The 461,373-nt window shown below is 45.3% G+C and carries 430 protein-coding genes, 1 riboswitch and 1 other annotated feature (2 of these 432 cut by a window edge); of the genes, 342 read left to right on the forward strand and 88 right to left on the reverse strand.

What is annotated here, in order from left to right; all coding sequences use genetic code 11:
- The 11 genes from EKN16_RS04430 to EKN16_RS04480 all read left to right on the forward strand — a co-directional run.
- Positions 1-1,236, forward strand: the 3' portion of a protein-coding gene (locus EKN16_RS04430) for a glycosyltransferase (RefSeq protein ID WP_125653989.1). Its footprint begins 84 nt before the window's first position; the window shows 1,236 of its 1,320 coding nt (coding positions 85-1,320); its start codon lies off the left edge, out of view; its stop codon occupies positions 1,234-1,236.
- Positions 1,233-2,270 (forward strand): NAD-dependent epimerase, encoded by a 1,038-nt coding sequence (locus EKN16_RS04435; RefSeq protein WP_125653991.1) that lies wholly within the window; start codon positions 1,233-1,235, stop codon positions 2,268-2,270. The genes EKN16_RS04430 and EKN16_RS04435 overlap by 4 nt, the downstream gene beginning before the upstream one ends.
- 29 nt (positions 2,271-2,299) lie before the next feature.
- Entirely contained in the window at positions 2,300-4,144 is a 1,845-nt protein-coding gene (locus tag EKN16_RS33615) for a sugar transferase (RefSeq protein ID WP_125653993.1), read from the forward strand.
- On the forward strand, positions 4,141-4,779 hold the full coding sequence (locus EKN16_RS04445; RefSeq protein WP_125653994.1) for an acetyltransferase: 639 nt from the start codon (positions 4,141-4,143) through the stop codon (positions 4,777-4,779). Before EKN16_RS33615 ends, EKN16_RS04445 begins: the two co-directional genes overlap by 4 nt.
- A 35-nt stretch (positions 4,780-4,814) precedes the next feature.
- Positions 4,815-5,987 carry a DegT/DnrJ/EryC1/StrS family aminotransferase gene (locus EKN16_RS04450; protein ID WP_125653996.1) on the forward strand — a complete coding sequence of 391 codons (1,173 nt, stop codon included), beginning with the start codon at positions 4,815-4,817 and terminating at the stop codon, positions 5,985-5,987.
- Positions 5,974-6,876 (forward strand): UTP--glucose-1-phosphate uridylyltransferase GalU, encoded by a 903-nt coding sequence (galU, locus tag EKN16_RS04455; protein ID WP_125653998.1) that lies wholly within the window; start codon positions 5,974-5,976, stop codon positions 6,874-6,876. The genes EKN16_RS04450 and galU overlap by 14 nt, the downstream gene beginning before the upstream one ends.
- Positions 6,877-8,220 (forward strand): UDP-glucose 6-dehydrogenase TuaD, encoded by a 1,344-nt coding sequence (gene tuaD / locus EKN16_RS04460; protein ID WP_125654000.1) that lies wholly within the window; start codon positions 6,877-6,879, stop codon positions 8,218-8,220.
- A 16-nt stretch (positions 8,221-8,236) separates the two neighbouring features.
- Positions 8,237-8,719: a VanZ family protein gene (locus EKN16_RS04465; RefSeq protein ID WP_260182350.1), complete on the forward strand. Its 483-nt coding sequence runs from the start codon at positions 8,237-8,239 to the stop codon at positions 8,717-8,719.
- A 41-nt stretch (positions 8,720-8,760) separates the two neighbouring features.
- The gene (locus EKN16_RS04470; RefSeq protein ID WP_125654004.1) at positions 8,761-9,435 is read left to right on the forward strand and encodes a hypothetical protein; all 675 of its coding nucleotides are present in this window, start codon (positions 8,761-8,763) and stop codon (positions 9,433-9,435) included.
- Positions 9,436-9,446: 11 nt separating this feature from the next.
- The gene (locus tag EKN16_RS32625) at positions 9,447-10,286 is read left to right on the forward strand and encodes a hypothetical protein (protein ID WP_179955593.1); all 840 of its coding nucleotides are present in this window, start codon (positions 9,447-9,449) and stop codon (positions 10,284-10,286) included.
- Between the two features lie 155 nt (positions 10,287-10,441).
- Positions 10,442-11,305 (forward strand): helix-turn-helix domain-containing protein, encoded by an 864-nt coding sequence (locus EKN16_RS04480; RefSeq protein WP_125654006.1) that lies wholly within the window; start codon positions 10,442-10,444, stop codon positions 11,303-11,305.
- A 177-nt stretch (positions 11,306-11,482) separates the two neighbouring features.
- Here the strand turns inward: EKN16_RS04480 and EKN16_RS04485 are convergent, their stop codons facing one another.
- Entirely contained in the window at positions 11,483-12,649 is a 1,167-nt protein-coding gene (locus EKN16_RS04485) for an iron-containing alcohol dehydrogenase (protein ID WP_125654008.1), read from the reverse strand.
- A 507-nt stretch (positions 12,650-13,156) separates the two neighbouring features.
- Between EKN16_RS04485 and glgB the strand changes: the two genes are divergently transcribed.
- From glgB to EKN16_RS32855, 6 genes are all read left to right on the forward strand, one after another.
- Positions 13,157-15,082, forward strand: coding sequence for a 1,4-alpha-glucan branching protein GlgB (glgB, locus tag EKN16_RS04490; RefSeq protein WP_125654010.1), 1,926 nt, complete (start codon positions 13,157-13,159; stop codon positions 15,080-15,082).
- A 61-nt stretch (positions 15,083-15,143) separates the two neighbouring features.
- Positions 15,144-16,310 carry a glucose-1-phosphate adenylyltransferase gene (locus tag EKN16_RS04495; RefSeq protein ID WP_125654012.1) on the forward strand — a complete coding sequence of 389 codons (1,167 nt, stop codon included), beginning with the start codon at positions 15,144-15,146 and terminating at the stop codon, positions 16,308-16,310.
- Positions 16,307-17,419: a glucose-1-phosphate adenylyltransferase subunit GlgD gene (gene glgD, locus EKN16_RS04500; protein ID WP_125654014.1), complete on the forward strand. Its 1,113-nt coding sequence runs from the start codon at positions 16,307-16,309 to the stop codon at positions 17,417-17,419. Before EKN16_RS04495 ends, glgD begins: the two co-directional genes overlap by 4 nt.
- 62 nt (positions 17,420-17,481) lie before the next feature.
- On the forward strand, positions 17,482-18,924 hold the full coding sequence (gene glgA, locus EKN16_RS04505; RefSeq protein WP_125654016.1) for a glycogen synthase GlgA: 1,443 nt from the start codon (positions 17,482-17,484) through the stop codon (positions 18,922-18,924).
- Between the two features lie 2 nt (positions 18,925-18,926).
- Positions 18,927-20,900, forward strand: a complete 1,974-nt coding sequence (locus EKN16_RS04510) for a glycoside hydrolase family 15 protein (RefSeq protein WP_125654018.1) — start codon at positions 18,927-18,929, stop codon at positions 20,898-20,900.
- Positions 20,901-21,235: 335 nt separating this feature from the next.
- The gene (locus EKN16_RS32855) at positions 21,236-21,331 is read left to right on the forward strand and encodes a sporulation protein YjcZ (protein WP_125654022.1); all 96 of its coding nucleotides are present in this window, start codon (positions 21,236-21,238) and stop codon (positions 21,329-21,331) included.
- Between the two features lie 179 nt (positions 21,332-21,510).
- On the opposite strand, the gene EKN16_RS04525 is transcribed toward EKN16_RS32855, so the two are convergent.
- Together EKN16_RS04525 and EKN16_RS04530 are read right to left on the reverse strand one after the other, a co-directional pair.
- Positions 21,511-21,876, reverse strand: a complete 366-nt coding sequence (locus EKN16_RS04525; RefSeq protein WP_125654024.1) for a hypothetical protein — start codon at positions 21,874-21,876, stop codon at positions 21,511-21,513.
- 128 nt (positions 21,877-22,004) lie between these two features.
- The gene (locus EKN16_RS04530; RefSeq protein ID WP_125654026.1) at positions 22,005-22,100 is read right to left on the reverse strand and encodes a sporulation protein YjcZ; all 96 of its coding nucleotides are present in this window, start codon (positions 22,098-22,100) and stop codon (positions 22,005-22,007) included.
- A 318-nt stretch (positions 22,101-22,418) separates the two neighbouring features.
- On the opposite strand from EKN16_RS04530, the gene EKN16_RS04535 reads away from it, so the two are divergent.
- Complete coding sequence (locus EKN16_RS04535; protein ID WP_125654028.1) at positions 22,419-22,910, forward strand: hypothetical protein; 492 nt, start codon at positions 22,419-22,421, stop codon at positions 22,908-22,910.
- Positions 22,911-23,073: 163 nt separating this feature from the next.
- Entirely contained in the window at positions 23,074-23,358 is a 285-nt protein-coding gene (locus EKN16_RS04540) for a 50S ribosomal protein L33 (RefSeq protein ID WP_125654030.1), read from the forward strand.
- Between the two features lie 262 nt (positions 23,359-23,620).
- On the opposite strand, the gene EKN16_RS32080 is transcribed toward EKN16_RS04540, so the two are convergent.
- The 6 genes from EKN16_RS32080 to EKN16_RS04565 form a co-directional block, all read right to left on the reverse strand.
- On the reverse strand, positions 23,621-23,779 hold the full coding sequence (locus EKN16_RS32080) for a hypothetical protein (RefSeq protein WP_164522675.1): 159 nt from the start codon (positions 23,777-23,779) through the stop codon (positions 23,621-23,623).
- 169 nt (positions 23,780-23,948) lie between these two features.
- On the reverse strand, positions 23,949-24,380 hold the full coding sequence (locus EKN16_RS04545; protein WP_125654032.1) for a spore germination protein GerPE: 432 nt from the start codon (positions 24,378-24,380) through the stop codon (positions 23,949-23,951).
- A 1-nt stretch (position 24,381) separates the two neighbouring features.
- Positions 24,382-24,588, reverse strand: a complete 207-nt coding sequence (locus EKN16_RS04550) for a spore gernimation protein GerPD (protein WP_125654033.1) — start codon at positions 24,586-24,588, stop codon at positions 24,382-24,384.
- 30 nt (positions 24,589-24,618) lie between these two features.
- The gene (gerPC, locus tag EKN16_RS04555; protein ID WP_125654035.1) at positions 24,619-25,425 is read right to left on the reverse strand and encodes a spore germination protein GerPC; all 807 of its coding nucleotides are present in this window, start codon (positions 25,423-25,425) and stop codon (positions 24,619-24,621) included.
- 17 nt (positions 25,426-25,442) lie between these two features.
- Positions 25,443-25,646 carry a spore germination protein GerPB gene (locus EKN16_RS04560; protein WP_125654037.1) on the reverse strand — a complete coding sequence of 68 codons (204 nt, stop codon included), beginning with the start codon at positions 25,644-25,646 and terminating at the stop codon, positions 25,443-25,445.
- Positions 25,646-25,879 carry a spore germination protein gene (locus tag EKN16_RS04565; protein WP_125654039.1) on the reverse strand — a complete coding sequence of 78 codons (234 nt, stop codon included), beginning with the start codon at positions 25,877-25,879 and terminating at the stop codon, positions 25,646-25,648. Before EKN16_RS04565 ends, EKN16_RS04560 begins: the two co-directional genes overlap by 1 nt.
- Before the next feature lie 171 nt (positions 25,880-26,050).
- On the opposite strand from EKN16_RS04565, the gene EKN16_RS04570 reads away from it, so the two are divergent.
- The 5 genes from EKN16_RS04570 to gndA all read left to right on the forward strand — a co-directional run bounded on the left by EKN16_RS04570 (position 26,051) and on the right by gndA (position 31,059).
- On the forward strand, positions 26,051-26,476 hold the full coding sequence (locus EKN16_RS04570; protein ID WP_125654041.1) for a hypothetical protein: 426 nt from the start codon (positions 26,051-26,053) through the stop codon (positions 26,474-26,476).
- A 131-nt stretch (positions 26,477-26,607) separates the two neighbouring features.
- Positions 26,608-26,817 (forward strand): hypothetical protein, encoded by a 210-nt coding sequence (locus EKN16_RS04575; RefSeq protein ID WP_232016219.1) that lies wholly within the window; start codon positions 26,608-26,610, stop codon positions 26,815-26,817.
- Positions 26,818-27,072: 255 nt separating this feature from the next.
- Positions 27,073-27,669 carry a hypothetical protein gene (locus EKN16_RS04580; RefSeq protein WP_125654045.1) on the forward strand — a complete coding sequence of 199 codons (597 nt, stop codon included), beginning with the start codon at positions 27,073-27,075 and terminating at the stop codon, positions 27,667-27,669.
- A 140-nt stretch (positions 27,670-27,809) separates the two neighbouring features.
- On the forward strand, positions 27,810-29,420 hold the full coding sequence (locus EKN16_RS04585; RefSeq protein WP_164522676.1) for a gluconokinase: 1,611 nt from the start codon (positions 27,810-27,812) through the stop codon (positions 29,418-29,420).
- A 226-nt stretch (positions 29,421-29,646) separates the two neighbouring features.
- A complete protein-coding gene (gene gndA / locus EKN16_RS04590; protein ID WP_125654049.1) occupies positions 29,647-31,059 on the forward strand; it encodes an NADP-dependent phosphogluconate dehydrogenase in 1,413 nt (470 codons plus the stop codon).
- On the opposite strand, the gene EKN16_RS04595 is transcribed toward gndA, so the two are convergent.
- Positions 31,056-31,364 carry a hypothetical protein gene (locus EKN16_RS04595; protein ID WP_125654051.1) on the reverse strand — a complete coding sequence of 103 codons (309 nt, stop codon included), beginning with the start codon at positions 31,362-31,364 and terminating at the stop codon, positions 31,056-31,058. The genes gndA and EKN16_RS04595 overlap by 4 nt on opposite strands.
- A 151-nt stretch (positions 31,365-31,515) precedes the next feature.
- On the opposite strand from EKN16_RS04595, the gene EKN16_RS04600 reads away from it, so the two are divergent.
- The 6 genes from EKN16_RS04600 to ptsP all read left to right on the forward strand — a co-directional run bounded on the left by EKN16_RS04600 (position 31,516) and on the right by ptsP (position 38,510).
- A complete protein-coding gene (locus tag EKN16_RS04600) occupies positions 31,516-32,034 on the forward strand; it encodes a shikimate kinase (RefSeq protein ID WP_125654053.1) in 519 nt (172 codons plus the stop codon).
- 18 nt (positions 32,035-32,052) lie between these two features.
- Entirely contained in the window at positions 32,053-33,345 is a 1,293-nt protein-coding gene (aroA, locus tag EKN16_RS04605) for a 3-phosphoshikimate 1-carboxyvinyltransferase (protein WP_125654056.1), read from the forward strand.
- A gap of 32 nt (positions 33,346-33,377) precedes the next feature.
- Positions 33,378-33,812 (forward strand): CoA-binding protein, encoded by a 435-nt coding sequence (locus EKN16_RS04610; RefSeq protein WP_125665850.1) that lies wholly within the window; start codon positions 33,378-33,380, stop codon positions 33,810-33,812.
- Positions 33,813-33,915: 103 nt separating this feature from the next.
- Positions 33,916-34,671, forward strand: a complete 756-nt coding sequence (locus tag EKN16_RS04615; protein WP_125654058.1) for a hypothetical protein — start codon at positions 33,916-33,918, stop codon at positions 34,669-34,671.
- Between the two features lie 204 nt (positions 34,672-34,875).
- A complete protein-coding gene (locus EKN16_RS04620; RefSeq protein ID WP_125654060.1) occupies positions 34,876-36,759 on the forward strand; it encodes a glucose PTS transporter subunit IIA in 1,884 nt (627 codons plus the stop codon).
- Positions 36,756-38,510 carry a phosphoenolpyruvate--protein phosphotransferase gene (gene ptsP, locus EKN16_RS04625; RefSeq protein ID WP_125654062.1) on the forward strand — a complete coding sequence of 585 codons (1,755 nt, stop codon included), beginning with the start codon at positions 36,756-36,758 and terminating at the stop codon, positions 38,508-38,510. Before EKN16_RS04620 ends, ptsP begins: the two co-directional genes overlap by 4 nt.
- Positions 38,511-38,549: 39 nt before the next feature.
- Here the strand turns inward: ptsP and EKN16_RS04630 are convergent, their stop codons facing one another.
- On the reverse strand, positions 38,550-39,074 hold the full coding sequence (locus tag EKN16_RS04630) for a type 1 glutamine amidotransferase domain-containing protein (protein WP_125654064.1): 525 nt from the start codon (positions 39,072-39,074) through the stop codon (positions 38,550-38,552).
- Between the two features lie 151 nt (positions 39,075-39,225).
- Here EKN16_RS04630 and EKN16_RS04635 point away from each other — a divergent pair, with 151 nt between their 5' ends.
- The 5 genes from EKN16_RS04635 (at position 39,226) to EKN16_RS04655 (ending at position 42,298) form a co-directional block, all read left to right on the forward strand.
- The gene (locus tag EKN16_RS04635; RefSeq protein ID WP_232016221.1) at positions 39,226-39,588 is read left to right on the forward strand and encodes a VanZ family protein; all 363 of its coding nucleotides are present in this window, start codon (positions 39,226-39,228) and stop codon (positions 39,586-39,588) included.
- A gap of 136 nt (positions 39,589-39,724) precedes the next feature.
- Complete coding sequence (locus EKN16_RS04640) at positions 39,725-40,138, forward strand: hypothetical protein (protein WP_125654068.1); 414 nt, start codon at positions 39,725-39,727, stop codon at positions 40,136-40,138.
- A 23-nt stretch (positions 40,139-40,161) separates the two neighbouring features.
- Positions 40,162-40,518 (forward strand): bacillithiol system redox-active protein YtxJ, encoded by a 357-nt coding sequence (gene ytxJ / locus EKN16_RS04645; protein WP_125654070.1) that lies wholly within the window; start codon positions 40,162-40,164, stop codon positions 40,516-40,518.
- Positions 40,519-40,589: 71 nt separating this feature from the next.
- Entirely contained in the window at positions 40,590-41,597 is a 1,008-nt protein-coding gene (gene ccpA / locus EKN16_RS04650; protein ID WP_125654072.1) for a catabolite control protein A, read from the forward strand.
- Positions 41,594-42,298 (forward strand): 5'-methylthioadenosine/adenosylhomocysteine nucleosidase, encoded by a 705-nt coding sequence (locus tag EKN16_RS04655; RefSeq protein ID WP_125654075.1) that lies wholly within the window; start codon positions 41,594-41,596, stop codon positions 42,296-42,298. Before ccpA ends, EKN16_RS04655 begins: the two co-directional genes overlap by 4 nt.
- 91 nt (positions 42,299-42,389) lie before the next feature.
- Here EKN16_RS04655 and EKN16_RS04660 read toward each other — a convergent pair whose 3' ends face one another.
- The gene (locus EKN16_RS04660) at positions 42,390-43,568 is read right to left on the reverse strand and encodes an acetoin utilization protein AcuC (protein WP_125654078.1); all 1,179 of its coding nucleotides are present in this window, start codon (positions 43,566-43,568) and stop codon (positions 42,390-42,392) included.
- 62 nt (positions 43,569-43,630) lie between these two features.
- Positions 43,631-44,263, reverse strand: a complete 633-nt coding sequence (locus EKN16_RS04665; RefSeq protein ID WP_125654080.1) for a GNAT family N-acetyltransferase — start codon at positions 44,261-44,263, stop codon at positions 43,631-43,633.
- A 173-nt stretch (positions 44,264-44,436) separates the two neighbouring features.
- Between EKN16_RS04665 and acsA the strand changes: the two genes are divergently transcribed.
- Positions 44,437-46,161 (forward strand): acetate--CoA ligase, encoded by a 1,725-nt coding sequence (gene acsA, locus EKN16_RS04670; protein ID WP_125654082.1) that lies wholly within the window; start codon positions 44,437-44,439, stop codon positions 46,159-46,161.
- A 151-nt stretch (positions 46,162-46,312) separates the two neighbouring features.
- On the opposite strand, the gene EKN16_RS04675 is transcribed toward acsA, so the two are convergent.
- Positions 46,313-49,435 (reverse strand): transglycosylase domain-containing protein, encoded by a 3,123-nt coding sequence (locus tag EKN16_RS04675; protein WP_125654083.1) that lies wholly within the window; start codon positions 49,433-49,435, stop codon positions 46,313-46,315.
- A 190-nt stretch (positions 49,436-49,625) separates the two neighbouring features.
- Positions 49,626-49,900 (forward strand) — a binding site (T-box leader).
- A 62-nt stretch (positions 49,901-49,962) separates the two neighbouring features.
- Here EKN16_RS04675 and tyrS point away from each other — a divergent pair.
- Positions 49,963-51,216 (forward strand): tyrosine--tRNA ligase, encoded by a 1,254-nt coding sequence (tyrS, locus tag EKN16_RS04680; protein ID WP_125665852.1) that lies wholly within the window; start codon positions 49,963-49,965, stop codon positions 51,214-51,216.
- Between the two features lie 407 nt (positions 51,217-51,623).
- On the opposite strand, the gene rpsD is transcribed toward tyrS, so the two are convergent.
- Complete coding sequence (rpsD, locus tag EKN16_RS04685) at positions 51,624-52,223, reverse strand: 30S ribosomal protein S4 (protein ID WP_125654085.1); 600 nt, start codon at positions 52,221-52,223, stop codon at positions 51,624-51,626.
- Between the two features lie 379 nt (positions 52,224-52,602).
- Here rpsD and EKN16_RS04690 point away from each other — a divergent pair, with 379 nt between their 5' ends.
- From EKN16_RS04690 to EKN16_RS04710, 5 genes are all read left to right on the forward strand, one after another.
- Positions 52,603-54,534 (forward strand): sensor domain-containing diguanylate cyclase, encoded by a 1,932-nt coding sequence (locus EKN16_RS04690; protein ID WP_125654087.1) that lies wholly within the window; start codon positions 52,603-52,605, stop codon positions 54,532-54,534.
- Positions 54,535-54,601: 67 nt separating this feature from the next.
- Positions 54,602-55,438: a hypothetical protein gene (locus EKN16_RS04695; RefSeq protein ID WP_125654089.1), complete on the forward strand. Its 837-nt coding sequence runs from the start codon at positions 54,602-54,604 to the stop codon at positions 55,436-55,438.
- Between the two features lie 70 nt (positions 55,439-55,508).
- Positions 55,509-56,624, forward strand: coding sequence for an aminopeptidase (locus EKN16_RS04700; RefSeq protein ID WP_125654091.1), 1,116 nt, complete (start codon positions 55,509-55,511; stop codon positions 56,622-56,624).
- A 75-nt stretch (positions 56,625-56,699) separates the two neighbouring features.
- Positions 56,700-56,942, forward strand: a complete 243-nt coding sequence (locus EKN16_RS04705; RefSeq protein ID WP_125654093.1) for an HPr family phosphocarrier protein — start codon at positions 56,700-56,702, stop codon at positions 56,940-56,942.
- A gap of 138 nt (positions 56,943-57,080) precedes the next feature.
- Positions 57,081-57,374, forward strand: coding sequence for an Fpa/YlaN family protein (locus tag EKN16_RS04710; RefSeq protein WP_125654095.1), 294 nt, complete (start codon positions 57,081-57,083; stop codon positions 57,372-57,374).
- Positions 57,375-57,525: 151 nt separating this feature from the next.
- Here the strand turns inward: EKN16_RS04710 and cax are convergent, their stop codons facing one another.
- Entirely contained in the window at positions 57,526-58,587 is a 1,062-nt protein-coding gene (cax, locus tag EKN16_RS04715; RefSeq protein ID WP_125654097.1) for a calcium/proton exchanger, read from the reverse strand.
- 177 nt (positions 58,588-58,764) lie between these two features.
- On the opposite strand from cax, the gene EKN16_RS04720 reads away from it, so the two are divergent.
- The gene (locus tag EKN16_RS04720) at positions 58,765-59,148 is read left to right on the forward strand and encodes an Asp23/Gls24 family envelope stress response protein (RefSeq protein WP_125654099.1); all 384 of its coding nucleotides are present in this window, start codon (positions 58,765-58,767) and stop codon (positions 59,146-59,148) included.
- A gap of 119 nt (positions 59,149-59,267) precedes the next feature.
- On the opposite strand, the gene ftsW is transcribed toward EKN16_RS04720, so the two are convergent.
- Positions 59,268-60,425 carry a putative lipid II flippase FtsW gene (gene ftsW / locus EKN16_RS04725; RefSeq protein ID WP_125654101.1) on the reverse strand — a complete coding sequence of 386 codons (1,158 nt, stop codon included), beginning with the start codon at positions 60,423-60,425 and terminating at the stop codon, positions 59,268-59,270.
- Between the two features lie 18 nt (positions 60,426-60,443).
- Complete coding sequence (locus EKN16_RS04730) at positions 60,444-60,788, reverse strand: YugN family protein (protein WP_125654103.1); 345 nt, start codon at positions 60,786-60,788, stop codon at positions 60,444-60,446.
- A 247-nt stretch (positions 60,789-61,035) separates the two neighbouring features.
- Here EKN16_RS04730 and EKN16_RS04735 point away from each other — a divergent pair, with 247 nt between their 5' ends.
- From EKN16_RS04735 to EKN16_RS04770, 8 genes are all read left to right on the forward strand, one after another.
- On the forward strand, positions 61,036-62,229 hold the full coding sequence (locus EKN16_RS04735; protein ID WP_125654105.1) for an amidohydrolase: 1,194 nt from the start codon (positions 61,036-61,038) through the stop codon (positions 62,227-62,229).
- Between the two features lie 139 nt (positions 62,230-62,368).
- On the forward strand, positions 62,369-64,117 hold the full coding sequence (locus EKN16_RS04740) for a DNA repair helicase XPB (protein ID WP_125654107.1): 1,749 nt from the start codon (positions 62,369-62,371) through the stop codon (positions 64,115-64,117).
- Complete coding sequence (locus EKN16_RS04745) at positions 64,114-65,907, forward strand: hypothetical protein (protein ID WP_125654109.1); 1,794 nt, start codon at positions 64,114-64,116, stop codon at positions 65,905-65,907. Before EKN16_RS04740 ends, EKN16_RS04745 begins: the two co-directional genes overlap by 4 nt.
- A complete protein-coding gene (locus tag EKN16_RS04750) occupies positions 65,908-66,525 on the forward strand; it encodes a YlbF/YmcA family competence regulator (protein ID WP_311545383.1) in 618 nt (205 codons plus the stop codon).
- 23 nt (positions 66,526-66,548) lie between these two features.
- On the forward strand, positions 66,549-66,812 hold the full coding sequence (locus EKN16_RS04755) for a YlbG family protein (RefSeq protein ID WP_125654111.1): 264 nt from the start codon (positions 66,549-66,551) through the stop codon (positions 66,810-66,812).
- A gap of 180 nt (positions 66,813-66,992) precedes the next feature.
- Positions 66,993-67,430, forward strand: coding sequence for a hypothetical protein (locus EKN16_RS04760; RefSeq protein ID WP_125654113.1), 438 nt, complete (start codon positions 66,993-66,995; stop codon positions 67,428-67,430).
- A gap of 122 nt (positions 67,431-67,552) precedes the next feature.
- Positions 67,553-68,464: a selenium metabolism-associated LysR family transcriptional regulator gene (locus EKN16_RS04765; protein WP_125654115.1), complete on the forward strand. Its 912-nt coding sequence runs from the start codon at positions 67,553-67,555 to the stop codon at positions 68,462-68,464.
- Positions 68,455-69,309 (forward strand): PHP domain-containing protein, encoded by an 855-nt coding sequence (locus tag EKN16_RS04770; protein ID WP_375782022.1) that lies wholly within the window; start codon positions 68,455-68,457, stop codon positions 69,307-69,309. The genes EKN16_RS04765 and EKN16_RS04770 overlap by 10 nt, the downstream gene beginning before the upstream one ends.
- 67 nt (positions 69,310-69,376) lie before the next feature.
- Here EKN16_RS04770 and EKN16_RS04775 read toward each other — a convergent pair whose 3' ends face one another.
- Entirely contained in the window at positions 69,377-71,209 is a 1,833-nt protein-coding gene (locus EKN16_RS04775) for an Rqc2 family fibronectin-binding protein (protein ID WP_125654117.1), read from the reverse strand.
- A 165-nt stretch (positions 71,210-71,374) separates the two neighbouring features.
- Here EKN16_RS04775 and EKN16_RS04780 point away from each other — a divergent pair, with 165 nt between their 5' ends.
- Complete coding sequence (locus EKN16_RS04780; protein ID WP_125654119.1) at positions 71,375-74,167, forward strand: calcium-translocating P-type ATPase, SERCA-type; 2,793 nt, start codon at positions 71,375-71,377, stop codon at positions 74,165-74,167.
- A gap of 150 nt (positions 74,168-74,317) precedes the next feature.
- Here the strand turns inward: EKN16_RS04780 and EKN16_RS04785 are convergent, their stop codons facing one another.
- Positions 74,318-74,896: a nucleotidyltransferase family protein gene (locus EKN16_RS04785; protein WP_125654121.1), complete on the reverse strand. Its 579-nt coding sequence runs from the start codon at positions 74,894-74,896 to the stop codon at positions 74,318-74,320.
- Positions 74,897-75,055: 159 nt separating this feature from the next.
- Between EKN16_RS04785 and dapF the strand changes: the two genes are divergently transcribed.
- The 17 genes from dapF to spoVM all read left to right on the forward strand — a co-directional run bounded on the left by dapF (position 75,056) and on the right by spoVM (position 92,433).
- Positions 75,056-75,886: a diaminopimelate epimerase gene (gene dapF / locus EKN16_RS04790; RefSeq protein ID WP_125654123.1), complete on the forward strand. Its 831-nt coding sequence runs from the start codon at positions 75,056-75,058 to the stop codon at positions 75,884-75,886.
- 24 nt (positions 75,887-75,910) lie between these two features.
- On the forward strand, positions 75,911-77,779 hold the full coding sequence (locus EKN16_RS04795; protein ID WP_125654125.1) for a bifunctional homocysteine S-methyltransferase/methylenetetrahydrofolate reductase: 1,869 nt from the start codon (positions 75,911-75,913) through the stop codon (positions 77,777-77,779).
- A gap of 320 nt (positions 77,780-78,099) precedes the next feature.
- A complete protein-coding gene (remA, locus tag EKN16_RS04800) occupies positions 78,100-78,360 on the forward strand; it encodes an extracellular matrix/biofilm regulator RemA (RefSeq protein WP_020615370.1) in 261 nt (86 codons plus the stop codon).
- A gap of 14 nt (positions 78,361-78,374) precedes the next feature.
- Positions 78,375-78,992 (forward strand): guanylate kinase, encoded by a 618-nt coding sequence (gene gmk / locus EKN16_RS04805; RefSeq protein WP_125654127.1) that lies wholly within the window; start codon positions 78,375-78,377, stop codon positions 78,990-78,992.
- Positions 78,993-79,007: 15 nt separating this feature from the next.
- A complete protein-coding gene (rpoZ, locus tag EKN16_RS04810) occupies positions 79,008-79,217 on the forward strand; it encodes a DNA-directed RNA polymerase subunit omega (RefSeq protein WP_125654129.1) in 210 nt (69 codons plus the stop codon).
- A 126-nt stretch (positions 79,218-79,343) separates the two neighbouring features.
- The gene (coaBC, locus tag EKN16_RS04815) at positions 79,344-80,561 is read left to right on the forward strand and encodes a bifunctional phosphopantothenoylcysteine decarboxylase/phosphopantothenate--cysteine ligase CoaBC (protein ID WP_125654131.1); all 1,218 of its coding nucleotides are present in this window, start codon (positions 79,344-79,346) and stop codon (positions 80,559-80,561) included.
- On the forward strand, positions 80,558-83,071 hold the full coding sequence (gene priA / locus EKN16_RS04820) for a primosomal protein N' (RefSeq protein WP_125654133.1): 2,514 nt from the start codon (positions 80,558-80,560) through the stop codon (positions 83,069-83,071). Before coaBC ends, priA begins: the two co-directional genes overlap by 4 nt.
- 263 nt (positions 83,072-83,334) lie before the next feature.
- A complete protein-coding gene (gene def / locus EKN16_RS04825; RefSeq protein ID WP_125654135.1) occupies positions 83,335-83,823 on the forward strand; it encodes a peptide deformylase in 489 nt (162 codons plus the stop codon).
- Positions 83,824-83,827: 4 nt separating this feature from the next.
- Entirely contained in the window at positions 83,828-84,778 is a 951-nt protein-coding gene (gene fmt, locus EKN16_RS04830) for a methionyl-tRNA formyltransferase (RefSeq protein WP_125654137.1), read from the forward strand.
- Positions 84,775-86,196, forward strand: a complete 1,422-nt coding sequence (rsmB, locus tag EKN16_RS04835) for a 16S rRNA (cytosine(967)-C(5))-methyltransferase RsmB (RefSeq protein ID WP_375782021.1) — start codon at positions 84,775-84,777, stop codon at positions 86,194-86,196. Before fmt ends, rsmB begins: the two co-directional genes overlap by 4 nt.
- Before the next feature lie 147 nt (positions 86,197-86,343).
- Positions 86,344-87,390, forward strand: a complete 1,047-nt coding sequence (gene rlmN, locus EKN16_RS04840) for a dual-specificity RNA methyltransferase RlmN (protein ID WP_125654141.1) — start codon at positions 86,344-86,346, stop codon at positions 87,388-87,390.
- A gap of 6 nt (positions 87,391-87,396) precedes the next feature.
- On the forward strand, positions 87,397-88,152 hold the full coding sequence (locus EKN16_RS04845) for a Stp1/IreP family PP2C-type Ser/Thr phosphatase (RefSeq protein WP_179955594.1): 756 nt from the start codon (positions 87,397-87,399) through the stop codon (positions 88,150-88,152).
- 5 nt (positions 88,153-88,157) lie between these two features.
- Positions 88,158-90,269, forward strand: a complete 2,112-nt coding sequence (gene pknB / locus EKN16_RS04850) for a Stk1 family PASTA domain-containing Ser/Thr kinase (RefSeq protein WP_125654145.1) — start codon at positions 88,158-88,160, stop codon at positions 90,267-90,269.
- 82 nt (positions 90,270-90,351) lie between these two features.
- Complete coding sequence (gene rsgA, locus EKN16_RS04855) at positions 90,352-91,197, forward strand: ribosome small subunit-dependent GTPase A (RefSeq protein ID WP_375782025.1); 846 nt, start codon at positions 90,352-90,354, stop codon at positions 91,195-91,197.
- Position 91,198: 1 nt separating this feature from the next.
- Entirely contained in the window at positions 91,199-91,843 is a 645-nt protein-coding gene (rpe, locus tag EKN16_RS04860; RefSeq protein ID WP_125654149.1) for a ribulose-phosphate 3-epimerase, read from the forward strand.
- 12 nt (positions 91,844-91,855) lie between these two features.
- Positions 91,856-92,119, forward strand: coding sequence for a hypothetical protein (locus EKN16_RS04865; protein WP_125654151.1), 264 nt, complete (start codon positions 91,856-91,858; stop codon positions 92,117-92,119).
- A gap of 233 nt (positions 92,120-92,352) precedes the next feature.
- Complete coding sequence (gene spoVM, locus EKN16_RS04870) at positions 92,353-92,433, forward strand: stage V sporulation protein SpoVM (protein WP_010345573.1); 81 nt, start codon at positions 92,353-92,355, stop codon at positions 92,431-92,433.
- A gap of 154 nt (positions 92,434-92,587) precedes the next feature.
- Here the strand turns inward: spoVM and rpmB are convergent, their stop codons facing one another.
- Complete coding sequence (rpmB, locus tag EKN16_RS04875) at positions 92,588-92,776, reverse strand: 50S ribosomal protein L28 (RefSeq protein WP_125654153.1); 189 nt, start codon at positions 92,774-92,776, stop codon at positions 92,588-92,590.
- Positions 92,777-92,994: 218 nt separating this feature from the next.
- On the opposite strand from rpmB, the gene EKN16_RS04880 reads away from it, so the two are divergent.
- From EKN16_RS04880 to EKN16_RS04900, 5 genes are all read left to right on the forward strand, one after another.
- Positions 92,995-93,354 carry an Asp23/Gls24 family envelope stress response protein gene (locus EKN16_RS04880; protein WP_125654155.1) on the forward strand — a complete coding sequence of 120 codons (360 nt, stop codon included), beginning with the start codon at positions 92,995-92,997 and terminating at the stop codon, positions 93,352-93,354.
- 55 nt (positions 93,355-93,409) lie between these two features.
- Complete coding sequence (locus EKN16_RS04885) at positions 93,410-95,209, forward strand: DAK2 domain-containing protein (protein ID WP_125665858.1); 1,800 nt, start codon at positions 93,410-93,412, stop codon at positions 95,207-95,209.
- Positions 95,210-95,221: 12 nt separating this feature from the next.
- Positions 95,222-96,082, forward strand: coding sequence for a DegV family protein (locus tag EKN16_RS04890; RefSeq protein ID WP_125654157.1), 861 nt, complete (start codon positions 95,222-95,224; stop codon positions 96,080-96,082).
- Positions 96,083-96,092: 10 nt separating this feature from the next.
- Complete coding sequence (gene recG, locus EKN16_RS04895; RefSeq protein WP_125654159.1) at positions 96,093-98,141, forward strand: ATP-dependent DNA helicase RecG; 2,049 nt, start codon at positions 96,093-96,095, stop codon at positions 98,139-98,141.
- Positions 98,142-98,216: 75 nt separating this feature from the next.
- The gene (locus EKN16_RS04900; RefSeq protein ID WP_125654161.1) at positions 98,217-98,504 is read left to right on the forward strand and encodes a stage VI sporulation protein F; all 288 of its coding nucleotides are present in this window, start codon (positions 98,217-98,219) and stop codon (positions 98,502-98,504) included.
- A gap of 272 nt (positions 98,505-98,776) precedes the next feature.
- Here the strand turns inward: EKN16_RS04900 and EKN16_RS04905 are convergent, their stop codons facing one another.
- Positions 98,777-99,457: an SOS response-associated peptidase gene (locus EKN16_RS04905; RefSeq protein ID WP_125665860.1), complete on the reverse strand. Its 681-nt coding sequence runs from the start codon at positions 99,455-99,457 to the stop codon at positions 98,777-98,779.
- 168 nt (positions 99,458-99,625) lie between these two features.
- On the opposite strand from EKN16_RS04905, the gene EKN16_RS04910 reads away from it, so the two are divergent.
- Positions 99,626-100,924, forward strand: a complete 1,299-nt coding sequence (locus EKN16_RS04910; RefSeq protein ID WP_232016223.1) for a DUF2515 family protein — start codon at positions 99,626-99,628, stop codon at positions 100,922-100,924.
- 90 nt (positions 100,925-101,014) lie between these two features.
- On the opposite strand, the gene mtnB is transcribed toward EKN16_RS04910, so the two are convergent.
- The 9 genes from mtnB to EKN16_RS04950 all read right to left on the reverse strand — a co-directional run bounded on the left by mtnB (position 101,015) and on the right by EKN16_RS04950 (position 109,118).
- Positions 101,015-101,665 carry a methylthioribulose 1-phosphate dehydratase gene (gene mtnB / locus EKN16_RS04915; RefSeq protein WP_125654163.1) on the reverse strand — a complete coding sequence of 217 codons (651 nt, stop codon included), beginning with the start codon at positions 101,663-101,665 and terminating at the stop codon, positions 101,015-101,017.
- Positions 101,666-101,667: 2 nt separating this feature from the next.
- Complete coding sequence (locus EKN16_RS04920; RefSeq protein WP_125654165.1) at positions 101,668-102,366, reverse strand: 2-hydroxy-3-keto-5-methylthiopentenyl-1-phosphate phosphatase; 699 nt, start codon at positions 102,364-102,366, stop codon at positions 101,668-101,670.
- Positions 102,363-103,595, reverse strand: a complete 1,233-nt coding sequence (locus EKN16_RS04925) for a 2,3-diketo-5-methylthiopentyl-1-phosphate enolase (protein ID WP_125654167.1) — start codon at positions 103,593-103,595, stop codon at positions 102,363-102,365. The genes EKN16_RS04920 and EKN16_RS04925 overlap by 4 nt, the downstream gene beginning before the upstream one ends.
- Positions 103,592-104,473, reverse strand: coding sequence for a pyrroline-5-carboxylate reductase (gene proC / locus EKN16_RS04930; RefSeq protein ID WP_125654169.1), 882 nt, complete (start codon positions 104,471-104,473; stop codon positions 103,592-103,594). The genes EKN16_RS04925 and proC overlap by 4 nt, the downstream gene beginning before the upstream one ends.
- A gap of 61 nt (positions 104,474-104,534) precedes the next feature.
- Positions 104,535-105,782 carry a glutamate-5-semialdehyde dehydrogenase gene (locus EKN16_RS04935; RefSeq protein ID WP_125654171.1) on the reverse strand — a complete coding sequence of 416 codons (1,248 nt, stop codon included), beginning with the start codon at positions 105,780-105,782 and terminating at the stop codon, positions 104,535-104,537.
- A gap of 45 nt (positions 105,783-105,827) precedes the next feature.
- Positions 105,828-106,943 (reverse strand): glutamate 5-kinase, encoded by a 1,116-nt coding sequence (gene proB / locus EKN16_RS04940; RefSeq protein WP_125654173.1) that lies wholly within the window; start codon positions 106,941-106,943, stop codon positions 105,828-105,830.
- The gene (locus tag EKN16_RS32085) at positions 106,894-107,124 is read right to left on the reverse strand and encodes a hypothetical protein (RefSeq protein ID WP_164522678.1); all 231 of its coding nucleotides are present in this window, start codon (positions 107,122-107,124) and stop codon (positions 106,894-106,896) included. The genes proB and EKN16_RS32085 overlap by 50 nt, the downstream gene beginning before the upstream one ends.
- A gap of 238 nt (positions 107,125-107,362) precedes the next feature.
- Entirely contained in the window at positions 107,363-108,553 is a 1,191-nt protein-coding gene (locus tag EKN16_RS04945) for a pyridoxal phosphate-dependent aminotransferase (protein ID WP_125654174.1), read from the reverse strand.
- Between the two features lie 124 nt (positions 108,554-108,677).
- The gene (locus tag EKN16_RS04950; RefSeq protein ID WP_125654176.1) at positions 108,678-109,118 is read right to left on the reverse strand and encodes a hypothetical protein; all 441 of its coding nucleotides are present in this window, start codon (positions 109,116-109,118) and stop codon (positions 108,678-108,680) included.
- Between the two features lie 110 nt (positions 109,119-109,228).
- Here EKN16_RS04950 and EKN16_RS04955 point away from each other — a divergent pair, with 110 nt between their 5' ends.
- Positions 109,229-110,023: a carbon-nitrogen family hydrolase gene (locus EKN16_RS04955; protein ID WP_125654178.1), complete on the forward strand. Its 795-nt coding sequence runs from the start codon at positions 109,229-109,231 to the stop codon at positions 110,021-110,023.
- A 29-nt stretch (positions 110,024-110,052) separates the two neighbouring features.
- Here the strand turns inward: EKN16_RS04955 and EKN16_RS04960 are convergent, their stop codons facing one another.
- Positions 110,053-110,952: a LysR family transcriptional regulator gene (locus tag EKN16_RS04960; RefSeq protein WP_125654180.1), complete on the reverse strand. Its 900-nt coding sequence runs from the start codon at positions 110,950-110,952 to the stop codon at positions 110,053-110,055.
- A 166-nt stretch (positions 110,953-111,118) separates the two neighbouring features.
- On the opposite strand from EKN16_RS04960, the gene leuC reads away from it, so the two are divergent.
- The 17 genes from leuC (at position 111,119) to gyrA (ending at position 138,014) form a co-directional block, all read left to right on the forward strand.
- Complete coding sequence (leuC, locus tag EKN16_RS04965; protein ID WP_125654182.1) at positions 111,119-112,540, forward strand: 3-isopropylmalate dehydratase large subunit; 1,422 nt, start codon at positions 111,119-111,121, stop codon at positions 112,538-112,540.
- A 31-nt stretch (positions 112,541-112,571) separates the two neighbouring features.
- On the forward strand, positions 112,572-113,165 hold the full coding sequence (gene leuD, locus EKN16_RS04970) for a 3-isopropylmalate dehydratase small subunit (RefSeq protein WP_125654184.1): 594 nt from the start codon (positions 112,572-112,574) through the stop codon (positions 113,163-113,165).
- A gap of 218 nt (positions 113,166-113,383) precedes the next feature.
- Positions 113,384-114,943 carry an N-acetylmuramoyl-L-alanine amidase gene (locus EKN16_RS04975; RefSeq protein WP_125654186.1) on the forward strand — a complete coding sequence of 520 codons (1,560 nt, stop codon included), beginning with the start codon at positions 113,384-113,386 and terminating at the stop codon, positions 114,941-114,943.
- A gap of 298 nt (positions 114,944-115,241) precedes the next feature.
- Positions 115,242-116,729 (forward strand): N-acetylmuramoyl-L-alanine amidase, encoded by a 1,488-nt coding sequence (locus EKN16_RS04980; RefSeq protein ID WP_125654188.1) that lies wholly within the window; start codon positions 115,242-115,244, stop codon positions 116,727-116,729.
- Between the two features lie 10 nt (positions 116,730-116,739).
- Positions 116,740-117,300: a GerMN domain-containing protein gene (locus tag EKN16_RS04985; protein ID WP_125654190.1), complete on the forward strand. Its 561-nt coding sequence runs from the start codon at positions 116,740-116,742 to the stop codon at positions 117,298-117,300.
- Positions 117,301-117,322: 22 nt separating this feature from the next.
- Positions 117,323-120,040 carry an S-layer homology domain-containing protein gene (locus tag EKN16_RS04990; RefSeq protein WP_125654192.1) on the forward strand — a complete coding sequence of 906 codons (2,718 nt, stop codon included), beginning with the start codon at positions 117,323-117,325 and terminating at the stop codon, positions 120,038-120,040.
- A gap of 192 nt (positions 120,041-120,232) precedes the next feature.
- Positions 120,233-120,910 carry an endonuclease III gene (gene nth / locus EKN16_RS04995; protein ID WP_125665863.1) on the forward strand — a complete coding sequence of 226 codons (678 nt, stop codon included), beginning with the start codon at positions 120,233-120,235 and terminating at the stop codon, positions 120,908-120,910.
- Between the two features lie 6 nt (positions 120,911-120,916).
- Positions 120,917-121,183, forward strand: coding sequence for an NAD/NADP transhydrogenase alpha subunit (locus tag EKN16_RS05000; RefSeq protein WP_125654194.1), 267 nt, complete (start codon positions 120,917-120,919; stop codon positions 121,181-121,183).
- Between the two features lie 52 nt (positions 121,184-121,235).
- Positions 121,236-125,006: a dynamin family protein gene (locus EKN16_RS05005; protein ID WP_125654196.1), complete on the forward strand. Its 3,771-nt coding sequence runs from the start codon at positions 121,236-121,238 to the stop codon at positions 125,004-125,006.
- 335 nt (positions 125,007-125,341) lie between these two features.
- Positions 125,342-127,123 (forward strand): ABC transporter ATP-binding protein, encoded by a 1,782-nt coding sequence (locus tag EKN16_RS05010; protein WP_125654198.1) that lies wholly within the window; start codon positions 125,342-125,344, stop codon positions 127,121-127,123.
- Positions 127,120-128,946 (forward strand): ABC transporter ATP-binding protein, encoded by a 1,827-nt coding sequence (locus tag EKN16_RS05015; protein WP_232016227.1) that lies wholly within the window; start codon positions 127,120-127,122, stop codon positions 128,944-128,946. The genes EKN16_RS05010 and EKN16_RS05015 overlap by 4 nt, the downstream gene beginning before the upstream one ends.
- A gap of 126 nt (positions 128,947-129,072) precedes the next feature.
- The gene (gene purT / locus EKN16_RS05020) at positions 129,073-130,251 is read left to right on the forward strand and encodes a formate-dependent phosphoribosylglycinamide formyltransferase (RefSeq protein WP_125654202.1); all 1,179 of its coding nucleotides are present in this window, start codon (positions 129,073-129,075) and stop codon (positions 130,249-130,251) included.
- Positions 130,252-130,502: 251 nt separating this feature from the next.
- Positions 130,503-131,330, forward strand: a complete 828-nt coding sequence (locus EKN16_RS05025; RefSeq protein ID WP_125654204.1) for a GDSL-type esterase/lipase family protein — start codon at positions 130,503-130,505, stop codon at positions 131,328-131,330.
- Between the two features lie 29 nt (positions 131,331-131,359).
- Positions 131,360-132,346 carry an ABC transporter ATP-binding protein gene (locus EKN16_RS05030; protein WP_125665864.1) on the forward strand — a complete coding sequence of 329 codons (987 nt, stop codon included), beginning with the start codon at positions 131,360-131,362 and terminating at the stop codon, positions 132,344-132,346.
- A complete protein-coding gene (locus tag EKN16_RS05035; RefSeq protein WP_125654206.1) occupies positions 132,339-133,325 on the forward strand; it encodes an ABC transporter permease in 987 nt (328 codons plus the stop codon). The genes EKN16_RS05030 and EKN16_RS05035 overlap by 8 nt, the downstream gene beginning before the upstream one ends.
- Before the next feature lie 259 nt (positions 133,326-133,584).
- Complete coding sequence (gene parE / locus EKN16_RS05040) at positions 133,585-135,561, forward strand: DNA topoisomerase IV subunit B (protein ID WP_125654208.1); 1,977 nt, start codon at positions 133,585-133,587, stop codon at positions 135,559-135,561.
- A gap of 11 nt (positions 135,562-135,572) precedes the next feature.
- Positions 135,573-138,014 (forward strand): DNA gyrase subunit A, encoded by a 2,442-nt coding sequence (gene gyrA / locus EKN16_RS05045; protein ID WP_125654210.1) that lies wholly within the window; start codon positions 135,573-135,575, stop codon positions 138,012-138,014.
- 9 nt (positions 138,015-138,023) lie between these two features.
- Here gyrA and EKN16_RS32090 read toward each other — a convergent pair whose 3' ends face one another.
- Positions 138,024-138,191: a hypothetical protein gene (locus tag EKN16_RS32090; protein WP_164522679.1), complete on the reverse strand. Its 168-nt coding sequence runs from the start codon at positions 138,189-138,191 to the stop codon at positions 138,024-138,026.
- Between the two features lie 191 nt (positions 138,192-138,382).
- Here EKN16_RS32090 and EKN16_RS05050 point away from each other — a divergent pair, with 191 nt between their 5' ends.
- The gene (locus EKN16_RS05050) at positions 138,383-138,790 is read left to right on the forward strand and encodes a MarR family winged helix-turn-helix transcriptional regulator (RefSeq protein ID WP_125665866.1); all 408 of its coding nucleotides are present in this window, start codon (positions 138,383-138,385) and stop codon (positions 138,788-138,790) included.
- 36 nt (positions 138,791-138,826) lie between these two features.
- Here EKN16_RS05050 and EKN16_RS05055 read toward each other — a convergent pair whose 3' ends face one another.
- From EKN16_RS05055 to EKN16_RS05070, 4 genes are read right to left on the reverse strand one after another with little or no spacing between them, the layout of a single operon-like run.
- Positions 138,827-140,158 carry a CapA family protein gene (locus tag EKN16_RS05055; protein WP_125654212.1) on the reverse strand — a complete coding sequence of 444 codons (1,332 nt, stop codon included), beginning with the start codon at positions 140,156-140,158 and terminating at the stop codon, positions 138,827-138,829.
- Positions 140,155-140,910 carry an RluA family pseudouridine synthase gene (locus tag EKN16_RS05060; protein ID WP_125654214.1) on the reverse strand — a complete coding sequence of 252 codons (756 nt, stop codon included), beginning with the start codon at positions 140,908-140,910 and terminating at the stop codon, positions 140,155-140,157. The genes EKN16_RS05055 and EKN16_RS05060 overlap by 4 nt, the downstream gene beginning before the upstream one ends.
- Positions 140,911-141,777 carry a class I SAM-dependent methyltransferase gene (locus EKN16_RS05065; protein ID WP_125654216.1) on the reverse strand — a complete coding sequence of 289 codons (867 nt, stop codon included), beginning with the start codon at positions 141,775-141,777 and terminating at the stop codon, positions 140,911-140,913.
- A complete protein-coding gene (locus tag EKN16_RS05070; RefSeq protein ID WP_125654218.1) occupies positions 141,764-142,492 on the reverse strand; it encodes a response regulator transcription factor in 729 nt (242 codons plus the stop codon). Before EKN16_RS05070 ends, EKN16_RS05065 begins: the two co-directional genes overlap by 14 nt.
- Positions 142,493-142,556: 64 nt before the next feature.
- On the opposite strand from EKN16_RS05070, the gene EKN16_RS05075 reads away from it, so the two are divergent.
- Positions 142,557-144,653: a sensor histidine kinase gene (locus tag EKN16_RS05075; protein ID WP_164522680.1), complete on the forward strand. Its 2,097-nt coding sequence runs from the start codon at positions 142,557-142,559 to the stop codon at positions 144,651-144,653.
- Between the two features lies 1 nt (position 144,654).
- On the opposite strand, the gene EKN16_RS05080 is transcribed toward EKN16_RS05075, so the two are convergent.
- Positions 144,655-144,978, reverse strand: a complete 324-nt coding sequence (locus EKN16_RS05080; RefSeq protein WP_125654222.1) for a helix-turn-helix domain-containing protein — start codon at positions 144,976-144,978, stop codon at positions 144,655-144,657.
- A 350-nt stretch (positions 144,979-145,328) separates the two neighbouring features.
- On the opposite strand from EKN16_RS05080, the gene araA reads away from it, so the two are divergent.
- The gene (gene araA, locus EKN16_RS05085; RefSeq protein ID WP_125654224.1) at positions 145,329-146,819 is read left to right on the forward strand and encodes an L-arabinose isomerase; all 1,491 of its coding nucleotides are present in this window, start codon (positions 145,329-145,331) and stop codon (positions 146,817-146,819) included.
- Between the two features lie 102 nt (positions 146,820-146,921).
- On the opposite strand, the gene EKN16_RS05090 is transcribed toward araA, so the two are convergent.
- Positions 146,922-148,829: a terpene cyclase/mutase family protein gene (locus EKN16_RS05090; protein ID WP_125654226.1), complete on the reverse strand. Its 1,908-nt coding sequence runs from the start codon at positions 148,827-148,829 to the stop codon at positions 146,922-146,924.
- A gap of 199 nt (positions 148,830-149,028) precedes the next feature.
- Between EKN16_RS05090 and EKN16_RS05095 the strand changes: the two genes are divergently transcribed.
- The 5 genes from EKN16_RS05095 (at position 149,029) to EKN16_RS05115 (ending at position 153,008) form a co-directional block, all read left to right on the forward strand.
- Complete coding sequence (locus EKN16_RS05095) at positions 149,029-149,361, forward strand: DUF6677 family protein (protein ID WP_125654228.1); 333 nt, start codon at positions 149,029-149,031, stop codon at positions 149,359-149,361.
- A gap of 312 nt (positions 149,362-149,673) precedes the next feature.
- Positions 149,674-150,093 carry an Rrf2 family transcriptional regulator gene (locus EKN16_RS05100; RefSeq protein WP_125654230.1) on the forward strand — a complete coding sequence of 140 codons (420 nt, stop codon included), beginning with the start codon at positions 149,674-149,676 and terminating at the stop codon, positions 150,091-150,093.
- Positions 150,094-150,171: 78 nt separating this feature from the next.
- Positions 150,172-151,461: an MFS transporter gene (locus EKN16_RS05105; RefSeq protein ID WP_125654232.1), complete on the forward strand. Its 1,290-nt coding sequence runs from the start codon at positions 150,172-150,174 to the stop codon at positions 151,459-151,461.
- A 235-nt stretch (positions 151,462-151,696) separates the two neighbouring features.
- Positions 151,697-152,314: a DNA-3-methyladenine glycosylase family protein gene (locus tag EKN16_RS05110; protein WP_125654234.1), complete on the forward strand. Its 618-nt coding sequence runs from the start codon at positions 151,697-151,699 to the stop codon at positions 152,312-152,314.
- A 22-nt stretch (positions 152,315-152,336) separates the two neighbouring features.
- A complete protein-coding gene (locus tag EKN16_RS05115; RefSeq protein WP_232016229.1) occupies positions 152,337-153,008 on the forward strand; it encodes a DNA alkylation repair protein in 672 nt (223 codons plus the stop codon).
- A gap of 91 nt (positions 153,009-153,099) precedes the next feature.
- Here EKN16_RS05115 and EKN16_RS05120 read toward each other — a convergent pair whose 3' ends face one another.
- Together EKN16_RS05120 and thrC are read right to left on the reverse strand one after the other, a co-directional pair.
- Positions 153,100-153,918, reverse strand: coding sequence for an SPL family radical SAM protein (locus tag EKN16_RS05120; protein WP_125654238.1), 819 nt, complete (start codon positions 153,916-153,918; stop codon positions 153,100-153,102).
- 342 nt (positions 153,919-154,260) lie between these two features.
- Positions 154,261-155,658, reverse strand: coding sequence for a threonine synthase (thrC, locus tag EKN16_RS05125; RefSeq protein ID WP_125654240.1), 1,398 nt, complete (start codon positions 155,656-155,658; stop codon positions 154,261-154,263).
- 575 nt (positions 155,659-156,233) lie between these two features.
- On the opposite strand from thrC, the gene EKN16_RS05130 reads away from it, so the two are divergent.
- From EKN16_RS05130 to EKN16_RS05145, 4 genes are all read left to right on the forward strand, one after another.
- The gene (locus tag EKN16_RS05130; RefSeq protein ID WP_164522681.1) at positions 156,234-160,883 is read left to right on the forward strand and encodes an S-layer homology domain-containing protein; all 4,650 of its coding nucleotides are present in this window, start codon (positions 156,234-156,236) and stop codon (positions 160,881-160,883) included.
- A 38-nt stretch (positions 160,884-160,921) separates the two neighbouring features.
- A complete protein-coding gene (locus EKN16_RS05135) occupies positions 160,922-162,301 on the forward strand; it encodes an ABC transporter substrate-binding protein (RefSeq protein WP_125654244.1) in 1,380 nt (459 codons plus the stop codon).
- A gap of 213 nt (positions 162,302-162,514) precedes the next feature.
- Positions 162,515-163,411, forward strand: coding sequence for a carbohydrate ABC transporter permease (locus EKN16_RS05140; protein ID WP_232016231.1), 897 nt, complete (start codon positions 162,515-162,517; stop codon positions 163,409-163,411).
- Complete coding sequence (locus EKN16_RS05145) at positions 163,404-164,297, forward strand: carbohydrate ABC transporter permease (RefSeq protein ID WP_197719121.1); 894 nt, start codon at positions 163,404-163,406, stop codon at positions 164,295-164,297. The genes EKN16_RS05140 and EKN16_RS05145 overlap by 8 nt, the downstream gene beginning before the upstream one ends.
- Before the next feature lie 440 nt (positions 164,298-164,737).
- Here EKN16_RS05145 and EKN16_RS05150 read toward each other — a convergent pair whose 3' ends face one another.
- The 4 genes from EKN16_RS05150 to EKN16_RS05165 form a co-directional block, all read right to left on the reverse strand.
- The gene (locus tag EKN16_RS05150; RefSeq protein ID WP_125654246.1) at positions 164,738-165,190 is read right to left on the reverse strand and encodes a GlcG/HbpS family heme-binding protein; all 453 of its coding nucleotides are present in this window, start codon (positions 165,188-165,190) and stop codon (positions 164,738-164,740) included.
- 162 nt (positions 165,191-165,352) lie between these two features.
- Positions 165,353-165,568: a DUF6199 family natural product biosynthesis protein gene (locus EKN16_RS05155; protein WP_125654247.1), complete on the reverse strand. Its 216-nt coding sequence runs from the start codon at positions 165,566-165,568 to the stop codon at positions 165,353-165,355.
- A 246-nt stretch (positions 165,569-165,814) separates the two neighbouring features.
- Positions 165,815-166,738 carry a response regulator gene (locus EKN16_RS05160; RefSeq protein ID WP_125654249.1) on the reverse strand — a complete coding sequence of 308 codons (924 nt, stop codon included), beginning with the start codon at positions 166,736-166,738 and terminating at the stop codon, positions 165,815-165,817.
- Positions 166,739-166,744: 6 nt separating this feature from the next.
- Entirely contained in the window at positions 166,745-168,034 is a 1,290-nt protein-coding gene (locus tag EKN16_RS05165) for a sensor histidine kinase (RefSeq protein WP_125654251.1), read from the reverse strand.
- 259 nt (positions 168,035-168,293) lie between these two features.
- Here EKN16_RS05165 and EKN16_RS05170 point away from each other — a divergent pair, with 259 nt between their 5' ends.
- The 3 genes from EKN16_RS05170 to EKN16_RS05180 are packed head-to-tail and all read left to right on the forward strand — an operon-like array spanning position 168,294 to position 172,530.
- Positions 168,294-169,568, forward strand: a complete 1,275-nt coding sequence (locus tag EKN16_RS05170) for a cation:dicarboxylate symporter family transporter (protein WP_125654253.1) — start codon at positions 168,294-168,296, stop codon at positions 169,566-169,568.
- Between the two features lie 48 nt (positions 169,569-169,616).
- Entirely contained in the window at positions 169,617-171,038 is a 1,422-nt protein-coding gene (gene aspA, locus EKN16_RS05175) for an aspartate ammonia-lyase (RefSeq protein ID WP_375782020.1), read from the forward strand.
- A 52-nt stretch (positions 171,039-171,090) separates the two neighbouring features.
- Positions 171,091-172,530, forward strand: coding sequence for an NAD-dependent malic enzyme (locus EKN16_RS05180; protein WP_125654257.1), 1,440 nt, complete (start codon positions 171,091-171,093; stop codon positions 172,528-172,530).
- A gap of 141 nt (positions 172,531-172,671) precedes the next feature.
- On the opposite strand, the gene EKN16_RS05185 is transcribed toward EKN16_RS05180, so the two are convergent.
- Positions 172,672-173,100 (reverse strand): VOC family protein, encoded by a 429-nt coding sequence (locus tag EKN16_RS05185; RefSeq protein WP_125654259.1) that lies wholly within the window; start codon positions 173,098-173,100, stop codon positions 172,672-172,674.
- 236 nt (positions 173,101-173,336) lie between these two features.
- Here EKN16_RS05185 and EKN16_RS05190 point away from each other — a divergent pair, with 236 nt between their 5' ends.
- Positions 173,337-173,966: a TetR/AcrR family transcriptional regulator gene (locus EKN16_RS05190; RefSeq protein WP_125654261.1), complete on the forward strand. Its 630-nt coding sequence runs from the start codon at positions 173,337-173,339 to the stop codon at positions 173,964-173,966.
- On the forward strand, positions 173,963-174,940 hold the full coding sequence (locus EKN16_RS05195; RefSeq protein WP_125654263.1) for an alpha/beta hydrolase: 978 nt from the start codon (positions 173,963-173,965) through the stop codon (positions 174,938-174,940). The genes EKN16_RS05190 and EKN16_RS05195 overlap by 4 nt, the downstream gene beginning before the upstream one ends.
- An 80-nt stretch (positions 174,941-175,020) precedes the next feature.
- On the opposite strand, the gene EKN16_RS05200 is transcribed toward EKN16_RS05195, so the two are convergent.
- Positions 175,021-175,239, reverse strand: coding sequence for a DUF3951 domain-containing protein (locus tag EKN16_RS05200; RefSeq protein ID WP_125654265.1), 219 nt, complete (start codon positions 175,237-175,239; stop codon positions 175,021-175,023).
- Positions 175,240-175,371: 132 nt separating this feature from the next.
- Between EKN16_RS05200 and EKN16_RS05205 the strand changes: the two genes are divergently transcribed.
- The 16 genes from EKN16_RS05205 (at position 175,372) to EKN16_RS05280 (ending at position 197,539) form a co-directional block, all read left to right on the forward strand.
- Positions 175,372-176,658: an amidohydrolase gene (locus EKN16_RS05205; RefSeq protein WP_125654267.1), complete on the forward strand. Its 1,287-nt coding sequence runs from the start codon at positions 175,372-175,374 to the stop codon at positions 176,656-176,658.
- Between the two features lie 174 nt (positions 176,659-176,832).
- Positions 176,833-177,528, forward strand: a complete 696-nt coding sequence (locus tag EKN16_RS05210) for a DUF7002 family protein (RefSeq protein ID WP_125654269.1) — start codon at positions 176,833-176,835, stop codon at positions 177,526-177,528.
- Between the two features lie 232 nt (positions 177,529-177,760).
- Entirely contained in the window at positions 177,761-179,080 is a 1,320-nt protein-coding gene (locus EKN16_RS05215; protein WP_125654271.1) for an ABC transporter substrate-binding protein, read from the forward strand.
- 15 nt (positions 179,081-179,095) lie between these two features.
- Positions 179,096-180,022: a carbohydrate ABC transporter permease gene (locus EKN16_RS05220; RefSeq protein ID WP_125654273.1), complete on the forward strand. Its 927-nt coding sequence runs from the start codon at positions 179,096-179,098 to the stop codon at positions 180,020-180,022.
- The gene (locus EKN16_RS05225) at positions 180,015-180,854 is read left to right on the forward strand and encodes a carbohydrate ABC transporter permease (RefSeq protein ID WP_125654275.1); all 840 of its coding nucleotides are present in this window, start codon (positions 180,015-180,017) and stop codon (positions 180,852-180,854) included. The genes EKN16_RS05220 and EKN16_RS05225 overlap by 8 nt, the downstream gene beginning before the upstream one ends.
- A 30-nt stretch (positions 180,855-180,884) precedes the next feature.
- On the forward strand, positions 180,885-181,565 hold the full coding sequence (locus EKN16_RS05230; protein ID WP_125654277.1) for a PIG-L deacetylase family protein: 681 nt from the start codon (positions 180,885-180,887) through the stop codon (positions 181,563-181,565).
- A 14-nt stretch (positions 181,566-181,579) separates the two neighbouring features.
- Positions 181,580-182,785: a M24 family metallopeptidase gene (locus EKN16_RS05235; protein ID WP_125654279.1), complete on the forward strand. Its 1,206-nt coding sequence runs from the start codon at positions 181,580-181,582 to the stop codon at positions 182,783-182,785.
- Positions 182,786-182,818: 33 nt separating this feature from the next.
- The gene (locus EKN16_RS05240; RefSeq protein ID WP_125654281.1) at positions 182,819-184,804 is read left to right on the forward strand and encodes a hypothetical protein; all 1,986 of its coding nucleotides are present in this window, start codon (positions 182,819-182,821) and stop codon (positions 184,802-184,804) included.
- A gap of 23 nt (positions 184,805-184,827) precedes the next feature.
- Positions 184,828-185,205 carry a sensory rhodopsin transducer gene (locus EKN16_RS05245; protein ID WP_125654283.1) on the forward strand — a complete coding sequence of 126 codons (378 nt, stop codon included), beginning with the start codon at positions 184,828-184,830 and terminating at the stop codon, positions 185,203-185,205.
- A gap of 19 nt (positions 185,206-185,224) precedes the next feature.
- Entirely contained in the window at positions 185,225-188,257 is a 3,033-nt protein-coding gene (locus EKN16_RS05250; RefSeq protein WP_125654285.1) for a FlgD immunoglobulin-like domain containing protein, read from the forward strand.
- Positions 188,258-188,419: 162 nt separating this feature from the next.
- A complete protein-coding gene (locus EKN16_RS05255) occupies positions 188,420-189,718 on the forward strand; it encodes an ABC transporter substrate-binding protein (protein WP_125654287.1) in 1,299 nt (432 codons plus the stop codon).
- 59 nt (positions 189,719-189,777) lie between these two features.
- Complete coding sequence (locus tag EKN16_RS05260; protein ID WP_164522682.1) at positions 189,778-191,502, forward strand: sensor histidine kinase; 1,725 nt, start codon at positions 189,778-189,780, stop codon at positions 191,500-191,502.
- Entirely contained in the window at positions 191,477-193,039 is a 1,563-nt protein-coding gene (locus EKN16_RS05265; protein ID WP_125654291.1) for a response regulator transcription factor, read from the forward strand. The genes EKN16_RS05260 and EKN16_RS05265 overlap by 26 nt, the downstream gene beginning before the upstream one ends.
- Before the next feature lie 25 nt (positions 193,040-193,064).
- Positions 193,065-194,186 (forward strand): aminotransferase class V-fold PLP-dependent enzyme, encoded by a 1,122-nt coding sequence (locus tag EKN16_RS05270; protein WP_125654293.1) that lies wholly within the window; start codon positions 193,065-193,067, stop codon positions 194,184-194,186.
- Between the two features lie 16 nt (positions 194,187-194,202).
- On the forward strand, positions 194,203-196,458 hold the full coding sequence (locus tag EKN16_RS05275; RefSeq protein WP_125654295.1) for a hypothetical protein: 2,256 nt from the start codon (positions 194,203-194,205) through the stop codon (positions 196,456-196,458).
- 37 nt (positions 196,459-196,495) lie between these two features.
- On the forward strand, positions 196,496-197,539 hold the full coding sequence (locus tag EKN16_RS05280) for a zinc-binding dehydrogenase (protein ID WP_125654297.1): 1,044 nt from the start codon (positions 196,496-196,498) through the stop codon (positions 197,537-197,539).
- Between the two features lie 194 nt (positions 197,540-197,733).
- Here the strand turns inward: EKN16_RS05280 and EKN16_RS05285 are convergent, their stop codons facing one another.
- Together EKN16_RS05285 and EKN16_RS05290 are read right to left on the reverse strand one after the other, a co-directional pair.
- Entirely contained in the window at positions 197,734-198,846 is a 1,113-nt protein-coding gene (locus EKN16_RS05285) for an SGNH/GDSL hydrolase family protein (protein ID WP_125654299.1), read from the reverse strand.
- A gap of 27 nt (positions 198,847-198,873) precedes the next feature.
- Complete coding sequence (locus EKN16_RS05290) at positions 198,874-199,047, reverse strand: excalibur calcium-binding domain-containing protein (RefSeq protein ID WP_125654301.1); 174 nt, start codon at positions 199,045-199,047, stop codon at positions 198,874-198,876.
- 432 nt (positions 199,048-199,479) lie between these two features.
- Between EKN16_RS05290 and EKN16_RS05295 the strand changes: the two genes are divergently transcribed.
- From EKN16_RS05295 to EKN16_RS05355, 13 genes are all read left to right on the forward strand, one after another.
- The gene (locus EKN16_RS05295) at positions 199,480-200,661 is read left to right on the forward strand and encodes an MGDG synthase family glycosyltransferase (protein ID WP_125654303.1); all 1,182 of its coding nucleotides are present in this window, start codon (positions 199,480-199,482) and stop codon (positions 200,659-200,661) included.
- Positions 200,648-201,865, forward strand: a complete 1,218-nt coding sequence (locus EKN16_RS05300; RefSeq protein WP_125654305.1) for an MFS transporter — start codon at positions 200,648-200,650, stop codon at positions 201,863-201,865. Before EKN16_RS05295 ends, EKN16_RS05300 begins: the two co-directional genes overlap by 14 nt.
- A 352-nt stretch (positions 201,866-202,217) precedes the next feature.
- Complete coding sequence (locus EKN16_RS05305; RefSeq protein WP_125654307.1) at positions 202,218-203,312, forward strand: S-layer homology domain-containing protein; 1,095 nt, start codon at positions 202,218-202,220, stop codon at positions 203,310-203,312.
- 267 nt (positions 203,313-203,579) lie between these two features.
- Positions 203,580-205,352, forward strand: coding sequence for a sensor histidine kinase (locus EKN16_RS05310; protein WP_125654309.1), 1,773 nt, complete (start codon positions 203,580-203,582; stop codon positions 205,350-205,352).
- Positions 205,345-206,775, forward strand: a complete 1,431-nt coding sequence (locus EKN16_RS05315) for a response regulator transcription factor (protein WP_125654311.1) — start codon at positions 205,345-205,347, stop codon at positions 206,773-206,775. The genes EKN16_RS05310 and EKN16_RS05315 overlap by 8 nt, the downstream gene beginning before the upstream one ends.
- 104 nt (positions 206,776-206,879) lie before the next feature.
- On the forward strand, positions 206,880-208,622 hold the full coding sequence (locus tag EKN16_RS05320; protein ID WP_125654313.1) for an extracellular solute-binding protein: 1,743 nt from the start codon (positions 206,880-206,882) through the stop codon (positions 208,620-208,622).
- A 110-nt stretch (positions 208,623-208,732) separates the two neighbouring features.
- Positions 208,733-209,638 (forward strand): ABC transporter permease, encoded by a 906-nt coding sequence (locus EKN16_RS05325; protein ID WP_125654315.1) that lies wholly within the window; start codon positions 208,733-208,735, stop codon positions 209,636-209,638.
- A 13-nt stretch (positions 209,639-209,651) separates the two neighbouring features.
- On the forward strand, positions 209,652-210,530 hold the full coding sequence (locus EKN16_RS05330; protein ID WP_125654317.1) for a carbohydrate ABC transporter permease: 879 nt from the start codon (positions 209,652-209,654) through the stop codon (positions 210,528-210,530).
- A gap of 41 nt (positions 210,531-210,571) precedes the next feature.
- Complete coding sequence (locus tag EKN16_RS05335) at positions 210,572-211,714, forward strand: aminotransferase class V-fold PLP-dependent enzyme (protein ID WP_125654319.1); 1,143 nt, start codon at positions 210,572-210,574, stop codon at positions 211,712-211,714.
- 15 nt (positions 211,715-211,729) lie between these two features.
- Positions 211,730-212,773, forward strand: coding sequence for a zinc-binding dehydrogenase (locus tag EKN16_RS05340; RefSeq protein WP_125654321.1), 1,044 nt, complete (start codon positions 211,730-211,732; stop codon positions 212,771-212,773).
- Positions 212,774-212,829: 56 nt separating this feature from the next.
- Positions 212,830-213,837 carry a Gfo/Idh/MocA family protein gene (locus EKN16_RS05345; RefSeq protein WP_125654323.1) on the forward strand — a complete coding sequence of 336 codons (1,008 nt, stop codon included), beginning with the start codon at positions 212,830-212,832 and terminating at the stop codon, positions 213,835-213,837.
- Positions 213,838-213,852: 15 nt separating this feature from the next.
- On the forward strand, positions 213,853-215,799 hold the full coding sequence (locus tag EKN16_RS05350; RefSeq protein ID WP_164522683.1) for a DUF4838 domain-containing protein: 1,947 nt from the start codon (positions 213,853-213,855) through the stop codon (positions 215,797-215,799).
- Positions 215,800-215,825: 26 nt separating this feature from the next.
- Positions 215,826-218,489, forward strand: a complete 2,664-nt coding sequence (locus EKN16_RS05355; protein ID WP_125654327.1) for a hypothetical protein — start codon at positions 215,826-215,828, stop codon at positions 218,487-218,489.
- A 75-nt stretch (positions 218,490-218,564) separates the two neighbouring features.
- Here the strand turns inward: EKN16_RS05355 and EKN16_RS05360 are convergent, their stop codons facing one another.
- The 6 genes from EKN16_RS05360 to EKN16_RS05385 form a co-directional block, all read right to left on the reverse strand.
- Positions 218,565-220,190 carry an S-layer homology domain-containing protein gene (locus tag EKN16_RS05360; RefSeq protein WP_125654329.1) on the reverse strand — a complete coding sequence of 542 codons (1,626 nt, stop codon included), beginning with the start codon at positions 220,188-220,190 and terminating at the stop codon, positions 218,565-218,567.
- Between the two features lie 132 nt (positions 220,191-220,322).
- Complete coding sequence (locus EKN16_RS05365) at positions 220,323-222,656, reverse strand: carbohydrate binding domain-containing protein (RefSeq protein ID WP_164522684.1); 2,334 nt, start codon at positions 222,654-222,656, stop codon at positions 220,323-220,325.
- Between the two features lie 495 nt (positions 222,657-223,151).
- Positions 223,152-223,493 carry a bacillithiol system redox-active protein YtxJ gene (gene ytxJ, locus EKN16_RS05370; protein ID WP_125654333.1) on the reverse strand — a complete coding sequence of 114 codons (342 nt, stop codon included), beginning with the start codon at positions 223,491-223,493 and terminating at the stop codon, positions 223,152-223,154.
- A 120-nt stretch (positions 223,494-223,613) separates the two neighbouring features.
- On the reverse strand, positions 223,614-225,536 hold the full coding sequence (locus EKN16_RS05375) for a glycosyl hydrolase family 18 protein (RefSeq protein WP_232016234.1): 1,923 nt from the start codon (positions 225,534-225,536) through the stop codon (positions 223,614-223,616).
- 254 nt (positions 225,537-225,790) lie between these two features.
- A complete protein-coding gene (locus EKN16_RS05380) occupies positions 225,791-226,072 on the reverse strand; it encodes a YxcD family protein (protein ID WP_125654335.1) in 282 nt (93 codons plus the stop codon).
- 2 nt (positions 226,073-226,074) lie between these two features.
- Positions 226,075-226,509, reverse strand: coding sequence for a hypothetical protein (locus EKN16_RS05385; protein WP_125654337.1), 435 nt, complete (start codon positions 226,507-226,509; stop codon positions 226,075-226,077).
- Between the two features lie 132 nt (positions 226,510-226,641).
- Between EKN16_RS05385 and EKN16_RS05390 the strand changes: the two genes are divergently transcribed.
- Complete coding sequence (locus EKN16_RS05390; RefSeq protein WP_125654339.1) at positions 226,642-227,217, forward strand: DUF309 domain-containing protein; 576 nt, start codon at positions 226,642-226,644, stop codon at positions 227,215-227,217.
- Between the two features lie 91 nt (positions 227,218-227,308).
- On the opposite strand, the gene EKN16_RS05395 is transcribed toward EKN16_RS05390, so the two are convergent.
- Positions 227,309-227,896: a beta-class carbonic anhydrase gene (locus tag EKN16_RS05395; protein ID WP_125654341.1), complete on the reverse strand. Its 588-nt coding sequence runs from the start codon at positions 227,894-227,896 to the stop codon at positions 227,309-227,311.
- 68 nt (positions 227,897-227,964) lie between these two features.
- The gene (locus tag EKN16_RS05400) at positions 227,965-228,282 is read right to left on the reverse strand and encodes an iron-sulfur cluster biosynthesis family protein (protein ID WP_125654343.1); all 318 of its coding nucleotides are present in this window, start codon (positions 228,280-228,282) and stop codon (positions 227,965-227,967) included.
- Positions 228,283-228,390: 108 nt separating this feature from the next.
- Between EKN16_RS05400 and EKN16_RS05405 the strand changes: the two genes are divergently transcribed.
- Positions 228,391-229,908: a carboxypeptidase M32 gene (locus EKN16_RS05405; RefSeq protein ID WP_125654345.1), complete on the forward strand. Its 1,518-nt coding sequence runs from the start codon at positions 228,391-228,393 to the stop codon at positions 229,906-229,908.
- A gap of 70 nt (positions 229,909-229,978) precedes the next feature.
- On the opposite strand, the gene EKN16_RS05410 is transcribed toward EKN16_RS05405, so the two are convergent.
- Positions 229,979-230,845 carry a helix-turn-helix transcriptional regulator gene (locus EKN16_RS05410; protein WP_125654347.1) on the reverse strand — a complete coding sequence of 289 codons (867 nt, stop codon included), beginning with the start codon at positions 230,843-230,845 and terminating at the stop codon, positions 229,979-229,981.
- Between the two features lie 123 nt (positions 230,846-230,968).
- Here EKN16_RS05410 and fabF point away from each other — a divergent pair, with 123 nt between their 5' ends.
- Both fabF and EKN16_RS05420 read left to right on the forward strand, forming a co-directional pair.
- Positions 230,969-232,207: a beta-ketoacyl-ACP synthase II gene (gene fabF / locus EKN16_RS05415; RefSeq protein WP_125665873.1), complete on the forward strand. Its 1,239-nt coding sequence runs from the start codon at positions 230,969-230,971 to the stop codon at positions 232,205-232,207.
- A gap of 151 nt (positions 232,208-232,358) precedes the next feature.
- Positions 232,359-233,351, forward strand: a complete 993-nt coding sequence (locus tag EKN16_RS05420; protein WP_125654349.1) for an aromatic acid exporter family protein — start codon at positions 232,359-232,361, stop codon at positions 233,349-233,351.
- A gap of 85 nt (positions 233,352-233,436) precedes the next feature.
- Here the strand turns inward: EKN16_RS05420 and EKN16_RS05425 are convergent, their stop codons facing one another.
- On the reverse strand, positions 233,437-233,904 hold the full coding sequence (locus EKN16_RS05425) for a GNAT family N-acetyltransferase (RefSeq protein WP_125654351.1): 468 nt from the start codon (positions 233,902-233,904) through the stop codon (positions 233,437-233,439).
- A gap of 860 nt (positions 233,905-234,764) precedes the next feature.
- Between EKN16_RS05425 and EKN16_RS05430 the strand changes: the two genes are divergently transcribed.
- The 10 genes from EKN16_RS05430 to EKN16_RS05475 all read left to right on the forward strand — a co-directional run bounded on the left by EKN16_RS05430 (position 234,765) and on the right by EKN16_RS05475 (position 248,305).
- Positions 234,765-235,109, forward strand: coding sequence for a YolD-like family protein (locus EKN16_RS05430; protein ID WP_164522685.1), 345 nt, complete (start codon positions 234,765-234,767; stop codon positions 235,107-235,109).
- A 425-nt stretch (positions 235,110-235,534) separates the two neighbouring features.
- On the forward strand, positions 235,535-236,095 hold the full coding sequence (locus EKN16_RS05435) for an outer spore coat protein CotE (protein WP_125654355.1): 561 nt from the start codon (positions 235,535-235,537) through the stop codon (positions 236,093-236,095).
- 137 nt (positions 236,096-236,232) lie between these two features.
- Positions 236,233-237,744, forward strand: a complete 1,512-nt coding sequence (locus EKN16_RS05440) for a putative amidoligase domain-containing protein (RefSeq protein ID WP_164522686.1) — start codon at positions 236,233-236,235, stop codon at positions 237,742-237,744.
- An 86-nt stretch (positions 237,745-237,830) separates the two neighbouring features.
- The gene (mutS, locus tag EKN16_RS05445) at positions 237,831-240,605 is read left to right on the forward strand and encodes a DNA mismatch repair protein MutS (RefSeq protein ID WP_125654359.1); all 2,775 of its coding nucleotides are present in this window, start codon (positions 237,831-237,833) and stop codon (positions 240,603-240,605) included.
- Between the two features lie 45 nt (positions 240,606-240,650).
- Positions 240,651-242,729 (forward strand): DNA mismatch repair endonuclease MutL, encoded by a 2,079-nt coding sequence (gene mutL / locus EKN16_RS05450; protein WP_125654361.1) that lies wholly within the window; start codon positions 240,651-240,653, stop codon positions 242,727-242,729.
- The gene (locus EKN16_RS05455; protein ID WP_125654363.1) at positions 242,726-243,496 is read left to right on the forward strand and encodes a class I SAM-dependent methyltransferase; all 771 of its coding nucleotides are present in this window, start codon (positions 242,726-242,728) and stop codon (positions 243,494-243,496) included. Before mutL ends, EKN16_RS05455 begins: the two co-directional genes overlap by 4 nt.
- Positions 243,493-244,485 carry a tRNA (adenosine(37)-N6)-dimethylallyltransferase MiaA gene (gene miaA / locus EKN16_RS05460; RefSeq protein WP_125654365.1) on the forward strand — a complete coding sequence of 331 codons (993 nt, stop codon included), beginning with the start codon at positions 243,493-243,495 and terminating at the stop codon, positions 244,483-244,485. The genes EKN16_RS05455 and miaA overlap by 4 nt, the downstream gene beginning before the upstream one ends.
- Before the next feature lie 18 nt (positions 244,486-244,503).
- Positions 244,504-244,743, forward strand: coding sequence for an RNA chaperone Hfq (hfq, locus tag EKN16_RS05465; RefSeq protein ID WP_125654367.1), 240 nt, complete (start codon positions 244,504-244,506; stop codon positions 244,741-244,743).
- A 204-nt stretch (positions 244,744-244,947) separates the two neighbouring features.
- Positions 244,948-247,599, forward strand: coding sequence for a transglycosylase domain-containing protein (locus EKN16_RS05470; RefSeq protein ID WP_125654369.1), 2,652 nt, complete (start codon positions 244,948-244,950; stop codon positions 247,597-247,599).
- 40 nt (positions 247,600-247,639) lie between these two features.
- Positions 247,640-248,305 (forward strand): peptidylprolyl isomerase, encoded by a 666-nt coding sequence (locus tag EKN16_RS05475; protein ID WP_125654371.1) that lies wholly within the window; start codon positions 247,640-247,642, stop codon positions 248,303-248,305.
- Positions 248,306-248,502: 197 nt separating this feature from the next.
- On the opposite strand, the gene EKN16_RS05480 is transcribed toward EKN16_RS05475, so the two are convergent.
- Positions 248,503-249,825 carry an IS4 family transposase gene (locus EKN16_RS05480; RefSeq protein ID WP_125654374.1) on the reverse strand — a complete coding sequence of 441 codons (1,323 nt, stop codon included), beginning with the start codon at positions 249,823-249,825 and terminating at the stop codon, positions 248,503-248,505.
- A gap of 416 nt (positions 249,826-250,241) precedes the next feature.
- Here EKN16_RS05480 and EKN16_RS05485 point away from each other — a divergent pair, with 416 nt between their 5' ends.
- From EKN16_RS05485 to glnA, 7 genes are all read left to right on the forward strand, one after another.
- On the forward strand, positions 250,242-250,799 hold the full coding sequence (locus EKN16_RS05485) for a ribonuclease FAU-1 family protein (RefSeq protein ID WP_125654376.1): 558 nt from the start codon (positions 250,242-250,244) through the stop codon (positions 250,797-250,799).
- On the forward strand, positions 250,796-251,509 hold the full coding sequence (locus EKN16_RS05490) for a YdcF family protein (RefSeq protein ID WP_125654378.1): 714 nt from the start codon (positions 250,796-250,798) through the stop codon (positions 251,507-251,509). Before EKN16_RS05485 ends, EKN16_RS05490 begins: the two co-directional genes overlap by 4 nt.
- Before the next feature lie 157 nt (positions 251,510-251,666).
- A complete protein-coding gene (locus tag EKN16_RS05495; protein ID WP_125654380.1) occupies positions 251,667-252,647 on the forward strand; it encodes an AAA family ATPase in 981 nt (326 codons plus the stop codon).
- Between the two features lie 28 nt (positions 252,648-252,675).
- The gene (gene hflX, locus EKN16_RS05500) at positions 252,676-253,971 is read left to right on the forward strand and encodes a GTPase HflX (RefSeq protein ID WP_125654382.1); all 1,296 of its coding nucleotides are present in this window, start codon (positions 252,676-252,678) and stop codon (positions 253,969-253,971) included.
- A 31-nt stretch (positions 253,972-254,002) separates the two neighbouring features.
- Positions 254,003-255,286: a methionine gamma-lyase family protein gene (locus EKN16_RS05505; RefSeq protein ID WP_375782071.1), complete on the forward strand. Its 1,284-nt coding sequence runs from the start codon at positions 254,003-254,005 to the stop codon at positions 255,284-255,286.
- Positions 255,287-255,347: 61 nt separating this feature from the next.
- Entirely contained in the window at positions 255,348-255,758 is a 411-nt protein-coding gene (locus EKN16_RS05510) for a MerR family transcriptional regulator (protein ID WP_125654384.1), read from the forward strand.
- A gap of 55 nt (positions 255,759-255,813) precedes the next feature.
- Positions 255,814-257,142 (forward strand): type I glutamate--ammonia ligase, encoded by a 1,329-nt coding sequence (gene glnA / locus EKN16_RS05515; protein ID WP_125654386.1) that lies wholly within the window; start codon positions 255,814-255,816, stop codon positions 257,140-257,142.
- A 111-nt stretch (positions 257,143-257,253) separates the two neighbouring features.
- Here glnA and EKN16_RS05520 read toward each other — a convergent pair whose 3' ends face one another.
- The 3 genes from EKN16_RS05520 to EKN16_RS05530 form a co-directional block, all read right to left on the reverse strand.
- Positions 257,254-258,387 (reverse strand): site-specific integrase, encoded by a 1,134-nt coding sequence (locus EKN16_RS05520; protein WP_125654388.1) that lies wholly within the window; start codon positions 258,385-258,387, stop codon positions 257,254-257,256.
- A 73-nt stretch (positions 258,388-258,460) separates the two neighbouring features.
- On the reverse strand, positions 258,461-258,919 hold the full coding sequence (locus EKN16_RS05525; RefSeq protein WP_125654390.1) for an ImmA/IrrE family metallo-endopeptidase: 459 nt from the start codon (positions 258,917-258,919) through the stop codon (positions 258,461-258,463).
- 12 nt (positions 258,920-258,931) lie between these two features.
- Positions 258,932-259,444 (reverse strand): helix-turn-helix domain-containing protein, encoded by a 513-nt coding sequence (locus EKN16_RS05530; protein WP_125654392.1) that lies wholly within the window; start codon positions 259,442-259,444, stop codon positions 258,932-258,934.
- A gap of 109 nt (positions 259,445-259,553) precedes the next feature.
- On the opposite strand from EKN16_RS05530, the gene EKN16_RS05535 reads away from it, so the two are divergent.
- The 12 genes from EKN16_RS05535 (at position 259,554) to EKN16_RS05590 (ending at position 266,975) form a co-directional block, all read left to right on the forward strand.
- A complete protein-coding gene (locus EKN16_RS05535; RefSeq protein ID WP_125654394.1) occupies positions 259,554-259,772 on the forward strand; it encodes a helix-turn-helix domain-containing protein in 219 nt (72 codons plus the stop codon).
- Positions 259,773-260,020: 248 nt separating this feature from the next.
- Complete coding sequence (locus tag EKN16_RS05540; RefSeq protein WP_125654396.1) at positions 260,021-260,281, forward strand: group-specific protein; 261 nt, start codon at positions 260,021-260,023, stop codon at positions 260,279-260,281.
- 42 nt (positions 260,282-260,323) lie between these two features.
- Complete coding sequence (locus EKN16_RS05545) at positions 260,324-260,515, forward strand: hypothetical protein (RefSeq protein WP_125654398.1); 192 nt, start codon at positions 260,324-260,326, stop codon at positions 260,513-260,515.
- Complete coding sequence (locus EKN16_RS05550) at positions 260,512-260,775, forward strand: hypothetical protein (protein WP_125654399.1); 264 nt, start codon at positions 260,512-260,514, stop codon at positions 260,773-260,775. Before EKN16_RS05545 ends, EKN16_RS05550 begins: the two co-directional genes overlap by 4 nt.
- Positions 260,776-260,991: 216 nt before the next feature.
- The gene (locus EKN16_RS05555; RefSeq protein WP_125654401.1) at positions 260,992-261,414 is read left to right on the forward strand and encodes a hypothetical protein; all 423 of its coding nucleotides are present in this window, start codon (positions 260,992-260,994) and stop codon (positions 261,412-261,414) included.
- On the forward strand, positions 261,414-261,707 hold the full coding sequence (locus EKN16_RS05560; protein WP_125654403.1) for a hypothetical protein: 294 nt from the start codon (positions 261,414-261,416) through the stop codon (positions 261,705-261,707). Before EKN16_RS05555 ends, EKN16_RS05560 begins: the two co-directional genes overlap by 1 nt.
- Complete coding sequence (locus EKN16_RS05565) at positions 261,704-262,924, forward strand: DUF2800 domain-containing protein (protein WP_125654405.1); 1,221 nt, start codon at positions 261,704-261,706, stop codon at positions 262,922-262,924. The genes EKN16_RS05560 and EKN16_RS05565 overlap by 4 nt, the downstream gene beginning before the upstream one ends.
- Positions 262,925-263,182, forward strand: a complete 258-nt coding sequence (locus EKN16_RS05570; protein WP_125654407.1) for a hypothetical protein — start codon at positions 262,925-262,927, stop codon at positions 263,180-263,182.
- Between the two features lie 16 nt (positions 263,183-263,198).
- Positions 263,199-263,789, forward strand: coding sequence for a DUF2815 family protein (locus tag EKN16_RS05575; RefSeq protein ID WP_125654409.1), 591 nt, complete (start codon positions 263,199-263,201; stop codon positions 263,787-263,789).
- Positions 263,790-263,851: 62 nt separating this feature from the next.
- Complete coding sequence (locus EKN16_RS32860) at positions 263,852-264,412, forward strand: nucleoside triphosphate pyrophosphohydrolase family protein (RefSeq protein WP_232016236.1); 561 nt, start codon at positions 263,852-263,854, stop codon at positions 264,410-264,412.
- The gene (locus EKN16_RS05585; RefSeq protein ID WP_125654411.1) at positions 264,409-265,038 is read left to right on the forward strand and encodes a beta clamp domain-containing protein; all 630 of its coding nucleotides are present in this window, start codon (positions 264,409-264,411) and stop codon (positions 265,036-265,038) included. Before EKN16_RS32860 ends, EKN16_RS05585 begins: the two co-directional genes overlap by 4 nt.
- Positions 265,035-266,975 carry a DNA polymerase gene (locus tag EKN16_RS05590; protein ID WP_125654413.1) on the forward strand — a complete coding sequence of 647 codons (1,941 nt, stop codon included), beginning with the start codon at positions 265,035-265,037 and terminating at the stop codon, positions 266,973-266,975. Before EKN16_RS05585 ends, EKN16_RS05590 begins: the two co-directional genes overlap by 4 nt.
- 2 nt (positions 266,976-266,977) lie before the next feature.
- Here EKN16_RS05590 and EKN16_RS05595 read toward each other — a convergent pair whose 3' ends face one another.
- Entirely contained in the window at positions 266,978-267,850 is an 873-nt protein-coding gene (locus EKN16_RS05595) for an RNA helicase (RefSeq protein WP_125654415.1), read from the reverse strand.
- A gap of 73 nt (positions 267,851-267,923) precedes the next feature.
- Here EKN16_RS05595 and EKN16_RS05600 point away from each other — a divergent pair, with 73 nt between their 5' ends.
- On the forward strand, positions 267,924-268,166 hold the full coding sequence (locus EKN16_RS05600) for a DUF3310 domain-containing protein (protein WP_197719122.1): 243 nt from the start codon (positions 267,924-267,926) through the stop codon (positions 268,164-268,166).
- Positions 268,150-268,644 (forward strand): hypothetical protein, encoded by a 495-nt coding sequence (locus EKN16_RS05605; protein WP_125654419.1) that lies wholly within the window; start codon positions 268,150-268,152, stop codon positions 268,642-268,644. Before EKN16_RS05600 ends, EKN16_RS05605 begins: the two co-directional genes overlap by 17 nt.
- A 335-nt stretch (positions 268,645-268,979) precedes the next feature.
- On the opposite strand, the gene EKN16_RS05610 is transcribed toward EKN16_RS05605, so the two are convergent.
- On the reverse strand, positions 268,980-269,819 hold the full coding sequence (locus EKN16_RS05610; protein WP_125654421.1) for a TIR domain-containing protein: 840 nt from the start codon (positions 269,817-269,819) through the stop codon (positions 268,980-268,982).
- A gap of 147 nt (positions 269,820-269,966) precedes the next feature.
- Here EKN16_RS05610 and EKN16_RS05615 point away from each other — a divergent pair, with 147 nt between their 5' ends.
- From EKN16_RS05615 to EKN16_RS05635, 5 genes are all read left to right on the forward strand, one after another.
- The gene (locus EKN16_RS05615) at positions 269,967-272,336 is read left to right on the forward strand and encodes a virulence-associated E family protein (protein ID WP_125654423.1); all 2,370 of its coding nucleotides are present in this window, start codon (positions 269,967-269,969) and stop codon (positions 272,334-272,336) included.
- A 276-nt stretch (positions 272,337-272,612) separates the two neighbouring features.
- Positions 272,613-272,894 carry a VRR-NUC domain-containing protein gene (locus EKN16_RS05620; protein ID WP_125654425.1) on the forward strand — a complete coding sequence of 94 codons (282 nt, stop codon included), beginning with the start codon at positions 272,613-272,615 and terminating at the stop codon, positions 272,892-272,894.
- A complete protein-coding gene (locus EKN16_RS05625) occupies positions 272,891-274,252 on the forward strand; it encodes a DEAD/DEAH box helicase (RefSeq protein WP_125654427.1) in 1,362 nt (453 codons plus the stop codon). Before EKN16_RS05620 ends, EKN16_RS05625 begins: the two co-directional genes overlap by 4 nt.
- 2 nt (positions 274,253-274,254) lie before the next feature.
- Complete coding sequence (locus tag EKN16_RS05630) at positions 274,255-274,509, forward strand: hypothetical protein (protein ID WP_125654429.1); 255 nt, start codon at positions 274,255-274,257, stop codon at positions 274,507-274,509.
- A gap of 165 nt (positions 274,510-274,674) precedes the next feature.
- Positions 274,675-275,118, forward strand: a complete 444-nt coding sequence (locus EKN16_RS05635; RefSeq protein ID WP_232016238.1) for an RNA polymerase subunit sigma-24 — start codon at positions 274,675-274,677, stop codon at positions 275,116-275,118.
- Positions 275,119-275,470: 352 nt separating this feature from the next.
- On the opposite strand, the gene EKN16_RS05640 is transcribed toward EKN16_RS05635, so the two are convergent.
- Complete coding sequence (locus EKN16_RS05640; RefSeq protein WP_125654431.1) at positions 275,471-275,701, reverse strand: helix-turn-helix domain-containing protein; 231 nt, start codon at positions 275,699-275,701, stop codon at positions 275,471-275,473.
- 469 nt (positions 275,702-276,170) lie between these two features.
- Between EKN16_RS05640 and EKN16_RS05645 the strand changes: the two genes are divergently transcribed.
- The 31 genes from EKN16_RS05645 to EKN16_RS05795 all read left to right on the forward strand — a co-directional run bounded on the left by EKN16_RS05645 (position 276,171) and on the right by EKN16_RS05795 (position 304,437).
- A complete protein-coding gene (locus EKN16_RS05645) occupies positions 276,171-276,623 on the forward strand; it encodes a terminase small subunit (protein ID WP_232016240.1) in 453 nt (150 codons plus the stop codon).
- Positions 276,610-277,869, forward strand: coding sequence for a PBSX family phage terminase large subunit (locus tag EKN16_RS05650; RefSeq protein WP_125654433.1), 1,260 nt, complete (start codon positions 276,610-276,612; stop codon positions 277,867-277,869). Before EKN16_RS05645 ends, EKN16_RS05650 begins: the two co-directional genes overlap by 14 nt.
- A gap of 29 nt (positions 277,870-277,898) precedes the next feature.
- On the forward strand, positions 277,899-279,344 hold the full coding sequence (locus EKN16_RS05655) for a phage portal protein (RefSeq protein ID WP_125665883.1): 1,446 nt from the start codon (positions 277,899-277,901) through the stop codon (positions 279,342-279,344).
- Positions 279,344-280,990 carry an ADP-ribosyltransferase gene (locus EKN16_RS05660; protein WP_125654435.1) on the forward strand — a complete coding sequence of 549 codons (1,647 nt, stop codon included), beginning with the start codon at positions 279,344-279,346 and terminating at the stop codon, positions 280,988-280,990. Before EKN16_RS05655 ends, EKN16_RS05660 begins: the two co-directional genes overlap by 1 nt.
- Positions 280,991-281,218: 228 nt before the next feature.
- Positions 281,219-281,842 carry a phage scaffolding protein gene (locus EKN16_RS05665; RefSeq protein WP_125654437.1) on the forward strand — a complete coding sequence of 208 codons (624 nt, stop codon included), beginning with the start codon at positions 281,219-281,221 and terminating at the stop codon, positions 281,840-281,842.
- Between the two features lie 18 nt (positions 281,843-281,860).
- The gene (locus tag EKN16_RS05670) at positions 281,861-282,184 is read left to right on the forward strand and encodes a hypothetical protein (protein ID WP_125654439.1); all 324 of its coding nucleotides are present in this window, start codon (positions 281,861-281,863) and stop codon (positions 282,182-282,184) included.
- A gap of 18 nt (positions 282,185-282,202) precedes the next feature.
- Positions 282,203-283,222, forward strand: coding sequence for a major capsid protein (locus tag EKN16_RS05675; protein WP_125654440.1), 1,020 nt, complete (start codon positions 282,203-282,205; stop codon positions 283,220-283,222).
- A 12-nt stretch (positions 283,223-283,234) separates the two neighbouring features.
- Positions 283,235-283,507 (forward strand): hypothetical protein, encoded by a 273-nt coding sequence (locus EKN16_RS05680; protein ID WP_125654442.1) that lies wholly within the window; start codon positions 283,235-283,237, stop codon positions 283,505-283,507.
- Positions 283,497-283,883 carry a DNA-packaging protein gene (locus tag EKN16_RS05685; RefSeq protein WP_183530745.1) on the forward strand — a complete coding sequence of 129 codons (387 nt, stop codon included), beginning with the start codon at positions 283,497-283,499 and terminating at the stop codon, positions 283,881-283,883. Before EKN16_RS05680 ends, EKN16_RS05685 begins: the two co-directional genes overlap by 11 nt.
- A gap of 1 nt (position 283,884) precedes the next feature.
- On the forward strand, positions 283,885-284,277 hold the full coding sequence (locus EKN16_RS05690; RefSeq protein ID WP_125654446.1) for a pyrimidine/purine nucleoside phosphorylase family protein: 393 nt from the start codon (positions 283,885-283,887) through the stop codon (positions 284,275-284,277).
- A complete protein-coding gene (locus EKN16_RS05695; protein ID WP_125654448.1) occupies positions 284,277-284,678 on the forward strand; it encodes an HK97 gp10 family phage protein in 402 nt (133 codons plus the stop codon). The genes EKN16_RS05690 and EKN16_RS05695 overlap by 1 nt, the downstream gene beginning before the upstream one ends.
- Positions 284,679-284,682: 4 nt before the next feature.
- Positions 284,683-285,111 (forward strand): phage tail terminator family protein, encoded by a 429-nt coding sequence (locus EKN16_RS05700; RefSeq protein ID WP_125654450.1) that lies wholly within the window; start codon positions 284,683-284,685, stop codon positions 285,109-285,111.
- Positions 285,108-285,305 carry a hypothetical protein gene (locus EKN16_RS05705; RefSeq protein WP_125654452.1) on the forward strand — a complete coding sequence of 66 codons (198 nt, stop codon included), beginning with the start codon at positions 285,108-285,110 and terminating at the stop codon, positions 285,303-285,305. The genes EKN16_RS05700 and EKN16_RS05705 overlap by 4 nt, the downstream gene beginning before the upstream one ends.
- Positions 285,306-286,622, forward strand: a complete 1,317-nt coding sequence (locus EKN16_RS05710) for a phage tail sheath family protein (protein WP_125654454.1) — start codon at positions 285,306-285,308, stop codon at positions 286,620-286,622.
- A gap of 492 nt (positions 286,623-287,114) precedes the next feature.
- On the forward strand, positions 287,115-287,543 hold the full coding sequence (locus EKN16_RS05715) for a phage tail assembly chaperone (RefSeq protein ID WP_125654456.1): 429 nt from the start codon (positions 287,115-287,117) through the stop codon (positions 287,541-287,543).
- A 233-nt stretch (positions 287,544-287,776) separates the two neighbouring features.
- On the forward strand, positions 287,777-288,325 hold the full coding sequence (locus EKN16_RS05720) for a hypothetical protein (RefSeq protein ID WP_125654458.1): 549 nt from the start codon (positions 287,777-287,779) through the stop codon (positions 288,323-288,325).
- A 48-nt stretch (positions 288,326-288,373) separates the two neighbouring features.
- Entirely contained in the window at positions 288,374-290,932 is a 2,559-nt protein-coding gene (locus EKN16_RS05725) for a tape measure protein (protein ID WP_125654460.1), read from the forward strand.
- A complete protein-coding gene (locus EKN16_RS05730; RefSeq protein WP_125654462.1) occupies positions 290,932-291,600 on the forward strand; it encodes a LysM peptidoglycan-binding domain-containing protein in 669 nt (222 codons plus the stop codon). Before EKN16_RS05725 ends, EKN16_RS05730 begins: the two co-directional genes overlap by 1 nt.
- 14 nt (positions 291,601-291,614) lie before the next feature.
- Positions 291,615-292,598, forward strand: coding sequence for an XkdQ/YqbQ family protein (locus EKN16_RS05735; RefSeq protein ID WP_311546969.1), 984 nt, complete (start codon positions 291,615-291,617; stop codon positions 292,596-292,598).
- The gene (locus tag EKN16_RS05740; protein WP_125654464.1) at positions 292,598-292,933 is read left to right on the forward strand and encodes a DUF2577 domain-containing protein; all 336 of its coding nucleotides are present in this window, start codon (positions 292,598-292,600) and stop codon (positions 292,931-292,933) included. The genes EKN16_RS05735 and EKN16_RS05740 overlap by 1 nt, the downstream gene beginning before the upstream one ends.
- A 1-nt stretch (position 292,934) precedes the next feature.
- Complete coding sequence (locus EKN16_RS05745) at positions 292,935-293,336, forward strand: DUF2634 domain-containing protein (protein ID WP_125654466.1); 402 nt, start codon at positions 292,935-292,937, stop codon at positions 293,334-293,336.
- The gene (locus tag EKN16_RS05750) at positions 293,329-294,402 is read left to right on the forward strand and encodes a baseplate J/gp47 family protein (RefSeq protein WP_125654468.1); all 1,074 of its coding nucleotides are present in this window, start codon (positions 293,329-293,331) and stop codon (positions 294,400-294,402) included. Before EKN16_RS05745 ends, EKN16_RS05750 begins: the two co-directional genes overlap by 8 nt.
- The gene (locus EKN16_RS05755; protein WP_125654470.1) at positions 294,395-294,973 is read left to right on the forward strand and encodes a putative phage tail protein; all 579 of its coding nucleotides are present in this window, start codon (positions 294,395-294,397) and stop codon (positions 294,971-294,973) included. Before EKN16_RS05750 ends, EKN16_RS05755 begins: the two co-directional genes overlap by 8 nt.
- Before the next feature lie 4 nt (positions 294,974-294,977).
- Positions 294,978-296,702, forward strand: a complete 1,725-nt coding sequence (locus tag EKN16_RS05760; protein WP_125654472.1) for a hypothetical protein — start codon at positions 294,978-294,980, stop codon at positions 296,700-296,702.
- Between the two features lie 13 nt (positions 296,703-296,715).
- Positions 296,716-297,711, forward strand: a complete 996-nt coding sequence (locus EKN16_RS05765; RefSeq protein ID WP_125654474.1) for a hypothetical protein — start codon at positions 296,716-296,718, stop codon at positions 297,709-297,711.
- A 218-nt stretch (positions 297,712-297,929) separates the two neighbouring features.
- Entirely contained in the window at positions 297,930-298,739 is an 810-nt protein-coding gene (locus tag EKN16_RS05770) for a hypothetical protein (RefSeq protein WP_232016242.1), read from the forward strand.
- 3 nt (positions 298,740-298,742) lie between these two features.
- Positions 298,743-301,355, forward strand: a complete 2,613-nt coding sequence (locus EKN16_RS05775; RefSeq protein ID WP_125654478.1) for a hypothetical protein — start codon at positions 298,743-298,745, stop codon at positions 301,353-301,355.
- A gap of 62 nt (positions 301,356-301,417) precedes the next feature.
- Entirely contained in the window at positions 301,418-301,894 is a 477-nt protein-coding gene (locus tag EKN16_RS05780) for a phage holin family protein (RefSeq protein ID WP_125654480.1), read from the forward strand.
- Positions 301,895-302,815 carry a GH25 family lysozyme gene (locus EKN16_RS05785; protein ID WP_125654482.1) on the forward strand — a complete coding sequence of 307 codons (921 nt, stop codon included), beginning with the start codon at positions 301,895-301,897 and terminating at the stop codon, positions 302,813-302,815.
- Between the two features lie 177 nt (positions 302,816-302,992).
- On the forward strand, positions 302,993-303,409 hold the full coding sequence (locus EKN16_RS05790) for a DUF6941 family protein (RefSeq protein ID WP_375782072.1): 417 nt from the start codon (positions 302,993-302,995) through the stop codon (positions 303,407-303,409).
- Positions 303,406-304,437 (forward strand): hypothetical protein, encoded by a 1,032-nt coding sequence (locus EKN16_RS05795; protein ID WP_125654486.1) that lies wholly within the window; start codon positions 303,406-303,408, stop codon positions 304,435-304,437. The genes EKN16_RS05790 and EKN16_RS05795 overlap by 4 nt, the downstream gene beginning before the upstream one ends.
- Positions 304,438-304,604: 167 nt before the next feature.
- Here the strand turns inward: EKN16_RS05795 and EKN16_RS32865 are convergent, their stop codons facing one another.
- On the reverse strand, positions 304,605-304,808 hold the full coding sequence (locus EKN16_RS32865) for a hypothetical protein (RefSeq protein WP_125654489.1): 204 nt from the start codon (positions 304,806-304,808) through the stop codon (positions 304,605-304,607).
- 43 nt (positions 304,809-304,851) lie between these two features.
- Positions 304,852-305,145 carry a hypothetical protein gene (locus EKN16_RS05805; protein WP_125654491.1) on the reverse strand — a complete coding sequence of 98 codons (294 nt, stop codon included), beginning with the start codon at positions 305,143-305,145 and terminating at the stop codon, positions 304,852-304,854.
- Positions 305,146-305,338: 193 nt separating this feature from the next.
- Between EKN16_RS05805 and EKN16_RS05815 the strand changes: the two genes are divergently transcribed.
- Positions 305,339-305,581: a LexA family protein gene (locus tag EKN16_RS05815; RefSeq protein WP_125654493.1), complete on the forward strand. Its 243-nt coding sequence runs from the start codon at positions 305,339-305,341 to the stop codon at positions 305,579-305,581.
- A 373-nt stretch (positions 305,582-305,954) separates the two neighbouring features.
- Here the strand turns inward: EKN16_RS05815 and EKN16_RS05820 are convergent, their stop codons facing one another.
- Positions 305,955-306,416: an ImmA/IrrE family metallo-endopeptidase gene (locus EKN16_RS05820; protein WP_125654495.1), complete on the reverse strand. Its 462-nt coding sequence runs from the start codon at positions 306,414-306,416 to the stop codon at positions 305,955-305,957.
- Between the two features lie 18 nt (positions 306,417-306,434).
- Complete coding sequence (locus EKN16_RS05825; RefSeq protein WP_232016244.1) at positions 306,435-306,935, reverse strand: helix-turn-helix domain-containing protein; 501 nt, start codon at positions 306,933-306,935, stop codon at positions 306,435-306,437.
- A 228-nt stretch (positions 306,936-307,163) separates the two neighbouring features.
- On the opposite strand from EKN16_RS05825, the gene EKN16_RS05830 reads away from it, so the two are divergent.
- The 24 genes from EKN16_RS05830 (at position 307,164) to EKN16_RS05940 (ending at position 325,770) form a co-directional block, all read left to right on the forward strand.
- A complete protein-coding gene (locus EKN16_RS05830; RefSeq protein WP_125654497.1) occupies positions 307,164-307,367 on the forward strand; it encodes a hypothetical protein in 204 nt (67 codons plus the stop codon).
- Positions 307,368-307,379: 12 nt separating this feature from the next.
- Positions 307,380-307,691 carry a hypothetical protein gene (locus EKN16_RS05835; RefSeq protein ID WP_125654499.1) on the forward strand — a complete coding sequence of 104 codons (312 nt, stop codon included), beginning with the start codon at positions 307,380-307,382 and terminating at the stop codon, positions 307,689-307,691.
- A gap of 100 nt (positions 307,692-307,791) precedes the next feature.
- Positions 307,792-310,233 (forward strand): virulence-associated E family protein, encoded by a 2,442-nt coding sequence (locus EKN16_RS05840; RefSeq protein WP_125654501.1) that lies wholly within the window; start codon positions 307,792-307,794, stop codon positions 310,231-310,233.
- A gap of 259 nt (positions 310,234-310,492) precedes the next feature.
- Positions 310,493-311,164: an RNA polymerase subunit sigma-24 gene (locus EKN16_RS05845; protein WP_125654503.1), complete on the forward strand. Its 672-nt coding sequence runs from the start codon at positions 310,493-310,495 to the stop codon at positions 311,162-311,164.
- Positions 311,165-311,665: 501 nt separating this feature from the next.
- Entirely contained in the window at positions 311,666-312,082 is a 417-nt protein-coding gene (locus EKN16_RS05850; protein ID WP_125654505.1) for a phage tail terminator family protein, read from the forward strand.
- The gene (locus EKN16_RS05855) at positions 312,079-312,282 is read left to right on the forward strand and encodes a hypothetical protein (protein ID WP_125654507.1); all 204 of its coding nucleotides are present in this window, start codon (positions 312,079-312,081) and stop codon (positions 312,280-312,282) included. Before EKN16_RS05850 ends, EKN16_RS05855 begins: the two co-directional genes overlap by 4 nt.
- 3 nt (positions 312,283-312,285) lie before the next feature.
- Positions 312,286-313,602, forward strand: a complete 1,317-nt coding sequence (locus tag EKN16_RS05860) for a phage tail sheath family protein (protein ID WP_125654509.1) — start codon at positions 312,286-312,288, stop codon at positions 313,600-313,602.
- Positions 313,602-314,072, forward strand: a complete 471-nt coding sequence (locus EKN16_RS05865) for a phage tail tube protein (protein ID WP_125654511.1) — start codon at positions 313,602-313,604, stop codon at positions 314,070-314,072. Before EKN16_RS05860 ends, EKN16_RS05865 begins: the two co-directional genes overlap by 1 nt.
- A 24-nt stretch (positions 314,073-314,096) precedes the next feature.
- Positions 314,097-314,519 carry a phage tail assembly chaperone gene (locus EKN16_RS05870; protein WP_125654513.1) on the forward strand — a complete coding sequence of 141 codons (423 nt, stop codon included), beginning with the start codon at positions 314,097-314,099 and terminating at the stop codon, positions 314,517-314,519.
- A gap of 233 nt (positions 314,520-314,752) precedes the next feature.
- Positions 314,753-316,444 carry a phage tail tape measure protein gene (locus tag EKN16_RS05875; protein ID WP_125654515.1) on the forward strand — a complete coding sequence of 564 codons (1,692 nt, stop codon included), beginning with the start codon at positions 314,753-314,755 and terminating at the stop codon, positions 316,442-316,444.
- The gene (locus EKN16_RS05880) at positions 316,437-317,219 is read left to right on the forward strand and encodes a LysM peptidoglycan-binding domain-containing protein (RefSeq protein ID WP_125654517.1); all 783 of its coding nucleotides are present in this window, start codon (positions 316,437-316,439) and stop codon (positions 317,217-317,219) included. Before EKN16_RS05875 ends, EKN16_RS05880 begins: the two co-directional genes overlap by 8 nt.
- 3 nt (positions 317,220-317,222) lie before the next feature.
- Complete coding sequence (locus EKN16_RS05885) at positions 317,223-318,200, forward strand: XkdQ/YqbQ family protein (protein WP_125654519.1); 978 nt, start codon at positions 317,223-317,225, stop codon at positions 318,198-318,200.
- Positions 318,197-318,493 (forward strand): DUF2577 domain-containing protein, encoded by a 297-nt coding sequence (locus EKN16_RS05890; RefSeq protein ID WP_125654521.1) that lies wholly within the window; start codon positions 318,197-318,199, stop codon positions 318,491-318,493. Before EKN16_RS05885 ends, EKN16_RS05890 begins: the two co-directional genes overlap by 4 nt.
- A complete protein-coding gene (locus tag EKN16_RS05895) occupies positions 318,493-318,888 on the forward strand; it encodes a DUF2634 domain-containing protein (RefSeq protein ID WP_125654523.1) in 396 nt (131 codons plus the stop codon). The genes EKN16_RS05890 and EKN16_RS05895 overlap by 1 nt, the downstream gene beginning before the upstream one ends.
- Positions 318,881-319,936, forward strand: coding sequence for a baseplate J/gp47 family protein (locus EKN16_RS05900; protein ID WP_125654525.1), 1,056 nt, complete (start codon positions 318,881-318,883; stop codon positions 319,934-319,936). Before EKN16_RS05895 ends, EKN16_RS05900 begins: the two co-directional genes overlap by 8 nt.
- Positions 319,936-320,514: a putative phage tail protein gene (locus EKN16_RS05905; RefSeq protein ID WP_125654527.1), complete on the forward strand. Its 579-nt coding sequence runs from the start codon at positions 319,936-319,938 to the stop codon at positions 320,512-320,514. Before EKN16_RS05900 ends, EKN16_RS05905 begins: the two co-directional genes overlap by 1 nt.
- A 3-nt stretch (positions 320,515-320,517) precedes the next feature.
- On the forward strand, positions 320,518-321,684 hold the full coding sequence (locus EKN16_RS05910; RefSeq protein WP_125654529.1) for a hypothetical protein: 1,167 nt from the start codon (positions 320,518-320,520) through the stop codon (positions 321,682-321,684).
- An 11-nt stretch (positions 321,685-321,695) separates the two neighbouring features.
- Positions 321,696-322,763 carry a hypothetical protein gene (locus tag EKN16_RS05915; RefSeq protein WP_125654531.1) on the forward strand — a complete coding sequence of 356 codons (1,068 nt, stop codon included), beginning with the start codon at positions 321,696-321,698 and terminating at the stop codon, positions 322,761-322,763.
- Between the two features lie 90 nt (positions 322,764-322,853).
- On the forward strand, positions 322,854-323,381 hold the full coding sequence (locus EKN16_RS05920) for a hypothetical protein (protein ID WP_125654533.1): 528 nt from the start codon (positions 322,854-322,856) through the stop codon (positions 323,379-323,381).
- 331 nt (positions 323,382-323,712) lie between these two features.
- A complete protein-coding gene (locus tag EKN16_RS33425; RefSeq protein ID WP_260182685.1) occupies positions 323,713-323,838 on the forward strand; it encodes a hypothetical protein in 126 nt (41 codons plus the stop codon).
- Positions 323,839-323,997: 159 nt separating this feature from the next.
- Complete coding sequence (locus EKN16_RS05925; protein WP_125654535.1) at positions 323,998-324,291, forward strand: hemolysin XhlA family protein; 294 nt, start codon at positions 323,998-324,000, stop codon at positions 324,289-324,291.
- Between the two features lie 19 nt (positions 324,292-324,310).
- Positions 324,311-324,586 (forward strand): phage holin family protein, encoded by a 276-nt coding sequence (locus tag EKN16_RS05930; RefSeq protein WP_125654537.1) that lies wholly within the window; start codon positions 324,311-324,313, stop codon positions 324,584-324,586.
- Entirely contained in the window at positions 324,576-325,496 is a 921-nt protein-coding gene (locus tag EKN16_RS05935) for a GH25 family lysozyme (RefSeq protein WP_125654539.1), read from the forward strand. The genes EKN16_RS05930 and EKN16_RS05935 overlap by 11 nt, the downstream gene beginning before the upstream one ends.
- A gap of 94 nt (positions 325,497-325,590) precedes the next feature.
- Positions 325,591-325,770 (forward strand): hypothetical protein, encoded by a 180-nt coding sequence (locus EKN16_RS05940; protein WP_125654541.1) that lies wholly within the window; start codon positions 325,591-325,593, stop codon positions 325,768-325,770.
- Here EKN16_RS05940 and EKN16_RS05945 read toward each other — a convergent pair.
- Both EKN16_RS05945 and EKN16_RS05950 read right to left on the reverse strand, forming a co-directional pair.
- Positions 325,759-326,517: an HNH endonuclease gene (locus EKN16_RS05945; RefSeq protein ID WP_125654543.1), complete on the reverse strand. Its 759-nt coding sequence runs from the start codon at positions 326,515-326,517 to the stop codon at positions 325,759-325,761. The two genes, EKN16_RS05940 and EKN16_RS05945, sit on opposite strands and share 12 nt — an antisense overlap.
- Positions 326,514-327,692: an AAA family ATPase gene (locus EKN16_RS05950; protein ID WP_164522687.1), complete on the reverse strand. Its 1,179-nt coding sequence runs from the start codon at positions 327,690-327,692 to the stop codon at positions 326,514-326,516. Before EKN16_RS05950 ends, EKN16_RS05945 begins: the two co-directional genes overlap by 4 nt.
- Before the next feature lie 1,071 nt (positions 327,693-328,763).
- On the opposite strand from EKN16_RS05950, the gene EKN16_RS32095 reads away from it, so the two are divergent.
- Complete coding sequence (locus EKN16_RS32095) at positions 328,764-328,934, forward strand: hypothetical protein (protein ID WP_164522688.1); 171 nt, start codon at positions 328,764-328,766, stop codon at positions 328,932-328,934.
- 571 nt (positions 328,935-329,505) lie between these two features.
- Here EKN16_RS32095 and lexA read toward each other — a convergent pair.
- Positions 329,506-330,126 carry a transcriptional repressor LexA gene (lexA, locus tag EKN16_RS05960; RefSeq protein ID WP_125654549.1) on the reverse strand — a complete coding sequence of 207 codons (621 nt, stop codon included), beginning with the start codon at positions 330,124-330,126 and terminating at the stop codon, positions 329,506-329,508.
- Between the two features lie 191 nt (positions 330,127-330,317).
- On the opposite strand from lexA, the gene EKN16_RS05965 reads away from it, so the two are divergent.
- The 5 genes from EKN16_RS05965 (at position 330,318) to EKN16_RS05985 (ending at position 333,535) form a co-directional block, all read left to right on the forward strand.
- Complete coding sequence (locus EKN16_RS05965) at positions 330,318-330,698, forward strand: LysM peptidoglycan-binding domain-containing protein (protein WP_125654551.1); 381 nt, start codon at positions 330,318-330,320, stop codon at positions 330,696-330,698.
- Positions 330,699-330,890: 192 nt separating this feature from the next.
- Complete coding sequence (locus tag EKN16_RS05970; RefSeq protein ID WP_125654553.1) at positions 330,891-331,082, forward strand: DUF896 domain-containing protein; 192 nt, start codon at positions 330,891-330,893, stop codon at positions 331,080-331,082.
- 14 nt (positions 331,083-331,096) lie between these two features.
- The gene (locus tag EKN16_RS05975; protein ID WP_125654555.1) at positions 331,097-332,083 is read left to right on the forward strand and encodes an aldo/keto reductase; all 987 of its coding nucleotides are present in this window, start codon (positions 331,097-331,099) and stop codon (positions 332,081-332,083) included.
- Between the two features lie 121 nt (positions 332,084-332,204).
- Positions 332,205-332,726 (forward strand): hypothetical protein, encoded by a 522-nt coding sequence (locus EKN16_RS05980; protein WP_125654557.1) that lies wholly within the window; start codon positions 332,205-332,207, stop codon positions 332,724-332,726.
- Positions 332,727-332,749: 23 nt separating this feature from the next.
- Complete coding sequence (locus EKN16_RS05985) at positions 332,750-333,535, forward strand: HAD family hydrolase (RefSeq protein ID WP_125654559.1); 786 nt, start codon at positions 332,750-332,752, stop codon at positions 333,533-333,535.
- Positions 333,536-333,776: 241 nt separating this feature from the next.
- On the opposite strand, the gene EKN16_RS05990 is transcribed toward EKN16_RS05985, so the two are convergent.
- Positions 333,777-334,319, reverse strand: a complete 543-nt coding sequence (locus EKN16_RS05990; protein WP_125654561.1) for an acireductone dioxygenase — start codon at positions 334,317-334,319, stop codon at positions 333,777-333,779.
- 211 nt (positions 334,320-334,530) lie between these two features.
- Between EKN16_RS05990 and metH the strand changes: the two genes are divergently transcribed.
- The 21 genes from metH to EKN16_RS06095 all read left to right on the forward strand — a co-directional run bounded on the left by metH (position 334,531) and on the right by EKN16_RS06095 (position 360,230).
- The gene (gene metH / locus EKN16_RS05995) at positions 334,531-337,968 is read left to right on the forward strand and encodes a methionine synthase (protein ID WP_125654563.1); all 3,438 of its coding nucleotides are present in this window, start codon (positions 334,531-334,533) and stop codon (positions 337,966-337,968) included.
- A gap of 173 nt (positions 337,969-338,141) precedes the next feature.
- Positions 338,142-339,080 carry a ribonuclease Z gene (rnz, locus tag EKN16_RS06000; RefSeq protein ID WP_125654565.1) on the forward strand — a complete coding sequence of 313 codons (939 nt, stop codon included), beginning with the start codon at positions 338,142-338,144 and terminating at the stop codon, positions 339,078-339,080.
- A 236-nt stretch (positions 339,081-339,316) separates the two neighbouring features.
- The gene (locus EKN16_RS06005) at positions 339,317-340,348 is read left to right on the forward strand and encodes a metal-dependent hydrolase (protein ID WP_232016246.1); all 1,032 of its coding nucleotides are present in this window, start codon (positions 339,317-339,319) and stop codon (positions 340,346-340,348) included.
- A 233-nt stretch (positions 340,349-340,581) separates the two neighbouring features.
- On the forward strand, positions 340,582-342,828 hold the full coding sequence (locus EKN16_RS06010; protein ID WP_125665896.1) for a DEAD/DEAH box helicase: 2,247 nt from the start codon (positions 340,582-340,584) through the stop codon (positions 342,826-342,828).
- A gap of 51 nt (positions 342,829-342,879) precedes the next feature.
- Positions 342,880-344,316, forward strand: a complete 1,437-nt coding sequence (locus tag EKN16_RS06015; protein ID WP_125654567.1) for a ribonuclease H-like domain-containing protein — start codon at positions 342,880-342,882, stop codon at positions 344,314-344,316.
- Positions 344,313-345,404, forward strand: coding sequence for a Gfo/Idh/MocA family protein (locus tag EKN16_RS06020; RefSeq protein WP_125654569.1), 1,092 nt, complete (start codon positions 344,313-344,315; stop codon positions 345,402-345,404). The genes EKN16_RS06015 and EKN16_RS06020 overlap by 4 nt, the downstream gene beginning before the upstream one ends.
- Positions 345,405-346,223 carry a TIGR01457 family HAD-type hydrolase gene (locus EKN16_RS06025; protein ID WP_125654572.1) on the forward strand — a complete coding sequence of 273 codons (819 nt, stop codon included), beginning with the start codon at positions 345,405-345,407 and terminating at the stop codon, positions 346,221-346,223.
- A gap of 25 nt (positions 346,224-346,248) precedes the next feature.
- Positions 346,249-347,064 (forward strand): Fpg/Nei family DNA glycosylase, encoded by an 816-nt coding sequence (locus tag EKN16_RS06030; protein ID WP_125654574.1) that lies wholly within the window; start codon positions 346,249-346,251, stop codon positions 347,062-347,064.
- Positions 347,037-347,909, forward strand: coding sequence for a deoxyribonuclease IV (locus EKN16_RS06035; RefSeq protein ID WP_375782066.1), 873 nt, complete (start codon positions 347,037-347,039; stop codon positions 347,907-347,909). Before EKN16_RS06030 ends, EKN16_RS06035 begins: the two co-directional genes overlap by 28 nt.
- A complete protein-coding gene (locus EKN16_RS06040) occupies positions 347,906-348,211 on the forward strand; it encodes a cyclic-phosphate processing receiver domain-containing protein (RefSeq protein WP_125654576.1) in 306 nt (101 codons plus the stop codon). The genes EKN16_RS06035 and EKN16_RS06040 overlap by 4 nt, the downstream gene beginning before the upstream one ends.
- 55 nt (positions 348,212-348,266) lie before the next feature.
- A complete protein-coding gene (locus EKN16_RS06045; RefSeq protein WP_125654578.1) occupies positions 348,267-349,049 on the forward strand; it encodes an ABC transporter ATP-binding protein in 783 nt (260 codons plus the stop codon).
- A complete protein-coding gene (locus EKN16_RS06050; protein ID WP_232016248.1) occupies positions 349,046-350,062 on the forward strand; it encodes an SAM-dependent methyltransferase in 1,017 nt (338 codons plus the stop codon). The genes EKN16_RS06045 and EKN16_RS06050 overlap by 4 nt, the downstream gene beginning before the upstream one ends.
- Before the next feature lie 233 nt (positions 350,063-350,295).
- Positions 350,296-351,855 (forward strand): serine/threonine protein kinase, encoded by a 1,560-nt coding sequence (locus EKN16_RS06055; protein ID WP_164522689.1) that lies wholly within the window; start codon positions 350,296-350,298, stop codon positions 351,853-351,855.
- Positions 351,856-351,958: 103 nt separating this feature from the next.
- Positions 351,959-353,515 carry an ABC-F family ATP-binding cassette domain-containing protein gene (locus tag EKN16_RS06060; RefSeq protein ID WP_125654582.1) on the forward strand — a complete coding sequence of 519 codons (1,557 nt, stop codon included), beginning with the start codon at positions 351,959-351,961 and terminating at the stop codon, positions 353,513-353,515.
- Positions 353,516-353,575: 60 nt separating this feature from the next.
- Positions 353,576-354,817 (forward strand): chromate efflux transporter, encoded by a 1,242-nt coding sequence (chrA, locus tag EKN16_RS06065; RefSeq protein ID WP_125654584.1) that lies wholly within the window; start codon positions 353,576-353,578, stop codon positions 354,815-354,817.
- Between the two features lie 99 nt (positions 354,818-354,916).
- Complete coding sequence (locus EKN16_RS06070; RefSeq protein ID WP_125654586.1) at positions 354,917-355,615, forward strand: response regulator transcription factor; 699 nt, start codon at positions 354,917-354,919, stop codon at positions 355,613-355,615.
- Positions 355,612-356,967 (forward strand): HAMP domain-containing sensor histidine kinase, encoded by a 1,356-nt coding sequence (locus tag EKN16_RS06075; RefSeq protein ID WP_125654588.1) that lies wholly within the window; start codon positions 355,612-355,614, stop codon positions 356,965-356,967. Before EKN16_RS06070 ends, EKN16_RS06075 begins: the two co-directional genes overlap by 4 nt.
- A gap of 204 nt (positions 356,968-357,171) precedes the next feature.
- Positions 357,172-358,032 (forward strand): carbon-nitrogen hydrolase family protein, encoded by an 861-nt coding sequence (locus EKN16_RS06080; protein WP_125654590.1) that lies wholly within the window; start codon positions 357,172-357,174, stop codon positions 358,030-358,032.
- Between the two features lie 25 nt (positions 358,033-358,057).
- Positions 358,058-358,744: a GNAT family N-acetyltransferase gene (locus EKN16_RS06085; protein ID WP_125654592.1), complete on the forward strand. Its 687-nt coding sequence runs from the start codon at positions 358,058-358,060 to the stop codon at positions 358,742-358,744.
- 6 nt (positions 358,745-358,750) lie between these two features.
- A complete protein-coding gene (locus EKN16_RS06090; RefSeq protein WP_125654594.1) occupies positions 358,751-359,419 on the forward strand; it encodes a GNAT family N-acetyltransferase in 669 nt (222 codons plus the stop codon).
- Between the two features lie 31 nt (positions 359,420-359,450).
- On the forward strand, positions 359,451-360,230 hold the full coding sequence (locus tag EKN16_RS06095) for an MBL fold metallo-hydrolase (protein ID WP_232016250.1): 780 nt from the start codon (positions 359,451-359,453) through the stop codon (positions 360,228-360,230).
- 108 nt (positions 360,231-360,338) lie between these two features.
- On the opposite strand, the gene EKN16_RS06100 is transcribed toward EKN16_RS06095, so the two are convergent.
- Positions 360,339-361,004: a thiamine diphosphokinase gene (locus EKN16_RS06100; protein ID WP_232016251.1), complete on the reverse strand. Its 666-nt coding sequence runs from the start codon at positions 361,002-361,004 to the stop codon at positions 360,339-360,341.
- A gap of 199 nt (positions 361,005-361,203) precedes the next feature.
- Here EKN16_RS06100 and EKN16_RS06105 point away from each other — a divergent pair, with 199 nt between their 5' ends.
- Both EKN16_RS06105 and EKN16_RS06110 read left to right on the forward strand, forming a co-directional pair.
- Positions 361,204-361,884 carry a trimeric intracellular cation channel family protein gene (locus EKN16_RS06105; protein ID WP_125665907.1) on the forward strand — a complete coding sequence of 227 codons (681 nt, stop codon included), beginning with the start codon at positions 361,204-361,206 and terminating at the stop codon, positions 361,882-361,884.
- A gap of 1 nt (position 361,885) precedes the next feature.
- The gene (locus EKN16_RS06110; RefSeq protein WP_125654598.1) at positions 361,886-362,374 is read left to right on the forward strand and encodes a low molecular weight protein-tyrosine-phosphatase; all 489 of its coding nucleotides are present in this window, start codon (positions 361,886-361,888) and stop codon (positions 362,372-362,374) included.
- Positions 362,375-362,442: 68 nt separating this feature from the next.
- Here the strand turns inward: EKN16_RS06110 and EKN16_RS06115 are convergent, their stop codons facing one another.
- A complete protein-coding gene (locus EKN16_RS06115) occupies positions 362,443-363,180 on the reverse strand; it encodes an alpha/beta hydrolase (protein WP_125654600.1) in 738 nt (245 codons plus the stop codon).
- Positions 363,181-363,462: 282 nt separating this feature from the next.
- Here EKN16_RS06115 and pdhA point away from each other — a divergent pair, with 282 nt between their 5' ends.
- The 11 genes from pdhA to EKN16_RS06170 all read left to right on the forward strand — a co-directional run bounded on the left by pdhA (position 363,463) and on the right by EKN16_RS06170 (position 376,365).
- Positions 363,463-364,530 (forward strand): pyruvate dehydrogenase (acetyl-transferring) E1 component subunit alpha, encoded by a 1,068-nt coding sequence (pdhA, locus tag EKN16_RS06120; RefSeq protein WP_125654602.1) that lies wholly within the window; start codon positions 363,463-363,465, stop codon positions 364,528-364,530.
- Between the two features lie 133 nt (positions 364,531-364,663).
- Complete coding sequence (locus EKN16_RS06125) at positions 364,664-365,641, forward strand: alpha-ketoacid dehydrogenase subunit beta (protein WP_125654604.1); 978 nt, start codon at positions 364,664-364,666, stop codon at positions 365,639-365,641.
- A 51-nt stretch (positions 365,642-365,692) separates the two neighbouring features.
- A complete protein-coding gene (locus tag EKN16_RS06130; RefSeq protein ID WP_125654606.1) occupies positions 365,693-367,036 on the forward strand; it encodes a dihydrolipoamide acetyltransferase family protein in 1,344 nt (447 codons plus the stop codon).
- Between the two features lie 3 nt (positions 367,037-367,039).
- Positions 367,040-368,455 carry a dihydrolipoyl dehydrogenase gene (gene lpdA, locus EKN16_RS06135; RefSeq protein WP_125654608.1) on the forward strand — a complete coding sequence of 472 codons (1,416 nt, stop codon included), beginning with the start codon at positions 367,040-367,042 and terminating at the stop codon, positions 368,453-368,455.
- A 95-nt stretch (positions 368,456-368,550) separates the two neighbouring features.
- Entirely contained in the window at positions 368,551-369,045 is a 495-nt protein-coding gene (locus EKN16_RS06140) for an acyl-CoA thioesterase (protein WP_179955595.1), read from the forward strand.
- Positions 369,046-369,087: 42 nt separating this feature from the next.
- On the forward strand, positions 369,088-370,044 hold the full coding sequence (locus tag EKN16_RS06145; RefSeq protein ID WP_125654610.1) for a thymidylate synthase: 957 nt from the start codon (positions 369,088-369,090) through the stop codon (positions 370,042-370,044).
- 93 nt (positions 370,045-370,137) lie between these two features.
- Positions 370,138-370,638, forward strand: coding sequence for a dihydrofolate reductase (locus EKN16_RS06150; protein WP_125654612.1), 501 nt, complete (start codon positions 370,138-370,140; stop codon positions 370,636-370,638).
- A gap of 270 nt (positions 370,639-370,908) precedes the next feature.
- The gene (locus tag EKN16_RS06155; protein ID WP_125654614.1) at positions 370,909-372,396 is read left to right on the forward strand and encodes a glutamate synthase subunit beta; all 1,488 of its coding nucleotides are present in this window, start codon (positions 370,909-370,911) and stop codon (positions 372,394-372,396) included.
- Between the two features lie 111 nt (positions 372,397-372,507).
- Positions 372,508-372,828, forward strand: coding sequence for a hypothetical protein (locus EKN16_RS06160; RefSeq protein WP_125654616.1), 321 nt, complete (start codon positions 372,508-372,510; stop codon positions 372,826-372,828).
- A gap of 87 nt (positions 372,829-372,915) precedes the next feature.
- On the forward strand, positions 372,916-374,046 hold the full coding sequence (locus tag EKN16_RS06165) for a glucosaminidase domain-containing protein (RefSeq protein WP_125654617.1): 1,131 nt from the start codon (positions 372,916-372,918) through the stop codon (positions 374,044-374,046).
- Between the two features lie 12 nt (positions 374,047-374,058).
- Positions 374,059-376,365 (forward strand): type IA DNA topoisomerase, encoded by a 2,307-nt coding sequence (locus EKN16_RS06170; protein WP_125654619.1) that lies wholly within the window; start codon positions 374,059-374,061, stop codon positions 376,363-376,365.
- 96 nt (positions 376,366-376,461) lie between these two features.
- On the opposite strand, the gene EKN16_RS06175 is transcribed toward EKN16_RS06170, so the two are convergent.
- Together EKN16_RS06175 and EKN16_RS06180 are read right to left on the reverse strand one after the other, a co-directional pair.
- The gene (locus EKN16_RS06175; RefSeq protein WP_125654621.1) at positions 376,462-377,211 is read right to left on the reverse strand and encodes an HAD family hydrolase; all 750 of its coding nucleotides are present in this window, start codon (positions 377,209-377,211) and stop codon (positions 376,462-376,464) included.
- Between the two features lie 380 nt (positions 377,212-377,591).
- Positions 377,592-377,813 carry a hypothetical protein gene (locus EKN16_RS06180; RefSeq protein ID WP_125654623.1) on the reverse strand — a complete coding sequence of 74 codons (222 nt, stop codon included), beginning with the start codon at positions 377,811-377,813 and terminating at the stop codon, positions 377,592-377,594.
- A gap of 150 nt (positions 377,814-377,963) precedes the next feature.
- Between EKN16_RS06180 and EKN16_RS06185 the strand changes: the two genes are divergently transcribed.
- From EKN16_RS06185 to EKN16_RS06240, 12 genes are all read left to right on the forward strand, one after another.
- A complete protein-coding gene (locus EKN16_RS06185; protein WP_125654625.1) occupies positions 377,964-378,689 on the forward strand; it encodes a phosphonate ABC transporter ATP-binding protein in 726 nt (241 codons plus the stop codon).
- Entirely contained in the window at positions 378,686-379,210 is a 525-nt protein-coding gene (locus EKN16_RS06190; RefSeq protein ID WP_164522690.1) for a GNAT family N-acetyltransferase, read from the forward strand. Before EKN16_RS06185 ends, EKN16_RS06190 begins: the two co-directional genes overlap by 4 nt.
- Positions 379,211-379,297: 87 nt before the next feature.
- Entirely contained in the window at positions 379,298-379,909 is a 612-nt protein-coding gene (locus EKN16_RS06195) for a DUF3298 and DUF4163 domain-containing protein (protein WP_125654629.1), read from the forward strand.
- 78 nt (positions 379,910-379,987) lie between these two features.
- Entirely contained in the window at positions 379,988-380,554 is a 567-nt protein-coding gene (locus tag EKN16_RS06200; protein WP_232016252.1) for a response regulator, read from the forward strand.
- 71 nt (positions 380,555-380,625) lie between these two features.
- Entirely contained in the window at positions 380,626-382,302 is a 1,677-nt protein-coding gene (locus EKN16_RS06205) for an APC family permease (RefSeq protein WP_164522691.1), read from the forward strand.
- 212 nt (positions 382,303-382,514) lie between these two features.
- Positions 382,515-383,180, forward strand: a complete 666-nt coding sequence (locus tag EKN16_RS06210) for an MOSC domain-containing protein (protein ID WP_125654634.1) — start codon at positions 382,515-382,517, stop codon at positions 383,178-383,180.
- A gap of 29 nt (positions 383,181-383,209) precedes the next feature.
- The gene (locus tag EKN16_RS06215) at positions 383,210-384,262 is read left to right on the forward strand and encodes a phosphotransferase (RefSeq protein ID WP_164522692.1); all 1,053 of its coding nucleotides are present in this window, start codon (positions 383,210-383,212) and stop codon (positions 384,260-384,262) included.
- 458 nt (positions 384,263-384,720) lie between these two features.
- Positions 384,721-385,638, forward strand: coding sequence for a polysaccharide deacetylase family protein (locus tag EKN16_RS06220; RefSeq protein WP_125654638.1), 918 nt, complete (start codon positions 384,721-384,723; stop codon positions 385,636-385,638).
- Between the two features lie 130 nt (positions 385,639-385,768).
- Positions 385,769-386,773 (forward strand): 2-oxoacid:acceptor oxidoreductase family protein, encoded by a 1,005-nt coding sequence (locus EKN16_RS06225; protein WP_125654640.1) that lies wholly within the window; start codon positions 385,769-385,771, stop codon positions 386,771-386,773.
- A gap of 40 nt (positions 386,774-386,813) precedes the next feature.
- A complete protein-coding gene (locus EKN16_RS06230) occupies positions 386,814-389,120 on the forward strand; it encodes a thiamine pyrophosphate-dependent enzyme (RefSeq protein WP_125654642.1) in 2,307 nt (768 codons plus the stop codon).
- Positions 389,121-389,196: 76 nt separating this feature from the next.
- On the forward strand, positions 389,197-389,490 hold the full coding sequence (locus EKN16_RS06235) for a hypothetical protein (RefSeq protein WP_125654644.1): 294 nt from the start codon (positions 389,197-389,199) through the stop codon (positions 389,488-389,490).
- Between the two features lie 29 nt (positions 389,491-389,519).
- Complete coding sequence (locus tag EKN16_RS06240) at positions 389,520-390,029, forward strand: hypothetical protein (RefSeq protein WP_125654646.1); 510 nt, start codon at positions 389,520-389,522, stop codon at positions 390,027-390,029.
- 150 nt (positions 390,030-390,179) lie between these two features.
- Here the strand turns inward: EKN16_RS06240 and EKN16_RS06245 are convergent, their stop codons facing one another.
- Positions 390,180-391,175 (reverse strand): YpdA family putative bacillithiol disulfide reductase, encoded by a 996-nt coding sequence (locus EKN16_RS06245; protein ID WP_125654648.1) that lies wholly within the window; start codon positions 391,173-391,175, stop codon positions 390,180-390,182.
- Positions 391,176-391,308: 133 nt separating this feature from the next.
- Here EKN16_RS06245 and EKN16_RS32100 point away from each other — a divergent pair, with 133 nt between their 5' ends.
- The 16 genes from EKN16_RS32100 to EKN16_RS06310 all read left to right on the forward strand — a co-directional run bounded on the left by EKN16_RS32100 (position 391,309) and on the right by EKN16_RS06310 (position 406,724).
- Positions 391,309-391,449 carry a hypothetical protein gene (locus tag EKN16_RS32100; protein WP_164522693.1) on the forward strand — a complete coding sequence of 47 codons (141 nt, stop codon included), beginning with the start codon at positions 391,309-391,311 and terminating at the stop codon, positions 391,447-391,449.
- Positions 391,419-391,952, forward strand: a complete 534-nt coding sequence (locus tag EKN16_RS06250; RefSeq protein ID WP_125654650.1) for an ADP-heptose synthase — start codon at positions 391,419-391,421, stop codon at positions 391,950-391,952. Before EKN16_RS32100 ends, EKN16_RS06250 begins: the two co-directional genes overlap by 31 nt.
- A gap of 313 nt (positions 391,953-392,265) precedes the next feature.
- The gene (locus EKN16_RS06255) at positions 392,266-394,014 is read left to right on the forward strand and encodes an ABC transporter ATP-binding protein (protein WP_125654652.1); all 1,749 of its coding nucleotides are present in this window, start codon (positions 392,266-392,268) and stop codon (positions 394,012-394,014) included.
- Between the two features lie 45 nt (positions 394,015-394,059).
- Complete coding sequence (locus tag EKN16_RS06260) at positions 394,060-395,871, forward strand: ABC transporter ATP-binding protein (protein WP_125654654.1); 1,812 nt, start codon at positions 394,060-394,062, stop codon at positions 395,869-395,871.
- Between the two features lie 224 nt (positions 395,872-396,095).
- Positions 396,096-396,368 (forward strand): hypothetical protein, encoded by a 273-nt coding sequence (locus tag EKN16_RS06265; protein WP_125654656.1) that lies wholly within the window; start codon positions 396,096-396,098, stop codon positions 396,366-396,368.
- 4 nt (positions 396,369-396,372) lie between these two features.
- The gene (locus EKN16_RS32110) at positions 396,373-396,609 is read left to right on the forward strand and encodes a hypothetical protein (RefSeq protein ID WP_164522695.1); all 237 of its coding nucleotides are present in this window, start codon (positions 396,373-396,375) and stop codon (positions 396,607-396,609) included.
- A gap of 283 nt (positions 396,610-396,892) precedes the next feature.
- Positions 396,893-398,167 (forward strand): serine--tRNA ligase, encoded by a 1,275-nt coding sequence (serS, locus tag EKN16_RS06270; protein WP_125654658.1) that lies wholly within the window; start codon positions 396,893-396,895, stop codon positions 398,165-398,167.
- 242 nt (positions 398,168-398,409) lie between these two features.
- Positions 398,410-399,375: an AAA family ATPase gene (locus EKN16_RS06275; protein WP_125654660.1), complete on the forward strand. Its 966-nt coding sequence runs from the start codon at positions 398,410-398,412 to the stop codon at positions 399,373-399,375.
- Between the two features lie 29 nt (positions 399,376-399,404).
- On the forward strand, positions 399,405-400,508 hold the full coding sequence (locus tag EKN16_RS06280; RefSeq protein WP_125654662.1) for a DUF58 domain-containing protein: 1,104 nt from the start codon (positions 399,405-399,407) through the stop codon (positions 400,506-400,508).
- Positions 400,505-401,800 (forward strand): DUF4129 domain-containing protein, encoded by a 1,296-nt coding sequence (locus tag EKN16_RS06285; protein WP_125654664.1) that lies wholly within the window; start codon positions 400,505-400,507, stop codon positions 401,798-401,800. The genes EKN16_RS06280 and EKN16_RS06285 overlap by 4 nt, the downstream gene beginning before the upstream one ends.
- A 123-nt stretch (positions 401,801-401,923) precedes the next feature.
- Positions 401,924-402,283, forward strand: coding sequence for a hypothetical protein (locus EKN16_RS06290; protein ID WP_125654666.1), 360 nt, complete (start codon positions 401,924-401,926; stop codon positions 402,281-402,283).
- 378 nt (positions 402,284-402,661) lie between these two features.
- Entirely contained in the window at positions 402,662-403,843 is a 1,182-nt protein-coding gene (locus EKN16_RS06295) for a BMP family ABC transporter substrate-binding protein (protein ID WP_125654668.1), read from the forward strand.
- A 128-nt stretch (positions 403,844-403,971) separates the two neighbouring features.
- Positions 403,972-404,268: a cytidine/deoxycytidylate deaminase family protein gene (locus EKN16_RS06300; RefSeq protein ID WP_125654670.1), complete on the forward strand. Its 297-nt coding sequence runs from the start codon at positions 403,972-403,974 to the stop codon at positions 404,266-404,268.
- On the forward strand, positions 404,265-404,765 hold the full coding sequence (uraD, locus tag EKN16_RS06305) for a 2-oxo-4-hydroxy-4-carboxy-5-ureidoimidazoline decarboxylase (protein WP_125654672.1): 501 nt from the start codon (positions 404,265-404,267) through the stop codon (positions 404,763-404,765). Before EKN16_RS06300 ends, uraD begins: the two co-directional genes overlap by 4 nt.
- Before the next feature lie 241 nt (positions 404,766-405,006).
- Entirely contained in the window at positions 405,007-405,150 is a 144-nt protein-coding gene (locus EKN16_RS32115; RefSeq protein WP_164522696.1) for a hypothetical protein, read from the forward strand.
- A gap of 215 nt (positions 405,151-405,365) precedes the next feature.
- Entirely contained in the window at positions 405,366-406,724 is a 1,359-nt protein-coding gene (locus EKN16_RS06310; RefSeq protein ID WP_164522697.1) for a beta-propeller fold lactonase family protein, read from the forward strand.
- A 64-nt stretch (positions 406,725-406,788) separates the two neighbouring features.
- Here EKN16_RS06310 and EKN16_RS06315 read toward each other — a convergent pair whose 3' ends face one another.
- Complete coding sequence (locus tag EKN16_RS06315; protein WP_125654676.1) at positions 406,789-407,565, reverse strand: alpha/beta hydrolase; 777 nt, start codon at positions 407,563-407,565, stop codon at positions 406,789-406,791.
- A 173-nt stretch (positions 407,566-407,738) separates the two neighbouring features.
- Between EKN16_RS06315 and EKN16_RS06320 the strand changes: the two genes are divergently transcribed.
- Positions 407,739-409,949: a heavy metal translocating P-type ATPase gene (locus EKN16_RS06320; RefSeq protein ID WP_125654678.1), complete on the forward strand. Its 2,211-nt coding sequence runs from the start codon at positions 407,739-407,741 to the stop codon at positions 409,947-409,949.
- 16 nt (positions 409,950-409,965) lie between these two features.
- Here the strand turns inward: EKN16_RS06320 and EKN16_RS33430 are convergent, their stop codons facing one another.
- Positions 409,966-410,094, reverse strand: a complete 129-nt coding sequence (locus tag EKN16_RS33430) for a hypothetical protein (protein WP_260182754.1) — start codon at positions 410,092-410,094, stop codon at positions 409,966-409,968.
- A 141-nt stretch (positions 410,095-410,235) separates the two neighbouring features.
- A riboswitch (cobalamin riboswitch) is annotated at positions 410,236-410,478 on the forward strand.
- Positions 410,479-410,702: 224 nt separating this feature from the next.
- Between EKN16_RS33430 and EKN16_RS06325 the strand changes: the two genes are divergently transcribed.
- The 13 genes from EKN16_RS06325 (at position 410,703) to EKN16_RS06385 (ending at position 426,991) form a co-directional block, all read left to right on the forward strand.
- Entirely contained in the window at positions 410,703-411,722 is a 1,020-nt protein-coding gene (locus EKN16_RS06325) for an ABC transporter substrate-binding protein (RefSeq protein WP_125654680.1), read from the forward strand.
- Positions 411,723-411,724: 2 nt separating this feature from the next.
- Positions 411,725-412,762 carry a FecCD family ABC transporter permease gene (locus EKN16_RS06330; RefSeq protein WP_125665915.1) on the forward strand — a complete coding sequence of 346 codons (1,038 nt, stop codon included), beginning with the start codon at positions 411,725-411,727 and terminating at the stop codon, positions 412,760-412,762.
- Positions 412,759-413,562, forward strand: coding sequence for an ABC transporter ATP-binding protein (locus tag EKN16_RS06335; protein WP_125654682.1), 804 nt, complete (start codon positions 412,759-412,761; stop codon positions 413,560-413,562). Before EKN16_RS06330 ends, EKN16_RS06335 begins: the two co-directional genes overlap by 4 nt.
- A 17-nt stretch (positions 413,563-413,579) precedes the next feature.
- A complete protein-coding gene (gene cobT, locus EKN16_RS06340) occupies positions 413,580-414,635 on the forward strand; it encodes a nicotinate-nucleotide--dimethylbenzimidazole phosphoribosyltransferase (RefSeq protein WP_125654684.1) in 1,056 nt (351 codons plus the stop codon).
- A gap of 42 nt (positions 414,636-414,677) precedes the next feature.
- Positions 414,678-415,355, forward strand: a complete 678-nt coding sequence (cobU, locus tag EKN16_RS06345) for a bifunctional adenosylcobinamide kinase/adenosylcobinamide-phosphate guanylyltransferase (RefSeq protein WP_125654686.1) — start codon at positions 414,678-414,680, stop codon at positions 415,353-415,355.
- A gap of 1 nt (position 415,356) precedes the next feature.
- Complete coding sequence (gene cbiB, locus EKN16_RS06350) at positions 415,357-416,340, forward strand: adenosylcobinamide-phosphate synthase CbiB (RefSeq protein WP_125654688.1); 984 nt, start codon at positions 415,357-415,359, stop codon at positions 416,338-416,340.
- Positions 416,322-417,137: an adenosylcobinamide-GDP ribazoletransferase gene (gene cobS, locus EKN16_RS06355; protein ID WP_125654690.1), complete on the forward strand. Its 816-nt coding sequence runs from the start codon at positions 416,322-416,324 to the stop codon at positions 417,135-417,137. Before cbiB ends, cobS begins: the two co-directional genes overlap by 19 nt.
- A gap of 330 nt (positions 417,138-417,467) precedes the next feature.
- On the forward strand, positions 417,468-418,580 hold the full coding sequence (locus EKN16_RS06360; RefSeq protein ID WP_125654692.1) for a pyridoxal phosphate-dependent aminotransferase: 1,113 nt from the start codon (positions 417,468-417,470) through the stop codon (positions 418,578-418,580).
- Between the two features lie 34 nt (positions 418,581-418,614).
- Positions 418,615-420,486, forward strand: coding sequence for a cobyric acid synthase (locus EKN16_RS06365; protein WP_125654694.1), 1,872 nt, complete (start codon positions 418,615-418,617; stop codon positions 420,484-420,486).
- Between the two features lie 19 nt (positions 420,487-420,505).
- Positions 420,506-421,219: an adenosylcobinamide amidohydrolase gene (locus EKN16_RS06370; RefSeq protein ID WP_125654696.1), complete on the forward strand. Its 714-nt coding sequence runs from the start codon at positions 420,506-420,508 to the stop codon at positions 421,217-421,219.
- 318 nt (positions 421,220-421,537) lie between these two features.
- Complete coding sequence (gene hrpB / locus EKN16_RS06375) at positions 421,538-424,069, forward strand: ATP-dependent helicase HrpB (RefSeq protein WP_125654698.1); 2,532 nt, start codon at positions 421,538-421,540, stop codon at positions 424,067-424,069.
- Between the two features lie 289 nt (positions 424,070-424,358).
- Positions 424,359-424,640, forward strand: coding sequence for a DUF1294 domain-containing protein (locus EKN16_RS06380; protein ID WP_125654700.1), 282 nt, complete (start codon positions 424,359-424,361; stop codon positions 424,638-424,640).
- 257 nt (positions 424,641-424,897) lie between these two features.
- Positions 424,898-426,991 carry a HelD family protein gene (locus EKN16_RS06385; RefSeq protein WP_125654702.1) on the forward strand — a complete coding sequence of 698 codons (2,094 nt, stop codon included), beginning with the start codon at positions 424,898-424,900 and terminating at the stop codon, positions 426,989-426,991.
- 104 nt (positions 426,992-427,095) lie between these two features.
- Here EKN16_RS06385 and EKN16_RS06390 read toward each other — a convergent pair whose 3' ends face one another.
- Positions 427,096-427,716, reverse strand: coding sequence for a DUF3298 and DUF4163 domain-containing protein (locus tag EKN16_RS06390; RefSeq protein ID WP_125654704.1), 621 nt, complete (start codon positions 427,714-427,716; stop codon positions 427,096-427,098).
- 127 nt (positions 427,717-427,843) lie between these two features.
- Between EKN16_RS06390 and EKN16_RS06395 the strand changes: the two genes are divergently transcribed.
- Positions 427,844-428,215: a hypothetical protein gene (locus tag EKN16_RS06395; RefSeq protein ID WP_125654706.1), complete on the forward strand. Its 372-nt coding sequence runs from the start codon at positions 427,844-427,846 to the stop codon at positions 428,213-428,215.
- A gap of 140 nt (positions 428,216-428,355) precedes the next feature.
- On the opposite strand, the gene EKN16_RS06400 is transcribed toward EKN16_RS06395, so the two are convergent.
- Positions 428,356-429,858, reverse strand: a complete 1,503-nt coding sequence (locus tag EKN16_RS06400; RefSeq protein WP_125654708.1) for a phytoene desaturase family protein — start codon at positions 429,856-429,858, stop codon at positions 428,356-428,358.
- 81 nt (positions 429,859-429,939) lie between these two features.
- Between EKN16_RS06400 and EKN16_RS33675 the strand changes: the two genes are divergently transcribed.
- The 5 genes from EKN16_RS33675 to EKN16_RS06425 all read left to right on the forward strand — a co-directional run bounded on the left by EKN16_RS33675 (position 429,940) and on the right by EKN16_RS06425 (position 433,745).
- The gene (locus tag EKN16_RS33675) at positions 429,940-430,116 is read left to right on the forward strand and encodes an aldehyde dehydrogenase family protein (RefSeq protein ID WP_125665918.1); all 177 of its coding nucleotides are present in this window, start codon (positions 429,940-429,942) and stop codon (positions 430,114-430,116) included.
- 101 nt (positions 430,117-430,217) lie between these two features.
- A complete protein-coding gene (locus EKN16_RS06410) occupies positions 430,218-431,345 on the forward strand; it encodes a DUF3900 domain-containing protein (protein ID WP_125654711.1) in 1,128 nt (375 codons plus the stop codon).
- Positions 431,346-431,385: 40 nt separating this feature from the next.
- Positions 431,386-431,745, forward strand: a complete 360-nt coding sequence (locus tag EKN16_RS06415) for a Lin0512 family protein (protein WP_125654713.1) — start codon at positions 431,386-431,388, stop codon at positions 431,743-431,745.
- Positions 431,746-432,091: 346 nt separating this feature from the next.
- Positions 432,092-432,829 carry a polyprenyl diphosphate synthase gene (gene uppS, locus EKN16_RS06420; protein ID WP_197719124.1) on the forward strand — a complete coding sequence of 246 codons (738 nt, stop codon included), beginning with the start codon at positions 432,092-432,094 and terminating at the stop codon, positions 432,827-432,829.
- Between the two features lie 37 nt (positions 432,830-432,866).
- Positions 432,867-433,745, forward strand: coding sequence for a PhzF family phenazine biosynthesis protein (locus tag EKN16_RS06425; protein ID WP_125654715.1), 879 nt, complete (start codon positions 432,867-432,869; stop codon positions 433,743-433,745).
- A gap of 159 nt (positions 433,746-433,904) precedes the next feature.
- On the opposite strand, the gene EKN16_RS06430 is transcribed toward EKN16_RS06425, so the two are convergent.
- Positions 433,905-434,354 (reverse strand): carboxymuconolactone decarboxylase family protein, encoded by a 450-nt coding sequence (locus EKN16_RS06430; protein ID WP_375782067.1) that lies wholly within the window; start codon positions 434,352-434,354, stop codon positions 433,905-433,907.
- An 89-nt stretch (positions 434,355-434,443) separates the two neighbouring features.
- A complete protein-coding gene (gene sigJ / locus EKN16_RS06435) occupies positions 434,444-435,343 on the reverse strand; it encodes an RNA polymerase sigma factor SigJ (protein WP_125654718.1) in 900 nt (299 codons plus the stop codon).
- Between the two features lie 177 nt (positions 435,344-435,520).
- Here sigJ and EKN16_RS06440 point away from each other — a divergent pair, with 177 nt between their 5' ends.
- From EKN16_RS06440 to EKN16_RS06455, 4 genes are all read left to right on the forward strand, one after another.
- A complete protein-coding gene (locus tag EKN16_RS06440) occupies positions 435,521-436,267 on the forward strand; it encodes an SDR family NAD(P)-dependent oxidoreductase (protein WP_125654719.1) in 747 nt (248 codons plus the stop codon).
- A gap of 150 nt (positions 436,268-436,417) precedes the next feature.
- Positions 436,418-437,086, forward strand: a complete 669-nt coding sequence (locus EKN16_RS06445; RefSeq protein WP_125665923.1) for a response regulator transcription factor — start codon at positions 436,418-436,420, stop codon at positions 437,084-437,086.
- Positions 437,087-437,088: 2 nt separating this feature from the next.
- Entirely contained in the window at positions 437,089-438,492 is a 1,404-nt protein-coding gene (locus tag EKN16_RS33620; RefSeq protein WP_311547035.1) for a HAMP domain-containing sensor histidine kinase, read from the forward strand.
- Positions 438,493-438,585: 93 nt separating this feature from the next.
- On the forward strand, positions 438,586-439,191 hold the full coding sequence (locus EKN16_RS06455; protein WP_232016487.1) for a LysR family transcriptional regulator: 606 nt from the start codon (positions 438,586-438,588) through the stop codon (positions 439,189-439,191).
- Here the strand turns inward: EKN16_RS06455 and EKN16_RS06460 are convergent.
- Positions 439,150-440,139, reverse strand: a complete 990-nt coding sequence (locus EKN16_RS06460; protein ID WP_125654721.1) for an aldo/keto reductase family protein — start codon at positions 440,137-440,139, stop codon at positions 439,150-439,152. The two genes, EKN16_RS06455 and EKN16_RS06460, sit on opposite strands and share 42 nt — an antisense overlap.
- Positions 440,140-440,351: 212 nt before the next feature.
- On the opposite strand from EKN16_RS06460, the gene EKN16_RS06465 reads away from it, so the two are divergent.
- The 8 genes from EKN16_RS06465 (at position 440,352) to EKN16_RS06500 (ending at position 452,510) form a co-directional block, all read left to right on the forward strand.
- Positions 440,352-441,815, forward strand: coding sequence for an SWIM zinc finger family protein (locus EKN16_RS06465; RefSeq protein WP_125654723.1), 1,464 nt, complete (start codon positions 440,352-440,354; stop codon positions 441,813-441,815).
- Positions 441,816-441,839: 24 nt separating this feature from the next.
- The gene (locus EKN16_RS06470) at positions 441,840-443,663 is read left to right on the forward strand and encodes a HEAT repeat domain-containing protein (RefSeq protein ID WP_125654725.1); all 1,824 of its coding nucleotides are present in this window, start codon (positions 441,840-441,842) and stop codon (positions 443,661-443,663) included.
- Positions 443,639-444,730 carry an ATP-binding protein gene (locus EKN16_RS06475; protein WP_125665928.1) on the forward strand — a complete coding sequence of 364 codons (1,092 nt, stop codon included), beginning with the start codon at positions 443,639-443,641 and terminating at the stop codon, positions 444,728-444,730. Before EKN16_RS06470 ends, EKN16_RS06475 begins: the two co-directional genes overlap by 25 nt.
- Positions 444,731-444,744: 14 nt before the next feature.
- Positions 444,745-447,162, forward strand: coding sequence for a DUF5682 family protein (locus EKN16_RS06480; protein WP_125665931.1), 2,418 nt, complete (start codon positions 444,745-444,747; stop codon positions 447,160-447,162).
- 3 nt (positions 447,163-447,165) lie between these two features.
- Positions 447,166-448,374, forward strand: coding sequence for a VWA domain-containing protein (locus EKN16_RS06485; RefSeq protein WP_125654727.1), 1,209 nt, complete (start codon positions 447,166-447,168; stop codon positions 448,372-448,374).
- Positions 448,375-448,858: 484 nt separating this feature from the next.
- Complete coding sequence (gene helD, locus EKN16_RS06490; RefSeq protein ID WP_232016253.1) at positions 448,859-451,243, forward strand: RNA polymerase recycling motor HelD; 2,385 nt, start codon at positions 448,859-448,861, stop codon at positions 451,241-451,243.
- Positions 451,244-451,291: 48 nt separating this feature from the next.
- Positions 451,292-451,729 (forward strand): GNAT family N-acetyltransferase, encoded by a 438-nt coding sequence (locus EKN16_RS06495; RefSeq protein WP_125654729.1) that lies wholly within the window; start codon positions 451,292-451,294, stop codon positions 451,727-451,729.
- Between the two features lie 160 nt (positions 451,730-451,889).
- A complete protein-coding gene (locus EKN16_RS06500) occupies positions 451,890-452,510 on the forward strand; it encodes an NAD(P)-dependent oxidoreductase (RefSeq protein ID WP_125654731.1) in 621 nt (206 codons plus the stop codon).
- 240 nt (positions 452,511-452,750) lie between these two features.
- Here EKN16_RS06500 and EKN16_RS06505 read toward each other — a convergent pair whose 3' ends face one another.
- On the reverse strand, positions 452,751-453,551 hold the full coding sequence (locus EKN16_RS06505; protein ID WP_125654733.1) for a hypothetical protein: 801 nt from the start codon (positions 453,549-453,551) through the stop codon (positions 452,751-452,753).
- 212 nt (positions 453,552-453,763) lie between these two features.
- On the opposite strand from EKN16_RS06505, the gene gpmA reads away from it, so the two are divergent.
- From gpmA to EKN16_RS06520, 3 genes are all read left to right on the forward strand, one after another.
- Positions 453,764-454,507 (forward strand): 2,3-diphosphoglycerate-dependent phosphoglycerate mutase, encoded by a 744-nt coding sequence (gene gpmA, locus EKN16_RS06510; RefSeq protein WP_125654735.1) that lies wholly within the window; start codon positions 453,764-453,766, stop codon positions 454,505-454,507.
- A gap of 177 nt (positions 454,508-454,684) precedes the next feature.
- Complete coding sequence (locus EKN16_RS06515; protein ID WP_164522698.1) at positions 454,685-456,346, forward strand: outer membrane protein assembly factor BamB family protein; 1,662 nt, start codon at positions 454,685-454,687, stop codon at positions 456,344-456,346.
- A 64-nt stretch (positions 456,347-456,410) separates the two neighbouring features.
- Positions 456,411-456,761: a DUF3243 domain-containing protein gene (locus EKN16_RS06520; protein ID WP_125654739.1), complete on the forward strand. Its 351-nt coding sequence runs from the start codon at positions 456,411-456,413 to the stop codon at positions 456,759-456,761.
- A 161-nt stretch (positions 456,762-456,922) separates the two neighbouring features.
- Here the strand turns inward: EKN16_RS06520 and EKN16_RS06525 are convergent, their stop codons facing one another.
- A complete protein-coding gene (locus tag EKN16_RS06525) occupies positions 456,923-457,528 on the reverse strand; it encodes a thymidine kinase (protein WP_125654741.1) in 606 nt (201 codons plus the stop codon).
- A 177-nt stretch (positions 457,529-457,705) separates the two neighbouring features.
- On the opposite strand from EKN16_RS06525, the gene EKN16_RS06530 reads away from it, so the two are divergent.
- From EKN16_RS06530 to deoB, 4 genes are all read left to right on the forward strand, one after another.
- Complete coding sequence (locus tag EKN16_RS06530) at positions 457,706-458,641, forward strand: DNA-binding transcriptional repressor DeoR (protein ID WP_125665936.1); 936 nt, start codon at positions 457,706-457,708, stop codon at positions 458,639-458,641.
- A 174-nt stretch (positions 458,642-458,815) separates the two neighbouring features.
- Complete coding sequence (gene deoC, locus EKN16_RS06535; protein ID WP_375782073.1) at positions 458,816-459,484, forward strand: deoxyribose-phosphate aldolase; 669 nt, start codon at positions 458,816-458,818, stop codon at positions 459,482-459,484.
- Between the two features lie 159 nt (positions 459,485-459,643).
- Positions 459,644-460,822: a NupC/NupG family nucleoside CNT transporter gene (locus EKN16_RS06540; protein WP_125654743.1), complete on the forward strand. Its 1,179-nt coding sequence runs from the start codon at positions 459,644-459,646 to the stop codon at positions 460,820-460,822.
- 37 nt (positions 460,823-460,859) lie between these two features.
- Positions 460,860-461,373: the start of a phosphopentomutase gene (gene deoB, locus EKN16_RS06545; RefSeq protein WP_125654745.1), read on the forward strand. It continues 677 nt past the right edge of the window; 514 of the gene's 1,191 nt are visible here — the first part of the coding sequence; it begins with the start codon at positions 460,860-460,862; its stop codon lies beyond the right edge, outside the window.

The following is a 461,373-nucleotide window of genomic DNA, read 5'->3' on the forward strand; positions in this document are numbered from 1 at the left end:
GTTTGGGAACGATATTTGGCGGTGTTTGATCGGGTTACCGTAGCTTGCCGCGGGCAGAAGACGCTGCCTGATGCAGATATGAAGGGTAAAACGCTCTCCAGCGGTCCGAATGTCGACTTTCTTGTTTTGCCATCCCTTAGTAACCCAGTCAATAAGCTGACGAAGAAAGGGTACGTCGAGCAATGTTTGACCGAAATCATCCGAAGCGCGGATGCCGTCATTGCCCGGATGCCAAGTGAAATTGGAGCGGAAGCGATTCGGGTTGCAACTCGTCTCGGCAAGCCTTATTCCATCGAAATGGTGGCTTGTGCATGGGATGGATTATGGAATTATGGCAGCGCTCAAGGCAAGCTGTATGCGCCTCTTTCTCTATGGAAGACCAAACGGCTCGTTAAGCGCGCACCGTACGGCATTTATGTAACCGAACAATTTCTACAGCAGCGTTACCCGCTAGCAGAGGCGGGTGTGGCTGGATCTTGCTCTAACGTTGAGATTCCGCCTCTTTCTGACGAGGTGCTGAATCAACGAATGGAACGGATTACAGCTTATCCTACCCGCAAAGCAAATAAGCCGTTCCGTATTGGACTTATCGGTTCCCTGAACGGACGAACAAAAGGGATTGAAACGGCTTTGCGCGCAATGGCTCGTATCGCTGTGGATGTGCCGGCCTTCGAGTTTTACATTCTTGGAGACGGATCGACGGATCGTTGGCATGCTCTTGCTGTAAAGCTTGGTATATCGAATCGAGTCACCTTTTGCGGAGTTCTAACGAGCGGCAGCGCCGTATTCGAATGGCTGGATGAATTGGATCTCTATATACAGCCAAGCTTCCAGGAAGGGCTGCCGCGCGCAACGATTGAGGCGATGAGCCGCGCTTGCCCGGTTGTCGGTTCAACAGCTGGAGGGATTCCTGAGCTTATTGCGCCAGAATGGCTTCATAAGCCAGGTAATGTGAAGCAGCTTGCGGAGAAGCTGAAGCATGCGATTGGCAACCAATCGTGGATGAGTGAGCAGGCGGAACTTAATTTTGCCCGTGCGCAGCAGTACACCAAAGGAAAGCTGGACCAGAAACGGTTAACCTTCTGGCGATCCTTCCGTGATTTTGTCGGCTCCGACTCATCCGTTAGTTCAGGAGGATCGACTCATTTCACCTCTCAGGCGGAATCAGGGACGAAGGCTAAGACAACGAAGAAGGCTTACGCAGCAGGCGAATCGAAGGGAGCTGAAGCACTATGACAATACTTGTAACCGGTGCAGCAGGCTTTATCGGCTATCACCTATCAGAGAGACTTACCCGAGATGGTCATTCCGTTATCGGTATCGATAATTTTAATGACTACTATGACGTCCAATTGAAACGTGATCGATTCGGGATGCTCAAACGAAACCCTTTATTCACCGGGTTGGAGCTTGATATTGCGAAATTCGACTCATTGAATGACTTGTTCGAACGGTATGGAATCAAGAGCGTCATTCATTTGGCCGCTCAAGCCGGTGTTCGATATAGCATCACGAACCCTTTTGCTTACCTGGATTCCAATTTAGTGGGCTATGGGAACGTGCTTGAAGCTTGCAGAAGGCACAGTGTCAAGCATCTGCTCTATGCATCCTCAAGCTCTGTGTACGGGGCGAATGTGAAAATGCCTTTCAGCGTCCACGACAGTGTCAACCATCCGGTCAGCTTATATGCAGCAACGAAGAAAGCTAATGAGCTAATGGCGCATACGTACAGCCATCTATATGGGTTGCCGACGACAGGACTCCGATTCTTCACGGTATATGGACCATGGGGCCGACCGGATATGGCTTACTTTAGCTTCACTCGAGATATTGAGAATGGCACTCCCATCAAAGTATTCAACGAAGGCAAAATGCAGCGGGACTTCACCTTTATCGATGATATCGTCGAAGGTATCGTCCGATTGCTGGACCGTCCGCCGGTGCCAGACCCGCTCTGGGATCCGAAGAATCCAAGTCCAGCATCGAGCTATGCCCCGTATAGGGTCTATAACATCGGTAATAACAAGCCAGTTGCACTTATGACCTTTATAAGAACGATTGAAAAGAAGCTTGGAAAGCAAGCGAACCTTGAATTCCTGCCGATGCAGCCAGGTGATGTAGAAGCAACCTTCGCGGATATCGATGATTTGATCCGAGATGTCGGGTTTAAGCCTCAGACGACAATTGAAGAAGGTATTGGTCAATTCGTAGATTGGTATCAAAGTTATTTTGCCGCTCGCACCACAGCGGAGGAGCTATTGCTACTATAAGTCGGACATGTATGAAGGATGGGATAGAGATGAAGAAGGTAGCGCATGTATGTACGTCGGGTATTAGTCACAAAATTCTCGGCGACAAGCTGACGCTGCTGCAGCGTGCTGGTTATGAGGTCACCTTCATCTCATCGGGCGATCATTTGGATGCGGAGATCAAGAATGGCTATCCCTTTCAATGGCGTACTGTACCGATGAGCCGTACGATTCAACCTTTGCAGGATTTGCGCTCCATCTGGCAGATGCGAAGGCTAATGAAGACCGAACGGTACGATGTTGTACATACCCATACTGCAAAAGCAGGCCTAATCGGACGAATTGCCGCTAGACTAGCGGGCGTACCAGTCATTATCCACACGAGTCACGGTCTGCCCTTCTATAAGGGGCAATCCAAGCGTGCTTATACCGTTTACAGACTGCTTGAAAAAATCGGCGCTTGGTTCTGTGATGCGCTTGCTTCTCAGAACCAAGAAGATATCACGGTCATGCAGCAGATGGCTCCTTGGCGTACGGTTTATTACGAAGGCAACGGCGTAGATCTAAGTAAGCTTGACGCAATGGCGAAAGAAGCGAATGAACGATTGAAGATTATTGATCTGAAGCGGGCATACGGGATTCGTGAGGATCTGCCTATGCTGCTGATGGCGGCAAGATTGGAGCCGGTAAAGGATCCCATGCTGCTGATCGAGGCTGTTGTGCTGGCGAAGCAGCAAGGAAAACTGTGCTGGGTAACCGCATTTGCTGGGCAAGGCCCACTTGAATCGGAGGTTCGGAAGCGTGTCATCGCTGAAGGATTAGAGGCGGATGTCGTATTGATCGGTCAACAAACGCCACTTGCCCCATGGCTGATGTCAGCTGATGCCGTAACGCTAAGCAGTGAGAAGGAAGGCATTCCTCGTTCGCTTATGGAGGCGATGGCCTACTGCAGGCCCGTAGTTGCCACAGATGTGCTGGGTACGCGCGAACTGGTCGTAAGTGAACATTCCTTTAAGGCAGTGGACCAGCAGGAATTCATAGCAGCTGATAGGTCTAGTGTCACTGGTGAACTTGTTCCTTATCGTGATGCTGGTCAGTTGTCAGATGCTTTGCACCGGATGATGAGCGATGACGTACGGCGACTTCGTTATGGTAAAGCAGGCAGACAGCGTATCGAATGTCATTTCACAGAATCTATCGTCGTATCACGATTAGAGCGGATGTATGCGGAGACAGAAAGACGGGCCAAGCGAGCTAGAACTTGGAGTTACCGAATCATGCAGCTGCTTAAAAGAACGATTGATTTGGCTGTCAGCATTCCGGCATTGCTCCTTCTCTCCCCAATCATCGCTCTAACGGCTTTTGCCGTTCGGAAGAAGTTGGGATCACCCGTGCTGTTCCGCCAAAAGCGGCCTGGAAGATTCGGCAAGTCATTCGACGTGTTCAAGTTCCGTACGATGACAGATGCCGTTGATGAGAAGGGTCATCCACTGCCGGATGAGGAACGGTTAACTACATTTGGCCTATGGCTTCGCAAGCTTAGCTTGGATGAGCTGCCTCAGCTGCTCAATGTTATTAACGGGGATATGAGCTTGGTTGGACCGCGTCCGCTCCTAATGGAATATTTACCCTTATATACGCAAGAACAGGCTCGCAGGCATGATGTTCGTCCAGGGATTACGGGATGGGCTCAGGTCAATGGTCGTAATGCAGTAACTTGGGAGGAAAAGTTCCGGCTCGACGCTTGGTATGTGGAGCATCAATCGCTGCGGCTTGACTTGAAAATCATCCTGATGACCTTCTTCAAAGTATTTAAGCGAGAAGGAATTCAGCAAGAGGGTCATGTCACGATGCATAAATTCACAGGCAGTCGCAATGCGGAGCGCGCCTCATGAGAAATAGGCCATTAATTATAGTTGGCGGCGGTGGTCACGGGAAGGTTGTGATGGATATTGCCGAGATGATGGGGGATTTTAGTCTCCTTGCGATCGCGGACGACAAATTCACAACCATTCAAGAAAGTAATGACATCCTCTGCGGGCCGACTTCAATCATTGGTAATTTGCTTGAAGCGGATCAAGAGGCGCTTGTCATTATTGCAATCGGCGATAATCGCTCTCGCTTTAGAATGGCGGAGCGTTTGGATCTTCCAAAGGAACGATATGCGAAGCTGCAGCATCCTGGAGCACATGTTTCCAAGCATGCTATTGTTGCGCCGGGTACGGTCGTTATGGCCGGTGCGGTTGTGAATACCACAGCTTCGATTGCAGCACATGCCATCATTAACTCGGGCGCTGTTATCGAGCATGACGTTGTTGTTGGACCTTTTGCCCATATTTCACCAAATGCTGCTTTAGCTGGCGCTGTTACCGTTGGAGAAGGCGCACATGTTGGTATAGGCGCAAGTGTCATTCCGGGCGTTCGGATCGGTAAATGGTCCGTGCTCGGCGCAGGCGCTGCTGCCATTCGTGATGTACTGGACCATTTAATAGCTGTCGGTGTACCTGCCAAAGTAATTGATCGCACATAATCAGCAAGGCCAACCTAATGAAGGAGTGATAGGTCATGACGAATGATCGCCGAATTTATTTATCTCCCCCGCATATTGGTGAAGCGGAGCAGCGCTATGTAGCGGAAGCCTTCGCTACGAACTGGATTGCACCGCTAGGCCCTAACGTGGATGAATTTGAGCGAGAGCTTGCAAGTAAAGTCGCCTCTCCAGGTGCGCTTGCCTTAAGCTCAGGTACCGCTGCTTTACATCTAGCTTTGCGGGTAGCCGGTATTGGAAAAGGAGACACCGTTTTCGTCTCTTCGCTGACCTTTGTCGCAAGTGTTAATCCGATTCTCTATGAGGGGGCTGAGCCGGTATTCATCGATGCGGATTTTGAAACCTGGAATATGTCTCCAAAGGCACTCGAGCAAGCACTCCTTACGACCAGAAAGGAAGGGCGCTTGCCTAAAGCGGTCATTGTCGTGAGTTTGTACGGACAGAGCGCAGATATGGATCCGATCATTGAGCTCTGCGAGCGTTTTGGCGTATTGGTTATTGAAGATGCGGCAGAGTCGCTGGGCGCCACTTACAAGGGGAAAGCGAGCGGGACGCTCGGCAGCTATGGTGTTTACTCCTTCAATGGCAATAAAATCATAACCACCTCAGGCGGTGGAATGCTCGTCTCCAACAACCTTGAAGCGTTAGCCAAAGTTCGCTATTGGGCCACGCAATCTCGCGATCCGGCGCTCCATTATGAGCATAGTGAGATTGGTTATAACTACAGGATGAGTAATTTGCTCGCAGGTATTGGTAGAGGTCAGCTGGAGGTACTGGAAAATCGAGTAGCGGCTCGTCGTGCTGTATATGACCGATATGAGCAGGCTTTTTCTCATCTGGATGGGATCAGCTTCATGCCGGAAGCCGATTATGGAACCTCTACTCGCTGGTTGACAGCTCTTACGATAAATCCAAGAATGACTGGCATTACAGCAACGGAGCTAGTTCGCACGCTGGCAGCAGAGAATATAGAAGCAAGGCCGGTATGGAAGCCAATGCACCTTCAGCCACTTCTGCGCAAATATGATTATTTTCCAGCATCCTCACAATACAGCGTATCCGATCAGCTGTTTGCCCAAGGTATTTGCTTGCCATCAGGTTCGAGCTTAAGCATTCAGGATCAAGAGCGCGTCGTTGCAATCATTGCTCATCAAATCGAGTCGAGGAGGAAAACCCATGAAAGTGCGTAAAGCGATCATCCCAGCCGCAGGCCTTGGTACACGGTTTCTTCCTGCCACGAAAGCACAGCCCAAAGAAATGCTGCCTATCGTCGATAAACCAACGATTCAGTACATCGTTGAAGAGGCGATTGCCTCTGGTATCGAGGATATTCTCATCATAAGCGGTCGGGGCAAACGTGCAATTGAAGATCATTTTGATAAGTCATTCGAACTCGAAGAGACATTGCATCAGAAGGGCAAAGCGAAGGAGCTTGAGCAAATCCGAGCCATCTCGGATATGGCGAACATTCATTATATTCGGCAAAAGGAACCGAAGGGTCTTGGACATGCAATTTGGTGTGCGCGCAGCTTCGTTGGCGATGAACCATTTGCCGTACTGCTTGGCGATGATATCGTCCAATCCGAAGAGCCCTGCCTGAGTCAGCTTATCCGAGTTTTCTCCAGGTTCTCCTCCTCGGTTGTCGGCGTTCAGCGTGTCAGTGATGAGGATGTATCCAAATACGGGATTATCGCGCCGCGCGGCACTTCCATTGAACCGTCCGTATTCTTCCTGGATACGCTCGTGGAGAAGCCAGCTAAGAAGGCTGCACCCTCGAATTATGCGATCATGGGCCGTTACATCTTAACGCCGGATATCTTCGACATTCTTGAGCATCAGAAACCAGGAGCAGGCGGTGAGATTCAGCTGACGGATGCGATCAAGAAGCTAAACGACTTAAAGACCGTTCTAGCTTATCAGTTTGAAGGTGTTCGATATGACGTCGGTGATAAGTTTGGTTTCATTAAAGCAACGCTTGATTTTGCTCTGCAGCGAGAGGATTTGAAGGACGATATGCTGGGATACATACAGAACGTATATGAGCAATATTTTTCACTTCTTAATAAGGTGGCGAAATAAATGCGGAAAATAGCAGTCATTGGAACGGGATATGTTGGTTTAGTGTCGGGCACTTGTTTTGCGGATATCGGTAATCGGGTGATCTGCTGTGATGTGGATGAGCAGAAGATTGCTAAGCTGCTTAGGGGAGAAATTCCAATTTATGAGCCAGGACTTAGCGAGCTAGTGGCTCGGAATACGGAGCAGGGGCGGTTGTTTTTCACAACGGAAATTGGTGAGGCTATTGAAGCCTCTGACATTATCTATATTGCCGTTGGCACCCCAATGTCAGAAACGGGAGAAGCGGATATGCGTTATGTCATGTCGGCTGCTAAGAAGATTGGCGAGCATTTGAACAACTACAAAATCATTGTCAATAAGAGCACGGTACCGGTCGGTACAGGTGAATTAGTACGTGAGGTCATTCAAGCGAACAAGAAAACGCCATGGATCCAATTCGATGTTGTTTCTAACCCGGAATTTCTGCGAGAAGGCTCAGCAATCGCAGATTGCATGAGTATGGATCGAGCTGTTATCGGTTCGGATAATCCGAAGGCGGCTGAAGTTATCGCTGATCTGCATGCCCCGTTTAATACGCGTATTTTCACGACTGATCTGGAGAGCGCGGAGATGATTAAATACGCGGCAAACACCTTTTTAGCGACCAAAATATCCTTCATCAATGCGATCGCGAACATTTGTGAGCGGGTTGGTGCAAACGTTGGAGATGTAGCGGAAGGAATGGGACTAGACAGCCGTATTGGCAGCAAGTTCCTGCAAGCGGGAATTGGATATGGTGGCTCGTGCTTTCCGAAGGATACCTATGCACTTGCGCATATTTCAGATAAGGCCGGCTATGATTTCGAGCTCCTGAAGTCGGTCATTCGGACCAATACTCGTCAGCGATTGGTGATTATGGACAAGCTTCGTGATGCAGTTGGCGGGTTAGCGGGCAAGCATGTTGCCGTTCTTGGTCTGTCTTTTAAGCCGGAAACAGATGACATGAGGTATGCGCCATCGCTTACTATCATCCCTGAGCTGATTAAGCAGCATGCCTCCGTATACGCATACGATCCGATAGCAGAAGAGTCCGCCAAACGTGAGCTTCCAGAGGGCATTCACTATTGCAGCAATATTGAGCAGGCTGTGACGAATGCCGATGTATGCATCATTCTCACGGAGTGGAAGGACGTTTTGACCATGGATCTCGCGCGAATCGGGCAGCTTATGAAGAACCCGATCCTTATTGATGGCCGTAACTGCTTTGATTTGACCACAATGGCATCCAGTTCGTTCGAATACCACTCCATCGGTCGGCCTCCAGTGAATAGGGCCGGGAGGGATCGTCATTCGGTCAATTTTTAAATGGCTGATCTTAGCGCTGCTCGTATGGTGGACGTCGCTTGTGTTCGGTTTCTCTTCCCAGCCTTACAGTGCGCAAACCATTCAGCCATGGATGAAATCGTTAATTTCGGAGCAAAAGCTTGCTAAGGTAGTTCCAAGCGTCACCGTTCATTATCATCATGCAACCATCGTTGCTAAGAAAGAGCCCTATCGATACATAGAGTTCCTGTTCCGAAAGTCTGCCCATTTGTTCGTGTATGCGATGCTGGGTGCAATCTTCTGCGCCTTGTTATCGACCCTGAAGCAGCGCGGTTATCGGATCATGGGGATAGTTTTCCTCTACGTATTGACGATTAGCTCCCTCGATGAATGGAATCAGGCCCGTGTGACAATGCGAACAAGCGCGATACAGGATGTCATCGTAGATTTGGTTGGCGGGTGCATAGGGATCACAGCAGTTTTGTTGCTCATGCGGACAAGACTAGGAAGAGCCATTAACCCGTCTACCTTCAAAAGCTAAGGCAAATGCAGCTTGAATACCTAGTCAGGAGAGGTGATAGCTTGAAGCAGCGACCAGAGTTAAAGCAGAAGAAAAAAAGTGTTTTCAGCTGGCGTCGATTAGTTCTTGTCTCAAGTATCGTCCTTGTCCTGTTTCTAGGTGCAGCATGGTATGCCTACGAACGTATGACGGATAAGCTTCTGGAGGTATTCATGGATGAAACGCTTCAGAGCAATGGTTCACTGGCAGCTGGCATCGCCAATGATGAAGTTGAGAGGACCGCCGTTCAGGATTCGAGGACAGATGATGTCATGCAGCCTACAAATGCTAGAGTCACTGTTCCTGATCCCGAACAATCTTTCAAGTCATCCAGCAAGAAGCAAGAGAGCGTGCGAAATACGACAAAGACACCGCAGAAGCAAGCTTCCATGACTTCTCACAAAGCCGATATAACGGAACGCCAAGCGGCTGACGCCGCAGACAAGGTGACTCTTAAGGACAAATTGACAATTGGTTCCGTTGTCATGAACCATTGGAGCTCAGATGACCTCAAATCTCTCAAAAAAGTGCTTAGCGGCGGACTTTCGATCCAGGAGAAACGTCAGCTTAAGAAGCGAGCGATGGCCGAATTATCGGAGAACGAGTACAACGCACTCATCCAAATCGCACATAAATACGGGTTAAGCCAGGGCAAGAGCTATAAGCAATCAAAGGAAGAAACGAATCTATCGAAATGAGGAGAGAGACAATGAAATTTAGCAAAATAGCTCTAATTACAGCAGCCATAGTCATAGGCTCAACGGCATTGCCGGCAGCTTCAAACGTTTCTTATGCGCAGGCCAGTTCGAATTCCTTGGGATCTCATCTCTTTGATAATTTCAAGCAAAGCATAGAAGCCAAGATAGCAGCGACCAAGGAAAAAGAAAAGCAAGAGAAGGAAAAGCTGGAAAAAGAAAAGAAAGAGCAGGAAAAGCAGGAGAAAGAACGGCTAGAGAAGGAAAAGAAAGAGAAGGAAAAGCAGGAAAAAGAAAGACTTGAAAAGGAAAGACTTGAGAAAGAGAGATTAGAGAAAGAGAGATTAGAGAAAGAGAGATTAGAGAAAGAAAGATTAGAGAAAGAAAAGCAAGAGAAAGAAAAGCAAGACAAAGAAAAGGACAAGGATAAGGACAAGGACAAGGATAAAGACAAGGACAAGGACAAGGACAAGGACAAGGACAAGGACAAGGACAAGGACAAGGACAAGGACAAGGACAAAGACAAAGACAAGCCTGACCAAAAGCTTGTAAAGCAAATTGTACAAGATACCATTAACAAGCTGACCCAGCTCAAGAACAGAACTCAGTCCGCACTGATTTCTATTGCAATTAAATTTGCTTTGGCTAAGGATGGCCACGAGAAAACCGTGCTTTATCAACAAGGGAAAAGCACCCTATCCGCGAGCATTGATGCGTTTACCGTAATTATGCAAGAAGCAGCGGCGAAACTGAAAAGCATAGGAGCAGACGTGTCTGTGTTAGGGCCTCTCTTTCAGGCCTTTGATAGCTTCCAAATCGAAGGAAAAGGGATCTTGAAACAAATTATTGGTTAGAAAGAAAAATAGGAAAAGGATGGAGCCGGATAAGGCTTCATCCTTTTTTCTGCCTCGGTCTATCTCCATGACGAATTGTTTGATAAAATAAACGGGCGCCTATTACCAGCAAGCATGCCTGCATACGCAGCAATTATCAACAGGGAGGCCTTCTTTTGTCGTCCGAACCATTATTAACGTTCCTTTCGCCGCCACTGCCTTATTTCATTGAATCTAATCGTAAAACCTATTTACCTGGCGGAGAACATCCAAATCGTCGAAACATAGGTGTATTTGACCTCCTATTTGTACATAGCGGCACACTCTATGTCGGGGAGGAGACGAACTCGTGGGCACTAGGCCCAGGTCAAATGCTTATCCTGCGCCCTGATCTATGGCATTATCCGATAAAACCTTGTACGGAAGAAACGGTATTCGACTGGGTTCATTTTCAAACATCAGGCCCTTGGGAAGAGCTGGACGGTAATAATTGTGGAACCCTTCGCGGAGACTACTATTCTTATGCCATCCGCCTGCCCAAAATGATGACATTTACTTATCCGGATGAAGTCATTGCTTTGTTTACCAAGCTCCACGATGCGGCAATGGGAACTTCGCATGATGCATTCTGGCAGCGTCAGCAATGGTTTTTACATTTGCTTCAGCTTTTTGATAATGGCTGGCGCAGTGATGCTGCAAAGGCTCCGATTACGGTTGCTGAAGAAGCGGCTGCCTATTTGAAGCTCCATTTTCGGGCATCGGTCACGAATGGCAAGCTTGGAGAAGTACTTGGCCTGCATCCTAATTATATTGCACGCTGCATGGGTGAGGTTTTTGATTGTACGCCTCAACAGTATTTATTATCGTACCGGCTCGATCAAGCGAAGCTTATGCTGATGAAGACCAATTGGCCGATATCACGTATTGCGGATGAGACTGGATTTAAGCAAACGCCGCATTTTTCCCGCTCCTTCTCCGAACATATTGGCATTACACCTTTGCTTTATCGTAAGCGCTATACAGGAACAAATGTGCCATGAAGTCTCTTATTTCATAACGAAGATGAAGATTAAGGGAAATATAGTGATAAAAACAAGGTGATCTATTGATTTCAGCTGTAAGCAAAAAGGAGCTTGCCCTTCAATAAGGGGGGAAGCTCCTTTTTGGTATAATGCTGTCATGAACAATATTATTGGCGGCTAAAAATGGGATGAAGATTACAGACACGCTTCCAGGATTTTCTGAACATCTGTTTGCTCCAGCTTTTTGAACGAACCGATTGGGCCGAAGAGAACGGCTTCCTTCGCCATATGGTCGAGCTGGTCATTGTTAATATTGAAGTCTGCTAATCGAGATTCAGCACCTATACTTGTGAAGAATGCACGGGTTGCGTCAATACCGGCAAGGGCAAGCTCCTCGTCAGACAAAGAATCTCGCTTAATTCCCCATACCCGCTGTGCGAACTGCGTGAAACGTTCAATCCGTTCTTTATATACATATTTCATCCAATTCGGGAAAACAATCGATAATCCCGCACCATGCGGAATATCATAGATTGCACTAATTTCATGCTCAATACCATGTGAGGACCAGTCGTTCTGCATGCCTACACTGATAAGGCCGCCATTAAGGGCCATCGTCCCGCACCACATAATATTCGCACGAGCCTCGTAATTGTTAGGCTGCTCAAGTGCAATTTTTGCATTCTCGATAAGTGTCAACAAAATAGACTCACACAATCTTTCTTGCAGCGGCGTATCAGGTGTTAAGCTGAAATACTGTTCAAAGACATGCGACATGATATCCACGATGCCATTGACGGTTTGGTTGCGCGGCACAGAGTAAGTGAGCGTTGGATCGAGAATCGAGAAACGTGGGTAAGTATGCTGACTGCCGAAAGCGCGTTTTTGCTGAGCTTCCCAATTCGAAATAACTGCGTTGCCATTCATTTCTGAGCCTGTAGCAGCTAGAGTTAGTACGGTTCCAATCGGCAGCGCTTGTTGAATAACTGCCTTCTGAATACAGAAATCCCACACGTCACCCTCATATAACGCACCCGCTGCGATAGCTTTCGCCGCATCAATTACGCTGCCTCCACCTACTGCAAGAATGAGATCAACCTTCTCGCTGCGGCAAAGCTCAATCCCTTTATGTACAGAGGTCAAACGTGGATTTGGTTCAATTCCAGACAGTTCAACCACACGAGCATGAATAGATTTCAATTGTTCAATTACTTGATCATATAGACCTGATTTCTTAATGCTGCCTGAGCCATATACAAGCAATACCGTTGTACCATATGGACGAGTTTGCTCACCGAGACGGGCAATCATGCCTTCACCGAACAAGATTTTTGTCGGATTTTGAAATGTGAATGATAACATAATGCACCTCCAAGTTATGGGGAAATGGATAAGTGAATGAAAGGATAGAATCATGTAATTTACCTAGTCCATTTTATCATTAACAATTGAGATATACAAAAACGCCACCCTCACAAGAAGAATAACCGCCGTAAGTTGATCATGTCCCCATGCTCATAATCCCCTGACAAATCCCCTGACACTGATCTTAGCCATCTCCAAAAATTCGTACTAGCTTCTTTAGAGAGGACATATACTCCACGACAGTAAAAGTTTCAACAGTTTGGCTGGAAGTAATTCTATGCTTAAATATGGCTTAAACAGGCTAAAAACAATGACGTATTGCCCGAAAACAATTGCAAATGATTACAAGTTTTGATAGATGCCTTGCAGCAATCAAAATTTTCTGAAAATAGAGTGCCAACATGGAAACGGCAGTGTATAATGAAAGAAAAATCGCGCAATTGTGTCAATTAACTTAACAATTACATCACAAATAGCTATCGCTAAAGTGAGGAGGTGCATGTCATGATAAATGCTGCTTCAATTGGCTTGTCCACGCGCGATTTGTATCTGTTCAACAAAGGAGATTTGTTTCATAGTTATCGGACATTTGGCGCTCACCCCATTCGACTAGGTGATGAGCAGGGTGTTCGATTTACGGTTTGGGCCCCGAATGCTGAGGAAGTTCGTGTGGTTGGTTCTTTTAATGAATGGAACGGAACCCGGCATGCGATGGAACGTGTTGGAGAAACAGGTGTTTGGAGCGTATTCATTGCAGGCATAGGCACTGGAACGGTTTATAAATATGAAATAGAATCAAAAGATGGCAGCTGCTTGCTGAAGTCTGATCCTTATGCCTTTCACTCCGAAAGGCGTCCAAGCACGGCTTCGGTCGTAACCGATCTTGGTAAGTATAAATGGACAGACGGAGACTGGCAGCGGCGTAAACAAGATGGCAGTCCCTACCATGAACAGATGCTCATCTATGAAGTTCATTTAGGCTCTTGGCGGAACAGAGGGAAAGAAAATTTCTGGACTTATGAGGAAATGGCTGTAGAGCTTGTTAATTATGCAGCGGATATGGGCTATACACATCTTGAGCTTCTCCCAATTACGGAGCATCCCCTTGATCAATCATGGGGTTATCAAGTGACAGGTTATTATTCAGCAACGAGCCGCTATGGAACGCCAGAGCAGCTCATGCATTTGATCGATCGTTGTCACGCGCGCGGGATCGGCGTCATACTGGATTGGGTTCCAGGTCACTTTTGCAAGGATGATCATGGTCTGAGGCTCTTTGATGGCACACCCATTTTTGAAGGAACAGATTGGAAACGGGCGGAGAAGCCAATTTGGGGAACGCTTGCTTTTGACTTTGGTCGAACAGAAGTACAGAGCTTCTTAACGTCTAATGCTATTTTTTGGATGGATGTTTTTCATATAGATGGACTCCGCGTCGACGCGGTTGCTAGTATGCTAGATCTTCATTTTGATAAGCCTCCCGAGCTCTGGACCTATAATAAACTCGGAGGGAAGGAGAATACCGACGCGATTCGCTTTTTGAAGCGACTTAACGAAACGGTATTCCATTATTACCCGGACGCCCTCATGATTGCTGAGGATTCCTCTTCTTGGCCAGCAGTGACTTCACCTACCTACATGGGTGGGCTTGGCTTTAACTTCAAATGGAACATGGGATGGATGAATGACATGCTTCGTTATATGGCTCTTGACCCTCAAGAACGCATGCATCACCATAACCTTATTACCTTTTCACTTATGTATGCTTTCTCCGAGAATTATGTTTTGCCGCTTTCTCACGATGAGGTCGTGCACGGCAAACGTTCCCTTCTAAATAAAATGCCTGGCAGCTATGAGCAGAAATTTGCGCAACTTCGTTTGTTTTATGGATTCTGGATGACGCATCCTGGCAAGAAGCTTCTCTTTATGGGGAGTGAATGGGGACAGTTCGATGAATGGAAGGACGCTGAATCCTTGGATTGGCTGCTGCTCGAGTACGAGAAGCATGAGCGGATGCACCATTACGTTCAGACCTTGAATCTCGTCTACAATGAGCAAGCATCGCTCTGGGAGCGGGATTGTGATCCGGGAGGCTTCGAATGGATCGATGTTCACAACGCTGCACAATCGGTTGTTGTGTTCATGCGACGGGGACTTGATGCCAAACAGTTCACCATCTCGATCTGTAATTTCTCCGTTCACGAATATTCCCATTATACCGTTGGTGTTCCCGAGCCTGGGTCATACCGGGTCATCTTGCATAGTGACAAGGCTGTTTTTGGCGGTGAAATCGAACATGCTCCTGACCTTCTACACAGCCGTGATGTTCCATGGCATGGCAGACCCTGCAGCATGAGTGTTCGTGTTCCACCGTTATCCTTTCAACTGTTAACTTATGATCAAGAGGAACAGACGCAATCTTTTCATTGAAACACGGTAGATCGAAAGACTTGCTGCAACCTAATTTGCAGTAGAAAAGGAGAGGGCGTCCATGGGCAGAAAAAGAATGGTGGCTATGCTTCTTGCTGGAGGTGAAGGTAAAAGGCTTGGCGTTCTAACAAAGGATGTAGCAAAGCCAGCTGTTCATTTTGGCGGGAAGTACCGAATTATTGATTTTACTTTAAGTAATTGCGCTCATTCGGGCATCGACACTGTTGGCGTGCTGACGCAATATCAGCCACTCGTGCTTAACGCGTATTTAGGTATTGGCAGTCCATGGGGCCTTGATCGTCGAGATGGCGGAATGGCGATACTCCCTCCCTATGTGAAACAAAAGGGCGGTATGTGGTACAAAGGAACGGCGAATGCGATCTACCAAAACATGGGCTTCATTGATCAGTTTGACCCGGATTATGTTCTGGTTATTTCTGGCGATCATATTTATAAGATGGACTATGAATTGATGCTCCAAAATCATGAAGAACGCGGCGCAGATGTAACGATTGCTTGTATTGGAGTGGATTGGAAGGAAGCAAGCCGGTTTGGATTGATGCATGTCGATAAAGACAGCAATGTCACGGCTTTCGAGGAAAAGCCGAAGGTGCCGACGAGCAATTTAGCTTCGATGGGTATCTATATTTTTTCCTGGCCGGTACTTCAGCAGTATCTCATCCGTGATGAGGCGAATCGCTTGTCCGGCAATGACTTTGGTAAAGATGTTATCCCAGCCATGCTCCAAGATGGCGTTAAGCTTAATGCGTATACCTTTGATGGTTATTGGAAGGATGTCGGTACGTTAGAGAGTCTATGGGAAGCCAACATGGATTTACTATCGGAATTTCCTGCACTTGATCTGAATGATCGTGACTGGCGAATTTATTCGGTTAATCCTAATCGGCCTGCTCAATATGTGGCGGCAAGTGCGGAGATAACGAATTCTCTTATAACGGAAGGCTGTATGGTAGAAGGATATGTGAACCGTTCTGTGTTGTTCCATGGTGTACATTCGGGCGTGAATAGCCACATTCATGAATCGGTTATTATGCCTAACGTGAAGATCGGCAAAGGTGTCCATATCTATCGATCCATCATTGGCGAAGGTACGATTATCGCTGATGGTGTGACGATTGGAAACCCGAATAAAGGAACAGTAACGGTCATTGGGAATGATGAATATGTGGCTACGAATCAAGCATTACAGGAGGTTGAGCAGCCATGAATTCAAATGTACTCGGCGTCATTAACCTGATTCATGAATCCGATGAATTAGAGTCACTTACGGCAGGCCGCTGCTTAGCGACAGTTCCTTTCGGAGCTCGTTACCGTCTTATTGATTTCGTGCTCTCCAGCATGGTCAACTCAGGAATCTCCAAGGTCGCCGTATTCGCTCATACCAAATACCGTTCCTTGATGGATCATCTAGGATCGGGCAAGCATTGGGATCTTCATCACCGTCAGGGCGGACTATTCATGCTTCCTCCAATAACGGATGATGTGAACGAGGTTAGGCGCGGTGATTTATTCCATTTCTATCAACACCGTGATTACTTTAATCGCAGCTCGATGGATTATGTTGTGATTACACGCAGCCATATGCTGTCTAATATCAATTTTGAACCCGTTATTAACGAGCATAAGGCAAGTGGTGCAGACATCACCGTTGTTTGTAAGAAACAATCCGACTTGATGGATGGCAGAGCGCGCAAGGTACAGGTGAATGAGAAGGGACGCATCACTGCGATTCAGGATCATTACGGCGGGATGCAAAGTGATCTGGTATCGATGGAAATGTACATCATGCGCAAGGATCTGCTGCTTGATTTGGTAGAAACCTCGCTTGCACAGGGTCTAGATCATCTCGTTCGACATGCCATTATGTCTAGAGTGGATAAGCTTCATATTCAAAGCTATATGTTCCAGGGCTATTTGGGTATCGTCAATACGGTTTCCAGCTATTATCAGAACAGTATGCAAATGCTGCGTCCTGATGTTTGGAAGAACTTATTCTTCGAACCAGGTCCGATCTACACGAAGGTCAAAGATGAGCCGCCAGCCCGTTATACAGATGGAGCGAAGACAAGCAACTCGCTAATTGCCAACGGCTGCATTATTGAAGGCACGGTTATCAATAGTATCTTATTCCGCGGTGTTCATGTTCAAAAGGGTGCTGTCGTACGCAACAGCATTGTGATGCAGAATGGTCTAATCAGTGAAAATAGCGACATTAATCATGTTATTCTGGACAAAGACGTAACGATTGAGCGTGGACGTGAGCTTAAAGGTGCAGAGGTATCCCCATTTCTTGCCATGAAGCGCAAGATTATTTAATGGTTCATGTCTAGAAATGATAGAGATCTAGAGACAAAAGGACAGAAGATAGAGGTGGAATCATGAAACTGTTATTTGCTGCTTCGGAGGCTGTTCCGCTCGTGAAAACGGGCGGTTTAGCCGATGTTGTCGGATCCTTGCCAAAAGCACTTCAGGCGCGCGGCGCGGAAGTGTGTGTGATTCTTCCCAAATACGGAGTCATTCCAGAGACTTGGATTAGCCGATTCGAGACGGTCGCAACTTTCATGCTTCGAGTAGGTTGGCGAGATCAATATTGTGGTTTACTGAAGGCGGATATTGATGGCGTTGTCTATTATTTGATCGATAACGAGTATTACTTTAAGCGTGGCGGCTTATACGGATATGGTGATGATGCGGAACGCTTTGTCTTCTTTAGTATTGCAGTTGCGGAAGCGTTGTACCATATGGATTTCAGACCGGATATTATCCATTGTCATGATTGGCAAACAGGTCTCATCCCGTTCCTACTGAAGACACGATATGTACATGATCCTGCTGCTAGAGACATTGCTACGGTGTATACCATACATAATCTGAGGTATCAGGGTGTGTTCGGCAAAGAGCTCATGAAGGATCTGCTGAACGCTGGCGATGAGCTATTTGGTATGGAGGGTATCGAATTTTACGGTGCGGGAAGCTGTATGAAGGGTGGACTTCAGTACGCGGACAAGCTGACAACCGTTAGTCCAACGTATGCCGAAGAAATTCAAACGGAAACCTATGGGGAGAAGCTGGAAGGATTGCTTCGTTCCCGTTCAAGTGATCTAGTTGGGATTGTAAATGGAATTGATATAGACTCCTTCGATCCGATGAATGATCCGGCGCTTGAAATACCCTATCGTGGTTCTTTGTCCCGTAAGCGTAAGAATAAATTAGCCCTGCAGCAAGAATTAGGACTTGAGCAATCCGAGCAGATCCCGTTAATGGGGATTGTTTCTCGTTTGGTTGATCAAAAGGGTTTTGATTTAGTGGAAGCTGTGCTGGAGCAGATCCTGCAAGAGGGCGTTCAACTTGTCGTCCTAGGCTCTGGGGACTGGCATTTTGAGCAGTTATTCCGCCGGGTGGCGGAGAAACGACCTAATCAGGTTGTGGCATGGTTCGGATTTAATGATGCGCTAGCTCGAAGGATTTATGCTGGAAGCGATATGTATCTGATGCCTTCGCAGTTTGAACCCTGCGGGCTCAGCCAATTGATTGCGCTGCGCTATCGATCGGTTCCCATTGTAAGGGAAACTGGAGGGCTAAAGGATACTGTAATGGCATATAACGAGTCTACAGGTGAAGGCAATGGCTTTAGCTTCACGAATTACAACGCTCATGACCTGCTCTTTACGGTTCAACGTGCGGTTTCCTTCTACCGCGATGAACCGACTTGGCAGAAAATTATTGCTAACGGCGCCAAAGATGATTGCAGCTGGAACAAATCTGCTAAATCATATATGGGCCTTTACAGCGAAATTCTGTCCAATCGAAAGGAGACATAACTATGGCCCGTCATTTAGTCATCGGCAACGGCAAAATCCTTCTCAATCTAGATCGTAATTGTTATATTCGAGATATTTATTATCCATTCGTTGGTCAGCTCAATCATGTAGGCGGACAATATTGTCGCTTCGGTATTTGGGTGGCAGGCCAATTCTCATGGCTTGATGAGCCAGAATGGAAGTTTGAGCTTGGCTATATTGAAGATTCACTCGTAACGAACATTATTGCGAAGCATGAAAGACTAGCCATTGAGCTTCATATCAATGATGGCATTCACCAGCGGGAAAGCATTTATATTAAACGTGTCGTTATTCGCAATCTCGCGCAAGAGTCCCGTGAATGTCGGTTGTTCTTCCATCAGGATCTCATGATTGATGGTTCTGAGGTTGGTGATACAGCTGCTTATTATCCGGATAATCATACCTTGTACCATTACAAACGCTCCTCCTACTTCATGTTCAACGGCTTCTCTGATGAGGGGGGGATGATGCAGTATACAACAGGGATCAAACGCTTCCAGTCCGCTGAGGGAACCTGGCGTGATGCTGAAGATGGTAACCTAATGGGTAACTCGATTGCTCAAGGGTCTGTGGATAGTACGATCAGTTTTAGGACGATTGTGCCAGCAGGCGGCGAGAAAACAATCTATTATTGGATGTCTATCGGTAAAGACCTCGAGGAGGTTAAAGACCTCAACCAATATGTCCAGGAGAGTCACCCAGAAAAGCTTCTGAGTCGAATCGTTATTTACTGGAAGCATTGGCTTCATCGTGCAGAGAGCAATCTGGGTGATCTGTCTCCAGAGATTGCAAGAATGTTCAGGTTAAGTTTACTCATCGTTCGAACGCAGACGGATGAGCGAGGAGCAATCGTTGCTGCTAATGATACCGATATTTTGCAATATAATCGTGATCATTACAGCTACATGTGGCCGCGAGATGGTGCGCTAATTGCGGATGCGATGTCTGCAGCGGGATTCCAAAGTGTAATTTCCCCGTTTTTTCAATTTTGTGCACAGTCGTTGTCACCGGATGGTTATCTCTTTCACAAATATAATCCAGACGGAACAGTGGGGTCCAGCTGGCATCCTTATATTGTGCAAGGAAGCAGACGGCTGCCGATCCAAGAGGATGAGACCGCACTTGTCTTGTTCGCATTGTGGAAGGACTATACAAGGCATCAGGTCATCGAGCTTCCGCAATCACTCTATAATAATTTGATTCGTAAAGGCGCAGCCTTCTTGAGTCAATACATGGAGCATAGCTTATCGCTTCCTAAGCCGAGCTACGATCTTTGGGAGGAGCGTTATGGCATCTGGACTTACACGGTTGCTTCCGTATATGGTGGCTTGATGGCCGGTGCCTTCTTCACCGAATTATTCGGTGATTACGAGCGAAGTGATCATTTAAAGAACACCGCTGCGTCGATTAAAGAAGGGATGCTGACGCATCTGTGGGATGAAGAAACGGGACGATTCGCCCGAGGATTGATCCAGAAGGATAATCGCTGGGTGAAGGATATGACGCTTGAGAGCAGTATGTTCGGCATCTGGGAATTCGGCGTACTGCCTGTAGACGACAGCCGAGTTATACGGACCATGAAGGCGATACAAGAAGGTTTAACTGTTCGGACTGGTGTAGGGGGAGTTGCTAGATACACCAATGACTATTACTTCCAGCAATCAGGGGATATTGAGAATGTTCCAGGTAATCCGTGGATTATTTGTACGTTATGGATTGCTAACTTCCAAATCGAATCTGCTGCAAGTCTGGACGATCTTGCGGAGCCTAAACAAACGCTGAAGTGGGTGGAAGAGCATGCGCTCTCAAGTGGTCTTCTGCCAGAACAATTGAATCCAGTAGATGGAACACCTTTATCGGTTGCGCCGCTCACTTGGTCGCACGCGACATTCGTACAAACGGTCACGAATTATGCGGCCAAATATGCAGCGCTTGCTGCTGAAATGAAATCTTAGCCCTTTCATGAAAAGTAAGGCTGTTTCGCTCTTCATTGGGAATCCCGGTGAAATTGCGAAGCAGCCTTTTTTGCGCTCGAATAGGCATTTTCATTGTAGGTACAAATGTACAGTCAGACTCCAGTAATCGCACATACAATACAAAGTAGTTTAAATGAGAAAGGAGTTTTGAATAAATGTCCTCATGTGGTTCACCGATTGTTTCACCGATTAGTGGTGGATGTTTCACCAGTGCTGGCGTAATCTTGGTTCTCTTTATTTTATTGGTTATTATTACTCGTTCTTGCTTCTTCTAATCTAACACACGAGATTTTGAACTAAGGATGGTGAAAAATATGGGTGGTTTTGGTCATGGTGCTTTTACAAGCGCTGGTGTCATTCTGGTTCTTTTCATTTTGCTTGTCATTATCAGTCGTTCCGTTCTTTTGTAGTTCAAAGAGCAGGGGCTTCCAGTAGATATCCATTAACGACGATCGCTTCCGGATTTGATCCGGCGGGCGGTCGTCTAGCTTTTTTTTATCCCTCTTTTTAGAAATAACAAAGCCTTACACTCTCTTTGTTCAGTGTAAGGCGTGGTTAATGAGAGCTGCTTTTTTCAATGAAACCATAATTAACGGGTACCACTCTTCCGTGCCTGTTTCCGAATCGCTGCCTTATGAACCTTTGCACGTTGTGTGGAGGCTTCTTTTTTTATTCCAGACCCTTTATTAGGTATGCTCTTTATAGCTGCTTTGGGTCCCATGAAGGAACTAATCATATTGAAGGCAGGGCGCATTTGTTGGAACATGCCAAACATTCTTTGGATTTTCCCCATTATGGACATAATTCCATCAATGCCACCTAATCGGTCTAATGCGGATAACGGAGATGTGAAAGCTGGTTGAATGGCTGATTCGACTGATGGATTGGGTGTAATTGAAGGTTCACCACCTGGAGGCAGAAAACTAGTTACATTCGCTCTTGTTCTTATCGCCACTTCGTAATCACCTTCCTTTCTTCAGCAATCGTGTGTAGCTTCAACCCTACATGTAATTAAAACGATGCTCCCAATAGCTCATCGCTAGTGGGAACATCGTTACCTAGATGTGAATATGGTGCAAATAACTATATCAGAATAGAACGAGTCACGATGACAAGCAATATAAAGAGAACAAGGATAACTCCTGCGCTTGTAAAGCAGCCGCCAAATGCTTCTCCCATGTTAAGTTCCTCCTTTCAAGTAAACATAGGGTAGTCTATGTATGGAGAGTGGCTTATGCTTGGACTATTACCCCTCCATGACATTTGCGGCCAAGTAAGTTGTGGATCTTATAGAGGGTGAATCAAGGGTAGCGGCAGTCTCCTCCCGTTTAAAATATAAGAAAGTATAAGTCTATACTTTGCTTATATTTCAGAGAGAAGAAACTTGCTTCGCCGCCAAGGACGGCGTTAGCCGTTTCTTCTTGGCCCTAAGTAAGCAGTATCAGTATGCCTAAGTGGAGCATAAAATACGGAAAAAGAATAAGTGGAGGACCTGGGATGAATGGTAATCCGAATCAATTTTTTGACTTGAATAAGTTTATCCAGTCTTTTACTGGAGAAGAGACTTTCAGATTCTCAGACCGTGTCGATGACAAGTTTGATGATACGTACCCCGAGCATGTGGGTGAGTATATTCAGGACATGTTTTCAAAAGTAATGCCGAAAATGTTATCGAATATTTCAGCAAATATGTCACCGATAAAGCAGAAGAAGGTCAAAACAACGATTTTCGAATCTCATAGATCTGTATTTGTCCGCTGGAAAGTCCCTACAAAAGTAGATCCCTACCAGATTAGGATACATGCCAACACTCACCATGTCCGACTATCAAACTTAACCCCTTATAAGGATGTGCGGATAAATTTGCCTGCCCAGGTCACGACAAGAGGATGCAGGGCGAATATGCAAAATGGCATTCTGGAGATTCGTTTTTCAAAATCACTAAAGCCCAGCAGAGAAAAAGAAATCTTTTTGAGCGAGCTGTTGTAGGCGTTGCTTTCCTATTGTGGCCGTTCAAAGATACATTTCTATTAACAACCCAATCTTCTGAATCTAGTCTTGCATAGCTTATGTAATAGAGTTGGACAAAAAAGACCGAATGGATTGCGGCTTCTTATCCTACTCTATTAATCGCTAGAAGGAGGAATCAGAAATGGCTGTCAGTAACAATCAAGTTCAAAAGCTATTGGGCAAACAGGTTTATGCCAAGAAAAAGGATGGAACAGTCGTCTCAGGAAGATTGGTTCAAATTCAAGGCAATCGCGTCGTTCTCGCACAGGATAAAGGAAAGAAAGTTCAAACAAAAGCATTCGTCCCTTTAGTGCTTTTTGATTTATTAGCCATTGGCACTTCACCATTTGGGTTTGGTGGCGGGTTTGGTAACGGATTTGGTAACGGATTTGGTAACGGGTTTGGCGGGTACGATGGGTTTTTCTAAGTAACGTTAGTAAATGTTTGAATCACCGTCTCTTTCTTTGAACGCCTAAATTCATGAAGAAATGAAACGAGAAGTGCACCCAGATCGAAGACGTTGGCAAGCATCGTAAAACCAATGAAATAAGATAGGGGTGCACTTCTTTCTATGTACATAAGAATTAGACAAGTTGTTGAAAAAAGATGTAATTCCTCATCTGAGCAGCGTAAAAGCGGCCTCGCCTAAGGCAAGACCGCTTCGCGCTATAGTATTGTTTTGTATTAATTTAGAAACAACCGGCACGTAGTATGATAACTAAGAGAATATAGAGAACAAGTATTACGCCAACACTAGTACAAAAGAAACCAGGACCGATGCCTACTCCGCCGACTGGACCGCAACCTACTCCGCCGACTCCACCGACTCCACCTAAACCATATCCCACTTTGCATTCCTCCTGAGTGGTTATTTGTGATGTTTGAGATCACACTGTTAATGTATGTTGGGGAGCCCTTTTCGTTTGGACGTTTGTACCCGGTACATACATAATTGGGCATTCGCCTTTATTGGATGCCCTTCGACGAAGATGCTCATAAGCCTTGTGGAACTGAAACCTATTCTTGTAGGGCTGGATACGGCTTCGGACGTCTATACTGTCGGATATCCTTGATCCTGGATTGAGCAGTGGTTTTCATTCCGTTGCCGATTAGAACGGAAGCAGCGCCGCTTACAGCTATAACATAGATAGATCCAACGGAGATCCGTGGATCTTTATTGTGCGTCTTCATGATCAGTTGACCCTCTGAGTCGTCCAGAGTTTCAGGAATGGATGGGAGTGGCCTATTAAATATCGAGTAAGATTCAAAATAGACGTTCCCTGCATCCTCATGACTGATCGCTCGTTGCACAGCTAGTCCTCGAATGGAGGACTGGAGTTCTGACCGATCCCCTAGCTGAACGATAGATGAGGTCGCTACACTAATTAGCTCTAATCTACCGAGTTCAGAGATGCGAATCGGGTAGTCAGGTGCTGATTGAAGCCTCATACTATTCACCTTCTGCCTTATTGGCTCTTAGTGGCTCTCCTAGAGGCGCTAAAGGGCCAACGATGATCGATTCTGGTGGTGTATCGAACATGGAGTAGAGGGTCATTTGCTCGGTGTCGCCGACTTGTAACACAGAAGCACTTGCAACGGCAGTCATTTGTATACAACCGACAGAGAGGGAATGGTTAGTGACATTCAAATGCGTCATTTAGACTTGTCTCCTATCGTCTATTGGAGTCTAATTCGTATTCGATTGCAGTTTGGATAAGTAACTTTGAAGGGCGGCGTCAATATCACGAGTGGTCTTCGTTAGCACATCTGACTTGATGTGACCGGGATCTGTATGAAGCGGAGCGGGGGCTGCTTTTCCAGCAGCACCCGCTTCGCCTTGCTCAGCGACCTGAATATAATATTGAATTCGTGTGCTCATTTGTTTACGAATATCTTCGATAACTAGTCTTCGGTGAAAAGGATCAAGAGCCACCCCGAATTCAGCCTCAAGCTGAGATAATTTAACGGGAGCGCTCGTGTTTAAATAGGCATCTACTTCGCTTCTGATTTCAGGATAGGGTGGTCTCGGCTGCGTTGCATTAGGAGCGAATGGAGCATCTGAAGAAGGGAAAAAATTCGGGCCGCTTGTTTGCTGGTTACTGCCGTTATGACTTCCGTTGCTGACGAAAGGACTATTCTGCTGACAGGGTCCTCCAGCATTAGGGTATTGAATCGTTTGCGGTGAAGGTCCAGGCATGACCAATTGCCCGACTTCTTTGATTGTCTCTTCACTTGGAGGTGTCATGCCGATGTTGAGCGTCCCGTCCAGCTTCTCTACTTTCAATTGGTCAAAATGGTAGGCCATGCTGTCAATATGATAGACTGGCCTTGATTCGGCAGCCTTCACTCGCTCATTTAAGCTGTCCACCTGCTTACTGAGCTGATTGATGACGGTTTGCTGATTATTAAGTTGAGAACGAAGCTGATAGATGCTCTGGGACAGTGACATGCACATCTGCCATGGGGTTAAGTTGTTACTATTCGTAGGCTGCATGGCAGGCACCTCCGTTTTTAGGCTGGATTAGGCAAGGGTACGAATGAAAGCGGGTTTCCTGCTCCAAGCTGAGGGGCAGCCCCGGTGAAACCGCCCGTATTATAAAGCTGGGAAAGGGAACGAATGGAGCCCGCCGTTCCTACTTGGAGCACGGAGGAATTAGAGACGCTATCCACGCGAAGCTGGTAAATGGTAATTTGCTGATGAACGGTAAGATTCATTATACGACCCCGGAGTTTGCTGCAGTTGTGGAGCTATCCACTACATCGGGATCATTGGTGTTGGTTGAACTGACCGCGTTATTGGCATTTGTTAAGCCACCAGTTAGAAAGGAACCGGATCCGGCGTATGTTTTGGAGCTGCTTGAGGGCGTCAATTGAACAGCGTCACCGAATTGAACAATAGAGGCTGAACCGACGCTAATGATTTTGACAAAACCTACGATTGAAGGCATGGGGTGCATCTCCTTCCTGTTTATACGCAAAGCTGATGTTACATCCTATGCGGCACTCGCCTAGAAGTTCCATCCTAGTTAGCTGCAAAGAAGATTGGTAATGGATGGGTGTCCGTCTCCTCCCTTTCTGCATATCGTGTCAACAGCGGGCTTTTAAGGAGGTAAAGGGCAATGACGTCGGGTTTAGATGATCTGGAGAAATGGATGGAGCATAAACGGCTCCCCAAAGGAGCTGATATTTTTACCCAGCAGGATTGGATCGGGGATTATGTAAGGAAATTAGTGACCAAAGCACTGCCAGAAGCCGCATCGGTTCTAGGCTCCTTCCAAGCGGAGATTAAGGAAACGAAACGGTATATACATGTTACTTATCCACTAGGGGAGGAGACAGATGTGAAACAGATTGGGCTTCTTGTAAGAGAAGATCGACTACTGATCTCTGGGTTGAAGGGTGGGGAGAGCGAGACGATAAAGCTGCCCAAGCTTGTTGCTATTCGATCCTGTATGGCGGAGTTCGATGGCGCAACTTTACACATAAAGCTCCGAAAGCGGCTGCCAAGCAAAGCGGAACATGAGGCTGTAATTCGCTTGATTTAAGAAATCATGAAAGAGTCATGAAAGAAAATAGACAAGTAATTGTCACGAAATAGACGGAGTTTATATGTCTGTTATGGTGGATAAGAGCAGAGCTAATCGCTTATAATGCAGGTATAGACTTGCATAGGGGAGTGTTTAGTTTGACGCTTGTAGACGTTAGTACGATATCTGCCGGTTTGTTTATTACGGGAGCGATTTTCATATTACTGATTTTTTCACTTTTGAGCTTCGGTATTCTAAAGATGTTCCAGCTTCAAATTCGTGCTGGCTGGTACAGCTTTGCTGGAGCCGTTGTTAGCGGAGTGGCTTTTGGGCTCATTCTCAATCAATGGTTTGTGTGACAACGTAAAGTAAAGATGATTTATAGTGGTTGAATCGAGGCTGTCTTGCCATCTTATTATGAGGTGGTAGGACAGTCTCTTTGCATTTTCTGTGAAAACGGGTACATTTTTAGATTCTAATTATAAATTCTCGGGTACAAGGTTAAAAATAGACAATAAACCAAGTTGCCATTACATAAGATGGAGTATAAGATAGTGTTACAAGAGAATATTCAGAACATTTTGTTAATTTGCGAAGAGGGGGAGGGATTGCCGATGAACAAGAGCCATGAAGTGGAATATTGCAACTTGGAACTGCGTTTTGACCGCCGGCAAATCCAAAATCTGATCCGGGATTTGATCCAGGAGGGTTATTCGCTTTATTGGAGCGAAACCGATATTTTTTTTCTGATTTCGGTACGAAGCGGTCGCAAGCTTGTGAAGCTGAGATTTCAGCGGATACGCAACCGTTACAAAATGATTGGTGATTATATCATCAAGGATGAGAAGTTGTCGGAGTTATTGGAGAAGCTTATCAACGATACGCGTGGTCATGCAGTCGTCAAACGGTTTAAGGACCGACAAATTGTCATAGAAAGCATCATGTTTGGCGAAATCATTCGACTTGTGGAGGTGTCCGGCATGGAGCATCGCATCATTTATCAAAAAAAACCGATTGTAACCGTAGAAGAAGTGATCCAGGCTTTCCAATCTAAACGGGCGGAAGAACGGGCTTTAGTACTGCGATATGAGCTTGATTATGAATTATCGGTTCTGCATGAAGCGACTATTGAAGGACGCGAAGAGGACTCTAAACTGTCTAAGGAGCGATTACAAACTTTAAGAATTGAGATGATCCAGCTTGAGCTCTAAGTCCATGCAAGGCAAGGATAGGCATAAATAAGCTTCCGGGGGAAATTTGCCGGAGGCTTATTTATTTTACAAGCCATTGTTTCTTGTTTAAGATGAGCATAGCTGTTTCAAATGATGACAGGCGAGGGCGAGGGCAAATTATGAATCATATTTATCATAATTACAACAAAGGAAATCTGATTATTGCTGTTGATATTGGAACTACGAGTGTGAAAGTATTGGCTATTCATGCGGACAAGCTTCTGCTGCATAACAATGATGCCGATCTGGTGAGAGCTAAGACAGAAGAAGGATACCCGCTGAATGAACCGAAGCCAGGTTGGTTTGAACAGGATCCAGAGGTCGTTGTGCAAGCGGTAATGCGATCGGTTCGTCACTTGATCGAATACAATGGAATCGTTTCGGAAGACATCAAAGCCATTTCGTTCAGCTCTGCTATGCATGGACTCATTGTTGTCGACGAAGAAGGGGCGCCTCTAACATCGTGTATGACGTGGGCGGATCTACGTGCAGCTTCTTATGCAAAGAAGCTGCGTGAGAATGGGCAAGCGGAGGAAATCGCAAGGCGGACAGGTGTGCCTATTCATGCAATGACTCCGCTATGTAAGCTGCTATGGCTGCGTGAACATGATCCCGTATTATTCTCCAAGGCGCATGCTTTCATAGGCATAAAAGAGTTTGTACTTCATCGATGGTTTGGCGCACCCTATGTGATGGATGAGTCTGTAGCTGGGGGAACCGGTCTTTATCAATTAGAATCGCGTCAATGGGATGGGAAAGCGCTGGAGCTTGTCGGGGTTGAGCCCTCCCGGTTACCGCAGCTTGTGCCGAGTACGCATGTACTGCGAGGAATGCTTCCAGAAGCAGCGGCAGCCATGGGGCTAACTCTGGATGTGCCGGTTATTGTTGGCGCCGCAGATGGAGTACTTGCGAATCTCGGTGCGGGAGCGGTGGAGAGTGGGATTGGGGCTGTGACCGTGGGTACGAGCGGCGCGGTACGTATCGCGCAGGACCAACCGACTGGTGATGCGCAGGGAAGGCTGTTTTGTTATGCGCTCGCAGAGGGACTGTGGATCGCGGGGGGACCTGTGAATAGCGGCGGAGTCGTGCTGCGTTGGGTGCGTGATAAGCTGTTCCCTGTTGATGCAGGGGACGCTTCCAAGGGAAGTGAGGCTACGTATGAAAAACTTGTATCGCAAGCAATGGAAATACCTGCTGGTTCAGATGGGCTGCTTGCTTTGCCGCATCTTGCAGGTGAGCGTGCGCCACATTGGGATGAGGATGCTCGCGGTGTATTCTTCGGTCTATCTTTGCATCATGACAGACGTCATATGATCCGCGCTAGCCTTGAAGGTATTATCTTTGGGCTGCGTTCTGTCGCAGAGGCCATCGCAGCTCGTTCTAGCCGCAGTGATGGGCTGGCACCCCTTCGCGAAATTCGCGCTTCAGGCGGCTTCTTCCGCTCTAGTGAGCTTCGGCAGCTCATGGCTGACATTTTCGGGTGTCCAGTTATGCTGATGGAAACTGAGGATGCTTCAGCAATCGGTGCTGCCATGCTTGCTGTACACGCGCTTGGTGAAGCGCCAAGCTTGAACCAATTGGCTGCGTCGATTCGGATCACCGACCGTCGCCAGCCTAATCCCGAGGCGGTTCGGGTTTACAACCGCCTCTATCCGATCTATAGCTCGCTATATACAGCACTCGCCCCAGCCTTTGCGGAGATCGCTGCCTTCCAGCGCGATGAAGCATAATTTCGGGTTTCAAGTTCAGCTGAAAGAAGATAAATAGAAGCGCTTTCGGTGCGAAGTTGACATTTTTATTTTGGAACTGGTTTTCATTCCTGCTGAAAAAGAGTAAAATAGGAGTATTGTATGCGTGTCTGGCTTCGCTCCTTTGCTTGTTTGTTTCTTTAATGGAGAGCGAAGGTTCATGCATAGCTTCAAACTAAATCACATAGAAAAGGGATGGAAGAACCAGATGTCTAAACAACAAATCGGTGTAATCGGTCTAGCCGTAATGGGCAAGAACCTTGCATTAAACATTGAAAGTAGAGGTTTTACTGTATCGGTATTTAACCGCTCCCGTGAGAAAACAGATGACCTTATTCAAGAAGCAACTGGCAAAAACCTAGTAGCTACATACACGATTGAAGAGTTCGTTCAATCCCTTGAGTCCCCTCGTAAAATACTAATCATGGTTCAAGCAGGCGCTGGTACGGATGCAACCATTGATTCCTTAGTACCACTGCTGGACCAAGGCGACATCATCATCGATGGTGGTAATGCTTACTTCCCTGATACAGTACGCCGCAGCAAAGATCTTGAAGCACAAGGTATTCGTTTCATCGGTACAGGCGTTTCCGGCGGCGAAGAAGGCGCGCTTAAAGGACCATCCATTATGCCAGGTGGTCAAGAATCTGCCTATAAATTGGTTGAGCCGATCTTAACTGCGATCTCTGCTAAAGTTAATGGCGACCCTTGCTGTACTTACATTGGTCCAGGCGGCGCAGGTCACTACGTGAAGATGGTTCACAACGGTATTGAGTATGGTGATATGCAGCTTATTTGTGAAGCTTATGATCTGCTCAAACGCGTCCTTGGTGTGAGCACTGAAGAGCTGCAATCGATCTTCACGGAATGGAACAAAGGGGAGCTGGACAGCTACCTTATCGAAATTACTGCTGACATTTTCTCCAAATATGATCCAGAAACCAAACAACCTATGGTAGATGTCATTCTTGATTCTGCTGGTCAAAAGGGTACAGGAAAATGGACAAGCCAAAGTGCACTTGACCTAGGTGTACCGCTCTCCATCATTACGGAATCCGTATTCTCACGTTTCCTCTCTGCACTCAAAGAAGAACGTGTCCATGCAAGCAAGCTTCTAAAAGGACCGCAAGCGGCCCCTTACCAAGGAGACAAAGCAGCATTTATCGAAGCGGTTCGTAAAGCTTTGTTCGCCAGCAAAATCTGCTCATATGCGCAAGGATTCGCACAAATGCGTGCCGCTTCTGATGAATATGGCTGGAACCTTCGTTACGGCGATATCGCGATGATTTTCCGTGGTGGCTGTATTATTCGTGCAGGCTTCCTCCAAAATATCAAGGATGCCTATGATCGCGATGCAGCATTGCCAAACCTTTTGTTGGATACCTACTTCCAAGAGATAGTGGAATCCTATCAAGGTGCATGGCGTGAAGTGGTTGCCACAGCAGTTACGCAAGGTATTCCGGTTCCTGCATTCTCCAGCGCTTTATCCTACTATGACAGCTACAGAACAGAACGTTTGCCTGCTAACCTGCTGCAAGCACAACGTGACTACTTCGGTGCACATACGTTCAAACGCCTAGACAAAGAAGGCTCATTCCATTTTCAATGGATGGAATCTTAATACCTAATGGGTGATGGGGTATATAGGCCGAATAGCACCTCTTGTAAGCAGCTCCGAAGCCGATCTGCTTCTTGACCGCAGCCTTTGCGCTGCTTGATGAGAACCATGGATGCTTCTGCGAAGCATTGAAATTTTTTTAATAATTGTGGCTGGGGAAGGCTGAGTAATTCAGGCGCTTCGTCAGCCACTTTCTTTTTCATATATTCAAGAACCCATATCACATCATCACGACAAAGCGGGTAGTCGGGGTTGAAAATACGGCTAATGCGAACATTAGTCGATTGTGAAACTGGAATTGGCTCCATACTGAGTTCTCTCCTCGGACAAGCCGTAATCAAGTGCAGTACTAACATCTGTACGCGATAATCAACTTTTTTATACCCGATGCCAAATAATAATGGTATGATAATTGGGCATGTTTGATGAACTTTATAATAAGAAGGTGTGCTTTTACCAATGGAAGACAAGCAGCAGGCACATATCGTGCTCATCGGATTCATGGGGACGGGCAAGTCTACAATTAGTCAGCTGCTCGCCAAACGTCTTGACTGCAAGGCAGTCGACCTGGATTTCGAGATTGAATGCCTCTCAGGTCAAACTATACCAGAGCTTTTTACAGCGAAGGGTGAGGTAGCTTTTCGGGCTTTAGAGACTGAGGTACTGTTGAATTCGCTTCACTCACGAGATCGCTTAATTATTGCGACTGGCGGCGGTGCGGTTCTAGCTCCGCAAAATTGCAAAGTTATGCAAGAACTTGGCTATGTGGTGGCTTTGAAGGCCGAGGCCGAGCAAATTATATCGAGGGTCAGTCAGGATTCCTCGCGACCGCTGCTTCAAGGCAATGTTCAGGAGCGGGTGTATAAGCTGCTCGAGGACCGGAAGCACGCATATGATTTTGCCCATTTAACGATAGATACGACGAACCTCACTACAAATGAAGTCGTCGATCAAATATGGAATCATTTCCACGCATAAAGGAGAAACGAATCAATCATGGATGTTCTCGTAACCCCTACACCTAACCTACAAGGTGAAATTCAAGCGCTCTCTTCCAAAAATTACACTACACGTTACCTGCTTGTTGCCGCTTTGGCAGAAGGTACCAGCACGATCTATTATCCTGCCCACAGTGAAGATAGTGATGCGATGCGCCGCTGTATACGCGACCTCGGAGCTATAATTGAAGAAGATGAAGAGAAAATTACGATCACCGGTTTTGGACGTCATCCGAAGGATGTCAAAGAGCTTGATGTTGGCAATGCTGGAGCGGTATTGCGCTTTCTGATGGCTATTGCTGCCCTTTGTCCGGATGTAACCTTTATTAACCGCTACCCAGATTCCCTTGGAAAACGTCCGCATGATGATTTGATTGATGCACTTGGACAAATAGGTGTCTCTGTTGAGCACAACCAAGGCAGACTTCCGATAACGATTCGTGGTGGGCAGCCTAAAGGTGGCATCATCAAGGTTTCGGGAAGTGTGAGTTCCCAATATCTAAGCGCTTTGTTATTCTTAACACCATTGCTTGAGGAAGATAGCGAGATTCAAGTCGTGAATGACTTGAAATCTAAAGTTGTGGTTGGTCAAACCCTTGAAGTATTAGCTCAGGCGGGCATCCGTATTGAAGCTAGCGAGGATTTGATGCATTACCGTATTTCTGGCCGTCAGCAATATGCTGCTAAGAAATATATTGTGCAAGGTGACTATCCGGGATCTGCAGCCATACTAGCTGCAGCGGCTGTCACGAACTCCGATGTCACGCTGCACCGCTTGGAAGAGAACAGTAAGCAAGGTGAGAGAGCTATTATTGATGTTTTGCGGTTGATGGAAGTTCCTTTGACTCATCAAGATGGCGTTGTACGTGTCCAAGGAAATGGCCGTCTGAAAGCAGTTGAGTTTGACGGTGACAAAGCTACTGATGCTGTTCTAGCTATGGTTGCTGCTGCTGTCTTCGCTGAGGGAACATCACGTTTCTATGATGTGGAGAACTTGCGATATAAGGAATGCGACCGCATAACGGATTACTTAAATGAGCTTCGCAAGGCTGGAGCGAATGTGGAAGAGCGCCAAAGCGAAATTATCGTGCATGGTCGTCCTGAAGGCGTTGAAGGTGGCGTTGAGATTAATGCCCACTACGATCATCGTGTTATTATGGCACTTACTGTTGTTGGCTTGCGTGCGAAGCAGCCGCTTCGGATTCGGGACGCGCACCATGTAGCTAAATCCTATCCCATCTTTTTCGATCATCTTCAAGCATTAGGTGCTAATGTTGAGTGGGTAGAATAAGAATATAAACACTGGAGAGGTGTGTGATTCGAATGGCGTTTGAGAATCCTTCAAGGGATCAAATCAAAGTATTATTGGAACATTCACATACGATTGCTGTTGTTGGCTTGTCCGACAACCCTGAACGAATTTCTTATATGGTATCTGAAGCCATGCAGAACAAAGGTTACCGAATTATACCGGTCAATCCGAATGCAGATACCATACTTGGTGAAAAAAGCTATGCTTCACTCAAAGATATTCCGGATCAGGTCGATCTTGTTAATGTTTTCCGGCGCAGCGAGCACACTCCACCTCTTGCCGAGGAAGCGATTGCCATTGGTGCAAAAGCGATTTGGCTGCAATTAGGTGTTTTTCTAGAGGAAACGGCCCAAATTGCCCAAAAAGGCGGACTGCAGGTCGTTATGGATCGCTGCATAAAGGTAGAAGATTCCATCCTGCTGCCTAATGGAAAACCCAAATCCTAACGGTTATAAAAAAGTGATGTCTTCCCAACAATAAGAGAGGCTTCAAGGAGCGAAGAAAAGCTTGCTTGAAGTAAAATTCTCATATTCTCAAGGAGGACAACACGTGAACTCATCGAACCAACAAGGGAATTTCCAAAACCAGGGGTTATTCAATGCTCAGCAGCAACAATCCAATAATCAATCCAATGCGTATCAACCTCTGGGATATGTGCAGTCGCACTATCAAGGAATTCCAAGTCAACAATCTTCAGGTGGTCCGGTCATTTCACATGTAGGCTATGCCGCTGGAACTCAGCAAGGTTACGGTATGTCCTCGAACCAAGGCAATATGCAGCAACAACAACAGCAACAACAACAGCAACAACAACAGCAACAACATTCGGGATATAGTAATTTTGCCGGCAGCAACATATCTGCTGGTCCTGTTATCTCGCATGTAGGTTATACAGCTGGGCAGGATTTCCGCCCGTCACAATCACAAGGCTATAGCAATAACTATTCTAACCAACAAGGTACTGCGAATTATTCGCAGCAGCAACCAGTGATCTCCCATTTGGGTTATACAGCTGGACCGAATTTCGCCCAATCTAACCAAACCCAAGGCCAATATTCGCAACAACAAAGCGGATTTGGTAATATGGGTGGAAACAACAGCATGGGTATGATCAACCAAAACCAGTTTGCTTCTAACGCACATGCAGTAACCCAAAATAACCCGGTATACCAAGCAACGAATTCATCATCCAATGCTGGACCCGTGCTTTCTAGAGTGGGCTATTCCTCTGGGAACCAACAAAACGTTGCAGGTACTTACCAGCAATCCGGACAAAGCAATTATGGGATGAACCAACGTTTTTAGTTATTTGGGCTAACGGTATGAAGCAGAATGAAGAATAACGGAACGGAACGGCGGACCGAAAGGTCCGCTGTTTTATTTTGACAAAGCTGGCTGGAAGGCTTACGATTTATACACAGTAGAAACGAAGCCAGTTTTCCTATGGAAAACTTTTAGAATACGCTTACGAAGCCAGTTTTCTTACAGAAAACTTTTAGGAGGAGCCGAATGAACATCATGGGTCACTTGCAGCAGTTGGGACGGTCTTTAATGCTGCCGACCATCGTGCTGCCAGGCGCCGCCGTTTTTCTTAGCTTAAGTGCCTTGCCTTGGGCAAGTATGGGAATTCCAAGTATGCACAACTATTTGCAGACTGCAGGAGAAGCGATATTTTCGTTTCTGCCTTATTTGTTTGCCTTTGGTGTTGCCATGGGGATGACTAGCAATGCGGGTACCGCGGGACTTGCTGCATTAGCGGGCATGTTTATCTATACAGGTATTATCAATTCAAGCCATTATGAGCTTGAGCCCACGGTGTTTACTGGGGTTATTATCGGTATTGTCACCAGTATATTTAATGAACGATTCAAAACCATTAAGTTTCCTGAATATATCCAATTCTTTGGTGGACCTCGATTTGTGCCGCTTGCTATGAGTCTATTCTCAGCGGTTTGGGCGATTATTATGGTTCAGCTTGCACCTAGCTTACATCATGCATTAATAGGTTTAGGTGATATCGTCTCCTCCGGTGGAGGCTTTGGCGTTTTCTTATTCGGTTTTGTCCTCCGGATATTAGTCGTATTCGGTCTACACCATCTGGTTAGTCACGTATTCTGGTTCCAAGTCGGTGGATTCCAGTTGCCTGATGGGGTCATGGTCTTTGGTGATCTGCCTCGTTTTTTTGCCGGAGATCCATCTGCAGGTGCATTTATGGCTGGCTTGTATCCGACGATGATGTTCGCGCTGCCGGCGATCGCGTTTGCCATTATCCATGAAGCACGCGAGGATTTAAAACCGAAAATTCGCAAAACCTTTCTCACAGCTGCGCTTGCCTCATTCCTCACGGGAGTAACGGAGCCGATTGAATTTGCTTTCTTATTCGTTGCACCCTACTTATTCGTTATTCATGCGCTTTTATCTGGGTTAATGATGTGGATTACCTATGAACTTGGTATTCGTTCTGGATTTTCTTATTCGGCAGGCGCTATTGATTTTCTTATTAATGAGCATTTAGCGACGCGAGGTTGGCTGCTAATCCCGATTGGGCTCGTTTTCGGTGCTCTTTATTATGGATTTTTCCGTTGGGCGATTCGCCGGTTTCGTATACCGACGCCAGGAAGGGAAGAGGGTTCACAGCTTGATGAGTGGGCAGGGGACATTCCTTACCGCGCACCACTTATTTTACAGGCAATCGGGGGCAAAGATAATATCGTACAGATGGAAGCTTGTATCACGAGACTCCGTCTGAAGGTATCCAGTGATAAGCTGATCGATATTAATGCGCTAAAACATTTGGGTGCTGCAGGTGTCATAAGACTTGGCGGTGGCAATGTTCAGATCGTATTCGGCACTTATTCAGAGCTTATTCGCGAGGAAATGGACAAAGCCATCCGCCGTGATATATCGAGGGTCTTATTCTGTTCACCCGTGCAAGGAAGAATGCTCCCGCTTAGCGAGGTGCCTGACCCCATATTTGCAGGTAAGTTGGTCGGGGATGGGGTAGCGTTCATTCCTGATAAAGGGGAATTGGTTTCTCCGGTGCTTGGAAAAGTCATTCACGTCTATCCTTCCATGCATGCAATCGGAATTCGTACACCAGAGGGGCTTGATGTCCTGCTTCACATTGGTATTGATACTTCGCAATTAAAGGGTACGGGCTTTAAGTCTGTCGTCAACGAGGGCGATCAGGTTAAGCCAGGTCAATTACTCATCAAATTTGATTTGCCTTATATCCGTAAAGCCAGCAAATCACTCGCCACTCCGATGGTGATAACGAATTCGGATCGAGTAAGCTCTTGGAGCTTTGCTCCGTTTAAAGGGGTCAAACGGGGTCAAGCATCTGTGATGTCTGTCGTTTTAAAAGAGAGAAGCGGTGGAGGGGAAACGGTATGATTCAAGGAATTGGAGCTTCTTCGGGAATAGCAATCGGCAAAGCATTCGTACTGCCTAACTGGGAATGGGACTTGCCAGAGCAGAAAATCGATGTTGGCGATTTAGCCCGTGAGTTTGAACGTCTGTATGAAGGCATCCGTACATCCAAGGTTGAAATTGAACAAATGAAGGATGAGCTGCGCGAAGTTGTTGGCACGGAGGAAAGCTATATTTTCGATGCGCATCTGGCGATTTTAGACGATCCGGTATTTATGAATGAAATACAAGGCATTATTCAACGGCAATACAAAGCAGCAGAAGTAGCAGTTAAAGAGGTCATTGATCATTTTGTGACCATGTTTGATCTGCTGGATGACGAATATATGAAGGAACGAGCAATTGACATTAAGGATGTTGGCAACCGTCTTCTCAAACATTTGTTAGGTGCTCCTGAGATTACGTTGCCTTCTGATACACAGCCGTTTATTCTGGTTGCCAAGGAGCTTTCTCCCTCGCAGTTGGTTCATCTGAATACGAATCATGTTCTCGGTATTGCGACTTTGGTTGGAAGTACGACTTCACATTCCTCCATCATGGCTCGTGCATTAGGCATACCGCTTGTTGTAGGGATCGAAACAAAGATGATGGAGGATGTCATACAGACCGGGGATTCTATCATCATTGATGGCGACAAAGGTGTCGTACATTTGGATCCTGAGGATCATCTAATAAGAGAATATACAGAGCTGCAGCATCTTAATAATGAAGCGACTGTTCGGTTAAAAGGTATCGTGAGCGTTCGTCCGGTTACTAAAGACGGAAAAGAAATGGAGCTTGGGGCTAATATAAGCTCTTTGAAGGAGCTGGATGTTGCTTTAGCGAGCGGTACTAACGGAGTTGGATTGTTCCGAACGGAATTCTTATATATGGATCGTAACCGGCTTCCGCTGGAAGATGAGCAATATGAGGTTTACCGTACAGTTGCCGAGAAGCTTGAGGGTCGACCTCTAATCATTCGTACGCTTGATATCGGAGGGGATAAAAACTTAGATTATTTCGAGCTTCCTGAGGAAGAGAATCCATTTCTAGGCTACCGCGCGATTCGAATTTGTTTGGATAAAACCGATTTGTTTAAAACGCAGCTAAAAGCAATTCTTAGGGCAAGCAGCCATGGGAAGGTCAAAATTATGTATCCGCTCATTTCCTCGGTCGAAGAAGTTGTTGCGGCTAATAAACTGCTTGAGGAATCCAAGCAAGAATTACAAGCGGAAGGGCTCTCCTACGATGCTGACATTGAAGTGGGGATTATGATTGAACTGCCTGCTGCGGTTATGATAGCAGATATGCTGGCGGAGGAAGTTGATTTTTTCAGTATTGGTACCAATGATCTCGTACAGTTCACATTGGCGGTTGATCGAATGAACGAGCAAATCTCACACTTGTATGAGCCTTATCATCCTGCTGTGCTCCGTATGCTGAAATTAACGATTGAAGCGGCCAAACGAGCCGGTATACATATTGGCGTGTGCGGAGAGCTGGCTGGGGATATTGATGCACTACCGATCTGGCTCGCCCTTGATGTTGACGAGCTCAGTATGTCGGCACATGCCATTCTGCCGATAAAAGAACGGCTAATCCGCCTCAATCAGCAGGATAGCCGTTCGTTATTTGAACAATTATTGCAATGTCGGACGAGCGAGCAGATTCATAAAGAACTATCTGTATTTCAAAGCAAGCTTGATATCCTTGACAAGGCATCATCCTTACATTAGTAAGAGGATACCCTTATGAGACTTGCGATTGGTGTTTCTCTATTGTCCGCGAAGTGCATCAACAAATGCTTTACCGTAGGGTGGCAGGTCTGGCGGACGACGTGAGGAGATCAGATGTCCATCAACGACTACAGCTTCATCGATCCAAGTAGCGCCTGCGTTTTCCATATCGTCCCGAATGCCTGGAGTAGAAGTGACATTGCGACCTTGCAGAATTTTGGCAGAGATCAGTACCCAGCCGGCATGACAGATTTGACCGATCGGCTTGCGAGCAGCGTCCATCTCTTTAACTAATTCGAGGACCTTTGGATAGCGACGGAGCTTGTCTGGCGCCCATCCACCAGGAACAAGTAAGCCGTCTATTGCTGCACTGTCCACCTCGTCGAAGGACAAATCTGCCTTGGCGGGAACGCCGTATTTACCAATATGAGTTCGACCTTTCTCAGGTCCTGCGAATAATACGGTAGCACCTTCCTCGCGAACGCGATAAACCGGATACCATAGCTCCAAATCTTCAAATTCGTCATCAAGCAAACAAATGACATTTTTTCCTTGTAAGGTCATTTCTATTTCCTCCTAAAAGTTTTTGCGAGGGTACATCTATCTCATTTATTGTATCGAAGGTGAACGAATGAAGCAAACTTACAGTACGAACGGTTCCTATGCTCAGCGCAGGAAGCGCAGCCTACTCTACTTTCTACCATCGTTAGGGATCATGATTGCAATTTTCATATTATCATCCCGAACGAGCAGCGATATGAACGTACTATTACCTTTCTTTCAATCCATTTTCCCGAATATGAAAAGCTTCGATTGGGGCCATTTTGTTGCTTATTTCGCCTTAGCTTTTTCGCTGGACTATGGCTTTGGAAGAAGGGCAGATCGCTTGCATTTCAAGCTTTTGATTGTTCTATTATGTGGAGCTTATGGGTTAACGGATGAGTATCATCAGACCTTCGTGGGAGGTCGAACACCGGATATTTATGACATTCGCAACGATTGTATCGGAGCTGCGATTGCAATGATTGTGGTTGCAATACCGCCTATTCACAGAGTATGGCGGAGAGGAGCAAATTAACCAGAAAGATACAAAAATTACTATTTAGTCTGAAGAAGGACTTTATACAAAATGAGTCGAATACCTAATCGTCGAGCACCCTCCTGTAACGCATACGTAGACAGGCTGCAGGTGACAGGAGAAGGAGTGGACCATTTTGCAAAAGCGTTGTCCTTGCGGTGATATAATGCCGATGAAGCTGCGCACAGTCATCTATTCAGGAAAAGTGGAAATCGACAATGTACCGATTTTCTCTTGTCCTTCATGCAGTCGCAGCGAAGTTTTTCCTGAGGTAAAACCAGACTTAACCGGGTTGATCGGAACACTAGGGGCTTTCCCTGTCAAACAAACGTATTTGTTCAATGAATGGAACGAGTGGGCCAATGTATTAGTTGATGCTTACAGTGAACGTAAACCTTCCGATGCAGCCATTATGAAACGACTTACGGAAGAACGAATCAACACGCTCCTTGATTTATTGAATTTTGCACAGTCCACTCAAGATGAAGCCTGGATTGCTGACATACATAAACGGCTTAATCAATTAAGCCGCAGCCTGATGCAATTCTAAAGGTAAAGGCGGGAGAATGGCTCATGGAACGGATCGTTCCAATGACAAGCGTCCAGCAGTGGGAAGAAGCGTATGCCGCATCTCTTCATAGACCACTTTTCATTTTCAAACATAGCACAAGCTGTTCTATAAGCAGTGGTGCGCTTGATGAATTACTGAATTGGATCGAGGATGCTGGTGGCATATTTCTCGATGTTGTGCTTGTAAACGTGATTGAGAATAGAGTAGTTTCAGACTTGATTTCAGAGCAGCTTGCTATTAAGCATGAATCGCCTCAAGTGATTCTTTTGGAGAATCGCACGGTAATATGGCATGCATCACATTGGAGTATAACTTACTCGACATTAGATGACCATCTCCGTACACATTGCGAAAAGTAGTATTTTGTCGTATCATTACGATAAAGTAATACGGCGCGAGATAAAAATTTGAACTAATGGAGAGAAGGACCGTGACGGTAACCATTTATGATGTAGCAAGAGAAGCAGGCGTTTCGATGGCGACGGTTTCGCGGGTTGTTAATAATAACCCGAACGTGAAACCTCAGACGCGGAAGAAAGTATTTGAAGCAATCGAACGACTCGGCTATCGTCCGAATGCGGTTGCACGCGGCTTAGCAAGCAAAAAAACGACGACTGTCGGAGTAGTCATTCCTGACATATCCAATGCAATCTTTGCAGAAGTTGCACGAGGCATTGAAGATATTGCCAATATGTATCACTACAATATTATTTTGTGTAATGCGGATAAGAAGAAAGACAAAGAGATCCGTGTTATTAACACACTGCTTGAGAAACAAGTGGATGGTCTTTTATTTATGGGCGGAGCAGTTACGGACGAGCATTTGCAAGCTTTCAAAACAGCCAATGTTCCGATTGTTTTATGTGCGACGACTGACGAGAACGGTTCGATTCCATCTGTGGATATCGATCATGAAAGTGCTGCATTTGACGCTGTTCAGACACTCATTAAGCAAGGGCACCGTTCGATTGCGATGATTGGCGGTACACTTCAGGATCCAGCTAACGGTTATTCGCGTTTTCAAGGCTACAAGCGGGCGCTTGAAACGGCTGGGATTACGTATGATGAGAACATGGTGCGAATCGGGAATTATCGTTATGAGTCCGGTGTTGAAGCCATGAAATATTTCCTTGAGCTGGCAGAGAAACCTTCTGCTGTATTCTCAGCTACAGATGAAATGGCGATCGGTGCGATTCATGCCATTCAAGATGCTGGTCTGAAGGTACCAGAAGATATTTCCGTTATTAGCGTGGATAACAGCCGTATGGCTTCTATGGTTAGACCACAGCTAACTACTGTTGCACAGCCGATGTACGATATTGGTGCCGTATCTATGCGACTCTTAACTAAACTTATGAAGAAAGAGTCTGTTGAGAATCCGAGGGTTGTTCTTCCACATGAAGTTATCACTCGACAGTCTGTTGGCAATAAAGAATGACAAGTGCTTATTCAAAGATCGGCATTATTGGCGCGATGGTTGAAGAGATCGAGCTGCTGCATAAGCATGTAGAGACAACAGGAACTTTTGTAAAAGCGGGCATTACCTATGTTCAGGGAACACTTCACGGCCGCGAGGTTGTGTTTTGTAAATCTGGCGTAGGCAAGGTGAATGCTGCCGTTTGTACGCAATTACTGATAGATGCTGGTGTTGATTGTGTGCTATTTACGGGCGTGGCTGGAGCTGTTGACCCAAGCTTGAATATTGGTGATATTGTCGTTTCGACGACTTGTCTGCAGCATGATATGGATTGTACACCGCTTGGTTTTGCGCAGGGCCAGATTCCTTTTCAAGAGGTTTCTGAATTCATTGCCGACCCTCAACTCGTTGAGGTCGCTACTAACGCCTGTGAACGGCTTTTCCCGGGCCGTAGTAAGAAAGGGAAGGTATTATCTGGCGATCAGTTTATCGCGTCTAGAGAGGCCGTCCATAAGCTCTATGAAGATCTTGGAGGGGCATGTACCGAGATGGAAGGTGCGGCTCTTGCGCAAGTATGCGTTATGAACGGGATACCTTTCGTCGTTATTCGCGCCATGTCAGATAATGCGGATGGATCAGCTCATGTGAATTTTGCTGAATTTACTGTGGAGGCCGCTATCCATTCCCACCAAATCATCGAAGATATGATTCAACAGCTTTAATCTATTAATTGAAAAAGGCTATTGCCGTTTACCTCCCATGCGGATGGTATATGGCAATAGCCTTTTTGGTATGTAGCTAGTTTCTAGAGAATTATATATCCTGTACAGCTACAGTTGTTGTATGGCGATTCTTTGCCTCAATCTCGGTGCGGCGGGGTATGGCTGTCCAGCTAGAGGTATCATCCAACCATTGTTTAGGGAGTTCTTCTGGACTTTGTGCTTGCCACCTTGCAAGCCATTTGTCAGGCAAAGATTCATTTTCATCTTTATTACGTAATTTATGAGCGATTGGATGGTCGGTCATCTCTAGCCAGACTAGCGCCCATGCCCGTGGTACTACTCGCCAGATATCATAACCGCCACCACCAATAGCGACCCAGCGACCCTCGGTATATTCATGAGCGAGCCGATGAATGATTGCAGGCATTTCTTGATAGATGCGCATGCTGCAATGTGTATGTGAGAGTGGATCAAACGCATGTGCATCACATCCATGCTGACTGATGATGACATCAGGCTTGAATGCAGCTGTGACTTTTTCTAAGGAGCTCCTGAAGCTCTCCAGCCACGAATCATCCTCGGTATAGGGCTCTACGGGAACATTAAAGCTGCTTCCAAATCCATGTTCAGTTCCTCTTTCATGAACGAAGCCGGTGCCCGGAAACAAGAATTTGCCTGTTTCATGTATCGAGTAAGTGCAGATATTGGGATCATCGTAAAAGGTCCATTGAACACCGTCGCCATGGTGGACATCTGTATCGATATAGAGCACACGTGCTCCGAATTGCTGGCGTATTCTAGTTATTGCGATAGCTGCATCGTTATAGATACAGAAACCCGAAGCATGATCGGGAAAAGCATGGTGGAGCCCTCCAGCCATGTGATAGGCATGTTTGGCCTGTCCTGTCATCACTAAGTCGGCTGCTAGCAATGAACCGCCAACAATGGATGCAGCAGCATCATGCATCCCAACGAAAAAGGGCGTATCTTCTGTTTGCAAACCATACCGGTGAGCTTGTGAGGTCCACTCAGACGACGGAGACGGCTCACTAAGCTGCTTAATAGCATTGATGTAATCTTGGCGATGGACAAGTGAAAGCATCGCCTCGTCGGCATGTGGAGCCGTTAGAAGCTGTTCCTCACTTAGTGCATTAGATTCTTCTAACAAATCCATGGCAAGCTTCAATCGTTGAGGATGAAAGGGATGATCTTCATTAAATTTATACCTGGCTGCCTCAGGTTGGTGGATAAATACGGCATTGGCCGTCATCGCTTGTCATCCTCCATTCTAAAGTTTTACAAAGTAAAACGGCATTGGAAGCTTTCACTAATCTAATACATAAAGCGTTGTCTGAAACGAACGCGGTCAAATCGTTCCACAGATGAGAGAGGCACTTCGTTGCCAATGCGGACCATTAAGCAGTTCGCTGGATGTGCACATATTTCGGGATCATCCGTTGCAAACCAGATCATTCCAACTGACTTCATAAGCTTTTCCATCATTTTACGATAATCCCATACGTTGAGCTTGGTTCCCTCAAGATCCCAATGCCAATAATATTCGGTCGTGAAAATGATTGCGTTCTCTAATTGCCCATCTGTAAAAGCAGTATTAATCATTCGTTTTCCAAGGCCTAACGAGCGATAATCATCGGCGACTTCTATAGCGCCAAGCTCGATTAAATCCTCCATGCCACCTTCTGACCAACGCTCAAGTTCATCCGGATAATGAAAGGTAACGTAACCCACGATTGTTTCACCATCTCGGGTCGCGATAATACGACCTTCCTCGAGCTCAGCAATCTCGATCAACGCTTTGAATTGATCACTTGGCCTTCGAAAAGCATCCAAATCGGGATGTAGGGATAAGCGAGATAATGCATCTGCGGGTAGGGGTCCTTCAACAATTAATTCTCGATCTTGGAAGACTACAATTTCCGAATTTATTATTTTACGATGTTCCAAAGATCTCGACTCCTTTCGAGTTCTAATCTACTTATAACAAAAAAACTTATAATTGAAAAGAATGGTTGAGTAATCAGTGGTGTGGTATAATGTGAAAGCGTATTCTAGTAAAAACTGTCTTTTGGAGACAGAAACCACGGGAAAGTTTTAAATTGTTTAGGAGGATGATGAAGATGGTAGACATGCATCAAGAACGGATACCGGCAACGGCAACCGGCTCCAACATGACAAACTATGATGAAACTTATGGTACATTTGATTTTGAACAGATTGAATCTCGGTTTACTTGGCATGAAACAGGAAAGGTTAATATGGCTCATGAAGCGATCGATCGTCATGTCCAAGAAGGACTAGGCGATAAAATAGCGCTATATTACAGCGATAATATTCGTGATGAATCGTATACTTTCGAACAAATGTCAAAGCAGTCGAACCGTTTTGCCAATGTCCTTCGCAGCCTTGGAATTAGTAAAGGGGAACGGATTTTTATTTTTATGCCCCGTACACCTGAACTTTATTTCAGTCTGCTTGGTTCGTTAAAGGTTGGAGCTGTCGTAGGTCCATTGTTTGAAGCCTTTATGGAAACTGCTGTAAGAGATCGACTTCAGGATAGTGATGCAGTTGCCATCGTAACAACACCTTCATTACTTTCACGTATTCCCAAACAAGACTTACCCGGACTTAAGCATATTATTGTATATGGTGATGATGTTGAAGCAGGAGAAGGCATTGTAGATTTCAAAGCAGAAATGGCGAAAGCCTCGGATGAGGCAGAAGTGGAATGGCTTGGACGTGAAGACGGATTATTGATTCACTATACGTCAGGCTCTACAGGAAAGCCTAAGGGCGTATTCCATGTGCAAAATGCGATGCTGCAGCATTACTATACAGGTCAGGTTGTACTCGATTTGAAACCAGACGATATCTACTGGTGTACGGCTGATCCAGGCTGGGTAACAGGAACGTCATATGGTATTTTTGCACCATGGCTGAATGGTGCGACTAACGTTATTCGAGGCGGACGGTTTAGTCCACAGGATTGGTATAGTACTATTCAGAAATATGGAGTTACCGTTTGGTATAGTGCACCAACAGCATTCCGGATGCTGATGGGTGCTGGAGACGATGTCGTCAATCAATTTGATTTGTCGAGTCTGCGGCATGTGCTCAGCGTTGGTGAGCCCTTAAATCCAGAGGTTGTTCGATGGGGACTTAAAGTCTATAATCAACGCATTCACGATACCTGGTGGATGACAGAAACTGGGGCTCAGCTCATATGCAACTATCCAAGCATGGATATCAAGCCTGGCTCGATGGGGAAACCACTTCCTGGTGTTCAAGCTTCCATCATTGATGACAATGGTGCTGAACTTCCACCATACAGAATGGGAAATCTAGCCATTAAGACACCTTGGCCATCTATGATGCGCAAGATATGGAATAACCCAGCGAAGTATGAAGAATATTTACGGATTCCAGGCTGGTATATTTCAGGGGATTCGGCTTATAAGGATGAAGATGGATATTTCTGGTTCCAAGGACGTATCGATGATGTCATTAATACGGCAGGAGAACGGGTTGGACCATTTGAAGTTGAGAGTAAGCTCGTTGAGCATCCTGCTGTTGCAGAAGCGGGTGTTATTGGTAAACCTGATCCAGTACGTGGGGAGATTATTAAAGCATTTATATCCTTGCGTGAAGGTTTCACACCATCAGAGGAACTCAAGAAGGACATTATGAAGTTTGTTAAAGAAGGTCTCTCCGCGCATGCAGCACCACGTGAAATCGAATTTAAGGATAAGCTGCCTAAGACACGCAGCGGAAAAATTATGCGTCGTGTCTTGAAAGCATGGGAGCTGAATCTGCCAACGGGAGATTTATCAACGATTGAGGATTAATGATTAGCTGAAAAATAAGCCACCCTGTTGCATCGATGAATGCGAGGGTGGCTTATTTATTACCTACAAGAAAGTAGGGGCTAACTCTATATTTTGTTGTTTAGAGAAAGAAGAACTCACTTATCCGCATAGACGGCGAAGTGAGTTCTTCTTATTTGACTTCAACGGTTTCGGAAGATACGGATTCACCGGCTTCATTAACGGCTGTGACTCGAAAGAATCCGGTTGAAAGAGCAGATACATAGTTGAATTCTGATACGGCAGTAGAGCCTAATTTTTTGAAGGAACCGCTGCCGGTCTCACTATAGTAAACCTTATACTCGGTAACTTGTTCGGAAGCTGCATTGTCCGTCCAAGCTAAGCTTATCCCGATATTGGTCGCTTGGGCTTTGACATTAGATGGACTGGAAGGTGGGGTAAGCTTCGCCTCTGTTGTTCCACCTGTTGGTGGATTAGTGACTTTCCCTGGATCAGGGATTACCTTATCACCACCGCTTCCAGTGCTTCCTGTTGAGCCCGGTGGTTTGGCGGATGAAGAACTGCCATTTGAGACAACAACTAAACTAGGCACCGATTCGTGTCCACCTACATCTACGGCTGTGACATAGTAACTGAATGTATTCGAACCAGATACATAATTAACGAATTTGAGTTCCTCCCCAGCAAGAACAGGGGAGCCGATCCCGATATATGCCGCATCGTTAATCGAACGATACAGGCGATAACCAACAACGTCTGCTTCAGGGGAAGCGGTAAAGGTCACACGGAATGCACCAGATAGACCCTCTAAACGAATATTCGCAGGACTGCTAGGCGCTCTCCCATCTTCCACTCGAGGATCTACCTTGGAAGGAGCATCGAGATTGGCATCAGCCGGCAAATATTGACTCATCGAACGTCGACTAGAAGCTGGCAGCTTAGCCTGAGCCGCTTCGATTTCTTGCATTAAGACATCAAGCGGTTTCTCCCTTTTCACTACAATCTGTTCACGGATCATGTCAGATGGAGTGGTGGACTGCGGAATGTAATTGACACCGTTATAAGCGATAAAAGCCATCTTAACGAGTGCATCGTCACGTTCTTTAGGGATAAACTTCTTGTTAAACCAGTCTGTCTCCAATTTTCCCATTTGACGTGTCAAATCAGTGGGCAGCTTACCACTAACACTAGAAACTGTTGCTTTCACTATTCCGGATGGCATAGTAAATTGCTTGGTAGGGAATAGCTCTGGACGCTCGCTAGTCACTGTATTCATAATTTTGGTCCATATTGAGCGAGCCCGAGTACGCCCGTCTTTAGTTAGCGTATGTATTTGTTTCTCATAACCTGACCATACCCCGAGTGTAATATCTGGTGTAAAGCCCATAAACCAAACGTCTCCATAGCTTTGTGTGGAGCCGGTTTTACCTGCAACAGGAATTTTCCCATAGTTTTTAAATTTGGAGGCAATGGAGTGTGCCGTACCGCTAGAATCTGAAATGACGGTTCTCAGCATATCTGTCATAAGAAAAGCAGTCTGCTCTGAGAAGACGCGCAACGGCTTATTTTCATGTTTGAAAATGACTTCGCCATTTGCATCGGTAATTCGACTGATCATGTAGGCATCATTGAAAATGCCATCGTTTGCAATCGATCCATAAGCGTTCGTTAATTCCTCAACGGAAACGCCAACGCTCAGACCACCGATAACTCCGGTTTGTGCATAATCATCCTCCGGTTTAATCGTGGTAATGCCGAGTTTACGGGCAAATTTCCAAGCTTCAGGAATAGTCACCTTCTGGTTAAAAATTTTGAGTGCAGGCAGATTCAAGGATCTGTTCAATGCTTCACGTGCCGTAACTAATCCATAGAACTTCTTATTGGAGTTCATAGGGATGTGGAAGCCTTTCTGGCCGTCCTTGAAAACCATTGGAGCATCGTCGATAATGCTGCCCGGTTGAACGAGTCCTTTTTCAATCGCAGGTAGATACGCCGCAATTGGCTTCATTGTAGAGCCTGGCTGCCTAGTCATTTGAGTGGCATGATTCATCTGTTCAGTGTAGAAGTCTCGGCCTTCCAGCATACTGATGATAGCGCCTGTTTTTTGATTGAGCATAATGGCTGCTATTTGCTCGACGCCTTTTTCTTTGCTGTCTGGCGTGAAATTTGTTTGATCAGCAGCGATTTGATGCATCGAGTTGTACACTTGTTTGTCGATAGTCGTAAAGATGTGGTAACCACCGCGAAGCAATTGCTCACGGGCTTCCTCGATTAGAGGAGCATTCTCTTTCTTGCGTACATCTGCAATCGTCAGCTTCGGATTGCGCTGCATAAGCAGGATCTCAGCAGCTTGGCGTTCTGCTTCCAGCATTAAATATGGAAACGTTGAGTATGCTTTCTGGGATGGCTTAGCCAAAGACTTCTCAATGTCGAATTGCTTAGCTTCATCATATTGTGCTTTAGTAATTCTTCCGGTTTCAAGCATCCGAGTTAGAACGGTTTGTTGTCGAACGAGAGCGAGTGTAAAGCCAGCTTTATTAAATTTGCCCTTACTATTAAAAGCGGTATAAGCCGAAGGACGCTGCGGCAATCCGGCTAAGTAAGCGGATTGTGCAATGTTAAGCTTATTCAAATCCGTAACATTAAAAATTCCTTTAGCTGCCGCTTTAATCCCATAGAGGTTATAGCCGCTGCTTCCCGTTCCAAAAGGTACTTTATTCAGATAGGCAGTAAGTATTTCGTCTTTGGTGAGGAACCGTTCCAGCCTAAGCGATAGGAATATCTCTTTTGCTTTGCGGCTATCGGTCTTGTCCAAGCTCAAGAAGACCCTTCTAGCCAACTGCTGGGTTAATGTACTTCCCCCAGTTTGGGTATCTTCATTCAAGAGCTTTTGTTTGATTGCCCGGCCCAGACCATTAATATCAACACCGTAGTGATGTTCGAAATTGTTATCCTCTATCGCAAGTACTGCATTGACGACTTGAGGAGGAATATCTTTGCGTTTAATAATCCGCCGATCCTCTTCTGTACGCAATTGACCGACTGGTGTAGCATTATCATTAAAATAAACAAATCCAGTGATGGAGTTTTCATTAATCTTTGCTTCTATATCAGTTCTTGCACGGACTGGCTCGTCTTTAACAAAGGATGCAATATACCCAGCTGCAAGTCCGCCGGCAAATAATCCAATTAATAAACCGAATATAAATAGCCATTTGATTGTGACGAGTGTCACAATTCTGAATGTCCGCCATTTGCTGTATCCTTCGACCTTCTGTTGACGGTCTTGACTCATAAAATAAAACTCCTCCTCCGATTAACAGAAATATTATAGCATATATCTCAAGCAGAAGGCATGCATTATGTGCTCGTTTGTGTCTAAACTTTTGACATTTGGGTTGTTTTACCATATATTTAGGGCAGTTTATTCGTTGACTTTGGTATCTCCTTTATGGTATAACGAGTAGCAAGAAAACTGCATATAACGAACAGTGTTGACAGGCAAAAGTAAAATCGCAGACTGTGATTATCAGAGAGCCGGTGGTTGGTGTGAACCGGTACACGCTGTCATTTGAATTACCGCCTCGAGCTGATCGGATGAACGACGTTCACCTATGAACGTGCCAGTAGTCTGTTTCCGGATCAGACAGATCCGTTACTATAATGAAGTGAGAGCCGCTTATTGGGTGCATTGTTATTACAAATGTGCGGGCAGCTCTAACGAGGGTGGTACCGCGAGCAAAACCTTCTCGTCCCTTGCGACGAGAAGGTTTTTTTTGTGTTCTCAGACAGAGAAATTCGGAAGAGGAGCGAATGAAAATGGTGAAATGGGAAGCGTTGAGCGCAAGCCAACAACGAGAAGTAGAACGACAGATGGAGCTTATCAGACGCGGGGTTGTGGAAATTGTCCCGGAGGAAGAATTGAAAGCAAAGGTAATTAACTCCATTGCGACAGGTATTCCTTTAAAAGTGAAGCTGGGTCTAGACCCATCGGCACCAGATATTCATATCGGACACACGGTTGTACTGCATAAATTACGTCAATTTCAACAGCTCGGTCATAACGTACAACTCATCATTGGTGATTTCACGGGACGGATTGGCGATCCAACTGGAAAGTCGGAAACACGTAAACAGCTAAGCGAAGAAGATGTACAGCGGAACGCTCAAACCTATCAGAAGCAAATTTTTAAACTTTTAGATCCTGCGCAAACAACTGTATACTACAATTCAGAATGGCTGGGGCCACTTCATTTCACTGACGTAGTGACGCTTTCTGCTAAAGTTACGGTGGCGCGCATGCTAGAGCGTGACGATTTCACAAAGCGGTATCAGAATGGTCTGCCTATCAGCATTCATGAGTTCTTCTACCCGCTTATGCAGGGCTATGATTCTGTAGCACTTGAGAGTGATGTGGAGCTAGGCGGCACCGATCAGAAGTTCAACCTTCTTATGGGACGTACGCTGCAGAAAGAATACGGCAAGGCAACTCAAGCTGCTATTACGATGCCTTTGATCGAGGGCCTTGATGGTGTGCAAAAGATGAGTAAGAGTTTGGGGAATTATATTGGAATCGATGAAGAGGCTAATCAAATTTACGGCAAATCAATGTCGATTCCGGATGAATTGATGCTCAAGTACTTCCAGCTTGCTACGGATATCAGTGATCAGGAGATTCAAGCCATGCAGCAGGGAATCGAAAGCGGGAGTATGCACCCGCGTGACGCCAAGATGCAGCTTGCTCATACTTTTGTCCGTATGTATCATGGAGTGGAAGCAGCTGAAGCAGCGCAACAGCATTTTGTGACCGTATTCCAGCAGCGTGCGCTGCCTGATGATATTGAGGAAGCCGTGCTTCCGGCTTCAGAGCTTCAGGACGGCCAAATCCGTATTGTGAAGCTCCTCGTTACACTTGGCTTGCAAGCTTCGGGAAGTGAAGCAAAACGGAGTGTCCAGCAAGGTGCAGTTCGGATCAATGAGAATAAAATGGATGATCCATCTGCCGATATTACACCGCAAAATGGTGATGTCATTCAAGTGGGTAAACGCAAGTACGTCAAACTGATCCTTCAGTAAGTCTTTTTATAGGTCACCTTCAAAGCTCGTTTTACGGTCTAACCGTGAAACGGGCTTTTCTTTAAAATATATGAAAGTATAAGTTTCCTCTATACTTTGCTTATATTTCAGAGGGAAGAAACTCGCTTCGCCGCCAAGGATGGCGTTAGCCGTTTCTTCTTGTTAAGAATAAATTAGGCCTCGTGTTATTGGGAATACCATAGCGGAGTGGAGGGAATCGTTCTGTAGAAGCGTCAGCGTTCGCCTTTGTCTCCGGATTTCTACCCCTAAGGGGATAGAATCAAAGAAATCGGGAGACAACAGCGATCGTAAGAATGATCCCTCCGCGCAGCGGGCGTTTATGCACAGGGCTTTATAACAAATAAAAAAAGAGCCGTCCAAAGATAACTTTGGATGGCTCTAGTTGATTAACGGCTGTAAAACTCAACGATTTGTTTCTCGTCGATTTCTTGAGGAAGCTCGCCACGATCTGGGTAACGAACATATTTGCCTTCAAGAGCAGCATCGTTGTATTCAAGGTAGTTAGGAAGGTAGTTGCGACCTTCAACAGCTTCTTTGATTGATTTCATAGTACGGCTGCGTTCACGCAAACCGATAACGTCACCAAGCGAAACTGTGTAGGAAGCGATATCCACTTTTTTACCGTTAACGGTAACATGACCGTGAGATACCAATTGACGGGAGCCTGCACGGGAATTAGCAAAGCCAAGACGGTAAACGAGGTTGTCTAGACGGCTTTCCAAAAGGACCATGAAGTTTTCACCGGCAATACCTTTTTGTTTCGACGCTTTGTCGAAGAGGTTGCGGAATTGTTTTTCGTTCATACCGTACATATGACGAAGTTTTTGTTTTTCTTGCAATTGAATACCATAACCGCTCATTTTTTTGCGTTGACCTGGACCATGTTGGCCTGGCGGGAATGCGCGTTTCAATTCTTTACCTGTACCGCTTAGGGAAATTCCAAGACGACGACTTAATTTAAACTTAGGGCCTGTATATCTTGACATGTGTCGTAAAACTCCTTCTTCAAATGGGATGTTTGAAAATGGGTGTTTCGCCGAGTGTTGTCTGTGCTTGATCCACTAACTACCAAGCCATGACAGGAATGTTCAGCCGCAGTCCTGTCAGCGACATCCTCCATAGAGGGTGACACAAAACCGATCCCATGTATTCAACTATACATATTATATAAACTCAACAAGCAATGTCAAGTAAATATTGAAATGACTTGCTAATAATTGGGTGAATAATGCAAATTGAACCAAAAGTCCTATTCGATCATGCCATTAGTAGTGCATATTTTTTATAATTGAAGTATGATAGTAAAGAGTATAATTTCAAACAAATCTTGCATTTTTCGCATAGGAATTGAGGTGGTGCTGCCTGATGAACAATTCGATCCGTACAGATTATTCGACGATATCTGACAAGTTATCTGACAATCAGCAGACAACGCAGCAATCCCCCATTTGGTTTACATATGAAGATATCAATGAACTGAATGACCCTCAATTAAACAGCTTGCTTATTAGAAGCTTTGAACAATGGCTGAGAGATACAATGAGCTCTCCTTTCAAAGATGGAAGCTTCGCATTTTGCAATCCAGAAGGGCGTATAGTCGCAGTTAAAGGACAGCTAGAATCTATGGACAGTGAAAGTGTAGAACTGGTTGAACTAGAAAAGCTCGCTAAAGATGCTAGTATGTCTGACAAGCTGCTTAAAGATAATCATATAATTGCTATACCCATCATGAAACGGTCTGACAGCCAGTCACTGGCGGTCTTGATTTGGATATCAAGAAACGAAGTGGTCGAAGGAGCTTCAGTGCTCTTGGAAGCAGGTTCTCTTCATTTGCGCAGCATCTTTTATCACTTATTCGAAATGATTTACGTAAATAATTTGATTGCCCAACAGCAGTTAAGCGATAAAGAAGCACTTCGTCGTGATACGCTTATCCAGGTTGCTAAACGGCTGCATGACCAGAATGATGTTTCTTCGGTTCTTAATGTATTGCTAATGGATTTGGAGCATTTATACCCGCATGCGACTGTTGAATTATATCTTTCTCAGGATCATGTTAATGGGGATCCTAGAGTAAAGCCACTGCTTATAAGGCATTCAGCTACTGATACGTATGCTAAGGCTTTTCTGGATGCGAAGCCGATTGTTGAACAGGTAAGTCAAGGTCTTATAGAATTAGCTATCCCCATGAGTGGCAAGCAAGCCGTCTATGGGGTTCTAAGCATTACAATGAGTACCGCACGTTGGGATGATTCAGATATGAGAGCGCTCATTATGCTATCTGATACCGCTGGATCAGCATTTGAGAATGCGAAGCTATTCGAGCAATCCAATCTGCTCATTGGGGAGCTTCAGCTTATTAATGAGCTGACGAAGCGCTTGAACCAATCTCTGCGTTTGAATGAAATATTTCAGTTTGCTATGACGGAGCTGCTTAATATTTTTAAAGCTGATTTCTGTATACTGCTCCAGTTGAATAAGGAAGCTACCGGTTTGCAAGTGATGTCAAGCAACGTACCCAGTGCTGTGAACGAAAGTTATTCAACACAATACGGGTTTTGTGGAATCGTTTATGAGACAAAAGAACCACTGATTATTTCTGATTATTGGGGGACACGAGTTGTTGACTCTCAGTTAATGGACGAAACCAAATCACGTTCCTTAATTGCGACTCCGATTATGGCGAATACCGAGGTTGTAGGGGTTATTATGGTCTTGCATCAAAACCCGAATTATTTCTCCTATGATAATTACAAGCTGCTTCAGGTATTATCTACGCATATTGGACTTGCAATCACGAATGCTTCGCTCCATGCTGAGGTTCGGCGGATGGTAATTACGGATAATTTGACGGGTCTGCACGCACGACATTATTTGAATGAGCAAATTTCCTCGCGTCAGCGTAAGGATCCCTGTGGCTCTCTTGTGCTTGTAGATATCGACCATTTCAAAAAGGTTAATGATACGTATGGTCATCAAATCGGTGATCGTATTCTGATAAGTGTTAGTGATGTAATCCGAAGCTGTATTCGTGATAGTGATATTGCAGCAAGGTGGGGTGGGGAAGAGCTGGCTGTCTATTTACCTCAAATTCGGGCCGAGCAAGCCTATCGTATTGCTGAACGAATCCGTAGTCAGGTCGAGAAAAACACGGACCCCACTGTGACGGTTTCCTGCGGTATCTCCGAATGGATGTTTGAGGATGAGAAGGTTAGTGTCGAATCGTTATTCTATCGAGCTGACATGGCGTTATACGAAGCCAAGAACAATGGACGTAATCGTATTTTTCTCGGTTAGAACTTCTGGTTTTAGCAGATACAAGAGACATTCTGAGCAGGTAGCTTATAGGCGGCCTGCTTTTTTTGTGCGGAAGAAAGTAGGTTGGTTGGATAAAGTCAAGGAAGTAGGCAGACGCTACATAGAAATGAAAATCGCTATGTGGGAGGTAGTCGGTATGGCTACAAATATTCGAAAGCTGCTTATTCTTATATTTTGGGGTGTGATAGTTCTGGAAACAGGGTGCGCTTCACCTGTTAATCATAAATCACCTGAAGAGTTATTGTCTTTAACCGTGGCAGGTTTGTCTGGCATTGACCACTACAGTTTTTCTGGTAAAACAGATATCACGCTTGGTGACCGAGTGAAATTGAATTCAGCCTCCTTCCACGGTACCGTTAGAGAGCATGGGCAAGTTAAAGTGAAATCTAACGAGCAGAGTAATTCGGCTGCTATAGGAAGCCCTCTTAAGCTTCTCAAGCAAGTCCAAGAAACTGCCCACAAGACCGAGCTTCTAAAGGATCAATCGGGACAATGGACCTCTGTTCTCTCTATTACTTCAAACGAAAAGTCATCCACCCGTATTTGGGCTAATAACTTAAGAAGCGAGTTTGCTGAAATAGCGAAGAGAGTTCCGACTGCTTCCAAAGGGCATGCCATGAAAGCGAGAAGTTTACAATCGCAGGCAGCTCTTGAACAAGAATGGAAGACAGAGCTATTGCATTCGCAAGCTGAGTTTGATCGGATGGTGTCAACACTCCACGTACAGACCACATACAAGCTAACTTTAGACCGTAGACATTTGACTCCTCTACGCCTGAAGGAGCTGTCAATTCTGCACTATAAGACAGCTGATGGTGAGCAGCAAAAAGAGACGAAAACAACGGATATGACCTTTCTTTTGACTGGTAAAAGCGGTAGTTAGGTGACGTGCAACCGTGGTGAAAAAGTGTTAGGATTAAAAGGAAGCCATGAATTCAGGAGGAAATAATAAGATGCGTGATCAACGTTTACAAATTTTAGCGAGCAATTTGGTTCGTTATTCCATTGATGTTCAACCTGGAGAAAACGTTCTAATCGATATGACTGGTTCGGAACGCGAATTAGTAAAATGTTTAATTGAAGAAGTTGCCAAACGCGGAGGTCGTCCCTTTGTTGAGACAAGCGACCGTTCCGTACTTCGTAAAATGCTGCAGCATGCAACCAAGGAACAAATGGAGCTATGGGCTTCCTTTGATCTGAAACGAATGGAAGCCATGGACGGCTATATTGCTATCCGTGCTGGAGAGAATGTAAATGAGCTTGCAGACGTACCGAGCGAAAATATGCGTTTATATGAGCAACTGTACCGTCATCCAATACATTCCGAAGAGCGCGTGAAACGTACCAAATGGGTCGTACTACGTTATCCGAATGCCTCGATGGCCCAAGCTGCCAATATGAGTACAGAAGCGTTTGAAGACTTCTACTTTAATGTTTGCAATTTGGATTATGCCAAGATGGATAAAGCAATGGATCCTTTGGAGCAGCTGATGTCGAAGACAGATCGGGTTCGAATTGTAGCTCCAGGAACAGATTTAACATTCTCCATTAAAAATATTGGAGCTAAAAAATGCTCCGGTCATCGCAACATCCCGGATGGTGAAGTATTTAGCGCACCTGTCCGTGACTCCGTCCAAGGAACGATTACGTATAATACGCCTTCCGTCTATTCGGGCGTTACGTTCGAGAACATTTCATTCACCTTCATGGATGGTAAGATCGTTGAAGCAACTAGCAATGATACGAAGAAGTTGAACGAAATTCTCGATATGGATGAGGGCTCACGATATGTTGGTGAATTCGCAATCGGTTTTAATCCATATATATTGAATCCATTGAAAGATATCTTATTTGATGAGAAGATCGCAGGCAGTCTGCATTTCACACCGGGTCAGGCTTATGAAGAGACGGATAACGGCAATCGTTCAGCTGTCCACTGGGATCTTGTCCTTATACAGCGTCCTGAACATGGCGGTGGAGAGATCTATTTTGATGATCGTTTGATCCGTAAAGACGGAATATTCGTCATTCCGGAGCTAGAAGCGCTAAATCCGGAAAATTTGCTGTAAATAGCCTCTTGAATAGCGGTGAGAATCGGGTTATGATGTAGGCAGTTAGTCAAAGTAATTACTGGAGGGATTCCCATGTCTAATAACACGGCAATTATTGATATTTCCCAAACGGCCAACAAATTTCGGTCGTCAATCGTTCTTCAAGCCGAGAATAAATATATCGACGTCAAAAGTATTCTCGGATTATTTACAACTTTAGTCGGCGGACTTTCCTACGAGCTGCATGTTCATGGACCTGATGCTGATGAGGCTAAAGTAGCAATGGCAGAAGTGTTCGAGAAACATAATCTCGATATCAAAGTAGTAGCTGAATAATTCAATGGTTTAGAGTCAAAGCGCTTCGCTGTGTAAATCAGCGGAGCGCTTTGTTGTTTTGACCTTGTACAATCCGTTGTTTTCGTCTAATATAAAGGATATAGAAGACGAATAGCTAAGCGCACAAGGGGGAGTACGATGTCTTCATCCGATGTTCTCATTCATCTGCATCAAAAAGCGCTTAATCTCCTTCAAGAAGATGCCTTCAAAATCGAAAAGCTGATCGAAGTACAAATGGAAAATTTGGCGACGAGAAAATGTCCACTCTATGAAGAAGTGTTGGACACGCAAATATACGGTTTTTCCAGAGAAATCGATTTTGCAATTCGGGCAGGACTTGTGGCAGAGGCGACCGGCAAAGATATAATTAATAAGCTGGAACGAAATTTAGCTACGCTGTATGAAGCTCTAGAAATGAACAATGGCATGTAAGAACTAACTTCACGTAATATTCGGGTAAAAAAGAACCTTCAGATCCACTTTCATAGTGGCTTTGAAGGTTCTTTTGCACATATTATGGGATTGTCTCACTCTGGTTTCCCTTTTGGGACAGCCCCATTTTGCTGATAGATAAAGTTGAAATTTAGATAAGGTAAAAGGAGAAGCCAAGTATGATGTAGACAATAATAAGTAATGCACCTTCGTACCAGTTCGTTCTACCATCTGAGGAGATGGACTTGGCTATAAAGACGGATACAGCAATGGCTGTGAGCTCAATGGGACTGAAGACGATGTCCATAGTCGGACCGAAAAAAGTGCTCACAATAATCAGTACTGGTGCAACGAACAAGGCAATTTGCAGGCTGCTTCCGATCGCTATTTCTACAGCTGCACCGATCTTATTCTTCATGGCTAGCATTACGGCAGCACTATGTTCAGCCGCGTTGCCGACGATAGCAATTAGGAATGCCCCTACAAACACCTCAGAGAGGCCAAATTCGGCTGTGAAGCTGTGTAGGGTACCAACAAGCCATTCACTTACGAACGCTGTCATAATCGTTGCTAGGAGCAGGAACAACACAGATATTCCTTTGGACCAGGCAGGTTCTTCACCATGGTCAGGCGTCGTTTCCTCGACTTCAGATAGAACATCCTTATGGGTTACCATGGAGAAAATAAGCCAAAGTATGTAAGCGATGATTAAGATTATAGCTATCGTTATACTGAGCATCTTGCTTTGGGCCACTGAAAAATGCTGGGTGGAAATAAAGATTGCTGGAATAGCGAGTGCAATGACAGATAAGATCATCAAGGAAGAGTTGTGGCTAGCGAGCTGTACGTTGAATCGCTGTTCCTTGAATTTCAACCCGCCAAGAAATACGCTAAAACCCAGAACTAGAAGCAAGTTTCCGATAATGGAGCCTGTGATACTCGCTTTAACCATATCGAATAGGCCTGCCCGAACGAGGAAGATCGCAATAATCAATTCAGCCGCATTACCAAATGTCGCATTCAGAAAGCCGCCAAGACGCTGCCCGGCGTAATGAGCAACACTTTCAGTTGCTTTACCTAGAAATCCAGCGACAAAAAGTATGGCTATCGCTGAGATGACGAATTCAGCTATTGTACCAAAATGAGCGTAGTGACTAATTCCACTCAGCACGAAAAGTAAGATTAACGCAGTGAAGAATATTTTTTGGTTCAAACTCAGGACACTCCTTTTTTGTAGGGTTAGTTTATAATTAATCCATTATATAAATCAGTAATCACTATAGCGGAAAAAAATGCCGAAGTAAACGAATGAATCGGATCAAGCACAGTCTTGATTCGGGAGTGCGCTTCTATTACAATGGAAACATAAGGTGAACGGGGAGTGAGTGGCATGACAGAAGAGCTTCAAACCGGAATAATTCGTATCTCAGACGACGTAGTTGCAACAATAGCAGGACTAGCTGCCCTTGAAACTCCTGGAATAGCAGCTATGTCGGGTGGTATATCAGAAGGACTTGCTAAACGGCTAAGCGGAAAGAATGCGCAAAAGGGCGTTTCTGTCGAAGTCGGACAGCTAGAAGCAGCTGTTGATTTGCGTATTATTGTGCAGTATGGCATTCCAATACAAGAAGTATGCCGTCAACTCCAAGAAAATGTTCGTGAAGCTTTGGAAAATATGACGGGTCTTCATGTAGTAGAAGTCAATGTGAAGGTAGAAGGTGTTGCCTTCAAGGAAGAAGAGACCTCATCAGAAGAGATAGCAAGGTTGAAGTAACAATTCGAGCTGCCTGATCATTCGTTGGGTGGCTTTATTTTTAATCGTTTCTTATGTAAGTTTGGTTAGACATAACAAAGAAGGGGGCTCTTATGAGCTCCCTTCTTTGTTGGATAATTTTATTTGCGGGGCTTTTCCGTCCGGTTGGATTCACGAGAAATACTGAGAAGGATGCCGATGCTGGCGAGTGATACAATTAAGGATGACCCGCCATGACTTATGAAGGGGAGTGTAACCCCCGTTAGCGGCATCGCACCAACTACCCCGCCAATATTAACGATCGTTTGTATTGCAAGAAGACCAACAATTCCGACACCAACGACTGTACCATAGCTGTCAGGACAACGAAGCGCGATGATGAGTCCTCTCAAAAGAAAGCAAAGAAAGAACAACAGAAACAGGATACTGCCAATAAAACCAAACTCTTCGGCGATAATGGCGAAGATGAAGTCGCTATAAGCGTAAGGTAAATACTTAAGCTTCTGTACGCTGTGACCGAAGCCAGCGCCTAGTAAGCCGCCATGACCCAATGCTTGCAGGGAACGGGATAACTGGTAGGTCGTTCCTTGTACATCCCCTAGAGGATCCATGAAGGCGGTAAAACGGTTAATGCGGTATGCCCAAGACTCACGGTCTCTCATGATCGCTATACTTGCCATGGAAGCAACAGTCGCAGCAATAATGATGCCGGAGAGAAATAATTGCTTCAAATTCGCGCCGCCGGCAACAATAATAATCAACGAGAATCCCGCTATAACAATACAAGCACCAAGATCGGGCTGAAGCATAATTAGACCGCAGATAAATGCGATGATAATAAAGACGGGAACAAGTCCTTTTTTAAAATCTCTAAACTTCTCGCCTTTCTTGGAAATAAGCGAGCCTAAGTAAAGAATAAGACCAAGCTTCGCAAATTCCGTCGGCTGTATACCGAAAGAACCGATTCCAAACCAGCTTCGAGCGTTATTTCGAACCTCACCGACAAAAGGAACAAGCATAAGCATGAGAAGCACCGGGATAAAGTAAATGATGAATCCTTTTTTGAAGGCGGTATAAGGAATATTCATTATCGTAAACATAGCGACTACTCCTACGACCGCAAACATCAGCTGACGCTTTGTAAAGTAAAGTGGATCGAAGTTGAACTCTTTAGAGATGGCGGCCATATTGGAGCTTGCACTGAAAACCATGACAAGACCGAAGCCAACGAGCAGAAGAGTAAGGACGAGAAGTAAAAAATCCGGCCTGCCGCGCAGGCCGTTCGTCTTTGTTTTCATCTAAGGCGTATCGCTGCTTTAAGCGAGTAGTTTCTTCAATTCTTGTAAACGCAGCGTCGCCGCATTCAAGATCGGCTGAGGAACCGGGGACTCATAATCAAGTCCGTGCGGAAATGTAGCTCGTCCGATATATACGGATTCGACTTGCAGTACGGCGTGAGACGACTCTAACTTGCCTTCAATTGCGCGGACATTAAAACGCAAGTAGTAGTCTTCAAGGTTGATGCGGTCTTCCAGTTTCAAATCGTATGTAGCACGGAAGTATTCCCACTGCCAACGTACGAAACCAAGCTTCTCTGAGGACTCATCTAGCTGTGCCAAATCGCTTGTCATGCCGTTTAGGCCTGTATTCTCAATAATCATCGATAATCCTCCTTAAATTTTCACGGAAAACATTCATCGTAAGCGTAACCATAGCCCCACGGGCAGTTTCTTCTTATTCATGATAGTATTTTTCCATTGACAGCGCAAGCCTTACTCAATCGGTTTGACTGAGGCAAAAGTGACATTTTTACGAAAATCTTTCTGCTTTTTAGGAAACAACTTTCAGGATCTTCAATCATTCTGATACAATGGATGCAGGCAATCATCCTTTAGGAGGTTTGTAAACATGAATACGAAGACCGAGATCGATACGATGTTGCAAACTATCTTCCCGGATATGGTACAGTGGCGTAGATATATGCATATGCACCCAGAAGTGTCGTTTCAGGAGAAAGAAACCTCTAACTGGATCACCCAAAGGCTTCAGGAAATGGGCTGTAAAGTGGAGACCGACGATAGTGGCTACGGACTAATAGTGAGAATTCAAGGTGAGAAGCCAGGTCCGACTATTGCTTTACGCGCTGACTTTGACGCTTTGCCTATACAGGATGAGAAGGAATGCGAATATGCCTCCACGGTTACGGGTGCTATGCATGCATGTGGACATGATGCACATACGGCAACGATGCTGGGAATTGCTTCTTATTACAGCTCGATTAAAGAAGAGCTTCATGGTGAGAGAAGACTTATTTTCCAGCCTGCAGAAGAGATTACGCCAGGCGGAGCGGTAGGCATGATTGCAAATGGTGTGCTTAACGATGTGGATGCAATCTATGGCGTTCATTTATGGACGCCGCTACCCTATGGAATGGTGGCATCCAAAGGTGGTCCATTCATGGCGGCGCCAGATGAGATTTATATAGATATTAAAGGAAAGGGAGGACATGGCGGTCTTCCTCATGAGACTGTTGACTCCATTATTGTTGGTTCGGCAATGGTACAAGCGCTGCAAACGATCATTAGCCGTAATCTCAACCCTTTAGAACCAGCAGTCATATCTATCGGCTCGTTTCACGCAGGTTCGACTGCGAATGTTATTGCGGAGCGCTGTAAGCTAGTTGGGACGGTCCGAACATTTTCTGAAGAGGCTAGAATACGCATAAAGGAACGTCTTCATGCCATTGTAAAACAAACTGCCGAATTATATGGAGCTGTGGCTGCACTTGATTACCGTTATGGATATCCAACGGTTGTTAATGATCCTATCGAAGCAGAGCGCTTTTTCAAAGTGGCACCTGATCAGTTTGGTCATGCTGCTGTTCAGCAATCCCCGTTAATCATGGCGGGAGAAGATTTCTCTTATTATTTACAAAAGGTGCCTGGCTGCTTCATGTTTGTTGGAGCCGGTAACGAAGCATGTCATGCAGTCTATCCGCATCACCACCCTAAGTTTGATCTAGATGAGCGTTCGATGCTGATCTCGGCGAAGCTCATGATTACAATGGCTGAGGATTTTGCCTCGGAGAACAAACGATCGTAGGCCGCTTTCAACCCTGTTTTAAAGTTTACAAGCGCGAACCGGATTTACGGTTCGCGCTTATTTGTGTACATAAGTAGTAAAAGAGCATAAAAGGAAGGTCAAATTCTCATACTATTAAAAAAGAATAGGAGAGGATTACATGCTCAAACACGAGAAACGCCCGCTCCGTGTGCAAGCGGATCGTACCGTACTGCTTGATGCTCGTCATCCGGATGCAGAACAAGCTAGAGAAGTGCTCATGCGATTTGCAGAACTACTGAAGAGACCCGGAGATCTTCATACGTACCGGATGTCATCCATGTCGCTGTGGCATGCAGCATCAATGGGGCTAAAGGCAAGTGACATTATTGATAGTCTTCATGCGTTCAGCTGCAATGAGCTTCCTCTACAAGTCATTCATACGATTCAAAGACTAACAGACCGTTATGGCAAACTAACCCTTGAGCGCTCAGGTGATGATGAACTGCTGCTGAATGGTGAAGAAGGTTTATTGAGGGAGTTAACTGAGCATTTGGAAATAAGCAGCTTGTTGCTTGGCGATTGCACGGAGGGTTACCGACGTGTAAAGGGCGAGTGTCGTGGCTTTTTAAAGCAGGAGCTGATAAAGCTTGGCTATCCCGTGGTTGATCTAGCAGGCTATCGACATGGGGAAGCGCTAGCTGTTTCACTACTTGGGCAGGCTCGCAGCGGAAGGGAGTTCGCCCTGAGGGACTATCAGGAGCGCGCTGTCGATTTATTTTATCGGGAGGGCAGAGAGGATGGAGGAAGCGGTGTACTAGTGCTGCCTTGCGGAGCAGGTAAAACAGTAGTCGGCCTTGCAGCTATTGCAAGGTTAAAGTGCGATACGCTTATTCTCACCTCCAATGTAACGTCTGTGAAGCAATGGAAAGCAGAGCTGCTGGACAAAACAACCTTAGCTGAGGATGAAATCGGGGAATATGCGGCCAGCTTCAAGCAAGTGTGTCCGATTACGATAGCTACTTATCAACTGCTTACCAACCGTCGTCAAAAAGTGGATGAATACGCCAATATGAAGCTTTTCCAGCAGCGGAACTGGGGGCTTATTATTTATGATGAGGTTCATCTGCTGCCAGCGCCTGTCTTCCGGATGACTGCAGACTTACAGGCTACAAGGAGACTAGGTCTTACTGCCACTCTTATCAGGGAAGATGGAAGGGAAGAGGATGTGTTCTCTCTAATTGGTCCTAAACGGTTCGACCTGCCGTGGAAAGTGCTTGAAGCCCGCAATTGGATCGCTTCTGTCTCATGCGCCGAGATACGGATTCCTCTTCCACAGGAGGAACTCCAATATTATGAAGCCGCGGAAGAGAAGGATAAAGCACGAATTTCGGGAGAGAATCCTGCCAAAATCTTAGCGGTTAAGCAGCTGCTGCATAAGCATAAAGGAAAATCGATCCTAATTATCGGTCAGTATTTGAAGCAGCTGCATGAGTTAGCGGCTGCGCTTCATGCGCCATTGCTTACTGGAGAACTGCCTCACACACAACGTGAGAGTCTGTATCAATCCTTTAAAGCGGGTGAAATTCCAGTGCTGGTTGTCTCCAAGGTGGCTAATTTCGCAGTTGATCTGCCTGATGCTGCGGTTGCCATACAAATATCGGGCAGCTTCGGTTCTAGGCAGGAAGAGGCTCAACGTATCGGACGAATAATGAGACCCAAAGCGGGGGATAATCAGGCCTGGTTCTACACGGTCGTTACGAAGGGCACGAAGGAGATTAAATTCGCACAAAAACGCCAGTTATTTCTACTGGAACAGGGCTATCGATATGATATCGTCGAGTGGCCACTGGATTGGAACAGCAGCTTGAATATTCCAACGGTTGAGGATGAAGCCGTGACGAGGATGAACTGGGAGAGCGCACAATGAATATTGGCGATATTACGGATAGACTTACTCAAGCGGATGTGCATAAATTTGCTGCATCACCGATATGGGGTCATTCGACTGATGGGCTTGATCATGTTCAATGGCCAGACTGTTTATTATCCACTTTATGTATACATAGAGCCTGGCCTAGGCTACCAGAGGTCGCTGCATTAACGTTGATTACGATCATTCGTGAATTTGGTGCAATGCCCTTTAAGGAGGAGCAGCTTTTAGTGGTAATACCTCCTGGCAGTATTGGTGTCAATTATCGTGTAGGGCTGTTGAAGCTCTTAGAAGCGGGTATTGTGTTTGCGGTTCGCAAGGCATGGGGAGAAAAGCTGTATTTTATCCCTCAGGATTCATTTGTGAATTGGTATCGTATTATTTTCCTAGATGATATCCTTCCGCCAATTGAAGAGTTGAATGTGAGTCATATTATGTTTTCCCCAGACGAGGAAGAGGTCTATAAACCGATGCTTGGCTTGCAACTGATTCACACTCTTGCGGAGATGCAGCGCACAGGTATGAAACTAACGAGTAAAGGTTATCTAACGAAACGGACGGTTGAGAAAGCCAGTAAGCATATTCACCTGCGAGCAGCAGAGATGGATAGGCTCCATTTATCTAGGTTATCTAGAGATGGAAAATATACGGGTTATCCGATTCCTTTTGCTTTTTTCCTCGAATTATTCTTTATTCATGGATGGATAACGCAATCACAAGAGAGTGTAGAGATTCGCCTTGCATGCTGGGAAAATTGGCTATCTTTACCGAGTTTGTCGCGTGAATCGAAGCTGCTTCATACCCTTATCCAACACTTTGCCTTCCAAAATACGCAAACAGCGCATACCGCTGTAGTCATGTGCCAGCTCTTGCCAATGAAATGGTACCGGATTGCTGATATACTGCTTTCACTCCATAAAATTCTAGGTGATAGCAATAGTGCGATTACGGATGATAACTTGATTAAAGATTGGTGCAATTTATTGTCTGCCTTCGGATGGTTAGAAATGGCTCGGCTCATAAGCGGGGAACCCATTGTCAGATGGCTTATTAACCCACAGCTGCTTGAAGATTCCAGCATTCTACCTCTAATAGAGGGGGAATCTATTCGTATAACACCGGATGGAGAGATCTTCGTCTACCCAGATAGCTCGGGTCAGATACGTTGGTTATTAGAAAACATTGCATTACGTAAATTAACGGATAGGGTTACTGTTTATAAGCTTGATTCAGCGCTCTTATTAAGAATGGATAAGCTTGGATTGTCGTGTGAAAGCATAATTAATCGGCTGGAAGAGGCTTCAGGAGAAGAGCTGCCACATACGGTGCGAATTGCCATTGCGTCGTTGAAGACTACCGAATTCTGTCAAGAAGAAGAAGGCCCTATTCAATTAAGTGTGCAGCTTGCTTCTGAGGGGAAGTCCATGACGAATATGTCCCCTTTTCCCGAACCCCCTTCCTTGTATGCATATGATCTGCTCTTAGAGTGGCCTTCGTATAAATCATTGTTTGTGGGTCTAGATGAAGTGCCGACGATGTGGATCAAGCAGCTTCGTTCCTATCATCACTCGACGAAGAGGGAGCTCTTGGAAAGAGCTTTAAGCTGGCGGACTGCGGTTAAATTAAACTATAGAGGCAGCGTTCAGTCATTCGTACCGGAGCGGATAGAAGGAGATGGAGTGGACTGGGCAGTCGTGGGTCAGTTCTATGAAGAGAATGGGACAGAGCAACTTCGATTAAAGCCCACCATGTGGCAGGAAATGATGCTTGTTATTCCCATAGAGTAGGTGAATCGCGAGGTCAGGTTTAGCGAAGCCTACTCTACCTTTTTCTACACTTCTTATGTTATGATAACGTATAGGGCGAAGCCTAATGTCAATGAAGGGGTGGGTAAAGTGCAAACGATACCAATATCAGACCCTAGTGAGCTTGTATGGATCCCGTCTTATGAAGGCGGAAGCGATTCATCGCTTGATATGGGGCAGCTAATACTGAATGCCTATGAAATAGGAGATATGGTTAACCAATCGGTGGAAGTTGCCGAGTATGCATATTGGAAAATGGTCGTCGATCAGGATCCGGAAGTTCATCAGTTGATGAAAAAGTTTGCTAAGGCGAAGGACATTTTCGTTGATTGTGAGCGATTCGGACGCTTTCATCCGGACTTCAATGAAGCAAAAGCTAATGTCCAAGCGATTGAGCAGCAATTAAGTGAGCTTGATTGTGTCAGCCGATTCAAGGTGGCTGAACAAGCTGTTGATGAAATGCTGCATGATATTGCGAAGCAAATTGCGGGATCGGTATCGGAGTCCATAAAAGTACCAGGTAATGATCCTCTGCCTAAAGGCGGAGGCAGCTGTGGAAGCGGCGGTTCATGCAGCTGCAGCAGCGGTGGTTGCGGATAAGGTTGAGAAGGATGGGGGCAACTATGTTTTCGGAGCGTATGGGTTATATTGTGTGGGTCAGCGATCTTAAAGCGGCCCGGACATTAGAAAAGTATGGAACGGTACATTACATGTCCCGCAAAATGCATTATGTCGTAATGTATATGAATGCTGACCGTGCTGAAGAAATGGTACGTAACATTGGACGCCTTCCTTTCGTCAAGAAGATAGAGCGTTCGTACCGCAATGAAATTAAAACCGAGTATACACAGGGTGTTCCCGACAAAACACGGTTTTATAGTTTATGAGCTGAAGGCTTCCGTATCGGTAAATCCGAACGGGAGCTTATTTTTTTACCAACAAATCCCATAAAGTACCAATAATGGTGTGACTTTATTTTTTTGTTGTAATATTGGACAGGCATGCTACAATGAAAATAAATGTACATATAGATAATAAGGCCTACATCCTGGGAGGGGTGGATCGCGATGAAAGACAAGATGACTGAGAGATGGAGCACTTATGAGTCGTTCCATGTCGTACTAGGCGACAAAAAGGTTGCGGATATCGTCATCACGAACCACGCCAAAGTAAGATGGGCTGATCGAGTCGAGAGCGAGAAAACCGGGTTTGATGACATTGCGGATTTCCTTTGGCAATGCTTGAAACAAGGGCGTATCGAGCCTTATTACCGAAACGAGCAGGATGTATATCTGATCGATGATGATCTTGTTTTTGTTGCTGAGTTTGCAACGCTCGACAAAGAAACAGATTTAATGGGCAATCCGCTTCACAAAATGATCGTCGTTACGTTCTTAGGACGGATGTCTGAGACAATTGAACTACGTGACTTAAAGTCGTATTATTCATGGTTAAGACATTCTAGAAGGATGACATTAATTAAAAATAGCAGAAAACGAAAATAATGTTTGTTGATATGCAACTTTAGCACAGGCTGCCACGATGCCTGTGCTTTTTGTGCACTATGGGAGATACCTTGTACAAGGATTTATTGTATAATAAACAAAGAGAAAGGATGGATGCTCCTATGGCCCTTAATTTTCATCAACTTCATATATTTTATACTGTCGCAGAGAGAGGAAGCTTCTCAGCTGCTGCTCAAGCACTCCACATGACACAGCCCGCAGTTACGATGCAGGTTCAGTCACTGGAGGATTATTTTGGCACGAAGCTGCTTCAGAGATCGACGAAACGAATTGAATTGACTGAGGCGGGAAGCGCCTTAATGCCTTTCGCGCAGCGAAGCATCGACCTTATTCGCGATACCGATTCTCAAATGTCTAAATTCACCAAGCAGCTGAAGGGACGGCTTCAGCTTGGTGCGAGTCTAACAATCGGCGAATATATCTTACCGCGTTTGCTGGGGCCTTTTGGTCAAGAATACCCTCATATTACGATTAGCATGAAGGTAATGAATACCGCGCAGATTATGGAAGAAATTTTGAATCATCAATTGAATTTTGGACTGATCGAGGCACCTGTGAATCACCCGGATATGCATATGGAAGCTGTTATGAGCGATGAGCTGCGACTAATTGTGAGCCAATCGCATCCATTAGCAGGTTTAAAGGAAGTTGAGCTAGAGGATATCCTAGCGTATCCTTTTGTATTGCGAGAGCAAGGCTCAGGAACACGACTAGTGATGGAAGAGCAGTTAAAGAAAAAACATATTAATCCAGCTGATCTCAAGATCGTGATGGAGCTTGGAAGCACCGGGGCAGTCAAATCAGCAGTAGAAGCGGGTATTGGTATTTCCTTCGTATCGGAATCTTCTGTTAAACATGAAGTCGCCCTAGGACTTATTCAGACAATTCCTATTCGTGATGTCCAATTCAAACGTCAGTTTTATTCGATGTACTTGAAATCTGCGCTGCTGCCGATTTCCGCGGTGACCTTCCTTACCTTTCTTAGAGAGAGAGACCTACAGCAGTGGATGTGAATCGTGTTGATCTTCATACCCATACAACAGCTTCAGACGGGGTGCAGCAGCCCTGGGAGAATGTCCGGATGGCAAAGGAAGCCGGCCTAGCCGCTATCGCAATTACCGATCATGACACGATCGACGGCATTGCAGAGGCAATGGAAGCTGGAGCTCAATTCGGTATCATCGTTGTACCGGGTGTCGAAATAAGTACGGTAGCAAATGGACAGGACATCCATATTTTGGGTTATTATACCGATTGGAAGAATGAGCAGTGGCGCAAGAAACTTCAGAGCTTGCTTGATACACGAGAACGCCGTAATGAAATGATAATCGAGAAACTTCAACAGCTTGGTATTCCCATTACGATGGAAGAAGTGTTAGAAGAAGCTAGGCGGCAAGGGAAGGATGGCGGAACAATCGGGCGCCCTCATATTGCTTCGGTACTTATTGCCAAAACAATCGTAGCGAGTATGCAGGAAGCCTTTGATCAGTTTCTAAGTACAGAGGGTGCTGCTTATGCGAATCCTCCTCGGCTGCATCCATTTGAAGCGATTGATTGGATTCGTGAGGCGGGTGGGACAAGTGTAATCGCTCATCCAGGTCTATATAAGGATGATGCGCTGGTTGAAGCCATTATTCAGAACGGTGTAGATGGCATTGAGGTCTATCATTCGGATCACACGAGGGAAGATGAAGCCAAGTATGAGCGATTGGCACAGCAGCATGGCCTTATTGTAACAGGCGGTTCAGATTTCCATGGAGAACGGCAGGGGGCAGTCTTCCATGGGCCTATTGGGAATCGAACGGTTGATGTCGGTGTCTTGCAGCAGCTGAACCCTGTTTGGAGGGAGAACGCTTGACATGACAAGTCGGCTTGCAGTAAATAAAATCGGGTCACAGCTCTCAAGCAAGCTGTGACCCGAATAATTATTGTTTGATTTGAGAAGGAAGCTGCTTGAGACGCTGTTCATCTGTCGTGATGAACAGCGTTTTTTGATGGTCATAAATGACATAACCTGGCTTAGCGCCGCTTGGTTTCTTAACATGACGAATGAGCGTATAGTCAACTGGCACGAGGCTGGATGAACGAGCTTGGCTGAAATGAGCAGCAAGCATAGCGGCCTCCTCCAACGTCTGATCGTTAAAGGCTGTGGCCCGAATAACAACGTGGGAGCCAGGAATATCCTTTGTATGCAGCCAAGTTTCATTTGGCCCAGCCGTATTATTCGTTAAGAAATCATTTTGAGTATTGTTCTTTCCAACGTAGATTGGTATGCCCTCTGAAGAGGTATAGCATAGAAGTGCAGGTCGTTTGGACTTGCGTTTCTTGCTGCCGCGTTTTGTTCGATCACGCAGATAGCCCTGCTCCACAAGCTCCTCGCGAATTTCATCAATATCCGATAGTGAAGCACTTTCAAGCTGCTGCAGCAGTGATTCCAAATAACTTATCTCGGCACTTGATTTTTCCATCTGCTCAGTAACAATTGTAAGGCTGTTCTTATGCTTCGTGTAACGTTTAAAATATCGCTGTGCATTCTGAGGAGGTGTCAGCTGCGGATCCAGTGTAATGCGGATAAGCTGCTGTTCATCATCGTAATAATTAATAACTTCTGCGACCTCGTCACCACGAGATATCTGGTGCATGTAGGTCGTCAATAATTCACCTTGAATACGGAATTTATCAGCATCCTTGGCCTCGTGAAGCGTTTCTCGAAGCTTCTCGAGCTTTTTCTCATTCTTGTTGCGCTCATTTTGAAGAAAACGTATGAGATCCGAAACCCGCTGCTTGACGGTATCTCGATCCGCTTTATCGCCATAGAAGGCCTCCAGACAAAGACTGATGCTCTCATAGCGCTCGCTCTTGCCCTGCAGATGAGTTAATGCTGTAACGGAGAATGATGCTTTACCGGTCTTCTCGGCGGTATTGATTTGTGGATGATAGTGATGATTAGTGAAGCCAGTCATCATGTCTTGATAAGCAGGCCACAGCCATACTGCTGGATCGTCTAGAGGCTCCGTTCCTTCACAGCGATATACAATTTCCCTAGCCAATAAGGGGCTGATGCCGCTGAATGCTGCGACAAGCAGCTTGTCCGCTGGAAGCTTGGCTGGAACGAGTGGCAGCTGCTCCTTTGGTTCTTCCAAGCTGTAAAGGCCGTCCTTATTGGACTCGAGTACAGGCGGTACATACTCATAAGGAGCTTGAAGAGCTCTCGCGAAATCCTCTAGGCTGGGTACCTGTAATGGATCCGTTTTATGCTGTTCAGGTGGCGCAACATAAAGTGTTCCAGGCATAACAACACGGTAGCTGCTAATGCTGGGGGTGACATGATGAATACCATCATGGATCGTTTTGGTTGCAGCATCCATCAGAATGATATTGCTATGTCGGCCCATAATTTCGATGATTATAGTCTTGAAGGACATGTCCCCAAGCTCATCTCGTTGCCTAACATCCATATGAATGATGCGCTCATTGCCAATTTGACGAACAGCCTCAATGGCTCCACTTTCGCAATATTTGCGCAGCAGCATGCAGAACATAGGAGCTTCAAGCGGATTAATAAAAGACTGATCCGTAAAATGAACGCGCGGATAGGTCGGGTTAGCTGATAGTAAGAGCTTCCCTTGAGCGCCGTTACCGCGGATTTGCAGCACCAAATCATGCGGGTTTGGTTGATGTATTTTATGAATGCGCGCGCCTACGCACTTTTGAAGCTCATGCACGATAGCACGTGTTACGATTCCATCTAAAGCCATGTTGTTCGATATCTCCTTTTCAGTAAATCCGTCGTTCTTTTTCTATCATGCCATAGTTGGGACAAAAACTTAAGTCCTTTAGTGGGATATTTTGCAGTTTGTCCGAATACATTTAGGCAATAAAGGCTGTCCTTCAGGCGGCACGTAACGGGAGGGAGACGGAGCATGGAACATAGTAAGTGGCATCAAATGGGGGAAACCGATCTAGCGGAGGCGCTTCAAGCTTCTTTGAATACCGGACTTTCGTCAGATGCAGCGACGGAAAGACAGATGCAGGTTGGGCGAAATGAGCTGTCAGAAGGAAAAAAAGCGTCACCTTGGTTATTGTTTTTGGGACAGTTTAAAGATTTCATGGTGCTTGTACTAATTGGCGCGACATTAATATCGGGCTTGCTAGGTGAATATCTAGATGCGATCACCATCGTGGCCATCATCGTTATTAATGCTGTACTTGGATTCATGCAGGAGTTCAGAGCGGAGCGTTCACTTCGGGCCTTGAAAGAATTATCAGCCCCCTCAGCAAAGGTACTGCGTGATGGAGAGTCTATTGTTGTTCCGGCAAGCGAGCTTGTGCCTGGTGATATTGTAGCACTAGAGAGCGGTGATCGCATTCCAGCTGATATTCGTTTCCTCGAAGCGAACAGCTGCTATGCGGAGGAGTCGGCGCTTACTGGTGAATCCGTGCCCGTTAGCAAGCATTGTTCGGTTATAGCTGCAGATGAATTACCGCTTGGTGATCTTCGAAATATTGGTTTTATGGGTACGATGATTACTAGAGGTACAGCCAAAGGCATCGTCATTCGAACCGGGATGGATACAGAAATGGGCAAGATAGCAGAGCTTATCCAGCAAACAGAAACGATGGAGACACCTTTACAGCATCGTTTGGAGCAGCTTGGTAAAATTCTGATTGTCGTTGCGCTTGGTTTGACTGTGATGGTTGTCGTTGCCGGGATTCTGCATGGACAACCCGTTTACGAAATGTTCTTATCTGGCGTCAGCTTGGCTGTTGCAGCCATTCCGGAAGGGCTCCCAGCGATCGTTACGATCGCATTGGCGCTTGGCGTTCAGAGAATGATTAAGCGGCGCGCAATCGTACGTAAGCTGCCATCTGTCGAAACGCTCGGGTGTGCCTCTGTTATTTGTTCGGATAAAACAGGTACCTTAACACAGAACAAAATGACCGTCACGAAGCTTTGGCTCGGTGGCCGTTCCATGGATATTACAGGTGAGGGCTATGAGCCGGTTGGTTCGATCTATGAAGCGGGCAAGCCGCTGGACGTCAAACATGATTTGCCGCTTCGTCGACTGCTGCAGGTTGCTGCTCTATGCAACAATGCATCCATCTCCAAGGTGGAAGAGAATTCGGAGACGAGAAAGAGGAAAGCGAAGGATATCGTCATTCAAGATGAGTGGCTGTTAAAAGGAGACCCGACGGAAGGTGCGCTAACGGTTCTAGCAGCTAAGCTTGGCGTTTCATCCAAATCACTAGAAGGCCTATACGAGAGAGTGAAGGAATATCCATTCGACGCCGAGCGCAAACGTATGTCCGTGCTTGTGAAGCATCAAGGCGGCAAGCTGATTTGCACCAAGGGTGCTCCAGATATGCTTATGGATCAATGTAATTATGTATTATGGGATGGCAAAGTCGTTCCTTTCACAGCTACGCTGAAGCAGAAGGTTATTGATGCCGGCGAAACGATGGCTCAATCTGCACTTCGAGTGCTAGGCTTTGCTTACCGTGATTTACGCTCCTACGATGCGACAGAAGTGGAGTCGGATGTGGAGTGTCAGCTTATTTTCGTAGGGCTTACGGGTATGATTGATCCACCTCGCCGAGAGGTCAAGGAGGCAATTGCTTCCTGCCGGCGTGCAGGTATTAAGACGGTCATGATTACAGGTGATCATCAGCTAACAGCGGAAGCTATTGCAGGGCAGCTTGGCATCATGCCTCGTGGAGGGTTATCTGTCAGCGGGCAGCAGTTAGCAGCGATGGATGATGAGCAGCTTGAACGATCGATCGATAATATATATGTATATGCACGCGTATCACCTGAGCATAAGCTTAGAATAGTAAAAGCACTTCAGCGCAAAGGTCACGTCGTGGCGATGACAGGTGACGGAGTGAATGATGCTCCAGCCATCAAAGCCGCTGATATTGGAATTGCAATGGGGATTACGGGTACAGATGTAGCTAAGGAAGCCTCTTCACTCGTATTGAACGATGATAATTTCTCAAGCATTGTCGCTGCGATTGAAGAAGGAAGGGGGATTTACGAGAATATTCGTAAATTTATCCGCTATCTGCTCGCTTCCAATGTTGGTGAAATCTTGACCATGTTCTTGGCTATGATGGCGGGATTGCCGCTGCCGCTTGTGCCAATTCAGATTCTATGGGTGAATCTAGTCACAGATGGTTTGCCGGCCATGGCGCTAGGTGTGGATCAGGCTGAGAAGGATCTGATGCAGCAAAAACCGCGCTCGGCGAAGGAAAATATCTTTGCCCGCAGATTAGGTTGGAAGATTATCAGCCGGGGAATTCTTATCGGTGTCTGCACGCTGGCCGCATTCTGGATCACTTTAAAGCAAAATCAAGGAAGTCCAACGAATCTAGTGGAAGCACAAACCGTTGCATTCGCGACACTCGTCATGGCACAGCTCATCCATGTATTTGATTGCCGCAGCTCCCGCTCCATCTTTCACCGAAATTTCCTGCAAAATAAATATTTGTTGTTTGCTGTACTTTCATCCGTGCTGCTTATGCTCGCCGTCCTCTATATTACTCCACTGCAGCCGATTTTCAAGACCGTTCCGATTGGTTTCCGCGAGTGGTGTCTGGTTCTCGTTGCCGCTGGCATTCCGACCTTCTTGATGGGGATCGGCAGTGTCCTTGGCACAACCGAGAAAAAGAAAAAGTCCAATTGGCCGCTTAGTGGATCAAAATCGATTACAAGATAATGAAGTTCAATAGGGGACTGTTCTCGAAGCAGCAAGCAGCTGCTCAGAGACAGTCCTTTTTTAAATGAGCTATGTTAAGGATATGCAACATGATTTGGCAAGGTTTCGATATTTAGACAACAAAGGAATATCAGAATACTACGGCTGTGATTATTCGACTCGGTTGTTATCGATCCGTAATTTAGGCCAGATGGCTAGCCAGTTTTTCTTAGCTAGACGAGACTCATAAATGGCAGTAAGCGATTTATTGTCGATAAAGGTTGGTGTCGGCCGTATGATCATGTTTAGGACATCTTCAATCCCATGACGAGCAGTCAGAATAAGGTTATTATGTTTATCCAAATGCACGCCTAAGGCAGTTGCGGTTTCTGGGAATTTGGAAATGGCATCCTCAGATGAAGTATAGGGAGGCAAGTCGTTGACCAGATGCATTCTAGCTTGATTCTTGACTGACCAAGGGACGTTGGGGTGCAAACGGTTTAACTTCGCTTCCAATCTCTTTTCTTCGGTTTCAGAGAGATCGTTTGGATCGAAATAGATGACATCTATATCAGGAGTAGCTGTTCGTGATACGAAATCATGTAGGACATCCCATATTTTCCCTCTCACAAAGCCGGCACAAATCCACCAATCTGGCAGTCCCAACGTTCTCACAGTCGATAAAATATCCATCATCCACCGATCCTCATGAATGAAGTGAAGAATGTCATTCTCGTTCCTTATGGGCATGACAATTGTCCTTTCACAATAGATTATTTGAACGTACGATGGTCATTTCGTGCAAATTTTAAGCCAAATTATCAATAGCATAAACGCAATCTTTGCGGTATGCTAGTAGAAAATTAAGAACGCTATCCATCTTCGTTCGAGCAGAAGGAGTTAAGATTAATGAATTTTACGAAAATGCATGGACTCGGCAATGATTTTATCGTCGTTGAGGGAGAAAGTAAATTACCAGCGAATGCAGCTGAGCTTGCCGAGCAATTGTGCAATCGTTTCTTCGGTATAGGCGCAGATGGTCTGGTATATATTTTACCTTCCGAGAAGGCTGATTTTCGCATGAGAATTATGAATTCCGATGGTTCGGAAGCCGAGCAATGCGGGAATGCGATTCGCTGTGTCTCCAAATATGTGTATGATAATGGTTTAACCGATAAAGAAAACATTACAATTGAAACATTGGGTGCCGGCGTGCAGCAGGTTCAACTTAAGGTCGTTGATGGCAAAGTGGAGTCCGTGCGAGTAGATATGGGACAGCCCATTCTGAATGGTCTCCAGGTGCCAACTACAGTCGATGCGAACCCGGTCATTAACCACTCTATTGAAGTGGATGGACGTGAGTTTCATTTTACAGCGGTATCTATGGGCAATCCGCATTGTGTCATCTATGTGGATGATGCAGTGAATTTTGATCTCAACACATGGGGACCTAAACTTGAAGTTCATCCCCTGTTTCCGCGTAAAATCAATGTGGAATTCGTGACCGTTCGTTCGCGTGATTTCACCGATATGCGTGTGTGGGAACGCGGTGCTGGCCCAACGCTGGCTTGCGGCACTGGCGCTTGTGCGACAGTCGTTTCTTCTGTGCTAAATGGATTCACGGACCGCACAGCAACCGTATCGCTTAAAGGTGGCGATCTGCTAATTGAATGGAATGAGGCGGATAATCACGTCTATATGACTGGACCAGCTTCAGAAGTGTACCGCGGTACACTATAAGGATAACATGAGGGAGTTTTGACAATGAAACCGGATTTACGGGAAGCGTTAAAGACGCGCATCTTGACCGGCGACGGAGCGATGGGAACCTATCTGTATCAGATGGGGTTCCCTGTCGGCGTTTCATATGAAGAGTTTAATTTGCTTCGTCCGAATGTAATCGAGGACCTGCATCGTCGTTACTATGAAGCAGGTGCCAGAATTATTGAAACGAATACGTTCTCTGCCAACTATGAAAGCTTATCTCGCTACGGACTTGATACGGATGTAGAAGCCATTAACCGAGCTGGTGTAGAAATCGCTCGTTCAGCTGTAGGCAGCGATGCATATGTAGTCGGCGCCATCGGCTCAATTCGTGCAGGTAAACGCAAAAACATACGTTCCAACCAATTAACCCAATCTTTTCACCAACAAATTGACGCACTGCTGAGCGCGGGTGCAGACGGTCTCCTGCTTGAGACTTTTTATGATTTAGAAGAAGTATTACTGGCGCTTCGACTTATTCGCAAGGTGTCTAACATTCCAGTCATCTGCCAATTTGCAGTTGAGAAGGAAGCGGTAACACAGGATGGTCATACGCTTGCAGTTGCCTTTGAAACGCTGCGTCTTGAAGGAGCAGATGTCGTTGGATTTAATTGTCGCAGCGGTCCTAATGGGATTATGCGGGCGATTGACTCGATTCACGCAGAGGTGAAGCTTCCTTTATCCGTATTTCCGAACGCGGGTATTCCCGATTATGTCGATGGCAAATATATGTATACCGCTTCACCTGAATATTTTGCTGAATCAGCACGTAAATTTGCTGATCGCGGCGCTCGTATTATAGGCGGCTGTTGTGGAACAACGCCAGAGCATATTGCTGCAATTGCCGCAGCACTTGACGGTTACCAGCCTCAGCCAGTTGCGATCGATCTTCAACCTCCTGATGAAAAGCAGCGTCCTGTAATTACGATTACCGCACCTTCTACACAAGAGGTTACCCCAGCGGATACTAAACAGGAGCCGTCGATTGTCGATTTGGTTAAGCAGCGGCATACAGTAATCGTTGAGCTTGATCCGCCTCGCGATCTGGATATCCGCAAATTTATGGATGGCGCGAAGGCCTTGAAAGCTATTAAAGCCGACGCTGTAACGTTAGCGGATAACTCACTTGCCGTAACTCGAATGAGCAATCTCGCGCTTGCTTCGCTTATTCAGCAGCAGGTTGGCATTAAACCGCTCGTTCATATTGCTTGCCGTGATCGCAACCTAGTGGGTACGCAGTCGCATCTGATGGGTCTAGATGCACTTGATATTGACCATGTGCTTGCGGTTACAGGAGATCCTGCCAGGTTTGGTGACTTGCCTGATTCGAGCTCTGTTTACGATTTAACATCCTTCGAGATGATTCGTATGATCAAACAGCTTAACGAGGGTGTCTCGTTCTCTGGGAAACCGCTTAAACAAAAGGCGAAGTTTATAACTGGCGCTGCTTTTAATCCGAATGTCAAATACTTGGACAAAGCAGTCACTCGTCTGGAGAGAAAGATCGCTTCCGGAGCCGATTATATTATGACGCAGCCGGTGTATGACAAAGAATTAATCATTCGTATGGCGGAAGCAGTCAAGCACTTATCTATTCCTGTATTTATCGGCATCATGCCGCTCGCAAGCGGTAGAAATGCGGAATATTTGCATAATGAAGTTCCGGGAATTCAGCTCTCGGACGAGGTTCGCCAGCGTATGGCTGGTCTTGAAGGTGAAGCAGGTCGCGCGGAAGGCGTTCGAATAGCGGAGGAACTGCTAGATACTGCTATGCAGCATTTTAATGGGATATACTTGATTACTCCATTTATGTTCTATGAAATGACCGTCCAGCTGACAGATTATGTGTGGAGGAAAACGGGTATTTAAGGAATGAATCTCGGTTTTACTCCCGTTTACGCTTTGACACTTGTTCATCATTCAAAAATGAATTAGAATAAGATAATGGATCTACCTGCCATGCTGGTAAATGGACAATCGAGGACAGGCTAGAGACTAGTTTGCACGGATTGATCCTCTACTGAGTTGGCCGAACGTATGCTCCGGACTTATTTCGTCAAGAATAATGCAAGATGTCTGTCATGTTCATTATTCGGGCAGAATGGTTGACTCCATCATTCTTGCATTTATTTATACATCGTGTGCAGTGTAGCACTGCTTGCACGAGAGAGACCGGAGGGGAACCTGGCGTGGCTATTAAATTAATTAATATCGGTTTCGGGAACATTGTTTCGGCAAACCGCATTATTTCCATCGTAAGTCCAGAATCGGCACCAATTAAACGAATTATTCAAGAAGCACGCGATCGTCATATGCTGATTGATGCAACATATGGCAGGCGTACACGCGCTGTTATTATTACGGACAGCGATCACGTTATTCTATCAGCTGTACAACCAGAGACGGTTGCACACCGATTATCAACTAAGGATGACGATCACGACGAATAGTGACGGGGAGTATTATGAACAAAGGATTGTTAATTGTATTATCCGGCCCATCGGGCGTAGGTAAAGGTACTGTCTGTTCTGAGCTAAGAAACAAACAAAATGATCTCGTTTATTCCGTTTCGGCAACAACACGTGTTCCACGCCAAGGTGAGATCGATGGCGTTAACTATTTTTTCAAATCCAGAGAGCAGTTTCAAGATATGATTGCTAGGGACGCATTGCTCGAGCATGCAGAGTACGTGGGTAACTACTATGGTACACCGCGTGACTTTGTGGAACGGACACTTGCATCGGGCAAAGATATCATTCTTGAAATTGAAGTGCAGGGTGCACTTAAAGTAAAAGAAAAATTCCCACAAGGAGTTTTTGTTTTTCTTGTGCCGCCATCCTTGGATGAACTGAAACATCGGATAACGGGTCGTGGCACGGAGAATTCCGATGTTATTGATTCTCGCATGTCCGTAGCCGTTCAAGAAATGAGTTTAATCCGCTATTATGATTACGCGGTAGTCAATGATCAAATTGATTCCGCTTGTCATCGTATACAGAGCATTATTACAGCAGAGCATTGTCGTAAAGACCGGTTTATATCTGAACTTGAATCGGTGAAAGAAGCTTCAGAAAAAGCTTGAACGGGGTGAGAAATCGTGTTATATCCATCAATTGATGAAATGATGAAAAAAGTAGACAGCAAATATTCACTTGTTGTCGCAGCATCAAGACGGGCAAGATTGCTCAGAGATGGCGGTAAGACGGACCTACGCGCTCCTAAGTCTCACAAATTCGTCGGCGTTGCACTTGAAGAAATTTACAATGACATTTTACTTGTTGAGAGCTCAGGCAATCCGCAGGAATAGGGATGAATGAGTCAAGCGTAACCAATAACAACCTTAGGGTTGTTATTTTTTTACGATTTGACCCTATGCACGAAAGAAGAACGCTTGATTTTAAAGCTTCGGAATATGTGGAGGGGGCTGTACATAGTGCTGAAAGGGAAAACGATTGTACTTGGAGTCTCTGGTGGAATCGCAGCTTATAAAGCGGCGTCACTGTGCAGTAAACTCGTGCAGGCCGGTGCCAATGTTCATGTCATTATGACGGAATCGGCAACCAAATTCATTACACCGCTTACGCTGCAGACGCTTTCGCGTAATCCCGTTTACTTAGATACATTCGATGAATTTAATCCTTCTGTAGTTTCTCATATCGATTTGGCAGATCGTGCAGACCTAGTTGTTATCGCACCCGCCACGGCCAATATTTTAGCGAAAATGGCACATGGACTAGCTGACGATATGCTCAGTACGACTTTGCTTGCTGCGACCGCGCAAGTACTAGTGGCACCTGCAATGAATGTTCACATGTATGCTCACCCGGCTGTAGAGCATAACATGGAGCTACTTGCTCAGCGCGGGGTTCGATTCATTGAGCCTGGTACAGGTCAGCTTGCTTGCGGCTATGTCGGTAAAGGAAGACTCGCAGAACCTGAAGATATCGTTCATGCTGTCGAGCAATGGTTTGCTTCTAGTAATGAATTAGCGGGCAAACGTATTCTTGTTACAGCGGGTGGAACCGTAGAAAGACTTGATCCTGTCCGTTACTTAACGAATGATTCCTCAGGCAAGATGGGGTTCGCCATAGCGGAGGCAGCGGCTAATCGAGGTGCTGAAGTGACCTTAATCGCAGCCCGCAATACGGTTGAAACATTGGAAGGCGTTCAAATTATTCAAGTAGAGACAGCTGAAGAAATGCTGCAAGCGGTATTAAGTCGGTTCGAACAAACGGATATTGTTATCAAAGCGGCAGCTGTAGCAGATTATAGACCCGTCGTGCGAGCCTCAACTAAAATGAAAAAAAATGACGGCCATTTAGTCATTGAGCTGGAGCGAACAACTGATATTTTGCAAACGCTAGGTGAAATGAAAAAAGGACAGTTCCTCGTAGGTTTTGCAGCAGAGACTGAGCAGGTCGAGCATTATGCAATGGACAAGCTTCGTCGCAAACATTGTGATCTCGTTGTTGCTAATGACGTTTCTGTAGAAGGCGCAGGTTTCAACGTCGACACGAATATTGTTAAGGTATTTGGTGAAGAAGGCCTAGTGGAAACCATGCCTCTTCTGCAAAAGAGAGAAGTGGCGAATCTACTTCTTTCTCTCGTTGCACAACGTATGACGCTCGCGGCCAAGGAGGCCGATGAATGATTGCGCAAGTCATTGTAGATGTGCCGAGCCGTCAGACGGATCGGCCTTTTGACTATGAAATACCTGCCGATCTCGAAGGTTGGGTAGAGGTAGGCAGCAGAGTTGGTGTACCCTTCGGAGGGAGAGTCGTACAGGGATTTGTTGTAGGTGTCACGGAATTCACTGACGTTAATTATGCAAAGCTTAAGCCCATTACTGAATTGCTTGATCACACACCTCCACTCTCACCTGATTTAATCGAACTGGCTCAATGGATAAGCGATAAATATTGCTGCGCCTTAACCACTTCCTTACAAGTCATGATCCCAGCTGCTCTAAAAGGAAAAGCGGATACGGTTGTTTCCATCAATGAGGACGATGTGGAGTCCTCGGGTTCTCTGATTTCCTATGAAGGTGAATGGATGGACTATCTTCGAAGGAATGGCGGTAGTTCCCGGTTATCAGCCTTGCAGCAGCGCTTTTCCTCGGATGCGGGAGCGATCAAACAAGCGATTCGAGAGGGTATCTTGACAGAGCAGGTTTCTATTCGTGATCGAATGGCTGTACGTAAAGTCCTCACCGTATTCCCTCCGGAAGATCGGGTATCAGCGCTTGATGCACTCGCGACATTCCCGGCTAGAGCAGCCAAGCAGCGAGAAGTGCTGCGTTATATGCTGGAGCGGGATAAACCGACAGCCATGCAGACTGTTGTAGAAGAGGTTCCAACAACCTCAGCAACTGTTAAAGCGTTAGTAGACAAAGGATTTATTGCCTTACGAGGTGTCGAGCATAATCGCGATCCATATGCGGGACGTGAATTTCATAGAACTGTTGCTTTACCGTTAACCGAAGGACAACAGGATGTTTATGGTGACATTGTAGCCGCGCTTGATTCTGTTGATCCTCGTGTTTTTTTATTGCATGGGGTGACTGGAAGTGGGAAAACTGAAGTTTATTTGCAAACTATTGCGCATTGCTTGAAATCTGGAAGACAAGCCATTGTACTTGTGCCAGAGATTTCCTTGACACCGCAGATGGTTGAGCGTTTCAAAGGCCGCTTCGGGGATGAAGTCGCCGTTCTTCACAGTCGCTTATCCAATGGGGAGCGCTATGACGAGTGGCGTAAAATTCGGGAACGCCGGGCGAGTGTGGCGGTTGGCGCGAGGTCAGCGGTGTTTGCACCTTTCGAACGGATTGGTCTTATTATTATTGATGAGGAGCATGAATCCTCTTATAAACAAGAGGAAACGCCAAAATATCATGCGCGAGACGTTGCAATAAGACGTGCTCGTCAGCATGGAGCTGCTGTTGTCTTAGGCTCGGCTACACCCTCATTAGAGAGCTTCGCTGCTGCTACCAGAGGCGGGCTGTCAGCATCAACTGATGCTGCGCGTTCATCAGCAGCTCTACTGCCGATGCCCAATCGGGTTGGGATGCGTCCAATGCCGCAGGTTCATCTCGTTGATATGAGGGAAGAGTTGAAGGAAGGGAATCGCTCGATGTTTAGCCGGCAGCTGCATGAGGCACTGCAGCTTCGTTTGGAGCGTGGCGAACAATCTGTATTGCTTCTTAATCGCAGGGGGTATTCAACATTTGTCATGTGCCGCTCTTGCGGTTATACGGCATTATGTCCGCATTGCGATATTTCCTTGACCTATCATCAAAAGTCTCGTGTGCTTCGCTGCCACTATTGCGGTCATTCGGAGCAAGCACCGACCAAATGTCCGACATGTGAAAGTGAGCATATTCGTTTTTTCGGCACAGGGACGCAGCGGGTCGAGGAAGAGCTATCCAAGCTATTCCCGGGCATTCGAGTGATTCGGATGGATGTCGACACCACGACCGAGAAGGGTTCGCATGAGAAATGGCTGAATTTATTCGGTGAGCGGAAGGCAGATGTTCTGCTTGGTACTCAGATGGTTGCCAAAGGGCTTGATTTTCCATATGTTACACTAGTAGGCGTAATCGCTGCGGATACCTCGCTGCATCTACCGGATTTTCGTGCTGCGGAGAAGACTTTTCAACTGCTTACGCAGGTGGCCGGTCGGGCTGGGCGGCATGAATTGCTTGGAGAGGTTATTGTTCAAACCTACAACCCTGACCATTATGCGATTACGACAGCGCAGAATCATGATTATGAGGCATTTGTCCAGGAAGAGCTGCGACATCGGAGATTTATGGCTTATCCACCGTTCTGTAGGCTCATTCTTGTTACCCTTTCAGATGAACAGCTGGCTGTATTAATTACAACAGGGGAGAAGTTTGCCTCTCTGGTCAGGAAGCTCGTATCGGAAGCAGGCGTGCGAAGTTCAGATGAAGGCGACGGGAGTCGGTATATTGATATTCTGGGTCCGGTTGCCTCACCGATCCCGCGGATAAAGGATCGCTATCGTTTTCAATGTATGTTAAAATATCGTGGAAACGTTGATGCAGTGGGCATTTTGAAGCAAGCTATCCTTACTTTATCAGCTCCCAAAGGTCAGCCTCCAGTTCAGATAAGTGTGGATGTTGATCCCCAGGTTATTATATAGCACACGTATCGCAACAACTTGTCGTATGTATCCGATGAGAGTTCTTGCTTAAAACGTACTGTAATCAGCACTTATTGGCAGAGCTCGCAACAACTTAGCATATGCTTCCGATGAGAGTTCTTGCTTAAAACGTACTGTAATCAGCACTTATTTGGCAGGGCTCGCAACAACTAAGCATATGCTTTCGAAGAGAGTTCTTGCTTAAATCGTGCTGTAACCAGCACGATTGGCAGGGCTCGCAACAACTTTTAGGAGGGTTTAAAATGGCAATCAGGCTTATTGTTAAAGATCCGGATCCTGTTCTTCGGGAGAAGGCAATGGAAGTAACAAAATTTAATTCTAATTTGCATAAATTATTGACCGATATGGCGGAGACGATGTACGACGCAGAGGGTGTTGGTCTTGCAGCACCTCAAGTTGCGATTTCTAAACGTGTCATCGTTGTTGACGTTGGCGATGATCATGGTCTGATCGAGATGGTGAATCCCAAGATCGTCGAGATGGACGGCGAACAGCTTGGTCCAGAAGGCTGCCTTAGCATCAACAATTTGAATGGTGACGTTCGTCGCGCTCAGCGCATCAAGGTAAAAGGGTTCGACCGTAACGGATTTCCTTATGAGCTTGAAGCGACCGATTTCTTAGCAAGAGCCTTCCAGCATGAAGTGGATCACTTGAATGGCATTTTATTTACAGATATTGCGGAAACCATCTATGATGTATCGGCTAGACCACCACATCAGCCTGGAGAGTGACAGCATGAGAATCATATTCATGGGAACGCCTGCATTCGCTGTTGCTTCACTTGAAGCTCTGCTTAAGGCCGGACACGAAATTGTCCTCGTTGTCACACAGCCTGATCGGCCAAAGGGTCGTAAAAAAACACTCACACCGCCTCCTGTTAAAGATGCGGCGATTTTTCACGGGCTTGAGGTGGCACAGCCAGAGCGACTTCGAAGCTCGGATACGGTGGCACAAATTGTTGAGCTTCGCCCTGATCTAATTGTTACAGCTGCTTACGGTCAAATTCTGCCTAAAGCAGTTCTAGATGCACCAAGGCTGGGCTGTATCAACGTTCATGGTTCTCTATTGCCGCAATACCGCGGCGGGGCACCTATACAGCGCTCGATTATCAACGGTGAAACCTTAACAGGTGTGACCATTATGTATATGGCAGAGGGTCTTGATACCGGTGACATGATTAGCCGTGTTGAAGTTCCAATTGCGAATGAGGATACCTCAGGAACACTCTTTGAGAAATTAACGATTGCTGGAGCGGACCTCCTCATGCAAACTTTACCCTCAATTGAAAATGAAACCGTACAAGCGACTCCTCAGAATCATTCGGAAGCGACATACGCACCGAATTTGACACGTGAGGATGAGCGAATTCAATGGAGCCAATCAGCTAGCAATATCTATAATCAAGTTCGCGGATTATCGCCGATGGCTGGGGCATTTACGATTTGGAATGAGGAAGCGTTCAAGGTCTGGGGATGTACGCCGCTGGAAGGCGGCTCTGTTTCATCATCCGCCCAGCCTGGAACCGTTATTGAAACATCCGATGCCGGTATCGTCGTACAGACCGGTGAAGGCAGACTCCTTCTTACTCTCATTCAACCAGCAGGGAAGAAAGCAATGCCAGCAGTCGAATGGCTTAAGGGTGCAAGACTTCCAGCAGGAACGGTATTCGGCAGAGGTGAAGCTTGAACGGCCGCAAGCAGGGCAGTGTAGCGCCGATGAAGCAGACAAAACAGACGAAGCGATTAACTGCACGCGAAGTAGCGCTTAATACGCTTGTCAAAGTGGCCGAAGCTGGAGCATACAGTAACTTACAGTTAAACCGAGCGCTTCAGGATGCAGAGCTATCTCGTCAAGATGCCGGTCTTGCTACTGAGCTTGTGTATGGAACGATACAATTTCAACGAACGCTTGATGATACCCTTCGCAAGTTGATTGCAAATGACTTTAACAAGCTAACACCTTGGGTCCTTCAACTGCTGCGAATGAGTGCTTATCAAATGCTCTATCTGGACCGTATACCTGCACATGCAGCCGTGAATGAAGCGGTTCAAATCGCCAAAAAACGAGGTCATTCTGGTATTTCCGGAATGGTGAATGCTGTACTTCGTAATACGGAACGTCGCCTTGCTGAGCTAAAGCTGCCGAATGATAATCCTGATCCTATTAATCGAATTGGGATTACACATTCCTATCCGAATTGGCTTGTCAAGCGATGGATTAAGGTTTATGGAGAAGAACAAACGGAGGCTATTTGCGCGGCTGGTAATGAAGTACCACACGCTAGCTTGAGAGTGAACCCTTTAAACATCTCAAGGGACAAAGCATTAGAGCTTCTTGCTACAACTGGATATGAAGCGCAGCCCTCACCTGTAACTCCTTATGGCATTATTGTAAAGGGTGGCGGAAACCTCACACAGACGGATGGCTATATCAACGGGCTGTGGTCGATGCAGGATGAGAGCTCGATGCTTGTGGCTGAGGTGTGTGCGCCTTCTCCGGGAATGCGAGTATTAGATTGCTGCGCAGCTCCTGGCGGCAAGACTTCTCATCTTGCAGAACTAATGGACAACCAAGGTATGGTAATTGCTAATGATGTACACCCTCATAAGAAGAACCTTATTGAGGAGCAGGCGCAGCGGCTCGGTCTAACTTCAGTAGAAGCTGTGACCGGAGATGCACTAGAATTAGCTTCCCGATTCGAAGCAGATTCCTTTGATCTGGTACTGCTTGATGCGCCTTGCTCAGGCTTCGGAGTTATCAGACGAAAGCCAGAGATTAAATGGACCAAGTCGGTGGAAGATGTAAAAGCGATTGCTGAACTTCAGAGTCGTTTGATTAAAGAAGCAGCAAAGCTGGTCAAGCCTGGCGGTACGCTTGTCTATAGTACATGTACAATAGAGCGTGAAGAGAATGAAGCGCAAGTCGCTTCCTTTTTAAGTGAAAATGAGGCCTTCGAGCTGGATAAGGCATGGCCGGATCAGCTGCTGGCAACACTGCGCTCTGCTGCAGTGATTGACGAATCATTCGAAGGAACTGCACAGCTGCTTCCTCAGCATTTTGGAAGTGACGGCTTTTTTATTGCACGTCTCAAACGAATGCAATAGATTCATTTCGCTGCACTAGGCCATGAAGTTAACTTTGGAAAACGCCCATGACACCGTGAAGTGGTCTGTCATGGGCGTTTGTGGTAAAATGAAAAACGGCGGGCTTAAAACCGCACTATACATTTTGATAGAAACAGGTGTGATACGATGAAACCGTTCATCTACGACTATACGTTAGAAGATCTACAAGCTTGGATGAAAGAAAACGATGAGCCGACTTTTCGTGCAGGACAATTGTTCGAATGGCTTTATGTGAAACGCGTTAACAACTTCGAAGACATGAGTAACCTCTCTAAGGCGCTCCGTCAAAAATTAGTCGATCAATTCCAGTTTGTGACACTTACTGAGATCACACGGTTTGAGTCCAAGGACGGAACAATCAAATTCTTGTTCGGTTTACATGACAACCATGCGATTGAAACGGTAATTATGCGTCACAATTATGGCAACAGCATCTGTGTGACCACACAGGTTGGCTGCCGGATCGGCTGTACATTCTGTGCTTCGACCCTAGGCGGGTTGAAACGGAATTTGACAGGCGGCGAAATTATTGCTCAGGTTGTCGTTGCTCAGCAAATGCTAGATGCCACCAATGAGCGCGTATCAAGCATTGTTATCATGGGTTCTGGAGAGCCGTTCGAGAACTATGATGAGACGATGAAATTCCTTCGTATGATGATTCATGAGAAGGGCCTGAATATCGGTCAACGTCATATTACAGTTTCAACGAGTGGAATTGTACCAAGCATGTACAAATTTGCTGAAGAGAACACGCAGATTAATTTGGCCATCTCTATCCATGCACCCAATGATAAGCTGCGTTCTAAGCTTATGCCGGTTAACCGGAGATTCCCATTTGAGGATGTAATGGAAGCTTGCCATAATTACATTGCCAAAACAGGCCGTCGTATTACGTTCGAATACGCATTAATTGGTGGTGTCAATGATCAAAGCGAGCATGCTCAGGAGCTTGCCGATGTATTGAAAGGGATGCTGTGCCACGTTAACTTGATTCCAGTTAACCACGTGCCTGAGCGTGATTATGTTCGGACACCGCGTGAACAAATTTTTGAGTTTCACCGCATTTTAGAACGCAATAAAATTAGTGTAACCATCCGCAGAGAGCAAGGACATGATATCGCAGCGGCATGCGGACAATTACGTGCTAAACATATGGAGTCAACGGTGGGGTGATCGATAATGAAGGTAGCTTATCGCAGCGACATTGGGCGAATTCGCCTAGTAAATGAAGATCGTGGTTGGGCGGAGCAGTCAGAGACCGGCCTTGCTTTTGCCATCGTAGCTGATGGTATGGGAGGTCACCAGGCTGGAGACGTAGCTAGTCAGCTTGCAATCGACACATTCCGTGAAGTGCTTCAAGGGACAACAGCAGCACATTCGCTAGACGAACGTAAGGTGCTTATTCGACAAGCGATTTTACAGGCGAATGAAGTTGTTTTTGACATGGCTTCACGCAATGATCAGTATCATAATATGGGTACAACCGTCGTAGCCGCACTTCTTCAAACAGAGAATGGCGTTATCGGTCATATTGGTGATAGTCGTGCGTACAAATGGAGAGACGGGGTTTTGTCCCAACTGACGGAAGATCACACACTCGTTAACGAGCTTGTGAAATCCGGACAAATAACCAGCGAAGAAGCAATTAATCATCCCCGGCGTAATGTGCTCACACGGGCATTAGGTACGGATGCGCAGGTTGAAGTAGACGTGAGAGGAATTCCTTGGGCGCCCGGCGATCTGCTCTTGCTGTGCAGCGACGGCCTGACCAACATGGTTAGCGTTCAGGAAATGACAGAGACGTTCCTGCTAGACGAGCTGGATTTGGACGGTAAAGCGGACAGGCTCGTTCAATTGGCGCTGCAAGCCGGCGGAGATGATAACATTACCGTCGTTCTGATGCATCATGCCGAAGACACAAAGCAAGAGGAGTGACCGACATGATAGGACATGAATTAGGCGGACGCTATGAGATCATTACCCGCATCGGCGGGGGTGGCATGGCCTTAGTCTATAAAGCACATGATATTTTATTGAATCGGAATGTTGCCGTGAAGGTACTTCGCCAACAATTTGTTCATGATGAAGAGTTTATTCGTCGTTTTCGTCGTGAAGCACAATCAGCTGCGGCTCTTTCTCATCCGAATGTCGTAAGCATTTACGATGTCGGACAAGAGGACGAGACGCATTATATTGTTATGGAATATGTAGAGGGTCACAATCTCAACGAGATTATACAGGAGCGGGCGCCACTACAGGTTGAAGAGGCGGTCCGAATTGCCAGTCAAATTTGTGATGCTTTGGAGCATGCTCATCATAATCAAATTATTCATCGCGATATAAAGCCTCATAATATATTGATTGGTAAGAACGGTCGTGTGAAAGTAACAGATTTCGGTATTGCCCGTGCGGTTACATCGTCCACGATTACACAGACAGGCTCTGTGTTGGGATCGGTTCATTATTTCTCGCCTGAGCATGCGAAAGGCGTCAGTACAGGAGAAAAGTCTGACTTGTACTCGCTTGGTATTGTCTTGTACCAGATGCTGACGGGAAACTTGCCGTTTCTGGGTGAAAGTCCAATCAGTGTGGCGCTCAAGCATCTACAGGAGACGTTCGAGGAACCGCGGATTATTAATCCATACATACCTCAAAGCGTTGAGAATATTATATTACGCGCAATGCGTAAAAATCCAAATGAACGATATGCATCCGCTGATGTGATGCTTCGCGATCTTGAAACCTGTCTGAAGCCGGACCGACTCATGGAGCCGAAGGTCACGTTCAATAGTGATAGTCCTGATTTTGATGAGACTCGGGTCATGCCTGCTATTCGCGGCAGCATCTCAGAAACGATTGCTGCGCCGGTCGTAGGTAATCGTCCAGAGAAGACTGTTGTAGATACGGACACGTCCAGTCGCTGGGATTCCAAAGGCTTGGATGAGCCACGCAAGCGCAAATGGTTAAAGCCAGTTGTTACTGTCGCCACGACGTTAATTATTATTGCACTTGTATATTGGGGCGCACAAACTGTACTGGGCTGGTTCGATATCGAGGAAGTGGACGTGCCTTATGTCGTGAACCAAACGGAGACGAATGCTCGCGCTATGCTTGAAAAAGCAGGGTTAAAGGTGGAAGAGCCGACCGTTTATTTAGAGAAAGAGGGAATTGCAAAGGATATCGTCTATGAGCAATCCAAACCGAACCAGCGTGTTAAGGTAGGCTCGTTAATTAAACTATATGTAAGCACAGGTCCCAAAATGGAAACGATAGTGGATTATAAAGGTAAGTCATACGACGATACCGTAGCCAGTCTTGTTGCATTGGGTGTTCCTGGGGAACAGATTAGCAAAGATGAAGAATTTAGCGATGAAGCACCTGGTACAGTCATAAAGCAAACGCCTGAGCCGGGGGGACAATTTGATCCGAAGACGACCACTTTCTCCTTTACCGTTAGCCAAGGAAAAGAAACCATATCAATGCCTAAATTAACGGACAAGAATGAAAATGAAGCCATCGCTTTACTGAAATCTGAAGGACTTGTGATTAACAAAACAGATATTGTTCGTGCACCAAGTTATAAAGAAATTGGTACTGTAATTGCACAGTATCCATATGAACCGGGTGCGAAGGTCTCCAAGGGCGCCGAGGTCACGTTGACGGTCAGCTCTGGATTCCCAAAGGATGCGCTCGAATATACGTTTAATATCATGATTTCACCAGCTGTAGCGAACAAAACCAGCGAGATTCGAATTGTTTATTCCGACGCTCGAGGAGAGAATATCGAGTGGGGTAAACGCAAAATAAAAGATGTTCAGACATTCTCTGTGAAGGTCGTGCTTGATCCAAACACGGAAGCAAAAGTAAGTATTATCAGAGATGGTCAATTCGTCGATACATTCGCTAAAAATTATGAAGAAGTAAGATCAGGCGCTGCTTCTACGCCTGAATCTGTGCCGGGCACAGATACCCCTCCAGCAGATGTGCCAGCACAAACCGAGGAGAGTAACCCAGATGGCAGCACAACCACGAACACGGTCACAACACCTTAGTAATGGAACCGATGAAGGGCAGGTCGGTCGTATCGTCAAAGCGTTAAGCGGATATTATTATGTCCTTCCGTTAGAAGCAGAGATGGATTCCAAACCGATTCAATGTCGAGCACGAGGGATATTTAGAAAGAATGACGAATCACCGCTTGTCGGTGATTTGGTTCGTTATGAACGGACGGAGAATGGGGAAGGGGCGGTCAATTCAATCTTGCCCCGCATCTCTGAGCTAATTCGTCCACAGGTAGCCAACATTGATCTTGCAGTGCTTGTTTTCTCCGTCACGGAGCCAGCTTTGAATCTGCAGCTTCTTGATAAATTTCTTGTACACATCGAGCATGCAGGTATTGATGCGGTGTTGTGCCTGAGTAAGCAAGATTTGACCGAGGAAGGCAAGGGTTCAGAAGAGGCTCGACAATCGATGGAGGAAGTTCTACGTATCTACCAGCCAATTGGCTACGATGTTCTAGTGACAAGCTCTAGACAAGGTGAAGGTACCTCTGCCCTGTTAGAGCGCTTGAAGGGGCATCTAGCCGTGTTCGCTGGTCAGTCGGGTGTTGGGAAGTCTTCTTTGCTCAATGCGCTTGTACCTGGCTTGACGCTCGAGACGAACGCTATTAGTAACAGACTTGGGCGCGGTAAGCATACGACTCGTCATGTGGAGCTGATTAATATCGGTGGCAGCTACGTAGCCGATACGCCAGGCTTCAGTCAACTGGACTTCGCGGAGCTAGGCATCGAGGAGCTTGGAAGCTGCTTCAGGGAGATGCGAGAGCTGTCATCAGATTGCAAATTTCGTGGCTGCACACATACGCATGAACCTGACTGCGCAGTGCTTCGTGCTGTTGCGGCTGGCGAGATAGCGGCTACCCGTCACGATAACTATGTATTGTTTTTGGCCGAAATGAAAGAGAAAAAGCGGAGGTACTGACATGTCTATCATTGCACCATCCATTTTATCGGCAGACTTTGCCTCATTAGCAGAAGATATTAAAGACGTGGAACATGCGGGTGCTGATTGGATTCATATTGATGTGATGGACGGTCATTTCGTACCGAATCTAACGTTCGGACCGCTTGTTGTAAGTGCCGTAAGATCGTATACAAAGCTTACTTTTGACGTTCATTTGATGATTCAGCGTCCTGAAGAATATATTGCCGCATTCATTGCTGCAGGAGCTGATCGCATAACCGTTCATGCTGAAGCATGTATTCATCTTCATCGGGTCATTCATCTAATTAAGGAAGCCGGTCTGCCTGCTGGCGTTGCGCTTAACCCCGCTACACCTTTAAGTGCAATCGAGAATATACTTGATGATCTTGACTTGGTTCTAATCATGACGGTTAATCCTGGGTTCGGTGGGCAACAATTTATCCCGCAGTCTCTGGAGAAGATAAGACAGCTTAAGGGGATGCTTGAAGCAAGAGGCTTGCATCAAACTTATATTCAGGTTGATGGAGGCATAAACAGCCATACAGCAGCTTTGGTAAGAGAAGCGGGTGCACATGTATTAGTCGCTGGCAACGCTGTATTCACTCAACAAGATCGTGCTGCTGCGATTGCTTCACTAAGATAGGGGGCGATAACGATGGGAGAGCGTGTCAAAACCATCTTTCTTCTCCTTCTCTATTCGCTGATCTGCGGCTTGCTGCTTTCAATCTTTCCTGTCATCGCAAGCCCAATCCGCTATGTATTTTCATTGTTGGCTCTGGTTCTCGGCATTTATAGTTTTCGTCGATTCGAGTCGATTCGTTCGAGGATTTTGCTTTGTGTTCTGGCGATTGTGTTCTTTATCTTGTTCACATTTATAATCGCAGCGGTTACTTATTTGAAGACAAACCCGCCAACTTAAATGTTCAATCGGTAAGGAGAACTGCTCCCTGCCCAACAATGGAATAGGACAGTCCAGCACCGCATAGTATGGTTACATGAACGAAGGTTCTTGTAGCCTTTTTTTATTGCCTAATTTAGGAAGGTGAAGGAGCCGTTTCGGAGGATGAATGGCAGATAAGCATTATAGCGACTGGATTGGAATAGAATGAACGGGACGGATGCGGAAGGAACATCTTTTAGGAGGGGTGGAGCATGAAATTCTACACAATTAAACTACCGAAATTTCTGGGCGGATTCGTTAAAGCGATTTTGAATACGTTCCAAAAAAATTAACGCCTATGAAGCAAGCCGGTATCAGTATCGAAATCAAGCATGCGGAGTCCCTTATACAGAAGACGGCGGTGATTGGAACAGCTGTCTTTTGTGCTACGATATGCAAAAAAGCACCTGATTCAATCAGGTGCTTTTTGTCCATGGCTTAATGCCGTTATACGCGAGTAACTTTACCAGCTTTAAGAGCACGTGTGCTAACGTAAACGCGTTTCGGTTTGCCGTCAACTAGAATGCGAACTTTTTGAACGTTAACGCCCCAAGTGCGGCGGTTTTTGTTGTTAGCGTGTGATACGTGGTTACCTGATCCAGGGCTTTTGCCCGTAAGGAAACATTTGCGTGACATGGAATACACCTCCCTTGAAGACCCATGCAATTAAACAGACTCCAATATAATAGCATATTATAGTCCATCCATCAAGCGTTTGAAAGTACCTTCTTATGATGGATAAGGGCGATAAAAGCAGATAATAGACGTATAGTAGGGACTGGACTTCTAAATCGTCGTTATTTATAGTACAATGTTGATTAGTCCATAAGATAAACGGTGAAGGAGTGGTATCCATGCCTCTACAGATTGCTACAGAACTGGGAAATGTATTCATTACGGACCACGTAGTCTCCGTTCTAGCCGGTTCGGCGGCACTGGACTGTTATGGACTTGTTGGTATGGCTTCAAGAAAACAGCTTAAAGATGGAATTGCAGAACTGCTAGGCCGGGACAACTTGTCACGCGGTGTAGAAGTTCGCCGAGAGAATGAACAAATACACATTGATCTATACATCATCGTGAGCTATGGTACAAAAATATCTGAAGTGGCGCATAACATTCAGTCTAAAGTGAAGTATGTGCTAAATGATGTAGTTGGCATTAAGGTTGACTATGTTAATATTTTTGTGCAAGGCGTGCGTGTATCTCGGTAGGAAGGGGAATCATCGCTTGACTAAACGTTCAATTAACGGATCTGACTTGGCGAGTATGGTGCATAGTGGTGCGGAATGTTTACAACGTCATGTTGAACACATTAATGCACTTAATGTATTTCCAGTACCCGATGGAGATACCGGAACCAATATGAATTTAACAATGACTACGGGAACCCGTGAATTGAATAGCAAACCTTCACAGTCTGCTGGAAAAGTTGCGGAAGCGCTTTCCAAAGGATTGCTAATGGGGGCACGCGGCAACTCTGGTGTTATATTGTCCCAGCTTTTTCGAGGATTTGCAAAAAGTATCGCTGCACAAGAGCAAATTGATCCGATTCAGTTTGCTGCAGCCCTGCAAAATGGTGTTGATATGGCATACAAGGCTGTCGTAAAGCCTGTTGAGGGAACTATTCTGACTGTTGCCAAGGATACGGCTAAACATGCGGTCTCCTATGCGAGACGAGCAACCGATATGGTCGATTTGATGCGTGAGGTTCATGAGCGGGCGAATGAATCACTTCAGCGTACGCCAGATTTGCTTCCTGTTCTCAAACAAGTGGGCGTCGTCGATTCAGGCGGACAAGGTCTTGTTTTCATATATGAGGGCTTTCTTAGAGCTTTGTCCAGTGATCGTGCTTCGGATGAATATAATAACGCTATTTCGATGGAATCCGCTTTGCCAGAAGCCTATAAAGCTGCTTTACCTATCAAGCCAGCGTTTACACCTTCACTACCAAATCTTAAGAGTGCTCAATCCCAATTGTCTACGGAGACTATTGAATTTCTATATGATATGGAATTCTTTATCAATCGCAAGCTAGCAGGTCGTAGTGTGCTTCGATTTGATGAAGCGTTGTACAAAGGCATGCTAAGCAGAGATGGAGATTCCATACTGGTTATAACCGATGATGAAGTCATTAAAGTTCATGTTCACACACGCAAGCCTGGTGATGTTCTGAACCATTCACTTCCTTACGGAGAATTAACCGACATTCATATTCTTAATATGCGTCAGCAGCATCGGGACTTACTTCTCCTTAATGAACAGTCAGGCGTTGCCTTACAGGATGAAAACATACAGCACGAAGCCGTAGTTACATCTAGCGTGGAGGATGATGCTCTAGGACTTGCTGTTCCAGAGGTGCTGACAGGTACGCCGGCACATCAAGTTCCAGCTGGTCAGGCCCATGAAGCAGCCCCCTTTGGGATTATTGCCGTCGCTATGGGAGAAGGAATCCGATCCATTTTCCTTGAGAATAACGTAGATGTTGTATTGTCAGGCGGGCAAACGATGAATCCCTCAACGGAGGACTTTGTCAATGCAATCGCAACGCTATCTACGGAGTATATCTACTTGCTGCCTAACAATGGGAATATCATTCTGGCCGCACAGCAGGCAGCTGATCTATCCGGCAGGAATGTAATCGTTATCCCTTCCAAGACTATTCCGCAGGGACTTGCTGCTATGCTCGCTTTCATGGATGAAGCTACGGCTGAAGAGAACGCGGAAGCGATGAAACAGGCAGTGTCCCAGGTTCGATCAGGTCAGGTGACACATGCCGTTCGAGACACGGTTATAGATGGGATCGAGATTCAAGAGGGCGATTATATTGGTATTCTTGAGAAATCGATTGTAACGGCATCGCCAAGTCTCCAGGAAGCCTGCAGTGAGCTGTTAATTGCGATGTTAGAGGACGGCGGCGAGCTTGTTACGATATTGACTGGTGAGCAGGCTGACGGAGAAGAGACGGCTGCATTAGTTGATTGGATAAAGTCGGCATATCCAGAAGCTGAATTGGAAGTGCATGAAGGCGGACAACCGCTGTATCCATATCTTTTTGCAGTGGAATAGGGGTGATTAGTGATGAGCCAAGTGAAAATCGTGACAGATAGCACATCAGATATTCCTAAGCGTGTCCGTGAACAGCTCGATATTGAAATGGTTCCATTACAAGTGATATTTGGTGAAGAAACCTATTTGGATGCGAAGACAATCAGCGCAAGCCAATTTTATGAGAAGTTGATGGCGTCAACAACGCTTCCTACGACCTCGCAGCCATCGCCAGCCGAGTTTGAGGAGACCTATCAGAGGATCCTACAGAAGAATCCGGGCTCACCTATTATTTCCATTCACATCTCATCGGCAATTAGCGGGACATATCAATCTGCGGTGCTCGGTTCTACCCTATTAGAAGAACCAAGTGAACGTGATATTACTGTGATCGATTCAAAATCAGCTTCATATGGTGCAGGCATGCTCGTCGTGAAGGCAGCTGAAATGGCTGCGGCAGGTGAATCCAAAGAAGCCATTTTGAAGGAAATCGATCGAATCAGTAAGGATCAACGACTCTATTTCTTCGTCGATTCCCTGGAATATCTACAGAAGGGTGGTCGAATTGGCAAAGCAGCCGCTTTGTTCGGTTCGATTCTGAATATTAAACCCATTCTTTCCTTAGATGAGGCTGGTACGGTAATTGTCATCGATAAGGTGCGTGGAACTAATAAAGCAATGAGTCGGTTTATTGAGCTTTTTAAGCATGATTTTGGTAATGATCCCGTTGAGATGACGGTAGCTTGGTCATTTAAGAGCGAGGTTGCACTTGAGCTTGCAGCTCTGGCGCAAACACAGCTAAACGTACGTAATATACGGCAAACTGAGATCGGAGCAGTAATCGGCACACATGTCGGTCCGGGTACTGCTGCGCTATTTATAAGCCGGGTGTGAGGTTGTCACAATGAAACTGAATCAAATACCGGTTCGGCAGATGAAAGGCGTGAGCGCTCAGAAAGAACAGGAGCTTCACGCCTTTGGCATTCATACGATTGCGGATCTACTGGACTATTTTCCTTTTCGATATGAGGATTATCGCGTTAGAGGGCTAGCAGAAACGAAAAGCGGGGAAAAAGGGACTGTTCAAGGAACGATTGTTGGAAATCCGATCTTGCAGAGGTATGGACGCGCCAAAACACGACTAACTTGCAAAGTGGCCGTTGATGGCATTTTGTTAACAGCTGTTTGGTTCAATCGGCATTTTCTGCAGGATCAACTGACGCCTAGCCGTGAGATTATTCTCACGGGTAAATGGGAGCAGCAGCGTCTTCAGCTCACCGTATCGAGCTCCGAGTTTCCAGACAGCGCATCAGCAAGGGCAGGCACGCTTCAGCCAGTATATTCTGTAGGTGGGAGCATTACACAGTCTTGGATACGTAAAATAATCGGGTTAGCGCTTCAGCAATATGGTGCGATGATGGAAGAGATGCTGCCGGTAAGCCTAATAGATAAATATAAGCTAATGCCGCGCCGTGAGGCGGTTACTCGTATTCATCAGCCAGAAGATACGACAGAAGGACAAGCAGCAAGACGGAGACTCGTCTATGAGGAGCTCTTCTTATTCCAGCTGAAGCTGCAGGCTTATCGTTCTCTGAATCGTAAAAGGATGGATGGAACCGCTCATGTTGTGGATGCAGAGTCGATTCGGGTCTTTGTACGAACGCTGCCATTTGAGCTGACTGATTCCCAGAAGAAGGTCGTCAATGAAATACTAACTGATCTCCGTCAACCTTATTGCATGAATCGGCTGCTGCAGGGTGACGTTGGCTCGGGGAAGACCGTAGTAGCAGCGATAGCACTCTTTGCTGCTGTAAAGGCAGGTTTTCAAGGAGCGCTTATGGTTCCTACAGAAATACTTGCCGAGCAGCATTTGCGCTCGTTACAAAAGCTGTTTGCGGCTGCAGGATTGGAAGTAGGGCTATTAACTGGCAGCATGGGCGAGCGCAAAAGGCGTGATGTTCTGGCAGGATTGCAAATGGGACTGATTGACGTCATCGTTGGCACACATGCCATTATCCAAGAGGGTGTTAATTTTAGAAACTTAAGCCTTGTTGTAACGGATGAACAGCATCGATTTGGGGTTAATCAGCGCAGTATTCTTCGCCGCAAAGGATTGAATCCGGACGTCCTGACAATGACAGCAACACCTATCCCTAGGACGCTAGCGATTACGGCTTTTGGTGATTTGGATGTATCTACACTCCGTGAACGACCGCAAGGACGTAAGCCAATTAAGACCTACTGGGTTAAGCATGGCATGCTCGATCGTGTGCTTGGTTTTATTCGCCGAGAGGTAGATAATGGGCAGCAGGCGTATTTTATATGTCCACTCATTGAAGAGTCGGAGAAGTTAGATGTTCAGAATGCAATCGATTTACATATTCAGATCCAGCAGGCTTTTCCTGATATGCGAGTAGGTTTGCTCCATGGTCGATTATCGGCTTCTGAGAAAGATGAAACGATGGGGGCATTCGGTAGAAACGAAATTCATGTTCTTGTAGCGACTACGGTCGTTGAGGTCGGTGTGGACGTCCCGAATGCAACGCTTATGATCGTCATGGACGCGGAACGATTCGGGTTATCTCAGCTGCATCAGCTAAGAGGGCGCGTTGGCCGAGGAGCGCATCAATCCTATTGTGTCCTCATCGCGGATCCGAAGTCAGAGACAGGACGTGAGCGAATGAAGGTCATGACGGAGACAGAGGATGGCTTCGAGGTGGCAAGGCGAGATCTTGAGCTGCGCGGACCTGGTGATTTTTTTGGAACAAAGCAAAGTGGAGTTCCGGATTTCAAATTAGCTGATATGGCGGCGGATTTCGAAGTGCTGGAACAAGCACGAGAGGATGCTGCTGAACTAACGGCGAATGCTGATTTCTGGAAGGAAGCGGCTTATGCAAGGCTGAGAGAGATCCTGAAACAGGATCAACTTTTTCAAGGGGATTTATTGGACTAGTTTCTTTTCGGGGAATCATCGGCATATAGTACAACGGATGGTGTTCAAAAGCCAATACGGAGGTGCTGAGCCGATATGAGTTACACGAAATTTGGAATTAAGCCGGAGTTTGTTGAACGTGTGAAGTACAAGATGAAGAACCCCGTCACGAAGGATCGGATCAAACAAGTGACGAATGGATTAACCAAATATGATTTGCAGGATCGCGTAAAGGTGAAAAAGCTCATTCGAACGTCAGCAAGTATTTTGCAGGAAAATTTGACGGAATCTTCGGAAGATAAGCTCATCCAGTTCGTGCTAGCACAGCGAATTGATCCGAACAATACGCTGCATTTAATTAAATTATGGGCGATGTTCCGCTAATTAATTTTAATAATAAAGACCAGTCAGAACACGAAATAATGTGTTAGACTGGTTTTTGTTATGTTATATGATGCCGTTAGGTCACGAAAACAAAAGCGAAGCGGACGGAATCGTTCTGAAGAAGCGACAGCGTTCGCCTTTGTCTCCCGATTTCTACCCCTAAAGGATAGAATCAAGAAATAGGGAGACAACAGCGATCGTAAGAATGATCCGTTCGCGCAGCGGGCTTCTCCGCACCATGCTTCGTACGCTCATAAATATCGTTTTAATGCCTAGTTATCTAAACGAATGGGTTCGATACATGCAGCGTTATCATTTGCAACATTTCCTACAGCTGCCGCAACCGGGTATGCCTCAAGCAGCTGAGCAGGGAATGGCTTGAGTAAAGCATTCAAGTGCTGCTGGTCCTGTAACGAACGATCTAACCATATCGTTTCATTCTCTTGGCTCAATATGACAGGCATTCGGTTATGGATGGGTAGCATTAATTCATTTGGTTCTGTAGTGAGGATTGTACAAGTGCTTAGTTTATGGCCCTCTGGTGTTAACCAAGTATCATATAAGCCAGCCATACTAAAGAGGCTTCGGTCCCGTAGTGTGATTCGCATCGGTTGTTTTCCAACCTCATCTTTGCGCCATTCATAAAAGCCATCCGCAGGAATGATGCAGCGTTTCCGCCGAATAAGCTGTTTGAATGCAGGCTTGTCCCATACCGTTTCTGAGCGGGCATTGAGCATCTTGTTACTGATCTTCGGATCATCAGCCCACGAGGGAACAAGTCCCCATTTTAACTCGCCTAGCTTATTCTTCTCTCCATCACTGATAATGGCCATTATCATTTGACCTGGGGCAACATTATATTTGGGCTTATGGAAAGGAACAGTCGTTTCTCCAATCCAGTAGCGAAGCATGAGTTCCTCAAGGGATACTGTAATTGTATATCTGCCACACATGATAATCACATATCCTTCCCAGACTTGTCTTGGCTCCATTATACAATGACGAATGGGAAGCAAAAAGCGCTATTGTCCTTTTTTTCATATGGAATAGAGGTGGGTGAGGGCTAACCATTGTTAGGCTTGCCCATACTGAATCTATATGGGTGTGAAGGAGAATGAGTCATGCTGCGGAATTATGCATATTCAATCATCAAGTTTATCAAGAAAGGAATCAGAAGTATGGCGAAGCTTTCACATCAGCTGGTATTTCTGTGGACTAACAAACGGCGTGCTCACACTGCATCCGACCGATTGTCTGGAGATACGCTACCACTAGAGCTTCGTGTAGAGTCGGTTCAAGAGCTTGCCGCTCTGTATGCCTCTGAAGCTTCTTCTAAGGATGTACTTGGGGTTCAGCCAACGGATGACCTTGAGCGTTCGCTTATCTATCGAATCGAGCTTGAAACAGAGAAAGGAAATCGCAACAATGTAACGAGAACGGAAGCTTATCGTGCGTTGTATTTTCGTTGTCCAGAGCTTCATTGGTCGCTGCTGGCACATGTTGTGTCGCGAAACGGCGGATGGAACATGACAGATTTAAAAGGGGAGCTCCACCCGCGTTTGCTGCCAGCCGATCAAAGAGAAGCCATCTTTCTCCTCCTTGAGAGGGCGAATGCACTCATTTTTCAAGATGCTTATCCTCAATTGTTGTTGTATGAAGCAGGGAAGAAAGCAAGGCGAGATCTTTCTCATTTGCTGCCAGCCTTCGGTGTATCACGATTTATGAACCCAGTGTGGTCACAATTTGTAAAGCGAGGAGATTCAGCCCTTCTAACAACAGCGCTTATTGTGAATGAGCAGCATGTCATCGAAGGCAGAATCGTACAGGACCCCTACTATAAAGAGCATGTACTGGAAAAATTCATGTTTAAGCTGCAAGCACCGCTTCAAACTAACGCAGTCGTGATGCCATATGGATCGCAGATGGCTGGAGATATGAAGCTGGCAGGTCTTGTCTTGGAGGATTTCACTAATCTTCAAGAACGAATTGAGTTTGGCAAGAGGCTCTATGCCATTTTGTTTGGGGTACGTGAAGTGAGGGATGGTGCGCTTTCGTTCGTTCGTGCTGTTCATCATACAGGCTCCCGTGCGGATTATGCGCCACACCTTTTCATGAAGCAGCAAGCACGAATGAGCAAGCAAGCATCGTATAAGCAAAGGTTGTCGGGATGTCGACTCATGAAAGGGGCAATGCCGCTATATAGTCCAGAGTTATGCGGAGCTTGGAAGGATGTTCCGGTCAAGGCTGTATCAGGAGGGGATTGGTTCACAGATTGGGAAGAGGTCCAACCTTACTTTAAAGCTTTGCCGCTGCCGTCGGTTTTTGAAATTACGAATGAGCACTGCTTCATCTTGAATAAGATCGAGCTTGCTGTAATCGCAGGTCAACAATTAGGGGGCACGAACAAAAAGAAGCGTTGATAAAAAAAGGCAATCTTGAACGCTGCTACACGTTCTCGACTGCCGTTTGTCCGAGCATAAATACATATACTACACATAAATATACAATCATTAAGCTTTGCGATTCAGAAGCTCCCAACGATATACGTATTCGAAAAGGAATTCAAAGGCTTCTAAATGGCGCTTAGCTTCAAAGGCGTTTGCCCCCCAAGCATAGATACCATGCTTCCGAAGCATGATGCCGGGAATACGGGGATCAAGGCGTTCGGTTACTTCTGGAACAATACTTGGAATATGCGCGAAATTCGAGACAATGGGAATATCGATATGGGCTTCTTCATCCCAAATATTGAAAGCTTTGATAAGCTCCACACCATCAACAGGAATCGATTTGCGCTCCCAGAACAGCTCAGAAACAAGGCTGTTAAAAACCGTATGGATATGAAAGATAGCACCGCAGCCTGTTTGACGGTAGATCTCGCAGTGAATTAAAGTTTCCGCAGAGGGCTTCAGCTTAGTCAGCTCGCTTGGCTTTCCATCCTGATCGACGAATAGAAAATCCTCAGGTGTTGAGAGTGACTTATCCTTGCCGCTTGCGGTGATAGCAAAATCAAATTGTTCTGATGTGAAATCGCCAACGCGTATAGACAGGTTACCGCTAGTACCCGGAAACCAGCCGCGTGAGGCGAACAAGCTCTTCACTTCACTGAGCTCCGAAAGTACACTTTGCTTATCTTCTAATGAAATTTCCCCGAATGACATCGTTAATTCCCGGCCTCCTCTTGTTGTTTCATAACGTCAAGCACATCATGAAAGGTCTCAAATTCATAATAAGCTAGCCCAAGTTCCTTGCATTTCAAAGTAAGATGAGAGCGTGCAAAGACGATATCTGCGATCTTCGCCCCTTCAAAATCAGTAACGCTATCGCCGATCAGAATTCGTGTATAGGTATCAGCTGGGAAACGACGAATAATGGATGTCTTGCACATTCCACATTCGTTCGTACAATCCCCCTCACAAGCATGTGGCCACGTAATCTCGATCTGCTCACTTGTGAAATCACTGCCGTTGCAGTAGATATGGTCTAACTCAATATCGAATGGTGCTAGCAGGGGGTAGACGAAGAAGTCAATCCCGCCGCTTGTGACGTAGAACTCAACGTCGTTCTTTGCACAGTAATCAAGTAAATCCGTGAAACCGGCACGAATGCGTGCGTTCTTAATGGCATATTCGATTACTTCTTGTTTCTTCGACGAAGGCAGAAGCTGGAATAACTCACCGACGCCTTGACGAATCGATTTGCGCTGACCCACAATATCATTCACAATCGTTTCCCAGCCTGGTGGATTAAAGTGACGGATAATTGCAATGATGTTATCGTTCTCCGTAATTGTTCCGTCAAAATCACAAAAAATGACGCGCTTTTTCTCGGTGTTAGATGTCGTTTGTGATTGCTCGGTCATTCTTTGTACCCCCAGCTGTTTATCGCGGCTTGTAAAGCCTCGTTACCTGGCTGCGAAGCCGCCTCTGGTAATGAGATACCGGATAGAGTTGCAGTAATGGCTTGACGGAAAGCTTGTCCACCTGCCGCAGTACCGAGAGGATGGCCATGAATACCGCCTCCAGCATTGACGACAACATCCTGCCCAAAATCCCGTAATATAAGCGGGACTAGACCCGGATGGATCCCAGCTGATGGAACAGGGAAGCTCGCTTTAACAGGCAGCGCAGGATCAATAAGAGCAGCTTGAACAGCAAGATTCTCTTCCTTAGGCATAACGACGGAGCCGTATGGAGAAGGGAAGAGGACGAGATCAGCCCCAGCTAGACGCATTAGCTTGCCGAGCAGCAGGGGAGCTGCGATACCGTAATGTGGTGAAGGGTAAAAGGCGCCTGCAAGCGCGGGATGCGCGGCAATCGGCACTGAAATTTCAGGGTCGCTGCTTAATTCATGCAGCACATCATAGCCATAAGCAAGCACATTGAATAGTAGAGCGTTGGCGCCTGCTGCAATAGCAAGCTTGGCATTCGCTGCTAGCTTCGACGTAGAGCCTGTGAGGTTAACGGCGTAAAGCAGCTTCTGGCCGGTCTCAGCCTGTGCTTGCTCTGCTGCTTCCATACAGGCTTCAACACGTTTTTCCAGTGGCGTGAGCGGGTTCTCGAACAGGATTTCGTCGTCTTTGATAAGATCAACTCCACCGAGTGCTTGACGGTAGAACTGTTCACGTAGATTTGGCAGATCATGTCCAATGACGGATTTGAAAATACTCATTAGCAGCGGACGCTGCTCAATACCCAGCAGCTCTCTGACGCCTGTTATACCGAATTTAGGACCCGGAAATGCAGAAACGAATGCAGGGGAGAAGTCTAGATCGAGCAGCTTGATTCGTCCGTCCATCGAGAGCTTGCCAAATACAGTCACGAGCAGGGCAGGCAGGTCACGGCTAAAGTTGACATCTGGATAAGCAATAACAAGATCCGCATAACGTTCACCCGGTGCAGCATTCTCTGGCTCATATACCGTAACAGATAGTACACGGCCCAAATGTTTTTCCATCTCCGCTTTGCGCGCTTCTGGCAAGTCCGTCCAGCTGCCAACCGTTAGTCCTACAGCAATTCCTTGCGCCTTTTTATTGAAATCGGCTTTATCATCATGGCAGCGATAGGTTGCGATGCATACGGAATGACTCATGATTTCGCACTCCTTTCAATTTCAGCTCCCATTTCACCAGCTCGTTCTGCTGCGCGACCAATAGCTGTAATGATTGCTTTGGAAAAGTGATGAGAATCAAGGGTTTCAATCGCAGCTTGCGTCGTGCCGCCAGGAGAGGTTACTTTGCGCCTCAAGTCAGCCGGATTCTCGTTAGTAGCCTTCACCATATGAGCAGCACCAAGTACGGTTTGTATCGTCAGATCGCGAGCTGTGTCCTCTGATAATCCGAGTCCGCGACCTGCTTCGATCATCGCTTCCATCAAGTAGTAGACATAAGCCGGACCACTTCCAGATACGCCAGTTACAACATCAAGCAGGGGTTCTTCGACGATAGCTGTCAATCCAATCGACTGCAGAAGCTGCTCCGCAAGCAAACGCTGCGCCTCGGTGACAGAGCTTGAGAAGCTAATTCCTGTTGCACCTAATCCGATTGTGCTTGATGTGTTAGGCATGGTACGGATAATGGCATTCTGTTGATTAAGCAAAGCTGTAATTGTATCTATAGAAAGTCCTGCAACTAAGGATATTAGAAGCTGGTGCGGCTTAATAAGGCCGCGAAGCTGTTTGAGAGCTGTCGCTGCATCCTTGGGTTTCATCGCGAGAAAAATAATATCTGCCTCATGAAGCGTGCTCAGCTTCGATTGATCGTCGGCTGCAGCTCGAATACCGTAACGGGTAGTCAGCTCATCCAGCCGTGTCACATTTTGCCGATTCATGACACTGATTTGTCCGGGTTCGGTTAATCCACGGTCCAATATTCCGCGTACGAACGCCTCTGCCATGGACCCTGCGCCGTAAAAGCACAAACGGAGGGAGCTGATTTCTGGCATAACGCCAGATGCTGAGAGTTGAGTCATAATGAATTTTACCTCCTAAATTACATATGAAATAATCTTGAAACTCTAACTTGCGCAGCTATTAACCACGGATTTGCCCATTGCCGTATACTCTGAATTTTGTTGAAGTAAGAGCAGGGAGCCCCATTGGTCCGCGTGCATGCAGTTTCTGTGTACTGATACCAATCTCAGCACCGAATCCGAATTCAAATCCGTCCGTAAAGCGAGTAGAAGCATTATGGTACACAGCCGCAGCATCAACCTCCTGCAGGAAACGTTCGGCGTTTGCCTTGTCCTCGGTGACAATACATTCGGAATGCATGGTTCCGAACTTGCGAATATGATCAAGCGCCTCATCGAGGTTAGCGACGACGCGAACATTCAAAATATAATCATTATATTCGGTAGCAAAATCCTCATCTGTGACAGGTTTTGCTTCTGAAACCAGCTCAAGCGTCCGTGGGCACCCTCTGAGCTCAACATTTGCAGCTAGGAAACGATCTGCAATCACTCGAAGGTGAATCGCAGCGAAATCCTCATGAATGAGAAGCGTCTCCATCGAATTACAAACGGAAGGTCTTTGGACTCTTGCGTTAAAAGCAATATCCGAAGCCATTACAGCATCCGCACTAGCATCGATAAACGTATGGCAGATGCCAGCTCCTGTTTCAATGACCGGAACCGTTGCATTCTCCACAACATTACGGATGAGAGATGCGCCGCCTCGTGGAATAATCACGTCAAGCAGTCCGTTAAGTTTGAGCATCTCATCGACGGAGGATCGGCTTGGATCTTCGATTAATTGCAGCGCATCGGGTGGAAGATCAGTCTCGGCAAGTGCTTCACGTAAGACTTCTACAATGCGGCGGTTAGATTCAAGAGCAGCGGAACCCCCGCGTAGAACGATTGCATTCCCTGTCTTTAGGCATAAACCCGCAGCATCCACAGTTACGTTAGGACGAGCCTCGTAGATCATGCCAATAACACCAAGCGGCACCGATATCTTCTCGACACGAAGTCCATTCGGGCGATCGAAAGTCTCCATAAGAAGACCGACAGGGTCTGGCAAAAGCACGACTTCCCGCAAGCCTTCTGCGATATCATTAATTCGTTTCTGTGTTAGTGTCAAACGATCTAGCATGGATTCGCTAGTTCCATTCTCACGACCGCGTTTAATATCCAGTTCATTCGCAGCGACGATGGAAACATGTTCTTTCGTTAAGGCTTGGGCCATATGCAGAAGGGCATGATTCTTCTGTTCTGTTGTCAAACGACTCATTGTGGTAGCAGTTTGCTTAGCAAGAGATGCCTTGTCACGTACTTCACTCATTGATAATCTCTCCAATCTATAATTGTATATCTCACACTTCATTGCTTAAGACTTCAACGTAACCCACTCATCGCGATGGATAACTTCAATGCGTACAACTTCCATACGTCGCTTAACTTCCTCTGTGCTAAGTCCAGCAACGGCTTGAATCTGCCAGGCTTCATAGTTAACAACACCGCGTCCGAGAATTTGCTCCTGCTCGTTGATGACCTCAACGACATCACCAGAGTGAAAATCACCCTCGATTGATCGGATGCCCACCGGAAGAAGGCTTTTTCCGCCATCTAGCAATGCTCTTTGAGCACCTTCATCAACAACAATCCGTCCTTGAGGGAAGGAATGGAAGCCAAGCCACTGTTTCTTCATGGGCAGATTATGCATACTTGTATCAAAATAAGTGCCTTTTCCGATGCCGTCAACGGCGAGCTTCATGTCACCTGGTTCGCAAACACGACCGATAAAGGCGGGGATACCGCCGCGCATAGAAATGCGAGCAGCTTCGATCTTGGAGCGCATGCCGCCTGTTCCGACAGAAGAACCAGATCCTCCGGCGAAGCTCAGAATTTCATCGGAAATTTGATCAACACGTTCGATACGAACTGCGTTCGGATTATTGCGGGGATCTTCAGAATAAAGACCATCCATGTCGGTCAGAATAATAAGCCTCTTCGCCTTCACTAGATTAGCAACCAATGCGGATAACGTATCATTATCACCAAATTTCAGTTCATCGGTTGCAACCGTATCATTCTCGTTAATGATTGGTACAGCGCGTTGATGTAGAAGCTCTTCAACGGTCATTAGAGCATTTTGAATTCGTTTGCGATTGGAGAAGTCAGCCCGAGTAAGTAAAATTTGAGCTGCAGCGATCCCGCCCGATTCTCCAAAAGCAGCGAATGCTTCCTGATAAGCCTGCATGAGCAGTGCTTGCCCAACGGCTGCGGCCGCTTGCTTCTCGTGAATAAGCTTCGGTCTTGCAGCGTATCCAATTCGACGAAAGCCAGCGGCTACTGCACCAGACGTAACCAGTATAACTTGATACCCGGCTTCGTGCAGAGCAGCAAGCTCATTAGAGAAGAAGGAGATCCGTTCGCGGTTTATCCCGCCTTCATCAGAGGTAAGCGAGCTGCTGCCGATTTTGACTACTATCGTTTCCGTCATCGTCCTTCATTTTCCTTTCCCATGGCAAAATAAAAACACTTCCGCCCCTCAATAATAGAAAGGACGAAAGTGTTGTGACTTCCGCGGTACCACCTTTGTTAACAGCTATGATGCTTCGATAATCGAAGTCATGCCATTCCGCTTCATAAACCTGATAACAGCAGGCCGCTGTTCGGCTCATCGCCGACCGTTCCGGGATTGGTTTCTGCAGCAGTCACGGTAAATTCTTGCAGCCAGTGAATTTACTCTCTGTGCGCGACGTAAGCTAACGCATACTTGGCCCCATCAATACGTTAATTGTTTAATTGTCATTCATTTCATCAAGCATACCATGTTCCAACAAGTCATGTAAAGATAGCAGAGGTGTCAGAAAAGCTTGATTGAATTATCTTAGTATCAACGTAATTATCGTTATTATTTTAGCCAAACAAATGAAGCTTTCCGATACGTGTAATGGCTTCCTCTAGTCTTGCATCTGGGGCAAGAAGTCCAAGCCTAACATAGCCTTCGCCATGTTCTCCAAACCCAATCCCTGGAGCAACCACAACATCAGCCTGCTCAAGAACGATATCTGCAAAGGATGCAGAGGTGTGTCCTTTAGGGACAGGAAGCCAGCAGAAGAAAGATCCTCCTGGTCTTGCTGCTTCCCATCCGATCTGGGACATAGCGCCGAATAAAGTATTACGTCGTTTCTCATATGTAGCGGTTAATTCCTTCACACATTGCTGCGGACCTGTTAAGGCTGCAGCCGCTGCGGCTTGAATGCCACCAAACAAGCTGCAATAGTAATGATCTTGAATGAGATTAATGAGAGCGATGATTTCAGGATTTCCAAGAGCGAAGCCAACTCGCCATCCTGCCATGTTATAAGTCTTAGATAAAGTGTAGAATTCTACACCAACTTCCTTGGCTCCAGGAGTTTGTAGGAAGCTTACGGGTGGATTCCCATCAAAGCCGATAGCTCCATAAGCAAAATCACTAGCAACCACAATATTATGCTTTGCAGCAAATTCTACCGTCTGTGAGTAAAACTCCGTGTCTGCAACAGCACCAGTAGGATTATTAGGATAATTGATAAACATGAGCTTCGCTTGATCAGCTACAGTAGTCGATACAGCGCTATAATCTGGAAGGAAGCTGTTGTCTGCTGTTAGCGGCATATATTCCATTCTTCCACCAGCAAGCGCTACCCCAGACCAGTAATCCGGATAACCTGGATCGGGAACGAGACACACATCACCTGGATTAAGCAGACATTGACTGAGCTCGATTAAGCCTGTCTTTCCACCGAATAAAATAGCAACTTCCTTCTCAGGATCGAGATCCACATTGTAATCTTCCTTATATCGCTGCGCGACAGCTTCCTTTAGAAAAGGAAAACCGCTGAAAGGCGGATAACGATGGTAAAGAGGATTTGGCGCTGCTTCCTGCAGAGCTGTTACAATATGAGGAGGCGTTGGTTGATCGGGATTACCTTGTCCAAGATTAATGACATCCCTGCCCTTAGCGACCTGCGCATTCGCTTTGCGAACAAGTCCAGCAAAAAATTGCGTCGGCAAACCGGTCATCCGGCTTGCCGCGCTAATTTGAAAAGATTTCGTCTGATTCATATCTATCACTCCACATGCAGCAAAATTGGCTCCGATTAGAACTATGCCTAAAGTAAAATGTAGCATAATTAAGGAATGGGTGTCGAGTAAGAGCTGTGGAGGCTGTGGAGTGTCACATTCAGGCTTACTTGATGTCGAGTGATTTAAGGAATGGCTTGATATCCGCTTTAAATTCTAATAAATAAGGTTTACGATTCTCATCGAAGATTAGAAGCAGTTGGGCTTTTCCCGGACAATAAAATAGGAAAAGGTCAGAAGTTTGCACCGTCACTGTCCCAGCCTTCACTGCTGCAGGCTGGTCGAGTGGAATACGAAACACATATCCGCATTTGTCATTAACGCCTACTTTAGGGGATAGGCCGCTAACGGAACCGAGCCAACTTTTGGCATAGTCTTGATATTCTTTGCTGTTTGGTGCTGTTTTGATTACTTTGCCAGCATTTACGTCGAAAACCTGGATCTGACGCTGCTGACTGGTTCCATCGTCATGCGCTTTAGCACCTGCTGCAGTAGGAAGCAGTAAGCAGAAGGCAATGGCGAGCATGGCGATTAATTTCATTCTCATCAGTTTGTCTCCTCCGGTAGTTGTAAGATGGGTTCCTCCATACGTTGCCCATCTTGACAGCGAACCATGAGACGTTATTATTAGGAAAACAGCTAGGAGGCATGCCCGTTATGAAAAACACCCTTCGACTCGCTTTAATCCAGATGCATGTAGATGCGGGAAATCCCGATGCTAATTTCGAAAGATTGGCAGCAAAATTAAACGAAGCTGTTCAAGGTCCAGTCAAGCCAGACCTTATCATGCTGCCGGAAATGTGGAATACTGGCTATGCACTTGAACAGATAAATGAGCTTGCTGATGAAGAAGGTGAGCGGACAAAGAAGCTTCTGTCTGCATTCAGCTTTAAGCATCAGGTGCAAATTGTTGCTGGATCAATTGCGGAGAAGCGCAAGGATGGCGTATATAATACGATATTTGCTTTTGATGAGCAGGGAGAAATTCATGCTGATTACTCCAAAATTCATTTATTCCGTCTCATGGATGAAGAGAAGCATCTTCAATCGGGTGAGAAGCTAGGGGAACTTCATATATCTGGTATTGAAGCTGGAATGATGATTTGCTATGACATTCGATTCCCAGAGCTTGCACGGAAACTGGCGCTTAATGGAGCGAAAATGCTCTTTGTTCCGGCACAATGGCCCAATCCGAGACTTCACCACTGGCGGACGCTGCTTATGGCTAGAGCAATTGAGAATCAAATGTTCGTCATTGCCTGCAACCGATGCGGCACCAGTAGCAGCAGTACATTCTTCGGTCATTCGATGATTCTTGACCCGTGGGGAGAGATCATCGCAGAGGCTGGTGAAGGCGAGGAAATCTTGCGTGCCGAGATTGATCTATCCTTAGTGGATACGGTCCGCGCTAAGATACCTGTATTTGAAGATCGACGTCCGAACTTCTATTGAAATTCTATAAACTGTAACTTGCCTTTGGATTAGGAATCAAAATCACTGACTGTATTTTTCATCGTTTCAATAAATGCTTCGGCCGCCTTCGAGAGATAGCGGCCTTTGCGGCTTGCGATAACAAGTGTCCGCGAAGGTACTGGAGCAGCAAAAGGCAGATAGATCGGGATAAATTCACTCCATTTGGCACGTGTCATCATCTTAGGTACAAAAGCAATGCCCATTCCTGCTGCTACCAGGGATTGAACGGTCTCAATATTGGAGCTTTCAAAAACAATTCGTGGTTCAAAGCCTGCGCTGCTGCACAATTCAATAGCGATTTGACGGAAGCCCTGCCCTTTCTTCAAAACGATAAAGGGCTCACTTGCCAGATCAGCGATTCGTACGGGCTCATTCGTCTTTACAAGCGGATGCTCCGGAGGGACGGCCAAGCATATTTCTTCATCAATGATAGGAACCCACTCCAGCGATGGATCTTCAAGCGGAAGTGAAAGAAGGCTTAAATCGGTCTGGCCACTAGCTGTAAGCTGTTCTAGGCGGGAGGAACTATCCTCAACGAGGACCACTTCAATCTCGGGATATAGCTTACCGAATACAGGTAATACGAGCGGAAGTACATGGGAGCCTGTTATTGGAAGACTGCCTACCACTAGCTTTCCCTTGCGCATGTGGGCGAGGTCGTCGAGTTCTTGCTTCAACTGTTCAATATTGTCGAGAATGCCTTGTGCCTTGGCAACAAATACAGAGCCTGCATGTGTAAGCTCAACCGAATTAGTCGTCCTGCGAAAAAGAAGCACACCAATTTCCTTCTCCAGCTTAGAGAGCTGTTGGCTTAAAGAGGGCTGAGCGATATGCAGTTTTTCTGCGGCACGTGAGAAATTTTTTTCTTTGGCTATTTGGATAACATATTGTAATTGTCGGAATTCCATGCGTAGTGCTCCCTTTTTCCATTTATTTTCCTCTATTGGGTGTCATAGGCCATACCTATTGCTTTTATAGATATTATATCTTGGATCAATGAAGAAAGAAATGCTATGATGAACACATCGATTAGCAGGTCTGAATGATAGAACTTAATCTTATGAGGTGATACCAATGACAAAAAGAACAATGTTTGAGAAAATTTGGGACAATCACGTCATTCATTCCGAGGAAGGCAAACCGAGCGTAATTTACATCGATTTGCAACTCGTACATGAAGTGACGTCTCCGCAAGCGTTTGAAGGACTGCGCTTGTCTGGTCGTAAAGTACGTCGTCCTGATTTAACATTCGCAACCATGGACCATAACGTACCAACGAAAGACCGCTTCAACATCACAGATCCAATCTCGAAGCAGCAAATTGATACGTTAACTCAAAACTGTAAGGACTTTGGTGTTACTTTGTTTGATCTAGACAGTATCGATCAAGGTGTTGTACACGTTATGGGACCTGAGCTTGGATTGACTCATCCAGGCAAAACCATTGTTTGTGGTGACAGCCATACTTCTACGCATGGCGCATTCGGCTCACTTGCCTTCGGTATTGGTACTTCCGAGGTTGAGCACGTAATGGCAACGCAATGTCTACAACAATCCAAAGCAAAAACAATGGAAATCCGCTTCATCGGAAGCCGCAAGCCTGGCGTAACGGCTAAAGATATGATTCTTGGCGTTATTGCTCAGAATGGTACTGACTTTGGTACTGGCTACGTTATGGAATTTACAGGCGAAGCTATTCGCTCACTTACTATGGAAGAGCGTATGACCGTTTGTAATATGTCGATTGAAGCTGGCGCACGCGCTGGACTTATCGCACCAGACGAAACGACTTTCGACTACTTGCGTGGACGTGAATATGCACCGCAAGGCGAAGCATATGATCGGGCAGTTGCAATCTGGAAAGAGCTTCCTACTGATGAAGGCGCAGCTTACGATACAGTTATTGAATTCGACGTTGACACGTTGATTCCACAAGTTACCTGGGGAACTAGCCCTGGTATGGGTACAGACATCACGAAAAATGTACCTGTTCCTTCTGAGCTGCCAACAGAAAACGAACGTAAAGCAGCTGAGAAAGCACTAGAATATATGGGTCTTACACCGGGTACGCCAATGAGCGAAATTCCAATCGATTATGTGTTCATCGGTTCTTGCACAAACGGTCGTATCGAGGATCTTCGCGCTGCAGCAGAAATTGCTAGAGGCTACACAGTTAGCGATCGTGTTACAGCTATCGTTGTTCCTGGATCGGGTCGCGTTAAGATTCAAGCTGAGAAAGAAGGGCTTGACCAAATCTTCACAGAGGCTGGATTCGAATGGCGCGATGCTGGCTGCTCGATGTGCCTAGCGATGAACCCAGACGTGTTGAAGCCTGGTCAACGCTGCGCATCGACTTCCAACCGTAACTTCGAAGGCCGCCAAGGTCGTGATGGACGTACGCATTTGGTTTCCCCTGCAATGGCAGCAGCTGCTGCAATCATGGGTAAATTCACGGATGTTCGTGATTGGAAGATCAAAACTGAAGTGTTGAACTAAAGAACGAAAGATTCGAGAGGAGTTACATGAAATGGAAGAGTTTAAACAACTAACCGGTCTCGTTGCACCAGTAGACCGCGTAAATGTCGATACAGATGCAATTATTCCTAAACAGTTTCTAAAGCGTATTGAACGGAGCGGCTTTGGCCAGTTCTTATTCTTCGAATGGCGCTGGGATGAGAAGGGGAATGTAATCTCCGACTTTAGCTTGAATCAGCCGCGCTACCAAGGCGCTGAGGTTCTTGTCTCTCGTGCTAACTTTGGCTGTGGATCTTCACGTGAGCATGCTCCATGGGCGATCTTGGATTATGGCTTCAAAGTCATTATTGCACCTTCGTACGCTGATATTTTCTACAATAACTGCTTTAAAAACGGTATCCTGCCAATTCGTCTTAGCGAAGAGCAGGTTGAAGATTTGTTTAAGCGTACAACTGCAACTGAAGGCTATAAACTGACTATTGACCTAGAGAACAAAAAAATTACGGATAACGCTGGTCTTGAGATTGCATTTGATCTGGATGAGCATCGCCGCCAGTTCTTGCTTCAAGGTCTAGATGATATCGGTTTGACCCTTCAGCACGAAGACAAAATCACGGCTTATGAAGCTAGCCGAGTTGCTTATTAATTCATAAGGTAGCAATCGAAAAGGCCCCTGAATTCAGGGCCTTTTTTGCGTTAAAGATTATCATCCGACATAGCTGCAAAAAATGTATGATTGTTGCATATTAGAGTAACAAATTTCCTTAATATGCAACTTTTTCTGATAGATTTCGTCTAATATTCGTCTGAAGCATCAGCTTGTTCGAAATGCTCGAGACGAATAATCTGTCATCGAGGTGAAAGATGAAGAAGTTTGTAGCCATTGTTATGCTGTTGTCGTTGTTAATTTCTTTGTTCCCAGGTGATGCGGGGGCTGCAGCCGCACCTAAACTCTATTTGGATGGAAAGCAGCTGCAAACGACCACAGATCCACAGATTGTCGGTCAGTCGACACTTGTGCCGATACGTACGATTACAGAAGGACTAGGTTTTGATGTGCAATGGTCTTCGCCAAACGTGAATATTACGAATGGAACGACTAGCATGGTTCTAACACTTGGCAGTAAGACGGCAATTGTAAATGATCGTGAGGTCGCATTGGAAGCCCCCGCAACTGCAAGCAAGGCAACAACCTTGGTACCTCTAAGATTCGTCAGTGAACAGCTTGGGCTCAATGTACTTTGGGACGGTCCTTCTAATTCGGTGTATCTTGTTAAGAAACCAGCAATAGTGATACCTCCTGATGTTTCGCCAGGAACTGGAACGGACGGCTCTAATGGTAATGGTAATGGTAATGGTAATGGTAATGGTAATGGTAATGGTAATGGTTCAGGAACAGATAATAGTGGTACTGGAAATGGCACAGACGGAAACAATAATTCGGGAACTACGCCGACAGATCCAGGTAATCAGACCGCAACCGCAGCATTGAAGTCTATTGAATTCGATGGAGTAGGAAGCGTATTCCTACCGTATGATGGAGACTTTGGCAGCGTGAAGACACAAGTGCTTCATAGTCCAGAGCGTATTGTCGTTGATCTGCCCTACATGAACTTTGACGCAGCTTTTAGCTCAGGATACTCGAATACGAATACGAATACTAAGCTAGGCGAAATAAGCATTGAAACGCATCCTTCTCTTCAAAAAATTCGTTATTCCTATTTTTCGGACAAGCCTGCAACCGTTCGTGTTGTACTTGACATGGCTGTTGCAACTAATTTCCAAGTTTCCAATGAGAATCATACGGTTCGTATTGATCTATTGGAGGTGACAGGTCCTATAGACGTGCCTACACCGGATAAACCAGAAACACCAGGAACAGGAGTTTATAAGATTGTTCTTGATGCTGGACATGGTGGTAAAGACCCGGGTGCCCAAGCTATTGATGGGCGTCATGAGAAGCAGTACAACCTTGAAATAACACTTAAAGTGAAAGCGCTCTTGGATAAGGAACAGAGAATAAAGCCTTATCTAATTCGATCTGATGATACTTTCTTTGAACTCGATGAACGCGCCAAAATAGCAAATGACATGAAAGCAGACTTATTCATTTCCTTTCATGCTAATAAATGGGACAAAGACTCATCTGTAAATGGAACAGAAACGTATTACTATAGCGATAGCAGCAAAGCATTCGCGGATATTGTACATAAGCATTTAATTGTTGGTACAGGACTGGTTGATCGCAAAGTGAAAAAAGCGGGGTTTGTTGTTATTAAGAAAACAACGATGCCAGCTATTCTTCTCGAAAGCGGGTTTTTGTCTAATAAAGGGGATTTAGCAGTTCTCTTTGATGATGAAAAGCAAAATAAAATCGCAGCCGAGATCGTTGCGGGTATTAAAGAATATTTGAAATTAACTTAGGAGAGTGCCAATGAAACGTCAGATGCTTTTCGATTGTTGATTATTCTCTCAGCAGTACTTATTCTAAACTTGAATGCTTGTGAGAAAGCTTCGTGAGAAGGCCTTGATTCGTCAGGGCCTTTTTGTGCGTTAAGGGCTAACATCCGGGCGGGGGTGTTAAAAAATGCGTTAAGTTTCATACGGAGTAACAATTTCCCTCAATACGCAACTTTTTCTGACAGTTTGCGTCTAATATTCGTCTGAAGGCATCGGCTTGTTCGAAATGCTCGGGACGAAAAATCAGTCATCGAGGTGAAAGATGAAGAAGTTTGTAACCGTTGTTATGCTGTTGTCGTTGTTAATTTCTTTGTTTCCGGGTGATGTGGGGGCTGCAGCCGCACCTAAACTCTATTTGAATGGAAAGCAGCTGCAAACGACCGCAGACCCGCAGATTGTCGGTCAATCGACACTTGTGCCGATACGTACGGTTACAGAAGGTCTAGGTTTTGATGTGCAATGGTCTTCCCCTAATGTGAATATCACGGATGGGACGACTAATATTGTTCTTACAATTGGAAGTAAGACCGCCATTGTAAATGACACCCAAGTTGCACTAGAAGCTGCAGCAATCTCAAGTAAAGATACGACCTTGGTGCCTCTACGGTTCGTAAGTGAACAGCTTGGGCTTGATGTATTTTGGGACTCATCTTCTAATTCCGTGCATCTTTCCCAGAAACCCACACCCGTGATTCCTCCGACAGACGGATCTAACGGTAATGGTGGAGGAACAGGTAATGGCGGTACAGGAAACGGAACAGATGGGAATGGTAATCCTGGTACTACGCCAACTGATCCTGGTAATCAAACTGCAACCGCTGCATTGAAATCTGTTGAGTTTGATGGTGTAGGAAGTGTATTCCTGCCGTATGATGGAGAATTCGGTAATGTGAAGACGGAAGTGCTTCATAGTCCGGAGCGAATTGTTGTTGATCTGCCCTACATGAACTTTGATACTGCTTTCAAGACAGGATTCACCAATACGAATACAAAGCTAGGCGAAGTAGTTGTTGATACGCATCCTTCCTTACAAAAGATTCGTTATTCTTATTATTCGGACAAGCCCTCAACGGTACGTGTTGTGCTAGACTTGGCTGCTGCAACTAATTTTCAAGTATCGAATGTTGATCACACGGTACGTATTGATTTATTGGAAGTAACAGGACCTGTAATCGTTCCAAAACCAGATAAACCAACACCGCCAGGAACAGGTGTATTTACAATTGTTCTGGATGCTGGTCATGGGGCTAAAGATCCTGGCGCTCTTTCGGTAGACGGTCGTCATGAGAAGCAATACAATTTAGAGATAACACTTAAAGTGAAGGCGCTCTTGGATAAGGAAAAGAGAATTAAGCCTTATTTAACGAGATCTGATGATACGTTCGTCGAACTAAATGATCGAGCTAAATTTGCTAACGACATGAATGCAGATTTGTTTATTTCTTTTCATGCTAATAGTACGTCAAATTCCTCAGTTTCTGGAACAGAAACCTACTATAATCGCGATAGCAGCAAAGCGTTCGCAGATATCTTACATAAGCATTTAGTTGCTGGTACTGGATTTGCCGATCGCAAAGTGAGACAAGCTGGCTTTGTTGTTATTAAGAAAACAACTATGCCTGCTATACTCCTTGAAGCTGGATATTTGTCCAACAAAGGTGATGCAACTGCACTGTTTAGCGAAGCGAAGCAAAACAAAATCGCAGCTGAAGTTGTAGCGGGTATTAAAGAATATTTAAAATTAACTTAGGAGTGTGCCGATGAAACGTCAGATGCCCTTTCGAATCATAATTATGCTCGCAACCGTCGCTCTTTTACTTGTACTCAGTGGGTGTGGAGCTAAGACCGTTTCACAAGGTTCGAACACGTCGCAGGAGCCTGCTCCAGTTCAAGAGCCAGAACCAGCTAAGCCTGAAGTGATTAAAGAAAAGATTAATGTTTATTTTGCGGCTGACGATGACTTAACTGCCCTAAAAGAGCAGCAGGTTGAGATTCAGTATGAGACGAATGACCAGAAGTTCGATGCTGCATTTAAAGCTTTGCAGCAGGATGGAGCAAATGGAGAGATGTCCCTTTGGAAAAAGGTGGAGCTCCTTCATACGAAACTAGCAAGCGGAGCCTTGACCATTGATGTTCACCTGCCTGATGAAGCTAGATTCGGAGCTCCTGGCGAAGAGCTGGCTATGCAATCGATTCAGAAAACAATGTTTCAGTTCGACGATGTTTCCTCACTTGATATTCTAGTTGATGGTGAACAGGTTGATAGCCTTATGGGACATGATTCATTAGATCATCCAATAGTGAAGCCAACAACCAAATAAATTAGAGAAAGGATTCGTGAGTATGTCGCAGCACAAAAAGTGGAAACGATTACTGTCATCTTTCGTTATTTTCTCTTTGCTAGCCAGTCTTACGGTGTGGGGAAATACAGCTCATGCAGCTGACGCTATTGCTACTAGCTTTGGTGATGTTCCCTCTGGTCATTGGGCGGAGAAGCATATTACCAAGCTTGCTCTGCAGGGTGTTGTAAAAGGAAATAATGGCTTATTCAAGCCAAATGACAATATTACGCAGCAAGAGGCGGTCACACTCGCTGTCCGTTTTATAGGTAAAGAAAGTGAAGCGACAACGGATGCGGTTTTCCCTGATAATTTTAAAGTGGGAAATTACTTCAAGCCTTACGTTGTTCTTGCTTTTCAACTCGGTCTATTAGATCGGAACGAAGAGTTTAAGCTAGCAGAAGCTAATAAATCTGCATCATGGGGCGAACAAAAGGCCTCTCGTGAATGGATTACCAAATTGCTTATTAGAGCGATCGGCCAGCAGAAGCTCGCTGATGGATTAGCATCAACTGCAATTGCTTTTCAAGACGGCAATAATGTCGGTACAGGCTACAAGGGTTACGTGAATGCAGCTGTACAGCTCCAGCTTGTCAAAGGAGTAACAGCGCAGAAGTTTGATCCTAAGGGCTCTATAACCCGCGCATCCATCGCTACAATGTTCAGCCGCGCAGAAAGTCAATATCCGGTTACTTATGCGGGCCAATTGAATGGCGTGCTCTCTGGTAAGGACAAGACTTCGATTAAGTTATATGGAGCCGATGGTGAGAAGACATTTAACCTGACTTCTCAAACGTATATCACGCGTTATGATTCCGAGAAGTCATCAACTCTGGATCAGCTGGTCCTTCATACGAACGTATTGATCATCACCAGCGGCGATAAGGTCTCATATATTGAGCAGTTAGATGATAAACAGCAGCTTGAAACGATTTCTGGCGACTTTGTAAGTGTTATACCGGATAAGCATATCTTGTACATTCTTGTACAAAACGAGCCAATGCCAATAACCTACAATGATTCAGTAGTTGTGAAGGATACGACAGGCGCTGTGCTTCCAATTACTTCACTTCCAAAAGATAGCAAAGTGCAAATCACTCGTGCAACTTATGGAAAATCAACGCTTGCACTGTCAGTTACGGTTCAGTCCGCACCAATCAATAAGACGGGATCGGGCAAAGCTACCTTTATTGATGCAGCAGCAGCTACCCTGAAAGTAATGAATGCTGCGACTAACCTTGAAGAAACCTATACCGTTTCTTCAAAGGCTGATGTCATTTGGCAAGGAATGATTCTGGATGGTGGAATCTCTCAAATCCATGTCGGCGATACCATTACTTATGAGGTTGTAAACAGCATCATAACAAAGGTTACGGTTCAGCAGACTTCAACAACGGTTACTACGACCGTTCGCGGCCAATTTTACTCAGCAAGTGCTGATGGTAAGACGGTTTCCTATAAGAAAAATGCGGGTACTCCGCAAGAAAAGCTTGATATTAAATTTGTTACTGATTCCGCTGAGATTACCATTGAAGGCCTTTCCGGAACCGTGTTAAGTGATCTGATTCAAGGAGATGTCCTTGATCTAACGCTTAACTCAAGTGATCAAGTAACGGCTATTAAAGTGGTTAATCGTAAGGTAGTTATCTTAAACGGTGTAACCGTAAGAGGCTATGATTCAACGACTAAAGTACTCGATATTACGAGTGCAGAAGGAAAGTTGATCTCTCTTTATTTGACAGATAAAACGAAGATTGATTCTAATGGCAGTTCGATACCGTTAAATTCAGTTGCATCATTATTGGTCAAGAACCGTAAGATAACACTTGGTTACACGGATGATAAAGCGGTTCTCCTGCAATTTGTTTATAAATATTCAGGTACGGTCACTTCCCTTAACACATATTTGAATCAAGTGACAATCGCACAATCAAACGGAACAACGAGTACTTTGCCATTGGAATACGCTTCAAGTGTTGATATCGCTGGCAAGTCGTCATCTACTTTAGCCGATGTCAAAGTAGGAGATACTGTGACTGCCCTTCTTAATGCGAATCAAGATAAGGCTGTTACTCTGCAAGTGCATACTGCAGCTCAGGTTGAAGTCGTTTCTGTAGATGCTGCAGGCAAAAAGCTGAAATTGAAAAATTCCAGTCAAGCAACATCTGAATATTCAGCTTCTGCTTGGGATTTATTCAATGATAATGGGGATAAAATTACACTAAGCAATATCTCTGCAGGTCAAATCGGTAATTTGACTTTTGTAGGCTCAACACCGGTTGCATTCGCAACTGTCAAGGTGACTGTTGGACGTGTGCTGGCTGTTACAACCACCAAATTAACGGTTATGGATTACAATGGTATTGCTTCAGATTTGCCGCTTGGCTCCTCTTATACCGTTTCTAAGAATGGTGTAACAAGCTCATCAGCGGGTATTGTACAGATTGGTGATCGTGTAGAGGTTAAGAAAGATCCAAAGGGGCAAGTGGTCGTTACCATTATCCCAGCTGTTAGTAAGGAATTCTGGAAATACGAGGCGTCGAGCAGTGTATTATCAGTGAAGCGTGTGAACCTCTCAGAGTCCAACATTTATGTAGTCACTTCGAAGACAAAGGTCACCCAAGGTGATGTCCAGATTTCGATTACACAGTTAAAAGATGGAGACAAAATCGCACTCTATTTCTACCAGGATGGATTGCTTGAAATTGTCAAAATTTCTTAAAGAATAAGACACATCCTTGTCCCGGCTCATTTGCCGGGACATATTTTTTTTCAATTTGATGAAAAGTTATGAAAAAGCATGAAAAAGCATGCAAATCCAGTCTTTTAAGGTTGCTTATTGTGACATTTTTCGCTACACTTTGAAGCGAAAGCTCAAATTGGGGGAGAGAGACGCTTGAACGCAAAGGACAAGATGTCGCATATTTTAAGTATCATGGGAGAAATGTTCCCAGATGCTCATTGCGAGCTCAATCACCGTAATCCCTTTGAACTCACGATTGCTGTTCTGCTTTCTGCTCAATGTACCGATGAAACAGTGAATAAGGTAACAGCTTCCTTGTTTCAAAAGTATCAATCGCCTGCTGATTATTTGGCAGTACCGATCGAGGAGCTAGAGCAGGATATTCGTCGCATTGGTCTATTCCGCAACAAAGCGTCCCATATTCAGAAGCTGAGCCGAATGCTCATTGATGATTATGGTGGTGAAGTGCCAAAGCAGCACGAAGAGCTCACAAAGTTACCAGGTGTTGGCCGTAAGACAGCCAATGTTGTCGTATCGAACGCGTTCGGTGTCCCTGCGATTGCTGTAGATACTCATGTAGAACGCGTATCCAAACGACTTGGCCTAGCAAAAGCTGATGATAGCGTGCTTGAGGTGGAAAAGAAGCTGATGAAGCTTATTCCCCGCGAGCAGTGGACCGATACGCACCACCGCCTTATTTTTTTCGGAAGATATCATTGTAAAGCGCAAAATCCGGCTTGTCCGGTATGTCCGCTGTTAGATGTTTGCAAAGAAGGCAAACTAAGAATGAAACCAGCCGTTAACCGTAAGGCAAAACCGACTCAAAAACAAATAAAAGTAGAAGGATGATTAACGATGAAATGCGTTTCCGTGTACACGAAAGATTTTGCTTTGTTTTCCGATATTTATGAGCAAATCATGGCAGCACCCCCAGCAGAGAACGAAGAAATTATTATTGAAGGCGTAACGGTTAGTGGAGCAGGAGACGTACCAGATCAATATATTGAACGTATGCGTGTGAAACCAGAATGTGTCGTTATGAAAGAAAGAGAGCGTAATATCACAATTCTTCAGCACGGTGAAGTGTTTGAAATTTGTATGCCTGCTGCATTGTTGGTGTAAGAAAAGCATCGTCTTATGCGATGAAAGGTTCAGGATACGGGGAGAGAAAGAAATGAGCCATCCTATGCAAACGGCTGCTCATTCGCTTGTTGACGCGCTTGGGGAAATGGCTTCCATCATGGTTAGCACAGGTGACGAGCGACATGCGGAGCAGTTATTAGCGCTTCAAAGTAAGCTGTCAGAGAGTCAATTAACAATTGCCTTCTGTGGTCACTTCTCAGCGGGGAAATCCACTCTTGTGAATCGTTTGTGCGGGACGAACTTACTGCCGTCCAGTCCAATTCCAACGAGTGCGAATGTCGTTAAGATCGTGAATGGAGAGCCGAAGGCTATTATTAAGAAGCTAGTCGATGGACAAGTCGAGCAGCTTGAAGTACCCATTGAACAAGTGAATGATTATTGCAAGGACGGGGAAACGGTGCAATCCGTTTCTTTGTCCTATCCTATACCTAGGCTGGGCACACATACGGTGCTGCTTGATACGCCAGGGATAGATTCAACAGACGACGCGCACCGGATGGCGACCGAATCGGCGCTCCATCTTGCTGACGTCGTTTTTTACGTTATGGATTACAATCACATTCAATCCGAGATCAATTTTACCTTTGCCAAGCAGCTTAAGGAATGGGGCAAACCGCTTTATTTGATTGTGAATCAAATCGATAAGCATCGCGAGAACGAAATCAGCTTTGAGGCTTATCAGCAAAGTGTGGAGGATGCATTTGCTAATTGGCATTTGGAGCCGAGCGGCATCCTTTATTTATCCTTGCGCGAACCTAACCATCCTTATTCCGAGTTAGAGAAGCTTGAATGGCTTTTTGGCGCGCTTTCGAGTGTCCGTGAGCCGCTTGCGATCTGTAGTGTGGATGCTTCTGCACGCCATCTTATCCGGATGCATGCCAAACTATTGGATGAATTAAGTGAACCGGAACGGGAACGTCTTCTTGAGGCTGCTGGTGGAGAAGCGGAAGCGGAGCAGGTTAGAGCTGAGATTACAGCACTTGAAGCCGAGCTGGCTGCGGCAGCTGCCGAAGTGGATGGTTTGCGTACACGTCTGCGCCTTGAGGTGCAGCGTTTGCTTGATAACGCGAATATTACTCCTGCTGCCACTCGCGATTTGGCACAGTCGTTCCTAGAAAGCCGTAAGCCGGGATTTAAGGCGGGTTTATTGTTTGCAGGTGCTAAGACGGCTGCTGAGCAAGAACGACGGTTAGCAGCGTTCTTTGGTGATTTCGCAGCGCAAGTAAAAGCGGGCATTGAATGGCATTTGATTGACCTTCTGCGTAAATCTGCAGATGCCATTGGATGGCGAGATGAAGCTTTGGAGCAGCAGCTCGAAGCTATTTTTCAAGGCCTGCTGGAGCCGGCAATGCTGGTCCAGCGGATTCATGCAGGAGCCAGCTTCAGCGGCGAGTATACGATTCATTACTGCAGCGAGCTTGCCGCGGAGGTAAAGGGTTTGTTCCGCAAGCGGGCGTTGTCGTGGATCGACACGCTGGCGGAACGGTCTGCTGCGGCTGGCGAAGCTGTCGCTGCACCTGTGCGCGCGCGGCTGCGCGAGCTTAGCGCGCAGGGCGAGGCGTTGGCGCAGCTAGCCGCGCTGGCGGAGCGCGCGGCAGCGCACGCTGCATCGCTGGCGGCGCTCATGCCGCCGGCGCCGCAGCGTGCGGAACTGCCGGAGCCGCAGGCGGTCGGCAGTGTGGCGCGAAGCGCCAGCGAGCGCAGCATTAGCGGCGCGGGTGCGGCAGGGACGCTGCGAGTGAATGCGCAGGAGCTCGGTGCGCAAGTCGTCACCGAACCCGCAGCGCAGGCTATAACTAGCGTGCGTTCAGTCACAGCAGTAGCTGCAGCACGGGCTCATGTACACAGCAGTGAAACTGCTCACCATATGACAGCAGCAGCTCCCGCTATTCCTACAGCTACAGCTATTGCTAACAGCGATGCGCTGGCGCCCCAGCGGCAAGCTGCAGACCGTTTACGGCGGGCAGCAGATCTGCTTGGTCCTTACGAAGCACTAGCATCAGCCGTGGAGGCTATGCGTGACAAAGCTAGTCGTTTGCAGCGCAGCCGATTCACTATTGCGTTATTCGGTGCTTTCAGCGCAGGTAAATCGTCGCTTGCGAACGCTTTGCTAGGTGACGCTGCCCTGCCTGTATCACCTAATCCGACGACGGCGGCAGTCAATCGAATTGTTCCGCCTACTCCGGATCATCCTCACGGCACAGCGACTGTTCTGATGAAATCGCGGGCAGTCATGCTGGACGATCTTCGTTATTCCCTGGCGTTGATCGGTGAAGAGGCAGAATCACTTTCTGATTCCGCCTTGCTGCAGGCTATCAGTAAATTATCGCCTGATGGTGTGCATGCAGGCGGCCGACCACACTATAGCTTCTTGAAAGCCGCAGAGAAGGGCTGGCAGGAGCATGAGTCGCTGCTCGGTAAGCAGCTTGCTGTCGATTCAGAAGCTTATCGTCGTTACGTAGCTGAAGAATGGCGCTCATGCTTCGTAAATGAGATTGAGCTCCACCATGATAACCCGCTTACAGCACAAGGGATCGTCCTTGTTGATACGCCTGGCGCGGATTCGGTGAATGCCCGTCATACAGGGGTTGCCTTTAATTATATTAAAAATGCGGATGCTATTTTGTTCGTAACCTACTATAACCATGCTTTTTCCCAGGCTGACCGTCAGTTTCTTCTGCAGCTTGGCAGAGTGAAGGACCAATTTGAGCTGGATAAAATGTTCTTCATCGTCAATGCAGCGGACCTAGCATCGAGCGAAGAAGAGCGAGACGGGGTACTCGCGCATGTGGAACGCAATTTGCAGCAGCATGGCATACGTTTTCCGCGTATGTTTCCTGTGTCCAGTTTACAAGCGCTTGAGGGAAAGCAGAACAGTGATCAAGCTTTAATCGCTTCATCAGGGATTGGCGCTTTCGAAACGTCCTTCTTAGCGTTTACACAGCAAGAGCTCGGTGCACTTGCTGTGGCCTCTGCTGTACAAGAGATAGAGAGAGCACGTCATACGATAGCAGATTGGCTGGAGTCGGCATCAGGTGATGCAGCTACGCGTGACATTGCACGAAGCCAGCTTATGGCTCATGCAGATGACGTACTTCATCAAGCGGCTGAGCTTGAGAAACCGCAAAGCAATCCAAAGCTGGAGCAGGAGCTGAAGGAGCTGTTGTTCTATGTCCTGCAGCGCATCCAGTTCCGATTTGGGGATCACTATAATTTTGCCTTCAACCCCTCGGTGCTGCAGGATGATGGTCGTGACCTTCGTAAAGCGCTTTGGACAGCATGGCTAGAGCTGCAGCGTCTGCTGCAAATCGAGCTTGCCCAAGAGCTGCAAGCAACGTCACTACGGCTTGATAACACCCTTAATAAGCTCGCAGCTAAGAAATTCCATGATACTGCGGAAGAAGTCGCTCAATCACTTCAAGGCTTTACAACAGCTGCCTTCCAACCCTTAGCCTTGTTAACGCCAGAAGAGCAGCCAGCTTTTCAAGCGACAGGCATGGAGTCTAAGCTGCTGTGGGGCCGGTTCAAATCACCTCGATATTTCTTTGAGGGTGAGGGTAAGGCTAAGCTTCGTGAAACGCTTGAGATCGAGCTATCAGAGCCTCTCCAAAGCTGGATGAATCAAGCCCAATCGGATTGGAGCACGAGATACGGAGAGTTATGGAATGAAGCCATGATGACTTGCGCAGAAACTCTCCGCAAGGAGATTAATGCCTTTATCCAAGGAAAGCAAGCTTCATTGAGCGGTCATGCGAATTTGGATGATCTTCGACAACTTCAAGCCGCATTATTATCAATTTAACTCATGCATGCTTACTCATAGATGAATATTTTAAAGCGACACCTTGAGCTTTTTCACGGATCTGATCAGATCCTGTGAAAAGCTCTATTTTTTTAGGCAATGAAATCATGCAAAAACAAAAAAAAATATGCAAAAATGGAGCAATATGCACATGTTGGCAACGATTCCAGACGATTTCGAAGAATACCCCCCAATGACTTGACAGAATGCGAAAGTAAGCGAAAATGGCCATCTATATGCGGCTGTGCTCTGTTTGCCGTACGGGATTGATGCTGTTAATATTCATTCATATTCATAATATTGTCACAGAATAGAAACAAGGAGTGGAGAACCCATTGGACGTCTTCAGGCAACTTAAACCGTATTATTGGGACGAACGCAGAAATCTAATTGCTTCGATCGTATGCTTAATCTGCGCAACGGCACTCGGGCTGGTTTATCCGAATTTGCTTCGCATATTAATCGACAAAGTTATTGTACCAAGAGATTTTGAGTGGGTACCTGCATTGTCATTGACAGTTGTCGGTGTCGTCACTTTTAAAGGTGGCTTGCAGTTCCTATCTGGATTGTTCGGCGGGCGACTGGGTAACCGAGTTGCTTTTCGACTTCGGAATGCCTGTTACGAGAAGCTTCAAGCCTTGTCCTTCCAGTATTACGACAAAGCCAAGACAGGCGATCTTATGTCGCGTTTAACAGCGGATCTTGAAGGTGTTCGTAACTTCATTGGTTTTGGCTTTGCCCAAATATTAAACATGTTCCTTATGGTTATTTTCGGGGCAGCAATGATGTTCTCGATCCATTGGCAGCTGACATTGATTACACTCGTTACGATTCCTTTTCTATCCTTTACCGCTGTTCGTTTCGAGAAGCTTATCCATCCTGCTTTCCGCGAGATGCGACAAGCGATGAGTAATCTAACGACTTCGGTACAAGAGAACATTACTGGTGTTCGGACGGTAAAATCCTTCGCTCGCGAATCTTTCGAGATTGAGAAGTTTTCTGTTCGAAGCGAAGCTTATAAAAATAATCAAATCGGCGCTGCAGCGTTGTGGGCCAAATTTTTCCCGATTATGGAGCTGTTTGCAAGTCTAAGTGCGGTTATCCTGTTAGTCGTTGGCGGTAGGCTCGTTATTAACCATTCGCTTACTTTAGGCCAGTTGGTTGCTTTCTTCAGTATGGTATGGTACATCATCGGACCGATGTGGGGCTTGGGTTTTCAAATCAACAACTACACGCAGTCCAAAGCGTCTGGTGAGCGTCTAATTGAGCTGTTAAACCAATATGTACATGTAAAAGATTGCGAAGCACCTATCGTTGTGGATGAGAAAGACGTCAAAGGTCATGTTCAATTCCAAGATGTAACGTTTAACTATGCTGATAAATCACCTGCTTTAACGGAGCTGAGTTTGGACGCACCGCCGGGAACGGTTATTGGATTATTAGGCGGAACGGGTTCAGGTAAATCCACGGTAATTCAACTGCTTATGCGTGCTTATAACATCAAGGCAGGCAAGATTCTGATCGATGGCATAGATATTCATGAAATGTCGCTAGAACAATTGAGAACTCAAATCGCAACGGTCTTCCAAGAGACATTCTTATTCTCTTGTTCCATTCAAGACAATATTGCTTATGGAATGAAGGATATCTCGATGGATCAAATTGTGAAGGCGGCTAAATTGGCAAAAGCGCATGAATTCATTATGGAGCTGCCTGAAGGTTATAACACCATCGTCGGAGAAAGGGGAATGGGGCTATCTGGTGGACAGAAGCAGCGGATTGCGATCGCTCGTGCCCTTATTATTAATCCAAGGATTCTCATTCTCGATGATGCTACTAGCGCGGTCGATATGGAAACGGAGCATGAAATTCAAGCAGGCTTCAAAGAGGTAATGGCGGGACGGACAACGTTTATCATCGCTCACCGGATTTCCTCCCTTCGCCATGCAGACGAAATTATCGTATTTGACAAGGGACACGTTGTTCAACGTGGCAGTCATCAAGAGCTAATTCGCGTACCAGGTCCTTATCTAGATACCTATAACATTCAATATGCCGACCGACCGGCTGCTATCAGTCAAGAGTCATTGGCGTCAGAGAGAAGGGTCGTACTGTGAGTAACGAACAAACAACTCGCGACAATCGCGAGCGGTTTACGTACAAAGATGATGATATCATCGAGAAACCGTTTAACTGGTCACAGCTGAGCAGGCTTTTCAACTACATGAAGCCCTATAAGAAGCAGCTGCTGCCCGTAATCATTGTCATGATGATTCTGGGAACCGCTACTCGCCTTGCCATTCCGGCTATCATTATTCTCGCCATTGATGAAGCGATAGAACCGAAAACCGGGGATGCTAGCTTATCTAAATTATATATGTACGCTGGACTCATGCTGCTGCTCTATGTTATTCAATGGGCGGCTAATACGTACCGGATCAAATTTACGAACGTCATCGGACAACGTGTCATTTATGATTTGCGACAGGATTTATTCCGTCATATTCAGAAGCTTTCCTTTCGATTTTTTGACAAAAGGCCTGCGGGCTCTGTACTCGTTCGTGTTACCAATGATGTTAACGCACTGCAGGACTTGTTCACGAATGGTGTAGTCAATTTACTCATGGATTGCGTACAGCTCGTCGGTATCGTTATCATCCTGCTTGTATGGAATTTCAAACTTGGAGCAGCGGTTATGATTACCGTTCCGCTGATGTTCATCGTTTCATCCGCCTTACGCAAACGGATTCGTTTCGCCTGGCAGGACGTTCGCATGAAGCAATCCCGCATCAATGCACATTTGAACGAAAGTATTCAAGGGATGAAGGTCACACAAGCATATGCACAGGAAAAGGCGAATTTCACCTTCTTCAAACATATCAATGGGGTTAACATTCAAGCGTGGAATAGGGCATCGGCACTAAACCAAGCTTTCGGACCGATCATTGAAGTGACATCTGCGATTGGTACACTTATTTTGTTCTGGTATGGTTCACGTCTTATCGAGCAGGATGCCATTACAGTCGGAGTTCTTGTCGGATTTGCCAACTACATCGGTAACTTCTGGGACCCGATTAACCGTTTGGGTCAGATGTATGCCCAGCTGCTAATCGCCATGGCTTCCTCTGAAAGAATTTTCGAATTTATCGACGAGAAGCCAACGGTAGCTGAGCTGCCTAATGCTAACAAACTCGCCTCTATTCGTGGAGATGTGACGTTCGATCGACTTGTATTTGAATATGAGAAAGGTCGGCCTGCACTGAGAGGGATCAGTCTGGATGTAAAAGCTGGCCAGACGATTGCATTAGTTGGTCATACCGGTTCCGGGAAAAGTACCATTATGAACCTGCTTTGCCGTTTCTACGACCCTAATGAGGGAGCCATTCTTATTGATGGCACTGATATTCGGAATGTAAGTATAGAGAGTCTTCGCTCGCAGGTTGGAATCGTACTGCAGGACACCTTTATTTTCTCCGGAAGCATACGTGAAAATATTAGGTTCGGACGATTAGATGCAACGAATGACGAGATCGTTAAAGCAGCGACAGCGGTGGATGCTCATGATTTCATTATGAGCCTGCCTGATGGCTATGACACGGAAGTAGAGGAGCGAGGGAACAGCCTCTCAATGGGTCAACGTCAGCTGCTCTCATTCGCACGAGCGCTTCTGGCTGATCCAAGAGTTCTAATTCTCGATGAGGCTACCGCGAGCATCGATACGGAAACCGAGCTCAAGATCCAAGAGGCGCTGAAGAAGCTTCTTGCTGGCCGTACCTCATTCATCGTAGCGCATCGCTTATCAACGATTCGGAATGCGGATCGTATCGTGGTGCTGGATCATGGTGTCATTGTTGAACAAGGCACGCATGAAGAGCTGATGCGTCACGGCGGTACTTATAATGGATTGATTGAAGCGCAATATCGTTTCTTATCCGCTTAAATTCTTGATTTTTTGAGCTGGAACCTCCACAATGGAAGAAAAACGAAAATGACGACAAGCTATTCTCGATGGTCATATTCTGTCGAATCTTGTTGTTATTTCGCTTCCAGGAGGTTCTTTTCTTTTATGTACGGATCACCCTTAACCCCTAATGCTCGAAAAATAATGCTTCTTGGCTCTGGTGAGCTTGGAAAAGAGGTCATCATTGAAGCTCAACGCCTTGGTGTGGAAACGATAGCTGTTGACCGTTATGCGAATGCACCAGCGATGCAGGTCGCTCACCGCTCTTCTGTCATCGATATGCTGGATGCAGCTGCCCTGCGAGACGTGATTGTACAAGAACAGCCGGATTTGCTTGTTCCTGAGATCGAGGCTATTGCTACTGATGCGCTAGTAGAGCTGGAGAAAGAAGGCTACCGCGTCATTCCAACTGCCCGTGCGGCATTGTTGACTATGGACCGGGAAGGCATCCGTCGTCTTGCTGCAGAGACATTAGGTCTGGCTACGGCTCCATATAAATTTGCGGATTCGCTGGAAGAGCTTCGGGAGGCGATTGCAGAGATCGGGGTTCCATGTGTCATTAAGCCGATAATGAGTTCCTCCGGTAAAGGTCAAAGTGTATGTAAGTCCGAGGCAGATATAGAGGGCTGCTGGAAAATTGCGATGGATGGCGGCCGGGCGAAGAAACAACGTGTCATTGTCGAAGGTTTTATCCAATTTGAATCGGAAATTACGTTGTTGACCGTTCGATCTGTATCCGGGACAGCTTTCTGCGCGCCAATCGGCCATGTTCAGAAAGATGGAGATTATATCGAATCCTGGCAGCCGCATGAGATGTCTGCCAAGCAGATAGAGGATGCTGAAGCGATTGCTCGAGCTGTAACTGGAGAGCTCGGCGGATATGGTATCTATGGTGTCGAGTTATTCCTCACTAAGGATGGCGTTCTGTTCAGCGAGGTTTCTCCGAGACCTCATGATACAGGCATGGTTACGATGGTGACGCAGGATCTGTCAGAGTTCGCGCTGCACGCCCGTGCTATATTAGGCTTCCCGATTCCGAATATTCGCCTGCTCACCCCAGGTGCATCCTATACACTGAAGGCAGACCGCGAATCCGATTCCTTTCGCATCCAAGGTCTTGATCATGCCTTAGCTGTACCTAATACGCAAGTGCGTGTGTTTGGTAAGCCTGTAACAAAGACAGGCCGTCGTATGGCCGTTGCGCTAAGCTCAGCTGACGATACGGAGCAAGCACGCGAGCTTGCAAGGCAGGCTGCACAATCTTTATCGATTGCCTATGACTAATGGATAAAGAACGGGTCTGAGTATACGCATTCTGACGAGTACGGCCTAGTAGAGGCTCGTTCGCAGTTCGCAAACTCAGGCTTTTTTTGCATCATCCGACAAAGGTAGAAATTTGCAAATAAAGCGGGAAAGCTTTATTTTAAAAAGACAAGAAAATTTCGCTGCACTTACAAAAAATACAAAATAATCAAAAGACAGACAAACTTCTGCCTACATTTGTGAAAGGTTTCAGAGTTAGAGAGGAGACGAAGATGACAAGCAATCGAGCTAACGTACTATGGAGAATGATCGGCTTAACAGCACTTATTTCGACTCTCTTGCTTCTATTTGGCTTTGGTTATTCTGTAAAGGATTTGCTTTGGCCTAAAGGAGAGACTTATCTAGGTCAGAATGCTAATCCTGCGACTCCAGATCAGAGCAGCTTAGCTGCAAGTAAGGAAATTCGCATTACCGCAATAGGGGATTCACTTACGAAAGGAACCGGAGACGCGACAGGCGAAGGCTATGTGAAGCAAGTAATCCCTTTGCTTCAAGCCAAATTCCCAAAAGTACCCGTTAGGCTGAACAATAATCTCGCCATTAATGGTCTTCGTGCTGACCAGCTGGTGACTCTTCTTAAGAATGACAAAGGGTATCGGTTCTCCTTATCTCAAGCAAATGTCATTCTCTTTACAATCGGCGGTAACGATTTATTCCAAATCGCAACTGGTCAATCGGCTAGTGAAGCGACAGGGGATTTGAATTTAGACAAGCTCAAGGCCGAGCTTCCCAAAGGCATAAGTCGGCTCAAAACCGTCATCGAGCTGCTCCATGAGATCAATCCTCAAGCTCGTATTGTCTATACGGGACTTTATAATCCATTTTATGACTTAAAGGATCTACGTGATGGCAGTCTTGAGGTTCAGCAATGGAATGAACAGGCCTATGCGTTCTTGCATCCTTATCCGAATATGACGCTAATTCCGACGTTTGATTTGTTTGAGCGTACGATAGCCAGTTATATTTCCTCAGACCATTTTCATCCTAATCACGAAGGGTATGCGCAAATTGCTGCCCGAATTGTTCAGTCTTTGGAATAGGAGGGGTTAGAACAGTGAGAGTTAAAGACATGCAGATACCTGTGCAGGAGTCGAATTTGCTGGAGAAAGAAACGATTTTATCCGTTAAGGGTGTCAAAAAGAAAATAAGCGGTAAAATGATCATTCATGATGTCTCCTTCAACGTGCAAGCGGGAGAAATTTTCGGGTTTCTTGGACCTAATGGTTCCGGTAAAACAACTACGATTCGGATGCTTGTTGACTTAATTAAACCAACAGCCGGTGAGATCAAGATTTGCGGTCATAATGTTCAACGAGATCCCGAGGAAGCGCTGCGTCATATTGGATGTATCGTCGAGAATCCTGAGGTTTATAGCTATATGACCGGATGGGAGAATCTGGAGCATTTTGCCCGGATGCAGAGAGGCATTGACAATGACCGTATTCAGGAGGTTGTTGCTATCGTTGGTCTTGAGCATCGGATTCATGATAAGGTCAAAACCTATTCGCTTGGGATGCGGCAGCGGCTGGGTATCGCGCAAGCGCTATTGGGTAGACCTCGGTTACTGATTCTGGACGAGCCTACGAATGGACTTGATCCTAAAGGTATTAAGGAGCTGCGCGAATTTGTGCGTATGCTGGCTGATCAGGGTATGAGCTTATTCATATCCAGCCATTTATTAAGTGAAATCCAATTAATGTGTGACCGTGTTGCTATTATTAGCCATGGTCGTGTTCTTGCAGTTGGTACTGTCGATGAGCTGGTTAAGCAGGCAGGGACTTATGTGGTATGGCAATTCGATCAGCCGGAAGCGGGGAGACAACTGCTGGCAAAGGAGCAGGATATTATCTTCGTTGGTAACGGCGAGCATCGAATCGATGAGAGTATATTGGCTGGGCTGCAGGATGCTTTGATTACAATCATGGAGCATGAGCGAATTCCTGGACTTGTTGAGAAGGCCGTCCATGCCGGTATCGGCGTTCTTTCTGTTCAGCGAATTGCACCAACACTTGAGGAATTATTTTTGAAAATGACGGAGGGGGAGAGCATTGGATAGCTTGCTGCCGCTTATACAGAACGAGACGCTGAAAATTTGGAAGAAGAAACGATTCTATGTCGTTATTCTCGTACTGCTTGTGCTCATCCCTATATTCACTTATGCGCAGATGAAAATATCCGAAACGAACAAGAAGAACTTCAAGGATTGGCGTAATCAGCTGGTCCAGCAAATTAACGATTATCAGAATGCGCTGTCCAGTGAGCGAATTCCAGAAGAATGGAAACGATATCGCAAAATCGCCGTTCAGCAGCTGCAGTACTATTTGGATCATGATGTGAACCCGAATTCACCTGATGGTGTTACCTTTACACGCGGCTTTATGTCAAATTCCGTCACGCTATTCTATCCCTTGCTCGTTCTCGCGATTGCATCCGATCTGATCTCCGGCGAACGAACGACGGGCACGATTAAGATGTTGCTGACGCGTCCTGTTCGAAGGTGGAAGATCCTATTCAGTAAGCTGATTGCCCTTACACTTTATGTGTCCCTTATTGTTGTTTCCAGCGCCATTCTCTGTTATCTTATATCGGGCGCACTGTTTGGCTACGGTGGCTGGACAATGCCGATTTTTACGGGCTTTGTTATTAATGGCTCAAGCGTGAACAATTCATTTGTTCATGCGGTACCGCAATGGCTCTACTTACTCATGGAAGGCGGACTTATCTGGGTATCCTCTATGACAGTAGCTATCCTGGCACTTATGGTTTCTGTTCTCGTAAGAAGCACGGCAGCGAGTATTGTGACAATGATGGCAGCTGTTATTGCCGGGACGATTCTATCCAGCATGTCCTCCTCTTGGGAAAGCGCCAAATATGTGTTTGCAGTTAATCTGCAGCTAACGGGTTATCTAGCTGGTTCACCACCTCCAATTCAGGGAATGACGCTCTCGTTTTCGCTCTTTATTTTGGCAGTTTGGGCGATTGGCGGATTAATCGTTTCTTTCAGTGTCTTTACGAAACAGGACATCATGAATTAGAATAGCTTTCAGTGGGAGTTTAAAGGAAATGATCCGTTCCGTGCAGCTGTTCCTTATTTTTATGCTGAGGCGGGAGTAGGCGCTACTGGCGCTTATCATTTTTATTTAGCGTTATTTGACGAAATTGAGGTATGATTGCATACGTTATGTTATTAGACAAGTGATGGTATGGATGGAGAAAATAGTTTTTGCTTTGTAAAAACTTTAAATTATGCTTACGAAGCCGGTTTGCTTCGTAATAAATTTTAGGAGGACCAGTATGACTGAGCAGGTGGATCTGTTTGCGGGCGAGACTTCTTCGGCTGCTAATCGTAATTACGAAGCCGACGATATTCAAGTGCTGGAGGGTTTGACGGCAGTCCGCAAACGGCCCGGGATGTATATAGGAAGCACAAGCAGCTCGGGACTGCATCATCTCGTCTGGGAGATCGTCGACAACGCAGTCGATGAGCATTTAGCCAAATTTTGTTCTACAATTGATGTCGTCATTCATTCAGACGGCTCTGTAATGGTTAAAGATAACGGGCGAGGTATTCCGACAGGGATGCATAAGACAGGAATTCCAACTCCACAGGTGGTATTTACAATTTTGCATGCGGGCGGCAAATTTGGCGGTGGAGGATATAAGAAATCCGGTGGACTTCATGGTGTTGGCGCATCGGTAACGAATGCGTTGTCTGAATGGCTGGAGGTCGAAATTTTCCGAGACGGGAAGATAAGTAAACAACGTTTCGAGTATTGGGTCGACAAGAACGGCAAAGAGCATGTGGGTGAGCCCGTGAGAGGGCTGGAAGTCATCGGCAACACGAATCGGACAGGAACGAAGGTTACGTTCAAGCCTGATGCTCGCGTATTCCACGGTAATATTGCGATAAGTTACGAGACTTTATCTGAGCGTCTTCAAGAAATTGCGTTTCTGAACTCCGGCTTGAAAGTGTCGGTTAAGGACGAAAGAAGCGGCAAACAAGAGATTTATCATTATGAGGGCGGCGCGCGTCAATTTGTTCAATTCCTGAATGAGGATAAAACCGTTCTGCATGATGTCATTCATTTTGCTGCGGAGAAGGATGATATTGAAGTTGAAGTTGCACTGCAATATAACGATGGATATACAGAAACTTTGGCCTCATTCGTAAATGCGATTCCAACGCGCGGTGGCGGTACGCATGAAACGGGCTTCAGAACCGCTTATACGCGTGTAATGAATGATTATGCTCGTAAAAATGCGCTCTTAAGGGAAAAGGATAAAAATCTTGAGGGTAATGATTTGCGTGAAGGTATGATGGCGGTCATTAATATCAAGATGTCTGAGGTTGAATTTGTCGGTCAAACGAAGGATCAGCTCGGAAGTTCATCTGCTCGAAGTGTGGTTGATGCGATTGTGTCGGACAAAATGCAGGTTTTCCTGGAAGAGAATCCGCAGGTTGCCCAAATGCTGCTCAAGAAATCGGTGCAAGCCTCAAGAGCTCGTGAAGCAGCGCGTAAAGCGCGTGAAGAAATTCGCAGCGGCAAGAAGAAGAGCGAAAGCTCCAATCTGAATGGTAAATTGACACCAGCCCAGTCGAAGGATTATACACGAAATGAGTTATTTATTGTCGAAGGTGATTCAGCTGGCGGCTCGGCTAAACAAGGGCGTGACTCTAAGCATCAGGCTATATTGCCTCTTAAGGGCAAGCCGATGAATCCAGAGAAGGCTAAACTCATTGATATTCTAAAAAACGATGAATATAAGGCGATTATCTCGGCGATTGGCTCAGGAATTGGGCCGGAATTCGACGCAGAATCGTGTAACTATAATAAAATAATTATCATGACGGATGCTGATACCGATGGCGCCCACATCCAAGTCTTACTTTTGACCTTCTTTTATCGCTACATGAAGCCGCTAATTGATTTGGGTCGTGTGTATATCGCACAACCACCGCTCTATAAGCTTACCCGTAAGTCTGGTAAGCTGGAGACGGTTCGATATGCTTGGACGGATGAACAACTGCAGAACTATTTGAAGGAATTTGGCAAGAATTTTGAGCTGCAGCGTTATAAAGGACTCGGTGAGATGAATCCAGATCAGCTATGGGAAACAACGATGAATCCAGAGTCACGTACGCTGCTTCAGGTACAGATTGAGGATGCCGCCAAAGCTGAGCGCCGCGTATCGACGCTCATGGGTGACAAAGTTGATCCACGTAAACGCTGGATTATTGAAAATGTCGACTTTACCGAGTACGTGGAATAGGAGAGAAAAGCATGAGCATCCTGGAACAGTTTTTACCGGCGTTTTTGGAAGAGGTTGTCGGAGACCGATTCGGACGCTATTCCAAATACATCATACAGGACCGTGCCATACCCGACGTTCGCGACGGATTGAAACCGGTTCAAAGGCGTATTTTATACGCGATGTATGATTCTGGTAACACGCCTGATAAAGGCTATCGTAAATCGGCTAAAACAGTCGGTGATGTTATGGGTAATTACCATCCACACGGAGATTCCTCCATCTATGATGGAATGGTAAGGATGGCCCAGCCATGGAAGATGGGGCATATGCTTGTTGATGGACATGGCAACTGGGGTTCAGTTGATGATGATCCACCAGCAGCAATGCGTTATACAGAAGCTCGGCTATCCTCGATTGCGATGGAGCTGCTTCGTGATATTGAGAAACGAACGGTCTTATTTAAAGACAATTTCGATAATACAACCAAAGAACCCGTTGTATTGCCAGCTCGTTATCCGAACTTATTGGTTAATGGAGTTAGTGGAATTTCAGCGGGCTTTGCTACGGAGATTCCACCGCATAATTTAAGAGAAGTAATCAATGCTTGCATAGCGATGATGGAGAAACCGGATCTTGAGCTAGAAGAGCTTATGACGATTCTCAAAGGTCCGGACTTCCCAACTGGCGGCATGATTATGGGCGAGGAAGGGATCCGCGATGCTTATCAGAATGGTAAGGGACGTATTTACCTTCGGTCCAAAACGACCATTGAAGACATGAAGGGCGGACGCCAACAGCTTGTTATAACAGAAATTCCTTATCAGGTTGTTAAGTCTCGTCTTGTAACCGCGATGGAAAACATCCGCATCGAGAAAAAGGTTGAAGGGATCGCTGAGGTTCGCGATGAAAGCGGCCGGAATGGCCTTCGTATTGTTGTGGAATTCAAGAAAGAAGCGGATGCACAAGGTATACTGGCTTACCTGTTGAAGAAAACCGACCTTCAAGTCGTATACAACTTCAATATGGTGGCAATCGTGAACAAAGCGCCGAAACAGTTAGGTGTAAGGGAAATTCTAACGGCTTATATCGCCCATCAGAGAGAAGTTGTGACGCATCGGTCACAATATGACCTTGATAAAGCGGAAGACCGTGCACACGTGCTGGAAGGGCTTGCAAAAGCGCTTAATTTGCTCGATGAGATTATTGCGACGATTAAAGCATCAAAAAACCGACAAGACGCTCAAAATAACCTCGTAGAGAAGTTTACCTTTACCGAACGACAGGCAGATGCCATTCTAACGTTACAATTGTACCGATTAACGAATCTCGAAATCAATTCCATTGAAAAAGAATTGAAAGAAATACAGAAACGAATCGCTTACTTGCGCTCTATTCTGAATAGCGAGAAGAAGCTGCTAAGTGTCATAAAAGAAGAACTCCTTGAAATTCGTGATAAATACGGCATCGATCGTCGTTCAGAAATTAGAGGCGAGGTCGAGGAGCTGAAGGTGAATCTGGAGGTCATCGTCCCTGCTGAGGATGTTCTTGTCACCTTGAGTCAAGATGGTTACATCAAGCGTACGTCTAAGCAATCCTTTACCCGTTCCGGTGGTGAGATTGGCAATGCTGGGGTGAAGGAAGGCGACGTTATCCGCACCCTGCTGGATGTGAATACGATTGATCAGCTGCTCTTGTTTACGCGGAAAGGTTACTATTATCCATTGCCTGTCCATCTCATTCCAGAGTTCAAATGGAAGGATACAGGAACAGCTGTCGTCAATGTAGTCTCGATTCCTAAGGATGATAGTGTCATAAGTGTCATTCCAATTAAAGATTTCGAAGAGGCTAACCGTTCACTGCTATTCGTAACTAGAAGAGGTCAAGTAAAACGGACAGATCTGAAGGAATACAGATCCTCACGTTCTACCGGTATGGCCGCTGTAAAGGTTGCAGAAGGTGATGAGGTGCTTCGAGTCATTCTAAGCGATGCCTCCAAAGAATTGCTGCTAGTTAGTAAAGAAGGCATGAGCATACGCTTCATGGAGACTGAAGTGAATGGTATGGGGCGCGTAGCTGGTGGCGTTCGGGGCATTCAAATCAAGGAAACCGATGAAGTGGTCGCTGCGGAGCTGGTGCTTGGTGATGAAGGAGAAGTCCTAGTCATCACAGAGCTTGGCTTTGCGAAGCGTTCTCTGCTGCTTGATTACCCGATACAAGGCCGTGGAGGCAAAGGCGTAGCAACCTTTGAATTCAAGGAAGGGAAGCGGGTAAGAACGAATGGAGAAAGACTGATTGGCGCTTTCCACTGCAAAGAGGAACGCGAACTGCTGCTGCTTACTGCTTCAGGCGTTCAAATGATTGTATCTACAGAAAAAGCGCCAGTGGATGACCGGAAATCGACGGGACGAGCTATTGTTACAGTAGATAAGAAAGACATACTCTTAACGGTATTCCCAAAAGCAGACAGTTAAGCAAGATTCTTAATCAAAAGGCTGATGCGGTGGATCGATTCGTTCGATTAATTGCATCACCATATCTAATACGACCCACAGTGGGGCCGGCTCATCAAGCCGGTCCATCCATTGTGGGTCTTTTATTACACCACTATCGATCAGCTTACGCATTAATTCCATTTTACGGTCGTTCATGGCAATCACGCTCCCGCGTTTAATTTCGAGCCGGTACAACAGCCTATGCCCTAGTCTATGTCTAACCATGTCAAATGGTTCTGTTTCCTAGCGGTTAATAGGACAAAATATTAACTGCATTAATCTTTTATTCGACAATTTGAAATGCTATAATCGAGTTAAGAGGATAACGGAGAAAGCGGGTGAGTCTCATCATTTCTACTGAATTTGCTAAGTTGTGGATGAAGATGACGAAAGACTGGAAGACGCATCTGGAGGAAGAACTTTCGCCTGGATTAACGGAAGGTCAGCTCGTCGTACTTGAGCTGCTGCTGCAATATCAGCCGATGAAGCCATCCGATTTACTGGCTTATCTCGCTACGACACCTGCCGCAATTACGACATTGTTAGACCGTATGGAGCGCGCTGGCTTGGTCGTCCGTAGCCGTGATGAGCGTGATCGCCGAATTGTATGGGTAACAGTAACCGAGAAGGGGGATGCTGAGGCTAAGCGCGGCATTGCCATCCGGGAAGCATTTATTGATGGAGCACTGGATCGTATTTCTTCACATAACCAACAGCTGCTTGTCTATCTTCTTGGAAAAGTTGCTCATACATAGAGAAAACGCCTCTGCATTTATCGCAGGGGCGTTTGTTTAATTCAAGCTCTCTTGCAGAATATAAGGCTCTGCGGACATCGAAGCGAATCGCTGTTTGAGAATCGTGATATTTTGATTGATAGATGCGTAATCATTCTCTGTTAAATCTATTAAACTATTAGATATGAGGGCTTGTTCGATAGGGACGATGGTATAATGATAGACATTATTGACTTTACTTCGCTGAACCCACGTTGGTATAGGCTCTACATCTCCGATTGAGGTTATACCTGAGCTTACGTTCTTATGGATATCTACTTTAAAAATAACGCCGTAGTCTTTTGTATCGCCACGTTGATTCGAGATGAAGTTACCCATGGAGTAGATAATGAGACCTCGTCTTGTCGATCCATCCGGCTCAGGAACCTCTACGGTTTCATAGGGTTGAACCACATGAGGATGAGAGCCTGCGATAATGTCTGCTCCGGCAGCAATTAGCTTGCGTGCAAGTGTTTTTTGCTTATCATTAGGTGCCGTTTGATATTCCGTGCCGAAGTGAAGGGAGATCGTAATGAAATCCACGCCAGCCTTCTTCAATTGCGCGATGTCATGAATCATTGCAGCCTCGTCAATCATGGATACCGCATAGGGTTTTTTCACGGGTAGAGCGATGCCATTCGTTCCATACGTGTAAGCCAGCAGCCCCATTCGAATACCCTTCCGTTCGACGATTGTAAGGGCGTTTGCTTCTATACGCGAGCGAGCAGTGCCTTTCGTCACTAAGCCAAGCTTTTGCAATTTCTCTAGCGTGAGTTCAATGCCTTTTGCTCCCCGGTCCATGGCATGATTATTCGCATTCGTAACAATATCAAAGCCCGCATATTTTACTGCGTCTGCAAGCTCTGTGGGCGCATTAAATCGCGGGAAGCCGGAATAGCCAAGCGACTTGCCTGCAATAGGAGTCTCTAAATTCACTAGCGTCCAATCGCCTTGGTCCAAGATCGGTTTAACCTGCGTGAAGAACGGGTTGAAGTTGTAGCGATTCTTCTTTGAATCGTAAGCTCCTGGCAGCTGCGGCATATGCATCATCACATCGCCAGCAGCCATCCATACCGCATCCGTGACTTTATCAACAGAAGGAGTTGCGTCATCGTTCGTATCATTGCCTTCAGAATCAGGAGAAGGGCTATCAGGAGAAGGGCTATCACTCTCAGTGCTCGTGTCATCACTATTCGAAGGGTTGGCGTCGCTTCCTGTATCCGGCTGTGTGATTGGAGGATCATTAACTTTGGATTCATTAGGCTTGTCTGATTCAAGAGCTCCGTTCATGCAGCCTGATAGAATCGTAAAGATGATCAAGGCGAGACCCAACAAACGGACGATTCTCATGCTTCAAACCCTTCCGATGGCAAGATATGCAGGGCATTCGTATAGTCACGTTCACTAAATCGCGTCCATACACCCGTTCGCGGGGGTTCTGAGAGGAAGATCATCCATTCCTTCGTAACCGGATGGGCAACGCCTATTGAAGCTGACCACAAGGCTATATCTTGTTCACCCTCCACTATAGGAGCGCCATATTTGCGATCAAAGAAAAGAGGGCAATGAATAGCGGCCATTTGAGCTCGTATTTGATGGGATCTGCCCGTAACGAGTTTCACGGCTATCAGTGAACAATCACGATGTTTGGCGACTACCACATAATCAAGCAGCGCTTCTTTGGCATCGGCTGTAGGTTTATCATAGACAGTGACGATGTTGCGGGCAGCATCCTTGCTCAAATAGTGCCGTAGACGCCCTGAGGAGGCCTTAGGAGAACCGTGAACGACTGTGATGTAGAACTTATCGAACTGTCTGCTGCGAACGGACTCGGACAAACGTGATGCCGCCTTTGAAGTTTTGGCGAACAGCATCGCTCCGCCGACAGGTCGGTCCAAGCGATGAATAAGCCCGACATAGACATTGCCAGGCTTTTCGTAGCGAATTTTCAAGTCTTCTTTAAGGAGGGTAACCATATCGGGCTCACCTGTGTCATCGGCTTGAGATAAGATCCCAGGCTGTTTGACAACAGCGAGGAGGTGATTATCCTCAAATAGAATTGGCAGTATAGAAGAAGGCGATGAATGAGAATCGCTTGTCATCTATTTAGCCTCCCAGCGGCCCAAAATTCCGCATGGCAGCGTTAGCCCCGTTGCTGTAATTGGAATTCCGATCTCTCCACTATGAATCGATCCGCTGAATTTCTGCCCCATTGTCATATGGAGCATATTATGCAGCACGGTAGGAGAGATTCCCGACGTATAGGAATTCACGAGCATAAAGAGTGGATCAGGTGATAAGACGCTTAAACAAGATTCAATGAAAGGGTAGAGGTTCTCCTCCAGCTTCCACATCTCGCCATTAGGACCGCGTCCGTAGGAAGGAGGGTCCATAATGATAGCATCATATTGCTTACCACGGCGTTGCTCCCGCTGCACGAATTTGAACACATCGTCAATAATATATCGAATGGGATTGCTCTCTAGGCCAGATAGCTGCGCGTTTTCTTTGGCCCACTGTACCATTCCTTTGGCGGCGTCTACATGACATACCTCTGCACCAGCCGCTGCTGCCGCTAAGGTTGCTCCGCCTGTATAAGCAAATAGGTTAAGAACCCGAATCGGACGTCCTGCTCCGCGGATCTTATCCATCATCCAGCTCCAATTCACTGCTTGCTCAGGGAAAAGGCCTGTATGCTTGAAGCTAGTTGGACGAATGTGGAATTTAAGCTCCCCGTAGGATACAGTCCAACGTTCAGGCATCTTCGTGCGGAATTCCCATTCTCCACCTCCAGTAGAGCTGCGGTGGTAGTGACCATCTGCAGTCGTCCAGCGTGAGGTTTGTCCTGTATTCGGCCAAATGACCTGAGGATCAGGTCTTCTAAGGATGTAGGACCCCCAACGTTCTAATTTCTCTCCATCCCCTGTGTCTAACAATTCATAGTCTTTCCATTGATCAGCGTTGTACATAAGTCGATCCTTCCTTGATGTTGAATTTATAGCCGATTCCGCGAACCGTTATGATATACATAGGGTTAGTCGGATCGGGTTCAATCTTTTTGCGTAAATTGCTGATATGTACCATGAGAGTACGCGTATCACCCATACTATCATGTCCCCAAATGATCGTGTACAAATCGTCCAGTGCAAATGCGCGATTCGGAGATTTGGCAAGGTGAACAAGCAATTCGAACTCTTTCGTTGATAAGAAGACTTCCTTATCTCGAATCTGTACGGTTCGTGCTGGTAGATCAATAACTAGACCATCAAAGGAGAGAAGCTCGCCATTCTCCCTTGCTGCGAAACTTTGCATGACGACGGACTGTCTGCGAAGATGCGCTTTGACGCGTGCAACCAGCTGGCTTGGACTGAACGGTTTTGTCATATAATCATCGCCGCCCACTGTCAATCCGTGTATAATGTCGGTATCATCGCTCTTACAGCTTATGAACAAAATGGGAACATTGGAAATCGTACGGATTTGTTTGCATACTTCAAAGCCGTCTATGCTTTTAAGCGAAATATCCAATATGATTAAATCCGGCTGAAGCTCGCCAGCCAGCATGATGGCATCTTCACCGTTATCAGTGGAATGAACGTCAAAGCCTTCCCGTTCCATATAAAGTGTAATAAGCTCTGTAATGTCAGATTCATCATCTACGACCAATATTTTGCTCCCGCTCATTTTGAATCCTCCTCTTCCTCGAACTATTATAGCGAATGGAGGGAGGGATGAGCAATCCACGTTTTTGCAGGAGGGATTCATTATTTATCGTTTGCCTGGTTTACTACTCATTCTTCTTCTATTACCACTCCTTCTTTCGAGCTGCTCTGTTCAAACGGAGGCTTCAAAGCCGACTGCTGTTCATGGTGAGCTTGATCTTCGAAAATGGTCTTTCGAGTCTAATGGCGAACTGACTTTATCAGGGCAGTGGGCCTTTTTTGGGAAGCAGCTGTTACAGCCCAATGAGGCCCACATGTCTGAGAGCAGCTTCGTTATGGTCCCGCGTTCCTGGAATAGCTATCCGGCTAGCTTTGGATTCAAAAACGGACAAGGTTATGCAACATACCGTCTAACGGTTCGGATTCAGCCAACGGAGCATGTTCTTGCGCTGCGCGTGCCTAATATTTTCAGTTCATATAAGCTGTGGGTGAACGGGGATTTACTTGCTGCTGAAGGAGTTGTCGGCACGAGCAGAGATACGTCAAGTCCAGAGCAATTTCCACGCATAGTTTCGTTCGATGCTCATACGGACAAGCTGGATATTGTGGTGCAGGTTTCTAATTTTCAGCATCGCAAGGGTGGCATCTGGGTTGATTTTAAGCTGGGAGACAGTGACCAAATTGTTCGCTCTCAAATGATCGCTACCGCTCAGGAGATGGCTATATTAGGAAGCTTGATTATTATTGGGGTGTACCATATCGGCTTATATGCCTTTTGGCGTCAAGAGCAATTCACGATTCACTTCGGGCTGCTCTGTCTATTCGTAGCTGCGAGATCAAGTGTGACCGGAGATTCCTATTTGATGCAGCTCTTCCCTATCTCATGGGAGACGGGGCTGAAGATCGAATATATTTCCTTAGTGTTTAGTGCGGTAACCGGCTTCTTATATGTATATCGATTGTTTCCAGGCGTGGTATCCAAAAGAGTCGTACAAGCTATTATTGGCATAGGAATGATGCTGTGCCTATTTGTTCTTGTATTTCCGGCCATCGTTTATTCCAAGTCGCTTCCGATCTTTCAACTATTTGTACTTGGTGTCGGCATGTACTGCCTTATTATTGTAATCAAAGCGCTGATTCTCAAACGGGCAGGAGCTGGCTTCGTACTGGCAGGAGTTGCTGTCTTTGTGTTGACCGTAATGAATGACATGCTCTTCTATAATGAATGGTTCGTATTTCCCCAGCTTGTTCCGATTGGATTGTTTTTTTTCATGCTGATGCAGTCCTTCATTATTTCAACCCGCTTCTCTACGGCACTGCGGCGAGTAGGACAGGTGTCGGACGAGCTGAGAGAGCTCAACACGCACTTGGAAGAGAGAATCGAGGAGCGGACCGAAGCGCTAAGTCTTACGAATGAAACGTTAGAGCAGAGAAACCGTGATCTTGGGAGAATGGAGACTTCGAGGCGCCATCTTATGACGAATATCTCGCATGATTTGAGAACGCCGATCACACTGCTTCAGGGGTATTTGGAAGCTATTCAAGATGGTGTTGTAAAGAGTGAGGAACAGCGGCAAAAATATGTCCGTATGATGCTTGGCAAAGTAGGCGGGCTGAACCGGCTCATACATGATCTGTTTGAGCTATCCAAGTTGGAAGCAGGTCAGCTCCGCTTTGATCTTAGTGATGTATTGCTAAGTGAATGGATCGAACAGATTCAGGGTCAGTACGAAATTGATATCCGAAGCGGAGGATTATCGTTCACATGTGCTTATGACTACGCTAGACAAGAGGTGCCAGAGTTGGAGCAGCCGGAACGTATTCTAGTAAAGCTTGATCTGCCCAGAATGGACCAAGTGATAGCAAATGTCATTTATAATGCGCTCAAGCATACACCTCGGAATGGTCATCTTTCGCTTTTATTCTACTATGATTATGAAACGAGCCGGGTAATAATTAATGTTTGCGATACGGGAAGCGGCATTGAGACGGAGCATTTGCCCTTTATATTTGATCGGTTCTACAAGAAAGAGATCTCGCGCAACTCAGCAGAAGGAGGAAGCGGTCTAGGGCTCGCTATTGCGAAAGAAATTGTTGAAGGACATGAGGGAACAATTGGAGCTGAAAGTATTCCAAACAAAGGGACTACTATCTGGATATCACTTCCAGCCAGGAAAATGTAAGCTAATCGGCTTGTCTAATCACTGCCATCATCCTATCAATGGATTGCTTGCGTTTATCCTGATCCATACTGTTAAGAATTCGAATGATTTCAATCGCTTCGGGTGTAACTGGTGTTTCAGGCTTGCTAGGCTCCCCTCCGATGATATAGTCGAGTGACACCTGAAACAAAACAGCCAATTTCTTCAAGGTTTCATAGACGGGCTGACGATTGTTGATTTCATAATGGCTATAGGCGGAGCGGGTTATGCCAATCTGTTTTGCGACATCTTCTTGTGAAAGGCTTTTACGAAGTCTTAGTTCTCTCAAGCGGTCTCCCATCGTCATGTTTAGGGCTCCTTACGTGAATACTAATCATCTAGTCCTAGTACGAGCAGATTATGTAATACTCTACTACTAGTAATTTATGATACAAAGTGTATCATTGTCAAGTATATGAATAGAATTTATTAGCTATATCGTTAGATAGTCGGGATAAAAGTCAAATTGAGCTCGAGGCTTGAAATTGAATCGATGAAAGCGTACAATGAAGGAAGTTATAGTTGTACGTACAAGTTGGATGAACAGAAAGCTCTTATTATTAGGTTATTTTCTCGATATGGGCAAAATATTGGGGGATTATAAAAGTTGTTTGTCTGTATTTGTTCGTACAAGTAGAGTATAAGGAGGAGAATTTCTTGCTTATCATAAAAAAATATCAATTTTGGTTTGTAACGGGAAGTCAGCACTTGTACGGACCAGAAACGCTGCAAGAAGTAGCAGAGCATTCACGAATCATTGCCGATGGGTTAGATCGTGATGAAGCGATTCCTTTTGAAGTGGTATTCAAACCGGTAGTGAAGACACCCGAAGAGATCTACAAGCTTTGCTCAGAAGCTAATGCGGATGAGAACTGCGCAGGTTTAATAACTTGGATGCATACGTTCTCTCCTGCCAAGATGTGGATCGCAGGTTTGTCTGAGCTGCGTAAGCCGCTGCTCCATTTGCATACACAATTTAACCGCGATATTCCATGGGATTCTATTGATATGGACTTCATGAACTTGAATCAATCGGCGCATGGCGATCGTGAATATGGCTTTATTGGTGCTCGTATGGGCCTCGCTCGTAAAGTTGTTGTTGGTTACTGGGAGGATACAGAAGTACGTTCACGAATTGCGGGTTGGATGCGAACTTCGGTTGCTTTTACAGAAGGACGTTCCTTGAAGGTAGCGCGTTTTGGGGATAATATGCGTCAGGTTGCTGTGACGGAAGGCGACAAGGTAGAAGCACAGATCAAATTCGGCTGGTCGATTAACGGTTATGGGATTGGGGATCTTGTTGCCCGTATCTCAGATCTATCCGAAGCAGAGGTTAATGCATTAACGGATGAATATCAATCTCTTTATGAGATTTCTTCGGAGGTACGTAATCATGCTGCGTCATGGGAATCCATCCGTGAGCAGGCTCGCATTGAGCTTGGAATGAAGGCTTTCCTGCAAGAAGGTGGATTCACCGCGTTCACAACCACATTCGAAGACCTGCATGGCATGAAGCAGCTGCCTGGCTTAGCGGTTCAACGTTTGATGGAACAGGGCTATGGTTTTGGAGGTGAAGGGGATTGGAAAACGGCAGCGTTGACTCGTATGATGAAAATGATTGCCGGTAATAAAGGGACTTCTTTCATGGAAGATTATACGTATCATTTTGAGCCAGGCAATGAACTTATTCTTGGTGCACATATGCTGGAGATTTGCCCGACTATTGCCGCTGACCGTCCCCGCCTTGAAGTGCACCCGCTGGGTATCGGCGGTAAGGCAGATCCTGCCCGGATGATATTCGACGGCCGCAGCGGACAGGCGGTTAATGCTTCTCTGATCGATCTTGGCCATCGTTTCCGTCTGATCGTGAGCATTGTGGATGCCGTGCAGCCTGATCATGATATGTCAAAGCTTCCGGTAGCTCGTGTGCTTTGGAAGCCTCAGCCATCGCTTAAGGATTCTGCTGAAGCGTGGATTCGTGCAGGTGGAGCACATCATACAGTGTTCTCGTATGAAGTTACGGCCGAGCAGCTTGTTGACTGGGCTGAGCTAACCGGTATCGAGTGTGTTATTATTGATAATTCTACGAATCCACTCTCTTTCCGCAATGAATTGCGTTTGAATGACATGTACTGGCGCCTTCGTTAACAGTAAGCGTCAGCGGACATTTAAGCATCATTCTTTTTACACTGGCTAATAAGCGTCCCTTTGGGGGCGCTTATTTGTTTGGTTGTCGACCTGCGCTTTACTTCATTCACCATTCGAAAGTAGATATTTATTACGATAATTGGCAAGTGCGAGCAGCGGCCAAATGATCGAGTAGCTGTCATAGCGAGTATACATATGACCAGGAAGAGCCGCACCGGTCGGGTAGGAGGATGTTATATTTTTCTCAAAAAGATGGTCAAGCAGGAAACGAACAGCTCGCTGCATCTTGTCACATGGCGCTGCCGAAATAGAGATTAAAGCATCGAGTGCCCAAGCTGTTTGAGAGAGGGTGGAGCTTCCGAGGGGCATATATTGTCTGTTTTTGTCACTTCCGCATGATTCGCCAAATCCGCCATCATCATTCTGAACGGCATACAGCCAATCCTTTGCCTTAAGGATAGCTGTTTCATTCGTAAGCTCGCCAACTGCGGCTAAACCCGTTAAAGCAGCCCAAGTTCCATAGATGTAGCAGATTCCCCATCTCCCATGCCATGATCCATTCTTCTCTTGATGGTTATATAGCCATTTGACGGCTCGTTGAATATAAGGCAAGTGATTCTTCAATCCTGCAGTATGTCCCAAGTATTCCAAGGTACGACCCGTTAAATCAGCAGAGGAGGGATCCGTTGCTGCATCATCCACTCCGTCTAGAGGCAGCCAGCTGATGAAACGGCTATCGTTATTTCGTTCGAAGGCCGCCCAGCCTCCATCACTATTTTGCATGGAAAGAAGCCACTGTAACCCTCGATTGGCTGCATGATTATACACATGATCGTGCCGCAGACCATGAATAGCTCTAAGGACGGCAGACGTATCATCAATATCGGGATTCATTGTATTCACGTTGGAGAAGCCCCAGCCTCCTGGTATAGGGTTCTTTACTTGCTTTTGCCAATCACCTGACTTAACATGCTGCCTTGCGATTAAATAATGTCCCGATTGTAAGATGGAGGGGTGGTCACTAGGCACGCCGGCTTTCTGAAGGGTGTAGCTAATTAAGCTGGTGTCCCATACGGTGGATGACGTATTTTGAATAGTGGCAAGGTTATTATCCTGATCGATGTAAAGTAAGGATTCCAGACCTTGCACAGCCTTCGTGATCGTAGGATGATCCACTGCATAACCGATTGATCTTAAAGCATGGATCATCAATATCGTGGAGCTAATATAACTATATAAGGTACCGTCAGGCTCAATTCGATTGAGGATGAATTGCTCTGCATGACGTAAAGCCCAATCCTGTGCCTGTCCGGGAAGATTGGTAATTGTCTTGGTCCATTGCTTCATAATGGGAAGCATTCGATGATCAAAATGCCCTTCCCAGCCAGCTTGTAAGCGATCTTCGGTTGAAGTGGGGGGAATAACAGATTGGATTCCTGAGATATGCGGCGGCATGAAATTTGGTTTACGGTCTGCAAGTATGAGCATGGGAGCCATGTGAACCCGTGCATAGCCAGAAAATTGATAAAAATGGATGGGAGAGCTCGTCGGCAGCAGCATGAAGGAAAGGGGGACAGGGAACCATTTTGGCCATGGATACTGACCGATTACCGCCAATAAAAATTTAGTCAGCAGACTATCTACGCGGGAGAGTCCGCCAAGCTGCTTAATGACTTCACTTGCGCGAATCATAGCCGTATCTGAAGGAGATAAGCCTGAGAGCAATAATGCAAAATAACATTCTGCTGTTGCGCATAAATTGGGTGAAGGCTCATCCGTGTACACACGCCAGCCTCCGTCAATCTGCTGTTTGCTAATTATTCGATCACGTATGGAAGCGATAAGCTGATGCTTTTCTGAACCAAGAGATCGCAGCAGCATGATGACTGCGGCATCTATGGTTGTTCCATATTCAATAAAGCCGTAGCGCCACGAACCGTCATCGGTTTGCTGCTCCAACATATGCTGAACAAGGGTGTCAATGCCAGACTGAACAATGCGCTGAAACATAAAGGATCACCTCGCTTCATGTTTGAAAAACGTTGATCAGATTTGGAGTTCATTTATTAAGATCGCACGGGCACTCATGCGCGTTTGCTATGCTATAGCCCGACTAAAGTCGGGGAGTAAACAGTGCCGAGGACGGAGTACAGGGACTCTTTCAATAAAGTAAACTAAACATAGTAGAGTTCAAGGAGGTCGGAGGGATATGAATCCTTATCCTAATGGGTACAAAATACGTAAAAGTAAAGCGTTAACTGTTTTATTGTCCATGATGTTTCCAGGGGCGGGACATTTATATCTAGGTCTTATGCCAAGAGGGTTGTCGTTCATGCTGGTGTTTATTCTAAATATCGTTCTGATCGTCTTCGCAGCTCAAGGTTCGTTCCCGTTTCATGTAGCGATCGTTACTTTCATGGCGCTGCTGCTTCCTGTTTCTTACTTATTGAATATCTTTGATGGGCTGCAGCAAGTGAATCAAATCAATCAGAATCAACAAGCCTTTGAAGCGAATGAAGCGATGAACCCTTTCATGAATTAGTACATATTCATCTTAGAAGAGCGGCTGCTAAAGCCGTTCTTTTTTTGTGTATGTTACGATTGCCTGTGTGAGTTATCGAGATAGAGCGATCACAACTACATTTTGTTCCATCTCCAAGAAATATGCTTAATGTACGTGGATTATCCCTGGGTTCAACATGGGACAAGGAATGAATGTGCTTGATCTAGGGCTATAAATGGTTATTTTAAGGGCATAGAGTAGGGGCTTTGGGAAGGGGAAATTAATTATTGACATCATTAACTGTAATAAATTATATTCTAGTTACGAGAAACAAGAGGGGCGGAGAATGTAATGAATAGTGATTTTACGATTGCGGTACATAGTCTATCCTATCTAGCTCATTTACCTTCGCATATTGCGCCAAGCGATCGTATTGCTCAAAGTGTCTCTGTACATCCGGTCCGAGTACGAAAAGTGCTTAGTATGCTCTGCAAGAAAGGTTATATTAAGTCCAAAGAAGGAGCAAAAGGTGGCTTCGAGCTAAATTGCAAGCCTGAGGATGTGAAGCTGGATGAGCTGTATTTGCTTACGTCTGAGGGATCGTTGAAGCCCAAATTTCCTAACTGTAATCCACAATGTCTGATTGGTGCGAATATCGAGAGCGCAATGGACGGCATTTTCGTCGCATTGGAGGATCAAGTTGGTAATTACCTAAATAATTTCACAATCGCCGATATACTTGATCGCGTGCAGGTACAAGCAAAACGCTAAATTTTTTTATGGATATCTGTAATATTTTTTAATACAGTAATAGGATTGTCGTAACATAGGTTAGAGGAGGAAAGGGAAATGCAGTGGGACCAGAAGGAAGAGGCAAAGGCTTCAAAAATTTATTATGGTTGGGTTGTCGTTTTCATTGCATTCTTGTCATTACTGGTATCTGCGGGAATTAATTCGATTCCTAGTGTCCTTATGCTGTCGTTCGAGAAAGAGTTCGGTTGGGATCGGGCAGCTGTGTCAGGGGCCCTTTCCATTAAAATTTTATTATATGGACTTATGGGCCCATTCTCAGCAGCATTGATGGCTCGATTCGGTATTCGTAGAATGATGGTAATCGCGATGATCCTATTGGCTGCAAGCTTATCGTTGACACCGCTAATGAATCAACTCTGGGAGTTCTTTCTACTTTGGGGAGTTATGGTTGGCCTTGGAACGGGGATGATGGCGAATGTACTCGGTGTTACGGTGGCTAATCGCTGGTTTGTGAAGCATAAAGGATTAGTTGTTGGCCTTCTCACAGCTAGTGCTGCGACAGGACAGCTTCTATTCCTGCCGCTGCTTGCGAGGGTAACCGAGGAATTAGGTTGGCGGTATGCCATATATACGACGGTCGCTGCTCTACTTATCATGATCCCAGTAGTCGCAGTATGGATGAGAAATCACCCTTATGATGTAAAGGTCGCGCCTCTTGGAAGTACAGAGATCGTCAAGCCGAGCCCTTTTCTGGGCAACCTATTCCTTGCACCTATTCTTGCTCTTGGATCTGCGGCTAAAAGCGGCACGTTCTGGATGCTTGCAGGAACCTTTTTCTTCTGTGGTTTCTCTACGAATGGTTTAATAGGCACGCATCTTATTCCCGCTTGTGGGGACTATGCTATTCCTATCGTAATGGCTGCGGGTTTATTAGCGATTATGGGGATGTTCGATCTGGTAGGCACCACGCTTTCAGGCTGGTTATCCGATCGCTTTGACAGCAGATGGCTGCTTTTCTGGTATTATGGTCTTCGTGGGCTTTCTCTTCTTTTCCTACCGCAAGCGCTTGGTATGGGCTATCAACAGCTTCTTATCTTCGCAGTGTTCTATGGCCTGGATTGGATCGCTACTGTTCCGCCAACGGTTAAGATTACGTCTGATGCATTTGGTAAAGAAAAGGCAGGTATGGTATTTGGCTGGATCATGGTTGCTCATCAGCTAGGTGCATCAACCGCGGCTTACGGCGCTGGCGTACTTAGGGATTGGCTTGGCAGTTATACGGTACCATTCGTGGTGGCAGGCTTTGTTTGTCTGTTCGCTGCATTAATGTCAGTACGAATTCAACGCTATAGTAAAGGTAAGATTGTAACCTCTATTGAAGCTTGAAAAAGGAGGGCTGCATGCTAGGCGTGTCCAAAACGCTAGAGGCATGCAGCCTTTTATTATAGTAATTGAACTATTCTTCCCCAAATAGATCATTCAGCGTGGTCCTTCGTTTCGTTATCTTGCTATTATATTCGAGTATCCTTACATATGGCGCCCGGTGAGGTATATTATTGATATGGGTGATTCACCATTGCCAAAGCGTGGGGGATGATACATATCAATGGAGGAAAATTACTTGCAAACCATTAAAACCAAATATTTTGACTACGGGAAAGAAGAAATGGATTACCTAGCAAGCTTGGATGAGACGCTCGGGGCTGCAATGGCGCGAATGGGCAGGGTTGAACGGGTTATCATTCCCGATCTGTTCACCGCTCTCATCTATGCTATTGTAGGTCAGCTAATTTCTGTTAAGGCAGTTCGCACGATTTGGGAAAGGATGCAGGTCAAATTCGGAGAAATTTCCCCGCAAAATCTAGCCATGCAGACTGCAGATGAAATCCAAAGCTGCGGTATGACGATGAAAAAAGCGGTTTGTATTAACAATATTGCTCAAATGATTGCGCAAGGTGCTTTTAACTTGGATGAGCTGAATGACTTGTCTGATACAGAGGTAATCAACAAACTCATGACATTAAATGGAGTAGGCAAATGGACGGCGGAAATGATGCTCATCAATGCCATGGAACGCCCTGACGTAGTTAGTTGGGGTGATATTGCCATTCGCCGGGGGATGATGAAGTTGTATGGTCTTCCTGCAATTACAAAGGGGCAATTCGATGAATATCGCCTCGGATATTCACCGTTCGGTTCAGTTGCGTCCATATTTTTATGGGAAATTTCATTTGAATAAGTATAGGAGAGCGGAGAAAACGATGAAGGAACAGTTATTTGAATTGGCTGAGGAGGATTATAGAAAGTTTGCTGCGGCCTTGATTCCGAATATAAATAATGTTCTGGGCGTTCGGCTTCCTTTGCTGCGCAAGTTAGCTAAAAAAGTGGCAAAGGACGATTGGCGAACCTATCTTGAACATGCTGAAAGTGAGTATTTTGAGGAAATCATGCTGCAAGGTATGGTTATTGGCTGTGTAAATACAGATATTGAAGATATTCTGCGTTATACAGCTGAATTTGTTCCGAAAATTGATAATTGGTCGGTATGTGATAGTTTTTGTATTGGACTAAAGTTCACTAAAACGAATATGCAAAGAGTATGGTTATTTTTGCAGCCTTATCTATTGTCTGACAAAGAATATGACATCCGTTTTGGTGTGGTCATGCTGCTTGATTTTTACATTCATGAAGAATACATCAGCAGCGTTTTACAGCTGCTAGATGGCGTCAAGAACGAGGGGTACTACGTCAAGATGGCAGTTGCATGGGCAGTATCCATCTGCTATGTGAAGTTCCCGGAACCTACCCTGGCATACTTAAAGCATAATTCATTGGACGATTTCACCTATAATAAAGCGCTGCAAAAAATAACAGAGTCTTACCGGGTGGACGCGGAAACAAAAACGATGATTCGCAGCATGAAACGAAAATAAAAGAGCCTATCATTTGTTTATGCAAATGATAGGCTCTTTCGACATAGATACAGGAAATCAAGTTAAGCACATATATTGATGTTCTTCAGGATTAAGGTTCAAATCCCTTCTGGCTTACATAAATCTGTTCCTCGGAAAAAACCTTCTTCAGTCGTTCAATGAGCATGCGATAGGAATCTGGGTGATACCATTCTTCCAGACCTATCTCTTTATACAAGGCATGGATGCCTAGTTGACGTGTGCGTTTTCCCCCGCTGCCATCTCCCATAAAATAATCATCTACACAGACACGATTGACCAATGGTTGAAGTAGTTGCGGGAAGCCTTCACTGCTTGGTAATAGGGGAGCAATCGTTGCTTGTGTCGGCACGCCAGCATCAGCCAATAACTGAAGCGTCTTTAACCGGGCGGGAATAGGAGGGGCATCCGGTGAAAAGTGCTTGCGGATGTCCTCACGGTCGGTTTCAACCGTCATACTTACACGAACCCTTTCCCCAAGGCGTAATAACAGATCAATATCTCTGCGAACAAGGGGACTTCGGGTCTGTACGAACAAAAAATCGGGTGGATCGCTAACCATAACCTCTAATAAGGAGCGAGTTATTTGTTCTTTGTGCTCAATGGGCTGATAAGGATCTGTACTCGATGACATAAAGATTGTAACCGGGCCTTTGGTCTTGGCTCTCTTAAGCTCCTTTTGGAAAATGTCTGCCGCATCTTTCTTGATGTCGACCCATGTTCCCCATGGCGCTTCCCGGAAGGTAGAGACCGGCATTTGCCGTACATAGCAGTATGAACAGCCGAAAGAACAGCCCGTATAAGGATTAAGGGAATGACTGTAGCCGGAGAGAAAGCCGGTTCCTTTATTCAGAAGCGTTTTCGGATTTTTGTATAAGTATTCCGTTTTCAAGTTTTCTTCACCATTTTCGTCCACCTCTACAAACAGTATAACGCCAACAATGAGTGTTTGTATGCAATATAGAATGTAACGGCAAGATAGCGAAATAACCATCGTTTTATGTTACATCTAGAAGCGGGGAAAGGGATGAACGACGAGATGAAGTGCGTTATGAAGAAAAACAACATTTATCGGGGCTGCATGAATGTTAGACAAATGGAAAACCTGGCCTCTTGGAGGTCAGGTTTTCGTATAGGTATTGGGTTATTCTCCATGTTGGATTTATGAAAAGAAGGGCAGTGAGCAAAAAGGGGTTCCCCCTCCTGCTCACTGCCCTCTACACGAATCTGACTATTATTTGCCGTTATAAAATGCTTCTAGCTCACGAACAATCGATTGGAGCGAGCCGTCAACGCGTGTCTGGCGCTGAGGCTTCTCGAAGAGCGCGGAAATTTGCTCTGGGAACTGCTGCTCAATGCCGCATAGCTCGATGGCTTCGTTAAATTTCGCTGGGTGAGCAGTTGCCAATGATACCGTAATTTCGCCTTCGCTGCTGCATTTGTCTGCCGCAGCTACGCCGCAAGCGGAATGAGGATCAAGCAGGTAGCCAGTTGCCGCCTCGTACTGTTTAATCGTGTTCAGACATTCTTGTCCTTGAACGCCATACGCAGAGAGATCAGCTTGCACGTTAGCAAGGGCTTCGCCGGAAATGGTGATTTCGCCTGCTGACTTGAACTGCTCCATCAGTGTGCGAGTTTGCTCAGCATTCTCGCCGAGCACATAGTACAGGTAACGTTCAAAATTGCTTGCTACCTGTATATCCATCGAGGGGCTGTATGTCATTCGGAAATCGCCTGGCTTGTAAAGGCCATCCAGAACAAACCGTTCCAAAATATTATTTTCATTCGTTGCAAGAATAAGCTTGCCAACCGGCAGCCCCATCCGCTTAGCCAAATAGCCCGCGAAAATATCGCCGAAATTTCCAGTTGGTACGCTGAAGCTAACCCGCTTCGCACCCGTTTGCTTCGCAACCTGGAAGTAGGCATAAAAGTAATAGACGGTCTGCGCCATAATGCGCACGAAATTAATTGAGTTGATAGCGGCAAGCTGATTAGCTGCCTTAAAGTCCAGATCAGCAAACAAATCCTTGATCATCCGCTGACAGTCGTCGAAATTGCCGTCTACGGACAAATTCAACACGTTGTCATCCTGAATAGTCGTCATTTGCAGTTCCTGTACCTTGCTTACTTTGCCATGCGGATGCAGAATGCAAATTTTGATCCCATCCTTGCCCTTCACACCCTCAATGGCAGAAGCGCCCGTATCGCCAGAGGTCGCACCAAGAATATGAATCTTCTTATTCTGCTTCGCTGCTACATACGTATATAATTGGCCCATGAATTGTAGGGCGATGTCTTTGAAAGCAAAGGTCGGACCATGGAATAGCTCCAGCAGGTATAAGTCATCCTTCAGCTTGCGTACGGGTGTTACTGCCGGGTCACGGAAGGTCGAATAGCTCGCATACACGAGTTCCTTCAAGTCCTGCTCCGGAATTTCTCCATTCGTATAGAGCGAGAAGATGGCAAGCACCAGTTCCTGATAGTCTAGCTCCTGCCACTTCTGCAGTGTCTCTGCCGAAACAACAGGAATTTCGTGCGGCACTAACAAGCCGCCGTCATTGCCAAGTCCCATCATGAATGCATCGATAAACCCGATTTTGCCAACATTTCCTCTTGTACTAACAAATTCCAAACGTATCTCCTCCTAATATACACACCAAAATCATTGACTATTAGTTAAAATAATATCATCGTTTGCGCTAATAATCGAATTATTTATGAATCAAATTCATTTGATAATTCCAATGCCTGAATAGGCTTGAGCTATTAAGACATGAAAAAGGGGTGCCTCCGATTAATAAAATGGAGTGATTTGTTAATAAAACAGCAAAAAAATCCTTCCTTATGATCAAATTTGGTGTTATGATGTGAAAATAAAAGAACTTGAAGGAAGAAATCCACCGACTCTATAAAGAGCAGCCCGAAGGAATCGGCGCTTGCTGCCGTTACAGATTAGCAAAGAAATCATAAGTGTATATTGGTATTATAACAAAATATATTAAAACCACAGGTGAGATAGCGCAGCTTAGATCGTATAAGATGCGCTATTTTTTTGTCGCAAAATGGTGGAAAAATCCTCTTATTATTTTAAATAAAAGGATTAATATACCAAAAAAAGTTAAGGAGGTGATGCTATCACTTAGGATGGTACATAAAAAAAGGAGTGTTTGGGAAGCTATCTTTCAAAAAAAATTGGGAGGTACGAAAATGAGGTTGAAACAAACGCTTTTTTCTATCTTATGTATGGCTCTCGCTTTTTCTGGAACTACCTTCACTGCTTCTGCAGCAGATCCAGTCATCACTGCGAAGGCTTCTAACAGCAACACCATTACGGTTACAGCTGTGAATAGGGCAATAGGAGCAGCTGACGAAATGATTCTGTTTACACGAGAAAACAGCAGTAAATTAACAGATTCAAATATTTATTCGACTGCAGCAGTCGTGGATTATCATGATGGTGAGTATAGTGTTACCTCCATCAGTGAACGTAAGGGTGCTGTAGAGATTCCCGCAAATGGCTTTGTGCTATTTGGACACGGAACGAGTGAGGATTGGATAAAAGACAATTTGAATCCAGGTGACTCAGTTGAAATTATCGGATATAAGCTCCCTGAACCGATAATCGGAGGTCCGCAGCTCATCATCAATAATGGGAGTGGAATACCAATTGATTTGATTGATGAGGATCAACAGAGTAATACTCTTGCCGTTTATACACGTCATTTTGGTGAAATGACAAAACCTTTTACGGAAGATACTGTTCAATTCATCATTGCCAATGATGCAGCTGTGGTGAAAAGCACCTATGCGCTCAATGGTCAAAGAGGAACAAATATCCCTGCGAATGGATATGTGATCTCGGCTTCAGGCAGCGCAGCGACAGCCTTATCAGACTTAAATCTGGAAGTGGGTCAAACGGTGCAGATCATCAATGTAACGATCCCCATTTTACCTTCCAAATATGTGAAAGTTAATGGCATTGCGGTAGGTATTGATAAAATAAACGGACCGCGCGGAGCGGGGGAAGTGATTCTATACCAGCCTTCTTATGGCGCAACAACCAATCAGAACGCCTGGGGAATGGAGCTTACTGTTAGTGGTAATAAGGTAACGAGAGTAGTAGCGATTGAAGCAGATCCCAATGGGGGTTTTCTCAATAACAATTCACCCATTCCAGCGGATGGGTACGTGCTGTCGATCCAATCGGGAAGTCCATATTATGATCAGCTCATTGGCCAGGTTCAAATTGGTGCAGAAGTTGAACTTGTAACGGATAACCTCACCTACCAAGCGGCAAAAACTTCGTTTGACGCTTTTAACCCGAAGGTAAAAGAGGATAATCCGAATGGCTGGAATGATTCCAGCGATAAGCCTTATCCAGGATTTAGAGGTACGGATCAGCTAATCGTCTATAATCGCAATTATGGCAATGAAACCGGCACGAACCCTTGGGGCAGTGAAGTGGTTGTCAACGACAAAGGCTATGTGATTAGTAATGGCGGTAATAACAAGAAAATTCCTGAAGGTGGATATGTACTGTCAGGCCATGGTGTAAAAAATACGTGGTTAACGAACAATGCGCCGATCGGAGCGAAAGTAAGTTTTGATTTTGCCAACAAGCAAGTGCTAGTTATCTTTACACCGGAGTCCTACTTGGATAGAGCGGCTATTAGTATCGAGAGTGCAGAGAAGTCGCTTCAGCAGTCCAAGGAACATTTTATGGATGTGCCGTATGATCAAATAAAACAGAAAATTGCGGATGCAAAAGCAGTTTATGAACAGGCAAAAGCGCAAATGCACGCTGGCGGCACAAGTGGTTTATTGGGTTTGCTTAATGACTTGGATGTGCAGGTCATAGATGCCAACTATATGAATTTTGAGTCTCCAAAGGTGCAAACCCGCGGGGTTTGGCTGAGGCCAAAAGAAAAAAGCTTAGATCAGGTTAAAGCGAATTTGCAAAAAATCAAAGAGACTGGCATTAACTCTATTTATCTGGAAACGTGGTGGGATGGATATACAACATGGCCAACATCTATTCCGGATACGGAATTGAATCCGATCTATGAAGGCTTTGATGTACTCGGTGCTTATATTGAAGAAGGGAAAAAACTGGGCTTGGAAATTCATGCTTGGGTGGAAAATTTCTTTGCTGGAGGGCCAGTTGTTCAGAATCATCCCGATTGGCGTTTGATGAGCAGAAAAGGCGATGACTATGAAGTAGGTAGCTTCAACGCCAAATGGTACTGGCTCAATCCAGCCCTGCCACAAACGAGAGATTTTGTTGCTTCCGTCTACAAAGAATTAGTTACGAAATATGATATTGATTCCCTTCATTTGGATTATGCAAGGTACCCAGGTTCCGGCGATTATACGAATGACTTTGGATACGATACGTATACTCGGAAGCTATTTAGCGACAAATATGGGGTTGATCCGATTAATCTACATCCGGGAGCCCAGCATTGGGATGAATGGCTTCAGTTCCGTGCAGATATTATTAATGATTGGGTGAAGCAGGCGGCTGAAGATGCACACAAAATAAAACCTAAGCTTCAAATTACGGCAGCTGTTTGGCCAAATTATGATGAAGCACCGAAAAGCCATGCACAAGAAACGAAAAAATGGTTAGACAATAACTGGATCGATCAAGTGTTCCATATGTCCTACGCGCCCGACTCAGCTTTAGTCGTAGAGGATTTGAAAAACACAATGAGAATAGCCGGTGACAATTCCTTCGTCTCATCAGGTCTGGACACATTCCAGGGCAACACGACATCGGTTGTTGTCGATCAGGTTAACGAAGCAAACAAGAATGGTGCAGCCGGTGCGGCATTATTCGAATTTGAAGGATTATTCAATTATAAATATGACAAATTACTAAAAATCGGGGTCTATCGTAATGAAGCAATCATGCCCGATTATCGAACAACGAAACCATTAGCCACAATTATGGAAGAGATTATACGCAAAATAAATGAGATTTATATCCCTTTTGGGGGCTTGAGTAGTGTTGAGGCTGATAAGCTGAAACAGATGCTTCAAGTAGCCTCGCAAGCTTTGAAAGCAAACCCAGATTTGCAGGATGAGACCGCAAGCATCGTGATGCAGCAGATCGACATTGTAAAGAGCGAACTTCTTGGAAACAGCTCGATTAATTTGGAAGTGAAGAACCGTATGAACCATGATTTGGATTATGGCAGAACAATAGCAAAGATTTACTTTTCCAAAGCAGCGTCGAAAGCGCAATTAAGTAAATTGACGGTAAGTACGGGAGCTTTAACCCCTGCATTCCATCCATCGACGTATTCCTATCGAGTACAGGTTGGGTATGGTGTTGCGAAATTGAACATTTCGGCAAGCGCTAGTAAGCCGAACTCTGTTATTTCTGTGGCCAACAAACAGTACGATAATGATTCGGCTATTCCTGTGGAGCTCGCTGTTGGATCGAATCAGGTTAAAATCAAAGTCATTTCCGATGATGGTTTAACGGAGAGCTACACCGTAACGATTGTTCGTGAATCGAATTCGGGAAGCGTGGGCGGAGGCGGCATAACTCCTCCAACAACAACCCCTGTCGTTCCGGATCCTCAAGATCAAGAGAATCCTTCGAGGAATGTGAAGCTCGACAGCGATGCGTTAACGCTTAAATCAGAAGTCAAGGCAAATGGGAAAACCTTATTAACTGCATTGGTGAAGGCAGATGAGCTGAATAAAGCCCTCAAAAGTTTGAAGGGAAGAGATACGATAACGATCGATGTCGGAGACGGAGAGGATATTCAACAGGTAGGCATTCCTGCACAGTCATTGATAGATGCGAGAGCAAGTGTACCGAATGCAGCAATAATCATTCAGGGAAATCACGCTGCATTTGAACTTCCGATAAGCTTACTTAACCTATCCGCTTACAGCAATGAGCTTGGAGGAGATATCAAAGATGCTGTCATCTACATCACAATGGAGCAAGTTAAGGGCAATGAATTAGAGCGAATTCGGAATCAGATCAAGCAGGAAGGAGCTACTCTGTTAGATGATCGGGTTATTGACTTCTCCGTTCGAGTTGAAGCAAATGGCAAAGTGATAACCATTTCGAACTTCGGCAATATGTATGTGGCTCGCAGCATTATTCTGGATCAATCTGCACCCTCGGATATTGCAACAGCTGTCTATATCGATCCGATAACAGGACGATTCTCTTATGCTCCTTCTCTGTTTACGACAGCAAAAGGTCAGACCACCGTTCAAATTAAACGGAATAGCACCAGTATGTACGCTGTTATTCAATCCTCTAAAACATTCAAGGATTTGACCAATCACTGGGCAAAATCCGATATTGAGCTGCTTGCTTCAAAGCGCGTTATAGAGGGAATAAGCTTCGATCAGTTTGCACCGGACCAAAAGGTTTCTCGTGCTGAATTTGTAAGTCTTTTAGTTCGAGCGTTAGGCCTGAATATCGATTCTGGTATCTCCAAATTTGATGATGTTTCTGAATCAGCGTGGTTCGCTGGGACCGTAGGTGCTGCGGTGAATGCAGGAATTGTGAATGGCTATAAAGACGGCTCCTTCGGTCCTAAGAATGCGATTACTCGAGAGGAGATGGCCGTGATGGTCGGCAGAGCGATAGCATTTGCTGGCAAATCATTAGAGACTTCCGCTAAACTTGATGCCCTGTTAGCTGTGTATCGAGATAAAGATAGGATGAGCTCATGGTCACAATCTGCAATCGGCAAGATACTAGAGACAGGTATTATGAAAGGCGTGACGAGTACGACTTTCGAGCCTGGAAAACAGGCAATGCGCTCTGAAGCAGCTGTAGTTATTAAACGCATGCTGCAGTATTTAGCTTTTCTGAATTCGTAATGGAAGATTAATCATTCAATGAAGGTGGGGAAAGTAAAATGTCAAAGAGGTATCGTTCATTTGCACTCCTATTAGTCATTGTTATGTTGATTTCGTTGCTTGCCGCTTGTGCCTCCAATAGCTCGAGCGGAAACAAAGATACTACAAAACCAGTTGCGGAAACGACTCCTAAAGGAACGGATAATGCAACAACTACACCAGCAGATACGGATAAGCCTAAAGATAAGGAACCTGTGGAAATTAAATTTTGGACGATCTCTCTAAGCCCTAATTTTGATGACTATATCAATGGACGTATTAAAAAGTTTGAAGAGCAGAATAAGGGAGTAACGGTTAAATGGACAGATATTCCCTATGGTTCTATGGAGAATAAACTGCTGACATCGATCGCTGGCGGCAAATCTCCGGACGTGGTCAATTTAAATACGGGCATGACAATGACATTGGCTGGGAAAAACGCGCTCGTTGATTTGAACAAGGAAGCAACGGAGGAGCAACGTTCCATTTACTTCCCGGATTTGTACAATTCAACGAAATTGGGCGAAAGCGTATATGCTTTTCCATGGTATTACGGTCTGTCTGTATTCGCCTACAACAAGAAAATCTACGAAGAAGCGGGACTTGATCCGAATAAACCGCCTACCACGTATGAAGAGATGAAGCAGCAAGCCATTATTATTAAAGAAAAGACCGGCAAATATGGGTTCGTTCCGAGTTATAATCCACCGTCAGATTTTTATTTCTTAGGTGTGCCTATGATTAGTGAAGATAAGAAGACCATCATTATCAATACGCCGGAAGCGTTGGAATGGTCCAAATGGAACAAAGATCTTTATGAAAAAGGAATTGTTCCCAAAGAGAGCTTGGCCGCAGATGCCAACTATGTGACTGACAAATATCAATCCGGTAAAATTGCAACATTGATTACAGGAGCTCAGTTCTTAAACCGCGTAAAAACTAACGCACCAGACGTCTACAATAACACCCTCGTTGCCAAAATGCCTACCCTCAAAGCAGGCGGTAATGTTCAAGCAGGTTTGATGAACGTCGTTGTTCCTACCATGAGCACCCATCATACAGAGGCGATATTATTCGCTAATTTTATTACCAACGATGAATCCCAGCTTGAGTTCTGTAAAGTAGTTAATATTCTTCCATCTACAAAGCAAGCTGCATCGGATCCATTCTTCACGGAAGCTGGAACCGATCCAGAATCGCAAGCTAAAATCATCACTGCCCAAATGGCATCCATGAGTAAAGACTTCTCGTTAGGCGTGAAGAATGAAGGAGAAGTGCTTGATCCGTTATGGAAAGGATGGAAGGAAATGTTGAACGGAAAAGTGTCTCCGGAGGAGATGCTGAAAAAAGCGGAAGCAGAAATGCAAAAGAAGCTGGATGAAGTTAACGCAAATGAATAAGAGTCAAGACAACATGAAGGAGTAAGTGCCAAGACAATACGGAGGAGTGAGCGTAACTCACTCCTCAGACTGTCGAGAAACCTCGACAGTCATTTTTTGAAAAATAAGAAAGTATAAGTTTTCTCCATACTTTGCTTATTTTTCAGAGGGAAGAAACTTACTTCGCCGCCAAGGACGGCATTAGCCGTTTCTTCTTGAAAGGAGGGATATTGCTTGGCTGTATCAAAAGAGAGGGCTCGCCAAACCAGATTTGCCTATGCCATGCTGACTCCAGGAATTGTTTTACTGCTGCTCTTTACTTTTATACCGATCGTCTATGGTTTGCCGCTTGCCTTTACGAACTATTCTGCCGTCGATACAACAAAATGGGTTGGATTCAAAAACTTCATAAAAGCATTTGATGATCCTGATTTTTGGGTCTCTATGAAAAACTCAATTATCTATGTCATTGTTGTTCCTGTTATTCAGCTGTTATCGATTTTGATGGCGATTCTTGTGAACAATAAGCTGCGTTTTGTTCATTTATTTAGAATCTCATATTTTATCCCCGTAGTAACTTCTATGACAGCTGCTGCAATTGCTTGGAAATGGGTGTTTGAAGAAGATGGGATATTGAACTACTATCTAAAAGTTATAGGGATTATCGATACGCCAATCTCCTTTATGGCGGATATGAATTTGGCTCTCTACGGTGTCATGTGTGTGACAATCTGGAAGGGACTCGGTTACTACATGATGATTTATCTTGCCGGACTGCAATCCATTCCGACTGAGCTTCAAGAGGCGGCCAGAATAGATGGTGCCGGTCGCTTGCGAGTGATCTGGCATATTACGATCCCCTTATTAATGCCGTTCGTGATGTTATGCTCGCTGCTATCCGTTATGGGTGCTATTCGCGTCTTTGACGAGATCTACGTTATGCATGGACCGAAGGGGGATCCGGCATCGGCAACGTTAACAACAAGTGTTTATACATATAAAGTTTCTTTTCAGGATTATAACTTTGGTTATGGAGCGGCGGTCGGTCTGGTAGTCTCCTTGTTAATTATGATCTTCACGATTCTTCTATTCAAATATACGAGAAAGGGAGGAATGAACTATTATGAATAACGGCATCCGACCCATTCCTACCCGCTCTCGACCTTTCAACTATCATACGTTGACGACAGCACGGATGTGGAAAAAAATTGGCTCTATCCTTGTGTTGTATTCACTCCTTATTATCACTGCGCTGTTCTGTCTTGGACCCTTCTTATGGCTGCTCTCAACTGCATTCAAAACTGGAGAAAATGTCTATACGTTCCCACCACAATTTATCCCCAATCCCATCTCGTTTAAAAATTTTATCGATGTCTTTGACATCATGCCGTTATGGAAATATATCTATAACACGATCTATATGACTGTTCTAGGTGTCGGATTAAACCTTCTGCTCTGTACATTTACAGCATATCCGCTGGCTCGTATTCAGTTTCCGGGGCGAAATTTTATTTTTAAGGCCATCGTTAGTACAATGATTTTGCCAAATGCTGCGGGAATGATTGTTAATTTTATCATCATACAGAAGATGGGATTATACAATAATATGCTAGGTGTCGTGCTTCCTTCTGCAATCAGCGTTTTTAATATTTTTTTACTCCGACAAGCTTTTATTACCATCCCGATTGATATGGAGCAATCAGCCAGAATCGATGGGGCTCGGGAATTTAGAATATTTTATAGCATTATGCTTCCGATGATTCGTCCGGCTGTGGCGACTGTAGTCATTTTTGATTTCATGGCATTTTGGAATAGCTTGATTTGGCCTGTTATTGTTTTTGACGACCAGGATAAATATCCATTGGCACCAGCACTGCAGTATCTGCAGGGTTCATTGTCCTTTAATTTTCCTTATATTGCATCGGGAACGATCATTTCTATCATCCCGATCATCATCATCTTCTTGGTTCTGCAGAAACAATTTATAAACGGTATGGTTGGGGCAGTCAAAGGTTAACCGATTATTGGTGAGAGCAGATGAGCATATATCGGTATCACGAAAGACTGGTCCCGTTACTAGAAGGTGAGTTTTGCCTGAGATAACCAGGGCGCTACTCTGCCGGATCATTCTTTCGATCGCTGTTGTCTCCCTATTTCTTGATTCTATCCCTTAGGGGTAGAAATAAGGAGACAAAGGCGAACGCTATCGCTTCTTCAGAACGATTCCGTCCGCTTCGCTTTTGTTATTCGTGATAGCAAGCACTGATAAAGAATGTGAAATGATTGGTGCCGTCGATGATCCTGATTAGAATAAGATCATAACTTGGTAGAGATTTAATGCCAGCATATCTGTTATACAAACGAGCACAATTATGATCAAAAAATAAGGAAAGCACCGCCACTAGGGAGCTTTCCTTTCGTCTGTATCCCCATATCTGGGCTTTAGCACTGATTTTTTCATTCAATCACAAATTTACTAGCAGTCCCTATGCGCGAATGAGGATAAGTCTCAAATGCTTTAACAGCTGCGTTGGCAACCTCTATGTCTTGATCACTAGATGCTCCACTGACGCCAATAGCTCCGATAATTCTTCCCTCTTTTACAAATGGAACTCCGCCACCTAGAATAACCACTCGTCCATGATTGGTTGTATTAATCCCATACGCTGGTGAGTTTGGGAGAGCCGATTTAGCCAAGTTAGAAGTAGGCATCTTCATCGCTACCGCCGTCCACGCCTTATCTTGGGCAATGCTAATACCAGCCAATCTGGCATCATCCATCCGGTAGAAAGCGATTAAATTACCGCCATCATCGACGATTGCAATGTCCTCGGAAATACCGAGCTCTTTTGCTCTGCGCTCCGCGGCATTTAGTAACATTTTAGTAACCTCTAAGGATAATTTCGTCAAATGCAGCTGCTCCTTTATGGGAAATAATTCGCTTTTTATATACTATGGCCTATGTTGATTTTGGGTGTCACCTGCCGTTCCTGTACTTGCACAAATGGAGTGAAAGTGCGGGTACAATTGTTGCTAGTTGTTACGTTGATCAAGGAATATAGTTTTAAAAGTTTAATTGAAATTCAAAATAGAGCCCCCTGAAAAAAGTACTGCGAATCCGAGAATGATTGCAATAAATCCGCCAAGCCGCGACATAAAGATGAATGCGTCACTTGGCTCAGAATCACCATCCACCATCCAACCATATCTAATGTACCAGCCTAAAGTAGGGAAAAATATACCGAGAAGGCCCGGTACAAAAAAAAGTAAGGCCGCAAAAAACACCATTTGGAAAATCCCCCCTTCTTAATGTTGATATTCATACGCGTGGGTAGGGGGAAAGTTACTGTCCAAGCTATCATTCTAGGCTCTGCAGATCGTATTTACTTTGGTAGCCTAAGAAAGTACTTTTCTGAATGGAGCAGATACTTTAACTGCTGTATAAGACAGCAATGAACAAAAAAAGGATGAAGCAGATTTGACCCTGCTCCATCCTTTTTATTGTATTGACAACTAAACTTGCGAGTTCGGCTGTTAACCCATCAACTGCTTTGCTTCCAAATACAGGACTTGAATGAATTTTTTTATGTTTAGTCGAACACTGGATTGTCTTGGATCGATGTCGTCTTCGATTTCGATCATTTTTTTACGGACTTCTGTGAATTCGAAAAATTTGGAGGAGTAATTTTCAAATTTGGCATTCGAATAATCGGTCAAACCGAGTGAAGCCAAATGCTTCAACGCTTGAAAGATAACTCGACGCACCCGTTGTTCCGCTGCTTTTGTTTCTTTTTTTAATATTTCCTGCGAGGTAGATTCACCTAATTTCCTTGCGGCTATTCGATCAAATAGAAGCTGGAGGGAAGGGAAACCTTGATCCAAGGCATTCTCTTTATCTTGTGCGTATAGTTCCTCTAGCATGTCTAACAGGTCTTTGCAGCCCGCTTCACCTATCATGCCGAGCTCGGATAATAGAAAATTACCTGGTGTAAGAATATTTTTTGAAGCAAGAGGGTGGGCGCTCGTTGCCATCCCTTGACCGATGCCTAAATTGGCTAACGACCGTTGGATTTCTTGAACTGAGTTTTGCAGCTTCATCCGTTCGATGACCTTCTGAATGACCCCGATTACTTCCAATCGGTTGATCGGCTTCGTAATATAATATTCAATACCGAGTGAGTAGGCGCTGCCAACCATGTCCTTAGATTCCACTTGCGAGATCATGATGATCTTGCCGCGGAATGTCTCGGCAATGTGGCGTACTGTTTCGATGCCGTCTCGAAGCGGCATTAACAAATCGATAAGCAGAATATCGACTTCTTTTGCAGCCAACAGGGGGCTGTCCACATAAACGCCGTCTATCGCTTCGCCTGCAATATCGCCCAAATCCTCATCCTCGATAATTTGCGCCAACATGGAACGAATCGCCTGATCGTCGTCTGTTATAAAAAAACGCATCTCATCTCATCCTTTACTTTTGCTGATTAGGTTGTCAATCGGGAGTCGAAGTATGAAGGTTGTCCCGGTTTCCCCGCTATTGCAGCTGCGAAAGCTGACCTCACCTTGCAAACTCCCCGCCAATTCTCTCACATAGTATAACCCGATACCTGTTGACGAGTTTCCTGACTTATCATATTTCGTTGTAAATCCGGGCTCGAATAGCGCTTCATGAATTTTTGGAGAAATCCCCGGCCCGTTATCGTGAACCTCGAGCTGCAGTGAATCCCCATCACGATGAGCGGAGATCGTAATGATTCCGCTAGCTGCGATAGATTCTACCGCATTGGAGACTAGATTGTTAAGAAGCGACAGTATGGTATTTACCGGATATAATGGATGCGTTCCGACGGTAATTAATTGGAGGTCAATTGTTTTACCTAACATTTGAGCATATTTCTGGTTTGATTTTACCACAACATCGCCTAGCTCTTGAATGGGCATGAATTCGGTTACACTCTCGCTGGAAATAATGTTATGAATACCGGCATAGATGCGTTGGTTGTCTTTCTTGATTTCATGTATTTGTCCGGCAATTTGCAGTGCGCTTCTAGCCAACTGTTCACCATCAGGCAAAGAAGCTTCATCTTTTAATCGTTGGTATAACGCATAGCTGTCTCTTGTAATCCGCTCCGCGTCCTGCTGCGTTTTTTTTAATTGAATCGATTCTTCGTACAAGTGGGAAATGAGCATGAGCATTTGTTCATACTGCTGTTGCTTTTGCTTTTCCGCCAATTGTTGTTCCCGATGCTTCATGAGGGTGAAAAAGCCAATGACACAGAAACTGCGAAATATCGCGATAAGTACGAGTTCATTGATTTCGGGTACTGTAAAATCTTCAACGGTAACCGGGGAGCGAAACCACAATTCCACGATACTGGCTGCAACTTCTGCAAGTATCGCCAGTATACCCATAACGAACGGACGATGCTCGAACAGGTGAATTCGAAACAAATAAAATAATAAGGTGTACGTCAAATAGTAGAAAAAAACGGAATAATTCACATGAAAGGCTTGGGAAAAATGAAGCTGGTCGTAAATGAACACATCGGCGGCAATGCGAAATAAAGGAACGGTTAAGGCTATAATGATCCCGAATATTAACGTATGAATATGACGATTCCACAGCAAACAGAAGAAAAATGCCGCAGAAGCCAAACTGACTCGGAAATTATTGTGAAACGGGTAAAACTTAAATTCTCCGGCTAAAGATACCACGAGAGCCATACAAATTAACATCATTACTTTTTTTTTCAATGTAAAGATCCTTCCGTAGTTTTTTCTTAAAATATAAGAAAGTATATGTTTTCTCTATACTTTGCTTATATTTCAGAGGGAAGAAACTTGTTTCACCGCCAAGGATGGCGTTAGCCGTTTCTTCTTGTCTCATATATAATTGGCTATTTATTTGAGAAAAATGTAGATTTGTGTAGATTTTAATAGGAGTAAGTATATGATCAGTTTACAGCGTGGTTCAACAAAAAGAAAGCGCTTAAATGTTGAAGAGAGGTGACATATGAAGAAGTTTGGATTAGCGATACAAGTATTTATTGGTCTAACGTTAGGGATCATTGTAGGCGCAATTTTTTATGGAAATCCTATGATTGCTACCTATTTGCAGCCGATCGGTGATGTTTTTATTCGATTAATTAAAATGATTGTTGTACCTATTGTTATTTCATCGCTGATTGTTGGTGTAGCGGGTACGGGCGATATCAAGAAGGTCGGGAAGCTTGGCGTCAAAACACTGCTTTATTTTGAAATCGTAACGACTATCGCAATCATCGTTGGTCTGCTGATGGCGAATATCTTTCAGCCAGGTAATGGTCTCAATCAAGAGCAACTCGTCAAAACGGACATCACGAAGTACGTTCATACGGCGGCAAGTGTACAAAGCCACGGCTTTGCTGATACATTCGTCAATATTGTACCGAATAACATTTTTGAAGCGTTGTCTAATGGGAATATGTTGGCAATTATCTTCTTTTCTGTTATGTTCGCTTTAGGCATTGCTTCAATTGGCGAAAAAGGGAAGCCTGTAATTAATTTTTTTCAGGGCGTTTCGGAATCGATGTTCTGGGTTACAAATCAAATCATGAAACTTGCCCCAATCGGCGTATTTGCGTTAATTGGTGTGACGGTCTCGAAGTTTGGGATTTCCTCACTCATACCGCTTGGTAAATTGATCGCTACAGTCTACGGTGGCATGTTCATTTTTGTCCTCGTTGTGTTCGGTCTTATTGCCAAAATGGCGGGAACAAGCATTTTCGCAATGATCCGAATTTTGAAGGATGAGCTGGTTCTTGCTTATTCGACAGCGAGTTCGGAATCGGTGCTGCCGAAGCTGATGCAAAAGATGGAGGATTTTGGATGTCCAAAAGCGATTACCGCCTTCGTCATTCCGACAGGCTATACATTTAATTTGGATGGTTCAACGTTGTATCAAGCAATTGTTGCACTGTTTATCGCACAAATGTACGGCATTCATTTATCGATAATGACGCAAATTACACTCGTGCTCGTGCTGGTGGTAACTTCTAAGGGCATCGCAGGCGTACCTGGCGCATCATTCGTAGTACTACTAGCTACACTGGGTTCCGTAGGCATTCCAGTTGAAGGACTTGCGGTTGTTGCTGGTATTGACCGCATTCTCGATATGGCGCGTACGGTCGTGAATGTTCTCGGGAATGGATTAGCCGCCATCGTCATGTCCAAGTTGGAAGGGCAATATGATAAGGAACAAGCGAAACAATATTTGAACGCCATTGATGAAAAGAAAAGCGCAGCATAATAACATCATTAATCTGAGGAATTAGAAATTTCGAGGGGTGTGGAAATGATGAATGAGAATATGAGGATAGAAAAGGATTTTCTAGGCTCCAAAGAAGTACCAGCAGATGCTTATTACGGCATTCAGACGCTGCGCGCAATTGAGAATTTTCCAATTACCGGATATCGAATTCATCGGGAATTGATCGTCGCTATGGCAATGGTGAAGAAAGCAGCAGCGCAGGCGAACATGTCGGTAAAACAGCTGAATACAAGGCTGGGAGAAGCTATTGTTCAAGCTGCGGAGGAAATTATCGGCGGAAAATGGCATGACCAGATCATTGTCGATCCGATACAGGGTGGAGCTGGGACTTCAATTAATATGAATATTAATGAAGTTATTGCTAATCTTGGAATTGAACGACTCGGCGGCATGAAAGGAGACTATTTCACCTTAAGTCCGAATAGTCACGTCAATATGGCGCAGTCAACGAATGATGCTTTTCCTACGGCTATCCATATTGCCACGCTTTCGCTGCTCGATCAATTGCTAGCGACGTTGGAACAATTGCACATTGCCTTTCAGAGTAAGGCGCTTGAGTTCGATGGCGTTATTAAAATGGGACGCACCCATTTGCAGGACGGCGTTCCGATTCGTCTAGGTCAAGAATTCGAGTCGTACAGCCGGGTGCTGGCTCGGGATATACGGCGGATTTCCGCGACTCGCCAGTGCTTGTATGAGGTTAACATGGGCGCTACTGCAGTTGGCACCGGACTGAACGCTTCGCCCCAATATATCCAGAATGTCGTCGAACTTCTGGCGAAATTAAGTGGGTTTCCGCTGGTGAATGCCGAACATTTGGTTGATGCCACACAAAATACGGATGCCTATACCGAAGTTTCTGCTGCCTTGAAAGTGTGTATGATCAACATGTCCAAAGTCGCCAACGACTTGCGCTTGCTCGCATCCGGTCCGCGCGCGGGGCTTGGTGAAATCAGCTTGCCGCCTCGTCAGCCAGGCTCGTCGATTATGCCAGGTAAGGTGAATCCTGTCATGTGCGAGGTTGTTAATCAGGTTGCATTCCAGGTGATTGGCAACGACCATACAATCTGTTTGGCTTCGGAAGCAGGTCAGCTTGAGTTGAATGTGATGGAACCAGTACTGGTATTTAATTTGCTGCAGTCGTTAAGCATGATGAACCAAGTGTTTATAGCATTCCGGACCTATTGTTTGGAAGGCATTCAAGCTAATGTGGAGCAATGTAAAGCTTATGTAGATAAAAGCGTAGGCATCATTACCGCACTTAATCCTCATCTGGGGTATGAGGTGGTCGCCAGAATTGCTCGAGAAGCAATCGAAACCGGGCGTCCGGTGCGTGAGCTATGTCTCCTGTACAATGTGCTGACTGAGAAAGAATTGGATCTCATCCTGGACCCCTATGAAATGACAAATCCCGGTATCGCTGGCTCGTCGCTGTTGGAAAGAGAATAGAAAATACTATGAACCTGAGAGAACTTGTTCAAAAAGGGAGAGAAACAAATCCATGTCAATAGCTAGTTCAGGTACGTATATGATTTATCGGCTTAAGATCGAGAAGGAGCAGGTTCCGTTCGGCGATATCGCCACGATTATTGATGGTGGTGGGGGAGATATTGTAGGAATTGACGTTATCTCCTCCGGTCGCTCGCATTCGGTTCGAGACATTACGGTGAATGTGACTGATCCTCTTGATAGCGAACGAATCGGCGAAGCTTTGCAGCGACTGGATGGCGTCACTGTCATTCATGTGTCGGATCGTACGTTTCTCGTCCATCTCGGCGGGAAAATTGAAATCCAGTCCAAAACTCCAGTGAAAAATCGCGATGATTTGTCACGGGTTTATACGCCAGGCGTTGCCCGAGTCTGTATGGCAATTGCCGAAAAACCAGACAAGGCACACACCTTAACGATCAAGCGCAATACGATTGCTGTCATTTCCGACGGAACGGCTGTACTCGGGCTTGGTGATATCGGTCCGGAGGCCGCCATGCCGGTCATGGAAGGAAAAGCGATGCTTTTTAAAGAGTTTGCAGGGGTGGATGCTTTTCCATTATGTCTGGATACGAAAGACACAGAAGAGATTATTCGCATTGTAAAAGCAGTCGCTCCGGCTTTTGGAGGGATTAATCTGGAGGATATTTCTTCTCCACGCTGCTTTGAAATTGAAGAGCGCTTGAAGAAGGAACTCGATATTCCCGTATTTCATGATGATCAGCATGGGACAGCCGTCGTCCTGCTAGCTGGTCTGCTGAATGCATTGAAAATTACGGGAAAACGGCTGGAGGAATGTAAAGTCGTGGTCAGTGGAATTGGTGCGGCGGGTATCGCCTGCAGCAAAATTCTGCTTTCCGCAGGCGTCCGCAATCTGATCGGAGTTGATCGGCAGGGAGCGATTCACCGCAATATGGTCTACGACAATCCGCAATGGAACGCTTACGCTCAAATGACTAATCCAGATGGCATCAGCGGTACACTATCGGATGTAATGGAAGGCGCCGATGTGTTTATCGGGGTATCGGCTCCGAGTATTTTGCAAGTGGACGATGTGCGCAAGATGGCTCCGGATCCGATCGTGTTTGCCATGGCCAATCCGGTTCCAGAGATCGATCCAGAGCTCGCCAAGCCGTATGTCAGGGTCATGGCAACGGGTAGGTCAGACAAGCCGAATCAAATTAACAACGTGCTTTGCTTTCCAGGTATGTTCCGCGGCGCGCTTGATTGTCGGGCACGCGAAATCAATGAGGATATGAAGCTGGCTGCCGCGTATGCGATTGCTTCTGTCGTCCGTGATGATGAGTTGTCCGAAACGTATATTATTCCTAGCGTGTTCAACAATAAAGTCGTTGAAAAGGTAAGGGAAGCGGTCATTGAAGCGGCATATCGAACAGGCGTCGCCCGGAAAAGCATGCCGGATTTCCATGCTGAAGATGTAGACCCAGCATAAGACTTTTTAGGCAACCTTGGTTCGGAATTCCGGACTAAGGTTGTTTATTTTGACGTGTAAGTGCTTTGCAAAAAAAAAGGATATAGAAACTTTTCTATAGAAGAGAAGTTTCATATCCTTTTTTGACTTTTATTTTAAAAATTACATTACCATTTCTCCGTTATCATAGTTAAACTGCCATCCAATACCAAACTTATCAGTGAGCTGGCCGTAACATTTGCTCCAAAATGTTTCTTGCAGCTCCATCACGACAGTGCCGCCTTCTTTCATTTTATGAAACAATGATTTTACCTCATCCATGTCTTTACTGCCAACTGCAAGGCTTATGTTGTTTCCTAACACAAAGGGCATACCAGGAAAGACGTCTGAAAACATCACGTTACTCCCAAGAAGGTTAAGCCTTGCATGCATGACTAAATGTTTTGCTTCCTCTGGAAGTGGAAATTCCGGACTAGGCGGTGAATCTCCAAAGCTCATAATTTGCGGTTGTTCTGTTCCGAAAACCTGTGCATAATACTCTACTGCTTCACGACAGTTCCCATTAAAATTAAGATAAACATCAACAGACATGTGCTTCACTCCCTAGGTTTAAATTGTTAATCATTGTTAGATGATTATTATTATATTGTATCATTCAACGGTGCATTTTCAAATATTGCAGAGAATGATCGGCACTAAATCGATTGTAGGTGCTTAGTAAGATGAATTTTCACGCTTGCAATAATTCGTAATTAAATGTATATTATTAATTAAGTGATCGATCATTTAATTAATAACAATTAAATCAAAAGAGAGGGGGAATACAATTGGCAAGACCAATCAATGAAGAAAAAAGACAGGAGCGGCGTAGTCGTATCCTAGAAGAAGCCGTTGTCCTGTTCGCAGAAAATGGATATTCTAATACGACAACTGCTCTCATTGCGCAGGGTGTGGGAGTGACCCCTGGAACCATTTTTCAATATTTCCCAAGCAAAGAAGCCTTATTCTACGCCGCTGTCCTTGAGCCGCTTGCTGATATTCAGGCGAAGTCGCTTGCTTGTCTAAAACAAGAGGGTACGCCGAGCGAATTAATTAAGAACATGGTAGAAGAACAATTCAATCATATCTATTGCTATACAAATGAATTGCGGCTTGTTCAATATGTCTTAGGACAACGGATAAGATTTCCTGAACTTACACAGAAGGTACTTGAAAGTACAAAAGTAATGACAGATACTATCGAATGCGTCTATGCCAAGGGACAGTTAATGGGAGAATTCAACAAAAGCTTTTCACCAGCTATGATCTCTCGTGCCTATATCTCTTTATTAAATGGGGTAGGCTTAACTCTTGGAAAAAATATTATCCATCACCCCGAGTGGGGAAATTTGAAGGAGCATGCCTTATATTTGTTCGCACCCACACAACCTAAAGAAAAAGCGAGGGAATTTGAATGAGTGAAACATCATTACAACCAAATTTGACATCAAACGTTCGTTCGAAAAAACGGAGAAAAATTATATTGATCCTAGGGATCGTGCTTTTGCTTGTGATAGGTCTTGTATTTTTTATATCCTATAAAGTAATGGATACCTTGCTGCACCATCCTAGAGACACGAATGTCAGCTACGACTTGAATATCGATAAAACTCCTTACCAAGAGGTTGAGTTCAAGAGCTTGAAAAATGATAATACGATTAGAGGTTCCTTCTTTTATGCAAATGGTCTTTCCAATAAGGCAAGTGATAAGACGATTATTGTCGTCCATGGATATACAAGCAATCGTTTAGTCAAAGGGCGGACCAATAAGTTAGTAGAGCATTTCGTTCCGAAAGGCTATAATGTATTGGCATTTGACCTCAGTTCGCAAGGTAAATCCGATGGTAATATGATTACACTTGGCCTCAATGAAAAATATGATTTGCTTGGAGCTGTAAGCTATTTAAAATCCAGAGACCATACTGGTGATAACATTGGAGTTATTGGCTTTTCAATGGGTGCTGCTACTTCTTTGCTAGCTGCAAGTGAAAGTGCTGACATCAAAGCTGTAATTGCAGATAGTCCTTTTCGTAATGCAGGTCTATTTCTGAGAGAGGGTTTGCCCTTCTTCTCAGGTTTACCTTCTTTTCCATTTAGTTATACATCGATATGGGTGGGTAAATGGTTCTTAAATATTGATCTTGATTCCGTATCTCCTATGGATGCAGTAAAGAAGATGAAAGACAAGCCAGTTATGCTGATTCATGGAACTGGAGATCAGCAAATTAGTTATAAAAATTCAGAAGTAATTTGGGAGTCATTAAAAAATGACCCAAATGCAGAAGCATGGTACCCGAATAATACGGAGCACATCGATGCCATCAATCATTACCCCACTGAATATTTCCAAAGAGTAGATCGCTTTATGGATAAGTATATAGGTAAAGAGTAGAAACGACATGAAAGCCGGTATTCCTTCGTATAAGGAACCGGCTTTTCTGCTGTCATTCGACTAAAAGGGAGGGCTTTGCTTTATAAATTTTTGTCTTTATCGTCACCATGATCATCATCAACCTCTTTCACTTGCTTCTCTTCATGAAACTCTATTGTTGATTGCGCCATTATGTAATCAAAAGGAGTGTAGTTATTACTAGGTAATTCTTTCTTCATAATCATTTTGACAACTACGATTCCAAGCAAGATGACAATGAAGATAGAAACTCCAAATATCATATAAAGACCAAGGCTCATTATTAACACATCCTTTTTAATTTTTGAATTACATACTACTACGAAAATACGTAGCTATAGTTTCAAGTTGACCTTCTCCTTACGTCAAGCAGTATCCTTCTATATAAGTCAGTTATTTATAGGAGGATATTTATGAGAATACTCATCAAGGATGTAACGATTGTTACCATGAAAGAAGAAGCACCATTTGTAGGGGACATTATGATTGAGGGAGACAAGATTGAGGACATTCAATCTGAAATCAACGAATCGGCGGATGATGTGATTCAGGGCAAAGGATTTGTCGCTATGCCAGGGCTTATCAATGCTCATCAGCATACACCAATGAGTCTTTTGAGAGGTTTCTCTGACGACCTTATTTTGATGGATTGGTTAAATAAAAAAATGCTGCCTGCTGAAGCGAGAATGACTGAAGAAGATATTTATTGGGGAGCAAAACTCTCCATGGCGGAAATGATAAAAACCGGGACAACGGCATTTGCAGACATGTATATTCACATGAATGAAATTGCTTTAGCCGTTGAAGAGGTTGGAATGCGTGCGTCATTGACCCGTGGATTGGTCTTTATTGAAGATGATGGGGGTAAACGATTGACGGAAGCCTTAGATCTGATCGAACGTTGGTCAGGTAAAGCTGGGGGAAGAATCACGACCATGTATGGGCCGCACTCGCCTTACACTTGTCCTCCAGAACCATTAAAAGAAGTTATTCAGTTGGCTGAAGCAAGAAACATTCCCGTACACATTCATTTGGCCGAGACAAAAGAAGAAGTAATCAAGATTCGGGAGAAGTACAATCAAACACCGACAGAATATTTGTATCATGCCGGTTTATTTGAAAGGGCACATGTTCTATTAGCACACAGTGTTCACCTAAATCGAAGAGATGTTGGTTTCTTGAAGGGAATGCGTGGCGGCGTATCCCATAACCCCGTTAGCAATCTGAAATTAGGCTGCGGTATTGCGCCAATAACAGAGATGCTTGCGCAAGGAATCACCGTTGGTTTAGGCACGGATGGAGCAGGAAGTGCTACAACGGTGGATATGTTTGAGGAGATAAAAGCTGCTTCATGGTTGCAAAAGTTGGATTATAGCGATCCAACCCGGATTCTTGCTGCTTTTGCTTTGCGTATGGCAACCCATGAAGGTGCCAAGCTGCTCAATATTGACGATCAAGTCGGTACATTGGAAGTCGGCAAAAAAGCGGATGTCATTTTAGTCGATATGAAAAAACCGCATCTACAACCCATTCACAATATTGAATCCTTACTCGCGTATAGCGCGAATGGTGCTGATGTGGACACAACGATTGTAAATGGCAGAATGCTTATGAAACATCGTCAGTTACTAACGATTGATGAAGAAGAATTGTATAGTCAGGTAGCAGCACGAGCTACAAGAATTGTTGACGGGATCTAGTGTGTGGCTAGTTCAGTTTGATGTAGGGTATTTCAATCGTTAGAGCACCATCTGGTGTAAACGAAGCTCTAGTTGAAGATAATGAATAATTGAATGGATATTATCAAAAGGACACTAACTCTTCGTTATTGTCTTTTTGTTTTGTATTGGGTAATAGTTGGAGGAGGGTAAATCATGGAGAATAAGGATGCTATTATAACTGCCATAACTAAAGCAAAAGGAAGAAAGTCCCTTTATCATTTTACAAGAGTAAGGAATTTGCCTGCTATTGCTCATTTCGATTCCCTATTGTCCAGCTATAACATAAATCCCCACTTTGCAGGTGAGCGCCGATCAGAGGCCAAGGAAGTTAACTATGATGAATATTTGATTACAATAAATGCTCATCTTAGGATTCCTGATAGTATGATAGCTGCTGCATGCACACAGGAACAATTTCGGGCTTATCTGGACAGGCATGTATTTTTTTGGCCAACAATAAAGGATTGTCAGAAAATGCTGGATTCATACACTCGAAGAGAACCGGATGAAGGGTTTGCTATTCTGCAATTCGATGCATATTCCTTATTATTGGAACATTATTCGGCAGTGAAGCTATCTAAATACGACTCGGGGAGCGCGCCGCGGTTTCCAAAGCACTGTTCTTATAAAAAGAGTCCTGAAATGTTTCTACCATTAAACGGATTCAAGAGAATAATGAATAACACTGTACCTACAAAAGCATCAGAGATACGGGAGGTATTAATCGAAGATCAGGTTATTAAATTGTCAAAATATTTACGTTCGGTTTACGTTGATAATTGTAATGTTGTACCTGAGTGTTGGAGAGATCTGGCTAAGCCTCAGGCGAGGATTGCGAATTCCTCATGATAGGGTGACCGTTATATTCGTTATTAGGTGAGTTTCTGGCCTAGTAACGAATATTTTTATGTTTTACCCGAATAAATTCAAATCCTGTCGAATTGAAAAAAGCTACTATTGGGATTATGAAAGGCAAGTATTAGAGGATGAAGGAAGAGGTGATTAGGCGCATCTGATTATCCCCACAAAAGTAAGATGGTTAAGACAGGATTAAACTAGTTCATCCAAGGGAGGCAATACAATGAAAAGTCAATCAAGAGTAAAAACAATCGGTATGCTTATAATCGCAATGTCCATCATTCTTTATGGTTGTTCATCTAGCAAAAAGGAAACTACGGTATCGCCTAATTCAGAAGCTCCTAATACAAGCGCACCTACCGAGGCTCCTGCCAAGACTGAGAAAGCGAGTATCCGTTTAGCGACTGCGATGGATCCAACTCGTTTAGCTCCCTATGAAAAAGTAGTAGCAGACTGGAATGCGAAGCACCCTGAAACTGAAGTTGTGTTAGAGAATACTCCCTATGCCGAATATTGGCAGAAAATTCAAGTCATGACCGCTTCCAAAACATTGCCGGATATCTGGGTGTTCACTCCTGGACTAGGCTCGCAATGGCTTGAGAATGATCAATTGCTTTCTCTTAGCAGCTATATCAAAAATGACAGCGCTTTAAATATTGAAGATTATCACAAAATGATGATTGACTATATGACCTACAAAGGGGAAGTATACGGGTTTCCATATGATGTATCAGCACAGGTCCTTTTCTATAATAAAGATTTATTCGATCAAGCTAAATTGGATTACCCAACGGATAAGTGGACGTTTGATGATGTAAGAACGGCAGCGAAGAAAATTTCAGAATTGAAATCCGATAAAGGCAAGGTCTATGGACTTTTATCGACGATGGCAGGAGATTTCACGGCTGACTCCTATTTCCGCGCTTTCGGATCAGGCTTAATTACGAAAGACGGTAAAGTAGGGCTTAATAATCAAGGCGGAATCGATACGCTTCAGTATTTCAAAGACAATATTGATCAAGGAATCACACCGAAACCAGAGCCGGGAAGTCCAACTCGACCGATTTGGCTTAATGGGCTTGCAGGGATGATGGCAGATGGCGGATGGGCGATTCCATCCTTCAAGGATGTACCCTTCAAATGGGATATGGTCAGTATTCCGGCTGGTCCACAAGGACAATTTACAACAGGCTTGGGCGGCACCTATGTGGTAAGCAAGCAAACGAAATTTCCAAAAGCATCCTATGAATTCCTCAAATATTTAACGAGCACGGAAAGTCTTAATCAGCTTATTACGCAAACGGATGCAGGTGTGCCTGGACGTATATCCTCGCAAGCAGGTCTATCACCATTGCTCAAAAAGTATGCAGATTTGATTAGCAATGCAACACCGTTTAGCGCAATAAACGGCACGCTGGAAATGCAAGAAATTCTTGGGAAAGATTTGGAACAAGTCTTCAATGGTACGATGTCACCTGCAGATGCCGTAAAAGATATTGAACTAAAAGGCAACAAAGTGCTGGAAGATAAACAAAAGAAATAACCCGAACTATTCATAATGGCGGATAGACGAAGGTTTATCCGCCTTACTTCAGGGAAGGACGCGATAGTCATGTACCGTACCCGCGAACAAGCCGCAGCCTATTTATTTATATTACCTTCCTTCGTGAGCTTTATTATTTTCGTGCTTGTGCCTGCAGTAATGGGATTAGGGCTATCTTTTTTTCAGTGGGACCTGGTATCGCCTATCCAATTTGTTGGAATGGAGAACTGGTCAGATCTTCTTGAGAATAAGGAAGCGCTGGGGAGTATCAAAACAACGATTATATTGGTTATTATTTCTTTGCCTTTAACGGTGATCTGTGGTCTGATACTTGCCTTGCTGGTCAATAAATTGCCATTTGGAAAGACGTTTTTCCGCTCTGTTTTTTTTATTCCAAGCATTACTTCCATGGTGGCCATGTCTGTAATCTGGGGCAACATGTACTCGAAGGACATTGGTCTCATCAACTATGTTTTAAGTCAGGTAGGCATTCAACCTGTAGGATGGCTTTCCAATCCGCATATGGCGCTTATTTCCATAGTCATCTTGGGGATTTGGTCCTCTGCCGGCTATAATATGCTTATTTTTTTGGCTGGCCTGCAGGGAATCGACGAATCGTTATATGAAGCGGCTAAGGTAGATGGCGGAGGCGGCTTTTATATATTCTGGAAAATTACATTGCCTTTATTATCGCCAACCTTATTCTTTATTTCGATTACATCCATTATTGGTGGCTTGCAATCCTTTGAAGCGGTTTACTTGCTGACGGGCGGTGGTCCTGGTTATGCAACAACTACGCTTGTGTATTTCATTGTGAATGCAGCGTTTAAGAGCTTTAACATGGGACTTGCAGCAACGATTTCTCTAGTGCTTTTCATGTTAATTCTTCTTGTTACTTTGATTCAGTGGAGATTTCAGAAGAAGTGGGTGCATTATGATTAAGTCGCAGCGAAAATTCCCCTTTGGTCTTTATATCAAATATTGTATAACGATTATTCTGGCTTTGCTATTTCTTACACCATTTGTTTGGATGCTAGCTCTATCGATTAAAACGCTTGGCAATTTTTATGATTTTCCGCCTAAGCTTTGGGTAAGCCATCCGCAATGGTCTAATTTCATCGATGTTTTGAAGCAATTTTCACTTTTTCGGTTTTTGTTGAACAGCTTGTTTGTTTCCACTACGATTACTTTGCTGCAGCTCCTTTTGGCTTCCATGGCAGCTTTTGCCTTTGCTGTTCTTTCCTTCAGAGGGAAAAATGCGCTTTTCATGACTTTTCTACTGAGCCTCATGATTCCGGGTACGGTTATCCTGATCCCGCTTTTTCTAGTCACCCAAAAGCTTGGAATGCTTGATTCCTACAAAGGCCTCATCCTGCCTTTCCTGTTTACGGGTTACGGGATTTTTATGCTGCGCCAATTTTTTAGGAGTCTGCCCCGTGATTTCTTTGAGGCGGCACGGATGGATGGGTGCAGCTATTTCGGAATCTATGCCAGAATTTATATACCTCTTTCCAAGCCTGCTTTGGCTACATTAGGCACACTCGCGTTCATGTCGTTTTATAATTCACTGCTTTGGCCGCTTGTGTCGACCAATAGTGAGCATTTAAAGACAATTCCTGTCGGAATCGCCGGTCTGGTGGGCCAGAATAATTATATTTATCCGCATCTCGTGATGGCTGGAACCACGATTATGGTCATACCGGGAATCCTTATCTTTATGTTTTTGCAGCGTTATTTTATTCAAGGCGTGGTCATGTCGGGTATCAAAGGCTAATCAATTTCTGTAAAGAAGGGACATACGTATATGTTGAATGTTGAAAGGGCGCTGATTATATGTGCGCATCCGGATGATGAAGTGCTGGGACTGGGCGGTACGATTAAAAAGATGACCAATGCCGGTGTTGAGGTCACTGTTCTGATGTTTGCCAATGGGAATGAGGGCTATACCAGCATGGAGGAAATAGCTACTATCGTTGAAACAAGGCGCATAGAACGTGAAGTGGTCCAGAAAATGCTGAATATTCATCATTATGAAGCCCACAGCTACGAGGATTATGCCATTCCTGCCAATGAAATTACGTATAAAATCTGCATCGAAGCCATTCGTAAATATAAGCCGAATATCGTTTTTACTCACTACTGGCAGGAGTACAATACGCACAAAGCGGTGGCATCGATTGCAACCGATGCATTCTGGCAAGCAGGGTGGAGCTGTTCGTTGGATTTGGGCGAGCCTTGGAAGCCGGATGCTTTGTATTATTTTGAAGTGATCGAGCTGTTGAATCATGTTTCTCATATGGTCGATATTACGGATACCTTTGAAGCGAAAATGGAATCCATGCGGGCCTATGCGTCTCAATGTACCGTTGTTTCCGGAGCTTTGCAGCAAATCGAAGGCAAGGCGCTCATGCGAGGCTCACAAGCCGGGCTGAAATACGGGGAAGCGTTTCTTAAAAGCATCAATAGACCAGAAATTATTTGTTAGGAGAGTGGAAAAAGATGAACAAAATTCCAGCATCCGAGTTTAAAATGAGGATCGATAAGCTGAAAAGCAGCATGAAAAAAGAAAATCTAGATGTTTGCTTCGTATATGGAGATGAGTATCGGAGGGAGAATTTGCGTTATGTCAGCAACTACTGGGCTCTCTTTGAGCGGGGGGCATTAATTGTACCGCTTGAAGGTGAACCAATCTTGCTGGCTGCACCAGAAGGGGAGAAAATTTGCTCCGAAATGAGCGCATGGCCGGACATCCGGGTGATTCCAGACTTTGCCTGTGTAACTGTTCCGGAAGAGATCGAATATCCTCAAGCGGATTATACTGATTTTAATAAAGTGTTTGCTGAGCTTCGGCTGAAGCAGTCGCTGCAAAGAGTGGGAATTATAGGCTTGGATGCTATGTCGCACATTGTTTATTTATCTATTGCCAACTGTTTAAAGGGCAGTGAATTGGTAGATGCCAGCCACTTGCTCTATGAAAGCCGGTTGATCAAGTCTGAGTTCGAGATCGCTTGTCTGAAGGAAGCGGGTCGAATCGCCGATGCTGGTTACAAGGCTTTGTTAATAGCGGCAGCACCGGGGAAAACAGAGCTAGAGCTTGCTGCGGCAGCTCATGAAGCAGCTTTTCGCGAAGGTGCAGAAACGATTCCCTTCTGCCTTGTATCGAGTGGAGAACGTGTCCATACGATTATAGGCAGAGCAACGAATAAAGTGATTGCCGACGGTGAAATGGTGATGGCAGCTTTATCTGTACAGTATGAGGGCTATATTGCGACGATCAACTTTCCTTTTGTAGTTGGAGCCATGACGGAGGATCAGGGCAAATTCATTAGCCTATTAATTGTGGCGAATGAGCTGGCCAAATCCAAGCTGCAGCCGGGTGCAAGCTTAGCTGATTTAGTTAAAACAGTTAAAGATTATTTCCGAATGCAGAATGTAAGTCCTTATGATTTATATCCACCCTTGCATGGCTGCGGGGTAGCTGAGGCGGAATTGCCTTATCCGAACGAAGCTTCGGAGGGTGAATTTGTTCCAGGCATGACGGTCAATACGGATATAAGCTTATTCGGCCATCCAGCAGGCTCCAATCGGATTGAAGAAGGCTTTGTGGTGACGGCACAGGGCAATGAATCCTTGTCGGTTCTGATCGGGGAATTATGCAAGCAATGGAAAGAGCATGGATCTATTGATCCTTTAAATATGAAGTAGTTAGTATATTTCAATGTAAAGGAGAGCTGGGAAATGGGTTCGCATGCTAATTATGCCAGATGGATTTGGGTCGAGTTAATTGGGTTTGATAATGAACATAGTGATTATGCGGTTAAAGCCTATATCGATAATCTCGGATTTGTTCCTGATGCCCTCTCCTTGCTTTTTTTCACTCCAGAGTTTGTCCATAATCATGAGAATATGGAAATAGAGCGGGCACTACCGCGTGAATGCTGTTCCTATACGGCTCGCCCTTATAACAGGGAACGAGCAAGGCAGGCTTGGACCAACCATCAGCTGAGAAATTTAATAGCGGAGCTTCAAAAATATAATATCGCGGTGTATTGCAGCTTTTTTAATATCTACGAGTACAATTTTGATGGAGAGAAATTTAGAGGCGACTGGTCAGATAAGCATAGCTATCTCTGTGAGCGTATGAAGTCAGGGCTGCTGCATGGTTTGTTAAATCCACTGAAGCGCTTTGAGAATCAAACGTATTATGAAGATTTTTTTATAAGCAAGCTGACGCAGGTATTAACTGATTATGGCTTTAATGGCTATCATGGGGCAGATGGTTATACAAGTGGGCGAATTACACTAGCCGAGGGCGATTATTCAGACGATATGGTAGGGCAGTTTATAGCCTCAAGGAAATTGGAGTCTATTGCAGAAATCACCGCTTTTTGTGAAGGGCGGCAAGCTGAATTTGAGCAAAGAGCAGAATGGATCTGGGCGAATCTGCGTGAAGAATGGATAGCTTTCTATGCGGACCGTTGGGAACTGTTTTGGCAAAAGGTCGTAGCTGCCGTTCATCGGGATCATCGCAAGGTCGTGTTTAATACGGCTTGGACCCGAGATCCGTTTGAGGCCTTATATCGTTACGGAGTGGATTACAGACGAATTGCGAACACCGGCATCGATGGTTTTGTAGTGGAAACCGTAGGCGCTTCCTTAATCATGGGTGCGGGAGGCGTGGAAATGAATCCGCACTACGATTTCCTCGCTATGCTCATGACGATTAAAGCCTACGTGCCGAAGGTCGATTTATACTGCTTGAATGCAATTCAAGATACGACTGAGCGATGGGATGCTTTACGGCATGCGCCAACGATTCTGGAACGGGATATTTATTCGCTTTCCAATGTATTCTGGATGAATGAAGCTGGCGCGTTAAATCGCTGCTCCACCGGATTCGTCGCCTGTCTCTCAGACGGTATTCATCATCACGAATGGAAATGGATCCATAATCGCTGGAATCTTGCCTTTGGCGAGGGTCCGAAACAGATTCTTGGAGCGACAATGATCTGGTCGGATTATGCCTTTAACAATCAATTATCTGACTATGTGAGAACTAGAGGCTGGTCGACTCATAAGCTGCTTCATGAGCTGATTTCAAGAGGAGCTCCCATTCATTCGATAGTGAATATTAAATTTCTCGAGCAAGCACATGGGGCCATTCTTGTGCCTCATTCACATCTTCTATCCGAAGATGAACGGAGAGCCGTATCCGCTTATAGCAACGGACCTGTAATTATGATCGGTCCAGAGCTTAGTGACATTCAAGAAGATCAGCTTAGCTGCGCTGTATACGGCGAGAAGGGTCGCTTAGACCAAAGCTTCACGGCTGATCAAGAGTTGCTAACAGCGGATGAACTTAAAGATATTAATGATCCAAAATACTGGGTGCACGAGCTCTATTTTCAGAGGATTTCGGATGATTTCTTACAGAAATGTGCAAATGTCATTGGCGAGCATACCGGTTCACCACAAATTCTTCAAGGTGCAGCCGTTATAGAGGTAACCGCTTTGCAATTGTCAGACAATTATATTCGTCTATTCATCGGAAATGATCATGTGAATTACAGCGAAGCCAGAATTGAAATGGGAAAGCGGATTGTGACGATCGCGATTCGTACAGATTTCCCGGGAACGCCTGTTATTCCAGAAGGGAAATGCTTTAACGTAAGAGTGCCGGGCAGAGGTATTGTGGTTCTGGATGTCGCAACGGAAACGAATTAAGAAGATTACAGGAGGGAAGAACAATGGCAAATCACGGTAAAAAAAGCTGGTATATTGTCGATGGGTGGCTGCCGAGCCAAGCAGAATTGCAGAACTCATTCTATGAAGGACATGAAGCCGTAATGATTCTAAACTGCCATCCTGTTGATGCGGAGGTCATCATGGATATTTATTATGAGGATAAAGAGCCTATTGAAGGAATCCGCATTCATGTTCCGGCCAAAAGAGTGAAGTGTCTCCGGATGGATCACCCTGAGGAAATAGGCGGTATCGCACTGCAGAAGCATGAACAATACTCCTTAAAGATAACAAGCTCGGTTGAAGTTATCGTGCAATATGGAAGAATGGACGTCACTCAATCAAATCTCGCCTATATCGGAATGATGGGTTATTCAGAATAGAAAAGGAGATGAATCGTAGATGAGGAAAATGTACGGGTTTGTTTTAGGCGTTATGGTGCTCACAGCTTTAATGCTATTTGGTTCAAAGGTTAGTTATGCAGCGAATGTTGCCGTACAGGATACCGATAGCAGCTTCGTCTATTATAACGGGATATCGAGTGCCGCTGATAGTACGACTGCAGATAACTCCAGTGCTAAAATGATGAATAACAGCCTTAATTGGAACATTACGTATTTAAAGACTGATTTAAGCCTACTCAAGCCCGGCATATCCTATGATATCTACTTTAAAGTAAAGGTGAAGCATGCGGCTGCATCTCCAACAGGGGCAGCGTTTAAGCTGGGTGTTTGGGATAACACGAATCTTTCCTATGTACTAGCCGAGAAGGTTATCCCAGCATCCAATACCCAGAATATGGTGTGGAAAGAATATAGAATCGGTACATTTAAGCCTAATTCCAGTGTTAACCAGTTAGTGTTTTATGTAGCTGGAGCTAATAATATGGCGCAAGTATCTGAAATCTACGTAGATTCTATTATTTTTAAAGAGCATGCTTCGTATATTATCCAAAATAGCAGCTTTGATTTATATAATGATTCTATTGGCGCTACAATTGCGGATGGATTGCCGAGTGATAACAGCGCGGCTGTCTTAAATAACGGTGTGATTCAGGAATGGAATGTCCAGGCGCCAATTGATTCAGCTAAGATTGAGGCTGGCGTCCCATACAAAATCGAAATGGTGGTTTATCCTCAATATACGAATTGGGATACATCCACAGGAGATGTATTCGGGTACTTGGTGTATGACAACACAGCCGCTGCCTATGCGATTAGTCCAACCGTTGTGAAATCAACGGATTGGCCCGTCAGCTTGAAATTCCCGACTTATTTTGGTGTGACTACAGCAGCCGTAACACTCGATCCTACCCATACTTATCATGTAGCCTTCTTTAAAGTAAATAATGCTGCCGGCTTCCCTGCGGTAAGAATTGATAAAGTAATCATCGAGAAAGCGACTATTGATGATAATCCAAGTCAATCTATTTCAGCCTATCCCTATAAAATTTCTCCTTCTAATCAGGATGGAATGAATGACAGTACGCAAATCACATATACTTTGCCTTCTACACAAACCATTGATTTGAAGATATACAATACAGCTGACAACTCATTAATAAAAACGTTAACAAATGGAGTCAGTCAGTCGGGTACGAATACTATCATTTGGGATGGTAAGAACACGGCTGGACAGATCGTTCCAAATGGTTTGTATGTAGCAAAAGTATCCAATTCTACTGGGACTTTATTCGCGAAAAATATTCAAGTCATAACTGGAATAACTCTAGCAGTTCCGCCAGTGAATACATCAAGTAATTTATTTCCAAGAATTGTATGGTTTGCCGGGGAGCTAGTGCCTTATTATAGTCCGGCTGCATCAACATATATGAATTCAACCTTCAGTGATATTAAGAATATGAATGCGAATACGGTGGCTATGGTCAATATGTCCCGTAAAACTCCAGCAGATTATGCGATGTATTTGGATACGGCAAGCACCCATGGGTTAAAAGTGATTGCAATGCCAGATCCCGAATCAGCCTATCTGAATGAGGCTCTAGCAAATGATGAAGCAGCCATGTACAGTTATTTAACTGATTTAATTGCACCTATAAGATATAAAAGTGCTCTTCTGAATTATTATTTAAGAGATGAACCAACAGATGATGCCAAGACAGTGGACAATTTAAAAGATATGAAGCGAATGCTGGAGACTATTGATCCGGTTCACCCCGTATCCCTCGTGTTCGAGGACATTAAATCGGTATCCAGCCTTTATTCTCAACTAACTCCTTTTTCTTTAATCGAAGATGTTTATCCCGCTAAGGAAGGGGAACCCATTGGGAAATTTGGCGCAGGCGTTTGGGATTATACCGAGCAAATGGACTATTTCGATTTGCAAATCAGAAAAAACATTAGTAATCCTGCACCCTATTGGAATGTAGTACAAACTTTTGGCGGAACCGGCACTAGCTGGAGAATTCCAACCGCTGCAGAACTAAGAGCCATGACCTATTTGGCGATCGGGCATGATGCAAAGGGGACTGGAAGCTTTATCTACCAATCTCAACAAGGCTGGAAGGGAATAGTAGATAATAATTATAATCATACAGCGGCTTATACAGCCTTTCAAACGCTGTTTGCCGAGATATCATCGATGGAAACTACAGTGAAAAATATGAAAGTTATAGGGAATGCCGCGAGTACAATTGGGGGTGGCCTGGTTGTTAGCGGTGTTACAATAAACGCCAGTGCGGACGTTACTACTCATATAGATAAGGTAACTGGCGATAAGTATCTTGTAGTGGTCAATCGTGACTGCACGGCCTCGCAAAATGTAACGATAACAATTGATCGAGCCAAGCTGGGCATGGATATATCCGCAATCACAAACGTTTATGATAATTCAACTATTTCTTACACCACGAATGCAAGCAATTATCAAATCATTAATTTGAATTTTGCTCCTGGTGCGGGAAAACTATTAAAATTGGTGAAGAGCAGTGCATATTATACAGGACAAGATTCATCTTTTAGTATATGGAATGGAGCGACTATTAATAATGCCGATGTGTCGGCTTCTGATTCAAAAACGGCAATGAAAGTCGTTACGGCAACGAATGGATGGGATTTTCAGTGGTTTTGGGATAAATCTCAGCTGGTGCCTGGAGTGACCTATCAAATATATGCGGTGGTTAAAATTCGATACGCTAACGATGAGATTACAACCAATCCTTATAGTTCTCCTCCCTTAACTCCAACAGGAAATGCCATTGAAGCGGGTGTGTATGACGTTACAGCCGGAACTCAAATTGGTACGCCAGTTGCTGTATCAGCAGCCAATATGAAGAATATGCTTTGGCAAACAATTAAAGTAGGGACATTTATACCGTCACAAACGAATTCGCAATATGTATACATTTCTCCAGCTAATAATATGAGCAACGTAAATGCAGTCTATGTCGATAAATTTTATTTTATACCGGCTTAAACAGCTGCTCCTTTTGATGAAAAAATTATTGGGTATACCATGCATGCAACCATTTTCCGAATATTTTTATATTACTCCCGAATAAATTCTAACTATGTTGAACCTTAGGATGTTATGTTATAGAGGGAGTATGCTTCCAATGTAGTTCGTTTAGGGGGTTCTATGGGCATACGAAGAAAAGATTATTTCTTGCTGGTATTACTTATTTCTACCTTAATGACCTTTTGCGGATGCTCCTCTAATAAACAACCTTCTGTGCTGCCGTCTCAGGAAACGGAAACAGCAGGAAACGGAAGCGAGAACGAACCGGTTATGATTCGTTTGGCGACGGCAATGGATCCAGCAAGGCTAGATCCGTATAAAAAAATGATTAATTTATGGAATACAGAGCATCCCCATATTCAGGTCGAATTGGAGAATACACCTTATACGGATTACTGGCAGAAGCTGCGAATTATGACGGCGTCCAATTCAATGCCTGATGTATGGGTATTTACTCCAGGTGTTGGAGCACATTGGCTGCGGAATGATCAGATCCTTTCATTGGATCCGTTTATTAAAGATGATCCCACACTTAATCTGCAAGATTTTAATAAAATGATGATTGAATATATGACATACAAGGGAAGTATCTATGGATTTCCCTATGACGTTTCAGCTCAGGTGTTGTTTTACAACAAAGATCTGTTTGATCAAGCACAGCTGGAATACCCGACGAATCAATGGACTTTTGAGGACGTTCGTAATGCGGCGAAGAAGTTTGTGAAATTAAAGTCGGATAAAGGACAAGTATACGGATTGTTGTCTACCATTAACGGAGATTGGACAGCGGATTCTTATTATCGCGCTTTTGGAGGATCGCTGATTACTGATGATGGAAAAGTAGGGATCAATACTAAAGGTGGAATAGCAGCGCTGCAGTATTTCAAGGACAACATTAAGCTGGGGATTACCCCTAAGCCAGGGCCGGGTCAATCCTCCCGTCCCATTTGGAACAATGGATTGGCCGCAATGATGGCAGATGGAGGATGGGCAATTCCTTCATTTAAGGATGTAGATTTTCATTGGGATATGGTAAGGCTGCCAGCAGGTCCGGCAGGTCAATTCACCACAGGACTAGGTGGAACCTTTGTGATTAGCAAACAAACCAAGTACCCGAAGGAAGCCTATGAGATTCTCAAGTATTTGACGAGTACGGACAGTCTTAATGAAATTGTGACCAAGACGGAAGCTGGTGTTCCTGGACGTATATCATCATCAGCAGAATTGACACCAGTTATGAAGAAGTACGCTGACCTGATTAATAATGCAATTCCTTATAATGCTTTGGATGGATCGTTGGAGCTGCAAGACATTTTATCGAAGGAAATTGAACAGCTTCTGTATGGCATTAAGACACCAGAAGAGATTGCCCAGTTCATTGAGAAGAATGGAAATAAAGCACTGCAAGCGAAAAATTAGCGATCGTATACACGAGGGTGAGCACAATGAAGCTGTCTTCTAGGAGTTTAGTTACACAGATGCTCTTATATTTTTCTTTGCTAGTGTTAACCCCGTTGATCATTATCATCCTATTAAGCTATGCCACCTTTACCCGAAGTATGGGAGAAGAAATAAAGAAGTCGATCCAACAATCGATTAATTATGAGGTCGATAAGCTAGAGGTGTATTATTCAGTTCTTACCGAATTGACCAACAATATCGTGAACTATGAGGAGTTATGGAGGCTTCTTGAAAAGCAAGATTCTATTGCCAAGGATGATGATTCGGCAGTGACTGTGAATAAACTTGATATTTCGGAGTCTTTGAGAATTCTGAAGAATTCTCGAAATGACGTGATGGATATTGGTTTATTCACCAAGTCCGGTGGTGTGTTTCATTCTGTGCTGTATGACTATAATCCGGGCAGTATTTTTCTGAAGGAAAGTAAGCTTTTGCAATCATCTTGGTATCAGGATTTTAATAATCATGGGCTGGTGAGAGGGATTTATCGTTCTTCTGAAGATCGTATGGTGTTTCTCAGTCGAATCAATAATCCCCGAACATTTACGGATTTTTATGGGACACTGATTTATGAACTGGATATAAAGTTCTTTGATCAAATTTTTCAGGAGAATGCTAACCAATATCAATCCTCGATTTATTTGTTTAATGAGCAAGATGAGCTGATTTATTCTAAGGGAGATGCGATAGCTTCACAGAAACTGCAGGTTATTCGCAGCTCAGACATCGCCGCAATGGCCAAGAATAGCAACAAGTATTTAGTAGTAAGTAAACATTCTCATTCAACCAATTGGTCTACTTACGAGGTTGTTCCTTACAAGACAATGATGAAGGATGCTAATTCACTTAGAAATACTTCTTTTTTATTGGTTCTTGTCAGTTATTTTGCTGCGGTATGCGTAACATTTTTCTTAGGACATCAAGTGGTAAGACCGCTGAAAAAGCTAATGATAGCCATGAGGCAGCTTGGATCCGGCTTCCAAGGCATCACTATGAAAGTAAATGGACCCGTAGAAGTCCAGGAAATTACGAAACGATTTAATACCATGGAGCTGCAAATTGGCAGGTTGATTACGAATGTTGTGGAGGAACAGCAGAAGGTTCGGGAGGCAGATCTTTCGGCTTTGCAAGCGCAAATTCATCCGCACTTTTTATACAATACACTTAATTTAATTGTTTTTCTAGCCCGTAAGAATAAAGTAAATGAAATTCAATCGTTAACGGGTTCCTTGATCGAATTCTTGCAAAATTCACTCAAGACTAATCGCTTCGTTGACACGATCGCTAATGAGCTTCGGATGATAGAGCATTATGTCCTGCTCCATCAGCATCGCGCGGAAGGAAAGGTTAGCCTATTCATCGAGGCGGATCTTGATTTGCTGGGCATCCATATCCCAAAATTTATTCTACAACCATTAGTAGAGAATGCGATTTTCCATGGTATATATCCCAAGGATGGACATGGCAGCATTAGAATTGTCGTTCAAAGAATCGGCAATCTATGTGAAATTAGAGTGATTGATGATGGGGTTGGCTTGAATTCGCAGCTTATTCCCGAACCCCATAAGGGTCTTGGCATGAAAAATGTAAGACAGCGCTTTTTGAATTATTTCTCAGAAGGAAATTCGGGTATGGACGTTGCGAGCAAGCCTGGGATAGGAACAGTAATCGTATTATTCTTTCAAATAACACAACTCGGGCAGGTGGTGATGAAAGATGAAGACCGTACTGATCGTGGATGATGAAGCGTTTGTAAGGGAAGAGCTCAATGAGCGAATTGACTGGAAGAAGTATGGATATAAGCGAGTAATTGAAGCAGATAACGGAAGCAGGGGCTTGGAGTGCTTCAAGCGAGAAAGCCCGGACTTGGTATTTACAGATATCCGTATGCCGGTCATGGATGGCATTACATTTTGTTCTGAATTAAAGAAGCTTAATCAACATGTCAAAATTGTCGTGCTCAGCTCTTATATGGATTTTGATTATGTACGTCAGGCCTTTAAGCTCGGTGTTGTTGACTATCTGCCGAAGCATCAAATGGAAGATCATCATGTGTCGGCATTATTCCAACGTTTAGCAGAGGCAGACAAAGGAGAGAATCAAGTCGTCAATATACTCGGGAAAAGAGTCCATTTGCGACATTGGTTAATGGATCCTCAAGCCTCCGAATCTTCTGTAAGTCTAAAGGAACAATACGTTCCACCTTTAAACTCCAAGCTTATGCTATTGCAGATGCGGGTTGATGATTACAACTGGCGCAAGCAAGCTTCTCCTGTTTGGCGAAATCCAAGGGAGATAGAAAAGCAAATTGTTCAAATGGTGAATAAAGCGGCATTAGAGTTAAAAGTAGAAATGACAGATGTTAATGAAGATATTATATTAATGGTTTGCGCCTTTCCTGAGACTTCAACCCACTCCTTCCTATACTCACATATGCGTAACTTCGCACAAACTATGCAGAATTTAATGGATGATCAGCTGAGAATTAGCGTTTCCATACTCTATTCCCCGGGCTCGGTTTCAGGCAAAGAGCTGCCTGCTGCATTCGAGAAAATAAGACTTGAATCCAAGCGAATACATCACGAAAAGGAAATAAGATCGATCGACCAAGTAAATAAAGCATTCGTGCTGCAAGCGGTAAGACCAGATTCAATTGAAGAGCTTCGAGCTCTTATCCGTGCAGGTGAAGTCGACAAAGTAAAGCAAATTCTGCAAGTGCTTTGGTTGGAGCAAGCTCCTTTGATGGAAACGCGGCAGATCGGAATTTGTTTCAGAAAGCTCCTCAGAGAGCTTTATCGGATTTATCAAGAGAATACCAGCATGCAAGAAGAATATACGGATCTATCTCTCGTTTCTTTGGATCATTTTACAACATTTGAAGGCTTGTTCGAATGGTCCTTTTCTGTTGCAAAAAAGCTGCTTGACGAAGTAGCCGTGACAGCAGGCAGCAGAGTTAAGGACAAAAAAATCCACGAAATATTAGATTATCTCCATGCCAATCCGGAGGAAGATTTAGGCTTAAACGCGATTGCTGAAAAATTTCATTTCAATAAATCCTACTTGTCCGAAATGTTCAAGCTGAAGGTAGGTACTACTTACACCCGTTACACGACTAATATTCGTATGGAGCTGGCTAAGCAATGGCTCGAGACATCTGACTTGTCGATTCAAGAAATCAGTGAACGAATTGGCTTTAATGATGCAGCTTATTTTATCAAAACCTTTCGGATTTATATGGGAAAATCTCCCGAAAAGTTTCGCAAGAGTATGAATAAATAAAATAATCATAAAAGGAAGTATTGAAATGAATCCACTTATCGAAAAAACTGCATTTATTGGACTGATGGATCACACCTGGTTTTATAGTGGAGCTGAATCACCGCCTCACCAGGGGTGTATGGATGCGGTTAATGAATATATGATGGCTCGCACTCTGGGACCGGATGGTCGTGAACGCAATACCCAGGTAGAGCAGACCTGCAAGAGTAATATTGCCCAACTGCTTAAGGGAAAGCCCGCAGATATTGCGTTTCTCTCTAATTCTTCCGAGGCCATTTCAATGATAGCCCAATCATTAGTATTGGAAAAGGGCGATAATATCGTGATCAATACCTTGGAATTTCCCTCTGGCATTCTGCCATGGCTTCTACTAAAAGATAAAGGTGTGGAGGTTCGTATCGTCAATCATGCCAATTGGGAAATATCCGTGGAAGATATCATGAACCAAGTCGATTCGCATACCAAGCTGGTTATGACCAGCCATGTAAGTTATTTATCAGGTGCCAGATTGGATTATAAAGCGCTATACGCTCAGCTTAAGACAACAGAAGCCTTATTATTGCTGGATATTACACAGTCACTCGGTGCCGTAGCGGTTGATATGAATCATGCGGATTTCGTTGTATGCAGCTCCTATAAATGGTTGCTGTCCATACATGGATTATCGATATTGGGTATTAACCCAGCCCGTGCTGCTCGATTTAATTCACGTTCTATAGGCTGGCGCAGTGTAACCGATATGTTTGGGCCTAATCGATTTGAGGCATTTGATTTCCATGCGGATGCACGTCGATTTGAACTAGGCTTTCCGAGCTATCCGACGATTTATGCAACTAATTTTTCGACGAGTCTGCTTTTGGAGATCGGGGAAAGCCGCATTGAGTCTCATATTCTCGAGCTAGGCAGGTATTTAATAGATCAGTTAACCGAGTTGGGTTATGAGATTATGACACCGTCAGATCCAGAAAGAAGAGCCGGAAATATATGTATCGTTGCGAAGCATGGAGATAAGATTGCCGAGAATTTACGCAAGCAGCGGGTATATATTTGGGGCGGAGATGGCAGATTCCGTGTGTCATTGCATGTATTCAATGATAAGGAGGATATCGATAAGCTGGTTTTATTACTTGGAATGAAACAACTATAGAGGGGGAATAGCTCCAATGATGCACAATTCAATAATGATCAGGGATCGACTCCGTGAGGCAAATCAAAGTTCGCTACATAAGGAACGGAGAAAAGCACATCGGTTTGTTCGAGCCTTAAATACCCATGCCCTTCCAAGGGAAGAAGAATTGAAAATAGCGGGAAATTGGCTAATTTATTCTAATGATTCAATCCCAGGTATGGTTGAAGCCATAACAGATCTAAAAGAATATTGGCTTAAAAGCGGACTATCCCTATCTGATGATGCAAGTCAGATGATAGGCATACAGTTGCGTGTGGATATAGAGGACGGTTGCTTTACACGATTGGTAACAGCCGAACGAATTGAAATAATGGCGAGCACAATGAAGGGGATTTGGGCGGGGATCGTTCATTTACAGCAGGAGCTATCTGCGCGACAAGCTCCTTTTTTAAAAGCAGGCTTAATTGAATGCCAGCCATCTTGGAAAATACAAGTCAGTCAGTCTCCATTTGGCTCCAACTATTTGGTTCCGGATTTATCTGAAACTTATTTGTCCAATGATGCCTTTCGCATGCTGGCACATTCAGGAATCAATGGGATGATCATTTATGGAGATTGGCTGTGTTATGTCCAAAGCAGCATTTACCCCGAATTGAATTGTGTAGATTATGAGCGGAATATCATGCAGCTGCGGGATGCAATCGAACGCGCCAAACGATATGGGGTACAGCTGTTTTATGTGCCTGTAAGCCCTAAATTAGCGATGGATCATCCGTTGTTTGTGAAGTATCCGAAATCACGGGGAGCACAAAATTTCTCCGGTTTATCTGAAAACTCGCCTAAAATTTTTAATTTGTGCTCATCTGATCCAACGACACTCGCCTTTCATGGTGAGGTAATGGCTAATTTATTCAAAGAAGCACCGGATTTGGGCGGACTGATCCTGATTATTGGCGGCGAATCCTACTATCACTGTTTTATGCGACCCGATAAAAATGGGCTTGAAGCACATGAGAGAACCAATTGTCCTGGGTGTAAGGCTTATGCGCCTGAAGTAGTTGTCAATGGACTGCTTGCAGCAACCGAGGAGGCCGTTCATCGGGTTAAAGCAGATGCCTGGATCATGGCTTGGCCCTATAGTGCCTTTTTCTGGTCGAGTGACCCGGCGCAGCTGCAGCTTCTGGAGAATATGCCGGAGGAAGTGGCTTTGTTAAGCACGATTGAAAAGGATGAATGGTTACAAAAGGATGGATACCAAAAGTCGATTTGGGATTACAGCATTGATTTTACAGGTCCTGCGGGAAATTTAATTCAACAAGCTGAAATAATTAAAACCCGTGAGATGCAGCTAGTTGTAAAGACCGAAACAGCGCTGGGGCTCGAGTGTATCCAGTACCCATATATGCCTAGTTTACAACGGCTTGCCGAGAAATGGCGCCATGTAAGTGAGTTGAATCCAGATGGTGTAGTGCAATCATGGATGTTCTTCGGTATGTGGGGCTCGCGAGCGGAGGAGTTGGGCTGGTGGGCATCATGGCATCCAGAAAAAACCACGGATGAAGTATTAGTGCTGATGGCAAGCAGGGATTTTGCCGAGAATGCGTCAACGATGATTCAAGTATGGTCTTACCTAAGTGAAGCTGCCGGACATTTCCCTTATGTAGCCCATTATTTCACGGGGCCGGAGTTTCTTGGACCTGCGCATCCTTTCTTTTTTGAGGATCCTGTACCGCTTCCGATCGAATTCACTTCACTTTTATATTATTTACAAGAGAATGAAGAAAGCTTTTCTTCGACAGTTACTGATATTCGGCAAACCCTCTTATTGGATCGTTTTCCACATGCGATGCTGAAGGAGGTATTCAAAGCAGATGAGGGACGAGAAGTCTCGCAGCTTGTTATCGCCGAATATGAAGCTGCCGTTGCAGCGTCAGAGAAGGCCTATCTTTTAATTAAAGACATACCGCTTCCAGAGGATCCGATTTTGCTGCAATCATTACAGGAGGAATCGCTGCTATGTGAGCTAATCTATCGAACCTTTGTCACAACCGCTCATACGTATCGATTTTTATTGCTTAAAGAGCAGTTAGCTGAATCGCCTAATGAGGCTGCTTTTGCAGAAATGAAGGAAATTGTGAAAGACGAGCTTGAGAATACACGGCATGCCCGACATATTTTTCAAGAAGCACCTTGGCTGGATTTGGCTTTGCGTTTGGATGGTAAGTATCCTTCGAGTATTCAGATGATTGATTCTAAGCTCGTCATGATGGAACAAGGCTCCACATTTTGACAAGCAGACGCGTGGAAAAAACCGGAGGGATCATAGGATGAATACATTGGTTTGGACAGCTGTTGAAGAAATGAGCTGGGAGCATCGGGATGCACCGCATCTGCAAGAAGATGAAGTATTGATTCAAGTTGAGGTTGTAGGTATTTGCGGTTCTGAAATAGAAGGCTATCTGGGACATAATAGTTTGCGTATTCCACCCTTGATCATGGGGCATGAATTCTGTGGGCGGATTGCTCAGCTGGGAACGGGGATAGCAGAGGATAGTGGAATTAAGCTTGGAGTTAAAGTGGTCGTCAATCCTTTGTTATTCTGCGGGAAGTGTCTTAGCTGTGAGAAAGGGCTGACACAGCTTTGTGAAAAACGTGCTGTTATTGGTATCCATCGACCAGGAGCATTTAGCGAATGGGTTGCTGTTCCTGCGAGTGCTGTTGTTGTCTTACCTGATACAATTAGCTCCTTTCGGGCCGCATTAGCAGAGCCTCTAGCCTGTTCTGTAAGAGCGACAAGACGAGCATTGGAGCATCATCCTATGGCGAATGTCGTTGTTTTTGGTGCTGGAGGGATTGGATTGCTGTGCGCGAAAATGGCTCGGATCTTAGGTGCGGATCAGATCATAGTCGTGGATACGAATCCAGAGCGCTTGCAAATTGCTATGGCTAATGGTGTGAATGCTGTGATTAATCCGAAAGAAGAAGATATAGGGGCAAGGATTAAATCAATGGCTGGCAGAAAAGGTGTAAATGTAGTGATTGATGCGGCTGGCTTTCAACCAACAAGGGAAACTGCGGTTATGCTGCTTAATCCAGGCGGAACCTTAATGAATATAGGCTTAGGGATTGACGCCACTAGCTTGCCGATTAACTATACCATTCGAAGTGAAATCGAAATAAAGGGATCGTTTAGCTATACTAAACAGGACTTTCAGGATGCCGTTAATTTATTAATTGATGGAAAAATAACAGAAGCAGGTTGGACGGAAGTACGCCCCATGTCTGAGGGAGGCCATGCCTTTGCCGAACTGGTAGCTGGAAAAGTGATGAATGGAAAGATATTCCTGACCTTAAGCGAAGGAGTATTCTAATGGCTGCGAGTTGAATTAGCAGTCTCAATTTGATTTGCCGCTTGCTCAGACAATCCTGTCTGAGCAAGCGACAATTATTCCTCACTAATCAAGAACGAGAGATGATGGTTGGAACAATAAAGTGAAACCATACCATGCAATGGTTAGTTTAAGGACTGCCTCCGGATCATCCTCTATCTAATAATTTTTCGAAATTACAACCATTCTTTTAGCAGCTCTCTGAAAATTGGCTCGAGAGATTGAGCCATACGCTTGAAGCCAAGATCTGTTGGGTGGACGCCGTCTACAGTACACTCTTCGGCATCTTCTTCACCGAGCAAGGTGAAGCCATCCACGAAATGGATGTTGCGATCTCCTTCACTTCGCAGCCGTTCCACTGTTGTTTTTTGGATTTCCTTTCTGTCCTCATGCAATCTCAGCATATCTTGGTAGAAACGATCGCCAGAATAATGAATTTTTGAAATTACTATAATCGGTACGATAGGATGGCGCTCACGAAGGATACGGATAAATGACGGTAACGTACTGGCTATTTCCTCAACTGTTCCTGAATTGGCCTCATAGTCGAGAACGAGAAGAGCAGGATTGGGTATATCAGCAACCGTTCGAGCTACCTCTGCTTCACCTCTCCCGCTGCCAGAAAAACCAAGGTTAATAAACTCTAGCGGAATGGAACGGCTCAAAATGTTTGTATACGCCATACCCGGTCTTGTTGCACAACCGCCTTGTGTAATGGATGTACCGTAGATGACTATTGGATTTTTGCTTGCATACTGAGGAGCCGAGATAATATGCGCATCTTCATCAACACCGATTAATACCTCTTCGACCCCTTGATACAAGGGGAAATTTAAAGTAACACAAAACTCCCGCTTCGTTTTCCAATTGTATAATAATGCTTCATATTCGGACTTCAAATGATCAAAGCTGGTAGTACTCAAAAAGTGCTGGTTTCCAGGCTCACCCAGATAGCAGTCGAACCCGCATTGTCCTGTTGCAGGCATATGATACATATCAGCAGGTCCGGTAAGCTTAACTCTGATCGACAGATTTGAGGAGTTGGTTATAAATCGAATTTGTCCTCCTGCAGTACAATTTGCCAGTGCATCGACTGCCGGAGGCAGAGGATCCTTAGGTGAGGATGGGAGACGACGGTATTTCTTTTCATGATCCAGCCATGCAAATCCAGCAATTTGAAAAGGAGCTTCAAGTGGCGATAACCATTTTAAAGAATCATCTCCGTTTTTCTTAATACTCATATTTGAATCCAGTTTAATAGCGTTAATTGGTTTAGGTTGATCCGGCATAAGCTTTCATCTCCTATTAAAAAGTATTTAACGTTCACATGCAATCATGTCATTATCGCGATCACTTTTTTTATTAGCGTCATAGATTTCCTTTGAAACAAATGGTTTATATTTGGTTTTTCCACCTTTGTTTTTCGCGGAAGAAGAGCGAGCAACGCCTCCTTTATATACTTTATTTAGCTCCACATTCCCTTCAATAATATACTCCTAGTATAGATCATAATTCAATGAAACATTAATAAAAAATACCAGATTTGGATATGGAGAAATAGTATTGCATAGATAGGAGGAACAAGACGTTCTTTGATTGATTCGATTGCAGTGAGCAGAACAAAAGCAGCTCGTTCCTTCATCTGGGAACGAGCTGCTTTTGTTAACATGTAATGACTTTTCAGCCCTTGTTCAGTATATAGGAGAGTGAAATCTCGGTTGAGGGTTTGACTTGGACCATATTGTGAATCAGGATCATAAATTTGACCAAAAGGAGAATAATAAACCAAACTGTTGCAAGGCATCTAGCCGGTCGGGCCACTCCGCTTAACAATCATTTAAGATTTTTTTCATCGGAGGTTAACTATTGGGGATTAGAATTAGGAAGAAGGCATCCAAACATCCCGAAAGGAAGTTGATCTCATGAAAAAAGATCCTTGCATCTTAATCCTTTATTCTTCCTTCGGTGAAGGGCACATTCAGGCGTCGCTTGCAATCCAAAAACAGCTCGCCTCCATTGGAGTCCTCAAGGTTCATTTGGTAGATCTGCTCGCGGAAGCTCACCCCGTCTGGAACGCTTTCTCGCGGTTTTGTTATATAAGTAGCATGTCTCGATTTCCTAGCTTATACGGTTATTTGTATAGTCGGACGAACCGGATCACACCGGACGAGACTTATAGCAAGTTGATTCATCGGATCGGCAAAGGCAAGCTCAAAGAGACGATTGAAAGGATTAAGCCGGATGCAGTCGTCCATACGTTCCCATTCCTGGGGATGGAGATCTTAAAGGATGAAGAAGGTTATACGATTCCGACGTTTACCGTCATGACGGACTTCGTCCTTCATGCAAGATGGCTGCATGAGCATACAGACCGCTATTTCGTCGCGACGGAAGCATTGAAGCAAGAGATGCTCGCGGCTGGAATCGGCGGCAGCCGCATTACCGTGACCGGCATACCCATTAGGGAAGCTTTCGAAAAACCGCAATCCAAAGAAAAGTTGTTCCGAAAGCATGGACTGAATCCCCATTCTAAGTTTGCACTAATCGCTGCGGGGGCATTCGGCGTGCTGGCGGACGTCGAATGGATGACGAACGAAGCTCTCCGGATCACTGAATACGAAATCATTATCGTTTGCGGGCGTAACCAAAAGTTACGGGATCACTTGTCAGCAATTTTTCGGGAAGAGCCCCGGGTTCGCATTTTGGGGTACGTTGATTATGTGGAAGAATTGATGGCCGTTTCTTCCTGCATGTTGACCAAAGCCGGAGGACTTACATTGTCTGAAGCGCTAAGTTTGTCCCTGCCCGTAATCGTCTACCGTCCGATACCTGGACAGGAGCAGGGCAATGCGGAGATGCTATCCGCCTTAGGAACCGTTCGGATCGCGAATAGCCCGGAAGAGTTGACGAAAGAGCTCCTTAGAATGCAGGAAGAACCGAACCGGTACCGGATCCGCGAAGCGATGCAAGCCCTCTACCGTCCGGGAGCCGCGCGTTCAATCGCGGACGAAGTCATCCGAATGATGGAACAAAGCGAACTTCCCATTCCAGTCCTTCCTTTGCGGGTGAGTCGAAAGGCGGTTCGCGTCCATGGATATCGCTAACGAATCGGTAAGATTAAGAATCGGCTTGAAGAACAATTTTCGCAGGCTCGCACTGGCGCTGTTTTTTGCGGAATTCATCCGGGGAGCGTTACTTGTCGTATTGCTTCCGTCTTACGGGGCATCGCATCTAGGTTTCTCACTATCCATTATCGGAACGGCCGTATCGTTGCATTATTTAATTGATTCTTTCATTAAAGGCTTCGTCGGCTATTTGCTCGATAAGCTATCGCCACGACTAGTCCTAAACGTAGGGTTCTTGTTGTCAGCATTGGGCATTGGCCTTCTGATGACTGCCCCGAACGTATGGGTGTTCTTGACCGGAGCAGGATTGGTTGGTGCCGGGTTCTCCCCTTTATGGCTCATGTGCCTCGGCCAAGTGGAGGAAGAGAGCCGCGCTGCGCAGATGGGAAAGCTCTACATCTATTGGTTGGCCGGGCTAGGGCTAGGACCCGTCTCCATCGGATACATGATAGATATCGGCTATGGAACGGCTTTCGCCGCAATCTTCTGCCTGTGTTTCATCGGCTGGATGATAAGCGGGATGACTGCGATAACGATGAGCGCCAACACCGAAGACAAAGTTACTCTTCGTCAACAATTGACCGGCCTTTGGCGGAGGATGAGCAAAGGCGGCTTCCTATTGCCAGGGATGCTGCTTCAGACCCTGGCTGGAGGCATGCTTGTGCCCGTTCTCTCGTCTTTCGTCGCGGAACGTCTTGCGTTCTCCCACACGCAATTTTCGATTTTGTTAATGACCGGCGGCGCTTGCGTGATCGGTTTGCTCATTCCGATGGGCAAGTTATTCGACCGGTTCGGAGGAAAATGGTTTTTGGCGGGCGGCTTTGGAGCTTTCGCATTAGCTCTCTACGGGTTGACCCAAGTGACGACTTTCCTAGCCGCTGAAGCGTTGACGTTAGGGATGGGTGTTGCCTATGCCGCGCTGCTTCCGGCTTGGAATACTCTGATGGCCAGTTACGTTCCGGAGAATTCCAAAGGAATGGGATGGGGAATTTTTTCGTCCGTCGAAGGGCTCGGGGTCGTCTTCGGGCCGCTACTAGGAAGCTGGCTTGCGAGCGGCGGTCACCTTAGCCGTCCCTTCATGATTAGCGCTTTCTTGTTCGCCGTCATAGGCATCGTTTACGCGTTCTCACCTTCCCGGTTATATAGAAACGGAGCGTATCGGGGCGCTTCCGGCCGAACCTAGGATATAGTGAGGAAGAATTATGGAAAATTCAAATAGAGGGAATTTGTCCGCGCTTGCTTGAATATCTGGAGAAATTGATATTAAAAGAGCGAGGGAAGGAAAATCTGAAAAAGATCGTATGAATGAAATAAGCATAATCGTAACAGTTTCCTGTGAACTGCCGCGATTATGCTTTTATTTTTTGCAAAATCCCAAACCTTGGCGGCATGATCAGGCCATTTCGCCCACTTTCAATAAATGCTCAGCTCATGCTCAGGTCCTTTTCAGGGATCGCTCAGATTTATTTCAGATAAGGGGTCTATACTTGTCCTTGTAACAAACAATAACATACCCGAGAGGTGGAACTACTATCATGAGAGCAATAAGCAAAAAATTCATCGCCGGTACTCTTCTTACTACTTGTCTTTTCAGCGCAGGAAGCGTCATGCACGCTTCTCAAGCATTCGCTGCAACACCAAATTTAAAACATAACGCAGCCGTTGCTGCTGTTAACCAAAGCGGATTTCAAGACAGCAAAGTAGTCAAAGGATGCGCAAAAGTGCTTGGAGTTGACGAAGCATCCGTTACCAAAGAATTGAAAAAAGGCAAAACCTTGTCTCAATTAGCAACAGAGAAAGGTCTGAAGAAAGACGCATTCCTGCAAAAGCTGAAAAATGCCGTAGCTACTTCCATCGACGCTGACGTTACTGCCGGCGCCATGACAAAGGCTCAAGCAGATCAACAAAAAAACATCCTGCCTGACCACTTGAAAAAGCAAATCGATAATGCGAGCTTCGGAAGCACTCTTGTAAAAAACGATCCGACCCTTGTTCAGCCGCAAAACAATAACACTGTCGCAACAGTTGTCAATACGAACAATGAAAACAATGGTTTGATCGATATCAATAATCACTGGGCGGTAAAATCCATTAAGGATCTGGTAGCGAAAGGCATTCTGCAAGGAGACCAGAACAAACGCTTCAACCCGGATTCAACTGTAACTCGTGAAGCACTGGCTGCCATGCTGTCCAGAAGCTTTAACTTACATGCAGATACATCTGCGGCTCCAAGTATCTCCGATGTACCGCAAGACAGATGGTCATACAAAAACATCGCAGCAACTAAAGAATTCTTTGATATGAAAAAAGACCCACAGGGCAATGAAAGCTTCAATCCTACAGCGGGTGCAAAACGCGAGGACGTAGTCGTTTCCATGGTGAAAGTGCTGATAAAGAAAAAACCTTCGGTTACCCTGATGAATGCTGTTTCCGCCGACAATCTGCTTAAAGAGAAATTCAAGGATGAGGGCAGCATTCCGGTTGAACTTCGTCCTTACGTAGCTACAGCCGTTCAGTGCAATTTAATCCAAGGGGACGCTCAAGGACATTTCGCTCCTACACATACCATTACCCGCGCAGAAACAGCTACTTTGCTGGATCGCATGCTCAGCAGCAACACAGTAAAATAATATATTTCTGCGCAAAAGGCATACCCTGATGGGTATGCCTTTTGCATGCTGGAATAACCTTCTATCTAGTTCAGAATAGACTTTTTCTTTTTGAACTTTATTTTCTCTAAAAGTGAGTTGTTTCACAAGTGAAAACTAAGGTAAGGTCCTAGGGGACCGCCTCTGTATCCTATAATAATATTGTTTCCATTTAGCGGTAATGATATATTTGGGTGAAATTAGCAAGTTACATACTACAATCTTCCATCAAATTAAGGAGGGAATTCGATGGATTATCTGAAGAGAAGGCCCATTAAGCTTCAATTATTAATGATATTTATTCTTTTCGTAATGGTTGTCTCAGTGGTCATGCTCTTGACTTATTTTCAATCTAAGAAAGTGATTTATCAGAAAAATGAAGAGTATTCGATCGAGCTGCTGGATAAAATTACCCAATACATCGAATCTCAAATCGAGAATATAGATGGGCTGGTCATCAATACCTCTTACAATATGGATGTTCATCAGTATTTAAAATCCTCTGATCTGATCGATAAGATTGATTTATTTAAAAAGGTCGACTCCCAAATTACAACGATTAGTCAGCTTAAGAACGGGATAGTGGAAATTACCATTATTGGGAAAAATGGTAATAATGTGAACCTCATGTCAGACAAAAACAAGAGAAAAGCTGTTTTCGATACCATTACTGAAATGAAAAATAGTCCGGATCTACGATTGAAACCTTATTATGCGGGATTAAAGGAGATGGCCGTTAACGGTGTCAGCCATCAATATTTTGTAATCGGTTCCCGAATTAATAACATATTCCCTTCGTATACGCTAGGTTATTTTATTGTCATATTGGATTTGAATGCACTATTTCCTAAATTTACCACAATGCTCGAGAATGGCTTCGGTAACTTCTATGTACTGGATCGCAATGGAACGGTTTCCTCGAGCAACGATATACCAATGATCGGGAAAAAGCTGGATACCTCCGCGATTAAAGATAATCAAGAATATATCATTCAAACAACGGAGTTGACTGATCTTCAGGGGAGAATAGTGAACATCTACTCGAAACAGGATTTGTTCCGGGGATTAGAAAAAATCAAGGTGTTTTATTGGTGGATTATGGTTATTTTCATCCCTTTTATGTGTTTGCTGCTTTGGGTAATTAGCCGCAACGTACTTGAGCCGATTAAGACATTCATGAGGTTTATTCAGATCCAAAAGGTCAAAAACATCTATCACGGCCAGAAGAGAATCGAATTGATAGGATATAACGAGATAATGATAATGGCTGAGAGGTTCAATGGCATGTTGGATGAAATTGATCAATTGACGGATGAGGTCATTACATCCAAAACAGGAATTATGAAATTGGGATTGCTTAAGAAGCAGGCTGAGCTCGCGTTCTTAAAGCTGCAGGTAAATCCTCATTTTTTGTACAATATGCTAGAGTCGTTAAGAGGAATGGCCAGTGAAGCCGGTGCGATGGAAATACGGGATATGGTTGCAGCTCTGGGCAAGATGCTTCGCTATAGTATTAAAGGTCAGGATGTAGTTAAACTCAGTGAAGAACTGGATATTGCAAAGTCTTATTTAATGCTGCAGCAGTTCAGATTCGACGACCGGTTTGAGGTTCATATCGAGTTTCCAGAGGACTTATTAAGCTGTAGGGTCATCAAGATGATCCTTCAGCCTATTTTGGAAAATGCGATAACTCATGGACTTGAGAACAGAATGGTAAAAGGGAATTTGTGGCTCGGAGGAAAGACGACACTTGATGGTGATATCGTCATATGGATTAAGGATGATGGTCTTGGAATGACAAATCAAAAATTGGATTCAATCCAAGCAGAATTGGCTGCAGGTGAGGACTTTCTTGAGCGTATCCACAAACATGATAATGAACATCTTGGAATCGTAAACGTTCATAATCGCATAAGAACGGCTTATGGCAACCCTTATGGATTAATGATTACCAGCGAAAAGGATAAAGGTACAGAGGTTGAGTTATTGCTGCCGCAGATGGGAGAAGAAGCTAATGCTTAAAGTGCTGCTTATAGATGATGAGAAATGGATTGTAAGAAGCTTGAAGTCAATCGTGAACTGGAAATCTCTCGGATATGAGATCATAGCTGAAGCATTTAATGGAATTGAAGGATACGAGAAAATAAAACAACTTTCTCCGGATCTGGTGTTTACCGATATTCGTATGCCAGGTATGGATGGGTTGGAATTAATAAGGAAAAGCAATGAATTGAATAGAGATATCAGCTTTATTGTGACGTCTGGGTATAAGGAGTTCGAATATGCCAGAAGGGCGATTCAATATGGAGCGCTATCCTATTGTGTAAAACCGTTTGATGAAGTTGAAATTTCAGAGGTATTGGACCAATTTAACAAGAAGAAGCAAAGGACTAGAGCCATCCTCCACATGGAATTGTTGAATATGTTACAAGAGAACGAAGGATATTCGAATAAGCTGCTGCTAGAAACTATGAGCAAATTAGGCTTTGTGTGGGAAGAGAGAATCGGTGCGGTTGCCATCGTCGTTGTCGGTAATGCTCCTCTACAAATTCCAGATGGCGTACCATATATTGCTGTACAGATAGGCAGAAGTCTGAAAGCCTATATCATTCGAGGCGACTACACTACAGAACTGACAGATTCGCTCTCTGCAGAGCCTCTTGAAGAGATTGCAGGCATCGGAATTGGAAGCTGTGTGAATGATCCCGCGGACTTGATCAACTCGATTCGAGATGCCAGTGTCGCAGCGCATTGCTTCTTTATCACTGGAAATAAAGGAATATGGAATGCTGCTTCTCCAAGCGGTAATTTGGACAAGGTAAAGGAGATTCTATGGAAGCTTAATCAGACGCGGAATACGGAGCTTGTCAATGAACTGACCGGAACAATCGAATCATTGATTGCCGAGGGATGCTTTACGATCAGGAATGCAATGACTCTGTATAATATGGTCTTATTCAATGTTTACAATTTGGAAGAAGAGCAATTATCGTCCTATCAGCAACTATCAAATAGATTCAGTCATGTGAACGAGATGATCACTTATTTAAAATCGCTGCTCCTGGCCCACTACAAACTTTCCTTCACGCCAAGCCCCAAAAGCCTTCCCCCCACCACATTTGACAAAATTGTGGCGTATATAGACGAGCATTTCAAAGAGGATCTATCTCTTCAGATGATATCCGAAAGACTGAACCTGAATCCGAGTTATGTTAGTCAATTGTTTCGAAAAGAAGCCTCCGAAACCTTCCTGCAGTATCTGACCAAGAAAAGAATAGCCTATGCTTGTAGATTATTAAACGAAACGGGTCTTTCCATCCAAGAAGTATCGGAAAACTCGGGCTTCATGGACTACTTCCACTTTGCCAAAACATTCAAAAAATGCAAGGGTCTAACTGCGTCTCATTATCGGGAAGCTAATCGTGATGATTCGAGTAAAATATAGACATAACTACACTAACATTTGAACATATGAAAAAGGTCGTACATCCATTATTCTAAAAACTGTAAGCGCAAACAAATACATTGAAAATAAAGGGAGGATTTGAATTGAAAGCATCTCGAAGAAAAATCATGTTAATGGTAATGACTTGTTGTGTTATGTTGATCGCGGCTTGCAGTTCGGGAACTTCCACCCCATCTGTTAGCAAATCAAACAACAGCCCGGAGAACACCTCGAGCGGCACGAATGAGACTACGGCACCCCCGCAAGAGGAATATGTGATTAAAATTCTTACTCAAGATAACAATCAGATTAAAAGAAGCGATGAAACAAAAATCGGCAAATTTATTAAAGAGAAATTTAATATAGTATTCGATTTTGTTCAGACACCTGGCAATTACACAGATAAATTGAATCTAATGCTGGCCGGTGGAGATTATCCGGAAATCATCAAGATTCAGGACAATGCCACGTTCGATAAATATGTACGTGCTGGAGCTCTGCTGCCACTGGATGATTTTGCGAAAAATTCACCGGATTTCGCCAAAATGTTCAACGTGCAAATTCCATTATGGAAATTGACTGCTCCTGACGGAAAACTTTACAAGTGGGAGGGCGGTGTGCCGGTTGATTTCAAAAATTATGTCGAGGTTCTTGATATCGGAGTTCGAACCGACGCTCTGAAGCAGCAGGGCTGGCCGAATTTGCTGTCAACTGATGATTACATCAAATTCCTCAAGCAGGCATTGAAGGATAATCCAACTACAAACGGCCAAAAGACGCTTGGTATGATTATACCTTTCGCTGAGCCTTGGGGAATGCAGGGAATTTCCACCATCATGTATGAGAAGGGTGGAAGGTATACAGCAGCTGCAGGGAATATGGGGGTCATCTGGAACCAGGTGGACAAAAAATTTGAAGACACTATGACGAACGAGTATGTGAAGGAAAGCTTAGGCTTCTTCAACAGGCTATATCGGGAAGGAATACTCGATAAAGACTCTTTCACAGATAAATACGATCAATTTGTTGAGAAGCTCAATAGTGGCAGGGCATTGTCATCTTGGTATGTAGTATGGGGGCTGTCAACAGCGAACCAAGGATTAATCGATGCTGGGCATCCCGAAATGCAATATATCAACATGCCAGTTCGCAGTATGAAGCAGATGGAACGGAACGAGAAACGTCAAATTCGCGTGGAGGATACGCGGCCATTTGATATCTACGCCATTACTAAAAATGCCAAGCATCCGGAGAGATTTAAGGAACTGCTGGCATGGGGAGCGACTGAGGAAGGTAGAATCTTGCTTCAGTCCGGGTTCGAAGGAGAAGAATATACGATTGTTGATGGTAAGCGTGTACCGACCGAAGCTTATAAGAAGACATTGACTGACGCGGATGCACAAAGAAACGTAGGATTCGGATTGTTCAATTTCTTGGGTAATGTGTTGACGAACGGTCAGGATGGGGTTCCTTACACTATGGGCTTCGATCCGAAAATTCAAGACGAATTAGGGCTGACAAAAGGAATGAGAGAAGCCTATAACGCATTGGGCTGGGAGAGCTCAAAGGATTATTATCTGAAGACCGGAGAAGTAGCCAATACCGGAATTGCTGGTACAGTCTCTATTGACACCACATCAGATCTTGGTGCCCTGCATCAGAAGATGGTCGATTTCCGTGTCAAAAATTCAACTAACTTGATCATCAAGCCGCAGAATGATGAAGAATTCGAGACCTTATATCAATCCATCATCAGTGATTACCAAAAGCTGAAGCCGGAGCTTGTAGTCAATGAATACAACCGAATCTATCAAGAAAAGCAAGACCAGCTCAATCAACTGAAATAAGAGGAAAGTAAGAGCTTGAGGATGGTGGGAGCAATGGATATTTGGATCGACAATCGTTTTAATCTCCATTGTTCCTCTTCATCTCTTCCGAGTTGTGGAAAGGAAAATTTATGATAACAAAAATCGTCAGACAACGATATTTATATGCCATGCTTATACCGGCTGTTTTGATCGTATTTACTTTCTCGTATGTTCCTTTGTTTGGCTGGGCGATTGCATTTGTTCATTATAAGCCCGGTTTTCCCTTGTTCACTTCGGAGTGGTCAGGATTGCAGCAATTCAAAGCGTTCTTCACGGAAACGAAGGACTATGTTTACCTGCTGAGAAATACACTTTCTATTAATATAGGTGCTCTAATTGCCAATTTAGGAACGGCTTTTCTATTCGCGCTTCTAATGAATGAAATCCGACTGCGGTTCTTCGGGAAGCTGATTCAGACCGTTACTTTTTTTCCCTTTTTCATATCGTGGATCATTATTTACTCGCTCTCAAGTGCGCTGTTTGCTACCTCTTCAGGAGCGATCAATGAGACTTTAGTGCAGTGGGGGTGGATCGACGGAGGCATCAATGTGCTTGGGGATCCCAGGTATTCGTGGGTTTTTATTATCCTAATTGGTGTTTGGAAGTATTTGGGTTATAACAGTGTCATCTTTATTTCATCTATTGCCTCGATTCCCTCTGAATTCTATGAGGCCGCCGAAATAGACGGAGCTAACCGATTTCAGAGAATGTGGTACATTACTGTACCTAACTTAATCCCGACCCTAGTTGTACTCCTAATCTTAAACAGTGGATGGATACTCAATTCCAACTTCGAGCAGTTTTATCTGTTCACCAATACGACGAACTGGGAGAAGATGGAGGTTCTCGATATCTACATCTACAGATATGGACTGCAATTGCTTAATTATCCTTACGCGACTGCGGTTGGCATCATGAAGACGGTTGTAAGTCTCTTTATCATCGTTTTAGTTAACACCATTTCCAAAAAAACAACAGGGAAAGCCATATTCTAGATAGGAGAACAAGATGAAGGAACGAACGATAAGCGGCACTCTATTCGATATCGGCAATTTTTTGTTTATGCTGTTCATTTTGTTACTTATGGTATTTCCTTTCGTTTATATTATCAGTTATTCCCTAAGCAGCCCGAATATGCTGAAGGGTGGGCTCGTTCTACTTCCAGCAGGATTCACATTTGATTCTTACACAAAAGCGCTTGGAGATCCAGCCGTTCTGAAAGGTGCTCTTGTGTCTGTGGCACGTGCTGTGATCGGACCTGCAGTTATGCTTTTCTTCACCTCCATGGGTGCATATGCGCTCACGCGCAATGATTTGGGTGGTGTGAAATTTTTTCGCAAATATTTTGTGTTTACACTTTATATCTCCAGCGGGATCATCCCGATGTATTTGTTGATGGGTTATCTTAATTTGAAGGGAACCTTCCTGATTTATATTCTTCCGGGTGCTGTTTCAGTGTTCAGCATGGTACTAATCAAAACATATATTGAAGGATTGCCTAAAGAGTTGGAAGAAGCTGCTGTTGTGGACGGGGCGAACGATTTCAGGCTGTTTTTCCAAGTGATCTTCCCAATTTGCACACCAGTATTTGCCGCAGTTGTATTGTTTGAATGCGTCAATCAGTGGAATGCGTTCATTGATACACAAATCTATAACACGATGTCTCCTAATTTGTACCCATTGCAATATGTGCTGTATAACACGCTGAATCAAATCAACTCACTGGATCAATTGAGAGATCAGGGGCAAAAGCAAATGAGCGCTATTACGCCACAAACCTTCAAGATGGCCATTACAGTCATTACGGTTTTGCCAATTGCGTGTGTATATCCTTTCCTGCAAAAGTATTTTATTAAAGGTTTATTGGTTGGATCAATTAAAGGCTAAAGTCAGTGGTCATTCTAATTATAAAGACGAGGAGAAGCCCTATGAATGCATGGATCAATAAAAAGTCTTTCGTCGGATTAGAAGATTGTACTTGGTTTTACAATGGAGCAGAGGCTCCACCTCTCCAGGGCTGTCTGGATGCCGTAGCTGAATATTTCAACTATAGAGGCAAAGGACCGCATGGGCGTGAAAATAACACGAAAATCGAGCAAGCGTGCAAAGTTAATTTAGCGAGGCTGTTAAACGGCAAACCATCCGATATTGCTTTGTTGTCCAATTCTTCGGAAATAATCTCTATGATCGCTCAATCGTTTGCGTTTAATAAAGGCGATAATATTGTGATCAACGATCTGGAATTTCCTTCAGGTGTTCTTCCGTGGGTATTGTTGAAGCAGCAGGGTCTGGAGGTTCGTGTAGTTCATCATAAGCAATGGCAGGTCACCGTTGATGACATCATGGAGCAAGTGGATGAGCGTACGCGATTGGTTATGACAAGTCATGTAAGCTATTTGAGCGGGGCTAGACTAGATTACCGTTCCTTATATGCGCAGCTCAAGAAGACCAATGCACTCCTATTACTCGATGCGACACAGTCACTTGGTGCAGTTCCGGTTGATATGAATGAAACTGATTTTGTGGTGTGCAGCTCCTATAAATGGCTTCTATCCTTGCATGGCATGGGTATTCTCGGAGTAAACCAAGCAAGAACAGCAGAGTTTCAGCCGCGTGCAATAGGTTGGAGAAGTGTTCACGATATGTTTGGCTCAGAGCGTTTTGAATCGGTCAAGTTTCATGAAGATGCTCGCCGCTTCGAACTGGGTTATCCGAGCTATGCAACTGTCTATGCGACCCGTTTCTCAACGGATCTGCTGTTGGAGCATGGAATCGATCGGATTGAGCAGCATATTTTGAAACTTGGCAGCAAGGTCATTGACCGGCTTCTGATTTGTGGTTATGAAGTGATGACGCCGAAAGATCCGGACAACAGAGCAGGAAACATCAGCGTCGTTGCCAAAGAAGGAGAAGCGATTGCTCGTTATTTAAGCGAGCATAATGTTTATGTATGGGGTGGAGACGGACGGTTTCGGATATCCATTCATGTGTTCAACGATGAAGAGGATATAGATAAGCTGTTCCATGCACTGGAATCTTTCAATAATGTTCGTGAATCAGCCATTAAATAGAATGGAGCTACTCAGATGAAAGCGTTAGTATGGAATGCTGCAGAAAAAATGGACTGGGAAGATCGTGAACGCCCCATTCCCCTAGTCAATGAAGTGCTAGTACGTGTTGAGGTTGTCGGGATTTGTGGCTCAGAAATCGAAGGGTATTTGGGTCATAACAGTCTTCGAATCCCCCCTTTGATTATGGGGCATGAGTTTTGCGGGATTGTAGAGCAGGTCGGTAATGAAGAAAATAAAGGGTTAATAGGTAAGAAAATTGTCGTTAATCCCCTTCTCTCCTGCGGAAATTGTGCTAGCTGCTGGAAAGGCATGCCCCAATTGTGCAAGAGCAGAAGGATAATTGGCATTCATAAACCGGGGGCATTCGCAGAGTGGACCAATGTTCCCGTCGAAACTGCAGTTGTAGTTCCTGAAGCGATGAGCTCGTTTCGTGCTGCTCTTGCTGAACCTCTTGCTTGCTCTCTGCGGGCGACTCGAAGAGCGATGGAACGCCATACATTTGCAAATGTAGTCGTCTTCGGCGCCGGCGGCATCGGTTTGCTCTGCGCTAAGATAGCAGCGCTGCTTGGTGCATCGAAGGTCATGATTGTTGATACAAATGAGGAAAGATTGAAGATGAGCCGAAGTGTCGGGATCGAAGAAACAGCTAATGCGCGCGAGGACAATCTTGAAGAGCGGACGAAGCAAGTGTTTGGATCCAAAGGAATCGATGTCGTGATCGATGCTGCAGGCTTTCAATCGACAAGAGATACAGCGATGAAGCTGATTAATCCAGGCGGAACATTCATGAATATTGGTCTTGGGATCGATGAAACGGTACTGCCTATTAATCATTTGACACGTAGTGAAATCGAAATATTAGGATCGTTCTGCTATACGCGTGAGGATTTTCAGGATGCCGTAGATTTACTGACTACTGGCAAAATAACTGAGGAGGGCTGGACGGAGATTCGTCCGCTTGCTGAGGGGGATCAGGCGTTTGCGGATTTGGTTGCTGGTAAGGTGACAAAAGGGAAAATCTTACTGACATCTCAACTCTCTGTCGATTCCTTGCATTAGGGATCACAATATATTCATTCGAAGTTCCGCCGAATTTATAGAGTGGAGGATAACTAATGGGCAAAGTGAAGGTAGGTATTCTTGGTTTGGGCAGATGGGGAATGAACCACCTTGAAGCCTTTTGCTCGCTCGGTCAAGCGGAGGTCGTGGCTGTCTGTGACAGCTCGCCGGAGAAGCTGGAGCTAGCTGGGAAGCAATACGGTATTAAGCAGCTATATTCCAATGTGGATGACCTGCTGCGGAACGATGATATCGATTTGATCAGTGTAGTTACCTTCGAAAGCCAGCATCTGGATCCGACATTGAAAGCGCTTCGCTCGGGCAAACATGTCATTGTCGAGAAGCCGGTAACGACCCGGCCTGAAGAAGCAAGGGAAATGCAGGCTGCAGCAGCAGCAAGCGGCAGTCTGCTGCTACCTGGCCATTTGCTGCGCTTCGACCCCCGTTATGCTGCGATAAAAGAAGCGATTGAGTCTGATAAGATCGGCACTCCGGTGAGCATGTATATGAAGCGGGCCAGGGAGCACTTTCTATTCGAAACCTTTAAGCGAGTGCATACGGTTTACGAGCTGATGATACACGATATTGACTTGGCCATTTGGTATGCCGGCTGCCGGGTCGAAAAGGTAAAGGCTTACGGAAGGACTGTGTCAGGCGCCTCCTCTCCTGAAGTGCTGTGGGCGAACCTAGAATTCGAGAACGGAGCGATTGCCGTCCTGCACAGCAACTGGATGACGCCGGACGCAGCAGGCATTGAAATTGCCGATGCGATAGAAGTGATCGGCAAAAGTGGAACGGCACACTTCGAATCGAGTCATTCGGGCTTGCACATCTGGGATAACGGAGGCAGACTAACGCCTGATATGAATATACATGTGAAGCTTCATGGACAAACAGTAGGAAGCTTGCGTGAGCAGTTGACTTATATTTGCCGTTGTATAGCGCAGGGTGAAGAGCCTTCAGTTATTTCGTTCAATGATGCCGTTCATGGGGTTGAAGTCGCCGACGCGATCGTCGCTTCATGCGAGAAAGGACAAGAAATTGTGCTTGGAAAAGAACGTTGAGAGGGGGAGGATAATTTGTTCCGAGAATTAGACATGCAGCAGGAAAGTTGCGTTTACGTGATTGAACACGATAACCAAACGATCCATTTTGCAGTACAAGAATTAGTCCGTTACTTGGGAGTGATTTCAAGCTGCAGCATGACTTACAAAATGCTAGAAAAGTATGATAAGAGTGAAAAAGGCCTATGGATCGGACTATCCAATGATTTTCTGGCTGATTCACTCTCTGCTCACGAACAAAGGCCGTACGATGATGCGATAAGGATCGATGTATCTCACGGAAATGGTACGATAACCGGGGTTAATCCGCGCAGCGTACTGCTCGCAGTCTATCGCTTTCTGAATGAACTGGGCTGCAGATGGGTAAGGCCTGGAGTGGATGGTGAATATTTGCCGCGAATGGATTTCAGGTCATTCGCCGTAAATGTGCATGAGCGTGCTTCTTATCCATATAGGGGAATATGTATGGAAGGAGCGGTTAGTGTTGAACATGTGACCGATATGATCGATTGGATGGCCAAGGTTGGATTCAACAGCTATTTTATTCAATTCAGAGAAGCCTATCATTTCTTTGAACGATGGTACAATCATTTGAATAATCCGCTGAAGAGTCCTCCTGAAGATTTCAACGTGGAAGCGGCAAGAACATATGTCGAGAGGGCTAAACAAGAGATTCAGAGAAGAGGAATGATCTATCAAGCTGTTGGACATGGGTGGACTTGCGCTCCTTTTGGAATCCAGGGGCTGAGTTGGGAGAAATGGGAAGAAGAGATCGATCCTGAGATCACTCCGTATTTCGCTCAAGTGAACGGCAAGCGTGAATTGTGGGAGGGAATCCCCATTAATACAGAGCTCTGTTATTCGAATGGGGAAGCCCGCGACAAAATGGTCAAGGAAATCGTTCTCTATGCATCTTTGCATCCGGAGGTCGATTTGTTGCATGTTTGGCTGTCTGACGGCTCCAACAATCAATGCGAATGCGAGCGATGTGTTCTTGAATCGCCTTCCGATTTATATGTCAAGCTAATGAATGAATTGGACGAAGCCTTGACGAATCAAGAGTTGGGAAACCGCATTGTATTTCTCATCTATCATGAGCTTCTGTGGCCCCCCGAGAAAGAAAAGATTGTCAATCCAAACCGCTTCGTCATGCAATTCGCACCGATTACCCGCACATACCGACAATCATTCGCGGCGATTGATAGTGTTCCTGATGTTCCACCGTTCTTCAGAAATAAGTTAGATCTGCCGCAAACCGTGGAAGGTAATGTAAGCTTTCTTAATGCTTGGCGGAGTCAATTTCAGGGTGACAGCTTTGACTTTGACTACCATTTCATGTGGGCGCACCAAAGAGATCCCGGCTATGTACAGATTTCAAAAGTATTACATGAAGATATCCGTCATTTGCATCAGCTTGGTCTGAATGGCTTTGTTAGCTGTCAAGTCCAGAGATGCTTCTTTCCAAATGGCATTGCTATGACGGTCATGGCACGAACATTATGGAACAAAGAGATTAGCTTCAGTGATATTGCAGAGGATTATTTTGCAAGCGCTTATGGAAAAGACGGAATGGCATGCTTGGCGTATGCGACGAAGCTGTCTGAGCTTTATTTCGAACTTAATTTGGAAAAGGCATTGACTCGGGAAGATATCGATAGTCAATCCTTATTCTCGAAAGTTTATTCGCTTTTTCATCAATTCGAGTCTGTGATCGAGAGCAATATTCAGCGGGAAAACCAATGTCACGCCAGGTCATGGGAATATATGAAGCTTCACACAGACATCTGGAAGGAGCTGACTCATGGTTTAGAGCTGCTCGAGGGAGAAGATGCCGTCCAAGCTCAGCAATTGTGGGAGGACATGAAGATCAGGTTATGGGAGCTGGAGGACAGCTGTCACCATGTATTTGATGTGTACAATTTTGTGGGTGTGTTTGATGCTGTTTTTTCTTCGAGAAAGTAGTCAGAAAGGATGAAGGAGGACTCATAATGTTACTCGAGTTGCAAGCCAATCCAGACAAGTTAGCGTTGGATTTTCTACATTTCCCTACACGTATGCAGGCTGTCATATGGCGAAATTGGGGTTTGGTACCCGTCGATAGTGTCGCCGAGGTTCTCGGAGCTACAGAAGCAGAAATTAGAGAAGCAGCGCGTGAGCTTGGACTTGAAGGTTCACCAGTGAAGAATGAGGACAAATGGCTTGAAAGAGGATATATTACGATCATTCGCGCGAATTGGCACCTCCTTTCCTTTGAGCAGCTGCTGCAGTTGCTCGGATGGACCGAAGAACGTCTAGCTTTCACGTTGAAAGAGGACGACTTCTTATGGATCAAGCTAGGCAGTATGAAGCCCTGGACGGAGCCAGTCCAATACAAGCCTTTAAGCTCGGAGGAAAGAGTGCGAACTCAGCGTTTAAGAGCAACGTTAGCTGAGCGCTTTGACATGAAAGCGGAAACTTCAACCCAGCTGGAACGGTTGGAACAGCCCTTCGAATTTCTTGATCAATATAAAGTAGAAACGAAACGAAATAGAGCACCTGCAAGGAAAGCGGCTCCGGATGAGCTCAGGCTTGACGTACCCTGGACAATTGCTTGTTCCCAAGGGAATCTAGCTGTGGAGACTTCGATCAAACGATTTGTAACGAAACATGAACAGGCTTGGGGAATCAAATGGAATATTCAACAAAGCGCACATCCATCGACCGCTATAATAGAGGGGCCTGTTATGCGCATCGTAATCATTCCGGATGGAAATCGGTTAGCAGAGAGTCATACGATTTCTGCAGATGCGCTTAGGAATGAGATCATCATCAGTGCCGTTGATGGTGCTGGAATCATGCGGGGGCTGCAGTGGATTGCTGCTCAGATGAATAAATCTGGGGTGCCGTATATCATCGCTGGTGAGTACCGTCGGACGACGAAGTTTGATACGCGCATCATATACTCCTATAGTGCCTTATATGGGGATCCGCTTCTTGAATCTGAATTGAATTCGTTCCCAGTCGATCTCCTGGAAAGATTGTCTGACACGGGCATCAATGGGATTTGGCTGCAAAGCGTTCTGTACAGCTTGGTACCGTGGGCTGCGGCGCCGGAATTATCTGTGGATTGGGAGAGGCGCTTAAACGGGCTTCGTCAGCTGGTAGATCGAGCTGCACGTTACGGTATCGGCGTCTATTTGTACTGTAATGAACCACGTTCAATGCCAGTTTCTTTTTTTGCCGATAAGCCGGATTGGCAAGGGCACACCGAGGATGGACAGGGTATGCTATGCACTTCCCATCCGGATGTCCAAAAGCTGCTCTTCAGCAGCATATTGCATTTATTTCAAGAGGTACCTGGTTTGGCCGGTCTGATTACCATCACCATGTCGGAGAATTGGACGCATTGTTACTCACGTGCACCTGGAGGTCGGACGAATTGTCCGCGCTGCAGCCAACGGTCGGCAGGTGAAGTGGTTGCGGAGGTCAATCGTCTCATCGTAGAAGGTGCAACCCTTGCGAAGCCCGACGCACGAATTCTCTGCTGGACATGGGGATGGTCGGGGTGGACGGAGAATGATATCACCTCTACGATTGGTGCTCTCCCGGATAAAGCGATCGTCATGTGCACCAGTGAAGAGGCGATTAAGACGAATATAGCTGGAATTCCGGGACAGTTAATTGACTACTCGATGTCTGTTGTCGGACCGGGGGAGAAGTCATTGCATAGTTGGCGGACTGCGAACGCCCGTGGCCTTCGAACTGCGGCGAAGGTTCAGTTCAACAATACATGGGAATGCTCGGCGGTACCGTTCCTACCTGTTTTTCAGCATCTTGAAGAGCATTTGAATCGTCTTGACGCTTCCGGGGTCAGCGCTTTGATGCTGAGCTGGACGTTAGGCGGTTATCCTTCACTAAATCTCGAGTTAGCGGCAGAATATTATTGGGACACAGACACGGGAAGCCCAACTAATGCTACGACTGGACTGAGTGAGCTGCTGCGAGGGAAATTCGGCAGCGCAGCGGGACAATCGATAGCTGAAGCTACAGCTGCTTTTAGTCGTGCATTCCGGGAATTTCCATTTGATCTAAACGTCCTGTACACTGCTCCGCAAAATTACGGGCCGGCTAACCTGCTGCATATGAAACCAACTGGATTCGACGCAACAATGATCGGATTTCCGTATGATGATCTTCAGGGTTGGCGCGGGATTTACCCAGAATCTGTATTCGCCAACCAGTTTAAGAAGCTGTCTAGAGGTTGGAAGAAGGGATTACAGCTGCTAGAGAAATCACGCAATTTTGTACTCCCTGAAGCTGAGCGCGAGTTTGGTAACTTAATAGCAGTAGCATCCGCAGCTTATCTTCATTTCCACAGCACGTATTTACAGATCGAATTCGTCAGAACCCGAAACCGATATTTAGCGACGAAACGAGAGGATACACGTCTTAAGTCTTGTCGTAAACTCATCAATATCGTTCGTGAGGAAGCAGATCATGTCCAGCACTTGTATGATCTCGTAATTAGGGATTCCCGGATCGGATTTGAAGCGAGCAATCATTATTACTATACGGTTCAGGACTTGAAGGAAAAGCTGTTGAACTGCAGCTTCATACTTGAGCAGTTACAGCAAGAGGAGTCAAAGGAAGTAAACGTGCAGGTCTATAATTAGCGCTAGGTAATATAAAAAGAAACCTCTGCATTGAAATCAAGCAGCAGGTTTCTTTTTATTTGGAGTGCATTTTACTTATAGCTTTTTAAGCAGGTTAACGATGATTTGTGTTGCTTCGGCACGCGTTGACCATGCTTTCGGCGCAAAACGCCCATCCCCGCGTCCAGAAACAAATCCAAGCTTGAATGCAGCATTTACATCGTCTTTAGCCCACGCAGAGATCTCTTTCGCATCGGCAAAAGCATTCTGCTGCTCAGCGGCTGTTTTGACTCCGGTCTTATATTCATAAGCGTGAACGATGATTGCGGTCATTTCTTCACGGGTAATCGTTTCGTTTGGAGCAAAGATAGAAGCGCTGCGCCCTTTAATAATGCCTGCTTCGTTCGCAGCAGTCACGATTGGAGCGTACCATGCTTTGTCATTTACATCCGCGAAAGAGGATAATCCTGTCGCTTTCAGTCCAAGCCCACGAACTACAAATGCGACAAATTCTGCGCGTGTTACATTAGCGTTAGGCTGGAAGCTGGTATCACTTACGCCATACACGATCTGCTTGGCCGCTAATACTTTAATTGCACGTGCCGCCCAGTGGTTCTCGGCAACATCTGCAAAAGATTTATCAGACTCTAGGACTGCATATCTACTGAAGTGGCTGACTTCTGCAGACATATATCCATCTGCGATCACACCACCTACGTATACAAGCTCACCGTTGTCGGCGATAAAGTAGATGCCAAGCAATTCTAGATCTGCATGATAGTTAACTTTAAGCTTTACCGTAATAGGTTTATTGAATTTCGTAAGCTTCAGTTCCTTGCCTTCCTTCGTGACGATAGACAAGCTGAATTCAATCATGTCTCCGACAGCTGTTACTGTTGATTTTGCTTTATTCGAAGCACTTGTTAATAGACGATTCTTCTCATCCTCTGGAGATTTATTGAATTTGAAGGAAATTTGCGCATCCTCCAATTCATCGGAGGACACCAGATCCTGCAAATCGTTCAGCACTTCAACAGGAATGAATATAGAAAAGTTCATAAACCTCAATTCAAGTTTGTTATTACCGACGATACCAGCCGCTCTCACAGGTAGCAGAACGTTTTTCTTTCCTTCAGCGATTTCAACCACAACTTTACCGTCCTTGTCATTTTTCAAACTTTCCTCATTCACATTGACGGAATCCATATTACTGCCGACGTTTCCGAGTCCAGAATCATTGTTGGGTGTTCCATTGTTCGTAAAACCAACGGTTACACTTTCATCTAACGAGTAAGTTTGATAGTCTAAATTGTGGTCCACTTCTTTAAACGATTTCAATGTCACAGTGGAAGTACCGACTTTCCTGCTTTTAAATGTTAGGGTACTAATGATGAAATCTCCGCTTTCTCCTTTCACATTACCGATTTTAGTATGTGCGATGACGATTTCGTTTCCTCTGATCTTCGGGGATATGGAAAAACCGTCAAGGATTGACTTTGCTTCCACCAGTTCAAGTCGGTCAGGGTCGAATGTAAATCGTGCTTCATAGCCAAATAAATCCTCCATATTTTTCACTATGATGTTCACGGTCACTTTATCATCGGCTAGACTTTTAGCGGTTATCAGGAAGGAAGGGGCGTTCACTGCATTCGCGCTTACAGGAAACGACTGGTGCAAACCAAGCAGAGTAATTATGAGGAGTGTGAATACATTGCGCTTCATAACACTATCCTTTCTGTGGATGCACGCTTGGCGGTATTTTCAGAGCCATGCGTTGTCCGAGAAGTTGTGAGGACATGCTTTGATAATATAAGGAGGGAGGGAGATTCCCCACCCACCCTCCCTGATTTCATTCTAGTTGACTATTTTCTTGGCAACTGCCGTGAGATCAAGAATATCAATAATACCGTCACCGTTTATATCAGCTATCTTTGCATTTTCCCAATCTGGACTGCTGCTGTTTTTGCCGTAATGAGCCGATACAATGGCAAGATCGCCAATTGAAATTTTGCCATCCTCATTTAAATCGCCTGGACCTCCTCCTTTAATGACTTCTATAGGAACGGAAGAAGTAGCTGCTTGATATTCATTTCCTTTAACGTCCCCTAGAACAGCATTGGTAACGGAGATTAAGCCTGTTGTCGTCTTTGAGACCTTTTTTGATTTAAAGGTAAGCTCTACGATTGGCGTGTCACCGGTAACCGCGTGCTCTGGACCTGCACTGGCGATTATTAGACGAAGCTTTCCAGAGGTTTCCTTATCAACTTCGACGAGAGAGATACCTTCATATACGGATCTAACAGACACAAACTCCATAACCGCTGGGTTATAATCTATCTTGATGTCCTGTGCGTAAATAGGGAGTGTATTATTACTCAATCCAAAGCTCACTTTAAATTCTGTTCCAGACGTGATCGAGCTCATATTAGCGGTTAAGGTGCTTTTGAAAGTTGTTGGCTGATCCGGTTTCTTCAGACTGAAATCATCAACATAATAATTGCCGGTACCCGCTTCCGATTCTGTGTAGATTCGTGCGTAATTCAATTTGCCCGTCCAAGTAATTTTTGCCGAACCGGATGAACGCACCCAGCTTTCATTATCAACGCTAACAAACGATCCATTAAAGTAATGATCACCTGTACTATCGTTGATAAATATATTTGCATACATGGTTTGCTTATCTTTCGATTCCGTACGCAGCATGACTCCGAAATCATAGGTTCCTTGTCCGTTGCTTAACAATATAGATTTGATATCCTGCATTGCACCCGTATAATTCATACTTCTTGCACTTATTTGAAGCGCATTCGAACCTGAGTTCACAGGATCTGTAATGGGTGTAAGTGTGCTTGGATTGTACGCTGTCCATCCGGTCAAGCCATCTTCAAAGCCCGGATTTCTGAGAAGTTCACCCATGCCTTCCGTCGGCAAAGCATAAAGCCGTCCCTCACCAGGAGCAAAGTCAGCCGATATCACGCCTGTTAACGCATTATAGTTTGTATTTTCCTCTAAGCCTGTAGTTTTGGAGATTTCTGTAATCTTAGTAGGGTTTGAATTGATATGGAAAGAGAGCGTTGATGAATTGGTATAATCTCTATTTACTGCCATAATATATTTCCTGCCGCTTGCATCAGTGAAATAGGAGATGATCACGTTATCGTTTGTATTTTCAGGCTTCCAGAAAAAATCGGAGGGCACAGCTACAGTTCCGGCTGCCATCTTACCTGAATGGTATACATCAACTGAATTCAATTTCATTAAAATGGGGCCCCACGCTTCAATTTGCGCATTCAAGTTTTGGAACGGTTTGTACAGATCCGTCTTTGTTCCGTCTAAATTAATGATTCCCCCATCGAAAGGCATGCCCGGGTGCCAATACGGAAACCAATACAGAGCCTTCATACCATACGCAAGAGATGTAAATACGTTGTACCTCAATTCGTTCTCTACCGGACGCCTCATATCATAATAACCCGTCGCTTGTATGTAGGCACCTGTCTTCAAATCATGCTCCAGACCCTTTTCCCTGATAATTTTTAAGTTCGTGTAATAATCGTCTAAGATGTCAAAATTAGTCTCACCATTGGTTCTGAACGGATAATTATCGAATGTTAAATATTTTAGATCGGGAGTTGCTGCGATGACTTGATCCACGTACTTTACATATTCCGGTTTATTCCAAACATACGGTAACAAATTCAAATACGGTATTGAATCCGGATCATTTTTCAAAAATTGTTGATAAGCATGCCCTGCATAATTGACATTGGGGAAGAGGGGCTCGTCCATTACGTAATATCCACCCAAACCAGGGAGACCTTTATAATCGTTCACCATAGCAGCAATTTCTGCGTCAGTAGCTGTATTATCATAGACTTTATCGAATCTTGAATCAGCAACTACAGCTTTCATTCCTCGTTCAGCCGCTAATTTGAGCATCTTCTTGTTGTCTTCTATCGTATTCAAATCTGTGGAAGCGACATTAATAATCCAGTTTACATGTCCATCCTTGAGATAATCGTATTGAGTCTCGTTGGTGGAAGCAGCAGGAGGCACCCAGAATACGCCGATCTGAAATTCCTCATTCGAAGCTGAAGCCGGCTTGGCAGTCATCATACTCAGAATTAAGCCCATTGCTACAAAAAAACAAAACCCTGCAATACCTCTGGGACTTTTGATCAGTTCCACTCGCAACATTCTCCTTTGTAACACGATTTTTTCGAATTCAAGTTTACTTTACAGCTGTGAGTAATTTAAATCCTTTCATGAACGATAAATATCCCCTCCCCTCGATTATTTAACGCGCAGCATAATTCCTGTCTTATGCATTTGATAGCGCATACATTTGTGTACACCGCTAATATAAACTTACTTCTAAGCGAAACATATGTCAGGTTTTTAGCAGTCGTATGTTTATTTTTATGCAATCCTGAAATATTATCAGCTTAACGTTGAAAATCCGGAAAAAGCGATCTCGCAGCATCTTAAAGTTCTCCGAGAGGCCAATTTGGAGTGCGTGAAGAGAAGGACGCAGCAAAAAAACTTCATGCTGGAAACAAATCCTGATTCGGGAGGGGGGGGAGGCATCTAACACAGTGAACAACAAAGCGGGCATCCAAGGAAGCAAATTCGCTTCTTTGGATGCCCGCTTCTATTACCAATTCGATACAAGGCTAAATGAACTTAGTCCATGACCGCTTTCATATGTGCTTCCGTAATTGCCCAGTGAGTAGCACTCCAATATTTCTCTTTGTTCTTCACGAGAATGATTTGGGGTGATTCGTGCTTCACAGCTACATCCTCAGCGATTTGGTTGGAGACGGGACGGGATTCGATGACTTTGACAAGTGCGAAATCGGCGTCGGCATTCTCATTATTTTTGAGAAATTTATTGAATTCATCGTAAGCATTTGCGCTTACCGGACATGTCGTGCTGTGCTTGAAAACAACGAGTGGACGAGCACTCGAACTTTCCAATGCAGCCTTCCATTCCTCTACGGTTTGAATCTCTTTTACTTGCGACATGTTCATTTCTCCTTCACTATAGGCAAACTGCACCAGTTATATATAGAATATCTGTACTTATTCTAATGAATTATAACATAGCAAGAATCACAAAACATCTCGCTTCGCCCAAAGGGAGGATTATTTCATTTGCAGGAGCGTTGTCCAAAGGTCTGAGCTTTCAAACCCAAGACGCCATATAGCAACACCAGCCAAATCGTATTTCTTGGCGATCGCGATACGTGCTTTCACGGTATCCGTCGTTTCTGCCCAGAATATATGGGTGAAACCGTCTTTGGAATAGGTGTATTTCATCTGTCCCGCATTGGGATCGAAGACGCCTTGGGCGCCTTGTGATTGAATGATGGAAGGGATATCCTTCATGTAAACCGCTTTGTTATCTACGAGTGCACCTGCAGCATCCAAACGCCATTCACGAACATAGAAAGGTACACCGAGCATTAATTTGCTGCGTGGGATACCGTAAGCTAGGAACTGATTAACACCTTCCTCGACCCAAGGCAATTCCCCTACAGATCCAGCCTCGTCTCCATTCTGCCAATGCTGATCATATGCCATAATCATAATCGTATCCACAATTCCGGCAAGTGCGGCATGGTCGTAAGCAGTCTTCGCATCCCATTTGATATCCCCTCTAGGAAGATCGATGGAAACGGTCAATCCAGCGAGATGGGCAGCTGTAGTCAGATTGCGAACGAATGCAGTATAGTTGGCCCTATCACTACCGGATAAAGCTTCGAAATCTAGGTTAATCCCATCAGCGCCCAATGTTTGTAATTTGCCGACAAGCGATTGGATAAATCGTTTCTGTGCATCTGCATTTTTCAAGAAAGCGGTAGTCAGCTTCGCATCGAATTGGTTATTCACCAGTGGTGTTAGCTTCATGTTCGATTGCTTCAAGGAAGTGACGAGTGCTGCATCTGAATAGTCATTCATCGATCCATCGGCAGAACCAAGCTCGAACCAGGAGGGGGAGTCATAATCCAGCCCTTGTGTTTGACCCACTTGATTCAAAATCGTCGACGTTCGAGAAGAACCATTCCATCCCAAATATTGAAGCTTGATCTTATTGTTCCATATGGCTCGGCCCTCTGAAGTAGAGACTGTCGAATTAGAGAACTGCGCGGCATAATTCACAGCGCTAGCACGGGTATAGAAGGAACGAAGGGGCGTAGTCCCTTGTGTTACGGTTAAATAAGGGATATTCGTCCACCATACGAGACCGTCTTTGGTTACTGTAGAGCCGAGCAGACTTTTGGCATAAGCTACTGCACTGTCAATGGTGTAAACGCTCTTAACAGGTGAACCGTTTTGGTTCACGGTAAAGCTAGGGGTGTTACTATGAACAATAAGTCCAGTTTCTACATTTACAACCTTGCTTCCATATACCTTAGCGGATGCACGAATGGCGTCGAGCAGGAAAGGGTACAATGCACCGCCCATTGATTCGCCATTAAGCATAATATCGTATTGAGGTAGTCCTTTACGCTGTGTTTCTTTCTGAGTGGAAGTGAGGTTATCCCATATCCATTGATTAGAAGATAAATCGATTATATGTATGTTACTGAATGCTTTTGCGGTTTTCTTGGCATCCGCTATTGTAGCAAAGCTCCAAGTGGATAAGGTTTTATCGCCTTGGAACAACTGAAACCTCGGATAGGAGCTTGATATGTATCCTGGCTGCTCAAGGTCGCGAATTTGAGCGAATTTGAGCTTGCTTGCGAACTGTTTGGCATCCACAAGGGTACGGAATTCACGCGCTGGCGTCGTAAACCCGTTCTCATAAACTTTAAACTTAGGGAAGTTGTCCCACACCCAAAGTCTGCCTGTTATTTTCTCGACATGTGAATAAGAGAAATTACGGGCATACTCGATAGCCGCAGAATCGGTATGAAATTCCTTAAGTGCTTTATCGCTCTGATAGACTCGATATTTGGTCGTATTGTCCTTAATCGAGGTTGTCGCTCCTGCTGATACGTTCGTTGCCAAACCGGCTTGCAAGGCCATTGTAAGGGCAATAGTTAATGTCCATTTTTTCTGCATGTGCTAGAAATCCACTCCTCTCCCAATCTACTCTATTAGACGCCAGAGTGAGGGAGAGGTTGCGATAAATTCGACATTTTTCGATATTCCCATTATTTAGGGAGTGAAAAGAAACGGCTAACGCTGTCCTATGTCAGCGAGGCAAGCTTCTTCCACAAAAATATCAGAAAAGGATAGGCGAATGTTGTAATTTCTGGTATTTACAAAAAAAAACGGGCGCAGAAGACAATCCCTGCACCCGTTTACATAAACTATTAATCATCTTCAATATCTGCCCAAAATTCTTCATCCGCATCAAGTTTAATTTGGGATCGGAATTTGCGAATCTGATATTGTTTCAATAAATACTGTTCAATCGCTTCAAGTATATTCGCTTCTACAACATACTGGCTGCGTCCGCTCACCCACACTTCAGCTGTGTAACCGTATTGTTCATCCCAAGACAACTGAACTTCCACATCCGATGGCGAGACTCCTCGACGATCAGCCATGTGGAGACAGACTGCGTTAATAATCTCATCGGTGTAGATTCTCATCGTTAGTGGCGTCTCCGATCATCTGGATAGGTTGTTTTACGACGATTGCGGAAGTAGAGGAAGATACTTCGGATCGCGGCAATCACAATAAAGATCGCTAGAACGTTAACGAGTAATCCAAGGAAATTCCCTAGAAAACCGCTGCCAAACATACTGCCGAACAGCAAGCCTGCAATGCCGCCAATCATTAACCCTTTCATCAAGCCGCCGCCGCTAAAAAATCCACGATTAGCCGTTGTGCCCGATTTGGCCGCTCCAGTTCCTGAAGTGCTTCCAGGCGTACTTTTATTTACATTTTCAGCCGGCTTAGCTGGCGTCTGCGTATAGCTTTTCTTAGGCGATTTCATACCACCGAACTTGGGTCTAGCATCAACGGATCCTGCGCTGAAAGCGAGGAAAAGAGTGAACGCCATCAGTAACAATAAGCTTTTTTTCATTTGTTAATCTCCTTCTGAGCCTGCGCTCGAACATCTGTTATTGCCTTTCCGTACAATTACGTCTAATATAATCAAAGGTTTCAACTTTCATTCTTATTTCATGAATGATCTTTATGAATATGGGGGATAACGATGACTAATTACGAGTATCCATCAGCATATATTGCTTTTCTGGTTGAGTTTCACGCGACCCGTGATTATTTTGAATGTCATGAGCTTTTAGAGGAGTATTGGAAAAACAATCCAGAGGATGGGCTTGGCGATACTTGGGTAGGTCTAATCAAAGTGGCAGTAGGCTCTTACCATCAACGAAGAGGCAATCTTGTAGGTGCTCTGAAAATGCTTCATCAAGCTATTACTTTATTGACTGAAGAAGCAGCAGCTCACGTAGGTCTTGATGGAGTCAAGCTCAGGACGCTCATTAGCGCCAGAATTGAAGCGATTGAGCATCATGTACCTTTCACCGATATGGAGCTGCCGATACGGGATAGGGATCTATTGAAACGCTGCCAAGTGATGTCCATCAAGGAAGGACTGGTTTGGTCAGCCCCCAGCAGCGGGAAGGACCAATTGCTGCACCGGCACACGCTGCGGGATCGGAGTGCGGTCATCGCTGCTCGTGCTGCAGCTGCAAGAGCAAAAGCTGCAAGGAACGGTATTAACGGCAATAGCAGCAATAACAGCAAAAACGGCGATAACGGGAATTAATCTATCTCTCCCTAATTAACGAACAAAAGAGCTTAGAAGCACGCCATAATTGGCCTGCATCTAAGCTCTTTTTCACATTTCAAGCTACGTGTCATTTCGCTTTATTCTTTAATTTCAGTGCTTCATAGCCATCTACAACCAGATCCAGTTTCCCGGTTTCCGGGTGAATAATAAGCCCGTGTACGGGCGTCGTGGCTGAGAGAAGGGGATGGTTGCTAATAATGCTCACGCTTCTCTCCACGCTTTCCTGTACACTGTCGAAGCCGGTTAACCAACGCTCAAGATGCATACCCGAATTGCGAAGGGTTGTGATCGTTTCCTCCGTCACGCCGCTTTCGAGCATATGATGGATGACGGAGTCTGGGTTAAGCCCCGTCATTCCGCAATCATAGTGGCCAATAACAACGACTTCATCAGCCCCAAGCTCATAGGTTGCAATAAGAATACTGCGCATGATATTACCGAATGGCTGGGTAACGATAGCGCCGGCGTTCTTAATAATTTTGGCATCTCCATTCCGCAGATTGAGTGCTTTTGGAAGGAGCTCTGTCAATCTTGCATCCATACAGGTGACAAGAACCATTTTCTTGTCGGGGAAACGGTTAGTTAAGTATTTTTCATATTCACGGTTTTCGACGAATTGTTCATTATATGCCAAGATTTCTTTAATATTGTTCATTGTTTATCACCAATCCTTATCCAAAACAGTATGTTTTCACTAAAATGCAATCTCTCTATTGTTTCGATTTACTTCAAAAGGCGCAGATTTGCGGTATAAATTTGGTTGTCGCTGCTGAGGCTGAATGAGTGGCGAGCTTCGTTGTAATCGATCTTCAGATTGGGCTCGAAGAATACTTCGTAACGGGGCTCGTACCAGACAGAATAGGGCTTACCCTCACCTAATTTATCATCCTCATAGGGCTTGTTAACGATTTGAAGGGTAGGCACACCGCTTACGACGCAGCCGCAGCCTTCGGTATCATATAAGAGCTTTAAGCTTTTGCTGCCATCCGTTAAATGCTCGGAAAGATGTCCGATTGCAGAAGAAGTAAATGTAAAATTCATCGTTGTTGCTCCCTTCGACTTCCAGATTCCTTTATTACCGATTAAAGTTGATTATAAGGTTTGTAAAAAGTATGATCAAGTAGAAGCTTTGAGAAAGGTGGATGTAAGATGACACAAAATGATTCGAATATCCTGTCATTGTTCCTTGAACAGATCAAACAGATGAAGAGCTACGAAGAAGCGCTAGGCGTTTTGTATTGGGATTTGCGCACTGGAGCGCCGCGTAAAGGAATGGAAGTAAGGTCAGAGGTGATTGGCAATTTATCCGCACAGTTGTTTAAGTTATCAACAGCACCTGAGCTTGGAGAATGGCTGACTGAGCTGGAGAAGCCAGCAGTTTATGCCGAGCTAAGCGAGATTAACCAAAGGCTAGTTACGGAAACTCGTAAAGAATATGACCGCAGCATAAAGATTCCGCCGAAGCTTCATCAAGAATACGTGGTACTAACTTCACAAGCAGAATCGTTGTGGGAAGAAGCTAAGGAAAAGAACGATTACGCTTCCTTTGAGCTCTATTTAGATAAAATTATTACATACAGCAATCAGTTTATCGATCTGTGGGGTGTAAAAGAAGGCTCCCGCTACGATACGCTTCTGGATGCTTACGAGCCAGGCATGACAACTGCCGAGCTGGATAAGGTGTTTGGTGGCCTTCGCGAGAAGCTGGTACCTTTGTCTGCCGCAATCGCTGCATCTCCACATCAGCCGAAGACGGACTTTCTGAAGCAGACCTATGCAAAGGAAGCGCAAAAGTCATTTAGTTTATTTATTCTTAAACAGATGGGCTTTGACTTTGCTGCTGGTCGACTGGATGAGAGTGCGCATCCGTTTGCAACAGGTCTGAATCCGGGTGATGTGCGTATTACGACTCGATATCTAATCGATGATGTAGTGAGCGCGTTGTTTGGAACCATTCATGAAGGCGGTCATGCGCTGTACGAGCAGAATATTAGCAAAGATCTGATCGGTACCACACTGGCAACCGGAACGTCGATGGGCATTCACGAATCACAATCTCGTTTCTGGGAGAATGTCATTGGCCGAAGCAAGCCGTTCTGGAATCGGTATTACAAAGATTTGCAGCAGCATTTTCCGAATCAATTGGAAATCCCTGTGGAGGACTTCTACCGGGCTACGAATGTCGTGCAGCCATCTCTCATTCGAATTGAAGCTGATGAGCTGACCTATAACCTGCATATCATTATCCGCTACGAAATAGAGAAGCTGATCTTCAATGAAGGCGTAAAGGCATCTGAGCTTCCTGCCTTGTGGAATGAGAAGTACAAGGAATACTTAGGAGTTGAGCCAGAGAATGACTCAGAGGGCGTTCTACAGGATGTTCACTGGTCAGGCGGGGCTTTCGGATATTTCCCTTCGTATTCGCTAGGCAACATGTATGCGGCACAGATCACGAATACACTGGAGACGGAGCTGCCGAACTTCTGGGAGCTAGTGGAGGAAGGCAATTTACTGCCGATTAAAGAGTGGTTAACCGAGAAGGTGTACCAGTATGGCAAGCTTCGGACACCGTCGGAGCTTATTATCGCCATAACGGGTAAACCGCTCGATCCCGATCATCTAGTTGCTTATTTGGAGAAGAAGTACAAAGATATTTACAAGTTATAATTTGGTTAAGAATGGATCCTATCGGTGAAGGAAAGGCTGCACTTAGCATCATGCTATGTGCAGCCTTTTCTCATGTCCATTTAGATTCTTGCTTCGGTACATCTTTGTCCATTAGTTGTTTCAGTTTGGATTCTGTTGAAGAGTCTGAGGCAGGTGTGTAGATACTACAGCGCAAATCCGTACTGCCATGCACCTGAAGCGAAGTGAGATGGAACAGCATCTTTCCCGCTTTGGCATGTCGAAATTCAATGACGACCTCGGGGGAAGCACTAACTTGGCTTTGCTCCCAGAGACGATGGAAATCAGGATGTGCCTGCTTCATCTCCACGAGAAACTTCTCATACCATTCATCCTCGACATATTGACCATAATAAGCACGGAATATAGCTAGAAATCCGCTGACGAAATGCTCCCAGTTCACGGCTAGGCGCCTAAATTCTTTGCGCGTGAATAATAAGGAGATCATATTCCGCTCTTCATACGGAATTTGCTCGAAGTTCATGAATACATGTGAAGCTGCTTCATTCCAGCCAACAATCTGGCAGTGTCGGTCAGAGATAATGGTGGGACAGGCACGCAGTTCATATAAGATCCTTTTCAAGGAAGGACTAATCTCAGGTCGATCCTCAATGAGATGGCTGGATCCGGCAGCAGACTCGAGGGCTAGGGCATACAGATATTTGCGTTCATCCACCGTTAATTGAAGTGCAGTTGCTACCGCGTCAAGCACGGATGATGATACTTTAATATCCCGGCCCTGCTCCAGCCACGTGTACCAAGTCGTGCTGACACCTGCCAATTGAGCGACTTCTTCTCTTCGGAGACCTGCTGTTCTTCTGCGTGTTCCAGATGGTATTCCAACCGATTGCGGCAGAATCTTCGTTCGCTGCGCTTTCAGAAAGCTGGATAAGGCTTGAAGTCTAGCCTGCTGATTCATTCCTGTACCTCTTTTCTCGTTCTTAGGGTAGTACTTATTATACTAGTATAAATGACAACTTGTAATAGGATAAAAAGTATGACAACATAACCTCCACAAGCTATTAATAGGGAGGCCATAATGATGGAGAGAGTCGTAATTACGGGAATGGGTGTTATTTCGCCGCTGGGCAATGACGTGGATACGTACTGGAATCGTCTAATAAAAGGGGAATCGGGTGTTACTTTAATCGATACCTTTGATACTACAAGACATAAAGCCAAGATAGCTGGTTTGGTGCGAGGCTTTGATGCTGACGCTATTTTTGGACGTAAGGAAGCTCGACGAATGGACCGGTTCTGTCACTTTGCCCTGGCAGCCGCTGAGCAAGCTATGGAGGATTCGGGCTTGGTACTTGAAAAAGTGGATCGTGAGCGCATGGGTGTGTATGTTGGATCGGGTATCGGGGGTCTTGGTACACTGCTCGAACAGGATGCGATCCTCCGTGAACGAGGGCCGGAGAGAGTCAGTCCGCTGCTTGTCCCGATGATGATTTCGAACATGGCTGCTGCGATGATTAGTATTCGATATGGTTCTCAGGGACCGACACTTTCGCCTGTCACAGCCTGCTCGATCGGTAATACTGCAATCGGTGAAGCTTTCCGACTTATTGCGATGGGTGGAGCAGATGTCATTATTGCAGGTGGATCAGAGGCAGCTATTAATGAAATATCCTTAGCAAGCTTCGGCAACGCAACTGCCCTCTCTACACGGAATGAAGATCCTGCGGGGGCCAGTCGACCTTATGACTCAGGGCGTGATGGCTTCGTTATTGGGGAAGGTGCAGGGATTCTCGTCTTGGAGTCTTTATCGCATGCTTTACGCAGAGATGCTCAGATATATGGGGAAGTTACTGGCTATGGGGCCAGCTCGGATGCTTACCATATGGTCGCTACACATCCTGAGGGTATAGGCCCTTATCTGGCGATGAAATCGGCTCTTCGTGAAGCGGGAATACAGCCTGATGAAGTCGATGTCATTCATGCACATGCAACAAGTACAGAGCTAGGTGATCGCTCAGAAACGTTGGCGATCAAGAAATTATTCGGTGAATCGGCGTATAAGATTCCTGTAACGGCGAATAAGTCGATGATCGGTCATATGCTCGGCGCGGCAGGGGGCGGACAGGCGATTTCGTTAGTGAAAAGCTTAAATGATGGCATTATTCCGCCTACGATCAATCAAGAAGAACGTGATGACATATGTGATTTGGATTATGTGCCTAACGTCGCCCGTAAAGCGAAGCTGAACATCGGAATAAGCAATTCATTCGGCTTTGGCGGACATAATGCAGTGATTGTTCTGCAGTCATACAAAAACTAACAGAAGAGCAGCAACGGAAAAGGCTGCTGCATATATCTGTGAATAGTTGAGGAGAATAATCTACCATATCCTGTGTTGACGCATCCTTCTGGACAAGGGTAGGATAGAGGAAAAGCCGAATGTGTCGGTCCGAAAGTAAGGAGCAGTACCAATGGGGATTCGCGTAATCAAAACCGCCGTAGCAGCACTTGCTGCTCTATATATAGCGCATTATTTAGGCCTGCAGCCTCCTTTGGCTGCAGGCTTGCTTGCTATTCTAGGTGTAGAAGTCACACGCATGAGAGGGCTGAAGAGTGCGTTTGTACGCTTTATCGCTTCAGTACTCGGGCTTTTCTTTGCTTCACTTTTATTTATGCTGCTGGGCTTTCATCTTTGGACGATATCCATCTTCATATTGGTGACCTTTCCGATTCTGTCGAGGTTCTATCTGAAGGATGGTGTTGTGACGAGTTCTGTTATTGTCTTCCATATTTATGCCCGTGAAGAAGTAACAGCTGCACTCATTGGTAACGAAATCCTACTGCTGCTTACTGGTCTTGGCTGTGCAACTATTATTAATTTGCTCTATATGCCCAAGGAAGAGAAAAGGCTGACAGAGCTTCGTCGTCAGACGGAGGAGAAGTTTAGTGTAATCTTCAGTTATATGGCCCAGACACTGCGAACACCTACTATAGTCTGGAATGGTCAGGAGCTGCTGGAAGCGAGTAAGGTGATTGAGGAAGGACGACGGAGGTCGGAACTCAGCCGAGAGAACCGGATTTGGGGTCAGGACGATGAATATTGGCGGTATTGGCCTACCTATTTTGATATGAGACAGCAGCAGTTTGAATCGATTGGACAGATGCTGGTGCAGTTGGCTTTTGTTTATGAGACGCTGCCTCAAGGGGAGCTTGTTGCCGAGCTATTCGACCACTTGGCGGATGATGTGAAATCTGATGTCTATGAAGGGGCAGTAGAGCAGAGTTTGACTGAGCTTAAAGAGCGTTTTCGTTCCATGCCGCTGCCTGTAACCCGTGAGGAGTTCGAGATTAGAGCCGCAATCCTACGGTTGATGCATGACCTGCTGCGTTATCTGGAAATCGCGAAGCGCTGGAAAAAGCAAAAAGACAGCCGTAAGGCTGTAACCCGTGGGCAATCTGCTTAGGCGAACAGTAAGGCAGCGTTTCAACTTACACCTTACTTGTGATTCAAGTTAGCGAATATTTCTCTTTAGGGAGAGCGGGACTGGATTACATTCCTTCGACGGTTCTGGAATTATCCTCTACTTTCAAAGACATGTAAACGTCTATGAGATCCTCACTTTCAACTTTAAAACCAAACCGTTCATAAAGACGTCTAGCAGCGCTTCCTTGTAGGACATTTAATGTTACAATTTTTCCTTTTACATCATTTTGTTCAAGCAGATTTTTTAATACTTGACTGCCGACTCCTTTACCTTGGTAATTGGGATAAATATAAAAATGTTCCAATAAATAGCCATCTAACGTCGGTTTAAAAGCTATGCAGCCAACAAAGGAAGAATCTGCCTCGATGATCCAAGTATGAACGGGGTCAAATGCATTACGGAAGCGTTGACGAACCTTCTCTTCATCAAACCTTCCTAACCTAGTTAAATCATTAAGTAGTACAATTGCCCGTAAATTAGCAATTGCCTCAACATCGGAATTTTGGGATTGGCGAAGAGTAATCTGTTTCATCTAACGTAACATCTCCTTATTCATTTTTAAGACAACAAAAGGGTTGAGCCCACTTAAAAATCATTGAAATCATCACCGTTCCGACGACGAGAGAGGCTTGATAACCACAATGTTTACATTGGTAAAGTGGAATTCTGCGCTTATGTCCTTCGCATATTATAGCGGTTTAATCAGGGAGTATCTATGGTAACGTTGCCGTTTGACCTCTCCATGGTATGTTTTTTGCCAACACCAAAACTAGTGGTTGACGACGAAGGTAATCAGATGCTGACGAAGGTAATCAGATGCTGAGCGGACAGGAGAGCTCTTATTTCAGTCCAATCGCGGTATGTAGGTGGATAAAAGGACAGAGAAGCCGCTATTCTCCGGCAAATCATCTGAAATCAGCTATATTTTAGTTGATAGCGGAACCTGTGTCCGTTGAACTTGTTTGGAGTCGTGTTTTGATATGAATAGCGCATCCACAGTCCGCTCAGCAAGATTAACGGGAAAAGCTCCTGTTATAGGGGCTTCTTTCGTCTTTTTTTTCGTTATAACAGAAATTTTCCGTGTTAATTCATTCATTTCCAGCCCATTTAGGTGGATATACTCAAGTTTACTGGGGAGATTCCTGCTAAATGAACCGCTCAGCCCAAAATCGAGAGAATGAAATGGAGGTTTTCCTGTTATTTCTTATTCAACGCCTGAAATGCTGTGTAGAATCACCTATCAGCGAAAAAAGAGGCTTAGGCTCGAAACGGGCCCGTTACAAAATAGTCAACCACTGATTATGAGATTGAGCTTTAATTTATAAGTCAATATTGATTATAGAACAAATGTTCCTATATAATAAAAGCACCAATAAAGAGGATGGTGTGATCTTGGCGAAGAAATTATCTGTTGAAAGTATGTGGGATGCTAGCAGTGTGCTGCTGCCTGAGCATAAATTAGCCTTAAATGAATGGGTTCAAATACAACAGAAGCGTGAGCGCATAGATATGGATGAACAGGGGTGGGAGAGCGTGTCACAGGCTTTGGGCGTATCATTAACGCAGCGCGAAGAGATCACCCTTCATATGTATCATCCGTTTGAAGTGTTGACTGTGGTAGGGATTGTGGATCGAGTTGATCACTCGCGGGGTCGTTTCATGGTAGATGGGGAATGGTTCGAGATGAGTGACATTGAGGGTGATGCAATTAAACGGAGACCGAAACAAGCTAATTGAACACCTCGAAGCTGGGAGATGTGCTGACTCTCTTGCTGGAGGATGTTTGCAAAAAGAAAGTTTGGCGTAAAAAAAGAGCAGATTAGTGATCTTTGAATTCGCAATCGGCTTTCATATAGTCCATGTTATTGATAGTTACAGCAAGCTAGTCCTACTCTTTACTTGCACTAGCTTATTCCCAGCCTACATGCTGTTGGCTTAGTTAAGTGGGGTAACATCAATTAATGAAGGCATTTTTTGCAGCCGCATTTTGATCGAGAAACATCTGCATTTATATAGCTTCAAAAAGTAAAAAAGCCAATCGCCAAGAACGTTAATATCTTGCGGCTGTTGAACATAAATATTTATATGGGACCACTTAATCAACATTTGCCTATGTCCTGCATACACTTTAAATGAATGATTGTATGGAGGAGGTTAAAGCGATGGCTTATGCAGATAAACAGCTTAAGGCTAGAGAAATCATTACCAAAGCTGTCTGCGGCAAAGGTCGTAAGTTTTCAACAGTAACTCACAACGTTACGCCGCCTCACCATCCCACTAGTATTTTGGGAGCGTGGATTATTAATCACCAATATGAGGCGGTTCGTTCCGGCGATGGGATCGAGGTAATCGGTACTTACGATATCAACATCTGGTATTCTTACAACAAAAACTCCCAAACCGACGTAGCAAAAGAAACACTATCGTACGTGGAGCATGTGCCGCTTTCCTACCTCGATCCGAAGCATCGGGCTTCAACCGAGGAAGTATCGGCAGAATCAACACAAGAGCCTAACTGTGTGGAGGCAAATATTTCGGCTAGCGGCTCAAGCGTTGTTATTCGTGTAGAGCGTGAGTTCGCAGTCGAGTTAATCGCCGAAACGAAAGTTTGGGTTGCCACTTTGCCGGGCGGCAGTGACGATCTAGACGGTAAAGGTATCGAGTACGGTGATGATGGTGAATTTGAAGATTTGGATCCGGATCTGCTCGACGACGAGCTGTAATTTCGAAGGTTACAGCGATTTAATCTATCGTATGCGAGAGCAGGCAAGGATTCGAGGGCGCTAGCCCTCTTTTTTTTGGAAAAATATTGGTTAAAGCTTGGACGAATGACCGCATGCTGATAAGGGGGGAGGCTTTGATGGCGGGAAAGGTATGGTTCTGGTCCAGGAAACACCTTGGTCTGCAATCATTAAGCCCACAAGCCTGGCGCGATGGCATCCCCGAATCGACGGATACCGTCATCGTTTGTGATAATTATGCGCTGCCCCCTGCTTGGCGGGATCTCGGTGAGCCACTCGTATTAAACGCAGGAGCATCCACTTTTTCCTTGTGGAGTTGGGCGGAAGTAAGTCTGCGATTAAAGCGTTCAGGTGTAGCGGTCATGGAACCAGTGCAGGTCCCGTCCACTTATCGAATCTATAAAATCTCCCTATTCCACTTGCAGATGATCCATGTGGAGAGAATACAAACGTTAGATAAGAGGTTAATTGCTATGGTGGATCATCGTGAACCATCATCAAATACTCCAGATTACAATCTTCGCTTTAGTGGAGATAGAGCATGCCTAGAGGGAAGCAGCACACAATCGAGCTCAATTGCTGCGCCGAAACTTGGATATCTAAGGCAACAGGAGTTAAGTGATATTCTATCTCGGCGTATGACACGTCTTGCATTGAAATCGATGCATGCGGTTGGCTTGGATTTCGGCAGCGTAGTCGTTCATGTTGAGGATAACGGAAGATGTACGGTGGCGAGCATGCAGGTGCCACGAGCATCTGAGCTGCAAGAAGGGATTTGGCAAGAAGCCATCCAGAAATTCGCAGCAAATTGGTCAGATCCTCTCCTGTCGTCTGGAACGGATTCATCGGTTAAGCCGCTCTTAATTGGTGCTGATCCTGAGTTTCTGCTTCTCTCGAAGCAAGGAAAGGTCGTTTCCGCAGAGAAATATCTAGAAGGCGGTCACGGAGCGGGCTGTGATGCTGTTCTTGTCGGTGGACGTGTGATCTATCCGGTAGCTGAGCTTCGTCCTGCGCCAGCTGATTCACCGGATGCATTAGCTTCAAATATTCGCAGGCTGCTCATTCAAGCGAACGCACGAATTACAGATCATTCCCTTCGATGGGCAGCAGGAGGGATGCCGGTTCCTGGATTTGCGTTAGGCGGTCATATCCATCTGAGCGGTGTTCGCTTGACTAGCCGCCTGCTTCGCCAGCTGGACAGCTATGTCGCCCTCCCGTTAGCTATGCTAGAAGCGCCTAACGACCAAGCGAGGAGACCTCGCTACGGTACGCTTGGCGACTTCCGATACCAGCCGCATGGCGGATTTGAGTATCGTACTTTAGCGAGCTGGCTTGTTTCGCCAGTGGCAGCGAAGGGCGCTTTTGCATTGATGCTTCTCTGCGCACGTGAGACCGATCATCTTCACTATCGTCCATCTGAGAATGAAGCTCTTGTAGACGCCTATTACACTGGAGATCGGGAGACACTGAAGGGTTGTTTAGACCGGCTATCTGATTCGATATCGGCAACTTCATCCTACAAGGAGCTTTCGCAGTGGATTGATCCATTGATTCTCGCGGCTCGTGAAGGCCGAACCTGGAATGTCGATCAAGATATTCGGGTGAAATGGCGCATTTGCGCGCAGGAATAATTCGGGCGCTCCACCGTGGGGCGCTTTTCTGCTATAATATAAGTCTGATGTTGAACGATATGCTACATAAAAACAGGAGGGGCGGCATGGCTGGATATACCCCGATGATCTTGCAATATCTTGCTATTAAAGAGGAAGCCAAGGATGCTTTTTTGTTTTTTCGACTTGGTGATTTCTATGAAATGTTTTTCGATGACGCCATTCTTGCCTCTCGCGAGCTTGGCATTACATTAACTGGACGTGAGGGAGGCGCTGAAGAGCGTATTCCCATGTGCGGGATACCTTATCATGCAGCAGAGGGATATATTTCCCGATTGATTGAAAAAGGGTACAAAGTAGCTATTTGTGAACAGGTTGAGGATCCATCCGCAGCCAAAGGCGTCGTCAGACGGGAGATTGTCCGCGTTGTGACACCGGGAACGGTTATGGAATCCAAGTCCATTGCAGAGAAAGCGAACAATTTCATCGTCTCTATCGCTCAGCTTGAAGGCAGCTTTGGTGTGGCTTCATGCGATTTATCGACAGGAGAGCTCTATGTAACTTCTTTTCCAGCTTCGGTAGATATGCTGATGGATGAAGTCAATGTCTATCACCCTGCTGAGATCGTTGGTGATGAGAGTCCCCTCGAGCTTCTGAAGCCTTCAGCAGCTAGCTGGAATCGCCCGGTGCTATTTACCACCCGTGATGTAATGGATGCCGCTAAGCTTAAGGAACAGTTTAAAGAGATTGACTTGAAGGGACTTCTCCCTGCTAGATATCGCGCGGTAAGCCTGTTAACGGGTTACTTGGACGATACGCAGAAACGTTCTCTCGGTCATATGCGGCGCATTCATGTTTATGAACCTAATCAGTATATGATTCTTGATCCCTTTACACGGCGGAACTTAGAGCTTGTTGAGACGGTTCGCGATCGCAATAAGAAGGGCTCGCTGCTCTGGCTCCTTGATCGTACACGCACTTCGATGGGTGCAAGATTGCTTCGTCGCTGGATTGATAAGCCGCTTTTGAACAAGGCTCTAATCGACGAAAGGCTTGAAGCAGTAGACAAGCTGTACCACAGCTTTATCCTTCGTGATGAACTGCGCCGAGAGCTGAATGAGATATACGATCTGGAGCGACTTGTGGGCCGAGTGGCATTCGGAAGTGCCAATGGCCGGGATTTGAATGCGCTGAAGTCTTCGCTTCAGCATGTGCCGGCGCTTACGGCGTTCTGTGCGGCCTCCGAATCGGTTACACTTCGCAAGCTGGTGGATGGCATTGATGACTGTGCGGATTTAGCAGCTATGATTGAGACGGTTATCGTGGATGAACCGCCAATATCAGTACGTGAAGGCAGTTTGATACGTGCGGGCTATGACAGTTATTTGGACGAGCTTCGAGAAGCGAGCGTTAACGGCAAGAAGTGGCTGGCTGATCTAGAACGTCAAGAGCGCATAGCAACGGGCATACGCTCGCTTAAGATTGGCTACAACAAAGTGTTCGGTTATTATCTGGAAGTATCTAAAGCGAATATTTCTATGCTGCCTGAGGGCCGCTATGAACGTAAACAGACGCTTACCAACGCCGAACGATATGTAACACCGGAGCTCAAAGAAAAGGAAAGACTCATTCTTGAAGCGGAAGACAAAATGGTTGACCTCGAATTTGCCAAATTTATTAAGCTTCGCGATCATATTTCGATTCATTTACATCGCTTGCAGAAGCTTGCAGAAATGCTGGCATCCCTTGATGTGTTTCAGTCGATGGCGACAGTTAGTGCTGACCAGCGCTTCGTGAAGCCGGTTGTTACGGAGGGCTTCGACCTAATCGTGGAAGATGGCCGTCATCCCGTCGTCGAGGCTGTTATGGAAGGTACTCCTTTTATTGCTAATAGCACCTCATTAACGGGCGATGAGAATGGTTCATCAATGCTCTTGATCACGGGCCCTAATATGGCTGGCAAAAGCACTTATATGCGTCAAGTGGCACTCGTCTGTATCATGGCGCAGATTGGCTGCTTCGTGCCTGCGAAGCGGGCTGAGGTACCTCTCATTGATCGGATCTTTACCCGCATAGGTGCGGCTGATGATCTAATCGGCGGACAAAGCACGTTCATGGTTGAGATGAAAGACATCCAAACTATGACAGAGAAAGCAACCTCTCAAAGCCTCGTTATTATCGATGAGCTAGGTCGTGGTACGTCTACAGGAGAAGGGATGGCAATTGCTCAAGCAGTTATTGAGTATGTCCATCATATTGTCGGCAGCAAAGCGCTTGTATCTACACATTTTCATGAGCTGTCACATCTCGAAGAAACGCTGCCATCGCTAGCAAATGCATGTATGGCCGTGCAGGAAACTGGCGATAATGTGACCTTTCTACGTAAGCTTGTACCTGGTTCGGCAAGCAGCAGCTATGGGATATATTGCGCTCAACTAGCAGGCTTGCCAAGCAGCATTATATCAAGAGCATATACTCTGCTTGAGTCGCATGAAGCCGAGCAAGAAGGGCTTCAGCGGTCGCTTCCACCTCTGCCAATCACAGCAGACAAGAAGGAATTGGTTGCGGTGTCGATTCAGGAGACAGCATCGGCCTATGAAGCTTCGGCACCAACTCGCGAAGTATTCGCACAGATACCTTCAGTCGACGTAGTAAAGGAAACTGAGGCTGCAGATAAAGCAAGCTACCAAGCGGGCTCAGAAGTTGTCCAGCTTTCCATTTTCTCAGAGCCTGCTCTTGAGCAAACCAAGGTTCGCAAGGCAAGTCCAAAAGCTGAGCAGCTTGCTGAGCAGCTTAAACGACTGGACCTATTCAACATGACGCCGATGCAGGCAATGCACTGGCTGAATGAGATGAAACTCAAGCTAACGGATGATAAATAATAAGCAGAAACATGAACCAAATGAATGTGGAAGGAGGTGGCAGGAATGGGCAAAATTCATGTGTTGGATGAACAGCTAGCCAATCAGATTGCTGCAGGCGAAGTCGTTGAACGGCCTTCCTCGGTTGTGAAGGAGCTCGTCGAAAATGCTGTGGATGCAGGCAGCTCCACGATTGATATAGTCATTGAAGAGGGCGGTTTAACGCTCATACGCGTGACTGATAACGGCTCAGGTATAGACGGAGATGATATCGAGATGGCCTTCTTTCGTCATGCTACGAGTAAAATCTCTTCCGGCAAAGACTTGTTCCGCATAGCCAGCCTAGGCTTCCGCGGAGAAGCGCTTCCGAGTATCGCGGCAGTCGCTCGTGTAACCTGTATTTCATCTCCTGAGACGAGCGGCCTTGGCCGTAAGCTTGTGATTGAAGGCGGCGCAATACGAGTGAACGAAGAGACGAGCGCCCCGCAAGGAACTGATATAGCCGTTCGTGAATTATTTTATAACACACCAGCTCGGTTGAAGTACATGAAGACGATACAGACTGAGATCGGTCATATTGCCGATTATGTCAATCGTTTGGCGCTTGCACATCCCGGTATAGCTATCACATTGAAGCATAATGGAGGGCTGCTGCTGCGGACGCTAGGCAGCGGTGATCGACTTCAAACGTTTGCTGCGATATACGGTACGACTTCGGCCAAGACGATGCTTCCCGTTGAGGGGGAAGTGCCCGACTATGATTTGCGAGGGTATATCTCTAAGCCAGAGCAGACAAGAGCTAACCGTAATGGCATTACGCTTGTTGTCAATGGCCGCTATATTCGGAGCTTTGTCATTAATCAGGCGATTATGCAGGCCTATCATACCTTACTTCCTATTAATCGTTTCCCGATGGTTGTCTTAGAGATCGGCATGCATCCAAGCTTGCTCGATGTCAATGTGCATCCTTCCAAAATGGAGGTTCGGTTCAGCAAAGAAGTGGAGCTTCGAGAGTTTATCGAGAAATCCATCAGTGATGCGCTTGGGAAGCAGCGTCATATACCTGGACCTGCGTCTTCTGAGCGGTCCAAACCGATTTTTGTCCAGGAGAATATTTCATTCCATCAGCCGGAGCCTTCCTTTAATTCCATCGTTGAAAATTCCAAAGCGGAACGTGTCGGTGGCAGCGTGAATCTGAACCAACGTCCGTTCGCAGAGCAGACTAGCAGGGATAATGGGTCGGCCCGAGGTAACGGATATAACACGAATAATGGAGGATCTTCATCCGGTCGCAGCAATGTGCTGGATTGGCAGAGCGGACGCAGCGTCATTCCCAAGGATGCTGCAGAACGCTTATATGCGCCGCCATCTGACTCGGTCTTCTCGCGCCCTCATGAGGGAGTTCGGGAGACAACCGTCGGAGCTGGTTTTGAAACGGGAATAAGTGGGAATGAGAATGGTGGGTACGAGAGTGGGAGTTCCTCTACAGCTGCTTCATTAGAGGCACTTGCTTCTGTTCCAGCAGACTTCCCTCTGAACAGTGAAGCCGCATCTCCTTCTTTCCCAGAGCTGTATTGGATTGGTCAGCTGCATGGTACTTATATTGTGGCTCAGAATGAAGAAGGACTGTTCTTAATTGATCAGCATGCGGCTCATGAGCGGATTCATTATGAATATTTCTTTGAAAAGTTCAGCCGTCCACAGCCAGCCAGCCAGCAGCTGCTCGTACCCATGACGCTAGAATATACACCAACGGAAGCCGTTGCTCTGAAGGATCGACTCTCCTACCTGATAGAAGCAGGTGTTGAGCTGGAACCGTTCGGTACCCATACGTTTCTAGTCCGTGCTTATCCGGAATGGCTTCCTGATGGTGATGAGCAATCGGTCATCGAGGAAATGATCGATTGGCTGTTAATAGAACGGGGAACTATAGATATCGGCAAGCTTAGGGAGAAATCAGCTATCATGTGTTCGTGCAAGGCTTCCATTAAAGCGAATGATCGTTTGACCCGTGAGGAAGGGGAAGGTTTGCTGATTAGGCTTGGTGCCTGCAAGCAGCCTTATACCTGCCCCCATGGAAGGCCGATTGTCGTACATATGACGACGTATCAGCTAGAAAAAATGTTCAAACGGGTGATGTCATGATTGTAACAACGCCTCATAAACCAACACCAGATCTCATTGCTTATGCGAATCGAATTAGTGAAGAACTGGGAGGGCGTTATGTTCCTCGCAAGCAGGATTCTCTTACTTTGCTGAGGCAGAGATATAACGATGATCAGCTGCTTGTTGCAGACGATCAAGGACTGCGCTATTATGAGGATTCAGATACCCCTTTATATTTTCATCCTAGTATGGCATATGTGCGAGTGAAACGGCTTCGCAAAGGTGAACGTGATCCATTGATTGATGTTTCTGGTTGTGAGCCAGGAGATGCTGTCGTTGACTGTACGGCAGGGCTGGGTTCGGATTCAATCGTTTTCTCGTATGCGGTAGGTGCCGCTGGACATGTTACAGCTCTTGAGAGCCAAGGCATACTGTCTACAGTCGTTCGGGAAGGGCTGCAAACGTATCAAACCAATCACTTGGATGTCAATGAAGCGTTCCGCCGAATTACACTGCAAAATATCGACCATAAGAGCTGGCTTTCATCGCAACCGGACAAAAGCGTCGATATTATTTATTTCGACCCGATGTTCCGTCAGCCGCTTCATGATTCTTCTTCAATGCAGCCGTTACGTGGTCTTGCCAATCGCGAACCCTTAGACAAGGAATCAGTGGAGCATGCGATTCGCGTGGCACGAAAGTCGGTTGTGCTCAAGGAGCACCGTGATAGTTCAGAATTTGATCGGCTTGGTTTTGAACGCAAGCATGTTAACAAAATTGCTTATGGAGTGATTATACCGACATGAGCGACTTACAATGCATCAATAAGGTTGAGAAACCGAAACTGCTCGTACTCATTGGACCGACTGCAGTTGGGAAGACGAAGATGAGTCTTGACCTTGCTAAAGCCTGGAACGCCGAGATTATCTCAGGTGATTCCATTCAGGTTTACCAAGGAATGGACATCGGCTCCGCTAAGATTAAGCTTGAAGAGCGAGAAGGTATCCCGCATCACCTCATCGATATCTGCGATCCCCTGCAGCCATTCTCGGTTGCGGAGTTTCAAGAGCGCTGCGCTGCACTTATTCCGGCTATTACAGATCGGGGCAAGCTGCCCTTCATCGTTGGCGGCACCGGTCTATATGTGGAATCTGTCGCATATGGCTATGACTTTGCGGATGTAGGCTCCGATGAGCTCTTTCGTGAGGAGCAGGCAGAGTTTGCACGGAAGTTCGGGGCAGAGGCGCTGCTTGAAAAGCTTCGTCTGGTGGATCAAGGTTCTGCTCTGCGTCTGCATGCGAATGATCAACGGCGGGTTATTCGCGCCTTGGAGATTTATCATCTAACAGGTACAACGTTATCCGAGCAGCTGGAAGGTCAGAAAAAAACATCACCGTTCGAACTATGTATAATCGGTCTTACTATGGATCGCAGTGTTCTCTATTCCCGCATCAATGAGCGTGTGGATACGATGATTGCCGAAGGGCTTGTAGAAGAAGTGAAGGGATTGCTTGACCGCGGGGTACCTGCGAATGCTGTTTCAATGCAAGGTCTTGGCTATAAGGAAATCGTACTATACCTGCAAGGAGATCTAACACTAGAAGAAGCGGTCGAATTATTAAAGCGGGATACGCGCAGATTCGCTAAACGCCAGCTCTCATGGTTCCGACATATGAAAGACATCCATTGGATCGATAGTTCTGAAAATTTTCACAAGAATTTGGATACGATTCATGGTATAATAGCAGGAAAGTTTAAGGTCAATCTTGAATATAATTCTAACCAATCTTTATAACGATGGGGGTAACGGTCAATGAATAAATCAATCAACATTCAGGATACTTTTCTAAACCAATTACGCAAAGACAGCGTCCCGGTTACTGTGTATTTGACCAATGGCTTTCAAATTCGCGGCGTGATTAAAGCATTTGACAATTTCACCATCGTTATTGACAGTGAAGGCCGCCAACAAATGGTGTACAAGCATGCTATCTCTACCTTTACCCCACAACGTAATGTCTCTCTTGTTCAAGTTCAAGGCAGCGAATCGTAGTCCCCTAGAATGGTTTTTTGAAACTTTTCTAGTGCGTGATGCGTTTAATTGGATAGCGGCACGACAGAACAACCCGCTACTGGCTGGGTTGTTCTTTTCGTTTGGACCTCTTAATCGTTACAAGAAGGCTGTTGCGGTTTACAATTATGGGGTATAAATAGAGACGAGAGACACAACTCGTTAGAGCTGGAGGGGAACCTTTCTATGACAGATGAAAGAAGCACCAAGAAGAAAGTGCAGAAGAAAAAGGGGAAACGCAAATTCTCAGGACGTAAGCTGCTCATATGGATGTTTTTCACGGGAGCGGTGGCTGTAATTTGCGGCATTATTGGCTATATGTTAATTATTTTGAACGGCGAACGTATTTTGTCGGAGAATCAGGATAAATTCATTTTACCAGAGGCTTCTACGATCTACGATTCAGGCGGCCATGAAATCATGAAGTTCTCTACAGCAGGCGGCAACCGTGAAAATGTAGAATATGCTGAAATCCCTAAACTAGTAAGAGACGCTGTAATTGCTACAGAGGATAAGCGTTTCGAAGAACACAAAGGAATCGACTTATGGTCCATCGGTCGAGCACTTGTAAAGGACGTCGTAACCAGAAGCGCCGCTGAGGGTGGCAGTACCATTACCCAGCAGCTTGCCAAAAACCTATTCCTAACGCGGGATAAGACCATCTTCCGGAAGGCTACGGAAGCTTCGATAGCAGTAGCACTAGAGAACAAGAAAACAAAAGACGAAATATTGACGATGTATCTGAATCGGATCTATTACGGCAAAGGAGTCTATGGCATAAAAGCGGCGGCAAAATATTACTTTGACAAGCCTTTAGATCAATTGAAGATTTGGGAGATCGCGACTTTAACAGGTATCCCCAAAGCTCCAACTGCCTATAATCCGATTAGTAATCCTGAAAAGTCAGCAGATCGCCGAAATGTTGTCCTTCAGCTTATGTTTGAACAGGGTTATATCACGAAAGCGCAGCTTGATGAGGCGAAGACCCATACCTTCGTTCCGACTCAGCACAGTGTGGCAAGTGATACGTATCCGGCTTACATGGACTATCTTGTCAGTGAAGCGGAAGCGAAGACGGGACTCACAGAGGAACAGCTTCGAATCGGCGGGTACAATATTTACACGACTTTAAATACAAATGCACAATCCATTATGGAAAAAGAGTTTGCTGATGATTCTAATTTTGAGAAGAGTGTAGACGATCAACAGGTTCAAGGAGCAATGATCATTATTGATCATCGGGATGGGAATATTCAAGGCTTAGTTGGTGGACGTGATTATGAGAAGAAAGGGACGAATCGCGTTCTCGTCCCTCGTCAACCAGGCTCAGGCTTCAAGCCGATAACCGTTTATGGACCGGCAATTGAGACGGGTGATTATTTCCCATGGTCGATCGTACAGGATGTTAAGCAATGCTACGGCAATTACTGTCCTAGTGATTCCAATGGAAACAAATATATTGGTCCCATTACTATCCGTCAATCCATTAAGGAGTCCCGTAATGCTTCTGCCGTGTGGCTTCTCAATGAAATCGGTGTAAAAACGGGACTGAAATTTGCTGATAAGCTTGGCTTTTCGTTAGATAGCAAAAACGATCGCAATCTCGCGATTGGTCTTGGTGGATTGACAAATGGGGTAACGCCTTTGGAAATGGCAACGGCCTATAGCGTTTTTGCAAATGGGGGCAAGTCGGTCGATCCTCATTCCTTGTTAAAGATCGTGGACGGCAACGATCAAATTATTTATCAATATAAAGCACCGGATCCTGTACAGTTAATGAAACCGGAAACGGCTTATTACATGACCGATATCATGCAGGGTGTACTGGAAAAAGGCGGAACGGGAACACGTGCAAGGATTGATCGCCCTGTTGCGGGTAAGACGGGGACGACTCAGCATGGTATTCCTAACTACAGATCTAGTTATAACCGTGATGCTTGGTTCTCGGGGTATACGGCAGAGTGGACAGGTGTGGTCTGGATGGGGTATGACCATACAGACAAGAATCATTTGCTTAAGAAGAGCAGCTCGCAATCTGCTGCGATGTTCGGGAAAGTAATGGGTGAGGCAATGAAGGATGTGCCCAAATCGAGCTTCCCGAAACCGAAAGATGTCGAGCAGCAGCAGCCTCCGGCAGGCGTTACGAACCTAAGTGCTATCTATGATCAGCAAAATGTTAAAGTTAAGCTCATATGGGCGGCAGCAGAAGGCAGCGGGCTGACCTATCGTGTCTATCGTAAGGAAGCGACTGAGACTGCATTTACACGTCTTATGGATGCTGTGAGTACTACAGGAGTTGATGACATGAGTGTTGCCCCTGGTATGAGTTACACTTATTACGTGACAACTTATGATGCAAACCATGATATTGAAGGTACACCATCTGGCCAGGTATCCATTGAAATTCCGGCAGAACAGCTGACGCCAGTAGATCCGGGAAATAACGGAGGTACTCCGAATAATGGAGGAACAACTCCTGGTGACACAGGTGGTACCCCAGGTGATGGAACGCAAACACCTGGCAACGGCAATGGGAATCCAGATAACGGTAACGGACAAGATCCTGGAACTACCGATCCTGGTACTGGCAATAATGGGCAAACACCTGGTAGTGATGGTCAAACACCAGGGAACAGTGGCACAGGCGGTACCAATGGAACGGGTACCACGGGTACTGGTGGAACAAGCGGTGGAACAAGTGGAACTGGCGGTACAGGTACAACTGGCGGTACGTCAACAACGCCAAGTGGTGATGGTACAGCTTCCAATCCTGTTGGCGGGGCGGTAACGCCCCCGCCAGCTACTGGTAGTACAGGCGGCACACCAGCTGGTGGTTAGCTCGAACTAACAAAACATATCAAAGGGGCAGACTTCTCAAATGAAAAGAATGATTTTACTTCTAGCCGTGCTAGTACTTGTACTTTCAGGCTGCGGCGCAAAAACGAATAATGAAACATCTTCGACTGGCGATGGCGCATCTACAACAAACAATGGAGCGTCAACAACGAAGTCATGGACGAAAGCACCTGAAATGACGATCGATAAAACCAAATCCTACTTGGCTCACTTCAAAACAACCAAGGGTGATTTCACCGTTGAACTCTACACGAAGGATGCACCAATCACAGTTAACAACTTTGTTTTTCTTGCCAATCAGAAGTTCTATGACGGCATCAAGTTTCACCGCATCATTAGTGACTTTATGATTCAAACAGGAGACCCGACCGGTACAGGTGCTGGTGGGCCTGGATATAACATTGAAGATGAACTGAAAAATGGCCATACGTATGAGGATGGAATATTGGCGATGGCCAATACAGGGAAGCCAAACAGTGGAGGAAGTCAGTTCTTCATTTGTACGGGGCCAAGAGCTGTCACGATACTTAATTCAAACCCAAAATACTCCATCTTCGGCAAAGTAAAAGATGGGATGGATATTGTCACCGCTATTGCTAACACGCCTGTTGCAGAAAGTAGTGACGGTGAGCTTAGCTTGCCAACAGAAGATGTACGGATTAAATCGATTACGATTGAGGAAAAATAAACAAGTAAGGGAAGGGGGAGCTTATGGCCAATGTCATTAAGTTAAGCTCAAAGACAAGATAGGGAATAAAAATGGAATCCGAAACGGTATGGGAAAAAGCCCTGTGCCGTTTGTTTTTTTGTGCAAGCAAGGAAAAAAGCGTACAGCAAACAAAGCGGATGGAATATCCGCTTAAAAAAATGTTCATATGAACCGAATTATGCTACTCTGTAGACGAAGCTAACAGCTGATTTATAGCGAATTTTGCGCGTATTCTGCTGCCCTGGTCGAATGGGTCGAATCGGCAAAATGTTTTTGCGAATCAGTGCTTCAACATCGGGCAGGGATTCATCGTCCCTTGGGCGCAGGAAATGTCTACAAACATGAACGGCGACCGTGAAGTTGACTTGGTATTGGTGCCGTTTATCCATTTGGGAAATGACGACGTGTGAGGTCATCATTTCAGCGAAATTGTACATGATCATTCTTGCGAAAATCTCTTGGATGATGGACTCTTGCTTCTTTGCGTGAAAATTCGTCAGACCGACGGTGTATTTTAATGCTCTGAAAGAAGTTTCGATGCCCCATCGCATGTTATAAATGGACTTGATTTCATTGGGTGGGAAATCAGCGACTGAAAGATTCGTAAGGACGGTTTCATAAGCGCCACTCGGCAGGACGAAACGAACAACCCGAAAGGAAATCGGATAAAACAAGTTCTCATGCCGATCCAAAAAATCAAATGTAGACGTGGAAGGGACGAACTTGTAAATCTCGGGATGAGCCTTGACTTCTTTGGTATGTTTTTTGGTGAGTGTCAGATGAACGTCAATATCAAACTCTCCGCTAAAGGGCAAATGCAAGCCCGAAAGAATACCACTGGAATTCAGATCCTTTACCCGTATGACATAGTTCCACCCTTTGCGTTCAATATGCGCGAAATTGTTGTAACTTTCATACCCCCTATCGGCAGTAACAATGGTTTTGCCTTTGATGGGGGAACGGTCAACCATAGCAGCAAGCGCCCTTCCCTCGTTGCACAACCTTCGTGGCTGAACAATGGCATCCACGTAAAATCTATTGCACAAGTCATAGGCTGCGTTCAAATGCAGAAGGTTATAGCCTTTCGTGTTCGGTTGACTTTGAATATAAGTTTCCGTGTCGGCAGGGTCAGTTGCGACATGCAAATCCGAACCGTCAACGGCAAGTAATCGATACCCTCGATAGTCCTTGATATTCGTATACGATTGCGTAAATTTGTGAAACAAGAATTCCACAGCAGACGGCAGGATTTTATTCCTCTGCTGGACAAAAGCAGAAGTGGTTGCGGTGTTTACGTCATAGCCCTGCGATTCCAAGAGTTCCTTATATATGCTGTTCCCCCCCATTGAGATCAGGAGTTGCATAACCGTTTCAAAGGGTAGCTTTTTCTTTCGGGTAAAATCTTGTTCAGGTTTTTTGACATAAGGTGCTGGTGCCGCTGACATTTCTCGTATGAGGGATGTCAGCGTTTCTTTTAGCGAATTCGCGTACTCATTCATTGGCGTAACCTCCTCGTTTTTCCAAGGGGCTTCGCCACACAATTTCATCTGCTTGTCAAGTTCTATTTTCTTTTTTGTGCAAAAAAAGAGCGGGCTATCTTTTCGATAACCTGCTCTTGTTCTTGATTTTTGGCCCTGCGCCTTAACTTAATGACATTGAGCTTATGGCTCTCCTTTTCTTCTTTTGCCCCAAATTAAAAGTTTGTCCAACGTTCAAATCCAGCGATGGGCTTGGTTTATTTTTCTAGGTTGCTGGTGATGAGGGTTGTGATGTGGTAAGATTTTTGTAAAAAGATGATTACGTATACGGATTATGAGATACGTTATCTATTCTGCTAAGGGTGCAAAGAATCGATGCTTGAGGCACCTTATCAGGCAGCAGCCTGAAAGCGAACCTAACAGAAAGGTCGTTCTGTATGAAACGTAAATTTTCTGACCGAGCCAATTGGCGCCGCATCTTGCGAAGAAGCTATACGTGCATGTCGATGGATGGGGATGAGTTCAAAGGACTTGTTACGTTTTATCGGATTCACGAATTGCGCGAGCCGCTTTGGAAAGAATACAATGGACGTAAATTATGTTTAGCTGATCGTGGTTACCTGTGGATGCAGCACTTTCCACGAGGCGAGCATTTTGTCGTAACGACGATGTTTGATGATAAGAATAAAGTTGTACAATGGTACATTGATATTTGCAAAACACAAGGATTAACAGATCAACAGGTGCCTTGGTTCGATGACTTGTATCTGGATGTCGTTGTCCTTCCTAGTGGTGAGGTGTTCCTACTCGATGAGGATGAACTGGAAGAAGCAGTTCGTGATGGCATTGTAACGACCAAGGATGCTGCATTAGCGCGAAAAACAGCGGGACGTTTATTATCTTCCATTCGTAACGGCAGGTTCCGTTACTTCACGATGAGTCTGAAGCACCGTAAAACGTTAGCTCCTCAGAGCGGTGAGCTTAGCGAGTCATGAAGACAAATGTGAAATCGGTTATTAAGCCACCAGTTAAAACAACGGTGAAACCGTCGCGCAGTAAGAAGCGCTCCCGCAAACGGTTTCGCCCGATTGTTTCGACATTGCGCATTATAGCTTGGATCGCAGCGATTGGTGTGTTCTGGTGTGCCTATTTGTTATGGGTTATCAATAGCTACGAGATGCCAAAGTCAATTGCGAAGGCTGACGCTGCTATCGTGCTTGGTGCTTCATTATGGAGTGATGAACCTAGTCCTGGGCTGCGGGAGCGGCTCGACTATGCTTTGAATTTGTACAAGCAAGGCAAAGTTCAACACTTTATAGTTACCGGAGGACTTGATCATAATGGGTCCAAGCTAACCGAGGCGGAAGGAATGCGCAATTATTTGGTTGAGAAAGGTATTCCTGTTCGTAATATTGTGCTGGAGAATGATGCTCGAAGTACATATGAGAATTTGCTTTTCAGTAAACCGCTCGCCAAGAAGAACGGTTGGAACCATCTGATTATCGTAACGAATGACTATCATTCCGCAAGGTCTGCGGAGATCGCTCGATATCTGAATTACACATCTGTAGAAGTGTTAGGGTTTAAATCGCAGGTTTTATCAACCGCGTATAATCAATCAAGAGAAGTATTAGCGTTCACAAAATGGAAGCTTGACGCCATCTTGCTGCATTTTGGACTGCAATCACCCGATACTTCATTCTGATCTCTTTCATCTGTCACGTATCTCCTTGAAAACTGTTAATATGGCTGGTATCACTAGAATACAATGGATCATGCGGCTAGTTCGTGCCGATGAATGTTGGCATTCTAGCTGAACGAATGACGCCCAATAAACAGTTGCAAGGAGAGGTGATCAAGCAATGAACGAGCGAGTCGTATCCTCAGCAGCAAGTGGCGGTGCTAGGCCATCAAGGCAAATCAACGTGGTCCTGCGCAGTTCAGAATCCCAATCGGGAGCAGGCTTGGTACAAACGGTAGAAAATGAATCCGTTCATCCAGTTAAACCACTTAGCGATAACGATCCCTACCTAGAAATTCAACGGGAACTTGATCCGATGGTTGGGCTTGATAATGTCAAGCTTCTCATTTATGAGATATTTGCTTTACTGCAGATCAGTCGAATGCGGACAGAGGCTGGTTTATCCAGCGGTTCGCATGTCTATCATATGATTTTCAAGGGCAATCCAGGCACAGGGAAAACAACGATCGCTCGAATTGTTGCGAAGCTTTTCAACAAAATGGGCGTACTCTCCAAAGGCCATCTTATTGAGGTGGAGCGTGCAGATCTTGTTGGAGAGTATATAGGACATACTGCTCAAAAGACGCGTGATCTCGTTCGTAAAGCGATCGGTGGCGTCCTCTTCGTAGACGAAGCGTACAGCTTGGCACGTGGGGGGGAGAAGGATTTTGGCAAGGAAGCCATTGATACGTTAGTAAAAGCTATGGAAGATTACCGTAATCAATTTGTGCTAATACTAGCCGGATATCCCTTAGAAATTGAGCATTTTATGATGACCAATCCGGGTCTGCCTTCACGCTTCCCGATTCAGATTGATTTCCCGGATTACTCAATTGACCAACTGATCCAAATCTCAGAACTAATGGCCAAGGACCGGGATTATGCGTTAATGCCACAAGCGCTATTTAAATTGCGACAGCATCTTATGCAGGAGAAAACAGCCTCGTACTATGCCTTCAGTAATGCTAGGTATGTACGTAATGTGTTAGAGAAAGCTTTTCGCCATCAGGCGGTTCGATTAATGAATCAATATCCAAGCAGCTCCCCGGGTAAACAAGAGCTTATGGCAGTTCGTCCGGAGGATCTGAAATGGGAGAAATGATTGACCTAGGAAGGAGTTACAACCATCAATGAGACAATCCACTTATGATACAGATAATGAATTAATGGACCGTGCGATACTGGTCAGCCTAGTAACTCAGCAAGTGAAGCGAGGCTCGAGCGATCCAGAGCACTCTCTGGAGGAATTGGTCAGTTTGGCCGAGACAGCGGGGGTAGAAGTACTCTCCACAATGGTTCAGAATAAAGAGGCACGGGATACGAAATGGTTCATCGGAAAAGGCAAAGTGGAAGAGTTAAAGGTAATGGCCGATGAGCTGGGCGCAACAACTGCAATATTCGATCAAGAGCTCTCGGGAGCACAGGTACGTAACCTTGAGGAAGCGCTTGATTTGAAAATTATTGATAGAACGCAGCTAATTCTCGATATATTTGCACAGCGTGCGAAGACTCGTGAGGGTATAATTCAAGTTGAGCTAGCTCAGCTTAGCTACCTGCTGCCTCGTTTATCCGGTCAAGGCAAGAATTTATCCCGTCTTGGCGGGGGTGTTGGAACGCGTGGCCCCGGTGAAACAAAGCTTGAGACTGATCGTCGTCATATTCGTGATCGAATTACCGATCTTAAGCGTGTACTTGATGAGCTTGTTCGTCACCGGTCGCTTCACCGCGAGCGCAGACGTAAATCGGGTATCCAACAGGTTGCGCTTGTCGGCTATACGAATGCAGGTAAATCGACGCTGCTTCGTGAGTTAACGAATGCGGACGTGTACGTAGAGGATCAACTGTTTGCAACCCTTGATCCGACCTCTAGGAACCTGGAGCTGCCTAGTGGCAATGAAGTTGTACTGACGGATACTGTAGGTTTCATTCAGAATCTACCTCATGATCTTATCGCGGCTTTCCGTGCAACTCTCGAAGAGGTGCTCGAAGCGGACCTTGTACTTCATGTCATTGATAGCTCTTCGCCGATGCGCGAGGAACAGATATCGGTCGTGGAGAAGATACTTGACGAGCTGGGTGCGGCAGGGAAGCCAACGTTAATGATATATAATAAAATTGATTTATGTCCAGGTGATGGATCAGAGCTTCTTCCTGCCAATCGACCTGATGCTTTAGTGATGAGTGCCTACGTCACTGAAGATCTTCTACGGCTTCGTGAGACCATTCAGGATCGCATGACGGGAGATACGCGTACGTTTATTCTTCCTGCAGAGCGGGGAGATTTAATTGCTTTAGCTTATCGTACAGGAGAGGTCATCTCGCAAGAGGTGGACGAAGATTCCTTGCGCCTAACGGTGCAATTAAACAAGCAGGATTATGAAATACACGGTCATAAGCTAGACGCTTATACTGAGCAGCAGCAGTAACGTAGAAGTGTGAGGAGAGACAACGGTTGTGATACAGCAAGAGAATGCGAATTGGAATAGGTTACTGGAATGGGCGGAAGCAGCAGAGGCGCAAGTGAGCCCGATGTTCCGCTCCTTGGATAAGATTGCTGAACGGAATCAATGGAAGGTCATTCAGGCTTTCCAACGTCATCGTGTAAGCGATTTTCACTTTAATGGTTCAACAGGGTACGGATATAATGATCGAGGACGAGAAATTCTAGACTTCGTCTATGCAGATATTATGGGTGCGGAGGCCGCACTGGTTAGACCGCACTTTGTCTCTGGTACCCATACGATTAGCTGCGCTTTGTTCGGATTGCTTCGACCAGGTGATGAATTGTTATATATCACAGGAAGACCCTACGATACCCTTCATAAAGTAATCGGAAAGCCTGGGGATGGGACAGGCTCTCTGCAGGACTTTGGCATCAAGTATGTGGAAGTTCCACTTGCTGCAGATGGAGCGATTGACTGGGGTGGCGTTGCTTCTAAAGTCAATGAACGAACAAAGGTAATCGGCATACAGCGCTCGCGCGGATATGAATGGCGTTCCTCCTATACAGTTGCCGAAATTGGCGAGATGGTGAAGCGGGTAAAAGTAATGAAGCCTGACGTGTCAGTATTTGTCGACAACTGCTATGGTGAGTTCACGGAGGAGCTTGAGCCCACACAAGTTGGTGTTGATTTGATGGCAGGTTCTCTAATTAAGAACCCTGGCGGGGGGCTTGCGCCAACCGGCGGCTATGTTGCAGGAACCAAGCATGCGGTAGAGCTTACTTCTTATCGCTTAACTGCTCCAGGTATTGGTGGAGAGGTAGGGGCTACCTTGGGGACACTGCGTGCCATGTATCAAGGGTTGTTCCTCGCACCGCATCTTGTTGGACAAGCCTTGAAAGGGAGCGTATTTGCTGCAGCCATGTTCGAAATGCTTGGTTATGAGACGAACCCGCGCTGGGATGCCAAACGTACGGATTTAATCCAAGCTGTCAAGTTTAGCGATAGTAAGCAGCTCATCGCTTTTGTTCAAGGTATTCAAAGGGCAGCGGCTGTTGATTCACACGTTGTACCAGAGCCATGGGACATGCCTGGATACGAACATCCGGTTATTATGGCTGCTGGAACATTTATGCAAGGCGGCAGCTTAGAGTTATCAGCAGATGCTCCGATCAGAGAACCATATATCGCATATATGCAAGGTGGACTCACTTATTCGCATGTAAAATACGGTGTTTTGAATGCTTTAAGTTTGCTTGCTGAAAGAGAGTTAATTGTGATCAAACCTTACACAACTTGACACATTTTTGGCATGGCGTTACAATGAAAGCATATATCAGATACTGGAAGGTTGATGCGACATGGGTGACGAAATACGCAGAAATATGGCGCTTTTTCCGATCGGCATCGTCATGAAGTTGACCGACTTGACAGCACGTCAAATCCGATACTACGAGCAGCATGATTTAATTGTTCCGGCTCGTACGTCCGGGAACCAGCGGCTGTTCTCGTTCAATGATGTGGAGAGGCTGCTAGAAATTAAATCGTTGATTGAAAAAGGCGTCAATATTGCTGGCATTAAGCAAGTGATGTATCCGGTATCGAAAGAGTCCGAGGATGCTACAGTTGTAAGTGAGCTATCTGAGGTTAAACGCCGGGAATTATCTGATACTCAGCTCCATCGATTGTTGAAGCAGCAACTGCTAGAGAAGAGACCGGGCAAAGCTTCCATGATTCAAGGTCAGCTGTCCCGTTTCTATAGCAAGAAATAATAATAATGATTCTTAAAAATGAACGAAACTACTAGTCTTCAGGGGAGATGATAGCGTGGGTTACACTAAAGACGACATCAGACGGATTACAAAAGAAGATAATGTTCGCTTTATTCGACTGCAGTTCACAGACTTGCTTGGAACAATAAAAAACGTGGAAATTCCGGTGAGTCAACTGGAAAAGGCACTTGATAATAAAATGATGTTCGATGGCTCATCTATCGAGGGATATGTACGTATCGAGGAATCCGATATGTATCTATATCCGGATCTAGACACATGGGTCGTGTTTCCATGGGTAGCACAGGATCGTATTGCACGCTTGATCTGCGACATCTATATGCCTGATGGAACGCCTTTTGCTGGTGATCCACGAGGTATTCTGAAGCGTGCACTTAAAGAAGCTGATGACTTGGGCTTCACAGCTATGAATGTTGGACCAGAGCCGGAATTTTTCTTGTTCAAAACGGACGAGAAAGGCGAACCAACGACAGAGCTTAATGACCAAGGCGGCTATTTTGACTTAGCGCCAATGGATCTTGGTGAAAACTGTCGCCGTGAAATCGTCTTGACACTTGAAGAGATGGGTTTTGAAATTGAAGCCTCTCACCATGAAGTTGCTCCAGGACAGCACGAAATCGACTTTAAATATGCAGATGCTATTAAAGCAGCGGATCAAATCCAAACCTTTAAGCTTGTTGTAAAAACGATTGCTCGTCAGCATGGTCTCCATGCATCCTTTATGCCTAAACCGTTATTCGGCGTGAATGGTTCCGGTATGCATTGTCACCAGTCCTTGTTCCGCGGCAATGTTAATGCGTTCTACGATGAGAGCGACAAACTTGGCCTGAGTCAAATCGCTCGTTATTATATGGCTGGTGTATTGATGCATGCACGTGCATTCGCAGCGATCACCAATCCGACAGTTAACTCTTACAAACGTCTCGTACCAGGCTATGAAGCACCTTGCTATGTAGCATGGTCTGCAAGTAACCGGAGCCCGATGATTCGTATACCGGCATCGAGAGGACTAAGCACACGTATCGAGGTCAGAAGTCCGGACCCTGCTGCCAATCCATATCTAGCTCTAGCTGTTATGCTCAGAGCGGGCCTAGACGGAATTAAAAACAAAACACCTCTTCCAGCACCAACAGACCGTAACATCTACGTAATGACCGAGGAAGAGCGCATCGATGAAGGCATTCCTAGCTTGCCGGATGACTTGAAGGAAGCGTTGACTGAACTGCTTCGCAGTGAAGTTATCTGTGACGCTCTAGGCGATCATGCTCTCGCTCATTTCTACGAACTGAAAGAAATCGAGTGGGATATGTACCGTACACAAGTTCACCAATGGGAACGTGATCAGTACTTAACATTGTTCTAAACGAGGAATCCCTTGACGCTGTAGGCGTTGAGGGGTTTTCCTTTTGTGGGCGTCGTAGGAAAATTGAAGTCTTTTTGTGGCGTGCCCACAAAATGCCCACAAATAAAATATTCATTGGAGTATGCCTTTCGTAAACATCTCGAATTTTTCCATGTTTGCAGCTTCAATCTTCTTAGATATATGGGCGTAAACATCCGACGTGATTTGAATGCTACCATGCCCAAGCTGTTCTTGAACGAACTTCATATCAGCACCGGCTTCGAGTAGAAGAACTGCATTCGTGTGACGCAAGGAGTGGATTGGAAGCGAAGGTAGATCCGCTTTTTTAAGAATACGAGAGAAGGCATTGAATAGTGATGACTTAGGCATATAATTTCCATCCTCGCGACATAGGACGAGATCAAGATCGTTCCGATAAACCTCTTTCATAATATCTTTATTTTGATCCAGCCAATCAAAATGGTAGCGCAGATCAGCCGCTAGTGTACTGGTAATTCGAATGGTACGCTCGGATCTGAGTGTCTTGGTGTCACCAAATAATTCACTGTCATCCTTTGCAGTAAAGTCCAAAGATTTATTGATTCGGACTGTGCATTGGTTGAGATCGACATCAGTTCTTTGGAGCGCGGCTGCTTCACCTTTACGCATACCGGTCTCAATGAGTAACTTGAAAATCATCCAGTAGATATACCCGTATTGACGGGCCGTTTGGAGGAAGCGTTGTATATCACTCGATTCGATAAACTGGACTGTGCTTTTCTTCTTCGGTCCCTTGATCTCAGATCCGTTACAGGGGTTACGCTCCAGCTTGCATAGTGTGACTGCTTTCTCCAAGGCGTTGTGTAGTGTGGAATGGACAAGCTCAACAGTCCGACGGCTATACCCTTTATCCCCGATGCTGTTAAGGAACTCTTGATACATGATCGGTTTGATATCTTTTAGCATAATATTTTTAAAATATGGCTTGATGTGTGTTTTAATGTTGTTTTTATGCAATTCAATCGTATTCTTTCGAACTGTACCTGTTTTGTATTCATCAATCCATTTTGTCAGAAAATCAGAGAGACTGATATCTATCTTTTCATAGCCCTCTGCCAACTTCTTCTCTAGGTCTGTAGCCGCTGTTTGTGCTTCTCTCTTTGTTGAAAATCCGCGCTGTGACTTCTCCGTGAATTTTTGTGTGAAAGGATCTTTACATCGAATTCGGAACTCCCAGCCGGTTTCATGTTTCTTAAAACTCGCCATTTTCTTCCTCCTATCAGAACGTATGTTCTGTTTATGTATATAATAAACCGCCTTGCGGCGGGAAAGCGCAAGTTTACAGATTAAAGTATGATTGTTCATCTTTCCAGAAGGACTGTTTTTGTGGGCGTTTCAAATGAGCAACCTCTGCAGGCACACCACATACGTTTGCTGCCTCATAGATGGTCATTCCATTAAATAGAAGTTCGTCTGGTACCAAAAGTTCAACGGCAAACTCATTAGCTTCTCTTTCAATTCTATCTATTGATTGCAAAGTGTGACGCCGAAACGGCGTGTTTACTTCCCGATGTCGGAGAGCATGTCCAAGCTCATGGGCACAGGTGAACAGTTGATCTGAATCTTCCAGTTCGGTGTTTATATGAATTATTGGAATACGTTTGTAAGTGTTGAAGTATCCCATCGTATACCCGAGCGGCTCAAATAAGACAACTATGTTTCTCTGCTCTGCAATCATGAAAGGATTGTTGGTTCTGTGTCTCCGAATCAGTTGCCCAACTAATCTTTTAATCCCCATTCAGTTTACCCCTTATTTATTTTTGTTTGGATTAAATTTTTGCTTAGCCATTCCTTTTGCAAGACGCAATGAGTTTTCTAACGAAATTTTCATAAGTTCTTTTGTTTCATCATCCATTGGCTCACCGTGGAATGCGAGGGCTTCTCTGGATTCAAGCTCACCGATCATACGTTCTAAGTCAGTAGCGATGTCGCGTTCTTCTTTGGGTGACAGAGATTTTTTAGGTTTGAAGTTGCGTTGCAACTCTTTCTCGAGGTCTTCAAAGAATGACTCGTCTGTGTAACCATCGGAATAATCGTCACTAGTCAACATTAATATTCCTTGTGGATGAGGTAGACCCAACAAGAAATCAACGGTTACACCATGGAATCTTGCAATCTCACCGAGCTTAATGTGATCTGGATTAGATATGCTATTCTCCCAAGCATTATATCTAGCTCGTTTCACATTAAGTGCTTCGGCTATTTGGTCTTGAGTAATTCTCTTGTAATTTCGTAGTGCAGTTAACCTTTGTCCAAGATTCATTGTGATTACGACCTTTCGAGAAGTTTAGATAAAATTCTTAACAATAACTACTTGACGATAAGATTATTATCAAATATAATCAAAATACGGCAAGGGGGTGATCAAGCAAATGGTAAATAAACGACATAAGTTAATTGAATGCCGTGAATCCAAAGGGTCGAGAGATCTTGTTTCTTCTGAACTTGAAATTTCAAAAGTCTATCTTCGAATGATTGAAACAGGGGCTCTAAAACCGGGTCGTGATCTCATGTTTAGATTTTCAAAATATTTTGAACAACCGCTTGAAGTTATTTTCCCAGATATGTTTGGAGACGATTGGTCTGTTTAGTTATGCTTTTTATGATAAAATTTTTATCTTCTTTGAGTATAAACGATAAAAATATTATCGTCAATATTATTGACATAATTTTTCTTTTTATACCCAATGATAAGATTTTTATCAAATAATGAAATGAACTGAAAGTGAGGTAAAAAGATGAATGTAATTGTAGAAGATGCCGTACTGACCACTGTCACCCTCGCAATCGTGAAAGAGATGTCGATTCGTGAAAACAATGATCTTAACGAGCTGCTGTCATGATCACGGTCAACATAAACGAAGTCGAAACAAAAGAGTTGATCAGGCAACAAGTCGCGGACCTAGTCAAGGATATCGATGCTGAGATGGTCTACTGGGATACGAATGAGTTGAAGCGTCGTACGTGTATGAGCTGGAATACGATACAGGATCTGTTTTTCTTCGATTCTCGTTTTCCGAAGCATAAGATCGGTGGGAAGTGGTATTTTCCGGCAAAGGCTACCCGAGAGTTTTTACTGGTATGGTTGTCGGAGCAGTAAGTGTGAAATGGCAGTTGTACACCTTGAGAGGAGGTGAAAACCGTGAACAAGCATGATGAACAGCGCAGACGCGATTTGGTTAAAACGTTGGCTAAAGCGAAGGAGCAAGCCGAGATAGCCTATCTATACCTGGTTACTAACGAAGGCGATCCAGAAGAAACCATGAACGCTAAGCAGGTTCTGGGTAATATCGATTCAGCTCTTGAACAACTTGGAGCAGCGGAGCAGTCATGACAACAGTAACGCAGCGCATTAAAGAGCTGGAGCATATCAGGGATTGGGTACATAGCCATCCTGAGAAAGTGGATCCGGATGTAAGGCCTGCAGCCGTAGACTGGCTGAATGGTGAGATTGCAGGGATACAAAGAAAAACGACCAATCGGGGTAGGAGCCGATTAGCCGTTCGATTCAAAAACATTAGTTGGGCTCATTGTATCATACGAGCTCGAAAGGCGGCAAGACAATGCTTAAAGGCACTTTTCCAATTGAGTTAGATGGACAGCAAGCGCAGATGATCGTGAATGCTCTCCGTGATAAAGCTAATCACTGTTCATGCACTGAAGCCGCCATGTATCACATTTTAGCGCAGCAGGTTCTCGAAGGGAAGCAAGCTTTTCATAACCGTACTTATACTCTCATGGCACAACGTTATGATCTACTATTACCCAGCAATTCTATTTCATCTCATACCTAATCAGGAGGAATCATCCATGTCTGTTCAAATTCATATTAACGGCGAAACAGCCGCAGAAGCGGTTAAAGAGCTGTCTATCCTTGCTTCCCATTTCACAGGTAACAGTGCGGCCCCAATTGCTGCAGCTGTTGAAACTGCCAAGCCTGAAAAGGCTGCTCGTCAAACAAAGCCAGCCAAGCAAGCGGAAGTCGAGGCGCCAGCTACACAAGAAGCGGCCGAAAATGAGAAAGAGCTTGATGAAGCTATTTCCGATATGCCCGAAGGAGAAGGCGCTACGATCCCAACGGTCGAAGATCTGCGGGCTAACGCTGCTGAGGTGTCCAAAGCCGGTAAGCAAGCAGGAGTCAAGGCTCTGCTTAGTGCTATCGGGGCAAGTAGTATCAGTACGATTCCCGAGGATAAGCGGGCTGACTTCCTCGCCGCGCTAGAGGCGTTGTAATGCCACGCGATCTAGAGGCAGATCTAGCAATCTGCGAGGCGGCTACTCCTGGTCCGTATGAGATTACTACTTGTGATTGTGGAAGCCCTGTCTGTAGTCAAGTTTTTATAAGCATTACTAATACTGAAGGTCGCTTATTCCCAGAAGACGCCGCATTCTATGTTGCAGCTCGGAATGGATGGCCGGAAACGATTAGAGAGCTTCAGGCTGCTGAGGCTAAAATTGATCGACTACAAAATGAACTTCAGCTGTATCAAGAACAATTACAACAATCTAGGGGGTGTGGGGATTGACCGTTGCACATGCAAGCAGGGCTCACGCTAAGCTTTCCGCTTCTGGATCTAAGAGGTGGCTTAGCTGCCCAGGTAGTGTAGGGCTAGAAGCTATGTTTACCCGCGAAGATAATAGTGACTTTGCGGCTGAGGGTACGGCAGCTCACGAGCTATCCGAGATTCATCTAGCTTTTCTGTTCAATCATATCACCAAAGCACAGCACAAGAAGAAGCTTGATGCTGCTAAGAAAGGTCAGTTTTACTCGCAGGAGATGGAGGACCATGTTCAGACTTATATGGATGTGGTTATCGAGCGGATCAATGAGGCACGGGCTAAAACGCCGGATGCGAAGATATTATTTGAGGAACGGTTGGACTTCTCACCGTGGGTGCCTGAAGGCTTCGGTACGGGTGATGTTGTTATTATCGCTGACGGCACACTTGAGGTTATTGATCTTAAGTATGGCAAAGGTGTGCCTGTTTCCGCTGAGGATAACAGCCAGCTCCGCCTATATGGACTCGGCGCTATAAATGGTTTCAGCTTCCTATACGATGTGCAGATTGTCCGTATGACGATCGTCCAGCCACGGCTCGACAGTGTATCAACGGAAGAGATGACAGCTGAAGCGTTGCTTAAATGGGCTGATGAGGTAGTTAAGCCCGGTGCGGATCTGGCTGTTACCGGTAAAGGTCCGACTGCTGCAGGTGATCATTGCAAATTCTGTAAGGCTAGGTCGGAGTGTAGGACGAGAGCTTTTGCGAACCTTGAATTATTAGAACATGAGTTCAAAGAGCCACCACTGCTCTCCCTTGAAGAGCTTGCTGATATTCGAGGTAAAATCGATAAGCTTGTCAGCTGGGCTGGTGATGTTAAGGACCATATGCACGAGCAGGCTGAGAAGAACGGCGTTCGATATCCCGGATGGAAGTTAGTCGAGGGGAGAAGTAACCGCATCTACTCGGATAAAGAAGCTGTCAAATTCACACTTGAGCAAGCCATTAAGCAAAAGCACTTCGGGCAGCATTTTAAGCCTGAATCGATATTTAAACCGCAGGAGCTTGTTGGCATCGGGGAGATGGAAAAGGTAGTCGGTAAGAAGATGTTCGGGGAGATGCTGTCCGACTTGATCATTAAGCCGGCAGGCAAGCCAACTCTCGTCGAAGAATCGGACAAGCGGCCTGAGCTATCATCTCTTGCTTCTATTGAATCTGATTTTGCTGAAATGGGAGCTGATTAAATGAATCGGCTATATATCATTGTTCAAACGAATAAAAGCGAATTTAACGATCAACAAATGATTACCAGAAACAGTGAACGTGAAGTCATAGGGCACGCAGGATCGCTTGCAATGCGCGGGGGTCTCGAAGACGACATTGAAATTGACCGCATATTCTCTGTTAATGAATATGGCTCTGTTGATCACCATGAAATTGAATTTGAAAAAGGTAAGCTGATACTTAAAACGCTTCCTACGCAAACCTTAAAAACCAACTAAAAAGGAGCCAAACAAAATGGCAATTACAAATACAAATACAAAAGTTGTAACAGGCAAGGTACGTCTCTCTTATACTCATGTCTTCACACCGCAATCCATCGATGGCGGCGATGAGAAATACAGCACAGCAATCTTGATCCCGAAAACGGATAAGGAAACGCTTCGTAAAATCAAAGCGGCTGTTGATACGGCTAAGGAGCAAGGTAAAAGCAAATGGGGCGGTAAGGTTCCAGCTAATATTAAAACGCCTTTGCGTGATGGTGACGAAGAGCGTCCAGACGATGAGACGTATGCGGGTCATTACTTCTTGAATGCTTCCAGCAAAAACAAGCCAGGTATTGCGAAGCCGATCGGTAAAGATGCTGCAGGCAAGACCAAGTTCGCTGAGATCACGGACACAACCGAGGTGTACAGCGGCTGCTATGCAAAGGTAAGTCTTAACTTCTATCCGTTTGATATGAAAGGGAATCGCGGAGTCGCTGCTGGTCTTAACAACATCGTTAAAGTGCAGGATGGTGATTTCCTTGGTGGACGCAGTAGCGTGAATGATGACTTCTCGAATGAGGAATTTGAGGACGATGGTGATGACGAGAGCTATTTGGATTAATTATTTTAGGGGATTCGGCAACGGGTCCCTTTCTTTATCTCAAAATTCGGGAGGAAACATAGATGGATTACAAATTTGCTGTGGTTAAGATCACAGATATCGACAACCTACATGGCAAAGAAAAGAAGATGATGTATCAGATCCTTAATGCCATCAACGACAAACGGGAGACAGAAGGCAAAAGTATTAACTCCTACCTAGTGATTAATACTGACGAACCATACGCTCCTGAAGTTATCGAGATCCTCAAACGAAACGGTCATTGGGGTCCTAGTAATGCGGACGCTACAAAGCCTGTAACAATTAACGGCTTGGTCAAGGCGGCCCATCAAAACGCCATCGATAAAGGATGGTATGAAGAGCCGCGCAGCTTCGGTGAATGTATTGCACTAATGCACAGTGAGCTTTCGGAAGCGCTGGAAGATCACCGTAATGGTCACGGCTTTACGGAAGTGTACTTCGAAGGCGACAAGCCATGTGGCATCCCTACGGAGCTAGCGGATACGGTCATTCGGATATTCGATACTTGTGGTCATCTCGGTATCGATCTGGAAGCCGCAATAGCTCAGAAGATGACCTATAACGCTACAAGGCCACATCGACATGGCGGTAAGAAGCTATGAGTAAAACGCTCTCGAAAGCGGAAATTGTCAGTAAATTTGCCAAACAATTCGCTTCATCTGGAAACACCGGTAGGCCTGTGCTTGAGGGTATTCATTATGGTACTGATGGTACCGCCTTTGTTACAAATGCTCATTTTGGACTTCGTGTCTCTAACGTCCATAGCTTTCAGCAGTCAGTTACATTGCATGCAAAATCTGGGCAGCCAATCGAAGGCATATATCCAGATTTTAGCAAGGTTTTTCCTACAGACTTTCATGAGGAAATTGAAATCCTTCAGGCTGGCGTTCCAGATGCTTTGCTCGCGGCACAGTGCATTGCCTTGGTAGCGTCCAAACTCAGTAAGAAAGCCCCAATCGCGGGAATGGAGATTATAGATGGGGAAATTAACCTCACAATTGAAAACAAGCCAAATGGGATGGAAATGACTGCAAAGCTCGGTGAAGCTCCGGTCAGAAGTAGGTCGCTTCGCATGTTCAATGCTGAATACTTCCTAACTGCTCTGTCCGTATTCGATGCGGCAAATTCATCCGTAACAATTAAATTACGTGGTCCTTTGGATCCAATCGTGCTTTCAAATAACAACGGCATTGATATTTTGATTTTGCCATTTCGAGTGGCTGCATGACCGTTCTCCGGATAGATATTGAAACGTATTCATCTGTCGATCTTATCAAATGCGGTGTTTACAAATACGTCAATTCACCTGACTTCGAAATCTTGCTATTCGGATATGCCTTTGATGATGAACCGGTTCAAATCATTGATCTGCTAGATTTTGAGGATATTCCTCAGCTTGTCCTAACGGCTCTTACTGCCCCTGAGATCATCAAGCAGGCGTTTAACGCAGCGTTCGAGCGGACTTGTATAGCCAAGCACTTCGGCATACCGATGCCAGCTGAACAGTGGCGTTGTACAGCAGTTCATGCACTCTATCTTGGTCTTCCTAACTATCTAGAGGGCGTCGGCAATGTGCTGGACGTTGAAGTCAAGAAGGATACAGCTGGTAAAGCTCTTATCAAATATTTTTCCGTACCGTGTAAGCCGACCAAGGTCAACGGAGGCCGGTCCCGTAATTATCCGCATCATGCACAGGAGAAATGGGAGGCTTACAAGGCTTATTGTGGTCAAGACGTTGAATCAGAAAGAGAGATTAGCCGGGTGCTGGACAAGCATCCGGTTCCTGACTCCGAGTGGCAGCTGTGGGTACTAGATCAACAGATTAACGACCGTGGCGTTCAGCTCGATCCGCAGCTGGTAGAGAACGCAATCGCTTGCGATGAACAGTATAAGAAAAAGCTAATGGCTGAAGCTGTTGAACTGACCGGGCTATCTAACCCAAATAGTGGAGCTCAAATGAAAGCTTGGTTGCTAGAAGCTGAGGGCATCGAGGTCGAGAGCCTGACTAAGGATACCGTACCGCTTCTAATGAATGAAGTGGACAGCGATGCGGCTAAACGTGTGCTGGAGCTGAGACAAGAGCTCAGCAAGACGAGTGTTAAAAAGTACCAGGCCATGCAGCGGGCTATCTGTAGTGACGGACGAGTGCGGGGGCTGCTTCAGTTCTACGGCGCCGGGCGTACTGGGCGATGGGCAGGGAGACTCGTTCAGGTGCAGAACTTGCCACGGAATTACCTTTCTGATTTAGGGCTTGCGAGAGAGCTTCTGCTGGAAGGGAATTATGAATTGCTCGAGATGCTATTCGAAAGCGTGTCAGATGTTCTCTCCCAGTTGATTCGAACAGCTTTCGTAGCATCCGTTTCTAATAGGTTTCGAGTGGCTGACTTCTCGGCTATCGAGGCGCGTGTTATTGCATGGCTGGCTGATGAAGTATGGAGGCTAGACGTTTTCAATGGACACGGGAAGATATATGAAGCCTCGGCAGCACAAATGTTCAAGATTCCGATCGATGAGGTTTCCAAGGATGATCGGCAGCGAGGGAAGGTTGCAGAACTGGCACTCGGTTACGGTGGAGGCCCGAATGCGCTGATCGCAATGGGTGCGCTTGATAAAGGGATGCAAGAAGAGGAACTGCAGCCGCTTGTTGATGCGTGGAGAGCAGCAAGCCCGAATATCAAGAAGTTCTGGAAGGATGCAGAGCGCACGGCCATTCAAGCCGTAGAGGTGCCCGGCAAAGAGTGGAAGCTGCATCACGGTATCTCGTTCCAAATGACAGGCGGGACATTGTTCTGTAGGTTGCCCTCTGGTAGGAAGCTTGCTTACTATAAGCCGCGGCTGGAGCAAGGGACTTATGGCAAGCAGCTTAGCTACGAAGGCGTTAATGATAAGAAGCAATGGGCACGGTTACGGACTTACGGCGGAAAGCTGGTGGAGAATATTGTCCAAGCTGTCGCGCGGGATTGTCTGGCTGAGTCTATGATTCGTCTTGATGCAAATAATTACCGAATCGTTATGCATGTACATGATGAGGTCATTATCGACGAGCCAAGTGAGTTCGATTCCCTTGAAGAGATATGCGAGATTATGGGGCAGCCGATCGGATGGGCTCCAGGACTACTGCTTCGAGCTGACGGATTCGAGACTTATTTCTATAAAAAAGATTGATATTAACTTGCTACTCCAATTTCCTGTAAGACCTTATGCATGAATTCAATTAAGACGGCATCATCAACAAAATGATTATTTCCAAATTCCCTTTTGACGTATTCTTTTATGTGTCTTAGCAATGCGGACAGATCACCTGAATCAACATAGAGCTTTAAATCATTTAGTGAGAGTTTTTGTTTATTTGAGTATTCCACCACGCCAAGTTTAACATGAAACTGGATGTCAGCAAGACTCACTTGGGATTTATTAGAATTTTGTTCTCTATTAGATGGTCTAGTTTGATATCTCTTTAATACGGAAATTTCTGATTGAATTTCACCTAGCATAGAAATAATTAAATTATCTGGAGTGACGGTAGTTTCTTCAAGAGCTGCAACCTTAAATTGTCCGAAATTTTTTAGAAATGTCGAGTGTTCAGGGTCATTAATGGAGTTTTCATAGGTGGCGACTATCTTTCTTGCAAGATTCTCTTTAAATTCAACAATCTTACTGAATCGTAAATCTCTTGGATATATAAGATGTTCAATAACTTGGGTATCAAAGGAAAAGCCTGTCTCCACATCTTTAATAATGATTGTAGGTTTATCAAAAGCTAGCCTCATTCCAAGCTCAAACATTACATTGGCGTTTTTACAGCTTACATCACAAACCACCACGTCAGCATTGTAGATATTTTGAACAATACGTTTCTGTATAACACCTACATCTTCTGATTCACTTACGATTTTAGAAGTGCATTTGTACTTGGTAATGCTTGCGACTGCCTCAGTTATGATGTTACGCACATCTGTCCAGTGTTCAGCAGAACAGCCATCGATAGCAGCAATAGGCATAATGAATCCTATTTCAAGAGTTTGTTTTATATCCGTCATAAGAGCCTCCTATTTTCATGAACAATAGGAACATTGTACCAAAATAATAGATTAGTAGAAAGGAATGATTCCTTTGACTAAAGACAACGTTAACCATCCAGTTCATTACATGGCTGGCGGTATTGAGTGCATCGATGCCATTGAGGCAGCGACTACCGGATTGGTAGGAGGCCAAGCGTATAACACAGGTGCGGCGATTAAATACTTGTGGCGTTGGAGTCGGAAAAATGGCATCGAGGATTTGCAAAAGGCACGGTGGTATATCGATCGGTTGATTACCGATCTCGCAGGTGAAAGCAATGATAAATCCGTATGACTTCTATATCACTCCGGATGAGTACACCCGGGCAGCGAAGAACGGGGTTAGCGCTGTAAGGGTAGCCCAGCGGGTAAGGGCGTTGGGCTGGTCGAAGGAGAAGGCGATCACTACCCCTAGCCGAGTTAAGAAGGATCGGAGTCATTGGCGCAAGGTAGCGGAAGCCAATGGTATTGGGGGACCAACATTCTACGATCGACTACGGCGTGGCTGGACCGAAGAAAGGGCGGCTAAAGAGCCGCTCTGCTCACCAGAACGGCAGGTCGAGTTTGCCGCGCAAGCGAGAAAAACCGTACAGGTATATTCCGACGAGATTATCAACCTACGTAAGGCTAACGGAATCAACCGGCAGACATTCCACTACCGTACCCGCGTTATGAAGTGGTCACCGGAGCGAGCTGCTTCGGAGCCCGTCATGAGTCGGCAGCAGGTTGGACGGTTAGGTGCTCAGCGGTTACGGTCGCAACGAGTTGAATGACATGTATCTGGATGAATAGGGTGAGAACATGGGGATAAGGCCCAAAGTAGGCTCATGGGTAGAACTAAAAGCTTGGCAATGTAACATTGGCGAACAAGCGCCGCCGACTCCTTGGAAAGCGGAAGTTTTAGAAATAGAACCACCATTTTCTCATTTTCCTGCCTTATATGTCATCGCAAGGAAACATGATGGTAGAATTCTCAAAGCGTTTAGCAGTGAATTCAAAGGTTATGCATCTGAATGAATACAGTAATACGTGACAATCAAAAAAAGACACCTTTGAAAGGTGTCATGAGAATTTACTTTTAAGGGTACGGAGGGGTGGAGGTAGACAGCTATTTAATGATTCCTTCACGTTTTAGAACGCGCTGGATTTCATAGAAAGCCTGTTCAATGTTCTCTCCAGAAAATCCAATATATTGCAGACCATCAACATTAGAGAAATCATCAAGTCCATCTTGGCGTAATATCACAACCTTATTAAATCCCAGTTTACCTTGAAATAATCCTGCTTCATGAACAACGTTTTGCCGTGCTCTAATTTTACCTTCTGCTGTCTCGTCCTCAGCAGTAAGTATCAAAATAGCAAATGTAGCTCGTTCTAAAAAGTTTTGAAGAACAGGAATAATAGATTCCCCAACATGAGTTTCAGACTCAAAGGAAAATGAATTGATTCCATAATCATCGTGTAGGAAGGTCTTTACTCGTGCCCATAACTTGCTTCTACCATGCCCAATAAATACAGACTGAGGCTTGGGGATTGTAGATATTGAAACTTGATGAGGGGGTGTAGGGGTGGAAGCGATAGGGAATAGCTCTAACCTGCCTAGAATTGACTCTAAAGTAGAAATTTTTGAATGTAGGTAATCTAGGAAAATCCTATATTCGTCATGCCAGCTTTGAGAAATAAAAGATATAGATGATGAGGCATCGTATTCATCGGAGATTTCATTAGTAGTAAACAGACTTTTTAGCAACAAGGTATTATAATCGTTCCATTTCTTAAAAGACGCTTCAGCATGTTTCAATTCATTTTCAGAAAGAACTTCAAATCGAATGAGTATATATCCCTCATTTATTCGAGGTTTGATTTTGGAAGCGACCTCTTCCATAGGTGCTTTTAATTCGAGAATATTCTCATCAGAATTATTATTTCTTGCTGGTTTACTTGCCACGAGATAACCCCTATTCTCACATGTATTTTTCCAACTCGATCTATAACAAATTTCTACAGAGAGTATTTTTTTTTATCTCTCTGTAATTGCTAGATTCTATTATATTTTACAAGGTAAAGTTTTACAAATAGGAGGACGTGAGATTACATGCATGATGTCGAACTAGCTATCGCGTTCGGTCGGAACCGAAGCGACACGAATTGGAAAAATGAATACCTCAGCTGGGGCGAGTTTGTGCAGCGTATCAGCAGCGTTCGCCGTACGACCGAAACGATGGCCGAGTACGACATGCTGACTGTCCCAGCTAAAGGAAAGGTGAAGGATGGGGCTGCTTTCGTTGGTGGCCTTGTCCAAGGGGGGCGTAGGAAGAAAGAGAACGTTGATGCCCGCTGCCTGATTACGCTTGACGTGGACCATGCGGACGATGACTTCATGTTTAGCCTTGATCTTATTCTTGGCGGTAACGCGCATATTATTTACTCGACGCACAGCCATCGGCCGGACAAGCCGAAATATCGTATCGTCATTCCGACAAGCCGAGAGATGAGTCCGGATGAATATGCGGCGAGCTCACGGAAGCTGGCTGCTAACATCGGCATGCGGCATTTCGATAAGACGACATTCGACGTACATCGGCTGATGTACCTGCCAAGCTGTTCGAGTGATGCCAGTCCAGTATTTACCGAGATCGAGGGCGAACTGGTTGACATAGACGAGCTGCTGGAAGAGTACGAGGATTGGACGGACCCGACGCAATGGGATCGGCATCCGGATGAAGAAGCGCAGCGCCGAACAGCTTCTAAGATGGAAGATCCACGCGAGAAGAGCGGCGTAATCGGCGCCTTCTGCCGACACTACTCTATCAGCGGAGCAATAGAGACGTTCTTGTCAGAGGCTTATGAGCCGACAGCCGTAGAGGATCGATACACCTTTACTGGATCCGCCTCACACGGTGGCCTTGTCATCTACGATCAAGATACCTTTGCTTTCTCTCATCATGAGTCGGACCCGATCAGCGGGCGAGAGGTTAACGCGTTCGATCTTGTCAGGCTTCATAAGTTTAAGGACCTTGATGACAATACCAGTGACAAGACAAACGTGACTAAGCTGCCTTCGTTCCAAGCTATGATGGAGTTCGCTATGGGCGATGAATCGGTTATGCGTGAGGTTATAGCTGATGAGTTCGGTGATATGGATGATCTCGATGAAGGAGCGATCGACTGGATGGCGAAGCTTGAACGTAATAAGAAAAACCCGAAAATCATATTATCTAATGCACGTAATGTTGAACTTATACTAACTAATGGGGCTTTAAAGGACGTGCTTGCCTACGATGCTTTCAAGAATGCGGAGGTTGTGAAGAATGCCCTGCCTTGGCGCAAGCGTGAGCGGCCCAATTCCGATTATGAACCATGGCTTGGGGCCGATGATCGTAGACTGCAGCACTATATTAGTAAGAAGTACAATATCAAGTCAGCAGATACGGTTAAAAATGCACTAACGGAAGTCGTACACGGCAACACCTTCCATCCGGTAAAGAGCTATCTTGAAGAACAGCGATGGGATGGAGTGCCGCGACTGGAGCGAATGTTCATCGAATATCTTGGGGCCGAGGATACGGCCTATGTAAGAGCAGTGACGCGAAAGATGTTCGTTGCCGCTATCAAGCGAATCTATGAACCTGGTTGCAAATTCGACTATATGCTGGTCCTTGTGGGGCCGCAGGGCGTAGGTAAGAGCAGTTTGCTCGCGAAAATGGGGAAGCAGTGGTTCTCTGATTCACTGAAGACCTTTGATAGCAAAGAGGCGGGGGAACACCTACAAGGCGCATGGGTTATTGAGATCGGTGAGCTGGCGGCTATGAAGAAGGCTGAGGTCGATGAGATCAAGCAGTTCCTCTCTAAAGAAAGCGATCGATATCGGGTAGCTTACGACCGTATGGTCACGGACTTCCCGCGTAAATGCGTATTCTTCGGAACGACTAATAATAGTAACTTCCTCCAGGATGCAACGGGTAATCGTCGCTTCTGGCCTGTGACTGTTGATCCTGACAAACGAACCAAGAACCATTTTACGGAGCTTACGGATACTGTTGTTGGGCAACTATGGGCAGAAGCGCTTTGCTTGTATAAGGACAAGGAGTCGCTTGAGCTTGATAGTGCAATGTATGCGGAGGCACAAGCAATGCAAGAGCGGCACATGGACACAGATCCACGGGAAGGACTTATTCAGGAGTATCTCGATACCCTACTGCCGGAAAATTGGGATGAGTTAGATGAGTATGATCGACGGGAATATCTGCGGACACCCACGGGCAGTGTGCAACGAACAAAGGTTTGCCCTGCCGAGGTTTGGGTGGAGTGCCTTGAATCCCCACTCAAGCTGTTTAAATCATGGGAGTCCAAAGCGATATGCGACATCATTAGAAGGATGCCGGAATGGCGTGAGAGGATGCCAGAAAAAACAAGGTTTAAACTATACGGACGGCAAAAAACATTTGAAAGAAGTGTCACCTAAAGAAAAGGGGCTGAGTGACAGAGTGACAGTAAATGTCACCGTGTCACCGAGAATGTCACTGTAAAAAAAGTGTTGCAGTGACACCTTTAAGCCAAGTACAGCAAGGGTTTGGAAGCTGCTGTCACTACTGTCACTCTAATTATCTTATATATAGAGTAAATGTAATTAGCATAGTAAGCTGTGCGCCCGTATGTATGCTAAACGCGTATTTCGCCTAATACGCGTATATGTGCGGACATCGGTGACAAAGTGACAAGCTATTTCGGGAGGTAGGCTATGAGAGAGAGGGCAATTGAAAATAGATTCACGAATGAGGTTGTGAAGCGTGGAGGCAAAGCGCTTAAATTCACGTCCCCAGGACATAATGGTGTGCCGGACCGCATCGTGCTTTTACCGGATGGCCGGACGGTGTATGTCGAGCTTAAGGCTCCGGGCAAACCTCTGAAACCTTTACAGGCGAAATGGGCAAGGACGTTAACCGACATGGGTCATGTGTTTTACAAAATAGATTCTCACATTGATACCGATCGATTTATAACCGAGGTGTTTGGCTCATGAAATTCTCGCCGCATAAATATCAAGAGTATGCCGTTGATCGGATCATGGCTACCCCAGCGATAGGACTCCTTTTGGAGATGGGTCTTGGGAAAACAATTATCACATTAACAGCCATTGATCGGCTGTTGTATGACTCCTTCGAAGCAACAAAGGTTCTGATCATCGCACCGCTTCGAGTCGCTGAGGATACCTGGAGCCGTGAGTCAAGCAAGTGGGACCACACGAAGCATTTACGGATTAGCAAGATTCTAGGTAACACCAAGAAGCGTGAAGCTGCTTTGAAAGCCGATGCTGACATCTACGTGATCAATCGTGAAAATGTACAATGGTTGGTCGGCTTCCTTGGCAGCAAGTGGCCTTTTGATACCGTAGTGATAGACGAGTTATCCAGCTTTAAGAGCAGCAGCGCACAACGCTTCCGGGCACTTAAGCGAGTGCGGCCGTTGATGAAACGTGTAATCGGATTAACCGGTACGCCAGCGCCGAACGGCCTTCTTGATTTATGGGCGCAGATTTATCTACTGGATCGAGGTGAACGTTTAGGGACAACGATAAGTGGATACCGTGACCGTTACTTTTCAGCTGGTGCAAAGAGCGGCCATGTCGTATACGAGTGGAAGCAGAAGAAAGAAGCAGAGGACCGCATCCATGAACAGATCGCAGACATCTGTGTGAGCATGAAAGCTGAGGACTGGCTGGATATGCCGCAGCGTATTGACCGAGTTGTACCACTGGCGATGAGTGAAAAGGCTAGAGATCAATATGAGCAGCTTGAGAGGGATTTACTTCTACCAATGTCGGGAGCAGACATCGTAGCTAATACCGCTGCGGTGTTATCCAATAAGCTGCTTCAGATGGCAAACGGAGCGGTGTATGACGAGGATCGCGGCGTTCGAGAGATCCATGACGTTAAATTGAATGCACTAGAGGATTTGATTGAAGCCGCAAACGGGCATCCGGTGTTAGTGTTTTACGCCTATAAGCATGACTTGAGCCGGATCAAGAAGCGCTTCCCACAAGCCCGCACTTTGAACACAGCTGACGATATAGCAGAATGGAACAATGGCGGCATTCCAATACTTTTAGCTCATCCTGCTTCAGCCGGTCATGGGCTTAACCTTCAAGAAGGTGGCAACACCATTGTTTGGTTCGGACTCAACTGGAGCCTTGAGCTCTATCAGCAAGCAAACGCCAGATTGTACCGACAAGGACAAACCCGAAGTGTCATCATTCACCATTTGATAGCAGAAGGTACGATCGACGAGGATGTTATGGCGGCACTGGAGGGCAAAGCTGTTGGACAAGATGCTTTGATGGCAGCCGTTAAAGCGAGAATAGAACGAATAGGGGGTAACTAGACATGACCCCAGATCAGCAACGCCGAATGTTCCAGCGCTTAAAAGGGATGAGCAATGAAAGGTTTTGGAAGCAGATGAACGTATTCCTAACGAAGTCTTATGCGGCAGCAGAGAGGCAGTATGGCGAGGCTATGGACATAGTCCTAACCCCTAAGCAGAAAGAAGCGGTTATTGCAAAGGCTAAAGAGATCCGTGTCGATTGGGATAAGTTAGACACGATAGATATCGAGAACACAGCGGGGGAGGAATTAGCATGAATGAACAAGCAGTCATCGAACAGTTAGCAAAATTTTAAGCGAATTGTAGCGAGAATTAAGATACTCGAAAAGTACCCAATCGGAAACGGTATAACAGTCAGCCGGTTGAATCAGGATGACCACCTTCAAGAATTGCACCGCCAGCTCCGCGGACTACCGACGTACATGTATCTGAATAAGCGAGAACAACGGCTGGAGACAGCGGCTCACGCTTATCTGACAAAGTATCCAGCTGGTACGAAAGCACAACTGGGAGAGGTCATAACTACGTCTGGAGCAGATCCGGAAGATGAGAAACTTTTGCAAGAGCTGCGTGGAAAGATTGAGAAGGTTATCGAGGCCCGAACGGGTAATATCGGAGACTACGATTCTGTCATCGAACGGATCAGCGAGCTTCAGGATCTGGAGCAGCAAAAGGAGTACTTCGATAACGTACTGGAAGTGCTTGAAGATTATAAGCCCGGTTACGGTAAGCTTCTTCGACTGAGATACGTAGAGGATCTGCCAGCAGGTGAAGTGGCGACAGAACTAAAGGTTGTACGCAAGACTTTTGAGCGATGGAGACCTAAAGCTTTGTATGAATATGCAAAGATATCGGGAATGTCGTAAATCTGTCGTAACGGTGTCGTAATAATGTCCCACATAAGCCATAATATCCGTGTTATTATGTTAGTATCCAACAATATAACGATACGAATTAGAGCTAAAGCCGTCCATCTGGGCGGCTTTTTTCATACCCAAAACAGGAGGCTGTTAGAATGGGGAAAAGAATTACCGAGAAAGATCCGCCGAAGCAGCCTAGTAGATGCGTCCGCTGTTTATGGGGACGTTGGGCTGGTACGGTGCAAGTTTGCAGCATGCCAAAGTGCCAGAAAAAAGAATAGGCCGCAGGGATGCTTTCCCATGCGGCTAAATAAAATATTACCAGTTTATAGGTGCTTTGTAAATATGAAAGATCGGTTCACTGGTTTTTTCGATGGTACAGGCTTGCTTCTTCTTTGCGCTTGAGCACATCACTGCGAAAGAATAAGCGTTCCTTACCGGAATCCTTAACCGGAACTAGCTTACCATTCTTCACAAAGAGGTGAATGTTCTGCCGGCTGCAATCCATGATTTCCATTGCTTCATTTGTACCAATGAGTTCGCGGGAGATCCATTCCGCTAATTCTTCTTTGCTGTTGAATGTGTACATGTGAAATCACCACTTTACAATGAGTATAGTCAATGCGGCCAAGCTGATAATAAGGGATGCAATACTCAATATCATTGTTGCCTTTTGCATTCTTTTGCTATTCATACCGCCAGCTCCTTTGTGTTATAATCTGAGGTAAGAAAGACGACACCTGATTTCACTTGCCCTTCAACCAAAGCCCCTTTCGGGGCTAAGGTTTCGGGTGACCCTAGCGGATCAATGTGATGATGAGGATGCTGACTGAGTTTATCAAGGTGATGATGACCGTCACCATCTTGAACATTTCAACTCTTTCCTCTTGTCGTCTTTCTTCTCTCGTTTTTTCCAATGTGTTCACCTCCTTTCTCTATTTCTATTATAGCAAGATACTTTACGTTCGTCAAGTATGTATTTGTATTATTTGAATATATTATTAATTATGAGCGCCCATTTCGGGTGCTCTTCCTATTTCGGGGGTGGGTGTTATGAAGTGAAACCGATATCTCAAAAACAAAAGGCTTTTGTTGATCGCTATATAGAAATCGGCAATGCAACGCAGGCATACATTGATGCTGGATATAGTGTTACTAAACGCAGCGTAGCTGATGCTAATGGACGGAAGCTGTTACATAAACCAAATGTTAAGAAGTATCTGGACGAGCGGATCACTGTCAAGGATAGTGAGAAGATCGCTAAACAAGATGAGGTCCTTCAGTTCCTATCGAAGGTTATGCGAGGAGAAGTCCAGGAGAAGTTCCCTCTTGGCCTTGGTATGGGTGAACAGCAGCTCGTAAAGAAGGAGCTGGATGGGAAAGACCGTATCAAAGCCGCTGAGCTGTTAGGCAAGCGTTATGCACTCTGGACTGATAAGCAACTGCTTGATAGTGTTGTGGGCGTTCAGATCATTGATGATTTGGGGGCTGATGGCGATGATGAAGGTTAAGTTATCCAGACTCATCACAACTCGTTTTCAGAAGTTCTGGAGAGCTGCCAACTCACGTCGGTATCTGAGGCATGTCCTCAAAGGCGGTCGGGGGTCGGCCAAGTCAACTCACATCGCCATGAAATTGATTGTTGATATGATGCGCTATCCAGTGACTACGCTCTGTGTCCGTAAAGTTGGGCGGACGTTGGACGAATCCGTATTTGAGCAATTAAAAGAAGCGATTGAGATCCTTGGGGTAGGTCAATACTGGCGCACTCTTAAATCACCGCTACAACTGATCTACATACCAAGAGGAAACAAGATCATATTCCGAGGCGCCGATGACCCAGCAAAGATCAAATCGATTAAAATGAGTAAATTCCCACTCGCTTTCCTATGGATTGAGGAACTGGCTGAATTTAAAACAGAAGATGAAATCTCGACCATTGAAAACTCCGTGCTTCGCGCCGAGCTGCCTGATGGTCTTTTTTATGCCTTTTATTGTAGCTATAACCCACCAAAACGTAAGCAGAGTTGGGTGAATAAGAAATACGATACTGTAGTCGATATACCGACCAACACATGTGTCCATCACTCCACCTACCTGGAGAATCCACATATCTCAAGGGCATTTATCGAGGAAGCCGAGAGCGTCAGAGCAAAGAACGAGCAAAAGTATGATTGGGAATACCTCGGGAAGGCGATCGGTAGTGGCGTGGTACCCTTTGATAACCTCGTCTTCCGTAGAATTACAGACGATGAGTTAAAGAGCTTTGATAACATTCGGCAGGGCAACGACTGGGGTTACGGTGTGGATCCGGTGGCTTTCGTCCGCTGGCATTACGACAAAACGCGTCGTCGCATCTTTGCTATCGATGAAATATATGGTGTGAAAATATCTAACCGGGAGCTATCCGAGAAGATAAAGGTCAAGGGGTACGATCAATTGATGACGATCGCCGATAGCGCAGAGCCGAAATCAATTGACGAACTAAAGCTCCAGCACCATATTCGTATCAAGGGTGCGAAGAAGGGGCCAGGCAGCGTGGAATACGGAGAGAAGTGGTTGGATGATCTGGAAGAGATAGTTATCGATCCGCAGCGGACACCGAATACAGCGAAAGAGTTTGAGAATATCGACTATCAAACGGACGCTGATGGTAATCCGCGTACAAAGTTAGAGGACAAGGATAATCATACGATCGATGCTACGAGGTACGCGTTTGAAGGGGATATGAAGCAATCAGGTATATCTTTTGATTAGGAAGGCGGTGATGTGAATTGACAGCTGCTATGCAAACCATATCAGACATTATAAAAGCAGGAGCTCCGATGACACTTGAGCAGATCATTAAGCAAGAGATAGATGATTGGCGTCGTTCACCTGAGTTAAAGCTCATGAAGCTTGGACAGCAGTATTATGGAGGGGATCATGAGGTCCTCAAGCGTAGACGAGAGGTCATCGGCGAGGGTGGTCGGAAGGTAGAGGATAAGAACCTTGCAAATCGAAGACTTGTTCATATGTTTATTCGCAAGCTGGTTGATCAGAAGATAGGCTACTTGCTTTCAAAGCAACCTTCTATCCAAACCAATAATGAGGCTTATGCATCGGAGCTGTCGGACATATTTGGAAAAGCGTTTCTAAGGCTGCTAAAGAATATCGGCAAAGATGCCATTAACAACGGTATCGGATGGCTGCATGTTTATTACAATGACACTGGCGAACTGGCATTCAAGCGCATTTCACCGGATGAAGTGATACCGCTGTGGAAGGATTCAGCCCATACGGAGCTAGACGGAGTGATTCGTACCTATGAGCTGGATTACTACGAGGGCATGAACAAGAGAGCAATCACCAAAGTCGAGTATTGGGATAACACCGGTGTTCGGAGGTATACGCTTGATGCAATAGGCTCAGTAGGACTGAAATCGGATGAGGAAGCCGGGGCATTTGGCTCCCACTTTTCAGCCATGGAGGGTGAAGGCAAGGAGACCCCACTGAACTGGGAGCAAGTACCGTTCATACCGTTTAAATATAATGACGACGAGCTGCCGCTTATCAAGGTGTTACAATCACTCGTTGATGATTACGATGAGCAGAGAAGTGATAACAGCAATAACATTGCAGACTTGCCTAATGGGATATACGTCTTGAAGGATTACGACGGTACGGATCTGGGGGAGTTTCGGCACAACCTGTCTAGATACCGAGCTGTAAAGGTGCAAGGCGATGGAGATGTGAATACACTAACGCTTGATCTTAACCCGGAAGCTTTAAAGCAGCACGTTGAACAGCTGCGTAAAGACATATACGAGTTCGGGCGTGGAGTAGATACGCAGTCTGATAAATTTGGGAGCAGCCCAAGCGGGATCGCATTGAGATTCTTGTATGCAGATTTGGATTTGGATGCAAATGATATTGAAAACGAATTCCAAGCAGGATTAGAACAGCTCCTATGGTTTGTGGACAAACATATTGCAAATACGATCGGCACGGATTATTCCGATGTGTCGGTCGATTTTATTTTTAACCGCGATATGATGATTAATGAAACGGAAGCTGTCAATAACGTGAAGAGCAGTGTCGGTATTATCTCTGATGAAACCCTAATTGCTAATCATCCATTTGTTACCGATCCTGCCGATGAGTTAGCCCGAATGGAGAAACAAAAGGCATTAGAGCCAGCCCCATATAGCGGTTTAAATCCAGATAATTCGCCTAATGGAGCTGGGGGCTAATGAGAACCGATGCATACTGGGCGGGAAGGCTCGAAACGCTAAATGAATCACAACTCAACAAAGGCGAAAAATATATTCAGAGCATGAATACCCAGTACGAAAAGGCCATGTCGTCCATACAGCGGGACATTGATTCTTTTTACGGACGCTTTGCAATCAATAACGGTGTAGACATGGCAACCGCTCGACAGATGCTCAAAGCGGGAGAGCTCAAAGAGTTCAAATGGACCGTCGAGGATTACATTAAACGCGGTAAAGAGAACGCAATTGATCAACGATGGATGAAGGAATTGGAAAACGCCAGTATTCGGGTTCGTATGAGTCGTTTAGAGGCGTTGCAGATACAGATGCAACAGCACGTTGAGGTATTGGCTGCTTCGCGGCAGGCTGGCGCTCAGGGATTGCTAGGCGGCATATACAAAGATAACTACCACCGGTCTATTTTCGAGTTGCAGAAGGGTGCAGGGATTGGCTCATCTTTCGCTAAACTAGATAGTATCCAGTTGGACAAGCTGTTATCAACACCTTGGGCGCCGGATGGAACCAATTTCAGTGGGCGGATATGGGCTGATCGGAAGAAGCTTATCAGCGAGTTAAAGACGGCGTTAACGCAAAATTTAATCCGCGGTGACTCAAAAGATCAAGTCATTTCTGAATTCTCCAAACGAATGGGCGTTTCTCGTTCTGCTGCTGCACGAATCATCATGACAGAATCGGCCTATATATCAGGGCAGTCTCGCCTTGATGCTTATAAGGAGCTAGGGGTTACTGAATATAAGTACATGGCTACCTTGGATTTGCGAACTTCATCTATCTGTAAGAGTATGGACGGTAAAATCATCCCCATTACGGAAGCTCAAGCGGGCGTGAACTATCCACCGCTGCATGCACATTGTCGTTCGACGACGATCCCGCATTTTGAGGATAACGTTCAGGAGCGTGCAGCAAGGGGTGATGACGGAAAGACGTATGGTGTGCCAGGTGATATCACCTACCAGGAGTGGGAGAAAAAGCATTTACCTTCGGAAAAGAATGGGATGCACGGAATTGACGAATTAGTAACTTCTCAATCTATTCAACAACCGCTGAATAATGATATAATAAAATCATCCAGTTTTCGGAAATTTTCTACCGCCGAAGAAACACAAGCGTGGATCGATCAAGTTACACCTGCTTGGATAGGACAATTAACGATCCAAGAGGCAGAAGCGATTAGACGGTATACAGGTAATGATTACTTGGATATTAATAAAAATTTGCGTGCCGGTGGCGGGATGAAGGTTTATGATAATGTTGCCAAAGATATTAGCTCGGCGCTCTCTAAATTTAATTTGCTAGAGAACATAGTTGTATATCGTGGTCTCGAGCGTAATATCTTTAATATGCCTGTTGAGCAGATGCCAGGGTTAATTATTGAGGAAGCAGCATTTGTTAGTACAACCTTGTTATCGGACAGAGCCTTCTCGGGTACAGTAAGGCTTGAACTAAGGGTACCGGCTAAATCAACTGGTGCTGCAGTAGTTCCATTAAGTGAATTCGAAGGAGAATATGAATTTCTTCTGGATAAGAAAACAAAATATCAAATAGTCGAGGCTAGTGAAATGGCAGGAATACTAATTATTATAGCGGAGGTGCTTCCCAAATGACTGAGAATAAGTCAACCTTTAGACCGGACCGCTTTACGGCCACAAAAGAAGATGTGAAAATTATTACTCCTAAAAAAGAAGAGAAGAAATAACAAGCACTCTCACATATGAGGGTGCTTTTTGTTTGGGCTCTGGCTGAGACTGCCGGGGCCTATTTGCTCGTTTGCCGGAGCATCACGGCTGCCCAAGGCGGGGTTGCGCCATAAAAACCAATGGGAGTGTGCAGCAATGGATCTGAAAGAGTTGCTAGGCGAAGATATGTATAACCAGCTGATGGCTAAACTGGGCGATAAACATAAGGTTGCGATTGTCTCCGACGGCAATTGGATTCCGAAGGATAAGTTCAATGAAGCAAACACGGCTAAGAAACAAGTCGAGGATACATTAAAGGAACGTGACAAGCAGCTGGAGGAAATAAAAAAGTCATCCGGTGACAGTGCGGCCTTACAGGAACAGATTACGAAGCTACAGGCCGAAAATAAAACGGCTTCTGAAAAGTATGCTTCTGACATGAAGGAGCTGCAATTGAACTCAGCTCTCAAGATGGTTCTTACTTCTGAAGCGCACGATCCAACAATCGTTGCTAGTCTCTTGGACAAATCAAAAATTGAATTGGATGACAGCGGAGCCGTTAAAGGCGGGCTGGATGATCAAATCAAAAGCCTGCGCGAAAGCAAGGCTTTTTTGTTTGTCAATAAACAAGATACCAAGCCGAGATTTAAAGGTACAAATCCACTAGACGGTAAAGATCAAAGCGGCGGCGGTGGAGAAAGTAGCGCAGCTGCAGATTTTGCTAAAGCAGCAAACGAGAGCGGTAAAGCTCCAGCTTCCGCAAACAATCCATGGGGTTAACGAAAGGGGAACATAATCATGCCATACGTAAAAGATTTCGGTAAACGAGTAGATGTTAACTTTCTAGCAAGTGCTAAGGTTACGGCCTTCACTTATCAAGTGAGTGATGTGGGTGTAGCAGCTAACGCACAGGGGCGTAAAATCGTTCCAGCAGGCTCTGTATATCCGGCTAATGATGCAACAGCAACCGGCATTCTCTATACGGATACGGACGTAACAGAAGGACCTCAACCGGGTTCAGTCATTGTAGATGCTTGGATCTTAGAAGCTCGTTTACCTGTCGCACCAGCTGCAGCAGCGAAAACGGCTATGAAGGCCATCAAATTTAAAACAGGGGTTTAAGAGAGGGGATAGTCAATCATGCCAAATGTACTCGAATTGTTTAGTCAACCAGAAGTATTGAACTACCTGCAAAACCGACAGTTCCCACCGTTGTTAGGTGAAACTTTGTTTCCTGAAGTGAAACGCGATTCATTGGAATTTGAACAAATCAAAGGGGCACGTCGTGTGCCTGTCATTGCAAGCGTTCATGCATTTGATACAGAAGCTGAGATCGGCAGCCGCGAGGCTACCAAGCAGGCGTTAGAGCTTGCTTTGATTAAACGGAAGATGCAAATGAAGGAGAAAGACATTATTGCACTTGAGAATCCGCGCACACCGGCAGAACAGCAATATCTGATGCGAGAAGTGTACAACGATATTGATGTTCTCACAGCAAGCGTGCGTGCTCGGGTAGAGGCCATGCGTATGGAAGCTGCTGCTAACGGTACTGTGACGCTTTCAGAGAATAACCTCAGCGCAGTCATTAACTACCAAGTGCCGAATGAACATAAGCAAGTGCTCTCGGGTACGGACCTGTGGACGAATCCGGATAGTGACCCAATCACACAAATGCTGGGTTGGTATTCGACGCTGGGTACGAAACCTAAACGTGTCCTAACTTCCGGCACTGTACTTGCAACGTTGCTACGTCATCCAAAAGTAGTTGGAGCGTTGTTTGGCAATAACGCTGCAAGAATTGCAACTCGTCTTGACCTGAATGCATTGCTCGGTCAACTGGAGCTCCCGACAATTGCCGTATACGATGATGTTTATCGGAAGCAGAATGCAAACGGAACTTACTCACAAGTTCGTTATTTCCCGCAGAACAAGTTTGTTATGTTACCAGACGGACCGCTTGGAGAAACCATTTATGGTCCTACAGCTGAGGAAATTCGTCTTGCGCGTGATCCGCAAATCGATATCACTAAAGTCGGTAATGTCCTAGCGATGGTCTATGAAGGTGGAAAAGATCCAGTAAGCACATGGACGAAGGCTGTTGCTACGGCGCTGCCAAGCTTCCCAGCTGCAGATGAAGTATTCCAAGCGCAGGTTATCTAAGGAGGTCATTCTATGATCGTTGCACCACATACCATACCAGTCCGGCATAACAGCCGGCTGTATGGGCCCGACGAAGAGTTTGAAATTGATCGTGCGGGTTATGAACGCATTGCAAACCATCTTGACGTTATCGATGATAGTGATGCAAAGTCGTTTGATAAGATGACAGCTCCGGAATTGAAGGAATACGCAGTAAAGATTTCGCTTGATCTCGGGGAGGCTACAACCAAACCAGACATTCTTGCCAAAATTAAAGCGGCAGTCGGTGAAGGTAATGACGATTAATAAGGATGATATCCTTGCCTTGGTCAAAATGAGGCTTCAATTAGATCCGCTGGGAGCAACACACGATCAACTCATCAATATGTACATGGATGAGATTGAACAGCGAATCCTTTCTTATATTAACCATTCGTCGATACCCGATAGACTGAGATTTACTTGGGCTGCTATGGTAGCAGGAGCATTGGCTGCTGAGCAATCAGCGGCTCTCTTTCCCACGATTGAGTCATCAGGAACCTTTGAGATTTCAATAGGTGATACATCCATAAAACCTGTTAAAGCTGTTTCAGCGCCACTAACCCCAAGTATCGTTGTTGTCAATTCTGTTCTATTTGATTATCGGGCAGAGTTGAACGCTTTTCGAAAACTGAGGTGGTAACATGATCGATTACACGAAGTACCGTGCAGCGCTAGAACGGATATATGAGGATCGGGTTACGATCAGCCGTCATGTTCCTTTTGTTAAGCCGAATAAGCAAACTGTACTTCAATTGCAAGCGATTTACATGGATCAACCTTGTCGCCTATCGCAAACTGGACTAGGTAAGAACAGTCAGTCACCTGCTCAGAACGCCATCCAGTATGAATCGAAGCTGTTCCTTGCGCCCGAATTGGAGTTGAAGCAGGGGGACGAAATTGAGGTCACCCGCGGACGAGTCACGGTTGAGGGATGGATTCTGTTACCCGGGCAGCCTCGAACCTTTACGGCAGGCGAACCGTTCCTTTATCCTACGCATCAAGAAGTGAGTTTGCAGCGGAAGGAAAAAGCTTAATGGCTGGATGGGGTACGTTTGAGTTTGGCGAGTGGGTTGGGCTCAAGGATTCTCTAAAGGCAATGAAACTGGAGTTCGCACACTTCGAGGAAGAATGTATACGTGAGATTGCCGGACGGCTGCTTGCGAAGGTAATCGCCAGAACGCCGGTGGATACTGGCGAACTACGTCATGGGTGGACGATCGGACAGATTGCGCGAACTGCAAACGGGTACGAGGTTGAGATCATTAACCCAGTTGAACATGCGATGTATGTCGAGTACGGTCATCGAACCCGTGATCATACCGGATGGGTCAATGGGCGTTTTATGCTGACATACTCCATTCAGGAAATGGAAAGAGAGCTTCCGGATATTATAGAGCGTAAGCTGCAGCAATTTATTGATAGACATATGGGGTGATGAGATGAGCGTAACCGTAATCGGTGTACGTGATGCGGTGATAGGAACGCTTGCTGGCGCATATCCAGCCATGACGATATACGGGGAAGAGATTAAACAGGGACTCATTGAGCCTTGTTTTTTTGTTTTGGACTTCCCTGTATCCCATTCTCGTATTATGGGGCGTCGATATAAGCGCGTACATGCCTTTGACGTTCATTACTTCCCATCTACCGATCAACCAAACGAAGAGGCTCATACAGTCGCTGAGCGCCTTTATGAAGTGCTAGAGTACATTCCGAATGGTTCTGAACAGATGCGTGGAACTGGGATGCATCATGAGATTATCGACGGCGTATTGCACTTTTTCTTCGGCATTGATCTATATATTATCAAGCAAATTACTCCGCTGCCTTCAATGGGTAAGTTGGGGATGGAGGTTAGAGGTAAATGAAAAAAGGTGAACAAGAACCACTACCGGAAACGGTGCAAAACCCGGTGTATGCCAAGCAGCAGATTTTAGAATCTAAGCAGTTTACGCCACTGGAGAAAGACGTATTGTCGGCATTGTTAGCTGACAACGAGCGATACACGATAGACAAGGCCAAACAGATGATCGAAGAATTTGCGAAAGGGGAGGCGAATTAAATGGCAGGAGGAACTTGGGTAGCGCAAAACAAGGTACGTCCAGGCGTCTATATCAACTCCGTAAGCGATGGAGGGACTCTTGGGTCATTAGGAGATCGGGGAATTACCTCAATGGCGCTTACGTTATCATGGGGGGCGTCAAAGGAAATTGTTGCAATCCATGCTGGTGACGATGTGAGTCAGGCGTTGGGCTATGATATTACAGCTACGGAACTACTGCTAGTCCGTGAGGCGCTGAAGCGTGCGAAGACATTACTATTATATCGGCTCAATACTGGTACGAAAGCAACCAAAACAATTGGAACTCTCACGGCAACGGCTAAGTTCGGCGGTCTCAGGGGTAATGACTTGACCATTGTCGTACAGACCAATGTTGAAGACAGCGCCAAGTTCGATGTTATCACAATGCTAGGCGCGAACAAGGTGGATACACAGATTGGCGCTACTATAGCCGACCTGAAAACCAACGCTTGGGTAACATGGTCAGGAACCGGAGCACTAACAACATCGGCGGGGGCTGCATTAACGGGCGGAGCCAATGGAACAACAACTAACGTTGATCATACGGACTTCTTGGCGGCGCTCGAACTGCAAGACTTCCAAACGGTCGCGCTACCTTCGACGGACAACACATTGAAAGCTGTGTACGCTGCCTTTACCCGCCGTCTGCGGGATGGCGAAGGGAAGAAAATTCAGGCTGTGCTTGAGAACTACCCAACAGCGGACCATGAGGGCGTAATTAGCGTTAAAAACGGTGTCATACTCTCTGATGGTGTAACACTCACTGCAGCTCAGGCGACAGCATGGGTAGCTGCTGCAACCGCTGCCGCATCAATTGCCGAATCTCTGACTTTTAGGGCTTACGACGATGCCAAGGATGCCGCACCGCGGTATACGAATTCACAGACTATCTCGGCGCTACAGGCTGGCGAATTGCTCTTCACCGCTACAGGTGGGAAGGCGGTCGTTGAACAAGACATCAACAGCCTGACGAGCTTTACGGTAGATAAGGGAAAGCAATTCCACAAAAACCGAATCATTCGAGTGCTGGATGGAATCGGCAACGACTTCAAACGGATCTTTGAATCCTACTACCTCGGGAAAATTAACAACAACAACGATGGTCGCAATTTGTTGAAGTCAGAAATGATCTCTTATCTTGACACGCTACAGGCAGCTAACGCGATCCAGAACTTTGATTCGCAGGCAGATGTCAGTGTCGTGGCCGGCACCGATTCGGATAGCGTTTATGTCGAGCTGAATGTACAGCCAGTGGATGCAGTCGAGAAAATATATATGAAAGTGAAGGTGAAGTAAGATGTCTTACCTGAATGCAAGCGACACAATTAACGGACAAGAAGGTCGTGCATACGCCACAATTAAAGGCCAGGTCGAGGAAATGTTCTACATCAAAAAGTTGGAAGCTTCGATTGAAAAGAAAAAATCAGAGGTCAAAACGCTTGGGAAGCGCGGCACTCAGCATAAAGCAGCTGGCTGGTCGGGCAGCGGAAGCATGACCATTTACTACGTTACCACTAAATTTAGAGAATTAATGATTGAATATGTACGGAATGGGATTGATACGTACTTTGATATTCAGATTGTTAATGATGATCCAAACTCTAGTATAGGTATGCAGACCATCGCCATCAAAGGTGTCAATCTAAACAAGGTGATCATTGCAAAACTTGATACAGGAAGTGAATCGCTTGATGAGGATATCGATTTCACCTTTGAGGACGCTGAAATCATGAATTCTTTTGGACAACCGACACTAGGTCAATAAAAATATCAGGAGGCTAACTAACCATGAAAACAAACGACTTAAGCGCATTTTTTGCACAGAACGCAACAGCAGAGGAAACAGAAGATTTCACTGTCTCGGATCGCTTCAAGACAGCTGACGGAAAACCTATCTCTTGGAAACTGCGGAGCATCTCTGCTTCGGAAGACGAGGAATGCCGAAGGGCTGCAACTAAAGTAATCAAAGGCAAGAGAGGTCAATCCACAAAAGAAATAAGTACGGATGAGTACTTGGCCAAGATGGCTGTCGCTTGCGTGGTGCATCCGAATTTGAAAGATGCAGAGTTGCAATCATCATACGGTATCATGGGCGCAGAGAACTTGCTTCGTAAGATGTTACGCGCTGGTGAGTATGCCACGCTGATCGAGAAAGTCCAAGAAATCAACGGGTATGATAAGGATATGAATGAGCTCGTTGAAGAGGTAAAAAACTAATTGAGGAGGGCGATAGTGAGGCTAACTTTGCTTACTACGCCCTCCACGAACTTAAAATCTTGCCTCATGATCTCATGCGAATGGATCGATTTGAACAAGCTGCTATTTATGCTATGATCAGTATTCGTGTCGAGAAAGAGAGAAAAAAGTAAAAAAAGTAAGTTTATTCCCACAAAATGCATACTCTGGTATAATGACTAATGTTAAATACGTAAAACATTGGAGGTATTTTGTTGTATAAAATATCAGGAATTAGAATGAGGAAATCTATCAAATTTTCATTTATGTTATGCCTTATTATTACTACATTTATGATTTCCGCATGTAGTGTCGATGTTAACACAACAGCAACGAAAAACGAAAAAGCTAGCGAAGTAAAGTTGATAGCTGATGCAACAAAATATTACAGAATTACAGGAAAAGAGCTAATTTCATTCTTAGGAAATCCAGAATCAAAAGAGCCGTGGGATTTCGCCAGCCCTAATGGTAAAAAGTATAAGGCGATCACTTATACGTATGATGGAGGTAACCAGGAGTTTCTTTCCATTGATGGTAAGATTGTTAGGTTTACTTATTACGGGAATGGGATGAAATACAAGAATGACAACGATTTATATAAATCGTTCGGGTTTGTACCTAAAGAGGACATGAAAATCGTTATTAAATCCGATAACGCATTAAAGGTCCATTCTGTTACTGAAAAAATACCGGAGTTTTGGGCTGTAATATTAGATAATGAAATAGACACTGTAAAAATCACATATGATTTGAGATACTTTTAACGCCCATAACGGGCGTTTTATTTTTGCCTGAAACGAGGTGGTAAATAGGTGGCCACAGTCAGCGCAAGTCTAAAAATGTTTGATCAATTCAGCCAGACTTTAGATAGGGCCAATCAGAGACTAGAACAGGTTCTTGGGATCGCTGAACGCGTGAAAAGAGAGTTGCAGGATCGAATATCGATTGAGGTTGATATGTCCGGTGCGGTTGCTCATATCGAACAGGTAAGGCAGCAACTCACTACTATGGGGCATTCAGTAGCAATACAGGTAATAATTGATGCGGATGGGATTACGCAAGAAATAAACCGTATCCAGCAACAGATCAGAAGCGGTGTAGCCTCGGCGGCAATAGAGGTTACAATCAACTCTACTGCTGCTATCCAAGAGGCTGCTACTGTCCGTACACAGATCGAACAACAATTAGGGACGATCAGCGCAGAAATCCATTTGCAAGTGCCCAATGCTTCCCAGTTACATTCTCAACTCAGAACACTTCTACAAGGTATTGGAGGTGCAGCTGTTAACATTCAAGTGCACTTAGACACTGCCCATGCATTGGCTGAAGTACGCACGCTGAATAGCCGTATTATTGCTGAGATTGGAACTATAAGGGCCCAGATCCAAATTCAATTACCAGCATCTTTAACGATGATGTTCACGAATCTTCAACGCTTAGTTTTAAGGCTTTTGGTGGCTGTTAGACAACTCAGTGCGGTAAGTGGTAATACCCAGCAACTACAGGCCGCTTTACAACGTATAGCCGCTCTGGAAGCACGAATAAATCAGTTGCAGGAACAACTTAATGGCCGACTTAGGGAAGGCGGAAATGCATCTAGCGGAATGGCGACTGGCCTTAAAGGTATTGTTGCTGCCTACGTATCGATTGCAACCATTCATAAGGCGATTGATTTTGTTAACTGGGCTGATGGTATCGCTAGTACAAATGCTCGTCTTGGTATGATGAATGATGGTACACAGACGCAGCTTGAGCTGCAACAAAAGGTTATGGCTGTAGCAAACGATACTCGTCAGGCCTATCAAGAGACAGCGAAGATGGTCGCTCAACTCGGATCGTCCACACAGGGTGTATTTAAAAGTAATAGTGATGTCCTCGCTTTCACTTCTAGGTTCAATAAGTTGCTTGCTACAGGAGGGGCTACTGCAGAAGAGAGCAAAAGTTCGATCTTACAAATGTCACAAGCACTCTCCAGTGGAGTTCTACAAGGTGACGAACTCCGTTCATTGAGTGAAAACGCCCCTATGCTTATGAAGGTGTTAGCGGACGGACTCGGCGTATCGCGGGGGTCCTTGAAGAAACTAGGCGCAGATGGAAAACTAACGTCTGATGCTGTTGTGCAGGCCTTCGCCAAACAGGACAAGTATATTAACACGATATTTGAAAAGATGCCTGTTACATTCGGTCAGGCAATGACGGCTGCCAAGAATAAAGCAGTTGGTTGGATCTCGATACTAAATGGGGCAAACGGACCTATCCAGAAGTTAACCAAATCTATTATGGGCTTGATTAATTGGATGGACACCAAGGAAGGTCAAGGAATGTTTAACGGACTGACAGCAGGAATAAGAATCGCATCCGATTCTATAGCATGGTTTATTGATTTTCTCACTAAACACATGGACATTGTAAAAAATGTATTGTTTGCCGTCGGTGTTGTGGTTCTTGGACTTGCAGTTTATTGGCTTATTATGTGGGCCTCAGCGGCATGGCCGGTGTTTGCTGTTATAGGAGCTATCGCTTTACTTATATCATTACTAAATTACTTCGGTGTCTCTACCCAGACTATAGTCGGCTTCGTTGGAGGTGTGTTTTCTGCCTTTTTCGCTTATCTTTGGAACAGTGTTGCTACTGTTTGGAATCTCATTTTAATGTTCGCTGAGTTCTTTATTAATGTCTTTATTGATCCGGTTTACGCAGTAAAGAAACTATTTTATGATCTTGCACAACTCTTCATGGGGAATTTGTACAACATGTTACGGAGTGCAGAAGATTTTGCTGGGAACTTTATGAAAGTAGTGCTAGAGGGGATAAATGGGGTTGTTAAAGGGCTGAACTGGATGATCGAGGCAATGAACAATCTTCCAGGAGTAGATATCCCAACAGCTAAACTTTTTGACACGGACAATGTTCATGCAATGAGCGATGGCATCAAGAAAATGATGGATAGCATGGAGGCTCCGACTTCCGATAAAGGTGTTGTCGATCTGTCCAAATACAAAATGAAACCGAAGAATTTGTCCGATGCCTTTGATGTGGGAAACAAATACGGAAAAGATCTCTTCACCAAAGCTGTAAATGCTGGAGACTCCATAAAGAAAAAGGGTGATGCCTGGTCAGGCAACATTAATAAGGTGAATGAAGTCGGTAAGATCGGTGGCAAGGTAGATATATCAAGCGAGGATATTAAGCAAATGCGGGAGCTTGCCGAAATGAAAAACATTCAGAATTTCGTTACGCTTACGCCTCAGATCACTTTTGGAGATACGCATGTTCGAAATGAAAGCGACATGGGGACAATTATCTCTAAGATAAAAGATCATTTGGAGGGTGAAATTGTTGCTTCCGCAGAAGGAGTGTATGGTGGCTGATGGATGCATATGAGATTGAATTGAGCTATAACAGCCACGCGGAGTTTTTTTCACTTCCAGTCTTGCCGGAGACAATTAATGTAAAGGAAGATGGCAATGGAAAGACGTACACGGTGGCTGGCATCGGAGAAATTAATGTAATCAAGGATCCGAGTTTAAAGGAAATTAGCTTTGAATCGATCTTTCCAGCGCATAACTATCCGTTCATTCAGGAGGGTGTTGCTTTTCGTCCTCCTGGATCGTACGTCCAGCGAATTGAACATTGGAAGGCAACAAAACATCCAATCAGGTTTATTTTTATTGGTGGTTTCGAAATCAATATCCCCGTTAGTATCGAGTCCTTTGAATGGTCGGAGATTGCGGGAAGCGGAGGAGATATTGAATTTAAACTCTCGCTAAAGGAATATGTCTTTTATGGGGCAAAGAAGATTAAAGTAGTCAAAAAGAAGAGCGGAACGACAACCAAGCAGGATACTCCATCTCGTCCAAACGAGAAACAGACACCCAAGACGTATACGATGGTAGCAGGAGACACGCTGTCAAAAGTGGCTAAGAAGCTACTGGGAGACGATAGTCGATGGAGAGAGATTCAAAAGCTCAACGGCCTGAGTGATGCGGATCTTAAGAAGCTACCTATAGGCAAGGTATTAAAGCTGCCCAATAAATAAGGGAGAGGATAGACTTGGATAAATACCATACCCTTGAAATGTTTCTCGATAATAAGAATGGTGATGTATGGAACATATCGAATATTGCTTCCGATATTGAATGGCAGACAAGTCGTATCGGTAAGGCTGGCAGCTTGAGTTTTACGATTGTGACGGGAGGTCTTTACCAGGATAAGAAATTCACCATTAATAACGGAGACATCGTTAGGGTGCGGAAGGGTGGCACCAATGTCTTTTATGGCTATGTATTTGAGATCGGCAGCGGGATGGATGAGGGCTTTAAGATAAAAGCCTATGATCAGATACGTTATCTAATGGGTAATGATACTTATGTATTTACTGGTAAGACCGCAACGGAGATCGTTAAAAAAATCGCTGACGATACGGGCCTGAAAACAGGGAATTTGGTTGATACGAAATATAAGATCCCGTCGATGATTGAGGACGGTAAGAAATTACTGGACACAGTTTGTAAGGCGCTCGATATGACGCTGATCAATGGCTATGGAAATTTCTTCTTGTACGACGATTTCGGATTGTTGGCGTTGATGAATATCAAGAAGACGCTGCCAGACTTTTATATCGGGGATAAGAGTTTATTGTTCGACTATGACTTTACGCAATCCATCGACAGTGAAACGTATAACCGAGTCAAAATCGTTCAGGATAACAAGAAGAAAGCTAACCGGGATGTGTACGTTGCTCAGGATAGTGTAAATATCGCGAAGTGGGGTAGGCTGCAGTTGTACCAGTCAGTTGATGAAAAGCTCAATGCCGCCCAAATCAAACAGATGTTGGATACTTTGATCCAATTGAAGAATAGGCAGTCGGAAAAGTTGAAAATAGATGCAATCGGTGATATTCGGGTTCGAGCTGGTAGTTATGTCCATATCGCCATTAAACGGCTTGGGATAAATCAACCGATGCTTGTAGACGAATGCAGCCATAAATTCGATGGAGCAGATCATACCATGTCATTAGAATTGAAGGTGATTTAATGTCACTTCTTGGTGTTATTAAGAAGGCTGGCCTTGGGGCGGTCGAAGCTGGTCAACCTATTACCGTCCAAACTGGTAGTGTAACAAAAGCAGATCCGCTTGAGGTAACCGTCGATCAACGGTTCACACTCACAGCGGATTTTTTGATTGTGCCAGAAAGCCTGATGGAGTATAAGATCGATGTTAAGCACGCGCACAGTTACAGCGAAGGCGTGACCGGAGATGCGCTCAAGGACAAACTTCTGATTCGGCGCGGCCTTGGACAAGGAGACAAACTAATCTTGCTTCGGGTGCAGGGCGGACAACAATATTTAATTTTGGATCGGGTGATATGACATGATTCCAACAGGTAGCACCATTGGTACGGATATGCTCGAGGATTCACAAGAGACAAGTCGGACGTATTGGCTGGATTTGATCGACAAACGTATAGTCGGCAGTATAGATGGCTTGGAAGCGACAAAGCAGGCCGTGTTTAAAATTTTGCAGTCAGAACGTTTCGAACACTACATCTACAGTTTCAATTACGGTTCGGAAATGACGGACCTGATGGGGCTGTCATCGTCTGTAATTAAATCAGAGTTGGCTAGGCGTATTCGGGAGGCATTACTGACGGATGATCGCATAACCGATGTTACTGACATGAAAATTGAGGTTAGTGGGGACAGTGCGCTTGCCACATTTACGGTCGTGTCTGACTTTGGAAGCTTTACTTCGGGGGTAACCAACCATGTATGAGTCTCAAACGTTTAGTGCGATTCTGCAAAGAATGCTGGACAGTGTGCCAAGTGATGTGGATAAACGAGAGGGAAGTATTATTTACGATGCTCTTGCACCGGCTGCTCAAATGCTAGCCGAGACTTACATTGAAATGGCTATTAATAATAATCTCTCTCATGCTCAGACTTCCAGTGGAGCGGAGCTGCGAAAGCGCGGTGAGGATTTCGGCATCACAGCCAAGCTGGCAACTGCAGCGGTTAGGGAAGGATCATTCAAAGACGCTTCAAATGCTTCATTTGACGTTCCAATTGGAAGCCGTTTTTCAGCTGGTGAACTCACCTTTGTCGTTTCGGAGAAGATAGCGATTGGTACTTTTAAGCTGGTGTGTGAGACGTCCGGAGAAGTCGGGAATCTTCCGAGCGGCGCGATGCTCCCGATTGAATATATTTCAGGATTAGCAACAGCCACTCTATTGGGCTTGCTACTTCCCGGTACGAACGACGAGACAGATGATGATTACAGGAAACGTTTCTTAGAGCAAGTACGCACGCCGCCTACAAGCGGCAACAGGGCTGCTTATCGAACATGGGCACTTGAGGTACCGGGAGTGGGCGATGCCTACGTGATCCCGACTTGGAATGGCCCCAACACAGTCAAGGTATTTGTCCTTGGAGTCGATAGACAGCCAGCTACACCAAGCGTTGTAAAAGCCGTAAAGGACTACATTGATCCAGCTATCGGGCTCGGTGAAGGGATGGGTGAAGGAGTGGCACCTGCTGGTGCTTTGACAACTGTTGTAGCCGCGCCTGGAGTCCAAGTTAACGTGACAGCTACTGTTGTCTTAAGTGGTTCTCAGACGCTCGCTCAGGTAAAGATGGATTTTGAGAGAGCGTTGACATTACATCTAGCAGGCATCGCTTATAGCGAGGATCGGAACGTCAAATACGCTCGTATAGGCACGCTGCTGCTTGATACAACCGGAGTGGCTGATTACGCAGGGCTTGAGGTAAACGGCGGAACAGGCAATGTGACAGTATCCGAGGGATCGGTAGCCGTCAAAGGGACGGTGATAATCCATGAATGATTATCCGGTAACCTCTGCTGCGGGGCAGGACATGCTTAGTGATCTGCCATCTTATTACGAACCCATATTGGAAATTCGAATCATCGTCCAATCAGAGGGTGCTGAATTTGATAAGCTGCAGGCCGATCTCGCCGCGCAATTGAATCAGCGGTTTGTCGGAACGGCTACTTGGGATTTAGTGAACTGGGAGGAAGAACTAGGCATCATCCCGTTGGCTGGTCAGCCAATCGATCAGCGCCGTTCCGTCATCCAATCAAAGATGCGCGGAATCGGCAAGTTTACCGGATCACTGCTCAAGCGTATAGCGGAGGCTTACAATAACGGAGAAGTCGATCTTTCATTCGATGCTGGAAAAGGTATGTTCACGGTAACATTTGTGAGTACATTGGGTATTCCACCAAATATGGATGATATAAAAAATGCTATTCGGGCAGTCATGCCATCGCATTTGATCGTGAAGTTTGTTTTCAGGTACGCCACATTCGGCATGCTGCAAGGTTATGGAAAATCATTTGGAAATATTGAAACAGTTGGAATAACATTTGGTGCTATAGAAACATGGGGAGGTTAATCCATTGCAGACATTGCCAAGCGGCATAAAGAAAGTTGAAGCATCAGACAATGCGACTGTTGTGAATTTTAACATAAACGCGGATTTACTAGATGAAAAGATTACGAAGCTCGACGGCGTTGCGGCGGGAGCTGGTGGTGCTGGATCCGCAACGGATTCTGTAATTGGCAATCGCGCAATCGATGATTCAATTGTAGCTGCAGCAGGTGCCGATTCGCCTACGCGCCTATGGTCGAAGTTGGCCTATATAATCAAAGGGATTACAGGTTCAGCCAACTGGTGGACGCTACCATCCATGACGATCAATGTCATAGTCGCGTCGCTTGGACTCAAAGCCCCACTAGCTTCACCTACATTTACTGGGACCGCATCTGCTCCGTATTTCAAAGCAACAGGTGATACTACCCGTAATCTAGCCGCGGCTGGTTGGGCCGATTTGTCAGCTAATAGTGGTGGGCAGGCCTTGCTTGCTAATAATGCTTACACTGACGGGAATAACAGTTGGAAATATTCAAATACTCACGCTTCACTTGGCGCCCGCGGTATACGTCTATCGGTTAGCGGAGGAATTGAGTGCTTTGACATGGGGGCAGTTGCAACTACAGCGGATGCAGCTTTCACCCCAACATGGGTAAAGATGGCTACACTATTATCACCAGCTTTCACTGGCACTCCAACAGCGCCGACGTTTTCCTCTACCATAGCGACCGGGACACCGCCGTTGTCTGTGGAGTCCACGACGACGGTACCGAAACTAGGGGCGGACACAGTGGACGGCTGGCACATTTTTTACGACATTACGCAATTAGGATTGACAGCCGGGACGGAAACAATAGAAGACATTTGTCTCGCAATGCCGATGATGTCGATGCTCGTTTACACGAAAAAAGCATCGAACACTTCAACCGCCTATCCTATAACCGACGGCATTCTAGTAATCAAAAAATCCGGCGTGTCAAACGTAGCAGACTTGAAATTCTCGTTCTACAATGGCGGCGGCAACGTTCAGCAATGGAGCGGTTACTATAATTGGAACGGAAGCCCTCCATTTTCGGGTTGGGTCAAGGAGTACAACGGAAGTACAACCGGCATAGACGTTGACACGGTGGACGGATTCCATATGAATCAAGACGTGAGAACAACGGCAAGCCCTACATTTTCGGGCATAACGTTACCGTCCGCGTCGCTTGCGGTGGCGTCTATCGGTAATCACAACCCATTTGTGGGCAGCATGCCGACATTTAATGTGCCCGTTAATTATCCAACGCTTATGGGTAATGTCGCATGGCAGTTGAGCAAAATTATTGGCGGTACTGATTGGACAACACAACCGGCGGTTTCATTAGCGAATAAAGCAAATAACGCGTCGCCTTCATTCACAGGCACGGCCAACTTTGCCGGACAGATCAACTCCACGGTTGCAACAGGTACGGCCCCGCTACAAGTGGCGTCTACGACAGTGGTGACAAACCTTAACGCCGATATGGTGGATGGGTTTCACGCCGACAAGGTGGCCACGGCAAACACACTTGTTGCGCGAGATTCGGCGGGCGGAATAAACGGGGTTGTACTAAACTCATACGCACCGCAGGGTGTAGCCCCGCTTTGGGTCACGTCAACAACCCAAGTCGCCAACCTAAACGCGGACATGGTTAACGGACACCACGTAACAACATCGTCCACCGCGCCGTCGGGTGGGGTTGACGGGGATATATGGATTCAGTATTAAGGAGGGATGGACGATGGGAGACCTTAAAGTTAAGGATGCGGGTTTATGGAAGTCTATTAAAGGCGTTTCGGTTAAAGTAGGCGGGGCATGGTCATCTTCTAAGAGTGTATGGGTGAAGGTTTCCGGTACTTGGGTTGAAGCTTGGAGATTATCGACGTTAGGGGTAATTTGGACTTCGCGAGCAAGTGCGGTGGATAACAATTGGTATTGTGTTTGCTACGGAAATGGATTGTTTGTAGCTACATCAATTACCGGAACAGGAAATCGTGTTATGACTTCTCCTGATGGTATTACATGGACATCTAGGACTACAACGAATAGCGGATGGTATTCCGTCTGCTACGGAAACAATACGTTTGTAGCGGTGGCACAGGATGCCGCAAGCACTTCTGTTATGACATCTCCTAACGGCATTACGTGGACGGTCGGAACAACAGCGGCGAGCAGGAATTGGTATGGAGTTTGCTTTGGAAATGGGTTGTTTGTAGCAGTAGCTAATGGTGGCGCTATGACCTCTACTGACGGGATTACATGGACTTCTAGGACCATCCCGAGTGGCGGATTTAATAGCGTTTGCTACGGAAATGGGTTGTTTGTGGCGGTAGCTAATAGTGGCACCAACCGTGTTATGACTTCCCCTGATGGTATTACATGGACGCCCAGAACAAGTTCAACCAACGATTGGCTGGCTGTATGTTACGGAAATGGATTATTTGTAGCGGTAGCGGGCAATGGGAGTGTCGTGACATCTCCTGACGGTATTACGTGGACGTCCAGTACACCTGCGGTGAGTAACAATTGGAGTGGTGTTTGCTACGGAAATGGTTTGTTTGTAGCTACATCAATTACCGGAACAGGAAATCGTGTTATGACTTCCCCTGATGGTATTACATGGACGCCCAGAACAAGTGCCACCGATAATCAATGGCGTTCTGTCTGCTACGCAAACGGCAAATTTGTAGTGGTAGCTAGTAGTGGTACAGGAGACCGTGTTATGACATCGCAATAAGAATAAGAGTATTGGGGAGGAGTGGCTACTAAACGTAGTGACTTCTTTTTCGTTAGAGGGATTCCGCGCTACCGATTTTACTCACAGATATGTTCGAGGTTCCGCATAAGCGGGGCTTTTACTTTTGATATTTTAAATACAGAATGAGCCTGGCTAAATGCTGGGCTCTTATTTGTGAATAGGAGGGGTTAGTATTGGGAGATTTTTTAAGAAATCCTATGAGTGTATCACGATATACCCGTGACAATGGAACGGTTGTTAACTTTGCAAATGCCATGAATGAAGATGGCAGTTTAAACGTGAAATTAAAGGACGGATCTAACGGAGGAAGTCCGGCAGAAGTAAATGTAACCACGATGAGCAAAGGTACGGTTACATCTGTCATTAGTGATAAATCAGCCAGCTTCGAATCAACAGAGTTTGAGGCAATCGGCTACAATGCACTTGACTTGAATATCACCATCACAGGCACAGCAGTATTTGCAGTCAAGATTAAAGGCGCTCAGTTGTCTGGTGGCATCTATACAGATAGGTATGATGTGGGCCTATTCAATGCATCGAGAGGGCTCACTATTCCCCAAGTATCTGATTACTATAAAATCGAGATCGTGCTTAAATCCGGCACAGGTAAATGCTTTGTTGATGTCCAGCCATGCAATGTCTACGGTAGCTTACAACGACCATCATATAAAGAATACATTATGGCGATCAACGAGACATTGGCAGCTAATGCGGAATCAGCGATATTTACTGTGTACAATACGGACTGGGTAAGGGGTATTAAACTGCTGGTGAAAAGTCCAATAGTTGGTTATCAGCCGAGCTATCGTGATATGGCTTCTAACGGTGATATTAGTGGAGGGAATAATATTGGCAGCGCACAAACTTTGGCTAATTTCTGGCGTTCCTCTTCCCTCAATCCGGGGAGCTTCGTTCCACCTGCTTATGGGATGCAGTTCAGTTTAAAAAATACAGATGCTGCATTAACTGGACTCGTACAAGCTCATATCATTTTGATGGGGGCCTAAGGGATGGCGAACTTTGGAATTAAGGCCCTCGTTACCGACAAATCCAGAACAGAAATCCATGCAGGCAAGATCGTTCTTGACGCACCGGCAGGCCGACATGGGTTTCTAAAATCCAAAGGTGATAACTTTGTATTTGAAGACGGAACTCCTTTTCGGATGTGGGGAACGAATCTAGTCTTTAACGGCAATTTGCAGAGTCATGCGGGTTCAGAACAGATGGCTGATAACTTCGCTAAAATCGGATACAACTGCATACGTCTGCATGGATTGGATGCCGCAGCAGCATCGTCATTTGGTGGCGTGCTGGCTAACACTTCAAGCATGATGTTATTTGATACAGCCGCTATGGATAAGCTGGATTATCTTATTTATCAACTTAAGATCCGTGGTATCTATACAAAGCTATGTACCCACAATTTCAATGCCTTTAAAATGTCAGACGTGACAGATCAAGCCAACATGATTAAAAACGGCAAGGTACTGCCGTACTTTGATCCCTTGCTAGAAAATCATTACCGGGAGCTTGTACAAGCGCTGCTGACACACGTTAACCCCTACACGGGACTTGCCTACAAAGACGAGCCATCCATTGCTATTGTGGAGCTCGCCAATGAGGACGGTACGCTTGATGGATATTTGGGCGGTAGTTTTAATGGTACTTACACCGGAAAGCTTGTACAAGGCATATGGGGACCTATGATCAACCAATCATGGCATCAGTGGTTGACGAAAAAGTATGCATCGAATGCAGGTATTGCCGCTGCTTGGAATGCTCGCGCAGCTGGCACGAATATGATTGTTAACCCAAGCTATTCGAACAATTTCTCCGGATGGGCGGCATTTGCCCCTAATAGTGGAGCTACAGCAAATCGCACGCTTGATGGGGCCAAGAATGCGGCGAAGATTTCAATCACGGCACAACCAGCTACACCACAGCCCTATCATATCTTGTTTGCTCAAGTCGGTACGCTGGATCTTAAGGCAGGAGAGCGCTATGAAGTGTCTTTTGACATTGAGGGGAGTGTTGCTGGGAACATCTCATGTGAACTGGTTTACAACACGGCGATAAACGGGAAGTATGGTAATTTCCTTGACTCTGTGGGAACGAATTTCTTTAACAATGTCCCTGTGACGACAACCAAGACAACCAGGAGTGTAGTGTTTAACTGCAAAGAAACGGTTGTCGGAGGAAATATCAAATTTGATTTCGCTCTAGGAAAGTTCGGAATCGGAGATGTATGGATCTCAAACGTGGTCTTTCGCAAGGCGGCGCTTAAAGCGTTGGATGCTGGTGAGGATATAAACTCACTTAACATTGCACGACCTTATTTGTTTGCTCCATTTGATGACTATACGATAGAGCGTCAAGCCGATACAGTCCGGTTCTATTATGAGCTGGAGTATGATTTTGGAGTCCGGATGATGAGCTTTGCAAGAGGCCTAGGGGTGAGGCAATTATTAACCGTCAATAACTGGTCAACAGGTGGCAATGCCAGCACTTGCGCGCAGTCGGCTGCAGACGTGATGGATGCACATATCTATTGGGATCACCCATCAAGCAGCAACATTACCAACTTTACGATGCATAACAAATCACCAGTCGGTGACGCTGCAATATCCATGCCGCATTTGTTGGTATATAACGCGGTTAAGGATAAGCCGTTTATACTGTCCGAGGTAGATAATACATTCCCAGCCAAGTATGAGTATGAGTTCTTCCCAATGCTCGTGCCGTATGCCGCGCTGCATAATGTATCTGGCATATTTAAGTTTGCCTACACTCATTATGATTTAGATACGCTAGCTCAGCAGTATCCGTACAACTTTTTTAACACGAGCAACAATCCATTGATGAAAATCATGAGCATCGTCTACTCCATTGCATTTATAAAAGGGTACATCAGCCAGGCGAATACGGAAGTCGCTCTTGATTATACGCCCGACTACACGATACAAAATCTCAGAAGGTTCTCAGCGAATAAAGACTTTAATCTTTATCCGGCAGGTGGCTCTGATTTCCCTATAGCCTTGCCAGCAACGCACAAGATCCGAAAGAGGTTCAATAAAGGGGTGGTAACAGATCCCTCAACAGTCCTTCCAGATGAATTGCCTGCTCTTGCTATTCAAACGGCTTATACGAGCGACACGGGTGAGATCACATGGGACAGAACGGCATCGACTACAGCTTATATCAAAGTGGATGCTGCTAAGTTTCAGTCATTGACAGGCCGGATAGCGGGCAGATCCCTTGCAACAAGCAACATGTCAATTAATGTGGATGTTGATTCTGCGGTATCACTGCTGTCAATGGATGATAGTCCACTTCAGACCTCTAAGAAGATGCTACTCACGTTATTGACTGAGCAGAAGAACACAGGGCAAGTGAAAAACGACTCGACCGGAAATATGACCAATTGGGGAGCGTATCCGGTGATGTTTAACAAGGTCAGCGGAGTAATTACGATCACGCTTGCTGACGCCTCCAAATATGCGGTCTATGTTCTGGATGTTGAGGGCAAGCGATCAACAAAAGCAAAAACAACTAAGACGGCAACGACGATCACTATTGATACGTCCTTGTATTACACACCTTGGTTTCTAATTGTTCAAAATTAAAGATGATTGCTCGATGGGCTCCGCTTTTGCGGAGTCTATTTATATTTGATAGGGGGATGGATATGAATCATTTTAAGGAAATGGGCTTTAACATATTAACGGCATCGGTAGGAACAAATGGAAAAGAAGCAGCTTGGGGCGGAATTGTTGCATCACTGGGTGTTATTATTACCGATTGGCTCGGCGGATGGGACCAGGCACTTCGAGTGGTCCTTGTTCTAATGTTAGCTGATTATCTAACGGGTGTTCTTGGAGCTATTAAAAATAAAAAAGTGAACAGTGACATCATGTTCTGGGGTGGTATTCGAAAGATAACAGTCCTCTTTGTAATTGGTTTAGCCTCCATGCTCGACGAGTGGATTCAACCAGGAGCTCCAATCTTCCGAACAGCGGCTATCTATTTCTATGGTGGTCGCGAGGGGCTATCCGTTGTTGAAAACTTAGGGTCGATTGGTGTACCTCTTCCAAAGATGATAAGGGAGTTTTTAGTTCAATTGAGTGAGAAAGACGAAACAACCAAAGAGAAGGATGTGGTATAAATGCAAACTAAAAGTCAGGGTAATGTGAAAGTAATCGACGTATCTCATCATCAAGGTTCTATCGCTTGGCCCAAGGTTAAGGCTGACGGTGTTGCAGGTGCGTTTATTAAGGCTACGGAAGGGAAAACGGGTATTGATTCCAAGTTCTCTTCAAACGCGACAGGAGCCGTTCTCGCGGGTCTGAAAGTGGGATATTACCACTATGCTCGTCCGGAGAATAACACAGCCGAGGAAGAAGCAGCTAACTTTGCCAAGACGGTCAAAGGCTTCACGGCAGACTTTCCTCATGTGCTTGACGTAGAAGGGGAAGCGCAGCTTCTAGGAGTCGCTAAACTGACTGCTTGGTGTGCAACATGGTTGAGGGAAGTCGAACGCCTTACAGGGCATTCAGTGATGATTTATACCGGTGCAAGCTTTGCCAGATCATACTTAGGTAAGGACTTAAATAAGTGGCCACTTTGGATTGCTCATTACGGAGCTGCTAAGCCAATGGATAACAGCACCTGGGGTGTATGGTCCGTGTTTCAGTATGCAGACAACGGCAAGGTAAATGGAATCACCGGCAGCGTAGATATGAACGTGATGGAAAAGGCGTTCTATGATAAATGTACGGTTAAGCTTCCAATTCCTGAGCCAACACTTACCGATAGTATTAAAGTCATTGTTAATGATAAGTTGGTTGCATATGGACGCGCAATTGAAGGTCATGTCTATTTACCGATCCGTAAGCTAGGCGAGGCGCTAGGGTATTCAGTAGAATGGAACGCGAGGGACGCAAAGCCGTACATTGATGGCAAGGCCATTCAAGCGTTTCAACTGATTGAAGGTGTGACATACATCGGAGTTCGGGCTGCAGCTGAGTTGCTTGGTGGCGAGGTATCTTGGAACGGAGGAGTAAAAAAAGTGTTTTTCTACAAATAGATTATATGCGGGAAGATTCTTTGAATTTAGTTTTGTGAACTAATCTCTGAACCATACGATATGGTATTGCATTTCCGAGGAAAATGAGAGATTATTACATTACGTGATTTAGACGTAGTGGCGCGGGCTACCAAGCCCGTGTCTTTTTATGACAAGGAGGAAGTTAAGTTGCCGAGAATGTTTAATTTTATTTATAGTGAAAGTGTTCAAACTGAGATTACACCCACGGGTCAAAAACCTATTATAATCGGGCCAATGATGAATTTTAAACCTGCTTTCATTCCTGGTAACTTCTCATTTGCGGTTACTTTTTCAATCAGCGGAGTTACTTTTAATCAGGATCACAAAATACAATATTTATTTTTTGCTCCGGGTGAGAATCAACCTCTAATTGATTCAGGCGAAATTTTAGTTAATGTTCAAATCTCATCGGACCAAGAACGTCTTCCTGAGTATGCCAGAGGTATACAAATTAACATGGATTTCCGTAATATCATCTTTAGAAAGGAAGGAGACTATGAATCCGAAATCATGTTTAACGGAGATAGTCTAGGTAGATTCCCAATTCCTGTATACGGAATTGAAGTAATATGAGGCACACAATAGAATTTGTTGGTGAGAATTCTATAAAAATTGTGTTTTCAACATTTGAAACAGAGGACGTTTTTTGTGAATCTGTAGATTCACAGTTAGAAAGAGAGATGACCTCAACATCCACAGTAATAAAATCTTTGTTCGTAGTCGGTGCGTTGATGAGCTCCTTGTTTTCCGCAGGAACTGGTGTTCAAGCTAAGCCGGTAAATCAGAATGGAGTTTCATCGTTTATTGTACCAACCGGTACTAATCCATCTGAGGGAAGATTTTATTCAATTGGAAATAGGAATAGTGTGAATGGAGATTTACGGAGACGAGTTTTGTCTACCGGTGCTGTACAGAATAACACATCTCAATTAAGATCAAGTGAACCTCATACTTTCTTTGAAAATTCTTCTTTTACATATTCATCAATTGAAAAAATGGTTAAGGATCCTACGAGCACTTTAAATCTTTCTGAACAGGTATCTATCCATATTCAGTCCGCATATGTTAGTCTTAAGAAACCCGAATTGAATAATCTAAAGTCAAAAGGTGGCTTTCTTATGTCGGATAGAGCTCCAACATATTTTCAACTATACGCAGAAGAGCTAGCAACATCATTAAAAAACCAACCACTTAAGTTGACATTAAGTGCAATTGGTACTGCTGTTTTAACTTGGTTAGGAGTTCCCTTTGTATCCCTAATAACAGGATTGCTGGTGATTGCAGTATTAGATTTAATACTAGGGCTTATTCCGGGGAATTCGAAACCAGGTACTGAGAGTGACCAAAAAATTCAAGCGAAATTTATATCCTTTACAACGAACTTTCTGGCACTTCTTGCTTTTACTAAAGGCGGAGAATACTTGAAGGAATTTACAGACGGGAATTTCTACGGATTCATTTCTAATAACCTTCACTATTTTGCTGCCGTCTGGATTTTTTCAATCTATTCTTGGAGACTGGTCGGTTATGTTGCTCGTGCAAATAAAACTAAAATTCCAAAGGCAATTAAAAAATTATTTGATAATGATGTAGCCAGTTAGAAACCTTCATATATTCTTATGAAGGTTTTTTTATTATTAACCTTCACATTTAAAGACGCGACCGCGGTTGAATTAGCTTATTTCGCACACGCTTCACGTTTCACTTTCGAAAATAAGACCCCACTGACAAATTCCCAAGCGCTTGGGAATATCAGTGGGGTCTTATTTTATTTGAACAACTTCCCAATAACTTTGAATATGTCAAACGAAGTCCGGTTGTAAACCTTGTTATAGGCTGCCTTCTTGGGGTTTCTTAGGAAACCATATCCGCGAGGCATCTTGAGTCCTAGCCGGTGAACGAGTTGGCGCTTAACACTGGTTCGAGCAGCAATTCGTTTTCTGAGACTTGGAGTGCGAAACCCGAATTTCATAGTTTTAAATTTCCTCTCAAATTTAGATTCCCTTGAATCTATCTTAATTGATCATACCCATTTGACGAAGTCGGTCTTCAATAGTTTTCAATTTTTCTTCTCTCTTTTTTATAACTATTAATTCCTCGTCTTTTCTATATTCCTCAATCACGCTATTCACATAAGTTAATTTCTTCATTTTCGCTTCCGGTAGTTGTTCATTTGTTGGCTTGGGTTTGGAATACGCTTTAATGATTTCAGGATTCTCAGATCCCTTTTTTAGCAGTTTAAAAAGAAGGGTTTGGCTATGCTTACCTATTAGCCTAATTCTATCGATATTATTCCATGAAGTATTCAATACATCCCCAATGCTTGTGTATCCATACCTCATCGTAAAGGGAAACTGACACAGCGTCGTATAGCAGTAAGACAAGTTACAGGTGGGCGCGTTAAAGCGTTTTGCCAGGAAGCAAAGGCGCTGCGGTTATTTTCTATTGAGAATATATTAGCGGTATTACCGATTAAACAATATGCGTAAAGGCGGATGAGCAATGAAGTTGACAGAGAAAAATAAAGAAGTGGGAATAGCGATCCAGAAATTCATGTCCAAACATGGCCAAGCACCGACAGTGCGTGAGATAGGTAAAATGCTAAGAATTAACGTAGGTCCTGTCTATGTTCACCTGACTAGGCTTAAAGAGATGGACATTATTGAGTGGGATCCTGAGCAGTCCAGAACATTTAGGATACTGCAACCTGAACAATTAGTACTTGCGCCACCTATGGAATTCTAATTTTTCTATAAATGGTGAACTCTAACCCTGAACAGGTTAGAGCTTTTTCTTTTGCCCACAAAAGCGCCCACAAAACGCCCACAAACTTTTAAAAAGAAATGAAATGATATGAAAAGGCGATAATGAAAAGTCAGCATTTTAGGCATATATAATGAAGAAAAAAAAGCGTTTGAAAGCCACAAACTTAAACCGTACACAAGTTCACCAATGGGAACGTGATCAGTACTTGACGTTGTTCTAAACGAGGAATCCCATGACGCTTGAGCGTCATGGGATTCTTTTTTGAGTGGGATGAGGATGTCTCTTACTGATCGAGAACGTATGTTCTAAATAATCGCATGGAAAGCCTTCACGCTGCGGTGAAAGCGCAAGTTTAGAAGGATATGAATGATTGCTCGTCCCACCAAAAACCTTTTCTTGCAGGAGGGGTTTTAAGGTGGGCAACTTCTAGCGGAACGCCGCAAATCGCTGATGCTGAATCGAGTGTGTGCTCGAGTAATAATTCATCAGGTATCAGCAATTCGGCTGCAAATTGATTAGCCTCGCGCTCGATGCGATCAACACTTACAAGCGTATGCTGTCGAAGGAAAGGTGTATTTACTTTTGGATGCAGCATGGCGTGTCCAAGCTCATGCGCGCATGTGAATCGCTGTTTTGCATCGTCGAGTCCGTCATTTACATGGATGAAACGACTACGTTTATATGAATTGTAATAGCCATAGATATCCGCTAGGTATTCGTTAATAACAATGATGTTTAGTCTGGATGCAAGGTCAAAGGGATCACTTGTACCGTATTTACGAACAAGCTTTCTGACCGTCTGTTTAATACGCATCCGATACCCCCACGATGTTTATTTTTTATATTTGTTTGGCGTGTACTTTTGTTTTGCAAACTGCTTTGCTAGTTTCATGGAGCTCTCTAGAGAAATACGGAGGGCTTCTTTTGTTTCTTCATTGATTGGCTCACCATGAAAGGCGAGCGCTTCGTTTGAGTCGAGATCAGACATAATACGCTCCAAATCAAGTGCGATATCCCGTTCTTCTTTTTTGGATAAAGCGTTTTGTAAATTGTTATCCATATCATCCAAAATACTTTCATCTGTATTTCCATCAGTATCGTGGTCATTATTTAAAAGTAAGTGATCTGAATGATGGGGCAGACCAAGTAGGATCTCTAATGTTACATCAAATATCTTTGCAAGCTGCAATGCTTTATCGGCACTTAGATTTTTCTTTCCTCGCTCGATATCGTAATAGTACTGTGGAGAGATCCCTAGTTTTGTAGCAACTTCCACTCCGCTCATCTTCCTCATTTTTCTTGTACCTCTAATACGATAGGCTTGCGAATCCAATTTGAACAACTCCTAACGATTAATGTTGATGATAATATATCATCTAATGGCTTAAAAAACAATAATCAATTCACGCCATTCAAGAGCGATTTTAAGCTATAAAGCGCATTTCGGTTAAACTATTAGATTAATGCTTGTTAATGCTTCTATTTTAATCAAATTGATTAAATATGACATTTGTTATAGTTAAACTAATAGATTAATATTTTAACAGGAGGTGACAGTTCAATGAGCTTCTCAAAAATGGTCCAAGGAGCTTTGGCTAACAGAGTAATGATCCCTTCAGAAGTGGCCAGACATAAAGGTTATTCACCACAATATATCCAGTATCTAATTAAAATTGCTCGCACTTCCACTCAAGTCAGTTGGGGCAGCATACTCGTTCATTTATTCGTTCATTTATTCGTTCAGTTTCATCTCACATTTAAATAGGAGGTTTCATCAATGTCTGTTCAAATTCAAATTAACGGAGAAAACGCTGCAGAAGCAGCCAAAGAGCTAATCATCCTTGCTTCTTATTTCACAGGTAGTTTGGCTCCTAATTTTGCTCCTTCATCTGGAGAAGCTGCTTTTAAGGATGATCGGATTCCAACGGTTGAGGAACTTCGGGCGAAAGCTACTGAGATTGTTAAGGCTGGTCATCAAGCTGAGGTTAAGTCACTAATGAATGGTTTTACTGTTAGCGCGATTCCAGAAGATCAAAGAGCTGGTTTCCTAGCTGCGCTTGAGAACTTGGGTGGCTGTCCACGGGGATGAATGCAGTCTGAATGTTGGTACTCAAAACTGATGTTTGAACAACCATTCGATGAACATTTGCTGCAAGTTGAAGTGCACCACGAAAGGAGGAGTGGGCCGCATGCATGAGATCGATCTAGCCATTTCCTTTGGTCAAAACCGCAGTGAAACGAACTGGAAAAATGAATATCTCAGCTGGAGTGAATTGGTCGATCGACTGCGGGTCGTGCGGCGTACTGCAGAGACGATGGCCGAATACGACGAGCTTTCGGTCGCTGATAAAGGTAAAGTCAAGGACGGCCCCGCTTTTGTTGGCGGTCTTGTCCAGGACGGTCGCCGGAAGAAAGAGAATGTCGACTCTCGCAGCCTAATTACATTAGATGCCGACCATGCAGACGAAAATTTCTTGTTTATGGTGGATCTGGTTCTCGGGGGAAACGCACATATCATCTATACCACTCATAGTCATCGAAATGACAAGCCGAAATATCGAATTGTAGCGCCTTCCAATCGGGAGATGTCACCGGACGAATACGCAGCTGCTTCCAGGAAGCTTGCTGCTAATATTGGTATGGATTATATCGACAAGACTACGTTTGATATTCATCGGCTGATGTACCTGCCAAGTTGTTCAGCTGACGCTAAGCCACAATTCATAGAGGTAGAGGGTGATCCGGTCAATATTGAGACTGTCTTAGGAGAATATGAGGATTGGAGAGATCGATCGCAATGGGCACAGCATTCAGGAGAAAAGGTGCAATGGTTTACTGCTGAGAAAATCAACGGGCTGAGTGCAAAGTACGGCGTTAACGGCTCGAAGATGACTGATCCAGTGGAAGAGTACGGCGTTAACGGCTCGAAGATGGCCGATCCAAGAGCAAAGCACGGTGTAATCGGCGCTTTTTGCCGGCAGTACAGCATAAGCGAAGCAATCGCAACCTTTCTATTTGACGAGTATGAGCCGACGACCTACAAGGATAGATACACATTTACGGGTTCTTCTTCTTTTGACGGGCTTGTCGTATACGACAATGATACATTCGCTTATAGCCATCATGAGTCTGACCCAATAAGTGGGATCGGGGTGAATGCATTTGATCTCGTGCGACTGCACAAGTTTAAAGATCTCGATGACAACATTCCAGACAGCATGAATATGACAGAGCTGCCGTCTTACTTGGCCATGATTGATTTTGGAAGGCGAGATCCAGCGGTAATGCGGGAAATGGCTGAGGGAGAAATCAGCGATGACATCATGAATAAGGATTTTGATTGGATGGACAAGCTGCTGCGAAACAAGAAAGATCTCAATATCGTTCTACCCAATGCCTCTAATATAGAGCTGATTTTAACAAATGGTGCGTTTGACGGTGTGCTTGCTTACGATGCATTCAAGAATTCAGAGGTTATTCGTGGATCACTGCCATGGCGGCAGCGTGAGCGGGCTCAGTTGGAATATGAACCATGGCTAGGAGCGGATGATCGTCGTTTGCAGCATTATTTTGCCAAGACCTATAATATTAAGTCTTCGGAAACGATTAAAAATGCACTTACTGAAGTCATCCATCATAACAGCTTTCATCCAGTTAAAGCTTATCTGGAGGAACAGCGATGGGATGGCTGTGCACGATTGGAGATGATTTTTATAGAATACTTAGGTGCAGAAGATACGCCATACGTTAGAGCGGTAACACGAAAGATGTTCGTCGCTGCAATAAAGCGTATCTATGAGCCGGGTTGTAAATTTGACAATATGCTTGTCCTCGTTGGGCCGCAGGGTGCAGGTAAGAGCAGCTTGCTCGCCAAGATGGGAAGGCAATGGTTCTCAGATTCTCTCAAGACATTTGATAGTAAGGAGGCGGGAGAACATCTACAAGGGGCATGGATTATTGAGGTTGGGGAGTTAGCTGCGATGAAGAAAGCCGAGGTAGAGGAGATCAAACAGTTTCTGTCTAAGCAGAGTGATCGTTACCGTGTAGCCTATGATCGTATGGTAACAGACTTCCCGCGTAAGTGTGTGTTCTTTGGGACTACCAATAATAGCAGCTTCCTTCAAGATACAACGGGTAATCGAAGGTTCTGGCCTGTCGTCGTTGATCCGAATAAACGCTGTAAGAATCATTTTAATGAACTCACAGATGAAGGAGTTAGCAAGTTATGGGCCGAGGCATTGCAGCTTTATTTGAGCGGAGAACCGTTAGAGCTAGATGCAGGTGTATATGCAGATGCTCAAAAGGTGCAGGAGAGGCATATGGACAGCGATCCTAGAGAGGGCTTGATCATGGAGTACCTGGAGACGGATCTTCCAGAGAAATGGGATGAGATGGACGAATATGAGCGGCGGGAGTATTTGAAAACACCAACGGGTGTAATCAAAAGAAGCCGAGTCTGTGCTGCGGAGATATGGGTAGAGTGTTTGGGTTCACCACTTAAACTGTTAAAGCCTTGGGAAGCCAAATCGATTTGTGATATTATCCGAAGAATCCCTAGCTGGAGAGAACGTAACCCGGATAAGACACGATTTAAAATATATGGGCAGCAGAAAACTTTTGAGAGGGTGTAACTGTGAATGCGATAAACGATTACAGTTACGGTTACACCTTGAAGGCCAGTATGGTAGGCTGTTCAACTCATCCGTGTCCTGTGTAACTGTTTCTATTATAAATAAAGAAAAAGAACTACTTTACATAGAGTCTACACACAAGCAGCTAATTAATCCCATTAGAGGTCATTATTCTGAACCGCACATGTAACAGATACACAGTTACACATGATCTTGCGAGTCCGTAGAGCTAATCCCACAATAGAAAGGTGAAAATTATATGAATCCTGCTAAACATGAAGCACGTGTAGAAACGAAAGAGGGCCAAGAGATGAACGAACAAGATGTCATTCATCAGCTAACCAGCTACAAACGGATCATTGCGCGAATAAAGCTTCTCGAGAATTATTCCATTGGCAATGGGATAACTGTGAGTCGATTAAATCAAGACGATCACCTCCAAGAGCTTCACCGCAAACTTAAAGGAATGCCTTCCTATATGTATCTGAGTAAGCGAGAACAGCGTTTGGAGACTACGGCTCATGCCTATTTGACGCAATACCCGGCCGGAGTCAAAGCTCAACTGGCAGCTATTCCTCACCATGCCGATGATCAAGAAGATGAGAAGCTGTTACGTGAATTAAGACAGAAGGTTGAGAAGGTTGTAGAAGCTAGAACAGGAGATAAAGATAACTTCAATGCTGTTATTGAACGGATCAGTGAGCTGCAGGATTTAGAGCGAAAAAGGGAATATTATGAATATGCATTTGAGGTGCTGGACGGGTATAAATCGGGCTATGGTAGAATGCTTCAGAAAGAATATGGGGAGGGAGCGAAGCCAGCAGATATTATTCAAGAGTTCGGGTATACATTAACAACCTATTATCGTCATCGGCGTGCTGCGTTAGCTGAATACTGCCTGCTCACTAGAGGACTTGGGATCGATAAGTGATAAATAAATGATAAAAAGACGGTAATAAATTGATAGCAAAAAGGTTAACAAATCCCTGTTTTTATGTGCTATTATGTTAGTATAGCAATAATAAATAAGAGCCGAAAACGCTTAGTAAAGCCGTCCATTGTTGGGCGGCTTTTTGTATGTGCTTTGGGGATTTTCAACGTTTGCATAAGAGCTAAAGAGTTTTAATAAAACATCGTTCGAGCACTCTCAACTTAAGAGAGTGCTTTTTTTTGCGGGCCGCGGCTGAGACTGCCGGGGCCCTTATTAACTCTTTTGACGGAGCATGACGGCTAACTTAGGCGCAGTTATTGCCATGAAGAGGAAGGGAGAGTGTGCGAGCATGAAACTGCATGTAGGGCAGTAAACACTAACCACATGGAAGTATAGGGTGGTGATGAGCATTGGCAAGCACAGTAGATATCAGGAGAGAGCTGCCAGCAATAATGAATCGCAGGCTGCAGCAATTTCTTGACCAGTACATGAGGTGACAAAATGGAAGAGATACGCAGTGCAATCGTGAATAAGCTGTCACTTTCGTTTCCGGATTATCCGGTTTTCGACGAACAAGTGACAGAGGGGTCTCAGGTACCGTACTTTATGGTTGTTGAGACTAGCAATGGACAGAAAAAGGCTGGTAATCGACGTGTGATTCGTTCATCGACCTTTAATGTTCATTTCTTCCCAGGGCTATTAAATCCGAGATCTGAGTGTCGGATCATGAACGAATGGTGTTACGAGCATCTATCTAACATCAGTTTTGAGGGGAACACGTATCAGGGGCGCGATCTTCATGCCGAGATTGTTGATAAGGTGCTGCATTTCTTCATTAACTTTGACGTGCACCTGCTGCTCCCGAGAGAGCCCGTTGTTATTATGGAAAACATTGTACAGGAGGAACATATCAAATGAGCAAAAAGACAAAAGGTGAACAGACGCCTTTATCATTAGAAACGAATGCTGACCTATTCACGAAGGAACAGGTGGTTGGCTCCAAAAGTTATGAGGCTCAGCGGGATGTTTTGACAGCTCTGCTGGATAATAACAAGCTTTATACCCATGATCAAATTACGGAAATGCTGCATGCATTTTTAAATAAGGAGGCGAAGTAAGCGATGGCAGGTGGAACCTTTACAGCACAAAACAAAGTACGTCCAGGTGTTTATATCGATATTATTAGTGAGCCGGCTTCACTAGGAGCAGTTGGAGAACGAGGTATTACTTCTTTGGCCTTATCTCTCCCATGGGGGGTCAGCGGAACGATCATTACGATTCAGGCAGGGGACGATACTAAAGCAGTGCTCGGTTACGATCTGAATGACCCGGAGATGCTGCTTATTCGTGAGGCGCTTAAACGTGCGAAGACACTGCAGCTTTATCGACTTAATACAGGCGTCAAAGCGACAGCAGCGAGTGGGAATTTGACTGCGACGGCTGTCTATGGAGGAATCCGAGGCAACGATATTCGTATCGTCATCCAGACGAATATCGATAACAGTGCGATGTTTGATGTTATTACTTATTTTGCTGGTGATATCGTACAAACCCAGACGGTTGCGAATATCGCAGGACTTGTTAGTAATGCATGGGTTGTATTTAGCGGCACAGGTACACTCGCTGTCACGGCTGGTGTGCCATTGATCGGTGGTGCGAATGGAACGATCACAAATGCCAATTATACTGCTTATTTAGCTTTGCTTGAGTTAATCGACTTTGATACTTTGGCTTACACGGGCACAGATGCTTCCTTAAAGGCAATCTACGCTGCATTTGTTCGTCGTCTACGGGAGAATGAAGGGAAGAAAGTTCAGGTTGTGATGGAGAATTACCCTTCAGCAGACTACGAAGGTGTTATTAGTATTAAGAATGGGGTCAAATTGTTTGATGGAACGGTGCTAACTGCGGCACAAGCAAGTGCTTGGGTAGCTGCAGCCACTGCAGCTGCTGGTGCTAACCAATCTCTTACTTATCAAGCCTATGATGATGCCATTGATGCAGGTACACGCTACACGAATGCTCAAATCGAAGCGGCCCTTACAGCTGGTGAGTTCCTATTCGTGCTGAACAGTGGTAAAGCGGTGATTGAGCAGGACATCAACAGCTTGACTAGCTTTACACCGCAGTATTCGAGGGTTTTTGCGAAAAATCGCGTGATTCGAGTATTTGATGGACTAGCAAATGATATTCAACGTATTTTCCAGCAGTCCTATATCGGTAAGATATCGAACAATGCAAACGGACGCAGTTTACTTCAAGGTGAAATTATTTCTTACCTGCGAAGCATGCAGAATATGAATGCCATTCAGAATTTTGATGCGCAAACGGATGTCATTGTATCTGCTGGCGAACAGTCGGATTCCGTATATGTTGAAGTTTTTGCACAACCGATTGATTCTATTGAGAAAATCTACATGAAAGTGAGGGTCAGCTAATGACATATCTACACGCTAAAGACACCATCTCAGGACAAGAAGGAACGGCTTACGCGATCATTAATGGCTTATCCGAAGAAATGTTCTATATCAAAAAGCTCGAAGCGAAAGTGGAGAAAACAAAAGCCGAAGTGAAGACCCTCGGCCGTCGAGGAACGCAGCATAAGGCAAGCGGTTGGAATGGCAGCGGCACGATGACGATCTATTATGTCACGTCTCGCTTTAGAGAAATGATGCTGAAGTATATTAATGAAGGTAAGGATACTTACTTTGATATTATGGTGACCAATGAAGATAAAAGCTCAACCATTGGTAAGCAAATCGTTCGATTAACAGGAGTTAACCTAGACAGTGTTATTATGGCCTCTCTTGATATTGAGAGTGATGTACTCGAAGAAGAGGTGGCCTTTACCTTCGAGGGTGTTGAGATGGTCAAGAAGGATATGTTTAATGCTCCAACCAGTCTCTAAACGATAATTAGGAGGGAAAAATAAATGAGTGAATTAAGCGCATTTTTTGCACAAAATGTTCAAACGGATGTAATGGAAGAATTCGTAGTCTCCACACGTTTCAAGGGTGCTGATGGTCAGCCGGTGGCATGGAAGCTGCGAACAATGGATGAGGATGAGAACGAGTACTGCCGTAAAGCCGCAACGAAGCATATTAAGAACAAAGGCGGACAGCGGATCCCGGAGACGGATTATAATGAATATATTACAAAGCTGATCGCGACATCCGTTGTTTTCCCCAATCTTAAGGATGCAGAGCTGCAGAAATCCTATGGCATTTTGGGAGAATGCGCTCTACTCAAGAAGATGCTCCTGCCAGGCGAGTACGCGACATTAACGCAAAAAATTCAAGAGATGAACGGTTTCGATCGTGATATGTCGGAGCTTGTTGAAGACGTAAAAAACTAATCAAGGAGGGCGATGGTGAGGCGAATTACGCTTACTACGCTCTCCATGAGCTTCGCATTCTGCCACATGATTTCGTGCAAATGGGCCGTTATGAAAAAGCGGCCATTTACGCCATGATTGATGTCCGAATTGAAGCCGAGAAACAAGCAAAGAAATCAAAAGGAAAATAGAAGCTATCAGTTAAGCGTCCTTTCACAGGGCGCTTTTTTACATGTCTTGAAGGAGGTGGATACATGCCATCAATACAAGCAAGTATGGTGCTGTACGATAATTTCAGCCGAAAGCTGAATGCAGTCAACCGTGCCATTGATCGAACCGTTAAACGAATGGGACGATTGCGTTCAGAGATGAGTAAGGGCTTCACGATTAAAGTGAATGCGTCCTCTCTAGATGGACAAATCTCGTCTTTTCAAAAGGTTTTGGATGGCGTAAGCACTGGAGTGACCATTCGTGCTGAGCTTGACACGGCAAGTGCTGTCAATCAAGTCAATGCACTGCGATCACAAATCATCTCGAAAATAGGGGCGATTCCCGGTCAAATCAATTTAACGCTTTCTCCTACTTTTGAGAATTTGTCTACTTTGATGTTCTCTGCAGTTAATGCGATTAATACGCAAGTGGAGCAATTGCTGCGAACGGTGAGCGGCATTGCGTCGGTTACAAGTGGAGCATCAGCAGCGTCTGTGACGCCAACTGTGCCCATGGCGCAAGCAGCGGGACCAGGTGCTAGTGGTGCAAGTGGTGCTGGTGTAGGAGGAGATTGGGGTGGAATTGCTCAACTTGCAATTGATAGTTCAAAGCCATTAAAGGAATTGGTAGATCAAGCTACTGCTGTTTTTAATATATTTCAACAAATATCAAACTTATTAACGACAAGTGATCTTGCCTATCTTGAACCTGTTCTTTGGGGGATCGTAGGCGCTTATTATGGTTGGCAGCTTGCATCACTAGCGGTAGCTGCAGCTCAAGGTTATGCAATTGTCACGAATGCGATATCTATTATACAAACCGTTATAGGGACATTTGCAACGTTGGGATTATCTCAAGCTTGGAGAATACTGAATGCAGCGATGAACGCTAATGTATTTATGTTGATTATTTCTGTCGTTATTGGTCTTATCGCGATGTTTATTTATCTTTGGAATACGAATGATGCTTTTGCTGGATTCTTTATGCGAGCATGGAATGAACTTTTGAATTTCTTTGATCAAGTACCTGTATTCTTTTGGCAGGTTGTCAGTTGGATAGCCCAAGCCTTCGTTTGGCTTGGGGACAGTGTTGGAAAGATCTATGATTTGATGATTAACGGCATTATTGATGGAGTAAATATGCTACTGGGTGTATTTAATATGCTAACAAACAGCAACTATAAAATTGAAGGGAAATTTAGTTTTAAAGGCATTGCTCAGGATGCGGTTGATTTTGCGAATTCAAAGAAAGAGGATGCAGCGTCAAAGGCAGCAGCAAATGCAGCAAATCGTGAAGCGAGTGTTCAGAATACCTTGCAAAAACGAAAAGATGATAGAGCTTTGAAAGCTGCCCAAAAGGATCAAGCTAAGCAGAATAAACAAGTGCCCGCTTTAACCAAAATGGATCCTACCTATAATGCCAGCTTGAATGATCCGGGTCGAAACTTAAAATCGCAGCCAGCAGCTCCCTTCGCTCAAGGAAATCAAACCCTTGATCGGGTGAACACAGTTGGTAAAATCGACGATACCGTGGAAATTTCCGGTGAGGATTTGAAAATTATACGTGATCTTGCTGAAGTTAAAGCGATTCAGAACTACGTGACGCTGACACCTACTGTACAAGTGACTACGGGTCCTATTTCGAAGCATGTGGATGCAGATGAATTGATCAGGAATATTGTTGCAAGGGTAGATAGTGAGGTTCGGGAGTCGGGAAAGGCGGTGAGTAATGCCTAGTTTATGGAGGCTGAAGCGAGATGAATATAATATCTACCTGTCTTGGAATAACAACGCTGAAGCGATCCGAATTCCAGTAATGCCTGAGAAAATGCAGCTCAAGCGAAAAGGCAATGGAAAAGTCTATGACATCGTTGGCCTTGGACAAATTAATGCCATTCAAGCACGAGACTTGGCAGAAATCAGCTTTGAAAGCTTTTTTCCTAGGGTTGATCAGAGCAACCCGAAATTAATAGATGTAAACCCCAAGTTATTTCCAGTAGCACATTTCGTTGATTCAGGACATTTTCAGAAATTTAAACTGCCTTTCGTAAAGGCTAAAAAGATGACGCCAAGTCAATATATTCATTATCTGACCAAATGGCAGGATTCCAAGTATCCGATCCGATTTATTTACACGAGTCCTGAGATGTCCATTAATCTCCCTGTTAGTATCGAAAGTTTTGATCGCTGGGAGTCTGCTGGATCGGAAGGAGACGTCTACTATCAGATGACGCTTAAGGAGTTTGTGTTTCATGCTGCTCGTAGGATTGACAAGGGTAAAGATACTAACGGGAACGATGTACTTAAGGATAAAGGCAAATCACGCCTTGATGAGCGGGTGCCTCCCAATACGTACACACTTAAGTCCGGAGATAGCTTGATTCTTGTTGCACGCAAGCAGCTTGGCGACTCCGGTCGGTGGAAAGAAATCCAGAAGCTCAATGAGATCAGCGATGCCCAGCTCAAGAAACTACCCATTGGTAAAGTGCTCAAATTACCGAAGAGGAAGTGAACTATGTTTGAAATTATCCTCGACAATAAGAATGGTACGCTGTGGAATATCACGGAGCTGGTGACCAGCGCCACATGGCAAACGAGCAGGCTCGGAAAAGCAGGAAGCTTGGAAATCACTTTCGTCGATGATCTCTATCAGCGGAATCCTGATTTTATCTATGAGGTAGGCAATGTGATACGTGTTCGAAGAGAAAACAAGGGTATCTTCTATGGCTATATATTTGAAGTGAATGAGGAAGCAAGTCGGGAAATTAAGCTGAAGGCATACGATCAAATTCGCTACCTGCTCAATAGTGAATCGTATGTGTTTGTTAATAAAACCGCAACAGAGATTATTAAAACGATTATCAGTGATACCCAGCTTACGCTGGATAGTTCGAATTTTGCAGACACCTTGAAGCCAATTCCCAAAATGTCTGCAGAATCTCAACAAATGCTGGATACAGTCTTCAAAGCACTTTCTGAGACCACGGCTATTTCAAAAAAGATTTATATCTTTTATGACGATTTTGGTCAGCTTAAGCTTACTCCTTTGGAGGATATGAAGCTGGATCTGATACTTGGTGATAATAGCCTCGTAACGAACTTCAGTCGATCTTATTCGATTGACAGTGATACGTATAACTATGTGGTTATGACCCAGAAGAACGAAGAGTCAGGTGCCACCAAGAAGTACATTGCTATGGATTCGGGCACTATTGCAAAGTGGGGAAAACTGCAGCTTAACCGTACTGCCGACGAGAAGCTGAATAAAGCCCAAATCAACGAAATTCTGGATGCAGCATTAGCCCTCAAAAATCGTCCAGTGAGTACATTGAAAATTGAGGTACTAGGCGATATTCAGGTAAGGGCAGGTTCTATGATTCAGGTTGAGATCAAGGAGATCGAGTTGAATGGGATTTTTATTGTGAAGGAATGCCAGCATAAATTCACTGGGGACGAGCATACGATGTCACTCGAGCTGGAGGGGAAACTATGAGCTTAGTCGAATTAATGAAGAAAATTAGTGTTGGAGCCGTGGATGCTTCAAGTCCTGTAGCTGTGTATTTTGGGATCATAAGTGCCATACATCCTTTGGAGGTAGCCGTCAATCAGCGGTTCATTCTTCCGGAGGATTTTTTAGTTGTACCTGAAAATTTATCCGAGTTTAAGTTGAACATTGGTGGTCAGGAAACGGTTATCCGGCGCGGGCTAGAGGTTGGGGATAAAATTGTTATGCTGCGAATTAAAGGCGGAGAGCAGTATGTTATTTTGGATCGGGTGGTGGGGTGATGGTTCTCCCGATAGGCGGAATATCCGCGGCATTACAGGAAGTCGTAAGTGAGCCCAGTCTGACTTATCGGTTGGATCCAACTCTCGGGCGAATCGTCGGTTTAATTGATGGCCTTGAGGCTGTGAAGCAGTCCGTTTACAAAATATTGCAAACGGAACGATTTGTTTACCCCATTTATTCGAGCAATTATGGGTGTGAGCTGATTCGAAATGATAACATTACGATTGAGTTTGAGAGATGGATTACGGATGCATTAACCCAGGATGATCGGATTGAAGGTATATCAGACTTTGAATACACACAGTCGGGCGATACAGCTACGTTATCTTTTTCGGTTGAATCTACTTTTGGCAAATTTAATGTTTCGACAGGAGGTGGGAATACAAATGTATGAGAGTCAAACCTATGAGCTCATTTTACATCGCATGCTGGACCGGGTACCTACAGAAGTAGACAAACGAGAAGGCAGCATTATCTATGATGCACTTGCGCCAGCGGCTCTTGAGTTGTCAATTGCTTATGCTTCGCTGGATATAAATTTAAATCTTGGATCTGGGCAGACAGCCACCGGCAGCTATTTGGATCTACGGACGATGGACTACGGAATTACACGAAGAGAAGCGACAAAGGCTGTTCATGAGGGGATCTTCTTGAATACAGTGGGGAGTTTATTTGATATCCCTATCGGGAGTCGGTTTGCTTCTGGGAGCGTTACATTAATGGTTTCCTCTCGATTATCGTTGGGACATTTTGAGCTGACAGCAGAAATGCCTGGGTCGGAAGCCAACTTAACAACAAATACACTGCTGCCAATCGATTATATTACCAATCTTGGTACTGCGCAGTTGGGCGGATTGCTTGTACCGGGTACGGATATCGAGTCCGATGATAAGTTACGTGAACGTTATTTGCAGACTGTACGCACACCTTCAACGAGTGGGAATAAAGCAGATTACCGGAAATGGGCGCTAGAGGTTAACGGAATTGGGGATGCAGCTGTTCTTCCGCTCTGGAATGGTCCTGGTACGGTCAAAGTCATATTGCTGGATGCAAATAAACTGCCGGCTTCCTCAACATTGGTGGATGATGTTCAAGCCTATATCGCGCCTACGAATGCAGGAGAGGGGAAGGCACCTATCGGGGCAACGGTTAATGTTGTGTCTGCAGTTGGCATTTCTATCAACGTAACGGCAGCTCTAATCATGGACGGTACGAGAACTGCTGGAGAGATTATCAATGATTTCAAAGCCTCCCTTACCGCTTATTTGAAAAGCATAGCCTATGCCATCGACCCCTCTGTTAAGTATGTACGTGTCGGTTCCTTGCTGCTAGATACAGATGGTGTGAAAGATTATTCCGGATTGCTCGTTAATGGCGGGAGCAGTAACGTGACGGTAGCTTCTGGCTCTGTGGCTGTTCTTGGGAAGGTGAGCTTAAGCTAATGGGTGATTACACATTAACGTCTTTGAAGGGTCAGGATATGCTGGAGGCGCTGCCTTCTTATTACCAGACGGTAAGAGAGAGCCGATTGCTTGCACAAACAGAAGGTCTTGAGCTAGACGATTTGACAACCAAGATTGACGGCGTACTGGATCAGGCTTTTATTGAGACAGCCACATGGGGCTTAACTCGGTGGGAAACCGAATTTGGGATCACTCCACCAGCGGGACAGCCTATCGAGCAGCGTCGATCAGTGGTTCGCTCTCGTATACGGGGTACGGGAACTGTGACCGAGGATCTGATCAAGCGTGTGGCTGAGTCTTATCTCAACGGAGAGGTAGCGGTAACTCAGCATACGAACCTTTATACCGTAACGGTGACTTTTATGAGTGAGCTCGGTATTCCGCCGAACATTGATGATATTAAACAAGCTGTACGCAGTATCCTTCCCGCACATTTGGATGTGGAATATGCTTTTTCCTATGTTTCCTTTGGCATGTTGGAAGGTTACGGTAAATCGTTTGGAAATATTGAAGCAGCCGGATTAACATTCGGCGATTTAGAAGTATGGGGAGGTTAATGGATGCAGACTCTACCTAGTGGAATAAAGAAAGTTGAAGCTTCAGATAACGCGACAGTCGCGAATTTTAATGTGAATGTGGATTTGCTAGATGCAAAGATTGCGGAGTTAAATACGCACGAAACGGCAACTACTGGGATACACGGTGCAACGTCAGCAGGCACTGCCAATAAGTTGATGATTCGTGATGCTAACGGGCGTGCAAAGGTAGCCGCGCCGAGTTCAGCTGATGACATCGCTCGTAAGGATACGGTAGATGCTTTACTCATATCTCCGGTATTTACTGGTATGCCAACCGTCCCGACAGCAGCTGCAGATACCAATACAACACAAGTGGCATCAACGGCTTTTGTAATCGGCCAAGGTTCCAACACATTACCGGCAATGGACGGAGCGGTCACTATTGGAACGTCCGCACGCTTTGCTAAAGCGGATCATGTCCATCCAGCAGATACTTCAAAAGCCCCACTAGCATCACCTATATTTACTGGAATTGCAACTGCGCCGTATTTCAAAGCGACTGGTGATACTACCCGAAATCTAGTCGCAGCTACTTGGGCTGATTTGTCGGCGAATACTGGAGGTCAAGCATTATTAGCTAATAATGCTTACACTGATGGAAACAACAGTTGGAAGTATTCCAATACTCACGCATCGCTTGGCGCTCGAGGTATACGTCTATCAGTTAGTGGAGGAATTGAGAGTTTTGATACGGGGGCAGTCGCAACTACTGCAGATGCGGCTTTTACTCCTACATGGGTAAAGATGGCTTCACTACTATCACCAGCTTTTACAGGTACACCAACCGTCCCGACAGCAGCGGCAGATACTAATACGGCACAAGCGGCATCGACTGCTTTTGTAATAGGCCAAAATTATATGAAGAAGTCTGACGCTATTCCTGCAGGATCTATGAATTCAGATATATCCAATATCATGACGCTACTCAACGAAGTAGATACACGAGGTGTATTTGTAACTCGCGTTGACGGTTCGATAACAAAGATCGAAGAAAAGGACGGCTCAACCGTCGTCAGAACCACGGTACTTAATAGGGTTAACGGGTTGCTCTCTACTATAGTTCAAACGGTAGGCGGTAAGGTTATAACCTATACAATCGTAAGAGACAGCAGTAACTTAATTAAAAATCTTGCAAAATCAGTAGTCTAGGAGGTTATATTGTGGCTGACATGGTTTCTTTGGCTTTAATGGATGATATCCTGCGACAAACGACAGTTGTAGAAAAGTCTTACCCTCTATGGGGAGGTATGCCGCTTACTAAGGGCAATGTATCACGCGTACTGTCAGATGGCAAGGCTGCCGACCTTCCTGTCGGAGTATTCGGATCAAGGAAGGTATCTGCGCCATCAGGGCTTACATTGGCTTCTCAATCTTCCTTTGTACTTATGAGTTCTCTGCCGGTAAACTCTACTCAAGCAATCGTTGTTTATTATGACGGTACATCTGTATACGCTTGTGTAGTAACAGAAATCAATTACGTGGTTAGTTATGGAACCGCTGTTGTAATAGCAACCACTGCATCAGGTCAAAATCCTCTGAACGGTTTTATTGATGGTAACATAGTATCGCTGGGCGGCGGTAAGTTTTTAACTTGGTATACATCCTCAGGTAACACAATGGGAGTAGTGTTAACCGTTTCAGGTTCTGCAGTGTCTGTAGGCTCTGTGTACAGTTTGGCTACCGGAGTTACTACTATGTTCTTCTCTATAGGTGTGCTGACGGTTGGATCTAAATACGTTGCTATGTACAGCGACGGATCAACCGTAAAAGCTGTTGTATTAACAATAACAGGTACTACGATTGCGCTAGGCTCTGTTGCTACTCTTGTTACGGCTGCTGTGTACGGGTCATATATGAGCGGGTGCGGATTGAGTGCAACACTAGGGGTTGTAACGTATTCTACAGCTTCTGCAACATTCATTATAGCCTTCTCGGTATCAGGAACGACGATAACCGCAGGTACGGCGCTGAACGCGACATCGTCAGCCAATAATAACTCGCTTAGGATATTCCCTCTGTCCGCCACGACTTGCGTAGTATTCTATGGAGGCTCTAGCAACTATGCAGGAGGTTTCACTTGTTCTATAAGCGGGACAGTTGTTACTAAACTTGCAGGATTAACGCTTATGTCTCCAGGGAGCCAGGTAAACTATTTGTGGGTTATGCCTATAGACGGAATTGGAGCGTTTGCTGTGTTTACCAACTCTTCGAGCAGTTCGTACTTATAAGTATGCGTAGTAAACTGCTCGACAGATGGCACTACTGCAATCCAGTCCGCCTTATCGAATATATTCGGTTCTTCGTCACCATCGTCTAATATGTATTCAAGTAACTTTACAGCTACTTCTGACATCGTTAACAAACGCGTCACTTTTGCTTACGCGGGCACATTGAATTCTGGACTTAGTATTGTAAAGACAGGCAGCGTTAGTTGGCTCGGCGGAATTAATTTCAACCTAGTCGATAGCGGCACAGTTCAAAATCTACCGATCAGCGCAACAATTAATATAACCCCAGCAAGCTCGGTTTTCCTATCGGCAGACAAGGTTTTGTGCTTATTCTTAGGAACAATAGGAGGGGTTGCACAAAGCGCGGTAGTACTGCTAACGCCTGAAACTGCTCTGAGTTACGCCGGAGCCGCTTATGATATGGCGGTAGGGATAGCCACTGGAGATGCTAAGGTAGCCCTAAAAGGTATTGTAACAATAGCTGCCGGAGGGCTTATGGCGGGGGCACAGTATTACTACGACTCCAATGGCGTTATCACCCTAGTAGCTACAGGTAACACATCTCTAGGCAAAGCGGTATCAACAACAGAAATAGTCTTGAAAGACTATATATTCTAATTAATGAGGAGTTGTTAACAAAGTACATTGCGGGTGTAGTTGTATTAATAGGAGAGCAAGCAGAAGAGGTTGAGTGAGGTATCTACGTAGGCGACTGCCTATACTCAGAACCTAACTTAACTATCCACGACGTATCCAATATAGAGGGTATATAACCCCTCAAATTCTGCTACAAACCATAGCAAGGATTCTCTCAAAATCTTAACTACCTTCCATCTGATTCAGACAAAGTAGTAAGTCTGAGAAAAGAGCTCGAAGCTGTTCAAGAAGCCGTTATTGCTATAATGGATCTCTTGATGTAGCTAACAAGCTAATGAAGGGAGGTGATACAATGTACGCATTCATTCTTAGCATGTGGGTGGCAAAAAAGATCATAGAAGGAAAAGTAAGAAGCTATTCACCTAAATTCATTTCACCAGAAGAAGCTGATTTGGTTCTAGCAACGCCGCAACTATAAGATAACCTGCTGAGCTGATTAATAGTTTCATATTCGACACGGTAGACTTCGCATAGGCGGGGCTATTTTTAATTTCTGCAGGTTTAATACGAAGATTCTTATATACAGAATGAAGCCTCGCCTAGTGCGAGGCTTTTCCTTTTGGAGAGGGGGGATCAAGTGGCTGAGATGCAGATATTGAATGATATTGCTGTGAAAGTAGGGAAGCTCGAAGCGCTCCAAGAGACAAATGCTAAAGCCATTAGTGATTTGACTTCGAGCGTCAATAGACTTGTAGATCGGTTGGGGCAATCAGATGACCTTGCTCGAGAAGCAGATCAACGAGCGCGATCTGCTCATCATCGACTTGATAAGATAGATAAAATCATTTTCTGGTGTGGATCAACTGTAATCGGTGGAATTATTGTAACCATTGTTGCTTATGGCATGAAGGGCGGATTTACTACGCCTTAAGAAGAGAGGATGATAGTTCATGGAATGGAATGTGATTTCGCAATTGCTCGATCCAAAGTTAGCAATTGTTCTAGCAGTTTGTTGGGTGCTTGGATTTATCTTGAAACAAACTCCAAAGGTACCGAATTGGAGCATTGTTTATATTGTCACAGTCTTCGCTATAGTCTTTGCTGTGTGGATTATGGGAATTAGTGCCTTATCATTCTTGCAAGGCTTCTTATGCGGAGCTGTGAGCGTGTACGGCTATCAGATGGTAAAGCAAGCTAAAGAAGGAGCTGAAAAGAATGCAAACTAAAAGCCCTAGTAATTTGAAGGTTATCGACGTATCCCACCATCAAGGCTCTATCAACTGGCCCAAGGTTAAGTCAGACGGCGTTGATGGTGCCTTTATCAAGGCGACAGAAGGGAAAACGGGTATTGATTCCAAGTTCTCATCCAACGCTACAGGAGCCATCCTAGCGGGGCTGAAAGTAGGGTATTACCACTATGCACATCCAGAGAATAACCCTGCTGAGGTTGAAGCAGCTAACTTTGTAAACAAGGCTAATGGCTTCGCAGCCGACTTTCCGCATGTACTGGATGTTGAAGGGAAAGCGGACAGTCTAGGAGCCGTGAAGTTGACAGCTTGGTGTGTAGCGTGGTTGAAGGAAGTGGAACGCCTTACAGGGCATTCTGTGATGATTTATACGGGGGCGAGCTTCGCTAGATCATACTTAGGCAAGGAATTGAGCAAGTGGCCTCTTTGGATTGCTCATTACGGAGCAGCTAAGCCAATGGAAAATAACATATGGTCTGAATGGTCCGTGTTTCAATATGCGGACAATGTTAAGGTAAGTGGAATCACTGGTAGTGTCGATATGAACGTGATGGAGAAAGCTTTTTACGATAAGCACACCATTAAGCTACCGGCTCCAGAACCAACGCCAACAGAAAACATTAAAGTCATCGTTGACGACAAGCTGACTGCCTACGGACGTATAATCAAAGGACACGTATATCTGCCGATTTGCAAACTAGGTGAGGAGTTAGGGTATGTGGTTGACTGGAATGCTAGAGCCGCAACGCCCTACATTAACGGCAAGCCAATAACGTTTTACGAAGCTATCGATGGCTTGACCTATATTGGTGTACGTGCTGTAGCCGAATTGCTTGGCGGTACTGTATCATGGAACGTAGAAGAGAAGAAGGTATTTTTCTATAAGTAATACAATACCCCACTGGTTTATTATGCTGGCGGGGTATTATATTGTTTGTCATGGAAATTAGCGTCCAATCATAATTTTAAATGAGGTGATAAAAATGAACTTAAATCAAAACGGAGCATTTATTTTTATTTCTGAATCCCCAAACGGTAAATATGTTATGCTGATTCCAGTTGGAGATAAAGAAGAACAAATTGTAATACCCAAACATTCGTTTGATAAAGATTACGAACTTGTAACAAATAACACTTACAGAAAAAAGCCGCTAAGCGGTTAGCGGCTTTTTAGTAGGGAGAGCAAAGCTTTGAATTGTGTACCAAAGCGTTTCGAGTTCCTCATTCCATAAGCCTTCTGATTTTAAAATATCAATCACTTCTACGAATAACTGATTATTAATAATTTCTGTCGCAACTGTACCTGCGTATGCTTCGGGAGCAGTACCTTCCTCCATTATATTTGAGGCAGACTGAACAATTTGGTTTCTCCTACGTGTTGTTTTTTCATCGTTGTAGGTTCTACATTTTTTTACTAGAGATTCTATTTCTTTGTGAACAGCTTGTGAGACTTCAAACCTTGGAAAGACAACTTTTCTCGAGTCATTGAGTTGTAATAATTCGATTGTTTCTTCCCCTACAGAGGTCAAACCAATAAACCTGTAACTATTTAAAGCTAAATGTTCTCTTGGATCCATAAGTGCTGGATTAACAATAGGATGAACCAGAGTATCATGATTTGACTTTTTACCATTACATCTTTTGCAACTAGGTAAAAGATTATCCCATACTACTACTAGGTCAGGGTTACTAGATTTATCTTGGAAATGTTCGACTTCCATATACTTAGATTCAATGTTCAGCTTACACTCGCAGTATGCACATTTTGAATGAGAACTCTCTAAAAGTGCACGCTCAATATATGTTTGCTTCCAAACAGGTTTTCCTGTTAATTTAAATTCTTCAGTTAGTCTCGAAATTACTTCATCTGTAAGTTCAGTCGGTTTTGGTAGTTTTTTAATTTTTATCATGATACATCACTTCCAAGAGATGCTAATTGTAGCTTTAATAGTTTTCTTAAGTGATTACTGGGGTGTATCATCTGATCTAACACTTCAAACGACCTTTTTCCATCCTCAAAATTATCATTCTCCAAGGCAAATTCAAAGTCATTTAAATACTTAATAAAAAGTGGGGATCTAGTTTCTTCAAGACCCATCACATCTAAAAGGATTTCTTCAACTGTCCACCCTTGAAATCCATACTTGCTTGAAGAGATTTCTCGAATAATGACACTTTCATTCTCATCTCTACCTAAAGAAATGATTTCATTTGGTGCTGTTGCCTGTATCACATGAGCGCTATGGGTTGAAGTTATAAACTGTGCTTTTGGAAATATCTCCTTTAAAGTATAAACAAGATTACTTTGCCATTTTGGATGAAGGTGTAAGTCTATTTCATCAATTAGAACAACACCTTCGAATTCACTAATTAATAAATTATCGTTTGAAAATCTTAGTTCTATTTCTTTTATTAAGCCTAAAATAATAAAAATTAAGGATTTATAACCGGAGGATAGATATTCAAAATATATCTCGGAATTATCTTTTTGATTAAGCATAATATCATTTGTTCCGCCTTTTACTCTTGAGAAAGAGATTTCCGGGTCAATTTTATGAAAAATTGATTTGGCAAATTCTAAATTATGTTGTTGTGCACCAGTAAGAGCATCTTCATGTTTTGACCATAAATGTCGACTCACAAACCAGTTTTTTGCGTCCGATATACCCATACCGGATACAAGTAAACTATTATCGTCGTTCTTCGTATCTCTTGAAATAGAATGTAGGGGAATATAATCAAACGTTCTATTAGTTTTAATCGATATTATATTGCTAGCATATTGATTTCCCAACACAAGATGGCCGGTAAAATGTTGTGGATCATCTGGATGGAAGTTGCTTTTAGTAACTTTGAATGTTTCACCAGCATCAATAACAACCTCCCAATTTCCACTTTCATGATCTGCTTTTTTTCTTAATAGAGCATTATAATTATGAGAAAATGTTTGGGCAATACACTCTAAAATTGTTGTTTTACCGATACCGTTTGGACCGCAAATAATATTCATATTGTCATTAAAATTAATAGTTAGATCTTCTATACCACCAACTCCATGAATATGTATCATCTTTATCTTAGTCATTTGACACCTCACCATTCCTATTGTATTAATATTACATGGATCGGAAGTACCGAAGGGCGTAGTTCGAAAGCGTCGACAAACAACCACGCTACCTTAATCCCATAATATCCCAACCATTAGCAAAGTAGTTCATTTCTTTGCGAAGTCTATTTAAACAGTTTCTTAATCATTTGAAAATATCAAATGAGGTCCAGTTATAAACTTTGTTATAGGCTGACTTCTTGGGATTCCGTAGGAACCCATATCCCCTCGGCATCTTGATCCCTAGCAGGTGAACGAGCTGTCGTTTAACACTCGTTCTTGCTGCGATCCGTTTCTTGAGGCTTGGAGTGCGAAATCTGAATTTCATATTATAACCCCCGAACCTTTATTTGTTTTATTCTTAAAATCCTTTTTCAACTCGAATTATTATGAATTGAGACTATTTTACTATAACAGACACTTAATGGCGATATGCGAAAAATAAACCAACACTTGCTAGCTTTTGTTGGCGAGGGTTTTGTCATTATAAGGTTCTATGATAATGATTTCTAGATGACTTTTAGAATATTTTACCAAAAAATTAATAGCCTTTTTTGGTGGTGTTTGGTAAAATTACTGGACAAATACACCGATAAAACCCCAGCCCAAGCATATAATTAATAACAAAAACTTCATTTTTTTATAGATAGGATACTTCAAAACTCAAGCACTCCTTATAAGTAGAACAATGAATAAAGGAAATCCAGGTGCATTCCCGATTATACCTATTAGTTCTGCTTGCTGTTACCATTTCTATATTCTCTAGGTAGAAGAGAAATAGAGCCGATCAGGAACACGGTGTCTTTTCAAGAGTAAACGGAACTCATATTCACGGTTTGCCTATCCATTCAGGGATAGAAGTTCAATTCACTTTATCGAATGATTCACTTTTGTTTTTTTCCATAGTCTCAATTCTGAAATAAAAATCAATAAAATCAAAGCTGTATCTGCTATGTCACAAAACGATTTTGCTAAAGAACAAAAAGCGTTGCGGGTAGGGCGGTAATTGGAGGGCTATTACTTGGCCCTGTTGATTCCATTGTAGGTGGAATGAGTGGGATAGGAACAAAGAATTCAAAGGGCGGTTTTCTGGTCATTAACTACATAAACGAAGCCAACGAACTTGCTGCTGTCGTCTTGAATGTAACGTTACTTATTACAGCTAAAAAAGTAGCAGGAAAAATCAATCAAACTGCAGACATTCGTATTGTTAACTTATAACTATTCCCATTTTGAAAGAGCCATAGGATACTAATTTTATGGCTCTTTTTTATCCGTTTTTCCGAAGGATGACTTTTTCTATATTAGCGTTAATTCATTGTTGTCGTAAGATCCCGCGGCGTTTCCCCAGCGATTGGGGAAGACGGTTCGGACCGTTCCTAGCGGCCCCAGAGGCGCAATGAGCTCGTCAGGCGGGGGGGATTTAAGAGTAAGCACCAAAGCGACTATCATACCTTTCTCCCATGCTTATGAGGTAATGCGTGAAGTACTACGATATTGCTTCTGCTGCGCGCCAGAATAACAAAAGAAACTATCTGATCTACTTAAGATAGTTTCGCAAGCGCTCAAAACCATTACGATTGCTTTCTCAGGTATAAGATTGAGCTTCAAGTACAAGAAGGCTAAATTTACGTATGTGAATACCTTGTTTAGAGAGCTTTATGAATAATCTTTTATCACTAGAACATTGTTGAATTCCATAAGAATTCTGCCAAATCAAAAGAGGGACTCAACTAATGCCAAGTTACTGGCAAAGTAGAAGTCCCCTCTGTTCGTGTTGGAGCGGTATGATTTAATGAATATCACGGAAAAGCCCGATGACTTTGCCAAGAATGGTCACGTTGCGAAGACGAATAGGTTCCATAGAGTCGTTCTCCGGTTGAAGTCTGATATGATCTCTTTCCCGGTAGAATGTCTTAACGGTCGCTTCGTCATCTTCAGTCATCGCAACAACGATATCACCATTAGAAGCCGATTGTTGTTGGCGTACAATAACGTAATCGCCATTATGTATGCCGGCATTAATCATGCTTTCGCCCATAATGCTTAGTATGAATACAGTATGATCGCCGACCTTGTCAGCAGGAAGAGGGAAGTAATCTTCAATATTCTCAGTCGCTGTAATCGGTACACCTGCTGTTACCTTACCGATTACAGGTACTTTAGCGATCGCTAATGGAAATGGAATATCCGAATCGTCTGTATCTAAAATTTCAATAGCCCTAGGTTTGGTAGGATCTCGGCGTATAAGGCCTTTCTTCTCCAAACGGTCCAAATGACCGTGAACGGTCGAGCTTGAAGCGAGACCGACGGCTTCTCCGATTTCACGTACGGAAGGCGGATAACCTTTCTCGCGAACTTCCATCTTTATGAATTCAAGTATCGCCTGCTGGCGGTTGGAAAGTTTCGACACTAGAATCACTCCAAATTTTCATTTGTGTCAAATTATAACACAGAACCGGAGTTCGTACAAACATAAGTTCGAGAAACAAAGGTTCGCATTTTTCTGCGAACAAACGTTCCAATTTGTGATTGACTGCAAACGAATGTTCGTGTTATTCTGTTCTCAGGAACAAATAGAACAAACGTTTGGGGTGCTGGGGAATGATGACAACGATATCTTCTTACTCAACTAATTATAAGGATGGTGGAGCTAACAAGCGGATTAGCTCCCGGTTACATAAGGAACGTCGAGCAGAACGTCTGCTGGTAAGACTTGCGGCAGCGACATTGTTCTTTGTTCTCCTATTTACAGGGATGACGCTTGTAAAGGGATTTGCGGATGGAGAAAAGCCTGCAAATGCGGGAGTTGGTGAGAAAGTGATGATCGTCAGCAAAGGGGAAACCTTATGGAATATTGCAGGTTCTGTTCGTGAAGAAAATCAAGATATACGTCGAGTTATATTCGATATTAAATCACGCAATAATTTGACATCAAGTGTTCTGCTTGAAGGTCAGTCTTTAATTATACCTACTAATGAATAGATAACAAATTGCGTAGTGATTTATCTTCTTTTGAACAAGGCATAACTAATAGCGATAGATAGTTTATAGCAACTCCTCTCTATTGATCCGATTTCGTCTCTCTTAGACATCGTTCCGCCTTGACAATGCGGGATTAAAAATGTCAAAGTAAAGAGTGGAATATGGATCGCAACTAGAGAGGAGTTTTTTGGTATGGAGAAACTGATCGCTCGCATTAATGAGCTGTCTAGAAAATATAAGACTATAGGGCTGACACCGGAAGAAACGATCGAGAGAGAAGAGTTACGTCAACAATACTTGAAAAACTTCAAGAGTAACTTCAAGAATCAGCTTGATAGCATTAAATGGGCTGAAGATGAGGAAGACAATAATACAAAGCATTAAATGGAGGGAAACAAATGGAATATCGTTTACTAGGTCGAAGCGGACTTGCCGTTTCAGAGCTTTGTCTTGGTACGATGACTTTTGGGAATACAACTAATGAGAGCGACTCAATTGCTATGATGAATCGCTTTTTCGAACGCGGAGGAAACTTTCTGGATACCGCTAATGTCTACGTATCTGGACGCTCTGAAGAAATCGTCGGTAAATTTATTCAAGCACGTAGATCCGAGGTTGTACTTGCAACTAAGGTTCGGTTTGCAACGGAAAGCCATCCTAATGGGGTAGGGGTTTCACGCAAACATATTCTTGATGGTGTTGAAGCTAGCTTGAAGCGGCTTAATACCGATTATATCGATCTATACCAGGTTCATGTATGGGATCATGCTACACCTATAGAAGAAACCTTGCGAGCGCTTGATGACCTTGTTACATCAGGCAAAGTACGTTACATAGGCTGTTCGAATTTCTTTGCTTGGCAATTAATGAAGTCACTAGCTACAAGTGATCGGAACCGATATGTACGATTTATATCCATTCAACCGCAGTATAGCTTGGTTAGCCGTGAGATGGACAGAGAAATGCTATCACTTTGCTTGGAAGAGAATGTTGGCGTGATTCCTTGGGCACCACTTGGTGGTGGCTTCCTAACAGGACGTTATACAAGAGAGGAACCAACCTCTGGCCGATTGACGACAAGGCTGGGTGAGAGCTCATGGCCTAACCGGGCCTCTGAGCAGAATTTTGCTGTTCTTGATGCTGTGCGCGATGCTGCCAAAGAACTGGAGAAAACACCTTCCCAAATTGCTTTGAACTGGCTGCTCCAACGTAAAGGAATAACATCGCCTATTTTTGGAGCGAGCACACTTGAACAGTTTGAAGATAATATGGGTGCAATTGACTGGACAATGCCGGAATCGGTTTGGAACCGTCTAGACCAAATAAGTGCATTGCCTTCGGAATATCCGAACCGATTCATCGCGAAGTTCGCAAGACCTTTTTGATTTTGATAGTTATTAGTCTTTAGTCTTTAGTCATTAGTCTTTAGTCATTAGTCATTAGTCATTAGTCATTAGTCATTAGGGATCGTTATCACCACGGTTGAAACTATAAGGGGGAAAGAAATTGTCAAGATCTTGGGAACGCAAAGTACAGAAGAATCAAACCGTCATTAATAAGCAAAGAAAGAAACAAGGGAAGGCACCCTTGATGGCAACGGCCAAATCAACAGCAGAACCTATTGATACCTTCAAAGGGCGCAGCATTCTAATGCCTGCGTTTCTAGTTCTCTTTACTGCGATGTATGTCATACTTACGTTGAATTCGGATAACTACAAGAATTCAGGCAAAATGTTCTGGGTAACGATAGGGCTTTATTTGTTCTTAGCTCTTGTGTTTGCACTTCGCCGTCCTTATATGGCTGTCGGTAAGGATTATATTCGTTCCCGTCGCTTTGGTGGAGATCGTTCGGTCTACAAAGCAAATATCAAGGCGATCACGATTCAGAAGGGTTATGTAATCGTGGAGCAGATCAAGGGCGGCAATTGGGTATTCTCCCGCGTTATTAATCGCTATCCGACTGAACAAATGGCAGAACGTTTGCGTACTTTTGCAGCGTCTCAAGAAATCCCTCTTAACGAAAAATAAACGACTGGAGTGCTATTGCGATTATGGCTAAGAAAGCGGTACTTTTTGATCTGGATGATACCTTATTATGGGATGACCGAAGTGTGAAAGAAGCCTTCGAAGCTACCTGCCAAGCGGCAGCAGCCAAGACAGGACTGGATGTACATGCATTGGAGGAATCGGTGCGACATGAAGCGCGAGAATTATATCAATCTTACGAGACCTTTGCTTTCACTAAAATGATTGGTATTAATCCTTTCGAAGGACTGTGGGCTGATTTCAAGGAAGGCGAGCAAGAAGAGTTCCGCAAGCTGCAGCAGCTTGCACCGAGTTACCGGAAGGAAGCTTGGACACGTGGGCTTAAGGCACTAGGTATTGACAATGAACAGCTTGGCGCTGAGCTTGCGGAGCAGTTCCCAGCAGAACGCCGCAAACGTCCATACATATATGAGGAAACGTTCCGAATTTTGGATAAGCTAAAGGGAACGTACAAGCTGTTATTGCTAACAAACGGCTCGCCAGATCTGCAGAGAGAGAAGCTTGCCGGCGTACCTCAGCTTGTGCCTTATTTTGATCATATTATTATTTCTGGAGAGTTCGGCCAAGGTAAACCAGCAGCGCCTATTTTCCTGCATGCGTTGGAGCGTCTTGGTATCGATCCTGAGGATGGCATTATGGTAGGGGACAAGCTAACAACTGATATTCTGGGCGCGAATACGATCGGGATGACTTCCGTATGGGTGAATCGGCACGGAATGACGCGCACTGACGAAATTATTCCATCACATGAAATCAGTCATTTGGAAGAGCTGCTACCGCTGCTCGTATAAATGAACGAGATACACAGTACTCTCTTTCGATAAAAGAAGAGTCACATTTATAAAAGGACCCTTTCGGGGCAACTCACTCCAAGCTGGAGGGGCTGTCCCGGAAAGGGTCCTATTTTTAATATAAGGAAGTATAAGTTTTCCCAGCACTTTGCTTATTTTTCAGAGGAAAGAAACTTGCTTCGCCGCAAAGGCCAAGGACGGTGTTAGCCGTTTCTTCTTGTTTGTCTACCTATAAATTTGGTTATGCTTTCTGGAATGAGGAGTCCTCAAATGGATGAGCGATCCAGCCTTCTTTCTCAATGAAAAGACGAACGGCTACGATTTGACGATTGTCCATTAAAGTAAAGAAGTGAGGCTTATATTCCGGCACGGAGATCACATCACCAGCTTCAAGCTCAACGTCGAAGTAACCTAGTTCATCGCTGCCTTTAATGATGAAAATTCCGCGACCAGCAGTAATGGCACGAACTTCATCTTCGGTATGTGTATGCACTTGCTCGAATTTCTGAAGCACTTCTTCCAGGTTAGGTGTTGCTTCCGACAGTGCGACGATGTCCCAGGTATGGTAACCGCGGCGTGCTGCTAGGTCGCGAATTTCTTCACTGTAAGTGGTTAAAATAAGTTCTTTGTCCTCGTCGGACAATACGAATTTGTTATCAAGCTCAGTAGGAAGCTTCGCTGGATTCCAATGCTCATACAATACCTCTTGCTGATCTAGAAAGGCGCGAACGTTTGCTTCGCCTGAAATACGATCATCCGTGTTGCGAATTCGAATTTCTGCCATTTGATATCCCTCGTTTCAATTATACTTAATTCCGATAAGAATAATTATAAAGCAAAAAAGTTGGGCTGTCGACTAACGATCATGTGACAGAAAGAGCCTTTTCACGCACCGTCGATTCTGATAGACTAAAGATTAATGATTTTCACTGACAGCATACAGTTTCACAAGGATATATGGGATTGCTGCAGCTTCGGAAGGGAAGTTTTCATCAATGACAAAACCAACAATACAGGAAATGTTAAATAAACGTATACTCCTTCTCGATGGAGCGATGGGAACAATGATCCAGCAGGCGGATCTCGGACCTGAGGATTTTGGCGGCGAGGAGCTTGAAGGCTGCAATGAGATGCTTGTGCTGACACGTCCGGATGTCATACAAGGGATTCATGAAGCCTATCTTGAAGCCGGTACGGATATTCTTGAGACGAATACGTTCGGTGCAACAAGTGTAGTTCTGAACGATTATGATATTCCTGAAAAGTCTCGGGAAATCAACCTGGCGGCTGCAGCTATTGCAAGGCGAGCAGCTGATGCGTTCTCAACACCTGAGCATCCGCGTTTTGTAGCGGGCGCAATGGGTCCGACTACCAAGACGCTCTCGGTAACGGGCGGCGTGACCTTTGATGAATTAGTCGATAGCTACTATGAGCAGGCAGTTGCACTAATCGAGGGAGAGGTCGATACGCTGCTGCTGGAGACTTCGCAAGATACGCTCAATGTTAAAGCGGGAACTATTGCGATTCAGAAGGCTTTTGTAACAACAGGGAAGAAACTGCCTATCATGATTTCCGGTACGATTGAGCCGATGGGCACAACGCTCGCAGGACAAAATATTGAATCGTTCTATATTTCTCTCGAGCATCTTAACCCGATATCAATCGGTCTTAACTGCGCAACTGGACCAGAATTTATGCGTGATCATATTCGTTCACTATCTGCCATTGCTCGCTCCGCAATAAGCTGTTACCCGAATGCGGGTCTTCCGGACGAGAATGGTAACTATCATGAGTCACCTAGCTCGCTTGCGAAGAAAATGGCAGCCTTTGCAGAGCAAGGCTGGCTGAATATTGCCGGCGGCTGCTGCGGAACGACTCCTGATCATATCCGAGTGATGGCAGAAACGCTGGCCAATTATGAGCCGCGCCGTGAGCAAGGAGATCATCCTCCTGCGGTATCCGGAATCGAGACGGTCTACATTGAAGATGAGAACCGCCCGATCATGATCGGAGAGCGGACGAATATTTCGGGTTCGCGCAAGTTCAAACGATTGATCAAAGAAGAGAAGTTTGAAGAAGCCTCAGAGATTGCTCGTGCACAGGTTAAGGGCGGCGCGCATGTCATAGATATTAATCTGCAGGACACCGATATCGACGAAGAAGGTGCCGTGCATAAATTCTTGCCTGAAGTCGTTAAGAAAATCAAAGCACCTTTGATGCTGGATTCCACTTATGATCATATAATCGAGCTTGGCTTGAAATATTCACAAGGTAAAGCCATTATTAACTCCATTAATTTGGAGGATGGTGAGACTAAATTTGAGAAGATTTTGCCACTGATTCATCAATATGGAGCTTCCGTCGTCTGTATTCTAATTGATGAACGAGGACAAGCGGTAACCCGTGAAGCAAAGATTGAGGTCGCTACTCGTTCTTATAATCTGTTAGTCGACAAATATGGGATGAACCCTGAGGATATCATTTTTGACCCCAATATGTTCCCGGTAGGCTCTGGTGACCCGCAGTATATCGGTTCTGCTGTCGAAACGCTCGAGGGCATTCGCATGATTAAAGAGCTGTTCCCAAAGGCGAAGACTATACTCGGTCTGAGCAATATCTCCTTTGGCTTGCCTCCCGCGGGTCGTGAAGTATTAAACTCGGTTTATTTGTATCATGCTACAAAAGCAGGGCTAGACTATGCGATTGTTAATACAGAGAACCTTGAGCGGTATGCATCCATACCTGCAGAAGAACGACATCTAGCCGAAGAGCTCATCTACAATACGAATGACGATACGTTAGCTTCTTTCGTAGCTGCTTTCCGTGACAAGAAGATCGAGAATAAAGAAAAAACGTCTAATCTGCCGCTTGAAGAGCGCCTTGGCACTTATGTAATTGAAGGAACGAAGGAAGGTTTAATTCCAGACCTTGAAGAAGCACTGAAGAAATATTCGCCGCTAGAAGTTATCAATGGGCCGCTTATGGCAGGGATGGCTGAGGTCGGTCGACTTTTCAATAACAATGAGCTTATCGTCGCAGAGGTGCTGCAAAGTGCTGAGGTTATGAAAGCATCAGTCGCATATCTAGAACCCTTTATGGAAAAGAACGAGTCCGCTGTTAAAGGGAAAATCATTCTTGCAACTGTAAAAGGCGATGTTCATGATATTGGGAAAAACCTTGTTGAGATTATTTTGTCCAACAACGGTTACAAAATCATAAATCTTGGCATCAAGGTACCGCCTGATCAGCTCATTGAAGCTTACCGTAAGGAAAAAGCGGATGCGATCGGCCTCTCTGGTCTGCTTGTTAAATCAGCTCAGCAAATGGTTATAACGGCTCAGGATCTTCGTACAGCCGGTATTGATGCGCCAATTCTTGTAGGCGGAGCGGCGCTGACGCGGAAATTTACGAAGAACCGGATCGGACCCGAATATGATGGTCTTGTGCTCTATGCCAAGGATGCAATGGATGGGCTGGATATTGCCAACAGACTGATGAATCCGGATTTCAGGAAGATCTATGAGGAAGAGATGGCTGCGTTCAAAGCTTCCGGCGGTGCCGAAGAGGAAGAGAAGAAGCCGCTTCCTCAGTTAACTCGCGTTGAACGATCGAAGATTTCAGTGGATGCCCCTGTTTTTATTCCGCCTGATCTTGAACGTCATGTTCTCCGAGATGTGCCAATTCCACATATCGTGCCCTATATCAATATGCAGATGCTGCTCGGTCATCACCTTGGATTGAAAGGGAATGTGGATCAGCTGCTTGCGGCGGGTAACGATAAAGCTGTTAATTTGAAGGAAACGGTAGATAATATTCTCCAGGAAGCAGCCAAGGGTGCCATTCATGCACATGGGATGTATCGTTTCTTTCCGGCACAGTCTTCTGGCAACGACATTATCATTTATGATTCACAGGATCCAAGCAAGGAGATCAAACGCTTCACATTCCCGCGTCAGCAGGTGGAACCATTCCTTTGTTTGGCTGACTATTTGAAGCCAGTAGAGAGCGGCGTTATGGACTATGTTGGGTTCCTTGTGGTGACTGCTGGAGAAGGGGTTCGGGAAAAAGCAACGATTCTCAAAGATAACGGGGATTACTTGCGTTCCCACGCTCTTCAATCGGTTGCGCTAGAGGTAGCAGAGGCAATGGCGGAACGCGTTCACCATCTCATGCGTGATACGTGGGGCTATCCGGATGCACCGGAGATGACCATGCAGCAGCGTCACGGTGCTCGTTATCAAGGGATTCGAGTATCATTCGGCTACCCTGCATGCCCGAATCTTGAGGATCAAGAGCCGTTGTTCGACCTAATGAAACCGGAAGATATCGGCGTGGAGCTGACAGAAGGTTTTATGATGGAGCCTGAAGCATCTGTATCCGCGATGGTATTTGCTCATCCGGAAGCCAAATATTTTAACGTCGATAAGGCATAGTTAACGTTTACTGAAGGCTGGTTGAGGTTAAATATCCCTCAGGCTAACAAGTTTGATCGGATCAACTTGCATAAACCCGTCTTACTTTGCATACCCTCCGCAGAACGGCATATGTTCGTGCTGCGGAGGGTATTCCTATAGCTTATAACGAACAGCAGAGGGGGGAGCAGCCTTTGAAACTCACGTTTCTTGGCACAAGCGCAGGTCGGCCTACGAAAGCGCGTAATGTCACATCAATTGCATTGTCCCTGCCTGAGCCACAGCATTGTTTTTGGTTGTTTGATACGGGAGAAGGAACTCAGCATCGATTGCTTGGAAGCAAGCTGAAGCTGAATAAATTGGAGCGTATATTTATTACGCATCTTCATGGCGACCATTTGTATGGTCTTCCAGGCTTATTGACCAGCCGATCTTATTTCGAAGGAGCCGTACCTTTGCAAATCTATGGCCCACCAGGTTTACAAGCCTTTATCGACTGCGTTTTCCATCAAAGCGGTGTGCATCTTGGCTATGAGCTATCAATCACCGAGATCGTGTCTGGACAGATTGTAACGGATGATTTTTTTACGGTTGAAGCAGCCGAACTGGAGCACCGGATGCAGTGCTTCGGATATCGGGTAACGGAGCATTCGCAGCCGGGCAAATTGAATTTACCTTTGCTTAAGACACTTGGAGTTCCTTCGGGACCTATGTATGGCAAACTCAAGCAGGGAGAAGATGTGACTTTGCCGAGCGGTGAGATGATTCGTTCCTCCGACGTGGTAGGGCCGCCTGTCGCTGGTCGCATTATCACGATTCTGGGGGATACTCGTCCTTGTGAGAATGCAATTACGCTGTCAAAAGATGCGGATTTGATCGTTCATGAGGGAACCTTTGCCGGAGGAATGGAAGAGAAGGCTGCGGCATATGGGCATTCTACCGTACTTCAAGCAGCGGAAACGGCAGCAAAAGCGAATGTGAAGCAGCTCGTGATGACTCATTTTAGTTCACGGTTCGATGATGCTGCCATTGAGCTGCTTGTCCAAGATGCGAAGGAGATTTTCGCAAATGTAAGTGCTGCTCATGATTACTTAGAAATCAACGTGGATAGGGTAACCTCAGAAACCGATTAATGGAATGGCATCTCAGGTGCGTTCAACAGAAAAAGAGACAAATTGCCGACGTAGTGGCAGCTTGTCTCTTTTCTTTATGTTCCAATCGCGTGTTACTCAGAATAGATAAACGGTTCTCACTTTCTTACTTAAACAATTTAAGGAATTCACGCATGGAGTTTGGCAAGTCCGGCTATGCGTGACCAGAAACTAAGCCAGCGATTACAAATTTATTATATCCCGTAAATAATCCACGAATGAACCAGCGATATAATAATCCAGTAGGCTCCGATACGATCTTAGAAAGGGTGATCACCTTGGATACCGGAAGTCATTTATTGTTTGGTGTTACGCTTGCAGGACTCTCTATGCTTGATCCAGCTGTCATGAATCATCCTGAGGTTATGCATGCCGTCCTTGCAGCTACGCTCATTGGAAGTCATGCACCTGATTTTGACTCCGTCGTAAGACTTCGAGGAGAGGCCGCTTACATTCGGCATCATCGCGGGTTGACACATTCACTGCCTGCGCCTGCTGTGTGGGCACCACTAATTGGCTTACCCGTTGCTTGGCTGTTTGGAGCAATGGCGCATGGATGGATCGTCGTTCTTTGGTCATTTATCGCGGTTTCCTTTCATATCGGTTTGGATTTGTTTAATGCATATGGGGTTCAGTGCTTACGGCCCTTTTCAAAGAAATGGTGGCATCTCGATGTGCTTTGCTTATTCGATCCCTATATGTTCCTATTGCATGCTGCCGCTGCGCTCGTCTGGCTGTTCGGTGGGTTGTCTCCAGGGCCCATGTTTGCATCGGTGTATGGCATTACGATCGTTTATCTCATATGGCGAACAATAGAAAGTAAGCGAATTATCAAGAAATTACGTAGATCCTACGGCACTCAAGGAAGCATCACACTCATTCCAAGTTTGATCGGACGTTCCTGGCAGTTTGTAGCCGAGACTGATACGGCTTATATAACCGGGACTGTTAGACGTGGCAGCGTTACGCAGGAGGCAGAACTTAGTAAGACCAAACCTGAAACCTATTCCACAATTACAAAAGCAACGATGTCTACAGATGGAGTGCGTGCCTTTCTCCATTTTGCTGAGTTCGTTCATGTTCAAGTCAATGAGAAGCTTGATGGCTATGAGGTAACGTGGAGTGATGTACGCTTTTGGCACAATAACAGTATGCCATTCTCAGCAGCAGTCACGCTCGACCGTGATTTAAATGTACAGAGCGATCAGCTGGGCTGGAATAAGAAATCATGGGAAGCGCCTCATATTTAAGGATAGAGCCGCACTCTTGTCGCACGCGTGGCAAGAGTGCGGCTTTTTTTGCTAAAATACGTCTATTAATAAAAACCGATAATCCAAATTGATTTTATTTTACATATACGACGGGGGAGCTTACAGCCGCCTCGTCTTTTTTCGATTATTTAACCAACTTCCTATTCCTGCTTCTAGCCAATCGAACAAACATTCGCTAAAATGTTCTATATAAAGAGGTGACATTTAAAATGATGAAAAAGAAATCACTAGCAGACTTAATAGAAGAACTTCGCGTGAATGAGAACATCGTTAATTGGCATGAAATCGAGCCGCAGGAAGCAAGAACAAAGCCGCTGCCGAACAGTGTTGATTCACGAATCAGAGCTGCGTTAGAAAAGCGCGGAATAACTGAACTATATTCTCACCAACATACAGCGTTTCAGACAGTTACCGCAGGTGAAAATATAGTTGCTGTAACGCCGACAGCTTCGGGCAAAACGCTTTGCTACAATCTCCCTGTATTACAAACTATAGCGGTTGACGATACCAGCAGGGCGCTTTATCTATTTCCGACTAAAGCACTGGCACAAGATCAAAAAAGCGAATTGAACGAAATCATAAAGGAAATGGGAATAGACATTAAGAGTTATACCTATGACGGGGATACGTCGCCAGCAATACGGCAGGTCGTTAGAAAAGCCGGGCATTTAGTCATTACTAACCCCGACATGCTGCATTCGGCGATTCTACCGCATCACACAAAATGGGTTAGCCTTTTTGAAAATCTGAAATTTATCGTAATTGACGAGCTGCATACGTACCGGGGGGTGTTTGGTAGCCACGTTGCTAATGTAGTCCGAAGATTGAGAAGGATATGCAAATTCTATGGCAGCAATCCTATTTTTATTTGTACATCTGCCACGATAGCAAACCCGAAAGAATTAGCGGAACAGTTGACCGGAAGCCCAATGCGATTAATTGACGATAACGGGGCGCCCAGAGGAAGAAAACATTTTGTATTCTACAATCCCCCGATTGTAAATAAGCCGCTGAACATTCGGAAAAGTGCCACTGTTGAGGTAAACAACCTGGCTAAAGAATTTTTGAAAAATAAGATTCAAACCATTATTTTTGCCCGAAGCAGGGTAAGGGTTGAGATTATATTGAGCCATATACAAGAACTGGTTAAAAACGAAATCGGTGCGAAGTCCATTAGGGGATACCGGGGCGGTTATCTTCCTAGTCAGCGGCGGGAGATCGAAAAGGGATTAAGGGACGGCGAAATATTGGGTGTTGTAAGTACGAATGCTTTAGAGTTAGGTGTAGACATTGGGCAGCTGCAGGTATGTGTAATGACCGGATACCCTGGGAGCATAGCCAGCACCTGGCAGCAGGCTGGGCGTGCAGGGCGGCGGCACGGTGAAGCACTCATATTAATGGTAGCTAGTTCTACCCCTATCGACCAATACCTGGTACAAAACCCAGACTACTTTTTTGACCGTTCTCCCGAATCAGCACGGATTAACCCAGAAAACTTAATCATTTTAGTCGATCATTTGCGTTGTGCTGCTTATGAACTGCCTTTTAAGGAGACAGAGGAATTTGGGCCGTTAGACGTCACCGACATTATGGAATATCTTGTAGAAGAACGAGTACTGCACCGAAACGGAGATACGTTCTACTGGGCGAATCAATCTTTCCCTGCAAGTAACATTAGTCTGCGGTCAGCTTCCCAAGAGAATGTCGTTATTATCGACCAGTCAAATACAGCCAATGTGCAAATTATTGGTGAAATGGATCGGTTTAGTGCAATGACTCTACTGCATGATGAAGCGATATACCTGCACGAAGGGGTACAGTACCAAGTTGAAAAGCTGGATTGGGAGCATAAGAAGGCTTACGTTCGAGAAGTGGACGTTGAGTACTACACTGACGCTAACCTAGCCGTACAGCTAAAGGTGCTGGAGATCGACAGGACAAGCCATAGAAATAAAGCTTCTATAAACTATGGAGACGTAACCGTAAATGCCATTCCTACTATATTCAAAAAAATAAAATTGACCACTTTCGAAAATATAGGGTCGGGACCTATTAATTTGCCAGAAGAAGAATTGCATACTAGCGCAACCTGGCTTGAACTAAAGGAAGCAGACCCCGAAATAGGCGTGAAAACGCTAGAGCAGCTTATGCTGGGAATTGCGAATGTGTTTAAACATATCGTTCCTGTACTTGTTATGTGTGACCGTAACGACATTCACGTCATTTCACAAATAAAAGCAGCACATACACAGCTTCCTACTATTTTCATATCTGATCATTACCCTGGTGGTATCGGATTAGCAGAAGACGTATATAAGAGATTCGATGAAGTGAAAAACGCGGCTAAGAATCTAATTGAAAAATGCCCATGTAAGGATGGATGCCCGTCATGTATCGGAACCGAAATAGAAGGAATCAACGGGAAACAAAAGAGTATACAGCTTTTGTCCCAATTATGATTCAAGGGTCTGTACCCGACTTCATCAATATCAGGCTGCGGAGGTGCCATTATGAGCGGGCTGCGTGATCGACTGCTAAGACTCCGAGGATCAGCCGCTTCAAAGAGTGAGCTGCAGGCAGGGATGCCTATCGAAATAACTATAGAGCAGAAGCCGCCTGAAGAGGTGAAGCACTCCGATGAACTTAAGCACAGTGGAAATGAAGAGTTCGAGAGTCTTCCATCAGAATGGGATGCCCATGGGGTTCGTCTGATGCAGACAGAGGTGGGCACTTTCCTCATACGAGAGGTGCATTATCCGACTGCATATCGCCATGGGATTCACAGCCTTGATGAACTGCAAGAAGCGGTAAGTGGATTAGTTGCTTTCCGCAAACCGGAAGAACAGCCTTCTATTCGCAGTGCTAGAGCTGATTCTGACCTTAAGCTCCCGATAACGGAGGATAAAATGCCGAAACCAACACCGGATAAGGATATACAATCTGCTATCGATCCGGATCAGCTGTTATTCTTAGATTTGGAGACAACAGGGCTTGGCGTAGGTACTGGGAATGTACCGTTCATGGTCGGACTGGCATACAGCAAGAATGGTACCTTTGTTGTCGAACAAATGCTAATTCGTCATCCGGCGGAAGAACGAGCAATGATAGCTTACTTAAGCAGTAAATTGCCGGCTTACACACATTTGGTGACTTATAACGGTCGAACCTTTGACTGGCCCGTTCTTCACACCCGATTCATCTTAAATGGCTTCCGAAATTTTAAATGGGAGCCTATTCATATTGACCTGCTTCATCCCTCTCGAAGTGTTTGGAGGAATACGCTTACCTCTTGTAGGCTGAGTCATGTGGAGGAAGAGAGACTTGGTATAACCCGAACAGACGATGTACCCGGTTCCCTTGCTCCGGCGATCTACTTTCAATATCTGGCGGATGGTCAACCAGAACCGCTGCTGGGCGTCTTTCGTCATAATGAGATAGACATGCTTTCGCTTACTTGTCTTGCCATTCGTTTCGGTCATATTCTTAATGGTCAGATCGGCTCCTTCGTTAAGCAGCCTTCGGAGCATGAAGAGATTCTTAGAACGGGATTGTGGCTGGAGAAAATGGGAAAAATAGAGCATGCGGAACAAATGTATGCTAAATTGTCGGAGGATGAGCGTACGCCTATTAGATGTTTATGTGCACTGGCTCAGCGAGACAAGAAATGTGGAAATTGGACGCGTGCTGTGTTATTGTGGCAGAAGGCTGTTCATGCTTCTACCTATACGGATTGGTCGGATTGGGAAGCACATATTGAATTGGCGATGTACTATGAACATAAGACGAAGCAGTTTGAGATCGCGTTAACACTTGCAGAGACCTCTTTCACTATTGCGCAGCGTCGATATGCCAGCATCAGGCTGGATGCCAAAAGACGGCTTGAGCTTGAGGCCATTCGTAAGCGTATGGACCGACTGCGTTCGAAGATTAGGAGGCTTTCCGGATGAAACCAATACGATTCGCCATTCTTGGCTTCGGAAATATAGCAAAAACACATATGACCGCTCTGCGTGCGCTGCCTATCATAAAGAAAATGCCGGTTGTACCCGTATTAGATACATTAATTACAAGAAATCCAGCCGTTCATCAGGCTCAAGCGGAAGCAATCGGCTTCAGGCGCGTGATCTCCTCTTCAGCAGAGGCAGCTCTAGACGATAGCATTCATGTATTTGACATTTGCACGCCCAATGCCAACCATTTCGATGATGTTAACACCGCACTTAGCGGAGGGAAAGCAATATACTGCGAGAAGCCGGTAACGGAATCGTACGAGCGATCGACGGTTCTATATGACTCCGTCAAGAAGCATCCAAACACGCTTCAGCAGCTTGCTTTTACATTTCGCTACCATCCTGCAGTGATGCGAATGAAGCAGCTGCTGGAGGATGGCGTAATTGGCGAGGTGCTTCAATGCAAAATCTCTTATCGTCGATCCGGATATTTGAATCCGCAGCGCCCAGTGAGTTGGAGACTGCAAAGCGGCATGTCCGGCGGAGGTGCAATCAGTGATCTTGGTGTTCATGTGCTTGATCTTCTCAGGCATTGGTTCGGTGAGCTCGTCGATGTAAGAGGGCGCACGAACACCTACGTACAGAAGCGCCCAGATGAGAAGACAGGGCAACTCGTCGACGTTGACGTTGATGACTGGGCGATGATGCATTATACGACGGTGTCTGGAGTTAGCGGAACTGCAGAGGTATCGCGAATTTCGCTTGGCTCTGATGCTTATGATATTCAAATTGTTGGTTCACAAGGATCCATTACATGTGATCTCGAAAGAGACTTAACACCACGTGTACATCTGTTGAAGGGCAGCAGCGCAGCTATACCTGCTTCTGACTCACTTGTGTTGTTACCAGACGAGAAGTCCACGATGGGGATAGCGGTAGATACCCATTTCGCAGCGCTTTACCATTTTCTGCTGCGTTATACAGGAGAAGATCGGTTTCCGGGATTAGCCCCTACCCTTGAAGATGGTGTGAAGGTGGAATATTGGATAGATCGTGTCCTTCAAGAGAATAAGGGGTGGGCATAGATGGCAGATAGTCATAGTGCTTTACGCGGCCTCTTAATCGATTTGGATGGAACACTCTATCACGGACATAAGATGATTGCTGGGGCGGACAAGCTCATACAAATGCTGCAGGATAAGAAGGTTTCTTATTTATTCGTTACGAATAACTCTACAGGAACGGCTGAAGTTGTCGCAGAACGGCTGCGTAGTATGGGAATTCCAGCTAAGCCAGAGGATGTATGCACATCCGCGCAGGCTGCTGCATTTTATATCGCGGAGCAGAATCAGGGTGCTCGCGTTTTTGCCGTTGGTGAGGACGGACTTCGAAGTGCGATAATGGATGCAGGACTGCAGTTGGTCGACGAGAATCCCGATATTGTTGTGCAGGGGATGAATCGTCAGCTAACTTACGATCAGGCTGCTCGAGCCGTAAGCTTTATCTTGAATGGAGCAAGCTACGTGTTGACGAATCCAGATAAGCTTCTGCCTACGGCTGATGGTTATATCCCCGGTGCTGGATCAATCTCTGCCATGCTTCAAACCGCTACTGGAATAGCGCCCACAGTTATTGGTAAACCCTCAGCGATTCTGATGAACTTTGCGCTGAAGAAGCTTGGGCTTCAAGCCGCAGAAACATGGGTTGTGGGCGATAATCCACATACGGACATTGCAGCTGGTCAAATAGCGGGATGTAAGTCGGTGCTAGTGTTGACAGGACTTGCAACTAAGCAGAATTACAAGCAGCTTCTTGAAGCGGCTTGCTGCGATGCGGATGTTGTTCTGGAGGATCTTCATGATTTACATACCTATATTGGCGACAAACTAGCCTCACAACAATAAATGCCGACAGGAAGGAAGAATAGCGATGCCAGAATGGCCAGAAATGGAAAACTATCGCAAAATGCTGGCGGAGCGAATTTCCGGGCAGCCAATTCAGGATGTGGAAATTACCCGTCCCAAATCGATAAATGTATCTCCTGAAACCTTTAAGGGGGAGCTTATCGGCCGAACGATATGGTTCGTAGAACGACGCGGCAAAATGCTCATTTTTCATCTAGATAACGGAAAACGTCTTCTGCTCCATCTCATGCTTGGCGGTTTGATTCACTTCGGACCACGAGAGGAGCGCCCTGATCGTACCGTTCAGGTGGCCATTGATTTTCCTAATGGAGAATTGTGCTTTATAGGTCTGAGACTGGGCTATATTCACTTTCTTACGGTCAAGGAAGTGGAGGCTAAGCTTGCCGACCTGGGACCTGATCCATTCGATAAAAGAATAACACTTGAGAAATTCATCGAACGCTTCAAGAGCAAGCGGGGATCGATCAAGACGGCCATGCTGGAGCAGCGTGTCCTTTCAGGAATCGGCAACTGTTATGCAGATGAGATCGCATTCGAAGCGGGAATAAGACCAAGTGCACGCATCTCTGATATTGAGCCTGAATCATGGGAACGTCTTTATCATGCGATGCATAAAGTTCTGCTAGAAGCTGCAGCTCTAGGCGGTTATATGGAAATGCCTCTAACAGCAGATGACACGCTTACCGGTGGCTACAATGATCATTGCCGTGTATATGATCGCGGAGGAGAGCCGTGCGTTCGCTGCTCCGGTACAGTGGAACAAGGAGAAATCAATTCACGTAAAATATTCTTTTGCCCATCCTGTCAGCGAGATCGGTAATCAAGCGGATGCGAGCGGGTTGCCATGTCTCTACAAAGGGCGGTTACGCCCAGGCCGCGAAGACAGCCGCTTCTTTGGGGGCGGAGTCCTTTCAATATTTCCCGAAGAATCCACGCAGCTTGGTTGTCAAATCCTTCGATGATGGAGATGCGAAGCGATGTGCGGCGTTCTGCCAAGAGCGCGGTATCGCTTCTATTGCACATTCACCCTATCCGACGAATATCGCGGCAGAAGACCCTCAGCATCGGGCGAGAACGGTGGTATCTCTGCTTAATGATCTGGACATTGCAGAAGCATGCGGCTCGCTTGGCGTCGTGGTCCATTTTGGCGTATATAAAGGACCTAATCCGCTTGAAGGCTATCAGAACGCTATCTTTACGCTGAACGCTGTTACATCGCAGTGGAAGGGCCAAGCGAAGCTATTAATTGAGAACCAGGCTGGTGAGCACACCTTCATGGGAACGACGATGGAAGAGCTCGCACAAATTCGCAGCCTTGCTGACCATCCGCATCAAATCGGATTTTGCCTAGATACGTGTCATTTGTTCGCGAGTGGCGTATGGGATGGAAGCGTCGATGCACAGTGGGTGAGAAGAGCCAGGGAGCTCCATGTGCTAGAGCATCTTGTAGCGATCCATCTGAATGATTCGGTTTATCCTTCCGGAGCAAAGAAAGATCGGCATGCAGTCATCGGAGAAGGATATATCGGTGAAACTGGGCTAAAGTGGCTGCTCAATATGCCGGAGCTCGTTAATTTACCGTTTGTCTTGGAAACGTCTGCTGGAGCAGATGGAACTCACCGAGAACAGCTTGCGCTAATCCGTGAATGGGGAGGATCAGTATGATCAACGTTTATTTGGATGATTATCGGCCGTGTCCAAAAGGGTTTGTTCTAGCGGTCAATGCAGAGGCATGCATGCTTCTGCTAAGCACAGAGGAAATCGATATCTTGTCCCTCGATTTTGATCTAGGCTGGGGGCAGCCTACGGGACTTGAGGTCGTTCAATATATTGTAGATAGCGGCCGCTACCCGAAGAGCGTATATTTTCATACATCCAGCCCGGCAGGACGCATGCAGATGATTCATTTGCTCAGGCAGCATGCCCCTCTTGAAGTAACCATTCACAACGGTCCAATGGGTTCTTAGTAAATGGGATGGGTTGGGTTGGATGTATGACATGAGATAACGAGGAGGATTAATAATGATTCATTTAAACCAAATCTTTCTTCGTCGAGAAGAACGTCAGTTGTTGAATGGCGTTACGCTGGATATGAAAAAAGGAGAGCATTGGGTGATTCTTGGCCGTAATGGATCAGGGAAAACAACCTTGCTCGAAATGATGAACGGTCATTTGTTTCCTTCGTCAGGAACAATCGATGTACTTGGTCACCGCTATGGGGAAACGGATCTTCGCGAGGTACGCAAACAAATAGGTTATATCAGTCAATCTGTTATTGAAAAATTGACGCTTCGTGATCCTGTCTGGGAGGTTGTTGCCACTGGTGAATATGCATTCCTCCGTTTCTATCAAGAGATTGATGATAAGGTGCGTTTGAAGGCGCTGCAGCTGCTTAGTGAAGCGGGACTTAGTCACGTCGCCTATCAACCACTCAGCACATTGTCACAAGGTGAGAGGAAGAAAGTGCTGCTGGCCCGGGCATTAATGTCAGAACCTAAGCTTATCGTGATGGACGAGCCTTGCGCAGGTCTGGATTTTCACGAGAGAGAGAAGCTGCTGATTGATTTAGGTCGATTAGCTGATCGGGATATTATGATTGTTTATGTAACTCATCATACCGAGGAAATTATTCCGTTATTTACACATGTTGCCCTCATTCATGATGGACAAATTACGGCCGCTGGGCCCAAAGAAGAAGTTCTTACTACAGAAAGACTTAGTCAAACCTATGATTGGCCAGTTGAGTTGGAATGGGCGAACGAAAGACCTTGGATTCGTGCATCAGCAGGAGGTAATAAATCGTGACCCAGTGGATAGGTACAGCCAACCATGGCTTCGCGACACTAGCGATGGAAGAGCTTCGCCGATTGTTTCGTGAGGTAAAGTTCGTTCAGCTAAAAGCAGGGGAAATCTTCCGAATGGAAGTTCCGCTAAGCAGAGAAGAAGCAATAGCTGAGTTGCTGGCTAATGAGCCTATTTTTCTGCGACATATTCAGCCGATAGACCGCACCTTGCCCATTCAAGGAGATGCGGATGATTTGGAAGCTTTATCAGAGCTGGTTCGTAATGCTCGAATGAGATGCGAGGGGAAGACCATTGCGATTCATTTGCGCCGTGCGGAAGGAACTCCATTCCTATATTCCGCGTCGGATACGAAGGCTGTATTGGATGCGGTCATTATGGAGCTTGGTGGTGAACCCGCCATGCAATCACCAGATGTAATCTTCTCGATTTATGCAGGAGCCGAGGAGCTGCAAGTGGGATGGGGAACACCTAAGGAGCAGCTATCGGATTGGCCGGGAGGAGCCGTTCGGTTCCAGCGTGAAGACGGTCAAATATCGCGGGCGAAATTCAAGCTTTTGGAGGCGGAACGTGCATTCAATCTCCATTTTGAAACGTACAAAGAAGCAATGGACATCGGCGCCGCACCTGGCGGCTGGACGCATCTTCTGTTGGAACGCGGCCTGCGTGTAACCTCGGTTGATCCAGCAGAACTTCATCCTGTCTTGAAGAGCTATCCAAGACTCAGTTATCTGAAGAAAAATGCTTCCGATGTGAAATTCCCCAATGGAACCTTTGATCTGCTAGTCTGCGATATGAGCTGGAGTCCAATGCAAATGTCTAAGCTTGTGCTTGAGAAGCTGGACGCTCTGACGAACCGTGCAACGGCTATTATTACGGTCAAGCTGATGCACAAGAAGCCATTGCAAACCATTCGAGACGTAATTGAACGTCTTGAATCCGAATTCGTACTGAAAAAGGCAAAGCAATTGTTCCACAATCGAGACGAGATTACGTTATACTTAATTAAAAAGTAAGTTCGCAAGTTGAGCGGCGAACGATTGGGAAAGCATCCCGAATGAGCAGGCATGAGCCTGTCCAATCGGGATGCTTTTTTTAAATATAAGAAAGTATAAGCTCCCTCTATACTTTGCTTATATTTCAGAGGGAAGAAACTTGCTTCGCCGCCAAGGACGGCGTAAGCTGTTTCTTCTTGTGCATGGAAGAGAATGGGGAAGAACGCAAATTATACGAGGAGGAGCTGGAAAAGATGACATTAGAGCATACAGGTTATGACAATGGCACCATCATTGGAGAGCGTTATCGAATAGTAGGTTTAATCGGTCAAGGAGGTATGGGCGAGGTATATGCGGTGGAGGATTTAAGACTACAGGGTAAGCTGCGCGCGCTTAAGGTGAATAGGGGAACCGTTAAGGATGGCGTATACAGTGCGGAGGAGGCAGGGCTGCTCATGCGTCTTAATCACCCCCACCTCCCACTAATTACGGACTATTTTTCAGCAAATGAGGCAGGACATGAAATACTCATCATGGATTATATTGATGGATTGACGTTAAAGTCCCATCTGTCAGAGAACGGAGGGGTGATGCAGTTATCGGCTGTGCTGGAGATTGGCATTCAGTTATGCGACGCATTAGGCTATCTGCATGCCCAGCATCCTCCCATTATTCATCGTGATTTGAAGCCTACGAATGTCATGATGGAGCGTAGTGGATTTGTTCGATTAATTGATTTTGGCATCGCAAGAAGATATAAACGAGGGCAGAGTCAAGACACGGTTAGCTTGGGTACACCGGGGTTTGCCGCACCTGAGCAGGAAGGTCAGCAGCAAAGCGATGCTCGTACGGATGTATTCGGACTTGGCGCATTATTATACTATCTATTGAGTGGTGGGAGCTTGCGCATGAACAGCGCGGCTGCACCGACCAGACTTTTGCCTCATTTACCTGCTCCATTCAATGCGGTCCTTGCTCGCATGGTTGATCCTTTACCTGAATTTCGTTATTCGTCTATGGAAGAAACGAAATTGGCGTTAGCTAACTGTCTGGTACAATTTCAGGGCTATTCCGCTGCATTAGCTGCTTCTGCTCCAATGGCAAAGAAACAGCAGCGTATCGTTGTTGCATCCTTGTCAGCTGGCTCTGGAGCCACCTTTGTAAGTATTACGCTCCTCCATTTGCTAGGTTTAAGAGGGATAGACTGTGCTGGCGTTGAGCATCCGGAGCTTGAGCCTGAGTGGAATGCCTTGCTTAATCTTTCGGAGCAGGCCAGTGCTGAATCCCGGAGACCCCTTGATTCTAGGTATAGGAGATCTGCCCTCCCAACTTTACCGATTACTTGGCATGCTCTTCATCCCTTTCACTCACGAGATGATGCGGAGCAAGCACTGAAATATCGATTAATGATGGATTCTTTGCAGCAGTCTATCGTAGTGACGGATTTATCTAGTAAGTGGACCTCCAAAGAAGTGGAGAATGAAGTGCTGCAGGCGGATGTTTTGTTATTCGTTGTGGATCCTTTTCCAGCAAAATGGTCCCTGCAGCGCATGAAGGCTGTTCAATCGATTTGCTTTGAGCGAAATAAGCATCATCGATCTACATTATGGATTGCAAATAAAGATCAACGGTTTCAAACTCGAGTAGAATGGCTAGCGATGATCCCGGCAAAGCCTATATTAACGATACCGATGCTGCCTTCAGAGGAATGGGTAGATCAAATGTGGGAAGGCAAATGGGCTACGGCGCATAAAAGGTGGCTTCCGACGCTGGAACGAGCTTTTCAACCCATATTCGATAAGGTTTTTGCATGAAGTTGACACAACTAGCGAGCTCCTATGATACAATGATACGCGAGCGTTGATTTCAAGATGCTTTGTTTATTGATGAACAAAAAGAAATGGAGCCTCTAATCACATGAGTTTATTGACAGTAGAAGATTTATCCCATAATTTTGGTGATCGTACTTTGTTTAAAAGTGTATCCTTTCGCTTACTTGATGGTGAGCATGTGGGGCTTGTTGGTGCAAATGGTACCGGCAAATCGACGATGATGAATATTTTGACCGGTAAACAATTGAAAGACGAAGGAAAGGTTGAGTGGACCTCTAAAGTTCGCTTCGGCTACTTGGACCAGCATACGAAGCTAGCCCCAGGTAAAACGATCCGTGATGTTCTAAAGGATGCCTTCTTACCGCTGCTTGAACTTGAGAAAGAATTGAATGAAATTGCCTTACAAATGGCTGATGTTGATCCCGATACGCTTGAAATTCTGCTTGTTCGAATGGGAGAAATTCAAGAAGCACTGGATATCGGTGATTTCTATATGCTTGACACTAAGGTAGATGAGATGGCGAATGGACTAGGTTTGAATGCGATCGGTCTTGACCGCGATGTAACGGCTTTGAGTGGTGGTCAGCGGACGAAAGTATTGCTAGCAAAGCTGCTGCTCGAGAAACCTTCGGTCTTATTACTCGATGAGCCTACGAACTATTTAGATGATGAGCATATTTCATGGCTGACCCATTACTTGAAGGGTTATCCGTATGCCTTTATTCTGATTTCCCATGAAACGGGTTTTATGAATGAAGTGGTGGATATCATCTATCATCTGGAGTTTTCGAAGCTAACCCGCTATGCAGCTAATTATGAAAAGTTCCTGGTTATGGCTGATATGAACAAGAATCAGCATATCGATGCTTATGAGAAACAGCAGGAATATATTAAGAAGCAGGAAGAGTTCATCCAGAAGAACAAAGCGCGTGCTTCAACGAGCGGACGCGCGAAGAGCCGCGAGAAGCAGCTGGACCGTATTGATCGCATTGATCGGCCAGAAGAATCGGTTAAACCGACCTTTGGCTTTAAGGAATCCCGGACGAGCGGTAAAACCGTATTTGAAGCTCAAGGTCTTCAAATTGGCTATAATCGCCCACTTCTCCCGGAGATGAACATGCTGGTTGAACGTGGTGATAAGATTGCCATCGTCGGCTGTAACGGGATTGGTAAATCAACGCTTCTTAAGACGATTCTAGGTGTTATTCCACCACTAGATGGTAAAATATATCGCGGTGATTTTCTGCACCCGGCTTATTTTGAGCAGGAAGCGAAAGCACCAACAATGACACCTCTTGATGATGTGTGGAACGAATTCTCGTCGATGAATCAGCATGAAGTACGTGCGGCGTTAGCGCGCTGTGGACTTAAGAATGAGCATATTACGCGTTCGCTCAATCAGCTCAGCGGTGGCGAGCAGGCGAAGGTGCGACTATGTAAATTGATGATGCGAGAGAGTAATTGGATCGCATTCGATGAGCCCACCAACCATCTGGACGTCGTAGCGAAAGCTGAGCTCAAACGGGCACTTCAAGCTTTTAAAGGCACAATCGTTCTTGTCTCCCATGAGCCAGATTTCTATGAGGACTGGGTAACGAAGGTTTGGGACGTTGAGCAATGGTCCATGCAGCCAAGCAATTAATATCCAACACGATAATTGCTGCTTTCTAAGGTATAGAAGTTGCAGGCGGAGGGATTTGCTTTGACTGTTGAACTTACAAAACAACCCAATAAGGGCAACCTAGCTGAGGTCTTCTTAACAGCACTTAAATTAGGTTTAACCTCTTTTGGCGGACCTACAGCACATATTGGTTATTTTCGAGATGAATATGTCATAAGAAAAAAATGGCTGAATGAGCATTCGTTTGCTGATCTTGTTGCATTGTGTCAATTCTTACCTGGACCTGCCAGCAGTCAGCTTGGCATGGCAATCGGAATCAGACGCGCCGGACTGTTCGGCGCGTTTGCTGCTTGGATTGGTTTCACTATGCCATCTGCTCTGCTTATGCTGATGTTTGCTTTGACCTCTTCGGGAGCTGACGTTTCACAGGCGGGGTGGCTGCAGGGTTTGAAGCTCGCTGCTGTTGCCATAGTAGGCCTAGCAGTCTGGAGTATGGGAAGAAGCATGGCTGCGGGTCCTATTCGCGGGACGCTTGCAATCGGATCAGCTGCGGCTGCATCGTTTATACCTGGCGCTGGCGGACAGCTGGTGCCTTTACTGGTTTGTGCGATCGTGGGACTCATCGCATTCAGGTCCTCAGAGCGAGAGGAAGCATCAGCTCTAGAAACTAAATCAAATTTGGTGGGTTCCAACATAGACAAGCCTATCTCTTTTAGAGCTGCATGGCTTTCACTATTTATCTTTGTTCTGTTACTGATCTTTCTGCCGATTGCTGCACATTTATCTGGCTCACCGCTATGGTCATTGGCGGACCGCGCTTATCGTGCCGGATCACTTGTCTTTGGCGGAGGTCATGCCATACTCCCGATGCTTGAGCAGGAGGTAGTGGGTGTTGGAGCGGGTAAAACAACGACGGAATCTTTTACAGCTGGCTATGGTGCAGTTCAGGCTATGCCAGGGCCGTTGTTCACGTTCGCGGCTTATATCGGCGCTTCGATGGCAGCAGGCTTCAAAGGCATACTATACGGAACAGTCGCACTGATCTCCATTTTTTTACCTTCGTTTCTTCTCCTAACAGGAGCATTGCCGTTTTGGAGCTCGCTGCGTAGGAACCGATCAGCACAGGCAGCATTGATGGGTGTTAACGCTGCGATAGTTGGTATTTTGCTAGCTGCTTTGTATAATCCTATTTGGTATGATACTGTTCGCTCTACAAGTCATTTTATTATCGTACTTCTTATATTTTTACTTCTGCATATATGGAAAAGACAGCCTTGGCAAGCCGTGCTCGTCGCAGCACTAGCCGGCTGGCTCATTCTGTAACATAGGCTTAGCGATTACTTGCAAAGACCAACATGCATCTTTAAGATAAGGGAAACAGGAAACCCTAAATCAATCGAAGAGAAGTGGGTGGACAACCAGATGAATGAACGCATACTTGTCATAGAAGATGAAGATGGAATAGCGCGTATTCTCCAGCTGGAGCTCGAGCACGAGGGCTATACCGTCGGTCGAGCAGCAGATGGTAGAAGCGGGCTAGAGAAAGCCGTCTCTGGAGAATGGGACATGCTTCTCCTTGATGTGATGCTTCCAGAAATGAATGGGATCGAGGTACTGCGCCGCTTAAGACAGGCAGGTAATCCGATACCTATTATTTTATTGACCGCTCGAGATACGATACCTGATAAAGTCAGTGGATTCGAACAGGGTGCCAACGACTATGTAACGAAGCCTTTCGCGATGGAGGAGCTTCTTGCAAGGGTTCGAAATTTATTGCGTATTTTTCAGCAGCCAGTGAAGGAAGCAGAAAGCCCTGATGTACTTAAAACGGCAGATTTAACAATTGAGCTTCGCACGCGCAAAGTATTCCGGAAGGAAATCCCAATTGAGCTAACACCTCGAGAGTTTGAGCTGCTTGTTTATTTGGCTGAACACCGGAATGAGGAAAAGTCGCGTGAGGATATTTTGTCCGAAGTATGGGGCTATGATTTTATCGGGGAAACCAACTTAGTAGATGTGTATATCCGATATTTGAGACAGAAGATTGATAAAGGTTATAGGCATAAGCTTATTCATACAATCCGCGGGGTTGGCTATATGCTCAAGGAGCCTGACGCATGACACTCCGCAGAAGATTTACTTTTTTTACAATTTTCTGGTTAATTTTCATCCTGATTTTGTTCAACATTTTCGTCTATTTGTTCGTCATAAAGATAACGATACGCAGTGAAGATCAGCTTCTGACGAATAAAGTGAATATTTTACTTGAGGATAAGCGGATTTATGAACCTACACAGCTGTCCAATAGTGAGCTGCTTCGTGATTACTACAACGTTAGTGAATTAATGCGTATCGTCGATTTTGATGGCAAGGTCGTGAATATGCAGGGCTCCGATCCGCAGTTAATCGCTTTGAAGCCCGTTTTTAGCGTTCAGCATGATACGGGTATGATTTTTATAGACGGTCGCAGGGTCCTCTATATGAAAGTCCCTTTATTCAAGGATAATCGCGTCATCGGTACGCTGGAGTTATATCGGAAGCTGACGCTATTGGATAGTTATTTGCAGGTGCTTGTAATTGCCTTAACCATTACTAGCATTGGTGCAATCTTGTTTGCTATCTTCGGCACATATTGGTTCACTTCAAGGCTCACATCACCTATTCAACATATGGTGCAGACGATGCGTGAAATCGACCGAAGCGGTAAGCTCAGGAAAATTGAGCTGCATCAAAGGGATCAATCTGCTGAACTTCTTCAGCTAGCTAGAGCTTTTAATCAAATGATTGAACGTTTGGACCGTACGTTCGAAAGGCAGAAACAATTCGTTGCGGATGCTTCCCACGAGCTTAAGACGCCGCTTACCGTTATCAGCAGCTATGCAGGTATGCTGAAGCGTTGGGGCAGAGACGATGAGAATGTGCGTGATGAGGCGATCGAAGCGATCAGTAATGAGGCAAATCGGCTGCAGAATCTAACCAAATCGATGCTTATTCTAGCACAAGCTGATCAAGAGGATTGGTTGAAGGTAGAGCCTGTTGATCTGGTTCAGCTTGCTGATGAGACTGCCGATATGCTTCATATGACATTTCAACGGATGATTCGCGTCCACACCGGCAAACAGGATGTTCGTCTAAATGGGGACAAGGATAAGATCCGGCAGCTGCTCGTTATCCTGCTTGATAATGCTATTAAATATAGCAAAGATGCCATTGATATTACGTTATCGGTATCGAAGGGTGTTGTGAGGATGTCTGTCGCTGACAAAGGAATTGGCATTCCCGATGATGAGATGCCATTTCTATTTGAACGCTTTTTCCGTGTGGATGGTGCTAGAAGTCGGTCAACCGGTGGTTCTGGGCTAGGTTTATCGATTGCTCAGCGCATTGTGGAGCTGCATGAAGGTCAAATTGACGTATACAGCCAGCATGGAAAAGGAACAACCATTACAGTCGCCTTACCGCAAAAAAAATAGCCAACCTATAGATGTACCGGCTGCGGATTCCAAGTTTGAATTTCGCGGCCGGGCTCAATTAGGTTGACGATTTACTACTATCTTCTTGATGATGAATTCTGTCGCATGACCGACGCCTTTTCCTGATGAGGCTGTATAGCTGCCAAGGATAGCAAGGAATTTATTAAAATATGATGAGATTTTTTTAATGGAGGCTATCAGAAATTGAATATACGTGTTTGCGCCATTCAATACAAACTGGAGGATATTACTAGTTTTGAACAATTCGCTTCCCAAGTGACGCACTATGTAAGAAATGCCTCCGAATATAACGTGCAGTTCGTGCTGTTCCCCGAGTTCTTTACAACACAGCTCTTATCCATTGGTGATGATCAGGGAATCCCTCTTTCCATAGATAAGCTTCCAACCTTCACAGATCGTTATGTTTCATTATTTAAAGCGCTTGCAGCGAGTTATAACGTACATATCGTTGGGGGAACTCATGTCGTTGAATCGGACTCTGGCAAATTGCAGAATACGGCTCATTTGTTTTACCCAGATGGTCGGGTTGAGGTGCAAGCGAAGCTTCATCTCACTCCTGTTGAAGTTGAGGATTGGAATATGACAGCTGGGGATTCATTGCGCGTATTCGAAACGGAGTACGGAACCATAGGGATGCTGACCTGTTATGATATTGAATTTCCGGAGATCGTTAGGATGGCACGTGCCAAAGGCGCTGATGTTATCTTTTGTCCGTCCTGTACGGATGATAGGCATGGATTTTATCGCGTACGCTATTGCTGTCACGCTAGAACGATTGAGAATCAGATTTACCTTGTAACGAGTGGTACTGTTGGCTCTTTACGCAAGGTTGACTTTATGAGGGCGAATTTCGGACAAGCTGCGATTCTCTCACCCAATGACATTCCTTTCCCGCCTGCAGGTATTCTGAATGAAGGTATCATTAACGATGACATGCTTGTCGTTGCGGATCTTAATCTCAAATTATTGGCTGATGTTCGCGCCGCAGGATCAGTAACGACCTGGAGAGACCGAAGAACCGACCTATATACGGATTGGTCTTAATTCAGTGGGGGTGTGAATAAAGCGTATGCGTAAAGAAATGATTGTTTATGTGTCAGGGAAGCCTCAGCGTGTCATCATTCGTAATTATATTTTTACGGATATGGAAGCGATGATCGCCATTCAGCGTGAAAGCTTTCCTCCGCCGTACCCTTCTGAGCTGTGGTGGAATGTGGAGCAGCTGAAGGAGCATATCTCACGCTTTCCTGAGGGTGCGCTTTGTGCGGAGATTGACGGTCAGCTTGTCGGCTCGATGACGGCATTGCTCACTTCAGATTCAGTCACAGAATCCCATTCCAGTTGGGAGATTGCTACGGATAAAGGATACATAAGGAATCATGATCCCGCTGGACTTAGTCTCTATGTGGTGGACTTATGTGTTATACCCGCCTTTCGAAGTGCAGGAATAGGAAAGTGGCTCATTCAATCGATGTATGAGGTCGTCGTTCATCTAAACCTGAAACGTCTGATTAGCGGAGGGCGGATGCCTGGTTATCATCGTTATGCTAACCAAGCAACAGCTCAGCAATATCTGGACCGTGTAGTTGCTGGGGAATGGAAGGATCCAGTCATAACCTTCTTACTGCGCTGCGGTAGAATGCCGATTGGCGTTATTGCAAACTATTTAGAAGATGAACATTCCTGTAATTATGCAGCATTAATGGAATGGAGCAATCCATTTTGGAATAACAATATGCAACCTAAAGGGAGCTGAGAAGTAATGGAATTCATTCGTATACAATCCATTCATGATCCACTATTTACAAGCATGCACCAGCTGATGCAATCTATTTTCCCGCCTGAGGAGGTCTATGCCTTCGAGAAATGGGAGGGGCCGCTTGAGGATGATAGCATCCATATTTATGTTGCTGTTCATCAAGATGAGGTGGTAGGTGCGACCGAATACCGCTATTATCCGCAGCTGCGAGTAGCGATGACGGATTTCACTATTATCGGACGTGCTGGGCTGGGCGTTGGGCGTTTTCTCATGAAAAGCAGAGAAAAGGATATCGCACAGCTTGCTGAGCAAAGCGGAACAATTTCACAGGGTATGTTCGCTGAAATTTATAATCCATTAGCGGTGAACTATGATTTCGGTGGGATTTCTCCCATGAATCCGTATGTTCGTCGTGAGGTGCTTTCACATATTGGGTACAAAAAATTAGATCTGGCTTACGTTCATCCCTCATGGGAGGAAGATGGCAAAGCTGTTATTGGGCTTGATCTGTGCTTCCTTCCTCAGGAGGACAGCACTTCGGAGCTGCCAGCTAATCTCGTTGTTACTTTCCTCAAGCAGTACTATTCGGCATTGCCGGATAAGCCTGATGAGTGGCATGAGATGATTCAACGACTATCAGCTATCGATAATATTGCTTTACTGCCAATCTAATTTGAAGTTCTGACTTAAGGTGGGGAATAGGTTGTCGACAACGGTGACGTTCTGGGGAACGGGGGATTCTATGGGAGTACCCCGTGTTTATTGCTCGTGCAAGGTTTGTGAAGAAGCACGAACTAGTGGGCATAACAAAAGGCTTCGTTCCCTTGTACATTTATCTGATGAAGAATATGGAACGATGTTAATTGATTGCGGACCGGATTGGCGGCATCAGATGGAGGCAGCGGGACTGAAGCGAATCGATCGCATTTTGATTACGCATGCCCATTTTGACCACATTGGTGGTTTGGCTGAATGGGCCGATATGTGCAGATGGCTGGGATGCAAAGGAGAAGTTTATGCCATGCCTGATGTTATTGCGGACATCCATTCTCGCTTCCCTTGGATAGGCAATCATCTGGTGTTCCATGCTATTGAAGGCGACTTAGAGTTCGGTGGATGGCGTGTCTTTTGCTGGAAAGTTAATCATGGCAAAAATGGCTATGCTTACGCATTTCGATTCACACATCCTGCCAGTGGACGAAGCTTTGCGTATTGTTCAGACTCCATTGCGCTCACAGAAGAACAGCGTCAACCTTTATATGGCCTTGATTTGCTGATTTTTGGGACAAGTTTTTATAAGGAGCCTTTTCCCTATGAGACGCGTTCTGTATATGATGTGATTGAAGCATTGATTCTAATTAAAGAATGGGAACCGAAGCGGACCATTTTCACACATTTATCACATGATATCGATTTGCAGCATGACTACAAACTGTCCAGTGGTGTGGCTTTTGCAACGACGGGCTTACAAGTAACGTTATAGTGACTGCTGACAATATTGCAACAGGAATGAGACGCGCATGCGTTCCATTCCTGTTTTTTGTGATCTTTTTGGTTATGGTGTATGCCTTTAGGAATGGCTTAGCCTGGCTTAATCCATACTTTCAATGACGAGCAGCAAGCCTTCACGAATTCGAATACTTGCGGAGTCTTCGCTGAGCTTGTTACTAATTCCAAGAGATTGACCGATTTGCAGGGTGGCTTCATCTAAGGGGTACTGAAATCCTTTTAGCGTAATACCTGCGACGGTTGCAGTAAGAGGAAGTAAGGATACATAGGTATAGCTGCTGCGGATTAAAGTCATTTCATTCCCTACAATTCTTATGCAGTTATGCTTGTCAACAATCCTTGCAAGGATATTTTGATCAGCTGCTTGTCTTAACAGATGCACATTCGCTAGGGAATGGTCGAATCTTGTGCCTATAGCACCGACTAGCAAGATCTCTTCCGGCTGTTTCTTTAATGCAAATTGCCAAGCAAGCTCAGTATCGGTAAAGTCCTTATCTATGGGATCAAAATCTAACGTTTCTGAGCTGTTCGAGCGGATGACTTCAAGCTCCTCAGCTGTGACAGAATCAAAATCTCCCAAAGAGACATCGGGTTTATACCCATTTGTAATTAAGAATAATGCACCCGCATCCGCACCTATAAGATAATCATTAGGTTGAATAAGCGCAAGTGCCCATTCATTCAGGTGGCCGCCAGTAAAAATAAGGATACGTTTGATAAGCATTGGGGGATCGTTCCTTTCGCTCATATATGCTTTTGTCAGTATACTCGTCCTTGTAAAGATTGACCAGTCTCTTGGGCGTATGAAAATCGCTCTTGTACAAAACGACAAGCGCGGCTAAAATGAGAGAGGATTAAATCAGACCTTACTAGACGAACGGGTTGTCTATCAACCTAACTGTTTATTAGGTAAGCGGAGGCAGCAAGAAGTGAATTTGCAGATCGATATGGATATTTTCACTGTATTCAGCATAATCGGCACAATAGCGTTTGCGGTAAGTGGCGCGATTGTAGCGATGGAAGAGGAATACGATATTCTAGGTGTGTTTGTTCTTGGGCTTGTGAGCGCTTTTGGCGGAGGGGTTATTCGTAACTTGTTAATTGGTGTGCCTGTTACCATGCTGTGGTCACAAGAGATGCTGCTTAAGACTGCACTTATTGCGATGATGATTACTTTTATTCTTCCGGTCAAATGGATCAAGCAGTGGAAAAAAAGCGAGGCTTTTTTCGATGCAATAGGGTTATCCGCATTTGCTATTCAGGGCGCGCTCTATGCTACGGGCAAATACCCACTCTCCGCTGTTATTGTAGCAGCTATGATGACTGGAATCGGCGGCGGAATTATTCGCGATGTATTAGCTGGAAGAAAACCGCTTGTGCTGCGGGATGAGATTTATGCCGTATGGGCAATGGCCGCTGGAGCAGTGATTGGATTGAAATGGTTCGTAACCGAGGTTGACTTACTCATTTTGTTTGTTATTATTACCGTATTCCGTATGCTTTCTGTTCAATTTCGCTGGCGGCTGCCAAGGCGCTCGCTTAAATTTGCATTAGCCCAGTCGGTGCACTCGGAGGAAAAGCGATTGTTGGCGGAATCGAAGAACGATAAGGTAGAAGGGAGCGGATAATTTGATTTCCGTACTATTCGTATGTTTGGGCAATATATGCCGTTCACCAATGGCGGAGGCCGTGTTCCGTCATCAATTGAAGGAAAAGCAATTAGAAACAACGATTAAAGTGGATTCAGCCGGTACAGGCGACTGGCATCTGGGCAAAGTACCTCATGAGGGTACACGCGCGCTGCTGGATCGTTATGGCATTTCTTATGAGGGCATGAGAGCAAGGCAAGTTACACTTGAAGATTATACGGATTTTGACTATATCGTTTGTATGGATAACAATAATGAACGTGATGTTCGGGCGATTTTTGGCAGTAAATCCGATGGCAACACGAAGGTCTTTAAATTCATGGATTTGCTTGCAGATAAAAAGACCTGCGATGTGCCAGACCCCTATTACACGGGAAACTTTGATGAGGTATATGAATTGGTAGCAGCAGGCTGCGTGAAGCTGCTTGAACGAATATGTGAAGACCAATTAAAGCATTCTGAAGTTTAAAACAAGAAGAAGACCGACTCCTGCTCAACTTGAGTGAATGGGAGTCGGTCTTTTTTTTGAAGAAATAGCTACTCGGAACGCAGAAAATGAATAAGCGAAGCGGGAATGAACTTTTGCCAAAAGCCCCAAACATGCTGTCCGTCATGCTCACTGTAATTTATCTGTGCGCCTCTCTCTTCAAGAAGCTGTTTCATTCGTCGATTGATCTCAACAAAGTTAATGACCCCTCGATCAGATTCGAACGCAGTCTCTTGCAATCCGACAATCATGTAAAGAGAGAAGTCCTTAAAGTCCAATTCTGCTTCGACAAGGCGAAGGGATTCGGAATAGAAGGCGCCTGAATAGGCAATGATTTGGTGGAACATGGATCTGTAGGCAATGGCAATATGAAGTGAAACAGTTCCACCTAGTGAGTCCCCAGCTAAGATGCGCTCGGAAGGCTCGCGACGAACCGGATATTTGGTTTCAATAAAAGGAATGAGCTCCTCACCGAAAAAAGTAACATAATTCGAATGGCGATCACCATCAGGGGAATATTCGGCCGTTCTCAGCTTCTTGTCCACGTCGACCCCAACAATGATAAAGGGCTCAACTCCTTCATCCAAGATTAATTGATTGGCTATTGTGGCGATTCTACCAAAATTGAAGAATTCTTCTCCATCCTGACAATAGACAACCGGGTAACTAAGGACTTCATTGTAGCCTGGCGGTAAATAAACGCGGAGATTACGCTGCCCTTCTGGCAAATAGTGGCTGGTGATTACTTCTCTTACAATCGTGCGTTTCAGATAACGTTCATCGGTCATATAAAGTTCTCCTCTATTTCTTGCATGGTTTAGTTGAGATATGGGTAAACAAAAGGGAGGAAACAACTGAGGAAATCCCCTTTTCTCTGCGATGTTGTACTATTCTGTTATAGTGGTTTTTTAAGTCTGTTACATATACAATTAATTAATAAAAAAGCCTGAAAGTGTGAAAAATCAACGCTTTTTACTATTTTATGCTTTGACCATTTAGGTTAAACAGGGTTATAATCATTCTATAACAGACACACTCGTTTTTTCAAATATTTAGTTGAGGTGAACGATATGAGCAAGCTTCACTACGAAGTTCAAACGGAGCCAGTTACACCGTTATCGATCCTGTCGCCAGATGGGGAAATTGTCAATCCGGATCTAATGCCGAATTTGACTGATGATCAATTAAAAGAAGTTATGTATCGCATGGTGTTTACTCGTACTTGGGATGAGCGTGCCGTTAACTTAGGAAGACAAGGCCGTCTTGGTTTCTATGCGCCAGTTTCTGGACAAGAAGCTTCTATGATCGGTAGTGAGTATGCCCTTAATAAAGATGATTTCGTTTGTCCGGGTTACCGAGATATGCCTCAGATCGTATGGCATGGTCTGCCACTCTACCAAGCTTTTCTATATTCCCGTGGTCATCAGCATGGTGGTCAGATTCCTGAAGGCGTTCATGTTCTAATGCCACAGATTATTATTGGTGCCCAAATCTTACACGCTACAGGCGTTGCTATGGCGTTCAAGAAACGTAACGAGAAACGCGTTGCCATTACGTATACAGGTGATGGTGGTTCCTCTGAAGGTGATTTCTACGAAGGTATGAACTTCGCTGGTGCATTCAAACTGCCAGTTATCTACGTTGTTCAAAATAATGGTTATGCCATTACGACTCCATACGCGAAGCAAACAGCAGCTCTATCTGTTGCACACAAAGCTATCGCGGCTGGTATTAAAGGTGTACAAGTAGACGGTATGGACGTGCTTGCTGTCATCAAAGCGGTATCAGATGCAGCTGAGCGTGGACGTAACGGTGAAGGCGCAACTTTGATTGAGCTTCTGACTTATCGTTTCCGTCCGCATTCCATGGCGGATGATACTTCCAAATACCGGACGAAGGACGAAGAGGGCGAATGGAGCGAGAAGGATCCGATTACTCGTTTTGCGAAATATCTTGGAAGCAAAGGCCTTTGGACAGATGAGGATACAGCTCGTGTGAAAGAGGAAGCAAAAGCTACTGTTAACGAGCATATCAAGAAAGCCGAAGCGACTGAGAAAATGACAGTTGGCGGTCTAATTGATTCCATGTTCGAAACAACTCCGAAACATCTGGAAGGTCAAAAAGCTGAATTCGAATAAATCAACGGATGAACGATCAGATATAGCCGCGCAATAACTAAGTTTATGCTTTCGATGTGTTTTTGCTTAATTGTTTTGTTTTACTAAACAATCAGGCGTAGCCGCGCAATAACTTAAGGAGGTACTTTCGTCAATGGCTCAAATGAATATGAAAGAAGCAATCCGCGATGCGATGCGCGTGGAGCTCAAGAGAGACCCTAACGTTTACGTCTTCGGTGAAGACGTTGGAAAAGTCGGCGGCGTGTTCCGTGCGACAGAAGGCTTGCAAGGTGAGTTTGGTGAAGATCGTGTATTTGATACACCTCTTGCCGAATCCGCTATCGCTGGTATGGCAGTAGGGATGGGACTTCAAGGCTTCCGTCCGGTAGCTGAGATTCAATTCGTAGGTTTTATTTACGAAGCGCTTGATCAAATGTTTGTGCAAGCAGCGCGTATGCGTTTCCGTTCAGGTGGACGCTATAATTCACCGATCGTTTTCCGTACTCCTTTTGGCGGAGGCGTGAAGGCGGCTGAGCTCCATACAGATTCTCTTGAAGGACTTGCGATTCAAACACCGGGTATTAAGGTTATTGTGCCTTCTAACCCCTACGATGCTAAAGGCCTTCTTGTTGCAGCCATTCGCGATAATGATCCTGTATTCTTCATGGAACATTTGAATCTTTATCATGCGTTCCGTCAAGATGTGCCAGAAGAGGATTATGTCGTTGAAATTGGAAAAGCGAACATTGTCCGTGAAGGCAGCGATGTTACCATAATTGCTTACGGAATGATGGTTCATACAGCAGTAAAAGCGGCAGATGAGCTCGAGAAGAATGGCATTAAAGCCGAGGTTATCGACCTTCGCACCTTGATGCCGCTTGATATTGATACGATCGTGGCTTCGATTCAAAAGACGAATCGCGCAATCGTTGTTCAAGAAGCACAGAAAACATCTGGTGCTGCAGCCGAAATCATTGCCCAAATCAATGAGAACGCAATCCTTCATCTGGAAGCACCGGTTCTTCGTGTTGCAGGTCCAGATACGGTTTATCCATATGCTCAGATTGAAGATGCATGGCTGCCTAGTCCCGCTCGGATTATTAAAGCCGTTAATCAAGTTCTGAACTTTTAATATTCGTTACAAACAAGCAGGTTGTTAAGACCTGGAAGGAGGTCACGGGACGTGGCGAAATTTGAATATCGATTCCCGGAGCTGGGCGAAGGTCTGCATGAAGGCGAAATCGTCAAGATCCATATTAAGCCTGGCAGTATAGTAACGGACGAAGATATTATTATGGAAGTTCAGAATGACAAGGCGATCGTTGAAGTTCCTTGTCCGGTGAATGGCAAAGTGCTTGAAGTACTCGTTAAGGACGGTCAAGTGTGTCATGTAGGCGATGTCGTTGCCATCATTGATGCAGAAGGCGAAGTGCCTGAGCAAGCTGCTCCAGCTAACGATAGTCACGGCGCAAGCGCGACAGCTTCTGCCCCTGCTCCAACAGAAGCACCGAAAACTGAAGCTCCAAAGGTGGAAGCTGCACCAGTCGCAGCAGCACAAGCTCCAGCAAAAGCTGCTGGCGGTCTAGTGCTTGCAACACCTAGTGTTCGCAAATATTCTCGTGAGAAAAGCGTTGATCTTACTTCGGTATCAGGTACGGGTAAGAATGGCCGCATTACGAGAGAAGATATTGACGCATTCGCAGCAGGTGGTGGATCAGTTTCCGCTGCTGCTAATCATGAGGGCGCAGCGCAAGGTTCAGCAGCTGTGGCAGTTCAAGGTACAGGCGAATCCAAACCAGCATCTGTAACTACACAGGTTGGTGATCGTACGGAAGAGCGTGTTCCTTTCAAAGGAATTCGTAAAGTCATTGCTAATGCAATGGTTAAATCCGTATATACGGCACCACATGTTACGCTTATGGACGAGGTTGACGTAACCGAACTTGTTGCGCTTCGCACAAAAGCAAAGCCTGTTGCTGAGAAGAAAGGCATTAAGCTTACTTACTTGCCGTTCATCGTCAAAGCACTCGTTGCTGCATGCCGTCAATTCCCTGTTATGAATGCGACGCTTGACGAAGAGAAGCAAGAAATTGTTTTCAAGAAATACTACAATATCGGCATCGCTACAGATACAGAGAACGGCTTAATCGTTCCTGTTATCCAAGATGCAGATCGCAAGAATGTATGGATGGTCGCTGAAGCGATCAAGGATCTTGCTACACGTGGTCGCGATGGCAAATTGTCGGCCAACGAACTTAGAGGCAGCACGATTTCGATTACGAATATCGGATCTGCTGGCGGTATGTTCTTTACACCGGTTATTAATTTCCCTGAAGTGGCTATCCTAGGAACTGGCCGTATATCGGAGAAAGCCGTTGTTAAGAATGGCCAAATTGTTGCAGCTTCTGTGATGGCTCTCTCGCTCAGCTTTGACCACCGTCTTATTGATGGTGCGACAGCTCAAAACTTCTTGAACTATATCAAACAGCTTCTTGCTGATCCGCAATTACTTGTAATGGAGGTGTAACCCATGGTAGTAGGTGATGCTTCACTCGATATCGACTTGCTCGTTATCGGCGCAGGACCAGGTGGTTATGTGGCAGCCATTCGTGCAGCCCAACTTGGTCAAAATGTGCTCGTCGTGGATAAAGAATATGTAGGTGGCGTATGCTTAAATGTAGGCTGCATCCCTTCAAAGGCGCTCATTTCTGCGTCTCATCAATATGAATCAATGAACCATGCTTCTGAATTTGGTATCACAGCTTCTGACGTGAAAGTGGAATGGAGCAAAGTACAGGAATTCAAGAACGGCGTTGTTAAGAAATTAACTGGTGGCGTTGGTTCGCTTCTTAAAGCAAATAAGATCCAATATTTTGCTGGCGAAGTTATGTTCATCAATGAAACAGAGGCTCGCGTCTTTAACGATCAAGAAGCACCTCGTTACCGTTTCAAAAACTGTATTATCGCAACGGGCTCACGTCCAATTGAACTGAAAGCTTTCCCTTACGGAGGACGCATCGTATCTTCGACAGGAGCACTTTCCCTTCCTGAGATTCCGAAAAGCCTTGTTGTTATCGGCGGCGGATATATCGGAATTGAGCTTGGTCAAATGTACGCACGTTTCGGTACGAAGGTAACCGTTATTGAAGGTTCTGATTCCATTCTTCCAGGCTTTGACGCCGATATGTCATCTCTTGTAGCGAAGAAACTTAAAGGCGCTCAAGCAGAGATCGTAACGGGTGCTCAAGCGAAAAGTGCAGAGCAAACCGACAAAGATGTTACAGTTACGTATACAGTTGGTGGAGAAGACAAGCAAGTTACAGCTGATTACTTGCTCGTAACGGTTGGACGCCGTCCGAATACGGATGGTGAGCTTGGACTTGATCTAATCGACCTTAAGATGACGGATCGTGGTATGATCGAAGTTGATGATCAATGCCGCACAAGCATCCCGCACATCTATGCAATTGGCGATATCATTGCTGGTCCTGCGCTTGCACATAAAGCGATGTATGAAGCTCGTGTTGCGGCTGAAGCTATTGCTGGACAACCAAGCAAAATCGACTACAAATGTATCCCGCTTGTTGTTTTCTCCGATCCTGAATGCTCTAGCGTAGGTTATAGCGAGAAGGAAGCGAAGGAGAAAGGCCATAACGTTAAAGTGGGTAAATTCCCATTCAACATTAACGGCCGTGCATTATCGTTAGGCGTTAAAGAAGGCTTTGTCAAAATCATCGGAGATGCGGATACAGGTCTTGTGCTAGGTGCACAAATCGCTGGTATTGAAGCTTCAAACATGATTGCTGAGCTTGGCCTAGCTATTGAAATGGGCGCAACGCTTGAAGACATCGCACTTACCATTCATGCTCATCCAACGCTTGGTGAGATTGTTCTTGATGCTGTTGAGATGGCACTTGGACACCCGATCCACGCAATTAGCAAATAATTAAGTCTTTCCATATATCATTGAAGAAAGAGGTCACGCAGCTGATAGTAGCAGGCGGGCCTTTTTTCTATCTAAAAGCATTTGGAGGTCGAACTATGCAGGAAGAACTGGAGTCTAAGTCGGTTAGCGAATCACGATCTACGATGGTGCAGCTTATTTTTCCTTCAGATACGAATTATCATGGTACGATGTTTGGTGGCAAGGTGATGGAATATATGGACAAAATTGCAGCCATCACGAGCATGCGTCATGCCCGGAAGCCTGTAGTTACTGCTTCGACAGATAGTCTGGATTTTGTCTCGCCAATTCGGGTTGGAGAAGTCATTGAGGTGGAGGCATTCGTCACTTGGACGCATAATAGCTCCATGGAGATATATGTTAAGGTACAAACTGAGAATGTGTTCACGGGTGATCGCAAAACAGCGGTAACTGCTTTTTTCTCCTTTGTAGCCCTTGATGATGCAGGTAAACCTTCCAAAGTGCCGGGGATTATACCGGAGACCGATGAACAAAAGGCGCTGCATGCTTCTGCACAGAGCAGATATGATCTGCGTATGATGCGAAAACGCGAAAGACAGATTGATCGATAAATGATAAAATAAAACCTTGAAGAAAGGGTGGGTCGGGTTAATATGAGCAAAAATGAAGATTCTTATATCCATTTGCTGCAGCATGTTCTTGAGAATGGAACAAAAAAAGAAGATCGAACAGGTACAGGAACTCTTTCTGTTTTTGGGCATCAGATGCGATTTGACTTGAATGAAGGGTTTCCACTTATAACAACGAAACGAGTTCCCTTTCGATTAGTAGTCAGTGAATTAATTTGGTTTATTAAAGGTGATACCAATATTCGTTTTCTTCTACAGAATAAAAATAACATTTGGAATGAATGGGCTTTTAAGAAGTGGGTTGAAAGCTCTGATTATACAGGTCCCAATATGGACAACTTCGGTCTTAGGGCGCCGCAGGATGAAGAATTTAATAAACAATTCCAAGAACAGATGGAAATCTTTAAAGGTCGTATACTCAGTGACGACGATTTTTCTGATAAGTATGGTGAGCTTGGAAACGTGTATGGGAAGCAATGGAGGCAATGGAGCACGTTAAAAGGAGACACAATTGATCAACTCAAAGAAGTTATTGCCTCAATTAAAAGCAACCCTGATTCCAGAAGATTAATTGTTACAGCCTGGTCACCAGAAGATGTTCCGAACAGTGCTCTGCCTCCTTGCCATACGCTCTTCCAGTTTTATGTTGCTGATAATAAGTTATCTTGTCAGTTATATCAGAGGAGCGGAGATATTTTCCTCGGGATTCCTTTCAATATTGCAAGTTATGCGCTGCTCACTCATATGATTGCGCAAGAATGCGGTTTAGGAGTAGGGGAGTTCGTTCATACGATCGGGGATGCTCATATTTACCTTAACCATGTAGAGCAGATACACACACAGCTTAGCCGGGAATCAAAAGCGTTGCCAACTTTGAAGTTGAATCCGGCGATTCAGTCTACCTTTGATTTTGCTGTGGAGGATATTGAACTCGAAGGTTATGCCCCGCACCCAACTATTAAAGCCCCTGTGGCTGTATAAAGTTATTATTAAGACGACTTTGAAACTTCAAGAGGGTATATCATTCAGTTATTAAAGCTGAAGTAGCGATAGGAAAAGGGGGTTCACGTTAAATTGAGTATAACCATGATAGCCGCTATGGCGCGTAATCAAGTGATTGGAATTGAGAATGCTATGCCTTGGCGTCTGCCTGCTGAGATGGCTCATTTTCGCAGATCTACGATCGATAGAACGGTGTTGATGGGTCGGAAGACGTTCGAATCATTAGGACGCCCGCTGAAGGACAGACGCAATGTAATTCTGACTAGGAATGCAGAGTTTACAACAGAAGGTTGTGAAATTGTTCATTCCTTAGAAGAAGCTATTGCAAAATATATGGGTGATGATCAAGGAGAGCTTGTAATCATGGGAGGAGCGGAAATTTACAGTTTGTTCATGCCCTATGCGGACAAGCTTCTACTTACCGAGGTGGATGCAGATTTGGTAGGTGATGCTTACTTTCCAAGCTTTGATCAGAATGAATGGACATTACTTGCAAGCGAGCCATTTTCAAAGGATGAAAAGAATGCTTATGATTTTCAAATTCAGACTTATGTGCGCAACAAGGATAAATAATCATGTGCAAGTGAGGGAAATGTCGAACAGTATGTCATAAAGTGCAAATCATTGTACGGAAAATCCATTTATTGCTTCTTTCCAGCTTGATAGGATATTATAGATAACCTTTTTCGAGATATCAGAGAGAATGCATAATTTCATTATTTTTCTATGATTCTTAGGCAAGCATGGAAAAGTTTGATATTGAATAATAAATGGATTCCCGATATAGTTTTAGAGAGATATTGTAGAATCGGTAACGGGAAAACGGATGGAGGATAAGCGATCATGTCTACACCTACTGGATTTATGGATTATAAACGCGAACTACCCGCTGACCGCAATCCGCTTGAGAGGATTAAGGACTGGGAAGAATTTCACAAACATTTCAGTGAAGACCAGCTGCGTACACAGGGTGCTCGCTGTATGGATTGTGGGACTCCTTATTGTCATACGGGCATAGAGCTGCCAGGGGGCGCTTCCGGCTGTCCGGTCAATAACTTGATTCCCGAATGGAATAATTTGATATACCGTGGACTATGGCGCGAAGCGCTTGATCGCTTGCACAAGACGAACAATTTCCCTGAGTTTACTGGGCGTGTCTGTCCAGCTCCATGTGAAGGCTCTTGTACAGTTGGCTTGATCGGCGATGCAGTAACAATCAAGACGATTGAGCAAGCTATTATTGACAAAGGCTTTGATGAGGGTTGGGTTGTTCCACAGCCGCCACTTACACGTACAGGTAAGAAGGTAGCTGTTGTCGGTTCTGGACCAGCTGGTATGGCTACTGCTGCACAGTTGAACAAAGCAGGACATACGGTAACCGTATACGAACGCGCTGACCGAATCGGCGGCTTGCTTGTTTATGGAATACCGACAATGAAACTGGATAAAAAAATCGTTCAACGCCGTGTTGATCTGATGGAAGCGGAAGGCGTTCAGTTCGTGCCTAACACGGAAATTGGCACAACGGTACCTGTTGAGCAGCTCATGAGCGAATTTGATGCCATCGTTCTTTGCGGTGGTTCAACTAAAGCGCGTGAGGTTGAGATTGAAGGACGCGACCTCAAGGGCGTTCATCTTGCAATGGATTATTTGAATGGCACTATTAAGAGCTACTTAGATTCTAACCTAACTGATGGTAACTATATCTCTGCTGAAGGCAAGGATGTAATCGTAATCGGTGGTGGTGATACGGGTACGGACTGCGTAGCTACTGCGCTCCGTCATGGCTGTAAATCGATCACACAATTTGGTACTCATTCCAAAGCTCCACTGGAGCGCGACCAAATTAACAATCCATGGCCGCAATTCCCCAATGTATATACTTTGGATTATGCACAAGAAGAAGCTCGCGCATTGTACGGACAAGATCCACGCGCGTTCTCCGTTCTGACGAAGAAATTCGTTGGTGACGAGAATGGGAACTTGAAGGAGCTTCATACCATTCAAATCGAACGTACGGTTGATGAGACAGGCCGTAAAATTTATAAAGAAATCCCAGGAACAGAGAAAATTTGGCCAGCAGATCTCGTTATGATCGCGGTTGGCTTTGAAGGACCGGAGAACACGCTGATCGAAAAGCTTGGTCTTGCTCAGGATCGCCGTTCAAACGTAAAAGCAAAATATGGTGACTACCGTACAAGCGTAGACAAAGTATTCGCAGCAGGAGATATGCGCCGGGGTCAAAGTCTTGTTGTATGGGCGATTAACGAAGGTCGCGAAGCCGCTCGTGAAGTTGACCGTTATCTGATGGGAACAACGATGCTTCCTTAAACGCAAGCGGAGAAAGATTAATTTAAACCAAGCAAAGTAACCCTATATTAGCAGGAAGCAAAAGCGCCTTCGGGCGCTTTTTGTTTCGATGGAGAGGGATGAGCGTACCATATGATTCAATATGAATCAGAAGAAGTAACAGAGCTTCAATTTCAAGCATTCGTCCCCCGAATTGAACGCCGCGACGAGCAGTGGGTGGATATTGAATTGGCCCTTGTTCTTGCTCCTCATAGTTCAATACCGGCGGGAATCACGGATCTATCGGCATTAGTGATTTGCACGTTAAGCGGCGTCATTGCGCAAATTGTGCCGCTTGATGAAGGCTGTGATTGTGAATTCCAGTTCACGAAGGATGAAAAAGCGCAAATAATCTCGTTTATTGAAAGCGCGGAAATTCAGACAGCTATTGAGGCGCAAAGCTTTCCCAAATGAAGGAAAGTTGTGGTAAAATTAGAGCACGATGATGTATCCGCCAAGCGGGCTGGTTAACTTCGTTAAACTTTCTTGGGGGAATGAGCGATGCGGGCAGAAGCCGTCAGTATTCTAACGCCAACCGAGATTCGGAATATACGTCATTATGTTCAGCATAAATACAGTGACTTGCCAAGTGACCAGCGGGCTGAGATCGTAGCTGATGCGATGCAGCGTATTGTCTTGAAGCAGCTGCCTGATTTTCCAGAAGTCATTAAGAATAAGCTGACAGCAGAGCTGCTTCGAGATATTGTTGCCGTGCAGCTCACTCCTGTAAGTGTAGCCCATATATTTGAGGCTTGTTTATCGTTAGATTTTGGGAAGAGTGAGCTATTTCAACCCATTCATGCTTGGACCGAGCAGCAGCTGCGCACCTCAATCGATACGGACGCATTCCGTGAACTGTTGGGTGACGCGGTTGCAGGCAGGGAATCAAATAATCATGGATTGCAGTCTTGGAACCGTTTAATTGTACAAGCTGTTGCAACTGGTATACCTTATGATAAGAATCTTATAACGCAACTTGCTCCAGGAGAAGGATCAGAGGTAATTAAACTGCCTCTAGCCAAGCGATCCTTCATTCGAAGTGCGATTTATGCGATACTGTCTGTCATGCTTGTCACGGGGACACTCGTGTACGGATGGCAAATGCTTGGAAACATAGTGCTTCAGAAGCCCCAGCCACCTATAGTGACCAAGCCCGTGCAGGAGATCATCATTCATGATAAAAATGAACTTCCAAGTGAGCTGCAGTACACGGCGATCAATGAAAAGCAGCTCGTTCAATACCTTCAAAAGAAGTCATCCTTACTTGCAGAAGAGCCGTACCTTCATGCGATACTTAACGTGGCGAAAGAAATGGATATTCATCCTCTCTTGCTGTTTGCGATTACAGGGCAGGAGCAAGCTTTTGTACCCAAAACACATAAGTTAGCTAAGGAAATAGCTAACAATCCATTTAATGTTTTTCATAGCTGGTCGGAATATAATACAACAATCGAACAGTCCACCCGGATTGCCGCCAAGACAATTAATCGATTAAGTAAAGATCGACCTAATAATAAGGATGCTATTACTTGGATAAACCGTGAATATGCCGAAGACCGGTATTGGTCCAAAGGTGTAACGAGCATTTTACAAGCTATGAAACGATATATCCAGTCAGACATCGAGCGTTAGAGAGGCGATTAGTTGAAAACATTAATTATTGCGGAGAAGCCAGATATGGGCCGTACAATAGCTGCGGTTATTGAGCCCAAGGCGCAAAACAAACGCTCTTATCTGGAGGGCGAGAACTATATTATTACTTGGGCAATCGGTCATCTGGTTAGCTTAGCTGAGCCGGATCATTACGACCCCAAATATAAACGTTGGAATGAAAAGGACTTACCGATTATTCCCGATGAATTCAAGCTATGGCCAAATGCAAGGACGAAGGATCAGCTGAATACGATCGGAGAGCTGGCTAAGCGCTGTGATCGGCTCGTTAATGCATGCGATGCCGGGCGCGAAGGCCAGCTTATTTTTCATTTAATAAGACAATATTTGAAAATGATGCAGCCGACAGAGCGTTTGTGGATATCCGATCTAACGCCTGAGACGATCCGTAAGGGCTTTGATTCTCTTCGGAGCGATAAAGATTACGATCCGCTTACTCGGGCGGCGAGAGCCCGCAGTGAGGCCGACTGGTTGGTCGGTATGAATGCCTCTAGAGCTTTTACGATACGCCATCGTACACTTTTGTCTGTTGGACGTGTGCAAACACCGGTATTGGCTTTGTTATACGATCGCCATAAAGAGATTACGGCATTTGATAGCGAGACCTATTTTGTCGTGCAAGCGACATTCAGCCAGCAGGATTTCAGCTATAAAGGTCTTTGGCAGGGTGATCGTATCACGAAGAAGGAACAAGCCGATGCGCTGGCAGCTAAAGTAACCGGTAAGCCTGGAACTATTGTTAGTTATGAAACGAATGAATCCAAGGAATATCCCTATCGGTTATATGATTTGACCTTACTACAGCGTGAAGCGAACGGTAAGTTCGGTTATCCTGCCAAGAAGACACTTGATATCGCGCAAGCACTATATGAGAAGCACAAGGTGATTACCTATCCGCGTACAAGCTCGAATTACGTGACGGAAGAGAATATTCCCGTAATGGGGAATGTCCTTCAGATGCTTAAACAAACCAGCTATGGTGATCTTGCCAATGGGGCAGACCGCAGTCGTGTCCATAAAGGCAACAAAGCTGTATGTAACCCGGCTAAGGTAGAGGATCACCATGCGATATTACCGACGCCCAAACGTCCGGGAACGCTCAGTTTAGAAGAACAAAACATCTATGACTTAATCGTTCGTCGGTTCTTATCCCATTATTATCCTCCAGCGATGTATAACAACCATGAGGTGATGACACAAGTCATGGACGAGATGTTCCGTACACGTGCGAAGGAACAGCTTGATCCAGGCTGGCGAGTCGTTTTGAAGGGAGACGATGGGGGCAGCCCTAAAGAGAAAACGCGAGGTAAGAAGAAAGCCGACGAAACATCGGATGACCAAGAGGATGATCTTCTTGTGACAGACCGTCCTTTCGCAGTCAACAAGGATTTGCCTGTTCATTGCGAGGAAGCTGCTGGCATAGAGAAGGCCACTAATCCGCCTAAGCCATTTACGGAAGGCACGCTTCTTAAAGCCATGGAAAGCGCGGGCAAATCTATCGAGGATGAGGAGCTGCGTGATGCGATGAAGCAGACGGGGCTCGGGACACCTGCCACTCGCGCTGCAACGATCGAACGACTGAAGCATGTGGGTTATATTAAACCCAATGGGAAGCGTCTAGATATAACAATTAAAGGATGCGCAGCGATAGAGCTAATCCGCGGAGCGGGTGTTGAATTACTGGCTTCACCCGAAATGACCGGCCGCTGGGAGCAGCGACTTCATCAGATATCGAAGGATGAAGCATCGGATGAGCAGTTCATGCAGAAGGTGAAGCAATTTGCCGAGATGATTGTTAACAAGGTTAAACATCAACGACCAGCTGCTGCCAGCTTATTCGCAGAGCCGGAAGCTCCGGCGAAGACAAATGGCAAAGGTCGAGCAACGAAGAAGACCAGTAGTGACGGTAGTTCTCCCAAGACGAACAGTCGGCAAAGGGCTTCATCGAGCGATCAAGCGGGGGCATCTTCCGTACCAACCGTCCAGTCTGCCTCTTCTCCTGTCATTATTGCTCCTTGTCCACGTCCTGGCTGTACGGGGCAATTAATAGAAGGTAAACGAGGCTACGGCTGCTTACGGTTCCGTGAAGGCTGTACATTCGTGATTTGGAAGGTTCATCAGAATAAAGCGATAACGGTGACCATGGCCAAATCGATTGCGACCACAGGTGAGACACGTAAGCTTTCCTTTAAGACCGAAGACGGATCAACATCGTCCGGTAAATTGGTTTTAACTGATAAGGCAAAAGGGACAGTTGAGTTTGTACCGTCACCAAACTAATCTTATCAAACAATAAAGGCTTGTCCAGAACACGATTATCGTGACGGACAAGCCTTTATTTATTGGATTCAAGCTGATTATTGCATGCTTCTCTAATTAATGGAGTGAGGATTGGCGCTGCAGGATATAGTTCTCAATACTTCCAGGTACGTCGCTGAGCTGATCCAGCGTAAGAAAAGCGCCTTTAGGCTCAACATCGATCCCTACAATATTGTAAATCCACTCGGACTCCGTTTTCAAATGAATCGCATGAATGCCGGAGGTTAGAGCAGGAATGACATCAGTCCGTAAGGAGTTACCGATCATCCAAGTCGCGTTTCGGTCAAAACCGCCCTCACGTAAAATAGTCTCCATTGCTTCGATATTTTTGTGAGAACGGACATAAATACGGGATTCAAAGTATCGTTCCAGCTGCATCTGATCAATTTTTCTTTGTTGAATGAGTAGTTCTCCACCGGTATACAAATGAAGCTCATGTCCACTTGTTGCGAGCCTATCGAGTGTTTCCTCCATGAAAGGGTAAGGCTCAACTTCATGCTCGTAAACACTCCGACCAAGCTTCCATAACAAATCCTCTTCCACAACGGAAATTGCTCGGTCTACTAAATCTGAGAAATAGCGATACGTATCAATAAAGGATTGAGGGAAGTGGTCGCTCTGGAACCCGACGACATGAACACCAGCAATGTCAATTTCTGTCTGCTTGTCCCGAATCATCTCAACAGAGATATTATGTCCGATGAACCAATCTGACATAAGTTCGGTAAATTGATCAATAACGAGAGTGAAATACTTATTGCAATAGATAAGTGTGTCATCAAGATCGAATAAGATACGTTGATTCATATAGGTACTGCTCCTTCTCCAGATGATGCGGCTGTCACTCCAATCTACCTCATCATGGGATTCGCCGTCAAATCGAATAAAATGGGTCGAAGTAACAAATACTGTATGCGGAGGTGAGACTTCCTATGGTTGTAGACAACAATGAGAATAAGGATAACAAGAGAAGTGGGTTTAGGGAACGGAGTATAACCTTGAAACCAGAGAAATCAGCAAAGAGGCCGCCTAGCTTGAACGGCATTAACAAACAACTTCCATAGTAAGCTTTCAAAGCCGTCAAAAGTAAGCTTCCAAAATCGTCAAACACGTAGCATGTATGGAAAGCGTGCGTCACATTTGGAGTCATAAAAGTGTGGACGCACGCCTATTAGATCATTCCATAATCAAGCATATTTATTCAATTTATCATGAAGATTTTGTTTGATATAAGCAATTCTGCGTTTTACATAGAAATCATAGCTCTCGCCTTTTAGCTCCCGGGGCGTAATCACCTCCTCTGCTGTGTTGTCGATAATAGTTAATGATCCGTTAGAATAAAACTTAAATGTTAGATCCCGGAATGGACGATACCTTTCAATAAATCGATAGTTTTCACAGTTGTTCATGATGATTAGCCTCCTTTGGTTAAAACGAGTTATTAGAACGTTTGTTCTTATTTCAGTATACCAAACATTTGTTCGGATGGAAACTATTTTTTGTTTCCCTTAAACTAGATTCATAGAGTTTATTTAGGATCGTACAAAGGAGCGCCATTCATGATAAAAGTTATACAATTATCTAAGCAAATACCAGGTGGGCCTAAGGTATTGTCAGACATCAGCTTTGAGGTTCAGCCAGGTGAATTTGTAGCTATAAAAGGTGCCAGCGGAAGCGGGAAATCCATGCTGCTGCGCTGCCTTGCCTTGCGCGAGAAATGGAACAGCGGCACATACATAGTAGACGGCGTTGATATTTTTAAAAAAGGATTTTCTGGAACAATGAAGGTTAGACGTGAGATGGCGTATCTTGAGGAGAAGCCTTCTCTTATACCGAACCGAACAGCGCTAAAGAATGTTCTCATCGGTGCTGCTTATCAAACTCCTGCCTGGCGACGAGTGACTGGCATGGTCCGCAATGACGATTATATGGGTGCAATGGATATGATCGAGAAAATGGGACTGTTAGAGAAAGCGCATCAAAAGGGTGGTCAATTAAGCGGGGGCGAGAAGCAGCGTATCGCAGTAGCAAGAGCGCTCGTTCATGGAGCGACAACTCTGCTTGCTGATGAACCTGTATCTGGACTTGACCCTCATGCCGCAGAGCAAGTGCTCTCTGATCTTCAGAGAATGTGCAGGATTCAGGGTATTTCCGTTATCGCTGTCATGCATCAGGGAGATTGGGCAGAGCGCTTTGCAGATCGAACTATCGGGCTGAATAACGGTAAGATTGTACTAGATATTAAAGGAAGAAGAATGACAGAACGGGAGAAATTACTGCTGTGACGGATAGGACGATTTTATCAGAGGGTTATGAGAAAGATCTTGAATTGAGGCCCTTACAGGTTCATGAACTGGAATCTGCATATGGACTTGAACTCTCTTGTTACCCATCGGAAGCCGCAGCGACACTAGAGGCATTTTCGTTCCGGCAGAAGCATTTTTCCGATTACTTCTGGTCTGCGTGGTCTGCGAATCGTTTGGTTGGCTTAGCTTGTGGTGTACGCACAGTTGAGAGCGTTTTAGAAGAGGATGCAGTCAAGCATGCACATAGTGCTCAAGCAGAAGGTATGCATCTTTGTGTTCTATCGGTGGCGGTTGATCGTGAAGCTCGTCGGATCGGACTTGGATCTGCACTTGTCGATAAGCTTCTGCAGCAAGCTAAGAAGGATAAGCTTAAGACAGTCTTTCTCATGTGTGAAGCGCATTTAATCGACTTTTATAGGAAGCATGGCTTCAACTATATCGGTATTTCTCCTTCGCAGCATGGTGGTATTGAATGGCACGAGATGAGGCTAATTCTGTAAATAGGGAATGTCTGCGAAATGAAATAGCAAAGGGAACTAGTTGCCCGCATACAATGGAACATCAACCTAATAGGCAGGTGTCCATGGATGACTTTTCAATTTCCAGCTGTTATACACGCATCCCGCATCACTTTTCCTAAGGCAGAGCTTTGGGTTCCTGTCCTGAGTGGACTCCAGCATGCAGCAGCGCGGAATATGATGAATGAGAAGATTCGCCAAACCGTTCGCGAACTAGTGACTAATCAAGGATCGCTTGATGATCCAAGAGCAGAAATGCAAGGCTTTTTTGAATTAAAAACGAATGAAAAAAATGTGCTGAGTCTGTCTCTATTTAATTATGCATACACAGGTGGGGCTCATGGTCTAACTCTTCAAGAGTCACTCTCGTTTGATATGGGGACGGGAAGGCATTACTCGCTCTCAGAGCTCTTCAAATCAGGCAGTCATTATGTTAACCGGCTTTCGGAATTAATTAAGCTGCAAATTGCAACGCGGCAAATTGCAACGTTGAATCCTTTCCAGTCTATCCGTCCCGATCAATCCTTTTATATTGCCGATCGTGCGCTTGTACTTTATTTTGCGCTTTATGAATTGACGCCTTATGCATTTGGCTTCCCGTATTTCCCCATATCTATTTATGAATTAAGTGATATCATCAATCCGAATGGTCCACTGGGGCAAATGGATAGGAGTGATTAACATTCTTTTCAGTTGAATGAAGGGTTTTACATACCAATGTCGAAAATTGGTGAGTATACCGATACGAGGAGCCTATCTATGATTTATTTTCTTGTCCTTTTTTTGATAATAGTCATTGTGCTGGCGCTTGTTATCCGTCAGCGACAACATAAGCAAAATAAGCCAGTTATGGAACGTGAACCGCTCCATAGTATTACTTATATTCAGCCGGAAAATAAGCGAAAAGTTGAGTTAAGTCCGACAAGCGTCGGTAATTCACCGTTTAGCGTTCTCATTGTAGATGATCAAGCTTCCATTCGTTTACTGATGCGAGAGCTCTTTGAGCTGGAGAACATCACGGTTTACGAAGCGCCGCATGGTCGTACTGCGATCGAACAAGTACAGCAGCACCCGATTGACTTTATTTTGCTTGATTTGAAAATGCCAGATATGGATGGAATTGAAGCATTGCGAGAAATTCGCAAGATAGATCCATCTGTCATGGTAGCTATGATAACCGCATATGGTGATCCAGATAAGCTTGAAGCGGCCAGAGAGATGGGTGTCGAGGCTTTCTTTACGAAACCCTTTGATATCAATCATGTCAAAGAGTTTGTTATGAGCAGTCTGATGGAGAAGGATAAGCGGGAAGGCGAGGTCTCTTGATTTTAGCTCTTTTTATCTTATAGTGCTGACTAAGACTCCACCCTCATACAGTCATGTATGGGGGTGGAGCTGTGTTTGGGCTTTTATTTGGACTGATTTCTTTTGTTGTTATTTGTGTATTATCCATCCTATTCGCACGAATTGCCGAGCAGAAAGTAAAGCAATCCTTGCATCAAACGTTGGGTCATCATTCTAATTATGTGCGGTTTATGCGGGATAAGCATGATTTGAATAAGATCGGCTTCGCTCAGCAGCTTATGCGGCGTATGGAAGGGTTCTCCTCGTTCGGCAGCTCGTTCTCCTCGTTATCTGTTATTGGTGGAGCTATCTTTCTAATTGGCCCGTCTGTGGAGGCCGGAGGAACGTTGGTCATAGGGGTGGGATGGCCTATTCTAGCTTTCTTTGGCTTAATGACAGCATGTTCAGTTGCGGCTTTAACCTCAGCATTTCCCACCGCAGGCAGCTGCAATGATGGGGTGGTGGCGAGTGGTAGAAGGCGAATTGGCATTGTGTCAGGTTGGTTCCATTTCTCGGGCAATATCTTGCTGCTTGTACTGACGAATGTACTGCTTGCTAGTTGGCTGAATAGTGTAGCGTTTGCCGCTTTTGGTTATCCAGCTAAGGCATGGGTATTTTATATTGGGTTGATCGTATTATTTGTAACACAGCTGCTTGCGAGTGGCAGAGGAGCGAGATGGATGGGGTGGTTCTTCTCAACTGCTGCATGGCTGCAGGCGATTATGACTTTAGCTGCAGTTGTTACGTTATCCATATTCGCTTGGCCGGGACTTTACCCGATTGAGCTGTTATATACACCAGAATCACTCTTTAATAATTTTGATATCGGATTTCAAGATCACTCCTCTCTACTCCTAGGCATGCTGCTTTTGCAAAGAATGTTCCTTGGCTTTGATCATGCCGGACAATTAGCAGAGGAAACGATCGATCCTCGCATAACAGTACCTTGGTCCATTTACTTCTCAGTCGTCTACACCTTTATATTCGGCACCGTCTTGTTTACTGTTATGCTTTTGCATTACCCAGTTGGTACGGAGGTTTTTTTTAGTTATGAGGGGATTACAAGCTGGTTCCTTAAGTTTTGGGAGATTGGAGGTAGAGCCGTTTTAGCGCTTGTTACCTTCATCATTGCTATAATTGGTTGGAGCAGTGGAATATCAGCGATGACATCCGCTTCTAGAACACTTTTTGCAATGGCTCGAAATGATGCCGTACCTTTTGCCCGAATTTTCGCGGTGGTATCCGAGCGATCTCGCTCACCTCAGCAAGCTATCCTTTTCGTAACACTCCTTGCAGGAGGAATTGCAATCTTTTCGCAGCAGGTTGGTTGGAAGCTAACAGATAAGACTACTCTCATTCAATGGGTAGCTGCCATTATTGTCATTCTTCATTTGGCTTACGTAATTCCGATTGGGTTAAAGCTTGTAAGAAGCTTAAAGGGGAGTTTGAAGCTTCATTCTGGGCCATGGCATTTAGGTCGGCTTGGAGGCGTGATCGATACGATCTCGACTGCATGGCTGGTGCTGAGTGCAGCTTGCGTGCTCTGGTTCATTGTCCCAGAGTTACTTGTAGGATTAGGAGCTTTCACAGTTATTCTTTTACTCTATGCGGAGCTCAACCATCGTCACTTGCTGAAGAGAGGCCCATATCGAATTGTTGGCTCAACACGACTAAGCAAGAAATCTTTAGAGGAACTTGTGCGAATTGAGAGAAAATTTCCTCAACTTTAATTTCCCGAAATAATAGAATCATTTCCCGGGGAAGCGCATGATCTAACAGAAAAAGATTTCATTCGACATTCTTTCGATGGCAATAGAGAGGATCAGATGATCGAGGAAATTCTTTGATCTTTTGTCAAGAAAGGTGATAATTAATGTTATTAATCATTGCCTTTCTATTCCATAAGAACTTATAATTTCAGAAAATGCAAGGAGGGATTTGTATGCTTTCAGTAGGTAGACTGCTTTCGTTAAATATAGCAAAGGCTGTTTCGATCCCATATGGGTCTAAACAAGTGGATACGGGGATTTTCAAGAAACCCAGCGAGCGACCTCTCTTATTAACCAAAAACGGTATTGATGGCGATGAACAGGCAGATTTAATCAACCATGGGGGGCCGGATAAAGCCATCTGTGTCTATTCAGCTGATCATTACCCCTATTGGCAGGAAGTGTGGAAGCAGCCGGTAGCTTCAGGTGCCTTCGGAGAAAATTTCACGGTCTCAGGAATGACGGAGGAGCTAATTTCTATCGGTGATATTATTCGGGTTGGACAAGCTTTTGTACAGGTTTCTCAGCCACGATCACCCTGCTTTAAGTTAGGTGTTAAGCACAATAATCCGAAGCTGCAGCTTCATGTGCAGCAGACGGGTTACACGGGGTTTTATTTCCGGGTCCTAAAGGAAGGCATCGTTCAAGAAGGAGACGAACTGTTCTTGGACAAACGTCATCCAGCAGCCTTTACCATTCGTGAAGCGAATCTGCTTATGTATGTGAACAAAACAGACCGGAATAACATGATCAGACTGCTGGGGATTGAAGAGCTTTCTGAGAGCTGGAGAGATTCTTTCATAAGCAAATTGGCTGCATTAACAGCAGAGAACGACTAATGATGGCGGAATGCAGGAGGGATACGATTATGTCGAGCGGTTATACGAAGGGTGATTTCGCCGTCTTTCTAGATGCTTATCCTTTTGAACAGCCGTGGAAAGCAGTCAAAGAAGAAAGTGGAATGAACAATACGACTCGAATCGTTTATACGGGTGATAAGAAATACGTACTTCGCGTGTATGATAATCACCGGGATGCTGGAATTGTCCAGATAGAACATATGCTGCTGGCTGAGCTGCAGAAATCCGAGCTGCCCTATCGAGTACCGCAACCGATTACGAATCGAGATGGATCTACCATCACTAGCTCGGCTGACGGCAAGCTGGCTGCTCTCTATGACTATATTGACGGAGAACGTCCTTCAGCTTTAGTTGAAAGCCATATTGAAGGTTTGGGCAGGGCAGCTGGTACTCTTTCCCAAGCGATGCAGAGACTGATGACTGATTCCTGTGTAGAGCCTTTACATAAGCCTTATTACGAGTTAGAACAGTCTCAAGCTGTAACGAGTAACGCGGTTCTTCTAGATCTCTCTGCCTCTTCAGAGCGCCTCAGTAAGCGAAAGCAGGAGCTTCATCTACTCATTGATGAGAGAGCTCGCTTATCCTCCATGCGGTCAGCTTTTGCAGCACTACCTCATCAGTGGATTCATGGGGATATCGTGTTTACGAATGCATTGGTGCATGAAGAACATATTACTGGACTGCTGGACTTTGAGTTTTGTACGGTAGATTTGAGAGCTATGGAGCTGGCCGTCGTGCTGGCTGAGTTTCCAGAGACGGACAGCGAGCGAGCAATAGAGAAGCTTTCTTTATTTTGCCGGGGGTTTGGTAGTATGGTCAAATTGTCAGAAGCCGAGATCAACCTGTTGTCTGATTTGATAAAGCTGAGGATGTTGGATGTGTTTCTTCATTTTGCCGGTCGCTTGGCTGAAGGACTGGATGAAGAGCATATATGGGATGAGCAAATCGCTCGTGCTTCATTCGTCTGCAGTTGGTTGGATCTTCATAAGAAAGAACTCGATTGCTTATTTTATAGCTATTTGTATGAAGTGGAGGATCATTGTTATCAGGCGCTTTCATAACTGCAATATGTCCAGCTAAATCCATCCTGCAAGGTTCGTTCAAATGTCCATTCTCCTCTCAACCCATTGAAGTGTAAAAAGAAAGGGATTTCTACTTTTCGCTATGTTGAAAAGCAAGAATTTATTTAAAAAGAAATGTTCTAACTGATTGTTACTATCGGAGTCATATCATTCATCGAAGCCCGGGCGGATCAAACTTACAAGAAGAAGAATGATTTGACGGGCTTTTGCCATAGATATAAAGGTAGTGGCATTAAGCTCTAAGCATATGCTTTCGAAGAGAGTTTTTGCTGGAAATATAAGAAAGTATAAGTTTTCTCCATACTTTGCTTATATTTCAGAAGGAAGAAACTTGCTTTGCCGCCAAGGACGGCGTTAGCCGTTTCTTCTTGATTGTACCGATTGAAGTCGGTTATATCTGGTTGTAACCCACGCAAGATCTTTTAGGAGGTTGTTGGATGAATGTTCCGCAGTCGTTAGGATACGGTCCTCAGGATCGGCTGCTGATTGTTAATGCGGATGATTTTGGCTTATGTCACTCGACGAATGTTGGTATCCAAGCGCTGCTGCAGGAAGGTGTCGTATCATCTGCTACTTTGATGATGCCCTGCGGCTGGGCAAGGGAGGCTGCACTTTGGAGTGCGCGTCACACACAGCTTGACGTTGGGGTGCATTTAACGTTAACAAGCGAGTGGAGTGCTCTGAAGTGGGGGCCTGTCTATAGAGCTGGAGCGGTCGATTCACTCGTGACCAATGAGGGGTATTTCTGTAAGGATGTCAAAGCCTTTGAGCGTCGAGCTGACTCGGTTCAAGTCCATCATGAACTCAAGGCTCAAGTGAAAATGGCACTTGAACTTGGGGTCAATGTGACGCATGCAGATAACCACATGGGCAGTCTGTACGGACTTCAGACGGGTCGAAATTTCTTAAGTGAGACATTCGATGTGTGTGCGCACTATGGTCTTCCTTTTCGATTACCTCGTAATCTGCTTTTGGAGAACGGTCAATTTGCGCCGCCTGTATTGGCTCAACAAGCTATGAAGCATGCTGAGGAGGCGGGTAGAAAGGGCGTGATTGTGCTGGATTACCTGCTTGGGCTGCCATTCCGCTCGGATACGAGTGAATCCTATGAAAGCATGAAATTACAAATGATCGGGTTATTGAAACAGCTGCATCCAGGCGTAACTGAAATCATCATACATCCATCACTTGTAACAGATGAGTTATGTGCCTTTCATGAAGCGCCACTCAGAAGAGGGATGGAGATGGAGTTATTCCGAGATCCTGATATTCAAGCGACAATTCGCTCTGAGGGCATCATTCCGATTCGATGGAGGGACTTGCGCGATCTCCAGCGCGGCATAGCCAAAGTATGAGGACGGAGAGAGGTCCGGACAAGCCTTTGTGAAGCCAAAAGATTATCTATTCCAAAATGGATTATAATGGTATACTGATTGTTGTGAATTTACTATAATTTTCAGATAATTCAGGGAGGGAGTTGAGCAAATGGCAGTTCTTCCGAAACAGAATGATCTCGGTTTCTTCGAAATTCGCTTGGAGTCTATCGGTGGGCTAGGTGCTAACTTGGCCGGAAAAATGCTAGCCGAAGCCGGTGTTGTTGGAAGCGGATACAATGGTGTTAGTTTTTCTTCCTATGGGTCAGAGAAGAAGGGCTCACCTGTGAAGGCGCATATTCGCTTTTGCGATATGGACACAAATATCCGCGACACAACACCCGTTGAGAGGCCTCACATCGTGGGTGTTTTCCATGAAAACCTGTCCAAAACCATCAATGTAATCAGCGGGATCTATGCAGACAGCGTCGTACTCGTTAACTCCCCCAAATCACCGGAGGAGCTGAAGGAAAAGCTAAAGCTTCTTGGCGGAACGTTGGCGGTTGTGGATGCGACAGGCATCGCGATAGAAGAGCATAACCGAGTGAATATGGGCATGCTTGGAGCGCTATTCCGACTGTGCGATTTCCTGGATTTTGAACATATGAAAGGGATTATCCGCAAATCACTAGAGAAGAAATATCCACAAGCAGTTGAACCCGCGCTGCGCACCTTTCAGAGGGGCTACGATGAAGTTCAATTCCGTACGTTCGCATTGCCTGAAGGGGAGCAAATGCCTCTGCCAACCCGATGGGATATTCCATCACTCGGATATGAGACGCAGCCGTTAGGCGGAATGATCACTAATCCTGGTAATAGCGTGCTGAAGGATCTAAGTATTTCCCGTGAGGGGATGATGCCGCATTTTGATGAGGAGACATGCATTCACTGTGCGGCATGCGACACCGCATGTCCGGATTTTTGCTTCGTATGGGAGGAGCAGCCGGATAAGAAAGGACGCCCGCAGATGTTTCTTCAGGGAATTGATTATCAGTACTGTAAAGGATGCTTAAAGTGTGTGGTTGCATGTCCGACAGAAGCGCTCTCTTCAGCGCGCGAGACCGATGGATATGGGGAACAGCACCGCGTGCCGCATTCATTTAACTGGGCTAATTAATTGTTATGTCATGCTTTGCACGAGAGGAAGGAGAGGAACAATGGCACTTGAAATCAACAAAGAAGTGAGTAAAGGAACCGTCGAACAGCGAATGGTATACGAGTCTGGGAATGAAATGGCAGCTTATGCGGCACATCAGATTAATTATCATGTCATGGGCTATTTCCCGATCTCACCTTCAACGGAAGTTGCGCAATTTCTCGACCTGATGAAGGCAAACGGACAGCATGATATTAAACTCATACCAGCAGATGGTGAGCATGGCTCGGCCGGAATCTGCTACGGAGCTTCAGCAGCTGGAGGTCGAGTCTTCAATGCGACCAGCTCCAATGGATATTTGTATATGCTAGAGCAAATGCCCGTGCAGTCGGGAACTCGCTTCCCTATGGTAATGAATTTGGTATGCCGCTCGGTATCGGGCCCCCTCGATATTCATGGCGACCACTCGGACTTATATTTTGCACTGAATACGGGCTGGCCAATCCTCATGTGCCGAGATCCTCAAGCCGTCTATGACATGAACATCATCGCACTTAAGCTTGCGGAAGATCCGGCCGTACGATTACCTGTGCTCGTGGCTTCAGACGGGTATTTCACTTCTCATCAAAAAAGGCGAGTCCAAACTTTCGCTCATCGAGCAGATGTACATGCCTTTGTCGGAGAGCATTCACCGGAAGGCTTCAAGCATGTGCTGGATCGGAACAATCCCATCACGGTCGGTCCTTATATGAACGAACCTGACTATATCAATAATTGCTATCAGCAGTCTAGAGCGATGTATAACGCTTCAGAGGTATTTGATCGCCTGCGTAAGGAATATGAAGTGCTCACGGGGCGAGATTATCCGCTGCTTGATCAGTACCGTATGGAGGACGCTGAGGTAGCGGTGTTCCTGATGAACTCTGCTTCCGAAATCATTAAGGATGTCGTCGACCAGCTGCGCGCCAAAGGGATTAAGGCTGGGTCGATAGCACCGAATATGATACGACCATTCCCGGCGAAGGAAATTGCTGAAGCGCTTCGCGGCATCAAGGCGATTACGATAGGGGATCGTGCTGATTCCTATGGCGGACATGGCGGCAATATGACCAATGAGATCAAAGCTGCCTTGTTCACTCATGGCAACAAGGATACGCTTGTTATCAGCCGGATCTATGGGCTTGGCGGCAAGGATTTCTACGCCGAGGACGGTCATCATTTGTTTGAATTGGCCATAGAAGCAGCTAATAGCGGTAAAGTGGCGATTCCATTCGACTACTATGGCCACACAGCGGGCGACCCAAACAAGGTGATGCAGCGCGTGCTCGAGCCGATGAAATTCGAAGAGCTGAAGACAGGTCTTATTACGGTTGATCGAGATGCATCTACAGGCAAGTTGAAAGTGAAAGTACCGCCCGTCCGTCAGCTTACCAAGAAGCCGAAGAGGCTGGCGCCAGGTCACGGAGCATGCCCAGGCTGCGGTATTTTCTCCGGTCTGGAGCTGTTCTTCAAAGGCATCGAAGGCGATATCGTTGCTCTGTATCAAACAGGGTGCGCAATGGTTGTCACGACCGGCTTCCCCTATTCCTCGCATAAGGCTACTTACATTCATAACCTTTTCCAGAACGGCGCAGCCACGTTATCAGGCGTTGTCGAGATGTTCTGGGAACGCAAGCGCCGCGGTGAGCTTGACGGACTAGGTATTCAAGACGATTTCACATTCGTTATGATCACTGGGGATGGCGGTATGGATATCGGAATGGGCCCAGCGATCGGAAGTGCCCTGCGGAACCATAAAATGATCATTGTCGAGTATGATAACGAGGGTTATATGAATACCGGTGCTCAGCTTTCCTACTCCACACCACTTGGTCATAGAACGTCCACCTCCAACGTGGGTAAGCATCAAGGCGGTAAATTATTTCACCATAAAGACACAGCTCAAATTATGGCGGCAACCAATATTTCTTATGTCTTTACAGGTTCAGAATCACTTCCGCAGGATTTGCTGCGTAAAGCTGCAAAAGCCCAGTATTATGCGAATAATGTAGGTCTCGTTTATGGAAAAATATTGATTTCCTGTCCGCTCAATTGGCTCTCAGAGGAAAAGATCGGACAAACCTTAATCGATGAAGCGGTTAATACCTGCTTCTTTCCGATGTACGAGGTGGAGGAAGGCATAACGAACATTACGTTCAATCCGGAAGAGAAGGGCAAGCGAATACCACTTGCCGATTGGCTCAAAAACATGGGTAAAACCAAGCATATGACTCGTCCTGAATATGCAGAAGCACTGCAATCGTTTGAAGATGAGGTTGAGCGCAGATGGCTTAGGCTAAAAGCGAAGCACGAAAGTCCTTATTTATAAGAAAAATAGCCAATCGGAATAAGCAGCGAGGTGCAGCAGATCGTGCTTGCACCTCGTTTGTGTAGGGGGATACTTAATGCCAACAGTAATTCGTAACCGCCGAACGGGAGAAATCGCTTGCGGATTTCTTCGTAATACGTATGATATTCAGTATTATGGAGCCTTCTGGTGGGAAGATAATGAAACGGCAGTGAAAAACTACGTATCTGCATTACATAGTAAGACAGCCGATCTGGAGGACCATTCAAGCTGGGAGCTGCTCGACATTCAAGAAGAGCGATTGAAGATGTTCAATGTAAAGCTGAATAATGATACGAGAAGAAAATTATTTCTAGAGAAAGACGGTACCCTAACCGTCCAAAAAGCCTAGCAAGTGTAAGAGGGAGGCTGCAGCGTAAGATGAAAGTGGCGCAAAATGACTATTTTCAACAGTTAATTGAAATGAGAAATGATGAGGACGCACGAGGGCTAGGAGTGCAGCTGCGCCAAGAAGGCTTCACACCTGTAAGGAGATTATTGGACCGGCTGCGTGATTATTTAAGACAGTTTACAGATGAGGAAGGAGAGATGGCGCTCGAGCTTCTTCATTACGCTCGTACAGCGCTTCCTGAACCAGGACAAATCAGTCCGTCATGGGCACATATATGGCAAGAATTTGAAAGAATAATCCGTACTAAAATGTATACATTTCGTTCCATAGCTGTTGAAGAGCGGGAAGGTGAATGGCAGGTACTTTTGGATAATCCGCATTCCAATCAGAATATTGCTGTTTATCCTGCACTGACATTTATGGAGGCGATTTACCTGTTTGCTTATTTTCGAACGGATATGACCCGTAATGAATATATTCGTCTACAAAAGATTGCCACGGTAATGACGGTTACGGGAACAGACACCGATGGATTATAGAGGAAAGCGCAATAAGACCAAACGGCATGTTTGGGATAATCTGAGCTTACAAAAGGGCTGCTCCTTCAGTCAGTGATGACTTGAAGAGCAGCCCTTTGTGCGAGTTATGAATGATGAGCAAGTGTCCGATCGATCATTTATTTAATGGCATTAATCAAAGGGTCTTTGCTCACATTGTGAGAGGTGAGCGGCGATTTTTCGACCATGAAACCGACCCGTTTCAATGAAAATCTCATTGGCCTCGCGCCTTGAGGCCACGACTCCAGCAAGATAGATGCCGGGAATGTTCGTCTCCATCGTTACATCGTTAAAGGTCGGATAACCCTCTTCCTCAATCGTAACACCAAACGATGTAAGAAACTCACGAACCGGATGGAAACCAGTGAGTGCCAGGACAAAGTCGTTTGGCAGCTCCTCTGTTCCATCAGCGTTCTCTATAGTTACAGTACGGGGACTGATTTCAATCAGCCGCGAAGCAAACCGCATTGAGATTCTTTCTCTAGCCACGAGGCTCTCGAAAGTCGGACGAACCCAGGGCTTGATGCTGGAGGAGTAATCTTCTCCTCTGTAGACGACAGTAACTTTTGCACCTACTCGTTCCAGCTCCAGCGCAGCATCTATCGCAGAGTTGCTGCCGCCAATGATGGCAACGTTCATTCCTGTATAGGGATGAGCTTCATGGAAGAAATGGCTGACCTTCTCCGTCTGTTCACCCGGAATGCCAAGCTCATTCGGATGGTCAAAATATCCGGTAGCTACAATCACATTATCAGCTCGATATGTATTTGAATCCCCATGACGATCTATGCTTTGAAGAAGAAACCCATTACCCTCCGATGATGGATGAATCGACGTTATCGTCTCATAGGCATGAATTCGAACTTTCCGCCGCAGGGCCACATTACGATAATAATGGAGGGCTTCTATTCGGGATGGCTTATCATTTGCCGTTGTAAATGGGATTCCTCCAATTTCCAGCAGCTCTGGTGTGCTGAAGAAATGCATATAAGTCGGATATTGTGAGATGGAATGCACAATATTCCGTTTCTCGATGATAAGTGGCTCAATACCAGCTGCTTGAAGCTCGATTGCTGCTGCGAGACCGCATGGACCGGCACCGATAATAATTACTTGTTCGTTCATCATAACGTTAGACACCTCGATTCCTGCATACTTTTTCGATCAGCAAACTGCTTGAGAAGCATATGCTGAATTTTGAAACATACAACTATTTTAACATATTCAACAATGACTTACTCCTTATCAAGGAGAACGTATTGTGAATCAATCGTTACCTTCCTTTAGATCACGCAGGCAATTGGCTCTGTGTACAGGCGGCGATATGATGTATAATGAACGAACATCGCAAGCCACGAAGGGGGAGATAGAATGCGACGGCGCTTTGTTGTTGAAGCTGTGATGATAGCTACGTATGGACAATTGCTCGTACCAAGTCGTCCTGTCGATTTTGTCTTGCCATATTCGACAATCATGGAGTTGTACGATATGAAGGAAGGGGCAGAACCGGTGATGGATGATCCCCAGGATGATGCCCATGTGAAACAGAAAATAACGGAGCTTATTACTTTTTTTGAGGATCCTTTGAATCGCAAAAAAATTGAGCGAGCCTTGCAAATGCCCTGGAGAGAGAGTTCTCCGCTGCTTTTGAACGATCTGATTCAATTTACTGTTGTGCATGCAGTAGACAACGCACAATATGGAGAATATTTTGACCCGATCGAAACGGAAATACTCTTGACTTCTCTGAAACTAAGCATCCCGTTATTATCAGATCAATTCGAATTTCAAGATCGTCTGCTTGAAGCGGAAGTCCCTGTTCAAGTGTATGATATTGAGGATTATGAGTTCGCGGTGGAGCAAGGAATTTCTGCAGCAGACTTCGAATCATCCCATGACATTTAAGAATATGACTAATTTTGAAAAAAATTGTGAAAATGTTTCTCTTGCACGTTGGTGGAAGTGATGATAAGATTTGGGTGTTCCAATAATCGGAAAATAAGGAAAGGAGGGCGATGGCTATGATTCAGTTTAATGTTGATGTACACAATTTTAATTTAAATGATAGCCATCGGCCCAACTTCTTGCGTATAACGCAGCTTTAGCTAGCTGCGTGCTTAGCGCGAATAAGGAGATTTTGAGCCCTTGTGGCTTGAAGTCTCCTTTTTTGTTGTCCGCCAATGGATTTCGCATACTTTCGGAGGAGGAGATAGAGAAAATGAAAGTATTGCTTCGACTAATGAAATACCTGCGTCCCAGTACCAAGTGGGTGGTCTTGTCGCTGTCACTGCTTATTCTGGGAACACTGATCGACCTTATTGCGCCATGGTTGTTAAAAGAAGTCTTTGATAATGGGATTGCGAAGAAGAATACATCCGTAATTCTAGGCTTAACATTAGCGCTTGCAGGCATTCAGGTCATTAAGAGCTTCGCTATGTTTTTGCAAGGGCGATCACAAGAGCTGGTCGGACAAAATGTGGTATTCACACTTCGTAAACAAATGTATGAGCATCTTCAGAAATTATCATTCAGTTACTATGATAAAGCCAAAACGGGGCAGTTAATGTCCCGGATGACTGGAGATATTGAGGCGGTCAAGAACTTCATCGGGTTTGGTGCCTTGAATATGGTGGGCGGCTTGCTCACGTTTATTGGTACGATTATCTTCATGGTCATCATGCAATGGCAGGTCACTTTACTCAGTATGTCGACGATTCCGCTGCTTGTGTTCATCTTGTTTCGGTTCAACAAAAAAGTGGGCCCGGCATGGGGACAAATTCGGGAGCAAATGGGTAGGCTCACCACAACATTGCAGGAGAATATCTCGGGAATCCGCGTAGTTAAAGCATTTGCACGAGAGCAGGCGGAGCAAGTTAAATTCGAGAAGCGCAATGATGAGAACTTTGATACCAATATGGAGCGGGCGAAGCTTGAAGCAAAGGCTTTTCCAATGATGGGCTTCTACGGTGGTCTTACCTTTTTGATTATGATTTGGTTGGGTGCTTATTATGTGGCGAAGGGTCAAATGACTCTAGGGACTTTCATGGCATTCCAGTGGTATACATGGGGAATTATATGGCCGCTAAATATGCTAGGCTGGCAAATCAATATTATGCAGCAGGCGATCAAAGCAGCTCCTCGCGTATTCGAGGTCGTAGATACGCCAATTGACATTAGTGATCCTGCTAATGGAGGTATTGCTTCAGCCCCGATTAAAGGCAATGTTACGTTCGAGCATGTATCCTTCCATTTTGCTGATCAGGATCAGGAAAAGGAAGAGGGAATTTTGCAGGATATCTTGCTTGACGTGCGAGAGGGCGAGATTATCGCGGTTCTTGGTGCGACCGGTTCAGGTAAAAGCAGTCTTATCGCTCTGATGTCTCGCTTTTATGATGTGAGTGAAGGTCGTGTACTCATTGATGGCGTTGATGTTCGGGATTACGAGCTCGATGGACTTCGTCGGAAAATTGGTATTGTACCGCAGGAAACCTTCCTATTCTCGGCTTCCATTCGGGAGAATATCGCTTACGGTGTGCCAGAGGCTACGCAGGAGCAGATCGAATGGGCCGCTACGAAAGCACAGATTCATACGTACATTGAATCCATGCCTTTTGGCTATGACACTTTAATTGGAGAGCGCGGTGTTGGGCTCTCAGGCGGTCAACGGCAGCGTGTGGCGCTTGCGCGTGCCATTCTGATGGATCCCCCTATTCTCGTTCTTGACGAAGCCACGGCAAGCGTTGATACAGCGACAGAATCGGCGATCCACGAAGAGCTGCTGGAGGTAATGAAAGGCCGCACAACCTTTATCATTGCTCAGCGCCTGTCCTCCGTGAAAAGAGCAGACCGTATTATCGTTCTTGATCAAGGGAAAGTTGTGCAGCAAGGTACACACAAGGAGCTATTCGAACAGGATGGATTCTTCCGCAATTTGTTCGAAATGCAGGAAGCAGCTTCGGTCGGATAGTGGGTTTATAGCTTTATATAGATTGATCTTTGAGGGGGGAATGAAATGAGTCAAGTAGAGTGGGATTCAGACGAGCTGGAGGAGAAGCCCTTTAATCGTACGTACATGAAGCGGCTGTTCAAATACGTACTTCCCTATCGCAGGGTGCTCACAATCGTTATTATCATTGTCCTTTTCAATATGGCACTTAGCTTAGCAGAGCCCTTACTGCTGCGAGTCATTATCGATAAAGGTATCGGGCTTGGAAATCCTAATTTCAAGATCATTCATTGGATTGGATTCAGTCTTCTTGCGATACGGATTATCGGTTGGGTGTTCGGTTACTGGCATACGAAGCTGATTAACTTTACAGGTCAGCGCATTTTGTTCGATTTGCGTCAGCAATTGTTTAATCATCTGCAAACCTTATCTTTCCGTTTCTTCGACGGTAGGCCAGCTGGGAAAATTATGTCTCGTATCACGAATGATACGAATGCAATTGGTGAGCTGATCAACGGTGGATTGATCACAATCGTCATGGAGGTCACTCATCTAGTCGGTATCGTGGCCATTCTGCTATGGATGGATTGGAAGCTGGCCTTACTGTCTTTTATTACAATGCCTCTTTTATATTTAATTGTAGGTAAAATGCAGCCCAAAATCGAAAGCTCCTGGTCGCGGTCACGTAAGACGATGTCGGCGATTAACGGGAATGTGAATGAGACGATTCAAGGGATTCGCGTTATTCAAGCCTTCTCTCGGCAGAAGGCAAATAACCGTCGTTTTGAGACGCTGAATAGTAATAATAAGTCTGCTTTTATGCGTGCGGTAACGCTGGAATCAACGGTATGGCCAGCTGTCGAAATGATCGGGATGATCGGTACCTGTATCGTCCTATGGTTCGGTGCGAAACTGGTTATGGATCAAGTTCTGACATTGGGCTTTATTATGGCCTTCATTAATTATTTGTGGCGTTTCTGGGGCCCGCTTAGCGCATTATCCAAGGTTTATAGTCAGGTGCTATCGGCAATGGCATCAGCGGAGCGGATTTTTGAAGTACTTGATACGGATCCAGAAGTAAAGGATCAAACGGATGCCAAGCCACTCAAAACTATTCAAGGAAGTGTCGTATTCGAGAACGTATCCTTCCGATATGGAGAGGACAAACCAGAGGTGCTGCATGGTGTCAATTTGCAGATTAAACCGGGCCAACGTGTTGCTCTTGTCGGTCCTACTGGAGCGGGGAAGAGTACAATCGTCAATCTTCTTATGAGGTTCTATGATGCAACCGGTGGACGTATTCTGATTGATGGGCAGGATGTGAAGGATGTAACCCTTGAATCATTGCGCCGCCAGATGGGTATCGTGCTGCAGGATTCCTTTATATTCTCAGGCACGATTGAGGAGAATCTTCGATATGGGAATGAAGATGCATCAGATGAGGCGCTCATGCGTGCTGCTACAAGTGTTCGGATTGATAAGTTTGTCTCCGCATTCGCTGACGGCTATCATACACAGGTTGAGGAGCGTGGGTCTAAGCTCTCCGTTGGACAGCGTCAGCTGCTCGCTTTTGGCCGGGTTCTGCTCTCTGATCCGCGCATCCTTATTCTCGATGAGGCGACCTCCAGTGTCGATACGGAAACAGAACAGCATATCCAATCTGCTCTGCAAACTGTTCTTGAGGGACGTACGGCTTTCATTATCGCCCATCGGCTGTCAACCATTCGAGATGCGGATCTTATCCTTGTTGTTCAGGATGGTCGAATTTCGGAGCAAGGCACTCATGATGAACTATTGAAGATAGACGGATTATACCGGAAACTGTATCGGACTCAATTTGAGATGCAGCAGTCACTGACCATGCAAACGGGTGCATAATAAGGCAAGGAGAAGCAGCTTCGTGAAAAGGATTCACTTTTGCGAAGCTGCTTGTTTTGTGGAAAGGAATTTGCAAGAAGAGGTATTCTTTTCGGCAAAATGATGAATAATAAAGGATAAAACGAAAAAACAACTTCTACCGATGCATAATTTATTTGACAAGTCTCCAAAAAGTATATAAGCTTACTATGCCTTTTTAAATCTAAACAAACAGGAGATTGATTATGTCATTCAATTTTAAAATTAAAAATTTTGTTGCGGCAGATAGTAATCCGGCGACAGGACTTTATCATTTTGTTGCCACTTTCTCCGATCGAACACAGGTAAGATTGATGTTCCAGAAGAATCCAGAATGGACATTAATCGGAACGAATCGCTTGTTAACCGTACCTTGCCCAGTCTGCAGACGTGACTACTACTGTAACTGCATGAGCAAATATGCACCTCAATTCGAAGAGCAAGTATTAGAAGGCGAGCTTTACAATACCGTCGACTAATCATTTGAACAAGAATCGAATTGTTGATTTGAAGCAGGTTAACAGCCTGCTTTTTTGCTTTGTTGAGAAGTTTGGTCTGAAGCTCGTGGACAGCGGTCGGAAGAACATTCCATCTGTGCAGCGGCTCATTGTTCGTTTCTTAAGTTCAACTTATATAGAATTATTAATGAATTTACGAAGCAATGCATTATGTTTGATGCATTATGTTTCATGGCATTATGTTTCATGGCATTATGTTTGATGGCTTGCGTCATTGTTGAAGCTTTGCTATAATTACGACCAATAACCGTATATGCAATTAGGCCTATGAAGAGAATCCAACTCGGAGGCGTTGCGATCGGGACTGTGCAGCATTGGGCTGCAAGCGTCCTTTAAGTATTCCGGTACCGCACCGTTACCTGCGGATCAAGAGAATCGGTTCAGCAATGAACGATTAATTTGGGTGGCACCGCGAACGCGTTCTTCGTCCCATTATGGGGAGAAGAACGCGTATTTTGTTATTTCGCGAAGAGGAGTGCTTAGCCATGTTAGACATTCGTACGATAAGAAACCGATCAGAAGAGGTGCAGCAAGCAGCAGATCAGAAAGGGATAAATTTCGATGTACTGGAACTCATTGCGATTGATGATCGAAGAAGGGCGCTTCTCACGATAAGTGAAACGCTTCGGGCAGAACGTAATAAACGATCAGACAAGATTAAGCAGTTGATGATCGAGCACCGCAGGGAAGAAGCTAGTGCAGAGAGGGTAATCGCTCAGGAAAGTCTTGAGAAGTTAAGGACAGTTGACTTGGAGCTGCGAGATGTAGGGGCGGAATTTGAGAGGCTGATGCTGCTTGTACCTAATTTCACTTCACCTACAACGCCTGTTGGAACAAGCGATAAGGACAATGTAGAGGTAAGAAGAACGGGAGAGCAGCCGATATTCAGCTTCCAGCCTAGAAACCACGTTGAAATCGGTCAAAGCTTGGATATTCTTGATTTGGAACGTGGGGTCAAAATTGGCGGGTCGAGACAATATGTGCTCAAAAATAATGGTTTGATGCTTCATCGTGCTGTTCAGCAGCTTGCTCTTGATTTGTTGATAGAGCTAGGCTATACCCTGCTTGATGTACCGATTATGGTGAAGGAAGAGACGTTGGTTGCGTCGGGCTTCTTCCCAGGCCATCGGGATCAAACCTATGCGATTCAAGAGGAAGACAAGTGGCTGGTTGGGACGGCGGAAGTGCCGCTTGTATCTTATTATAGCGGTGAGGTGCTCGACTTAACTAAGCCTATGCTTCTTGGGGCTGTAAGCCCTTGTTATCGAAGTGAGATTGGATCAGCAGGACGCGATGTGCATGGCCTATATAGAGTTCATCAATTCGCGAAAGTAGAGCAGGTTGTGATTTGTCAGGCTGATCTTGCACAGGCGGAAGCGATACTTGAGCAAATGACTGCCAATGCGGAGAAGCTGCTGCAGCTTCTTGAGCTTCCTTATCGGGTTGTTGCTGTTTGCACAGGGGATATGTCGCAAAAGAATTATAAGCAATATGATCTGGAAACCTGGATGCCAAGCCGTAATAGCTACGGAGAAACACATTCGGCCTCACTGCTGCTCGACTTTCAGACCAGACGCTCGCGTATTCGTTACCGGGACGAGACAGGACAGCTGCAGTTTGCCTATACGCTCAATAACACAATGGTGGCAACGCCTCGTATTCTAATCCCATTGCTCGAGAATCATCAGCAGGAGGATGGATCGATCTATGTACCAAAAGCGCTCCGTCCTTATATGAAAGGACAGGAAGCTCTTCGTTAGTCGTCTTTTAAGTCAAAAGGCATTCTATTGATAGCGCTCCGACTTCAGGTTGGGGCGCTATCAATATGGTAGGGGATGTGCAGGGATGTGCAGGGATGTGCAGGGATGTGCAGGGATGTGCAGGGATGTGCAGGGATGTGCAGGGATGATCATCAAGTTAAGCTGTGGCGATTCCAACAATTAGCAGTTATACTGAAAAATAGGACTGCCATTTCTTTGGAAGATGAGAGGAGCACCGTCAGATGACTTTGCAAAAGATTCAAGGGTTAGCGGATCGAATTCGTACGAATGTCAGTAAGGTAATCGTAGGCAAGGAAGCAATCATGGATCATTTATTCATCGCTATACTTACATCGGGACATGTCTTATTAGAGGATGTACCTGGAACAGGCAAGACCCTCCTTGCGAAAGCGCTGGCAAAATCAGTGCACTGCTCCTTCAAACGAATTCAATTCACTCCGGATCTATTACCGTCCGATTTGAGCGGTATTCACTTCTATAATCAAAAGCTCTCTGAATTCGAATTCAGACCGGGACCGCTGTTTACCAATATAGTCCTTGCAGATGAGATAAACCGTGCAACGCCAAGGACACAATCCAGTCTTCTGGAATGTATGGAGGAACGGCAGGTAAGCATTGACGGGACCACACATCAGTTAAGCCGTCCTTTTCTCGTTATAGCCACCCAAAATCCAGTCGAGCAGCAAGGGACTTTCCCACTGCCAGAAGCGCAGCTGGATCGGTTTCTTTTTAAAGTGAAAATGGGTTACCCGTCAACAGCAGAAGGTATTGGTATTATGAAAAGATTCATGTCGGATAATCCAATTGACCAGCTGCAGCCTGTGACTACAGTTGAAGAAATCGAAGAGGCTCAACGTATCTATACGTCGGTTGCTGTATCCGATGATTTACTATCGTACATGCTGGCAATTGTTGAAGCAACGCGGGTCCATGCGGATGCTGCACTTGGAGCTAGCCCTCGGAGCAGTCAAGCTTTGCTGAGAGCTTGTCAGGCTTTTGCCGCCTTACATGGACGAGATTATGTCATGCCTGATGATGTGAAAGCGATGTCGATCCCCGTGCTTGCACACCGGATCACGGTAAGAAGCGCTCAGCGGCTGCGACCAAACGCGGCAGAGAGTATTGTGGAATCAATCCTGCAAATGATTGCGGTACCTTCGGATACACCGCTTTTGACTCGCTCTTAAGAGCAACCGGATGCGGAGGACGTTGGAGAATGGGCATACATTGGTATATTTTAAGTGCAATCGTCGTTATTATCATCCAACAGTTTGTGTTTCGTAGGTTCGGAATGAAGAAGCTGACTTATGAACGACGCTTTAGTGTAAGTCACTGCTTTGAGGGCGAGCGTATTGAAATGATTGAACGACTTACGAACAGTAAATCACTTCCAGTGCCATGGTTGCGGGTGGAATCACTGCTTCACACGGGGCTAAAGTTTGAAAGAAATGCTAATTTTGATGTAAGCAGTGGGCAATTTTATCAGAATCATAAGAGCTTATTCAGTCTAATGGGCAATAAACAGCTCACAAGAAGACATTCCGTACAATGTGTTCAAAGAGGCTTCTACCGGCTATCGAGTGCCTCACTTTCCTATGGTGATTTGTTCGGCATGTTCAGCTCCCATGTGAAATTGCCGCTTAAGGAAGAGCTTGTCGTGTATCCGCAGCCGGTCGACTACTCGGAACTAAACTTCCCCTCGCGAAGTTTCCAAGGAGATATTGCGGTGCGGCGCTGGATTGTAGAAGATCCATTCACGATCTCCGGTGTTCGCGACTATCACTCGGGTGATTCGCTAAAGACGATCAATTGGAATGCGACGGCACGAGCGGGCAAGCTTCAGGTTCATCGACGGGATTTCACAGCTGATTACAGGCTGATGATTCTGTTGAATGTAGAAGATCACGCCGAAATGTGGGATGTGGTAAAGGATACTGAGCTGATTGAGCAGGGGATTCGAATGGCTGCTGCGCTTGTGCAGTATGCCACAGAGCAAGGCTTGGAAACGGGATTTGCTGCGAATGGACATGAGATTGATGTTCCTGGTATGCCAATGACTGTAGAACGGAGCAGTGGTAATGAGCATTTACTGCATATTTTAGAACAAATGGCCAAGCTAGTTATTGTACGTGAAGTGCCTTTCGACGCGTTGCTCCATCAATTGACAGAGCGATGGCAAGATGAAGATTCCTATGATGTTGTCATCGTATCTGCCTTCATGAGCGAGAAGATCGAGCTGGCTATCGACAAAATGAGAAGCGGTGGTCATAGTGTGGACTGGATGCCGATCAATCTGGTGCGGGTAGGTGATTCGGCATGAAGCACAGATGGAGAGATTTCACTTCAGTTTTTGTGATCGGAATCCTTGAGCTGTTGCTGATTTTTCCGATTGTATTGGTTCTCTACCTGCAGGCGCCGCCTACTTCAGCTTTATGGCAGCTGGTAGTCATGCAATTGTTCGGATATGCAGTTGGCTTTCTATTGAATGTTCTCTTGAAATTCAGGAACTCAGTTCCGCTGTTGATGATTAGCCTTATCGTTGCAGGTGGCTTCAGCTGGATGCAAAATGGTGGCTCAGTAGAAGCTGCTGTCGAAACGATAGTCCTGACATTCTGCTTGTTTCGCGGTGAACGACTTGCGGTATCGTCAGCAGCACAAGGCGTGCCTCCCCGCCATTATAGTCTAGGATTGCTGGCCTATTTTATCGTATCCGTTATTTTTGGGATCAAGCATGATTATGCTTCCTCCTATCAAGCTTTGTTCACAGCTGCTGGACTCCTTGTACTTGTTCTTGCATTATTTAAGACCAATCGAGGTCTTGTCGATCAAGAATCGCTCTCTGGCAGCAACAAGCCTATGGTGGAGCCTACCGTCAGAAGACATAATCAACTCTTTGTCGGCATTTTGCTTGTCATCACGATACTTATCGTATTTAGTTATCAGATTCAAGCTTTGTTTGGATCATTATGGAGCATGCTGGTCGCTAGGCTGGCTAAGCTATTCTCAGGCAGTGGGAAGCAGAATCCCGTACCTGAACCAGTTCCTAATGAACCACCGCCTGAGCTGCCCTTTCCTGATGATGTTAAACCGCCTTCACACTGGGGCGATTATATTATGTATGGCTTGCTTGTATTGATTGCTGCGGCTCTGCTTTGGCTTGTAATTCGTAAGCTCAAATATTTGCCAAGCTGGTTTAAGCAGCTGCGCGAGAAGCTTGCAGAGCTTTTTAAGAGGGAAAAGCAAAAGGAATCTCCTCAGGGTTATGTAGATGATATTCAGAATATTAAGAAGCCAGGGCGGATTGGAAGCTTATGGCGGAGCTCTTTCAAAGAACCAAAGCTGCGTTGGAAGGATCTGAACGACTATGAATCGCGTATTCGCTATTTGTACAGACAATGGGTAGGGCGACGTGTGAGGAATGGCTATTCATTCAAGCCTCATTTCACACCAAGCGAAACGGGTGCTGAGCTGAGTATGCAGCAGCAACTGCAAGATGCTGGATCGGCGGCGGAGCTCGTTCGTTCCTACAATTCCGTTCGATATGGCGGGAAGCCTGTTTCGGATGAGCAGCTTCGTCAGCTGAAGGAGCAGCAAGATAAGGGCGGCCGGTAACGGATAACGCCGCATACATAAATATCCATCTTTGCGGGCATTCTAATCGGGGATAACATGACTGTGTATATACTTGGGAAACGAGTATAGCCCGAGGATGACAACTTCTAGGAGGATGCAAAGATGGATAATCAAAATCAGCCTGTGAATAGCCAGCAATTGAGCTATGAGCAGTTCCAAGAGCAAGTGATGAGGCAGCAGCAGCAGGAACAGATGCAAGCGCAGCAAGCGCTTCGCAATGCAGGCTTAGATCCAAAGTCGCAACAGGTACAGCAGGTCGTACAGGAGCTTCAAAATATTCAAAGTGAGCTCAACTTGGCGGAGAATCAGATTCAAATGCAAATGGATGCACAAAAACGTCAGATTCAAAGCATTCAACAACGCCTACAGCAGGCAGTGAAGCAAGTACAAAGTACGCTGTCAGCCAATCAAGTATCGAATGCGTCGAATCAAACCATGCCAACGAATGGTTTCGTACAATAAAGTTTGGATGTATAGCTTATTTGCTAGATATAGCCCCTCGAAAGTGATTATGGTAATGCGGTGCAAGAAGCCGCTCCAAATTGCTGCGAGGGGTTTTTGCTGTCTAAAAGGAAGCTGAGAAAATTTTTTTATATGTTAGATATATTTACATTAAATTATTGAAAATGGACACTATCCAGTCTAAAATGTAATATTATATAACATGTTTATTACTCTTAATGAAGCTTGGTTGTCATCTCTCATTCGTAAGCTGCGGATATGGAGGTCCCTTTCCTGGACGTGGAATGGGCGATCGGTGCCGATGGTCCGGATGAAATTGCGGTCAGTGTTGCAGTTGAGCTAATTACTGTTCGGTCACGAGGCCTGGGGAGGAACCAAATGAGAAAGCCAAATAAAGTGTGGACGATGGGTTTGTTATTCATCTTTACGATTGCGATCGTTTTTTCTGGCTGTTCGAAGAGCGACAATACAGCGGCAACGAACACGAATAAGGCGGACATAACGGCAAACGATGCAGCGAAGGGAAACACAACCATAATTAATAAAGCTGTCATCCGCGCTCTCCGGTATATTCTCAACTGTATCCGCTTTGATGCCTGTTTGTTCTTCCATAAATTTTCCTCCTTGTTCATGCTGGTAAGTCCAGCCGCCATCTCTAGGAGGTCCAATTTAAACAAAAGCGACGCAAGGCTTTTTCTTCTCCGTGTCCGCTCGGAGCGAATCATAACCGATCTTGCGCAGAATCATGACATCATTTTTACGACAAGCTTCGGTTACATGGATTACACGTTGAACGTTGCAAAGAAGTTCCCAAAAATCATTTTCGAGCATTCGGCTGGCCACAAAACTGCGAATAATATGGGAACTTATTTCGGCAAAAACTTTGAAGGCAGTTATCTAGCTGGTATTGCGGCAGGTATAGTGACGAAGAAGAATCTACTCGGTTACGTCGGTGCTTTTCCAATTCCAGAAGTCATCTATAACATTAATGCATTTGCGCTAGGCGCGCAGAGCGTGAATCCAGATGCCAAAGTTAGTGTCGTATGGTCCAATACTTGGTACGATCCAACTACCGAACGACAAGCGGCGATCAGCTTGCTCGATAAAGGCGCAGATGTCTTGCTTGCTTATCGGGGTTCGTCGACTACTGTTCAAGCAGCTGCGGAACGAGGGGCATTCGCGAGCGGCAATGACTTTGACAGGACGAAGGATGCTCCAGATGATTATTTAACCAATCCGACTTGGAACAGGGGTCCCTATTATTCCAAAATTATGAAGGCGGTAGAGGCTGGAACGTGGACCAATGCGCCATATATGGGATCTCTTGCAGATGGCAGGGTAGACATTGCACCGCTTGGACCTAAGATTCCGGACGATGTGAAGAAGTTGGTAGCAGACGCTAAAGCGAAGATATTGGATGGCAGCTTGAAAGTGTTCACTGGCTCCATTATGGAAGCTAGTGGAGCTGAGAAGGTCAAAGCAGGCGATACCATGAGTCTAGAAGATATTTTGAAAATGGATTGGTTTGTTAAAGGAGTAGACGGCACTATTCCCAAGTAACCACTAGCCTCTATTTCCCCCAACCAACAAATCCCTTGCAAGAGGTTATGGTTACACGGCTATTATTGTGGGAAGCATGCTCAGCAAGCTTCGTTTGCGCCGAATTGGATGAAAGGAGAGGAAGGGATATGGATGATTTGTCGCTGCACGGGTTATGGCGAAATCCTTCGAGCAGTCCAAAGAGCCATCGAAATGGGGAGGGAATCGTTATGAATGAACAGCAGCGGGAACGGGATCTGCATGTACGTTATTTGCGAAAATGCATTGAAGTGTCCGAGCAAGCCATACTTTCTGGGAATATGCCTTTTGGCGCTATTCTCGTAGCCCCATCCGGAGAAATACTGCTGGAAAAGGGCAATATTGAAGTGACGGGATCGATTTATGAAGCAGAGACCGCTGTCGTTCATGAGGGGTATTGGTCATGATTATAACACTCTGGCAATTAAACACACTCAGCCGTGAAATATTCGTCCATTTGATTGGCGGCATATTCGAGCATTCCCCTTGGGTGGCGGACAAAGCTTGGGAACAAAGACCGTTTCATTCCTGTCAAGAGCTGCATGAAGCTATGATGCGAACTGTTCACAAGGCAGCTCCCGAGCAGGTGCTGAGCTTGATACGTTCCCATCCGGATCTCGTAACCCGTTTAGAAATAAGTGAATTCTCTACGCTAGAGCAGAAGGGATCTGGACTTGATTGTCTATCTCCTGAGCAATTCAAGCAGTTCTCTAATCTGAATCGAGCTTATGTGGAGAAGTTCGGATTTCCTTTTGTTTATGCTATTCGCGGTAAGTCCAAGGAGGATATCCTCGAAGCGTTGAAAGCAAGAATGGAGCATACACCGATAGAAGAACGTCAGCTGGCACTAGTGGAGATTGGCCGAATCACCAAATTTCGTATACAGGATGTTGTTGAAGAATAAATGAAGAATTGTTGAATCCAAGTGCGCACTATCATGTCCCAATGCTATTTGCACCAGGAGGGTAGAGCACGTATCAAGGGAGCTAAAAGAGACATGTTGATACCAGGGCAGACTGGACTTCACTTTAAGCTTGGTGGTAGATTTAATCTAGACCATAACTAAGGAGTGACTGATTCTGTCTAGCCACAATGATCTTCAGGTACATTCGTTCTACCAGCATACAGAGCAAGCTTTTGCCCTTATGCCGTCTGCTATTACAAGCTTGACACAGCTCAAGCAAGCCTTCGCGGCGGCGGATGAGGATTTTCTTGCTATTGAATTGAAGAGCATGATTGAACGATTGAATGAGATTCAGAAGCTGCTTGCTGATGGACCGCAGGGGTAGAATCATTTTCATTCAGAGGAGTAGTGAGATTATCCCGTGTGAATGCGGATGAATAGCTTAAGAAATGCTGGGAGAGCGTAATAAGGGCGTCCGAGTCTTCAGATCGGACGTTTTTTTGTGCTTTGAAAACTACTATTCCTGTTGGTGAAATGTCTCATGCGATGTGCTCTACCATTTCATACGATAGAGGATGGAAGAGTAGAGGAGGCGTCTGCATGCCAATACTAGATTCGGGTCTGCTGATTAATAGGAAGCATAAGCGTACCGCAGTTCTCAACTTGACGGTTATGAATATGGGAAGGCAGCCTGCTGTTGCCGGTATTCAAGTTTATACGCTGAACAAAGAAAGCTCGTTAACGGATGAATCACTAGCGGACAAAGGGAGCGGCATGCAGCATGAAGGCCTCTATGGCAGTCTGATCTTGCATACTCTTAAGCTCATTACGTTGAAGCCGCTCGGTCAGAATGAATCTGTTTTTGCAATTAGTCATGAGGTTAGTGAGCTAGAGATGTTTGGCGTACGGATCGTTACGAATGGTCTTGGTGCAGGAGATGTCCGTTCCTTACTCGTAGAGCTGGGTGAAGATGGAACGAGCATTGGTGAGCATCAGTTAAATGCGGAGAGTGCTAATCTAGTAGATGAGCAGATGCTTGCCTATGTGGCTAATCATACACAGCACACGTTGTCAGTCATACAAACCTCTACCTTAACTCAGGTTGCAACCGTTGTGCTTCCTCCCGGCAGTGGACCTCGCTTGCTGGCGATAACGCCAGATGGCGCTCTTGTTTATGTCACCTGCCAAGGCGACAAAACGATCAAAGTGATAGACTCCTTCACACAAACAGTCATCGCCGAGATAATCCTGCCGGTTGGAGCCGTTCCATTTGCGGTCGCTGTCTCACCGCACGGCAACAAAGCTTATGTATCCACTCTTCTTGAAGAATACGTAGTTGTCATTGACATCGCTACACAAACGATAAGCAAGTTTATACCCCTCCCTAAAGGATGCGACTGTTCAAGTATTGCGTTCACTCCGGATGGCCGGTATGCCTACTTATGTCTTATCAACAAAGGCTCAATGGCCATGTTGGATACGATGACCGATTCGATTATTCAAACGTTCAAGCTGCCTAGCGGCTGCCTGCCTTCCGCGGTTGTAATTTCACCTAACGGTGCTTTTGTATATGTAACCGATATCCATTTGGAAAAGGTATATGTCATTCGCCTTGCCACAAACACCATCATTGCTTCGATTAAGCTTGACGTCAACAGTGATCCTCAGAATCTTGTCGTTACGCCAGACGGCGCTCTTCTTTATGTAGCGTGCCGTGGGGGAGATGAGATCGTTGTTATTAATACGTCACGCAATGAAAAATTGACGACGATCGACCTGCCGGAAGGAAGCAACCTTAGCGATATTGCCGTATCAGCGGATGGTGCGAAAATCTACGTTACCGTGCTGACATTTGGATATGTGGCCGTCATTGATGTACAGAGTCAGCTGCCGATTGCTATACTGCCGACTGGAAGCTTCCCATCAGGAATCGCAATTACGCCGATATTGCTGAATTGAAAGAGGCAGTTCCTTAAGTAGCTTGAAGACTACTAATGGAACTGCCTCTTTTTTTTGATGTTAATTATCGATTCAAATCCAGTGGAAGCCATTCGAGCACACGCTTGATTTGTTTATCCCAGTAGCCCCACTCATGTGTACCAGACTCCTCTTCATAGGTGAGCGGTAGATTCAGTTCTCGAGCATAGTCACGGAATTTGATATTGTCCTCGTATAGGAAATCTTCAGTCCCACAGCACTGGTAGAGAAGCGGAGCTTTGTCGCCTAAAGCGGCTACATCGCGTGCTAGCTTGAATAAGTCGCTAGAGCTGTTTTCAGCTTGCTCCATAGACCCGAAGGATTTCTTGAAGTCATCAGAAAACAGCTTATGTACGCTAGAGATATCAAGAGAACCGGATAAGCTCGCCGCTGCTTGATAACGATCTGGTTGATTAAGCGCTAGCTTGAATGCGCCATAGCCGCCCATGGATAGACCGGCAACGAAATTATCTTCCCGGCGATCTGATAGAGGGAAGAACGATCTTGCAATAGCAGGTAATTCTTCGCTGATAAAAGACCAAAAATTTAATCCTTGCTCCATATCCGTATAGAAGCTTCGCTGAGCAGATGGCATGACTACTGCAATGCCTAGTTCTGCAACGTAACGTTCAATGGAAGTGCGTCTGAGCCATATCGTATGATCATCTGAAAGTCCATGTAAGAGAAGCAGTGTTTTATGCTTCTGATCGGAAGCGCGTGAGTGCATGCCAATTTGGGAATAAGTCGTTTGCGGTAAAATGACAGTCATTGAGGTGGAGATGCCAAGTGTTTCGGAATAAAAGTCACATTGAATTAGAGCCATAGTAGTACCTCCATTTGATATAAGGATCATGAATGTCTGAGAACAACATTCCACGCTGCCGTGTGAAAATCCTGCCTCGATCAACAATTATTCATTTCTTGGACTGGTCAGCCATATAGTGTGAGAAGAGATATTCTAGGTCGAGCCTTGAGCCTGGTGGAGGAGGGTAGACAATGAGTGAGAAGAATGGTGTGCTTGATCTGCATATACAAGGGATGAGCTGTACAGCTTGTGCTGTTCGGATTGAAAAGGCAGTTGGCAAAATGTCCGGCATATCCAGCATATCTGTCCAATATGCAGCCAAATCAGCCCATATTCGTTTCACGCCAGATGTCGCTAATGCCTCAGGTATTATCGAAAGGATTGGCCAAATCGGATTTCATGCCGATTATGCGGAGGCAGCTAAAGGCAGTGACAACGAAATTGAAAAGCTGCAAATGAGATTCATCGTGGCAGCTCTTCTGACGTTTCCTTTACTTTGGGCGATGGCACATCATTATAGCTGGCTGCGCGGGATCCCGGTACCCTTCATGCTGCAGGAGCCGCTGCTGCAATTTATACTCGCAGCAATTGTTCAATTTTTTATCGGAATGCCTTTTTATTTTGGTGCTTTTTATGCCCTGCGAGAACGGATGGCGAACATGGATGTACTGGTCGCAATCGGGACAACAGCAGCATTCGGATATAGTTATTATGCGATGATGACGGGGGGAGCTCTGTACTTTGAGACCTCAGCTGTTGTGATTACGGCTGTTCTTCTCGGTAAGCTGCTCGAAGCATCAGCTACCGAGCGGGTGATGAGGGATAATGAAGCGTTCGCGGCGCTGCAGGCAAAAGATGCGCTGGTGCTCCGCAGTGGTAGAAGAGAAAAAATTCCGGTCGATCGGATTCGAGTGGGTGATCAGCTTCTTGCGGAGGATAATCAGCTTCTTGCTGCGGATGGCATTGTGTTAGAAGGGCAGGCATCCGTAGACGAATCATTCCTAACAGGTGAGAGCATGCCCGTTACGAAGCATATCGGAGATCAAGTGTTCGCTGGCACTAGAATTCGTGGATTCTCAGCGCTTCGCATTCAAGTAACGGCTATCGGAGAGGATAGGCTGTTAAGTCGTATCACGGTACTGACCCGTCAGGCACAGTCGACCAAATCATCAATTGGAAGAAAAGTGGATCGAATCTCGGGGATTTTTGTTCCAGTTATGCTTCTGCTTTCTCTAGGTACTTTATTGCTGTGGCTGCTTGTTCTGCGGCCAGGCGATTGGGGAACGGCCTCTGTACATGCACTTGCTGTTCTGCTGGCGGCTTGTCCCTGTGCGCTTGGTCTTGCTGCTCCGATATCACTTGTTTTGGCATCGGGCAAGCTAGCTAGACGAGGCATCGTGCTTAAGGATGCGGGGGCACTAGAGAGGCTGACGCAGATTGATACGATTGTACTCGATAAGACAGGCACCCTTACAGAAGGGCATCCTTCATTAACAGGTATATCTAGTGGATATGGATCACCAAATCGACTGCTGAGATTGGTGGCAGCTGTGGAAGAGCATGCCCAGCATCCCTTTGCCTCCGCCGTATGCGCGGCGGCAAAGCGAGCGGGTCTTGTTGTTCCTGAAGCAAAAGCTTTCCAAACTTATCTAGGTAAGGGTGTTGAAGCCACCGTCGAGGGCATGCGAATTGAGGTGGGCAACGCCCGCTTTGGCTCAGAGCGGGGATGGTGGCAGCCAACTCCGGAAGTCAATCGATTTGTCACGAATAAAGAAATGGCAGGGGAAACGGTTGTCTATGTTGCGATCAATGGGGAGTTTAGTGGAGCACTAGCCTTTGCAGATCCAGTGAAGCGCTCTTCGGTGGAGGCTGTACAAGCTCTTCAATCAGAAGGAATTGCGGTATGGATGGCAACTGGGGACCATTGGGCTGCAGCTAATTCGGCAGGGCTTAAGACAGGTATAGGCTCCATTCATGCCTCGATGCTGCCAGAGCAAAAAGTGAATTTTATTAAAAAGCTGCAGCAGGAAGGGCATATTGTGGGGATGGTTGGCGATGGATTCAATGATGCGCCAGCTCTTGCTATGGCCGATGTCGGTGTTGCTATGGGGAATGGTACGGAAGCAGCGCTAGATGCTGGGCATCTGACTCTTATACGTCCGAGGCTAACGGGTATCCATGAAGCTTTAATCATCAGCCGTTTAACCGTAACAAACATTCGTCAGAACTTAGGATTTGCTTTTGTATACAATCTTGTCGTTATTCCGTTCGCTGCACTTGGTGCCATTGAGCCCTGGATGGCAGGCACCGCGATGGCACTTAGCTCTGTCTCCGTTGTAGGCAATGCTCTGAGATTAAGTGGTCAAATGAACAGGGCCTTGAACCGTAGTCAGCTTGTTTGAGGTTGCTTATGGGGTCTTATTCCTCCAAATCGTCTAGTATGTCTTCTGCTGGGTTACTTGTCTTCGCACGGATGATCGCTAAGACCGCTGCTGCGGCCCATAAAGCAGAGGAATTGTTTACTGGCGGTTTTTCCTTTTCACTCATTCGTTTAGCCTCCTATTTTCTCACGTAGTAATCTTATACTTTTAGAATTATGCGGCAAGGCTCGACAAAAGACCCCGTTATGAAGGCTGTTTAGTGTAGACAACTTTAAAACAGAGTGTTATAGTTACACATGCAATAATCACATAGTAGTTTGAAACAGGTGCCTTAGCAGATGCTACGGCTTAATAGGGAAGACCGGTGAAACACCGGCACGGACCCGCCACTGTAAGGAGTGTCAGTACGCAAATACGAGCTTTGATAAAGCTGGGCATTGCGGATTGACGAACGCATGGATTAAAAGGTCACTGGGCGTACGGAACGCTCGGGAAGATGATCAATGCGGTTGCTCCAAGTCAGGATACCTGCCTGTTTTGTTAAACGCTACCTACGAGGATTTAGGGAAGTGTTAGAGATTGGCTAAGATACGAATTCGGACACGGATCCCTCGCAATGGACTGTTGCGCGTAGGGAACTGCTGTTCTTCGAACCTTAAGCATTTCTGACACTTTTGTCGGAGATGCTTTTTTTGTTGCTTTCATAGAGAAGCAATTAGTAGAAGAGAAACAATTGGGCAGAGCCTGATAATAATGAACAAAGGAGCTAGAAAAATGAAATCAAGCAACATGTACAAATGGTTGAAATTATCCATGATGGTCGTCTTTACAGCTATGCTGCTTATCACAGCAGCTTGCGGAAACAAAGGAACAGGAAGCGATGGAGACACAAAAAATACGAATGCCGGAACAATAACGAACACAGGTGATGCAGCTACACCGAACGATACAAAAGAAGCAGCGAAAGCAACCGTCTACCCTTTAACAGTCAAGGATGCGACGAATACAGAGCTTACTTTTGCTCAAGCGCCTCAAAAAATCGTAACCCTGCTTCCTAGTGAAACCGAGATTGTTTATTCACTTGGTGCTGGCGAACAGGTCGTTGGTGTGGATGACAATTCCAATTATCCTTCAGAAGTGGCATCCAAAGAGAAAATCGGTGGAATGGAAGCGAATATTGAGAAGATTGTTTCCTTGAAGCCTGATCTTGTACTAGCTTCCTCAAGCATGAACAAGCCCGTTATTGACAAATTGCGCTCATTGAAATTAAACGTTTATGCAACAGATCCGAAGACGTACAACGCTGTAATCGAGAAAATCACTCAAATCGGTGCTATCCTTGACCACAACGATAAAGCAGCTGAAGTAACGAAGCATATGCAAGAAGTACTTACGCAGGTAACGGATACGCTGAAAGATGCACCGAAGCCTACGGTTTACCTGGAGTTCTCGCCGGGCTGGACAGTTGGAAAAGGCCAATTTCTTGATGAATTGATTACGCTAGCTGGCGGGACAAACATCGCCACTAAGCCCGATTGGTATGAGATTGATCCAGAAGCAGTCTTGAAAGCTAATCCAGACTTCATCATCTATGCATCGATGACGGTCAAAGAAGGCGAGAAGAATCCCATTCTTGCCGCAATCGAGAGCAGACCAGGCTGGAAAACGATTAAAGCCATTTCGGACAAGAAGCTATTCGAGGTTGATCAGGACCCGCTTGTTCGCGTAGGTCCCCGTCTTGCAGACGGTTTACTGGAAGTAGCCAAAAAACTTCATCCTGATCTTATTAAGTAATGATGAAAATAAAACTGTACACTTACGGAGGAGCAGCTATGCTCCTCCTTCTCGCATCTATAGTCGTTAGTTTATCGATCGGTTCGGCTGGTTTACCGTTGCGTGATGTGTGGGGAATTCTTGTTCATCAGCTTCCTTGGATGGATGGAGGTGTTAGCAAATGGGATGCAGGAGACATCGCTATTGTGACCCAATTAAGACTTTCACGTGTTCTGCTAGCCATACTTGTTGGTGCTTGTCTATCCCTTGCAGGCGCTGGTTTTCAAGGTGTCCTGCGCAACCCGCTTGCTGATCCTTTTACGCTTGGTGTGGCTTCAGGCTGCTCGGTCGGTGCAGCTTTTCTAATCGTATTTGGATTTCAGACGGTCATTGGCATCTGGTCGGTGCCGCTCGTTGCTTTTATTACGGGTATAATTACGCTTCTTATTGTTTTTACACTTTCCAGGGCAAGAGGTTCGATGAATGTAGAGACACTTATTCTATCTGGTGTTATTGTGCAAGCGTTTCTAGGAGCAATCGTTTCTTTCATGGTTTCCTTATCGCAAGGTGTTGTGAACGAAATAATGTTCTGGTTAATGGGCAGCTTGAGCGCTCGCAGCTGGGAGCATGTGAAGCTGATATTGCCTTTCCTTCTAGTTGGTTTTCCAGTGCTCATCCGCTATGGTCAGCCTTTGAATCTATTTGTCTTTGGAGAACGGCATGCGGCTCAAATGGGAATTAATGTGGAACGGACGAAGCTGCTCGTACTTATAACCTCAACACTTCTAACCGCTGTAGCAGTCTCGATTGCTGGAGTCGTCGGCTTTGTTGGATTAGTCGTGCCTCATTTGCTTCGGCTATTGGTAGGGCCGGATTATCGGATTATTATTCCGTTATCTGCGATTGGAGGAGGCATTTACTTACTATGGGCCGATACGCTTGCAAGAACCATGTTGAGCCCAAAGGAAATTTCACTCGGTGTGGTTACAGCATTAATCGGTGCACCATTTTTCGCATATTTGCTCTATAGGCGCAAGGTGCTGCAAGGAGGCTCGTCATGATCGAGGTACGAGGCTTGGTGAAAGAGATAAACGGAAATCCGATCTTGAATGATCTATCGTTTATATTGGAACCAGGCAGCATGTATGGGATTATTGGACCAAATGGCGTAGGCAAGTCTACGCTGTTACATCTCTTATCCGGAGTCGATAAGCCAACGAGTGGAGAGGTGCTACTTGAAGGACGGGTGGCAAGCAGCTATAACCGAAAGGAAGTAGCAAAGTGGGTTGCCGTGCTTCAGCAGGGAGGACTCGGCTCAGTCGGATTTACGGTGCGTGAAGTTGTAGCTATGGGACGGTATCCCTTTCAAAACTGGATGGGTGAAGAGAAGGCAGATCAATCTTCTATTATTGATGAGGCACTTCAAGCGATGGGTTTGACGGAACTGCAGGAGCGAAGAATGGATCAGCTTAGTGGGGGGGAAAGGCAGCGTGTTGCCTTGGCTAAAGTCATGGTACAAGAGCCAAGACTGCTGCTTCTTGATGAACCGACAACCTTCCTAGATATTGGCTTCCAGGTTCAACTTCTTGACATCGTGAAGGGCTGGCAGCGCGAGCGAAAGATGACCGTTGTTGCTGTACTGCATGATCTCAATTTGGCCGCTCATTACTGCGATAAACTGCTTGTGCTCCATGAAGGCCATATTGAAGCGTTCGCATCTGCAGTAGACATTATAGAACCTCAGTTAATTGAACGAGTATTTGGTGCTAGAACCATCATACTGACTCATCCAGAAACAGGAGTTCCCCAGCTGCTGCTGCATCCATCACAGCCTTCGGCACAACAAGAATATGGGATATAGAGAGGAAGTAGAGGGAAATGAATGAACAAGTATTAGAAGACCTAATTAACGCAATAAAACCGATTAACGAGCAAGCTGCTGAGGAGGCGACTCATCGGCTGGATAGTTTGACCAAGCCGCCGGGCAGCTTAGGCAAGCTCGAAGATATTGCCCGCCAGCTTGCTGGAATTACAGGTGAAGTAGCAGCTGACTTATCGAAGCGAGCTGTCATAGTGATGGCGGGTGATCATGGGGTTTGTGAGGAAGGAATAAGTGCTTTCCCTGCTGAGGTAACACCGCAGATGGTGATGAACTTCCTATCAGGGGGGGCAGCTGTTAATGTGCTCGCTAGACAGGCGGGTGCTGAAGTGTTTTGCGTAGATATGGGAGTAAATGCAGATCTTGAGCATGCTCTGTTGATTGATCGTAAGGTGCGTAAAGGGACAGCTAATATGGCGCGTGAAGCAGCAATGTCACGTAAAGAGGCGATCTCTGCTATCGTGGCAGGGGTTGAAGTCGTGGCTGAGCTAGTTGCTAAGGGCTACCGGATGTTCGCGACCGGAGAGATGGGAATTGGCAACACGACGGCGAGTGCTGCGCTATGCACCGTGCTTGGCGGTATGTCGGCTGATGAAGCTGTCGGTCTTGGTACAGGTATCGCGCAGCAGCGTAGGGAGCATAAAGTGGATGTGGTGAATCGCGCCATTGCCTTGAATCAACCAAGCTCAACCGATGCGGTTGATGCCCTTGCAAAGGTTGGCGGACTTGAAATCGCTGGCTTGGTGGGTGTTATTCTTGGTGCCGCTGTGAATCGTTGTCCCGTTGTCATCGATGGATTCATCTCCTCCGCGGCAGCCTTAGTTGCTTCCGTTATTGCGCCTCAAAGTGTACCTTATATGATTGGCTCTCATCTATCCCATGAACAAGGACATCGTAAGCTGTTATCTACTATAGGACTTTCGCCAATGATTCATTTGGATATGAGGCTTGGGGAAGGGACTGGAGCTGTGCTCGGCTTCCATTTCATAGATGCTGCTCTTCTTATTATGCGAGAGATGGCTACCTTTGAAAGTGCTGGTGTATCCCGGGAGTAAGGGAGTGTTCATAACGTTAAGCGTTAGGGGGCAAAAGTAGATATGGCGATTTTAGTTACAGGCGGGGCCCGAAGCGGCAAAAGCGATTTTGCCGAACGTTATGCGATGAAATTGAGCTCAAATGGGGTTTATATCGCAACATCGCAGAGCTGGGACAATGAGATGACAGAGCGAATTGAGCGTCATAAGCAGGCACGTGGTTTATCCGCGTACAGGTGGCAAACGGTGGAAGAGCCCTATGAGATTGCCGCGTTATTACGGCAGTTTGAACAGGAAGCGGTGGCTGGTGAAGAAAGGCCAGCCGTTCTGATTGATTGTTTAACGCTTTGGCTAACGAATTGGATGCTCAAGCTGGATCAGGGAGAGATAGAGGATTCTGTGGTGATGGGTCATACTGATCAGAACGATCAGAACGATCAGAATGATCAGAACGATCAGAATGATCAGAACGATCACCCTTTGCATGTAACAGAACACGATTTAGCTTCTGTGTTGGATGATTTTATCCTGGCTGTAGAGAGCTATAGCGGGCCGTTAATTATGGTCACGAATGAGGTAGGCAGCGGCATCGTTCCTGCTTATCCGCTAGGAAGAAGATTTCGGGATGAAGCAGGTCGATTGAATCGAAGGCTGGCTGGTATTTGTGAACAAGCTTTTCTCGTCGTAGCGGGCTTTCCACTAGACTTGAAGGCACATGCCTTCAAGTTGGAGGAGCTGTAGCATGCTGTTTTACTCCTTGCCAGAGATTCTCCTGCTCACAGCCGCCGCTATTATAATCGATTGGATTATCGGCGATCCCAAATGGCCGACTCATCCTGTAATTTGGATAGGAAAGTTCATTCGATTGCTGGAGAAGCGTCTTCGACCGGACGGGGTAGAGATGTCCTCGTCCAAACTTCGAGCTCAGGGTGTTATTTTGACTAGCATAGTAACGCTGCTTTCATTTGTAATGATAGGGCTGATCACGATACTTGCTGCTTGGATCCATCCTTGGTTGGGTTATGCCTTCACGGCATGGTACATTTCGACGACAATGGCGGTTAAAGGACTCAAGGATGCGGCTATGCTTGTTTATCGTCCATTAATGGCAGGTAATTTAGATGATGCTAGAAAGTATACGGGATACATTGTTAGCCGAGATACAGCGACGATGGAAGAAAAGGATACGGTACGTGCAACGGTAGAGACCGTTGCCGAGAACACGGTAGACGCCTTTGTTTCGCCGTTTGTTTTTGCTTTATTAGGCGGCGCTCCACTAGCCATGCTCTATAGAGCGGCGAATACACTGGATTCTATGGTTGGCTATCGGAATGAACAGTATCTCTATTTTGGCTGGGCTTCAGCAAGATTCGATGATGTCTTGAATTATATACCTGCACGTCTAGCTGGGCTGCTCCTTGCTTTGTCTTCAGTCCTTTGTTTAGGGTTTCGGGCTGGTCTGCGCTCGATCAAGGCGATTGTTCAATTCGCCAACCTTCACCCGAGTCCGAACAGCGGTATTCCAGAATCTGCTGTGGCCGGTGCGCTTGGTATTGAACTCGGAGGGCGGAATGTTTACTTTGGTATTGCGAGTGAACGGGCAAGATTAGGCTGGCCGCTTCGTGAGCTAAGAGCACAAGATATTATCATTTCGGTTCGTCTGCTCTATTTGGTTTCCATGCTGTTGTTAGCGGGGGTATTTATTCTATGGCTGTTCGTTTCTTAAAGAATCAAATGCAAGCAGCTGGCGCTGCTTTTCAGCTTATTACGCGAATTCCAATTCCAGTCATGATCCCGTTCGTTCCCCAGGTGCTAGCACGAAGCGTCATCTACTATCCCGTTGTAGGAACGATAGTAGGCGGCTTTGCAGCAGCAGCAGGCTGGCTATTATTCGGCCATTTACCGGCTATGCCATCGGCAGTCATTGTATTAATGCTATGGGCTGCGCTAAGTGGTGCCTTGCATTTGGACGGTTTAATGGATACGGCTGACGGTGTATTAAGTCATCGTTCACGCGATCGGATGCTGGAGATTATGAAAGATAGCCGAGTTGGAGCGATGGGCGTCATTGTAGCTGTTATCTTGCTTCTCTTTAAATTCTCGCTTCTTGCTTCGCTGCTAGAAGGAGAGAGTTGGCTCGGGGCAGCGCTGCAGATTATTGCTGCCTGCGGCTGGAGCAGGCTGTGGCTTGTATGGGCAATGATTATTTGGCCCTTTGCCCGAACGGGTGAGGGAATGGCATCGATGTTCGCTGAAGTTCGTGTACGTCACGCCATAGCGGCAACCTTGCTGCAAGTAGTATTGATATTTGGGGTTGGTCTTGCCTTTGGCAGCTCATGGAGTTCAATCATGAGTCTGATGCTTATACAAGCAGGCGTAACGCTTGTAATAGGGGGAATCATTTCTCACTGGTTGTATCGCAAACTTGGTGGCTTAACAGGTGATACGTATGGGGCGTTGAATGAACTGATAGAATCAGCCTTATTGTTCGCCACTCTATGTGAATTAATGTGGTTAAATTAAGGTTCTAAACCATAATCAATGCATGCCATCACCAGAAGTGCATAGCGAAGCGGACGGAATCGTTCTGAAGAAGCGATAGCGTTCGCCTTTGTCTCCTTATTTCTACCCCCTAAGGGATAGAATCAGGAAATAGGGAGACAACAGCGATCGTAAGAATGATCCGGCAGCAAAGCGGCCTTCTACGAACAATACTTTAAATATATCAAGCACTTATTTTGGTGTTGAGTCTAAATTAATGTGGTTAAATAAATGTTTGAATAAATGGTTAAATAAATAATTATTCCGGGATTTGAATATATTTAATGAGATTAAATAAAGGGGCGTTTAGTCATGTTGGAGCGATTCGGACACGGTGGGGATTTGCTGACTGCACAGGAGCTGTACGGAATGGGAGCAGATCGTTTTCTCGATTTTAGCGCCAATATGAATCCGCTTGGACCACCGCCCTGCGTTGCCGATGTGCTTAGACGATACGCAGATTCAATTGGTCACTATCCGGATCCAGTGGTGAGAGGCTTACGGCTTAAGTTGGCTAATCATCATAGCGTAGAAGAAGACAATATTCTGGTAGGGAATGGTGCAGCAGAGCTTATTGATCTTGTCGTTCGTTTACTCAAGCCAGCTGTAACGGTAATCACTGCCCCTTGCTTCAATGAATATGGGGATGCTTCCCGTAAAATTGGCAGTGAGGTTCGCTTGCTCCAGCTTAAAGCCGATCATCAATTTCGTCTGACTGAGGAGCTTGTCCTGCAGATGCTTAGCAGGCTAAGGGATGAGGGGAAAAAGGCGAGTGAAACATTATGGTTCCTAGGCTCTCCGAATAATCCAACGGGTCAGCTCATTGAACCCGAGGTCGTAAAGCTGCTGCTCCATGAAGGTGAGACGGTTGCCGTAGACGAGGCATTCATGGATTTTGTAGAGAATGAGAATCGTTGGAGTCTGTTGGAGGAGGCAGCTTCATCCGAGCGGCTGATCGTCATCCGTTCGATGACTAAATTTTATGCGATCCCAGGCATTCGTCTAGGCTATCTAGTAGGAGGTTCAGCGTTTGTTCAAGCGTTAGGAGAGCTGCAAATTCCATGGAGTGTTAATTCACTAGCACAGCAAATTGGTGAAGTGGTGTTGGAAGATCGGGAGTATCACGAGAAGACGAGAACATGGCTGCAAACGGAACGTCCTTGGTTTACAGAGCAGCTATCCTCAATGGGTCTAACGGTCTTTGAGGGTTCTGTCAATTATGTCCTCTTTGAGATTCCAGAGCGATTCGGATGGACGTCGATACAGCTGCAGCAAGCATTAGGCAAAAGAGGGATTCTCCTTCGTGATGCATCCGGCTATAAAGGTTTGAATGGGGCCTATTGCCGAAGCGCAGTTCGCTTCCGTGGGGATCATATCCGACTTCTACATGAGCTGGAAGAGCTGCTGCTTCAGGGTGCTAAATGAGGTCAGTGAGAGAATAATCGGAGGTTGGTTCAGAATGAGAGAAAGAGAGCCGCTTAAGCTCGCTCGAACGATAATGGTGCAGGGAACGGCATCAGATGTTGGGAAAAGCGTCATTACCGCCGCGTTATGCCGAATTTTTACAGAGGATGGTTGGCGGGTTGCACCGTTTAAATCGCAAAATATGTCTCTGAACTCCTACGTAACATGGGATGGTAAAGAGATCGGACGTGCTCAGGGTATGCAGGCAGATGCGTGCGGAATTCTAGCGACTACGGATATGAATCCCATTCTATTAAAGCCGAAGAAGGATATGGTCTCGCAGGTTATTGTCCATGGCAAGCCGCTCGGAGATTTCGCGGCTCGTGTCTACCGTGAAGAGGTACTCTCTAAGGCGGAGCCGATCGTAAGGCAAGCACTGGACAATTTGCGGAAAGAGTACGACATCGTTGTGCTTGAGGGTGCTGGCAGCCCAGCCGAGATTAATTTGAAGAGCCGCGATATTGTCAATATGAAAGCTGCAAAGTGGGCTGACGCTCCTGTCATTCTTGTCGCAGATATTGACCGGGGTGGTGTATTCGCCTCTATCGTCGGTACACTTGAGCTGCTTGAACCGGATGAGCGTGCTCGTGTGTGCGGTTTTATTATTAATAAATTCCGCGGTGATGTATCACTGCTGCAATCAGGGCTGGACTGGCTGGAAGAGAGAACGGGGAAACCGGTATTGGGCGTTGTTCCTCATTTGCATGAGCTAGGCCTAGAAGATGAGGATTCACTGTCCCTTGATGTTGCGATTCAGAAACTTGCAGCTGAATCACTGGCGGAGCAATCAAACGCAAAGAAGTTGGATATTGCCGTTCTTCGACTTCCTCATATATCCAATTTCACCGATATTGATCCCTTGCGCTCTGAGCCGGATGTCCATGTGCGATTTATTACTTCTTTACAGCAATGGGGCAAGCCAGATGCCGTCATCGTTCCAGGCAGTAAAAACACGGTTGATGATCTTCTTTATCTGCGCGCGAGCGGACTTGCTGAGAAGCTCGAACAATATAGGCTGAGCGGTGGGGATATTGCAGGTATATGCGGTGGCTATGAAATGTTTGGCTCCAAGCTGCTTGATCCTCTGCATACTGAATCTGACCAAGGGGAGACGGAGGGATTCAATTGGTTCCCTTTTGAGGTCACTTTCGCCGCTGAGAAAAGAACGGAGCGGGTGGAAGGGACGATTCAGCTTGCTGGTCTCGATGGATCGTTTGCCGTTGAAGGCTATGAGATTCATATGGGTGAGGTTAGCTGGCAGGATAGGAAAGGCCATGAAGCGGGTAATCCCTCTTTCGTATTGGAAGGGGTGCTAGACCAGTTTGACGAGTCAGACCAAGCAGATCAGCCAGACCAAGCAGACCAAGCAGACCAAGCAGACCAAGCAGACCAAGCAGACCAAGCAGACCAAGCAGACCAAGCAGACCAAGCTGACCAGGCAGACCAGGCAGACCAGCCAGACCAAGCAGACCAAACAGACCGAACAGACCAAACAGACCAAACAGACCAAACAGACCAGGCAGCTAGATTGCCTTTGCTATTGCGAAATAAAAGGAACGCCCATGGGGATGGAAGTGAGCAGCATCTTGATTCTTATATAGCCGAGGGCTGCGCATCAGAGGATGGGCGCGTCTGGGGCACTTTTTTACACGGGATATTACATAATGATGACTTTCGACTCGCTTGGTTAAACAGGCTCCGAATGGATCGCGGACTCGAGCCATTGCTTGAAGGGGTACGTGTTCAGGAGCAGCGGGAACAATCCTTCAGCCGACTTGCAGACCATGTTCGTACATATGTGAATATTGATCGTATCAAACAGGTTATGGGAATTGGTGAGCAAGCTTGTTTAAGCCGAAAGGACTAATGATGGAGGGGATACTGGGATGAGTCAGCCTTTTCGCAGTGGACATGGTTTCTATCGACCTAGCGTCTGTGAGGGGATCACGCTGGAGCTTAGAGAGGATCATATTGCACTCAGAAGTCCTGAGGTTGTATTAGCTCTAAGCAGTGCGGTTTATGGCGGTGGGTTCGTTTATGCGGATAGCTTTATTAATTGGAAGGTTCCCCTAACCTATAACTGCAGCGATCCCGTGAAGGATTTGAGCTTCATTATGGAGCAGCAAGGATATTCATTAAACTCTTCGGTAGGATTAATAACAGCGGCCAATCTAACGCATGCATCGATTATGGAGACTGATGGAGATCGATTCTCAATCCTTTGCTGTACGACGGCGGGCACAACGAATGCTGCAAGAGCAGGGCTAAGACGTTCTTTTTTTCCAGCCTATGAGGCAGGCACTATTAATACCTTCTTATTCATCGATGGTAGGATGACGTCTTCTGCCATGGTGAATGCGGTAATAACAGCTACAGAGGCGAAGACCGCAGCTTTGCAGGATCTTGGAATTATGGAAACGATGCATGGCCGCCTTGCGACAGGAACGACAACGGATTCCATCGTTATTGCACTCAGTCAGTCCAATCGCTATGACGAGCTTCACGCTTATGCTGGCACAGCTACGACGATTGGCGATGGCATCTCGCGAATGGTGTATGAAACCGTTCATGAGTCCGTGCGTACACAGAATGAAGGTTAACCCCTTGATCTAATTCATTCGATCTTCCACTTATGAACTTATATAGGAGCAGGAGTGAAACTTACACTTCTGCTTCTTTCCGTACATTCCGGCTTTGAATCCATTCCATAGTCATACCCTTCGATTTGACCAGCATTTCTGCTAACCCAATGACTAAACGAATACCAGTTCATTGAGAATCTGATTAACGAAGTTCCCTTCAATCGTTTATTTGTGATGCCATTAGCCTTTTAGACGCCAAAGTTAGTATAATGATACGATATATTCCGTTAAGTGATCAGTTATTGACTGTGTACATGAAGAAGAGGTGACAAATACATGGAATACCGGCAAAAGCAGGAGTTGCCGATAGATGGCTTGCTTCCAGAGCTTCTGGAGAAGCTCGCCGAACAAAAGAACGCTGTCCTTATCGCTGCGCCTGGTGCGGGGAAGACAACACGAGTGCCTTTGGCCTTGCTGGGTGCGCCTTGGCTTGATGGTCAGCGGATTGTTATGTTGGAGCCAAGGCGGCTCGCTGCACGAGCAGCTGCACGGTACATGGCGAATTCGTTGGGAGAACAACCAGGCGGTACGGTTGGGTACCGGGTTCGATTAGATACGAAGGTAGGACCGAATACACGGATTGAAGTGATAACAGAAGGTGTTTTTACTCGGATGCTGCAAGCAGACCCGGCACTTGAAGGTATTGGCATCGTCATATTCGATGAATTTCATGAGCGTCATTTGCATTCAGATCTTGGACTCGCTCTGAGCTTGCAGTCCCAGTCGGTTTTTCGGGAAGACCTGCGGCTGCTTGTCATGTCTGCGACGCTTGATGCTGAGCCAGTGGCAGACTTGCTTGGTGGAGCGCCAGTTATCGTTAGTGAGGGACGCGCTTATCCGGTGGATACGCATTATGCGATCAAACGAATGGAAGGACGTGTAGAGGAAGCTGTCGCCTTGCTTGTTGCTGATGCCATGAATAAGCATGATGGGGATGCGCTTGTGTTCTTGCCGGGCGCGGGTGAAATACGCCGTGTTCAGAGGCTGCTGGGAGCAGCAGGCTTAAGCGCGAATATTCGCGTGATGCCTTTATATGGCAGCATGCCGCCGGAAGCGCAGGATCATGCGGTTGCGGCTTGTGTTGATGGCGAGCGAAAGATCGTGCTCGCCTCAACCATTGCCGAGTCGAGCGTGACGGTGCGAGGCGTGCGAATCGTGGTCGACAGCGGCTTGAGCCGCGTGCCGCGCTTCTCTGCGCGCACGGGTATGACAAGGCTGGAGACAGTGCCCGTATCTGTCGCATCGGCCGATCAGCGGCGTGGACGGGCTGGTCGGGAAGCGCCGGGCGTATGCTACCGGCTGTGGACCGAGATGGAGCATCGCGCGCTGATTCCTCAGAGCGAGCCGGAGCTGCTTAGTGCCGATTTGGCGCCGCTTGCGTTGGAGCTCGCCATATGGGGCATCGATGATCCAGCGGCGGAGCTGGCGTGGCTGAACAAGCCGCCCGCTGCGGCTTACACGCAAGCGCTGAATTTGCTGCGCGAGTTGGATGCTCTTGATGCGCAGCGTCATCCAACTGCGCATGGAAGGGCGATGGCTGAGCTCGGTATGCATCCGCGGCTTGCGCATATGGTGCTTGAAGCGATCAAGCTGGGGTATGGCGCGGTCGCTTGTGAACTTGCAGCACTGCTGAGCGATCGCGACCCGCTGCGCGCAAGCCGAAGCTCAGATATGCGGCTTCGACTTGATGCGCTGCATGGACGAGCGACTAGCGGTGCGGAGCTAGATGAAGCGGCTAGCAGAAGAATCGCAGCCGAAGCAAAAGAGTGGATGCGAGCGGCTGGAATCCACACGAACAAGAATGGCAGCAGCCTTGGAAGTGAGGGGATTTCCGATAGGAACATAGCTTGCTGTGGTCTGCTGATCGCACTTGCCTACCCGGACCGAATCGCCAAGCGTCGCGAGGATGGAAGATTCCTGCTCCGTAACGGTCGCGGCGCGGCGATACAAGAGCTGCAGCAGCTATCGGGTTCCTCTTATTTGGCGGTAGCTGAGCTAGAGGATATTGGAGCAGACTGCCGCATTCTACTCGCGGCACCTCTAACACAAGCCGAAATCGAGCAGCATTTTGCTAGTCAGCTGGAAGTGGAAACGGAAGTGAGATGGGAGCGTTCAGCCGAAGCTGTTCGAGCTAGGCGCAGAGTGAAGCTTGGTTCGCTCATCCTGAAGGAAGGGATGCTGGCAGATCCTAATCCATCTCTTGTAGCCGATGCCTTGTTGAGCGGAATCGCCGAGCAAGGACTTGATCTGCTCCCGTGGTCGAAGCCAGCTCGTCAACTTCAAGCGCGCATCGAGCTGATGCGTTCACACAATCTCACATGGCCAGACGTTTCTGAGACAACCTTGATCGCTTCGCTAAACGAATGGTTAAGCCCCTACATCGGAGGGATGCGAAGTCGCAGCGATCTAGGTCGATTGAATATGACTGCCATTATGGAATCCCAACTATCCTGGCAAGAACGGCAGCAGCTGGATGAAGAGGTGCCGACTCACCTGACTGTACCTAGCGGATCGCGTATTCCAGTCGATTATAGTGATCCAGCTGCTCCATTTCTAGCCGTGAGGCTTCAAGAACTGTTCGGTCTTCGCCAAACGCCGCTTATCGCGGGAGGCAAGCTGCCAGTTACGATTCATTTATTGTCCCCTGCGCACCGACCAGTACAGGTCACGAAAGATTTAGCGAGCTTTTGGCAGCAGACCTATTTTGATGTGAAGAAGGATTTAAAAGGACGTTATCCCAAGCATTACTGGCCGGATAATCCACTGGAAGCGACGCCGACGAATCGGGCCAAGCCTCGAACTTGGTAGCTGATGAGTCAACCTAGCGAAGCGGACGGAATCGTTCTGAAGAAGCGATAGCGTTCGCCTTTGTCTCCTTATTTCTACCCTTGAGGGATAGAATCAAGAAATAGGGAGACAACAGCGATCGTAAGAATGATCCGTCCGCGCAGCGGGCTTCTATGCACCCTGCTTCTATGCACCCTGCTTCTATGCACCCTGCTTCTACGCACCATGCTTCGAATTGCACTTATTTTAGTGTTGAGCCAACAAAAGGAAAACGAGATACTATCACGTACAAATAGGAGGTTCCTGCAATATGAATACGACCGTATCCGAAACAATTATTATCGCCTATCTGATTATTATGAACATAGCGGCATTCCTTATGATGCGCAGCGACAAAATTCGTGCGGTCCACGATCGCAGACATCGAATTCCAGAACGTAAGCTGCTAGGAGTGAGTGCTTTGGGAGGCTCGCTCGGTGGGTATGTCGCCATGCGTATGTTTCACCACAAAACAAAGCATGCTTCTTTTGCAATCGGCATTCCATTCATGCTCATTATTCATATAGCCATTGGGATTATGTTGATCAGATAGATCAGTGAATCATTTACAAATAATATTAGTTGAACCTAATTACTATGCGATTTTTGTTACAAATGGAATGGATTGACTGTCCCTAGCTGACTGTGCTATATTGTTCACTCGTGCTCCGTGTGCTTATCTGCGGGGACCATAATAGTATTCGACCAAGCCGCATGAGAATGCGGCTTTCGCTGACTTCGCATATGCGGATTGCTCGTGAAAGCCGCGTACAAAAGGCAGGCTAGTAGTCGAAGAGGGAGGTAACTGACATGACTGTTCAAAGTGCCTTTCAAGACGAAGCGGAGCGGGTTGAAATCGTTCTGCGGCATATTCGCAATCAGCTTCGTGCAATCGGCCCAAGGTATACCGGAGATGATTTCACTGAGCAAATGCTCCAGCTCCAACGTGAGGAGCGGCAGCAGCGTCTTGAAGTATCGGAGAAGGAGCCCTATTTTGGCCGCATTGATTTTCAAGAGCCTTCACAGCAAGAACCTAAACCCCTTTATATTGGAAAAGCCGGCGTTGCCCATGAGAAGACCACTGAATTGCTCGTCATCGATTGGCGTGCTCCTGTAGCCAGTCTTTTCTACGCGTTCAGCGGCGGTGAAGCACCAGTTTCCTATGAATCGCCTGATGGGGATATTGAAGGAACGGTCCATTTGAAGCGCAACCTAATGGTTCGCGAAGGTAAGCTGGAGCGTCTTGTAGACAGCTACGTCCGTGGACAAGAAGAGGAATCTGTTACGGATGAATTTCTATTGTACCGGCTGGGCGAGAGCAAGGATAACAAGCTCCGTGACATTGTATCGACGATTCAGCAAGAGCAGGACCGCATTATTCGTACCGAGAAGAATAAAGCCGTATTCATTCAAGGGGTTGCGGGAAGCGGTAAAACGACCGTTGCGCTGCATCGCCTCGCTTATTTGCTATACCGTTACGCTGGCAGCATCCGAGCGGAGCGAATGGTTATTTTTGCGCCTAACCGAATGTTTCTGGATTACATATCCGGTGTTCTGCCAGAGCTTGGTGTTGGGGATATCGTTCAGACCACTTATACCGAATGGGCGCTTGATCAGCTCCAGCAAACTGTAAGGCTTGATGAAGCGACCGACACGATGGACTATTGGTTCGAGCAGCCTCGCACAAGAGAAGAGATTGAGCAGGCACCTGGCCGTCTCAAAGGCAGCTTGGCATTCAAGCGGGCAGTCGATGAAAAGCTGGCTCAGACGGAGGAGACACTGCTTCCTCAGCAGTCCTTTGAACCGATTGAAGGCATGGTCTTGAAACCGGCAGCAATCGCAGAATGGATTGCCACGGATGATTACGGAGAACCATTCATGAAAAGGCGCAACCGTCTGGTCAGCCGCATCAAACGCTGGCTGGAATCAGAGTGGAAGACAAGACGTCTTACGGATAGTAAGTTAAAAACAAAAGCAAATGCAAAATTAAACGCGTACTGCAAAAAGATTCCTTCTTACACTGCGCCTCAATTATACAGTCTGCTCTTAAATGACGCGGCAGCAGTTCCGATGCTCAGTGCGCAGGCACGTACTACATCGATAAAAGCATTAAAGCAGTCCAAGGTGCAGCCCGAGGACTTGGCTCCGCTTGTGTATATCCAGCTTCGTTTATTCGGTTTCGACAATCCGACCTTTGATCATGTTGTTATTGATGAAGCCCAGGACTATTCGCCTTTCCAGCTTGAAGCTCTAAAGCTCTGTCAACGACAAGCTTCTATGACGGTGCTAGGGGATTTACAGCAAGGTATTCATGGCTATGCAGGTATTCATAGCTGGGGTGAGCTAACCGCTTTGTTCCCAGCGGATCATACTGGTTATTTCGAGCTCGACCGAAGCTATCGGTCGACGATGGAAATTATTGATTTTGCCAATCGGGTGCTCGGCGGGATGGGAGATGGGGTCAAACCTGCTACACCTGTATTCCGGAGCGGTGAGGCTGTTGATGTAGAGCAGGCTATCAATGATGGAGTTCGGCTGGACGAGATTGTTCAAACCGTGAAGAATTGGCGCAACGAAGAGAGCTATCGCACGATTGCTGTTCTTGGCCGGACTGCACGCTCCTGTGAGGCTATTGCGACGAGACTCGAAGCCGAAGGGATTCAGGTCTCGCTCGTGCAGAGCAAGCAGGAGGCGTACAAAGGCGGTTTGACGGTTGTTCCCGCTTACTTGGCCAAAGGCCTCGAGTTTGATGCGGTGCTTATTGCTGATGCTGATCAAACGAGCTTCGGCCCAAATGACGCGAAGCTGCTCTATGTAGCTTGCACACGTGCCCTCCATAAGCTGAAGCTGCTGTACTGCGGCGCTTTGACGAATTTAGTGGAAGAAGCTGTGGCACAAAGCTAGCTATTGGCCTCAATTTGTATGTGAGTGAGTTTAGAATGAATATACGCGTCGCAAGAAGGGCCTTTCTTAGCAGCTTAAACTGCTGGGAGAGGCCCTTCTTGTCGTTACGCCACATCGGCAGAGAGCAAATCAAGAGGACCGCCTTCAGCGATGATATCCTGCACCGAATAAATCGATATAGGAAACATCGGGAAGCCCACGTAATAGGGTGTGATCTCATACAATTGAAAATAGATAACGATCGATTTGTCAGCTAGATAGAAATCTTGATTCGGTTTTATCGCAGTAAAACTATTCAGGAGCGGCAGATCTCTCTGCTTAAGTTGGACACTGATCTGGGAGGAAAGGGCGGCGACATAATCTGAGCCTGGTTTGAACAAATCTGAGAGGCTATATAACTTGCCTGTATTTACGTCAAACGTAAGTGATTTGGCGATCGTATTCCCATGCGCCATAGGCTGGGAATAGGCATAGTTGGTGAGGATTAGACTTAATATACCTCGCTCGTTCGTCTTGATTTCATAATGACCGGTCATTTGCATATTTGTCCCAGTTTGCACTCGCAGCTGTTCTTGCTTTAAAATAGTAACAAGATTGATAATCGTTCTGTTGATGTGTTCCTGTACACTGCGGTTCTGTAATCCGACAATTTGAGGATAATAAATCGTCGTGCCAGGAGAAGTCATAGAGTGGGTCTGAATACCAACTGGTAATTGAAATGCCATTTTATTTCGCACCCTTTCGATGAGAGCTGCATCTACAATTAGCCTATTCAATTGGAAAGAAACCGTGTGATTATTTTTTCAAAGCTTGGAGTAATAGACAATTAAAGTTTGTATCCGAGGTGATAGTGTGACATTTGCAAAATTATCTTTCATACTGGGTTTGACAGCAGGTTTTGCTTCTATCGTGCTTTGGTTCGTTCTTAACTTTCACAATTCGCATACAGGGCAAAGCCATGCACATGGCATAACACCTACCTTTATTATGGTGCTCCTACCCGCAGCTGCGGCGATTATCTCCTCTTTTCTAACGCTGCCTAGACTGATGATGCTTGCATTTATCTGGTCACTGCCACTATGCCTGTATTTGATTCTGACCCAAAGCGTGTTTGTATGGTTTGGCGTTACCTGTCTGCTGTATCTCATCTGCTACTTCTTAATGAGATCGAATGTCTATCTTAACCTTCACTCCAAAAAAGGCCAGTTTCCGCCGCGCGTCTAGCGTGGATGGAAACTGGCTTTTTTTAAATCTCAGAAAGAATATAATTCGCCTATCCTTTTCTGATATTATTGTGGAAGAAAATTACGTCGCTACCAGAGGACGGCATCAGCCGTTTCTTCTTATTGAGCGCGTGATTATGTTCACATTACAGCTTGACTGGCCAAGTCAAGCCGGATCAGGTCTGCGGTAAGCTGGCCGCTGAGGGTGACCATCGGCACGCCGCCACCGGGATGGACGGAACCGCCTACAAAGTACAGCTTGTCGACCACGGTACTGCGGCTAGCGATCTTGAAGCCGCCGTTCAACTTGCGGTTGGACACTACACCGTAGATGGAACCGCCGTTTGATCCATAAAGTGCCTGCAGGTCATCCGGTACGAAATCATATTCGAATTCAATCGCGCTTCGAAGCCCTGTCGCGCCCATTCGTTCAAGCTTCTCAAGCACGAGCTCCCGGTAATATTCCCGGCGATAGATCCAGCTCTCTTCCCCTTGGAGTGCAGGGACATGAGTAAGTACGAACCAATTTTCTTTGCCGTCTGGCGCCTGCTGACTGTCTGTTTTGGATGAAATGCCGACATAGACAGTGGGGTCCTCAGCGGGAAGACGTTCAACGAATATGCGGTGAAATTCTCGCTCCGGATCCTTCGACATGAAGAAATTATGATGCTTCATATTCGGAAAGGTACGATTAACACCAAGCAGCAGCACATGGCCCGAGACGCTTGGCACGAATTTGGCTAGCTTCTTCTGAGCAGCAGCGGCAGGTGCATAGTCACCTAGCAAAGACGAATAAGCAGGAATTACTTCTTTGTTGCAGACAATAATGTCAGCCAGCATTAAGTCTCCATTCGCCAATCGGACGCCTGCTGCTTGACCGTTCTCAACAACGATCGATGACACCTCAGCATTTGTACGAACTTCGACACTAAGCTCTTCGAGCAGCTTCAACATGGCTCTGGCGATGTTATACATACCACCCTCCACATAAAAGATGCCTAGACCGAGCTGGACATAGGCGAGCTGTGTTAGTATAGCAGGAGCTGAATAAGGTGACGAACCGACATACATCACGAGGAAATTTAACAGCTGACGAAGATGAGGACTGTCAAAATAATTGGCCGTCGTCTGCGCTACCGTCTTCAGCGGATCCATTGCGAGCAATTCCTTCAATGAGTGATGATGCCTCAAATCAGTTCGCCCGCTCAAGCTGCTCTTGTAAAAGCTCTTAATACTCAGATCGTACAGCTTGCGTGCATGCTCCAAATAGGGAAGTAGTCGTTCACGATCATGCCGCGATAATTCACCGACTTTGGCCAGCAGCTGAGGAAGATCGCCATCGAGATCAATCTGTACACCATCCTCGAAGAAGGTACGCCATTGTGGTTCGATTCTAGATAATTTCAAATAGTCGGAAAGACTGCGTCCAGCGGAAGCAAACAATTGTTCCAATACCCAAGGCATAGTCAGGATGGAAGGACCCGTGTCGAAGGTATATCCTTTTCCGGCTCGGATATTCAACTTGCCGCCTGCACGCTCGTTCTTTTCGAGTACGGTAACCATGTGTCCGTCTGCTCTTAGCCGGATCGCAGCGGATAATCCGCCAAGTCCTCCTCCGACAACAATAATATTCTTGCTGCTCATGATTTTCCTCCTCATAGATTTCTGCCTTGCATCCACATTAAAAATTTAAATTATTGACGATACTGCTATTACCCGCTCTATCTGTCATTTATACCCAGTTTGTACGCATTAGCTGCAGGAAATACCATCGTATTGAAAGTTTCTGAAAAAATTTCATTATTATCAACATGGATGATAGAGCTAGTTCGCCAGTCCAGCTTCCCTACAGGCCAATCGCAGCAAACAGATGTCGCAACAGCGCCCAATATGCTATGCTAATGACTTGAACCAGCAGCCTGCTGAGCTTGAAAAGGATTATTTTTCCTCTTAGCTTGGCATGAAGCTGATCGTTATTTTCAAAGCTAAAGGGGAAGCTGCAGATGGATTTTATCGTCAATTATTTATCATTCTTCGTTATACAAGCGGATGGATCCGACAACGCCGCGAAGACCTTTAAGCATTTTCAAACCCTTGACCGTGAAGAGTATGCGGAGAGTGAGCTCAAGTCCTTTCTGGATGGCGAGTTTCAACGTATTTGCAAAAGAAAAGCGGAGCGTCATGCAAGCAGCGAGAACGCCCCGACCAAAATAGGCCGTTTCATTGCAGAGCCCGGCTATGAGCTCGATAGCAATCCGAACTACAATTTGTTCCAGCGTTTGCGTACTTCAGAATCGAAAGAGCAGTATCATGGCTTTGCCGATGAAATGGTTCGTTTGTATATGGATGCGGCTGCCGTTCGCGGTGGAGCGCTTATCATCGTTAGTGCAACGCCCAATAAGGTAACTGATGAAGCGCTGCTATTCGTGCTCAAATGTGATTTTGAACCGAAAATTGCAAGAATTGCCGATGAGAGACAGCTCATCTCGCATGTGGAAATGGCCATAAGTGCGCGTAATATGAAATCCATTCAATACCCGCTTATGCCAGAGGAAGGTATGATCGAGCCATGGGAGCTGAAAATTCATCAAGCCTCACATGCCAGATATTTTGAAGACTTTCTTCGATTTGTCAGCTATGAGAAGGCAATGCCGGAGCTGATGAGTGAGCAGATGCTTGAGATGGTCCATGAGTATATGGAGGATAAGTGGCAGGGGCAAGAGGGTGAAGGAAGGCAGCAGGAGGCTCAGAAGTACGAGGTTTGGGCGGCGAGCGAGAAGCGCGGACTACAGGAAGAATGGACGCACGAGCAGGTAGTGACTGCCGCTGAACGACTTATTGAGCATCAGCCCAACCTGAGCGTGTCGTTCAAGCTGGATGCTGTCTCTGTTAAAGGACCGCTGACGGATTTTGGACAAGCGATTCATTTTGCCACTTATAATGGTCGTTATATTGCACTTATTGAAGGTGACGCGTTCCAATTCGATCGCAGCATGTCGCCAGTCGAGCTGCTTCAGCCTCCTGATCTGCTCGAAGTTCTGGAGCTTGTAGGGCGTAAACGGATTCCGGAGAAAGAAGCAGAGACGGCAGTGGCGCATGTTGCAGCCGATAGTGATGATATCCCTTATTAAAAAGGATTCTTAATAAAAACGAGCAGGAGGAGTAATCTGGATGGAAAAGTTATTTTTTGTTCAGCTTGGAATGGGTACGGATCTTCATGGACAGAGCGTGACCAAGGCGGCGATACGTGCCGTGCAGAATGCTATTCATCACAACTCGATGCCAGGACTTCGGTCTGTACTTCCTGAGGGAAGCTTGTATAACATGAAGGTGAATGTGAAATTGGCTGTTCCTTGCGAACGCGAGACGTTAGACGAAGATGCGGTTAAAGCTGTCCTTCCCTACGGTCAGGTAACGATCGAGGTTGTTGATGGCGGTATGGTTACCACTAGCGGAGTTGTACTCCCAGATAAGCAGGATAAGAATGACCTGATCTACGTCGTTATTGCCTCTGTAGAAGTTGGCTATTAGTATTCATTGGTAAGGCTGCCGAAAGCAATGAACGGCAGCCTTATTTGTTTTGGCAGTATTTTTCCAATCTGTGAAGGAATTGTTGGAATTCTATTGAATTTTGAAGATTATAAACAGAATAGTAAAAGGAGGATAAATGGGTCTTTCATAATTTGAATCCCGATGAAGTGACTTACGTTGTGGAAAATGACGATGGTACTATTGTAGGATTCTCCAATGGTGGAAAGTGCAGAAGTGAACAATACAATTACGATTCAGAGCTTTATTCCATTTACCTATAGGAGGAATTCCCCGTGAGCTGCCCCTTTATACAATTTGAGGTATCTGAGAAAAGGCGGTGTGGAAAGTGCTATTTGGTTTAAATCATTCATTAAAAGCAAGGGTAATGAAGAAGAAAATAAATTGGAATGCCATGTTGCCCAAACATATCGCTATCATGATGGATGGGAATGGAAGATGGGCAACCCAAAGAGGCTTACCACGTACAGCAGGCCATTTTGCAGGAATGAAGACAATGAAAAATACGATACGTTTTTGTAAGAAAAATAACGTTGAATATTTAACTCTTTACGCCTTCTCTACTGAAAACTGGAAGAGACCAAGATCAGAAGTTGATTATATTATCAGCTTAATTAATGAATTTGTAACCGATGATACTTTAGACGATTTGAATAGGAACAACATAAGGATAAACTTTATTGGTGACATTTCTAGATTCTCTCTGGAAACTCAAAATATGATGAATAACGCCGCAGCACTAACGAAATCAAATACGGATATGATAGTTAATTTTGCGGTGAATTATGGTGGTCGTAATGAAATTGTTCATGCTATGAAGTTGTTTTTAAAAGACGGTTCACATGAGCTTTCAGAAGAGGAATTCGAACGTTTCTTATACACTTCTGAATGTCCATATCCTGAACTTATCATAAGAACAAGCGGTGAAAAGAGATTAAGTGGTTTTTTGCTGTGGCAATCGGCCATGTCGGAACTTTGGTTTACTGATGAGATGTGGCCTAGCTTCAATGAGTACCTATTTTATAAAGCTATTTATGAGTTTCAGTGTCGTAAACAATACGCATAAACAAGAGTTTACTGCACTAACGTTGGGGGGTGTTCTTATGAAAACAATAAAGGTTTATCATTATGATGCATTCAGTAACATTCCCAATATGGGGAACCCAGCTGGGGTAGTCTTGGATGGAGATAATCTTGAGGAAGAGCAAATGCAAGCAGTGGCTGAGAAAGTAGGTTTTAATGAAACGGCTTTCCCACTTAAATCCGATAAAGCTGATTTAAGAATTCGTTATTTTACACCGGGTCACGAAATAAACCTTTGTGGTCACGCAACAATGGCAACTATTTATGCATTGAAAACGAAAGGGTTGCTGGGTGATAAAACAGATTTTACGATTGAAACAAAAGCAGGTGTTTTGCCGATTAGACTACATTCAAAAGACGGACTTTACATAACAATGAAGCAAGCCATTCCCCAATTTCAAGAGTTCAATGGTTCTCTTCAAGAGTTGGCTCTTTCTATGGGAATACATGAAGGAGATATTGAGACAGAACTACCAACATTGTATGGCAGTACAGGAACGTGGACATTATTGATTCCAATTATAAGCCTTGCTGCTTTCAAACGAATGAATCCAAATAACAAGCTCTTTCCGAACATTTTAAAGGAAATGCCTAGAGCGTCTATCCATCCTTTCTGTTTAGAAACCTACGATTCAAATGCACATATGCACGCTCGCCATTTTTCATCACCGTTTTCTGGTACAATTGAGGATCCAGTTACTGGTACTGCCTCTGGGGTTATGGGAGCTTATTATGCAAGATATATAACGAAGAATTCTGATTCTTCATTAAACCTTTTGATTGAACAAGGTCAGGAAATCGGAAGGAATGGAAGAGTCAGTGTAACAGTAACAAAATGTGATGAAATAGAGATTACGGGCAATGCTGTTTATGTTAATGATTTTGAGGTTTCTATTTAATCAGCCTTTAAAAATTTAATACCAATAGGGTTACCGTACTGCGTACAACCCAACCTCTCTTTAAAAATCAATAATTACCGAACATACTTTTACTTAATTCAACCAAAAGGACAGTGATTAATCGCTGTCCTTTTGTAGATATTGCGTGTCATTTACTGCTTATTTATTTTGTCCAGGATCAAGCTGCATAGAAACCCCAATTCGATTCCAACTATTAATGACGTTAATAATCATTATGAGATCGATGATCTGCTTCTCATTATAGTGAGCACGAGCTTGTTCATATACCTCATCAGTCAAACCATGTTCGCTTATTCGGGTCATCGCCTCGGCCAGATGTAAGGCTGCTTTCTCCTGCGCTGAGAATAAAGTGGTCTCCCGCCATGCATTCAAGAGATAGATTCGCTGCTCACTCTCACCAATCTTGCGTGCGTCTCTCGTATGGGAATCGATACAAAAGGCACATCCGTTTAACTGTGATACTCGAATTTTGATTAATTCACGTAAGATAGGATCAATGTCAACACTATTGGCGAATTGATCAAACTTAAGCATAGCTTGAAAAGCTCCGGGGTTTACTTCACGATAATTAAACCTCAATCTTATCACTCCTCTTATTGATTGTTGAGAGACAATTTTATCACTCATAACTAAGACAAATGAGATCATGATTTTGTGACAATAAGCGATGACTTTTTTCAAAAAGAGATCAAGTGCTTCATTCCTAGAATTAATTTATCCGGATTCATGACGGAATACACACGGGAGATCCGCTGAGTTCCTGGCTCATAACCAAATAGATAGACATGGGTTATTCGTTCAGCGACAAGAATAACCAACCCTTGCTGTCCATTGATCTGGGTGATGAGGGCTCTGGCATTTGCTGGTCTTTGTGCAATAGAGTAAGTGAGCAGAGCGATAACCCGATCCCTGCCATAGATTGGATTGATTGCAGCTTTCACCTTGCCGCCACCATCAGTCAACATTACGGCATCGTCGCTTAGGAGATGTAGGAATTCTGCTACATTCCCAGCTATGAAGGCTTGGCTGAACTTTTGCGCTAGTTCAGCATGATCTGTTGGATAAGGCTCCCAAAGAATATCGTTTCGTCCCTCATTGAGTAGCTTTTGCTTGGCACGGCTGTAGAGCTTACGACAGTTAATCACCGTCTTATCGAGCGATTCTGCAATCTCTTCGAAATCGTAACTAAGCGTCACTCTCAGTATGTACACGGCCCGTTCTGCGGGGGATAGCAACTGAAGCAGAACTAGAAAAGAATAGGCAACCTCTTCGCGTCTTTCTGATAAGACAGCTGGATTACTGTCATCCTGATATTCCACTAAAGGTTCGGGAAGCCAAGGACCAATATATTGTAGTCTTGTTCTGCGAACCGATTTCAATTCGTTCAAGCAGCGGTTTGTCACCATTTTGCATAAATATGCTTTCGTGTCTCGGATAGAGGAGGAAGGCATTTGCTGTTGAAGGGTGACAAATACATCCTGAACGATATCCTCTGCATCTTGAATGAGGCCAAGCATACGGTATGCTATTGAGAATAACAAGGGTCGATATTCCTCATAGAGTTCGCTTACATTCATAATGGAGTAACTCCTTTGTCGTATATAGAAGATGAGAAATAAGGCTCCATTCGTAATGATGGAGATGATGTTCTTATCGTAAAGTAAAGCTTCCCTATGCGCAACAAGTTGCACGAATGGCTAAGATGTCGATAATAGAGATAGAAAGTAAAATTGTGGAAAGAAGGAAGTGGCCCTATGCCAGAAGCAATCGCGATCGTAACGGGAACCTCAAGAGGAATTGGAGAAGCACTCGCTTTGAGTTTGCTTGAGAAGGGCTTTCGTGTATTCGGAATCGCTAGATCAAACTCATTAGTGGAAAAGCTTATCAGTCATGAGCGGTTTATATCCATAAGTTATGATCTTTCACAAACTGACGGTATCGCAAGGATAATGGAGGAGTTATTTAATGAGATTAATTATTCGAATACCACAGAAATACTACTCATTAATAATGCGGCTATGTTAGAACCATTGAAGTCGATTGATCAGTGTGATGAAGCAGAGATGGCTCTCCATCTACATATAAATTTGTTAGCGCCTATGGTCCTAATCTCATCCTTTATCCGGCATACTCAAAAGTGGGAGATAAGGAAGCGAATTGTGAACGTAACATCAGGTCTGGCTGAGTATTCTGCGCCTTCGATGAGCCTGTACGCATCCTCGAAGGCGGCTCTTAATATACTATCCCGATGTGTAGCGGATGAACAACGTCAACTATCTCATCCGGTTGAGGTTGTTTCGGTTGATCCAGGCATGGCAGATACCGCTATGCAGACAACTGCACGCAGCCAAGCGGCAGATGTTTTCCCCATGCTGACCTTCTTCAAATCCTCCTATGAGGATGGCAAGCTGTGGTCCGCAGAAGAGGTTGCGATTAAGTTATTAAATCGAATAGAGCCGATTCATTTGGATGGAAAGCTGCTGCGTTTGTATGAAGACTAGTCATTTTCTGCAACCTGCTGGACGTGTACGAGAATGAGCACCAGTCATCGCAATTTATCGCGCTGTACCGTTCATATTCTGTTCATAATAGCCATGTATATTGTGTGAAGTTAGAGAAGCTGAACATGAATGAATCGGAGATGAATGGATATGACCAAACTGCTTGTTGTAGACGATGATCCGCATATTCGCGAGCTTGTAAAGCTCTTCTTAATAAGGGAAGGCTTTGAAGTAATAGAAGCCTCTGATGGAATAGATGCACTTCGTATACTTGAAACGGAGCAAGTGGATATGGCCATAATCGACGTTATGATGCCGAATATGGACGGTTGGGCGCTATGCAAGGAGTTAAGAGAAAACACCGAAACCCCCGTGCTGATGCTGACTGCTAAAGGTGAGACTTCGCAAAAATTGAAAGGCTTTGAGCTGGGTGCGGATGATTATCTCGTTAAGCCTTTCGAGCCTCTTGAGCTCATCGTTAGGGTTAAGGCGCTGCTCAAACGTTACCGAATTGCCATCTCGCAATCCATACAGATCGGTGAGGTTCAGCTTAACCGTATTACTTTTGAGGTAACGATAGGCGGACGGGCAATAACCCTCCCGCTTAAGGAATTCGAGCTGTTATTCAAACTAGCTAGCTATCCGGGCCAAACCTTTTCTAGAGAACTGCTGATCGAACAGCTCTGGGGCTTCGACTATGAAGGAGACGAGCGTACGGTAGACGTTCATATCAAGCGGCTTCGTGAGCGATTTCCAGAAGAACTAAGCCGCTTTCGCATTCAGACTATTCGTGGACTTGGCTACAGACTGGAGATGTGAGGATGCTCAAGGTTCTGAAGGTTATCGCCGGTGTGATTTTTATTAATCTTATGATTTATCTTAGCTGGAGTGTCGCGTTCACGATAGTCTCCTATACCAAGGAGAAGAGAAACGAATCTAATGTGACTGCTGCCATGATTCATGAAGGGGTGCTGATGGGGGATATGTTGGCACTCCAACATTCCTCATGGAAGGAAGGGCTCGAACGAATCGCGCAGCATAATCATTACTCGATGCTTGTCAGGGATGCGCAAGGAATCGAACAACATTTTGGCAGTAACAGTAAGAAGTATCCAGAGATTAGTCAGACTAGCATGCAATCGATTATTTCAGGTGGCACCTTCACGGAGATAGAGCGAAGCAATATTTTCAAAACTGGGGTTGCTACAGTAGGGGTTCCGATTCAACTAGATGGGAAGCAAAGGGCTTTGGTCATTCAAAGTGAAACGCCAAGTCTCTATGACCATTATGGAAGCCAACTATTAACGGTATTCTTAGGGTTTCTCATAATGTTTCTGGGTATGCTCTCCTTTCGGCCGTGGAAGAAAGAAGCGGGTGCTCTATATAGCATAATCGAGGCACTTCGTCGGATGTCGAAGGGTGACTTCAAGGTTAATCTTTACAAGAATAGACATATGAACGGTCAGTTCGGCCAGCTGGTCGAGAGCATTAATGATATGGCTTCTGAGCTTAATCAGATGGAGCAAATGCGTCAGACCTTTATCTCAAACGTATCACATGAGATTCAGTCGCCGCTCACCTCGATTCGCGGATTTGCACGCGCACTTCAGCAAGAAGGACTGGATACGGAGCAAAGGCATCATTATTATTCAATCATCGAAACGGAGAGTCTGCGCTTGTCCAAGCTCAGTGATAATCTGTTAAAGCTGACCTCTCTTGAATCGGATCAGCATCCCTTCGAGCCTAAGCCTTATCGACTGGATAAGCAAATTCGCCGTGTGATCCTTGCTTGTGAGCCGCAATGGGTGGAGAAGAATATTAGGATGGATGTTGATTTGGGAGAAGTCATCATCACTGCGGATGAGGATCTATTGTCTCAAGTATGGACGAATTTGATCGGCAATAGCATCAAATTCACACCTAATGGGGGGACCATTTCAGTTGATGTAACATCATTATCAGACGGTGAAGGAGCCAAGATATCGATCTCAGACAATGGAACGGGTATCTCAGAAGAGGATTTGCCCCATATCTTCGAGCGGTTCTTCATTGCGGATAAATCACGTAATCGAACAGTGGGCGGAAGTGGACTAGGCTTGTCCATCGCGAAACGAATTATTGATATGCATCATAGTGATATTCAAGTCAGCAGTAAGCGGGATGCAGGTACAACTTTCACGATTAGAATCAGTAATACGAAGAAAATAAACCTGAAACAATCATAGGTTCCCAGCCAATCAGATATAGGTGTCGAAGCTGAGGGATGGAACAAAGCATGAATAGCTTGCAGAGGATATGTAGGAAGGGAAATCGTGTTTATGGACTTGAAAAAACTACGTTACTTTATCGCAGTAGCAGAAGAACTGCATTTCAATCGTGCTGCAAAAAAACTGAATATAACCCAACCTCCCTTGAGCCAACAAATCCAAAGTCTTGAGGAAGAACTCGGTGTGAAGCTTTTGGAGCGAACTAAGAGACAGGTCCGACTTACGTCAGCAGGAACGATATTTTTGGAGGAATCCAGAAACATTGTTTCTCAATTGGAACAATCAATTAAGCTGACACAACATGCAAGTCAAGGGAAAGTTGGACTTTTGTCTATCGCATTTGTAGATTCGGCACTTGGTGGTATGATGGTTAACGTTTTAAAGGTATTTCGGGAGCGTTTTCCCGATGTGCAGCTTACTCTATTTGAAATGACATCTGCCCAACAACTGAAAGCTTTATATGATGGAAAAATACATGTCGGCTTCCTTCGTTTGGTAGATCCGTCAAAACATATCACCTCTCGACTCTACACTAACGAATCACTCGTTGCCGTATTACCCGAGAATCATCCATTAGCCAAGTCAGACAAGCAAACTTGTGTAAAGGCTATAATCTTAACCGGTCTTGCTTGGATCAAACTCAGAAACGCCATTTAAAATAGTATTTATTTGTCTCATGACCTCAGTATCTAGAGTGACACCTGCAGCTTTGACGTTTTCCTTTACCTGCTCGGGCTTCGAGGCTCCAATAATAGCAGATGAGACTTGCGGGTTTTGCAAAACCCACGCTACTGCAAGCTGTGGCAGTGTTAACCCGGACTCCTGTGCGATCGGCCGAATTCGCTCTACTGCCTGGAGGACTTCTTTACGCAACCACTGTCCGGCCAAACGTTCGAAAAATGGTGAACCAGCTATCGTAGAGGCGCGGGAGCCCTCCGGTATCGGCTTGTCTGGTGCATATTTACCGGAAAGAATACCCTGGGCCAGTGGAGACCAGACAACCTGTCCAATTCCTTCACGCTCACAAGCGGGAATAACTTCGGCTTCAATAACACGCCACAACATGGAATATTGGGGTTGACTTGCCACGAAGGGAACTCTCAGTTCCCTTGCCAAAGCCGCCCCAAGCTTTATCTGTTCTGCTGTCCACTCGCTCACCCCCACATATAGTACTTTTCCCTGCCGAACCAAATCGGAAAATGCCAAAAATGTTTCTTCAAGCGATACAGTCGAATCAAATCGGTGTGCATAGTAGACATCGATATAATCCGTTTGCAATCTTCGAAGCGAAGCATGGCAGGCTTCCATGATATGTTTACGGGATAGCCCTTTATCGTTATGTCCGGTACCCGTTGGATGAAACACCTTCGTGCACAACTCAATACTTTCACGACGTATCCCCTTTAAAGACTCCCCTAAAATAGATTCCGCTCTCGTCTCCGAGTAAACATCAGCTGTATCGAAAGTTGTGATCCCGGAGTCTAGTGCAGCATCTACACAAGCTTGCGCTGTGGTGTCATCCACTTGTGCACCGTGGGTTATCCAGTTTCCGAGTGCCATCTCACTTACCAACAAACCGCTTTTGCCAAGTTTCCGATATTGCATTCTTTATTCCTCCCTTCATTATAAATCTGATTATAACAAGTGTTATTTAATATTAAAAATATATAAAACACTCATTATTAATTCGAAATATGTATTAATGGGATGCTGTTATTCTCAAAAGGATCAGCTGTAATATTTTAGGAAAAGGAAATGGAGGAATAGTGTGGAAATAAATTTAGAACACAATTATTCTGTACAAGAGAGGAACAACGATGATTTCTTTAACAGAAGCGTATGTAGATTCTTTAGCAATCAACAGCAGTGCGATGAAGAATGGTCGCGACCTAGTCAAGAAGAACAGCTTTCCCAAGCTGGGTAAAACCTCGGATGAGACACTCATATTCGGTGAATGCAAGGGAAGCGGCAAAGAACCTTACCATTGCTCGGTAGATTTCGTGAAGCCGGAGGAGCCTGTATTTCGCTGCAGTTGCCCGAGTCGACAGTTTCCATGCAAACATATTCTGGGGTTAATGTACGCTTACGCGCTCGGCAATGCTTTTGAAATCACCGATATCCCTGATGATATTGTTGAAAAGAGGGAGAAGGCAGAGAAGCGCGAAGAGAAGCGGGAAGAGAAGAAAAAAGAACCTGTAGGCGAAGCTGCTGCGAAACGCAAAAAAACGAATCAGTCGACTTTGCTCAAAAAAATAGCGTCACAGCTGGAGGGCATCGAGCTATTGGAGAAGCTTATTCAGCAGCTTACGAATTCGGGCCTCGGCAGTTTGGACAAGAAGACAGTGAAAACGTTCGAGGATCAGTCTAAGCAGCTTGGCAACTATTATATACCGGGGCTGCAAACGGCCTTCCGTGGGCTGCTCTTTGAATTGAATGCTTCGAATGAAGCGAGCAGCTCCGAGCAGAAGGAATCGTTGTATACCTCAATCGTGGAGAGCTTGGGCGTTCTGCATACCTTAGTCAAGAAGAGCCGCGAGTATTTAACCGCACGCATGGACAATCCCGAGAGCTCTATCGATAGTGAAACGACGCTAGAGGAGTGGATCGGTCACGCTTGGCAGCTTATTGAGCTGCGCGAGCATGGACGCGTGCATCCAAGTACGGAGCTGGTTCAGTTGTCGTTCCTATCCTATACAGATCAAGCGCGAAGTGAATTTGTAGATGAGGGCTACTGGTTGAGTTTGTTGAACGGACGGATCGACGTAACGCGAACCTATCGTCCTTTTCGCGCGGCCAAGCATATACGGGAGGAAGACTCCTGGTATCAAGTCGTGCAAACAGAAGAACTGTTTATGTACCCTGGGGAGCTGAATGCGAGGGTGCGTTGGGAAGCTTCAACACAGCGTGAAATGGCTGCCGATGACTTCGCAGCCATTCGTAATGCAGCTCACAAGTCATTTCCTGAAGCGGTTAAGCTGGTTAAGAACCAGATTAAAAATCCGTTGTCAGACAAATTCCCTGTCCTGCTGCTGTTCTATACCGAGATCGGACAAATTGACGATACCTTGGTTATCGTGGACGCTCAGGGCAAGCAGATTCAGTTGGCTAACATCGCTTTCCCAGATCATGACACGACATCATTGATACCTTACTTGAATAAACAATATGTGAAGGATCAGGCCATCCTCGTCAAATTCGGCCACATGATGGATAAGAATCAGCTGCAAGCCCAGCCATTAAGTATAGTGTCGTCTAACGAAATCATCCGATTGTTATATTGATTTAAAAGGTTAGGAGAAAATGTGATGAGCATAGCTATTTTATTCGATCTACAGCTGGAGGTACGGCGCTTATTTATTGCAGGCAGCAGGATGGCCGAAGGCGATCTACGGTTAAAAAAAATATTGCCTCAATTACAAAAGCTTGGTGAATCCGCTGCGGTTTTTAAAAGAGTGGCCCAGGCGTTTATAGATGTAGTGGAACCAACCGACAAAAGCGAGGGTGCTGCGGCAAAACTACTTGATCTAAGCACGCTTCTTAATTCGATTTTATATACGCAGGGAACGACCGAGGTACAAGGGGACAGCGAGGAGGTAGTTGGGACTACTATTGCTTTATCCACGAAGATCCCTTACCGCAAGCTGAGTCCGGTTATCGAGGCATTGACGTCCAAGGGGCAAGGTCGTATGGAGCGGATCAACCAGGCTTATGAGGAACATTTGCTAAAGGATTTTCGTGTCCTTCCTGCAGTTGTTGCTGCGCTTGATGACAGTTACGCAGAGATAGCTGATTTTGTAAGCCAAAAGGTTATTCCCGAATATGGGGAAGATGCACTTCCAGTGCTCCTTAAACAGTATGATCTTAATGGAGGCAGGGCGCATGGGCGTCGGCTTACACTTGTGCACGAGCTTTTGAGAGAATCCGGAATGGAGCTGTATCTTCAGGCTGCTCGGGAGGGCTCAGTAGAGGTTCGTATGTCCGCGATTGAGCTGCTTGGGAATTACCCGGCACAAGAAAGTCTTATCCTGGAGCAAGCCGATGATAAGAAGAAGGAAATTCGCAATGCGGCATACGTTGGCTTGGCCAAGCTTGGAACGGATAAAGCCGTAGACCGTCTATATCGGGCGCTAACGACAGGGAGAGACCGGGATAATGCCGTTGCGGCGATTCAACAATGCGAGGCTGCATCGCTTACCCATAAAGTAATTGATAATGCAGAGGTCGCGTTGGAGCAGATAGTCAGCGCCACGGAAAAAGAAGAACCGATCAAACAACTGCTTGCGGATCTGGAATGTTTGGATGAGAAGCAGCAGCCAGAGGTACTTGATTTTTTGAAAAAGCTGCTCTCAACGCCTGGTGTTATGATTCCCGCAGCAGAGAATATTCAAGAAAAAGCCGCTCAGCTTCTGCTGTGGATGAAATTGCCCGAAGCTTACGAATTTGCTGTAGGATTACAAGAAGTCTTTAATGGCAGATTCATTGGGTACAGCTTTCAAGCTGCATATACAACGCTGACTGCTGATGAAGTTTATGAACGCTTCTCTAAAGAGCTCAGGGAACCGAAGAAAAAGATGGTCAAAGACCTGCTGATCGCAGCAATACATCAGGTGGCGCCCTCATCGTATCAGCAGTTGGCTTTAGTTAGAGATCCTGTTTCTTCTGACGAAGAATATATACACAAGCTGGACCCCAGATGGGTTCACTTATTCGCAGAGATTGATCAGGAAGAGCTGGTATGGAGCCTGGCTGAGAAGCCGGATAAAAAAATTACAGCTTATCTGGTGAGAAAGTTCCAGGTAAAACCTAAATTCAGAACACATCGATCGAATGCAATCCTACTGGTGTTATTCCGAAGCGGTTACAAAGAAGCTCCGGAGCTGTTAATGACTATGCTCGAGAAGGATACAGCGAACAACATTTATTATTTAGATGAGCTTCAGCGAACTCTGCTTTATCTGCTGCCGCGATCCTATGCGGACAGACTGCGCGTATTCGCCGATGGCTTCAATTACTTAAGTGTCAAGCAGCAGACGCTTGAAATTGCCGAGCAATTAGCAGAGAAACCAGAAGAATTGGTCACAGAGAAGGGGACGGGATTATGGGGATGGATCAAAAACAAGATGTCTTAAGGCTTCCAGCTGAACGGTTATATGAGCATGAGCTTGAGGCTTTAAAGAAAGCGGATAAGGATGCGCTGCCTTCTGGGTGGAAGCTTTCTCCCAAATCAGTGCTAACCTTCATAACGGGTGGAAAAGTCGGAGGTGTCGAGATTACACCCAAATATATCGGCAATCGGCGCTTGGTAGAAATGGCTATTGCTACCTTACTTACTGACAGGGCACTGATGCTGATTGGCGAGCCGGGAACGGCCAAATCTTGGTTGTCTGAGAACCTGACGGCTGCTATTCATGGTGATTCCTCCAAGGTTATTCAGGGTACGGCTGGTACAAGTGAGGAGCATATTCGCTATTCATGGAATTACGCAATGCTGTTGGCTCAAGGCCCTTCCGATCAGGCACTGATCAAAAGTCCGATCTTTCGGGCGATGGAAAGCGGTGGTATCACCAGATTCGAGGAAATCTCGCGCTGCGCATCGGAGGTTCAGGATGCTCTAATCTCGATATTATCCGAGAAAACACTTTCGATTCCCGAGCTTGATAGAGAGCTATCAGCAGCCAGAGGCTTCTCCGTCATTGCAACGGCGAATACACGTGATCGCGGTGTGAATGAAATGTCAGCAGCGCTGAAAAGACGCTTCAATATCATTGTTCTTCCCGCACCTTCGGATATTGAAACTGAGGTCGGTATTGTCCGCAAGCGTGTTGGTGAAATCTCCGCCAATTATGAGTTGAACGCATCGCCACCTGATGACGAGGCGGTTCGCAAGGTCGTGACGATCTTCCGTGAGCTTCGCAACGGGATGACGATAGACAGCAAGGATAAGGTAAAACCGCCAAGCGGTGTTATTTCGACTGCTGAAGCGATCTCCCTCTTAACGGGCAGCATGGCGCTGGCAGCCAGCTTCGGGAACGGCACGATTACTGATGAGGATGTAGCCGCAGGACTTCAAGGCGCGATTGTGAAGGACGAAGAGAAGGACCGTCTGGTGTGGAAAGAATACTTAGAAAATGTGATGAAGAAGCGGGGTTCTTCATGGAGAAGCTTGTATCAAGCTTGCTCGGAGATGAACGGTTGAGCAGCGAATCTAACATGAGCGCGGACCATACGATAGGCAGAACGCCTACGGGCAGTGAACAGAACGAAGACTTTCACGTTTTCGGGATTCGGCACTTATCCCCTGCAGGTGCCCATCATCTGCTGTCTTTTCTCGATACGATCCAGCCAACGGCCATATTGGTTGAAGGACCGAGCGATGCAAGTGGAGTAATTGCTCAGTTAACTTCCCGCGGAGTGGTGCCTCCAATTGCGATTCTAGCCTATACGGATCAGCTTCCAATACGGACGCTGCTCTACCCTTTGGCCGAATATTCACCGGAATATCAGGCCTTCGTGTGGGCGAACCGTCATGGTGTGCATACCGAATTCATCGATCTGCCTTCAGAGACGGCGCTGGCTCTTCATGAGCAGCGGAGGGCTTGGCGCACAAACTCCCTCCTTGCAGAGGATGAGCAGGAAGATCAGCAAGATGAACTTGAGGCAGGCCAATCAGCGGCAGCAGTTGAGAACGGGCTGCAAGCTTATCTGCGCAAGCAGAATGAACGTTATGAGCATATCGCTGAGTTAGCTGGTGAGCCCAGCTATGATGCTTACTGGGAACGCCACTTTGAGCATAATCTACAGAAGGATGCCTATCGGCATGCGGTGTATGAGTTCTCAGCGCAAATGAGGGAGCTTTCTGAGCTGGATGAGCGTGAGCATGACGCAGCAGAGACTGCCTACAATGAAATTCGAGAAGCCTATATGAGGCGTCGCATTCAGGAGGTATTACAGGCAGGTCATGCCCCGAATAAAGTTGTTGTGGTTACGGGCGCTCACCACGCCTCGGCATTAGACCTGCGGTTTCCCGTTATGACGGATAAGCAGCATGCGAGCTTGCCCAAGGTACCAACCAAATTAACGTTAATGCCTTACTCCTTTTATAAGCTATCCACCCATTCTGGCTATGGAGCGGGCAATCAAGCTCCCGCATACTTCACTTTATTCTGGGAGTGTTTGCAGAAGGGTGATTTAAGCCAGCTTCCATCGCTATACTTTTCCCATGTGGCTGCACGACTTCGTGAGCAGGGTAATTTCCGGTCCACTGCGGCTCTAATTGAAGCGGTCCGGTTAGCGGAGGCGTTGGCTTCTCTCCAGGGAGGCAGTCAACCGACGTGGCAAGATCTGCGCGATGCGGCAGTCGTATGTCTAGGTTATGGGGAGCTATCCACGATTGCAGATGCGCTAGCGAGAACGGATGTGGGCACAGCGATAGGAAGCCTGCCGGAGGGTGTTAGCCAAACGCCGATACAGGACGATATGAATCGGGAGTTGAAGCGGCTTAAGCTGGAGAAATACAAATCGACGGTAGCAGTGACGCTGCAGCTGGATCTGCGAGAAAACCGCCGAGTGCAATCGGAAGAGGCGGCTTTTATCGATCTCAAGCGGTCTGTGCTTCTGCATCGGCTGGAGCTGCTCGGGATTAATTTTGCCCGTAAGCAGCGGGTCAATCAGGAGGCCGCGTCATGGGCTGAGCATTGGGTGCTGCAGTGGACGCCTGAAGCGGAGATCCAAGTCGTCGAGTCCACGTTAAAAGGCGAAACGATTGAATTGGCAGCGGCTTTTGTGCTCAATGAGCGATTGGAGTCTTGCGTAGATATTGCCGAATCCTCCAAACTGATTCGATTGGCTTGTGATTGCGGAATACCTAAGCTGATGGAGCAAGCGCGAAACACCCTGCAGGAGCTAGCTGTTGATGCAGGTAATTTCAATCAAATTGCAAGCAGCGCCTACGATCTATCCGTGTTGATTCAATATGGGTCCTTACGTAAAATCGAGACGGATTCATTAATTCCGCTACTTCAGCAGCTGTTTCTTAGAGGCGCCCTTTTGCTGAGCGATGCTGCCAACTGTAATGATGATGCGTCGAAAGGCGTTGTAGACGCTATTCAAACGCTGCATGGAGTGGCACAGGAGCATTTTGAAATCGTTGATGATGGACTTTGGCTGCAAAAGCTGCACGAGCTGTCCTCGCGTGATGACCGGAATGCGAAGTGCTCGGGGTTTGCTTTTGCTATTTTACTGGAACGCAATGAGGTATCAGAAGAACAAAGCGCACAAGAAGTATCGAGACGGTTGTCTCCTGGTATCCCTACTGACTTGGGAGCAGGCTGGTTTGAAGGCTTATCGATGCGCAACCGTTATGCGCTGTTATCCCGCCTTTCATTATGGAGACAGCTCGATAACTACATGGAATCACTGGAGGAAGAGCAATTTCACCGTTCACTCGTATTTCTCCGCAGAGCATTTGGCTCCTTCGAACCTAGAGAAAAGGCGGCAATTGCTGAAATGATGGGTGATATCTGGGGAGTGGATACGGATCAGACGGGTGAAATGCTGCAGCGTCCGCTCAGTGAGGAAGAAAAGGGGAAACTCGATGAGCTTAACGATTTTGACTTCGGGGATTTGTAGACGATGACATCTGTTAACAAAGAACAGGTAAAGCGCTGGAGATTGGTGCTTGGTGCAGCTTCTGAAGAAAAGCTACAGTCTTATGGCAGCAATGGCAGCATACTCGTTAATGATGCGGCATTGATGGATGAAGCGCTGGCCGCGATCTATGACAATACTGGCAGCAGCACAGATCTGGATGCCGGCGGTTCAGGACGTTCAAGATCTGCCGGATTGGGGGCATCCTCTCCGAAGCTGGCCAAGTGGCTGGGGGATATCCGTACTTTTTTCCCGGCAGATGTGGTATCAGTCATTCAGGCTGATGCGATTGAGCGGAAGGGACTAACACAGCTGTTGTTTGAGCCGGAGCTGCTCGCTCAGGTGAAGCCTGATATCCAAATGGTGGCGACGTTAATGGCGCTTAAGGGGAAAATTCCCGAGAAAACAAAAGAGACGGCAAGGCAACTAGTCAAAGCAGTGGTCGATGAAATTATCAAAAGGCTGTCGCAGAACATTCAACGCGCTGTCACAGGAGCCTTGAATCGGAGGCGGCATTCTCCGCTTCCTTCTTTCACAGGACTAGATTGGAACCGAACGATTCAAAAAAACCTCAAGCACTACGATATGGAGCGTAAGCTGTTGATTCCCGAGAAGGTTTATTTCTTTGATCGTGCTCGCAAGAGCAAGGAATGGACTGTCATCCTAGATATTGATCAGAGTGGCTCGATGGCGAATTCAGTGATCTATGCATCGATAATTGGCTCTATATTCGCTAGCATGCCCGCGCTGGATACACGTGTCGTAGCCTTCGATACCGAGGTGGTCGATCTGAGTGAGCAGTGTGCTGAGGATCCTGTTGACATGCTGTTCGGCATCCAGCTTGGAGGAGGAACCGATATTAATAAATCGGTTGCTTACTGTGAGCAGTTTGTTACGGAGCCAAAGAAGACGCTGTTCATTCTAGTAACCGATCTGTATGAAGGCGGGAATCGATCAGAACTGCTGCGAAGATTGGACGATCTGCAGCAGGCAGGAGTCAAAACGATCTGTTTGCTGGCCTTATCGGATCAAGGGGTACCAGACTATGATGAATCGGTAGCCAAAAGACTAGCCCAGTTCGGCATTCCCTGTTTCGGCTGCTCACCTGATCGACTCCCTGAATTGATTGAGGGCGCACTAAAAGGAATGGATCTGCAAATGCTGGCAGGCCGCGTACAAACAGGCTCGGATTAAAGAGGACAGTTGATTAACTCGTGTTATAGAAATCAGAAAAGTAGAATCAAGAAATAGGGAGACAACAGCGATCGTAAGAATGATCCGGCAGCAAAGCGGCCTTATTAAGCCATGATTTTCGGCCAAATAAAAGGTTGGCATTGCGTCTAAGCTGCCATGAGGTTATCATAAAATAAGTGAATCCAAAAAGAATCCCCTCGTTGTTGGGCTGGTGCTCAGCCGTTAACGAGGGGATTTATACGTTACATAGAATAAAAAAACGGAGCTGGATCGAGAGCGCTCCGTAATGAGTGAGATATAAGAATGATCAGTTGATTTTAAGAAAAGAGTCTGTTAGAATAAGATTTGGACTTCTCAATTCACTTATTTTTAAACGTGAATATCCAACATAATTATAGCACATGGGAGTTGACGAAGTCAAGCATATTTCTCTTCGATTGTATTTCCAATTATGAATGGTCCATTGTGAAAGGATGGGATTTGAGTGAGTAATCCAACCAACCAGGAGCAGCACATTGAACAGCAGCGCGTTGACAAGGTTATAGAGCTCATTAATGGTCGTATTGAAGTTCTTGAGGAAGAAACTTTAGGTTCGAAATCTGAAATGGTCGATATACGCAAAAATTTCTGGGATGATGTGACAGTCAATTTCGAGGATTCTGCCGAATCCGCGGAAACCTTTGCGAGCTTGAAGCAGCAGGCGGAGGTACTATCGGAACGCGAGCGTACTTACAAGCAAGCCGAGATACAGCTCCAAACGTTAAGGAAGCTTCAGCACTCTCCATATTTTGGTCGAATTGATTTTGTGGAAGAGGGTCAATCGCGTAAGGATCTCGTCTATCTGGGTATTGCTTCTCTTAGAGATAAGAATGACGAGGATTATTTGATCTATGACTGGCGTGCACCGATATCTAGCCTCTATTATGATTACCCGCCTGGTCCAGCCCAAATGGAGACGCCGATGGGGACCATTCATGGCGATTTATTAGTGAAACGTCAGTTTATGATTCGTGATGGAAAGATCATCAGCATGTTTGATACGGGTGTTACCATTGGGGATGAGCTGCTAAAGGAAGTACTCGGCAAACAATCTGATGCGCAGATGAAAAGTATCGTAGCCACCATACAACGGGAGCAGAATCGAATTATTCGTGATGAACGCAGCCGTCTGCTTATCGTACAAGGGGCAGCTGGAAGCGGCAAGACATCCGCTGCTCTTCAGCGTGTTGCTTATTTACTCTATCGTTACCGGGGAATACTCACTGCTGATCAGATTGTTTTATTTTCGCCCAATCCGATGTTTAACAGTTATGTATCGACCGTTCTGCCTGAGCTGGGTGAAGAGAACATGCAGCAGACGACGTTTCAGGATTATCTGGTTTATCGGATTGGACGTTCTTTCAAGCTAGAAGATCCTTATGTGCAGCTGGAGTATGCCTTAACTGCGGTGGAGGAGCCCGAATATGAATCAAGAATGGCTGGTATTCGTTATAAGGCCTCAGCTGATTACGTGATATTGATTGAACGATATTTGTCCCACTTAGGTCAGGAGGGATTGATATTCCGCGATGTTAATTTCCGTGGGGAAAAGGTTGCCGATGCAGAAGCAATTAGTGACTATTTTTACGGACTCCCTCGAACCCAGGCGATTGCCAACCGTCTTCGTCTTGTAGCGGAATGGCTGCTGGAACTGCTGAAGAAACGCGAGGCTGAGACTGCCTATGAAGCTTGGGTAGATGAAGAAATCGAGCTGCTGGATAAAGAAACGTATCTAAAGGCTTACCAAAGCTTAAGACGCAAAACGGGGTATTCGGGAAATTCCTTCGATGACTTTGACCGTGAACGAGATTTGCTAGCCAACTATGTTGTGCGTGAGGCGTTCAAGCCGCTTCGTTCTCTGGTACGTAAGTTAGGCTTTATTAACATTCGTGCTTGCTTCCGCAAGCTGTTTCTAGATCCGGAGTTTGCACAGGGCTTAGCTGTCGAATGTACAGGTGGATCGGGGCTTCCAGTTGAATGGTCGTCAATAGCGAAGCAAACACTTGCTCGATTAGATCAGCGTGTTATGGCGTACGAGGATGCGACGCCTTTCCTTTATTTGGTGGAGCGCATTCGCGGTTTCCAGGTAAATAATACCGTACGCCATCTCTTCATTGATGAGGCGCAGGACTATACGGCTTTCCAGTTTGCCTTTCTTATGCGGCTGTTTCCTCGGAGTAGAGTGACAGCGCTTGGTGATTTGAACCAGTCTATTCATGCTCATTCGGTTGGCGGAGCAAGTGGATTCGATGCGTTGAAGGAACGCTTCGATGACAAGCTGACAGAGACGATTATTCTGACACGAAGTTATCGATCGACCAGACCCATTGTAGAATTTACGAGGTGCTTCATTCCGGGAGGAGGGCTGATTGAGCCATTCAATCGTGATGGAGCTAAGCCTACCTTGACTGCTTTCACGGATCAGGAGGAACTTCAGCAGGAAGTTGGCAATCGAATTAAGAAGCTCCGCTCAGAAGGCTGTCGCACGGTTGCGGTTATTTGCAAGACAGCCGCCGAAAGTCTGAATACCTTTAACGCACTAGGAAGTGTCGGTGATTTACGGCTTATCGAGAAGGAAACAAACACCTTTGAGCCTGGAATCGTCGTTATACCTTCCTATCTCGCAAAAGGTGTGGAATTTGATGCGGTCATCGTTTATGATGCTTCGGCTGATTGCTACGGGCGTGAGAGTGAGCGGCGATTGTTCTATACGGTATGTACGCGGGCGATGCATGAGCTGCATTTGTACATGGTGGGAACAGCTTGGAGCCCCTTCATTACGGTGGAGGCGATGCAGTTGGCGCATGTGGAGAATAAACAAGAAGCCTAAAAGGTCGGTATTCACGAGCAAAATGCAAATGAGAAAGAGGTTACTCCCTTGGAATTAGTCAAAATTACTACTGAAGATCTACTTAAAGAAGCGCTAGCGATCCGTAATGAGGTATTCGTTGTTGAACAGGGTGTACCTGAAGAACTTGAATATGATGAATTCGATGTTTCGCCTCATGCCTGTCATCATTTTGTGCTGCAAGAGAATGGGAAAACGATTGCGGCTGGAAGATGGCGGGAATATGAGCCAGGCATTGTCAAGTATCAACGGATTGTCGTAGCTAAGTCCTCCCGGGGACGAGGGATTGGGAAGCTGCTGCTGCTTGGCATGGAGCAGGACGCGAAGAAGCTTGGCTACCATTCAGGCGTGCTGGATGCACAATGCTCTGCTGAAGCATTTTATCAGAAATTGGGATATGGCACGGAATCGACGGAGCCTTTCCTGGATGCCAATATTTTGCATGTGAGAATGAGTAAGAAACTGTAGTGGCTCTGATGAATGGATAGTAACCAGGCTATGACTGAGTATATCTAATAAAAGAGACGCTCTCATCATGGAGCGTCTCTTTTTCCATGGCTTGTGAGCGATAATAGATTCCATCAGGATACAATGAAGAGCATGTACGCATAGACAGAAAGGACGTCCTATGAAAATCTTACTATTAGGTGCAACAGGTCGAGTTGGAAGTGAAATCGCCGCTCATGCTCGAAGTGAGGGACATTCGCTTACCGTGTTAGTTCGTCATCCAGAAAAGATCGAGAACAGAGATGAAAGCATAACCATCGTTCAGGGTAATGTATTAAATCAGCTAGATATTAGTCAAGTGATGCTCGGTAATGAGGTTGTTATTTGCGCACTAGGCACGGATGGAGATACAACGCTATCAGACTGTATGCCGCTCATTGTTGAGGCAATGAACAACCATGGGATTAAACGAATCATTACCATTGGAACGGCTGGAATACTGAATAGTAAAACAAACCAAGGGTTACTTCGCTATCAATCGAGTGAAAGCAAACGTCGTACAACAAGGGCAGCAGAGGAGCACCATAAGGCGTATTTAATACTAAAGCAATCGGATCTGGAATGGACAATTGTGTGTCCGACCTATCTGCCCCTAGGAGAAGCTGTTGGAACGTACCGTGTTGAGCGCGATTATTTGCCGGATGGAGGGACAGAAATATCTGTTTATGATACGGCAGCATTCGCCTATCACCAACTGAAGAGTAGGGAGTATATGAGGTCACGTGTTGGAATTGCCTACTAGCTCAGTGAGTTCCATTATTAATATTCAATCATTAAACAGTAATTTGAAGCTGCAGTTTGGTTACAGGGGCTGTCCCAAAGGGTAAACCTGAGTGAGACAATCCCATGATATGTGCAAAAGAACCTTCAAAACCACTATGTAAGTGGAATCTGAAGGTTCTATTTTACCCAAATATTACGTGAAAAGTGGGGGCTGCATTTTCCGGAAATGACTTTTGGGAAAGCCCCTTTCCGTTTCTTTTTAGGATTTTTCTTCCTTCTGTATTTTCGCAGGGTTGTTGATTTTGTAGGGTACTGGATGCTTAGTTAGCTTCTTCACAACGATTTTGCCTTCAAAGGAGATCGTATCACCGATTTCCAATTCATATTTCTTGAGCGTTGCACTGTGACTGGACCAGGCTGTGCCGACTTGGATTTCGGGATCTGCTATCGAAACAGCATCATAGATGACGACTTCGTCTTCTGTATCCGAGAAATTGTTCGGCACTGTAGTGAATTCTATTACAGTTGCAGTCATTTTGACTTTTCCTTCAGGAAGCTCAAGTTTTTGTGCTTTTCCTTTTTTCGCTTTCCCTTTGGGAGGCTCCTTGATTGCGGGCTCTTCTATTAAAGCTTCATCAGAAGTCTGTGCTTGAACTGAAGTCTGTGATTCTTCTCTTTCTTCTTCTTGGAATATTTCAAGCGCTGCTTCTGCAGTATCGACCGTTTCAACTGCTTCAACTGCTTCAACTGCTTCAACTGCTTCAACTGCTTCAACTGCAGCCGCAGTAAGCTTCTGGCTGTAGTTGGATGCCTGCATCTCTTTTAGATAAGAGGGGTGGATGCAATGCTGTTGATTGTCAAATTCGATGACTGCGGTCATAGCATCCACATAACCGATAATCGTGCAGGCGAGATTCATACCGTTTCCTTTGTAGGAAAAGGCTTTTATTTTCGTTGCTTTCTCGGAAATTAGATTCCATTCCTGACATTTTTCAATCTGCTCTGCTTCGTTTTCGAAAGAAGTATATGTTGTGGGCTTTATAATGAATGCATGTACCATATTTTCTCCGCCTTTTTAAGTTTATTCTAAGCTATCTTATCATTTTTTCGGTTTGTTTGCTTCATGCTTTGCAGATAGAACTGAGGCAAAGATTCGCTTGCTAAATACTTGCCTAATGGAGACCCTCAAAGAGGGTTTTCAGCGTATTTCCACGAATACTCATGATAGGTTGTAAATACAGAAATTGATATTTTTTTGAGAAGGGGATCGCCTTGATAAAAATCGTATTGATTCGTCACGGACAGAGTGTGTGGAATGTTGAGAATAGGTTTACAGGCTGGACAGATGTAGATTTATCGGAAAATGGCCTTGTAGAGGCGCATCATGCGGGGACCATTTTAAAGAAAAATGGGTATTCCTTTGATATCGCCTTCACTTCCGTTCTTAAACGAGCGATACGAACATTATGGACGATTCTACAAGAGATGGATCTAATGTGGATTCCCGTTTATAAGTCATGGTCATTAAATGAGCGTCACTATGGGGCGCTGCAAGGGTTGAATAAAGCGGAGACGGCTGCCAAATATGGAGAAGAGCAGGTGCTTCTATGGAGAAGATCTGTAGATATTAGGCCGCCAGCTCTTGATAAGAATGATCCAAGATACGAGGCATCAAGCCCGCGATATCAGTCACTAAAGGAAGAGGAATTTCCACTTACAGAAAATCTAGAGGATGCAGAAGCAAGAGTATTGAAATATTGGGACGATAAGATCGTACCTGCTCTTAAAGAGGGTCAGAAGGTGATCATTGCTGCTCATGGCAATTCGATAAGAGCGCTTATTCAATACTTAGATAATGTATCAGCGGATGGGATCGTGAACCTGAATATCCCTACTGGTATCCCGCTTGTTTATGAATTAGATGATGATCTAAAGCCCATCAGGCATTATTATCTGGGAATGGGTGGCGAAGTGACGGAGGAAATTCTTCCTAATGAGCAGCAAAAAGAAAAATAGGTCAACATTATTCATTGTGATCGTAGTAATAAGCCGCCATCCTGGGATGGGGCTTTTTTTAGTTGTAGAGAACATTAGCAATCCATATGTTTCGTAATCATTGTCCTCATTGTCCCCCGACAAACAATCTCTATTTCCATTGCGCTTTGAATAGGCTTAATGGAGGAGAGTGGAACAATGACGAGAAAGAAGATGGGGTTGTTGGTCGGGCTAGTATTCGCAGCAGGCTGTTCCGGGGGAGGAAACATAGACTTGGATAAGTCTAAAGAATCCGAAGTTAACGGCTCTTACTATGCGATCGCAAGTCAGATAAACGATGTGAAATCCTTGCCGCAAAAGGAAACGAATGATAGTGGTATCCAAGTTATACAACCCGATGTGAAGCTGTGGCATTCATTGAAAGCAACAAAAAATACAAACCACATCACCTCTGAAACAAAAGGAATGATAACACCGCAGCTCTTTCCAGAGCGCTATACGGAAATCGAAGGCGTCTTAACCTTTAGGGGGAATAATTTGAGAGATGCACCTGCTTACGGCACGAGAGCGATTACAGAAAAGAAAATAGATAAGGTCTGGTCATTTCGCACCAAAAGCAGTTCTTGGGGCGGGGGAGCCGGATGGACCGGACAGCCTGCAATCGTTAAATGGAATTCTGCAGTTCAAAAGGTAATGAATCTCAAAGAAGAATTCGCTGCTAAGAAAGGCTTTGTGGAAACGATATACGCCTCTTTGGATGGAAATGTGTATTTCTTTGATTTGGAAAGCGGTAAGGAAAGTAGAAAACCAATCCAAATCGGAAATCCGATCAAAGGAAGTGTGTCGGTGGACGCAAGAGGATACCCTTTGTTATACGTCGGTCAAGGGATTCCGGAGAAGCATGAGATTGGTTTTGGTTTATACAGTTTGATAGACGGGACAAGGCTTTATGAGCAGAAGGGCATCGATGATTTTGCTAATCGCAAATGGGGGGCTTTTGATTCTTCAGCCTTGTTTAACAGGGAAGCGGATACCCTAGTCGTAGGAGGCGAGAATGGGTTGTTCTATTCCTTGAAACTCAATACAAGCTTTGATATGAATCGCAAGACGTTGTCTATAAAGCCACAAGCTGCAAAATACAAATATGTCATTGATAAGAAAACGGGCAGTCCATACAATGGAATCGAGAATTCCGCAGCCGTCTATAAGAACTTGGCTTATTTCAGCGACAATATGGGCGCGATTCAGTGCGTGGATTTACTTACTTTAGAACCCGTCTGGGCGCTCCCTCATACCGATGATACAGATGCTTCACTTGTGCTGGATATCGAAGGGGATAACCCATTTATATACACGGGTACAGAAGTTGATAAGCAGGGGGATCATGGAAATGCTCTCCTCCGCAAAATAGATGGATTAACGGGGAAAACAATCTGGCAGTTGAAATATCCGGCACTCACCATAAGAGGTGACCATCCCGTTAATGGAGGTCTGCTTGCGACACCTGTCAAAGGTAAAAGACAAATCAGTGATTTGATGATTTTTACAATTGCGAGGGTTAAGAAACTAAATGCAGGTCTTATGGTCGCTATCAATAAAGCAACAGGAAAAGAGGTATGGAGATGGGAGATGCCTAATTATGCCTGGTCATCTCCAGTTGATCTATACGACCAATCGGGGAAAGCCTATCTAATACAAGCGGACTCCATTGGAAATGTCCATTTATTGGACGGGAAAACAGGGGAAGTCGTACACACAATAAACTTAGGTGCAAACGTGGAAGCTTCACCTGCTGTCTATAATGACAGAATCGTCGTAGCTACTCGAGGTGGAATTATTTATTGTCTGAAAGTCAAATGATTGGGCTGCGGCGTGGAAGGGTATACAGGTAACATAGCCTTTCAATCGAAGGAGGAATACATAAATGTCGGAGTACAATCATGTCGTGCATAAAGACGGAGAATTAGAACCAGGTAAAATCAATCAGACGTTAGACAGAATGAATCCCGCAATAAAGGATGAGATTCTTGAGAATTTCGATGCGTTCAAGGGCTTTCTTGCCAAACGCATTGAGCTTGCTGAGAACTTTGGATTAAATGAGGAACAGCTGGCAGTGGTAGCTCAGAAGGTTGCAGGATACTTGGCGAAGCACGAAGAACCTCGTAACCGCGAGGAAAAGCTGCTTCAGGAGCTATGGAAAGTCGGCAACGAGGATCAGCAGCATCATCTGTCCCATATGCTTGTGAAGCTAGCCCAGTCTGGTCCATTAAACTGAAGAGGGCAAAAAGGTCATTGCTGGGCATAATCCGCCCTGCAATGACCTTTTTTCTAAATATAAGAAAGTAAAGTTTCCTCTATACTTTGCTTATATTTCAGAGGGAAGAAAATTGCTTCGCCGCTAAGGACGGCGTTAGCCGTTTCTTCTTGTACGCTGCGTTAATCAGTCGTTGTCTCCACATCTCGAAAAGCTTGATAGTAACAGCGCCGGCATACCGGTTTATAGTCTTCATTGCCGCCGATCTGAATCTGATCGCCTGTATTGACAGGCTCTCCATCAAGGAATCGGATCACCATCGTTGCCTTACGATCGCAATTCCAACATATTGTTTTTATTTCTTCTATTTTGTCCGCTTGTACCAATAGATTATAACTGCCTTCAAATAGCTGATTCTGAAAATCGTTCTTCAGTCCGAATGCCATTACAGGAATGTTCAGTTCATCTACAACCCGAGTCAATGCCAGAATGTGGTGCTTCTTAAGGAATTGTGCCTCGTCAATCAACACACAGTTAATTCGTTTGGTTCCAGGTAAAGTTAAGTAGGATTGTACGCTTTCGTAAAGATCGGTATCCTCATTTATTGGAATCGCAGCTCTTTCGAACCCTACACGGGAGCCTACCAGCTCTGCGCCGTCTCTTGCACTAAATGATGGCGAAAAAATGAGTACCTGCTTACCCTGCTCCTCATAATTATGAGCGACTTTGATAATTTCAAATGATTTACCGCTGTTCATTGTTCCGTACTTATAGTAAAGCTGTGCCAATTGAATCTCCTCCATATATCGCGTTCATCGATGTCTATGTGAACTAAATAGCCTTCTCTTATTTGAGCATATTTGCTCTTCTGTGACAAGGAAAGAGAATCAGGATTTTAGTTTCATAGATAAGAATGTATAATAAATAGAAAATGATATCAATAATAAGAAGTGAGTTGGAATATAATGGATAATGACAAGCAGCACTTAAGCATTGAAGCAGCTAAGCTTTATTATCAATTCGATTATAGTCAACAAGAGATTGCTACTCAATTAGGCGTGTCCAGACCAACCGTTTCCAGACTGCTTCAGCATGCGAAAGAAAAAGGGTATGTAAGAATTCAAATCATCGATCCTCGCGAAGACTTAGATATATTAGCGAATGAGTTGAAGCTCAAATATGAATTAGATACGGTTTTATTATGCTATTCTCCTCTCAATGAGTATGAAGAGATAAAGAAGCATATTAGCAAAAAAGCGGCTGAATATATCCACGATACCGTTCAGGATGGAGACATTATCGGTGTGACTTGGGGTACAACGATGCACGCTGTAGCGCTTCATTTACAACCGAAACCTGTAAGGGGAGTGGAGGTTGTCCAATTAAAGGGAGGCGTAAGTCATTCTCGTGTGAATACGTATGCCGCGGAAATTGTGAACTTATTTGCCGAGGTCTTTCACACCGCTGCACGTTATCTGCCGCTGCCTGTTATCTTTGATAGTGTTGCGGTGAAGGAAATGGTCGAAGAGGACCGTCATATCAGAAGTATTATAGAACTTGGCAAGCAAGCAAACGTAGCTGTCTTTACGGTTGGAACGGTTAAAGAAGACGCCCTGCTATTTCGTCTAGGCTACTTTAGTAAAGACGAGCAGGACATTCTTCGACATTCAGGAGTAGGCGATATTTGCTCACGGTTCTTTGATGCAGAAGGTAAGATATGCAGTGAAGCGATCAATAACCGAACGGTCGGCATTGATCTCCCCGATTTAAGTAAAAAGGAAAAGGCAATTCTTGTAGCAGGGGGTCAGCGCAAAATCGAGGCCATCGAAGCTGCTCTGAAAGGGAAATATGCGAATATTTTAGTTACTGATCAGTTTACTGCACAAGCATTATTACGATAAGTGAAGAGGCTGCACCCAAGGTCTAAGTTAGACTCGGGGTGCAGCCTCTTTGTTTATAGAACGAATCAAATACAGGGTTTGAACAAAATTTCATATGAATATTTACATATGTTCAGGCGCATGCTATCATAAGTATGTAAGTCAGGAATCGCATAAAAGGATGGTGGAATGATAATGATACATTTGTCCGAGATCATTGATCACACGTTATTAAGAGCGGATGCAACGAAAGCTGAGATATTAAAGTTAACGGAAGAAGCGAAGAAATATGGTTTTGCTTCGGTTTGTATTCAACCCACATGGGTCTCTTTTGGTTCAAAACAATTAGCGGGTAGTAAAGTTAAAGTTTGCACAGTAATCGGATTTCCACTAGGGGCCAATACTTCTGAGACCAAAGCTTTTGAAACCAAACAAGCCATTGCCGACGGGGCAACTGAAGTTGATATGGTCATAAATATTGGTCAACTTAAAGACGGCGATTATGCTGCTGTAGAGCAAGACATCAGAATCGTTGTTGAGGCTGCGGCTGGGAAGGCACTCGTTAAAGTGATTATTGAAACCTGTCTTTTAACGCAGGAAGAAAAAGTAATCGCTTGTCAATTAGCTGCCAAAGCAGGTGCTGATTTTGTCAAAACATCCACGGGCTTCTCTACTGGGGGAGCAACTGCCGAGGATATAGCGCTCATGCGTCAAACTGTAGGACCAGAAATGGGTGTAAAAGCTTCCGGCGGGATTCGCAATCTGGAAGACATGAAAAAAATGATCGAAGCAGGAGCAACCCGAATTGGTGCTAGCTCCGGTGTGAAAATCATGGAGAACGAAGAATCGACCTCTTCCTATTAATAGCAAGAATGCGGGTTCTGCTCCTAAAGAAGGAGCAGAACTCCATATCAAAAGAAAAGACACTATTAAACAAATAATAGATTTGTAAGCGTTCTTATATAGGGATAGAAATTAAATACATCATTGTATGACAACTAGAGAACGAGGAGCGAGATGACAATGAAATATTTAATTGCTATGCTAGGTATACTTGTTGTTTTTGGACTTACTTATATTGCCAGTAGTGATCGGCAAAAGATTCGGTATCGGCCGCTTGTAACCATGGTTATCCTGCAGTTCATATTGGCCTTTGTATTGTTGAATACTGTTGTTGGAACTTTTCTGATCAAAGGTTTTTCGAATGTTTTCGCAAAGCTGCTTGCTTACGCTGGAGAAGGGGTAAACTTTGTCTTTGGTGGAATAGCTAATGAAGGACAAGGCCCATTCTTCCTAAATGTATTACTGCCGATTGTGTTCATTTCGGTGCTTATTGGCATTTTACAGTACACCAAAATTTTGCCGCTCGTTATGAAGTATATTGGCTTGGTATTGAGCAAGGTAAATGGAATGGGGAAATTGGAATCCTATAACGCCCTGGCTTCTGCTATTTTGGGACAATCCGAGGTATTCATTTCTGTTAAAAAACAAATCGGCCTGCTGCCGAAAAATCGTCTTTACACCTTATGCGCTTCAGCGATGTCTACGGTATCGATGTCGATTGTCGGCGCGTATATGCAAATGATTGATCCTAAGTATGTAGTAACCGCTCTTGTACTCAACTTGTTTGGCGGTTTCATCATTGTGTCCATTCTTAATCCTTATGTTGTTGATAAGGAAGAAGATATATTGACCGTGCAGGAAAGCGAGAAACAGTCGTTTTTCGAAATGCTTGGTGAATATATTATGGATGGGTTCAAAGTAGCTATTATCGTGGCTGCCATGCTGATCGGTTTCGTCGCCCTTATCGCGTTTATTAACGGAATCTTTGACGGAATCTTCGGGATTTCATTCCAGCAACTACTGGGCTATGTGTTTGCCCCTATCGCTGTAATCATGGGCGTTCCTTGGAAGGAATCTGTAGATGCCGGAAGCATCATGGCGATCAAGATGGTTTCCAATGAATTCGTGGCTATGCTTGAGCTTGGTAAACAAACAGCCATGTCTTCAAGAACGATCGGAATTGTCTCCGTATTCCTTGTCTCGTTTGCTAATTTCTCGTCCATCGGTATTATCGCTGGTGCGGTTAAGGGCTTAAATGAAAAACAAGGTAACGTTGTAGCCCGATTTGGTTTAAGATTGTTATATGGCGCAACTATGGTTAGCGTATTGTCTGCCATCGTGGCAGGAATATTTATGTAAACACAGAGGACAATGAAGAGGAAGGAGCCAATCACAAATGAAAGCAACACCAAATTTCAAAAGGATTCATCTTATCGTCATGGACTCCGTAGGTATTGGCGAGGCACCGGATGCAGCTCAATTTGATGACTTCAATGTGGATACCATCGGACATATTGCGGAGGTTTGTGGTGGACTGAGTATGCCGAATATGGCTAAGCTCGGCTTATCCAATATTAAAGAAATTCAAGGTGTACCCAAAGCAGACCAACCACTGGCTTATTATACAAAAATGCAGGAAAAATCAAGTGGGAAAGACACGATGACAGGTCATTGGGAGATCATGGGCTTATACATTGATACACCATTTCGTGTCTTTGCCGATGGCTTTCCCGATGCATTAATCAATCAAATTGAAGAAAAAACCGGTCGGAAGGTGATTGGCAACAAACCTGCAAGCGGGACAGAAATTCTGGACGAGCTTGGGGAAGAGCATATGCGAACAGGGGCATTAATTGTTTATACCTCTGCGGATTCTGTTCTTCAAATCGCTGCACATGAGGACGTAGTTC

The organism is Paenibacillus baekrokdamisoli (assembly GCF_003945345.1).
GTDB lineage: Bacteria > Bacillota > Bacilli > Paenibacillales > Paenibacillaceae > Paenibacillus_Z > Paenibacillus_Z baekrokdamisoli.

Bases quoted from the DNA above. Each gene is read 5' to 3' on its own strand.
- EKN16_RS04435 (WP_125653991.1), top strand. From the start codon at position 1,233: ATGACAATACTTGTAACCGGTGCAGCAGGCTTTATCGGCTATCACCTA.
- EKN16_RS33615 (WP_125653993.1), top strand. From the start codon at position 2,300: ATGAAGAAGGTAGCGCATGTATGTACGTCGGGTATTAGTCACAAAATT.
- EKN16_RS04445 (WP_125653994.1), top strand. From the start codon at position 4,141: ATGAGAAATAGGCCATTAATTATAGTTGGCGGCGGTGGTCACGGGAAG.
- EKN16_RS04450 (WP_125653996.1), top strand. From the start codon at position 4,815: ATGACGAATGATCGCCGAATTTATTTATCTCCCCCGCATATTGGTGAA.
- galU (WP_125653998.1), top strand. From the start codon at position 5,974: ATGAAAGTGCGTAAAGCGATCATCCCAGCCGCAGGCCTTGGTACACGG.
- tuaD (WP_125654000.1), top strand. From the start codon at position 6,877: ATGCGGAAAATAGCAGTCATTGGAACGGGATATGTTGGTTTAGTGTCG.
- EKN16_RS32625 (WP_179955593.1), top strand. From the start codon at position 9,447: ATGAAATTTAGCAAAATAGCTCTAATTACAGCAGCCATAGTCATAGGC.
- EKN16_RS04485 (WP_125654008.1), bottom strand. From the start codon at position 12,649: ATGTTATCATTCACATTTCAAAATCCGACAAAAATCTTGTTCGGTGAA.
- glgB (WP_125654010.1), top strand. From the start codon at position 13,157: ATGATAAATGCTGCTTCAATTGGCTTGTCCACGCGCGATTTGTATCTG.
- EKN16_RS04495 (WP_125654012.1), top strand. From the start codon at position 15,144: ATGGGCAGAAAAAGAATGGTGGCTATGCTTCTTGCTGGAGGTGAAGGT.
- glgD (WP_125654014.1), top strand. From the start codon at position 16,307: ATGAATTCAAATGTACTCGGCGTCATTAACCTGATTCATGAATCCGAT.
- glgA (WP_125654016.1), top strand. From the start codon at position 17,482: ATGAAACTGTTATTTGCTGCTTCGGAGGCTGTTCCGCTCGTGAAAACG.
- EKN16_RS04510 (WP_125654018.1), top strand. From the start codon at position 18,927: ATGGCCCGTCATTTAGTCATCGGCAACGGCAAAATCCTTCTCAATCTA.
- EKN16_RS32855 (WP_125654022.1), top strand. From the start codon at position 21,236: ATGGGTGGTTTTGGTCATGGTGCTTTTACAAGCGCTGGTGTCATTCTG.
- EKN16_RS04530 (WP_125654026.1), bottom strand. From the start codon at position 22,100: ATGGGAGAAGCATTTGGCGGCTGCTTTACAAGCGCAGGAGTTATCCTT.
- EKN16_RS04535 (WP_125654028.1), top strand. From the start codon at position 22,419: ATGAATGGTAATCCGAATCAATTTTTTGACTTGAATAAGTTTATCCAG.
- EKN16_RS04540 (WP_125654030.1), top strand. From the start codon at position 23,074: ATGGCTGTCAGTAACAATCAAGTTCAAAAGCTATTGGGCAAACAGGTT.
- EKN16_RS04545 (WP_125654032.1), bottom strand. From the start codon at position 24,380: ATGAGGCTTCAATCAGCACCTGACTACCCGATTCGCATCTCTGAACTC.
- EKN16_RS04550 (WP_125654033.1), bottom strand. From the start codon at position 24,588: ATGACGCATTTGAATGTCACTAACCATTCCCTCTCTGTCGGTTGTATA.
- gerPC (WP_125654035.1), bottom strand. From the start codon at position 25,425: ATGCAGCCTACGAATAGTAACAACTTAACCCCATGGCAGATGTGCATG.
- EKN16_RS04560 (WP_125654037.1), bottom strand. From the start codon at position 25,646: ATGAATCTTACCGTTCATCAGCAAATTACCATTTACCAGCTTCGCGTG.
- EKN16_RS04565 (WP_125654039.1), bottom strand. From the start codon at position 25,879: ATGCCTTCAATCGTAGGTTTTGTCAAAATCATTAGCGTCGGTTCAGCC.
- EKN16_RS04570 (WP_125654041.1), top strand. From the start codon at position 26,051: ATGACGTCGGGTTTAGATGATCTGGAGAAATGGATGGAGCATAAACGG.
- EKN16_RS04580 (WP_125654045.1), top strand. From the start codon at position 27,073: ATGAACAAGAGCCATGAAGTGGAATATTGCAACTTGGAACTGCGTTTT.
- EKN16_RS04585 (WP_164522676.1), top strand. From the start codon at position 27,810: ATGAATCATATTTATCATAATTACAACAAAGGAAATCTGATTATTGCT.
- gndA (WP_125654049.1), top strand. From the start codon at position 29,647: ATGTCTAAACAACAAATCGGTGTAATCGGTCTAGCCGTAATGGGCAAG.
- EKN16_RS04595 (WP_125654051.1), bottom strand. From the start codon at position 31,364: ATGGAGCCAATTCCAGTTTCACAATCGACTAATGTTCGCATTAGCCGT.
- EKN16_RS04600 (WP_125654053.1), top strand. From the start codon at position 31,516: ATGGAAGACAAGCAGCAGGCACATATCGTGCTCATCGGATTCATGGGG.
- aroA (WP_125654056.1), top strand. From the start codon at position 32,053: ATGGATGTTCTCGTAACCCCTACACCTAACCTACAAGGTGAAATTCAA.
- EKN16_RS04610 (WP_125665850.1), top strand. From the start codon at position 33,378: ATGGCGTTTGAGAATCCTTCAAGGGATCAAATCAAAGTATTATTGGAA.
- EKN16_RS04620 (WP_125654060.1), top strand. From the start codon at position 34,876: ATGAACATCATGGGTCACTTGCAGCAGTTGGGACGGTCTTTAATGCTG.
- ptsP (WP_125654062.1), top strand. From the start codon at position 36,756: ATGATTCAAGGAATTGGAGCTTCTTCGGGAATAGCAATCGGCAAAGCA.
- EKN16_RS04630 (WP_125654064.1), bottom strand. From the start codon at position 39,074: ATGACCTTACAAGGAAAAAATGTCATTTGTTTGCTTGATGACGAATTT.
- EKN16_RS04635 (WP_232016221.1), top strand. From the start codon at position 39,226: ATGATTGCAATTTTCATATTATCATCCCGAACGAGCAGCGATATGAAC.
- ytxJ (WP_125654070.1), top strand. From the start codon at position 40,162: ATGGAACGGATCGTTCCAATGACAAGCGTCCAGCAGTGGGAAGAAGCG.
- EKN16_RS04655 (WP_125654075.1), top strand. From the start codon at position 41,594: ATGACAAGTGCTTATTCAAAGATCGGCATTATTGGCGCGATGGTTGAA.
- EKN16_RS04660 (WP_125654078.1), bottom strand. From the start codon at position 43,568: ATGACGGCCAATGCCGTATTTATCCACCAACCTGAGGCAGCCAGGTAT.
- acsA (WP_125654082.1), top strand. From the start codon at position 44,437: ATGGTAGACATGCATCAAGAACGGATACCGGCAACGGCAACCGGCTCC.
- EKN16_RS04675 (WP_125654083.1), bottom strand. From the start codon at position 49,435: ATGAGTCAAGACCGTCAACAGAAGGTCGAAGGATACAGCAAATGGCGG.
- rpsD (WP_125654085.1), bottom strand. From the start codon at position 52,223: ATGTCAAGATATACAGGCCCTAAGTTTAAATTAAGTCGTCGTCTTGGA.
- EKN16_RS04690 (WP_125654087.1), top strand. From the start codon at position 52,603: ATGAACAATTCGATCCGTACAGATTATTCGACGATATCTGACAAGTTA.
- EKN16_RS04700 (WP_125654091.1), top strand. From the start codon at position 55,509: ATGCGTGATCAACGTTTACAAATTTTAGCGAGCAATTTGGTTCGTTAT.
- EKN16_RS04705 (WP_125654093.1), top strand. From the start codon at position 56,700: ATGTCTAATAACACGGCAATTATTGATATTTCCCAAACGGCCAACAAA.
- EKN16_RS04710 (WP_125654095.1), top strand. From the start codon at position 57,081: ATGTCTTCATCCGATGTTCTCATTCATCTGCATCAAAAAGCGCTTAAT.
- EKN16_RS04720 (WP_125654099.1), top strand. From the start codon at position 58,765: ATGACAGAAGAGCTTCAAACCGGAATAATTCGTATCTCAGACGACGTA.
- ftsW (WP_125654101.1), bottom strand. From the start codon at position 60,425: ATGAAAACAAAGACGAACGGCCTGCGCGGCAGGCCGGATTTTTTACTT.
- EKN16_RS04730 (WP_125654103.1), bottom strand. From the start codon at position 60,788: ATGATTATTGAGAATACAGGCCTAAACGGCATGACAAGCGATTTGGCA.
- EKN16_RS04735 (WP_125654105.1), top strand. From the start codon at position 61,036: ATGAATACGAAGACCGAGATCGATACGATGTTGCAAACTATCTTCCCG.
- EKN16_RS04740 (WP_125654107.1), top strand. From the start codon at position 62,369: ATGCTCAAACACGAGAAACGCCCGCTCCGTGTGCAAGCGGATCGTACC.
- EKN16_RS04745 (WP_125654109.1), top strand. From the start codon at position 64,114: ATGAATATTGGCGATATTACGGATAGACTTACTCAAGCGGATGTGCAT.
- EKN16_RS04755 (WP_125654111.1), top strand. From the start codon at position 66,549: ATGTTTTCGGAGCGTATGGGTTATATTGTGTGGGTCAGCGATCTTAAA.
- EKN16_RS04760 (WP_125654113.1), top strand. From the start codon at position 66,993: ATGAAAGACAAGATGACTGAGAGATGGAGCACTTATGAGTCGTTCCAT.
- EKN16_RS04765 (WP_125654115.1), top strand. From the start codon at position 67,553: ATGGCCCTTAATTTTCATCAACTTCATATATTTTATACTGTCGCAGAG.
- EKN16_RS04775 (WP_125654117.1), bottom strand. From the start codon at position 71,209: ATGGCTTTAGATGGAATCGTAACACGTGCTATCGTGCATGAGCTTCAA.
- EKN16_RS04780 (WP_125654119.1), top strand. From the start codon at position 71,375: ATGGAACATAGTAAGTGGCATCAAATGGGGGAAACCGATCTAGCGGAG.
- EKN16_RS04785 (WP_125654121.1), bottom strand. From the start codon at position 74,896: ATGCCCATAAGGAACGAGAATGACATTCTTCACTTCATTCATGAGGAT.
- dapF (WP_125654123.1), top strand. From the start codon at position 75,056: ATGAATTTTACGAAAATGCATGGACTCGGCAATGATTTTATCGTCGTT.
- EKN16_RS04795 (WP_125654125.1), top strand. From the start codon at position 75,911: ATGAAACCGGATTTACGGGAAGCGTTAAAGACGCGCATCTTGACCGGC.
- gmk (WP_125654127.1), top strand. From the start codon at position 78,375: ATGAACAAAGGATTGTTAATTGTATTATCCGGCCCATCGGGCGTAGGT.
- priA (WP_125654133.1), top strand. From the start codon at position 80,558: ATGATTGCGCAAGTCATTGTAGATGTGCCGAGCCGTCAGACGGATCGG.
- def (WP_125654135.1), top strand. From the start codon at position 83,335: ATGGCAATCAGGCTTATTGTTAAAGATCCGGATCCTGTTCTTCGGGAG.
- fmt (WP_125654137.1), top strand. From the start codon at position 83,828: ATGAGAATCATATTCATGGGAACGCCTGCATTCGCTGTTGCTTCACTT.
- rlmN (WP_125654141.1), top strand. From the start codon at position 86,344: ATGAAACCGTTCATCTACGACTATACGTTAGAAGATCTACAAGCTTGG.
- EKN16_RS04845 (WP_179955594.1), top strand. From the start codon at position 87,397: ATGAAGGTAGCTTATCGCAGCGACATTGGGCGAATTCGCCTAGTAAAT.
- pknB (WP_125654145.1), top strand. From the start codon at position 88,158: ATGATAGGACATGAATTAGGCGGACGCTATGAGATCATTACCCGCATC.
- rsgA (WP_375782025.1), top strand. From the start codon at position 90,352: ATGGATTCCAAACCGATTCAATGTCGAGCACGAGGGATATTTAGAAAG.
- rpe (WP_125654149.1), top strand. From the start codon at position 91,199: ATGTCTATCATTGCACCATCCATTTTATCGGCAGACTTTGCCTCATTA.
- EKN16_RS04865 (WP_125654151.1), top strand. From the start codon at position 91,856: ATGGGAGAGCGTGTCAAAACCATCTTTCTTCTCCTTCTCTATTCGCTG.
- spoVM (WP_010345573.1), top strand. From the start codon at position 92,353: ATGAAATTCTACACAATTAAACTACCGAAATTTCTGGGCGGATTCGTT.
- rpmB (WP_125654153.1), bottom strand. From the start codon at position 92,776: ATGTCACGCAAATGTTTCCTTACGGGCAAAAGCCCTGGATCAGGTAAC.
- EKN16_RS04880 (WP_125654155.1), top strand. From the start codon at position 92,995: ATGCCTCTACAGATTGCTACAGAACTGGGAAATGTATTCATTACGGAC.
- EKN16_RS04885 (WP_125665858.1), top strand. From the start codon at position 93,410: ATGGTGCATAGTGGTGCGGAATGTTTACAACGTCATGTTGAACACATT.
- EKN16_RS04890 (WP_125654157.1), top strand. From the start codon at position 95,222: ATGAGCCAAGTGAAAATCGTGACAGATAGCACATCAGATATTCCTAAG.
- recG (WP_125654159.1), top strand. From the start codon at position 96,093: ATGAAACTGAATCAAATACCGGTTCGGCAGATGAAAGGCGTGAGCGCT.
- EKN16_RS04900 (WP_125654161.1), top strand. From the start codon at position 98,217: ATGAGTTACACGAAATTTGGAATTAAGCCGGAGTTTGTTGAACGTGTG.
- EKN16_RS04905 (WP_125665860.1), bottom strand. From the start codon at position 99,457: ATGTGTGGCAGATATACAATTACAGTATCCCTTGAGGAACTCATGCTT.
- EKN16_RS04910 (WP_232016223.1), top strand. From the start codon at position 99,626: ATGCTGCGGAATTATGCATATTCAATCATCAAGTTTATCAAGAAAGGA.
- mtnB (WP_125654163.1), bottom strand. From the start codon at position 101,665: ATGTCATTCGGGGAAATTTCATTAGAAGATAAGCAAAGTGTACTTTCG.
- EKN16_RS04920 (WP_125654165.1), bottom strand. From the start codon at position 102,366: ATGACCGAGCAATCACAAACGACATCTAACACCGAGAAAAAGCGCGTC.
- EKN16_RS04925 (WP_125654167.1), bottom strand. From the start codon at position 103,595: ATGAGTCATTCCGTATGCATCGCAACCTATCGCTGCCATGATGATAAA.
- proC (WP_125654169.1), bottom strand. From the start codon at position 104,473: ATGACTCAACTCTCAGCATCTGGCGTTATGCCAGAAATCAGCTCCCTC.
- EKN16_RS04935 (WP_125654171.1), bottom strand. From the start codon at position 105,782: ATGAGTGAAGTACGTGACAAGGCATCTCTTGCTAAGCAAACTGCTACC.
- proB (WP_125654173.1), bottom strand. From the start codon at position 106,943: ATGACGGAAACGATAGTAGTCAAAATCGGCAGCAGCTCGCTTACCTCT.
- EKN16_RS32085 (WP_164522678.1), bottom strand. From the start codon at position 107,124: ATGAGCCGAACAGCGGCCTGCTGTTATCAGGTTTATGAAGCGGAATGG.
- EKN16_RS04945 (WP_125654174.1), bottom strand. From the start codon at position 108,553: ATGAATCAGACGAAATCTTTTCAAATTAGCGCGGCAAGCCGGATGACC.
- EKN16_RS04950 (WP_125654176.1), bottom strand. From the start codon at position 109,118: ATGAGAATGAAATTAATCGCCATGCTCGCCATTGCCTTCTGCTTACTG.
- EKN16_RS04955 (WP_125654178.1), top strand. From the start codon at position 109,229: ATGAAAAACACCCTTCGACTCGCTTTAATCCAGATGCATGTAGATGCG.
- EKN16_RS04960 (WP_125654180.1), bottom strand. From the start codon at position 110,952: ATGGAATTCCGACAATTACAATATGTTATCCAAATAGCCAAAGAAAAA.
- leuC (WP_125654182.1), top strand. From the start codon at position 111,119: ATGACAAAAAGAACAATGTTTGAGAAAATTTGGGACAATCACGTCATT.
- leuD (WP_125654184.1), top strand. From the start codon at position 112,572: ATGGAAGAGTTTAAACAACTAACCGGTCTCGTTGCACCAGTAGACCGC.
- EKN16_RS04975 (WP_125654186.1), top strand. From the start codon at position 113,384: ATGAAGAAGTTTGTAGCCATTGTTATGCTGTTGTCGTTGTTAATTTCT.
- EKN16_RS04980 (WP_125654188.1), top strand. From the start codon at position 115,242: ATGAAGAAGTTTGTAACCGTTGTTATGCTGTTGTCGTTGTTAATTTCT.
- EKN16_RS04985 (WP_125654190.1), top strand. From the start codon at position 116,740: ATGAAACGTCAGATGCCCTTTCGAATCATAATTATGCTCGCAACCGTC.
- EKN16_RS04990 (WP_125654192.1), top strand. From the start codon at position 117,323: ATGTCGCAGCACAAAAAGTGGAAACGATTACTGTCATCTTTCGTTATT.
- nth (WP_125665863.1), top strand. From the start codon at position 120,233: ATGTCGCATATTTTAAGTATCATGGGAGAAATGTTCCCAGATGCTCAT.
- EKN16_RS05000 (WP_125654194.1), top strand. From the start codon at position 120,917: ATGAAATGCGTTTCCGTGTACACGAAAGATTTTGCTTTGTTTTCCGAT.
- EKN16_RS05005 (WP_125654196.1), top strand. From the start codon at position 121,236: ATGAGCCATCCTATGCAAACGGCTGCTCATTCGCTTGTTGACGCGCTT.
- purT (WP_125654202.1), top strand. From the start codon at position 129,073: ATGTACGGATCACCCTTAACCCCTAATGCTCGAAAAATAATGCTTCTT.
- EKN16_RS05025 (WP_125654204.1), top strand. From the start codon at position 130,503: ATGACAAGCAATCGAGCTAACGTACTATGGAGAATGATCGGCTTAACA.
- EKN16_RS05030 (WP_125665864.1), top strand. From the start codon at position 131,360: ATGCAGATACCTGTGCAGGAGTCGAATTTGCTGGAGAAAGAAACGATT.
- parE (WP_125654208.1), top strand. From the start codon at position 133,585: ATGACTGAGCAGGTGGATCTGTTTGCGGGCGAGACTTCTTCGGCTGCT.
- gyrA (WP_125654210.1), top strand. From the start codon at position 135,573: ATGAGCATCCTGGAACAGTTTTTACCGGCGTTTTTGGAAGAGGTTGTC.
- EKN16_RS32090 (WP_164522679.1), bottom strand. From the start codon at position 138,191: ATGAACGACCGTAAAATGGAATTAATGCGTAAGCTGATCGATAGTGGT.
- EKN16_RS05055 (WP_125654212.1), bottom strand. From the start codon at position 140,158: ATGAGAATCGTCCGTTTGTTGGGTCTCGCCTTGATCATCTTTACGATT.
- EKN16_RS05060 (WP_125654214.1), bottom strand. From the start codon at position 140,910: ATGACAAGCGATTCTCATTCATCGCCTTCTTCTATACTGCCAATTCTA.
- EKN16_RS05065 (WP_125654216.1), bottom strand. From the start codon at position 141,777: ATGTACAACGCTGATCAATGGAAAGACTATGAATTGTTAGACACAGGG.
- EKN16_RS05070 (WP_125654218.1), bottom strand. From the start codon at position 142,492: ATGAGCGGGAGCAAAATATTGGTCGTAGATGATGAATCTGACATTACA.
- EKN16_RS05080 (WP_125654222.1), bottom strand. From the start codon at position 144,978: ATGACGATGGGAGACCGCTTGAGAGAACTAAGACTTCGTAAAAGCCTT.
- EKN16_RS05090 (WP_125654226.1), bottom strand. From the start codon at position 148,829: ATGTTTCAGCGCATTGTTCAGTCTGGCATTGACACCCTTGTTCAGCAT.
- EKN16_RS05095 (WP_125654228.1), top strand. From the start codon at position 149,029: ATGAATCCTTATCCTAATGGGTACAAAATACGTAAAAGTAAAGCGTTA.
- EKN16_RS05100 (WP_125654230.1), top strand. From the start codon at position 149,674: ATGAATAGTGATTTTACGATTGCGGTACATAGTCTATCCTATCTAGCT.
- EKN16_RS05105 (WP_125654232.1), top strand. From the start codon at position 150,172: ATGCAGTGGGACCAGAAGGAAGAGGCAAAGGCTTCAAAAATTTATTAT.
- EKN16_RS05115 (WP_232016229.1), top strand. From the start codon at position 152,337: ATGAAGGAACAGTTATTTGAATTGGCTGAGGAGGATTATAGAAAGTTT.
- EKN16_RS05130 (WP_164522681.1), top strand. From the start codon at position 156,234: ATGAGGTTGAAACAAACGCTTTTTTCTATCTTATGTATGGCTCTCGCT.
- EKN16_RS05135 (WP_125654244.1), top strand. From the start codon at position 160,922: ATGTCAAAGAGGTATCGTTCATTTGCACTCCTATTAGTCATTGTTATG.
- EKN16_RS05145 (WP_197719121.1), top strand. From the start codon at position 163,404: ATGAATAACGGCATCCGACCCATTCCTACCCGCTCTCGACCTTTCAAC.
- EKN16_RS05155 (WP_125654247.1), bottom strand. From the start codon at position 165,568: ATGGTGTTTTTTGCGGCCTTACTTTTTTTTGTACCGGGCCTTCTCGGT.
- EKN16_RS05160 (WP_125654249.1), bottom strand. From the start codon at position 166,738: ATGCGTTTTTTTATAACAGACGACGATCAGGCGATTCGTTCCATGTTG.
- EKN16_RS05170 (WP_125654253.1), top strand. From the start codon at position 168,294: ATGAAGAAGTTTGGATTAGCGATACAAGTATTTATTGGTCTAACGTTA.
- aspA (WP_375782020.1), top strand. From the start codon at position 169,617: ATGAATGAGAATATGAGGATAGAAAAGGATTTTCTAGGCTCCAAAGAA.
- EKN16_RS05180 (WP_125654257.1), top strand. From the start codon at position 171,091: ATGTCAATAGCTAGTTCAGGTACGTATATGATTTATCGGCTTAAGATC.
- EKN16_RS05185 (WP_125654259.1), bottom strand. From the start codon at position 173,100: ATGTCTGTTGATGTTTATCTTAATTTTAATGGGAACTGTCGTGAAGCA.
- EKN16_RS05195 (WP_125654263.1), top strand. From the start codon at position 173,963: ATGAGTGAAACATCATTACAACCAAATTTGACATCAAACGTTCGTTCG.
- EKN16_RS05200 (WP_125654265.1), bottom strand. From the start codon at position 175,239: ATGAGCCTTGGTCTTTATATGATATTTGGAGTTTCTATCTTCATTGTC.
- EKN16_RS05205 (WP_125654267.1), top strand. From the start codon at position 175,372: ATGAGAATACTCATCAAGGATGTAACGATTGTTACCATGAAAGAAGAA.
- EKN16_RS05210 (WP_125654269.1), top strand. From the start codon at position 176,833: ATGGAGAATAAGGATGCTATTATAACTGCCATAACTAAAGCAAAAGGA.
- EKN16_RS05215 (WP_125654271.1), top strand. From the start codon at position 177,761: ATGAAAAGTCAATCAAGAGTAAAAACAATCGGTATGCTTATAATCGCA.
- EKN16_RS05220 (WP_125654273.1), top strand. From the start codon at position 179,096: ATGGCGGATAGACGAAGGTTTATCCGCCTTACTTCAGGGAAGGACGCG.
- EKN16_RS05225 (WP_125654275.1), top strand. From the start codon at position 180,015: ATGATTAAGTCGCAGCGAAAATTCCCCTTTGGTCTTTATATCAAATAT.
- EKN16_RS05230 (WP_125654277.1), top strand. From the start codon at position 180,885: ATGTTGAATGTTGAAAGGGCGCTGATTATATGTGCGCATCCGGATGAT.
- EKN16_RS05235 (WP_125654279.1), top strand. From the start codon at position 181,580: ATGAACAAAATTCCAGCATCCGAGTTTAAAATGAGGATCGATAAGCTG.
- EKN16_RS05240 (WP_125654281.1), top strand. From the start codon at position 182,819: ATGGGTTCGCATGCTAATTATGCCAGATGGATTTGGGTCGAGTTAATT.
- EKN16_RS05245 (WP_125654283.1), top strand. From the start codon at position 184,828: ATGGCAAATCACGGTAAAAAAAGCTGGTATATTGTCGATGGGTGGCTG.
- EKN16_RS05250 (WP_125654285.1), top strand. From the start codon at position 185,225: ATGAGGAAAATGTACGGGTTTGTTTTAGGCGTTATGGTGCTCACAGCT.
- EKN16_RS05255 (WP_125654287.1), top strand. From the start codon at position 188,420: ATGGGCATACGAAGAAAAGATTATTTCTTGCTGGTATTACTTATTTCT.
- EKN16_RS05260 (WP_164522682.1), top strand. From the start codon at position 189,778: ATGCTCTTATATTTTTCTTTGCTAGTGTTAACCCCGTTGATCATTATC.
- EKN16_RS05265 (WP_125654291.1), top strand. From the start codon at position 191,477: ATGAAGACCGTACTGATCGTGGATGATGAAGCGTTTGTAAGGGAAGAG.
- EKN16_RS05270 (WP_125654293.1), top strand. From the start codon at position 193,065: ATGAATCCACTTATCGAAAAAACTGCATTTATTGGACTGATGGATCAC.
- EKN16_RS05275 (WP_125654295.1), top strand. From the start codon at position 194,203: ATGATGCACAATTCAATAATGATCAGGGATCGACTCCGTGAGGCAAAT.
- EKN16_RS05280 (WP_125654297.1), top strand. From the start codon at position 196,496: ATGAATACATTGGTTTGGACAGCTGTTGAAGAAATGAGCTGGGAGCAT.
- EKN16_RS05285 (WP_125654299.1), bottom strand. From the start codon at position 198,846: ATGCCGGATCAACCTAAACCAATTAACGCTATTAAACTGGATTCAAAT.
- EKN16_RS05295 (WP_125654303.1), top strand. From the start codon at position 199,480: ATGAAAAAAGATCCTTGCATCTTAATCCTTTATTCTTCCTTCGGTGAA.
- EKN16_RS05300 (WP_125654305.1), top strand. From the start codon at position 200,648: ATGGATATCGCTAACGAATCGGTAAGATTAAGAATCGGCTTGAAGAAC.
- EKN16_RS05305 (WP_125654307.1), top strand. From the start codon at position 202,218: ATGAGAGCAATAAGCAAAAAATTCATCGCCGGTACTCTTCTTACTACT.
- EKN16_RS05310 (WP_125654309.1), top strand. From the start codon at position 203,580: ATGGATTATCTGAAGAGAAGGCCCATTAAGCTTCAATTATTAATGATA.
- EKN16_RS05315 (WP_125654311.1), top strand. From the start codon at position 205,345: ATGCTTAAAGTGCTGCTTATAGATGATGAGAAATGGATTGTAAGAAGC.
- EKN16_RS05325 (WP_125654315.1), top strand. From the start codon at position 208,733: ATGATAACAAAAATCGTCAGACAACGATATTTATATGCCATGCTTATA.
- EKN16_RS05330 (WP_125654317.1), top strand. From the start codon at position 209,652: ATGAAGGAACGAACGATAAGCGGCACTCTATTCGATATCGGCAATTTT.
- EKN16_RS05335 (WP_125654319.1), top strand. From the start codon at position 210,572: ATGAATGCATGGATCAATAAAAAGTCTTTCGTCGGATTAGAAGATTGT.
- EKN16_RS05340 (WP_125654321.1), top strand. From the start codon at position 211,730: ATGAAAGCGTTAGTATGGAATGCTGCAGAAAAAATGGACTGGGAAGAT.
- EKN16_RS05345 (WP_125654323.1), top strand. From the start codon at position 212,830: ATGGGCAAAGTGAAGGTAGGTATTCTTGGTTTGGGCAGATGGGGAATG.
- EKN16_RS05355 (WP_125654327.1), top strand. From the start codon at position 215,826: ATGTTACTCGAGTTGCAAGCCAATCCAGACAAGTTAGCGTTGGATTTT.
- EKN16_RS05360 (WP_125654329.1), bottom strand. From the start codon at position 220,190: ATGAAGCGCAATGTATTCACACTCCTCATAATTACTCTGCTTGGTTTG.
- ytxJ (WP_125654333.1), bottom strand. From the start codon at position 223,493: ATGTCGCAAGTAAAAGAGATTCAAACCGTAGAGGAATGGAAGGCTGCA.
- EKN16_RS05375 (WP_232016234.1), bottom strand. From the start codon at position 225,536: ATGCAGAAAAAATGGACATTAACTATTGCCCTTACAATGGCCTTGCAA.
- EKN16_RS05380 (WP_125654335.1), bottom strand. From the start codon at position 226,072: ATGAGAATCTACACCGATGAGATTATTAACGCAGTCTGTCTCCACATG.
- EKN16_RS05385 (WP_125654337.1), bottom strand. From the start codon at position 226,509: ATGAAAAAAAGCTTATTGTTACTGATGGCGTTCACTCTTTTCCTCGCT.
- EKN16_RS05390 (WP_125654339.1), top strand. From the start codon at position 226,642: ATGACTAATTACGAGTATCCATCAGCATATATTGCTTTTCTGGTTGAG.
- EKN16_RS05395 (WP_125654341.1), bottom strand. From the start codon at position 227,896: ATGAACAATATTAAAGAAATCTTGGCATATAATGAACAATTCGTCGAA.
- EKN16_RS05400 (WP_125654343.1), bottom strand. From the start codon at position 228,282: ATGAATTTTACATTTACTTCTTCTGCAATCGGACATCTTTCCGAGCAT.
- EKN16_RS05405 (WP_125654345.1), top strand. From the start codon at position 228,391: ATGACACAAAATGATTCGAATATCCTGTCATTGTTCCTTGAACAGATC.
- EKN16_RS05410 (WP_125654347.1), bottom strand. From the start codon at position 230,845: ATGAATCAGCAGGCTAGACTTCAAGCCTTATCCAGCTTTCTGAAAGCG.
- fabF (WP_125665873.1), top strand. From the start codon at position 230,969: ATGGAGAGAGTCGTAATTACGGGAATGGGTGTTATTTCGCCGCTGGGC.
- EKN16_RS05420 (WP_125654349.1), top strand. From the start codon at position 232,359: ATGGGGATTCGCGTAATCAAAACCGCCGTAGCAGCACTTGCTGCTCTA.
- EKN16_RS05425 (WP_125654351.1), bottom strand. From the start codon at position 233,904: ATGAAACAGATTACTCTTCGCCAATCCCAAAATTCCGATGTTGAGGCA.
- EKN16_RS05435 (WP_125654355.1), top strand. From the start codon at position 235,535: ATGGCTTATGCAGATAAACAGCTTAAGGCTAGAGAAATCATTACCAAA.
- EKN16_RS05440 (WP_164522686.1), top strand. From the start codon at position 236,233: ATGGCGGGAAAGGTATGGTTCTGGTCCAGGAAACACCTTGGTCTGCAA.
- mutS (WP_125654359.1), top strand. From the start codon at position 237,831: ATGGCTGGATATACCCCGATGATCTTGCAATATCTTGCTATTAAAGAG.
- mutL (WP_125654361.1), top strand. From the start codon at position 240,651: ATGGGCAAAATTCATGTGTTGGATGAACAGCTAGCCAATCAGATTGCT.
- EKN16_RS05455 (WP_125654363.1), top strand. From the start codon at position 242,726: ATGATTGTAACAACGCCTCATAAACCAACACCAGATCTCATTGCTTAT.
- miaA (WP_125654365.1), top strand. From the start codon at position 243,493: ATGAGCGACTTACAATGCATCAATAAGGTTGAGAAACCGAAACTGCTC.
- hfq (WP_125654367.1), top strand. From the start codon at position 244,504: ATGAATAAATCAATCAACATTCAGGATACTTTTCTAAACCAATTACGC.
- EKN16_RS05470 (WP_125654369.1), top strand. From the start codon at position 244,948: ATGACAGATGAAAGAAGCACCAAGAAGAAAGTGCAGAAGAAAAAGGGG.
- EKN16_RS05475 (WP_125654371.1), top strand. From the start codon at position 247,640: ATGAAAAGAATGATTTTACTTCTAGCCGTGCTAGTACTTGTACTTTCA.
- EKN16_RS05480 (WP_125654374.1), bottom strand. From the start codon at position 249,825: ATGAATGAGTACGCGAATTCGCTAAAAGAAACGCTGACATCCCTCATA.
- EKN16_RS05485 (WP_125654376.1), top strand. From the start codon at position 250,242: ATGAAACGTAAATTTTCTGACCGAGCCAATTGGCGCCGCATCTTGCGA.
- EKN16_RS05490 (WP_125654378.1), top strand. From the start codon at position 250,796: ATGAAGACAAATGTGAAATCGGTTATTAAGCCACCAGTTAAAACAACG.
- EKN16_RS05495 (WP_125654380.1), top strand. From the start codon at position 251,667: ATGAACGAGCGAGTCGTATCCTCAGCAGCAAGTGGCGGTGCTAGGCCA.
- hflX (WP_125654382.1), top strand. From the start codon at position 252,676: ATGAGACAATCCACTTATGATACAGATAATGAATTAATGGACCGTGCG.
- EKN16_RS05510 (WP_125654384.1), top strand. From the start codon at position 255,348: ATGGGTGACGAAATACGCAGAAATATGGCGCTTTTTCCGATCGGCATC.
- EKN16_RS05520 (WP_125654388.1), bottom strand. From the start codon at position 258,387: ATGGCGAGTTTTAAGAAACATGAAACCGGCTGGGAGTTCCGAATTCGA.
- EKN16_RS05525 (WP_125654390.1), bottom strand. From the start codon at position 258,919: ATGGGGATTAAAAGATTAGTTGGGCAACTGATTCGGAGACACAGAACC.
- EKN16_RS05530 (WP_125654392.1), bottom strand. From the start codon at position 259,444: ATGAATCTTGGACAAAGGTTAACTGCACTACGAAATTACAAGAGAATT.
- EKN16_RS05535 (WP_125654394.1), top strand. From the start codon at position 259,554: ATGGTAAATAAACGACATAAGTTAATTGAATGCCGTGAATCCAAAGGG.
- EKN16_RS05540 (WP_125654396.1), top strand. From the start codon at position 260,021: ATGATCACGGTCAACATAAACGAAGTCGAAACAAAAGAGTTGATCAGG.
- EKN16_RS05550 (WP_125654399.1), top strand. From the start codon at position 260,512: ATGACAACAGTAACGCAGCGCATTAAAGAGCTGGAGCATATCAGGGAT.
- EKN16_RS05555 (WP_125654401.1), top strand. From the start codon at position 260,992: ATGTCTGTTCAAATTCATATTAACGGCGAAACAGCCGCAGAAGCGGTT.
- EKN16_RS05560 (WP_125654403.1), top strand. From the start codon at position 261,414: ATGCCACGCGATCTAGAGGCAGATCTAGCAATCTGCGAGGCGGCTACT.
- EKN16_RS05570 (WP_125654407.1), top strand. From the start codon at position 262,925: ATGAATCGGCTATATATCATTGTTCAAACGAATAAAAGCGAATTTAAC.
- EKN16_RS05575 (WP_125654409.1), top strand. From the start codon at position 263,199: ATGGCAATTACAAATACAAATACAAAAGTTGTAACAGGCAAGGTACGT.
- EKN16_RS32860 (WP_232016236.1), top strand. From the start codon at position 263,852: ATGGATTACAAATTTGCTGTGGTTAAGATCACAGATATCGACAACCTA.
- EKN16_RS05585 (WP_125654411.1), top strand. From the start codon at position 264,409: ATGAGTAAAACGCTCTCGAAAGCGGAAATTGTCAGTAAATTTGCCAAA.
- EKN16_RS05590 (WP_125654413.1), top strand. From the start codon at position 265,035: ATGACCGTTCTCCGGATAGATATTGAAACGTATTCATCTGTCGATCTT.
- EKN16_RS05595 (WP_125654415.1), bottom strand. From the start codon at position 267,850: ATGACGGATATAAAACAAACTCTTGAAATAGGATTCATTATGCCTATT.
- EKN16_RS05605 (WP_125654419.1), top strand. From the start codon at position 268,150: ATGATAAATCCGTATGACTTCTATATCACTCCGGATGAGTACACCCGG.
- EKN16_RS05615 (WP_125654423.1), top strand. From the start codon at position 269,967: ATGCATGATGTCGAACTAGCTATCGCGTTCGGTCGGAACCGAAGCGAC.
- EKN16_RS05620 (WP_125654425.1), top strand. From the start codon at position 272,613: ATGAGAGAGAGGGCAATTGAAAATAGATTCACGAATGAGGTTGTGAAG.
- EKN16_RS05625 (WP_125654427.1), top strand. From the start codon at position 272,891: ATGAAATTCTCGCCGCATAAATATCAAGAGTATGCCGTTGATCGGATC.
- EKN16_RS05630 (WP_125654429.1), top strand. From the start codon at position 274,255: ATGACCCCAGATCAGCAACGCCGAATGTTCCAGCGCTTAAAAGGGATG.
- EKN16_RS05635 (WP_232016238.1), top strand. From the start codon at position 274,675: ATGTATCTGAATAAGCGAGAACAACGGCTGGAGACAGCGGCTCACGCT.
- EKN16_RS05640 (WP_125654431.1), bottom strand. From the start codon at position 275,701: ATGTACACATTCAACAGCAAAGAAGAATTAGCGGAATGGATCTCCCGC.
- EKN16_RS05650 (WP_125654433.1), top strand. From the start codon at position 276,610: ATGATGAAGGTTAAGTTATCCAGACTCATCACAACTCGTTTTCAGAAG.
- EKN16_RS05655 (WP_125665883.1), top strand. From the start codon at position 277,899: ATGCAAACCATATCAGACATTATAAAAGCAGGAGCTCCGATGACACTT.
- EKN16_RS05660 (WP_125654435.1), top strand. From the start codon at position 279,344: ATGAGAACCGATGCATACTGGGCGGGAAGGCTCGAAACGCTAAATGAA.
- EKN16_RS05665 (WP_125654437.1), top strand. From the start codon at position 281,219: ATGGATCTGAAAGAGTTGCTAGGCGAAGATATGTATAACCAGCTGATG.
- EKN16_RS05670 (WP_125654439.1), top strand. From the start codon at position 281,861: ATGCCATACGTAAAAGATTTCGGTAAACGAGTAGATGTTAACTTTCTA.
- EKN16_RS05675 (WP_125654440.1), top strand. From the start codon at position 282,203: ATGCCAAATGTACTCGAATTGTTTAGTCAACCAGAAGTATTGAACTAC.
- EKN16_RS05680 (WP_125654442.1), top strand. From the start codon at position 283,235: ATGATCGTTGCACCACATACCATACCAGTCCGGCATAACAGCCGGCTG.
- EKN16_RS05685 (WP_183530745.1), top strand. From the start codon at position 283,497: ATGACGATTAATAAGGATGATATCCTTGCCTTGGTCAAAATGAGGCTT.
- EKN16_RS05690 (WP_125654446.1), top strand. From the start codon at position 283,885: ATGATCGATTACACGAAGTACCGTGCAGCGCTAGAACGGATATATGAG.
- EKN16_RS05695 (WP_125654448.1), top strand. From the start codon at position 284,277: ATGGCTGGATGGGGTACGTTTGAGTTTGGCGAGTGGGTTGGGCTCAAG.
- EKN16_RS05700 (WP_125654450.1), top strand. From the start codon at position 284,683: ATGAGCGTAACCGTAATCGGTGTACGTGATGCGGTGATAGGAACGCTT.
- EKN16_RS05705 (WP_125654452.1), top strand. From the start codon at position 285,108: ATGAAAAAAGGTGAACAAGAACCACTACCGGAAACGGTGCAAAACCCG.
- EKN16_RS05710 (WP_125654454.1), top strand. From the start codon at position 285,306: ATGGCAGGAGGAACTTGGGTAGCGCAAAACAAGGTACGTCCAGGCGTC.
- EKN16_RS05715 (WP_125654456.1), top strand. From the start codon at position 287,115: ATGAAAACAAACGACTTAAGCGCATTTTTTGCACAGAACGCAACAGCA.
- EKN16_RS05730 (WP_125654462.1), top strand. From the start codon at position 290,932: ATGGATGCATATGAGATTGAATTGAGCTATAACAGCCACGCGGAGTTT.
- EKN16_RS05740 (WP_125654464.1), top strand. From the start codon at position 292,598: ATGTCACTTCTTGGTGTTATTAAGAAGGCTGGCCTTGGGGCGGTCGAA.
- EKN16_RS05745 (WP_125654466.1), top strand. From the start codon at position 292,935: ATGATTCCAACAGGTAGCACCATTGGTACGGATATGCTCGAGGATTCA.
- EKN16_RS05750 (WP_125654468.1), top strand. From the start codon at position 293,329: ATGTATGAGTCTCAAACGTTTAGTGCGATTCTGCAAAGAATGCTGGAC.
- EKN16_RS05755 (WP_125654470.1), top strand. From the start codon at position 294,395: ATGAATGATTATCCGGTAACCTCTGCTGCGGGGCAGGACATGCTTAGT.
- EKN16_RS05765 (WP_125654474.1), top strand. From the start codon at position 296,716: ATGGGAGACCTTAAAGTTAAGGATGCGGGTTTATGGAAGTCTATTAAA.
- EKN16_RS05770 (WP_232016242.1), top strand. From the start codon at position 297,930: ATGAGTGTATCACGATATACCCGTGACAATGGAACGGTTGTTAACTTT.
- EKN16_RS05775 (WP_125654478.1), top strand. From the start codon at position 298,743: ATGGCGAACTTTGGAATTAAGGCCCTCGTTACCGACAAATCCAGAACA.
- EKN16_RS05780 (WP_125654480.1), top strand. From the start codon at position 301,418: ATGAATCATTTTAAGGAAATGGGCTTTAACATATTAACGGCATCGGTA.
- EKN16_RS05785 (WP_125654482.1), top strand. From the start codon at position 301,895: ATGCAAACTAAAAGTCAGGGTAATGTGAAAGTAATCGACGTATCTCAT.
- EKN16_RS05790 (WP_375782072.1), top strand. From the start codon at position 302,993: ATGTTTAATTTTATTTATAGTGAAAGTGTTCAAACTGAGATTACACCC.
- EKN16_RS05795 (WP_125654486.1), top strand. From the start codon at position 303,406: ATGAGGCACACAATAGAATTTGTTGGTGAGAATTCTATAAAAATTGTG.
- EKN16_RS32865 (WP_125654489.1), bottom strand. From the start codon at position 304,808: ATGAAATTCGGGTTTCGCACTCCAAGTCTCAGAAAACGAATTGCTGCT.
- EKN16_RS05815 (WP_125654493.1), top strand. From the start codon at position 305,339: ATGAAGTTGACAGAGAAAAATAAAGAAGTGGGAATAGCGATCCAGAAA.
- EKN16_RS05820 (WP_125654495.1), bottom strand. From the start codon at position 306,416: ATGCGTATTAAACAGACGGTCAGAAAGCTTGTTCGTAAATACGGTACA.
- EKN16_RS05830 (WP_125654497.1), top strand. From the start codon at position 307,164: ATGAGCTTCTCAAAAATGGTCCAAGGAGCTTTGGCTAACAGAGTAATG.
- EKN16_RS05835 (WP_125654499.1), top strand. From the start codon at position 307,380: ATGTCTGTTCAAATTCAAATTAACGGAGAAAACGCTGCAGAAGCAGCC.
- EKN16_RS05840 (WP_125654501.1), top strand. From the start codon at position 307,792: ATGCATGAGATCGATCTAGCCATTTCCTTTGGTCAAAACCGCAGTGAA.
- EKN16_RS05845 (WP_125654503.1), top strand. From the start codon at position 310,493: ATGAATCCTGCTAAACATGAAGCACGTGTAGAAACGAAAGAGGGCCAA.
- EKN16_RS05850 (WP_125654505.1), top strand. From the start codon at position 311,666: ATGGAAGAGATACGCAGTGCAATCGTGAATAAGCTGTCACTTTCGTTT.
- EKN16_RS05855 (WP_125654507.1), top strand. From the start codon at position 312,079: ATGAGCAAAAAGACAAAAGGTGAACAGACGCCTTTATCATTAGAAACG.
- EKN16_RS05860 (WP_125654509.1), top strand. From the start codon at position 312,286: ATGGCAGGTGGAACCTTTACAGCACAAAACAAAGTACGTCCAGGTGTT.
- EKN16_RS05865 (WP_125654511.1), top strand. From the start codon at position 313,602: ATGACATATCTACACGCTAAAGACACCATCTCAGGACAAGAAGGAACG.
- EKN16_RS05870 (WP_125654513.1), top strand. From the start codon at position 314,097: ATGAGTGAATTAAGCGCATTTTTTGCACAAAATGTTCAAACGGATGTA.
- EKN16_RS05875 (WP_125654515.1), top strand. From the start codon at position 314,753: ATGCCATCAATACAAGCAAGTATGGTGCTGTACGATAATTTCAGCCGA.
- EKN16_RS05880 (WP_125654517.1), top strand. From the start codon at position 316,437: ATGCCTAGTTTATGGAGGCTGAAGCGAGATGAATATAATATCTACCTG.
- EKN16_RS05885 (WP_125654519.1), top strand. From the start codon at position 317,223: ATGTTTGAAATTATCCTCGACAATAAGAATGGTACGCTGTGGAATATC.
- EKN16_RS05890 (WP_125654521.1), top strand. From the start codon at position 318,197: ATGAGCTTAGTCGAATTAATGAAGAAAATTAGTGTTGGAGCCGTGGAT.
- EKN16_RS05895 (WP_125654523.1), top strand. From the start codon at position 318,493: ATGGTTCTCCCGATAGGCGGAATATCCGCGGCATTACAGGAAGTCGTA.
- EKN16_RS05900 (WP_125654525.1), top strand. From the start codon at position 318,881: ATGTATGAGAGTCAAACCTATGAGCTCATTTTACATCGCATGCTGGAC.
- EKN16_RS05905 (WP_125654527.1), top strand. From the start codon at position 319,936: ATGGGTGATTACACATTAACGTCTTTGAAGGGTCAGGATATGCTGGAG.
- EKN16_RS05910 (WP_125654529.1), top strand. From the start codon at position 320,518: ATGCAGACTCTACCTAGTGGAATAAAGAAAGTTGAAGCTTCAGATAAC.
- EKN16_RS05920 (WP_125654533.1), top strand. From the start codon at position 322,854: ATGTATTCAAGTAACTTTACAGCTACTTCTGACATCGTTAACAAACGC.
- EKN16_RS33425 (WP_260182685.1), top strand. From the start codon at position 323,713: ATGTACGCATTCATTCTTAGCATGTGGGTGGCAAAAAAGATCATAGAA.
- EKN16_RS05930 (WP_125654537.1), top strand. From the start codon at position 324,311: ATGGAATGGAATGTGATTTCGCAATTGCTCGATCCAAAGTTAGCAATT.
- EKN16_RS05935 (WP_125654539.1), top strand. From the start codon at position 324,576: ATGCAAACTAAAAGCCCTAGTAATTTGAAGGTTATCGACGTATCCCAC.
- EKN16_RS05940 (WP_125654541.1), top strand. From the start codon at position 325,591: ATGAACTTAAATCAAAACGGAGCATTTATTTTTATTTCTGAATCCCCA.
- EKN16_RS05945 (WP_125654543.1), bottom strand. From the start codon at position 326,517: ATGATAAAAATTAAAAAACTACCAAAACCGACTGAACTTACAGATGAA.
- EKN16_RS05950 (WP_164522687.1), bottom strand. From the start codon at position 327,692: ATGACTAAGATAAAGATGATACATATTCATGGAGTTGGTGGTATAGAA.
- EKN16_RS32095 (WP_164522688.1), top strand. From the start codon at position 328,764: ATGAGTGGGATAGGAACAAAGAATTCAAAGGGCGGTTTTCTGGTCATT.
- EKN16_RS05965 (WP_125654551.1), top strand. From the start codon at position 330,318: ATGATGACAACGATATCTTCTTACTCAACTAATTATAAGGATGGTGGA.
- EKN16_RS05970 (WP_125654553.1), top strand. From the start codon at position 330,891: ATGGAGAAACTGATCGCTCGCATTAATGAGCTGTCTAGAAAATATAAG.
- EKN16_RS05975 (WP_125654555.1), top strand. From the start codon at position 331,097: ATGGAATATCGTTTACTAGGTCGAAGCGGACTTGCCGTTTCAGAGCTT.
- EKN16_RS05985 (WP_125654559.1), top strand. From the start codon at position 332,750: ATGGCTAAGAAAGCGGTACTTTTTGATCTGGATGATACCTTATTATGG.
- EKN16_RS05990 (WP_125654561.1), bottom strand. From the start codon at position 334,319: ATGGCAGAAATTCGAATTCGCAACACGGATGATCGTATTTCAGGCGAA.
- metH (WP_125654563.1), top strand. From the start codon at position 334,531: ATGACAAAACCAACAATACAGGAAATGTTAAATAAACGTATACTCCTT.
- EKN16_RS06005 (WP_232016246.1), top strand. From the start codon at position 339,317: ATGAACCAGCGATATAATAATCCAGTAGGCTCCGATACGATCTTAGAA.
- EKN16_RS06010 (WP_125665896.1), top strand. From the start codon at position 340,582: ATGAAAAAGAAATCACTAGCAGACTTAATAGAAGAACTTCGCGTGAAT.
- EKN16_RS06015 (WP_125654567.1), top strand. From the start codon at position 342,880: ATGAGCGGGCTGCGTGATCGACTGCTAAGACTCCGAGGATCAGCCGCT.
- EKN16_RS06020 (WP_125654569.1), top strand. From the start codon at position 344,313: ATGAAACCAATACGATTCGCCATTCTTGGCTTCGGAAATATAGCAAAA.
- EKN16_RS06025 (WP_125654572.1), top strand. From the start codon at position 345,405: ATGGCAGATAGTCATAGTGCTTTACGCGGCCTCTTAATCGATTTGGAT.
- EKN16_RS06030 (WP_125654574.1), top strand. From the start codon at position 346,249: ATGCCAGAATGGCCAGAAATGGAAAACTATCGCAAAATGCTGGCGGAG.
- EKN16_RS06040 (WP_125654576.1), top strand. From the start codon at position 347,906: ATGATCAACGTTTATTTGGATGATTATCGGCCGTGTCCAAAAGGGTTT.
- EKN16_RS06045 (WP_125654578.1), top strand. From the start codon at position 348,267: ATGATTCATTTAAACCAAATCTTTCTTCGTCGAGAAGAACGTCAGTTG.
- EKN16_RS06055 (WP_164522689.1), top strand. From the start codon at position 350,296: ATGACATTAGAGCATACAGGTTATGACAATGGCACCATCATTGGAGAG.
- EKN16_RS06060 (WP_125654582.1), top strand. From the start codon at position 351,959: ATGAGTTTATTGACAGTAGAAGATTTATCCCATAATTTTGGTGATCGT.
- EKN16_RS06070 (WP_125654586.1), top strand. From the start codon at position 354,917: ATGAATGAACGCATACTTGTCATAGAAGATGAAGATGGAATAGCGCGT.
- EKN16_RS06075 (WP_125654588.1), top strand. From the start codon at position 355,612: ATGACACTCCGCAGAAGATTTACTTTTTTTACAATTTTCTGGTTAATT.
- EKN16_RS06085 (WP_125654592.1), top strand. From the start codon at position 358,058: ATGCGTAAAGAAATGATTGTTTATGTGTCAGGGAAGCCTCAGCGTGTC.
- EKN16_RS06090 (WP_125654594.1), top strand. From the start codon at position 358,751: ATGGAATTCATTCGTATACAATCCATTCATGATCCACTATTTACAAGC.
- EKN16_RS06100 (WP_232016251.1), bottom strand. From the start codon at position 361,004: ATGAGCGAAAGGAACGATCCCCCAATGCTTATCAAACGTATCCTTATT.
- EKN16_RS06105 (WP_125665907.1), top strand. From the start codon at position 361,204: ATGGATATTTTCACTGTATTCAGCATAATCGGCACAATAGCGTTTGCG.
- EKN16_RS06115 (WP_125654600.1), bottom strand. From the start codon at position 363,180: ATGACCGATGAACGTTATCTGAAACGCACGATTGTAAGAGAAGTAATC.
- pdhA (WP_125654602.1), top strand. From the start codon at position 363,463: ATGAGCAAGCTTCACTACGAAGTTCAAACGGAGCCAGTTACACCGTTA.
- EKN16_RS06125 (WP_125654604.1), top strand. From the start codon at position 364,664: ATGGCTCAAATGAATATGAAAGAAGCAATCCGCGATGCGATGCGCGTG.
- lpdA (WP_125654608.1), top strand. From the start codon at position 367,040: ATGGTAGTAGGTGATGCTTCACTCGATATCGACTTGCTCGTTATCGGC.
- EKN16_RS06140 (WP_179955595.1), top strand. From the start codon at position 368,551: ATGCAGGAAGAACTGGAGTCTAAGTCGGTTAGCGAATCACGATCTACG.
- EKN16_RS06145 (WP_125654610.1), top strand. From the start codon at position 369,088: ATGAGCAAAAATGAAGATTCTTATATCCATTTGCTGCAGCATGTTCTT.
- EKN16_RS06155 (WP_125654614.1), top strand. From the start codon at position 370,909: ATGTCTACACCTACTGGATTTATGGATTATAAACGCGAACTACCCGCT.
- EKN16_RS06160 (WP_125654616.1), top strand. From the start codon at position 372,508: ATGATTCAATATGAATCAGAAGAAGTAACAGAGCTTCAATTTCAAGCA.
- EKN16_RS06165 (WP_125654617.1), top strand. From the start codon at position 372,916: ATGCGGGCAGAAGCCGTCAGTATTCTAACGCCAACCGAGATTCGGAAT.
- EKN16_RS06175 (WP_125654621.1), bottom strand. From the start codon at position 377,211: ATGAATCAACGTATCTTATTCGATCTTGATGACACACTTATCTATTGC.
- EKN16_RS06180 (WP_125654623.1), bottom strand. From the start codon at position 377,813: ATGAACAACTGTGAAAACTATCGATTTATTGAAAGGTATCGTCCATTC.
- EKN16_RS06185 (WP_125654625.1), top strand. From the start codon at position 377,964: ATGATAAAAGTTATACAATTATCTAAGCAAATACCAGGTGGGCCTAAG.
- EKN16_RS06195 (WP_125654629.1), top strand. From the start codon at position 379,298: ATGACTTTTCAATTTCCAGCTGTTATACACGCATCCCGCATCACTTTT.
- EKN16_RS06200 (WP_232016252.1), top strand. From the start codon at position 379,988: ATGATTTATTTTCTTGTCCTTTTTTTGATAATAGTCATTGTGCTGGCG.
- EKN16_RS06210 (WP_125654634.1), top strand. From the start codon at position 382,515: ATGCTTTCAGTAGGTAGACTGCTTTCGTTAAATATAGCAAAGGCTGTT.
- EKN16_RS06215 (WP_164522692.1), top strand. From the start codon at position 383,210: ATGTCGAGCGGTTATACGAAGGGTGATTTCGCCGTCTTTCTAGATGCT.
- EKN16_RS06220 (WP_125654638.1), top strand. From the start codon at position 384,721: ATGAATGTTCCGCAGTCGTTAGGATACGGTCCTCAGGATCGGCTGCTG.
- EKN16_RS06225 (WP_125654640.1), top strand. From the start codon at position 385,769: ATGGCAGTTCTTCCGAAACAGAATGATCTCGGTTTCTTCGAAATTCGC.
- EKN16_RS06230 (WP_125654642.1), top strand. From the start codon at position 386,814: ATGGCACTTGAAATCAACAAAGAAGTGAGTAAAGGAACCGTCGAACAG.
- EKN16_RS06235 (WP_125654644.1), top strand. From the start codon at position 389,197: ATGCCAACAGTAATTCGTAACCGCCGAACGGGAGAAATCGCTTGCGGA.
- EKN16_RS06240 (WP_125654646.1), top strand. From the start codon at position 389,520: ATGAAAGTGGCGCAAAATGACTATTTTCAACAGTTAATTGAAATGAGA.
- EKN16_RS06245 (WP_125654648.1), bottom strand. From the start codon at position 391,175: ATGATGAACGAACAAGTAATTATTATCGGTGCCGGTCCATGCGGTCTC.
- EKN16_RS06250 (WP_125654650.1), top strand. From the start codon at position 391,419: ATGCGACGGCGCTTTGTTGTTGAAGCTGTGATGATAGCTACGTATGGA.
- EKN16_RS06255 (WP_125654652.1), top strand. From the start codon at position 392,266: ATGAAAGTATTGCTTCGACTAATGAAATACCTGCGTCCCAGTACCAAG.
- EKN16_RS06260 (WP_125654654.1), top strand. From the start codon at position 394,060: ATGAGTCAAGTAGAGTGGGATTCAGACGAGCTGGAGGAGAAGCCCTTT.
- EKN16_RS06265 (WP_125654656.1), top strand. From the start codon at position 396,096: ATGTCATTCAATTTTAAAATTAAAAATTTTGTTGCGGCAGATAGTAAT.
- serS (WP_125654658.1), top strand. From the start codon at position 396,893: ATGTTAGACATTCGTACGATAAGAAACCGATCAGAAGAGGTGCAGCAA.
- EKN16_RS06275 (WP_125654660.1), top strand. From the start codon at position 398,410: ATGACTTTGCAAAAGATTCAAGGGTTAGCGGATCGAATTCGTACGAAT.
- EKN16_RS06280 (WP_125654662.1), top strand. From the start codon at position 399,405: ATGGGCATACATTGGTATATTTTAAGTGCAATCGTCGTTATTATCATC.
- EKN16_RS06285 (WP_125654664.1), top strand. From the start codon at position 400,505: ATGAAGCACAGATGGAGAGATTTCACTTCAGTTTTTGTGATCGGAATC.
- EKN16_RS06290 (WP_125654666.1), top strand. From the start codon at position 401,924: ATGGATAATCAAAATCAGCCTGTGAATAGCCAGCAATTGAGCTATGAG.
- EKN16_RS06295 (WP_125654668.1), top strand. From the start codon at position 402,662: ATGAGAAAGCCAAATAAAGTGTGGACGATGGGTTTGTTATTCATCTTT.
- EKN16_RS06300 (WP_125654670.1), top strand. From the start codon at position 403,972: ATGGATGATTTGTCGCTGCACGGGTTATGGCGAAATCCTTCGAGCAGT.
- uraD (WP_125654672.1), top strand. From the start codon at position 404,265: ATGATTATAACACTCTGGCAATTAAACACACTCAGCCGTGAAATATTC.
- EKN16_RS32115 (WP_164522696.1), top strand. From the start codon at position 405,007: ATGCCGTCTGCTATTACAAGCTTGACACAGCTCAAGCAAGCCTTCGCG.
- EKN16_RS06310 (WP_164522697.1), top strand. From the start codon at position 405,366: ATGCCAATACTAGATTCGGGTCTGCTGATTAATAGGAAGCATAAGCGT.
- EKN16_RS06315 (WP_125654676.1), bottom strand. From the start codon at position 407,565: ATGGCTCTAATTCAATGTGACTTTTATTCCGAAACACTTGGCATCTCC.
- EKN16_RS06320 (WP_125654678.1), top strand. From the start codon at position 407,739: ATGAGTGAGAAGAATGGTGTGCTTGATCTGCATATACAAGGGATGAGC.
- EKN16_RS33430 (WP_260182754.1), bottom strand. From the start codon at position 410,094: ATGAGTGAAAAGGAAAAACCGCCAGTAAACAATTCCTCTGCTTTATGG.
- EKN16_RS06325 (WP_125654680.1), top strand. From the start codon at position 410,703: ATGAAATCAAGCAACATGTACAAATGGTTGAAATTATCCATGATGGTC.
- EKN16_RS06330 (WP_125665915.1), top strand. From the start codon at position 411,725: ATGAAAATAAAACTGTACACTTACGGAGGAGCAGCTATGCTCCTCCTT.
- EKN16_RS06335 (WP_125654682.1), top strand. From the start codon at position 412,759: ATGATCGAGGTACGAGGCTTGGTGAAAGAGATAAACGGAAATCCGATC.
- cobT (WP_125654684.1), top strand. From the start codon at position 413,580: ATGAATGAACAAGTATTAGAAGACCTAATTAACGCAATAAAACCGATT.
- cobU (WP_125654686.1), top strand. From the start codon at position 414,678: ATGGCGATTTTAGTTACAGGCGGGGCCCGAAGCGGCAAAAGCGATTTT.
- cbiB (WP_125654688.1), top strand. From the start codon at position 415,357: ATGCTGTTTTACTCCTTGCCAGAGATTCTCCTGCTCACAGCCGCCGCT.
- cobS (WP_125654690.1), top strand. From the start codon at position 416,322: ATGGCTGTTCGTTTCTTAAAGAATCAAATGCAAGCAGCTGGCGCTGCT.
- EKN16_RS06360 (WP_125654692.1), top strand. From the start codon at position 417,468: ATGTTGGAGCGATTCGGACACGGTGGGGATTTGCTGACTGCACAGGAG.
- EKN16_RS06365 (WP_125654694.1), top strand. From the start codon at position 418,615: ATGAGAGAAAGAGAGCCGCTTAAGCTCGCTCGAACGATAATGGTGCAG.
- EKN16_RS06370 (WP_125654696.1), top strand. From the start codon at position 420,506: ATGAGTCAGCCTTTTCGCAGTGGACATGGTTTCTATCGACCTAGCGTC.
- hrpB (WP_125654698.1), top strand. From the start codon at position 421,538: ATGGAATACCGGCAAAAGCAGGAGTTGCCGATAGATGGCTTGCTTCCA.
- EKN16_RS06380 (WP_125654700.1), top strand. From the start codon at position 424,359: ATGAATACGACCGTATCCGAAACAATTATTATCGCCTATCTGATTATT.
- EKN16_RS06385 (WP_125654702.1), top strand. From the start codon at position 424,898: ATGACTGTTCAAAGTGCCTTTCAAGACGAAGCGGAGCGGGTTGAAATC.
- EKN16_RS06390 (WP_125654704.1), bottom strand. From the start codon at position 427,716: ATGGCATTTCAATTACCAGTTGGTATTCAGACCCACTCTATGACTTCT.
- EKN16_RS06400 (WP_125654708.1), bottom strand. From the start codon at position 429,858: ATGAGCAGCAAGAATATTATTGTTGTCGGAGGAGGACTTGGCGGATTA.
- EKN16_RS06410 (WP_125654711.1), top strand. From the start codon at position 430,218: ATGGATTTTATCGTCAATTATTTATCATTCTTCGTTATACAAGCGGAT.
- EKN16_RS06415 (WP_125654713.1), top strand. From the start codon at position 431,386: ATGGAAAAGTTATTTTTTGTTCAGCTTGGAATGGGTACGGATCTTCAT.
- EKN16_RS06425 (WP_125654715.1), top strand. From the start codon at position 432,867: ATGAAAACAATAAAGGTTTATCATTATGATGCATTCAGTAACATTCCC.
- sigJ (WP_125654718.1), bottom strand. From the start codon at position 435,343: ATGAATGTAAGCGAACTCTATGAGGAATATCGACCCTTGTTATTCTCA.
- EKN16_RS06440 (WP_125654719.1), top strand. From the start codon at position 435,521: ATGCCAGAAGCAATCGCGATCGTAACGGGAACCTCAAGAGGAATTGGA.
- EKN16_RS06445 (WP_125665923.1), top strand. From the start codon at position 436,418: ATGACCAAACTGCTTGTTGTAGACGATGATCCGCATATTCGCGAGCTT.
- EKN16_RS33620 (WP_311547035.1), top strand. From the start codon at position 437,089: ATGCTCAAGGTTCTGAAGGTTATCGCCGGTGTGATTTTTATTAATCTT.
- EKN16_RS06455 (WP_232016487.1), top strand. From the start codon at position 438,586: ATGGACTTGAAAAAACTACGTTACTTTATCGCAGTAGCAGAAGAACTG.
- EKN16_RS06460 (WP_125654721.1), bottom strand. From the start codon at position 440,139: ATGCAATATCGGAAACTTGGCAAAAGCGGTTTGTTGGTAAGTGAGATG.
- EKN16_RS06465 (WP_125654723.1), top strand. From the start codon at position 440,352: ATGATTTCTTTAACAGAAGCGTATGTAGATTCTTTAGCAATCAACAGC.
- EKN16_RS06470 (WP_125654725.1), top strand. From the start codon at position 441,840: ATGAGCATAGCTATTTTATTCGATCTACAGCTGGAGGTACGGCGCTTA.
- EKN16_RS06475 (WP_125665928.1), top strand. From the start codon at position 443,639: ATGGATCAAAAACAAGATGTCTTAAGGCTTCCAGCTGAACGGTTATAT.
- EKN16_RS06480 (WP_125665931.1), top strand. From the start codon at position 444,745: ATGAGCGCGGACCATACGATAGGCAGAACGCCTACGGGCAGTGAACAG.
- EKN16_RS06485 (WP_125654727.1), top strand. From the start codon at position 447,166: ATGACATCTGTTAACAAAGAACAGGTAAAGCGCTGGAGATTGGTGCTT.
- EKN16_RS06500 (WP_125654731.1), top strand. From the start codon at position 451,890: ATGAAAATCTTACTATTAGGTGCAACAGGTCGAGTTGGAAGTGAAATC.
- EKN16_RS06505 (WP_125654733.1), bottom strand. From the start codon at position 453,551: ATGGTACATGCATTCATTATAAAGCCCACAACATATACTTCTTTCGAA.
- EKN16_RS06515 (WP_164522698.1), top strand. From the start codon at position 454,685: ATGACGAGAAAGAAGATGGGGTTGTTGGTCGGGCTAGTATTCGCAGCA.
- EKN16_RS06520 (WP_125654739.1), top strand. From the start codon at position 456,411: ATGTCGGAGTACAATCATGTCGTGCATAAAGACGGAGAATTAGAACCA.
- EKN16_RS06530 (WP_125665936.1), top strand. From the start codon at position 457,706: ATGGATAATGACAAGCAGCACTTAAGCATTGAAGCAGCTAAGCTTTAT.
- deoC (WP_375782073.1), top strand. From the start codon at position 458,816: ATGATACATTTGTCCGAGATCATTGATCACACGTTATTAAGAGCGGAT.
- EKN16_RS06540 (WP_125654743.1), top strand. From the start codon at position 459,644: ATGAAATATTTAATTGCTATGCTAGGTATACTTGTTGTTTTTGGACTT.